We start from the raw sequence: 460,239 nt of genomic DNA, 5'->3' as shown, positions 1-460,239 counted from the left end.
CATGCGCTTGGCCTGGTCGTAATGCGGCGCCAGCTCGGCCTTCCAGTCGGTGATGTGCCCCCACTGGCGGTCGGCGTAGAACTTGTCCGGCGGCTCGTAGAGCGTGTTCGCGTACACCAGCGATCCGCCACCCACCCCGGCCCCGCTCATGATGAAGGTGTCGTTCAGCAACGTCAGCCGCTGAATGCCGAAGCAGCCCAGCGCCGGAGCCCACAGGTATTGCCGGGCGCGCCAAGAGGTTTCGGGGAACTCGTGGTCCTCGAAGCGGCGGCCCGCCTCCAGAACGCCCACGCGGTAACCCTTCTCGGTCAAGCGCAGTGCGCTCACGCTGCCACCGAAGCCCGAGCCGATGACGATGACGTCGTAGTCGAATCGCATGGCTCGACGCTACGACCTGCGGTGATAGCGACATGACAGACCAGCGGCCAGAAAATCCACACTTTCGGCCAGCGGCGGCCACCGCCCGATCTGAAATCAGGCCGATCGCAACTATGTCCGAAAACCTCCGATGACCCCATATTCATGTCGCTTGACATGCGTATTTACCTGGAGGCCCTGGTGACAAGTCCCCAACCCGTGCCGGAACCATCCGGCACCCGCCCGTCGCGGCTCGACGCACTCGGCAGCCTCGGCGCCGACTGGTGGTCGGTGATCGTCTCCGGCGTGGTGGTAGTCCTCGCCGTATTCGACCTGCTCCCGAAGATTCCGTGGTGACCCGATGAGCGACACGACAACCGACACCGCCCCCGAAATCGACAGCGACGACAGCGAATTCGACCAGCCCAGTGGACCGCTGACCGTCGCGAAACTGCTCTCCTACCTCCCCGGCATCCTGCTGCTGATCGCCGTCGGCCTGCTCGGCAAGTACACCGAGATCTGGTGGCTGAAGATCGCCAAGCACGAGCACTGGACCGTCCCCGACATCGAATACGTGCTGTGGGCCATCCTGATCGGCCTGCTGATCACCAATACCGTTGGCCTGCACCCGATCTTCAAGCCCGGCGTCGGCACCTACGAGTTCTGGCTGAAGGTCGGCATCATCGCCCTGGGGTCCCGCTTCATCCTCGGCGATATCGCGAAACTCGGTGGCACCAGCTTCATTCAGATCCTGGTCGATATGACCGTGTCCGGCGTGATCATCCTGACGGTGGCGCGCTGGCTCGGCCTGTCCGGCAAGCTCGGCTCGCTGCTAGCGATCGGCACCGCCATCTGTGGCGTCTCGGCGATCATCGCGGCCAAAGGCGGCATCCGGGCCCGCAACTCCGATGTCGGCTACGCCATCGCGGCCATTCTCGCCCTGGGCGCGGTGGCGCTGTTCGCGCTGCCGCCACTGGGCCACGCCATCGGCCTGAGCGATCACGAGTTCGGACTGTGGGCCGGTCTGGCTGTGGACAACACCGCCGAGACCACCGCCACCGGTTACCTGTTCTCCGATGAGGCGGGCAAGATCGCGGTGCTGGTCAAGTCCACCCGCAACGCGCTGATCGGTTTCGTGGTGCTGGGCTTCGCGGCCTACTGGGCGTCGCGCGGCGAGGCCGACGCGATCGCGCCCGGCCTGAAGGCCAAGGCCGCCTTCGTGTGGTCGAAGTTCCCGAAGTTCGTGATCGGCTTCCTGGTGGTGTCGGCGCTGGCCACCGTCCACTGGCTGAGCAAGCAGCAGGTCGCGAACCTGGCCGCGGTATCGCGCTGGGCGTTCCTGCTGACCTTCGCCGGTGTCGGCCTCAACACCAATATTCGTGAGCTGGCCCGCAGCGGCTGGCGGCCACTGGTGGTCGCGATCGTGGGCCTGGTGACGGTCGCGATCGTCTCGCTGGGCCTGGTGCTGTTCACCTCCCGTGTCCTGCACTGGGGCGTCGTGAGCTGACCGGACCGACAGCAAAGGCACGGGCCGGGATTCCTCGCGAATCCCGGCCCGTGCCTTGCTGTTCGAAACTCAGGCCCCGCGCGCCAGCACCCGCGCGTCCGCCTCGATCATCCGCTCGGCCAGGAAGCGCATGGCCGGACCGGCGAAAGCCAGTGCGCCGCCGATGTGTTCGCGGCCCTGCATGGTCAGCATGGTGACGTCGACGCCGAGCGCCTTCCACTCCTCCGCCAGCCGCACGGCCTGCGGATACGGAATCACCTGCTCGCTGGTGCCACCGGCGACCAGCACCGGAGCGGCGGGCGCGATGCCGCCCAGCCGGTTCTCCAGCAGCCGCGCCTTCACGGCGGGCACCTCGAAGGGCGGGGTGTGGCAGTAGGTCGAGACCTTGGTGGGCACGATCAGCCCGGCCCCGATGCCCAGCACCGCGGCCACACCCGCGTGGGTGCGGCGGAACAGCGCGGCCAGCGCCCGGCCCTGCGGCTTGAGGTATTGCAGCACATCGAGTTCCGGGTACGCGCCGTCGATGCCGAGCACCCCGTAGAACAGCAGGAACGCGTACGGCGTGCCGTCGAGGAACCGCACCATATCGGTCATGTCGGCGGGGGCCGAGCCCACCACACCGGCCGAGATGGGCAGGTCGGGGGCGTAGGAGGGCTGCAATTGCAGGGCCCAGCCCGCGGCGTTGCCGCCCTCGGAGTAGCCGTAGATGCCCAGCGGGCCATCCGGATCCAGCTCGGCCTCGGGCAGTCGCCGCGCGGCCCGCATGCTGTCGAGCACCGCGGGTCCGAGCGCGCGGCCCATCACGTAGGGGTGCAGACCCGGCGTGCCGAGTCCGGGGTAATCGCTGATGGCCAGGGCCCAGCCGCGACGCAGCGCGGCGGCCAGGAACACCGACTCGTATTCGATGCCCAGGCGCAACTGCCAGGAGGCGGCCGCCACGGTTCCGGCCATGCCCTGGGTGCCGACCGCGTAGCCGACCAGCGGGCGCGCGCCGGGTCCGCGCCAGGGAGCGTGCGGGACCAGTACGGTACCGCTGACCTCGGTCGCAGCGCCCGAAGCGGTGGTCGAGGTGTAGCGAATCCGCCAGGCTTTGGCGGGCAGGCGCAGGCCGGGCAGCATGCGCGCGGTCATGGGTTCCGCGGACAGCAGACGGCCGGGGTCGGCAGTCACCTCGTCGAAGCGGTCGGTGTTCGGGGTCATCGTTGACCTCCCCTTCTCGCACACACGCGTTATGCAGTTGCCGCACAGGCGAATCCAAGAAATCCCAACTGTCCCGGACAGTACGGCTTCTAGTTACGATACCCAAAACGGGCAGTTGCGACACCTCTTGCCTCGATGCCTCCCACTCGCTGGGACGTCTCATAGGGGACAACAGGCGTCAGGGGGCGAAATACTCCCGCCCACCGCCACGTTGCCGAACGTGTGACCATTCCCCGCATCCTGCTGATCTCGGGCAGCACCCGCGACTCCTCGACCAATACCGCCGCGCTGCGCACCATCGCGGCCGACGCGGGCGGTGAGTTCGAGACGGACCGGTACGCGGAACTGGTGGCGCTCCCCCAGTTCGTTCCCGGCGAGGACGCCGATCCACCGGTGGTCCAGTCGCTGCACCGGCAGATCGCCGCGGCCGACGCCGTGCTGTTCTGCACCCCCGAATACGCGGGCATGATCCCGGGCAGCCTCAAGAACCTGCTGGAGTGGACCGTCGGCGCGGCCGACCTGCACGACAAGCCGGTGGCCTATGTGAACGTGGCCTACGAGGGTCGCGGTGACGCGGCGGTGACCACGCTGCGGACGGTGCTCGGCTATGTCGGGGCGGACCTGGCCGAGGCGGCCTGCGGGCGAATCACCGTCCTACAGAACAGCATCGGACCCGACGGTACGGTCACCGACGCGGAGGTCCGCGGCGGCCTGCACGACGCGGCCCGGACGCTGGCCGACTACGCCGTGCGATCCCGGGACGCGGCTCGATAATTGATTGATTACACAATGGGCTAAACGGACCGGTTGGACTGTTGTGCTGTGTTTACTGGAGTCCGACACCAGTTCTCCGGGCACAGGAGTGTGCGGGCCATGGACGTGGGAATCTTCGGAGCCGGGCACTTCGGGCTGAGCCTGGCGGCATTGTTCGACCGCGCCGGGCACACCGTGCACATCGCGGGCCGACGGCCGGTGCAGCTGTCGAAGACGCTGGCCGAGCAGGGGTTACGGCACACCCGGGCCGAAAGCCTCGACGATGTGTTCGACTCGTCCGCACTGCTGGTCGGGGCGGTGCAGTGGCTGGACCTCGCGGCTCTGGCCGCGCAGCTGCCCGATCTCGAGGGCAAGATCTGGATCGATCCGGCCAACCCGTACACCCGCGCCGAGGACGGCAGCGTGAGCGCGGTGCCGACCGACGGGCGGCCGCACAGCGCCATCGTCGCCGATCTGGTGGGCCGCGCACAGCTGGTCAAGGCGTTCAACGGGTTCACCACACCGATGTTCCGGTCGGGGCCGCTGACCTCGCAGGGCCGCATCGTCGCCCCGATCGCCGGTGATCATCCCGCGGCGCTGTGCCGGGTCGCCGAACTGATCAAGCCCACCGGGTTCATGCCCATCATCGTCGGCAACCTGACCGACAGTGTGGTGCTCGAACCCGGTGGCGCACTGCGAGCGCTGAGCAATCCGCTCATCGCCCCCTGAACAGCTAGTCCTTGCGGGCCAGGCCGCCGTACGCGCCCGAGCGCTCCGGGTGCTCGCCGACGTCGCCCGGGTTGTCCGGACGCCACAGCGGCAGCAGCACCAGGCCGGGATCGACCATGGTCCAATCGTGGAAGTACGACGCGATGACGTCACGGTCGCGCAGCACGATCTCGGTGGAGGTGCGGCCCGAAAGACGCTGCGCCTCCAGCACTTCGGCGGGCTGGCCGTCGGCGGTCGCGTGCGTGATCGCGACGTAGCTGCCGAGCGGGCAGACCTCGAGCAATTTGGCCACCGCGGCGGCCGGATCGGCCTCGTCGGACACGAAATGCAGGACACCGAGCAGCAATACGGCCACCGGGCGGTCGAAGTCGATGAGCCGTTTGACGTCCGGGTCGGCCAGGATCGAATCCGGGTCGGCGACGTCGGCGTGCACGATCGCGGTGTTCTCGTTGCCGTCCAGGATGGCCTGGCTGTGCGCCACCGCCACCGGGTCGATATCGACGTAGACGACCTTGGCCTCGGGATTGCGGGCCTGCGCCACCTCGTGCACATTGCCGACGGTCGGGATGCCCGAGCCCAGATCCAGGAACTGGTCGATGCCCTTGTCGACCAGCAGGCGCACGCAGCGGCGCAGCAGATCACGGTTGGCGCGCATGGTCTCGGCGACATTCGGCGTGAACTGCTCGATCATGCGGGCCAATTCGCGATCGATCTCGAAATTGTGCATGCCGCCGACGAAGAAGTCGTACACGCGCGAGGCACTGGGGCGATCCAGATCTATACCCTCGGGAGCCCAATTCGGTCTGGTCATGGATCTGTCAATCCTCTCGAACCACACATACCGTTACTTCGAATTCTCAAGCGCCGCAATGGTATCCCAGTTCACAATTCGAGGCGTCGTTCGCGGGATAGTTCCGATCCGGCTACCATCGATCTTCATGGCGTCGGTTCCCGGGGGTGGGCCGGATCGGGACGGCCCGCACGCCGCACTCGCACAGCAGTGGATCTCCGCCCTCGAGGGCGGGACCCGCGACCACGTGGTGCCCATGAGTCGCACCGAGGCGCGCACCCTGCTCGACCAGCTGGCCTGCGAATTCGATACCGCCGCCCGCGACGGCCGGGCCGCCGACGACGTCGCCCAGATCGGCGCGGCACTGGCTCGCGCGCACTTCGTCGGCGAGGAGGTACTGGGACGCAGTGTCGCGGTCCTCGACACCTATCTCGCAGGCGAGCAACACATTTCGGCCGACCGAGCGGCGACGCTGCTGAGCGCCTTCACCACCGGATACCTGCGCGCCTTCCGCACCTGGCTGCTGGCCGAGCAGGAGAGCGTGCGCGCCGCGGATATCGCTGCCCGGCAACGGGTTCAAGGTCAATTACGCGACAGCGAAGCGCGTTTTCGGGCGGTGTTCGCGCAGGCCGGAATCGGTACCGGGCTTTCCGACATGACCGGTCGGATCGTTGAGGTGAACGCGGCGTTCGCCACCATGCTCGGATACACGCCCGCCGAGATGTGCCGGCTGGACGTCACCGATCTCGGTCACCCCGACGACGATCCGGGGATGTGGCCGCTGTATTCGGCGGTGCTGCGCGGGGATCTGGACAATGTCCAACTGGAGAAGGCGTATCCGCACCGGGACGGGCGCACCGTGTGGACGAAGATCAACGTCTCGCTCATCCGCGACGACGCGGGACTGCCGCGCTACACGCTGATCCTGGTCGAGGACATCTCCGAACAGCGCGCCCTGCGCGAGCGGCTGCACTACCGCGCCCACCACGACCAGCTCACCGGACTGGCCAACCGGTCGCGTTTCTTCGACGCGCTGACCGCCGCCTTCGCCGACCCCGACGCCCGAATCGGGCTCTGCTACGTGGATCTCGACGGATTCAAGACCGTGAACGACACCTTCGGGCACGCGGTCGGCGACGAGATTCTCATCGAGGCCGCCGGACGCCTCACCGGATGCGCCACCGCCCCCGGACAATTGGTGGCGCGGATGGGCGGCGACGAATTCGTGCTGCTGGTCCCGGACGCCACCACCGATATGGAAGTCCTCGCCAAGATCATCCGCCACACCTTCACCCACCCGTTCCAGGTGCGCGGGCGGCGGGTCACGGTCACCGCGAGCGTAGGCCTGGCCGAATCACAGGTCGCGCGTACCACGCCCGACGACCTACTACAGTCGGCGGACTACTCCATGTACTGGGCCAAGGCCTCGACCCGGATGCCACTACCCGGCGACGGCTCGATGCCGCTGCCGCGCAAGGGGTTCGGAACGCCGCCGAGCGGCACCGGGTCATGGTGAGCGACTGATCTCACCACCACCGGGTACCGCTCGGATCGAAACGACATCACCTACCGCTCAGTCGGCCACGTCCGGGAAGGCCTGCTGGCGGTGACCGCCGCGCAGAGTGCCCTCGAGGTAGGCGGCCTTGCAGGCACGGCGGGCGATCTTGCCGCTCGAGGTGCGCGGAATGGAACCGGCCGGGACCAGCAGCAGATCGCGGACGGTGACGCCGTGCCGCTTGGCGATCGCGGCCCGCACCGTTTCGGTGATCGGCTCCGGGTCGAGTTTCGCTGCGCCGGTACCGCGTTCGGCCACTATCACCAGTTGCTCGGCGGCATCACCGGGATCGGCCGCGGACCCGTTGACGACGACGGTGTCGCTGGGCAGCATGTTGGCCGACACCGAGAAGGCGGCGACGAAACCGGGCCGCAGGGCGGTGCTGGACTCCTGGGCGGAGTACTCCAGATCCTGCGGATAGTGGTTGCGGCCGTCCACGATCACCAGATCCTTGACCCGGCCGGTGATGAACAGCTCACCCTCGTAGTAGGACCCGAAATCGCCGGTGCGCATCCAGTTCGCCTCTGGCGCAGTGCCTTCGGCGTGGCTGCCGTCCTGACGGACCCGCAGCCGGTTGTGGAAGGTCGCCGCGCTCTCCTCCTGGCGTCCCCAGTAGCCGCGGCCGATGTTCGCGCCGTGCAACCAGATCTCGCCGACCTCGCCGTCCGGCTTCTCGGTGCCGGTCTCCGGGTCCACGATCGCCGCCCACTGCGAGAGCGCCACATAACCGCAGGAGACCTGGGAGACAGCGCCTTCCGCGTGCTGGTCCACCTCGACCATGCGCCCGGCATTGAGCCGATCGCGATCCACCCACACCGTGCGGGCCTCGTCCTCGCGCTTGGTGGCGGAGACGAACAGGGTGGCCTCGGCCATGCCGTAGCAGGGCTTGATGGCCGTCTTGGGCAGGCCGTAGGGCGCGAACGCGTCGTTGAACTTCCGCATCGAGGTCACCGACACCGGCTCGGAGCCGTTGATCAGCCCGATGACGTTCGAGAGGTCCAATTCCTCGCCCGCCTTGGGCAGGCCGCGCGCCGCCGCGTGCTCGAAGGCGAAATTCGGTGCGGCCGCGAAGATCTCGGCCCCGTCCTCCTGCGCCGCCAGTTCCTTGATCCAGCGGTAGGGGCGGCGCACGAAGGCGCTCGGCGACATGATGGTGATGTACTTGCCGCCGATGGTCGGCAGGATCACCGTCAGCAGCCCCATGTCGTGGAACAGCGGCAGCCAGGTGACGCCGCGCGCCTTCTCGGTGATGCCGATGGCGTCGATCATCTGCAGCAGGTTGGTACCGACCGCCCGGTGCGTGATCTCCACGCCCGCGGGGGTGCGGGTGGACCCGGACGTGTACTGCAGATACGCGACGTCGTCCATCTCCAGTTTGGGGCGAATCCAGCTGGCGCCCACACTGTCCGGAATCGCCTCGACCGCGATGATGCGCGGCCGCTGCGGCGCGGGCAGCTCCTTGAACAGCTCGCGCACCCCGGCCGCCGCCGAACCGACGGTCAGGATGGCCGCCGGGCCGCAGTCGTCGAGCACCGCGTGCAGCCGGTCGGAGTGGCCCTGCTCGTCCGGATCGAACAGCGGCACGGCGATATTGCCCGCGTACACCGCCGCGTACATGGCGACGATGTAGTCCAGCCCCTGCGGCGCGAGGATCGCGACCCGGTCCCCCGGCTGCGTGACCTGCTGCAGGCGGGCGGCTACGGCGCGCAGCCGGACGCCGAAGCGATTCCACGTGATGTCGTGGTACTCGCCGTCGCGTTCACGCGAATAGTCGATATAGCGGTAGGCGAGCTCGTCCCCGTTGGCCGCGGCGTGCTTGTCGACCAGGTCCACCATGGTCTGGCCGTCCGGGATCCTGATGTTGCCGTGCTCGTCCAGATAGTCATCGAAGGTCTCGCCGATCATTCCCTATCCTTTTTCAACTCACAGCTATGAACTGTGCAGTGACACCGAACAGAAATCGACACCGAAAGCCCGGATGTAGCTGGGGCTGGGGAACTCTAACAGGTGCCGGATTCCCGCGTCACTCAATACCGGCCGAAGGCGATCGCCACGTTGTGGCCGCCGAAGCCGAACGAGTCGTTGAGCGCGTAGTCGAAGGTGCCCGTGCGCGCCTGGCCTTTGACCACGTCCAGGTCGATCTCGGGGTCCTGGTTCTCCAAATTCAGTGTGGGCGGGATGATTCCGTCACGCACGGCGAGGACGGTCAGCACCGACTCCAGCGCACCGACAGCACCGATGGAATGCCCCAGCGCGGACTTCGGCGCGTACACCGCGGCATGGTTGCCGACGGCTTGCTTGATGGCGTTCGCCTCCGCCGTGTCACCGATCGGGGTGGCGGTGGCGTGCGCATTGATATGCGTGACATCGGATTTCGAGATGCCCGCGTGCTCCATGGCGCGGGTCATCGCGCGCGCCGCACCGGTGCCCTCCGGATCCGGGGCGACCAGGTGGAAGCCGTCGGAGGTGACGCCCGCGCCCAGGATGCGGGCGTGGATGCGGGCGCCGCGCGCCTTGGCGTGCTCCTCGGTCTCGATCACCATCAGCGCGCCGGCCTCACCGAAAACGAAACCGTCCCGGTCCATGTCGAAAGGCCGCGACGCGCCCTTGGGGTCATGGTTGCGGGTGCTCATGGCGCGCATCATGGAGAAGCCCGCGATCGGCAGCGCCTGGATGGAACCCTCGACACCACCGGTGACCACCATGTCGGCATCGCCCATCACGACCATGCGCCACGCGTTGGCGATCGCCTCCGCGCCCGAGGAACAGGCCGAAACCGGTGTCGACACACCGGCCCTCGCGCCCAGCTCGACACTCACGCAGGCGGCCGCGCCATTGGGCATGATGGCCTGCACCGTCATCGGCGGCACCTTGCGGTAGCCGCCGTTGATGAGCTTGTCGCGCGCGGACATCAGCACCTCCGCGCCGCCGAGCCCGGTGCCGATGCAGACGCCGAGGCGGTCCTTGTCGACCTCGGGATTGCCCGCGTTGCTCCACACCTCACGACCGAGCACCACCGCCATCTGCTCCACGTAGGACCAGCGCCGGGTCTCGAGCTTGGTGAGCTGACCGGTGGGCGACACCTTGAGATGGCCGCCGATGCGAACCGGGAGTCCGAAGTCGTCGAGGAAGCTGTCCTCGAGGACGTCGATTCCGCTTTCGCCGTTGAGTAGTCCCTTCCAGGTGGAGTCGACGTCACCGGCAATGGACGTGGTCGCGGCAAGGGCGGTGACCACCACGTTGGGGAATTTTCGGCGATTGGGCGTCTGCATGTTCACTCTCCGTAGCAATGCTCCGGCGAACCAGGTTTCGATCCGCATGGGCTGTCAAGGACTGGTGTGCAACGAGCAAGCGGGCCCGGCCATCAACGCGTCGGCGGGGTATGAAGCCAATATTGGGCGAACTGGGCTAGATTATCCGTGGCGAAGCCGACCAGTCTCCTCGAGCGACACGCGGGCATCCCCGATCGGTCTCCGGGTTCGGATCGCCACGGCGGCAATCGCCAGATCCTCAGCATTCCACACTGTCGGCCATTCGGTCGCCAGGGCTTGATATCCACCACTATTCCCCCAGCGCCGAGCCATTTCGAGGGAGGGCACACGATCGTGGCCAGGAGTCTCACGCAGTTGGAGCTGCTCATCGAGCTGGAGCCGATTGCCGAGGAGAATGTGCACCGCCATCTATCGATGGCCAAGGAGTGGCATCCCCACGACTATGTGCCGTGGGACAGGGGCCGCAACTTCGCAGCAATGGACGGAATCGACTGGGATCCCGAACAGTCGGCTCTCAGCGAGGTCGCCAAGGCTGCCATGATCACCAACCTTCTCACCGAGGACAATCTTCCCAGCTACCACCGGGAAATCGCCGAGAACTTCTCGCAGGACGGCGCCTGGGGTACCTGGGTGGGCCGCTGGACGGCCGAGGAGAACCGCCACGGCATCGTGCTGCGCGACTATCTGGTGGTCACCCGCGGCGTCGATCCGGTGGCACTCGAGCAGGCCCGGATGACGCATATGACCAACGGCTACAACGCGGCCCACCTGATCAAGAAGCATGCCGGGGTGGATTTCGTTGCGGCAGATGCCGGATTCATGTATTCCGTCGCTTATGTGACATTCCAGGAATTGGCGACCCGCGTTTCGCATCGCAATACCGGCAAAGTTTGCGAAGACCCGATCGCCGATCGCATGCTGCAACGCATCGCCGCCGACGAGAACCTGCACATGATCTTCTATCGGAATATGTGCGGTGCGGCCCTGGACCTCTCACCCGATCAGGCCATGGAGGCCATCACCAATATCGTGATGGGATTCCAGATGCCCGGACTGGGCATGCCCAACTTCCGGCGCAACGGCGTGCTGATGGCCAAGCACGGCATCTACGATCTGCGCCAGCACCTGGAAGAGGTGCTGCTGCCCAACCTCAAGAAGTGGAACATCTTCGAGCGCACCGATTTCGGGCCGCGCGGCGAGGAACTGCGGCAGCTGCTCGGGGAATTCATCGAGAAGCTCGGCACCGACGTGCTGCGCTTCGAGGAACAGCGCGACAAGGCCCTGGCCCGCGACGCCGAACGCGCACAGCGGGCTGTCCCGGTCGGCTGACGGATCACCGAAATGACGCCCGGCCGAGGGGGATTCGAATTCCCCGGCCGGGCGTCATGCGTCGGGGCCCCGGGCGACACGGTGCGTCAGACCCCGGGCGACACCGTGTGCCGGGCCAGCGCGGCCGCCGCCAGGTAGGCGAGCGCGGCGGTGGTCAACGCGAACAGCAGGGAGCCGGAGGTGAGCGCGATCAGCGCGCCCAGCACCGCGACACCGAGCGCCGAACCGAACTGGCGCGCGGCATTGAACCCCGCCGCCGCCAGCCCCGCGTTCTCGGGATCCGCCGCGGAGACGGTGACGTAGGTGGCCGCGGGCATGGTGTAGGCCATGCCGAAACCGGTGAGCAGCAAGGGAACCACCATCAGGGCGTAGGGCGTGTGCGGTGTCAGCAGAGCCAGGCCGAACAGTCCGGCCGCACCCGTCAGCAGGCCCGTGACGATAACCGCCCGCGGGCCGCGCAGCGCCGCGTGGCGACCGCCCAGGGCAGAAGCCAGGATGCCGATGGCGGCCTCTGGCAACAGCGCCAGACCCGCTGCGGTGGGCGAGAACCCGAGTCCGCGCTGCAGGAACAGGCTGATCGCGAAGAGCTGCCCGTAGAAGCCGAAGTTCTGCGCCAGACCGATCAGCGCACCGCCGGTGAAGTGCCGATCACGCCGGAGTCCACTGGGCAACAGTGACTTTCCGGAACGCGCCGCCACCACTGCGGCGATCACTCCCGCGACGGCGGCCACCGCGGCGACGGCGAGCGGCAGTGCCCGCAGCGGCCTGGATCCTGCGAGGATGGCCAACGCGGTCACCCCGGCCATCGCGCACACCACCGACACGTGCCCGAGCGCCGGAATCCGCCGGGGCGCACCGGGAACCGAGGGCACGGCCCGCTGAATCAGCACGGCGGCCACCGCGCAGACCGGGATATTGATCGCGAAAATTGCGGGCCAGCCGACATATTCGGACAGCACACCGCCCAGCACCGGACCGGAACTCGCCGCGACCGAGCCGATCGCACCCCACAGTCCGGTGGCGCGAGCCCTGGCCGCGGGCTCCGGATACGTGAACCGGATCAACGCCAGCGAGGCGGGAATCAGCAGCGCCGCACCACATCCCTGCACCACCCGCGCCGCGACCAGTAGACCCACCCCGGGCGCACCAGCGCACGCCAGCGAGGCGACGGCGAAACAGGCCAGCCCGGCCTGGAAGGATCGCTGCGGCCCGAACCGATCGGCCAGTCCACCGCCGAGCACCAGCAGCGCCGCCACCGTGACGGTGTACCCGTCGACCACCCACTCCAGCCCGGTCACCGTCGTGTGCAGCCCGATCGCCATGCGGTTCAACGCGATAGCCACGATGGTGGCATCCAGAATGACGAGGAAATATCCCGCCGAGATCGCGACCAGCGCGACCCACGGCGCTGTCGTCCGTGCCGGAGAAGCTTCCAGTGTGCGAGTCATGCACCCACCCTCGCCCCGAATCGTTTCGGCCCGAGCCGAACCATCCCCGCCGGCCCACACCCGCGCCTCATTGTCCGAAAGCACCTCGGCGATGAGTGAGCCGAATCCGGCCCCCGGCCCCCCGGCCGCATGGCGTAGCGAGCGTGGCCGCACCCTGTCGCGATCGATGCTTCAGCGCGGCATCGCAAGAGGAGGCGCGAGCGGTAGCAGGATGCGAGCAATGGCGGCCGGACCACGACGCGGGTCACATCTGGCGCAGTGCACGGAGGCCGGGAAGCGACGGACGGTGTACGGCCGTGACACTTCGCGTGAGTCGGCACCGTGTACAACGGATTCACCCTGCCCACGACCCACACCGCGCACCGCGGCGGGCGGACTATGCGGACTTGGAATCCGCGACGGAGCCGAGGATCGCGGACGAATCGATGTCGAGGTGTGCTTCCAGGTTGCGCCAGCCCTTGGTGGTGAATGCGACTGCGCGGGAGGTCTTTCCGTGTTCGCACCAGTGGTGGTCGAACATGCGGGTGAGCAGAAGTGCGCCGAAACCGCCTGCCAGGTGGTAGCGGCGTTCGGACCAGTCCAGGCAGGCCTTGACCGGTGGGCGGCGGCCGAAGCCGTGCAGATCGGCCGGTGCGATGGCCAGGGCGCTCAGCACGGGGTGCGGTCGCTCGGTGGCGGTCCACTCGCCGCCGGTCATGTTCAGCAGCTCGGCGTCGCGCAGGCCGTCGAAGAGGGCGACGCCGACCGCTCCGGCCAGGTGGTCGTAGCAGCTGCGGGCGACCTTCAGATCGCGTTGCGCGCGGGACCCGCGCAGGGAGCGGACCGGTGTCACCGGCGAGATCACGGCCAGTAGTTCCAGGGCCTGCACCACCTCGGGGACGGCGATACGGAAATAGCGGTGTCGGCCCTGGCGCTCGACCTCCAGCCAGCCCTGGTCGACCATCTTGCCCAGGTGCTCGCTGGCGGTGGCGGCCGAGACTCCGGCGGCGCGGGCCAGTTCTCCGGCGGGTTGCGCGCGGCCGTCGGCCAGCACGGTCAGCATGCGGGCGCGTCCGGGGTCTGCCAGCAACTTCGCGGTCCCGGAAATGTCCACGTCACCGTCTCGGTTCGGTTCCACCCTCCCAGTGTCCTCCGGCGATGCTTCGGCCCGCGCCGAAGCATCGCCGGTGGCCGCGGCTGCGGACATTGCCGGTTGCTCTGACTATGGCGAGCGCCACTCCCGCTGGGCCACACCGGATTCCGTCACATCAGCTGTTCGAACCGGGCCGTCGAGGACTAAATTCGGTTATTGACCGTGACAATGCGTCACACTAACTGTCTCCGCAACGGCGCGAAGGACGAAAATCATGCTGACACCAGGCGTTCTGGCTCTGCCGCTCGGCCTCTGGGCCGTGCTGCGCGTGTCCGCGCAGCTCTCGGGTGGCTCTGATCTCGACTACCGGTCCTACGAGAAGCGGGCCGCCTACAGCCGGTCCGAGTCCTACTCCTTCGAGTAGTCCGTACTCAGCCAGCGCTCCGGTCGCATGCGGATGAGCAGCGAACCGGGCGTGAGGTTCTGGTCGCTGAAGGCGTTGCCCGCCTCCTCGCCCAGATAGCGCACCGCGATGTGCCCGACCGTCTCCGGCGTGGCGGGCTCGATCGCGGTGACCGCGCCGTCGACCGAAACATATTGGTACGGCGGCTGTTCCACCTGGGCCGTGAGCGAGAAGCGACCGGCGGCGCGGATCAGTTTCTCCTTCTGCGAGCCGGACTCGGTCCAGATCAGGACCTCACCACCGGGCTCGTAGGAGTACCAGATCGGCACCGACAGCGGCGCCCGGTCCGGGCGCTCGATGGCGATCACCCCCACGTGCAGGTCGGCCAGGAACTTCTCACGCTCGTCCTTCGTCATCTTCGCCATCGATCGATCCCCTTCGGTCGTGTGTCGCAACAGACACTCGGTCAACCTCCCGCGGCGCGGACATATTTCCCGCCCCGGTCAGAACAGGGTCATCGGGTCGGTCGGAACGGGATCGGGCAGCGGATCGAGTTCGGGCAGCCGGTCGCGGACCTCGGCGTGGAAACGGCGGGCCAGCGTGCGCGCGGAGGCGTTGTCCGGCGTGTGGATGAAGATGGTGGGCGAACGGCCTTCGCGCAGCCAGCCGACCGTGGTGTCGATCCAGGGCTGCCACCCGGCGACCGTGGTGGCCACGTCGTCACGACCGTGATAGCGGACTATCGGGTACTGGGTGAGCGCAACCGCCCGGCGCGGATTGCGGGGTTTCTTGGAGCCCGCCTCGTATTCGGCGGCGCTGGTCGGCGGCGCCGAGAACAGCGTCGTGGTGTCGAAGGTGACCCACTCCGCACCCGCCGCGTTCAGCACGGCTTCGAGTTGTGCGGTGGCCCTGGGGTTTTCGAAGAAGGCCGGGTGCCGCACCTCCACCGCGCACCGGTACTGCCCGGAGAGTCCCTCCAGCAGTTCGGCCAGCGCGGACAGATTGGTGAAGGAGCCGGGCAGCTGCACCCACAGCGCGTGCAGGCGGCGGCCCAGCGGTTCGACCGCGTCCAGGAACATCGCCATCTCGTCGTCGATGCCGGTGAGGCGACGATCGTGGGTGACGGTGCGGGGCAGCTTGATCACGAAGCGGAAGTCCGGATCGGTTTGGCGGGACCAGGATTGGACGGTGCGCCGCTGCGGGGTCGCGTAGAAGGTGGTGTTGCCCTCCACCGCGTTGCACCAGGAGGAGTAGGTGCGCAGGCGTTCGGCCGGGGGTAGCGGCTTGTCCTGCCAGTCCGGGTGTGTCCACATCGCGCATCCGACGAAAAGCCGCATACCCATCACGTTAGGTCAAGGGCTTCTTGGGCCGCAGCCAACCGAAGGTAAGCTCCACCGCCCGCCGCCAGTTGTCGTACTCGTCCGCGCGCGTCCGGGCGTCCATGCGCGGCACCCACTGCGCGGCGACTCGCCAATTGCTGCGCAGGCCCTCGAGATCCGGCCAGTAGCCGACCGCCAGCCCGGCCGCGTACGCCGCACCGAGCGAGACGGTCTCGGCGACGATCGGGCGCATCACCGGAATGTCGAGGACATCGGCGACGATCTGCATCAGCAGGTTGTCCGAGGTCATACCGCCCGCGACCCGCAACGCCTCGGCACGCAGCCCGGAGTCGGCGTTCATGGCCTCCACCACGTCACGGGTCTGCCACGCCGTCGCCTCCAGCACCGCACGGGCGATGTGCCCCTTGGTGATGTACGACGTCAGCCCGATCAGCAGCCCGCGCGCGTCACTGCGCCAGTGCGGCGCGTAGAGCCCGGAGAAGGCGGGCACCAGATAGCAGCCGCCATTGTCTTCGACTGTGCCCGCGAGGGTTTCGATCTCCGGTGCGCTGGAGATGAGGCCGATATTGTCGCGCAGCCACTGCACCAGTGAACCGGTCACCGCGATCGGCCCCTCCAGGGCGTACACCGGTTCCGGCCCGACCTGATAGCCGATGGTGGTGAGCAGCCCGTGCTTGGACCGCACCAGCTCGCGGCCGGTGTTCATGAGCAGGAATCCGCCGGTGCCGTAGGTGCATTCGGTCTCGCCGGGCGCGAAGCAGGTCTGACCGAACAGCGCCGCGTGCTGATCGCCGAGCGCCGCGGTGATCCGCACTCCCGGCAATATCCTTCGCGCGGTGCCGAATTCGCCGGTCGAGGGCTCGATGCGGGGCAGCATGGCGCGCGGGATGTCGAAGAACCGCAGCAGTTCGTCGTCCCAGGCCAGGGTCGCCAGGTTCATCAGCAGGGTGCGCCCGGCATTGGTGACGTCGGTGACGTGCACGCCGTGATCGGCTCCGCCGGTGAGGTTCCAGATCAGCCAGGTCTCCATGGTCCCGAACAGCACCTCGCCGCGTTCGGCGCGCTCGCGCAGGCCGGGGGTGTGGTCCAGCAGCCAGCGCAGCCGGGGCGCGGCGAAGTAGGTGGCCAGCGGCAGGCCGCACAGGTCCCGAATCCGTTGCGCACCCGGCGATTCCCGCAGCTGTTCGACGAGATCGGCGGTGCGCACGTCCTGCCAGACGATGGCGCGCCCGATCGGCGTCCCGGTGCTGCGATCCCACACCACGGTGGTCTCACGCTGGTTGGCAATGCCGATGGCTGCCACCTGATCAGCCGTGATGCCCGAATCCCGCAGTGCGGCAGGCACGATCCGCTCCACATTGCGCCAGATCTCCAGCGCGTCCTGCTCCATCCAGCCCGGCTTCGGATAGTGCTGCCGGTGCTCGCGCTGCGCCACCCCGGTCAGTCGGGCGCGCTGGTCGAAGAGGATGCATCGGGTCGAGGTGGTGCCCTGGTCGATGGCGAGCACGAACCGCTGGGTCATTCGAGCCTGCTCCTCTCACTGGAACTCATTGCGCGCCACCGAGATCCCGCGACACCGCCGCGGCCGCCTCGCGCACCTGCGCGATCAGCGGGACCCGGAAGCGCAGCTGCCCGTCGCAGAGCTGGTCGATCGGCCCGGTGATGCCGATGGCCCCGACCACCAAACCACCTCGGGAGCGAATCGGCGCGGCGATGCTCGCCTCGTCGGAGTGGTGCTCGCCGATATCCCCGGCCCAGCCCGATCGCCGGACCTGAGATATCTGCTGCCGCAACACCACCGGGTCGACGACGGTGCGGTGGGTGAGCGCGGGCAGCTCGCCCTCTCGCACGCCGGCCGCCAGCTCACTGTCGTAGGCGATCAACACCTTGCCCAGAGCCGTTGCGTGCGAGGGCAATTGCTCGCCCACCGATAGCTCCTGCTCGGAGTTGTCGGGGCGGAAGACGTGATGGATCACCACCACCACACCGTTCAGCGGCGCGGCGATGCGCACCGACTCGCCGCTGCGCGCGGCCAGCGCGTCGGCCCGGTTGATGGCCCGCGAGCGCAGCTCGTTGGCGTCCAACTGGCCGGAGCCGAGCTCCTGTAGCGCCGGGGCCAGCAGGTACTTGCCGGTCACCGAGTCCTGGTCCACGAAGCCCACACCTTGCAGGGTGCGCAGGATGCCGTGCGCGGTCGGCTTGGCCAGACCCAGCGCGGACGCGATCTCGCCGACCCCCATCCGCCCGGATCCGCGCGCCAGTAGCCGCAGGATGGCCGCGGCGCGCTCGATGGACTGGATCGGACCCGGCATTGGAGTAACCTATCAGCAAATCGTTCGGCATTGTCGAACGTCTTCCCTGTGCTATCTGTTGATCACTTCGTAGCGTGGACCTCGGGCCCGGCCTACCCCGCGCCCACCAGGGCGAACCAACTCAACGACGAGTTTGGCGAAAGGGACCTCGATGACGCAGTACGTCGGAGCCATCGACCAAGGCACGACCTCCACGCGCTTCATGGTGTTCGATCACGGCGGCAATGTGGTTGCCCGCCATCAACTCGAGCATGAGCAAATTCTTCCGCAGGCCGGCTGGGTCGAACACAACCCGGACGAGATCTGGGAGCGCACCCGCACCGTCATCAAGAGCGCTCTGGCCGGAGCCGGACTCACCCACCGCGATCTCGTCGCCGTCGGCGTCACCAACCAGCGCGAGACCACCATCGTCTGGAACCGCCACACCGGCCGCCCGTACTACAACGCCATCGTCTGGCAGGACACCCGCACCGACCGCATCGTCGACGCCATCGACAAGGCCGGACACGGCGACCTCATTCGCGAACGGGCCGGACTACCGCCCGCACCGTACTTCTCCGGCGGCAAGCTCAAGTGGATCCTCGACAATGTTCCGGGCGTAAGGGAAGACGCCGAGAACGGTGACGCTCTCTTCGGCACCCCCGACACCTGGCTGATCTGGAACCTCACCGGCGGCATGCACGGCGGCGTCCACGTCACCGACCCGACCAATGCCAGCCGCACCATGCTGATGGACCTCGAAACCCTGGACTGGGACGAGGAATTGCTCACCGTGTTCGGGGTGCCGCGCGCCATGCTGCCGCGCATCGCGCCCTCCTCGAACCCCGAGGGCTTCGGCACCACCTTCGCCGACGGGCCGTTCAAGGGCGAGGTGAAGATCGCGGGCGTGCTCGGCGACCAGCAGGCCGCCACCGTCGGCCAGGTCTGCTTCCGGCCGGGCGAGGCCAAGAACACCTACGGCACCGGCAACTTCCTGATGCTCAACACCGGACCGGAGATCGTGCGCTCCAAGCACGGGCTGCTGACCACCGTCGCCTACCAATTCGGTGACGACAAGCCGATTTACGCGCTGGAGGGCTCCATCGCGGTCACCGGGTCGGCGGTGCAGTGGCTGCGCGATCAGCTCGGCATCATCGGCGGCGCGGCCCAGGTCGAGAACCTGGCCCGGCAGGTCACCGACAACGGCGGGGTGTACTTCGTGCCCGCGTTCTCCGGCCTGTTCGCGCCGTACTGGCGCGCGGATGCCCGCGGCGTCATCGTCGGGCTGTCCCGCTACAGCAACAACGCCCACTTGGCCAGGGCCACACTGGAATCCATCGCCTACCAGACCCGCGACGTGGTCGAGGCGATGCAGCAGGACTCCGGCGTGAAACTCGATACGCTGCGCGTGGACGGCGGCGTCACCGCCAACGAACTGGCCATGCAGATCCAGGCCGACTTCCTCGGTGTCCCGGTCTCGCGGCCGATGGTGCCGGAGACCACCGCCCTCGGCGCAGCCTACGCCGCCGGGCTCGCGGTCGGATTCTGGGCCAACACAGACGAACTCGTCGCCAACTGGCACGAGGACAAGAACTGGCAGCCCACCTGGACCGAGGCCCAGCGGCAGCGCGGCTACGCGCGCTGGCTCAAGGCCGTCTCGCGCACCCTCGACTGGGTCGACATCGACGATGACGACGAGGACCGAGCACGATGACCGGCCGCCACCACCAGACTCAAAACCCTGATAACAAGGAGTATTTCGTGTCCGCACATCTGGATCCCGCCTACCGTGTCCGGGCGATTGATTCGCTCGGCGACACCGAAATCGACGTACTGGTGATCGGTGGTGGAGTGACCGGCGCGGGTGCCGCGCTGGACGCCGCCTCGCGCGGCCTGTCCGTCACCCTGGTCGAGGCGCGCGACTTCGCCGCCGGTACCTCGAGCCGCTCCTCCAAACTCATCCACGGCGGCCTGCGCTACCTCGAGCAGTTCGACTTCGCGCTGGTGCGTGAGGCTTTGAAGGAACGCGGCCTGCTGCTCAACAAGCTGGCCCCGCACCTGGTGCACCCGGTGTCGTTCCTGTTCCCGCTGCAGAAGCACTACGAGCGCTTCTACATCGGCGCGGGCATCGCCCTCTACGACACCCTCGGCGGCGCGCGCTCGGTGCCCATGCACAAGCACCTGACCCGTTCCGGCGCACTGGAAATGGCCCCCGCACTGCGTGAGGACGCCATGACCGGCGCCATCCGCTACTTCGACGCACAGGTCGACGACGCCCGCCACACCATGATGATCGCGCGCACCGCGGCCCAGCACGGCGCGACCGTGCTGACCCGCACCAGGGTCACCGACCTGCTGCGCGACGGCGACCAGGTGGTCGGCGCGAAGGTGCTGGATCTGGAAACCGGTCTGGAGCACAGCATCCGGGCCAAGACCGTGATCTCGGCGACCGGCGTGTGGACCGACGACATGATCAAGATGACCGGCGTGGACTTCCCGTTCCACGTACGCATGTCCAAGGGCGTGCACATCATGGTGCCGCGCGACCGGCTGAACATGAACACCGGTCTGGCCATGAAGACCGAGAAGTCCGTGCTGTTCGTGATCCCGTGGGCCGAGCACTGGATCATCGGCACCACCGACACCGACTGGTCGCTGGACAAGAACCACCCGACCGCCACCGCCTCGGACGTGCAGTACATCCTCGATCACGTGAATTCGCTGCTGCGCGAACCGATCACGCGCGCCGACATCGTCGGCACCTACGCGGGACTGCGGCCGCTGATGACCGGCGCGAACAAGCAGACCTCCAAGCTCTCGCGTGAGCACGCGGTCGCCGAACCGGCCCCGGGCCTGTACGTGATCGCGGGCGGCAAGTACACCACCTACCGGGTGATGGCCAAGGACGTCGTGGACGCCGCCGCCGAACGCCTGGGCAGCGATGTCGCGCCGTCGGTGACCGAGAACCTGCCCATCCTGGGCGCGGTCGGCTACCAGGACATGCTGGGCGACCTCGCGGGCGTGGCGAACCGCAGCGAACTGTCCGCGGCCACCATCGAGCACCTGCTCGGCCGCTACGGCTCGCTGTCGGAGGAGATCTTCGACCTGATCGCGGCGGTTCCCGCACTGCGCGAACCGATTCCGGGCGCGGAGGACTACATCGCCGCCGAGGCCGTCTACGCCGCCACCCACGAGGGCGCGCTGCACCTCGACGACCTGCTCACCCGCCGCACCCGCATCTCCATCGAGGTGCCCGACCGCGGCCTGAAGGCGGCGCCCGAGATCGCCCGTCTGATCGCCCCGCATCTGGGCTGGGACGACGAGCGCACCAACGACGAGATCAACCGGTACTTCGACCGGGTGCACGCGGAATTGGCCGCCAACGAGGCAGAGGACGACGAGGCGGCCAATGCGGCCCGCCTGCTCGCCGTGAACTGATCCATCGGGTTTATCACCCCCGCCGCGCCGGAATATCGTCCGGCGTGGCGGCGGTGGCATTTCATCGCACGAAACATGCCGCGCCGGAAGAGATTCCGGCGCGGCATGACCTTTTCGACAGCGTCGAAATTGGTGCGCCGACAAACTTGTGTTTCCACCATGTTTGGCCGTAGCGTCTATTACTAGGAATTTGCTGAGCGATAGACAATAAGTCTCGCTCGGAATGGCCGCGACCGCCGAACGGGAGGCGCATCAATGGGTTTCAGCTCGATATTCGTCAGTGAGGCACTGGGCACCGGTATCCTCATCCTGCTCGGCGCGGGCGTCGTCGCCAACGTGTTGCTGGGCAAGTCGAAAGGCTTCGACGGCGGCTGGCTGCTGATCACCTTCGGTTGGGGCCTCGGCGTTTTCGCGGGCGTCTACGTCGCCTACAAAACCGGCGGCCACCTCAACCCCGCGGTCACCATCGGCAATCTCTTCTCCGGCGCGGACGAATACGCCCCCGGCATCGCGGTGAACTTCAGCAATACCGTCGCCTATCTCACGGGCCAGCTGGTCGGCGCGTTCCTCGGCGCGTGCGCCGCCTACCTCGCTTACAAGCGCCACTTCGACGAGGAGCCCGACGAGGGCAAGAAGCTCGGCATCTTCGCCACCGGCCCCGCCATCCGCTCCTACCCCTGGAACTTCCTCACCGAGGTCGCCGCCACCTTCGTGCTGGTCCTGGTGATCCTCTGCATCGGCAAGACCCCCAGCGGCCTCGGCCCGCTCGCGGCGGCACTGCTGGTCGTCGGCATCGGCGCGTCCCTCGGCGGCCCCACCGGCTACGCCATCAACCCCGCCCGAGACCTGGGCCCTCGCCTCGCCTACGCCCTGCTCCCCACCCGGCACACCGCGAATGTGCTGCCCCCGCAGCGGGTTCCGGTCGACGCGACCGTCGGCGGCGGAGCTCGCGCCGTCATCGAGGAGAGCCCCGGCGACCCGGTGTCCTCCACCCAGAAGGACGCGGACTGGGCCTACGCCTGGGTCCCGGTCCTCGGCCCCCTCGTAGGCGGCGCGCTCGCCGGTCTGGTCGCGCAGCTCTACATGTAGTCCGTCACGAGTAGTCGGGCACGTAGTAGAACCCCGGAATCCTCTTCTGGCCCTGGCAGTTCGGGCAGGTGATGCGTTTGGGCTGTCCGCTCGGGTAGAACTCCGTACCCGAGTGGACGAAGCCCCAGCCATCGCACACCTCGCAGGGAACGATCCCTTCGACGCGGCGGACCTGGCCGGTCCGGTTGCAGGTCCGGCAGTAGCCGAGTGGCCGATTGAGGTAGCCCTCGCCGTAGCAGTTTCCGCAGCGCACCGCGCGGGTCACATACTGGGCGGAGGTCTCGAAGCCCTCGCGACTCGTGTACTCGTTCCAACCCCGCCCGGCGCAATCCGGGCACGGCCCCGAGAGGGTGCGGTCCCCCGCGCCGTCGCAGTCCGGGCACTTCACCGGTCCACTCCATCCTCTGCTCGCCGCTCGCTCGATCGAATCGGCCCACCTCGAGTTTATCGGCGGATGGTCGTGCGGCGCAGGCGGTTTTGCGCGCCCGCAACCGACGGTGGGCCGCCTCAGCGGAAGATGGAGGTCTCGGTGAGCGGGCCGGCCTGGCGGGTGCGGGCGTCGGTGCGGATCTGCTGGGGGGTGCGGCCGTACCAGCGGCGGACCACTCGGGTGAGAGCGGATTGTTCGCGCAGGCCGACCAGGGCGGTGATGCGGCCCATGGAGAGATCCGTTTCGCAGAGCAGGCGGTAGGTGGCGTCGCGGCGGGCGGTGTCGAGGACCGCGGTGAAAGTCGTTCCCTCGGAAGACAATGCGCGTTGCAGGGTGCGGGGGCCGGTGTGCAGCATCTGGGCGATGGTGGCGATGTCGGCGGTGGATTCCAGGAAGGCGCGGTCGATGGCCAGGCGGACCCGGGCCGTCATGGTCCGGTCGAGTTCGGAGTAGTTGCGGGCCAGGTAGTCCATCGCCAGTTTGTGCACCATCGGATCGCTGCCGAGCATCGGGCGAGCGAGCAGTTCGGCGGTGAAGCGGAACAGCGTGGTCGACATGTCGAATCGCACTTCGGCACCGAAGAATTCGGTGTAGCGCGCGGCCGGAGCGCGGGGCGGGTGCGGCAGGTGCACCGTGCGTAGTCCGTAGGCGCCGCCGACACCGTGGTGCACGAACCGATGCAGCAGACCCGCGCCGTGGTCGATGCCCTGACTGAAGGCGGTCACCTCCGCCATATCGCGATAGTTCATCGCGATCACTCCGGGCTGCTGCTCCGGATCCGCGCACAGCTCGATCGAGATTCCGGCGTGATGGGTGTACAGGTAGCGGTGCACGCAGGCCAGCGCCGCGCCGACCGTGGGGGCATTGAGCAGGGCGACGGAGACCGGTCCGAGGACGCCGAAATCCTGCCGTTCCGCCAGCCGCAAACCCAGGTCGGGACAGTCCAATTCGGCGGCCGCGACCTCCAGCGCCCAGCCCATCGACTCCGAGGTGATCACCGCGTCGTCGGAGTCCGGCGCCTCCGGGGTGATGCCGAAACGCCGCAGCAGCGCGTCGCCGTCGCCGCCGAGTTCGTCGACCAGCTCTCGATACCCACGCATCCCCGCGGCACGCACCATGATCGCCATCAGCAACCCCACCAACCATTTCCGAGTCGGTGTCGCAGCGTATCCAGCGTCGTGTCTTCGGACAAGATCGTAGCCATTGTCTCAGCCACGACCTGCGGTTTCACCGGCACAGATGTGCCGCGCGGCCGACACATGGCACAACTGCTGTCGCACAGGGGTAAAACGATGTCGCCCAGGAACGAGCCGTATTACTCGCCAGTAGCAACAATTTGGCCGAGCGACCGAGTGAGAGGTGGAACACACGAATGAGGGTCGGCAAGCGGACGAAGCGGTTCGCGGTACGCAGCATGGTGGTGGCATCGGTGGCGCTGGCGAGCGCACCGTTCCTGGCACCGGCGGCCTTCGGTGAACCGAGCGGGGGATTCACCGGAATCGACGGCGGCGAGCATGCGGCGCAATGGAATTCGGCGCTGAACGGACCACAGCCGTACAACGGGGTGGCACCCGATCTCGCGGTGCCGATCACGATGAGCGACGGCGTCGTGCTCAAGGCCGACATCATCCATCCGGCCCGCGACGGACAGCGCGCCGACGGCCGCCGCCCGGTAATCCTGCAGATGCAGGGCTACGGGAAACTCCCGATCCTCATCGGGCAGGCGCTGTTGAGCTCGGCCGACGGGCTGGGCATCAAGAAGCCGCTGGAGGATTGGATCTCCTCGATCAAGCTGCCCGGGGTGGGTCTCGACGGACTGTTCGACATGACCAGCCAACTCGATTCCGGCGCACTGGAAGCCGCGGCCCAGGACTGGGCGCTCGCCGAGGCCGGATACACGCTGGTACAGGTCGACCTGCGCGGCACCGGCACCTCCGAGGGCGACTGGCAGGTCTTCGGCGACCGCGAGAAGCAGGACGTCGCGGAGGTCATCGACTGGATCACCCGGCAGGGCTGGAGCGACGGCAATGTCGGCACCATGGGCATCTCCTTCACCGCGATCAGCGCCCTGGAGGCCACCGACCGGATGCCGCCGGGACTGAAGGCGGTCTTCGCCTACGAGGGCAGTGCCGACGTCTTCAACGACATCGCGGGTCCGGGTGGCGCGGTCGGCGTGGGCTTCCTGGTCCCCTGGCTGCTGGGTGTCAACGCGCTCAAGATGATTCCCGACGTCACCGCGCTGGCGGTCGGAAAGTTCGATCCCGCACAGCAATTGCAGTGGTTGAAGGACCGCATCGCCGACCCGCTGACCCTGGTCGACATGGTCGTCAACGGCTACACGGCGCTGACCCCGGACCAGCTGACCCCGCACACCCGCCAGCTGGTCGACCCGAATTCACCCTTCCGGCAGGGACTCAAGGCCAAGGTCGGCAATATCCGGGTGCCCACCTTCATGATCGGCGCCTGGTTCGACATCTTCGGCACCAGCCCGACCGACACCTTCAACTCGATCCCGCTGCCCGCCCAGCAGAAGAAGCTGATCATGGGCGACGGCTACCACCTCGGTTCCGGCATAGGCGGTTTCGGTCGTCCCGGGATGCCGCCGCGACTGGATGTGTTGCAGCGGGCCTGGTTCGACCACTGGCTGCGCGGAATCGACAACGGCATAGAGGATTACACGCCGATCGTGGTCAAGCAGCAGGGCGGCGGCTGGACCGACGCCTCGGAATTCCCGCGCACCGAGGCCACCTACCGGCGGGTGTACCTCAACGACGCACCCTCCGGCACCGCGTCGGGTTCGGTCTACGACGGCGGACTCTCGCAGAATCCGCAGCAGTCGCAGCTGCGTGACCTGACCGTCGCGCCGGGTCTGCTGAGCATCTGCGGCCGTGACGTCGCCCGCATCGCCGCCGGTGCGACCGCGATCCTGGACGCCTGCGGCAAGGACTCCCGCATCTGGGAGCACGACGGGCTCAGCTTCACCAGCAGCCCGGTCAGCGACGTCACCACCATCTCGGGCCCGATCAACGTGCACCTCAATGTGGTTCACGACGCCGCCGACGGCTACTGGGTGGCCACGGTCAACGATGTGGCCCCCGACGGCAGCTCCAACGAGATCGCGACCGGTCAGCTGGTCTCCTCGATGCGTCAAATCGACGACTCGGCGAGCAAGACCTCCGCCAACGGCGACTACACCGAACCGCACTACTTCCTCGATCTGAGCCGACGCCAGCCCACCACCCCGGGTGAGCCCGTCACCCTCGATATCGCCGCCACCCCGATCGACGCGGTGCTGCAACCCGGCCACCGGCTGCGGGTCGATGTCTACGCCAGCAACTTCCCGAAGGGCCTGCCGCCGTTGATTTTCCTCAACGACTCGGGCCTGAAGCCCGAACACCTGCGGTTGGACCCGGACGCCCCCAGCTGGGTCAATATCGCACTGAGCGCGCCGCTCCCCGACTGACCCGCTCGGCCGGGTCGCAGGCCCACTGACATTCACCCCGCGCGGTGAATGTCGGTGGGCCTTGTTAGTTTTCGCGGCATCACGATTCGGCGGAGAGCACGGAGCACGGCATGAGCGGCGGGGAAACCACGTACCTGGAACTGTCACAGGACAGCGGGTCGGCACACAAGTTCTACGAGGTCGTCGTGGCGGGAACGCAGGTGACCATCAGGTACGGCCGGATCGGGGATTCCGGTCAGACACAGGTGAGTTCGTTCCCCACCGCGGACAAGGCGCGGGCGGCGGCCGCCAAGAAGATCGGCGACAAGGTGCGCAAGGGGTACGCACCGGCCCAGATGGGAGCGCGCCAGAAGCGGGCCGTGACCCGGCGGGCCATCGTCAGTCAGCGGTCCACCGCCAAGCGGGCCCCGGTGCTGTGGAGTTTCGACTCCGGCGCGGCGGCCTTCGGGATCTTCGTCGACGAGCGGCGCTGCTGGGTCGGCAACGAGCACGGTGACGTGTTCACCCTCACTCCCGAGGGCGAGGTGACCGGGCGATTCCGGCTGCCGGACGCCGTGAAATGCATTGTGGCCGACGACTTCTGGATCTACGCGGGCTGCGACGACGGCCGGGTGTACGACCTGTCGGGCAAGGTGCCGCGCGCCGCCTACGATATCGCCGCCAATGTCGACATCTACTGGCTCGACATCCACGACGGCATCCTCGGCGTCTCCGACCGCGAGGGCGGGCTGACCGTCATCGACCACGAGGAAGAGTCGCTGTGGACGCGGCGCAGCACCGGCGATTCCGGCTGGATGGTGCGCATCGACGATGACGGTGTGTACCAAGGGCATTCGAACGGCGTCACCAAGTACGACCTGGAGACCGGCACCAACCAGTGGCAGGTGCGAACCGGCGGCGCGGTGCTGTTCGGCTGGCAGGAATCCGACGCGGTGTACGCCGGCACCACCCACAACCAGGTGCGCATGGTCGCCAAGGACGGGCAGGCCGACCGTGCCTACCAGTGCGACGCGGCCGTATTCTCCTGTGCCACTTCACCAGACGGCCGGTACGTGTTCGCCGGTGACAACCACTCCTCGGTGTACTGCTTCGACGCCACCGGGCAGCGGCTGTGGAAGCTCGGCACCGGCTGCGGGTCCGCGTACTCCATGCAGTACCACGACGAGAAGCTCTACCTGGTCACCACCAGCGGCATCCTGGCCTGCCTGGACGTGAGCGAAACCGCCATCCAGGACGCCGATCTGGGCGTGCTGCCGCAGACCGTGTCGATCAAGGCCCCGGAGATCTCGGCCGTGGTGCCCACCGCCACCGTGGAGGTGACCGCCGACGCCGGGGACGGCATCGTGGTCGAATGTGTGAGAGAAGGCGGCACGCTGCGGGTGCACGTGGTGTCGTCCGGCTATCAGCGCGGCTGGAACGTGCAGTTCCCCAGGGAGATTCGCGAGGCCGGGGCACGCTACGTGGTCGACGCCGTCGCCGAATCCGGGCGCGGTGGCTTCTACCGGGTTCGCGGCGACATCCGCCGCCTGCGCTGAGCGCGAATCAGGCTCCGACGCTGGAGAGTTCGCCGGGAGTGGCCCCGTAGCGCTGGAAGTGCTCGGGGCCGACCTCCACGAAAATGGCGCGGCCGGTGGCGATCACGGTGTCGCCGTCCGACAGCGTGCTGAGGATGTAGAGCTTGCGGCCCTTGCGGGCGGTCAGCATGGAGGTGACGGTCAGCTCGCGGTGCAGGCGGGCCGGGGACTGGTAGCTGACATCCAGTTTGACCGTCACCGCGGGCAGCCGCAGCGGCATCAGGACCGTGCCGGAGGCCTCGTCCAACGCGGCGGCGATGATGCCGCCGTGCGCCACACCGGGAGCGCCCTGGTGGCGCTCGTCCATGGTGAAGATGCCGTGCAGGACGTCACCGCGACGCTCGAAAGCAATGCGCGGCGACGCCGGATTCGACGGGCCGCAGCCGTAGCAGTGCGAGTGATGCGGCGGAAATGGCCCTTCGGCGAGCAGGTCGCCCAGGGGCATCGGCACCGCGTCCTGATCGTTCTCCATCTCACGAAGTTAACTCAGATTCCGCCCGGAATCGAGCCGGGCACCTACCCGCACCGTGCCGGAGCTGCTCCGACGCGGTGCGGGCGCGTTGTCCGCGAGACGGGCTCAGCCCTTGCCGGAGGCCGACTTTCCGCCGGACCTACCCCCGGAACCCTTGGCCCGGCCGCTGCCATTGGTGGCGGCCTTGGCCTTGCCGGGCTTGCCGGTGGTCATGATCGATTCCTCGGTGACGGTGGCGTCGGTGCGCTTACCGCCGGTCTTGTGCAGCGCCTCGATCCGCAGGCCGTCGTCGTCGGCGTCGACCCGGACGGTGTCACCGGGCGCGAGGCTGCCGTCGAGCAGCTTGCGCGAGAGCTGATTGTCGAGCTGCTTCTGCACCGTGCGACGCAGCGGCCGCGCACCGAACTCGGGCTGATAGCCGTTGTCCGCCAGCCAGTCCATCGCCCGGTCCGAGACATCGAGGGCGATGTCCTGGGCGTGCAGCAATCTCCGGGTGCCGTCGAGCACCAGGCTCACGATATTGCGCAGTTGCGACTTGTCGAGGCGGTGGAAGACGATCTGCTCGTCGAGCCGGTTGAGGAATTCGGGGCGGAACTGCTTGCGCAGCCGCTCTTCCAGCTGCGGCAGGATCGAGTCCAGGTCGCCGTCCTTCGCCGACAGGATCAGATCGGATCCGATATTGCTGGTCAGGATGACGATGGTGTTCTTGAAATCGACGGTGCGGCCCTTGGAGTCGGTGACCCGGCCGTCGTCGAGCAGTTGCAGCAGGATGTTGAACACGTCCGGATGCGCCTTCTCGATCTCGTCGAACAGGATCACCGAATACGGTTGCCGCCGAACCTTGTCGGTGAGCTGCGCGGCATCGTCGTAGCCGACGTAGCCGGGCGGCGCGCCGACCAGCCGCGAGACCGTGTGCTTCTCCTGGAATTCGCTCATGTCGAAGCGGATCAGCCGGTCCTCGTCCCCGAAGACGGCCTCCGCCAAGGCTTTCGCCAGTTCGGTCTTGCCGACGCCGGTGGGACCCAGGAACAGGAAGGAGCCGATGGGCCGACCGGGATCCTTGAGCCCGGCGCGCGCCCGGCGCACCGCCTCGGCCACCGCCACGATGGCCTCGTCCTGACCGATCACCCGGCGGTGCAGATCATCCTCGAGCTTCAGCAGCTTCTGCCGCTCCTCGGTGGTCAGATCGGCCACCGGAATGCCGGTCCGGCGCGAAACCACCTCGGCGATATCGGTGATGGTGACCGTCGGGATCTCGGTGCGGTCCACCTCGTAGGCGGTCTTGTCCTCGGTCGAGGCGATCTCGGCCTTGATCTTGCGGGCCCGCTCGTAGTCCTCGGCGGCGACCGCGGCGTCCTTCTCCCGATTCAGGTGCGCCAGTTGCTCTTCCAGCTCACGCACCTTCGGATCCCTTGTGCGCGTGCGCAACCGGACCCGCGCGCCCGCCTGATCGAGCAGGTCGATGGCCTTGTCCGGCATGAAGCGGTCGGTGAGGTAGCGGTCCGACAGCTCGGCGGCCGCGATCAGCGCCTCGTCGACGAAGCGCACCTGATGGTGTTCCTCGTAGACGTCGGCCAGGCCGCGCAGGATCTCGATGGTGTCGGCGACCGATGGTTCGGACACCATGACCGGCTGGAAGCGGCGTTCCAGGGCGGCGTCCTTCTCGATGTACTTGCGGTACTCGTCGATGGTGGTCGCGCCGATGGCGTGCAGTTCACCGCGTGCCAGTGCGGGTTTGAGCATATTGCCCGCGTCCATCGAGCCCTCCCCGCCGCCCGCGCCGACGATGGTGTGCAACTCGTCGATGAAGACCACCAATTCGTCGGAGTGCTCGCGCACTTCGTCGAGCACCTTGGTGAGGCGCTCCTCGAACTCGCCGCGATACTTGCTGCCCGCCACCATGGAACTCACGTCCAGCGCGATGACGCGGCGGTCGGCCAGGGTCGCGGGGACGTCACCGTTCACGATGCGCTGCGCCAGGCCCTCCACGATGGCGGTCTTGCCGACGCCGGGATCACCGATCAGCACCGGGTTGTTCTTGCGCCGCCGCGACAGGATCTCGACGGTCTGCTCGATCTCCTCGGCCCGGCCGACCACCGGATCCACCTTCCCGGCCCGGGCGTCGGCGGTGAGGTCACGGCCGTATTCGTCGAGGGTCGGGGTGCTGCTGGGCTCCTTGGCGGCCTGGGTCGCGGCGGGCATCGCGCTGCTGCTGGAAAGCGCCTGTGCGGCCGGGCTTTCCGGTGAGCTCGCGATGCCGAGCAGTAGATGTTCGGGCCCGATGTAGCTGCTGCCCGCCTCGGCGGCGCTGCGCTGCGAATTGCGCAGGGCCAGTTTGGCGGCCGGGCTCAGCGCCAGGGCGTGATCCGCGCCGTGCGCGCCCACCCCGCTGCCCGCCGCGGTGCGCATCTGCTCGCGCAGCTGTGCGGGGTCCTTGCCGAGCTCGGCGATGATGCTGCGGGAGGGTTCCACCGCGGCGGCCGCGTAGAGCAGGTGCTCGGGGGTGATCTCGGTGCTGCCCCAGTCGTGCGCGGCCGCGCGGGCGGCGTCGACGATCTGTTTGGCGCTCTCGCTGAGCAACCGGCTCAGATCGGTGCGCTGCACCGGGGGCTGCCGGGACATCCCCGATCCGAAGAAGCGCTCGAAGATGTCGTCGATCGAGTCGAAGGAGCCCCTCGAAGAATTGGGCCAACCCTGGGTCATGCGCACCTCGCGTCGTCGGGTGACGCGCACCGACCGACCCGCAGGGAGAGAGCCTGCCGACGCGTCAACTACGGATGGCGAACTCGGCCTCCACAGTAGTGCGACGACTTTCGCAGGGCTACACCGGATATCGTGCGGTCAGCGGCTGACCGCGGCGACCGGCAGAAAGGGCGCGTAATCGCGGACGTGGCCTTCGATCCAATCCCACAGCGACACCGGATCGACTGCGACACCGCTCTGCAGCACCAATCGCCAACCCTCGAGCCGCTTTTCCCAGATATCGCCGTCCCGGTCGACGTACATGCCCGCGTCCCGGGGCTCGATGCCCATATCACCGATTACCCGGGGAATTTCCATTCGATTCACCACGCCAACCATCCCTCTGCATAACCGGTCGCTTCCACCCGAAAGTATCGTCCGCGCTTCTTGCGGTTCACTTCCGATCGAGTTGTGCGACAGGGGATTACTGTTAGCATTGGCAACAGTTATGCGTACCATACGGTCTCGCGCGGGTCAGTGAGGCTCCGTAACTCTTCTACAACTATTCCGCAACCTTTTGGCATCTCCAGGTTTTTGCGAGATAGTGCTCTTCTTGCAGCGAACGTCCAGTTCGCTTACCACTGCGAGAGGACACCGATGGCAGGCGCGGACCTGAGAGTGCTCGGTCCCCTGCAACTGTCCATCGACGGCCGGGAGGCGGTCCTCGGAACACCCATGCAGCGCGCGGCGCTCGGCCGCCTCGTGGTGGCCCACGGACAGGCCGTCAGCACCGAACGGCTGATCGAAGACCTATGGGCCGGACACCCGCCGCCGAAGGCCACCGCGGTGCTACAGGTGCACATCCACAATCTGCGCCGACTCTTCGAGCCGAACCGGCCGCGGCGCGCGCCGTCACAGTTCATCGTGTCCGAATCGTCCGGTTATGCGCTGAAGATCGCCGAGAACGCCGTCGACGCATGGCAATTCGAACACCAGCTGCGGACCTATCGGGAACTTGTCAGCAATCCCGAAATACCCACCCCGGCCGCCGAACGGAACACCCTGCTCGAGGCCATCCTCGGGCACTGGCACGGCCCGGCCCTGGAGGCCTTCACCGACGCCGACTGGGCGGGCGCCGAGGCCGACCGGCTCACCGACCTCTATCTCACCGCCGTCGAACTCAAGGCGCAGACCCAACTCGAACTGGGCCGATCCGGCGATGTGGTGCTGGAGTTACGACAACTCTTCGAAGAACATCCGGGGCGCGAGGGAATCGTCCGGCTGCTGGCCCTCGCGCAATATCGACTGGGGCAGCAATTGGAGGCGCTCACCACAATTCGGCGCTCCCGCGAATTCCTCGGCGGCGAATTCGGGATCGACCCGGCGCCCGCGCTGCGGCAACTCGAGATCGCCATCCTCAATCACTCCGCCGATTTGACGCCGTCGATCTCCGCCGGCGCCGACCCGCACGACAATCGGGCCGTCGGACCGAGCCCGCCGGCGCGCACGGCATTCGAAAGTCCTTACGCCACCGGATATTCCGCCGAGCTCACCGAACTGCTCACCGCAGCCGAGGTGGCGCGCGGGGGTCGGCTGCGGCTGGCCTGGGTGGCGGGTGAGGCGGGGATCGGCAAGACCGTGCTGACCGAGACCGCGCTGTCGGCACTGTCCGACGCGGGCTGGATCACCGCCGCGGGCACCTGCCCCGAGATCGACGGCGCGCCCATGGCCTGGGCCTGGACCGAGATCCTGACCGCGCTGGACGCCGCCGTGCCCGCCCGGGCGCCGCTCCCCGGCACCGTCCAGCCGCGCCCCCCGGGCGTGAGCCACCGGCCGCAGCTGCGGGGCATCGCGCCCGCCACCCGGTCGGCGACCCTCACCGGTCCCCGGCCCACCCCCGCCGCGGCGCTGCCCCCGGTGACCACGCCCGCCGTCGAGGACGCGTTCACGCTCTCGCGAACCATCGCCGAGAAGTGCCGGGCCGCAGCGGCTTCCGGCCCGGTCGCGCTGCTGCTCGAGGATGTGCACCGGGCCGACCCGGCCACCCTGCAGGTGCTGCGCCAGGTCATCACGTGGCTGCGTGACGAACCGGTGTTCGTGCTGGTCACCCTGCGGCGCTCGGAGTCCGGGGCCGGTTCGCACAACACCGCGGCCGCGCTGGCGCAGCACACCGCGGCCTGGCTCGAACTCGACGGGTTGGACGCCGAGGGCACCCGCCTTATCGCGCTGGCGGCCGGATTGCCCACCGTCACAGACGAACTGGTGGATCAGCTGCACAGCCGGACCGGCGGCAATCCGCTGTTCGTGCGGGAGCTGGCCAAGTTGTTCGCCGCGCACGGCAGCCTCGATCAGGTGCCGGACTCGGTGCGCGAGCTCATCGAGGACCGCATCGCACAGCTGCCGAGCGGCGTCACCGAAGTGCTGCAGCACATTTCGATCTGGGGCGAGAGCGTCGACCTGGGCATCCTGAGCGCCATGACCGGCCGGGGCGTGGACTCGGTGATCGACCTGGTGGCCGCCGCCGAGGCCGCCGGACTGGTCGGCACCGGCTACGCGGGCAAGATCCGCTTCGAGCACGGCATCATCCGCGACGCCGTCTACCTGGGCATCCCACCCCTGCGCCGCGGCCGGATGCACTGGGCCGCACTGGAACTGCTCGAGCGCCATCCCGACACCTACCCGGCGGTGGCGCGTGACCCCGACGTGCTCGCCCGGCACGCTGTACAGGGCGCGAGCGCCGAGACCGCCTCGCACGCCGTCGAATACGTGCTGCAGGCCGCAGCGCAGCGCACCAATCGCCGGATGCGCAGCGCCACCGTGAGCCTGCTGCGCGCGGCCGTAGACCTGCACACCCTGGCCCGCCACGACGCCGAGCACGCGCCGTACGCCGACCGCGTTGCCCTGCTGCACACCCGCTGCGCCCTGGTCACCGCCCTGGCCTACGACAACCGTCACCGCGAGGCCCGCGCCGAACGCGACCGCGCCCTCACCCTCGCCGAACAACTCGACGACCCGGATCTGACAGTTCGCGCCCTCACCTGCTGGCGCGCCCCGGTCATCTGGGCCATCCGCGACTGGCGCAGCCCCGATCACCATGTCCGCCAGGCACTTTCACGCGCTCTGACCAGATATGGCCTGCCCGCGCCGACTTTGGATATGCTGGCGGGAAAGCCCGCCGACGCGATGACCGCGATGCACACGTCCGCGATATCGCCCCTGCCCGAATCCCTTCGCACCGCCGCCCGGCAGCAGGCCGTGAACGAGAAAACCCGCAGCGCGGCAATGGACTCGGAGGCAACGAGTCACCTGTCGAGACAACCGGATTCCGGACACGAAGCTCCGCCGGAACAGCAGGCGACACCGGAAGGGTCGGGCACCGCCGAGGACCTGGTTCGACTGCTGGTGGCGGCCACCTTCGAGACCGGCTTGGTGGAGTACACGGCCGGACATCAGCTGGCGCTGCGGGCGCTGGCCGTGGCTCGCGGCGTCGATGATCCCGAATTGCTCTGTGCCGCAATCAATGCGGTCACCTATCTGGCCTACGAGTACGACGGGGAGTTCCGGGAACTGGTCACCGAGCTCGAGCGGGTGGCCACCGCGGCGGGACTGGCCGAGTATCGGGCGCTGGCGCACTGCCTGGGATATCGGGCGGCGATGGCGCACGCGCAGCTGCGGGAGGCGGGGCGGCGGGCCATCACGGCGATGGAGTTCGCGGACGAGGGGCAGTTGCAGCCGCTGCTGGACATGGTGGACTGCTTCGGCGCGACCACCGAGTTGTTGCGCGGCGATGTGGACCGGGCCGCGGAGCTGTATCGGCGCTTCACCACGCGGGCGCGGCAGTCGGGGATGGCCAATCAGATCGAGGCGGAGTTGTTCTGCGCCCTGTCCATCGGCTGGGCACGAAAAGAACTGGGCAGTCTGGTGGATCGATTGGCCGAGGCCTACACGGCCCTGCCCGAGGAGATGGCCCCGGGGTACACGCTGGCGCTGCTACAGGCCGGAGACCGGGAACGGGCCCGCGCCGTATTCGACGCCTCCGATCCGATCCGAGCCGGATTCCATCCCGTACTGGGGTCCGCATTACGTGCGGTCGCGGCCATCGAAATAGGCGATGGCCAGGCAATACAGCAGCTGTACGAATACCTCGCACCGCATACCGGCACCCTCATCGGTATCGAAACCGGGATGGCCGAGTTCGGCCCGATGGATTCGGTGCTCGCGGCATTGGCCGAGGCAATGGGCGACCCTGTCACCGCCGCCGATCACCGCGAACGCGCGCGGGACCTGCTCGAACGGATACGCACCGAACTGCCGCGCATGAGTTCACCGGCCGGGGTGCCGCGGCCGCGAATGTCTGATATGCCAGGGAACCGGTGATGCCCTCATCACCGGTTCCCTGTCGAATTACCTCCGCCGTGGATTAGCCCGGGGTCAATTCTTGGAGCGCTGGTACGCGTCCACGATCTCGGCCGGGATGCGGCCGCGAGAGGAAACCTGGTGTCCCTGGGCGCGTGCCCACTCGCGGATCGCCGTGCTCTCCTCGCGGTCGACGGCCGGTCGGGTGCGACCGCCGGGGGCAACACCCACCTTCCGCTTGGACCGGCCCACCTTGCGGGCCTTCTCCGTCCACTGCTCGAGGGCCTCCCGCAGCTTGCCGGCGTTCTTGATCGACAGATCGATCTCGTAGTCGTTGCCGTCGACCGAGAAAAAGACGGTTTCGTCTGCCTTCGATTCGCCGTCGTAGTCGTCAACCAGCGTTACGGTGACTTTCTTCGCCATGGACTGCCCTTCCACGTATGAGGTTCCACTATTCGCCGAAATGCTAATGCCGCGCACTGCAGGATTCAAACCAGGCGCGAATCGAATTAAGTGAGATCAGACTATTCTGCTATTACCGCTGAGACCAGACGGTCTTCAGCACACCCGGAATGCGGCCAGCCGCCACCCGGAACGACCTCGCACAATGCGGGCGGCCAGCGCGAAATGGCGCTCGCCGCGGTCGTAGCCCGCACAAACTTCCGCCTTCCCGGCTGCCGCCATCACCACATCGACCCTGGTGAGGGTGGCGGCACCGAGTGCGCGCCCGGGGGCGCGCCCCGATCCGGACAGGGTGCGCACCGCCGCGACCACCGCCGGCTCGGCCAGTGGCCCCAACTGCCCCGGCGGACGGCGGCCGTCGAGCACCTCGAGCGTCAGCCGCAGCGCCGCTCCGGCGAATTGCCTTGCCGCAGCGTTGCATTCGTCGCGAGCGACGGATTTCACAGCGTGCGAAGAACGCAAAACTCTTTGCAAACCTACCGATCCCCGCGAACGGGGCTGCGCTTTACGGGTGACAACGCGCGCGCAGGAAGGCAGCGGAGCGCGCGGGCGCGGCAGCGCGACCGACACTACCGGCGGACGCGCGGGCCGGGTGCACGATCCGAGCGGCGGCTCCAACTCCGTTACCGGAAGCAGGAATTCAGCCTCGGCACCCACGACCGCTCCCCTCGACGAACCCCACCGACGCCGGTGCCCGAGAGCATGGCACGGCGATTCCCGGTGCACACCGCCGCGCGCGGGTTCGCACCCCACCGCTACTTCAGCAGCGCGAGGCGACCGGCGAAATCGGTGGGCAGGTAGAGGAACGGACTGGTGGTCCAGAGCTGACCGGACTGCGGATCGTACTGGTCGGGCAGTGCGATCCCCTCGGGCGCGAAGGCCCGGAACCCGTGCTTGGCAGTCGTTTTCGTGGCCCGCCAGGAGTGGTCGTGGAAGGCGATCACGGCCGCCGCGTCGGTGACCACGGCCGCGCCGCGCAGCTGGGCCACCTCGGCCGCCACCCCGTCGGTGGACAGGTAGACCAGGGTGCCATCGGCGGCGCGCCGCGGGTCGATCGAGATCACATCGTCCATGCCGTAGCGGGATTTCAGCACCGAGGCGATCTCGGTCTGCGCGTAGACCGGGGTCTGCCGATCGCCGCGGGCGGCCACCACGGCCGCCGCCAGCTGCTCGTTGACCGGTCCCGGCGCACCGATGGTGCGGGTCGAATCCACGCCCGCCGGAATGCGATTGCCGAAGCTGTAGGCCACGATCAACGTCGCGGTATCGGCGGGAGCGGTGGGCACGGTCCAGAGATCCTGCGGCGCGGGGTCGGCGACCGCGCTCGGCGGCGCGGCCGTGGCGTGCGCGCCGAGCCCGCCGACCGCACCGAACACCGTGGCGGCACCCGCCACGATCAGCCGGAGGGCGCGCTTCGGACTCGGAAACCGCGTCGAGGTCATGCCCGCGATGCTAGCGACCCGGTGTTCAGACCCGTTCGAGGGTCTTGGCCCCGGACACCGGACGCAGCGTCTTGCTCAGATCGGTGCGCAGCGTGGTGGCCGAATCCAGCAGGTAGTTCTGGCGCACCTGCCACGGCCGCTTGTCGCCCTGCCGCGGGAACGCCCCGATCGACCGCTGGACGTAACCGGAGGCCAGATCCAGCAGCGGCCGCGCCTCGAGGCCCTGCTGCGGCTGCGGGACGACCGCGCCGTAGCCCTTGCGGTCCATGAAACCGAGCACCTTGCAGACCAGTCGCGAGGTGAGGTCGGCGCGCAGCGTCCACGAGGCATTGGTGTAGCCGATGCAGACCGCGAAGTTGGGGACGCCGCTGATCATGGTGCCCTGCCAGACGAACTGATCGGACAGGTTCACCGGGGTGCCGTCCACCACCAGCTCCACGCCGCCGAAGGCCAGCAGTTGCAGGCCGGTGGCGGTGACCACCACGTCGGCCTCGAGCACCTTGCCCGACTTCAGCCGGATGCCCTCGGGCACAAAGGTTTCGATGTGATCGGTGACGACCTCGGCCTTGCCCTTGCGCATCGCCTTGAAGAAGTCGGCGTTGGGCACCGCGCACAGCCGCTGATCCCACGGGTTGTAGTCGGGCGTGAAGTGCTCGGCAACCAGCTTCTCGTCCTTGAGGATTCGCGTGGTGAGCCCGGTGAGCAGCTTGCGCGCGGCCTCGGGCCGACGGCGGCAGTACTGGTAGAAGCCGATATTGAACAGGATGTTCTTGGTGCGGATCACCCGGTGCGCCAGGTTCGGCGGCAGCGTCTCGCGAATCCGGTCTGCGATCTTGTCGCGGCCGGGGACCGCGGAGATCCAGGTGGGGCTGCGCTGCAGCATGGTCACCAGCTCGGCCTGCTCGGCCATGGCGGGGACCAGGGTGACCGCGGTCGCGCCGCTGCCGATGACCACGACCTTCTTGTCCGCGTAATCCAGGTCCTCGGGCCAGAACTGCGGGTGCACGACGGTGCCCGAGAAGTCGGCGAGGCCGGGGAATTCGGGTTCGTAGCCGTGGTCGTAGTTGTAGTAGCCGGAGCAGGAGTAGAGGAAGTTGCAGGTCAGGGTGCGGCGCTCGGCGCCATCCTCAGCGCCCTGCTCGACGGTGAGGGTCCAGCGCGAGGACGCGGAGTCCCATTCCGCCGCAACGACTTTGGTGCCGTAGCGAATGTGGCGATCGATGCCGTTCTCGGTGGCGGTCTCCTGGATGTAGCGCAGGATCGACGGCCCGTCGGCGATGGACAGGGCGTCGCGCCACGGCTTGAACGGATAGCCGAGGGTGAACATGTCGCTGTCGGAGCGGATGCCCGGGTAGCGGAACAGGTCCCAGGTGCCGCCGAGGGCGGCGCGGGCCTCGAGGACCGCGTAGCTGCGGCCGGGCAGCTCGGTCTGGAGTCGATACGCCGCGCCGATGCCGGACAGTCCGGCTCCGACGATCACGACGTCGAGGTGTTCGGCGGTGGCAGGCGCGGTGCTCATGTTCTCCAGTCTGTTGCGTGGTTCACGCGGTTTCTTGACTCTACGCGACAAACATTTGATGCTGGACGACATGTCGGTGATCAGATCCGCGGGCCTGCGCGGCTTCCGCGCCACCGTGGCCGAACTCGGCGGCGACGCCGAGGCGCTGGTCACCGCCTGCGGGCTGCCCGTCGCCGCCCTCGACACCGACGATCTGCTGGTCTCCGATCAGGCCGTCGGCGCGGTGCTGGAACTGGCCGCGCACCGCCTCGACTGCCCCGATCTCGGCCTGCGCATCGCACCCCGGCAGGACCTGGACATGCTGGGCTCGCTCGCCCTGGCCATCCGCAACTCGCCCACCCTGGCCGGAGTGCTGGAGTGCACCTCGCGGTACCTGTTCGTGCACGCCCGCGCGCTGAGCCTGACCATGGAACCCGACCCGTACGGCGACCGCGGCGTGATCGCGCTGCGCTACGACGTCGCCGCGCCGGGCATGCCGACGCCGGTGCAGGGCACCGATCTCGGATTGGCCTTCGTGCACAGGACGATTCAACGCCTCGCCGAACCCCGCTACGGACTGCGCTCGGTGGAACTGCCCTATCGGCCCGCCGCGCCGATCGGCGTCTACGAGGAATTCTTCGGCGCCCCAGTGCGAATCGAGCGTCCGGTCGCCCTGCTGCGGGTGCCGATCAGCCTGGCCAACCGGCCGCTGTCGGGCGGCGACGAGAACCTGCACCGGCTGGCGATGGCGTTCCTGGCCGGGCAGACCGGCGGGGCCGACACGGCGCTGGCCCCGCAGGTGCGTACCACCTTGCAGAAGCTGCTGGGCACCGCCGCGCCCGAAATCGACGCTGTCGCACGGCTGCTCACCATTCACCCGCGCACCCTGCAGCGGCGGCTGGCGGCCGAGGGCACCACCTTCGCGACGCTGCTCGACGAGGTGCGCCGCAGCGAGGCCCGCCGCTACCTGACCACCACGGACATGCCGATGAGCCAGGTGGCCTCCCTGATCGGACTGGCCGAGCAGTCGGTGTTCACCCGCTGCTGTCGCCGCTGGTGGGACGCCACGCCGACCGCGGTGCGTCGCGGACTGGCCGGTTGATCAACGCGGCCTCGAGTTCCGATGTGCCCATTGGCAAATCACGCACGGCGAGTCGAGCAGAACACGCAATCGTTGTGCGAGTTGCCGCGTGTCGGTGCGTCCGAACCGGCAGGCACACCACCAGTATGTGGTGATGATCGCCGAATGCCCTTCCTGCGCATGGCCCGCCCCCGCCGTGTCCGCGCACCGCGGGGTGCAGTACCTGCGCTGCGTGTGCGGGCAGTGGCTGATCAGCGTGCACGGCAAGGTGGTCGGCGCGGCCGGCGGCACCACGTTCAGCGGCAAGAGCGATGTGGTCGCCGAGATCGTCGGAACCCGGGATTAGCTCTCGCCCACGAAGATTCGCAGGTTCTGCACCCGGCCGCCGCCGGTGAAATCGAGTTCGGCGATGCCTCGACCCTGACGGGTCTCCACCGTGACCGTCACCGTGTGCCCCGCCGCGATCGGCTTGCTCCAGCGCAGGCCCTTGACGCGAGTGGTGAAGTCCTCCAGCGACATCGCGCCGTCGGTACCCCACTCCAGGCGCGGAACCGGGACGAAAGCCGCACGGGCGGCATCGGAATCGCCCTGCCCGAGCGCGTCCAGCACCCGGCCCGAGGCCTGCCGTCCCGCCGCGCCGACGCCGCGCAGACCGGACATGAAACCCAGTGCGCCGCCGATGCCCTGGTTGCCGATCAGCTGCGGGCCCAGCTTGGCCCCGGCCAGCAGGCCCTGTCCGCCCGAGCGCAGCAGCTGGCCGATCATCCCCGCCAGCTCCCAATGCGCGCGCAGCACACGAATTCTCAGCGCGCCGTCGACCTCGACCAGGTCGTAGCGCAGGTGCATGGGCACGTGCAGGGTGACGCCGGTGGACATGGTGGTGGCGATGGTCAGATCACGAAAGACGGTGTTGCCGCACACCACATCGTGGGCCACGTCGAAGGCGATCCCGTTGGGTCCGATGAAGGTGTCCCAGAAGCGTTCGATGGCCGCGCGGCCGATGTGCGGGCGCGATCCGACCGGGTCCTCGACGCTGCCGTCGGGGGCGAACAGGGCCACCCAGGCGTCCTTGTCGTGCGTGCCGACCGCCGCCGGAGAGGCTTCGACGGTCGCCAGCAGTTCGGCGGCAGTGGGATTCGCGGGCACGGTGTCCTCCAGGTGGTGAAGCAAGCGCGCGCGATGTTACCCAACGGAGATCGGTACCGTCGATGATGTGCCCTCACTGCGCCGGGCGGCGGCAACCGTCGTGACGCTGGCGACCCTGGTCGCCGCCGTGGTGTACGCGGGTATTCCGGTCTTCGTGCATCCGCAGGTGGATCCGCTGCGGCGGGCCGACGCGATCGTGGTGCTGGGCGGCACCGCCTACGCCCGCTTCGATGTCGGACTGCGGTTGGCGCAGCAGGGCTACGCGCCCGAACTGCTGATCTCGCGGTCCACCGGCGAGGACGATCCGCTGATGGACCGCTACTGCGACGGCGGGTTCAGCTTCCGGGTGGACTGTTTCGTGCCCGACCCGTGGACCACGCAGGGCGAGGCGCAGGAGATCGAGCGGCGGGCGAAGGCGGGCAACTGGCGGCACATCATCGTGGTGACCTACACCCCGCACGTCTCGCGGGCGCGCTACATCGTCGGCAAGTGCTTCCACGGGCAGATCACGATGGTTGCCAGTCCGAGCGATTCGGGGCTGAAATTCTGGTCCTGGATGTACATCCGGCAGTCCGCGGGGTATCTGCGCGCGTTCGCGCAGTTCGGCTGTTGACCGAAAGCCGCTGTGGCACTTACATGGAACCAACCGGCAGGAATGCGGCACGGCGAAGGGGGACTTCCGGATGCGCGTCGACGACCTGCGTACCACCCGAGACGAAGAACTGGTGGCGGACGTGTGCGTCATCGGATCGGGACCGGCAGGTCTCACCGTGGCGAGCGAACTGGCGAACAGCGCGCTGCGGGTGCTGGTGTTGGAAAGCGGTGGCGCCGACCTGGCACCCGACGATCGCGACGAGATCGAGAGCATCGGGGCGGCCCGCGCCCGGCCCTACCGCAATGCGCGTAACCGGATGCTCGGCGGCAGCTCGCACACCTGGAGCGGACGCTGCGCACCGCTGGACGAACTGGATTTCACGGCCAGATCCTGGGTGCCGCACTCGGGCTGGCCGATCGGATCCGCCGAGCTGGAACCCTATTGGGAGCGAGCGGTCGCACACCTGGGCCTGGGCTACGGATCCGGATTCAGCGACGACCGGTTCTGGCGGCTCGCGGATCGCACGCCGCCGACGCCGCCCGTGGACCGCACCCGGCTGACACCGTATTTCTGGCAGATCAGCCGTGACCCCTCGGATCCGTTCGACGCCAAGCGATTCGGGCCGCACGCCGCCGGGATCATCGCGCCCGATGCGCGAATCCTGCTGAACGCCACCGTCGTCCACCTCGACACCGAGAACGGCCGGGTGCGGGCGCTGCGGGTCGCCGATGCCGACGGCCGCGAACGCGTGCTGCGCGCCGGGCGGATCGTGCTGGCCACCGGCGGCATCGAGAACGCCCGACTGCTGCTGGCCTCCAACAGGATCGAGCCCGCAGGCGTCGGCAACCGTCACGACGTGGTCGGCCGGTACCTGCTCGATCACCGCTGCGGCGTGGTCGGCTCACTGCATCCGCACAGCTCCGCCGCCGCCCGCGACCGCTTCGGCAAGTACCTGGTGAAGACCCACGACGGCAAACACACCTTCTCGCACGGCCTGGCACTGTCGCCGGAGATCCAGGCGGCGGAGGGACTGCTCAACTGCGCCCTGTGGATTCAAGAGGTCCCGGCCGCCGACGACCCCTGGGAATCGGTGAAGAACCTGCTGCGTGGGCATCCGAGCCTGCACGACGCCCGCGCCGTCGCGGGGCATCCGGGGCTGCTGCTGTCGGGCGCGAAACGCCGCCTCGTCGACCACACCGGGCTGCCGCACAAACTCGAACAGGTGGAACTGCGCTGCATGGTCGAGCAGGTCCCCGACCCGCACAGCCGAATCACCCTGAGCGACACCACCGATCACCTCGGCCGTCGACTACCGATGATCGATTGGCGCCTGGATCCCCGCGAGGATGCCACCGTCCGCCGCGCCGCCGCCCTGGTGGCAACGGAATTCGAGCGCCTCGGCTACCCCGCCCCGGTCCTCGAGGAGTGGGCCCGCGAAACCAGCGATCTCCCCGCCCGCCTCACCGACTGGGCCCACCCATCGGGTGCGACCCGCATGTCCGCCGACCCCCGCCACGGCGTCGTGGACGCCGACTGCCGCGTGCACGACGTCGAAAACCTCTACATCGCAGGCAGTTCCGTCTTCCCCACCAACGGCCACGCGAATCCGACCCTGACGCTGGTCGCGCTGGCGGTCCGACTGGCGGACCTGCTGCGCCGCTGAGGGTTTCGCTACTGCTTGGGGAGGCGGAGGTCGACGCCGCCCGCGTCGGCGACCTTCCAGTCGTTCTTGGGGTCGACGGTGACCGTGTAGTAGATGGTGGTCAGGACGCCGTCGGGGTTCTGGGCGTTGGTGGTGTTGAGGTTGAGGTAGACGTTGACCTTGTAGCTGCCACCGTCGCGGCTCATCACCTGGGAGCTCAGGACAGTGGGGCTGGAGGTCCACTTCAGGACGTCCACGAACTGGGTGAGCTTGGGGCCCGCGGCGTCCCACTTCTTGGCCAGCTCGGGGGTGGCGTTGGTCTTGAGGTGCGCGATCCAGGCGTTCGGGTCGGCGAAGTTGATGGTGGCGGCGCCGGTGGCCCAGTCGGTGGCGACCTGCTCGGCGTGCTTGTCGTCGGCGGCCTGGGCATTGCGGTCGTTCAGGTCGCCGCGCGCGGACTGCCACAGCAGGGTGACGGTCACCAGCGCGCCGATCAGCAGGACGGCCGCGGCGGCGCTGAGCAGCGTCGAGAGCTTCAGCGACACCGTCTTGGCGGCGGGCTTGTCCGGCGCGGCCACGGCGGCCTTCGAATCCGGGGTCGCCTCGGCCGCGACCGGCTCGACCGCCGGGGTCGGCGGCTCGGCCTTGGCCTCATCGGTGTGCTGCGACATCGGATCTCCTTGCTGGTACTGCTATTTGACGTTCACCTGCACCCGCACGGCCCCGTCGTCGGTGGACGCGAGCGCCTGCGAGAGCAGACTGCTGATATTGATCTGCGGCCCCGCGGTGGCGGCCGCGTCGATCAGCGGCTGCAACTGGGGTGCGATGGTCTTCAATTCGGGTCCGGCCTGCTGCAACCACTCGGTCAGCTCGGCCAGGAAGGGTGCCAGCCCATTGCCCTCGACATATGCCTGCGGGCCCGGGGCACGGTTCACGAGTCTACCGACCGCATTGATCAGGTCCTCCAGCGACCGCTCGAACTGGATGAACGCGGGTGCTGCGGCCGCGGTGGCCTCCCCCATACCGTCCATATTCGAGGCTGCGGCCTGGAAGCTGTTGAGTAGCTGAGCGATTTTCGGTTCGCGCGACGAGATGGCCTTGGCCAGCAGATCACCGGCGCGGGTGAGCTGCGGCATGGACGAATCGGTGTCGTGGAACGCGGTGCCCAGGGTGTCGGCCAGCGAGGCCGCCACCTTCGGATCGAGCTGGTTCATGACCTTGTTGACCAGCCGCGACACCTCGGGAATCGACAGCGGCGACTTCACCGCGGAGGTGTCCAGGCGCTGACCGTCGTGCAGGTAGGGCCCCGCACCGGTCTTGGGCCGGAACTCCACGTACGGCTCGCCCAGTGCGGAGAGCTGCTCGATGGTGATGTCGCTGTCGGTGGGCAGCTTGCGATCGGCGTCGATGCGGAAGCCGACCTCGACGCCGCTCGCCGTGGAGTCCACCGAGGTGATCTTGCCGACCCGCATGCCGGTCAGCAGCACCGGCGAACCCACGCTCAGCCCACCGGAATTCGCCAGCGTCATGGAGGCGCGGGTGTACTCGGCGAACGGATCCGCCCGCACCACACCGAAGGTCAGATAGCTCGCGCCCAGCACGGTGACGGCGGCGATGCCGGTCAGCGAGGCCAGCGGTCCCCATTTCATCGCACCGCTCCGATCACGCGCAGACCATTGAGAATCGAGGTCACCTGGTCGTCACGCGATACCGAATCGACCTTTACGCCGGTGATATTCACCTTCGGCCCCTGCTCGACCCACGGAATCAGCTTGTCGCGCAGGAACGAAGTGAGCATGGCCAGGTTCGAGGGCACCGACAGATCCAGCGGTCGACCCGAGAGCACCATGGGCGCGAAGGCCGTCGTCACCGGATCCAGCGCTCCCGCCAGCGGCGCGAGCCAGGACAGTCCCTGCCCCAATTGCCCCAGCGCCGTGAAGATCTGGGCCACCCCGGCGATGGACTTGGTGATGCCGACCGCGTTGTCCACCGATGCCTGGCTCAGCTCGTGATCGAGGAAGTCGGCGCGATCGTGCAGCACCTGCGCGTTGGTGCCGAGCCCGTTGAGCAGGCTGTCCACCTTGTCGAGATTGGCGGCCAGGTCCACGGCATTGCCCGCCGCGTTCTGGGCCAGCCGCTTGGTCTCGTCCGGATTCGCGGGCAGCGTGGCATTGACCCGATTGATGATGTCCTGCAACTGGTTTATCGCTCCACCCTGGGTGAAGGCGGCCAGCGCGGCCATGGTGTCCTCGAGCTGCACCGGCGGCCGGGTGTGCTCCTGGCCGATGGTGCCGCCGTCCTTCAGTAGCGAGTCGAACCCGTTGGGCGGCGTCGTCAGCGCGAGGTGGATATCGCCCAGCACGGTGTTCTGGCGCAGTTCGGCGACCGTGGTGGTCGGCAGCTGCGCCTTGGTCGAGATGTCGGCGTCGACCACGACGTACCCGCCGCGACCGTTCGCGTGCGCCGAATCCACCACGCGCACACCGGTCACCGTGCCCACCTGCGCGCCGTTGGCGATGACCTTCGCCCGCGCGGGCAGGTTGAGCACATTGCCGAACTCGATGTGGATGCGATAGGTCGGGCCGGACACCGAGGTCCCCGGCACCGGAATCGAGGACGGGTCGAAGGCGCAGCCGCCGACCCCGGCGACCAACGCCGCGGCCACCAGGCCCGCACCCGCCCGCTTCGCGATGCGCGCGCGGAAAACATTGCGCGGCAGGTTATCCCCAGCCTTCACACCCTCGATGACGAAATCCCAGCGTCCGATTCTCATCGCGCACCCGCCATTCCGAGCACCAGCGGCACCAGCGGCACGTTCACCAGGCCGTTGGCGGCGTCGGTGCACGCGCCGGGGGTACCGGCATTGATTGCGGCGCAGACCTGTTCGGCCTGCGGGGTGGGCAGCGCGGCCCGCGGCGAACCGTAGGTGACGCCGCTGCCCATCATGTTCTGGGCGGCATTGGTGAGCACCGGCAGCTTCAGCATGATCTCCGAGAGCGAGCCGACATTCGCGCGCAGCAGCCGCACCAGCGGCAGCGTGTCGTCGAGGGCACGCATGATCGGATCACCGGCAATGGTGACCAGGTCGTTGATCATTGGCAGCGCCTGACCGAGGCGATCGATCAATTCCGCGCCGGGGCCCAGCAATTCGGTGCTGGCGTTGTTCAGCGCCGGGGCCAGCCGCAGCAGCATGGAACGCAGATCACCCCAGTGGTCCTCGACCTTCTGGCCGACCGAGGCGAAGGCGTCGAAGATCCCCGCCAGGTGGCCGATATCCGCATCCGGTTGCGCCAGTGCGGATCCCAGCTTCTTGACGATCGCGTTGATCTGCGGTCCCGCGCCCGTGGTGGCGGCGTCCAGCGCGGAAAAGCCGTGCGCCAGCGCGTCCGGGGCCTGCGCCTGCTGCAACTGCGCCGACAGGTCGGCCAGCGCGGTCAGCGTCTCGGTGATGCTCTTGGGGGTCAGCGATTTGGTGATGCACTGGCTCGAATCCCAGTGCGCCAGGTCCTTGCCGCTGTTGAGGACGGCCAGATTGCGGTCGGCCACAATGGAATCCGAGACGGTGGTCGCGGCGGCGTCGGCGTACACCGGATACTTGGCGTCCACCGAGAACTTGACCTTGACCTTGGCGCCGTCGGCGTCGATGGAATCGACCGTGCCGACCGGGATTCCACGCATGGTCACCTTGTTGCCCGCGTACAGGCCGACCGAGTCGGGCATGATCGCGCAGTAGGCGACCGTCTTCTTCATCGGGTCGAAGAAGATCAGGTAGCCGACCATGGCCAGCACCGCCACCAGCACCGCACCGGTGACCGAGATGAACGCCTGGGATCCGAGCATGCGCTTGAGCATCAGCAGTCCTTCCCGGGCATCGGAACACACAGCGGCGGCACGGTCACGGTCTGCTTCGACTGGTCGATCGAGACGCCGCCATCGGGAATCGCCAGGTCCGACAGCTTCTGCTGCAAGCCCTGCGCGGCGGTGATGGTCGGTTCGAGCTGCTTGCCGAGCTGTTCGAGCTGGGTGACGGCGTCGTTGAGCTTGCCCTTCAACGATTCGTCCCACGCGGGCTGCGCACCGGCCAAACGGCCCACCACGCCACTGAGCAGGCGCAGCGCCTCCGCCATCTCGGCGTGCTTGTCCTCGAGCACCGTGACCAGCAGGTTGGCATTGTCCATCAGGCGGCCCAGATCGGTTTTCGCGCCGTCGTACATGGTCACGTACTCGTCGGCCACGGCAACGGCGTTCGACACCTGGCCGCGCTGACGGTTGAGCGCGTCCACATAGTTCTGCACGGTCGCCAACGTGGTGCGCAGGCTGTCGGGCGCGGCGTCGATCGAATTGCCCAGCGCCGCAAGGTTCTGGTTCAACGTCGAGCCGTCGATCTTGGCCAGCGGCGTCGCCGCGTCCTGGAAGGTCTCGGCCAGGCTGTAGGGCAGCCGGACTCGATCCGCCGGAATGGCACCGGAGCCGAGGGGTTTGGTGCCCGCCGGGAAGACCGCCACATAGTGGCCGCCGACGATGGTCAGCATGCGGATGTCCAGGGAGGTCTGATCACCCAGGAACACATCGTCTTTCACGGTGAAGCGCATGACGACCTTGTCCGGCTTCAACTCCAGCGACTTCACCTCGCCGACCGAGATGCCCGCGACCCGGACATCGTCGCCGGTCTTCACCGACTGCGCCTCGGACAGTTCCGCGGTGTAGGTGTGCTTGCCCAGGGGCAGCACGTACAGCGCGCCCGCGGCGACCAGACCCGCCACCAGCAGCACCGCACCGATGATGCCCAGCTTCAGGTCCCGCCTGCGCTTGGTGATGTCGTCGACGACCATGTCCTTGCGCCGCAAGAACTTCGGCAGTGTCATCCGTTGCACAGCGCCACCTGCTGTCCCGACACCAGCACCTGCACCACGCTCGGCATGTCCGCGTTCCCCTTGCTGCACACCGGTTTCCAACCCGCCGGACCCGCGGGCAGCGAGGCGTCGGCGGCGGCCAGCACGCCCGGCAGGCGGCCCAGCACGTCGACGGCCTCCTTGGCGTCCGGGAAGATCTGGCGGATCAGCGCGTCCACGTCGCTACCGCTGGTGATCCCCAGCATGTTGAGCAGATTGTTGATCGGCCGCAGCACCGACGGCGCGGTCACCGCGAACTGCGCCAGCCCGCCGATGTTCTGCTGCAACGATTCGAAGACGTTCGACAGCTGCGCCAGCAGCGGCACCAGGTAGTGCACCCGCCCGCCCAGCCGATCCGACAGATCCGACATGTTGTGGATCAGCGTGCCGATCACCTGCTGCCGGTTGTCCACGTACGACGCCAGTTTCCCGATCGCGTCCATGGCCGGTCCGACACCGCTGCCGTCACCCTCGATCAACGCCACCATGCTGGTGCTGAACTGGTTGATGGCCTCCGGAGAAATGGTCTGCAACACCGGCTTCAGGCCGTTGAACAGCTGCGTCACATCGAAGGACGGCACCGTGCGGTCCTCGCCGATGCGCGCGTCCGCCGCGATCCGATTGCCCGGCACCGGCTGCTGCTGCAGATCGATGTAGCGCTGCCCGGTGAGGTTCTGGTAGCGGATCGCCAGCTTGCTGTTGTCGTACACGGGCGCATCGGTCTTGACCGACAGGCTGACTCGCGCCTTCGCGCCCTCCAGCCCGATGCCCTTCACCTTGCCGACCTGCACGCCGTACATCCGCACGTCGTCACCGACCTTGAGGCCGTTGGCGTCGGTGAAGATCGCGTCGTGGGTCTCCGTCCTGCCCGAGACCGGTCGCTGGATCGCGGTGAGCACCAGCATCAGCACCACCACGATCACGCCCGCGAACAGGGCCAGCCGCCAGGCCGCCGCCTTGACGCTCACGGCTTACCTCCCAGCAACGGAACCCCGAGCGCCGGAACGCCCTTCAGATCGACCTCGACGTTCAGCACCGGCCCCTGTCCGTTGTCCGGCATGGCCGAGTTCAGTCGTTGCAGCAGCGCGCGCAGATCGGCACCCGATTGCTGCGGCTGCGGCACCATCTGCGCCAGCGCGTTGAGCAGCGGAACCAGCGCGTCGGTGGTGCCGGAGAGCTGAGTTCCGGCCTGCGCGAAGGTATTCGCCAGCGCGGGCAGCAGTTGCCGCGTGACCAGGGCGACGCGCTGGTCGTAGCCGTCCCGATCCTGTTGCAGCAGCGGAATACTGCGCAGCAGATCCACCACCTGCACTGTCGCACCGGCGAACTGGCCGCCGCCGTCGAAGGCCGGGCCGAGTGCGCCCATCAGCTCCGAGAGCGGCATCTTCTGGTTGTCGGTGATGGTGCGCTGCGCGGTGATCAGCGCCTGGATCAGCGGGGTGATCGCCTCGGTGTCGGCGGCGGCCTGCGCGATGACCGAGGCCATCTGCGGCGTCAGCACCGAACCGCCGACCTGCGCGGCACTGCGCAGAATCGAACCCATGGTGGCGTCGTAGACGTCGGCGGCGTGCGAACCGGTCCGATCCAGCACCGCGCCCGCCCGCAGCGGCGAACCGCCGGAACCCTTGCGCAGGTCGATCTCGCTGATGCCGAACAGGTTGGCGGGCGCGTAGTCCACCTGCAGGCTGTCGTCCAGCCCGAAGAGCCGGGAGTCATCCAGGCGCAGCGAAATCCGCTGCGTGCCATGGCTGTCCGGCACAATATCGGTGACCTTGCCGACCACCACGCCATTGACCCGCACATCGGTGCCGGGCAGCACGCCGTCACCGATCTGCTCGGTGCGCAGCGTCACCGCCAGACCGTCTGCGCTCTCCTGCGAGCGGTAGAGCGACCAGGCCGCCACCACCGCCACCACGAGTGCGAGCGCGACCGCGCCGACGGTCATCGACCGCTTGCGATCGACGGCCACACCCGGCATTCCGTAATTCGGCATCCCCTACCCCGTGAACGTAATCGCCGAGTTGAAGCCCCACAGGGACAGTGACAGCACCATGTCCAGCGCGATGATCGCGACCGACGAGGCGCGCACCGCCTTACCCGAGGCGATACCCACGCCCTCCGGGCCGCCGGTGGCGAAAAAGCCGTAGTAGCAGTGGATCAGGATCACGACCACCGCGAAGATGGCCACCTTGATCACCGCCGCGATCACGTCGAAACCCGACACGAATTGGAAGAAGTAGTGGTCGTAGACGCCCGCCGCCGACCCGTGCACCAGCGTGATCAGCCCGCGGCAGGACGCGTAGGACAGGATCAGCGCGATCAGGAAGGTCGGCACGATGGCCACCGCGCCCGCCAGCACCCGGGTGGTCACCACGAAGGGAACCGAACGCAGGCCCAGGGATTCGATCGCGTCGATCTCCTCGGAGATGCGCATCGACCCGATCTCGGCGGTCATCCGGCAGCCCGCCTGCGCGGCGAAACCGATGGCCGCGGCGATCGGCGCGAGCTCACGGGTGGTCGCGTACGCCGACACCAGACCCGTCACCGGGCCCATGCCCAGCATGTCGAGGGTCTCGAAGGATTCGACGGCGACCGACGCGCCCATCACCAGGCCGAGCACGATCATCATCGGGACGGTGCCGCCACCCACGATGACCGAGCCGCGGCCCCAGGTCATGTTGGTGATCGCGCGCATGGTCTCGTCGCGATAGCGCTTGAGCGTCAAGGGAATCGACGACAGCACCTGCCAGACGAAGGCCAGCACGAAGCCCAGGTTCTCCACCCGGCGCAGGATCAGTCCGCGCTTGCGATAGGCGCGCGACGCCCAGCCCAACCCCCTGGGCGTGTAGGTAGCAGACATATCAGGCCAGCCTCGTCGGCAGGAACATGGCGGTGATCTGCGTCGCCACCAGGTTCACCACCACGATCGAGACCACCGACAGCACCACCGCGGCGTTCACGGCGTCGGCGACCCCGCGCGGCCCGCCCTTCGCCTCGAGCCCGCGCTGACAGGCGATGATCACCACCAGGAAGCCGAAGATCACCGCCTTCAGCAGCGACACCCACACATCGGCGGTGGTGGTGAAGGAACCGAAGGTGGACCAGTAGCTGCCGGGCGTCACGCCCTGCCCGCCGATCGCCACCATGTACCCGGCCAGCACGCCCACGAAGATGATCAGCACGTTCAGCAGCGGGGCCACGAAGATCATGGCGACCAGGCGCGGGATGACCAGGCGGTTGATCGGGTTGATGCCCATGGTGTTCAGCGCGTCGATCTCCTCGCGGATGGTGCGCGCGCCCAGATCCGCGGCCAGTGCCGCCGCGCCGGCGCCGCCCAGCAGGAAGCCGGTGGCCAGCGGTGCGCCCTGCTTGATCACGCCCAGGCCGCCGGTCGCGCCCAGCAGCGAATCCGCGCCGAGGGTGTGAATCAGGTTGCCCACCTGGACCGAAACGATGACGCCGAACGGAATCGCCATCAGGATCGCGGGAATGGCGGTGACCGTGATCAACCGCCAGGCCTGCAGAATGGCTTCTTTCCACTGGAATTCGCGGCGCGCGATATCGGTGAAGGTGCCGACTACGGCTTGCTCGGCGATGCCGACCGCGCGACCGAAGGTGCGCAGCGAGGCGACCGCGGTGCCCGAGAAATTCTCGCGCATGATCCGCACGGCGGATCGCGACTGGACGGCCCGGGTCAACGCGGGACTACTTCGGCGAGACGGCGGAACCGACGCGGGGTGACGAGCTTCAAATTTCTTCTCCGTGATCGGCAACACTGCCTGCCATCAAAGCTAATGGTTACGCGGAGTTACAACAAATCCGCCCGAGGTGTGATGCAGACCTCTAAGTTACCAACCAGTAGACGTGGCAACGGTACCGGTCAGCGCGACAAATAGGCATGTGACCTGCGTATCTATAACCTGTTATCAGACCGGATCGGCTATCAATATGACCCCGAGCACGTCCCCGGCGAACCCCGAAATCGACCGTCTCGGACGGTTCGGCGATACCCGAGCCGCAATCGAGTGACCTGGCAGCAACCACCGGTTTCGTCCGGAACCGCGCGCGGACCACCCGCGGCGTGTTCACTGACGCTGTGGACAACACGGTGTCGGCGGTCCTGCGCGCGATCGAAGCAGGCGACTGGACGGCATTCGCAAAACTGGTGCATCCCTATGTGCTCTGGACCGAGAACGGGGTCACCACTCGCGGACGCACGCGAGTGATGGCACTACTGTCCGGGCACGACGCGACCGCACCCGCGAATTCGTACGAGCTACGCGACGAACAGGTCTACCGCTGGGTCTCCTGAACTCTCACGATAATTACGGGCTGACCGCCAGAAACACGAAGCCGGAGAACAACACCAGGTGCACACAGCCCTGGAGCAGAGTCGCGCGGCCGGGCACCACGGTCAGTGCGCCGACCACCACGGTCAGAGCCAGCAGCACCATCTGGGTCGCGCCGAGGCCCAGTTCGAGCGGGCCGTTGATCCAGATCGACGCCAGCGCGATGGCCGGAATGGTCAGGCCGATGCTGGCCATGGCCGAACCCAGCGCCAGATTCAGCGAGATCTGCACCCGGTCGCGACGCGCGGCCCGAACTGCCGCAATGGTTTCCGGCAGCAGCACCAGCAGTGCGATCACCACACCGACGGCCGACTGCGGCAGACCCGCTGCGGCGATACCGGATTCGATATTCGGCGACACCACCTTCGCCAAACCGACCACCCCGATCAAGGCAACCAGCAGCAAACCCAAACTCACCAGCGCCTGCCGCCTGGTGGGCGGCTCCTCGTCCTCGTCGTCCAGCGCCGAGACCGTCCCCTCGACGGGTAGGAAGTCGCCCGGATGCCGGACCGTCTGCACCATCACGAACACGCCGTAGAGGACCAGCGAGGCGACCGCCGCGAAGATCAGCTGGCTGCCGGAGAACACCGGACCCGGCTCGCTGGTGGTGAAGGTCGGCAGCACCAGGGTGAAGGTGGCCAGCGTCGCGACCGTGGCCAGGGCCGCGCCCGTGCCCTCGGCATTGAACACCGCGACCCGCCGCTTCAAGGCGCCGACCAGCAGCGAAAGGCCGAAAATGCCGTTGCACGTGATCATTACGGCCGCGAACACGGTGTCACGGGCCAGCGAGGCGGCCTTCTCGCCACTGGAGATCATCAGCGTCACGATCAGACCGACCTCGATGATGGTCACCGCCACCGCGAGGATCAGCGAGCCGAACGGCTCCCCCACCCGATGGGCCACGGTCTCCGCGTGATGCACGGCCGCGAGCACCGCGCCGATCAGCCAGACGCCGACCACGATCGCGCTCACCGTGTTCATCCCGCGACCCCAGGAGGCCGCGAGCACGACGGCGGCGATCACCGGCATGATGACCGACCAGTACCTCTTGCAGAAACCGACCATGGCCCCCATCGTTGCAGCAAATTGCTCGCATTCACCGCAAATAGCGACCCGAACCTCCCGATCGCGCGTTCCCACCCGACCGCGAGCAGGTGACATAGGCTCCCGGCGTGGCCGAAAGCACCCATCCGCACGAGCCCCATGACAGCAGCCTCGCCTCGCGACTGAACTGGTTGCGCGCGGGCGTGCTCGGCGCCAACGACGGCATCGTGTCCACCGCCGGTCTGGTCGTCGGCGTGGCCGCGGCGTCCACCGACACCGACGCCATCCTCACCGCGGGCATCGCGGGTTTGGCCGCGGGCGCGATCTCCATGGCCGTGGGCGAGTACGTCTCGGTCAGCACCCAGCGCGACACCGAACAGGCGCTGCTGAAGCAGGAGAAGCGGGAACTGGCAGAGGAACCCGAGTTCGAACTGAACGAACTCACCGAGATCTACCGCGGCAAGGGACTTTCCGAGCAGACCGCGCGACAGGTCGCCGAGGAGCTCACCGCCCACGACGCCTTCGCCGCCCACGCCGAGGCCGAATTGCGTTTGGATCCACAGGATCTCACCAATCCCTGGCACGCGGCGCTGTCCTCGGCCGTCTCCTTCACCCTCGGCGCGATCCTGCCCATTCTCGCCATCCTGCTGCCGCCGACGCAGTGGCGCATCCCCGTCTGTTTCGCCGCCGTCCTGGTCGCCCTGGCCGTCACCGGTTCGGTCAGCGCCCGCTTCGGCCGCAGCGATCCGCGCCGCGCGGTGCTGCGCGTGGTGATCGGCGGCGCGCTGGCCATGCTCATCACCTACGGAATCGGCCAGCTCGCAGGCGTTTCCGGGCTCTGAGCGTCCGCGCTACTCGGAGACGGGTCCCGGGGCGGGCGGGGGCAGCGGCCCGGGCAGGTCGATCGGGGCCGGCGCGACCGGTGGCGGCGCGGGCGGGACGTAACGCGGATAGACATGCGGCGCAACGGGTTCGGATCCGGCGATCCCGATCTCGACCGGGTGCGGCGGAGCCGGGACCACCGACTGCGGCGGGACGGCCGGGACCCCCGGGATTCCGGCAACGGGTCCGGCCGGGGGTGGCACCGGCCGATCATGGCGCAGCCGTGGCACATTCACGATCGAGACGTCGGCATCGTTACCGCGGTGGCCGGTCCCGGTGAGCAGCATGCCCGCGCCGATACCGAACAGCATGAGGCCGGACACCAGCGCGACCGCTCCGAGGCGGCGGGGGTTGATGTCACCCTCGTCGCGCGGCCCGATTCCGTCGACAGTACCGAGCATGGCTGTCCTCCTTCGGATTACGGAGCGGGCGGCGGAGGCGGGGGCGGCGGCAGCAGGAACGGGAGGATCGGGGCCAGGATGTCCGGAATCGGCGCGGGCGCGGGCGGCGGAGGCGGCGGAGGCGGCGCGTCGAACGTCGGCTCGGGGGCCACCTCGACCGGAGCGGGCGCCACCCACTGCTGGGTTTGCGGCGCGGGCGCGGGAGCGGGTGCCTGCACCGAGTCGACCGGGGCGGGCGGCGGCGGAGGCGGCGGAGGCAACGCGGGAGCCTTGGTCGGCGCGGCGTTCACCGGGGCCTCGGTGGAACTGGAGGCGGGGGCACCGGGTCCGGCCGGGCCGTCCGGGCTGTCGAGGCCCTCCCGGATCACGCCGCCGACCAGGGTGAAGACCAACCCGATCGACAGTACGACGAGTACGGCGAGCACCCGTGGCGACATCTCACCGGGCGCGACCACGCCGGGAACGCCGTCCTCCGCTGTCGCGGTGGGTTTCTCCTGTACTGCACCGAGCGTCACCGAGGATTCCCTTCGATTCGCAGTCACGTCCGCAGATCCGAAAAGCCCGTCCTTCAAGCGACGGTACACAGATTTGCTGGAGAGCTGAACGCACGACGTGTAAGGAAAGGGTCCCAGGTGAATATCTATTTGAACTGATTGCCAGTAAGTAGCGCTAGATCGCCTCGAAGTCTGCCTCGGTATCGTCGACGACCCGATAGACACCCGAGGCAAACTCGAGGGCGCGAGCGGTACGGCGAGCCGCCTCGTCCAGGTGAATGCGCGGCGACTGCGGCGGCTCGTCCGTGTAATACGTTCCCGGACCGAAGAATTGGCCGTACCGCAGCACCACGCCACCGGCCGCCAGCACCGCACTCTCCAGGAACTCCTTGGCGTCCTGACCCGCGCCGGTCATCTCCCACGCGACGCTCTGCGCCAGCACCCGCGCCTTCCCGGCGGCCGCGGCCGCCGCCAGCAGATTGGCGGTGCCCTCCCGGCGGATGCGGGCATTGGCCTCGCGGCCCTCGGGCAGCTTGGCCGGGTCGTCGGGCAGGTCGGTGAGCTGGTGCATGACCAGATCCGGTGCGTAGGCGACGACCGCGGCTGTCAGCGCGTCGGCGTCGAAGGCGTCGCACACCACCGGTTCCGCGCCCGCGGCCGCGAGCAGCCGCGCCTTGTCGGGGGACCGGGTCATACCGGCCACCTGGTGTCCCGCCGCGATGAGCAGCGGGACCAGTCGAGTACCGAGGACGCCGCTGGCGCCCGCCAGGAAGATCCGCATGGTCGCCGAGACTAAGGGATCGAGATGACAACCTTGCCGAACGGGTCACCGTCCTCGAAGTAGCGGTAGGCATCGACCGCTTCCTCGAACGGGAACACCCGGTCGATCACCGGCCGCACCTCGTGCTCGGACCAGGTGCGGTTCATCAGCTCCAGATCGGTCCGGCTGCCCACCGCGACCCGCCGCAGCGCGATGTACTTGCCGCCCAGCGGATCACCCGCGGGCCGCCCGGCGGGCGCGGGGAACGCGCCGATCAGCGACACCTGACCGTTGTAGGCCGTGGCCGCAAGGGATTTCGGCAGCGTCAGCATGCCGACCGCCTCGACTACCACCTGCGCGCCCAGTCCGCCGGTCAGCCCGAGTACGGCCTGCTCCCAGTCCGGGATCTCGTTGCGGTCGATCACCTCGTCGGCGCCCAGCTTGCGCAACCGCTCGCCCTTGTCGGGCGAGGACGTGATCGAGATGACCCGGGCCCCCAGCACTTTCGCGTGCTGCACGGCGAACAGGCCCACCGGACCGGTACCGACGGTCAATACGGTGTCGCCGGGGCCGACCGGCACCGGCTTGGTCACTCCCGCCCAGGCCACCAGGCCCGCGCAGGTCAGCGATGCGGCCTCCGCGTCGGTGAGGTGCGGCGGCACCTGCACCACCGAATCCTTTTCCAGCACAACGTAGGTGGCCAGCCAGCCGTCGTGGGTCGCGCCGTACTGCTGGCTCGACAGCTCCTGGGTCTGCGGGCCTTCGTTCCAGCCCACGAAGTAGGTGCTCATCACGCGGTCACCGAGCGCGGCCCGGGCCACCTCCGGTCCGACCGCGATCACCTCGCCGACACCGTCGACCAGCGGCACCACGCCCGGCCGCGCCTTCACCGGGTAGGTGCCCGCGATCAGCATCAGGTCACGACGCTCGAGCGAGGTGGCGCGCACCCGGACCACGACCTGGTGCGGTCCGGGGGTCGGCGCCTCCTGGACCCGGGTGGTCAGTCCGTCCAGGCCCCGCAGCGGCTCCAGTTGGTAGGCAATGCCGTTCATCGCGTTCTCCTTCGATCGCTCGTTGCCGAGAAGTCTGCTGAGGCGAGGACGGCGGTGCGATTCCCCGCAGGGAATAGTGGAGGTGCACGACGGTGCGGACAGTGGAGGTATGACGACGATGGCCGTGGCGACGACAACGACGAATCCGTTCGCACAGCAGCTGCGCAAATGGCGGATGCGACGCCGGATCAGCCAACTCGATCTCGCCATCGCGGCCGAGACCAGCCAGCGCTACCTCAGCTTCCTCGAACAGGGCCGCTCCCATCCGGGCCGCACCATGGTGGTGCGGCTGGCCGAGGTGCTGCAACTGACGCTGCGCGAACGCAACGGGCTGCTGCTGGCCGCGGGCTACGCGCCGATCTTCCCCGAATCCGCGCTGGACGCACCGGAACTGGAGCCGGTGCGGCTCGCGCTGGAAACCATCCTGGAGGGACACATCCCCTACCCTGCGGTGGTGACCCGGCCCTTCGGCATGCTGGTGGCCGCCAACAAGGGTTTCGAGCTGCTGACCGAGGGCTGCGCCCCGGAACTGCTCGAAGCGCCGATCAATGTGCTGCGGCTGGCCCTGCATCCGGAGGGGCTGGCCCGCCGGGTGCTGAACCTGCCCGAATGGGGTCGCCACGTCACCGACAGTCTGCGCAATCGCGCGGGCCGCAGCCCCAGCCCCGACCTCGACGAGCTCATCGCGGAGCTGGACGGCTATCTACCCCAGGCGGATCCGGGGCCGAACCACCTGGGCTTCGCCGTCCCGCTGCGATTGCGTTGCGAGAGCGGCGAATTGCGGCTGATCACCACGATCACGACCTTCGCGACCGCCACCGACATCACCCTGGCCGAACTCCATCTGGAGGCCTTCCTCCCCGCCGACCGGCCGACCTGCGACTATCTGCGCAACCGCTTCGGAACTGCCTAGCTTCGCAACTCCCTAACCGAAAGCCCCGGGAACAGCCGACCCACTGATCGCACCGAACGCCCGCTCGAGTTCGCCGTCGTCGCCGGGGTGATCGGGCCAGTGCGCGGCGATATGGCCGTCCGGCCGCACCAGCACGGCACCTCGCGGACCCAGTCCACACTGTTCGGCGTCTGCGACGGAAAGGATTTCGATCCGCAGCGGGACCTGTGCCGGCTGCTCCCAGCCGACCGGGTCCGGCGTGAACAAGGTGAACCATTCGCCCAGCGCGTCGAGGGTGGAACGACCGGGTGCCAGCCAGCGGTGCGGCATCCGATGGCCCGGCTGCGCGGTCTGGACGTAATCGGCCCCCGGCTCGGGCGGCTCGCTGTCGTCGCCGAGGACGGCGGTGGACCGGTAGACCGCGCCCATCACCAGCCCGAGCTGCGCGAAATACTCCTCGGACCAGGGCAATTCGTCCTCGGTCGGCGGTACGTCGCGGCCGGCCCGCTCCAGCCGGGCCCGCTGCGCCCGGCCCAGCATCTCGGCATTGGCCAGCGCCCGCCGCATGGTCCGATGCGCGACCGGAAGCCGTTCCGCCGCATAGGTTTCCAGCAGCCGCGGTCCGGCCCAGCCGCGCAGCACCCCCGCCAACTTCCAGCACAGGTTGTGGACGTCGGCGACGCCCAGGTTCATCCCCAGGCCGCCGATCACCGGGACGGTATGCGCGGCGTCACCGGCGAGAAAGACGCGGCCGTGGCGAAGTCGTTCGGCGACAAAGGCACTCATCACCCAGTGCTGGATCCGCACCACCTCGACGGCTGCGTCGACGCCGGGTCCGAACGCGGCGACGACCAACTTCTCCCAGTCGACCCCGACCCGATCGGCCGGAGTGGGCCCGAACCAGCCCCACCCGCCCTCCGGATACAGCGGCATCACCGAACCGTGCGAGGTGAAGTAGACCCCCGAGGGCTGGGCCGCGCACCAGTCCCGCAGGTCGGCGTCGAAGACGACGGTGGTCGCCTCGCCGATCGCGCCGGGGCCGGTGACATCGATGCCGAGCCGTTGGCGCACAGTGGAATTCGCACCGTCGGCGGCGATCAGATACCGGGCCCGGACGCTGGTCTCCGCGCCGGTCGCGCGGTCGGTGAGCAGTGCGGTCACGCCGTCGCGGTCCTGGGTCAGCGCCACCAGTTCGGCCCCGAACCGCGGCGGCGTCTTCGCGGCCGCGAGCAGCGCCGGTTCCAGCCGATCCTGCGAGGTGACCGCGCCGACCGCGGGACTCTGCGGGATCGGCGCGTTCACCCCGATCATGGCGGCCGTCGCGAAATCGGGTTCGCCGAGCGTGTTTCGGAAGCGGACGCGGCCGAACTCGGGCGCGAAGGCGCGGGCGGCGACGGCATCGGCGACACCGAGCCCGCGAAAGATCTCCATGGTGCGCACGTTGACCAGCCGGGATCGCGGAAACGGCGACAGCTCACCGTGTTTCTCGACCAGCGCCACCCGCACGCCCCAGCGTTCCAGCAGGGCCCGGGCGGTCAGCCCGACCGGGCCGCCGCCCACGATCAATACCTCCGGATCGGCATTCGCCACGGTCATGTCGAGCTCCTCCCCGCTCTCCGGGCACCGGCCCGCGCCCAGGATCGAGTGTGCGACCGTGGCCGGAAGATCGTCAACGACGTGTCACGAATGCTTGTGGCCGAATACTCGTGGACGTATATTCGTAGACGAGTTGGGAGGCAGGCCATGGCCCGCAAACGCAAGGTCGGCAACCTGATGGGTCTGGCCGTGCTGTCCACCCTGGTCGTGCAGCCCCGGCATCGCTACGACATCGCAGCCCAGATGAAAGCCTGGGGCAAGGACGCCGACATGGGCGTCAAATGGGGATCGCTCTACACCGTCGTCGACAACCTCGCCAAGCACGGATTCGTCGAGGCCGTCGGCAGTGAACGCGACGGCGCGCGCCCCGAACGCACCATCTACCGCATCACAGCCGCCGGTCGCGCCGAACTCTCGGACTGGACAAGGGAACTCATCTCCAACCCGGAACCCGAGCAGCGGCGCTTCGTCGCGGGACTGTCGGTGGTCTCGGCGCTGCCGCCCGACGAGGTGGTCGAGCTGCTCACGCTGCGAATCACCAAGCTGGAGAAGACCATCCGGGACACCCGCAGCGAATTGGCAGCGCTGGAAGGCACACTGCCGCGCCTGTTCCTCATCGAGGAGGATTATCTGCTCGCCATGCTCGCGGCCGAGGCCGAGTGGGCACGCGGCCTGCGCGATTCCCTCGCCGACGGCAGCTTCCCGGATGTGGAGGGCTGGCGGCGTTTTCACGTCGACGGTTTCATACCCGACCACATCATCGACATGAGAGATGGAGGAGCAACCGACTCGCAAACGCCTCAGGACTGATCCGATATCAGACCGGGCCCCGACGGAGGTGCTGCAACACCACCGCCGAAGCCCGGGATCACACCGTCTCGAACCGCGTCCGTGCAGGCGAACCCGGAGCCGAGTTTGGCAACTACAGGATAACTGGGTTCTGCACGCAGACAGTGGTTCGGGCGCTCGACACCCTCCGAACAACTCTCTGGAGACAACCATGTCCATTCGTTCCGCACTCGTCATCGGCGGCGGCATCTCCGGTCCCGTGACCGCGACCGCACTGCATATGGCCGGCATCGACGTCACCGTCTGCGAGGCCTATCCCGGACCCGCCTACGGCATCGGCACCAATCTGGCACTGGCGCCCAACGGGATGGCCGCGCTGGAGATCGTCGGGGCCGCGGACGCGGTCCGCGCCGCAGCACTGCCGATCCGATCCTCGGTCATGTCGATCGGCGCCACCACCGTCACCCTGCCCACGCTCACCGAAATCGAACCGCTGCGACTGGTGGATCGCCCTGTGCTGCACCAGGTTCTGCACGACAATGCCGTCGCGGCCGGGGTCGCCTTCGAATACAACCGCAAACTCATCGACGTCGAGGAGCACGCGGGCGGCGTGACCGCGCTGTTCGCCGACGGCAGCAGCGCCACCGCGGACGTGCTGATCGGCACCGACGGCATCCACTCCACGGTGCGCACCCTCATCGATCCGAAAGCGCCCGAACCCACGTATCTGCGGATGCTGGGCTTCGGCGCGATCTCCGACTGCTCGCTCGATGTAGCACCGGATTCGATGACCTTCGCCTTCGGCAAACGCGCCTACTACCTGTACTGGGCGCTGCCCGACGGGCGGGTCGGCTGGGGCGCGAATCTGCCTCGGGAGCAGTACTTTTCACTGAGCCAGGCCCGCACCGTACCCGTCGAGGAGTGGCTGTCGATCCTGCGGGACACCTACAGCGACGACATCCCGGGCGCGGAACTGGCGCGCAACACCACCGCCGGGGAACTGCTGGTCGGGGGCGCGTTGCAGATCATGCCGCGGGTACCGCACTGGTATCGGGGCCGGATGGTGCTGGTCGGGGATGCCATCCACGCACCCAGCAACACCTCCGGCCAGGGTGCGTCACTGGCCATCGAGAGCGGTATCGAACTGGCCCGCTGCCTGCGCGATATCGATGATCCGGCACAGGCTTTCGCCACCTACGAGGCGCTGCGGCGGCCGCGGGTGGAGGCGGTCGCGGCGCGGGTCAAGCGGGTCAACCACACCAAGGCGGCCGGGCCGATCGTGCGCAAGACCATGCAGTTGGTGATGCCGATCGCGTTCAAGCGGATGAATCCGGAGAAGGCGTTCGGTCACGAAATGCGGTTCCGGATCGACTGGGACGCCACCGTGCGGCCGGTCGCGCTGTCGGCCTGATCCGCACGGGATAGCCGCGCGTACGAAAAGCACGCCCCATCGCGATATTCGCGATGGGGCAGCGACTATGCTCGGGAACAGCCGGATCAGCCCACCGGGAGTTCGTCCGGGCGGTCGGCCTCGTCCAGCAGCTTGGTGGCGATATTGTCGATGGCCTGATCGAGCAGGCGCCGGTCCTCCGGATCATCGGAATCCCAATTGGTGAGCTGGGATTCGATCCAGTGCTTCCAGGCCACCCGCACCCGGTCGACCTCCCGCACACCCTTGTCGGTGAGCACCAGGTCGTCGCCCTCGCGCAGCAGCATGCCCTCGCGTTCGGCCCGCTGGAACACCGGTCCGATCAATTCGGCCGGGATCCAATGGGTTCGGGCGATGTCGTCGACGGTCACCTGACCCCGCAACCGGGTGTACATGCGCACCTGACCCAGCGCCCACGCCTCGTCACGGCCGAGCGAACTGCCCGCCGCGGCCAGGATTCCCGAGTCCGGGACCTGATTGTCGCGCAGCTTGCGCAGCACTCGCGCGACCCGACGCTCCAACTGCACCAACCGATCCGAGGAATCCGGCATGGCGAACTGCTCGCCCACATCGGTGGCCTCGGCGCGGGCGCTGTCGCGCAGCGGCACCTGCTTCAGGAACCAGGCGACCACGAAACCCAGCAGCGCGAACGGCACCACCCAGCGGAAGACGAAGTCGATGGAGTCCGCGTAGGCCTGGATGATCGGCGCGGACTGCTCGGCGGGCAACGCGCGCAGCGCCGCCGGACTCTGCGCCGCCTCCGGTCGCACCCGCGCTTCGATCAGTGCCGCTTCGAGATTCGGGCGCAGCTGATTGGAGTAGAGGGTGCCGAAGACCGTGGTGCCGAAGGCGCTGCCGATGGTGCGGAAGAAGGTGACGCCCGAGGTCGCGGTGCCGAGATCGGAGTACGGGACGCTGTTCTGCACCACGATGGTCAGCACCTGCATGGCCAGGCCGATGCCCAGACCCAGGATCAGCATGTACAGCGACATGGTCCAGAAGCTGGTGTGCGCGCCCATGGTCGACATCAGGAACAGGCCCACCGCCATCACCGCGGTGCCCAGAATCGGGAAGGCCTTGTAGTGGCCGGTCTTTCCGACGATATTGCCCGACAGGATCGAGGTGAAGAACAGCCCGACCACCAGCGGCAGCGTGCGGACACCGGACGCGGTCGCCGAAACCCCTTGCACGTATTGCAGATACGCGGGCAGGTAGGTCATCGCGCCGAGCATGGCGAAGCCGACGATGAAGCTCAGGATGGAGCAGACGGTGAAGACGTTGCTGCGGAACAGGTGCATGGGCAGCATGGGTTCGCGGGCATGGAATTCCGCGAACACGAACGCCGTCATCAGCACCACCGCGGCCGCGAACAGGCCGATGATGGTCGCCGAGCCCCACGCGTATTCCTGTCCGCCCCATTCCAATCCGAGGATCAGGCAGGTGACGCCGATGGCGATGAGGGCGATGCCCAGGTAGTCGACGATCGGCTTGACCATCGAGCGGGTCATCGGAATGGTGCGGGCGGCCAGCACGATCATCACGATCGCCAGCGGCACGTTGACGTAGAAGCACCAGCGCCAGCTCAGGTGGTCGGTGAACAGTCCGCCCAGGGTCGGCCCGATCACCGTGGTGATGCCGAAGACCGCGCCCAGCGCACCCTGATATTTGCCGCGTTCGCGCAGCGGGATGACGTCGGCGATCAGGGCCATCGAGGTGACCATCAGCCCGCCCGCGCCGATGCCCTGCACGGCGCGCGCGGCGATCAGCAGCGTCATGCCGTTGGAGAGCCCGGCGATCATCGATCCGATGATGAAGATCGCGCCGCTGAGCTGGAAGACCAGTTTGCGGCCGAACAGGTCGCCGAACTTGCCCGCGAGGGCGGTCGCGATGGCCTCGGCCACCAGGTAGGAGGTGACCACCCAGGCCATGTGTCCGGCACCGCCGAGGTCGGCGACGATGGTCGGCAGGGCGGTGGAGACGATGGTGGAGTCGAGGGCGGCCATCAGCATGCCGAGGGCGACGGTTCCGAAGATGACGTTTCTCCGGGCCCGGCTGAGTTGCGGCGGCATGAGGGGCTTCTCGGCGGTGGCGCTGGCACCGGTCATCGGCCCAGTATGTTTGCCCGTCGGTCGATAACCAGCAACGACACGGCAAATAGCAGGGCCGGGTTCGGTTGCGCTACCGTCTGGGACTGAGCGGGCGCACACCCTATCGCCAGAACTTACTCTGGAGTAAGGTAGGACGACCGAGTGCGACCCAGCACATCGAACGCCGAACCTGTGAGGTCACCAGCCATGGCATGGAAGCCCAGCGAAATCTCGGACCAGTCCGGGCGCACCTTCGTGATCACCGGAGCCAATGGCGGACTCGGCGAGCAGACCACCAAGGTACTGGCGAGCAAGGGCGCCACCGTGATCATGGCCTGCCGCAACGCCGCCAAGGCCCAGCCGATCGCCGACGCCATCGACGGTGACGTGCGAGTGGCCGCGCTGGATCTGGCCGATCTGGCCTCGGTGCGCGAATTCGCCGAGCAGACCGGCGAATTCGATGTGCTGATCAACAACGCGGGCCTGATGAACGTGCCGTTCTCGCGCACCAAGGACGGGTTCGAAACCCAGTGGGGCGTCAACCATCTCGGACACTACGCGCTGACCGGGCTGCTGCTGGACAAGATCCGCGACCGGGTGATCAGCCTGGCGTCCATCGCGCACAAGCAGACCCCCAAGCTGTGGGTCGACGACCTCAACTACGAGAATCGCCGCTACCAGCGCAATCTCGCGTACGCGCAGTCCAAGCTGTCGAACCTGATGTTCGCGCGCGAACTGCAGCGCCGCTTCACCGAGGCCGGGTCGGCCAAGCGCTCCTACGGCGTGCACCCCGGTGTCTCGGCCACCGACCTCTTCGCCAAGACCGAGACCCCGATCGACCGGATCTCCAAGCCGTTCATCCGCATCGTCGGCCAGTCCCCCGCGCACGCGGCCTACTCCTCACTGTTCGCGGCCACCAGCCCCGACGCCGACCCGACCGTCTACTGGGGACCCACCCGCTGGTTCGGCAGCCAGGGTCCGGTCGAGCCCTCGCCGTCGAGCAAGCTGTCGCAGGACCAGGAGATGTGGCGGCGGCTGTGGGAGGAGTCCGAGCGGCTCACCGGAGTCGTCTACAAGTTCTGATCGGTGTAACCGACCTCTTACTACGCAGCGCGTAGTAGGGAGGTACCGTGGAGGTCGTGTCCGCTCCCCAACGCCGCCCGGCCCTGATCCTGTTCGTGGTCGTGGCCTTCGTGGCGTGCCTGGGTCTGGGCTACTGGCAGTGGACACGCTTCCAATCCGGCGGCGGCACCTTCCAGAACCTCGGATACGCGCTGCAGTGGCCGCTCTTCGCCGGGTTCGTGATCTGGGCCTACGTTCGGTTCGTCCGCCTCGAGCGGGAGGCCGACGAGGTGGAGGCGGCCGCACCCGAGGCGGCCGTCGTCAACGAGACCGCACCGGCCGCGCCCGCCGGGCACCGGCCGCGCCGGGTGAAAGCGGCTGCGCCGCGCGAGATTCCGGCGGGCATCCTGCCGGAACGCCCCAAGGCCGCCAAGGCCGATGATCCCGAACTCGTCGAATACAACAGGTACCTGGCCGAACTGCACGCCCGCGATATGGACGAGAAGGTCCGTGCGGCCGGGCTGCAACACATCGAGAGGAGCGCCGGTTGAGCGCCCGCGACAATTCCGCTGAGACTCCCGTCGCCGTCGAGACCGCCACGCCGGCGCCTCGCCCGCTCGGTGCGGCCACCCCCGAGAAGATCCGTGGCGCACTACTCCGCTACCGGACGCTCGCCTACATCACCGGCGTCTGGCTGCTGGTGCTGTGCGGTGAGATGGTCTACAAGTACCTGCTGATCTCCGACAGCCACAGCGCACCGCACTGGCTGTTCTACATCGGCCAGGTGCACGGCATCTTCTACATGATCTACCTGGTCTTCACCATCGACCTCGGCATCAAGGCACGCTGGCAGCCCGCCACCACGGCGCTGACCTGCCTGGCGGGCACGATCCCGTTCCTGTCCTTCGTGTTCGAGCACTGGCGCACCCGCGAGGTGAAGCAGGCCTTCGGGCTCTGAACGCCCCCTGACAACGAGAGCGCCCCGCCGATATTTCGGCGGGGCGCTCTTCGCTTTTCGAAACCCGTTGGTGGCGGGCCGGATTCAGTTCTGCGCGAGTGCGGCCAGCGCCGGGAGCAGCTGACGCAGGGCACGGCCCCGGTGCGAGGCGGCGTCCTTCTCGGCGGGGGTGAGCTGAGCGGAGGAGACGTCGCCGCCGTCCGGGAAGAACAGCGGGTCGTAGCCGAAACCGCCGTCGCCCACCGGTTTCCGGCCGATCACGCCCGGCCACTCGCCGCGCACGATCTCCTCGACGCCGTCGGCGACCAGGGCGCACGACGAGACGAAGCGGGCGCCGCGGCGCTCGTCGGGGACGTCGCCGAGCTGGGCCAGCAGCAGGGTGTTGTTGGCCCCGTCGTTGCCGTGGGCGCCCGACCAGCGTGCCGACAGCACGCCGGGCATGCCGTTGAGGGCATCCACCTCGATACCGGAATCGTCTGCGACACAGGCCAATCCGGTCGCGGCGAAGCCGTCGCGGGCCTTGGCCACGGCGTTTTCCTCGAAGGTCGCGCCGATCTCGGGGGCCTCGTCGTATTCGGGAACGTCGTTCAGGCCGACGATCTCGATACCCTCGACCCCGGCCTCGTCGAGAATGCGACGCAACTCGTTGAGCTTCTTGGCATTACGGCTGGCGACCAGCACGCGGCGGGTCATCGCTTCTTGGATTCCCCGGGCTCGGGCAGCACGCCCGGGTACGGCAGCGCGAGGGCTTCCTTCTGCACCACGAACAGCTGCTCACAACCGGCCAGCGCCGAGTCGAGCAGCTTGTCCAGGGTGGAGCGCGGGAAGGTGGCGCCCTCGCCGGTGCCCTGGATCTCGACCAGGGTGCCGGTGTCGGTGGCGACCACGTTCATGTCGACCTCGGCGCGCGAATCCTCCTCGTACGGCAGGTCCAGACGCACCCGGCCATCGACCACGCCGACGCTGACCGCGGCGATGGCGCACGAGATCGGCTGCGGGTCGGTGAGCTTGCCACCGGCGGCCAAATAGGTGATGGCGTCCGAGAGCGCCACGTAGGCACCGGTGATGGCGGCGGTACGGGTGCCGCCGTCGGCCTGCAGCACGTCACAGTCCACGGCGATGGTGTTCTCGCCGATGGTCGACAGGTCGATGCAGGCGCGCAGCGAACGGCCGATCAGCCGCGAGATCTCCTGGGTGCGGCCACCGACCTTGCCCTTCACCGACTCTCGCCCCGAACGGGTGTGGGTGGCGGCGGGCAGCATCGCGTATTCGGCCGTCAGCCAGCCCATTCCGGACTCGCGACGCCACGGCGGGACGCCGTCGGTGACGCTCGCGGTGCACATCACCCGCGTGCCACCGAATTCCACCAGCACCGAACCCGCGGGGTGCGAAGTGAACCCCCGGGTGATCTTCACGTCGCGGAGTTCGTCATCCGCCCTGCCATCGGCTCGTTTAGACACGGGGGTCAGCCTAGTAGTGGACCGACCGGCCCTGTCCACGGCCCGCTGCTGTGCCTCAGATGTCGAAGGTTTCGCCCGGCGAGACCGCGTGCACCGGGCCGCTGAAAACGGCCTTGGCTTCGGCGATCACGTCTTCACGCGAGGTCCACGGCGGGATGTGGGTGAGCAGCAGTTCGCCGACTCCGGCCTCGGCGGCGATCAGGCCCGCCTCGTGGCCGGAGAGGTGGATGCCCGGCGGACGGTTGGCCGGATCGTGGGTCCACGACGCCTCCGACAGCAGAACGTCTGCGCCCCTGGCCAACTCGAAGACCTCGTCGCACAGGGCGGTGTCGCCGGTGTAGACGAAGGTGCGGCCCGCGGCGGTGTTGATGCGCAGGCCGTAGGACTCCGGCGGGTGGAACATGCGCCGCGCCTCGACGGTGTGGCCGGAGCCGAACGGGATCGGCTCGTCGGCCTTCCAGACCCGCATGTCGATGACGTCGGACCAGTCGTCGGTCTCGCCGCCGATCTCCGCGGAGGCGTTGCCGATCCGCAGCGAGGTGTCGGTCGGGCCGTAGACGATGGCCTTACCGCTCGGCGGGTTGGGATGGTAGCGCCGCCAGACCAGCAGACCCGGCAGATCCAGGCAGTGGTCGGCGTGCAGGTGGGTGAGGAAGATGTCGACCTCACCCGGATCGAGGTGGCGTTGCAGCGCACCCAGTACGCCGGGGCCGAAATCGATGACGGTCGGTGTCATGTCCGGGCCGGTGAGCAGGTATCCCGACGCCGGGGAATCCGGGCCGGACACACTGCCCGAGCACCCGAGGACGGTGAGGCGCATTCCCCCATGCTGCCACGCTGCTGTCTCACTCAAGGAGGGATCCCCCAAATCGCCGACCGCGTCCAGCGTCACCCCTACGACGCGAGTCGGCCGGCGTCAGCCCCGCGACGATGACGACGTTCATTCCCAGAGAGTACCCACCCGGCAATCACTCCACCCACCGCCCCGAAAAGATGTCCTTGCCAAGAGATTCCGGGCTGCCCGGGCAGCACACCCAGGATGATCGACCCATACAGCAACCCCACCCCCACGCCCACCGCGATCTGCAACACATTCCGGGAGAACCATCCCCAGCAGATCAGATATGTGAGCCAGCCGAACACCAGCACCGAAGCGCCCAGCGACACAGTCCCGGACGGCGCGGTCAGCCACTGCCCCACACCGGCGATCACCCAGATGATGGCCGTGGCCGCGAGCCCGCGCCCGATCCCGGTCAGCAGCGTCAACATGCCCAGCACGATCACCGGCAGCGTATTGCCGATCAGATGCCCCCAATTGGCGTGCAGCAGAGGCGCGAACAGAATCCCGATCAGCCCGGACTCGCTGCGCGGCTTCACCCCCGCGTTGTTCAGCTCGTCTCCGGTGAGGACATCGACCCCCTCGATGCCGTACAGCAAACCGGTGAATCCCAACGTGATCACAATGGCCCGCTGCCACAGCAACTTCAGAGCATTACCACTGCCGCCCGACTGCGGAACCGGCGTCCCCGGCCGACCGGCAGGCACCGGCGGCTTCGCCAGCTGCTCCCGCAACCGCGCGATCCGATCCGGATCGAACGACGAACCCATGCCACCGCCACCGGTCATAGCAGCACCTCCTAGCCTCCCCCGAGCCTACCGCCGCAGCTGTTCGACGGCCTCGCACTCGACAGTCCACCGCACCGGGCCGAACCCGTCCAGAGGTAGTGATCGCCGGTCACGAAGCCGACGCTGCCTACAGGGATCATCGGTCAGCGGTGTCGAATCGGAAGCCCGTTGCCGCTGCCCGACATGGGCAGCGGGATCACCGACTCTCTACTACCGTTCGTCGCCGCGAGATCGCCACTACGGACTCGTCGATCCGGACAGCGTGAGATGACCTGTCTCAGCACCGAAACGGCGACCGCGGCGTGACAGCATTGCCGACTTCCATCGTCGCTGCGGGTCGCCCCCGGCGGGCAGCCGGGAGGCGGAGCCGGTGAGTTCTGACGATCCGTAGACGAAAACGGCGCGCCAGCAACAGGTTTCGTTGCGGGCGCGCCGTTCGAGGCGATGGGTCAGGCCCAGAGTTGGCCGTCGAGGCGTTCTTCGGCCTCTTCGAGCGTGCCGTCGTAGGCACCGGTGGAGAGGTATTTCCAGCCGCCGTCGGCGACTATGAAGGCGATGTCGGTGCGCTGACCGGCCTTTTGGGCCTTCTTGGCGACGCCGAGGGCGGCGTGCAGGATCGCGCCGGTGGAGATGCCCGCGAAAATGCCCTCTTCCAGGACCAATTCGCGGGTGCGGCGGACCGCGTCGTAGGGGCCCACGGAGAAGCGGGAGGTCAGCACGGACTCGTCGTAGAGTTCGGGGATGAAGCCCTCGTCGATATTGCGCAGGCCGTAGACCAGTTCGCCGTAGCGGGGTTCGGCGGCGACGATGTCGATGCCGGGAACCTGCTCGCGCAGGAAGCGGCCGGTGCCCATCAGGGTGCCGGTGGTGCCGAGACCGGCCACGAAATGGGTGATCTCGGGGAGGTCGGCGAAGATCTCGGGACCGGTGGTCTCGTAGTGGGCGAGGGCGTTGGCCGGATTGCCGTACTGGTAGAGCATCACCCAGTCCGGATTTTCGGCGGCGATCTGCTTGGCCAGCGCGACAGCCTGATTGGAGCCGCCCGCCGCCGGGGAATCGATGATCCGCGCACCGAACATGGTGAGCAGCTGGCGGCGCTCCACCGAGGTGTTCTCCGGCATCACGCAGACCAGCCGGTAGCCCTTGAGTTTGGCCGCCATGGCCAGCGAGATGCCGGTATTGCCGCTGGTGGGCTCGAGAATCGTGCAACCGGGTGTGAGCCGGCCGTCGGCCTCGGCCTGCTCGATCATGCGCAGCGCCGGACGGTCCTTGATGGATCCGGTCGGGTTGCGGTCCTCGAGCTTGGCCCACAGCCGCACATGGTCGTCACCGTCCCACTGCGGAGACAGGTTGCGCAGACCTACCAGCGGCGTATTGCCGAGTGTCGCGATCAGCGACTCGTAGCGGGCCACGGCTAGCGCGCGCCGCCGGCTACCGCCGGAAGGATGGTGACGGTGCCGCCGTCGGTGACCTCGGCGTCGAGTCCGCCGGTGAAGCGCACGTCCTCGTCGTCGACGTAGATGTTGACGTAGCGGTTGAGCTTGCCGTCCTTGAGGAGTCGCTCCTCGAGGCCCGGGTAGCTGGCCTCCAGGTTGGCGATGACGGCGGCCAGGGTCGCGCCCTCGGCCTGAACTCGCTTCTCGCCCTTGGTGATCGGACGCATGATGGTCGGAATGGATACGGTGACCGGCATGTGGGGGACTCCTTGCTCGGGTACTGCGGGCTGTGATTCGGGCGCTCAGGCGTAGGCGGGGACGATCTCGACCGGTTCCTCTTCGACCTTGCCGTCGATGATGCGGTAGCTGCGCAGCTCGTGCTGTTCGGCATCGCGGGTCGAGATCAGCACGTAGTGCGCGTTGGGCTCGGAGGCGTAGGAGATGTCGGTGCGGCTCGGGTACGCCTCGGTGGCGGTGTGCGAGTGGTAGACGACCACCGGCTCCTCGTCGGCGTCGTCCATGGCGCGCCACACCTTCAACTGCTCACCGGAATCGAAGCGATAGAACGTGGGCGACCGCTCCGCATTGACCATGGGCACGAACCGCTGCGGCCGATCCGAACCCTCCGGGCCCGCGATCACCCCGCAGGCCTCGTCCGGATGATCGGCGCGCGCGTGCGCGACCATCGCGTCCACCAGGTCGGCCCTGATCACCAGCACAGTCGCATCCTTCCGCCGACGCCCGGCCGAACGGCCGAAGCGCTGTCGTCAACAGGTGAGAATATGCGGCTATTCCCGGCCCGGCCGATCACACCCCGGCGAGCACGCGGGTCTAGCGGCCGAACAGATCGGAATACGCCGGGATGCCCGCGACCGAGGTCGCCGACAGGATGGCGTCCACGATCGCGCGTTCCACGCACACCGCCGCGGCCGTGCACAGCTGATCGAGCAGCAACAGATCCGCCGGGAACGCGGGCGGCAGCGGGAATCCGGGTGCGGCCGCGGCGGTCCCGGTGGCGAGCGCGAAGAGGGTGTCGCCGTCGAGCGGGGAATGCGCGGGGCGGATGGCGCGCGCCAGGCCGTCGTGCGCGGTGGTGGCCAGACGATGACAGGCCGCCGGGTCCAGGGCGGCGTCGGTGGCGACCACGCCGATGGTGGTGTTGAGCACGGTTCCCTTGACTGCCAACGCATTCGCGGCGGTCAGCTGTTCGGGGGTGGCGGCGTGCAGGCCGAAATGCTCCGGGCCGTCGGTGCCCGCGCCCCACGGGATTCCGGTGCGCGGATCGAAGACCGAGCCGACCGGATTGGCGACGATCAGCGCGCCCACCGTGACGCCCGCCGCCGGGCCGTCGTCGAATCGCACACTGGCCGAACCGATTCCGCCCTTGATCGACCCGGCGCGCGCACCCACGCCCGCACCGGCGGTTCCGCGTTCGAAGTCCACACTCGCGTCCTCCGCGGCCAGGAAGCCGAAGTCGGCGTCGGGCCGAATGTTCCACGCCCCCACCGGAAGATCGAAGATCACCGCGCCCGGGACGATCGGGACCACACGGGCCGGGTCGCTCGGATCCATCGGAATGCCCTCGCGATGCTCCTCGAGCCAGCGCATCACGCCGTCGGCGGCGGCCAGCCCGTAGGCGCTGCCGCCAGTGAGCAGAATCGCATTCGCCTGCCGCACAGTATTACTCGGATTCAGCAGGTCGGTCTCGCGGGTGCCGGGTCCGCCGCCGCGCACATCGACGGACGCAACCGCACCGCCCGGCGCTCGCACCACGGTGCAGCCGGTCGCCGCGCCCGCGCCGAGGGTGGCATTCTCGTCCAGCACGTGGTGGTGGCCGACCAGGATGCCCGACACGTCGGTGATCGAATTACGTGGTCCCGCAACGCTGTTCATGGCCACTTCTCCTTCGATGGGCGCGATGCCGCGAAATGGGTCAGGGCACGAGGGCCTGAATCAGCGAATCCTGCATCCAGGTCAGCCAGTGGTAGATCTCCAGGCTCGGGGACCGCGGATCGTCATCGTCGAGATGTTCGGGCGTGTCGGCACTGATGTTCAGGGCGGTGCCCAGCGCCAGCCGGACGTCGTTCAGGGCGATCAGCCAGCGGTCGGCCTGCTCCGGGGTGATGAGGATCTTGCCGCCCGCGGCGGGCAGGGTGTCGAGAATCACCTGTCCGGCAGCCACCTTGGCATCGATGATGCCGGGCTCGTGCAGGCTGCGCATGCCGCTGTTGAGGTCGGCGCGATCGGCGTCGGGGGAACCGGGTTCGGGCCGGTGGAAATCGGGCAGCAGCCGCAGCAGCCGCGGGTCGTCGGGCGGGACGGTGTTGCCCGTCTGTAGCCCGGTGAGGGCCGCGAGATCGTCCTCGGGGGCCGAACCGGCTCGCTCGGTCAGCAATCCGGACACCGCCCCGACCAGGGACCGCAGTACCTCCGCCTCGTGGGCGTCCATTTCCGAACGCAGTTTCAACCCGCTGAGGGAGTTCTTCCTGCTCCACTTCCGCACGGGGATACCGTAGTCGCCCGAATCACTCGTCACGCTGCATGGTGGCCCAGAGTCCGGCCGCGTGCAGGCGCTGCACGTCGTGTTCCATCTTGTCGCGGGAGCCGGCGGACACCACGGCCTTGCCCTCGTTGTGCACCTTCAGCATCAACTCGGTTGCCTTGCCTTTGCTGTAGCCGAACAGCTTTTGGAAGATGTAGGTCACGTAGTGCATGAGGTTGACCGGATCATCCCAAACGACCGTTACCCAAGGACGGTCCTCGGCCTCCAGCACCTCGGCGTACTCGATGGCCTCCGGCGCCGCCTGTGCCGCGAACAGTGTCACGTTCACGCCTGCCGAGGCAGTGGTGACACAGACAACGTCCTGATTACACAGACCCATAACGTCCAGGGTACGACGCCACAACACAGAAACAACAGGTGTGTCGGATTTGCCGACCGCTCCCGTCACAGCAGCTCGCAGCGTCCTAGAGTGGGTCCCGTGACCCTTGCGAACGGACTGACCAGTACCGCTCTGCTGACCGATCAATACGAGCTCACCATGCTCGCGGCGGCACTGGCCGACGGGTCGGCGCAGCGGCAATGCACCTTCGAGGTATTCGCCCGCAGGTTGCCGAACGGCCGCCGATACGGGGTGGTCGCGGGGACCGGGCGATTGCTGGACGCGCTGAACGAGTTCCGATTCGGTGAGCAGGAGCTGGCGATCGTGGCGCGGTTCCTGGACCCGAACACCGTGGCCTGGCTGCGCGACTACCGCTTCACCGGCGACATCGACGGGTACCGCGAGGGCGAACTGTATTTCCCGGGCTCGCCGATTCTCACCGTGCGCGGCACCTTCGCCGAATGCGTGCTGCTGGAAACGCTGGCCCTGTCGATCTACAACCACGACAGCGCCATCGCCGCCGCGGCCGCCCGCATGGTCAGCGCCGCCGGGGGCCGCCGGATGATCGAAATGGGTTCGCGCCGAACCCATGAGCTCGCCGCGCCCGCCAGCTCCCGCGCCGCCTACCTGGCCGGATTCGACGCCACCTCGAACCTGGAGGCCGCGCGCAGCTATGGCGTGCCGAGCGCGGGCACCAGCGCGCACGCCTTCACCCTGCTGCACTCCGGATCCGACGGCGAGCACGAGGCCGACGCCTTCCGCAGCCAGGTGCGGGCGCTCGGCGTCGGCACCACGCTGCTGGTCGACACCTTCGACATCACCCGCGGCGTGGCCACCGCCATCGAGGTGGCCGGACCCGAATTGGGCGGCGTGCGAATCGATTCCGGTGATCTCGGGGTGCTGGCGCGGCAGGTGCGCGAGCAGCTCGACGCGCTCGCCGCGGTCCGCACCCGCATCGTGGTCTCCGGCGATCTCGACGAGTACGCCATCGCTTCGCTGCGCGCCGAACCCGTCGACGTGTACGGCGTCGGCACCTCGCTGGTGGTGGGCTCCGGCGCGCCGACCGCGGGCATGGTCTACAAGCTGGTCGAGGTCGAGGGCGTCCCGGTGGCGAAACGCAGCTCGCACAAGGAGTCTCGCGGCGGCACCAAGCGGGCGCTGCGGCTGGCCCGCGGCACCGGAACCATCGTCGAGGAAATCGTCTACCCGGCTGACGCCGCCAAGCCGGACACCGACGGCTTCGAGTCGCGCGAGCTACAGGTGCCGATGGTGCGCAAGGGCGAGGTGCTCGCCGATCGGCCCAGCCTCGAGCAGAGCCGGGAACTGGTGACCAAGAGTCTGATCAGTCTGCCGTGGGAGGGTCTGAAGCTTTCCGCCGGGGAGCCCGCGATTCCGACGACGTTCCTGAGCTGACCTGCTTGTCCGCCGTGACCCGCCACCACAGCGCCGCCGCGATCAGCGCGGCGGGCGCGGCGAAGAACACGGTGAACGCCAGCGTGCTCACGATGTCGCCGACCGTGAAATCGATTTCGTGCCAGACGAGATCGGCCACCACACTGGCGATCTCGAACGCCACGAAGAACCGCAGGGCCATCAGCGCGGCACTCTTCATGTCTCCCCTGTCACCTGGAACGACGCCGCCGTCGCGCGGGCGCGCACCGAGCGGCACAATGCAATACGAGCGGCGAACCGGCGTGGTTCAACCGCCGGTCCACGGAAGGCCCTCCCATGAATCGAGCCCTGATCGTCGTCGACGTGCAGAACGATTTCTGTGAGGGCGGATCGCTGGCGGTCGCCGGGGGCGCGGCGGTGGCCGAGCGCATCACCGAATACCTGGACGTCTCCGACTACGCCGCGATCGTCGCCACCCGCGACTTCCACATCGACCCGGGCGCGCACTTCTCCGCGACCCCCGACTACGTCGACAGCTGGCCCCCGCACTGCCGCGTCGGCACCCCGGGCGCGGACTTCCACCCGAACCTGAACACCGCCCCGATCCAGGAGATCTTCTCCAAAGGCGCTTACACCGCGGCCTATTCGGGTTTCGAAGGCACCGCCACCGACGGCGAGACCACCCTCACCACCTGGTTGCGCGACCACGACGTCGACGCCGTCGACGTCTGCGGCATCGCCACCGACCACTGCGTCCGAGCCACCGCCCTCGACGCCCGCTCCGAAGGCTTCGACACCCGAGTCCTCCTCGGCCTCACCGCCGCCGTCTCCCCCACCACCCTGGTAACCGCCCTCGACAAACTCCGCGCCTCCGGTGTCGAACTCGCGGGCACCCTCGAAAACTGAGCGGATTTCAGCCTTTGCGGCCTGATCACGCCATGGTTCACGCGGGGTGTCAGAGCGGGGAAGTAGTCTGGCCGCCGTGCCCGAACTGCCTCCCGTTCCCAAGCTGCTGGCCACCGCTGTAGAAGCGCTGGGAGGGAAGGAGCGCACCGGGCAGCAGACGATGGCTGCGGCGGTCGCGCACTCCATCGACACCGGGGAGCATCTGGCCGTGCAGGCCGGGACCGGGACCGGCAAGTCGCTCGCGTATCTGGTGCCGAGCCTGCGGCACGCGGTGCGGACCGGGCGCACCGTGGTGGTGTCGACGGCGACCATCGCGTTGCAGCGGCAGCTGGTGGATCGGGATCTGCCGCGACTGTCGCAGGCGCTGGCCGAACCGCTGGGGCGGGTGGCGCAGTTCGCGATCCTCAAGGGGCGCAACAACTATCTGTGCCTCAACAAGATCAACAGTGCGATTCCGGACGAGCCCGCCGAGGCCGAACTGTTCGACGCGTTCGCCGTTTCGCGGCTCGGACGCGAAGTGCAGCGGCTCAACGAGTGGGTGTCCGACACCGAGACCGGTGACCGCGACGAACTCACCCCCGGCGTCAGCGACCGGGCCTGGCGGCAGGTGAGCGTGAGTTCGCGCGAATGCCTGGGCAAGTCTCGCTGCCCGTTCGGGCAGGACTGCTTCGCGGAGAAGGCACGCGCCGAATCCGGGGCCGCCGACGTGGTGGTCACCAATCACGCCTTGCTTGCCATCGACGCCATCAGCGGAATCCAGGTGCTACCCGAACACGACGTGGTGGTGATCGACGAGGCGCACGAGCTCGTCGACCGGGTCACCGGAGTCGCCACCGCCGAATTGTCCACAGCCGCCATCGCCGCCGCCGCCAAGCGCTGCACCAAGCTCATCGACGAGCAGGAGGTGGATCGGCTCGAGGCCGCCGCCGAAGCCTGGCACGGGCTGCTCGACGACCTGCCGCCCGGCCGCTGGGATCGACTGCCCGACGGCTCGGCTCCGGTGCTCGCGCTGATCCGCGACGCCGCCTGGAACGTGCGCACCGCGCTCGCCCCGCAGGGCGGCAGCAGCGCGCAGGGCGATCCGGAATCGGCGGCCGCCCGCAATCAGGCCCTCGCCGCCGTCGAGGAGGTGCACGACGCCGCGGTGCGGGTGCTGACCACCTTCGAGGAATCCGATCCGTCCGCGCACCACGACGTCATCTGGCTGGCGTCCGACGACCTGCGCGGCATCGCGCGCCGCACCCTGCACATGGCCCCGCTGTCGGTGGGTGGTCTGCTGCGCAGCCGCCTGTTCGGCACTGCCACAGTGGTTTTGACCTCCGCGACCCTGCAGATCGGCGGCTCCTTCGACAATCTGGCGGTGACCTGGGGGCTGCCGCCGAAGTCGTCGGCCGCGGTGGATCCGGCGCTGGCCAACGGCGCGGAGGTCCCGGCGGACGAGAAGAAACTGCGCTGGAATTCGGTGGACGTGGGCTCGCCGTTCGACCACGCCAAGTCCGGAATCCTGTACGTGGCCAAGCATTTACCCGCACCCGGCCGCGACGGCCTGCCGCCCTCCTATATGGACGAGATCGAGCGGCTCATCCGCGCCGCGGGCGGCCGCACCCTGGGTCTGTTCTCCTCGATGCGGGCCGCGAAAGCCGCGACCGAGGAACTGCGCGAACGCCTGGACACCCCCATCCTGTGTCAGGGCGACGACGCCACCGGGGCCCTGGTCCGCAAATTCGCGGAAGACCCGGAAATCTCACTGTTCGGGACACTTTCGCTGTGGCAGGGCGTCGACGTACCGGGTCCGTCGCTGAGTTTGGTGATCCTGGACCGCATTCCGTTCCCGCGCCCCGACGATCCGCTGCTGGTAGCGCGGCAGCGCGCGGTGGAATCGCGTGGCGGCAATGGTTTTCTGTCGATCGCCGCCAATCATGCGGCATTGCTACTGGCGCAGGGAACGGGGCGTTTGCTGCGCAGTACCGATGATCGCGGAGTTATCGCAATTCTGGATTCCCGATTGGCCACGGCGCGCTACGGCGGTTATCTCCGGGCATCGCTGCCGCCCTATTGGGAAACGTCCGATCCGGCCGTCGCGACAAAGGCTCTCGAAAGACTGACAAATGGTGTCGCACAAATGAAATGACATCTGTGAGAACAGTCACAGGGGTAGCTCCAACTTCCGATCGGAAGTAAATTGGCTTTCGATACTCCGGTGAACCCCCCAATTCCCACATCGGATGTGTCCGTCGTCCCCGCGCCAAGCCCTGCACGCGGCGCGGGGACACCGAAAACTCCTCCGGCAGGGCCTGATTCGCGGCCCGTCGCGGGATTTACTTCACAGCCAGCGTGATCAGCGCGGCCACCACGCCCAGCGCCACCGCACCGGCACCCCACACCAATCCCTGTCGCGCCCAAGGCCGTCCGGCATCCAGCGACAGGCGACCCGGTCCGGTGAACGCCAGCGCGATCGCGGCGATCGCGTAGACCACCGGCAGCTCCCACATCGCGAACCCGCCCTGCCACGACGCGTTGGCCGCGTTGATCATGGTGCCCAGCACGATCGCGGCCGCCAGCGGCGTCACCAGACCCAGCGCCAGCAGCAGCCCGCCGGTGATCTCACTGAGCCCGGCGAGGGTGGCGAAGAACTTGCCCGGGTCGTAGCCCATGCCACCGAACGCGCCCGCCGTCGCGTCGAGGCCGTAGCCGTTGAACCAGCCGAACAGCTTCTGGCTGCCGTGCACGGCGAGCAGTGCGCCGAATCCGACGCGGGCGGCCAGCAGGCCGATATCGGTGGCGGTGACGCTCGCCTGGGCGGCGACTGCGCGGGAGGCGGTGTTCACGGTTGCGGCCATGGTCGTTCCTCGTCTCTCGGTTCCGGTCAGCGAGAACAGTGTAACCGGACCGCAGTCCGCTTTCTTCGCACGGCCCTGACAACGAGGACGGGCGCGAGGCTATTCCGCCTCGCGCCCGTCCGTCCCACGATCCGATCCGCCTATTCCGCGAGGAACCAGAAGTAGTAGAGGAACACCAGCATCAGCACCCACATCACCGGATGCACTTCGCGCGCACGACGCTTCGCCACCATGACGATCGGATAGAACAGCAGGCCCATGGCGATGCCGTTGGCGATCGAGTACGTCAGCGGCATCATGATCACGGTGATGAACGCCGGAACCGCGTATTCCAAACGGTTCCACTCGATTTCGCCCAGCGCCCGCGACATCAGCACGCCGACCACGATGAGCGCGGGGGCCGTCACCGCCGGAACATCCGCGAACACGGCGAAGACCGGGAAGAAGAACAGGGCGACCAGGAACCAGCCCGCGGCGGCGACCGCGGTCAGGCCGGTCCGCCCGCCCGCCGAGACGCCCGCCGTGGACTCCACATACGCGGTGGTGCTGGAGGTTCCGATGATCGCGCCCGCCGCGGTGCCGACCGAGTCGGCCGCCAGCGCCTTCCCGGCGCGCTGCAGCTTGCCGTCCTTGCCGAGCAGCCCGGCCTGGTTCGCGACACCGATCAAAGTGCCGGAGGCGTCGAAGAAGTCGACGAACAGCATGGTCAGCACCACGATGATCATCTGACTGGTGAAGGTGTTGGGCAGGTGGATGATGGCCTGCCCAAAGGTCTGATCCAGCCCGTGCGGCAGCGCCGCCACCGAATGCGGCAGCTGCACCAGACCGGTGACGATGCCGACGATCGTGGTGGCGAGAATGCCGTAGAGCACCGCGCCGTGCCAGCCGAGCACCAAGAACACGACCGTCACCACGAGACCGAACATCGCCAGTAGCGTTGTGCCCTTGTGGAAGTCGCCCAGGTGCACGAAGGTGGCCGGGCTGGCGGTCACGATCCCGGCGCTCTTGAGCCCGAGAAACGCCACGAACATGCCGATGCCCGCGCCGACGGCCAGTTTCATCTGCATGGGGATGGCGTCGATGATCTTCTCGCGCACCTTGGTCACCGCGAGGACGAAGAAGATGACGCCCGACAGGAAGGTGCCCGAGAGCGCTTCCTGCCATGGAATGCCCATGTGCAGCACGACCGTGTAGGCGAAGAAGGCGTTGAGGCCCATGCCCGGCGCGAGCGCCACCGGGTACTTGGCCCACAGGCCCATCACCAGGGTGCCGAAGACAGCGGCCAGGGCGGTCGCGGTGAACACCGCCTGCAGCGGCATGCCCTTCGAGCCGAGGTCGCCGCCGGGACCGTCGCCGAGGATGCGCGGGTTCACGGCCAGCACGTAGGACATGGCCAGGAAGGTGATGGTTCCGGCCATGAGTTCGCGCTTGATGGTGGAGCCGTGCTCGCTGATGCCGAAGTACGCGTCGACGCGCCCCTTGGTGCGCGTGCGGACGTCGGTGCTCATGTGTGTGCTGTCTCCAGTCGACGGGAGGGTACAGAGGTGCCATCGGCACCGTACTTGCCGGTAGCCCCCAACCTGTAGCCGACTCGGCGAATCGTGGGCAATCGCACCTGCCTGAGCATTGTTTCGCCGTGCCGATCAGGCGCTATGTTCGGGCAAATAAGTCAATTACTGGCCGGTAATTTAAGACCCTTGACCCACACTGTCTGGGACGTTACAAATACGTAATCAGCCGGGGGCTTTCAGGGAACCGGCCAGGGAGAAGTTGAACGCCTGTGGTTACCGACATCATCGACGCGGTCGCAGAGTTCGCGATCACCCGCAAGGCACTCTGGGACGTTCTGATCGACCCGCAGACCTACCCCCGGCTCTTCCCCGGCGTCGGCGCCTGCGAGGAGCTCGACACCGCCGAGGCCCACCCGTCGCTCAATATGCGCGTCGGCGGCGACGGCCTCGAGATCCAGGTGCTGCGCATGCAGATGCACATCACCCGCGAGGGCGAAGCCTTCGAATTCCACTGCCCCGCCTCCGGCAGCTTCGCCGCGGTGCGACTGCGCGACGCCGACCAGCGCACCCGGGTGTACGTCACGTATTTCAAAGCGGGACTGGTGCATCCGCTGCTCGAACACCTGCCCAACTCGGCGGTGACGGCCTGGACGCAGACCGGGCTCAAGCGGATCGGCGACCTGATCCAGGGCACCCCCAACTCGGTCATCGTCAACGGCGAGAACTCGCCGATGAAATTGCAGGCCGGGGTGGCCAAGCAGATGGTGGCCTCCGGCGTGGTGCGCACCTACCGGCCCGACGTGGGGCTCAAGCAGATCGGCAGCCTGGCGAAGTGGGGTTTCAGCCTGGCGGGCGGGTACGCGGCCGCCGCCGCGCATTCACCGCAGCGGGCCGCGGTGGTGGACGACCGCTTCGCCATCAGCTTCGAGCAATTGCATTCGCGCAGTCACGCTTTGGCGGGTGCGTTCGCCGCGCTCGGATTCGGGCCGGGCACCGCGATCGGGCTGCTGTGCCGCAATCACGCCGGGATGGTCGAGACCATGGTGGCGGCCGGTAAATCCGGGGCCGACGCGGTGCTGCTCAATACCGGGCTGCCCGCGCGGCAGATCGAGGAGATCGTGCAGCGCCATCAGCTCTCGGCGCTGTTCGTGGACAGCGAATTCGAGCACATGGTGCGGTATCTGCCGCCGGAACTGCCGCGCTTCACCACCGACGATCCCGGGTATCAGCAGCCCGGCCGCAGCACCATCGAAGAGCTGATCGCGATGCGGCAGGAGCCGCCGCGCAAGGCCCCGCGCCCCGGTCGCCTGGTGGTGCTCACCTCCGGCACCAGTGGCACGCCCAAGGGTGCGCGCCGTCCACATCCCAAGGGTTTCGGCACGGTGGCCGCGCTGCTGTCGCGAATTCCGTTCGGCACCAACGAGACCATGTTCATTCCCGCTCCCCTGTTCCACACCTGGGGGCTGGGCGCGTTGCAGATCTCCACCGCGATCCGCGCGACCGTGGTGCTGGGCGACCGTTTCGACGCCGAGGACTGTCTGCGCCGCATCGCCGAGCAGAAGGTGACCGCGCTGATCGTGGTGCCGGTCATGGTGAACCGAATCCTGGACCTGCCCATCCACATTCGCACCCGCTACGACCTGTCCAGCCTGAAGATCGTCGCCAGCTGCGGGGCGCCGCTGACCGGGGTTTCGGTGGTGAAGTTCCTCGACGCCTTCGGCGACGTCCTCTACAACGTGTACGGATCCACCGAGGTCTCGTGGGCCTCGATCGCCGATCCGGCCGACCTGCGGCTGTCCCCCACCACCGCCGGGCGGCCGCCGCTGGGCACCAAAATCGGTGTGCTGGGCGCGGATCGGCGTCCGGTCCCGATCGGTGCGACCGGCCGCATCTTCGTCGGCAACCACATGCTCTTCGACGGCTACACCGACGCCACCCCGCCCGACGAGGCCGACGGCATGCTCGACACCGGCGACCTGGGCTACCTCGACGCCTCCGGCAAGCTGTTCGTGGCGGGCCGCGACGACGAGATGATCATCTCCGGCGGCGAGAACGTCTTCCCGCGCGCCGTCGAGGAGGCCCTGTCCTTCCTCCCACAGGTGCACGAGGTGGCGGTGATCGGCGTCCCCGACCACGAATTCGGCCAGCGCCTGGCGGCTTTCGTGGTGAAGCGCCCCGGCTCCGGCCTGGACTCCGACATGATCCGCAACTACATCCGCCACCGGGTCAGCCGCTTCTCCGTCCCCCGCGACGTCACCTTCCTGGACTCGCTGCCCCGCAACCCCACCGGCAAGATTCTGAAACGCACCCTCATCGCCGGAACCTGATCGCGGGTCCTAAGCTCCCCTCGTTCATATTTCCGAGTCGGGGGGCTTTCCGATGCTCATCTGGGGTTGGCGCACCACCGCGCGCACACTGGCCATGATCACCTTCCTGTGCGGGCGCTGCCGCAATCCCAGCGCCCACGCATTCCAAGAGCTGAACAAGAAGTTCACCCTCTTCTTCCTGCCCCTGTTCCCCATCAGCACCCGCCACCGCCTGCTCTGCACCTGGTGCCGAGCCGAAACCAACGTCCCCTACTCCGAGGTCTCGAACCTCCTGGGGCAGGCCCACGCCCAGAGCATGCACCCCGGCGGCATCCCCCAACCCCGCCCCGCCGTCCCCGACGCCCCCTGGCCCCGCATGCCGTGACCGGTCCCCCCAACACCTTTCAAGATCAAGGAGCTCACACCTCGAAATTTTGTCCGGATCCGGACGGTGAAAGTCCTTGATCTTGGTTTCGGGTTCCGGTGGCGCGGAGTGGCGGGGTGTTGACTGACATACAGCCGATTTCGATGATGGTGTCGCAGCTGTTCGCTGCGGCACCATCATTCGCTTTCAGGGGCTGGGGGTTGCGATGAGACCCAGTTCGGCGCTGGAGGCGAGGAGGGGGTGGGTGGGGAGGATTCGGATGGTGTAGCCGACTGCGCCGGAGACGGGGACGGGGGTGTCGATGGTGAAGAGGTCTGTGCCGGAGTCGGTTCCGGTGTGGGTCATGGGGAACGTGTGGACGTCCGTCAGGTCGTCGGTGGGGGTTACTCGGCCCAGGGCGGCTTGGACCGTGACGTCGGCGGGGGTGAGGCCTGCCAGGTCTATGCGGGCTCGGAGGGAGAGGTTGGCGCCGATCACCGGGATGTCGGGGAGGCCGGAGCTGTCCACCTGGAGGACTTTTACTGTGGGCCAGGCGGATTCGATGCGGCGGCGGTAGGTGGCGAGGTCCTGGGCGCCCTTGAAGTCGTTGGTGGAGACGGCTTCGAAGGCCGCGGCGGCGGGGGTGTAGTAGTCGACGGCGTAGTCGCGGACCATGCGGGAGGCCAGGACCTTCGGGCCCAGGGTTTGCAGGGTGTGGCGGACCATTTCCATCCAGCGGACGGGGAGGTCGGTGGTGTCGCGGTCGTAGAAGCGGGGCAGGACAGCGCGTTCCAGGAGTTCGTAGAGGGCCGAGGCCTCCAGGTCGTCGCGGCGATGGTCGTCGCGGACGCCGTCGGCGGTGGGGATGGCCCAGCCGTTCTCGCCGTCGTACATCTCGTCCCACCAGCCATCGCGGATGGAGAGGTTGAGGCCGCCGTTGAGGGCCGACTTCATGCCGGAGGTGCCGCACGCTTCCAGCGGGCGCAGCGGATTGTTCAGCCACACATCGCAACCCCAGTACAGGTAGCGGGCCATCGACATGTCGTAGTCGGGCAGGAACACGATGCGGTGACGCACCTCCGGATCGTCGGCGAAGCGCACGATCTGTTGGATGAGCGCCTTGCCGCCGTCATCGGCCGGATGAGATTTGCCCGCCACCACCAGCTGCACCGGACGCTCCGGATCCAACAGCATCGCCCGCAGGCGCTGCGGGTCGCGCAGCATCAGGGTCAAACGCTTGTAGGTGGGGACGCGGCGGGCGAAACCGACGGTCAGCACGTTCGGGTCGAAAACCTCGTCGACCCAACCGAGTTCGGCCGGGGCCGCCCCGCGCTCCAGCCACGAGGCATGCACCCGGCGGCGCACCTCGTCGACCAGCACACCGCGCAATGCGTTTCGGGTGGACCACAATTCGCTCAGGTCGACATCGCAGAGCCGCTCCCAGCCGCGCGACTCCTCGACGAACTCGTCGCCGATCAGCGCACGCGCCTTGTCGATCCACTCGCGCGCCGCCCAGGTCGGCGCGTGCACGCCATTGGTGACCGAACCGATCGGCACCTCGGTGGTGTCGAAGCCCGGCCACAGCGGCGCGAACATGTCGCGGCTGACCTCACCGTGCAACTTCGACACACCGTTGGCGCGCTGGGCGAGTCGCAAACCCAGGTGCGCCATATTGAACACGGAGGGATCGGCCTCGCGACCCATCGCCAGAATGCGATCCACCGAAACACCCGGCAGCACCGGAGATTCCCGCTCCCCGTGCGCGCCACCGAAGTAGCGGCGCACCAGCGCGCCCGCGAACCGGTCGATACCGGCGGGCACCGGGGTGTGGGTGGTGAACACCGTCCCGGCCCGCACCGCCGTCAGCGCGGCATCGAAATCCATTCCGGTGGTCATGAATTCGCGGATCCGCTCGATACCGAGGAAACCCGCGTGGCCTTCGTTCATATGGAACACGTCCGGATCGGGCAACCCGTTGGCGCGCGTATAGGCGCGCACCGCCCGCACCCCGCCGATCCCGGCCAGGATCTCCTGCTTGATGCGGTGATCCTGATCGCCGCCGTAGAGCCGATCGGTGACCGCCCGCAATTCCGGATCGTTCTCGGCGATATCGGAATCCAGCAGCAGCAAGGGAATTCGGCCCACCTGCGCGATCCACACCCGCGCCCGCAGCACCCGGCCCTCCGGCATGGCGACGTGAATGAGCACCGGCGCGCCGCCATCGGTGAGCAGCCGCAGCGGCAACCCCATCGGATCCAGTGCCGGATAGCGTTCGGCCTGCCAGCCGTCGGCGGTCAGCGACTGCCGGAAATAGCCTGAGCGATACAGCAACCCGACGCCGATCAACGGCAGCCCCAGATCGGAGGCGGCCTTGAGGTGATCGCCCGCCAGGATCCCGAGCCCGCCGGAATAGTTGGGCAGCACTTCGGTGACGCCGAACTCCATGGAGAAGTAGGCGATTCCGCGCGGCCCCCGCTGCTGCTTCTGGAACCAGCGCGGGCGAGCCAAGTAGTCGGCGAGATCGGCGGCAGCCGCGTCCACCCGCCCGGTGTAGCTCTCATCTCGCGCCAACTCGTCGAGCCGCGCGGCGGGCACCTCCCCCAGCATCCGCACCGGATCCCGCTCGACCTCGACCCACAGATCCGGGTCCAGTTCGGCGAACACATCCTGAGTCGGCCCATGCCAGGACCACCGGAGGTTGGTTGCCAACTCCGTCAAAGCGGTCAACCGCTCCGGCAAATGGGCGCGAACAGTGAATCGACGCAGAGCCTTCACTGTGCCTATTCTGCCCTGCGCTTCGCTCCGGGCGGGCTCGCGCCCCGAAGTCTCGATTCTTCCCTCCTCCACTCCTCCGCTTCGCTCCCCCGTTCCGTCAGTCCAGAATCGAGACGGCGCGAGCCAGTTCACCGTGATCCGGCGGCCCGGACTGCAGCATCCGGTAAGCAACCGATAACGTGTTTCACATGAGCGAACAGCAGATCGAGGCGGTCGAGTCGCCCACCCAGGAGCATCACGAGGGTGGGTTCCGGCCGCTCCAGGAGCTGGGTCGCGACAACAGCAAGGGCGGACCGCACTACGGGGAGTTCATCGAACAGGTGCGCTCGCTGATGGACCGGGTGCGGCTGGCCGATCCGGGCGACGAGCTGGCGCTCGAGGCCATTGCCACATTGAAGGACCTCAACGCCAAGCTCGACGGCGCGGTGACCGACGAATGGTCCGCGCCCACCTGGCATCGCAACGACCTGCCCTCGCGCGGCAACATCACGCTGCCGCCGTTCCTCGTCGACGAGGCCGGCCGCGACGGGGTGCGGGCCCGCATCACCTTCCGGACCTTCCACCTCGGCGGCAACAGCGCCGCCCACGGCGGCCACATCGCCCTCGGCTTCGACGATCTGCTCGGCATGACCGCCGCCCTGCACACCCGCGGCGTCACCCGCACCGCCTTCCTGCACGTCGACTACCGCTCTATCACGCCGCTGAACACCGAACTGCGGGTGCACGGCTGGGTCGAACGCGTCGAGGGTCGCAAGGTGTACGTGCGCGCCACCCTGCACGACGGCGACCGGCTCTGCGCCGAGGCACACGGCCTGTTCATCCTCCTCAAGCCCGGCCAGCCGTAACCGCTCCGGTAAGTTCGAAGGCGTGACCGGCCGCATCGCCATCGATGACACCGCCCCCGCGATTCCCGGCGGTCGGCCGAGCAAGGCCGTCGTCGGCGAGGTCGTCGCGGTGCGGACCGTGGTGTGGCGCGAAGGCCACGAAGCGGTCGCCGCCACCCTCGCCGTGCGGGCCCCCGGTTCCACGCGCACACAGCGCATTCGGATGACACCCGACTACGAACCCGACGTCTTCAACGCACTGTTCACCCCGAGCAGCCCCGGCCGCTGGACCTACCGGATCGAAGGCTGGAGCGACCCGCTCGCCACCTGGCGCTCCGGCGTCGAAGCGAAACTCGCGGTCGGACAGAGCGACACCGACCTCGCCAACGATCTCGAACTCGGCGCGCGACTGCTCGATCGCGCGGCGGCCGCGGTACCCAAGCGGCAGTGGGAGATCCTGCGCGCCGCCGCCACCGCCCTGCGCAGCGACAGCCAACTGCCCGCCCGCGTCGGCCCGGCGTTCAGCGCCGAGGTGAGCGAGATCCTGCGCGAGAACCCGTTGCGGGAGTACGTGACTCAGGGTCCCCGCCACACCGTGCTGGTGGAACGCCGCCGCGCGCTCTACGGATCCTGGTACGAATTCTTCCCGCGCTCCACCGGCGGCTGGGACACCGCCGGCAAGCCGGTGCACGGCAGCTTCGCCACCGCCGCGAAGGATCTGCCGCGCATCGCTGCCATGGGCTTCGACGTGGTGTACCTGCCGCCGGTGCATCCGATCGGGATCGTGAATCGCAAGGGGCCCAACAACTCCCTGACCGCCGGACCCGACGACGTGGGCTCCCCGTGGGCGATCGGCTCGGCGGAAGGCGGGCACGACGCCATCCATCCCCAGCTGGGCACCGAGGCCGACTTCACCGACTTCGTCACCGCCGCACGGGAACTCGGCATGGAAGTGGCCCTGGACCTGGCGCTACAGTGCGCGCCCGACCATCCGTGGGTCACCGCGCATCCGGAATGGTTCACCACCCTGCCGGACGGCACCATCGCCTACGCCGAGAATCCGCCCAAGAAGTACCAGGACATCTACCCGCTCAATTTCGACAACGACCCCGACGGCCTGTACGCGGCGGTCCTGCACGTGGTGCGGCACTGGATCGGATTGGGCGTCACCATATTCCGGGTCGACAACCCGCACACCAAACCCGCCGACTTCTGGGAATGGCTGATCGCCCGCGTACACCAGCAGCACCCCGAGATCATTTTCCTGTCCGAGGCATTCACCCGCCCGGCCCGGCTCTACGGTTTGGCGCGCCGAGGATTCAGCCAGTCCTACACGTATTTCACCTGGCGCACCCACAAACACGAGATCACCGAATTCGGAATCGAATTGGCGGCCAAAGCGGACGAGGCGCGCGCCAATCTTTTCGTGAACACGCCCGACATCCTGCACGAGAGCCTGCAATTCGGCGGACCCGGCATGTTCGCCATCCGCGCGGTGCTCGCCGCCACCCTCGGACCGAGCTGGGGCGTGTACTCCGGATTCGAACTCTACGAACACCAGGCCCCGCACCCCGGCAGCGAGGAATACCTCGACTCCGAGAAATACCAGCTGCGCCCGCGCCGCTTCACCGAGGCCGCCGCGCGCGGAGAATCCCTGGAGCCGTGGCTGACCCGGCTCAACGAGATCCGCCGCGCGCACCCGGCGCTGCAGCAGGTGCGCTGCATCCACTTCCATCACGTCGACAACGAAGCGCTGCTGGCGTTCTCGAAGTTCGACCCCACCACCGGCGACGCCGTCCTGGTGGTGATCAACCTCGACCCGTTCGGCACCCAGCACGGCATGGTGTCGGTGGATCTGCCCGCCCTCGGCCGCGAATGGCACGACCGGCCGGTCGTCCTCGACGAGATCAGCGGCGAGGAATACCACTGGGGCCAGAGCAATTACGTGCGCCTGGACCCGGCCCGCGCCGTCGCCCACATCCTGGCCCTGCCGCCGGTCCCCGCCGCCGCCCGCACCGAACTCGCCTTCCGCCGGTCGCTGCGGTGAGGCCGCGACCGTGAACCGGCGCGATCTGCTGCTGCTGGCCGCGGGCACCCACCCGGATCCGCACACCGTGCTGGGCGCGCATTCGCACCCGGACGGGACCATCATCCGGGTGCTGCGCCCACACGCGGACACGGTGGCGGCGCGCATCGGCGGCACGGATCATGCACTGGCACATACCGATCACGGCGTCTTCGAAGGCGTGGTGCCGTTCGAACAGCTGTGGGACTACCGCATCGTCACCTCGTATCCGGGCGGCCGCACCGTGGTCGACGCCGACGGCTACCGATTCCTGCCCGCCCTCGGCGAATTCGACCTGCACCTGCTCGGCGAGGGCCGCCACGAACGACTCTGGGAAGCCCTCGGCGCCCACCCGCGGCGGTATCCCGGCCTCGACGGCGAGGTCACCGGCACCTCTTTCGCGGTGTGGGCGCCGAATGCCCGCGGCGTCACCGTGATCGGCGACTTCGACGGCTGGAGCGGAAACACCGCGCCCATGCGGAAACTCGGCGGCTCCGGCGTATGGGAACTGTTCGTGCCCGGCCTCGGACCCGGCGACAAATACAAGTACCGGGTGCACGGCGCGGACGGCCGCGTCGTCGACCACGCCGACCCGATGGCCTTCGCCACCGAAACGCCACCCGCCACCGCCTCGGTGATCACCGAGAGCAGCTTCGCCTGGAACGACGACCACTGGCTGCGCGAGCGCGCCCGCACCGACCCGAACCGCGCCCCGGTCAGCGTCTACGAGGTGCACCTCGGCTCGTGGCGCCCGGGCCTCGGCTACCGAGAACTCGCCGACCAACTCGCGGAATACGTTGCGGCACTGGGCTTCACCCACGTCGAACTGCTCCCGGTCGCCGAACATCCCTTCGGCGGATCCTGGGGCTACCAGGTCACCTCCTACTACGCGCCGACCGCCCGCTTCGGCTCCCCCGACGACTTCCGCTATCTGGTGGATCACCTGCACCGCAAGGGCATCGGCGTGATCCTGGACTGGGTGCCCGCGCACTTCCCGCGCGACGAATGGGCCCTGGCCCGCTTCGACGGCACCGCCCTCTACGAGCACGCCGACCCCCGCCGCGGCGAGCAACTCGACTGGGGCACCTACGTTTTCAACTTCGGCCGCCACGAGGTCCGCAACTTCCTGGTCGCCAACGCGCTGTACTGGCTCGAGGAATTCCACCTCGACGGCCTGCGCGTCGACGCCGTCGCCTCCATGCTCTACCTCGACTATTCGCGCCCCGACTGGGAACCCAATATCCACGGCGGCCGCGAGAACCTGGAAGCCGTCGCGTTCCTGCAGGAGATGAACGCGACCGTGCACAAACAGCATCCGGGCGTGCTCACCGTGGCCGAGGAATCCACCACCTGGCCCGGCGTCACCCGCGGCACCGAGGTCGGCGGGCTGGGCTTCACCATGAAATGGAACATGGGCTGGATGCACGACACGCTCGGCTACCTCGCCCACGATCCCGTGCACCGATCCTGGCACCACAACGAGATCACCTTCTCGCTCACCTACGCCTGGAGCGAGAACTACCTGCTGCCCATCAGCCACGACGAAGTCGTGCACGGCAAGGGCACCCTGTGGACCCGGATGCCCGGCGACGACTACACGAAGGCCAGCGGCGTCCGCGCCCTGCTCGCCTACATGTGGGCGCATCCGGGCAAGCAACTGCTGTTCATGGGCCAGGAATTCGGTCAGTTCCGGGAATGGGACCACGACCGCGGCCTGGACTGGCACGAGCTGGAAAACCCACTGCACCAAGGGATTCAGACGCTCGTCGCCGACCTCAACAAGAATTACGCCGCCCTGCCCGCGCTCTGGAGCCAGGACACCTCGCCCGGCGGCTACGCCTGGATCGACGCCGACGACCGCGACAACAATGTGCTGTCGTTCCTGCGCTACGGCAGCGACGGCTCCCTCATCGTCTGCGTCCACAACTTCTCCGGTCGCCGCCTCGACGGCTACCGGATCGGACTGCCCGAGCCGGCCGACGGGTGCTGGGAGGAAATCCTCAACACCGACGCCATCGCCTACGGCGGCAGCGGCATCACCAATGCCGGTGCGGTGCAGGTGGATTCCGAACCGTGGCACGGCCGCCCGGTCTCGACCGCGCTGAGCCTCCCCCCGCACAGCGCGCTGTGGCTGCGGCGGGGACACTCCGGCGAGCGGTAACCCTACTCGAACCGGCAGCGTTCCTCGGGCCCCGGAAAGCAACGGCATTCGGCGCGCACCACTCGGTGGTATCACTGGAAAGTGCGGCGTCGCAACCGAACAGCAATGCACCTGACAGCATTGCTCGCCCATTTGGATAGGAATGAATCTGCATGAAGAAGCTGGGTACGTTCGCGCTCATCACCGCGGCCACCGCCGGAATCATGACCGCGGGCGCGGGCCTCGCCGCCGCCGATGACCACGTCGACGCCAAGCCCGTCGTCGCGGTCGGCGAACCGGATCCCAATGGCACCGGGTCCTCGACCATCGTGAAGACGCTCACCGACCTGCTGAGCTCCGGCAGCGGGGGCGCGAAGACCACCAAGTAGTGCGATCGGTTCCCCACTTCGTGGGAGGAGTGGGGAACCCTCACTCGACCGGCACGGCCCTCATTTCGGCCAGCCGGGCGAACGACCCAGCACCGCGAGAATCCGATCGAGCCCCGATGCGCCGGGCGTTTCGATCAGCGGTGCGAACGACGCTCCGGGCACCTCGCGCGCCTCTCCGCGCGGTACCGCCTCGGCGACCGGCAGGGCCGCGGTCAGCAGATCGGCGTCGAAATCGACCGGCACGTCCAGTGATCGGGCCACGTCCCAGGCGTGCACGACATAGTCGATGAAGTGGAAGCTGACGCCCAGCGACGCGGGAATCACGATGCCGCCCTGAATCTCCGGCAGCGGCATCTGCCGTTGCAGCGCACCGGGTTCCGCGAAGGCCGCCAGCACCTGCTCGGCGGCGTCACGGTATTCACCGATCGGATCGGCGCTCAACGGCTGCGGTTTCCACGCCGCGATCCCACCCTCGCCGTGTGCGGCGGCAGCGAAGCCGCGGTGCTGAGCGATCATGTGCTCCAACAGGTCTCGCAGCGCCCACCCGGCACACGGGGTCGGGGCGTCGAGGTCGTCGAGGTGCAGCCGGGAGACGATATCGATGCTGGTGCGCACCGCGCGCGCATCGAAGTCGATCAGCTCGGGTCCGGAGGCCAGCAATTCTTCGTACGTGCTTATCATACTCACTAGCTTACTAATATTCGACGCCGCGCGCACCTGTCTATTTCCCGCTGAAACGACTCGCGCCCTCCCCGTCGGAACGGGAAGGGCGCGAAGGGTGTTCGGGCGCTGCGGAGGCCCGAAGCGTCAGTAGAGCGCGGCGGCCAGTTTGCGGCGGGCGGCCATCACGATCGGCTCGGCGAGATCGAAGAGTTCGAACAGCTCGAGCAGGTGGGTGCGGACACGGGTGCGGTCGTCGCCCGCGGTGCGCTTGATCTGGGCGATGAGACGGTCGAAGGCCGCCTCCGGCTGCTGGTTGAACATGTCGAGATCGGCGGCGGCCAGGGCGGCGTCCAGATTCGACGGATCGGCGTCGGCCTTCTCGGCGGCGGCCAGGTCGAGATCCTGTACGCGAGAAAGGAATTGGACCTGACGCAGCGCGGCCTTGGCCTCGGAGTTGTTCGGCTCCGCGGCGAGAATGGTCTGGTAGGCGGCGATGGCGGCGTCGAACTCACCGTTCTCGAGCGCCTCCTCGGCGGCCACGAAACGCGGATCCTCGGGAGCCTCCGGCTCACCCTCCTCGGCCTCGCCGACACCGGACAGCTTGCCGCGCACGGCATCCACCACGGCGGCCAGCCAGCCGGTGACCTGCTCCTCCGGCTGATTACCGGTGAAATCGGCGAGCGGCTGCCCGGCGGCCACCGCCACCACGGTCGGAATGCCCTGCACCCCGAACGCCTGCGCGATCCGCATGTTCGCCTCGGCCTCGACGGTGGCCAGATCCCAGTCACCGCCGTTCGAGGCGAACAACGTCTCGAACAGTTTCACCAGTTCGACGCTGCCCGCGCTGCGCTGCGAATACAGCACCACCACCACGGGCACCTGGGTGGAGCGCCGCAGCACTCGCTCCTCGAAATTGGCCTCGGTGACGGCATGGTCACCCGGGACATCCGCGGCGGCAACAGCGGGCTGCTTGAGCGCGGACAGATCCACCGCGCCCGACATAGCGGCGGCAGCGGCGGCGGAGGGACGGCGTGCAGGTCGAGTCACGACATCCAGTTTGTCACGAAGCGGCGGCGGCAGGTGCTGCGGAGGTGCTCAGTTCACCGAGCTGACCGGAGTTGATCGCCCAGCGCTCGAAGAAGTAGGAGGTGAACGGAACCACGGTGGACGCCAACGCCAGCGCGGTGGTCTTGCCCGGCCACTCGAATTCACGCGAGGCCAGCAGGCAGTTGATGGCGTAGGCCAGGAAGACGATGCCGTGCAGCATGCCGAACACCATCACCGGCCACTTGATCGGCTGATCGGCGATGCCGAGCGAGTCCGCGCGCTTGAGCGCCGAACCGATGAACAGCAGCACCCAAGAGGGCACCTCGAGCAGACCGAAGAAGCGCACGCGTTTGGCGACCGTGGACAGGTCGAAGACATCACCCATGGGCACCATTCTGCCGGACATCTACGACGGCCCGTAGTTGCCCTGGTCACATCCGGAACGTGTGCGCCGAAATCCTGGTATCGGGCCGGGTACAGCACGGTGCCCCGGCTCACACCCGAGCCGGGGCACCGCGAAATGATCGAATTGTCCGGTGCCGCTTTACGCTTCGCCGGTTCAGGAAACGCGAATGATCAGCGCGTCACCCTGACCGCCGCCGCCACACAGCGCGGCCGCGCCCACGCCGCCACCGCGACGCTTCAGCTCCAGCGCCAGGTGCAGCAGGATGCGCGCGCCCGACATGCCCAGCGGGTGGCCGATGGCGATCGCGCCACCGTTGACGTTCACCTTCTCCGGGTCGATGCCCAGCTTGCGGGTGGACGCGACGCCGACCGCGGCGAACGCCTCGTTGATCTCGACCAGATCCAGATCGGCGGGCGAAATGCCTTCCTTCGCACAGGCTTTCGCGATGGCGTTGGCGGGCTGATCCTGCAGGGTGGAATCCGGTCCGGCGACCACACCGGCCGCGCCGATCTCGGCGATCCAGCTCAGGCCCAGCGCTTCCGCCTTGGCCTTGGACATCACGACCACCGCGGCCGCGCCGTCGGAGATCTGCGAGGCGGTGCCCGCGGTGATGGTGCCGGTCTTGCTGAACGCCGGACGCAGCTTGCCCAGCGACTCGACGGTGGTGTCGGCGCGAATGCCCTCGTCGGCGGTGAACAGGATCGGGTCGCCCTTACGCTGCGGGATGGCGACCGGGGTCACCTCGTCCTCGAAGACACCGTTCTTCCAAGCGGCCGCGGCCTTCTGGTGCGAGGCGGCCGCGAACGCGTCCTGATCCTCGCGGGTGAGCTGATCGGTCGCGTTGCGCTGCTCGGTGAGCGCGCCCATCGGCTGGTCGGTGAAGATGTCGTGCAGACCGTCGTAGGCCATGTGGTCGCGCAGCGTGACGTCGCCGTACTTGAAGCCCTCGCGGGACTTCTCCAGCATGTGCGGTGCGCGGGTCATGGATTCCTGACCGCCCGCGACGATGATCTCGTACTCTCCGGCGCGAATCAGCTGATCCGCCAGCGCAATTGCATTGATACCGGACAAACACACCTTGTTGATGGTGAGTGCCGGAACGTCCATCGGGATACCGGCGGCGACCGCGGCCTGCCGGGCCGGGATCTGGCCCGCGCCCGCGGTGAGCACCTGGCCCATGATCACGTAATCGACCTGTTCGGGGGCCACGCCGCCCTTCTCCAGGGCCGCCTTGATGGCGATGCCGCCCAGGTCGGAGCCGCTGAAATCCTTCAGCGATCCGAGCAGCCGGCCCACCGGAGTGCGCGCGCCGGAGACGATGACGGAGGTGGTGGTCACGATGAGCCTCGCTTAGGTGGTGTGGGACCGCTCCGCCAACCATCGGAGCCGTACTCAAAGGTAACGTGCCGCGCCCGGGCAGCCTTCCCAGGGGCGCGCTACCGTTCGAAGGGTGAGCAACACCGAGAACACCGAATTCATCAGTTCGGAATACATCATCGCCGTCGATCACGTGGGAATCGCTGTGCCGGATCTCGATTCGGCGGTCGCCTGGTACCGGGACCATCTCGGGATGGTGGAGACGCATCGCGAGATCAACGAGGCGCAGGGCGTGCACGAGGCCATGCTGTCGGTCGTCGGCAGTCCGGACGGGTCGGTCGCTCTGCAGTTGCTGGCGCCGCTGACCGAAGAGTCCACGATCGCCAAGTTCATCGACCGAAACGGGCCTGGCCTGCAGCAGCTGGCGTACCGAGTCACCGATGTCGAGGCAGTCGCCCAGCAACTTCGTGAACGGGGCTTGCGTTTGCTGTACGACGCTCCCCGGCCCGGAACAGCCGGTTCCCGCATCAATTTCATCCACCCCAAGGATGCTGGCGGTGTGCTGGTGGAACTGGTCGAACCAGCCGCGAAAACTACCCACTAGTACCGACTTCCAGCCACCTAAAGAGGCTGTAACAACATTCGCGGTCGGGTCACCATCAGTGGTCGTCAGGCTGTAGTTTGTGGGGCATGTCGTCCACTGAGCCCGATCGTAATCGCTTCGTTGCACTGCCCTTTACCGTTGTGCGGAAGGGCTATGACCGTGACGAGGTGCGTAACTACTTCGACCGTTTCGATGCCGAGCTAAGGGTCACCGCGACCGATCGCGATGCCGCCGCCGCACAGGCCCGCAATCTCGCGGCGCAGCTGGAGGACGCTCGGGACGAAATCGACGAGCTCCGCAAGGAGGTCGACCGGCTCTCGGTGCCGCCGACCACCGCCGAAGGCATGTCCGATCGCATTTCCCGCATGCTGCGCCTGGCTTCCGACGAAGCCAGCGAGGTCCGCGCCCAGGCTCAGGCCGAGGCCGCTGAGATGATCTCGATCGCCGAGCAGCAGGCGACCGAAATGCGTGGGAAGTACGAATCGCTCCTCTCCGAGACCAAAGAGAAGCGCGAAGCACTCGAAATCGAATTCGAGCAGACCCTCGCGAATGCCCGCTCCGAGTCCGCCAAGATCGTCGACGCCGCCAACGCGGAAGCCGATCGCCTCACCAAGGAGTCCGAGGCCAAGCGCAAGGCCACGCAGCAGGACTTCGAGGTCACCATGGCCGAGCGTCGCACCAAGCTCACCCGCGCCATGGAAGAGCTGGAAGCCACCTCGCGCGCCGAGGCCGCCCAGCGCATCAAGGACGCCACCGACGAGGCCAACCGCCTCATCACCTCGGCGACCAACACCGCCGATCGAAAGATCGCGCACGCCAAGGAACTCGCCGAGGAGATGCGTGTCCTCCGCGGCCGCGTCCTGGCCCAGCTGCTCGGCATCCGCGGCCAGCTCGACTCGGTCCCGGCCATGCTCGCCGCCGTCAACCGCGAGAGCGAATTGCTCGACGGCGCACCGGAACAGCGCTCGCTGAACAAGGGTGCCAACCGCAAGGCCATCGACACCCGCGAAGACGACGATCTCGTCGACGAGCGTGAGAGCGCCGACATCCACAGCTGATCCGATATCAACGGGGCGACAACCCGTATTCGTTCGAAGGCCGCTTCCCAACCGGGGAGCGGCCTTCCTTATGTCCGGATGTGGTTGCGGCTCACCACAGGAAAGGCCAGTACGGCCGCTCCGGGATATCGAAACCGGCCGCCCCGCCGCCCTTCACCACCAGGGTGATCGGGCTACCCGGCGGGAACCGCGCGCACAAAGCCTGCGCCTGCGCGCGAGCCCGCTCGGGAAATCGATAGGCCCGCCGAATTCGATAGTCGGATCCGGTTGCCGGACAACGGTAAACCGCGCGCAACGTGACCATGTGCGCGCCCGGTCCGCGCGGATTGTGAATATGCCGGTATTCGGCCGACCGCACCGAACCCGACACCACGGAGCCGGTCCGGCGCAGATAACTCAGGCGCCGACGACCGATGCCGTGCAACAGGATTCGCCAACCGACAATCGCCAGCACCACCCCGATCACGCCGCCCAGCGGAATCGCACCGTTGATGTCCTCGTGCGGGCTCACCGCATAACCGACGAGCGCACCGGCGAACCACCCGATCACCGGAATCAGCAATCCGCCCACCACGACCAGCACGATCCAGACCACGCGCACCACCGGCGACCCGGCGGGTGGCTCGGGTTCGGACTGCGCGGGCCGGTCGGTCAGCATCACGCCAGCCTAGGCGCACACCGGGAATTCGAGTCAGGACCAGCGGCGGGTGATGGTGCGGGTCTGACGGCCCTTCCAGCACCCCGTGTGCCAGTGGCGGCGATCATCCTCACCACCGTCCGCGGGCCAGGCCACGATATGCGGTGTGCCGGGCGGGATCTCGTGGTCACAGCCCGGGCAGCGGTAGTACTTGGTCGCGCGGGTGCCGGGAATGGTGCGGACGATGTAGGTGTCCTCGGTGCCCGGACCCGGCTCGGTACGGCCGAATACGTCGCCGATCGGGCGCGGGTCCCGAGCGGACCGCGCCGCCGACGACGAAGGACGCGGTTTCCGGCGAGGCATGGTATCGAGGTTAGAACAGACGGAATTCGTCGCTCTCGGTGCCACGCAGGGCGTCGTAGTCCAGTGTCAGACACCGGATCCCGCGATCGTTGGCGAGCGTCTTCGCCTGCGGCTTGATCTGCTGCGCCGCGAACACGCCCGCGACCGGGGCCAGCAGCGGATCGCGATTGAGCAGTTCGAGATACCGGGTCAGCTGTTCGACGCCGTCGATCTCACCGCGGCGCTTGATCTCCACCGCCACCGTCGAACCGTTCGCGTCCCGGCACAGAATGTCCACCGGGCCGATCGCGGTCATGTACTCGCGACGGATCAGCGTGTAACCGGCGCCGAGGGTTTCGATGTGCTCGGCCAGCAGCGCCTGCAGATGCGCCTCGACGCCGTCCTTCACCAGACCGGGATCCACCCCGAGCTCGTGCTTGGAATCCAGCTCGATGTCCTCCACCGTGATGCGGAGTTCCTCACCGGCCTTGTTGGTCACCACCCACAGATGGCTTGTCTCCGAATCGGTTTCCCGCTCCTCCAGCCAGCACGGCGGACTCATCCAGTTCAACGGCTTGTAGGAGCCGCCATCGGAATGGATCAGCACGGACCCGTCCGCCTTCATCATGATGAGGCGACGAGCCATGGGCAGGTGAGCGGTGAGACGGCCAACGTAATCGACCTGGCATCGAGCAATGACAAGGCGCACCGGTCGAGTCTAGAGACCGGCTCTCAGCCCAGCAGCATCAGGCAGCCGAAAAGCGAACCGAACGCCAACAGCAGGCATTCCGCGCGATTGAGCGGACGCAGCGTGGTGGTCTCCCGGCGAATCATCAACCGGCCGATACCCAGGCCCAGACACAGCGCGGTGAAGTGACCGACATTGGTGAAGGTGTGCCACAGCACCACCCCGCCCAGCGCGAACGCCAGCCAGGTACCCGCCCACACCCAGCGCCGATGCACCGGCACCACCGCGATCAACGCACCCACCACCGCCATCGCGCCATAGCTGACGCCGACATCCTCGACCGTGGTGATGCTGTTGGGGATCAGCTGCGACTCCACCGCGATCCAGAGACCGACGGCCACCAGCACGGTCGCGCCGACATGGCCGACGAAGAAGGTGTGCAGCAGCTTCAAGGTGCCGAAACGCCGCTCGGCCAACGCCAGCAGACAGGCCAGCATGGGGACGATCAGGAACACCGTCGCCGCACCCTCACCGACCAGGAAGGCGCTCGAGAACAGCGTGCCGAAGTGGCCCTTGGCGAGATTGTGCAGATTCGAGCTGGCGTGCAACACGATCCGCGACTCGGACTTCGTGCTCACCATGGTCAGCCCGATCGCGATGGCCGACAGCACCGCCACGTAGCTGTAGGTGGCGGGCAACCAGAGCGCCGACCACCGGAAACGGCGGGTGGCGACGGCCGGCTGCGGCGGCGCGGACTGGAGGACCATAGCGTCGATCATTGTCCTTCCCTCTCAGCCGGGACTGGCCGTTCGCTGAGAGCTTTCTGCGGATCCATGTGTATCCATATGTACCCGGGATACAGCGATTTATCCGCGGAACGATCTATCCGGGCCGATCTGTCCGAATACCCGGAAAACGATCTTGTCCGGAAACGCAGAAGACCCCCAGCAGATGCTGGGGGTCTTCGCGAATGATGTTCCGGCGGTGTCCTACTCTCCCACACCCTGTCGAGTGCAGTACCATCGGCGCAGGTGGCCTTAGCTTCCGGGTTCGGAATGGGACCGGGCGTTTCCCCACCGCTATAGCCGCCGTAACTCTATGAAACTGTCACACTCCGCCCGCATGGAATCACGAGGAGCACGCCCTCGACCACCCTCAAACAAGGGGGCCGGGGACAAGGTCCCCGAAATCCCACACAAACGAAGTTTGTGTGTTGTTTCAGATACCGCACAGTGGACGCGTAGCAACTTTGTTGGTAAGTCCTCGGCCTATTAGTACCGGTCACCTACACCCCTTACAGGGCTTCCAGTTCCGGCCTATCAACCCAATGGTCTGTTGGGGGCCTTAACCCCTCGAGGGGGTGAGAAACCTCATCTTGGAACAGGCTTCCCGCTTAGATGCTTTCAGCGGTTATCCCTTCCGAACGTAGCAAACCAGCCGTGCTCCTGGCGGAACAACTGGCACACCAGAGGTTCGTCCGTCCCGGTCCTCTCGTACTAGGGACAGCCTTCCTCAAGTTTCTGACGCGCGCGGCGGATAGAGACCGAACTGTCTCACGACGTTCTAAACCCAGCTCGCGTGCCGCTTTAATGGGCGAACAGCCCAACCCTTGGGACCTACTCCAGCCCCAGGATGCGACGAGCCGACATCGAGGTGCCAAACCATCCCGTCGATATGGACTCTTGGGGAAGATCAGCCTGTTATCCCCGGGGTACCTTTTATCCGTTGAGCGACACCGCTTCCACTTGCCGGTGCCGGATCACTAGTCCCGACTTTCGTCCCTGCTCGACCTGTCGGTCTCACAGTCAAGCTCCCTTGTGCACTTGCACTCGACACCTGATTGCCAACCAGGCTGAGGGAACCTTTGGGCGCCTCCGTTACATTTTGGGAGGCAACCGCCCCAGTTAAACTACCCACCAGGCACTGTCCCTGAACCCGATCAGGGTCCGAGGTTAGAGGTCCAATACGATCAGAGTGGTATTTCAACGACGACTCCCCAGAAACTGGCGTCCCTGGATCAAAGTCTCCCACCTATCCTACACAAACCGTACCGAACACCAATACCAAGCTATAGTGAAGGTCCCGGGGTCTTTTCGTCCTGCCGCGCGTAACGAGCATCTTTACTCGTACTGCAATTTCGCCGAGTCTGTGGTTGAGACAGCTGAGAAGTCGTTACGCCATTCGTGCAGGTCGGAACTTACCCGACAAGGAATTTCGCTACCTTAGGATGGTTATAGTTACCACCGCCGTTTACCGGGGCTTAAATTCTCAGCTTCGCACCGAAGTGCTAACCGGTCCTCTTAACCTTCCGGCACCGGGCAGGCGTCAGTCCGTATACATCGTCTTACGACTTCGCACGGACCTGTGTTTTTAGTAAACAGTCGCTTCTCACTGGTCTCTGCGACCACACCCAGCTCCAGGAGCAAGTCCCTTCACCAGACATGGCCCTCCTTCTCCCGAAGTTACGGAGGTATTTTGCCGAGTTCCTTAACCACAGTTATCTCGATCGCCTTAGTATTCTCTACCTGACCACCTGTGTCGGTTTGGGGTACGGGCCGTGTACCAACTCACTAGAGGCTTTTCTCGGCAGCATAGGATCACTGAATTCGCCTCAATCGGCTACGCATCACCTCTCAGGCTATATGCTGTGCGGATTTGCCTACACAACGCCCTACAGGCTTACACCAGGTATTCCATCACCTGGCCCAGCTACCTTCCTGCGTCACCCCATCGCTTACCTACTACAGCCAGGGTCGTATGCAGCCACGCTCCCTCTCGCCCGAAGGCTCGATAAGACCGCTTTTGGATACTTAGCACAACTGATTCGATATTTGGCGCGGATACACGGGTACGGGAATATCAACCCGTTGTCCATCGACTACGCCTGTCGGCCTCGCCTTAGGTCCCGACTCACCCTGGGCGGATTAACCTGGCCCAGGAACCCTTGGTCATTCGGCGGACGAGTTTCTCACTCGTCTTTCGCTACTCATGCCTGCATTCTCACTCCCATAGCCTCCACGGCTGGATCACTCCGCCGCTTCCCTGGCTATAGGACGCTCCCCTACCCATCCAGACTCCTGGCTCGAAAGCGGGATAATGTCTGAATGCCGCAGCTTCGGTGGTGTACTTGAGCCCCGCTACATTGTCGGCGCAGGATCACTTGACCAGTGAGCTATTACGCACTCTTTCAAGGGTGGCTGCTTCTAAGCCAACCTCCTGGTTGTCTTCGCGACCCCACATCCTTTTCCACTTAGTACACGCTTAGGGACCTTAGCTGGCGATCTGGGCTGTTTCCCTCTCGACTATGAAGCTTATCCCCCACAGTCTCACTGCCGCGCTCTCACTCACCGGCATTCGGAGTTTGGCTGACTTCGGTAAGCTTGTAGGCCCCCTAGGCCATCCAGTAGCTCTACCTCCGGTGAGAAACACGCGACGCTGCACCTAAATGCATTTCGGGGAGAACCAGCTATCACGGAGTTTGATTGGCCTTTCACCCCTACCCACAGCTCATCCCCTCAGTTTTCAACCTAAGTGGGTTCGGGCCTCCACGACGTCTTACCGTCGCTTCACCCTGGCCATGGGTAGATCACTCCGCTTCGGGTCCATAGTGTGCGACTCACACGCCCTATTCGGACTCGCTTTCGCTACGGCTACCCCACACGGGTTAACCTTGCCACACACCGATGACTCGCAGGCTCATTCTTCAAAAGGCACGCCATCACCCCACGTACAAGTACGAAGGCTCTGACGGATTGTAAGCGCACGGTTTCAGGTACTATTTCACTCCCCTCCCGGGGTACTTTTCACCTTTCCCTCACGGTACTAGTCCGCTATCGGTCACCAGGGAGTATTCAGGCTTACCGGGTGGTCCCGGCAGATTCACAGCAGATTTCACGGGCCCGCTGCTACTCGGGTGTCTACTACGACAGAGAACACGTTTTCGTCTACAGGACTCTCACCCTCTACGGTCGGCCATCCCAGACCAATTCGACTAACGCATTCTTTTCTGACTGTCGCCCATCACGGCAGTGATGAGAAAGTAGATCCCACAACCCCAAGAACGCAACGCCTGCCGGCTATCACACGCTCCTGGTTTAGCCTCTTCCGCTTTCGCTCGCCACTACTCACGGAATCACTGTTGTTTTCTCTTCCTGTGGGTACTGAGATGTTTCACTTCCCCACGTTCCCTCCACACGCCCTATATATTCAGGCGCGGGTAACACGACATCACTCGTGCTGGGTTTCCCCATTCGGAAATCCTCGGATCTCAGCTCGTTTGACAGCTCCCCGAGGCTTATCGCAGCCTACTACGTCCTTCATCGGCTCCTGGTGCCAAGGCATCCACCGTACGCTCTTTTTCACTTACTAACAAAGATGCTCGCGTCCACTGTGCAGTTCTCAAACAACACACGAGACTGCGCTTTGATCTCAGCACCAGCCCGAGCAAAGCTCGGCGGTATGACTGAAAGCCAGTCTCGTCGTTTGTTGATTTCCTAGAAAGTTCAGACTCGCGTCTGTTCTTTCAGGACCCAATAGTGTGTCGGTATATCCATTCGCGGGTCGGTCACAGAGGACCAACCGCAATGCGATGAAGGTTGTCAGTGTTCCACCCATGAGCGTCCGCCGGACTACATGTGAGTCCGAAACGGTCTCTGCCACAACGTCATTCACCTGTGTGAAGAGTCGTGGAGATGTGCTCCTTAGAAAGGAGGTGATCCAGCCGCACCTTCCGGTACGGCTACCTTGTTACGACTTCGTCCCAATCGCCAATCCCACCTTCGACGGCTCCCTCCACAAGGGTTAGGCCACCGGCTTCGGGTGTTACCGACTTTCATGACGTGACGGGCGGTGTGTACAAGGCCCGGGAACGTATTCACCGCAGCGTTGCTGATCTGCGATTACTAGCGACTCCAACTTCACGGGGTCGAGTTGCAGACCCCGATCCGAACTGAGACCGGCTTTAAGGGATTCGCTCCACCTCACGGTATCGCAGCCCTCTGTACCGGCCATTGTAGCATGTGTGAAGCCCTGGACATAAGGGGCATGATGACTTGACGTCGTCCCCACCTTCCTCCGAGTTGACCCCGGCAGTCTCTCACGAGTCCCCGCCATTACGCGCTGGCAACATAAGATAAGGGTTGCGCTCGTTGCGGGACTTAACCCAACATCTCACGACACGAGCTGACGACAGCCATGCACCACCTGTACACCGACCACAAGGGGGGCCGTATCTCTACGGCTTTCCGGTGTATGTCAAACCCAGGTAAGGTTCTTCGCGTTGCATCGAATTAATCCACATGCTCCGCCGCTTGTGCGGGCCCCCGTCAATTCCTTTGAGTTTTAGCCTTGCGGCCGTACTCCCCAGGCGGGGTACTTAATGCGTTAGCTACGGCACGGATCCCGTGGAAGGAAACCCACACCTAGTACCCACCGTTTACGGCATGGACTACCAGGGTATCTAATCCTGTTTGCTACCCATGCTTTCGCTTCTCAGCGTCAGTTACTTCCCAGAGACCCGCCTTCGCCACCGGTGTTCCTCCTGATATCTGCGCATTTCACCGCTACACCAGGAATTCCAGTCTCCCCTGAAGTACTCTAGTCTGCCCGTATCCCCTGCAAGCTTAAGGTTGAGCCCCAAGTTTTCACAGAAGACGTGACAGACCGCCTACAAGCTCTTTACGCCCAGTAATTCCGGACAACGCTCGCACCCTACGTATTACCGCGGCTGCTGGCACGTAGTTGGCCGGTGCTTCTTCTACAGGTACCGTCACTTGCGCTTCGTCCCTGTCGAAAGAGGTTTACAACCCGAAGGCCGTCATCCCTCACGCGGCGTCGCTGCATCAGGCTTTCGCCCATTGTGCAATATTCCCCACTGCTGCCTCCCGTAGGAGTCTGGGCCGTGTCTCAGTCCCAGTGTGGCCGGTCACCCTCTCAGGTCGGCTACCCGTCGTCGCCTTGGTGAGCCGTTACCTCACCAACAAGCTGATAGGCCGCGGGCCCATCTCGCACCGATAAATCTTTCCACCATCGGACATGCATCCGAAAGTCATATCCGGTATTAGACCCAGTTTCCCGGGCTTATCCCAGAGTGCGAGGCAGATCACCCACGTGTTACTCACCCGTTCGCCGCTCGTGTACCCCGAAGGGCCTTACCGCTCGACTTGCATGTGTTAAGCACGCCGCCAGCGTTCGTCCTGAGCCAGGATCAAACTCTCCGTTGAAGACTCTCAACTCGCTCCGAAGAGCCAATTGGAAGAATTAACCAGAGTCCGAAAACCTTGGCAAAATCAAACGCCAGCAAAAGTATTTGCTGACTAAATGTCCGACCCTCCACACGGGGGTGCGAAAGATCGGAACCAATTAAATAATTGGCACTGACATTCATCGACACACTATTGAGTTCTCAAAGAACACACGCACAAACGAACTCCCGGGCTCTATGTCCCGCTCGTTCGTGAGGCAACTTTTCAAGCTTAGCCCTAACCGCGCAGCAGAACCAAATCCGCTGGTTGGAGGGAGCTAGTGTGATCATCAGGCGCTCTCGGGGCCAACCGGAGTTGGTGTCCGTGTCGCTCTGACGTGGAATAAGTTACGTGTTGGTTGTTCGCATGTCAAATCGCCTGTTCAGGAGGGGTTTTCGCAAACCCGCCCCGACACCTGTTGTTCAGTCGGAGGTTCCGACGCGTTCGATTTCCGCGCCGAGGCCCCGCAGGTTCTCCACGAAATCCGGGTAACCCCGGTCGATGTGGAAGACGTCGTGCACTTCGGTGACACCGTCGGCGACCAGACCCGCGAGCACCAGACCCGCGCCGGCGCGAATGTCGGAGGACCACACCGGAGCCGAGGACAACCGCGGAATCCCGCGCACCACAGCGTGATGCCCGTCGGTGCGAGCATCCGCGCCCAGCCGGATCATCTCTTCGACGAATCGGAAGCGCGCTTCGAAAATGTTCTCGGTGATCATCGAGGTGCCGTCCGCGATCGCGGCCAGGCCGATGGCCATCGGCTGCAGGTCAGTGGGGAAACCCGGGAACGGCAGCGTCGAGAAGTTCACGGCGCGAGGACGATCGGCCTGCACCACGCGAAAACCGTCCGGTTCGAACGAGATTCGCGCGCCCGCCGAGCGCAGCTTGTCCAGCACCAGGGACAGATGCTTGGGATTGATGCCCGTCACCCGGACGTCACCGGTGGTCATGGCGGCCGCGATACCCCAGGTCGCGGCGACGATGCGGTCGCCGATCACCCGGTGGGTGGTCGGCGAGAGCTTGTCGACGCCCTCGATGGTCAGCACCGAGGTGCCCGCTCCCCCGACCTTCGCTCCCATCTGCATCAGCATGTTGCAGAGGTCGACGATCTCCGGCTCACGCGCGGCATTGTCGATGACCGTCTCACCCTCGGCGAGCACCGCGGCCATCAGGATGTTCTCGGTCGCACCCACCGACGGGAAGTCGAGGCGGATGCGCGCGCCCTGTAGTTCGTCGGCACGCGCCACCAGGCAACCGTGCTCGATCTCCGAGGTCGCGCCCAGTAGCCGCAGACCAGCCTGGTGCATATCGAGGGGACGCGAACCGATCGCGTCGCCGCCGGGTAGCGCCACCACGGCACGCTTGCAGCGCGCCATCAGCGGACCCAGCACGCACACCGAGGCGCGGAACTGGGTGACCGCCGGGAAGTCCGCGTGGTACTTGGGTTCCGCCGGGGTCACGATGGTCACCGTCCCACCCTCGACGGCGACATCGCAGCCGAGGCCGCGCAGCACCTCTGCCATCAGCGGCACGTCGAGGATGTCCGGGCAGTTCGTGATCGTCGTCGTGCCTTCGGCCAGCAGGGCTGCCGCCATCAGCTTGAGGACGCTGTTCTTCGCGCCGCCTACCGCGACCTCACCGACGAGCCTGCTGCCCCCGGTAACCAGAAACCGTTCACTCACGGGGGTCAGCCTAGTGGTCGGATCCCGCGCTCGTGGCCTCTCCGCCCGGCCGCCAGAGGATGTCGCCTTCCGGATTGGCCACCCGGCTCAGAATGAACAGCAGGTCGGACAGTCGGTTCAGGTACTTGGCCGGGAGAACGCCGGTGCGATCCGGATCCGCGTCGACCGCGGCCCAGGCCGAGCGTTCGGCGCGTCGCGCCACCGTGCGCGCGGTGTGCAGCAGCGCGGCGAGCGGGGTGCCGCCGGGCAGAATGAACGAATTCAACGGTGCCAGAGGCTCATTGAACTCGTCGCACCAGTGCTCGAGCCGGTCGATGTAGGGCTGGGTGACGCGTAGCGGCGGGTACTTCGGCTCGGCCACGACGGGCGTCGAGAGGTCCGCACCGGCATCGAAGAGATCGTTCTGGATGGCGCGCAGCACCACGAGGATGCGCTCGTCCGGGTTACCCAGCGCGATCGCCACCCCCAGTGCGGCGTTGGTCTCATCGCAATCGGCGTATGCGATCAAACGCGGATCGGTCTTGGCCACCCGCGAGAAATCGCTCAGACCGGTGGTGCCGTCATCGCCGGTCCGCGTATAGATCCGAGTCAGGTGAACGCTCACCCGGTCACACTAACCCGCGACTAACTCGCGCGGCGGCGACGGATCCGTTCCGAGGGGCGGGATTCCACCCAGGACAGGAAGGCGGCCATCGCGCCGCGGTCGAGAGCCAGCTCGAAACTGCCGTTGCCGTCGGCGACCATGACGATGAGCTCGTCGGTCATGATGTCGTACTCATCGCCGTCGGGAGAGCGCCGTGGGCCGACCTCGATGCCGAGGCGGCGCATGGAGGAATCCGGGCCGAGTTTGAGACTGGAGAGTTTGTAGAAGAGGAGTGTGTCCTCGTCGTAGCGGATCAGGCCGTGCCGCCAGCCGCCGCCGTGACCACGCGCGGGCAGCACCCGCAACAGGGCGGCGGTGCCGCCGCGACGCAGCATGATCAGGCGATAGGTCGAGGCCAGGGCCAGACCGACAAGCAAAAGCACCAGAATGATCAGAAGCCACATCCCGGTCTGCAATGCCGCTCCGTCCCTTCACATCCGCGTTGCTGTCGAGCACCGACCGGCCAGAGGCCGGGCCCCGCGCTTAGTCGTCGATAGTAGCGACCGCGCAGCGGCGGGGTCCGGCCATCCACCGAATGTGACGAACGCACTGTTCAGCGGGATGAATTCAGCCCATGCTGAACGGCTCGCCGTAGAGCACCAGATTGCCGATGTAGTAGGTGCTGTCGATCTCCGCGGCGACGAAGGACCGCGCCTGCGCGTACCCGCCGCAGCCGTCCACCGCGAAGGTCTCGTCGACCCAGGTCACGCTGGCATGCGGGCCCGGAGTCTTGTTGTATCGCTTGTGCGATTCCTGGCCGTAGTCGTCGGGCTTCTCGAGGTCGAGCATCAGGCGCGCGACCGCCTGGCCCGGGCCGAGGTTGATACCCGCGCCCAGGGACTCACTGGGTACACCCGGGGTGATTCCGGTGCTGGTGGCCGTGCCCTGTTCACTCGCGTTCTCACTCGGGGAGAACGAGCCGATATCCACCTGACAGCCCACGATGTAGCCGGGACTGATCTTGATGGTGGCCTCGGACGCGGTCGGGCCGCTGAGGTCCACGCTGGCTTTCGCCGTCACCCAGACATTGCGGTGGATCGGCGTATCCCCAAGGGAGCCACTGATTTTCGCCGATTCGCCGTCGATGCGCACCGTCATCACGGTGCCGTCGGCGAGGGTGCGGCTGATCACGCCGCCGGGCAGCGGAATGAAGGTGTCGGCGTGCGCCGGGGACGTCGGCCCGAAGCCGATCGCGGTCGCCGCGGCCAAGGCCACACCGACGAGGCGGCCGGCCCGGCGACGAGTGTTCATCGCGTTCATACGATCCCTTTCGTCGAGTGGGGCCGTCAGCCGATGCTGAACGGCTGGCCGTAGAGGGTCACCTTCGCGTAGTCGGCGCCGATGATCTCGACCGTGGAGACCTGGCGCGCCTGCGCGTAACCGCCGCAGCCCTGGATCTCCATCGGAATGTCCTGGTAGTTCATGGTGAAGGTGCCGCTCTTGACCAACTCGATGTTGTTGATCGCGACCCAGGCCACCTGCCCCGGCGACAGCGGGAAGCTGAATCCGCCCGACAGGCTCGGGGTGGCGCTGATGGTGAACGACGAATTCGCGCTCAGCACACCGACCTGCACCTGACAACCGACGATGTAGCCGGTGGTCAGGTTCGAGGATCCGTGCGTACCCGAATTGTTGGTGCCGGGAAAGTTCTTGGGGCCGTTGTTCGGCCCGACATCGCCGTCCGGCGTCTCGACCTCCGCGGTGACATTGCCGCTCACCCAGGAGGTGCGACCGGCGCCGTTGGAGGCGAGCGACGGCGAAATGATCGCTCGCTCACCGACACTCGTGATTTTGATGCCCGGTCCCTCGATGTGACCGTCGGGCAGCGGCACCACCACGTCGGCCGAGGCCGCGCCCGGTGCGAAGAATCCGAGGGCGACCGCGACCACCGCGCACGCCACCCCCCACTTTCCATAACGAAGCCCGCTCATCAACCCCTCGCTCATCGTGGAGAAAAAAGCTGAAAACGCTTGAATAGCCGAGTCTTTGCCAGATGCTTCAGATCGCACCGGCTGATCGGCTTCTGAATTCAACCACACGAAGTAGCTCAGATCACAATAACGGCACAGTGAACATGAATGTTTTCGTGACTTAGCACCAGGGGACGCCGCAGCCCAAGCGTTCGGCCCGGTGAGTGGAACCCGCGATGGCCGGGAACTGGAACACGTTCTTATACTCCGGGCAAATGGGATGTCTTGGAAGGAGATTCCGTGGAAATCACCGCCGCTGTGGCTCGGGGTGCCGATGCACCGTTTTCCTTCGAAACGCTGGACCTGGAAGCACCCCGGCCCGGTGAGGTACTGGTGCGCCTGGTCGCCTCCGGCGTCTGCCACACCGACCTGGTCACCAAGAGCGTGTTCCCGGCCGAGTTGCCGATCGTCGTCGGGCACGAGGGCTCCGGCATCGTCGAACAGGTTGGCTCCGAGGTAACCAGTATTGCTGTCGGCGACCACGTATTGCTGACTTATGCGAGTTGCGGGACATGTGCCCGCTGCGAGAACGGACTTCCGCCCTACTGCGAGAATTTCGTTATCCTCAACACCTCCGGCGGTCGCGCCGATTTCACTTCACCGCTGAGCCGTAATGGCGAACGGGTGATGGGCGCGTTCTTCGGACAGTCGAGTTTCGCCACCTACGCACTCGTCGCCGCCCGCAGCATCGTGGTGGTGGACGAAAGCGTCGACCTGGTGGCCACCGCGCCCTTCGGCTGCGGGGTGCAGACCGGTGCGGGCGCGGTCGCCAATGTCATGAAGCCGGGGCCGACGGATTCGCTGGTCATCTTCGGCGTCGGCGGCGTCGGCATGGCCGCGCTCATGGCTGCCCGCGCCATCGGCGTGGGAACCGTTGTGGCGGTGGACCTTTCCGCGGATCGACTGGCCACCGCCAAGGAACTGGGCGCGGACGTCACCATCGACGGCGCGGCCGAGGACGTGGTCGCACAGATCGTCGCCGCCACCGGTGGGGGTGCGAACTTCGCGCTCGACACCACCGCGATCAACCCCGTGATCGCCAACGGACTGCAGGCACTGGCCCCCATGGGCACGCTGGTGCTGGTCGGCCTCGGCGAGGCCACCATGGAGGTCGAGATCGGGCATCTCACCGGAAACGGCAAGGCCATTCGCGGCTGCATCGAGGGCAGCGGCGACCCGCAGCAGTTCATTCCGCGGCTGCTGGCCTGGCACGCCGAAGGCAAGTTCCCGATCGAGAAGATCAGCAAGACCTACAAATTCGAGGACATCGAGGCCGCGTTCACCGACGCCCACGACGGCACCACGATCAAGCCGATCCTCACCTTCTGAGCCTCCGAAACCTTCGGACAACACGAAAAAGGCGGCGGCCCCGGGGAATTCCCCGGGGCCGCCGCTTTCGTTCCAGTGCCGGAAGGCCGGAACGCCCTTGCCCGCAGGCTAGGCGTTGCCCGCCTTCTCCAGCGCCCGCAACTGACCCTGAGCCTTGGTCAGGGCGGCCGGGCTCGCATCCGGATCGGCGACGACGGCCTTGGCGGCCGCCTCGTCGATGTCGAAGGCGAAGTCGGCGGATTCCGCCAGCACGCGCACCGAAGTGGCGGTGACAGAGAAGAATCCGCCGTGCACGGCCACCACGACGCGCTCGTCGTCGTCGGACACGATGGTCACGGTGCCGCCCTCGACCAGCTGCCCGAGCAGCGGTTCGTGGCCGGCCAGGATGCCGATCTCACCCTCCGTGGTCTGAGCCGAGACGAACTTCGCCCGGCCCGACCACAGCAGTCGCTCGACGGCGACCAGATCAACAGACATATCTGCCATGGGTGACTACTTCCCGGCGATCTTCTTCGCAGCGGCCTCGACGTCGTCCAGGCCACCGCAGGAGTTGAACGCCTGCTCCGGCAGGTGGTCGAACTCGCCCTTGCAGACGCGATCGAAGTCGTCGATCGTCTGCTCCAGCGGCACGACCGAACCCGGCTGACCGGTGAACTTCTCGGCGACGATGAAGTTCTGGCCGAGGAACTTCTCCAGACGACGCGCACGGCCCACGAGGACCTTGTCGCCTTCGGAGAGCTCGTCCATGCCGAGGATGGCGATGATGTCCTGCAGTTCCTTGTACTTCTGCAGGATCCGCTTGACCTCGTTGGCGACCCGGAAGTGCCGCTCGCCGACGATCGAAGCCTCGAGGATACGAGAGGTCGAGGTCAGCGGGTCGACGGCCGGGTAGATGCCCTTCTGCGAGATCGGGCGGGAAAGCTCGGTCGTCGCGTCCAGGTGGGCGAAGGTGGTCGCCGGCGCCGGGTCGGTGTAGTCGTCGGCGGGGACGTAGATCGCCTGCATCGAGGTGATCGAACGGCCACGGGTCGAGGTGATCCGCTCCTGGAGCTGACCCATCTCGTCCGCCAGGGTGGGCTGGTAACCCACGGCCGAGGGCATACGACCCAGCAGGGTCGAGACCTCGGAGCCGGCCTGGGTGAACCGGAAGATGTTGTCGATGAAGAGCAACACGTCCTGGTTCTGCACATCGCGGAAGTACTCCGCCATGGTCAGGGCCGACAGGGCGACGCGCATACGCGTGCCCGGCGGCTCGTCCATCTGGCCGAAGACGAGGGCGGTGTCCTGAAGGACGCCCATCTCTTCCATTTCCAGGTGGAGGTCGGTGCCCTCACGGGTGCGCTCACCGACGCCCGCGAACACCGAGGTGCCGGAGAACTCGCGAGCGATACGGGTGATCATCTCCTGGATCAGCACGGTCTTGCCGACACCGGCACCACCGAACAGACCGATCTTGCCGCCCTTGACGTACGGGGTCAGCAGGTCGATGACCTTCACGCCGGTCTCGAGGATCTCGGTCTTGCCCTCGAGCTGGTCGAACGGCGGCGGCTGGCGGTGGATGCCCCACTGCTCGCCGTCGCGGCCGAGGCCGGGGGTGTCCAGGCAGTCGCCCAGGGCGTTGAACACGTGGCCCTTGACGACGTCACCGACGGGCACCGAGATCGGCTTGCCGGTGTCGCGCACCTCGACGCCACGCACCAGACCGTCGGTCGGCTGCATGGAGATGGTGCGAACGATGTTGTCGCCCAGGTGCTGTGCGACCTCGAGGGTCAGGGTCTTCGCAACGGACGCGAGCGCGATGTCGACGTTCAACGCGTTGTAAAGCTCGGGAATCGAGCCGCGCGGGAACTCGACGTCCACGACGGGGCCGATGACGCGGGAGACGCGGCCAGTGCCGGCGCCAACCCGGGTTTCGTTAGTGACAGCTGCGGTCATTGGTTCTCTTCCGTGTCTAGTCGCGGTCCGAGCTCGACGCCAGCGCGTTGGCGCCACCGACGATTTCCGTGATTTCCTGCGTGATTCCGGCCTGCCGCAACGAGTTCGCGGTGCGGGTCAGTGAATTCACCAGATCCGTCGCGTTATCGGTCGCAGCCTTCATCGCGGTGCGGCGCGCAGCCGACTCCGAGGCCGCCGCGTCGAGCAGCGACGAGTAGATCCGAGTGTTGATGTACTTCGGCAGCAGCGCGCCCAGCAGGCGGTCCGCGTCCGGCTCGAACTCGTACTGGGGGTGGATGTCCGCCGACTCGGAGTCGGTGAAGCTGTCCGGACCCAGTTCGAAGTTCTCCTCGACGAAGCTCACCTGGATGGGGGCCAGCCGACGCACCTCGGGCACCTGCGACAGCATCGACACGAAACGCGTGTAGACGATGTGCAGTTCGTCGACACCGGCCATGGTGCCGACACCGTTGGGGGCCGCGACCTCACCGTCGGCGCCCGCCATGAACGCCTCGACGAGGTGATTGCAGGCGGAGGACGCGTCCACGTAATTGGGCGACTGGGAGAAACCGGTCCACGAACCGTTCAGCGCACGCTTACGGAAGGTGTAGTAGGTCAAGCCCTTCGAGCCCATGACGTAGAGCACCGGCTCTTTGCCGTCGGCGCGCAGGGTGGTCAGCAGCTCCTCGGTGCGCTTGAGCACATTGGAGTTGTAGCCACCGCACATGCCACGGTCACTGGTGATCACCAGCACCGCGGCCCGCCGCGCGTTGGGCCGCTCGGTGAGCAGCGGGTGCGTGAGATTGCTGCTGGCGCCGGCCAATTCGGCCAGCACCTTGGTGATCTCCTCCGCGTACGGCTTGGCAGCCGCGACCCGGGCCTGCGCCTTGCTGATTCGCGACGTGGCGATCAGCTCTTGCGCCTTGGTGATCTTCTTGATCGAGCTCACGGAACGAATTCGGGAGCGCAGTTCGCGCACGCTTGGCATTAGCGGTTCACACTCCCTTCATTCATCAAGTCGGTCAGTCGCATTCGCCGCTCTTACTTCTCGACGTGCTTGCGAGTGACGGACAGCGACTCGACCTCTTCGTGATCGAGCTTGTCGCTGCCGGCCTCGACCACACGGGTGCCGTCCGAAGCAAGGAAGCCCTGCTTGAACTTGTCGGTCGCGGACTTCAGCGCGTCGGCGGGCTCGCCCTCGATCTTCTTCGAACCACCCTGCAGGGCGTCGAAGGAGGACTGCACGGAACCGTGCAGGAACTCGAGCAGCTCGCTGTTGAAGCGACGCACGTCGCCGACCGGCACCGAGTCGTAGTAACCGGCGTCGACCAGGTACAGCGAGACGATCTGATCCTCGACCGCGACCGGGGCGTACTGGTCCTGCTTGAGCAGCTCGACCCAGCGGCCACCGCGCTCCAGCTGCGCCAGCGAGGCCGCATCCAGGTCGGAGGCGAAGGCGGAGAACGCCTCCAGCTCACGGTAGGAGGCCAGCTCCAGACGCAGCGAACCCGCGACCTGCTTCATGGCCTTGGTCTGCGCCGCGCCACCGACACGGGAAACCGAGATACCGACGTTGATGGCCGGACGGACACCCTTGTTGAAGAGGTCCGACTCCAGGAACACCTGACCGTCGGTGATGGAGATGACGTTGGTCGGGATGAACGCCGACACGTCGTTGGCCTTCGTCTCGATGATCGGCAGCGCGGTCATGGAACCGGCGCCGAGTTCGTCGGACAGCTTGGCGCAACGCTCCAGCAGACGCGAGTGCAGGTAGAACACGTCACCCGGGTACGCCTCGCGGCCCGGCGGGCGACGCAGCAGCAGCGAAATGGCGCGGTAGGCCTCGGCCTGCTTGGACAGGTCGTCGAACACGATCAGGACGTGCTTGCCCTGGTACATCCAGTGCTGGCCGATGGCCGAACCGGTGTACGGCGCAAGCCATTTGAAGCCGGCGGAGTCGGAGGCCGGAGCCGCGACGATGGTGGTGTACTCCATCGCGCCGTGCGCCTCGAGGGCAGCCTTGACGCCCGCGATGGTGGAGCCCTTCTGGCCGATCGCGACGTAGATGCAGCGCACCTGCTTGGTCGGATCACCGGTGGCCCAGTTGGCCTTCTGGTTGATGATGGCGTCGATGCAGACCGCGGTCTTGCCGGTCTTGCGGTCGCCGATCACCAGCTGACGCTGGCCGCGGCCGATGGCCGTCAGCGCGTCGATGGCGGTGATGCCGGTGGCCAGCGGCTCACCGACGGGCTGGCGCTCCAGCACGGTGGCGGCCTGCAGCTCGAGCACGCGGCGCTCGTCGGCCTCGATCTCGCCGAGACCGTCGATGGGCGCGCCCAGCGGGTTCACGACGCGGCCGAGGAACTTGTCGCCCACGGGGACCGAGAGCACGTCGCCGGTGCGGCGGACCTGCTGGCCTTCTTCGATGGTGTCGAACTCACCCAGGACGACGGCACCGATGGCGGTGTCCTCCAGGTTCAGCGCCACACCGAGCACGCCGCCGGGGAATTCCAGCAGCTCGTTCGCCATCGCGGAGGGCAGGCCACTGATGTGGGCGATGCCGTCGCCGGTGTCGGTGACGACACCGATCTCCTCGATGGAGGTCTCGGGGGTGTAGCTCTGGGTGTAGCTCTCGATCGCGCTACGGATCTCATCGGGGGAGATCGTCAGCTCCGCCATGTTCTTCCTGCTCTCGCTGTGGGTCTCGAATGTCGGTGTGTTACTGCGCTTCTGGGCTGTCTCAGGCGAGAGACTGGCGCAGGCGCTGAAGGCGTCCGACGGCGCTGCCGTCGATCAGGTCGTCGCCGACGCGCACGACGACACCGGCCAGCAGGCTCGGGTCCTCCTGCACGTGCACGGTGACGGGCTTGTCGTAGATGCGCTGCAGCGAGGCAGCCAGCTGCTCGCGCTGCTGCGGCGTCAGGGCGACCGCGGCACGCACGTGCGCCACGATCTGCTCCCGGAGCGACGCCGCCAGATCGGACAGCCCGTCGATGGCCTCGCCGGCATCGCCCTTGTGGCGCAGCACGGCCTGTTCGGCCAGCTGCAGGGTGATGTCCTCGACCTTGCCGGCGAGCAGACGCTGCACCAGGGCACGCTTGGCCGCAGCCGGCTTGCCGTGGTCCTGCAGCGCCTGCTCCAGGTCCGGGTTGTCGTCGATGATCCGGGCCAGCCGGAACAGCTCGTCCTCGACCGCGCTGAGGCGTCCACGCTCGTCCGCGGCGCGCAACAGCGCTTCGCGGCCGAGCAGGATCAACGTGTCGACCAGGTCACGCGACCGCGACCAGTCCTGAGCCACCGCGGTGGTCAGTATGGTCTGGGTGGTCCCGCTGACCTTGCCGCCGAAGAGGCGTTCGGCCAGCTCGGCGCGCGCCGAGCTCGACACCGACTTATCCGCGAGCGCCACACGCAGCGAACGCTGGTCGTCGAGGACGGCGACAACGGCGAACAGTTCGGAGCCCGTCGTGGCCGCGACGGAGTCGCTTCCGGTCAGAGCGGCCCGAAGAGCTTCCCGCGCACGGGAGCTCGCCTCGCGGCTCGCTGCGTACATGCTTCCCACTTTCGGTTCGTTACCTTCCGACCCCGATGCCGGCGTTCGCGTCCAGCTCCGAGAGGAACCGGTCGATCGACGCCGCCTGCTTGGCCTCGTCGGCCACCGACTGACCGATGATCTTCTCGGCCAGGTCGACCGCGGTGCGGCCCAGCTCGGAGCGCAGCTCGGTCACGATCTGCTGACGCTGAGCCTCCAGCTGCGAGTGCCCGGCGGCCACGATGCGGTCGGCCTCGGCCTGCGCCTCGGTCCGCATCTGGGACAGAATCGTCTGTCCCTGGGTACGGGCTTCCTCACGGATGCGAGCGGCCTCGAGGCGAGCCTCGGCCAGCTGCTCCTGGTACTGCTGGAGAGTCGACTGGGCCTCGGCCTGCACGGCCTCGGCCTTGGCGATACCGCCCTCGATCTTCTCGGAACGCTCGTCGAGCACCTTGGTCAGGCGCGGGACGACGTACTTGGCGAAGACGACGGCGATAACGATGAAGACGATCGCAGACCAGACGATGTCGTAGGTCTTCGGGACGAGGGGATTGATATCCTCCTCGGCCGCAAGCAAATACATGCTGTTCATCGTTGATTCCTAGTCGTTTGCCGGAATCAGAAAATGAAGCCGGCGACGAGACCGATCAGCGCCAGGGCCTCGGTGAACGCGATACCCAGGAACATGTTGGTCCGGATGGTGCCCTGCAGCTCGGGCTGACGGGCGATGCCCTCGATGGCCTTACCGACGACGATGCCTACACCGATGCCGGGGCCGATCGCAGCGAGGCCGTAACCGATGGCGCCGAAACCCTTGGACTTGGATTCGGCAACTTCGGCAGCCAGGTACGAGAGGGTGCTCATGTGTATTCATTCCCTTTCTGTCGCCCACCCGCCGGGCGGCGTGTAAGGCAGGTTTAGGTGTTGGTGCGGTCGGTCAGTGAGAGTCGGCGTGCTGCGCCAGACCGATGTACACAGCGGTCAGCAGCGCGAACACGTACGCCTGCAGGAAAACCACCAGGATCTCGAAGAGGGTGAAGCCGAAGCCCGCGAGCAGCGAGAACGGCGAGAACACCTTCATCCAGGTGACGGCATCGAACAGGAAGAACTGGGTGGCACTGAAGAACAGCACCAACATGATGTGGCCTGCCAGCATGTTCGCCATGAGACGGACGGTCAGCGTGAACGGGCGCAGCACGAAGGTCGAGATGAACTCGATCGGGATCAGCAGCACGTGCAGCGCCGGCGGCACGTTCGGCACCACGATCGACGAGCGCATGTACTTCAGGAAGCCGTACTTCTTGATGCCCACGTAGTTGAACGTGACGTAGGCGACGACGGCCAGTACCAGCGGCATACCGATCCGGGCGTTCGACGAAATGTTCAGGAACGGAATGATGCTGGAGAAGTTCAGGAACAGCACCGCGAAGAAGATCGAGGCGATCAGCGGGAAGAACTTCTTCCCGGATTCCTTGCCCAGCACCTCGTCACAGATCTGCTCCTTGACGAACACCAGACCGTATTCCGCGACATTCTGCAGGCCACGCGGAACCAGCCGAGGGCTGCGGAAAGCCAGCACCATGACGGCGATGAGAACGACCGACATAAGGATGCGAATGAGCATCAAACGGTCGAGCTCGAAAGGGGTCCCCTCGAACAGCACAGCTGGAGGGAAGAAGTCGTTAAGCGACGGTGCGTGGAACTCGCCCGCCAAAATGGTGACGCTCAGCGTTCTCTCCCGTGGTCGGGCCGCAGGAGATGGTTTTCTCCTGCGGTTCGATCGGACATTGACGATCTGGTGGGTCGACTCAGGTCGGCTCGAAGTTCGTCAGCAGCTGTGGGCAGTAATGCCCTGGCGTCTGTACGCGCGTCGGCGACATCGTCGACGGTGCAGAACCGGTGACCCCAAAGGGCCCGGTACGGCAGTCAGCATAACCTGCTCTCAGGCGGGTCTCAGGCGACCCCCCCTGTTGATTCGGTTGGCTACAAGTAAAGAGTTTATCAAGTTATCTACGACAATGCGTAGGGGGCCCGCGAAACTCCCAGCCAACCGTGTCCGGGCGGCTGGCTCGCGGGCCTTCGACTAGAGGTCGCGCTCGACCTCCACGGTCGGAACCCGTTGCCGCAGAAGGCCGTACGTCTCCGCGCCGAGGACCACCAGCAGTGCGCCGATCACGGTGAGGAACAGCGCAAGGGGGCTGTAGAAGTCGAACTGCTTGAGGATCGCGACGACAACGACTGTCAGCAGCAGCTTTCCGACCCAGCTGCCGAGCAGCACGATGCCCTGCAGACCGGATTCGATCTTCGCGCTGAACAGCACCGAGGCGGCGGTGGTGAGGATGAAGGCGCCACCGAGGGCGGCGCCGATCAGCGATCCCCACAGCCCGTGCAGACCGGCGAAGACCGTCGACAGGATGACCGAAAACACAACCAGCACAGCCAAACCGGCGATGCCGTAGCGCAGTGCCGCGCGCAGCGGGGCGTCGGGACCAGAATCGGAAGGCGTGCTCACGATCAGCAACTCTACCCGGCGGCGTGATCGTGATCGCGGGGCGGTTTGCGGGTGGCCCGGTCACTGAGCTCACGCCAGGACGGCACCGCGGTGACGACCAGCGCGAAAACCAGTCCCGCCGCGAACAGCAACAACACCACGCGACGGTCCACCAGTGAGGCGCCGACCGCACCGAATGCGAACACGCTCACCCAGAGATAGATGAGCAACACGACGCGACGGTGGGAATGGCCGATCTGCAGCAAACGGTGATGCAGATGCATTTTGTCGGGAGTGGAAAAACTCACACCTGCGCGAACGCGACGCACGACGGCCAGAACAAGATCAAGTACGGGAATGAACATCACCGCACCCACCAGCAACAGGGGTGACAGCAAACCCACGATGTCGCGCGGGCCGTAACCCTGCAGCGGAATTCGGCCCGAAGCGCCGGTCGAGACCGCGGCCAGCATCAAACCGATAAGCATCGAGCCGGTATCACCCATGAAAATGCGGGCGGGCTGGAAATTGTGTGGGAGAAAACCGAGACAGCCACCGGCCAGCGCCGCGGCCAGCAACGCGGGCGGATAGGTGTCGGTGGAACCGCCCACCTCATAGAGCAAACCCACGGTGAACACGAAAACGGCGATCGAGGCGATGAAACCCAGACCCGCCGCCAGACCGTCGAGGCCGTCCACGAAATTCATGGCGTTCACGATGGTGACCGTGATGCCGACCGTGACCAGGCCGCCGACCAGCGGATCCAGCACCACGGTCTCGTTGGTGAAGGGGTTGTAGATGGCCACCCAGCTCAAACCCATCGCGGCCATCACACCGGCCGCTGTGACCTGCCCCACGAATTTGGTGAGCGCGTCCAATCCCCAGCGGTCGTCGATGATGCCGACCACCACGATGATCGTGCCCGCGGCCAGGACCGCCGGAATGTCCTTCGGATAGTCGAAGCCGCGACGCAGCGCGGGCAGCTGGTGCGCGAACAGCACCGCGGCCAGCAGGCCGAAATAGATGCCGAGACCGCCCATTCGCGGCACCGGAATCACGTGCACGTCACGCTCGCGCGGGACCGCCACCGCACCGAACCCGATGGCCAGCAGCCGGATTCCGCCCGTACTCAGGAACGTCACCACCGAGGCGACGAGCAGTACCAGCAGCAGTTCGCGCAGCGGGACGACCGCGCCCGAGCTGAAAACGCCCTGACTCAACAGCATCCGATGCGCCGTTACCGCGCGTCGGACCCGTGGAGCTCCTCGGGCGACATGCCGAGCACCTCCGCGATCTTCTCCACCGGCACCGCGCCTTCACGCAGGATGCGCGGGGTGTCCGCGGTGAGGTCGACGATGGTGGAGGCCACGGCGTGATCGGCAGGGCCGCCGTCGAGGTAGACGCCGATCAGGTCGCCCAGCTGCGCCTGCGCCTCGGCGACCGTGGTGGCGGGCGGCTGCCCGGAGACATTGGCGCTGGACACCGCCAGCGGTCCCACCTCGCGCAGCAGTTCCAGCGCGACCGGGTGCAGCGGCATCCGCAGCGCGACCGTGCCGCGCGCGTCACCGAGGTCCCAGGCCAGCGAAGGCGCCTGCTGCACAACGAGAGTCAGCCCGCCCGGCCAGAACGCGCGGATCAGCTCGCGGGCCTGCGGGCGCACCGAGTAGACCAGGCCGTCGATCGTGTTCCACGATCCGACCAGCACCGGCACCGGCATGTCCCGCCCGCGGCGCTTGGCGGCCAGCAGCGCACCCACCGCCTGACTGTCGAACGCGTCGGCGGCGAGGCCGTAGAGCGTATCGGTCGGAATAACGGCCAACCGCCCGGACTTCAGCGTGCTGCGCGCGGCATTGAGGCCGGCGGCACGCGAGTCGGGATCGGCACAGTCGTAGACGGTACTCACGGCTGACATCTTGGCACGCGACGCTGTGTTCCCGAGCACGGGCCGCTGTGAGCGCTCGTATCCTCGACTTGACGAAGGAGGCACGGTCCCATGATGCGTGCGATATGGAACGGAACGGTCATCGCGGAGTCACCGCACACCGTCGAAGTCGAGGGCAACCAGTACTTTCCGGTCGATTCGCTGCATCCGCAGTATTTCACCGAAAGCGCCCACCATTCGATCTGCCCCTGGAAGGGCCGAGCCAGCTACTACACGGTGACCGTCGACGGCGAGGTGAACACCGACGCCGCCTGGTTCTATCCCAAGCCCAGCCCGCTGGCCCGCAAGATCAAGGACCACGTCGCCTTCTGGCACGGCGTCGAGATCACCGACGAACCCGGGTAGCGCCGGGTTCGAGAATCGCACTGCGCGCCAACGGCTTCCGGCACGGCGCTGGTCCAACCCCGCGCGGTCGGATCATCGAACCGTGACATGCTACGGCGCAGCGTGATTCGTCACCGCTCGCGCAGACCCGTGCGGCCCCGGGTCAATTGGGGCGGCGGCGGGCGGAGACGAAGCGGGGTCTGCCCGCCAGGTCGGGGTGTTCGGCGATTTCGGTGAAGTCGCCGTGCATAGTGAACAGGGCGGCGACGCCGGAGCCGTTGGAGTCGTCGTGTTCGACGGCGACGGTGCCGCCGGGGCGCAGCAGCCGCGCGATGGTGGAGATCATCGGGCGGATCACGTCCAGGCCGTCCGGGCCGCCGAACAGGGCGCGGTGCGGATCGTGGTCCGCCACTTCGGGATCCAGCCGCGCGTCCTCGGGGATGTAGGGCGGGTTGGAGACCACCACGTCGACGGTGCCGTCGAGCTGTTCGAGGAGCTTGGGATCGGTGGCGTCACCGGCGTGCAGGTCGATCGGGGTGTCGCCCTCGTCGGCCAGTTGCAGGGCGTTGCGGCGGGCCCAGGCCAGCGCCTCGGCATCGAGTTCGACGGCGTGCACCTGGGCGTCGGGGCGGGCGTGCGCGACGGCCAGGGCCAGGGCCCCGGAACCGGTGCACAGGTCGACCACGACGGGCTGGTGCTCGTGGCCCGCGGCCTCGAGTTGCGCGAGCGCCCAGGCGAAGATCAGTTCGGTCTCCGGGCGCGGCACGAAGACGCCGGGGCCGACCGCGAGATCGATCTCACCCATCGCCGCGGTGCCCGTAAGGTGTTGCAGCGGAACGCGTTCCGCACGCCGGGCGACCAGCTTGCGGTACTCCTCGAGCTGGTCGGGGGTCAGCATGGGCATCAGCGCCAGGCGACCCCGGTCGACGCCGAGCACGTGGGCCGCGAGGAATTCCGCGTCGGCCTCGGGACTGTGCACGCCCGCGGCGCGCAGTAGCTCCGTCGCTTCCCGCACGGCCGGACGCAATGGTGCGCGAGTCACAATCGCCGCCTCTCTCCCCTGCTCATGCTCGCACGAAATACGCACGACGCAACCGCCTCCGCGGGAATCCCGGCCGGTCTGCCCGGCCGGGCGTGGCGGCCGCTCACGGGCTTATTCGGCGGCGAGGCGGGCCGCGCGATCGGCATCGCCGAGCGCGCCGAACAGGTCGTCGAGGTTGCCGTCGAGCACCGAATCCAGATTGTGCGCCTTGAAACCGATGCGGTGATCGGCGATGCGGTTCTCCGGGAAGTTGTAGGTGCGGATGCGCTCGGAGCGGTCCACCGTGCGGATCTGCGCGGCCCGGCCCGACGCCGCCTCGGCGTCGGCCTGCTCCTCCATGAGCGCCTGCAGTCGCGCGGCCAGCACCTGCTTGGCGCGAATCTTGTTCTGCAACTGGGAGCGTTCGTTCTGGCAGGTCACCACCAGGCCAGTGGGCAGGTGGGTGAGGCGGACCGCCGAGTCGGTGGTGTTGACGCCCTGACCGCCCTTGCCGGAGGACCGGTAGACGTCGATGCGCAGGTCCTTCTCGTCGATCTCGACCTCCTCGACCTCGTCGGGCTCGGGGTAGACCAGTACGCCCGCGGCCGAGGTGTGGATGCGGCCCTGCGATTCGGTCACCGGGACGCGCTGCACCCGGTGCACGCCGCCCTCGAACTTGAGCTTGGACCACACGCCGTCGCGGCTGGGTTCCTTGCTCTTGATGGAGAAGCTGGCGTCCTTGTAGCCGTCCAGGTCGGAGTAGGTGACACCCAGCACCTCGACCTTCCAGCCGTGCCGTTCCGCGTAGCGGATGTACATGCGGGCCAGATCGGAGGCGAACAGCGCCGATTCCTCGCCGCCCTCACCGGATTTCACCTCGAGGATGACGTCGTCGCCGTCGTGCGGGTCGCGCGGCGCGAGCAGATCGGTGAGCTGCTTGTCGTATTCCAGCACCTGCGCGCGCAGGCCGGGCACCTCGGCGGCGAACGACGAGTCGTCGGCGGCCAGTTCCTCGGCCGCCGCGAGATCGTCACGCGCACTTGCCAACCGCTGGTAGGTGGCCATGATCGGGCCCAGTTCGGCGAACCGCTTACCGACGCGACGGGCCGCACCCGGGTCGTTGTGCAGCGCGGGATCCGACAGCTGCATCTCGAGGCCGGTGTACTCGGCCAGGATGTCGTCGATAGCGGACGGGGCCGCGGACTGGTCGGCCATCGCGGAGGCTCCTTCTGGGTGGGCACAGGCCCGGGATGTGAGGTGTTCGAGGTCTGAAAACGCGGCGACGCCCGCCTGCGAAATCGCAGAGCGGGCGTCGTCGGAACAGCTAGTTGCCAGCCTTGGCGGCACGCTTGCCGTAGCGAGCCTCGAAGCGAGCCACGCGGCCACCGGTGTCCAGAATCTTCTGCTTACCCGTGTAGAACGGGTGGCACTGGGAGCAAACCTCGACCGAGATCTGGCCGGACTCCTTGGTGCTCTTGGTCTGGAAGGTGTTGCCGCAGCCGCACACGACCGTGGTGTCCACGTACGTGGGGTGAATTCCTGCCTTCATGGGTGTCCTTTCGATAGCCCCGGGTCGCCTTCGTGAAGACGTGAACCGGAACAGACTTTGGCATGGTTGCCGACTGGCCAGTATAGACATCGGCCAACGGACATATAGACGCCGGGCCACCCGCGGTTATTCCACGCCCCCGCGCACCCGCTCCGAACCCGACAAACCCGGTGACCTGGGCCACAGCGATCGCGCGACAGTCTCGCAGGGCACGCACAGCGAGCTCCCAGACAACGGTCGTAACGTCTCTGTGCAGACCGGAACACCCCGCAAAACTACGGGCACGCATATTCCGGAGCCTCGAGCGAGGCTGAAAGTCGAGTAGCTCGCTACTCAAGAATACGAACACCTGTGTTCATAGAGTTTCGTCCAGGTGAGAGTCTCGCGACTATCGGAAGGACAGCAGTGACCGGGAAGGACGCGGCGGCCGGGGGTCTATCCCCCGTCCACGCACATGCCGAGACCGGGAGAACACATCGGCGCGCGGAAATCGCCGCGGGGGTGGTCCTGGTGACTCTGATTCTCTTGGTAGCACTGGGCTGGTGGCTGGCGCCCGACGCCGCCGCGCCGGCGCAGGGTGACGACACGTTCACCTACACAGCGGTCACGTCGTCGGGTGGTTCCGCCGGCGACGTGACCGCGCTCATCATCGCCTTCATGATCATCGGGGCCGCCCTGATCGGCCTCGCCTTCTTCAGCCCGCAAACAGCAGCGCGGCGACCCCGCCGAAGCGGAGCCGCCGCACGTGTTGCCGTTCCGATCCCCAGGGCGACAACTGATTTCGTGCCCGTGTGGGTAACTCACCGGGTACGTCCAGCACTGGACTTGTGCCTGACCGCCGGGCGGGTGCACAAGTCCCCCGGCTCCCACGGCCCGCAAAAGTTCCGGGGAGGCGGGGGAGTGACTTATTCGTCCACGGAACCCGGGGCGGTCTTCGAGACCGTCATCAGGAATTCGATGTTGCTCTTGGTCTTCTTCAACCGGTCGACCATGAGGTCGATCGCCTGATGCGAGTCCAGGCCGGACAGCACGCGACGCAGCTTGTGCAGCACGGCCGCCTCGTCGGGCGACATCAGTAGATCGTCGCGACGAGTGCTGGACAGGTTGACGTCCACCGCCGGGAACACGCGGCGCTCGGCGATCTTGCGATCGAGCTTGAGCTCGGCGTTACCCGTGCCCTTGAACTCCTCGAAGATGACCGTGTCACCGGTGGAACCGGTCTCGACCAGGGCGGTCGCGATGATGGTGAGCGAGCCACCGTTCTCGATGTTGCGGGCCGCGCCGAGGAACCGCTTGGGCGGGTACAGCGCGGTGGAATCCACACCACCGGAAAGGATTCGGCCCGAAGCCGGGGACGAGTTGTTGTACGCGCGGCCGAGACGAGTGATCGAATCGAGCAGCACGACGACATCCTGACCGGCCTCCACCAGGCGCTTGGCGCGCTCGATGGCGAGCTCGGCGACCGAGGTGTGGTCGCCCGGCGGGCGGTCGAACGTGGAGGCGATGACCTCGCCGCGCACGGAGCGCTGCATATCGGTCACTTCCTCGGGACGCTCGTCCACCAGCACCACCATCAGGTAGCACTCCGGGTTGTTGGTGGCGATCGCGTTGGCGATGTCCTGGATGACCATCGTCTTACCCGCCTTGGGCGGGGACACGATCAGCGCGCGCTGACCCTTACCGATCGGCATGATCAGGTCGATCATGCGCGTGGTCAGCTTGTTGGCCGTGGTCTCGAGCCGCAGTCGCTGGTTCGGGTACAGCGGGGTGAGCTTGTTGAATTCCGGTCGGCGCTTGGCACTTTCGATGTCCGAGCCGTTGACCGTGTCCAACCGCACCAGCGGATCGAACTTCTGACGCTGGTTGCTCTGATCCCCGTCACGCGGAGCGCGGACCGCACCGGTGATGGCGTCACCGCGGCGCAGGCCGTTCTTGCGAACCAGGTTCATCGACACGTAGACGTCGTTCGGTCCGGCCAGGTAGCCGGAGGTGCGCACGAACGCGTAGTTGTCGAGCACGTCGAGGATGCCGGCGACGGGCTGCAGGACATCGTCGTCGCGGATTTCCATCTCGCGGGTCTCGCGCGGCTCGGTGCCGCCGTCCTCACGGTCACGCCCACGGCGACGCTCGCGGAAGCGCCGGCCGCGACGTCCGCGCCCGCCTTCCTCGTCGTCGTCGTTGTTGTTGCGCGCGCGATCATTTCCGCGAGCGGCGCCGTTCTGCTGGCCACCGTTCTGCTGGTTGCGCTCGCCCTGGCCACGTTCACCCTGGCCACGCTCACCCTGGTTGCGCCCACCCTGCTGGCTACGCTCGCCACCCTGGTTGTTGCGCTCGCCCTGCTGGCGCTCACCCTGATTGTTGCGCTCGCGGCGGCGTTCGCCACCGTCCTGATCGCCCTTGGGCTCCGCGGGAGCCTCGGTGACGGTAGCGGTGGCGGTGCCTTCGGCATTCGCTCCGCCGCCACGCTGTTCACGGCCCCGGCGCTGACGACCACGCCCACGCTGGCCGCCGTCACGGCTGTCGTCGCCGCCCTCGGCGCGAGCGCCCTCGGTCTCGTCGCGCTTGGATTCGCGCGTCTCCGAAGAGGTTTGGCGGGCTTCGGTCTTCTCGCGAGCCGGCTCGGCAGTGATCGCCGGAGCATCGGCCTTCACATCCGCCTTGGCGGAGTCGGTCTTCGGGGCGCTGTCGGCCTTGGCCGACGCGGACTCCCCACCCGTCGGCGCGTCATCGGACTTGGCCTTCGCGCCGCGCGCGGTGGCCTTTCCCGTGGCAGCGGTGACCTTCGCAGCGCCACCACCGGACTGGTTCTCCTTGATGGCGGCGATGAGATCACCCTTACGCATCCCGGAAGTGCCTCGGATACCGAGTTCTCCAGCAAGCGCACGCAACTGCGGCAACAACATTCCAGTCAGCCCCGATCGTGCGACGTCAGTTTGTTCGCTCATCTTCGAAATCTGTCCGGAGTCACTTTCGCGGCCATCCGAGGAAGCTGAATCGCTTTCCACCCCGGGTGTCGCGAGCAGGTCCGTATCTGTCACGGAAATCCTTTCCTTCCCTCGACCGCCGTGTGCCTGTTCGAGGGTTCCTCCTGCAGTCCGGTCTCCTGCCGGACTCGGATGCCGTACCGCACTTGTTTCCAGGTCAACACCCACCGGATGGTGAGTTGTCTCCTGTCCCGCCGAATCAGCGGAGTCGCCAGATGGGCTTCGCCACCAAGAGCTTGTGCTCATCAAAAAACGGTGGGAGAGATCATTCCAGTTGACTGGCTACCCCCAAGTTTCGAGCCTCAAGCCTCGAGCCTGAGCAAGGAGCCTCTGGAGCGATTTGCCCTGATGAAGCACCGGCGTCTGACGCGCACGATGTACGGACTCGCTCAGGATAGCTCCCACCTTTTGCATCGGCAAGGCAGGCGCGCTGTCAATCGACCAATACGCCGTCGGCGATGCCCGGTTCGAGGACGCGCAGGCCGTCCGCGATGGCGAGTTCGCGCAGTTCTTCGGGGAATTCGCTGGTCCCGAGGGCCATGATGGTCGGACCCGCACCCGAAACGGTGGCCGCGATTCCGGCCGCGCGCAAGCGTTCCACCCAGGTGGTGGTGAGCGGCAGCGCGGATTCGCGATAGCCCTGGTGTAACCGGTCCGCGGTGGCGGGCAACAGCAGGTCAGGGCGCTGCGTCAAGGCGACTACCGCCAGCGCGGCCCGGCTCACATTGAAGGCGGCGTCGCCGTGCGGCACCGTCTCCGGCAGCAGACCGCGGGTGTGCGCGGTGGCGGAGCGCTCCTCCGGAATCAGCACGACGGGACGCAGCGAGGCGTGCGGTTCCAGTCGCACCGCACGGTAGACGCGCGGATTGTGATCGCTGGCATCGGTGAAACCGGCGTCCGCGGGACGGTCGGTTTCGGTCCAGGACACCACGATTCCGCCCAGGATGCTGGCGGACGAGTTGTCCGGGTGGCCTTCGAATTCGGCGGCCAACTGCACCATCACGTCATCGCCGTAGGCCAGTTCCGGATCGAACTTGCCGGCCAGACCGCGACCGGCGGCGAGACCGCCGACGACCGCGGAAGCCGACGAGCCCATGCCCCGCGAGTGCGGAATCACGTTGTGGCACACCACGTCCAGGCCATCCGCCCAGACGCCCGCGGCCTGCAGGCCGCGTTCGATGGCGCGCACCACCAGATGTGAAGGGCCCCAGGGCACGTCGTCGGCGCCCTCACCCTCCACCTTGATGGTGAGCCCGGAGTCCGTGGTGGACACCGTGATCTCGTCGTAGAGTCCCAAAGCGATTCCGAGGGAATCGAAACCCGGCCCCAGATTGGCGCTGGACGCCGGAACCCGCACGGTGACGGTGATTCCGGCGGGCAGGGTCCGGACGGTGTCCCTGCTCGCTCGCTCGGCGAGCTGACCTTCGCGCGAATTCAATTCAGGCCAGCTCGAGTTCGTGGGCCACCGCGACCGGGTCGACCGCGATCGGCTTCACCGCGGGCATGCCCGCCAGCGCGTTGTCCGGATCCTTGAGACCGTTGCCGGTCACCGTGCAGACCACGGTGAGGCCCGGCTCGACCCAGCCCTCGGCGTGCGCGGCCAGCAGACCGGCGACCGAAGCGGCAGAGGCGGGCTCCACGAAGACGCCCTCCTTCGCCGCGACCAGGCGGTACGCGGCGAGGATCTCCTCGTCGGTGGCCGCGCGGAACACGCCGCCGGACTCCTCCTTGGCGGTCATCGCACCGTTCCAGGACGCGGGCGCGCCGATCCGGATGGCGGTCGCGATGGTCTCCGGATTGGCCACCGGCGCACCGTGGACCAGCGGCGCGGCACCCGCGGCCTGCACGCCGAGCATGCGCGGACGCGAGGTGATGATGCCGTCGGCGTAGTACTCGCTGTAGCCCTTCCAGTACGCGGTGATATTGCCCGCGTTGCCGACCGGCAGGGCGTGGATGTCGGGCGCCTTGCCCAGCGCGTCCACGATCTCGAAGGCGGCGGTCTTCTGGCCCTCGATGCGGGCCGGGTTCACCGAGTTCACGAGGCCGACCTCGGTGAACTCCGCGGTCACCTTGCGGGCCAGCTCGAGGCAGTCGTCGAAGTTGCCGTCGACCTGAATGATCTTCGCGCCCAGCATGACCGCCTGCGCCAGCTTGCCCATGGCGATCTTGCCCTGCGGGATCAGCACCGCGCAGTGCAGGCCCGCGCGGGTGGCGTAGGCCGCGGCCGAGGCCGAGGTGTTGCCGGTGGAGGCGCACAGCACTGCCGTCTTGCCCTGGTACTTGGCATCGGTCATGGCCATGGTCATGCCGCGGTCCTTGAAGGAACCGGTCGGGTTCGCGCCCTCGACCTTGAGGTACACCTCACAGCCGGTGACCTCGGACAGGTAGTGCGCGGGCACCAGCGGCGTGCCGCCCTCGAAGAGGGTGACGGCCTTCCAGTCAGCCGGGATCGCCAGGCGGTCCCGGTACGCATCGATCAGACCGGGCCACGGCGTGTGCACAGCGGCGGTCGCTCGTGCGGTTGCACTCATTCCTCGGTGCCTTCCAATCTCAGAACACTGGTCACGGACGTGACGGAGTCCAGTTCGGCCAACGCCGCAACGGTATCCGCCAGCGCGGATTCCTGCGCGTGGTGGGTCACCACGACCAGGCGCGCGCCCACGTCGTGGCCTTCCTGGCGGACCGTCGAGATGCTGACGCCGTGCTTGGCGAACTCACCGGCGACCGTTTGCAGCACACCCGCACGGTCTGCTACCTGCAGGTTCACGTGGTAGCGGGTCGGGGTGTCGCCGATCGAGGCGATCGGCAACTCAGCATAAACCGATTCGCCGGGCGCCCGGCCGCCGTAGAACTTGTTGCGCGCGGCCATCACCAGGTCGCCCATCACGGCCGACGCGGTGGGAGCGCCACCGGCGCCCTGCCCGTAGAACATCAGGCGGCCCGCGTTCTCGGCCTCCACGACGACCGCGTTGAACGCGCCGCTGACCGAGGCCAGCGGGTGCTTGCGCGGGATCAGGGCCGGGTAGACGCGGGCGGAGATCTTCTCCTTGCCGTCCTCGTCGGTGACGCGCTCGGCCATGGCCAGCAGCTTCACCGTGCAGCCGACGGCGGCGGCGGTCTCGAGATCCTCGGCGGTGATCTTGGAGATGCCCTCGCGGTAGACATCGGCCGAGGTGACGCGGGTGTGGAAGGCGACCGAGGCCAGGATGGCGGCCTTGGCGGCGGCGTCGTAGCCCTCGACGTCGGCGGTCGGGTCGGCCTCGGCGTAGCCCAGGCGGGTGGCCTCGGCCAGCACGTCGGCGTAGGCCGCGCCGGTCTCGGCCATCGCCGAGAGGATGAAGTTGGTGGTGCCGTTGACGATTCCGACGACCCGGTTCACCCGGTCACCCGACAACGACTGGATCAGCGGGCGCACCACCGGGATGGCTCCGGCGACCGCGGCCTCGAAATACAGGTCGGCACGGTGGTTTTCGGCCGCACCGGCCAGCTCGCCGGTGTAATCGGCCAGCAGCGCCTTGTTGGCGGTGACCACCGACTTGCCCGCGTTGAGCGCGGAGCGGATCAGGGCGCGGGCCGGGTCGATGCCGCCCATCACCTCGACGACGATGTCGACATCGTCACGGGTGACCAGGGTTTCGGCATCGGTGGTGAGCAGCTCGGCCGACAGGCCGCGATCCTTGTTCAGGTCGCGAACGGCGACACCGCGCAGCACCACCGGGGCGCCGACGCGATTGCACAGGTCGTCGGCGTGATCGCGGATGATCCGCACCACCTCGGTACCGACCGTGCCCATGCCGAGGACGGCCACCCCGATCGGATGATCCGATCCCCACACGCCAGTTTTGGCGTTGTTCGCCTCGGTCATGCCTTCACCTCCAAGCTGAGTAGGTCTTCCACCGTCTCACGACGAAGGATCAAGCGCGCCTTGCCATCCCGCACCGCGACCACGGCGGGCCGGGTGAGCAGGTTGTAACGGCTCGACATCGAGTAGCAGTACGCGCCGGTCGCGGCCACCGCCACCAGGTCGCCCGGGCCGACATCGGCCGGGAGCCAGGTATCGCGAATGACGATATCCCCACTCTCGCAATGCTTTCCGACCACCCGAGCGACAACCGGACCGGCCTCGCTGGACCGCGAGACCAGGCGGCAGTCGTACTCGGCCTGATACAGCGCGGGCCGGATGTTGTCGCTCATGCCGCCGTCGACGCTCACATAGCGTCGCCGGTTACCGCCGTCCAACACAACATCTTTGATGGTGCCGACCTCGTAGAGGGTGACGGTCCCGGGGCCCGCGATAGCGCGACCCGGCTCGACCGCGATGGTCGGCATCGGCAGCCCGGCCCGCTCGGCCTCCTCGGCGACGATCCGGCGCAGGTTGGCGGCGAAATCGCTCAGGGCGGGCGGATTCTCGTGCGGCAGGTACGAAATACCAAGGCCGCCACCGAGATCCAGAATGTTCATCTGGGTGGCGCGCTCCATGCCGAACTTGTCGGCGACCTCGCGCAGCAGGCCCAGCATGCGGCGGGTGGAGATCTCGAAACCGTCGATCTCGAAGATCTGCGAGCCGATGTGCGAGTGCAGACCGAGCAGGCGCAGGTTGTCGGACTCGAAGACCCGCGCGATGGCGTTGAGCGCGTCGCCGCCGGAGATCGAGAAGCCGAACTTCTGATCCTCGTGCGCGGTCGAAATGTATTCGTGGGTATGGGCTTCCACGCCGACGGTCACCCGGACCAGGACGTCGACGACCTTGCCCGCGCGCTTGGCGACGGCCTCGAGGCGTTCGATCTCGATCAGCGAGTCGAGCACGATGTCGCCGACACCCGCCGTGACCGCCATCTCCAGCTCGGGCACCGACTTGTTGTTGCCGTGCAACGCGATCCGCTCGGCCGGGAACCCGGCGTGCAGCGCCACCGCCAGCTCGCCGCCGGAGCAGACGTCGAGGTGCAGGCCCTCGTCGCGAATCCAGCGGGCGATCTCGCCGCACAGGAACGCCTTGGAGGCGTAGTGCACGCGCGCGCCGTCGCCGAAGGCGCGGACCATATCGCGGCAGCGTGACCGGAAGTCGTCCTCGTCGATGACGAACAGCGGGGTCCCGTACTCGGCGGCCAGCTCGTGCACCGGCACCCCGGCCAGCTGCACGACGCCGTCGGCGTCACGGGAAGCATTGCGCGGCCAGACATTCCCGGGCAGTTCGATCATCTGCGCGGGCGCGGACGGGCGCTCGGCGAGCACCGGCGCGTGCGGGATGTCGGCGTGCCGGGGACCAGCGGGGTGTGCACTCATTTACATACGCTCCGGGGCAGAGACGCCTAGCAGGCCGAGGCCGTTGGCGAGAACCTGACGGGTGGCTTTCACCATCTCGAGACGAGTGGCGTTGAGCGGGCTGACATCGTCGTCGCCCTGCGGGATGACGCGCAGCGTCTTGTCGGACTGGAAGGGGTGGTAGGCCCCGGCCAGTTCTTCCAGGTAGCGCACTACCCGGTGCGGCTCACGGGCTTCGGCGGCGGTGGCCACCACCCGCGGGTACTCGCCGAGGGTGCGAATGAGCTCGCCCTCGCGCACATCGGTGAGCAGGGCGAAATCCGGTGTCACCGAGGCATAGTCGAACGCGGCGGCGTTGCCGATGATCTGGTTGGTGCGGGCGTGCGCGTATTGCACGTAGTAGATCGGGTTCTCGCTGTCGGCCTTGGTCCACAGGTCCAGGTCGATGTCGATGCTCGAGTTCACCGAGGACCGCACCAGCGAATACCGGGCGGCGTCCACGCCGATCGCGTCGACCAGGTCGTCGAGCGTGATGACGGTGCCCGCCCGCTTCGACATCTTCACGGCCGCACCGTCTTTGACCAGGTTCACCATCTGGCCGATGAGCACCTCTACGGTGTCCGGGTTGTCGCCGAACGCGGCGGCGGCCGCCTTCAGCCGCCCGATGTAGCCGTGGTGGTCGGCGCCCAGCATGTAGATGCACAGGTCGAAGCCACGCGAGCGCTTGTTCTGGAAGTAGGCGATGTCACCGCCGATGTAGGCGGAGTTGCCGTCGCTCTTGATGACGACGCGGTCCTTGTCGTCGCCGTACTCGGTGGAGGCGATCCACCACGCGCCGTCCTTCTCGTAGAGCTTGCCGGAGTCCTTGAGGAACTCGATGGCCTGCTCGACCGCGCCGGAGGCGAACAGCGAGCTCTCGTTGAAGTACACGTCGAAGTCGACGCCGAACTCGTGCAGGTTCTGCTTGATCTGCGCGAACATCAGCTCGACGCCCTCGCGCCGGAACAGCTCGCGCTGCTCGTCCGCGGACAGGCTCAGCGCCTGCGGGTTCGCGGCGACGATGGTGTCGGCGATCTCACCGATGTACGCGCCCGCGTAGCCGTCGTCCGGGGTCGGCCGGCCGGTGGCGGCCGCGACCAGTGAGTTGGCGAAACGGTCGATCTGCGCGCCGTGATCGTTGAAGTAGTACTCACGGGTGACCTCCGCGCCCTGCGCCGACAGGATGCGGCCCAGCGCGTCACCGACGGCGGCCCAGCGGGTGCCGCCGAGGTGCACGGGTCCGGTCGGGTTGGCGGAGACGAATTCGAGGTTGATCTTCTGTCCCGCGAGCGGGGTCGCGGTGCCGTACTTCTCGCCCGCGGCGAGGATGGTCTCGATGATCGCGCCCTGTGCGGACTTGGCCAGCCGGATGTTGAGGAAACCGGGTCCGGCGATCTCCGCGGCGTCGATGCCCTCGGCCTGTGACAAGGCCTCGGCCAGCAGCGTCGCGAATTCGCGGGGGTTCAAACCCGCCTTCTTACCTACCTGCATGGCCACATTCGTGGCATAGTCACCGTGCTCAGGGTTGCGGGGACGCTCCACCTTGACCTCGTCGGGCAGGACCGCAGGGTCGGATCCGCGTTCGACAAGTACCTTCGCAGCGGTAGCACGAAGGAGATCTGCAAGGTCAGCTGGAGTCACGACTCACTATCCTATGGTCTGAGCAGGTGAACGCCGCGAGCGGGCACCTACCGGGCAGGCGCCCAGCAAACGATGCGGCCGCATTGTTTGATTGTCCGACACGTCGAAAAGAGCACCAAAACGATGCCGAGTAGGACCAGTGCCAAGTCGGCCAAGGCCATCAAGGCCGCGGGCAAATCAGCTCCGTCGCGCAGGAGCGGCGGTGGCGGTCTGGGCGGTAAGCGCCAGATTCCCTGGATGACCATCGGAGCCGTGGTCTGCATCATCGCCCTGATCGGCGGTATCGCCTGGGTGCTGGTACCGAAGATCGCGGACAAGCAGGAGCACGACAAGTACACCCCGACCGCGCAGAAGCCGGATCCCTCGGATCAGATCTCGGGTGTGGTGAAGAAGGATTACGCGGCGGGTCTGCACGTCACGGCCACGCAGCGGGTCAACTACGACCAGTCGCCGCCGTTCGGTGGCCCGCACGACGCCTCGTGGGCGGTGTGCACCGGTGTGGTGTACCCGAAGGCGATTCGCACCGAGAACGCGGTGCATTCGCTCGAGCACGGCGCGATCTGGATCGCCTACAACCCGGACAAGGTCGACAAGGCGGGCGTGGACGCGCTGGCTTCGAAGGTCAAGGGCCAGCCCTACTCCCTGATGTCGCCGTATCCCGGCCTGGACAGCCCGGTCTCGCTACAGTCCTGGGGTCATCAGCTGAAGCTGACCAGCCCGACCGACAAGCGCATCGACGAGTTCATCCGCTCCCTGCGCCTGAACCCGAACAAGGTCTACCCCGAGGTCGGCGCGGACTGCGCGAACCCGACCTTCGACGTGAACAACCCGCCTGCCTTCGATCCGACTCCGCCCGGACCCGACGCCATCCCGATGGACGGCAAGGGCCTGCAACAGGACTCGAGCGAGCTGAATCCCGGCGGCGGCATGCCCGCGGGCGGCATCCCCGGCCTGCCCAGCGGCCTGTCCGGACTCTCCGGTCTACCCGGCGGCACCCCGGGCGCGCCCGGTGACAGCCCGAGCCTGCCCGGCGGCATTCCGGCCATCCCCGCGCCGACCGACGGCCCGACGCAGCCGGATCAGCCGGCTCCGACCCAGTAATGCCGCCGTTCGTGTCCGACGTACCCGACCGCGGCTCCGAGCCCGAGCCCACCGCCGAACCGGTCCAGCAACCTCGCCGCAGCCAGCGGCAGCTGCTGGGCATCCTCGCGGTGGTCGGGGTGCTGCTGGTCGGGTTCATGGCGGGCCTGCTGGTGAGCAATGCCATGCATCACGGCCCACAGGCGCCGGGCGCGGTGGATGTCGGCTTCTCCCAGGACATGTCGGTGCATCACACCCAGGCGGTGCAGATGTCGAGCCTCGAGCTGGCCGGTGCGGCCGATCCGGCGGTGAAGCGGCTGGCCTACGACATCCTCACCACGCAGGCCAATCAGGCCGGGCGCATGCAGGGTTGGCTGCAGCAGTGGGACAAGCCGCAGCTCTCGCCGGACGGCTACATGGGCTGGATGACCGACATGTCCAGCCATCACCACAGCGGCACCGCCGAGCATTCGGGTGCGGTGGCGACCATGCCCGGCATGGCCTCGGATCAGGAGATGGCGGCGCTGGGTCAGGCCACCGGCGCGGCGCTGGACACCATGTTCCTGCAGTTGATGCTGCGGCATCATCAGGGCGGTATGCCGATGATCGAGTACGCCGCCCAGCAGGCCGATACCGATGTGGTCCGGACCCTGGCCGCGACCATGGCCACCACCCAGAAGAGCGAGGCCGATCTGATGACCCAGATGCTGGCCGAGCGCAAGGTTTCTCCGCTCCCGATGAACTGAGAAACACCCGGTCCTCCCGGTTTTTTGGCGCAGCGCACGCTATGCGATACGCTTTCCCCGCCCGACCGGGAGACCGGGCGGGACCATCCCCGCCCTCGTAGCTCAGGGGATAGAGCGTCTGCCTCCGGAGCAGAAGGCCGCAGGTTCGAATCCTGCCGAGGGCACCGAAAAGACAGACCCTGACCAGCAGTTCGCCGGTCGGGGTCTTTTTCGTTGCGGCCCAGCCGATCTCGCGGGTTTGAGAGCTGGCGGATGCGGTACACCGACTGACTTATCGTGCCATCGTGCGCGGTTGGGCTCGCCGATCGGTGAGATGTCGGGAAAGGTATTGCGCAGTGCACCGCGGTGTCAGGTTGTGCAGGAGGCAACCTGACACCGCGGTCACTTTTTTCTTCCGGGTGCTACCGCCCCGGGTTCCGCAGCGCGGGAACGACCTTGGCTTACCGGGCGCGAGGACAACGGACCGGTATGTTCTAGAGGTGTCGGAGAACCAGCAGGTCCGCGCCGAACGCCCGCCGCGACGCAGCGTGGGCCGGGTTCCCATAGGCCTGGCCACGGTACTGCTGGCCTCGATGAGCGGGATCGGTTCGGCGGCAGCCACACCGGTCGTTCCCGACGAGCTCGCCGAACTGACCTTCTACACCGCCGCCCCGGACCGGGTGCCCGGTCCGCACGGCTCGGTCATCCAATTGCGGCCGCTCTCAGGCGATCCCGGATTGGCCGGGGCCCGCAACTACCTGGTGCTGTATCGCTCGGTCGACATGCAGGGCGATCCGGTCGCGGTCTCGGGGACCCTCGCGGTGCCCGACGGTGCGCCGCCGCCCGGCGGCTGGCCGCTGATCTCGTGGGCGCACGGCACCACCGGCGTCGCGGACGTCTGCGCCCCCTCGCACGACACCTCCCCCGATTTCCCGGCCCACGACTACACCGAACTGGTGCGCCACCACCAGGAGCGGTGGATCGCGGCCGGATACGCGGTCGCGCAGACCGACTATCAGGGCCTCGGCACGCCCGGGCCGCACGGGTATCTGATCGGCGGCGCCGAGCAGCGGGCCGTCACCGATATGGCAAGGGCCGCACGGCAGATCGATCCGGAGATCGGCTCGCGCTGGGTGACGATCGGGCATTCACAGGGTGGTCAGGCCGCGGTGTTCACGGCCGCGCAGGCCCAGCAGTGGGCGCCGGAGCTGCAACTGCTGGGCGCGGTGGCGCTGGCTCCCGCTTCCCATCAGGGGGTGGGGCTGCAGGCCTCGCAGGTGGCCACCACGGCCGGGGTGGCGAGCGCGCTCGCGCCGCTCACCGGCGGCGCGGTCTCGTTCCTGCCGTTGATCATTCGCGGTGCTCAGACCGTCGGCGAGGTCGATCCGGCCCGATTCCTCACCCCGCGTGCCCAATCCATGCTGGAGCGGGGTGACATCGGCTGCATCGGCCAACTGCGGCAGCAGGATTCGTGGGGCGGACTGAACGCGGCGGACGTCTTCGCCCCCGGCGGCGATATCTCGGCCCTGGTCCGGGTGCTCAACGAGAACGACCCCAGCGCACTGACTTTCCGGCAGCCGGTGCTGGTGCTGCAGGGCCGCGCCGACACCACCGTCCCGGCCCCGGCCACCGATGCCATGGTGGTGCAGCAGCGGGCGACCGGTCAGCCGGTGGAGTACCGCACCTATCCGGGCGCGGATCACCGCGGCGTACTGGACGCGTCCTACGCGGACGCGCTGGCCTGGGTCAACGCCCGTTTCGGCCGATAGTCGTTGCGGGCGGGCCGGATTCGCCACAGCAGTAGCATTCCGGCCGCGCAGCCCGCGGTGATGACCAGCGCCATCCAGCCGGGCGCCGCCGAGGTGACGCCCTGCGGATCCCGGTACCAGCGTGGGGAATACGCGACCCGGCCGAAGCTGCTGCCGCGCATCGCCACGATCAGGCACGGCACGATCAGCACGGCCATCGCGACCACGGCGCTGCCCGCCTGTTCCGGTATCGCCGAGCCGAAGCAGTAGCCGATGATCAACGCGGTCAACGTGATACCGAGCACCGGGATCACCGCCGTGGAGTGAGCCGTGGTGGCGGAGCAGGCCGCGAAGATCGACAGTCCGGCGGTCGCGGCGGCGGCGACCCAGACCGAGGGCGCGCGACGACCGAGGATCAGACCCAGCACGACCGCGATGATCGGGAACGGCGCGGTCCATTCCGGCCGCGGCACCGCGATGATGGCGCTGCCCGCATTGGCCACCGCCACGGTCAGCAACACCAGGATGCCGTCGCGGCCGGGCAGCAACAGTGCGGCGACCACGGCCGCGGTGATGGTGATGGCCGCGGCGACCCCGATCTGGGTGGGGGTCCCGCCGTGCCGGACCAGCCAGTCGGTCGAGACTGCGGTCGAGGTGACCAGCACCAGCGCCGCCAGGATCGGGCCGATGGCGATATCGGTGTTCTCCTCCTCGCCGGCCGGTTCGGCCCGCTGCGCGGCGGTCGCGAGGGCGAGGGCCAGTCCGGCCAGCAGCATCAGCCACACCGGCGGCGTGCTGTCGGAGGCCCAGGAGGTCAGCGGGTTGCCGCCGCCGGAACCCGGCAGTGCGGTCTGGTCGCCGATGAGGATCCCGGCCAGCGCGCCGACCAGGTAGCAGTTGGTGGCCAGCGGCCGCCCGAACACGGCCACCGCGAGCGCGCCCATCAGGATGCCGCTGAACATGGAGTCGATGTAGTTGACGGTGGTGAGGGTGCCTTCGGTGGCGACGTCGCGGTTCCAGAGGTGGTCGGCGAGCAGGACCGCCAGGCTGCCGAAGGAGGCCACCCAGGCGCTGCGCCGTCCGAGTGCGGAGACCAGGGCCGCGGACACCACCGCGAAGGCCGCGCCCGCGGCGGCGGCGCGCGGCACGTTGAGCACCATGAGGTCGAGTTGGTAGACCGGGACGTCGGAGCTGCCGCCGAGATCGAGGGGCGCCATCAGCAGCAGGCCCGCGACCAGTGCGCCGATCAGGCCCGCGACGGCCTCGATCGGGCGTGCGTACCTTCGGAGTTCCGGGGCGGCGAACGTACCCGGGGGTGCAGCCAACGCGAACTTCGCGCCCATCTCGTCACCTTCCTGGGTGATGCGCGACGCGATTCGCGTTACAGCAATAACGAGCAGCTATCCGTTGCCGAGGTTAACAGCTGAGTTATGTGCGAATTCTGAGAAGTGAGTGCTGTTACACCCGTGGCCAGGGCCAGAATCACGCTGATCGCAACACTGTCGGAGATCATCGGGACCGGCCATCATCGGTGTTGTTGGTTCATGCGGGTGTGGCCGAGTGGTGAGGCGTCAGTCTGCAAAGCTGTTCACACGGGTTCGAGTCCCGTCGCTCGCTCCAATGGATGCCCTCCGCCGCCACGGCGGGGGGCATCGTTCGTTTCGGGTCTTCAGACCGTGGTGAGTCCGCTCAGGTCGCGCAGCACGGTGTGATTGCGGTCGGCGGTGGTGCCGAGCGTGTATTCGGGCAGCAGTCCGTAGTATTCGCCGCGCGAGCGGGTGCTCCAGCGGCGCGCGTCGTCGGTGCGGGTCTTGTAGAAGTTGAGCATGTAGCCGCCCTCGTATAGCCGCAGCAGGCTGTAGCCGCCCGGATATTCCTTGGTGGCCGCGACTTCCACGAATTCGACGGGGATCGGCAGGTCGGGGCGGGTGCGGCGATTGCGGTGGGTGTGGCCGCTGTGGTGCAGGAAGACGCCGGGTGTGGACGCGTAGATCGATTGCAGCTCAGCGGCATCGGCGGCGTCGAGGATGAAGCTCGGCCCGGCCAGGTTGGTCAGCCCCGATTCGGTGGTGACCGGGTGGTGGCCGAAAACCAGGGTGGGACGGTCGGGGTCGGCCGCGCAGAGGTCGCGGAACTGATCGAGCTGTGGGCGGTCCAGGGTGCCGCCCGCGATGTCGAGAGCGGTGGTGTCCATGGCGATCAGGCGCAGTTCGCCGACCTCGTACTGCGCCAATTGCTGTCTGGCGCTGAAGTAGTCGCCCCAACAGTCGTGGTGGTCGAGGTAGGGCGTGCAGCTCGCGTAGTCGTCGCCGAGGTGCGGGCGATCGTGATTTCCCCTGGCGGCGAACCAGTCTCGCCCCGCACTCCCCCACCCCGCGAGACGCGAGTGGACGCCGCGGACCTGTTCGGGGGTGGCCTCCGCCGAGAGGTCACCGGCCAGCAGCAGGTGGTCGACGGCTCGGTCGGGCCGGTGCATGTCGTCGAGCAGCGCGCTCAGCATGACCTCGGGATACGGTGGGAGACCGGCTTCCTGGCGGAGGCCGGGTGGCAGTCCGGCGGCGATCAGCCCGCTGATCTCCTCGCCGAAGTGAATGTCGTTGCACAGCGCGATGGTTCGCAGCAGGCGGCCCGGCGGCGGGACCAGGGTGGTGAGGACGCCGAGCGCTTCGGGCGTATTCGGCAGGCGGGTGGCCACATTCAGGGCGGGGGTGGCCGCGATGCCGCGGGAGCGGGCCTCGAAGCGGTAGGCGCGCCCGGGATCGAGGCCGATGATCTCGGCGTAGTGGTAGGCGGTCGGGGTGCTGTCGCCGAAGACCTGCCGCAGTCCGGAGCCGTCGGCGGGGCCGAGCCAGACCTCGCTGTCGGTGTCGACCGGAACCGGGTTGCCGCTGCCGTCGTTCCCGTAGGTGGTCCAGGTGAGCACGGCCGATCCGTCGGTGACGGTGACCACCTCGAGATCGGTGACCGAAAGCGAATCCGGCTGTGCCCGAGCCGTATTCGTGCCGAGTACCGGTAGCGCGGCAGCGGCGGCGAGCAGGGTGAGCAGTTGCCGCCGGTTGGGGCCGCAGCAGCTCATGATCCGGCTACTTCGCGTCGGTGGAGCAGACCTTCCATTGGCCGTCTTCCTTGCGCAGGTGTTCGTTGGCGGACCGTTTGCTGTCCGGGGTGCCGGGCATGCTGAGGGTGCCGAGGGTGACCGCGGTGGCGCGCTCGCCGGTGATGGCGATGCCCTCGACCGAATCGACTCGCAGGGTGATCTTGCCCTGTTCCATGGCCTGCTTCTGGTTGGCGGGCAGCGCGTCGTACTGTGCGCGGTCGCCCGCGCAGGTCTTGCCGGCCGCGGCCGCCGCGCCGTCGGAGAGCGCGGCGTAGAAATCCCGGACCGCGGTCTCGACGCGCTGGTTGTCGCTGGGCGCGGAACCCTTGTCGTTCAACGTGACCGCGGTGGCGATGCCGCCGCCCACGAGGACGACGGCCGCGACGCCGATACCGATGGTCAGGGGTGTGCGGCGCTGCAATGCCATCAAGATCCTTCGCCTCGGGCGGGTTTCGGTCCGCAGACTACGGCAATCGGGTGTCGTTGTGACCGGGTCCCGGTGCCGAACACCTATATTGGCGCGGAGGCGAATTCGCCTCTGTTCGACCTGAAGGAGATCCGGTGCGCCGTCCGTTGTTCATCCTGTCCCTGCTCGCTGTCGCCGCTGCCGTGTCCCCGTTGGCCGCCGCGGAGGGTCCGACGGATCCGGCGGTGAAGGTGCAGGCCGTCTACGGTCCCGAGCAGTTCCCGATGGCGGGTGTCGCGACCGATGTGTCGCCGTGCGCGGGCGGTGCCAGTGTCGCGACGCTGACCACCGGCAACGACGGTGCGGCGCTCTACAACGGCGCGCCCGGCTGCTATGCGGTGAAGGTCAGTGCCCCGGTCGGTTGTGCGCTCGATGGTGATGCCACCCAGCAGGTCACCTCGGTGCAGGGTGTGACCGCGGTGGCGACCTTCCGCTTCCGTTGCGCCTGAACATGCGATGATCGGGGGCATGTCTCGGCCCCGCCCCCTGCCGCTCGATCCGATCGAGGAGGCGCATCGCCAGTGGACCGAGCACGGCTGGGGTGAGGTCGCCGACGGGATGGCCGCGGTGACATCCCTGGTCCGGGCGCAGCAGATCGTGATGGCGCGGGTCGACGAGGCACTGCGTCCGTCCGGTTTGACCTTTTCGCGCTACGAGTTACTGATGCTGCTGAACTTCAGCAAGACCGGCGCCCTGCCGATGGCCGTGGCCAGTGCCCGCCTGCAGGTGCATCCGACCAGTGTCACCAACACCGTCGATCGGCTCGAGGCGGCCCAGCTGGTGAAGCGGGTGCCACATCCCAGTGACCGCCGAGCGACCCTGATCGAAATCACCGATGCCGGAAGAGATTCCGTTGCCGAGGCCACCATCGCGCTGAACCGGCAGGTCTTCGCCAATGCGGGCCTGCCGCCGGAAAGACTGCATCTGCTGTTGCAATTGCTGGCAGAGTTCCGGCAGACCGCCGGTGACTTCGATCCGGGTAGCTCGGCCACCAGATGGGCCGGTCAGTAACCGTCCAGCATCCTGGTAGCCAATTTCCTGCGTCATAGTCTTGGATTCGGCTGGCAAAAGGTTCACCATTGAGGCCATGGTGCTGGTCCTCGGGGTGTCGGCGGGCGCTGCTGGCGCGCGCGCCATGCTCACCCATTCCGACCAGCCACACCTCCCCCCGATCGACCGCTGCAAGGTACTGCGGCGCGCGGGCGGCGGCCGCATGGAGGACGCGGTGTTCGAGGCCATCCGCCTGATGCGCCGATCCGCGGCCGAGCGGGACGAATTCATCACCGGCATCGCCGTGACCTGCCGCTGTGCCACGCACGCGGAGGCCGTGCGGACCACGGCCGGGCGCAATCGCCTCACCGTCATCGACGAGCCGGTCGCACAGCTCAGATATCTCCGATTCACCGGCAGGCTCCCCACCGAGGGTTCGGTGCTGCTCTACGACCTGGGCGCGTCGGGGCTCACCCTGACCCAGATCGACTGCCGCACGGATGCCGTCCTGGCCACTCGGCGCAGCACCGTGCTGGGCGGCGACGGTCACGACGCGCTACTACGCTGGCTGCTGACCCGCGGCGGCGTGACCGTGGACCTGGCCGCCACCCGACGTCAGAAGGAGGCGCTGACCTCCGAACGGGTACTGGCGGTGTGTGATCCGATCACCGGTCAGCGCACGGTGGTCACCCGCAGTGATTTCGCGGAGCTGGTGGAGGCGGGCATCCACCATTCGGCGTCGTTCGTCCGGCACATGATCGGCGAGACCGGCATCAACCCGACCGGCATCGCCCTATTGGGTGGCTGTACCCGCAACAAGGCCATTCGCGATGAGCTCGAGCAGCAGTTGGCCATCCCGCTGATCTACGATCCCGAGCCCGAATTCGTCTCCACCCGCGGCGCGGTCCTGCTCGCGGCCGAGCGGCCGTCGGCCCGCAGTATTCGCAGCGTGCATCTCACCTCGGCGGGCATCTCGCACGAGCCCTCGAATTCCTCGGTCTCGCGCCGCAAACTGGTTGCCGCAGTGGCGGTTACCGCCACCCTGAGCGGCACCATCGTCGGCGCGCTGGCCATGAATCGCGATTCCGACCACACCGACGGCAAGCCCCCGACCGTCGAAGTCGTGGGTCCCCCCAAGCACAGCTGACACCTGCGCCGAAAAGCCGCGTGCCCCGCTACCGTTCGGCAGCGGGGCACGGAAGCGCCTGGTGCGTTTACCTATTGGTGAAGTTGGCGGGCCGCTTCTCGACGAAGGCGGCCATGCCTTCCTTCTGGTCCTCGGTGGCGAACAGCGAGTGGAAGACGCGGCGTTCGAAGCGCAGGCCCTCGGTGAGGGTGGTCTCGAAGGCGCGGTCGACGGCTTCCTTGGCGATCATCACCGCGGGCAGCGACAGCGAGGCAATGGTTTCGGCCACCTCGAGGGCGGTGGCGACCAGCTCGGCGGCGGGCACGATGCGCGAGACCAGGCCCGCGCGTTCGGCTTCCTCGGCGTCCATATTGCGGCCGGTGAGGATGAGGTCCATGGCCTTGGCCTTGCCGACGGCGCGGGTGAGGCGCTGCGAGCCGCCCATGCCGGGGATGACGCCGAGCTTGATTTCCGGCTGCCCGAACTTGGCGGTGTCGGCGGCGAGCAGGATGTCGCACATCATGGCGAGTTCGCAGCCGCCGCCGAGGGCGTAACCGGCGACCGCGGCGATGACGGGCTTGCGGAAGGCGACGAGCCGGTCCCAGCCACCGAAGTGGTCGGTGAGGAACATGTCCATGTAGGACTTGCTCTGCATCTCCTTGATGTCCGCGCCGGCCGCGAAGGCCCGCTCGGACCCGGTCAGCACGACCGCGCCGATCCCGTTGTCGTGCTCGAGTTCGTCGAGGGCGGCGGTGATGTCGGTCAGGACCTGTGAGTTGAGCGCATTGAGGGCCTTCGGCCGGTTGAGCGTGATGAGCGCGACGCGCCCCTTACGCTCCAGCAGAATGGTCTCGAAGTCGGTCACGCCGTCTCCCCTTCGGATCGCTTGCGGATATCGGTGACGATAGCCGAGAAGTCCTTGCCTGCTTCGTCCTGGTTGAACCGGCGGTAGATCTCGGCGGCGAGCAGACCGATCTGCCCGTCGACCCCGTTGGCCTGCAGAGCGCTGGCCGCGAGCCCGAGGTCCTTGTTCATGAGCGCGGTGGCGAAGCCCGGCTGGTAGTCGTTGTTGGCGGGGCTGGTCGGAACCGGTCCCGGCACAGGGCAATACGAGGTGAGCGCCCACGACTGCCCCGACGCGGTGGACACCACGTCGAAGAATTTGTCATGGGTGAGCCCCAGCTTCTCGCCCAGCACAAAGGCTTCCGAGAGGCCGATCATCGAAATGCCCAGCAGCATGTTGTTGCAGATCTTGGCGGCCTGCCCGACTCCGGCCCCGCCGCAATGAACGACCTTGCCGCCCATGACTTCCAGCAGCGGCAGCGCGTCGGCGAAGTCGGCGTCCGCGCCGCCCGCCATGAAGGTGAGGGTGCCCGCCGCCGCGCCCGCGACACCACCGGAGACGGGGGCGTCGAGGGCCCGATGTCCCGCTGCCACAGCGAGTTCCGCGGCCTGCTTGGCGTCGGCGACGTCGATGGTGGAGCAGTCGACGAACAGGGTGCCCGGCTTGGCGGCGGGCAGGATGTCGCCGTAGAGGTCGAGCACGATGCGGCCGTTGGGCAGCATGGTGATGACGAGGTCGGCGGCGGCCACGGCCTCGACCGCGGTGGTGACCACGGTCGCGCCGTCGGTGCGGGCCTGGTCCTGCGCGGCGGGCACGGGGTCGTAGGCCAGCACCGGGTATCCGGCTTTCACCAGGTTGGCGGCCATCGGTCCGCCCATGTGCCCGAGGCCCAGGAATGCGACTGTCTTTTTCACGGGAGTGCTCACTGCTCGTCCTTAGGTGCGGCCAAACCCAATTCGCGATCGCCGAGGCCGCCGAAGTAGGCGTCCACGTCGGCGGCGGTGACGTCGGCCAGGGTGGCGGGCGACCACTGCGGGTTGCGGTCCTTGTCGACGACCTGGGCGCGAATGCCCTCGACCAGATCGTGGGTGTTGAGGGAGGCGGCCGAGACCCGGTATTCGGAGTTCAGCGCCTCTTCCAGATGCGGGGCGGTGCGCGCGCCGCGCAGTGAGCGCAGCGTGACCTTCAGTGCCACCGGCGATTTCGACAGCACGTCCCGGGCGGCCTTGGCGGCTTCGGGGCGGCCGTCGATCTCGAGGCGGTGCACGATCTCCTCGACGGTGTCGGCGCTGTAGCAGCCGTCGATCCAGTCGCGCTGGGCGACGAATTCGGAAACCGGTGCGGGCTGGGCGAATTTGCGGATGGCGACATCGGCCTCGTTGTCCCGCAGGGCTTCCAGCAGCGCCGGCAGGTGTTCGGCGGGCACGAAGTAGTCGGCGAATCCGGCGGCGATGGCGTCACCGACCGACATCCGCGCGGTGGTGAGTGCGATGTGGGTGCCGATCTCGCCGGGCGCGTGCGCCAGCAGGTAGGTGCCGCCCACGTCGGGGATGAAGCCGATGCCGGTCTCGGGCATGCCGACCATGGAGCGTTCGGTGACCACCCGGTGCGAGGCGTGCCCGGACAGGCCGACGCCGCCGCCCATCACGATGCCGTCCATGATGGCGACGTAGGGCTTGGGGTAGCGGCCGATGAGCGCGTTGAGGATGTACTCGTCGCGCCAGAACTTCCCACTCGGCGAGTCGGCGGCCACGGCGGGCGAATCACCCTGCGCGACAGCATGCTTGGCATCGTTGTGGATGGCGACGATGTCGCCGCCCGCGCACAGCCCGCGTTCGCCCGCGCCGGTGAGCACCACGGTGCGCACCTCGTCGTCGTCAGCCCAGGCGCGCAGGGTGTCGAGGATGGTGAGCGCCATCGGATGGTTGAGCGCGTTGATGGCGCGCGGCCGGTTGAGCGTGATCAGGCCGAGCCCGTCGCGCTTGTCGACCAGCACTTCCGGCTCGGGTGCGCTGACAGTCTCGGGTGCGTTGACGGTCTCGCTCATGCTGCTCCTACCACCGAGCGGGCGACGACCACCCGCATGATTTCGTTGGTTCCCTCGAGAATCTGATGCACCCGCAGGTCCCGGACGATCTTCTCGATGCCGTATTCGGCCAGGTAACCGTAGCCACCGTGTAGCTGCAGCGCCTTGTTGGCCACCTCGAATCCGGCGTCGGTGGCGAACCGTTTGGCCATGGCGCACAGTTCGACCTTGTCGGCGGCGTCGGCGTCGAGCGCGCCCGCGGCCCGCCACAGCAGGGTGCGCGCGGCCTCCAGGGAGGTGCGCATGTCGGCGAGCTCGAATTGCAGGGCCTGGTTGTCGAGCAGCCGCGCCCCGAAGGCCTTGCGCTGCGCCAGATACGAGACGGTGCGGTCGAGGGCGGACTGCGCCCCGCCCAGCGAGCAGGCGGCGATATTCAGCCGTCCGCCGTTGAGCCCGTTCATGGCGATCCGGAAGCCGTCACCCTCGTTGCCGAGCAGGTTGGCGGCGGGCACCCGGGCACCATCGAGGATGACCTGCCGGGTGGGCTGCGCGTTCCAGCCCATCTTGCGTTCGTTCGCGCCGAACGACAGCCCGGGGGTGTCGGCGGGCACGATGAACGCCGAGATCCCGCGTGCCCCTTCGGTTCCGGTGCGCGCCATGATCACGTACACGTCGGTGCTGCCCGCACCGGAGATGAATTGCTTGACGCCGGTGAGCAGGTAGTCGTCGCCGTCGCGAACGGCCTTGGTGCTCAACGCCGCCGCGTCGGAGCCGACGGCCGGCTCGGTGAGCGCGTAGGACGCCAGCAGGTCCATCGAGGTCAGGCCCGGCAGCCACCGATTGCGCTGTGCCGCATCGCCGTAACTGTCGATCATCCAGGTCGCCATGTTGTGGATGGAGATGTAGGCGGCGATGGCCGGGCAGCCGGTGGACAGCTGCTCGAAGATGCGCACGGCGTCCAGCCGTCGCAGCTCCGAGCCGCCCACGTCTTCGCGCACGTAGATGCCGCCCAGGCCGAGCGAGCCGGCCTTGCGCAGCACATCGACCGGGAAGTGCTTGCGCTCATCCCATTCCAGGGCGTTGGGCGCGAGCAGTTCGTCGGCGAAGGAGCGGGCGGTCTCGACGATCGCCTTCTCGTCCTCATCGAGTACGAACATCACGTCAGTCCATGGTCGGGATGACGAACGCGTTGCTCTCCTTGAGTCCGGAGGGCCAGCGCTGGGTCACCGTCTTGGTCTTGGTGTAGAAGCGGATCGAGTCCGGTCCGTGCTGGTTGAGGTCGCCGAAGCCGGACCGCTTCCAGCCGCCGAAGGTGTGGTAGGCGATCGGCACCGGGATGGGCACGTTGATGCCGACCATGCCGACCTGCACGCGGGCGGCGAAGTCTCGCGCGGTGTCGCCGTCGCGGGTGAAGATGGCGACGCCGTTGCCGTATTCGTGCTCGTTGGGCAGCCGCAGCGCTTCCTCGTAGTTCTCGGCGCGCACCAGTGCCAGCACGGGGCCGAAGATCTCTTCCTTGTAGATGCGCATCTCCGGGGTGACCCGGTCGAAAAGCGTTGCGCCCGCGAAGAATCCGTCCTCGCCGCCCGCGACGACGAGTCCGCGGCCGTCGACGACGAGTTCCGCGCCCTCGTCGACGCCGATCTGCACGTAGTTGTTCACCCGGTCCACGCCGTCGCGGCCGACCAGCGGGCCGAAGTCCGCCCCCGGATCGTCGGAGAGGCCGACATTGAGCTTCTCGATGCGCTCGATCAGCTTGGCGCGCAAGCGATCCGCCGTCTCCTCGCCGACCGACACCGCGACCGAGAGGGCCATGCAGCGTTCACCGGCCGAGCCGTAGCCCGCGCCGATGAGCTGGTCGGCGACATCGTCGAGGTCGGCGTCCGGCATCACGATGGCGTGGTTCTTGGCACCGCCGAAGCACTGTGCGCGTTTGCCGTTGGCGGTGGCGGTCTCGTAGATGTACTGCGCGATCGGGGTGGAGCCGACGAAGCCGACGGCCTTGATGCGCTCGTCGTTCAGCAGCGTGTCGACGGCCACCTTGTCGCCGTTGACCACGTTGAAGATGCCCGCGGGCAGTCCGGCCTCGAGGAACAGTTCGGCCAGCCGCAGCGGCACCGAGGGGTCGCGCTCGGAAGGCTTGAGCACGAAGGCGTTTCCGCACGCGATGGCCGGTCCGGCCTTCCACAGCGGGATCATGGCCGGGAAGTTGAAGGGCGTGATGCCCGCGACCACGCCGAGCGGCTGCCGCATGGAGTACACGTCGATGCCGGTGCCCGCGCTCTCGGTGTACTCACCCTTGAGCAGATGCGGGATGCCGACCGCGAATTCGATGACCTCGAGGCCGCGCTGGATGTCGCCCTTGGCGTCGGGGATGGTCTTGCCGTGCTCGGCGGACAGCAGCGCGGCGAGCGAGTCCATGTCGTCCTGCACCAGGGTCAGGAACTTCATCAGCACCCGGGCCCGCTTCTGCGGGTTGGTGGCGGCCCAGCCGAGCTGCGCCTCGGCGGCGTTCGCGATGACGGCTTCGACCTCTGCCTGGCTCGCCAGCGGCACCCGCGCCTGCACCTGCCCGGTGCTCGGGTTGTACACATCCCCGAAGTTGCCGGAAGTGCCGGTGACGTGCTTGCCGCCGATGAAGTGGGTGAGTTCGCGAACCATGCCAGTCCTGTTCTCTGTCGCCGATCTCCGCAAGAGCGCGGTCTGTGGCGATCCTATAGTTGGACATCCAACTAATGACTGTGCGATAGCCCACAACACCATGCCCGCGACTCTGGCTATGTGCGGGAAATCACTCTAGAGTTGCTTTGACGTCCTACTATTGGGCCATCAACTGAATCCTCGCGCGAAGGACTGCCCATGTCCGATCTGCATGTCCCGGTCAACCCGGTGCGATTCGTGACCGCCGCGGCGCTGTTCGACGGCCATGACGCGGCCATCAACATCATGCGCAGAATCCTCCAATCGCAGGGTGCCGAGGTGGTGCATCTGGGGCACAACCGGGCCGTGCGCGAGGTGGTCGACGCGGCCGTGACCGAGGACGTGCAGGGCGTCGCGGTCAGCTCGTATCAGGGCGGGCACATCGAATACTTCGAATACCTGGCCAAGGCACTGCAGGAGGCCGGGGCCGGGCACGTGAAGATCTTCGGCGGGGGCGGCGGGGTGATCATCCCCGAGGAGATCGAACGGCTCGCGGCCGCCGGGATCACCATCTTCTCGCCCGAGGACGGGCAGCGACTCGGGTTGCCGGGCATGATCAATCAGCTGATCGCGGCCTGCGATGTGGACCTGTCGGTGACACCCCCGGCCATCGACGCGGTGCTCAGCGGTGATCGGGCGGCACTGGCCCGGACGCTGACCTGTCTACAGCAGGGCACGCTGCCCGAGGCCGATGCGAAGGCGCTCGCGGACGCGGCGGCGGCCAGGCACGTTCCGGTGCTCGGCATCACCGGCACCGGTGGCTCCGGAAAGTCCTCTCTCACAGACGAACTGGTGCGGCGACTGCGCACCGATCAGCAGGACAAGCTGCGGGTGGCGATCCTGGCGGTGGATCCCACGCGGCGGCGCGGCGGCGGCGCGCTGCTGGGCGACCGGATCCGGATGAACGCCCTGGACGGGGAGCGGGTGTACTTCCGGTCACTGGCCACCCGGGGCGGACGTGAGGTGCCCAATGACATCGACGGCATGGTGATCGCCTGCAAGGCAGCGGGTTTCGATCTGGTGATCCTGGAGACGCCCGGCATCGGGCAGGGCGACGCGGCGATCGCCGAGCATGTGGACGTGGCGCTGTACGTGATGACGCCGGAGTTCGGCGCGGCGTCGCAGCTCGAGAAGATCGACATGCTCGATTACGCGGATGTGGTGGCCATCAACAAGTTCGAGCGGCGCGGAGCGCAGGACGCGCTGCGGGACGTGTCGCGGCAGCTGGTGCGCAATCGCGAGGACTTCCACGCCATGCCGGAGGACATGCCGGTATTCGGCACCAGCGCGGCCACTTTCAACGACGACGGGGTGACCGCGCTCTACCAGCACCTGCGGGAGCTGCTAGCCGCGTCCGGGCTGCCGGTGCAGGAGGGGGTGCTGCCGCATGTGGACACCCGGGCCTCGACCCGATTCGCACAGGTGATTCCGCCCGCGCGGGTGCGCTATCTGGCCGAGATCGCCGAGACGGTGCGGGACTACCACGCGGCCACAGCAGCACAATCGCTTGTCGCACAACGTGTTCAGCGGCTCGATCAGGTACTGGACGAGCTGCGCCCGAATACGACCTCGACCGGAGATGGCGCGGCGGTGGCCGCGCTGCTCGAGGGGGCACGGGCGGAGCTGGCTGCGGAGAATACGGCGCTGTTGGCGCGGTGGCCCGAGCTCGCGGAGTCCTATCGAGGTGACGAGCAGGTGGTCCGAGTGCGAGACCGGGAGTTGCGGACCACGCTGCGGCGGGAGACGCTGTCCGGCAGCTGGATTCCGCGGGTGGCGCTGCCGAGGTTCACCGATCACGGGGAGCTGCTGCGCTTCCTGCGCGCCGAGAATCTGCCGGGCTATTTCCCGTTCACCGCCGGTGTCTTCCCGTTCAAACGCGACAACGAGGATCCGGCCCGCATGTTCGCCGGGGAAGGTGACGCCTTCCGCACCAATCGGCGATTCAAGGTGCTGTCGGAACACTCCGACGCCAAACGACTTTCGACCGCATTCGATTCGGTGACGCTCTACGGCCACGATCCGGCGGAGCGGCCCGATATCTACGGCAAGGTCGGCACCTCCGGCGTCTCCATCGCGACGCTCGACGATATGAAGGCGCTCTACGACGGCTTCGACCTGGACGCCCCGAGCACCTCGGTGTCGATGACCATCAACGGTCCCGCACCGACGATTCTGGCCTACTACCTGAACGCCGCCATCGACCAAGCGCTGCAACAGTTCTCGGAGGACAACGGGCGCGAGGCCGATGCGGCGGAGACGGCCGAGCTGCGGGCGAAGACCCTGGCCACCGTGCGCGGGACCGTGCAGGCCGACATCCTCAAGGAGGATCAGGGCCAGAACACCTGCATCTTCTCCACCGAATTCAGCCTGCGCATGATGGCCGATATCCAGGAATGGTTCGTGCGCAACAGCGTTCGCAACTTCTATTCGGTGTCGATCTCCGGTTATCACATCGCCGAGGCCGGAGCGAACCCGATCAGCCAGCTGGCGTTCACGCTGGCCAACGGATTCACCTATGTGGAGGCGTATCTGGCGCGCGGGATGCGCATCGACGATTTCGCGCCGAATCTCTCGTTCTTCTTCTCCAATGGCATGGATGCCGAGTATTCGGTGATCGGCCGGGTGGCGCGGCGGATCTGGGCCGTGGCCATGCGGGATCGGTACGGCGCGGGCGAGCGGTCGCAGAAGCTGAAGTATCACGTGCAGACCTCCGGGCGGTCGCTGCACGCACAGGAGATGAGCTTCAACGACATTCGCACCACCTTGCAAGCGCTGATCGCCATCTACGACAACTGCAACAGCTTGCACACCAATGCCTACGACGAGGCGGTGACCACGCCCACCGAGGAGTCGGTGCGCCGGGCGCTGGCGATCCAGCTCATCATCAATCGGGAGTGGGGCCTGGCGATGAACGAGAATCCGCTGCAGGGCAGTTTCGTCATCGACGAACTCACCGATCTGGTGGAGGAGGCGGTGCTGCGCGAGTTCGAGCGGATCAGTGAGCGCGGCGGGGTGCTGGGCGCGATGGAGACCGGCTATCAGCGTGGGCGCATCCAGGACGAGTCCATGCTGTACGAGCGCCGCAAGCACGACGGCAGCCTGCCGATCATCGGCGTCAACACCTTCCGCAATCCGCACGAGGCGGAGCATCGGGTGCTGGAGCTGGCGCGCGGCACCGAGGCGGAGAAGCAGTCGCAGCTGGAGCGGGTGCGGGAGTTCACGCAGCGGCATCGAGAGGAAGCGCCGGTGGCGCTGGCCGAGCTGGCAGCGGCGGCTGCCGGCGATGAGAACGTCTTCGACGTCCTGATGGATGCGGCGCGGGTGTGCACCCTGCAGCAGATCACCGACACCTTCTTCACTGTGGGCGGCCAATATCGGCGAAATGTCTGAGCCGCCCGCGACCTGCCGGTGATGTCCGATTCCCTGGTCGCCTTCCCGCCCGCGTGACAGAATCCGGGACAGGCTGACCCAGACGGAAGGGACCTCATGGACCTGACGGGAACGACCGTGGTGGACGCGCACATTCACCAGTGGGATCCGCTGACCACGCCGCGCACCTTCAGTCGGCTGGCCAAGCTGTTCCGCGCCGTGCCCGTCCCCCTCGACCTGGCCAAGCGGCTGGCGCCGCGCCGGGAGCGCGAATTCGTCGGCGACCCAGCGCCGTTCGTGCGGCCCTATCTCCCCCGCGACTACCGCGCCGATGCCGGGGACGTCCCGGTCGAGGCCGTCGTGCACATCGAGGCGGAGTGGACGCCGAGCGGACCGCTGGGGCTGGCCGCGGAGACGCAGTGGGTCGCGAGTCTCCCCTTCGGCGTGGACACTCCGGCGCTCGGCGCGATCGTCGGCGCGGCGGATCCGGCCGCACCCGGCTTCGCGGAACTGCTGGACGCGCATCTCGCGGCCTCGCCCGGTTTCCGGGGGATTCGCACCCGCATCGAATTCCATCCGGATTCCGCGGTGCGCGCCCTGTGCGCCTCGCCCGGCGCAGTCAACTCCCCGGCCTTCCTCGACGGTTTCGCCGCCCTGGCCGAGCGCGGGCTGGAATTCGAGGCGTGGGTGTACTCCGGTCAGCTGGCCGAGGTCGCCGCGCTGGCCGAGCGGTACCCGGAGACCACCATCGTGCTCAACCATCTGGGCACGCCCGCAGGCATTTTCGGTGCGGTGGGCCGCGATACCGGCCGCAATCCGGGACAGCGGCGCGAGTTGTTCGTGCGCTGGCGCGACGATATCGCCGCGCTGGCAACGCATTCGAACGTGGTGAGCAAGGTGAGCGGGTTGATGATGCCGATCCTCGGGCATCCGGTGCCGCTGCGCGGGGAGCCGACACCGGTCCCCGTGCTGCTCGATCGCGTCGCGCCGCTGCTGGGTCACGCCCTCGACGCATTCGGGGCCGACCGGTTGGTCTGGGGCTCGAATTTCCCGGTGGACAAACCGATTACGAGCATCCCGAACGCGGTCACCGCGGTGGCGACCGCACTGGCCGACCACGGTGCGGACGACAAGGCAATAGAGAAGATCTTCCGGCGTAATGCCCAGCGGGTGTACGGAATCGAGAACTTCTGACTCTTCGCAGCCCGCGCCCGCCGCGCCTCCCGTAGCCGGGGGTTCGCGCTGTCTAGGATGTCGCGCCATGGAGCGGATCCTCCGAATCGGCATGGGCTTCTGGGAATCCCGGACCCTGCTCAGTGCCGTCGAACTCGGCGTGTTCACGGTGCTCGGACACCGGCAGTTGACCGTGGCCGAACTGGAGGACGAACTAGGCCTGCACCCGCGCGCGTCGCGGGACTTCTTCGACGCCCTGGTGGCGATGGAAATGCTGCGGCGCAGCAACGGTCGCTACGCCAATACCGCCGACACCGCCACCTATCTGGACCGCAACGGCAGCGAGTACGTCGGCGGCTTCCTGGAGATGGCATCGGATCGGCTCTACGGCTTCTGGGGCGGGCTCACCGAGGCACTGCGCACCGGCCTGCCGCAGAACGAGGCCAGGAACGGCGGGGACTTCTTCACCGCCCTGTACCGGGATCCGGAGCGGCTGCGGGACTTTCAGCGGGCCATGACCGGACTGTCGATGCCCAGCGCGCACGCCCTGGCCGAGGTGTTCCCGTGGCAGCGCTGGAAGACGGTGGCCGACATCGGCACCGCGCAGGGCGGCCTGCTGCGCACCGTGCTGGAACTCGCGCCGCACCTGCACGGCATCGGCTACGACCTGCCCGCGGTGGAGCCGCTGTTCACCGAACACGTTGCCCCCATGGCCGATCGGATCGAGTTCCAGCCAGGCGACTTCTTCACCGACGAACTGCCCACCGCCGACGTCCTGGTACTCGGGCACATCCTGCACGATTGGGATCTGCCCACCAAGAGAATGCTGTTGGAGAAGGCGTACCGCGCGCTGCCCGACGGCGGGGCGATCCTGGTCTACGAGGCGCTCATCGACGACGACCGGCGCACCAATCTGCCGGGGCTGCTGATGAGCCTCAACATGCTCATCGAAACCCCGGGCGGTTTCGACTTCACCGCAGCCGAGCTGCGAGAGTGGCTGGCGGAGGCAGGTTTCCAGGAAGCCTGCCACGAGCATCTGGCCGGGGCGGAATCCATGGTCTGGGCGGTCAAGTAGCTCAGGCCGGGAAGGCCAGGTACTGCGAACCCATCAGCGCGGCGGTGCGATTGACGTGATCGATGATGCGGGCGGCGTCGGTGTCGATGGTGCCGGTGCGCCAGGCGGTGAGCAGTTCGGTGAAACCGCCTATGCCCATGAGGGTTCCCATCCGCAGATCGGATTCGTCGACGCCGGGGCGCAGGTAGGGGCGACCGGTGGCGATCAGCAGGTCGGTGGCCTCGGTGAGGGTGGCCTTGCGGCGTTCCTCGAGGACGCGGCTGCCGGCGTGATCGCCGAACAGGATGCGGGCGGGCCCGTCGATCTGCAATGCGACGGCTCGGGCGACGGCCAGGTGCAGGATCTCGAGCGGCGCGCGATCGAGATGCTCGGCCACCACGGCCGACAGTTCGCCGAAGACCTCGAAGCACACCTCGTCCCAGACCGCGCCCAGTAGTTCGTCGCGGTCGGCGAAGTGCTCGTAGAAATAGCGGTCGTTGAGTCCCGCGCCGGTGCACACACCGCGCATGGTGACTGCCGCCCAACCGTTTTCGAGCCAGATGTCGAGGGCCGCGCCGATGATGCGGGTGCGGCGTTCGGCCCGGCGCTCCTGCTGCGTCCGGCCGCCCCAGGTGCCGGTGCGGGGCGCGGGTGCGTGCACGTCCATGGTTGACAAATTACCCCACCACGCGCCTAATTGGTGGCAGGTGCGGCCAATGGTGGCGGATGCCACCAGTTGACCGCCGGATCGTCTCTCCCCGGGAGTTCCCATGCGTCTCAACCCCTTCGGCGGATCTCGTCGCACCCAGCAGGCGGACGCGGTGGTGACCGGCGCGGGCAGCGGCATCGGCCGCGCCTTCGCCCTCGAACTGGCTCGCCGCGGCGGCCGCGTCGTCTGCTCCGACATCGACGCCGACCGAGCCCGCGAAACGGCCGAATTGGTCAGCGGCGCAGGCGGAAAGGCGTTCGACACGGTCTGCGATGTCAGCAGCCTCGAGCAGGTCGCCGCCCTCGCCGACATCGCCGAGGAGTGGTTCGGCAAGCCCCCGGACGTGGTGATCAACAATGCCGGGATCGGGCGCGGCGGCGAACTCGTCGGCGAGACCTCGCTCCAGGAGTGGCATCAGGTCCTCGACGTGAATCTGTGGGGCGTCATCCACGGCTGCCACGTCTTCGCGCCCCGGCTGCGGGCGGCCCGGCACGGATCCATCGTCAATGTGGCCTCGGCGGCGGCCTTCGGGTCCGCGCCGCGGATGGCCGCCTACAACGTGAGCAAGGCCGGGGTGCTGGCACTCTCGGAAACCCTGGCGGCGGAACTGTCCGGCACCGGCGTCACGGTCACCGCGCTGTGCCCGACCGTGGTGCGCACCAACATCCTCGACGGTGTGGAGTTCGGCGACGCGAACCTGCAGAACTGGGCCGATCGCCTGCTGCGCTGGACCGGACGCCCGCCCGCCGCCATCGCCCGCACCACCCTCGACGCGGTGGATCACGGTCAGCTGTACGTGGTTCCGCAGGTCGAAGCGAAATTGATCTGGCAGTCCAAACGACTGCTGCCCGAGCCCTACACCCGCGCCACCGGTCTGCTGGAGCGGCTGGTGCGCTAGCCCGCCCATCTCGAGGAGTTGAACAATGGCGTTCACATATTCCGACATGCTCACCACGATCCGGGATCGGCAGTGGGCCCTGGCCGATATCGACTGGGACGCACCGGGAGCCGAGCTCATCACCGACGAGCAACGCCCGAGCCTGGCCAAGTTCATGGCCGACCTGGTGTGGATCGAGCACGTGGGCGCCCGCGGGTTCGCCGCACTGACGCTGCACGCGCCCGACGGGCCACTCAAGGAGATCTACCGGCACTTCCACGCCGAGGAGCAGAAGCACGCCAATGCCGAACTGGCGCTGATGCGCCGGTGGGGCATGCTCGACGGCGACGCGATGCCGGAGCCCAACAAGAACATTCGCCTCGTCATCCAGTGGCTGGACCGCTACGGCGACGGGCTGTCGCTGCCGGTGCTCGGCACCGTCATTCCCTCGCTGGAGTGCGCGCTCGACGGGGCGCTGGTGAAGTTCCTGCTCGACGAGGTCCGGGATCCGCTGTGCCACGAGGTGTTCCGGCACATCAACAGTGACGAGTCCCGGCATCTCGCGGTCGGCTTCCAGGTGCTCGAACAGCTGGGCGCGGGCCCGATGCGCCGGATCGCCATCGAGACAGCGGGATTCGCGCTGCGGCCCTCGCTGCTGATGGGCGCGATCCTCTACACGCCGCTGCTGTCGCGGATGTCGACCAACATCATGGCGATGGGACTCGACGAGGAGAAGCTCTGGAATGCCGTGCGCCGCTATGAGAAAGCCGGTGACCGCGCACCCGACATCAAGCGCATGCCGCTGTTCCACGTGGTGCGCATGCACGGCCGGGCCACCATCAACCGGATTCAGCCCATCCAGGGGCTCAACGACGCCCTGAACACCGCGATCGATCACTTCCCGGTGCGCGTGCTGCGTCGCACCCCCTCCTGGTCGAAGGCGCTGACCTACGAACCGGTGGCGAAGTGAGCTCCCCGATCCGGCGCACGAGCCGGGCGCGGGAGGAATTCGCTGGGCCGCAGCTACATTGCCGGCACTGGCGTGACCAGCACGAACTCGACCGGCTGCACGTCGCGGTCGTCGGCGGTGGCACGGCGCTGGCCCGGGTGCTGCCACCGGTGGTCGCCCAGGCCCGCAGGGTGACCGTCTTCCAGCACGATCCGGTGTGGATCCTGCCGACGCCGCCGGTGCCGGGCGTCGGGCTGCTGCTGCGGCAGTTGCCGCACAACCTGCTCGGCTCGCTGCCGTCGCACTCCGCGCCCCCGCTGCCCGGGGATCCCGACGGCGGGGCGCACACCGGCGACTCGCTCACGCCCCACTCGCAGCTGGGAGCCGCGATCCTGGACTGGCTGCGCGCGCAGGCGCTGCGACGGGCCGCGGCCGCGAATCTGCGCCTCCAGGTGGCGGATTCGTGGCAGCGGCGGCAGCTGACGCCCGACACCACGGCTGTGGTGCGCGTGCACGGCCACTACTACCGGGCGCTGAACCAGCCGAACTGCAGCCTGATCAGCTGGCCCATCGCCCGCGTCGTCCCGACCGGTATTCGCACCGTGGACGGGATCGAGCATCGAGTGGACTGCATCATCTACGCGGAGGACAGACCGTGAACAACAGCGTGGTGGACCACGAGATCGTCATCGTCGGAGCCGGGTTCTCCGGGATCGGGACGGCGATCGCCCTGCGGCAGGCCGGATTCGAGGACTTCCTCATCGTCGACGAGGCCGACGGGGTGGGTGGGACCTGGCATTGGAACACCTATCCCGGTATCGCCGTGGACATTCCGTCCTTCAGTTACCAGTACTCGTTCGAGAAGCAGCGCAGCTGGTCGCGGGTGTACGCGCCGGGGCGGGAGCTCAAGGCGTACGCCGAACACTGTGTGCGCAAGTACGGGCTGCGACCGCGAATCCGGTTCAGCACCACTATCTCTCGCGCGGACTTCGACGACGAGCTGCATCTGTGGCGACTGCACACCTCCGACGGCGATCAGCTCACCGCGCGCTTCCTGATCGGGGCCACCGGTGTCCTCACCCGTCCGAAGGCACCGGAGATCCCCGGCGCGGAAAGGTTCAAGGGCACCGTCGTGCACACAGCGCGCTGGGATCACGGACTGGATCTGCGCGGTAAGCGGGTCGGCATCATCGGCACGGGAGCCTCTGCCGTGCAGGTGATTCCGGAGATCGCACCGGACGTGGCGAAACTCGTGGTTTTCCAGCGAACGCCGATCTGGTGCCTGCCGCGCCCCGATATGGCACTGCCGTCGCCCGTGCGCACGCTGCTGCGCCTGCCCGGCGGCCAACTGCTGACCCGGGTGCTGAGCCAGACGTTCGTGGAACTGACCTTCCCGCTGGCCGCGCACTACTACAACCTGCTGCCGGTGGTGAAGGTCGGCGAACGCTCCGGGCTCGCACATCTGAAGCAGGTGCGGAATCCGGAGGTCCGCGCCAAGCTCACGCCGGACTACGCGCTGGGCTGCAAGCGGCCGTCGTTCTCCAACGACTATTTCAAGACCTTCAACCGCGACAATGTGCTGCTCGAGACCGACCCGATCACCGAGATCACCGCCACCGGACTGCGCACCGCCAGCGGGCACCATCAGGTCGACGTGCTCATCATGGCCACCGGATTCAAGGTGATGGAGTCGGGCAATATGCCGACCTTCGACCTGCACGGCAGCGGCGGCACCCGGCTCGAGGACTGGTGGGACACCCACCGGCTGCAAGCCTACGAGGGCGTCAGCGTGCCCGGCTTCCCCAACTTCTTCACCATCATCGGCCCCTACGGCTACAACGGAGCCTCCTACTTCACGCTCATCGAGATGCAGACGCGCCACATCCTGCGCCTGCTGGAACGGGCCCGGCGCGCCGAGTCCACCCGCATCGAGGTGACCGCCGAGGCCAACGACCGCTACTTCCGGGAGATGCTGGGCCGCCGCGGCACCCAGGTGTTCTGGCAGGACAGCTGTGCGCTGGCCAACAGCTACTACTTCGACAAGAACGGCGACGTCCCGCTGCGGCCCATGAGCACGGTGGAAGCCGCTTGGCGCGCAGGCCATTTCGCGCTCGACGACTACCGGTTCGAGAGCGCGAAGCCGGTGCGCGCGAGCGGTCCCAGCCCGGCCCGCACCACCTCGGGCTGACCGGCGCGGGCGGGCGCTCTAGTTGTCGAGATCGCGGTAGAGCGCCCGCAGTTCGCGCAGGCCCGCGGCGACGGACTGTTCGTCCTCCGCGGTCATGCGCAGCGCCTGGCGCAGCAGCATCGAGTCGAGATCGTCGGGGGCCGGGCGGAATTCGGGCTTCGGCAGCGCCGGAAGGACCAGGTCGGACCCGTAGATGTCAGCGGAATCGGTGGCGGCGGAATCACGTTGGACACTGCCGATGAGCGTCTCGAGGTCGACGCCGCGCAGGGTGAGCAGTTCCTTCGGGCGTTCGTCGAGGCGTTCGGCGATGACGTAGCAGACGGCGGCCACATGCTTGCAGGGCCAGCCGGAATCCGGGCAGGTGCAGGAGAAGTCGAGTTCGCGGACCGTGGTGGGCAACAGCAGCGGCCCCAGGGTCTGCGGCAGCGTACCGGCGGCGATCTCGCCCAGCATGCCGGGCGTGGAACGGACCAGTTCGACGAGTTCCTCCAGGCGGTCGTCCCGCAGCTGCCGCATGGTCAGCACCGAGATGAAGGGCTTCGGCTGACTGCCCTGCACCTCCGCGCTCACCACACCCGGTTCGAGGCGGTAGTTCACCACCTGGCCGGTGCGCGCATACGAGCGACCACGGCTCAGACGACCGGCATCGGCGACGTGCTCGACGGCCTCCAGGAACGAACGGCCCCACCAGGTTCGGGCGAAGGCCGTGCCGCTGCGGCTGCGCGGCTGCACACCGCCGCGCACCGGGCGGCGCTCGCCGAATTCGCTGAAATCGATATAGGTGTTCATTCGCCCACCGCCTCCGCACCCAGCGCGAACAGCTGCCGCAGTTCGTCGTTGCCGAGTTCGGTGATCCATTTCTCGCCGGAGCCGACGGTGAGGTCGGCGAGCTGGCTCTTGCCCTTCAGCATGTCGTCCACCCGCTCCTCGATGGTGTCCACGCACACCAGCTTGCGGACCTGCACGTCCCGGCGCTGACCGATGCGGAACGCGCGGTCGGTCGCCTGGTTCTCCACCGCCGGATTCCACCAGCGGTCCAGGTGCACCACATGATTGGCGGCGGTCAGGTTCAGGCCGGTGCCGCCCGCCTTGAGCGACAGCAGCATCAGCGGCGGGCCGTTCTCGTCCTCCTGGAAACCGGTCACCATGGCGTCGCGGCCGGCCTTGGACACCCCGCCGTGCAGGAACGGCGTCTCGGTGCCGAAACGCTCGGAAAGGTATGGGGCGAGCAGGTTCCCGAACTCGGCGAACTGGGTGAACAGCAGTGCCCGCTCACCGTCGGCGATCACCGATTCCAGGATGTCCTCCACCAGCCCGAGCTTCCCCGACCGATGCTGTCCACGCCGCAGCAGCGCCGACCCGTCGTTGAGGTAGTGGGCGGGATGGTTGCAGACCTGTTTGAGCCGGGTCAGCGCGGCCAGCACCGCGCCCTTGCGCTCCATACCCTTGGCGGACTTCAGCTTCGCCGACATGTCGTCCAGCACAGCCTGATACAGCGCGGCCTGCTCCACGGTGAGGTTGGCCCGCACCGTCATCTCGATCTTGTCGGGCAGATCGGAGATGACCGCCGGATCGGTCTTCACCCGGCGCAGCACGAACGGCGAGGTGATCGCGCGCAGGCGGGTGACGGCGTTCTCGTCGTGCTCGCGTTCGATCGGCACCGCGAAGCGCGCGTGGAACTCCGACGCCTTGCCCAGCAGCTTCGGGTTGGCGAAATCCAGGATGGAGCGCAGCTCCTCCAGGCGGTTCTCCACCGGAGTTCCGGTGAGCGCCAGCCGATGTCGCGCCGGAACCAGTCGCGCCGCCCGTGCCTGCCGGGTGCCCGCGTTCTTGATGTGCTGCGCCTCGTCCAGCACCACCCGCTGCCAGTCCTGGCGCTTCAGCTCCTCCACGTCGCGCGCCAGCAGCGCGTACGTGGTCACCACCAGATCCGAGTCCGCCACCGCCGCATCGAATTCCGCCCCGCTGCGCCGTCCCGCCCCGTGGTGCACCAGCACCCGCAGATCCGGCGTGAACCGCTCCGTCTCCCGCTGCCAGTTCCCCACCACCGACATGGGACACACCAACAGCGTCGGACCGACTGCGGCCGTGGCGGTTTCGCGCTCGTGCGCCAGCAGGGCCAGTACCTGGACGGTCTTGCCGAGGCCCATGTCGTCGGCGAGGATCGCGCCGCAACCGAGGCGGCTCATGGTGGACAGCCAGGCCAGGCCGCGCTGCTGGTAGGGGCGGAGCTGGGCCTTCAGGCCGACCGGGTCGGCGACGGGGCCGGTGGTGTGCTCACCGTTGAAAAGCTCTGCGGCCCAACCGGTTGCGGTGACCTCCTCCAAGGGAACGCCGATGACCGGGTGGGCGGCCAGCTCACCGAAGAGTCCTCCGATCGTGGTCTCGGTGCCGTCTGTGCGGCCCGAGACATAGTCCGCGGCGGCGGCCAGCATCCGATGGTCGGCCTGCACCCATTCACCGCGCAGGCGCACCAGATCGGATTTGGAATCGACCAGCCGCGCCATCTCGGCGGGTGTGAGCACCGTGTCGCCGAGCGAGAGTTCCCAGCGGAAGGACACCAGACCCTTCAGTCCCACAGCGGTTTCGGTCGCGGCGGGGCTCTGCACGCGCAGCTTCATGGTGGGTGCCGCGATCCGCCATGCGCGCGGCAGCAGCAGTCGCGCGCCCGCCGAATTCAGGGCGTTCGCGCCGTGCGCCACCAGGTCCATCACCACCTCGGTGGGCAGCAGCAGATCCATGCTGCGCGAGTCGCCGGGCAGGTCGCGCAGCCGCGGATACGCCAGTTTCGCCGCCGCCAGCTTCTCCCCCGCTATCCGCACCAGATGCGGATCGCCGGGCAGCAGCACCGGTTGCGGCGCTTCGCCTTCGGCCCGCAGGCAGACCTCGAGCCGCCACAGCTCGTCGGGCTCCTCACCCGGCGGCTCCAGCAGCCGCAGCACCAGTTCCGGCTCGTCGGCGGTCATGCTGGTGCGCCAGTCGTCCAGCACCGAGGCCGCACGATGCGAACCCTCCGCCAGCGGGGAACTCGTCAGCAGGGCGTCCAGCAGCGGATGTCCGGCGGCACCCGCGCGGGGCGGAAGGTGCTGCCGCGCCAGCGGATCCGCCAGCTCGGCCACCAGATGCTCGAGCACCTCGCCGGGCCGTCCGGCCACCTTCAGCGCGGCGGGCATGGCCACCGCGAGTTCGGCCAGCCAGGCGCGCTGCCGCTGCCCGCCGACCAGCCGCCAGCGCACCCACCACTCACTGTCGTCGCGACGCAGTTCCGGCACGATCCGACCCGCCCGCACCCAGCGATCCACACCGCGCGCCACGTGCCCGAGGTAGCGCAGGTCCCCCGCCACCTCCCGGGTCGGCAGCTCCTGCAGCAACACTCCGGCAGCCGTCTCCGGCGCGAGCGCGTGCGCACGCACCTCGGTCTGCTCGGGTCCGTATTCGCCGGGGGTCAGCACCCGGGCGCGGTGGCGGAACTTGGCCGCGCGCAGGATCGAGCCCAGCGGTTCGGGCAGGTTCGCCGCGGCCGGATCGGCGGCGTCGGCCTGGTCGTGCCACAGCACCAGCCCCGAGCCCGGCGACCACAGTCCATGCAGCATCCGACCATCCAAGCAGCCCCGTCCGACACCGCTGTGCGGTGGTCACCGGCCAAGCTTGCGAAAGAGCATCCCGACCGGGTCTTTATTTCTGATCGGATACGTTACATACTGAATAAATCCGCAGGTCACCGCATATGGCGGTGTCGGCTGTGTCCAGCTCACAACGATGTATCGCCCGGACAGCAGCGTGCGGGGCGCACCCGACAAATCACCGCGACTCAATCCGGAGCCGTGGCACTTTCGAGACCGTAGGGAGGCCGTGAAGATGACGATTCTGCTCCAAGTGCTCGAGCAGAGCTTCACGCCCACAACTCCGTGGGAACGGCGCAAGTTCACTTTCGTGGACACGACCAAGATCGTGGGGATGCGCCTGGACGGGCAATCCGGGGTGTGGCTGGACCTTTCCCGGCCCGGCGAGTCCCAGCGACTCGCTCGCACCGCCGATCCGCGTGACTCCATCACATTCCTGCTCACCGTCTTCTCCAAGATCGCCGAATGCGAGGACCGTGGCGGGTCCTGGGTCATCGGCCATGACGGTGCGCACGTGGATACCATTGCGGCCACGCGTTTTCCACCACAACTCACCGAGACGGCGGCGGACGACATCCTGGCGCACGCCTGGCTGTAGCGGCCGCCCGCTAACTTCGCACCACCGTGCAAGGGGTGCGAAGTTCTCTCGACGACGCCCTCCGATCCGCACGTGCGGTATCAGTGACACGTGCGAATCCGAGGCTGGGCACAGGCATGGGCACTGTGCGGCGCGGTCGTCATCCTGCTCGCGGCCGTGGGGTGCGAGACCATCGGGCAGGTGACACCCGCGCCGGGCAGTCCCGGCCGTGCCCGCCTCGAACGCCTGCTCGCGACGGTGCGCACCGTGCCGTCCCGCCCGCATCCCGGCGGCTATCAGCGGGGTTGCGGGACCGGGCAGGGCTGCGTCTTCGGACCCGCCTGGACCGACGATCACGACGGTCCGGGCGGTCATGACGGCTGCGACAGCCGCAATTCGGTACTGGCCCGCCAACTCTCGGCGGTGACCTTCCGCCCGGGCAGCACCTGCGTGGTGGCCGCCGGGGAACTGCGCGACCCGTACACCGGGCAGCAGCGCGCCTTCACCCGCGCCGACGCCAAGGCGGTGCAGATCGACCACGTCTTTCCGCTGGCCGCCGCCTGGGATCTCGGCGCGTCCGGCTGGCCGCTGCCGCAGCGGGTGCGCTTCGCCAACGACATCGACTACAACCTGCTCGCCGTCGACGGCCGCACCAACGAGGACAAGGGCGACCGCACGCCCGCCGACTGGCTGCCGCCCGCCCGGGCCGGGCACTGCTTCTACGCGGGCAAGTACCTCACCACCGCCGATCGCTACGGCCTACCGATCACCCGGGCCGATCGTGCCCGGCTCGAGCGCGTCGTCCGCGCCTGTCCATAGCTTCAGGAAATGCCGGAATCCCGCCTCGGAGGTGAGCTGCTGGTGCGGATCCACCACGGATTCCAGCAATCCGTACAGGCCCCATGACAGAAAAGTGATCGTGGCCGCCGCGGCGTCCGGGTCGGAATCCAGCCGTGCGCCGAGGTGTTCGGCGAGCACCTCGGCGTACACCTGCCGGATCGAGCGCAGCACGGTGGCATTGGCCCGCTGCCCCATCAGCGGCCGGTAGATGTCCGGATGCTCGGCGACCAGATCGAAGAGCACCCGCACCGCCGCCGTCGCGTCGCCGGAGTTCGGGCCGAGTGCGGCCGAAATCCGTTCGCGCACATGCTCGGTGCAGCTGACCAGCAGCAGATCGTCCTTGTCGCGGTAGTGCGCGTAGAAGGTGGAGCGCCCCACATCCGCGCGATCGATGATGTCCCGCACGGTGATCCGCGCGTAGGAGGTCTGCTGCATGAGTTCGATCAGTGCGCGGTGCAGGGCCAGGCGAGTGCGCCGAACCCGACGATCGGCGGTCGCTGACGCGGGCGTTCCGGGACAGCTTTGCGCCAAGTGTCCCGAATCGTACAGGCCGCCGAATACTGGTTGTGGCCTGGTCTTTTCCATCCCTCGATGATGGTCTGCATGACCTCGAACAAGCAAGTGTCCCGAACCGAATCACCGGAAATCGGCGCGTTGATCACCTGGCCGCGCCGCTATCGACTGCTCACCGACGTCCACTTCATGGGTCGCGCCGGGACCCTGATCCGCCATCTCGCCACCGCGAGCGGCATCCGCCCCGGCGACCACGCGATCGATATCGGCTGCGGGCCCGGGCGGCTGGCCAACGAGCTGGCCCGGCAGGCCGGACCGCAGGGCCGGGTGCTCGGCATCGACCCGGCGGCCGAGATGATCTCGTACGCGAGCGCGCACGCCGCCCCGAACTGCCGCTTCGAGCTCGGCGCGGCCCAGTCGCTGTCGCAGCCCGACGCGTCCTTCGACGTGGTCACCTCGACGTTCGCCATCCACCACATTCCGCAGTCACAGCGCCGGGCCGCGCTCGAGACCGCGTTCCGGGTGCTGCGGCCCGGCGGTCGACTGCTGCTCGCCGACGGCCATCCCAGCGGGGGACGGCTGGGCGGGCTGGCGTTCCGGGCGATGGCACTGGTTGTCGCACACCGCGATATGCACGGCGGTGGCGGCTCGCACGGGCACGGCGGCGCCGAGGGGAACGATGCCCTCGATGTCCGCCGCTATCGCCCGCTGCTCAACGAAATAGGCTTCACCGCAGTGGATTTCAAACTCGGACCGTTCTCGGTCGGAATTCTCACCGCGGTGAAGCCGGACTGAGCAGAGGCTAGGCGGGGTCGATTCCGGTGGCGGCCGGGCGTTTCGGGTCGCTGGACCACTGTGACCACGAGCCCGGATACAGGGCCGCGTCGATGCCCGCCACTGCCAGCGCCGCGACCTGATGGGCCGCCGTGACACCGGACCCGCAGTAGACCGCGACCGGACCGTCGCCCAAACCCTCGAAGCGGGAACGCAATTCGTCGAGTCCCTTGAATTGACCGGTGGCGGTGAGGTTTCCGGCCGTGGGGGCGCTCACCGCGCCCGGGATGTGGCCCGCACGCGGGTCGATCGGCTCGACCTCGCCCCGATAGCGTTCGCCCGCACGGGCATCCAGCAGCAGTCCGTCCCACCCGGCCGCCGTGTCGGCGTCGATGGTGGGCAGGTGGCCGGGGGTCAGCACCACCGTGCCGGGCGTCGGATCGGGCTCCTCACCCGCGACCACCTTGGCCCCGGCCCGCTCCCAGGCGGGCAGGCCGCCGTCGAGGATGCGGACATCAGCCAGTCCGGCCCAACGCAGCAGCCACCAGGCGCGGGCGGCGGCCATGCCGCCGGTGGCGTCGTAGACCACCACGGTGTCGCCGTCGCACAGCCCCCAGCTGCGCGCGTACTTCTGCAGGTGCGCCAGGTCCGGGAGCGGATGACGGCCCTTGGCGGCGGACGGCGGATCGGCGAGCTCGGTCTCCAGGTCCACGAACACCGCGCCGGGAATGTGCCCGTCCAGATAGTGCTGCGGCCCATCGGGATCGCCGAGCGCCCACCGCACATCCAGCAGCCGCACCCGGGCGCTGTCACCCGCGAGCAGCTCCGCCAGTTCATCGACCGAAATCAGCACCGCGCTCAAGCCAACTCCTCTTCGCAGAATCACCGCACCATGAATCGAACCATCCCACCCTAACCACCCGTCCAGCCGAACACCCGCTGAACTCGGGCCGACCGGACAGTTACGTCCGAGCGAATTGGAAGCGTCACGATCACCGCGCGGGCGAGGCCGCCGGGGTCTCCTGCGCGCGCAGGATCCAGCGCGCCAGCAGACCCGCGACCACCGCCCAGAAGGCCGCGCCGATACCCAGCAGGGTGACGCCGGAGGCCGCGACCAGGAAGGTCAGGGCGGCGGCGAGGCGGTGGGTGGTGGCGGCCAGCGCGGAGGTCAGGGCCCCGGCGAGGGTGGCGATGAGGGCCAGTCCCGCAACGGTTTCCAGGACGCCCTTCGGAGCGGCGGCCACGAAGGTGACCAGCGCGCCGGAGGCCAGGGCCAGCAGCAGGTACGCGCACCCGGCGGTGGTGGCGGCGATCCAGCGGCGCTTCGGATCCGGATGTGCGGACGGGGCGGCGGAGAGCGCGGCGCTGATGGCGGCCAGGTTGATGGCGTGGCCGCCGGCGGGCGCACCGAGCACGGTCCCGAAACCGGTGACGGTCATGGCCGCCCGCCAGGGCACCTGATAGCCGAAGGTCTTCATGACCGCGGTCCCCGGAATGTTCTGCGCGGCCATGGTGACGATGTACAGCGGCACCGCGACGCCGATCATCGCCTGCCAACTCCAGTGCGGCACAGTCAATTCCACCTGCGGCGCCATGGCCGACCAGTCGAGGCGGCGATGCGTCACCGCGATGTCGACGCCCGCGCCGACGGCCGCCACCGCGAACGCGACCGGCACCGCCCACCGCGCGGCATACCGTTGCAGCACCAGCCAGGTCACGATCACCGGGGCCACCACGGCCGGGCTCACCGGCAGCGATTTCACCGGCGCGAGGCACATCGGCAGCAGCACTCCGGCCAGCATGGCCTGCGCGATCTCGGTGGGGATCGCCGCGATCAGCGCCCCGAGGCGCTGCCAGAACCCGGTCAGCACGATGAGCATCCCCGCCACCGCGAACGCCCCCACCGCCGCAGGCCAGCCCCCGGCCACCGCCCCGGTGCTCGCCAGCAGCGCCGCCCCCGGCGTCGACCAGGCCAGTGTGATCGGCATCCGATAGCGCAGGCTCAGCAGCACGATCCCCACACCCTGGGTCACGCACACGGCCAGCAGACCCGAGGCGGCCTGCGCCGAAGTGGCCCCCATCGCGGTCAACCCGGCCAGCACCACCGCGAACGAACTCGTGAATCCCACCAGCGCCGTGACGATTCCGGCCCCGATCGGCTGTGCCACCCCGACCGGGGCGACGTCCTCGGGGACCGGGACTGCGACGGTGCTGCTACTCATTCGGGCCATGATCCGGTCCAGTCGGCCCCGAGTCACCAGCCAATCAGCCGAAACTGGACTGAAATCCGATAACGCCGACGCTCAGCCGAGCGCCGGGCCCTCCGGATCCCGCCCGGCCCCACCGTTGGCGGCCAGCCGATCCAGCAGCGGGGTGGTGCGGGGCCCGACCAGCGAGCGCATGACCAGGGCCATATTGGTGCGTTCCACGCCCGGAATCTTCAGGATCTGCCCGGCCAGGCGGTAGAGGTCCTCGGCGTCGGCGGCGACGATGCGGACGGTGAGATCGGTGGGACCGGTCATCCCGCAGACCTCGGTGACCTCCGGGATCTCGGCCAATTCGGCCACCACGGCGTCGAGTTGGTGCTGGTCGACCACCACCGCGATGAAGGCTGCCAGGGGATAGCCGAGGGCCCGGGGATCGACGCGGCGCTCGAAGCTGGCGAGCATGCCGTTGGCCTCCCAGCGAGAGAGCCTGGCCTGCACCGTGTTTCGCGAGAGTCCAAGGCGCGCCGCGAGTTCGACGCCGGTGGCGCGCGGATTGGCCACCAATTCCAGTAACAGCCGGGCGTCGGTCGCGTCCACGGGCCCGATCACAGGTTCCCTGCTGCTCATGGGGATCAGTATGACACCCGGACACGCCGCGCGACCGAGCATTCTGCACAGTTTGATCGCATTTGCTTGCGCAGATCGCGTAACAGAGGATGCTGTGTGTTACAGGACACACATCGGTTTGCTCGCCGGACACAATCCAGCGACGAGGCGATGTACCCGGTGCGAGGAGGCGATATCCATGCCCGAGAAGAACACCTATCCGGTGCAACTCGTACAGCCCGACGGCCACCGCGTGCACGATCGAGCGCATGCCCCACTGGTCGCCGACATCGACGGTGATCGCCTGCGCGCCATGTACTCCGACATGGTCGTGGCCCGGCGCATCGACACCGAGGCCACCGCCCTGCAACGGCAGGGCCAGCTCGGATTGTGGCCGCCGCTGCTCGGCCAGGAGGCCGCGCAGATCGGTTCCGCCCACGCCCTGCACCCCGACGACTACGTCTTCTGCAGCTATCGCGAGGCCGGGGTCGCCTACTGCCGCGGGGTGCCGCCCGAGCAGATGACCCGGCTGTGGCGCGGCGTCGCGCATTCCTGCTGGGATGCCGACGAGTACAAGATGACCAATCCGGCGATCGTGGTCGGCGCGCAGGGTCTGCACGCCACCGGATACGCCTACGCCGCTCACCTCGAGGGCGCGGAGATCGCCACCATCGCCTACTTCGGCGACGGCGCGACCAGTCAGGGCGATATCGCCGAGGCACTGGGTTTCGCGGCGAGCTGGAGCGCGCCGGTCGTGTTCTTCTGCCAGAACAATCACTGGGCGATCAGCGCGCCGGTGCGGGTGCAGAGCGCCACACCCATCGCGCGCCGCGCGGTCGGCTACGGCATTCCCGGTATCCAGGTGGACGGCAACGACGCGCTCGCCGTGCTCGCGGTGACCCGGCAGGCCCTCGCGCACGCGCGGGCGGGCGGCGGACCCAGTTTCATCGAGGCCATCACCTATCGGATGGGCCCGCACACCACCGCCGACGACCCCACCCGGTACCGCACGGCCGCCGAGCTGGAACTGTGGCGGCGACGCGATCCGATCGATCGGCTGCGCCGGCTGCTGACCCGGGAAGACCTGTGGGACAGCGCCTTCGAGACCGACGTCGACGCGCGGGCCGCGGATGTGGCGACCCGGCTGCGCAATGCCACCCTCGCCCTGCCGGATCCGGATCCGATGGAGCTTTTCGACCACGTCTACGCGACACCGCATCGGCTGATCGAGGAGGAACGCCGCGAGTACGCGGCCTATCTGGAAGGAGTCCGGCCGTGAAAACCACCTTCGCGGGAGCGATCAACCTCGGACTGCGCCGAGCCCTGGAGGACGACCAGCGGGTCGTGCTGATGGGTGAGGACATCGGCCGCCTGGGCGGCGTCTTCCGGGTCACCGACACGCTGCAAAAGGACTTCGGGAACAATCGGGTCATCGACACGCCGCTGGCCGAATCCGGAATCATCGGAACGGCTTTCGGAATGGCATTGCGCGGACTACGCCCGGTTTGCGAAATTCAGTTCGACGGATTCGTGTATCCGGCCTTCGATCAGATCGTCTCGCAGGTCGCGAAAATTCACGCGCGCACGCGCGGAAAAGTGGTCGCGCCCATCACCATTCGCATTCCGTTCGGCGGCGGGATCGGTGCGGTCGAGCACCATTCCGAATCTCCCGAAGCGTATTTCACCCACACTGCGGGACTGCGCGTGGTATCGCCGAGCACGCCCGCCGACGCGTATCTGATGATCCGCCAGGCCATCGCGCTCGACGATCCGGTGATCTTCTTCGAACCCAAGCGCCGCTACTGGGACAAGGCCGAGGTGGACTTCGACGCCCTCGACCGCGACGGTGGATACGCCCTCGACCAGGCTCGGGTGTGCGTCAGCGGTACCGACGCCACCGTGGTCGCCTACGGCGGCACCGTCGCGACCGCGCTGTCGGCCGCCGATATCGCGGCGTCGGAAGGACATTCGCTGGAGGTGATCGACCTGCGCAGTCTGGCGCCGATCGATTTCGACACCATCGAAACCTCGGTGCGGAAAACCGGACGGCTCATCGTGGTGCACGAGGCGCCCGTATTCGGCGGACTGGGAGCGGAAATCGCGGCGCGGATCACCGAACGCTGCTTCTACCATCTCCAATCGCCGATATTGCGCGTCGGCGGCCACGACATCCCCTATCCCCCCGCTAAACTCGAGCGGCACCACCTGCCCGACCCCGACCGCATTCTCGCCGCGGTCGACCGCACGCTCGCCGCTTAACGGTTACGCCTCGGAGGAAGCCCGGTGGAAGATCAGCATCAGGTCATGGAATTTCGTCTGCCCGATCTCGGAGAGGGATTGGCCGATGCGGAATTGGTGTCGTGGACGGTATCCGTCGGCGACACCGTCGAATTGAATCAGGAGATCGCCGAGGTCGAGACCGCGAAGGCACAGGTGGCGCTGCCGTGCCCGTACGCGGGCACGGTGCTCGAACTGCTGGCGCAACCCGGCGACACCGTGCCGGTGGGCGCGGCGCTGATCCGGATCGGCGTCGCCGCCGACGCGGCCGCCGCGCAGCCGGTCGACGCGGCCGTCGAGGCTCCGGCCGAACGGCAGGCGGTGCTGGTCGGCTACGGCCCCGAGGGCGAGCCGGTCTCGCGGCGCGCCCGCGCCGCCACAACCGCAGCGCCACAGGCCGATTCCCGCCCGCGGGTGATGGGTTCGGACGGACCGGAGGGGCTCGGCAATTCCGCGCCCGCCGGACGCGCCGCCGCCACTCCGGCCGCACGCCGACTGGCCCGCGAGATCGGCGTCGATCTGGCGGCCGTCGCGGGCTCCGGCCCGCTGGGCGCGGTGACCGTCGAGGATCTGCACGGCATGCGCCGGGAATCGCTCGGCAGCACGGTGATTCCGATCCACACCGCCAAGCCGGCGACCCCGCACGCGACGCCCGCCGTGCCGCCCATGCGGGCCGGAGGCAGCGCCCGCCCGGTGCCCGCCGAGCGCGAAACCCGTACGCCCATAGCGGGTGTCCGCAAGCGGACGGCGGCGGCCATGGTGGCCAGCGCCCAGCACATCCCGCAGGCCAGCACGTTCGTCACCACCGATTTCACGGCGTCGATGGAACTGCTCGAACATCTGCGCGCCACACCGGGTTTCGCCGGTCTGAGCCTCACCCCGCTGGCGTTGGTCGCGCGGGCGACACTGGCGGCGCTGGTGGACTTCCCCGAGATCAACTCGGCCTGGGACGAGGACGACCAGCAGATCGTCACCAAGCACTACGTGAATCTCGGCATCGCGGTGGCCGCCGAACGCGGGCTGCTGGTGCCGAGTCTCAAAGAGGCGCACGGGCTCTCGCTGCGCGACCTGTGCGCCGAGATCACCCGGATGGCCGGGCTGGCACGCTCGGGCACCGCCACCCCCGCCGACCTCACCGGCGGTACCTTCACCATCACCAATGTGGGTGTCTTCGGCGTGGACAGTGGTGTGCCACTGGTGAATCCGGGCGAGGCCGCCATCCTGTGCCTGGGATCCATCCGCAAGCGGCCGTGGGTGCACCGCGACGAACTGGCCGTGCGGTGGGTGACCACGCTCGGGCTCAGCTTCGACCATCGGCTGGTCGACGGGGAGCAGGGGTCGCGATTCCTGGCGAGCGTGGCCGCGCTGCTGGAGGATCCGCTCACCCTGCTCGGACGGGTCTAACCCTCTGAGGTAGCCCGCATCACCAGCGGTTCGGCGGCGGCCCGGATGACATCCGGGATCGGCACCGGCTTGCGGTTGGTGTCGTCCACGTACACGTGCACGAAGGTGCCGGTGGCGGCCAGTTCCAGGCTGTCACCGGTATCGCGGAAGATTGCCAGCTCGTAGTTGATGCTCGAATTGCCCAGCCGGGCGATGCGAATGCCGACCCGCAGCAGGTCGGGGAAGCTGATCGAGCCCAGGAAGGTGCAGGAGGTCTGCGCGACCACGCCGATCGCGGGTAGGTCGCGGATATCGGTCCCGGTCGCGTGCATCAGCCACGCGTTGACCGCGGTGTCGAAGTACGAGTAGTACGTCACGTTGTTGACGTGACCGTAGTGGTCGTTGTCCGCCCACCGGGTCGGCACTGGCCAGAGCACCGGGTAATCCTGATCCTGCGTCACTCCGCGACCATAGCCGAGCCCGCTCGCGCGCCGGGCCGAGCCATCGAGAACTCCGATCGCCACGCGGGTCCGGTTCACGCGCTGCGCTGGTCCGGGGTGGAGCGATGATCGCGGGGGCTCATCCCGTAGTGGCGTTTGAACGCGGTGCTGAGGGCGAACGCGCTGCCGTAACCGACCCGCCGCGCAATGGATTCCAGGGTGGCGTCGGATTCGTGCAGCAGGTCCGCGGCCAGCGCCAGCCGCCAGTCGGTGAGGAAGGCCATCGGCGGCTCCCCCACCAGCTCGGTGAAGCGGCGGGCCAGCGCGGCCCGCGACACCCCCACCTCGGTGGCCAGCGCCGCCACCGTCCAGCCGTGCGCCGGATTGTGCTGCATGAGCCGTAGGGCCTTGCCGACCAGCGGATCCCCGTAGGCGTGATACCAGGCGGGGGCGTCCGCGCGGGAGAACCAGGCGCGCAGGGTCGCGATCAGCAGCAGGTCCAATAGTCGATCCAGCATGACGCTTTGCGCGGGCAGATCCTTGGCGGACTCGTCGACCAGCAGATCGAGTATCCGGGCGTCGATCTCGCCGCGACCCAGCACCGCGATCGGCGGCAGCGCGCGCAGCAGGCGTCGGCTGGCGGCCGACTCGTGCTCGTAGGTGCCGGTCACCAGCACGGTCTCGGCGTCGGCGCTGCTGCCCCAGTTGCGGATGCCCAGGCTCAGTGTCTCGCACAGGATTTCACCGTCGGGCGTGGTGGTGATCTGGCCGGGCAGGATGATCGCCTGCGGCTCGGTGTCCGGCTTGTCGGCGATGGTGTAGTGATCGGGACCGCGGAACAGCGCGATATCGCCCGCCCGCAACTGCCGCGGCGGAGTCGGCTTGCCGCCCTTGGGGTCCGGCATCACCCAGCCGCCGCCCCGCGCCACGGCCACCAGCGTCAGCGGGGCCTCATCGGTAATTCGCAGGGACCAAGGGGGGTCGAACGACGAGCGCATCACGAAAGCGGCTCTCGCGCGTGGTCCTTCGAGCAGGCTGGCCAACGCATCCATACCCAAGACGATGGCAAATGCCAGAGCGCTTCTCAACCATGTTCGCGCTCGGATCCACGGGGTGTACTCGATACATGAGCAACGCACACACCGCGAACAGCGCAAACACCATTCTCGTCACCGGCGCGACCGGAAAGACCGGCCGCCGGGTGGCCGCCCTGCTGAGCGAGCGGGGAGTGCCCGTGCGGGCCGGTTCCCGCACCGCCGCAATCCCGTTCGACTGGACCGACCGCGATACCTGGGCGGGCGCACTGGACGGCATCGACTCGGTCTACCTCGCCTACCAACCGGATGTGGCGGTGCCCGCCGCGCCCGCCGACATCGCCGCCTTCACCGCCGCGGCCGCCGCGGCCGGGGTCCGCACCATCGTGATGCTCTCCGGCCGCGGCGAGCCCGAAGCCCTGGAATGCGAAGCGATCGTGCGGAATTCGGGATTGCGCTGGACCGTGGTGCGCTGCGCCTGGTTCGACCAGAACTTCGACGAGGGCGCGTTCGCCGACTTCATCCACGCCGGCGAGGTGGCGCTGCCGGGCGGTGACGTCCCGGAACCGTTCGTGCACGCCGACGACATCGCCGAGGTGGCGGTCGCGGCCCTGCTCGACGACCGGCACGCCGGGGAGGTCTACGAGCTCACCGGGCCGCGTGCGCTCACCTTCGCCGAGGCCGTCGCCGAGATCGCCGCGGCCACCGGGCGCGACATCCCGTTCATCCCCATCAGCCGCACCGATTTCGTGGCCGCGCTGATCTCCTACGAGGTGCCCGCCGACGTGATCAGCCTGCTGGACTACCTGTTCGGCACGGTCCTCGACGGCCGCAACTCGCTGCCCGCCGACGGGGTGCGCCGGGCGCTGGGACGCGAGCCCCGCGACTTCGCCGAATACGTCCGCGACGTGGCCGTTTCCGGGGCCTGGGCACCCGTTGCGCAGTCCTGACCTGTCGGTGCCGACGACTACAATTGGTATCGAACAGGCTGGAACACAAGGGATTCGGGCCGCGCTCGGAGGCGTCGACGAGGCCGCCGCCGGGCGCGGATCACGGGGAGCTACCGGGTGCACCCGGTAGCGTCGTATCGATGGTCGCTACGACGCCCGCTCCCCGGATCCGGATCGCGCGCCTGGCCCTGTTCGCCGTCTTCGGTCTGAACGGATTCCTGGCCGCCGTCTGGATCGTCCATATTCCGGCCGTGACCCGGCACACCGGCGTCACCCCGACCACCCTGGGCATGCTCATCCTGCTCATGGCGCTGTTCGCCATCGCGGGCATGCAGGCCGCCGGACCGCTCGCCGACCGCTTCGGCAGCCGGGCGCTCACCGCGGCCGCCGCGACCATCCTGTCGCTGGCCCTGCTCGGCCCCGCCTACGCGGACTCCCCCGGCACCCTCGCGCTGGCCCTGACGGCCTTCGGGGTCGGCAACGGCGCCCTCGACGTCTCGATGAACGCCCAGGCCGTCCACGTGGAACGCGCCTACTCGCGACCCATCATGTCGGCCTTCCACGCCTTCTTCTCCTGCGGCGGCTTCCTCGGCTCGATCCTCGGCGCGGCGGCCCAGAACGCGCACTGGAACATCCATCTCACCTTCGGCCTCGCCACCGTGCTCGGGCTGGTCATCGTCGTGACCGCGATACCGCGTCTGCTGCCTCATGTTTCGGCGCATCCGGACTCGGCTTCGGAACCCGAACCCCGGCGGGCGATACCAGTCGAAAAGACGTCCTGGTGGGCGGGAAGCGGACGAAAAGTGGTGCTGCTGGGCGTGATCGCGTTCGCACTGCTGATGGCCGAAGGAGTCGCGGCGGATTGGAGCGCACTACAGGTGCGGGATCGGTTGGCGGTCGAGGCGGGAACGGCGGGACTGGCCTACGCAGGGTTCTCGGCGACCATGACGCTCGCACGTTTCGGAGCCGATCGGATCAGCGGCCGATTCGGGCGGGTGGCCATCGTGCGCTGGGGAACAGTGCTGGCGGCCATGGGATTCGGGGTCGTCGCGCTGTCCGACTGGCTACCGCTGACGCTGGCCGGGTGGGCGCTGTGCGGGGCCGGGCTGTCGGGCTGCGTGCCCCAGGTGTTCACGGCGGCAGGCAATCTCGGGGACGGGGTGTCCGCGACGGACATGTCGCGGGTGTTCGGGCTCGGCTATGTGGGGCTGCTGGCCGGACCGGCGATCATCGGATGGCTCGACAAGATGGTGCCGCTGACCACGGCCATGGTGGTGCCGCTGGTCGCGATGCTGTTGTGCGCGTGGGCCGCTCGCGCCGTCGCACCCGAACCCGCGGTGCCCCGCTAGCGCTCAGGCGGTGCGGGGACGGCGCTCACGCGCGGTCGCGCCGAAGTCGCCGATGATCTCCGCGTGGTCCAGGAAGTTGTCGACCATGCGGTGGTTGAGGACCGCGAGGGCCTTGAGGTCCTCGGGGGTCCAGTCCGCGAGAGCGTCACTCATCCACTCGCGCAGCACTTCCCGGATGGCCTCCACCGCGCGCCGGCCGGAAACGGTGGGGCGCACCAGCTGGGCGCGACGGTCGTCGGGGTCGGAGACGCGTTCGACGTAGCCCGCCTTCTCCAGGCGCTGGATCTGACGGCTCACGTGCGGGGCCTCGACGTCGAGGCGGGAAGCCAACTCGCCCAGGCGCAGTGGCTCCTCGGAGTCGGCGAGCAGGCGCAGCAGCGGGACGCTGGCGCGGTCCATGGTGATGCCGCACTTGAGCATTGCCTGGTCGTGGCGGCGCACCCGGGTCAGCAGGTAGGCGACGCGGGCCAGCGCGCGTTCGAGTTCCATGATGTGGCCCGGGTCGGCTACAGGGGCGTGAGTGGCTTCCGATCGCGGCATGTGGTTATCTTACGAAACCCATTTACTTAATTTTGGTAAGTAAAACAAAAGGATCGTCGAATGACTACGACCGCAGTCGGTCAGGTCGATGGGAAAACCCCCGAAGACCGCGCCCAGGCGCATCTCGGCCTGACCCTGCTGGCGCTGTGCGCCGCCGGTCTGGTCGTGTCACTGCAGCAGACCGTCGTGATTCCGCTGCTCCCCCGCATGATCGTGCAGCTGCACACCGACGTCGCCGGTGTCACCTGGCTGTTCACCGCCGCGCTGCTGTCCGGCGCGGTCGCCACCCCGCTGCTGTCGCGCTTCGGCGACATGTACGGCAAGAAGCCGATGGTGATGGTCGCCATGGGGCTGCTCGTCACCGGTTCGGTGATCTGCGCGCTGGCCGGATCGCTGCCCGTCTACATCGTCGGCCGCGCACTGCAGGGCATCTCCTCGGCGCTGATCCCACTCGCCATCGGCATCATCCGCGACACCTTCCCGCGCGAAAGACTGGTCAGCGCAATCGGAATCGTGTCCGGCACCATGGGCATCGGCGGCACCGTCGGCCTGCTGGTCACCGGCTTGATCGCCGACCACACCCAGAGCCCGCACCCGGTGTTCTGGCTGACCGCCGGGCTCGGCGTGCTGGCCACCGTGCTGATTCAGGTGAGCGCCAAGAACAATGGCGTCCGCCACGGCGGCAAGCCCGACTTCATCGGCGCGGGGCTGCTGGCCGGATTGCTCGTCTGCCTGCTGCTGGCCATCAGCGAGGGACCGCGCTGGGGCTGGGGTTCCGGCTCGACTCTCGCGCTGTTCGCCGCGGCCGCGGCGTTCGCCGCCGTCTGGGTGTTCGCCGAGCTGAAGATCGAACAGCCGCTGGTGCGACTGCAACTGCTGGTCGGCCCGCAGTCGCTGTCGGCGAACCTCGCCTCGTTCCTGCTGGGGTTCTCGATGTTCGGCGCGTTCACGCTGGTGTCGAACTTCATCCAGACCCCCGCCGACAAGGTCGGTTACGGCCTGTCCGGCACCGTGCTCTCGGTCGGCCTCTACGGCATTCCGAGCGCCGCGCTGATGACGTTCTTCTCGTTCAACACCGGACGCATCTCCGCCAAGATCGGGCCCGCGTACACATTGTCGATCGGGTCGGCGTTCGCCGGACTGTCGATGGGGTGGCTGGCCGTCTCGCACGGCAGCGGCACGGACATGATCATCGCGAATGTGCTGCAGGGCACCGGATTCGGCATCGGCTACGCGGCGCTGGGCACCCTCGCGGTGCAGCACGTGGCGATGAGCGAGAGCGGCATCGCCTCGGGCATCAACTCGCTGGTGCGGACCGCGGGCGGTTCCATCGCGGGTGCGGTGACCGGGTCGATTCTGACCGCGCACGTCATCTCCGGCGGTCACGTGCCGACCGAGAGCGCCTACGTGGCGAGCTTCGCCACGTTGGCCGTCGGCGCGTTCGGCGCGGCGGCCGTCGCCCTCTGGCACGGTCTGCGCCACAACGGCAATTGACGAGTCTCGACGCAGGACGGCCCCGCACGCATCAGCGCGCGGGGCCGTTTCTCGTTGAGCGGGTGAGCCGTTCGGACCTCAGGTCAGCACCTCGGTGACGTTGCCGTCGACGACCACCACGTGGTCGTCGGTCAGGGCCCAGTGCGGAACGTCCGCGGCGATGTACTCGCGCACCAGCTTTCGGGACAGACCCTCCGGGTCGGTCGGCGAGTCCAGGTGCGGGACGATGCGGCGGTCGACGAGATCCAGTCCGTCCCAGCGGGGTTCGACGCCGCAGGCGGTGCGGACCTCGGCCGGATCGTCCATGGCCTCGATGCCGTGCAGGTCCGGGGTCATGACGCAGGCCCCCGCGCTGTAACCGGCGTAGACCAGGGCATCCTCGGCCAGCAGCGTCGTCAACGCGAGATCGGCTCCGCTGCGGGCCAACTGGGCGCGCAGCACGAAGGTATTGCCGCCGCGCACCCACACCGCCGGATAGCGACGCAGCACCGGTTCGATCGCGCCGGGGCGGTCGACGTAGTCGCGCAGGTCGATCACGTCGGGGTGGAAACCCAGGCGGCGCAGGGGAAACAGGTCGCTGGTGACCGCGCTCTGCCAGGCCGAGGGCCAGGCATCGCAGGCGTTGGCGATCACCGCGATCCGGCCCGGCTCACCGGTCAGCTCGAGCAGGCGGCGCTGGTGTGCGCCGAAGCGGTAGCTGGACAGGAACAGTCGCACGGAATCAGATGGTGAACGCGAGGCTGCGGACCAGGCGCTCACCGAGTTCGGTGTCGCCGGTGACGGTGTACTCACCGGGGTGCTCGTCGGCCAGGGTGCGGCCGCCGCGCAGGCGGGCGAACAGGCCGGAGTCCACGGTGAGCACGAGTGTGGCCGGGTCGTCGAGGGATTCGACCAGGGCGGCACGGCCGCCCGCGACCACGACGTGCACGGTGTGCGGCAGCTGACCGGTGATGTCGAAGGTGATCCGGGCGCCGTCCGGCGCGCCCGCACCCTTCACCACCGCCTTGCCCAGCGCGGGCAGTAGCTCCTGGTAGGCGAGCCGGCCGCGCGCTCCGCCCTCGTCGATCGACACGCCCAGGCCGTCGGCGATATCGAAAGCGTGCATCCAGCAGTCGAACAGGCGCACGCGCATGAAGCGGCCGTAGGGCTCGAGGCCGACCGGTGTCGGGACGCGTTCGGCCCAGGTCTCGTCGCTGGTCTCCCCCAACGCCTTCAACCGCTTGCCGGTGACCTCCAGGAAGCGTTCCAGCAGTTGTGAACCCGCCAGCGGCCGCAGCGACTCGATCCACTTCTCGTTCAGCGTGCCGATGTCGTTGCGGATGTGCGCGCCGGACACGTCGAGGTCGGGCACGGGCAGCCCGAGCAGGATCGATTCGGTGCCGATGATGTGCGCGAGCACGTCGAAAACGGTCCAGCCCGGGAGCGCCGACGCGGTGCGCCAGGCCTCCTCGTCCAGGCCGTCCACCAGCCGGGCAAGGGCGTCCCACTGGTCGGACAGGGCGGCGGTGATCTCCGCGCGGTCGGGCACCGTGGCGGTCATGCGCTGGCCTCGTTCATTCAGACAGCTTTCTCTTCGTCGGCGAGCCGGTCCAGACCGGATCGGATGGCGGCGGCCGTGCTGTCTCGATCATGCGGGCGGCGCAGCACGAAACCCCGTGCGAATCGCAGGATGTCGCCGCTGTGGCGCGGAATCACGTGCAGGTGCACGTGGTGCACGGTCTGGAAGGCGGCCTTGCCGTCGTTGATCAGGAGGTTGGCGCCGTCGGCGGCGAGGCCGCCGCGGCGCATGGCCTTGGCCAGCCGATGGCCGAACCCGAACAGCACGCCGCCGAGCTCGGGATCGAGATGGTCGAGGTCGCTGGCGTGGCTCTTGGGGATGACGAGGGTGTGCCCGCGGGTGATGGGCCGGATGTCGAGGAACGCGACGAGGGTGTCGTCCTCGAAGATCTTGGTCGCCGGGGCTTCGCCCGCGACGATCGCGCAGAAGATGCAGCCGTTCACATGGCAGAGATTACGGCGTAAAGGTGATGCGCGACACCCCCTGCATCACCCCTATGCCGTCCAACCGAATACATACCTACTCGCCAGTAATAGAGGACACCGTTCGTGGTTGCGACCGGACCCCACCCCGGCCGAGCATGGAGTTGTCGGGTTTTCCCGGCGCACCATGTGATGGGCATCTCCGCTACGCTCACCGCGAAACAGGTACAGTTGCGAGAATTCTCACGAACTTACTTCAGAGTAAGTTCGGCCCACCGTTGGACCGGTCGGCACGGCCCACCCCTGGGGGGACGGGCCGCGGCTCACCACGAGAAGGAAGTTTGACAAGTGGACACAACGCAGAGCGCACAGACGGCTGCGCGCGTCGGCGTGGTCCGGGAGACGAACCCGGACGAACGACGTGTCGCATTGGTACCGAAGATCATTCCCGCCCTGCTGAAGCAGGGTGTCGAGGTGATCGTCGAGTCCGGTGCCGGTCTGGGCGCGCTGATCCCCGACGAGCTGTACACCGAGGCCGGTGCCACCATCGGCGACCCGTACAGCGCCGACGTCGTGGTCAAGGTCGCGCCGCCCAATGACGCCGAGATCGCCAAGCTGCACTCCGGTCAGACCCTCATCGGGTTCCTGGCCCCCCGCAACGCCGACACCAAGATCGGCGCCCTGAAAGAAGCGGGCGTGCAAGCCTTTGCGGTGGAAGCGATTCCGCGCATCTCCCGCGCCCAGGTGATGGACGCGCTGTCCTCCCAGGCCAATGTCGCCGGGTACAAGGCCGTGCTGCTCGCCGCCTCGGAATCCACCCGATTCTTCCCCATGCTGACCACCGCCGCGGGCACCGTGAAACCGGCCACCGTGCTGGTCCTCGGCGTCGGCGTCGCCGGACTGCAGGCCCTCGCCACCGCCAAGCGCCTGGGCGGCCGCACCACCGGCTACGACGTTCGCCCGGAGGTCGCCGACCAGGTGCGCTCCGTCGGCGCGCAGTGGCTCGACCTCGGCATCGACGCCGCGGGCGAAGGCGGTTACGCGCGTGAGCTTTCCGATGAGGAACGCGCACAGCAGCAGACCGCCCTCGAGAACGCCATCAAGGGCTTCGACATCGTCATCACCACCGCGCTGGTGCCCGGACGCCCGGCCCCGCGCCTGGTGACCGCCGCCGCCGTGGAGGGCATGAAGCCCGGCAGCGTGATCATCGACATGGCGGGCGAGACCGGCGGTAACTGCGAGTTGACCGAACCCGGGAAAACCGTTGTGCGCCACGGTGTCACCATCGCCTCGCCGCTCAACCTTCCGGCCACCATGCCGGAGCACGCGTCGGAGCTCTACTCCAAGAACGTCGCCGCCCTGCTCGAACTGATGCTGAAAGACGGTGCGCTGGCACCCGATTTCGACGATCAGGTGCTGGCGGACTCCTGCGTAACCCGTGAGCGCAGCGAACCGAGCTCTCAGAAGGTGGAAGCCTGATGTACACCCATCTACTCGCGAACATCGCGATCCTGGTGCTGTCGGGATTCGTGGGCTTCGCCGTGATCTCCAAGGTGCCCAACACCCTGCACACCCCGCTGATGTCCGGCACCAACGCCATTCACGGCATCGTGGTGCTCGGCGCGCTGGTGGTGTTCGGCAAGATTCAGCATCCCTCGGTGCTCATGCAGATCATCCTGTTCGTCGCCGTCGTGTTCGGAACCCTGAACGTCATCGGTGGTTTCGTGGTGACCGACCGGATGCTGGGCATGTTCAAGGCCAAGAAGCCTGCTGCGGGCGAGAAGGCGGGCAAGTAACCCATGGACAATCTGGTCAACATCCTCTACATCGTCGCCTTTGCGATGTTCATCTACGGTCTGATGGGGCTGACCGGCCCCAAGACCGCGGTGCGCGGCAATCAGATCGCCGCGATCGGCATGGTCATCGCGGTCGTCGCGACCCTGATCTCCATTCGCGCCACCAACAACTGGATCGTGATCGTCGCGGGCCTGGTCGTCGGTATCGCGCTCGGCGTGCCGCCCGCGCGGTTCACCAAGATGACCGCCATGCCGCAGCTGGTCGCCGCGTTCAACGGCGTCGGCGGTGGCACCGTGGCGCTGATCGCCTGGTCGGAATTCCTTGACACCAAGGGCTTCTCGGCCTTCCCGGCCGCCGAGCAGCCGACCGTGCACATCGTGATCGCCTCGCTGTTCGCGGCCATCATCGGCTCGATCTCCTTCTGGGGCTCGATCATCGCCTTCGCCAAGCTGCAGGAACTGCTGTCGGGTCGCCCGATCACCATCGGCCGTCTGCAGCAGCCGCTGAACCTGCTGCTGCTGGCCGGTGCGGTCGCCGCGGCCGTCGTGATCGGCATCGGCGCGATGAGCGACGGCGTGCCGCAGTACTGGATGATCGCGCTGCTGGTGCTCGCGGGCATCCTCGGCCTGATGGTCGTGCTACCCATCGGCGGCGCGGACATGCCCGTCGTCATCTCGCTGCTCAACGCGCTCACCGGCTTGTCCGCCGCCGCAGCCGGTTTGGCGCTGGACAACACCGCCATGATCGTGGCGGGCATGATCGTCGGCGCGTCCGGCACCATCCTCACCAACCTCATGGCCAAGGCCATGAACCGGTCCATCCCCGCCATCGTCGCGGGCGGATTCGGCGGCGGCGGAACAGCTCCCGGCGCGTCCGGCAGCGGCGAGCAGAAGCAGGCCAAGGCCACCTCCGCGGCCGACGCCGCCATCCAGATGGCCTACGCCAACCAGGTCATCGTGGTCCCCGGCTACGGCATGGCCGTCGCCCAGGCCCAGCACGCGGTCAAGGAAATGGCGGCCCTGCTGGAAGCCAAGGGCGTCGAGGTCAAGTACGCCATCCACCCGGTCGCCGGTCGCATGCCCGGGCACATGAACGTGCTGCTGGCCGAGGCCGAGGTGTCGTACGACGCGATGAAGGAAATGGACGACATCAACGGCGAATTCGCCCGCACCGATGTCGCCCTCGTCATCGGCGCCAACGATGTCACCAACCCGGCTGCCCGTGAGGACGCCTCCTCGCCGATCTACGGCATGCCGGTGCTCAACGTCGACCAGGCCAAGTCGGTCATCGTGCTCAAGCGCTCGATGAACTCCGGCTTCGCGGGCATCGACAACCCGCTGTTCTACGCCGACACCACCTCCATGCTGTTCGGCGACGCCAAGAAGTCCGTCGGTGCGGTCACCGAGGAACTCAAGGCGCTGTAAGCGGAAAACGCTTCAGCACAGTCAAAGTGGCCCGCACCCCGGTGCGGGCCACTTTTTCGGCCAAGTTTTTGACCTGAAGGTCCAGAAGGTCTACGGTGGTCCACATGGGCAGGCCGCGCAACTTCGACGAGGACACCGTGGTGGACCTCGCCATGGAGGCGTTCTGGTCGCACGGATACGGCAACACCTCACCCGCACAGCTCGCCGAAGCGACCGGAGTGGGAAAAGGCAGTCTCTACAACACTTTCGGCAGTAAGCGCGAGCTGTTCGAGCGGGCGCTCACCCGATACGACCAGCAGGGCGCGGAGTTCTGCACCAGCACCCTGAACGAGCCGGGCAGCACCCGGGAACGACTGCGCGCCTGGATGCGGTTCACCGTGGACAGCGGTCTGGCACAACCGGTTCCGCGCGGTTGCCTGATGGTGAACACCGCCATGGAGATGAGCGGACACGATCCGGAGGCCAACCGGGCGGTGCAGGTCGCGCAGGAGCACATGATCGAGGCGTTCCGGGTGCGCATCGAGCAGGGGCTGCGCGACGGCGACGTCCGCCCGGACACCGATGCCCGGGCATTCGGTGAGTTCGTGCTGAACACCATTATGGGACTGCGGGTTTCGGCCAAGTTCTCCAGCGCCGAGACCATGTACCGCATCATCGACACCGCCCTGTCCACTCTCTGATCACCGGCCGCTTCCGTGCGGCTTTTCTTTTGCCCTCATTTTTGACCTGAAGTTCAAGAAAGGCTCCATCATGGATCTCGGACTCAACGGCAAGACCGCCCTCGTCACCGGCGCCAGCCGGGGCATCGGGCTCGCCGTCAGCGAAGCCCTCGCCGCGGAGGGCGTCCGCGTCTTCGGTGTCGCGCGCACCATCACGCCGGAACTCGAAAAGGTCGCGGCGGGAACCGTTTCCGCCGACCTGAGCACCACCGAGGGTGCGAACGCGGCGGTCGAGGCGGCACTGTCCGAGCTCGGCGGCATCGACATCCTGGTCAACAACGCCGGCGGCGGCGATGCCGACAAGCTGGTGCTGGGCGGGTTCCTGGACGCGCCGGAGGCGCAGTGGCGGACGCTGTTCGACCTCAACCTGTTCGGGGTCATCACCGCCACCCGGGCGGCGCTGCCGAGCATCATCGAGCGACGCGGCGCGATCATCACGGTGTCGTCGATCAACTCGCGGATTCCGGCGGGCGGGCCGTCCGGCTACAGCGAGGCCAAGGCGGCGCTCACCGCGTTCGGCAAGCGGCTCAGCGAGGAATTCGGACCGCAGGGGGTGCGGGTGAACACGGTGTCGCCGGGGCCGGTCGGCACCGATATCTGGCGGGGGCCCAAGAGCCTCGGCGCGGCGCTCGCCGCGGCGAACGGCATTACGCAGGAACAGTTCCTGGCCGCTATCCCGTCGCAGTTCAACATGGCCTCCGGGCGCATCGCCGAGCCCGGCGAGGTGGCGGCGCTGGTGACGTTCCTGGCCTCGGAACTGGCCGCGAGCATTATCGGAGCCGATCTCGTGATCGACGGCGGGACACTGAAGCAGGTCTGAGCCGACACGTCTCAGCGCTCCGGCAGTCCAACGGCCCGCGTCCTCGAAAAGGATGCGGGCCGTTGACTTTCCGGTACTACCGGGGATGCCTCAGAGGTACAGCCCGGTGCCGTGTTCGGGACGCTCGTTGGCGATGGCGTGCAGATCCCGTTCGCGCAGTACGTAATACGCCTGCGCGTGGATCTCCACCTCGAACTGGTCGTCGGCGCTGAAGAGGACCTGATCGCCGACGGAGACGGCGCGCACGTGCGAACCGACGCCGCAGACCTCGCCCCAGGACAGGCGCTTGGCGACCTGCGCGGTCGCCGGAATCAGAATCCCGCCGCTGCTGCGCCGCTCACCCGCCTCCGGACTGAGCTTGACCATGACGCGGTCGTGCAGCATCTGGATTTCCAGCTTGGGATCGGACACCGCGGCAGTGTACTGCGCGGACCGGGGTGATCACGCCTCGGTGCCGGAACCCGGCTCGGCGGCCACGATGCGGCGAATGGCGTCCTTGGTCCAGGCGCGCTGCACCTCCGGATCCAGGTCGGGTCCGAGCGTGAACTGCGTGACCTGCGGGACCGCGAGCGGGTAGTTGATCATGCCCATCAGCAGCATGAGCACCTGACCCGACGGCATGTCGCCGCGCATCAGGCCCTTGCCCTGGGCGATCTCGACCTTGTCGCGCTTCTCCTGGTAACGGCCGCAACGCATTTCGCTCGCCGAGGCGTTCTCGGGGCCGAGTTCGAGGGCCTCCCACATCAGCAGGCGCAGCAGTTCCGGATGCTCGCGGTGGTAGTCGATGTGCTGGTCGATCCATTCGTCGAGGTCCTCGATATCGGTGGTGACCGAGGCCGCGACCTGGAGCATGGTCTTGTCGAGGACCTGCCGGAACAGCTGCTCCTTGTCGCCGAAGTAGGCGTAGATGAGCTGCTTGTTGGCCTTGGCGTTGCGCGCGATGCGGTCCACCCGCGCCCCGGCGATCCCGTAGCGGGCGAATTCGTCGGTCGCCGCGTCGAAGATGCGCGCCTTGGTCGCCTCGGGATCCCTGGTACCGGCCATGCTCCGAGTCTAACCAACTATCCGGTTGACAACGCGGCGAGGCGGGTGGAATATCTTCAACCAACCGGTTAGTTACAAGTGTTCGAGTCTCCGGCGCAACGGCGCGCCCGCTCCCCCACCGCTCCCACGTTCGGAGAACGACGTGACAATCCTCGAAAACCGGGCCACCGCAGGCGTATCCACCGCGGTCGCGCCCGAATTCGCGGCCCGCTGGCGGGCCCTGCCCGTCATCCTCAGCGCCATGTTCATGGCCATGTTCGACTGGTTCGTCGTCAACGTCGCCGCCTCCTCCCTGCAACACGACCTGCACGCCGGGGAAGCCGCACTGGAACTGATCGTCGGCGGCTACGGATTCGCCTACGCCTCCGGGCTCATCACCGGCGGACGCCTCGGCGACCTGCACGGACACCGGCGACTGTTCGTCATCGGCATGCTCGCCTTCACCGCCGCGTCCCTGCTGTGCGGGCTCGCGCCCAACGCCTGGGCACTGGTCGCCTTCCGCGTCCTACAGGGCGGCACCGCGGCGCTGATGGTGCCGCAGATGCTGGCGCTCATCAACACCCTGTTCCCGCCGCACGAACGGCCCCGGGCCATGGCCGCCTTCGGCGCGACCATCGGCATCGGCGCGGTCTCCGGGCAGGTGCTCGGCGGCGTGCTGCTCGACGCCGACCTGTTCGGGTGGGGCTGGCGGACCATCTTCTACATCAACGTGCCCATCGGACTGGTGGCGGCGGCGCTGGCCGCCCGCTGGCTGCCCCGGCACGAGATCACCCACCGGCCGAAGCTGGATCCCGTTGGCGCGCTCGGCATCTCGGCGGCACTGGCGCTACTGCTGGTACCGATCACCCTGGGCCGCCCCGAAGGCTGGCCGCTGTGGACCTGGGTCAGCATGGTCGCCGCGTTCCCGGTACTGCTGCTCACCCTGCGCTACGAGGCGCGGCTGGCCGCGCGCGGTGGGCAACCCGTGCTCGACACCGAGATGGTGCGCGAACGCGGATTCAGTCTCGGACTGGTCATCGCGGGTGGGTACCTGAGCTTCTTCGCCGGGTTCATGCTGTGCCTGACGCTCATGCTGCAGAACGGATTACACCTCTCGCCGCTGCACGCGGGGCTGGCGTTCGCACCGCTGGGCATCTGCTTCGCGGCCAGCTCGTTCTTCCTCGCACCCCGGGTCGCGGCGCGGGTCGGCAGCCGGGCGGTCATGGTGATCGGCACCCTGACCAGCATGACCGGGCTGGCCATCACCCTGGCCGTGCTGTTCGGCATGGGATCGAATGTCACTGCGCTGGAACTGATCCCGGGCATGATGATCGTGGGCGCCGGCAACGGGCTCACCATTCCGTCGGTCGTCGGCGCGGTGCTGTCCTCGGGCATCCCGGCACACCGGGCGGGCATGGCGGCGGGCGTGCTGACCACCTCGCAGCAGTTCGGAAACGCCATCGGCGCAACGGTTCTCGGTGTGGTGTTCTTCACCGCGCTGGGCACGCATCTCAGCACCGGCGGCTACGTGTCCGCGATGGAGATGGCGGCGCTGGGCGGTGCGGCGGTGCTGGTGGTCGTGCTGGCCGCGGCGCTCGCTCTGCCGCGGGCCGCGGCACGCTGAAGCCGGACCGGGTGAAACCCGTCGGGGCGCGGCATCTTCGGATGCCGCGCCCCCTTCGGCTATCGGTGGGGTGCAGACCTGCGAAGGTTCGGGACAGTGGGCGCGCGAGGACGTAGCTTTTGGGTGTGGACCCGAACAATTCGATCGATATCGACACGCTGCGCGGCCTGCTGCCCGACGGCATGGTGGTGACCGATCCCGACGTGCTCGCCGGGTACCGGCAGGACCGGGCGGTGGATCCGGACGCCGGGACCGCGCTCGCGCTGGTGCGGCCGGTCACCACCGCGCAGGTCTCGACGGCGGTGCGGTGGGCGCACCGGCATCGGGTGCCGATCGTGCCGCGCGGGGCCGGGACCGGGCTCTCCGGCGGGGCCACCGCGCAGGACGGGGCGCTGATGCTGAGCACCGAGAAGATGCGGGAGATCAGCGTCGACACCGTCACGCGGACCGCGGTCGTGCAGCCCGGACTGTTGAACGCCGAGGTCAAACGGGCTGTGGCACAACAGGGGCTGTGGTATCCGCCGGATCCGTCGTCCTTCGAGATCTGCTCGATCGGCGGGAACGCGGCCACCAACGCGGGCGGGCTGTGCTGCGTGAAGTACGGCGTCACCACCGACTACGTGCTCGGCATGGAGGTGGTGCTCGCCGACGGGACGGCGGTGCGGCTCGGCGGGCCGCGCCTCAAGGACTCCGCGGGGTTGTCGCTCACCAAACTGTTCGTCGGCAGCGAGGGGACGCTCGGCATCATCACCGAACTCACGCTGCGACTACTACCGGCGCAGCCACCGCAGTCCACGGTGGTCGCCACGTTCCCCACCATCACCGCGGCCACCGACGCCATCCTGGCCATCACCGGCCGATTGCGGCCCTCCATGCTGGAATTCATGGACGCGGTGGCCATCGGCGCGGTCGAGGACGAACTGCGCATGGGGCTGGACCGCGATGCCGCCGGACTGCTGGTGGCGCGGTCGGACGCACCCGGCGAACACGCGGGGCTCGAAGCCGACATCATGCTGGAGGCCTGCGAAAAGGCCGGGGCCACCGAGGCTTTCCGCACCGACGATCCCGACGAGGGCGAAGCCTTCTGCGCGGCACGGCGATTCGCCATTCCGGCGGTGGAACGCAAGGGGCCGCTGCTGCTCGAGGATGTCGGCGTCCCACTACCGCGCCTCGGCGACCTGATCACCGGCATCGCCGAGATCGCCGCGCACCGGCAGGTGCTGATCTCGGTCATCGCACACGCCGGGGACGGCAACACGCATCCGCTGATCGTGCACGACCCGAACGACGCGGCCGAATCGGAGCGGGCGCATCTCGCTTTCGGCGAGATCATGGAGCTCGCCATCGGGCTCGGCGGCACCATCACCGGCGAGCACGGGGTCGGACGGCTCAAGAAGGCGTGGCTGCCCGATCAGCTCGGGCCCGACGTGATGGCGCTCACCCGCAGCATCAAGGACGCCCTGGATCCGCACGGCATTCTCAATCCCGGCGCCGTCCTCTGACCAACCGACCGGAACAATCCACCTCGCAAGGGAGTTCATCACCGTCATGAGCACGAAGCTGGAACACAACGCCGACGCGACCCGCTACGAGATCTACCTCGACGGCACCCTCGCGGGCTACGCCGACTACGCCGAGCGGGTCGAGGGCGAGCGCACCGTCCGCGACATCCAGCACACCCTCACCTTCCCCGAGTTCCGCGGCCGCGGCGTGGCCGCCCAGGTCGTCGAGTTCGCGCTGAACGACGCGCGCACCGAAGGCTTCTCGATCGTCCCCACCTGCTGGTACGTCGAGAAGTACATCACCGAGCACCCCGAATACGCCGACCTGGTGGCGTAAGTCCCCCGGCAGCGCCCGATGACGCCGGAAGTCAGTTCACATGGTGAATCGTGCGCTGCCACACCCGGAAATGCCGGTCGGCGCTGCCACCCATGGCCTCGCTGACCTTCGCATTGTCGAACCCGGGCAGGGCCTGCAGCTTGGTCAGGAACGCGGTGTCGGCGGCCGAGTACGGCACCACGCATCCCTTACCGGTGGACCCGATCAGCACGAAGAACACATCCCCCGCGAACGGCCCATCGGCCGCCGTAATGATCCGCACCTCTGCGAGTTCGGTCCACGCGACCTCTTCCACCCGTCCATTGGCCAAGGTACGCCGGACGTAGGTGTCGTTGATTTCGACTCCGGCCATGGCTCCATAGTGCCCCCGGCATCCTCGCCCCAACACCCCCGAAACCGGTGGTTTCCCTGAGGAAACGGACACGAGAAACCCCGGCGAACCGCCCCGCCGCACATCACCGGCGAACCGACCCTCGGGGCAATTCTTCAGCAACTCAAACGATTTGACCGCGTACTATCGTGCGCCGCGATAGTCGGTGCGCGTCGGCGCACAGCGGGCATCGGAACCGGAGGAAAACGACGGAGGCGGTACCGAATCGAATTCGGTACCGCCTCCGGGCAATTCGGGGAGGGCGCGGGTCAGCGCAGCAGCTGGCGCGACATGACGACGCGCTGGATCTGGTTGGTGCCCTCGTAGATCTGGGTGATCTTGGCGTCGCGCATCATGCGCTCGACCGGGAAGTCGGTGGTGTAGCCGGCGCCGCCGAAGAGCTGGACGGCGTTGGTGGTGACCTCCATGGCGACGTCCGAGGCGAAGCACTTGGCGGCGGCGGAGATGAAGCCGAGGTTCTTCTCGCCGCGCTCGGCGCGGGCGGCGGAGGTGTAGACCATGAGGCGGGCGGCCTCGATCTTCATCGCCATGTCCGCGATCATGAACTCGGTGTTCTGGAAGGACGCGATGGTCTTGCCGAACTGCTTGCGGTCCTTGGTGTAGGCGATCGTCGCGTCCAGAGCGCCCTGCGCGATGCCGACAGCCTGCGCGCCGATGGTCGGGCGGGTGTGGTCCAGGGTCTGCAGCGCGGTCTTGAAACCGGTGCCGGGCGCGCCCACGATGCGGTCGCCGGGGACGCGGCAGTTCTCGAAGTACAGCTCGGCGGTGGGCGAACCCTTGATGCCCAGCTTGTGCTCCAGCGGGCCCACCACGAAGCCCTCGTCGTCCTTGTGGACCAGGAACGAGGAGATGCCGTTGGCGCCCTTGTCGGCGTCGGTGACGGCCATGACGGTGTACCAATCGGACTTGCCGCCGTTGGTGATCCAGCACTTGGAGCCGTTGATGATCCAGTCGTCGCCGTCGGCCTTGGCGCGGGTGCGCATGGACGCGGCATCGGAACCGGCCTCACGCTCCGACAGCGCGTAGGAGGCCATCTTGCCCGCGACGATATCGGCGAGCACCTTCGTCTTGAGCTCCTCGGAACCATTGAGGATCAGGCCCATGGTGCCCAGCTTGTTGACGGCCGGGATCAGCGAGGAGGAACCGCAGACGCGGGCGACCTCTTCGATCACGATGCAGGTGGCGACCGAGTCCGCGCCCTGGCCGCCGTAGGCCTCCGGCACGTGCACGGCGTTGAAGCCGGCGGCGTTGAGGGCGGTCAGCGCCTCCTCGGGGAAGCGGGCGTTGCCGTCCACCTCCTTGGCGTAGGGGGCGATCTCCTTCTCGGACAGACCGCGGATGGCCGCACGCAGTTCGTGGTGGAAGTCCTCGAGCTGGAACAGAGTGAAGTCGGGGTTGCCCGCCATGGGGTTGTCTCCTGGTCGTCGGGGGGATCGCCGCTGGTTTCCCAGCATCGCCAACTCTGCGGCACTCAGTGCCAATCACCGTCAAGTATACGCCGGGATATCGCGGTCACGTGCAGATACTTACCCGGTAATGCGTGGCACGCAGTGTCATTTACGCCACTGCGGACATCTCACAGCGTATCCAGGCGACGAGCAAGCAGGTCCGCGACCTGCCGAGGAGAGAGATCACGCGGGAAAACCGCCACCACCATCTGATCCGAACCCGGGGCGGTGCCGGCACCCCCGCGCGGAATCGCCGCCAGCGCGGCCCGCAGATCCCCCGCGCCCGCCTCCGACTCACCCCGCACCATGCGGCGCAGCAGATAGTTGTGCGTCGCGGTCACCGCCGCGGTGAACTGCACCAGCGTCAGATCCGAGGTGCCGCGCAACCGGCGGCGCAGGTAATCGGTGAACAGCCGCTCGTAGCGGAACACCGTGACGATCTCGCGCTCCCGCAGCGTCGGCACCTGCCGCACCACGCCGTAGCGGCGCGCCGCGATCTCCCGCCACTGGGTGAACCGCTCGAACACCTCGGCCACCGCCTCGCACACGGCATCCCACGGATCACCCTGTGCCGCATCCAGATACGCGCGGGCCTGGATCAACTGCGACTCGTGATCGGCGAACACCACATCTTCCTTCGACCGGAACTGCCGGAAGAAGGTGCGCCGCGAAATCCCCGCCGCCTCCGCGATCTCGTCCACCGTCGTCGCCTCGTACCCCTTCTCGGCGAACAACCGCAACGCCTGATCCACCACGGTCAGACGGCGTTCGGTGGAATCCGCGTCGGCGCGGACACGGGCGGGCTGATCGGAAGGCATCCGCCAAATTTAGCGATCCGGCACGGCCCGCCCGCACCGCATCGCCGCGAACCTCTCAGCCCAGCAGCTTGTTGCGCAGCGCCTCGTCCTTCTGCAGGACCATCTGCTCGAGGCCGGACTGGAACTGCTCCATGCGGGTGCGCAGCACCGGATCGGCGGTGGCCAGGATGCGGACCGCGAGCAGACCCGCGTTGCGCGCGCCACCGATGGAGACGGTCGCCACCGGGACACCGGCGGGCATCTGCACGATCGACAGCAGCGAATCCATGCCGTCGAGGTACTTCAGGGGAACCGGGACGCCGATCACCGGCAGCGGCGTGGCCGAGGCGACCATGCCGGGCAGGTGGGCGGCACCGCCCGCACCCGCGATGATGACCTTGATGCCGCGGTCGGCGGCCTGGGTCGCGTAGTCGAGCATGCGCTGCGGGGTGCGGTGCGCCGACACCACTCCGACCTCGAAGCGGACGCCGAATTCGGCGAGCGCCTCGGCGGCCGCCTCCATGGTCGGCCAGTCCGAGTCGGAGCCCATGATCAGGCCTACCTGCGCGGTGTCAGTCATGGTGGTGGTCCCATCCGTCGGTCCAGATGGCGTGCGACATCCAGTGGGCCGCACGCTCGGCTTTCTCCCGGGTCTCGACGACGTCGTCGCCGAGGATGTTGATGTGGCCGATCTTGCGGTCCGGGCGCTCGCCCTTGCCGTACAGGTGCACCTTCGCCTCTGGGATGCGGGCCGAAAGATGGTGCAGCCGTTCGTCCATCGACATCTCCGGGGCCGCCGCGGCACCCAGGATGTTGGCCATCACCGTGACCGGGGCCAGCGGTTTCGTGCTGCCCAGCGGGTAGTCCAGGACGGCACGCAGATGCTGCTCGAACTGGCCGGTGCAGGCCCCGTCCATGCCCCAGTGCCCGGAATTGTGCGGCCGCATCGCGAGCTCGTTGACCAGCAGCTCGCCGGAGTGGGTCTCGAAGAGCTCCACCGCCATCGCACCGGTCACGCCGAGTTCGGCGGCCAGCCGCAGGGCGAGGGCCTCGGCCTCGGTGGCCTTGGCCTCCGCCAGCTCCTGGGCGGGGGCGATCACCACGGCGCACTGCCCGTTGCGCTGCACGGTCTCCACCACCGGCCAAGCGGCGGCCTGACCGAACGGCGAGCGCGCCACCATGGCCGACAGCTCCCGCTTCAGGTTCACCTTGGCCTCGGCCAGCAGCGAAACACCATGCGCCAGTTGATCTTCGACAATCGTGGTGGCCTCGGCCGCGTCGGCGGGCATCCAGACGCCGCGGCCGTCGTAGCCACCGCGCACCGCCTTCAACACGAACGGCCAGCCGTTCGCGTCGGCGAACCCGAGGGCATCGGTGACCGAATTCACCTCGGCGAACGCCGGAATCGGGACACCCAGCTCGGCCAGCTTGTGGCGCATGCGCAGCTTGTCCTGCGCGAAGATCAGCGCCGACGGCGGCGGCTGCACATTGACGCCCTCGGCGATCAACGCCTCCAGGTGCTCGGTCGGCACGCCCTCGTGATCGAAGGTGAGGGCATAAGAGCCGACGGCGGCCTTGCGCAGCGCGGCCAGATCGTCGTGACTGCCCAGCACCACGTCCGGCGTCACCTGCGCGGCCGGATCGTCGGGACGCTCGGCGAGGACACGCAACCGCTGCCCCAGCGCGATGGCCGCCTGATGGGTCATGCGCGCGAGCTGACCGCCGCCGATCATGGTGACGGTGGGCATCGCGGAGGAATCGAAACTACGGGCGCTCACGCTGCACCATGTTGTCATGACACCGACCGGGGGTATCGCTGTGGGTCACCCGACAGGTATCTGCCCATGGAAGTACCGGGGGGACGCGCGCTCGGCGAGCGACGTAGACTCGGCTGCGTGTCTTTTGTCGACAAAGTGGTCAACCGCTTGCCCAAGCCGGCGCGGGACCTCGCCGACCGCCATTACGAACTGCTGAAGTTCGCGATTGTCGGGGCGACCACCTTCGTCATCGACCTCGGCATCTTCTACGCTCTCAAGTGGACGATCATGGACACCAAGCCCACGGTGGCCCGGATCATGTCCGGCATCGTCGCGGTCATCGTGTCCTACATCCTCAATCGGGAATGGACCTTCGACAAGCGCGGCGGCCGCGAGAAGCACCACGAGGCGCTGCTGTTCTTCATCGTCAGTGGTGTCGGTGTGGCACTGGCCGCACTGCCGCTGTACGTATCGAGCTATATGTTCGATCTGCGCCAGCCGAATGTCAGCTTCACCGTCGAGAACATCGCAGACTTCGTGAGCGCGTTCATCATCGGCAATCTGCTGCAGATGGCATTCCGCTTCTACGCCATGAAGCGCTGGGTCTTCCCCGACGCGATGCAGGAATTGCAGAGCGAATTCGCGGATCTCGTCACCGAGAACGAAGAGCAGCTCGGCCACAGCTGAGCCGCACTACTCGCGTACCGCCAGCCTGACCGTCAGTCGCACCCCGCCCAGTGGGCCGTCGTCGAACTCCGCCGCACCACCGTGCAGGCGCGCCTGCTGCGCCACCAGCGCCAATCCCAGACCACTGCCCGGGGTCGTGCTCGCGCGGTAGAAGCGTTCGAAAACCTTGGCGCGCTCGGCCTCCGGAATGCCGGTGCCATTGTCGTCCACCGTCAGTGTGACCACATCGTCCACCCGATGCGCGGCGATCTCGACGCGGGTCGCACCACCGTGCCGGACCGCGTTGGTGACCGCGTTGTCGAGCACCGACCGCAGCCCGGCGGCCAAACCCCGCAGCACCACCTGCCCGACACCGTCCGCACTGACCGTGACCCCCGGATGCGCGCGGGTGGCGTCGTCGGCGACCTGATCGGCCAGCTCACCCAGATCGACCTGCTCCCAATCGGACTCGGTGGTGAGATCACCGACGGCCAAGCGTTCCAGCGCCGACAGCGTCGCCTCCAGCGAATCCTGGGTGCCCAGCACCTCATCGAGGATCTCGCCGCGCTGCTCCTCCGACAGCGGCATGGTCCGCAGCACCTGGAGGTCGGTGCGCATCGAGGTCAGCGGAGTCCGCAGCTCGTGTGCCGCGGTCGCCGCGAAATCCCTTGCCGTGACCAGGGCTTCACCGGTGTGCCGTCGCTCGGTGGCGATCCGGCCGAGCATCGAGTTCATGGCGTCGGCGAGCTCCGTCGTCTCGCTGGCGACCGGGCTGCGCGCGGTGTCCAGCGCGAGCCCCTCCCCCAATCCCGAGGTCGCCGCGGTCAATCGCCGTAGCGGCACCACCGCGCGGTGTGCGAAATACCAGCCCAGCAACCCGGCCAGCGCGATCCCGGCCAGGCCGACGAGCACGATCCGAACCCGCTGCTGCGCAGCCGAATCCGAGGCCACCGCGGTCGGCACGGTCAACGCCACCGAACTGCCGTCCAGCGCGACCGTCCGCGAATACTCCGCATCGGGACCGGTCACTCCGGCCCGCGTGATGACCACGCCCTCGTGCGGGTCTCCGGGCAGCACCTGAGATGGCAAGGGCTGCACGGTTTGTGCCGCCGCGGCGCTCCCCGACGGCAAGGGCTGGGCCGGGTTGATCGCGATGGCACTCACCACCCTGCCGACCTGGTTCGCCGCGTCGTTCGGCGCGAACACGAACAGCACCACCGACATCGCGGCCACCACCACCGCGGCGGTCGCGGCACTGGCCAGCGCCACCCGCGCCCGCAGCGACACCGGCCGCCGCCTCACGGTTCGAGCCGCAGCACGAAGCCGACGCCGCGGACGGTGTGGATGAGGCGGGGCGAACCCGCGTCCTCGATCTTGCGGCGCAGATAGGAGACGAACACGTCGACCACCTTGGTTCGGGTTTCGAAGTCGTAGCCCCAGACCTTTTCCAGCAGTTGAGCGCGGGAGAAGACCTGGCCGGGGGCGGCGGCGAGGGCGGCCAGCAGATCGAATTCGCGTTTGGTGAGGTCGAGGGGAATGTCGTCGACGCTGGCGCGGCGGGCACCGGGCGCGACGGTGAGCGGGCCGACCAGGATGCGGTCGTCGGCCGCGTGGGTGGGCGCGGGGGCGCGGCGCAACATGGCCCGCAGCCGGGCCACCAGTTCGCCGAGGTCGAACGGTTTGGTGAGGTAGTCGTCCGCGCCCGCCTCGAGGGCGTCGATGCGATCGGTGACCTCGGAGCGGGCGCTCAGCACGCAGATCGGGATGTCGTTGCCCAGCGAGCGCAGGGCCGTCACCACCTGGACGCCGTCCAGGTTCGGCATATTGAGGTCCAGCACCACGGCCTCCGGCGCGCCCGTCCCGATATGCCGCAGCGCGGCGGCTCCGTCCGTCGCGGTCTCGACCTCGAAACCGGACATCCGCAGCCCCCGCGCCACCGACGTCAGCACCCTGACGTCGTCGTCCACAACCAGAATCCGGGGACCTGTCACAGGATCAGACGATACTGACGTGAACTGAGGACACTTCTCAGCGAACCGGCGACACCGTGATGGTGTCGGACGGCGAACCCGGTCCACCCTGAATCACGGTGACCCCGTCGGGCAGCGGCATGCCCGGCTGCAGCGGCGTCGCCGGAATCGCCTGCTGCCACTCGCCCGGCCGCCCCGGCTGCGCGGGCGCCACGCTCACGGTGCCGTCGGGATTGCGGAACACCGTGATGTCCGGGCCCTGCTGCGCCGGAGCGCTCGAGCCCGCGCTACCGGAATTCGCCACGGACGCAAGCGAATCCGGGGTGGCGGCATTCGCGGCCGCCGGAACGGCCAGCGCCGCGACGGCGGCGGCCCCCAGCAGACCCACGGTGACGGTACGGCGGACGGTGAACTTGGGCATGATGTCTCCTGTTCTCTCGCCGACGATTCGTTCGTCGGTTCTTCCTGACGAACTCGACGGTATGAACCGACTTCTCAGCGTTCGCCAGGCAATGGTTAGAGAACGGATAGAACCGCGAGCAACCGCTCAGCGCGGTTCGGCGCCGACCGCGATCGGCCGCGACGCCACCCCGGAGGAACCCAGGAACACCGCGAACAACGCCGGACGGCGACGCTGCAATTCGAGGCGGCCACCGTCGGCCTCGATCAACGCCCGCGCCAGCGCCAGCCCGACACCGGTGGAACCGGCCGCGGAGAAACCACGGTCGAAGATGTGCGGCGCCAACTCGTCTCGCACCCCGTCACCCTCGTCGGCGACCTCCACCACCACCAGCGGATCACTGTCGTCCATCCGGCCCGCCACCGTGCGCACCGACACCGTGCAGGTGCCGTCGCCGTGCATGAGGGCATTGTCGACCAGCACCGCCAGCGCCTCGCGCAACCGCGAACCGGTGATCGGCGCCTTCAGCGTCGGATCGCCGAGCAGCACCAGTTTGCGGCCCGCCTCCGCGAACGGATGCCGCCATTCGGCCACCACACTGCGCAATTCGGCGACCACGGGCACCGGATCGCGTTCGGCCGCACCCTCGTCGCGGGAGGCGCGCACCAGTTCGTCGATGGCGTCGGTGAGCCGATCCACCTGTGCCATGGCCTCTTCCGCCTCGTGCACCACCGCGGGATCGTCGTTCACCGACAGCTCGTCGAGGCGCAGGCGCACCGCGGTCAATCGGCTGCGCAGCTGATGCGACACATCGGCGACCAAGGAATGCTCACGCTGTAGCCGGCCCGCGATCTCGACGGTCGCCGAATCCAGCACGTCCGACACCCGATCCAGCTCGGTGATGCCGTGCCGCCGCGGATCCGCGCGGAAGTCGCCCATCGCCAACCGGGCCGCGCGTGCCGCCACGTCCCGCAGCGGATCGGCCACCCGCCGCGCCGTCACCACCGCCACCGCGATGCCCGCGCCGAGCGAGATCAGCACCAGGCCGACCACCGCGCCCAGCGCTTGGCGCTGCATGGAATGCATTGGGCCCGAAGGCACCTCGATGCGCAGCGAACCGGACGCACCCATCGAATAGGACTCCACCAGCGGGTCGTGCACGATCTTCTCGCCGATGTCGATATTGCGGGCATTGTCCTGCGGCGTGGGATAGACGATGGTCAGCTTGCCGTTCGCGGGGATCAGCAATTGCACCGACCGGATGTTCAGCTCGCCCGGCACCAGACCGTCATCGGTCTCCTGCCGCATCACCTCCTCGGAGATGCTGTGCAGCCGATTGCGCAGTTCGTTGCGGGTGATGTCCTCCACCCACTGCCAGGCCGTGAACGCCAGCGGCACACCGAGAACGAGCGTCGTCAGGGTCAGTGCGGCCACCATGGACAGCAGGATCCTGCGTCTCATCGTCGATATGCCTCGCTTCGCCGGGCTTGCGGATGGGTTTCGCGCGCGGAACAGCACAACAATTAACGATCGAGCCGGGGCGGCTAGTCGGTGTTGAAGCGGAAGCCTACGCCGCGCACCGTGACAATGCGGCGTTCGGCCACCGGTCCCTCGTCGCCGATCTTGCGACGCAACCACGACATGTGCATATCCAGGGTCTTGGACCCGCGCAGATCGGCGTCACCCCACACCTCACGCAGGATGGTCTCGCGCGAGACCACCTGCCCGGCACGGTCGATGAGCACCTTGAGCAGTTCGTACTCCTTGTTCGCGAGATTCACCTCGACACCGTTCACCAGCACCCGGCGCGCCGCCGGTTCCAGCCGGATACCGCCCACCTCGACGGCCTCGTCCCCGATTCCGCTGCGCCGCAACAGCGCCCGCACCCGGGCCAGCAGTTCGGCCAGCCGGAACGGTTTACCCACATAGTCGTCGGCGCCCGCGTCCAGGCCCACCACGAAATCCACCTCGTCGGTGCGCGCGGTGAGCATCAGCACCGCCAGTTCGGCGCCGCGCGCCCGCACCTGACGGCACACCTCCAGCCCGTCCATGCCGGGTAGGCCGAGGTCCAGGATCAGCAGGTCGTGACCGCCTTCCAGGGCTCGCTCGAGCACGGCGGGACCGTAACTCTCGACGGTCACCGAATAGCCCTCACGCCCCAGCGCGCGCGACAGCGGGGCGGCGATGGCCTCGTCGTCTTCGGCCAGCAGTACTGCGGTCACGAGATCAGACTACGGGTAGCCACCGGCAGATCCGTAGAAGCCGCCACCGTTCGGATTGTTCTGCACCACATCGAAGACCTGGTGATAGAGCATCGCGTGCACCTTCTGCACATGCGGAATGTCGTCGTACTCCAGCGGATCCTCCGACGACGACCCGATGACCAGCGTCCCGGTGCCCAGCATCCGGTCGAAAAGACCATGGCGGAACTGCACATTCGAGATCCGGTTCATCGGAATGTCGATGCCCGAGTGAGTGAGCACGCCGTGCCGGATCAGCACCCGGCGATCGGTGATGATGAAATGCGTCGACTTCCACCGGATCAGCGGAGCGAGACTGCGCCACACCACGATCACCAGCCACAGCGCGAGAATGCCGAGCAGCAGACCGGTCTGAACGTTGCCGTCGGTATTGTGCATCGCCACACCCGCACCGAATCCGGCCAAAGCGGTGATCAGGATGAAAACCACAGCGGGCCAGAACAACATCTTCCAATGCGGATGACGATGCAGCAGCAGCACCTCTTCGGGCGCCAATGCCTCCTCCGGATAACCCATGCCGAAACCCTAGCGCGGGTAGATGCCGGAATGCCTCACGCGCACCTACCGTCCGGGGCACAATCTATCGGTTGCCGGTACCATCGGCCGGACGCGTTCCGCCCTTCTTCTCATCTGAACCCCGAGCATGACCCTTTCCGGCGTTGCCGGAGTGTGCGTTCGAGCAGGCTCTTCCCCGGTGTGCATAACAGGAGGCGTGTGTGACCCGAGAGTTGACGCAGTACCAGATACTTCGAGAACTCGAACCCGTGGCGGAGGCGAATCTCAACCGCCACCTGTCCATGGCCAAGGAATGGCACCCCCACGACTACGTGCCGTGGGACCAGGGCCGCAATTTCGCCGCCATGGGCGGCGAGGACTGGGACCCCTCCCAGTCCAAGCTCACCGAGGTCGCGAAGATCGCGATGATCACCAACCTGCTCACCGAGGACAACCTGCCGTCCTACCACCGTGAGATCGCCGAGAACTTCTCCCAGGACGGCGCCTGGGGCACCTGGGTCGGCCGCTGGACCGCCGAGGAGAACCGCCACGGCATCGTGATGCGCGACTACCTCGTGGTCACCCGCGGCGTGGACCCCGTCGCCCTCGAGCAGGCGCGAATGATCCACATGACCAATGGTGTTCAGTCCCCGGAGAACTGGGGCGGCTTCCTGGAGAACGTCGCATACGTGACCTTCCAGGAACTCGCGACCCGCGTCTCGCACCGCAACACCGGCCGCGTGTGCGACGACCCGATCGCCGACCGCATGCTGCAGCGCATCGCCGCCGACGAGAACCTGCACATGATCTTCTACCGCACCCTCTGCGGCGCCGGACTGGACCTGGTCCCCGATCAGGCGATGGCGGCGATCACCAAGGTGCTCACCCACTTCGTGATGCCCGGCCACGGCATGCCCAACTTCCGCCGCAACGGCGTGATGATGGCCAAGCACGGCATCTACGACCTGCGCCAGCACCTCGAAGAGGTGGTCAACCCGGTGCTCAAGAACTGGAACGTCTTCGAGCGCAACGACTTCGGACCGCAGGGCGAAGCCGACCGCGAACGCCTCGCCGCCTACGTCGACAAGCTCAGCGAGGACGTCCTCAAGTTCGAGGAGCAGCGCGACAAGCTGCTGGCCCGCGAGGCCGCGCGCGGCGTCCTGCAGACCGTGTAGCAGATCCCTTGCCGCGCTTCAGTACTCGGCGCGCAGGTGCGTGACATCACCCGCGGACACCGCTCGATCACCGATCAGCAGACGGCCGTATTCGTCTATGCCGGTAGCCATTCCGGTCATGACGTCACCGCCGGGCAACTCCGCACGCACCTGCGCGCCGATGGTGGCGCACCGATCCCGGTAGGCGGCGGCGAGGGCCGAGATATCCCAGCCCGCCGCCTCCCACGTCGCGAACCGATCCGCGAACTCGCGCAGCACCGCCCGCACCAGCCCGGTGCGATCGACCTCCCCGGCCCCCGCCAGCGACAACGAAGTCGCGTGCGGCACCGGCAATTCCGCCTCGGTGAGGCTCACATTCACCCCGATACCGACCACCACGGCCGGATCGTCGCCCACCGCGGCCACCTCGGCCAGAATGCCCGCCAGCTTGCGGCCGTCCACCAGCACGTCGTTGGGCCACTTCAGCACCGCCTTCACGCCGGTGTCCGCGCGCACCGCGTCCACCACCGCGATACCGGTCAGCAGCGGCAGCCAGCCCAGCACCGCCGGATCGATGCCGCGCACCCGCACCAGCACCGACATGGCCAGCTGGGCACGCGGCGGGCTCACCCACTGCCGATCGTGACGGCCGCGACCGCGCTCCTGCGTCTCCGCGATCAGCACGATGCGATCGGCGGTCGAATCAGCGGCCCGCGCAACCAGATCCGCATTGGTCGAACCGGTCGACTCCACCACCTCGACGGCGGTGAAGAAGCCCGACTCCGCGGCGCTCCGGCTCAACACTTCGGTATCCAGCGGCAACCTCTCCATGCCCCGCACGCTACTCCCCCGGCTGCCCGGTGGACCGGTACGCCGCCGACACCCGCCGGGGGCGGCACGGCGTGGGACCCGCCCTCTCGAGACACGAATGGGGCGGGTCCGGTTGGACCCGCCCCATGGTGCCGTCGCGCCGACCCCGCGTCCGTCGCGCCGATCGTGAACTACCAACTCGCGGCTAGCGCCCGCTGTGCGAGGGCTCCAGCATTCGAGCCAGGGTCTCGAACATGCCGCTGAGCGACTGCTCGGAGACCTCCGAACAGTCCGGTGCGCCCGGCATATCGCAGGCCTCGTCGCCGGTGCGAATGGTGCCGCCGTCGGTGCCGACCGGCTCACCGGGCTCGCTCGCGGCGGCCTCGGCGCGGTAGTCCGGATCGGTGATGGTCGGTTCGGGTTCCGTCTGCCGCCATGCGGTGAACGACGCCGATATCGCCCGATCTGTCTGGTGTTTACTCCAGCTCCACATAACCGCCTCCCCTGGTCGTCGGTTTCGGATGCGATTCAAGAGTCGCTCACGACCGGGGGCGGGCACGAACCATTTTTCGCGCCCGGGACGGCATAACAGCAGGTGGGGAAGAGGAAATTTGATCGAATATCGTTGTCCGGACCGGAGAACGGCCGGGCCGGAAAGCCGATTCAGGACGCGTCGACGGGTTGCAGACCCAGAGCTCCGGCGGTGAAACGACGCACCGACTCCAGTCCGTCCGCGAGCGCGGCCTCGTAACCCGAACGGGCCCAACCGGTCACGAGGGCAGTGCCGTCACCGGTCGGCTGCACGCCGATCTCGGCGATCAGTTCCGCGGTGGTGGGGATGCAGACCGCCCACGAGAAGTGGGTCTCGTCGGCCCATTCCGCGTTCCGGCGCGCCACATAGTCCGGATCGGTGATACCGCCGTCGGCCAGCGCGGGCCGGTCGTCGATGCGCTCGTCGGCCCGCAAAGCGCGCAGATACCAACTGCCGGCATTGATTTCAATGGGTTCCATCAGTCCTCCGACCCCCGATCCAGCCGCCGCTGCCGCCGCGAATCCCGACGCGAGTCGCGACGGTCGCGACCACGCATTCCGTCCCGGCCGCCGAACAGCACCGCGCCCACCAGTGGGATCAACAGGAACACCCACCACTGGTGAGTCACGAAGAACAGGATCACCGCGATGATCGGCACCACCGGCATGATCCGCTCGGGCAGCCGCGAAACCGCGAAACCGCTCGGCTTGGGCGCAACGGGCTTGTCCGCCACCGGTTCCGGCAGATCGGTGAACACCTGCTCGACATCGCCGCGGGTCATCGCCGCGGCCACGATCCCACTGCGCTCGTCGAATTCGGCCACGCTCAAGCGCCCGGCCGCGAAATGATCCGACAGCCGCTTCATCGCGTCCTCACGCTCCGCGGTACCGATGCGGATCTCCGGGGGTTCAGCCATGTCATGACATTAGCGCGACCGGACCGCCACCGCGTCGGCCGAGAGGCGTACTCGGAGCCAACACTCAGCGCGTACGCGAAAGGGCCGCCCACCAGGAGGTGGACGGCCCTTCGTGAAACCTGTTGCAGGACCTTCAGATCCGACAGAAACTACTTGATCTCTGCCAGCACAGTCACTTGATCTCTGCCAGCACAGTGCCCTGGGTGATGGCCGCACCGGCCTCCACCGACAGCCCGGTGATCACACCGGCCTTGTGCGCGGTGACCGGGTTCTCCATCTTCATGGCCTCGAGCACCACGACCAGGTCGCCCGCCTCGACGGTCTGCCCCTCTTCGACAGCGACCTTCACGACGGTGCCCTGCATGGGCGCGGTCACGGCGTCACCGGAAGCACCGGCACCGGCCGCACCGCCACGCTTGCGCGGCTTGGGCTTCTTGCGGATCACGCCCGGCGCACTGGCCGCCGCAGCGCCCGCGCCGACCGAGAACTGGCCCGGCAGCGACACTTCCAGGCGACGACCGCCGACCTCGACCACGACCTTCTGGCGCGGAGCCTCGTCCTCGTCGTCGATCGGCTGGCCACCGGTGTACGGCTCGATGGTGTTGTCCCAGTCGTTCTCGATCCACTTGGTGTAGACGTCGAACTTGGTGCCGTCACCGATGAACGCGGGGTGCTCGACGATGGCGCGGTGGAACGGCAGAACCGTTGCCAGGCCCTCGATCTCGTACTCGGCCAGGGCGCGGGCGGCACGCTGCAGCGCCTGCTCACGGTTCTCGCCGGTGACGATCAGCTTGGCCAGCATCGAGTCGAACTGACCGCCGATGACACTGCCCTCGACCACACCGGAATCCACGCGCACACCGGGGCCCGTGGGCTCCTTGTAGACGACGACCGGACCGGGCGCGGGCAGGAAGCCACGACCGGCGTCCTCACCGTTGATACGGAACTCGAAGGAGTGACCACGCGGGGTCGGATCCTCCAGCACCGAGAGCTCGTGGCCCTCGGCGATGCGGAACTGCTGACGCACCAGGTCGATTCCCGCGGTCTCCTCGGTGACCGGGTGCTCGACCTGCAGGCGGGTGTTGACCTCCAGGAAGGACACCGTCTCGCCCTGCACCAGGTACTCCACGGTGCCGGCACCGTAGTAACCGGCTTCCTTGCAGATCCGCTTGGCGGAAGCGTGGATCTCGGCGCGCACCGCGTCCGACAGGAAGGGGGCCGGGGCCTCCTCGACCAGCTTCTGGAAACGACGCTGCAGCGAGCAGTCACGGGTACCGGCGACCACCACGTTGCCGTGCTTGTCGGCGATGACCTGCGCCTCGACGTGGCGCGCCTTGTCCAGGTACTGCTCCACGAAGCACTCGCCACGACCGAAGGCCGCGATGGCCTCACGGGTCGCGGACTCGAACAGCTCCGGGATCTCCTCGATGGTGTGCGCGACCTTCATGCCGCGACCGCCACCACCGAAGGCGGCCTTGATGGCCACCGGAACGCCGTACTCCTTGGCGAACGCGACGACCTCGTCGGCGTTCTTGACCGGGTCCTTGGTACCCGCGGCCATCGGCGCCTCGGCCCGCTGCGCGATGTGGCGCGCGGTCACCTTGTCACCCAGATCGCGAATCGACTGCGGCGAGGGACCGATCCAGATCAGACCCGCGTCGATCACCGCCTGCGCGAAATCGGCGTTCTCCGACAGGAACCCGTAACCGGGGTGGATCGCGTCCGCACCGGCCTTGGCGGCCGCGTCGAGGATCTTGTCGAACACCAGGTACGACTCGGCCGAAGTCTGGCCACCGAGCGCGAAGGCTTCATCGGCGAGCTTCACGAACGGCGCATCGGCGTCCGGTTCCGCGTACACCGCGACACTGGCGATACCGGCGTCCTTGGCGGCCCGGATCACGCGCACGGCGATCTCGCCTCGATTGGCTACGAGGACCTTTGTGATCTGCGCGTTGGCATGGTTGGGCACTGAGCCTCCTGTGCTCTGGATACTTTCGTCTGTCGGCAGTGTAGGCATCCTGCCAACAATCACCGAACGGGGCTAGGGCTACCGGGGAGTAGGTGAGACCATGCCCCGAAACCTGATATCTACCCGGCCGTCCGGTGTTACGACGCGGTCCCGCCCTGTGGGATCGCACCCGGCTGATCGCCGAACGCGATGGGCGCTCCGACCGAATTCGACCACTCGGTCCAGGAACCGTCGTAGTTGCGGACACCGTACACGCCCAACAGGTAGGTGAGCACGAACCAGGTCAGGGCCGAACGCTCGCCGATGCGCGAATACACCAGCGGCGCGAGCGCTTCGGTGACCGCGCCGTAGATGACATCGAGTTCGGCGCGCGGCCGGAAGCGGGTGTCCGCGCCGACCGACGAGGTCCAGGGGATGTTGATCGCGGTCGGGATGTGCCCGGCCCGCAGCGCCTGCTCCTCGGGACGATCGAGTACCACCAGTTCGCCGGTGTACTCCTCGAAGACGCGGGAGTCGACCAGGGCGCCGCCCAGGTGCGCGACCACGTCCTCGCGGAACGCGCGCGAGGACTTGTCGTCGCGGGTCACCACCGGGTATTCGCCGAGTCCGGCCGAGGGCACCTCGAAGGTGGTGTCACGAGCCTCGGAGATCCAGGCGTCCCGGCCACCGTCCAGCAGGCGCACGTCCTCATGTCCGAAGAGGGAGAACACCCACAGGGTGGCGGCCGCGGTGCCATTGGATTTGTCGCCGTAGATGACTACGGTGTCGTCGCGTTCGATGTTCTTGAGACGCATAAGGTTGGCGAAGGTGACACCGTCGATGACATCGCGGGTGCGGGGATCGATCAGCTCGGAACGCCAGTCGATCTTGATGGCACCCGGGACATGGCCGATGTCGTATAGCAATATGTCTTCGTTGGACTCGATGATCTTGAGCCCCGGCGCGCCGATGTTTGCTGACAGCCACTCTGTGGTTACTAGTCGGTGAGGATGTGCGTAGGAGCCGAACGATTGATGCGGATCCGGGGCGACGGGCACGTTGTGGTCCTTCACGCGTGGTGGGTTAGGTAATGGCGGTTCGAATCTCAACACCGATCGTAGGCATGCAATGGTTACGAAACTCGTTTCAGACGACGAATCGGGTGATTGGGCGAATTAAGCGCAGCTTCATCCGATAAAGTCTCCAGAGAGGAGGGGTGAGCTATGTCCGATTCTTGGCCGCGACGGCGACTGCTTGCGATCCTACGTGGCGCCAGCGAGCCTCTCGATGCCCAGGAACTGGCGCGCGTCACGGGACAGCATGTGACAACCGTCCGTTTCCATTTGGATGTGCTCACCCGGGAATCGCTCGTACGCCAATTCCAACAGCCGCCCCGCGGCCGCGGTCGCCCGCGCATCGGATACACCGCCGTGCAGCGATCGGTCGGCTATCAGGAATTGGCGCAGGTCCTCGCCGACCAGCTGGGCGCCGACCCGCGCCGCCGCTCCGACGCCGCCATCGCTGCCGGACGGGTGTGGGGCGCGAAACTCGAAGCCGTGGATCAGCCGGTCGAATCCCTCGAGGACGCCAAGGACCTCACCGTCACCCTGATGTCGGAACTCGGCTTCGCCCCCGAACGCGACCATGCCAGCGAGACAGAGGAATCCGCTCTCATCCGGATGACCGCCTGCCCGCTGCGCGAACTCGCCCGCACCCACTCCGAAGTGGTGTGCGGCGTCCACCTGGGACTCATGCGAGAAGTGCTGGACCGCAACGGCGGCCGCGAGCAGGTGACCGTACGCCTGCACCCGTTCGTGGAACCCGAACTGTGCGTGGCCCGGCTGGAACTGCTGCGGGCGCGCACACCCGAGATGTCCAACGGGGAGGCCGCAGCGCCCGAAACGAGCGGCGAACCGCGATTAGCCACCTCGACCGGCCGCATCGCCCCGCAATTGCGCCCGGGTGAAACCCCGCTGCGCCCCACCGAGACTCAGCTGCGTGCCAACAACGAGGCCCAGCTACGCGCGGCTACCGACCCACAGCTCCGCAACGGCGACGCCCACCTCGGCAAGCAGTCGACGAACCAGTGGTAGTCCGATTCCGATGACGCTCGAGGGATCGCCCTCGATGCGGTCCACGAACCAGCCGCCCATCCCGTCCAGGGTGAAGGATCCGGCCACCTGCAAGGGCTCCCCCGTCGCGATATAGGCGTCGAGTTCGGCGGGCTCGGGTTTCGCGAAATGCACTGTGGTGGTGCTGCAGTCGGCGGCCTCGGCGACGATCTCGCCGTCCCGCACCCGCAGCACACAGTGTCCGGTGAGCAGATCCGCGCTGCGCCCGGCCATTTCGGCCCAGCGCGCCCGTGCCACCTCGGGGGTCAGGGGTTTGCCCTGCAGTTCCCCGTCGACGAGCAGCATCGAATCACAGCCCACCACAACGGAATCGGCGTGTGCCGCGGCCAGTTCGGGATCGGCGGCCAGGGTCGAGGCGACCTCACGCGCCTTGGCGCGGGCCAGTTCGACGACGATCACCTCGGGGGCGGTACCGACCGGCAGTGCGGCGGCCACCGCGTCCTCGTCCACATGGGATACCCGGACCACCGGCTCGACGCCCGCGTTGCGCAGGACGCCGAGCCGTGCCGGTGATTGGGACGCCAGTACGAAGACGGTCACCGACCGTCAGTCGCGCAGGTGCGACAGTGCCGGAAAGGCATACGGCGAGAACGGCGCGGAGCCGCGGTGCGAGAACGTCGGGCGACCCCAGTGGTCGGCCGGGCCGTTGTCGGCGGGAGTGCCGGTGGCGCTCGCCGATACGGCGGCGAACACGGAGATGAGCGCGGCCACTTCGAGTTCGGTCGGGTTCCCCTTGAGGATCCGGATGACCGGCTCGGTGCTCGTCAGCTCCACTGCGGGGACGGCCGTATCGACGGCGTCCGCCAACTCATCGACGGCTAGATCCAGTTCGGCGGCGCGCAGTACTTCTTCATCGGCCATGGTCGTCACAGCGCCAGTCCTCCTGTCCGTTTGCCGCAGGGACTGCGGCTCGTTCGCGGCCCGAAAACTCCGGGTCCGCGAACGGTATTCGTTACAACCCTCGGCGTCGAGGGTCATTCCTGAACATCTTCACTCGGATGAGGCGATCGTGCGCGGTACGAGTCACTTGTCCTACATGGTCAAGTGTGCGCCCCATACCGCGCATATCGCATCTTCAGAGCGGAATGTTGCCGTGCTTCTTGGGCGGCATGCTGACCATCTTGCGTTCCAGCAGGCGCAGCGCCGAGACGATCTGACCGCGGGTGTGCGACGGCGGGACGACCGCGTCGACGTAACCGCGCTCGGCCGCCACGTACGGGTTCACCAGGGTGTCCTCGTACTCGTTCTGCAGCTCCAGGCGCAGGGCGTCGACGTCGTTGCCCTCGGCGGCAGCCTGCTGCAGCTGCTTGCGGTAGACGAAGCCCACCGCGCCCGAGGCGCCCATGACGGCGATCTGAGCGGTCGGCCACGCCAGGTTCACGTCGGCGCCCATGTGCTTGGAACCCATGACGTCGTAGGCGCCGCCGTAGGCCTTGCGGGTGATGATTGTGATCTTGCCCACAGTGGCCTCACCGTAGGCATAGAGCAGCTTCGCGCCGCGGCGGATGATGCCGTTGTACTCCTGGCCGGTGCCGGGCAGGAAGCCCGGAACGTCGACCAGGGTGATGATCGGGACGTTGAAGGCGTCGCAGGTGCGCACGAAGCGCGCGGCCTTCTCCGAGGCGTCGATGTCCAGGCAGCCCGCGAACTGCGAGGGCTGGTTGGCGACGAAGCCGACGGCGCGGCCGTCGATGCGGGCGAAACCGATGATGATGTTCATCGCGCGCTCGGCCTGCACCTCCAGGAACTCCTCGTCATCCACCAGGCGCTTGATCACCTCGTGCATGTCGTAGGGCTGGTTCGGCGAGTCCGGGACGATGGTGTCCAGCTCGAGATCGGACTCGGTGAGGTTCTCCTCGATGGCGCCGGCCTCGGCGGTGGCCGGGAAGCGGGGGGCCTCGGCGCGGTTGTTGCTGGGCAGGTAGCTCAGCAGGTCGCGGACGTAGTCGAGGGCATCCTGCTCGCCGGAGGCGACGTAGTGCGCGACACCGGACTTGACCATGTGGGTGTGGGCGCCGCCCAGCTCCTCCATGGTGACTTCCTCGCCGGTGACGGTCTTGATCACGTCGGGGCCGGTGACGAACATCTGCGAGGTCTGGTCGACCATGACCACGAAGTCGGTCAGCGCGGGCGAGTAGACGTGGCCACCCGCGGCCGGACCCATGATCAGCGAGATCTGCGGGATCACCCCGGAAGCCTGGATGTTGCGGTGGAAGATCTCACCGTAAAGACCCAGGGAGACAACGCCTTCCTGGATGCGCGCGCCCGCGCCCTCGTTGATGCCGACGAGCGGGCGGCCGGTCTTGAGCGCCAGATCCATGACCTTGACGATCTTCTCGCCGTAGACCTCGCCCAGCGAGCCACCGAAGACGGTGACGTCCTGGGAGAAGATGCAGACGTCGCGGCCGTCGATGGTGCCGTAGCCGGTGACCACGCCGTCGCCCAGCGGACGCTGGTTCTCCAGGCCGAAGTTCACGCTGCGATGCCGGGCCAGGGCGTCGAGTTCGACGAACGAGCCCTCGTCCAGCAGGGCGAGGATGCGCTCGCGCGCGGTCATCTTGCCCTTGGCGTGCACCTTGTCGACTGCGGCCTCACCCATCGGGTGCTTGGCTTCTTCCAGCCGATTGCGCAGGTCAGCCAGCTTGCCGGCGGTGGTGTGAATATCGGGGGTTCCCGCCGGACCCGGCGAAGGCTGATGCTGGACACTCGTCATGGCCGCGAGTGTAACCAGTACCAGAGGGTCTTCGTAATCCCGGCGGGGCTACTGGTGAGTACGGTTATTGACTGCCCGCCAGTAAAAACCCGCAGGTCGGACGGCAGATTTGCGTGAGCACGGCCACATTTCCCCTACTACTCAATAGGGGAACCGCCCAGTCATGCGGCGCATGTTTTGACCGGATCCACAGCGGGATTCCCGTTCATCGGACGGCCGGAACTCGCTGAGAACGGACGACGGTTCCCAGCGAGCTCCCCCGACCTCGACGCGGAGGCGGGTGCCGAAATTCAGTGCAGGACGCGGTCGAGGGCGTCGATGGCCTCGTCCAGCTCCGCTCTGGTTACCGTCAGCGGCGGCCGGAATCGAATGCCCCGCGCACCCGTGCCGAGGATCAGCACGTGCTCCTGTTCGCGCAGCCGGGTCACCACCCCGTCGCGCAGCTCGGTGGATCCGAGGGTGATCGCGCACATCAGTCCGCGACCGCGCGGATCGGTGACTTCGGTGTGCGCGGTGGACAATTCGGTGAGCCGGTCGAGCAGATACGAGCCGAGTTCGGCCGCCCGCTCCACCAGATCGTCGTGCTCCATCACCTCGAAGACCCGGCGGGCGCGGACCATGTCGGTCAGGTTGCCGCCCCAGGTGGAGTTGAGCCGGGAGCTGACCCGGAAGACGTTGTCGGGCACCTCGTCCACCCGGCCGCCGGCCATGATGCCGCACACCTGGGTCTTCTTGCCGAAGGCCACCACGTCGGGTTCCAGGCCCAATTGCTGGTAGGCCCAGGTGGTTCCGGTCATGCCGACGCCGGTCTGCACCTCGTCGAGGATGAACAGGGCGTCGTTGGCGTGGCAGAGCTCCTGCACGGCACGCAGGAATTCCGGCCGCAGGTGCCGGTCGCCGCCCTCACCCTGAATCGGTTCGGCGATGAAACACGCTATGTCGTGCGGGTTTTCGGCGAAGGCGCGGCGGGCCTGGTCGAGGGCGTGGCGTTCAGCGGCCTCGATGTCGGGGTGGTCGGGTCCGAGGTACGGGGTGTCGATGCGCGGCCAGTCGAACTTGGGGAAGCGCGCGGTCTTCACCGGGTCGGTGTTGGTGAGCGAGAGGGTGTATCCGGTGCGGCCGTGGAAGGCGCCGGTGAGATGCAGCACCTTGGTGCCGAGTTCGGCTGGGCGCCCGTGCATTTCGTTGTGCCGGGACTTCCAGTCGAAGGCGGCCTTGAGCGCGTTCTCGACCGCGAGGCCGCCGCCGTCGATGAAGAACAGGTGCGGCAGTCGCGGGTCGCCGAGCACGCGCACGAAAGTGTCCACGAAGCGCGCCATCTCGACGGTGTAGACGTCGGAGTTGCTGGGCTTGTTCAGCGCGGCCGCCGAGAGGCTGGCCAGGAACCGCTTGTCGCCCAGCAGGGCCGGATGGTTCATCCCCAGCGTCGAGGACGCGAAGAAGCCGAACATGTCGAGGTACGCGGTGCCGTCGCGCGCGTCCACGAGCCGACGGCCACGCGATTTTCGCAGGTCGAGTACCAGATCGAAGCCGTCGGCGAGAATGCTCGCGGCAAGAATGTCATGCACCCGGGCGGGGGTGACGAGTGTCGTTTCGGCGGCCGCCCCGAGCCGATCGAGTTCGAGGGTCACGCCACCCAGGGTAAATGAATATTTACGGCGAAGCCCGTAAGTTCCGCAAAAATTACGACCGTAACCGGGCTGTCACCGAAGGTATGCGGCCTACTTGTCGTAGAATGTCTGCAGAATGATGGTGCTTCGGGTCCTGACATTGGCCGTCGCGCGGATCTCCTGCAGCAGTTGCTCCAGGTGCCTGGGCGAGGCCACCCGCACCAGCAGCATGTAGCTCTCGTCGCCTGCTACCGAGTGGCACGCCTCGATGCCCGGAATGTGCTGCAGCAGTGCGGGTGCGTCGTCGGGCTGCGACGGGTCGAGAGGAGTGATCGCGACGAATGCCGAGAGCATCTGTCCCAGCGCCTCCGGATCGACATTGGCCGTATAGCCGCGGATCACGCCGCGAGCCTCCAGCCGCCGCACGCGAGACTGCACCGCCGACACCGAAAGGTTGGCCTTCTCCGCGAGATTCGACAGGGTGGCGCGACCATCAGCGATCAGCTCACGGATCAGCAATCGATCGATGTCGTCGAGGGTGGGTTTCGCCGGTGTATCCGCCATCAGCGAAGGCTAACGCAGCGAACCGAACTCGTGGCCGGAACCCATTACCCGATGATCGAACAGGGAGGCGTCGATGACCCAGGTGACCACCGAGGATCTGACCCGTGAACTACGGGTGCACGCCGAGGAGGTGTTGCGTGCGATGGACGTTCGGCTGCCCGCGGCGGGTGGGCTGAGTGTGCGGTCGCCGATCACCGGCGGCGAACTGGTCAGTCTCCAAACAACTTCCGTCGCGGAGGTCGACGCCGCCATCGGCCGCGCCGCCACCGCCTTCGAATCCTGGCGCACCGTGCCCGCGCCGGCCCGGGCCGCCGTGGTGCGCCGCCTGGCCGAACTGCTCACCCTGCACAAGGACGATCTCGGCGACCTGGTCACGCTCGAGGCGGGCAAGATCGGCGCGGAGGCGCGCGGTGAAGTGCAGGAGATGATCGATATCTGCGAGTTCGCCATCGGGCTCTCGCGGCAGCTCTACGGGCGCACCATGCCATCGGAACGCCCCGGTCACCGGCTCATGGAGACCTGGCATCCGCTCGGTGTGGTCGGGGTGATCTCGGCCTTCAACTTCCCGGTCGCGGTGTGGGCGTGGAACACCGCCGTCGCGCTGGTGTGCGGGGACACCGTGGTGTGGAAACCCTCCGATGCGACACCGCTGACCGCGCTGGCCTGCCACCGCCTGCTGCGCCGCGCCGCCCTCGACGTGGGCGCGGATCCCGAAGTGCACCAGCTGATTCAGGGCGCCGCCGAGATCGGCGAGCGGCTCGTCGACGACGAGCGGGTGGCGCTGGTCAGCGCGACCGGATCGGTGCGGATGGGACGGCAGGTCGGGCCTCGGGTGGCCGCGCGCTTCGGACGCAGCCTGCTGGAGTTGGGCGGCAACAATGCCGCGATCGTGACACCGTCGGCCGATCTGGATCTGGCCGCGCGCGGCATCGTGTTCGCGGCGGCGGGCACCGCGGGGCAGCGCTGCACCACGCTGCGGCGGCTGATCGTGCACGCCGACGTGGTCGGGCCGCTGCTGGATCGGGTCGCGGCCGCGTATCGGCAACTGCGGGTGGGCAATCCGCTCGAGGACGGGGTGCTGGTCGGCCCGCTGATCAACGAGCGGTCCTACCTCGCCATGCGCTCGGCCATCGATCGCGCACTGGCCGACGAGGGCGAATTGGTGTGCGGCGGTGAGCGGGTCGCGGAATTCGGCGACGACGCCTACTACGTGCGCCCGGCCGTCGTCCGGATGCCCGTGCAGACCGAGGTGGTGCGGGAGGAGACCTTCGCGCCCATCCTGTACGTGCTCACCTACCACGATCTGGATGCCGCCATCGCCGTGCACAATGCTGTGCCGCAGGGGCTTTCATCGTCGATCTTCACGCAGAACCAGCGCGAGGCGGAGCGTTTCCTGGCCGCCGACGGCTCGGACTGCGGCATCGCCAACGTCAACATCGGCACCTCCGGGGCCGAGATCGGTGGTGCGTTCGGCGGTGAGAAGCAGACCGGCGGCGGGCGCGAATCCGGATCGGACTCGTGGAAGGCGTACATGCGCCGCGCCACCAACACCGTCAACTACTCGACGGAACTGCCGCTCGCGCAAGGCATCCGGTTCGAGTAGCGCTGGAAACACAAGGCGGGTAACGGTGGAATCACAGCTTCGACGCCGCTGAAACCAAAACCTGCTCCGCTCCGATAGGCCTGTCGGAGAGGAGCAGGTGATGCGGGTTCGGAGCCTTCGGGTAGCAGGTGTGCTGGCAGCGGGACTGGTGGCGGTGGCGGGGTGCAGTTCCGCGTCGGTGTCCACCGGAAGTGGTTCCACCACGGCGAACGGCGGTGGTACGACGGTGGCGCCGACGACCGGCGCGGGGGGTCAGCCGAGCGGCGGTGGGCCGTCGGGCGGCGGCACGCAACCCACCGGGGGTGCGGGCACGACCACCGCGACGGGCGTCGCCGAATGCCGGACCGACCAGTTGAGCGTCGCCCGCGACACCTCGGGTGGCGCGGCGGCGGGCAGCGTCTACTTCGGGATCATCTTCACCAATACCGCCTCGACACCGTGTGTGATGCAGGGCTTTCCAGGTGTCTCCTATACGAACGGGCCGGACGGCGATCCGATCGGCAACCCGGCTGCACGCGACAACACGCGGGCCGTCACTCCGGTGCGACTGGATCCGGGTGGCAAGGCCACCGCGCTGACGCGCTCCGCGAACGGGCAGAGCGGGTACTCGACCGCCGACTGCAAACCCGTTCAGGTCCAGGGATTCCGGATCTACCCGCCGGACAACAAGGCGTCGCTGTTCATCTCGAGCCCCATGACCGAGTGCAGCTCCCCGACGCTCACGGTGATGAGCGTCCAGGCGGTGCAGCCGGGCGCGGCCCACTGGTAGGCCGCGCCCGAGCACTGACAACCCCCTGCGGTGTCAGTGCTCCTCGTCGGTGGCGATGGCGCGGACCTGCTCCTCGTAGGCGGCACGGACCTGCTCGTCGGCGGGGTGCAGGGCGCGGTCGGCGTTGAACATGCGGCGCACCAGGCGCACCGCCGGTTCGGGTGCGGCGGCGAAGGCTACGTCGATGGGGCCCAGGTAGTTCGGGACGGAGACCTCGGCGCGCCGGGTGCGGACCGTGCTCACCACGGCGGCGGCCACATCCTCGGGATCGACGGTGGGCATGCCGCCGCCGAGGGCCAGGCCCGACGACAGCCGGGTGCGGACCGCCGACGGCATGACGCAGCTGACGCTGATCCCGTGCGGCTCGAACTCCAGACGCGTTGCGGCGGAGAGGCCGACGGCCGCGAACTTGCTGGCGTTGTAGACGGCCAGGCCCGCGATCGGGATCTTGCCCGCCAGCGACGCGACATTGACGACGTGGCCGTGCCCGCGCTCGATCATGCCGGGCACCACCGCGCGCATGCCGTGGATGAGACCCCACACATTGACGTCGATGGTGGTGTGCCCCACCGCGTCCGGCTCATCCAGGAAGGCCCCGGCGGGCATCACACCGGCATTGTTGACCAGGATGTCGACGGGCCCGAAGTCGGCGATCACCTTGTCCCACTGGGCGCGATCACGCACGTCGAGTTCGAAGGCCTCGGCGCCCAGGGCCGCCGCGGCGGCCTGCGCGGCCGCGGTGTCCACGTCCGCGATGGCGATCTGCGCGCCCTTGCTGGCGAACAGGTCGGCGGTGCACTGGCCGATGCCGCGGCCCGCGCCGGTGATCAGCACGCGGGCGCCCTGCAGTTCGATGGCGGGGTAGCCACTCTTGAAGAGGCTCATGCGAATTCTCCCTTTTCGACCTGCACGCGCGTGCTGTCCAGGCTGTGTTCGAAGGTGGCGAGGCGGCGGCGGCCGTCCATGAAGTTGGGGCCCATGACCGCGAGGTCTTCGGCGGTGGCGTCGACGCGCAGCACCTTGACGCCGGTGGCGCGGATGAGCGCGATCTCGGCATCGAGCTTCTCGCTCATGCGGTTTCGCAGCTGACGTTCCAGGAAGTGCCCGGCTCCGGTGGCGGGCAGGCGACCGGTGGAGGCCATGGGCGCGAGCACCACCACCTCGTCCAGGTCCGCCGGAATCAGCAGGTCGACCGACGCGGTGGAGGCCGCTCCCCCGTCGATGAAGTGACGGCCCGCGATCGGCACCGGCGGGAACCACCCGGGTACGCCCCACGAGGCCCGCAGTGCCGCACCGAGATTCGTGTCCGGGGCGGACGGCGAGCCGAAGGCGACGCGTTCACCGCTGGCGTCGTCCATGGCGACCAGCCAGGTGGCGGGGTGCGCGGCCCAGTCGCGCCCGGGGGTGAGCCGATCGGCGAGGTTCTGCAACCACTTCGGGTCGCCGCCGCCGACCGGGAGCAGTCCGCTGCCCGCGGTGAGCAGGGCGTGCCCGTTGCCGGGCCGGGCCGCGAGTTCGCGGACCGCGCGGCGGGGTGCGCCGAGGCGCGGACGCGGCAGCGGCGGCAAGCGGCCGGGTTCGGCGCGCATGTGCGCGGTCAGGATCGGGTTGGTGGTGGTGCCGCGCTGCATGGCGACCAGGTCGTCGACGCCGATGCCGTTGCCCAGCATGGTCAGCATTTCCGCGCCGGCGGAGGTGCCGATCATGACGTCGGCGGTGCGCGGATCCCAGTCGAGGACGTCGCGGACCGAGTTCAGGGCGGCGACGATCCAGGCCGCGCCGACCGTGCCGCCGCAGCCGATGGCCAGGCCACGTCGCTGTGCCCCGTTGCTCCTACTCATATTCCAGACACTAACAGTTTTCGCATACCGTGGGTATCCCAAATCCTGCGGTACATAGAATGCACACATGGCACGACTCACCAGGACCGAGAGCCAGGCCCGCACGCGCGCGGATCTGCTCGCCACCGCGCGCGACATGTTCCTGGCCGACGGCTACGCCAAAACCAGCCTGGAGAAGGTCGCCGAGGAGGCCGGATACTCCAAAGGGGCGGTGTACTCGAACTTCCGGACCAAGTCCGCGCTCTGCCTCGAGGTGCTGAGCCTCATTCACGAGACCAAGTTCGCGGAGGTCACCGAGGTGCTCGCGGGCGGCGACAGCCTCGACGACCGCCTCGAACGGCTCAACGTCTGGGCCGAGCGCACCCTCGGCGACGTCGGCTGGACCATCCTGGAATTCGAGTTCGCGATCGTGGCCCGCGAGGATCCTGCGCTGCAGGCCGCACTGGTGTCGGGGCTGGATCTGGTGCGCGGCCTGGTCGCCGCGCAACTACAGGCGCTGGCCGACTCCCTGGGCCTGGTATTGCCGATGCCCGCCGAGGACACGGCCACCGCGGTGCTGAGCATGGGGCTCGGACTCGGAATTCAGCGGGCCATCGACCCGAGCCTGTCCGCCCGGCTGATCACCGACGCGCTGCGGATGATGATCAACACCGCCGAACCGGTACAGCACTGAGCCGCGCTCAGGACCGGAAGTGCAGGGTCCACTCGCCGCGATAGTGCAGGCGGGTGACCGTGACGGGGGGAACGTCTATGCGCCAGAACGACTTTGCCGGGGCGTCCAGGGTGACCAGCAGGGCCGCGCGGATCACCGACGGGTGCGTGATGGCGATGGTGGACTCGCCCTCGTGGGCGATATCGGCCAGCCATTCGCCGGTGCGCTCGACCACATCGACGACCGATTCGCCGCCGTGGCCCCGGTACGCCGGGTCGGTCAGCCAGAGGTACAGGTCTTCCTTGGGGACCGACATGAGTTCGCCGCCACGCCAGGCCCCGGCATCGAGGTCACGTAATCGGTCCTCCTCGTCGCCCGAGAGCCCCATCAGTGTCGCGGTTTCGATGGTGCGGAGCTCGGGGGCGGTCAGGACGCGGGCGGGATGCAGGCGGCCGCAGGCGGAGACCGCACGGCGGCCCGCCTCGGTGAGCGGCTCGTCGACGGGGAATCGTGCTTTGCGCATCGCCTCGGTCATACCGTGACTGACCAGGTCGAGCCGAAGCACATTCTGCACGGATCGAACCTTACGCGCGGCGCGCGGCGACTTGCCGACGATTGCCCGTCCTTCGCTCACCCGCGCCTAGGGGGCTGATCAGGACCGTCGCGGGCGGGCCGGGTGGCACGGGTTGTCGGTGGCCGGGTGCAGACTGGGGCGATGGATCGGTTCTCGCCCGCAACCCGGGAGTGGTTCGACGGCGCGTTCCCCGCGCCGACGCCCGCGCAGCTGGGTGCGTGGGATTCGATCGCGGCCGGACAGCACACGCTGGTGGTCGCGCCGACCGGTTCCGGTAAGACGCTCTCGGCGTTCCTGTGGGCCATCGACCGGCTCGCGCATCGCGAGGCCGAGGACGGGCCGCGCAAGACGTCGGTGCTCTACATCTCGCCGCTCAAGGCCTTGGCCGTGGACGTGGAACGCAATCTGCGGGCCCCGCTGGTGGGTGTCACGCAGACCGCGAAGCGACTCGGGCTGGAGCCGCCGGAGATTCGGGTGGGGGTGCGCTCCGGCGATACCAGCGCCACCGAGCGCCGCGGGATGCAGCGCACGCCGCCGGACATTCTGATCACCACGCCGGAGTCGCTGTTCCTCATGCTGACCTCGGCGGCGCGCGAGACGCTCACCGGCGTGCACACCGTGATCGTGGACGAGGTGCACGCCATCGCGGGCTCCAAACGCGGTGCGCACCTGGCGCTTTCGCTGGCCCGACTGGATCTGCTGCGGGCCGCCGCGGGCCTCGAGCATCCGGCACAGCGGATCGGACTGTCGGCGACGGTGCGGCCGCCCGCGGAGGTGGGGCGGTTCCTGGTCGGGAACGCGCCCATCACCATCGTGTCGCCGCCCGCGCCCAAGACCTTCGATCTGTCGGTGCGGGTGCCGGTCGCGGATATGACGGAACCCGATGCGGGCCGGGAGGATTCGGATCAGCCCGGCTCGATCTGGCCACATGTGGACGAGGCCATCGTGGATCTGGTGCTCGAGCATCGGTCCTCCATCGTGTTCGCCAATTCGCGGCGGCTCTCGGAGCGGCTGACGGCCCGGTTGAACGAGGCGTACGCGGCGCGCATCGGGGAGGCGGTGGACACCGAGCACGCGCCGCCCGCGCAACTGGGTGCGTCGACCGAGGTGATCCACGGGGCCACAACGCTTTTGGCGCGCGCCCATCACGGGTCGGTGAGCAAGGAGCAGCGGGCGCTCATCGAGGACGACCTCAAGAGCGGGCGGCTGCGGTGCGTGGTCGCCACCAGCAGCCTGGAGCTCGGCATCGATATGGGTGCGGTGGAACTCGTCGTGCAGGTCGAGGCGCCGCCGTCGGTGGCCAGTGGCCTGCAGCGGGTCGGGCGCGCCGGACACCAGGTGGGTGAGATCTCGCGCGGGGTGATCTTCCCCAAGCATCGCACCGACGTCATCCACTGCGCGGTCGCGTCGATGCGGATGACGGCCGGGCAGATCGAGGAGCTGAAGGTGCCGACGCACCCCCTCGACATCCTCGCGCAGCAGACGGTTGCCGCGTGCGCGCTGGAACCCGTCGACGCCGACGCCTGGTTCGACACCGTGCGCGGCACCGGAAGCTATGCGGCCCTGCCCCGTTCGGCCTACGAGTCGGTACTGGATCTACTGTCCGGGCGCTATCCGTCCGACGAGTTCGCCGAACTGCGCCCCCGCATCGTGTGGGACCGCGATGCCGGAACCCTTACCGGCCGCCCCGGCGCGCAACGACTGGCCGTCACCTCCGGCGGCGCGATCCCCGACCGCGGCCTGTTCCCCGTCTTCATGGTCGGCGAAAAAGCCTCCCGCGTAGGCGAACTCGACGAGGAGATGGTCTACGAGTCCCGAGTCGGTGACGTGTTCGCCCTCGGCGCGACCAGCTGGCGCATCGAGGAGATCACCTTCGACCGCGTCCTGGTCACCCCCGCCTTCGGCCAACCCGGCCGACTTCCCTTCTGGCACGGCGATTCCCTCGGCCGCCCCGCCGAATTGGGCGCCGCCCTGGGCGAATTCGTGCGGATCGCGGGGCAGGCGGTCGAGCAGCATCAGGCCGCGCGGCCGACTGGCGCGAAGGCGGGCCGGGAGCCGGTCGATCTGGCAACGGCCCTGCGGGAATTCGCGGCGGGAGACAACGAGCGCGCGGACGGGAAGAATTCGACCCGTAAATCGACCAGATCGGGGGCGAAGGACAAGGTCGCGCCGGAGACCGAGCTGGAGTCGGTGACCCGGGCGGCGGGGCTGGACGGCAACGCCACCGGGAATCTGGTGGCGCTGCTGGCGGAGCAGCGGGAGGCCACCGGGCAGTTGCCGACGGATCGGGTGCTGCTGGTGGAGCGGTTCCGCGACGAGCTCGGGGACTGGCGGCTGGTGTTGCACTCGCCGTACGGGCTGCCGGTGCACGCGCCGTGGGCGCTGGCGGTGGGGGCGCGGTTGCGGGAGCGGTTCGGGGTGGATGCCGCGCCGACACCGTCCGACGACGGCATCGTGGTGCGGCTGCCGGACACCACCGACGAACCGCCGGGTGCGGAACTGTTCGTGTTCGAGACCGACGAGATCGACGACCTGGTGACCGAACAGGTCGGTGGGTCGGCGCTTTTCGCGTCCCGGTTCCGGGAGTGCGCGGCACGGGCGCTGCTGCTGCCGCGCCGCGATCCGGGGAAGCGGGCACCGCTGTGGCAGCAGCGGCAGCGGGCGGCGCAGCTTTTGGATGTGGCGCGCAAGTTCCCGGAGTTCCCGATCCTGCTCGAGACAGTGCGCGAATGCCTCCAGGACGTGTACGACCTGCCGTCGCTGCGGGACCTGCTCGGGCGGGTGGCGCGGCGGCAGATCCGGCTGGTCGAGGTGGAGACGGCCGCGCCCTCACCGTTCGCGAACTCGCTGCTGTTCGACTACATCGGGCAGTTCATGTACGAGGGCGACAGTCCGCTCGCCGAACGCCGGGCGGCGGCGCTGTCGCTGGATTCCAGCCTGCTGGCCGAACTGCTGGGCCGGGTGGAGCTGCGAGAACTCCTGGACGGCACGGTCATCGAGGAGACCGAGCGGGAACTACAGCGGCTGCCCGAAGATCGGCGGGCGCGGGATATGGAGGGGCTGGCCGATCTGCTGCGGCTGCTGGGTCCGCTCACCGCCGCCGAGGCGGGCGAACGCTGCCTCGAGGATCCCGGCGCATGGTTCACCGAGCTGGTGAAATCGCATCGGGCGCTGGAGGTTTCATTCGCGGGCTCGCGCTGGTGGGTGCCGATCGAGGATGCCGCCCGACTGCGGGACGCGCTCGGGGTGCCGCTGCCGATCGGAGTTCCGGCGGCGTTCATCGAACCCGTCGCCGATCCGCTCGGTGACCTGGTCGGACGTTACGCACGCACGCACGGACCGTTCACCCTCACCCGGGTGGCGCAGCGGTTCGGGCTGGGCACGGCGGTGGCCGCCACCGCGCTGCACCGGCTCGCTCTCGAAAAGCGGGTGGTGGAAGGCGAATTCACGCCCGGCTCGACCGGCGCCGAATGGTGCGACAACCAGGTGCTGCGCCGCCTGCGCCGCCGCTCGCTGGCCGCCGCCCGCAAGGACGTGGAGCCGGTCGCGACCGCCGCCCTGGGCCGGTTCCTGCCGTCCTGGCAGCATGTCGGCACCGGTGACCTGCGCGGCGTGGACGGTGTCGCCGCCGTGGTGGAACAGCTTGCGGGCGTGCCGATTCCGGCCTCGGCCTGGGAATCGCTGATCCTGCCGCTGCGGGTGCGCGACTACTCCCCCGCCATGCTCGACGAACTGATGGCCACCGGCGAGGTGATCTGGTCCGGTCACGGCTCCCTCACCGCCAAGGACGGCTGGATCGCCCTGCACCCGGCCGAACACGCCGCGCTGACCCTCCCGCCACCGGACCCACTCGACTTCACCGAGACACATATCCGGCTGCTGATGGCGTTGGGGGCCACCGTGATCGGCGGACCCGCCGCCTCCGGTGCGGCCGATCCGTCGGTGAGCGTCGAGGCCGCATCCGGTGCGAAGCGGCAGACCCCCGCAGACCGGTCGGGCGAGAGCCCTCCCATCGCACCCGGGGGCTCCGGGACCGGCCGAGACCGCCCCTACGAGGTGGTAGCACCGGCCGGTGGGGGTGCGTACTTCTTCCGGCAGCTATTGGAAGCCAGTGGCTCCGAGGACGAGACCGGGCTGGTAGCGGCGTTGTGGGAGCTGGTGTGGGCCGGGTATGCCGGAGGCGACACCTTCGCGCCGGTGCGCGCGCTGCTGGCCGGGACCGCCCGGACCACGACCGCGCATCGGACGCCGCGCCGAGCGCCACGCGGGCGAATGTATCTGCCGCGCAGCGGAATGCCCGCGCGGTCGAGTTCACCGCAGGTGGCGGGTCGCTGGTCGCTGCTGCCGGAGCGGATCGCCGACAATACGGTGCGCGCGCACGCCACAGCGGATGTGCTGTTGGAGCGCTACGGCGTGCTCACCCGGGGTCCGGTGCAGAGTGAGGGCGTGCCCGGCGGGTTCGCCCTCATGTACCGGGTGCTGACCGAGTTCGAGGATCGCGGCCGCTGCCGTCGCGGCTACTTCGTGGATTCCCTGGGTGGTGCACAGTTCTCGACCACCGACGTGGTGGATCGCCTGCGCTCCTTCGACACCGACCGTTCCCGCGACGGCGACGGCGCGTACGGGCATGGGCCGGTGGGCAATTCGCTGGCGCTGGCGGCCTGCGACCCCGCCAACCCGTACGGCGCGGCCCTGCCCTGGCCGAAGGCGGCCGCCGAGGGCGTCGGCCACCGCCCCGGCCGCAAGGCGGGCGCACTCGTCGTACTGGTGGAGGGCGAGCTGACCCTCTACCTCGAACGCGGCGGCAAGACCCTGCTCACCTTCACCGAGGACCCGGCCGTCCGCACCGCCGCCGCCACCGCCCTGGCCGGCCTCGTCCGAGACCGCCGCGTCGACTCCCTGACCATCGACCGCGTGAACGGAGAATCCGTGCACGGCAACACCTTCGCCACCTTCCTCACCGAAGCCGGTTTCACCGCCACCCCCAAGGGCTTCCGACTACGCGGGCGACCGTGACATCGGCGGCCCCGGTTCCGAGGTCGCGGCGGTGCGCGAATGCCTGAAGGAGACACCGTCTTCCGAGCGGCCGCACGCCTGCGGGACGCACTGGACGGAAATGTGCTGACCCGCAGCGATTTCCGGGTGCCGCGTTACGCGACCCTCGATCTGTCGGGACAAACGGTGGAATCGGTGGGGTCCTACGGCAAGCATCTGTTCGTGCGCACCGGCGAGGTCAGCGTCCATACGCACCTGAAAATGGAAGGCGAGTGGCGAACCTATCCGACCGGACAACGCTGGGACCGGCCAGGATTCACCGCCCGCCTGGTGCTCACCACCGCCGACCGGGAGGCCGTGGGCTTCTCCCTGGGCACGGTCGAGGTGCTGCGCCGCGCGGACGAGCACACGGCCGTCGACCACCTCGGCCCGGATCTGCTCGGCCCGAACTGGGATCCCGCCGAGGCCGTCCGCCGCCTCCGACTGACCCCCGACCAGCCCATCGGCCTGGCCCTGCTCGACCAGACCAACCTCGCCGGAATCGGCAACATCTACCGCAGCGAAATCTGCTTCCTCCGCCGAATCCACCCCGCCACCCCGGTCGGCGCGGTAACCGACCTCCCCGCCCTGACCGACGAGGCCCACCGAATCCTGACCAAGGCCGCCCACGAACCCCCTTGGCGCGCTCAGGCTTACGGCCGTCAACGCCGCCCCTGCCCCCGCTGCGCCACCCCCTTGGTCGTCCACCTCCTGGACGACCCGGCCCACACCACCCGAGCCGACCGCGGCATCTACTTCTGCCCCCGCTGCCAGCCTTCGCCGTGACGGAATCTCCGCACCGACTGCGCTGCCGGTTCGGTGGGGTCAGAGGACGGTGCGGAGGAAGGTGGTGGTGAGGCGGATGGCGTGGGCGCTTTCGGGGAGGAGGGCGTCGAGTACGGGGAAGGCGTGTACCTGGTGACGCCAGATGTGGGTTTCCACCGGTCGGGTGGTGGCGTGCAGGGCTGCGGTCAAGGCTCGGATGTCGGGTTCGAAGAGTTCGCCTTCGGCGGCCACCAGGAAGGCGGGCGGGAAGATGGCGGGAGTGTCGACGGGAGATCTGGTGCCGCGCAGGGGGATCGGTCCGCGGTCCCATTGCTTTTTGACCCGTAGATAGGCGGCGAGTGGCTGGTAGGCGTCGCGGCGGAGTAGGCGGGCGTCGTGGCGTTCGATGTCGAGGCCGAGGGCGGGTGAGTAGCCGATGAACGCGGCCGGGGCGGTGATGCCGTCGAGCTGTGCGAGTTCGCAGATCTTGGCGGCCAGGAAACCGCCTGCCGAATCGCCCGCCACCACGATCCGCGCGTCGGGTTCGAGCTGTGCGCGCAGGGCGCGGTAGGCGCGGTAGGCGTCGTCTACGGCGGTGCCGACACCGGCCCCTGGAAGTTTGCGATAGCGCAGGGAGTACACCGGAATCCCCAGGGTGTCGGCGAGGCGGGCGCACAGGTGGCGGTGGGTGGTGGGGGCGCAGAACAGGAAGCCGCCGCCGTGCAGGTAGAGCAGGTGCGCGCCCGCGAGCTGGTCGGCGGCCGGACGACGCGGTGTGCTCACCTCGGCGGGGACATCGGCCAGGGTGGTGAAGGACAGGCCGACGGTGCGCGGATGCGGGAGGCGGGCGAAGAGGGCGTCGATGAACCGCAGCGCCCGCATGCCGAGGTCGTTGAGCGGCCAGATCCGGTAGATCGGCTTGAGCACGAGTCGCGCCAGCACCCACACGGTGAACGACAGTGGGCCCGACCGATGCGTATGCAGGTGCGGCCCAGCCGATTCAGGTGTTCCGGCCGCCGCTGCGACCGGGTCGGACGAGGTCATGTGGATCTCCTGAGATGCCCGAGTCAGCGCTGCGGGACCGTGATGGTGCCGTAGTCGAGTCCGCCGTGGCTGTAGGTGGGGACGATCGGCCACTGGCGTTTGCGGTTGGCGCATTCCGAAGACGGAATGATCTGACGCCACTGCGGGTTTCGCGGCGACGGGGAGGCCAGGGTCTTCTCCTTGACCATGGAGTCGTACTGGTCGAGGGAGTCCTCGAGGGTGTTGGCGTTGAGTACGACCTCGCGGCCGTAGAACTCGGCGGTGCGGCGCACGCCCGGGATCTTCGACAGTTCGGGCTGCCAACTGTCGGCGGCCATCCCGTTCTCCGAGGACACCCACACCCCGTCGGGGGTGTTGAGCACCAGGGAGTGGTTGCCGTCGGTGTGGCCGGGCGTCCACAGCAGGCTGACGCCGACACCGAGTTCGACGTCACCATCGAAGATTTCGAGCCGGTCCTCCGGGACACCGTCCATGCCCCCGTCGACGTACCAGGCCCACTGCATGGGGTGCACGGCCTCGAAGGTGCCGAGTTCGCGGCGGTGCACCAGCAGTTTCGCATTGGGGAACAACGGTTTCCGCGGTTCGGTCTCACCGGGGATCAGCTCGGTGCTGCCCACGATCATGCGCGGATCCTGGACGTGCAGGTGGTCGAAGCTGATGTAGTCGACGTCGGCGTTGGTCAGGCCGAGGCGTGGCAGCACGTCCTCGGGATCGTTGTAGTAGTCGACGAACAGCGATTCCAGGCCGAGGCGGCGCGAGAAGCTCTGCAGCTGATGGTAGAAGGGCGCTTCCGCCGAGCCCGCGGCCACGGTCGGCTCCCAGACCAGCGTCTTGGGCTTGCCGTCGAAGCCCTCGAACTGGATCACGAACATCCGGTTGATGATCGAGATGAACGGATTGACGTTGATCGAGTAGCCCTGGAACGCGAAACGGGCGGGATAGGGGGCCGCGGCGATGTCGAAACTCTTGACCGCCCGCACCTGCCCCTGCGCGAGAAACCGCTCCCGGTAGGCGCGGGCCGCGTCGCGGACCGCCTCGAGCCGCCGGCCGCGCGGCCAGATCTGGTGTACGCCTTCGAATTCCGGTATCGGTCGCAGCGTGGCGGTGGATTCGGTCGCAGTCATCGGTTTTCCCTGTGGGGTGTCGTCGGAGAGTGCCCAGGACTGGTGGCTGTCGCCAGCATTCTGACAATTGAGCGTGTCAGAATGCGGCCGGGCTAGTATTGCACCCCGCCAGCAGAAAGGGAATCGTCCATGACACTGTCCGGACCGAAGCCCGCCGGCCGGAAATATTCGGGCGTCCCACTCGAGGAGCGCGTACGCCAGCGCCGCACCGCCATCCTCGAATCCGCGCTGGAGCTGTTCGGTGGCGCCGGGTACGCGGCGACCTCGATCAAGCAGCTCTGCCGGGGCGCGGGGCTGACCGAACGCTACTTCTACGAGTCGTTCACCGACCGCGAGGCCTGCCTGGCCGCGCTCTACGACGAACTGTCCGAGGGCATGCGGACGGCGACCGGCACCGCCCTGGCCGCCGCCGAACCGGAACTCGGCGCCCTGACAGTGGCCGGAATCGACGCCTTCGTCCGGTATCTCACGGCCGACCCACGCCGGGCCCGCGTCGTATTCATCGAGGTCGTCGGCATCTCACCGGCGATGGAGCAGCGCCGCCACCGCATCCTGCGCGAGTTCACCGATGTCGTCACGACCACCTGGCAGGCCGGCGGCCCGCGGACCCTCACCCGAGCCGACCGCCTGACCGCGACCGCCCTGGTCGGCGGCGTCAACCACCTGCTCGTCGACTGGCTGATGGACGGGCAGCGCGACGAACCCGCCGAACTCACCGCGGTATGCGCGCAACTGTTCACCGCGGCCAGCGAAACGCGTTCCCGCAGTTAGATTTTCGACCATACCGGCGAAAAATAAACCGGCGCTCCAGGATTCGCTCCCGAAGCGCCGGTTCGACCGAACGTGACTAGACGGTTTCCGACGTGCTGGTCGGCACCGGATCGAGGACTTCGCGACGAGCCTCGGGAGCCTCCTGACGGAGGGCGTCGGCGGAGGCATCGTCTGGGCGGGTCTGGGACTCGATCTCGGCCTTGACGCGAGCGGTGTAGACCGAGACCTCACGGTCGATATCGGCTTCGGTCCAGCCGAGAACCGGCGCCACCAGGCGGGCCACCTCATCGGCGGAATCGACACCGCGGTGGGCGTATTCGATGGAGATGCGGGTGCGGCGGGCGAGAATGTCGTCGAGGTGCAGGGCCGCCTCGGCGGCCGCGGCGTAGACGGCCTCGACGCGCAGGTAGCCGGGGGAATCGGTAATGGGTTGCAGGAGATCGGGATTGCCGTCGGCGAGGCCGAGGACCTCGTCGATGAGGGAGCCGTAGCGATTGAGGAGATGCTGGACCCGGTAGGGGTGGATGCCGTACTTCTCGGCGAGGTGCGGGGTCTGGTTCATCAGGGCGTGGTAGCCGTCCGCGCCGAGCAGCGGGACGCGTTCGGTGACGGTGGGCGGGACGCGACGCGGAATGTCCTGTGCCGCTTCGTCGACCGCGTCGTAGGCCATCACCCGGTAGGTGGTGTACTTGCCGCCCGCGATGGCGACCAGACCCGGTGCGATGCGGGCGACCGCGTGCTCACGCGAGAGCTTGGAGGTCTGGTCGCTCTCGCCCGCCAGCAGGGGGCGCAGGCCCGCGTAGACGCCGGTGATGTCGGCGTGCGTGAGCGGGGTGACCAGCACCTTGTTGACGTGCTCGAGCAGGTAGTCGATATCGGCCTTGGTGGCGGCCGGATGCGCGAGATCGAGATTCCAGTCGGTGTCGGTGGTGCCGATGATCCAGTGGTCGGTGCCCCACGAGATGACGAACAACACCGACTTCTCGGTACGCAGGATGAGCGAGGTGTCGCTGATGATGCGGTCGCGTGGCACCACGATGTGCACGCCCTTGGACGCTCGCACATGGAATCGGCCACGCTGATGCGCCAGGGACTGGAGTTCGTCGGTCCAGACGCCGGTGGCGTTGATGACGACGCTGCCGCGCACCTCGGCGGTGCGGCCGTCCTCGCTGTCGCGCACCTTCACGCCGACCACCCGATCCGCCTCGCGCAGGAAGCCGACCACCTGGGTGGAGCTGCGGATCACCGCGCCGTAGTGGGCGGCGGTGCGCGACAGGGTCATGGTGTGGCGGGCGTCGTCGACGACGGTGTCGTAGTAGTTGACGCCGCCGGTGAGGGCGGTGCGCTTGAGACCGGGGGCCTGTCGCAGCGCGGCGGAGCGGGTCAGATGATGCTGTCCCGGAACGGATTTCGCGCCACCCATGGTGTCGTAGAGCACCAGCCCGGCGGAGACGTAGGGCCGCTCCCAGCCGATGTGGCTGAGCGGGTAGAGGAACTTCAGCGGCTTCACCAGGTGCGGGGCCAGGCTCGACAGCGCCAGCTCGCGCTCCTTGAGCGCCTCGCGAACCAGGCCGAACTCCATCATCTCCAGGTAGCGCAGGCCGCCGTGGAACATCTTCGAGGAGCGACTCGAGGTGCCGGAGGCCAGGTCTCGGGCCTCCACCAGGGCGACCTCGAGGCCGCGGGTGGCGGCGTCCAGGGCGATGCCCGCGCCGACCACGCCGCCGCCGATCACGATGACGTCGAAGTTGTCCTTACCGAGCCGGGCCCAGGCAGCTTCGCGCTGCTCGGGGCCGAGGAACAGTGATCGCGGATGCTTCGTCATGCTCGACTCCTCCAGCCCTCGCCGCAGTGCCGACGCGGCGTTCGTATCCGATTACGCTCTGGTCGAAGCTAACTTTCGGCTACCCGCAGGCAACCGTAACCCACACTAATCGGTCATCGGGGCACCCGCGACGGCACGGGTGTTCCCGGGCCGGATCGCCGTCATCGTCGGCTAGCCTCGATCGATGCGTCGCTATGTAGCCGCGATCGATCAGGGCACCACGTCGAGTCGCTGCATCGTCTTCGATCACCAGGGCCGAATCGCCGGAGTCGCGCAACGCGAACACGAACAGCTGTTCCCGCGCCCGGGATGGGTCGAGCACGATCCCGAAACCATCTGGCGCAACACCGAATTCGTGATCGCCAAGGCCCTGGAGCGCTGCGGGGTCGGGGCCGCGGAGATCGCCGCCGCCGGTATCACCAACCAGCGCGAGACCACCGTGGTGTGGGAGCGCGCCACCGGCAGGCCGGTCCACAACGCCATCGTCTGGCAGGACCTGCGCACCGCCGACCTCACCGTCGAACTGGCCGGTGACCAGGGGCCCAACCGCTACGCCGACCGCACCGGACTGCCGCTGTCCACCTATTTCGCCGGACCGAAACTGCGCTGGATCCTCGACCGGGTGCCCGGCGCCCGCGAACGCGCCGAGGCCGGGGAGCTGTGCTTCGGCACCATCGACAGCTGGATCCTGTGGAAGCTCACCGGACGACACATCACCGACGTCACCAATGCCTCGCGCACCATGCTGATGGATCTGCGCACGCTGCAATGGGATCCGGCCATCTGCGCCGAATTCGGCGTCCCCGTCGCCATGCTGCCCGAGATCCGCAGCTCCTCGGAGGTGTACGCGGACATCACCACCGGCGCGCTGGCCGGGGTCCCGGTCGCGGGCATCCTCGGCGACCAGCAGGCCGCCACCTTCGGCCAGGCCTGCCTGTCCCCCGGCGACACCAAGAACACTTACGGCACCGGCAATTTCATGCTCATGAACACCGGCACCACCCCGGTCTTCAGCGAGCACGGCCTGCTGACCACCGTCTGCTACCGGCTCGGCGACCAGCCCGCCGTGTACGCCCTCGAGGGTTCGATCGCGGTGACCGGCTCGCTGGTGCAGTGGCTGCGCGACAATCTCGGCCTGATCGACTCCGCCGACGAGATCGAGCCGCTCGCCCGCACCGTCGCCGACAATGGCGGCGCGTACGTGGTGCCCGCCTTCTCCGGCCTGTTCGCCCCGCGCTGGCGGCCCGACGCCCGCGGCGTGGTCGCGGGCCTCACCCGATTCGTCAACAAGGGCCACCTCGCGCGAGCGGTACTGGAGGCCACCGCTTTTCAGACCCGCGAGGTGATCGACGCCATGCGCGCCGACGCCGAGGCCCAGCGCATCGACGTCGAGAAGGTCACCCTCAAGGTCGACGGCGGCATGGTGGTCAACGAACTGCTCATGCAGTTCCAGGCCGACATCCTCGACGCCCCGGTGGTGCGCCCGGTGATCACCGAGACCACCGCCCTCGGCGCGGCCTACGCAGCGGGCCTGGCCGTCGGCTACTGGTCGAGCACCGACGACATCCGCGCCAACTGGGCCGAGGACAAACGCTGGACCTCGGCCATGTCCGCGACCGACCGCGACCACCTACTGCGCGAGTGGAACAAAGCGGTGGAACGCACCTACGACTGGGCTTGATCACCACTGTCCCGAACCAGGCTGCGACACAGCACATTCGGCTGCCTCGCGACACTCACGAGGCAGCCGGACCGCTCAGGCCTTTGCGGCGTGCGCGCGGGCCAGGCGGTCGACCGCGTCTTCCAGCACCGCGGCCTCGGAGGTGGTGAAGCACAGGCGCATCGAGTGGCTGTAGTCCGTGGAAACGGCGAAGGCGTTGCCGGGGACGTAGGCGACGCCCGCGTCCAGGGCCTTCGGCAGCAGCGCGGAAGTGTCCGTGCCGTCGGTGAAGTCGACCCAGACGAACATGCCGCCCGCCGCGTCGGTGCTGATCACCCGGTCGCCGAAGCGGTCGCGGACGGCGGAGACCAGGGCGCGGGCGCGTTCGCCGTAGACCTTGCGCACCGAATCGACGTGGGTGGCAAGCCAATCGGTGTCGGCGAGCAGGTCGGCGGTGATCTGCTGGGTGAGGGCCGAACCGCACAGGTCCGCGCCCTGCTTGAGCAGTTCCACCGCCCGGCACACCGGCGTCGGCGCGACCATCCAGCCCGCGCGCAGCGTCGGGGCGAGGATCTTGGAGGCGCTGGAGAGCCGAATCACGTTGGGCGAGTAGGTCGCAACGGCGTCCGGGGACGGACGGTCGAACCAGAGTTCACCGTACGGATCGTCCTCGATGATCCAGAACCCGTACTGCTGCGCCAGTTCCGCGAGTTCCCGGCGACGTTCCGGGGCGAGCGTGACACCGCCGGGATTGTGGAAATTGCTGACCGTGTGGACGACCGCCGGTCGCTCCCCCGCCGCGAGCAGCTCGCGCAGGGCGTCCACGCGCATGCCGTCGGCGTCGAGCGGCACGGCCACGATGCGCGCGCCCGCGGCCCGGAACACCTGCAGCGCACCGACATACGCGGGATCCTCGACCACGACCAGCGAGCCGGGATCCAGCAGCACCTCCGACAGCAGTGACAATGCCTGCTGCGAGCCGTGGGTCACGAACACCTCGTCGACCGGGACGGTGCGGCCCAGCCGACCGGATTCGCGCGTCGCGAGCACCTCGCGCAGCGGGCCCCAGCCCGGCGACTCGGTGTACTGCAGGCGGGACCGGTCCGAGAGCGCCGCGGCGGCGGCTACCGCGATGCGATCGCGTGGCATCAACTCGGCATCCGGCAGACCACCGGCCAGGCTGAGGATGTCCGCGCGCGAAGTGAGCTTCAGCAGGTCACGGATCGCCGAGCTCTGCAAGCCGTCGAGACGCTCGGCGAGCGGCGGAAAGGTCGCGGACATGAAACACCTCCGAGGGAACGCCGGGGTTCGCGAAATTCCACCATGTCACACGGCGACCAGGATATGAAATCAGATTCCCACTATTTGAGACGCACGGTCCAGTTCGCGGGAACCGGCCCGGTCACGGCGGATAGTCGATGGACAGGATCAGATGCTTGCCGTCCCGCACCACGGTGGTGATGCGCTGCCCGTAGATCTTGGTGGTGCCGTCCGGCCGATGCTCGGTGAGATCCACGTCGTAGAGCTCCGGGCCGATCCCGTTGATCTGCAGGCAGTACGTGGTGCCCGCCTTGGTGGGATCGATGCCCTGCTGCTGGATGATGTCGGCGGTCGCGACGGTCGCCGAATCGGGGGCCACCACCTCCCGCGCCTTGACGCCGCTGCGCTCCACATAGAAAGCGTGCTCGAAGGCCATGATGGCGTCGGGGCCACTGCCGGTGCCGCCCGGCCCGTTGCCGATGGTGAGACTGCCGTCCTGCTTGGCCGGGCAGCTCAGCGCCGCGGCAGTGGTCGGCGCCGCGGATTTCGGATTGCCCAGCGTGGTCGCGCCGCCCGCGACCGGAGTCTCGTCCTTGCGGCCGTCCCCGCCACCGGTGGTCATGAAGACCACCAGCCCGGTGACGGCCAGCACGCCCACCACGCCACCGGCGATCGCGCCGATCCGGCCCCACGGCGGAGCTTCCTTCGGCTTGGCCTGCGGCACAACGGTTTTCGGTGCCAGCGCCTGCGCGATGGGATCGTCGGACCAGGCCAGAGATTCACCGTCGCCCGGCGTCTCCGGCGGCGGCACCGGCGGGAACCCGCTCGGCGCGGACCGCCACCAGGAACCGGCCTCCGGATCGGCGGCCGGGGCGGCATCGGGAATGCGGGTGGTCTGCTCGGGATCCGGGGTCTCGGCGCGGAAATTCACGGTCTGCTCGACATCGCCGACCACCGGAGCCGGTCCGGTGTACGGGCCGCCGCCCACCACCGGGAACTGACCCGTGTGCGGTGCGCCGACCACGGGGAACTGCCCGCCGGTCACCGGCGGATACTGCCCGGTCACCGGCGTCCAGGAATCCGGCGCGCGATACTGCGGCGGCACCCCGCCCTCCGCGGGCCGCCACGCCAGATCCGGGCTCTGCGGGCCCGGCGCGGGCGTCCAGCCGGGCGCGGGCGCGGCGGGCGCGGGACCGAATTCGTTCAGGGACGGACCGAAATCGCCCAGCGAGGGCCCGAATTCGGACTCCGGCTGCTTTCCGCCACCACTCGACGCGGCCTCGGACCCGGGCTCGGTGTCCGGGCGGTCGGCGGCATCATCGTTGCCGGAAACCATCACCCGTCCTTTCACCACATACGCGTGGGGCGGTCGCATCCGACCGCCCCACCCGACGACTCTGTTCTCCCGCGGCTACCGGAGGACCGGTCCCGCGGGTCCGGCTCAGTACTGGACCGAGCCACCGACCTGCGCGGTCACGCCACCCACGTCGACCGACTGCGACGGCTTGTCACCCTCCGGGAGCCTACCAATCTGCGCGGCCGCCTCCATGATGGTGGCCCCGCCCGGCAGCAGCCGGATGAAGTTCTCGGTGTCGGACTTGGCGGCGTTGACGGCCGTGGTGTCCAGCAGGAATTCCATCTTCTGATCGTTGTCGGGACCGTTGCCCGCGAACGCCGTCACCTTGATCTGGTTGACGGTGGTGAAGTCCAGCGACATACCGGCCTCGTTCATGCCCGCCGGGGTGGTGTAGCCGATGGTGCCGACGTACCCGTCCAGGTTGCTGAAGTGGTGGGTGTTGGCGGCCCAGCCGGGCAGGATCGCGCCACCGTCGAGGTTGACGCCGAGCTCGGTGTGCGGACCGGTCATGGTGACGACCGGGGCCGCCGGGGCGGTGTCGACGGCCGGGGACTGCCACTGCGGCTGCTGTGCCGGGATGGTGGCCTGCGGACCGGTCATGGTGTCCACCGACGGCTGCGGGGTGGTGTCGACGGCCGGGGTCGCGGTGCCCGCGTCGCCCGGCTTGGTCGGCTGATTCGCCTGCTGCCCCGGCTGATTCGCCTGACCGGGAGTCGTCGACTGACCCGGCTGGGTGGGCTGCACGGCGGCGGGCTGCACCTGGCTCTGCTGACCGGGCACCGGCAGCGGCGCGACACGCGGCACCGTCACACCCGGCTGTACGGGACGCACGGACTTCGGCGTGTTGCCCTGCGGGTTGGTGCCGGCGGGCTGGGTGTTGGCGTTGCCATCGGCCTTGGGGCCGTTGGCATCCGGCTGCGTACCGGCGGGCTGGGCGCCGTTGTCCGGAGTCGGAGTGGTGGGCGTGGTGGTGCCCGGCTGCGGCTTGATGGTGCCCGGCTGCACGGTGCCCGGCTGAACTGTCCCGGGCTGCACGGTATCCGGCGTGGTGCCGGTCTTCGGCGCGTCAGGGGCCGGAGCCTGGGTGGTCGGGCTGGTGCCGTCGGGCTGCTGGTCGGCGGGGACCGCACCCGGATCGGCGGGGGCGGCGTTGGCGGGTGCGGACAACAACGACACCACCGCGGCCGCGCCGGCCAGCGTCAGGGAGGTGCTCGCCTTGATCCGACTCGGCTTGCGGTGCTTCACGTTTCGCTCAATTCAGTCGTCCCTCTTCGGCACGACCGGAGTCCGGGCGACGCCGAGACCCGCATCGGGGCGGATCGAGTCCCCCGGTACGCCACTCGCGACCGCCCTGCCGATCGCTTCCGCCGCGAACTTAATCACAAGGGAGACAACGCAGCAAGACGGGGCCGGAGATCAACTGTTTCGAAAGGTGTTGCGACTAGTCCAGATCGTCGTGCCGCATGAGCTGACGAGCGGCCTCGGTGACCGATCCCGTCAAGGAGGGATACACCGAGAACGTCTGTGCCAGATCGTTGACCGTGAGGTTGTTCTGCACCGCCAGCGCGATCGGCAGGATCAGTTCCGAGGCGATCGGCGCGACCACCACGCCGCCGATCACCACACCGGTGGCGGGACGGCAGAAGATCTTCACGAAACCCCGGCGCAGACCCGACATCTTGGCGCGCGGGTTGGTGTTGAGCGGGAGCATGACCGTGCGGGCCGGGGTCTCGCCATTGTCGATGGCGGTCTGCGAGACACCCACGGTCGCGATCTCCGGGCGCGTGAACACCGCGGAGGCAACAGTCTTCAAGCGAATGGGATTCACGCCCTCACCGAGCGCGTGGTACATCGCGATGCGCCCCTGCATGGCGGCCACCGAGGCCAGCGGCAGCAGGCCGGTGCAGTCGCCCGCGGCGTAGACGCCGGGCGCGGTGGTGCGCGAAACCCGGTCCACGCGCAGGTATCCGCCCTTGTCCAGCTCGACGCCGAGCCGTTCCAGGCCGAGGTTGTCGGTATTGGGGACGGAACCGACCGTCATCAGCGCGTGCGTGCCGGTCACCGTGCGGCCGTCCGACAGCTTGGCCACCACACCGTCGGCGGTGCGCTCCACGGCGTCGGCGCGGGCGTGCTTGACCAGTTCCACACCGCGCTCGGCGAGGGCGTCCTCGAGCACCAGGGCGGCGTCGGCGTCCTCACCGGGCAGCACGCGGTCGCGGCTGGAGACCAGCTTCACCTTCACGCCCATCTCGGTGTAGGCGGAGACGAATTCGGCGCCGGTCACACCGGAACCCACGACCACCAGGGTCTCGGGCAGCTCCTTGAGGTCATAGAGCTGACGCCAGTTCAGGATTCGCTCACCGTCGGGCTCGGCGCCCGGCAGCACGCGCGGGCTGGCGCCGGTGGCGATCAACACCACCTCGGCCTCGATCAGGCGCTCACTGCCGTCGGCCAGCGTCGCCTGCACCAGGTGGGTGGCCAGACCGGGAGCCTGGTCGATGAGCTTGCCCCAGCCGGAGAGCACGTTCACCCCGGCGGTCTGCAACTTGGTGCGAATATCGGAGGACTGCGCCTGCGCGAGCGCCTTCACCCGCGAGTTCACCTCGGCCAGACGCACCTGCGCCTGCGAGGGATGCACGGTGATGCCCAGATCACGGGCGCGGCGCAGATCGGTGCGCACGCCGGTGGAGGCGATGAACGTCTTCGACGGGACGCAATCCCACAGCACACACGCGCCGCCGATGCCGTCACTGTCGATCAGCGTGACCGGCGCCCCGTGCTGCGCCGCCACCAGCGCCGCCTCATAGCCGGCGGGGCCACCGCCGATGATCGCAATGCGGGTCATTGTTCCTCCGCTTTCGTGCTCGGCGCCCGGGATCTCCGGTACCGGTCTACAACGTTATCCGCCCAGCTACCCCCGCCGCCGACCGCATCGACGGACAAATAGGTCACTGTGTCGTAGACCATTCCGAGCCGGGGACCGGTCGCCACGCCCGGCCGCCCCATGACCCGTGAACAGGTCGGGACCAGGTCGTGACCCACCCTGACACGGCAGGCAGCGATGGCCCGGCAATCGATCATGCGGATGTGAGCCGCCTTGTGAGCGGGATCGGGGATGGTCTCCCGGGTTTGTTCGATAGTCTTTTGTGGTGCCGATTTACGCCGCCTATGGGTCCAACATGGATCCCGAGCAGATGCTCAAGCGCTGTCCGCACTCCCCCGTGTACGGAACCGGATGGCTGGAGGGCTGGCGCCTGACCTTCGCCGGGGACGACATCGGGTGGGAGGGGCCGCTGGCCACGGTGGTCGAAGAGCCAGGGAACCGAGTGTTCGTGGTGCTCTACGACGTACCCAGCGAGGACGAGCTCAGCCTCGACCGGTGGGAGGGCTCGGACTTCGGCATCCACAAGAAGATCCGGATCCGCGTCACCACCAATTCCGGTACCGGCACCGACCCGGTGCTCGCCTGGCTGTACGTGCTGGACGCCTACGAGGGCGGCCTGCCCTCGGCCCGGTACATCGGCGTCATCGCCGATGCCGCCGAAAAGGCCGGTGCGCCAGGCGATTACGTACACGCGCTGCGCACCCGCAACAGCAAGAACGTGGGCCCGGGCACCTTCGGACCCTGACGCGGAAGATTCGGCAGCACCCCGCTGTTGTGCGGCAGGAACCATTTCCATCCGCCCGCCGAGAGGACTCCCATGCCCGCCACCCCGGTACCCGCCCCGATCGCCGAATTCCTGGCCCAGCCCAACCCGGCCGTGTTCGCCTCGAATCGCCCCGACGGCCAGCCGGTCTCGGTGGCCACCTGGTACCTGTACGAGGACGGCCGAATCCTGGTGAACCTGGCCGACTTCCGCAAGCGCCTGGACTACCTGCGCGAGGACCCGCGCGTCACCCTGACCGTGCTGGCCGGTGACAACTGGTACAGCCACGTCAGCATCCAGGGCCGCATCGTGAGCCTGGAGAGCGACGCCGACAGCTCGGTGATCGACCGCATCGCCCAGCACTACATCGGCAGCGATTACGGTGTGCGCGACCAGAAGCGGGTCAGCGCCTGGATCGAGATCGACCGCTGGCACGCGTGGGGCGCCATCGCCGACGCCGCCAAGTAGGCCGCAGACACGAAAAGAGCCGGGCCGCCCCACTTCGGGTGCGGCCCGGCTCTTTTCGTAGTGTCAGCGCGCGTTGAGCACGATGTTCGTCATCACCCGGACACCGGCGGCCAGGGCGCGCTCGTCGATGTCGAAGGTGGGCTGGTGCAGGTCGAGCTGCTCACCCTGACCGGACCAGACACCCAGGCGCGCCATCGCGCCGGGCACCTCCTCCAGGTACCAGGAGAAGTCCTCGCCGCCGCCGGACTGCTGGGTGTCGGCCAGCGCGTCCGGACCGATGCTGCGGATGGCCTCCTCGAACATGCGCACGGCCTGCTCGTCGTTGACCACCGGCGGCACGCCACGCTTGTAGTTGAGCTGATAACGCACGCCGGTGGGAGCCAGCAGGCCCTCGACGATCTCGCGGACCAGCGGCTCGAGCAGCGACCAGGTGGCGTGATCGCCGGTGCGGACGGTGCCGGTGAGCATGCCGGTCTGCGGAATCGCGTTGGGCGCCTTGCCCGCCGACACCGCACCCCACACCATCACGGTGCTGGTGCGCGGATCGATGCGACGCGAGAGCAGGCCCGGCAGACCGGTGATGACGGTGCCGATGGCGTAGACCAGATCGCTGGTCAGGTGCGGGCGCGAGGTGTGCCCGCCGGGCGAGTCCAGCACCAGCTCGACGGTGTCGGCCGCCGACGTGATGGCCCCGACCCGGATGCCGACCCGGCCGACTTCCAGCCGCGGATCGCAGTGCAGCGCGAACATCCGCGACACGTCCTCCATGGCGCCCGCCGCGACCATGTCGATGGCGCCGCCGGGCATGACCTCCTCGGCGTGCTGGAAGACCAGCCGCACGCCGACCGGGAGGTCGTCGCCGATCTCGGCCAGCGCCAGCGCCGCGCCGAGCAGGATGGTGGTGTGCGCGTCGTGGCCGCAGGCGTGCGAGACGCCGGGCACGGTGGAGGCGAAGGGCAGGCCGGTGTACTCCTGCAATGGCAGCGCGTCCATGTCGGCGCGCAGGCCGATACGCGGGCCCTCGGGCCCGATGTCACAGATGAGGCCGGTGCCACTCGGTAGCTTGCGGGGTTCGAGACCTGCCTTGATCAGCCAGGTTTCGATGAATTCGGTGGTGCCGAACTCGGTGCGGGAGAGCTCGGGGTTGGCGTGGATGTGCCGCCGCCAGGCGCGCAGATCGTCCATGTGCTCCGCGAGCCAGGCCTCCACGGCCTGATGCCCGGTCGGCACGGCCATCGCGAGACCCCCGGGCGCCTGGGTGCCGACGCACGGCGCAGCCAATGGTCCGCTACTGCGCGGCGCGTGGCCCGGGCCCGCGGTGCCCGGTGTGGTCACGCGAGCCGCCGCCTCCGGGCCCGGAGCTGCCGCCCCGAACCGGCCGGTTGTGCTCACCGAATGTCCTCCTGTCGCTGAAACTGCCGCTGAATGACGCGTTCCGACAACCTGTCCCTGTGCACTTTGTCGCCTGCGATATGTATCGCGGTGCGAGCCAACGCCGTTGCCCCGTCCATGACGGCACGGTCGGCCGAGGCGTTCACCGCGGCTGCCGCGAACGCCGGCTGGTGGGTCACCGCGCCACCGGCATCGATGCCGATGACCGGGTGAATACCGGCGATGACGTTGGTGACGTTGCCCATATCGGTGCTGCCCAGCGGCCGTGCTGCCTCGAATTGCGGGGCAATCGGCTCGCGACCGAGTTGGCGGATCTGCTCGCGATAGGCACACAGTAGTGCGCTGTCGGGCGTGAGCTCGGTATATGTCGGCGCGAGCTTCCGGATTTCGTGGGTGCATCCGGTTGCCAGGGCGCCTGCCTCGAAACAAGCCGATGCTCGTTGCATCAGATCATCGAGGGCAGCGGAGTCGACCGCACGTAGGTAATACAGCAGTTCCGCGTGTCCGGGCACGATATTGGGGGCGACGCCGCCCGAGCCGACTATACCGTGCAGTTGCTGTCCGGGCTGGAGATGTTGCCGTAGCAAACCCAACGCAACTTGCGCGACGGTGAGCGCGTCGAGGGCATTTCGCCCGTATTGCGGGGCGGCGCTGGCATGCGATTCGCGGCCGTGGAAAACCACCGACAGATCCGCGAGGGCCAGCGAATGCGCGCCCGCGATGTCCTCCGGGCCGGGATGCACCATCAGGGCCATGGCCACGTCGTCGAAGACGCCGCGGTCGAGCATGAGGACCTTGCCGCCGCCGCTCTCCTCCGCGGGCGTGCCCAGCAGTTTGACGGTGATGCCGCACTCGTCGGCGACGGCGGCCAGGGCGAGGGCGGCGCCGACGCTGGAGGCGGCAATGATGTTGTGCCCGCAGGCGTGTCCGATTTCCGGGAGGGCATCGTATTCCGCGCAAATACCGACCACTAGGTCTCCACTGCCGTATTCGGCGGTGAATGCGGTAGGTAAGTCCGCTACGCCCGATTCGATGTGAAAACCACGCTCCCGCAATGGTTCCATCGTCTTGGCGACGCTTCGGAATTCCTCGAACGCAAGTTCCGGTTCGGCGTGAATTTCGTGCGAGAGGGCGAGCAATTGGTCACGACAGGCGGCAAGGGCGGCATCGGAAGCGGCCAGTACATCGGGGTCGGCCGCGGCGACGGCAGCGTCCGAGGCGGGCACGACATTATCGTGCCAACCGATCGGTACGTGGGAGTTCCGGTCATCGCCGTTGCGCGATGGTGACATCCCCACAGTCTTGCACTGCGATCTCGACTTGTCGCACCAGGTAAGCCGGAAAATCTCCGGCACGACGGCGGACGCGCAGAAATTAGGGGTTCGAGGCGAACCCTCGAACCCCTACAAACCAGAAAAACGCGACCTTACGGGTTGAAAGCCAGGTTCTCCGGAGTGGTCTCGACCGCCAGTCCGGCCAGCGCCACCTGATGCAACGCCCGCTTGATCACCGGCAGATTCGGCTTGCGGTTGCCCTTGAGCTGATCCGCGCGCGCGACCGCGGTGGCGAGCAACGACTCGGCATCCGCCTTGTCGTCCACGATGCGGGCGGCCAGCGCGTCGTCCGCGCCGTAGCGGCGACCGGTGGTCATGGCCTCGACCGCGACCTGGTTGATCAGACGGTTGGTGACCAGTGCGTTCATCGCGACGGTGAACGGCATGCCCAGATGCACCTCCGGCAGGCACCAGTAGCCGCGATCCGCGCGCATCACCCGGAAATCGCAGGAGGTGGCGAGCATGGCGCCCGCACCGAAGGCGTGGCCGTTGACCGCGGCGACGGTCGGCAGGCCGAAGGTCAGCAGGCGGGTGTAGAGCGAGTGCACGCGGTCGAGATACCAGCAGTTCTTGTCGAAATTGCCGAACAGCCAATCGGTGTCGAGGCCGTTGGAGAAGAACTTGCCGTTGGCGGTGACGACCAGGGCCGCGGGCCCCTCGGAGGCTTCGACCTCGTCGAGCAGCGCGTGGACCTCGGTGATCCAATCGGGGTGGAATCGGTTCTCGCTGTCGATGTTCTGACCCTCGGTTCCGAGGTACAGCACGAACACGTCTCCATCACGCTTCAAATACGGCATGCGTGCAGCGTAGCGGGGGCGCGAGCAGTTACCTACCGACGGGTAGGACTTCCTTGCCGATGCGTTGCGGATCGGTCGAAACGTACTAAAACGGCAGGTCATGGCCGCGCCCGCGCGGGAGTGATCGCACAGGACTAGGGTGGGCGACATGCTTGCGGATCAGGTCACCGGCACTGTTTCCGAACGGGCCGCAGAAGCGATCGCCGAACGTACCGGCGTGCGACAGCACCGCGTCGCGGTCGTGCTCGGGTCCGGGTGGCAGGAGGCCGCCGCGGAGATCGGCGAGCCCGCCACCTCCATCCCCATGGCCGAGGTGCCCGGGTTCGGATCGCCTACGGCACAGGGACATCAGGGCACCATCCACTCGGTGACCGTCGGCGAGTCGCCGGTGCTGCTGCTCATGGGGCGTCAGCATCTCTACGAGGGCCACGAGCCCGCGCAGGTCGTCCACAATGTGCGCACCGCGCTGGCCGCGGGCGCGCGGACCATCCTGCTCACCAACGCGGCGGGCGGGATTCGCGACGGACTGGCCGTCGGCGAGCCGGTGCTGATCAGCGACCACATCAACCTGACCGGCCGCACCCCCATCGCGGGCGCCAACTTCGTGGACCTGGTCGACGCCTGGGATCCCGAATTGCGGGCGCTGGCAAGGGAAATCGACCCCAGCCTCACCGAGGGCGTGTACGCGGGCCTGACCGGACCGCAGTACGAGACCCCCGCCGAGGTCCGCATGCTGCGGACCATCGGGGCCGACCTGGTGGGCATGTCCACGGTGCTCGAGGCCATCGCCTGCCGTGAGGGCGGCGCGAAGGTGCTGGGCATCTCGCTGGTCACCAACCTGGCCGCCGGGGTCACCGGCGCGCACCTCTCGCACACCGAGGTGCTGGCCGAAGGTCAAGCCGCCGCACCACGATTGGGCAAACTGCTGCGCGGCGTGCTGGAACGCGTCTAGGCCCGCGCGGATGCTGCGCTTCGGAACCGCCGGGCTGCGCGGTCCTCTTCAGGACGGCCCGGACGGCATGAACGTCGACACCGTCAGCCGTGCGTCAGCGGGCATCGCCGCCTGGCTGCGCGATCGCTGCCTGGGTGACGGACTGGTGATCGTCGGACGCGACGCCCGCCACGGCTCGGCCGAATTCGCCTTGGCCACAGCGGAAGTCTTCGCCGCCGCGGGCTTCACGGTGCTCGAGCTTCCCAGCCCGCTCCCCACCCCCGTGGTGGCCTTCGCGGTCCGCGAACTGAAAGCCGTTGCCGGGGTGCAGATCACGGCCTCCCACAACCCGGCCACCGACAACGGCTACAAGGTCTACCTCGACGGCGGCTCCCAACTCATCCCACCCGCCGACGCCGAGATCGAACGCTGCATCGACGCGGTCGTCACCCCGATCCCCCGCGCGGATCCGGCCACCGCCACCCCCGACCCGGCCATCCTCGGACTGCCCGCCGACTCCCCCGCCTCGGCTCTCGGTGCGGAGATCGTCCGCCGCTACCTGGACCGAATCGCCATGCTGCCCAATCTGATCGGCGGTGAGTCCGCACCGCGCGGCGAGATTCGCATCGCGTTGACCGCCATGCACGGGGTGGGTGGCGAGCTCGGGGCGGCCGCGTTGCGGGCGGCGGGGTTCGACGAGGTGCTGGTGGTGAGCGAGCAGTTCGCGCCGGATCCGGATTTCCCGACGGTGTCGTTCCCGAATCCGGAGGAGCCGGGGGCGTCGGATCTGCTGCTGGAGTTGGCGGAGAAGGTCGGGGCGGATATCGCGATCGCGCTGGATCCGGATGCGGATCGGTGTGCCATCGGCGTGGCGGGGCCGGACGGGTGGCGGATGCTGCGCGGGGACGAAACCGGGGTGCTGCTGGCCGATTTCGTCTTGCGGACGGCCGCTGCGGACTCGCTGGCGGCGACCACCATCGTGTCCTCGCGACTGTTGAGCAAACTCGCTCCGGCGCGGGGTGCGCGGTATGCGGAGACGCTCACCGGGTTCAAGTGGCTGGCGCGTGCGGGCACCGGTCTGGTCTACGCGTACGAAGAGGCCATCGGGCACTGCGTCGATCCGGCGAGCGTGCGGGACAAGGACGGGATCTCCGCCGCCGTGGTGGCGGCGGATCTGGTGGCGCAGTTGAAGGCGGACGGGCGCAGCGTGTTCGACGTCCTCGACGATTACGCCGTCGAATTCGGGGTGCACGCCGGGGACCAGGTGTCGCTGCGGTTCGACGATGTGGCCGAGGCGACCACGGCGGTGTCGCGGCTGCGGGAAGCGCCGCCGCACGAGATCGCCGGAGAAGCCGTGTCCTGCACCGATATGGCGCAGCTGCGTGGGCAGATGCGCACGGACGCACTGGTTTTCGAGGGCGAGTCGTTCCGGCTGGTGATCCGCCCGTCGGGGACGGAACCGAAGCTCAAGTGCTATCTGGAGGCGTTCGCGCCGGTGTCCGGCCGGGACGCGCTGCCCGCCGCGAAGGCCGCTGCGGCGCAACGGCTCTCCGAGGTGCGGGCGTACTGCCAGAAGTTGTGACGGCGGGTCAGCGGGGGCCGAACTGGCGGTCGCCCGCGTCGCCGAGGCCGGGGACGATGTAGGCGTCGGAGTTGAGGCCGCGGTCGACCGAGGCGGTCACCAGGCGCACGGCGTGACCCGACTTCTCCAGGGCGGCAATGCCTTCCGGTGCGGCGACCACGCAGATGACGGTGATGTCGCGGGCATTGCGGGTGGCCAGCAGGTCGAGGGTGTAGACCATGGAGCCGCCGGTGGCGAGCATCGGGTCGAGCACGATGACCGGGGTCGAGGACAGGTCGTCGGGCAGCGACTCCATGTACGGGGTCGGCTGGTGGGTTTCCTCGTCGCGGGCCAGGCCGACGAAGCCGATGCGGGCGTCCGGGATCAGGTTCTCGGCGGTCTCCACCATGCCCAGTCCGGCGCGCAGCACCGGGACCAGCAGCGGCGGCGCGTTGAGCCGGGTGCCCTCGGCGGCGGCGACCGGGGTGGCGATGGGGAAGCGCTCCACGGGGGCATCCCGCATGGCCTCGTAGACCAGCAACCCGGTCAGGTCGCGCAACGCGGCCCGAAACGTCGGATTGCTGGTGCGGGCATCTCGCATGGTGGTCAGCAAAGCGGCAGCGAGCGGATGTTCCACGATGAGAGTGCGCATACGAAAACGATAATTCAGCACCGACCTCCCGGTTCCCCACCCACCGGATTTACTTCCCCCGGAACCATCCCCCGGCGTGCCGCGTCCAACCCCGAAACAGCTCACCTCCACCCCGCGACCCGCATGAAGGGGGCTTTCATGCACCGCCTCACCCTCCACCCCGACGGCCTCACCACCTACGCCGCCACCACGTCCACCCTGTCCGCCACCCTCACCACCGCCACCACCCACCTCACCGCAGCCGCCCCCCACCTACTCGCCCCCGCCCTCGGTCCGATAGCCGCCGACTTCCTCACCGCCTACGCGGCGGCCCACACCACCCACCTCGCAGACCTGGCCACAACTGCCACCGAGCTGGAAACCCTGAGCCTCGCCACCTCCGCGTGCGCGCAGACTTACAGGGCCACCGACCTGATCACTGCCGCCGCACTCGACGCCACAGGCCAGGAGGAGGTCCAATGAGCCGAATCAGCCGCTGCCGGAACATGATCGGGCACAGCGCGGCAGCCGGGCACCTGTTCGGCACAGGCGGTCCGGTGCCTGATCCGATTGCCTGGATCAGTCGCCTCGCGCACCCGAGGATCGACCGCGCGGACCGTTCCGGTTCGGATGCGGTGCGGACAGCTGCGGGTCGGTCGGGGCCGGTCGGGGCGCGCGGTGGTGTGGTCGGGGCATGGTGTGGGGGCTCGACATCGTTCGGGCGAGCGCGGCTGCGGTACGTGCGCGGGGGCGTGGCGGCACGGGTGCGGATTTCGACAGCACAGTCGGATGAACTGTGGCGGAGCGCCTTTCGAGTGGAGGTGCTGCCATGAACGACAGCGCGGTGGTGGACACGCGGGCGTTGGCGGCTCCGATCGAGCGGCTGCTCGCGGGGTTCGGGGACGGTGGGGCGGTCACCACGGCGGAGTCGTTGCGGGCGGCGTCGGAGTCGGTGGAGGGGGTGAGTACGGCGAGTCGGTCGGGGGTGAATCGGGTTTACGACTCGTGGCGGGGTGTGGGCGGGGATGCGGCGATGGACAAGGGGCTTCGGACACAGACTTCGGCGACGAATTCGGCTGAGCGGGGCCGGAAGATGGCCGACATCGTCGAGCGGGCGGACGGGGAGGTCGCGGCGGGGCGGCAGGAAGTGGCGGGGATTCTGCGGGAGTTCCGGGGTGAGATCGCGGCGTTCGAGGCCGGTGGGATGAGACCGGCGGGGGTGACGGCTCTGGTGGAGTCGGCGGTGGAGCATCTGGGGCAGGCGGTGCGGGTGGTCGAGCGGGTGCAGACCGCGCTCGACGAGGAGTCGGCGGCGATGCGTGAGTTGGCTACGCCCGCACCGGGTCCTGTTTCGCAGGCGGGTGGGGACGGTTCGGCTACGCCGGTCTCGGTGCGGGCCGCGGGAGTGGATTCGGATGGCGCTGGGACGGTTCCGAGGACGGCGGATGGTGGCGCTCAGGCGGCGACCACCGTCCGGAGTGGTTCGTCTCGGTCGTCGGATTCCGGAGCGTGGCATCGGCTGGTCACTACTCCGGCGTCGCTCACCTCATCGCACAGTTCCCATCGCTCGCATGGTTCGACCCCCCATGCGCAAGAGGGTGGGGTGAAGGTGACGCTGCCGGATGGGAGCACGGTCGAGGCGCCGAATCAGCGGGCGGCGGATGCGGTTCGGAATGCGTTGAGTGCGGTGGGGACGCCGTATGTGTGGGGCGGGGTGACGCCCGGGGTGGGGTTGGATTGCAGTGGTCTGACACAGTGGGCCTATGCGCAGGCGGGTGTTTCGCTGCCGCGGCTGGCGCAGGAGCAGGGGTACGGCCACCCGCGCATCGGTCCAGGGGACTTGATGCCGGGGGATCTCGCGGTGTGGGACGGGCACGTGGCGATGGTGATCGGGAACGGCCAGCTGGTGGAGGCGGGTGATCCCGTCCAGGTCGGGCCGATCCGGACACAGAACAGTGGAATGCGGTTCCTGGGCTTCTATCGGCCCACGGCGTGAGCGACTTCGGAGGAGGGCGGTAGCGATGACCAGACCACAGGTTCCGGCGGTGACGGTGGCGGCGAGCAGCAATCGCACGGGCACGGTGACCGTCCGCGCCACCGATCAGGGCCTGCCGGTGGACATCCGGTTCGACCGTGGCGAATATCGCTACGGCGCACCGGCTCTCGCGGCGGAGATTCTCCGGCTGACCCGGCGCAGCGCCATCGCCGCCCGCGCCGAGCGGCGCGCGGAACTGGCCGCGATCGGTGTCCCGGATTCGGTGCTGGACCGGCTGGCGCTGCCCACCCGGCAGGCCGCGGTGGACGAGCTGGACCGGCTCGACGACGCCGACACCGGACAGACCTCCTGGCTGCGCCGGTCATGAGCGCCGAGATGGACGCCCTGCTCGGGCGGGTGAATCAGCAGCTGGCGGCGCTGGAGGCGACCCTGCACGGACTGGCCGGGGTGCGAGCGCGGTTCGGTTCGCCCGACGGTTCGGTCACCGCCGAGGTGGATGCCGACGGCGCGCTGACCGGGCTGTGGCTGGCGGAGTCGGTGACCTCGCAACCGCCCGCGGAGGTGTCGCGGCTGATCCTGTGGGCGTGTCAGCAGGCGGCCGCGCTGGCGACCGCGCAGCGCTCCCGGATCATCGCCGATCTGAACGGGTCACTGTCCCCGGGAAATGTTGGGGCAGCCCGGATAGTGCCTGACGCGACGACTGGATAGGCTTCCGGTCATGGCTTCTGGAGACATCGTCCCGATCGCGCTCGGCCTGACCAAAGGCGATCTTGTCACCCTCTGGGCACCCCGTTGGCGAGACGGTGACGATGAGTGGCAGGCATTCCTCGGTCACGAGGAAGACCTCTACGGATTCGAGTCCGTCGCGGAGCTGGCTGCTTTCATCCGCACCAACTCCGATAACGACCTGGTAGACCACCCTGCGTGGAAGGTCATCGTGGGTCTGTCGGCGGCCGAATTGGAGCCGGAGGAGCAGTTCGTCTTCGATCTGGTCGGCGTGCCCGAATTGGCCGCGGACGACCCGGATCCGGAGGTGGTCTCGGAGCTCGAGGAGACCCTCGACATGGTCCGCACCATCGGCGATGTGTGCGAACTCGACACGGTCACCAAGTTCTTCGGCTCGCATCCGGTGCTGGGCGCGCTGCCCGGCGGGGTCGCCGCGTTCGTCGGCCGCGAGGGCGAGGAGCTGTGGGATCAGATCGGCGCGGCCATCGCCAAGGATTGGGAGGCGGTGCTCGACGCCATCGATTCGGTGGTGAGCATTCCCGAGGTGGACGCGGACGCGGTGTCGGTCGCGGAGGCGGAACTGCTTGCGGCGGAAGAGAATGTCGTGCTCGCCGAGGATGCGGCCGAGGGTGACGACGACGAGATCGAGACCGTCGACCTGAACGAGGACGACGAGGAGGAAGAGGACGAGGAGCCGTCGTTCTGGCACGAGGTCGGCATCGACCCGGTCAAGATCCTCACCTCGGATGGCACCTTCTTCACGCTGCGCTGCTACGTGGACGACGAGCCGATCTTCCTGGGCAGCGCGGGTTCGATCACCGTGTTCCCGTCGGAGCGCGCGCTGGCCCGCTACCTGGCCGACGATCACGAGCACGATCTGGCCCGGGTGAGCACCTACAGCGAGGTGCAGACCGCCGCCGTGGACGGCTCGCTGGAGGTGGAGGTGGACGAGGAGAACGTCTACGTGCTGCCCGGCCTGGCCGACGATCTGGGCTCCGGCCCGAAGGCGGTGGACACCGATCAGCTGGATCTGGCGGTCGAATTGTTCACCGACGCGGCCGATTACGCCGAGGACAGCAGCGTCGAGGCGGCGCTGGCGGTGTCGACTCCGCTCGGCTGGTATGTCTCCTACCTGCTCAACCCGGACCCGACCCGGATGGCTCCGAACCCGCCGTTCGCGACCGAGGCCGATCAGTGGCGGCTGCTCGAGCAGGCGTTCGAGGCGCGGCTGACCAAAGAGTAAGTGAACCAACGAATTCGGGCCGCACCTGTCGAAGGTGCGGCCCGAATTGCTTCCAGCCCAAGCTATCCCAGCAGGACCGCGTAGCCCGGCTTGATGACCTCGTCGATCAGCCGCAGCCGGTCCGGGAACGAGATGAACGCGGACTTCATGGCGTTGATGGTGAAGCGTTCCAGGTCGCTCCAGCCGTAGCCGAAAGTCGTTGCCAGCTTGAGCATTTCCTCACTCATGCTGGTGTCGCTCATCAGCCGGTTGTCGGTGTTGACGGTGACCCGGAAGCGCAGTCGCGCCAGCAGGTCGAAGGGGTGCTTGTCGAGTGAGGGCACCGCACCGGTCTGCACATTGGAGGACGGACAGAGCTCGAGCGGAATTCGCATGTCCCGCACGTAGTTCGCGACGACGCCGAGCACCGGACCGTCGGCGGAGTCGGTGATGTCGTCGGTGATGCGCACACCGTGCCCGAGCCGTTCGCAGCCGCAGAAGGCCAGCGCCTCGTGGATGGACGGCAGCCCGAACGCCTCGCCCGCGTGAATGGTGAAGTGCGCGTGGTTGGCCCGCATGTAGTCGAACGCGTCGAGGTGGCGCGAGGGCGGGAACCCGGCCTCGGCTCCGGCGATGTCGAAGCCGCCGACGCCGCGGTCGCGCCAGCGCACGGTGAGTTCGGCGATCTCGCGGGAGCGGGCGGCGTGCCGCATGGCGGTCAGCAGGCAGACCACCCGGATGGGGCTGCCCGCGGCGGCCGCGAGCTGTTCGCCCTCGCGGAATCCGGCGAGGGTGTGCTCGACCACCTCATCGAGGGTGAGCCCGTTCTGGAGGTGTTGCTCGGGGGCGAAACGCACTTCGGCGTAGACGACTCCGTCGGCGGCGAGGTCCTCGGCGCATTCGCGGGCCACCCGGCGCAGTCCCTCGGGGGTCTGCATGACGGCGACGGTGTGGGCGAAGGTTTCCAGATACAGTTCCAGCGATCCGCTGTCGGCGGCGTCCCGGAACCAGGCAGCCAGCGATTCGGTGTCGCTTGCCGGTAGCTGGTCGTATCCGCAGGTCTGGGCGAGTTCCAGGACGGTGAGGGGGCGCAGCCCGCCGTCGAGGTGATCGTGCAGGACCGCCTTGGGAGCCTGGCGGATCGAGGCGAGAGTCAGTGGCGTCGGTCCAGTCATGTAGCAACGTTAGCCGCATTCCTGTTCTGCGGCAGGGCAGTTGATGCGAGTCACCCCGGCTGTTTCTCGTGTCGTTGCCCTCACGTTGCTGGCTCGTACCGCGGCGTCACCTGGCGGCAACTGAATCCGGCTGTGCCGTCCACCGGTTGGCGGCACTCAGCCGCAGGCGACGCCGGTGCCGTCCGGATCGAGTTGCCGCGAATAGCCGGGCTGTCCCGCGTAGATCGGTCCCACCCCGAGCGAACGCACCTGCGTACAGCTGCTGTAGATCGGCCACGGCTTCTGGTCGGAGTCGTGCGCGGGCGCGGGGCTCTGGACGTCGCCGCGCGAGAGCGAACTGGGGCCGGACGAATCGGACGGTTGCCCGTTGGCATTGCCGGTTCCGGTACCGGTGTTGCCGGAGGAGGCGTACGCGGTGGGCATCGAAACACCGAGCGGCAGGGCGATTCCGAGCGCGAGTGCGCCCACTCCCGCGACGACTCTGGACCACCTGCGGATTTCAGCTTCGCGTTTCACGACTTCCAGGCTAGGACTCGCCCGGTTCGCCCGCAGCGCAGCAGGTCAACCGGCATTGCCAGGGGCGACTACCGCTGCGCGAGGCCGGCGACCGGCACTCGGGTATCAGGCGGTGATCCGGCCGAGAATGAGCGGGGCCGGGGCGAATTCGCCGTCCGGGGTGATCGTGTAGGCGTCCCGCAGGGCTTCCAGCGCACCGGGGAAGGCGTCGGGGGTGTCGGTGTGCAGGGTGAGCAGCGGTTGCCCGCGCTTGATGGAATCGCCTGGTTTGGCGTGCATTTCGATGCCCGCTCCGGCCTGCACCGGATCGCCCTGCCGCGCCCGGCCCGCGCCGAGCCGCCACGCGGCCAGCCCGACGGCGAGGGCGTCGAGTCGCATCAGGGTCCCGGATTCGCTCGCGCGCACGCATTCGGTGTGCCGGGCCTGCGGCAGGTCGGCGTCCGGGTCGCCGCCCTGGGCGCGGATCATGTTCCGCCACTGGTCCATGGCGCGGCCGTCGGCGAGGGCGTCGGCGGGGTCGATGCCGTCGATTCCGGCCTGGGCCAGCATTTCCCGGGCCAGCGCCAGGGTGAGGTCGACGACGTCGGGTGGTCCCCCGCCCGCGAGCACGTCCAGGGATTCGGCGACCTCGAGGGAGTTTCCGGCGGTGTGGCCGAGCGGGGTGTCCATGGCGGTGAGCAGGGCGACGGTGCGCACGCCCGCGTCGGTGCCGAGTTCGACCATGGCGGTGGCGAGTTCGCGGGCCTGGTCCTCGCGCTTCAGGAAGGCCCCGCTGCCGACCTTGACGTCGAGCACCAGCGCACCGGTGCCCTCGGCGATCTTCTTGCTCATGATGGAGCTGGCGATCAGGGGGATGGATTCGACGGTCCCGGTGACGTCACGCAGCGCGTAGAGCCGTTTGTCGGCAGGAGCGAGGTCGGCTCCGGCGGCGCAGACCACCGCGCCGACTGCCGGGTCGGTGAGCAGTTCGCGCATCCGCTCGGCGGAGATGTCGGCCTGCCAGCCCGCGATGGCCTCGAGTTTGTCGAGAGTGCCGCCGGTGTGCCCCAATCCGCGTCCGGACAGCTGCGGGACGGCGGCCCCGCAGGCGGCGACCAGGGGTGAGAGCGGGAGCGTGATCTTGTCTCCCACACCGCCGGTGGAGTGCTTGTCGACGGTGGGCCGGGCCAGGCCGCTGAAGTCGAGGCGCTGCCCGGAGTCGATCATGGCGTTGGTCCAGCGGGCGGTCTCGCGCCTGCTCATGCCGCGCCAGACGATGGCCATGGCCAGGGCGGCCATCTGTTCGTCGGCGACTTCGCCGCGGGTGAATGCGGCTACCACCCAGTCGATCTGCGCGTCGCTGAGCTCGCCGCCATCGCGCTTGGCCCGAATCACGTCCACCGCCGAGTGCACTGTCACGTCCTCCACCCTGGCACGTGGCCGGTCGGCTTTCCATGGATAACGGAGTGGGACACCGGGATCAGTGTTTATAGCTGTCCGGCATCGAGGTCGGCGGGGCCGAAGGAGTCGGGCAGCAGGGTGTCGAGGGTGACCGGGCCGCGCTTGTGGTCGACGAGCAGACCGGTGCCGCCGTGTTCGAGGAGGATCTGGCGGCAGCGGCCGCAGGGCATCAGGATTTCGCCTCGGGAGTCGCAGACGGAGACCGCCAGCAACCGCCCGCCTCCGGTCGAAATCAAGTTACCGACCAGTACACATTCGGCGCAGAGGCCCAAACCGTATGAGATATTTTCCACATTGCAGCCGCTCACCACGCGGTCATCGACGGTGAGAGCCGCGGCCCCGACGGGGAATCGGGAGTACGGGGCATATGCCTCTTGCATGACCTCGAATGCCTTGTAGCGCAAGGATTTCCAGTCGACCTCGGACATTTCGGACCATCCTCCTATGGACGTGGCGTTACCCGGGTGATAGCCAACGCGCCTGGTCGCGAAACTAAAGAAAGGCAAACCTAACTCACAACAATTTGGTCCAACGAGCGGCACGCCGAATTAGTTCCGCTCCAAAGCTGGGTTTAGAGTTCACGACAGATCGGTTCAGGTTCCCGACAGCGGGCCTGCAGCACTGCCACCGGATGTTGATTCCGCTCGTGAGCAGGTGGTTTCAACAGTCCTGAGGCTTCGCGGCCGGATCTGACCGGGTCCATCAACGACGTTGGAGGCACCGCACTCTATGACCACGCTAGAAGCTCCGGCCAAGCCGAAGCGGACCCTGTACCGAGGCGACCCCGGCATGTGGTCCTGGGCTCTGCACCGAATCACCGGCGTGACGATCTTCTTCTTCCTGTTCGTCCACGTCCTCGATACCGCGCTGGTCCGGGTCAGCCCGGACACCTACGACCGCGCGATCGAGACCTACAAGAACCCTCTCGTCGCACTGATGGAGATGGGTCTCGTCGTCTGCGTGCTGTTCCACGCGTTCAACGGCATCCGCATCATTCTCGTCGACTTCTGGTCGCAGGGCCCCCGTTTCCAGCGGCAGATGCTGTGGGTAGTGCTCGCGATCTGGATCGTCGTCGCCGGCGCCGGTGTCGGCCGCCAGCTCTTCTACCTGCTGACGAAGTGAGCCCCGACATGACTGCACCTGTTCTCGGCAAGTCCCACGACCGTCCCGCGAGCCTCGATGCTCCGCGTGCCCCGCGTCGCCAGGGCGGCAACAACTTCGAGAAGTACGCCTGGCTGTTCATGCGTGCCTCGGGCCTGCTGCTGGTCGTCCTGGTCATCGGCCACATGACGATCATGCTGATGCTCGACGGCGGCGTGCACCGCCTGAACTTCGCGTTCGTCGCGGGCCGCTGGGCCTCGCCGTTCTGGCAGATCTGGGATCTGACCATGCTGTGGCTGGCTCAGCTGCACGGCGGCAACGGTCTGCGCACCGTGATCGACGATTACGCCCGCAAGGACTCCACCCGCTTCTGGCTGAAGGCCGCGCTGGTCGTGTCCATGATCCTGATCATGGTCACCGGCACGTACGTGATCTTCACCTTCGACCCCAACATCAGTTAGGAACAGGCCACCTCGATGAGTGAATCCCGACCCGTTCAGGAGCACCGCTACGACGTCCTCATCGTCGGCGCCGGTGGCGCTGGAATGCGTGCGGCGATCGAGGCCGGTCCTCGGGTCCGCACCGCGGTGCTGACCAAGCTGTACCCCACTCGCTCGCACACCGGTGCGGCGCAGGGCGGTATGTGCGCGGCGCTGGCGAACGTCGAAGAGGACAACTGGGAGTGGCACACCTTCGACACCGTCAAGGGTGGCGACTACCTGGTGGACCAGGATGCCGCGGAGATCATGGCCAAGGAGGCCATCGACGCGGTGCTCGATCTGGAGAAGATGGGCCTGCCGTTCAACCGGACGCCCGAGGGCAAGATCGACCAGCGTCGTTTCGGTGGTCACACCCGTGACCACGGCAAGGCGCCCGTGCGTCGCGCCTGCTACGCCGCCGACCGCACCGGCCACATGATCCTGCAGACGCTGTACCAGAACTGCGTCAAGCACGACGTGGAGTTCTTCAACGAGTTCTACGTGCTGGACCTGGTGCTCACCGACACCGAGCGCGGCCCGGTCGCGACCGGCGTGGTCGCCTACGAGCTGGCCACCGGCACGCTGCACGTGTTCCACGCGAAGTCGATCATCTTCGCGACCGGTGGTTCGGGTCGCATGTACAAGACCACCTCCAATGCCCACACCCTCACCGGTGATGGCATGGCGATCGTGTTCCGCAAGGGACTTCCGCTGGAGGACATGGAGTTCCACCAGTTCCACCCGACAGGCCTTGCGGGCCTGGGCATTCTGATCTCGGAAGCCGTGCGTGGCGAGGGTGGCATTCTGCGCAACGCCTCCGGTGAGCGCTTCATGGAGCGCTACGCGCCGACCATCAAGGACCTGGCGCCGCGTGACATCGTCGCGCGCTCCATGGTTTTGGAGGTCCGCGAGGGTCGTGGCGCGGGTCCGAACAAGGACTACGTGCTGATCGACGTGACCCACCTCGGCGCGGACGTGCTGGAGGAGAAGCTTCCGGACATCACCGAGTTCGCCCGCACCTACCTGGGTGTGGACCCGGTGAAGGAGCCGGTGCCGGTCATGCCGACCTGCCACTACGTGATGGGCGGCATCCCGACCCGGATCCGTGGCGAGGTGCTGCGCAACAACACCGATATCGTTCCCGGCCTGTACGCCGCCGGTGAGTGCGCCTGTGTCTCCGTGCACGGCGCCAACCGGCTGGGCACCAACTCGCTGCTGGACATCAACGTGTTCGGTCGGCGCGCGGGCATCGCGGCCGCCGAGTACGCGGCGCGGGTGGAGTTCACCGAGCTGCCGGAGAACCCGGCGCAGATGGTGCAGGACTGGCTGGCGCTGATCCTGTCCGATCACGGCAACGAGCGGGTCGCCGACATCCGGGCCGAGCTGCAGGTCTCCATGGACGACAAGGCCGGTGTGTACCGCACCGAGGAGTCGCTGAAGTCCATGCTCGAGGAGATCCAGGTGCTCAAGGAGCGCTACTCGCGGATCACCGTGCAGGACAAGGGCAAGCGCTACAACAGCGACCTGCTCGAGGCTGTCGAGCTGGGCTTCCTGCTGGAGCTGGCCGATGTGACGGTGGCGGGTGCGGTGAACCGCAAGGAGTCTCGTGGCGGCCACGCGCGCGAGGACTACCCGAACCGTGACGACGTCAACTTCATGCGGCACACCATGGCCTACAAGACCAGCCCGGAGCTGATCTCCGACATCCGCCTGGACTACAAGCCGGTGGTGCAGACCCGCTACGAGCCGATGGAGCGTAAGTACTGATGACTGCTGTCGCTGAAACGCCGCAGAAGCCGGCTCCGGTGCCGGACGGGTCGACCATGATCACGGTCAAGATCGCCCGCTTCAACCCGGAGGACGGGAAGGGCGCGCACTGGGACGAGTTCAAGGTCCCCGTGTTGCCGACCGATCGCTTCCTGAACGTGCTGATGTACATCAAGTCCTACCTGGACGGCACGCTCACCTTCCGGCGCTCCTGTGCGCACGGTGTCTGTGGTTCGGATGCCATGCGTATCAACGGCGTCAACCGGCTGGCGTGCAAGATCCTGATGAAGGACATGCTGCCCAAGGGCGCCAAGGAACTGACGGTCACCGTCGAGCCGATCCGCGGTCTGCCCGTGGAGAAGGACCTCGTCGTCGACATGGAGCCGTTCTTCGACGCGTTCAAGGCGGTCAAGCCCTACCTGATCACCAAGGGCAACGAGCCGACCTACGAGCGTATCCAGTCCCAGCACGACCGCGCCCGTTTCGATGACACCACCAAGTGCATCCTGTGCGCCTGCTGCACCACCTCCTGCCCCGTGTACTGGAGCGACGGCAGCTATTTCGGCCCGGCCGCGATCGTGAACGCCCACCGCTTCATCTTCGACAGCCGCGACGAGGCCGCCCGCGACCGCCTCGACATCCTCAACGACGTCGAGGGAGTCTGGCGCTGCCGCACCACCTTCAACTGCACCGACGCCTGCCCCCGCGGCATCGAGGTGACGAAGGCCATCCAGGAAGTAAAGCGCGCTCTCCTCTTCACCCGCTGAGCACGCCCAGCTCCCGGAGCTGAAACACCAAGGCCGCCCGCATCTTTCGATGCGGGCGGCCTTCGTTGTGCGTGGGGTCAGGTGGTGGTCTGGTCCTGGAAGGCGGCGAGGGATTCCCAGGACCAGGTGAGGGAGCCGTCGGTCAGGTCGGTGAGAACGCTTTCCACCCAGTGCAATTCGGCCTTGGTGATGGCCTGTTGGTATTCGTCTTCGAGCATGGTTACGCGGGGTAGACCGAATTGGGCGGCGGAGGCCATGCCTGCTTCGAGGTCAGAGAGGGTGGCGCGCAAGGCGATTGCGCGTTTGTCGAGTTCGGTGCGGGCGCCGTCGGGGCCGAGGAGCATCAAAAACGAGAGGGCCGCGGGGAATTCGGGGAATTCGTTGCGGGGGGTGTTGAGCATCTCGGTGATCCAGGTGAGGCAGGCGGTGCGGCCTGGTTCGGTGATCTCGTAGACGGTGCGTTCGGGGTACTGCTGGTCGCGGCCGGTTTCGCGGACCGAGACGAGACCGCCGTCCTGGAGGCGGGCGATCGTTTTGTAGAGCTGGGCGCGCTGGCCGACGTTGACGACCTTGTCCTTGCCCCACTCCTTGATGCGGCGCTGGATGGCGTAGGGGTGCATCGGTTCCAGGTGCAGGATGCCGAGCACCGCCATGGCCAGGGGCGACCGCTTGATCGGAGTGGAGGGTGCTGTCATGCCCTCGATCCTACTAGGTGCTGAAAAACTAGTTTCTTTGAACTAGTTGCTTTGACACTAGTTTGTGTGCCACTATTGAGGAGCAGGCGAACCCGACCCGCACCACCGCCCGGAAGGAACGGCCATGAACATCAACGACACCGTCAAGATCCACACCGATCACGGCACCACCAAGCGCCTCGGCGACTGGACCCACTCCGCTTCCTTCGACGTGAAGGCCCGCTACGGCAGCGTCGTGGTCGACCTGCGCTCCCCCTGGATCGAGGGCGAGAACGAGATCGTGGTGCACGCCGACCTGGACCACGCCATGGTCAAGCTGCTGGTCCCGGAGGACGCGGTGATCGACCAGAGCGAGCTGGAGTGGACCGGTCGCGGCAAGGTCAAGGACATGGCCCGCCCGCAACAGCCCGCCGGTCGCGTCATCCGGCTCACCGGCTCCAGCAGCAAGAGCGAGTTCCGCATTCACCGCGGCGGCATCGCGGTGCTGTCGGCACTGTTCAGCCGCGAATTCTTCGAGGACGCCAAGCAGGCCCGCAAGGAGGGCCGCACCCCGACCCTGCTGGATCCGGAGAACGCCCCGCGCTGACCCGGCGACCGGTTTGGTGGAATATCGGGTTTGAGATGGCGCGCAAGGGGGTACCACGCCAGGGCGATTGACCGGCATATCCAAGTGAGGAGGCCGGCGATGGAACCCTCGAGTCTGATCGCGGTGGGAGCTTCGGCAGGTGGTGTCGAGGCACTGCGCGAGTTCGTCGCCGGACTGCCCCCCGACATGACCGCCGCCGTACTGATCGTTCTACATCTACCGCCGGGCGGATTCAGCGCGCTGCCCGCGATCCTCGGTCGCGCCTGCGCGCTGCCGGTGCAGGCAGCAGGGGACGGCATCGAGGCAATGCCCGGGCACATCTACACCGCCGTCCCGGATACCCACCTGCTGGTTCGAGACGGCCGAATGGTGTTGTCGCACGGCCCGACCGAGAACGGGCACCGTCCGGGCGTGGACGCCACCTTCCGATCGGTGGCGATGGTGTACGGACCGCGTGCGGCGGGAGTGGTCCTGTCGGGGGGCCTGGACGACGGATCCGCGGGTCTGGCCCTGATCAAACGCATGGGCGGCCTGACGGCGGTGCAGGACCCGAAGGAGGCGATGCATCCGGGCATGCCGAACAGCGCGCTGCGTCAGGTGGACGTGGATCTGGTGCTCCCGGCGCGCGCGATCGGCGACGCACTGATGGCGGCCCTGCGCCATCGCGTCTCGTCCCGGCCACCGCCGTCGGAGCTGGACCGCCTGGAAAACGCTATCGACGCTGGTCACCGAATCGAACGTAACGGGGTGGCGGACATGACAATTCCCTCAGGCTTGACCTGTCCCGACTGCAGTGGCTCGCTGTACGACCTCGGTGACGGGCGTTATCGCTGCCGGGTCGGTCACGCGTGGTCCCCGGAGGCGCTGCTGATCGAGCAGGGCACCGAGGTGGAGCGGGCGCTGTGGGCGGCGCTGCGCGCGTTGCAGGAGAAGCAGCAGCTGGCCGACAAGATGTGCGCCGATGCCGGACGTTACGGCAACACTCGCCTGTCGGCCCGATTCGCCGCACAGTCCGCCGAGCAGCTGAGCGCGGCGAAAATTCTTCGAAAGCTGCTGGTCGGAGATGGAGATATGGGGCCGGGCTAGTACTTTGAGCAGGTGGACCAGCAGAATGCGCCCGGCGCCGTGCACGGTTTCGAGGAAATCCTGCAGTACCTCAAGGACGCGCGCGGTTTCGACTTCACCGGATACAAACGCAGCAGCCTGATGCGGCGGGTGGACCGGCGACTGTCTCAGCTCGACGTGAACGACTACATCGAGTATCTGGATGTGCTGCAGGCGAATTCGGACGAGTTCGTCGCCCTGTTCAACACCATTCTGATCAATGTCACCGGTTTCTTCCGTGACCCCGACGCCTGGGACTACCTGCAGACCGAGGTGGTGCCGACGATGCTGGCCGAGCGCGGGCCCGCGGAGCAGATTCGGGTCTGGTGCGCGGGCTGCGCGTCGGGCGAGGAGGCCTACGGGCTGGCGATCGTGCTGGCCGAGGTGATCGGGATCGATGAATTCCGGCAGCGGGTGAAGATCTACGCCACCGATGTGGACGAGGAGGCGCTCGGCAGCGCCCGGCACGCCGTCTACAGCGAGAAGGAAGTACAGCCGCTGGGCCAGGAGCTGATTCAGCGCTACTTCGAGCCGATCGGCGGCCGCTACTCCTTCCGCAAGGATCTGCGCCGGTCGGTGATCTTCGGTCGCAACGATCTGGTGCAGGACGCACCGATCTCCCGGATCGACCTGCTGGCCTGCCGCAATACGCTGATGTACTTCAACGCCGAGACACAGACCAAGATCCTCGACAAGTTCCATTTCGCACTCGCGCCGCGCGGAATGCTGTTCCTGGGCAAGGCGGAAATGCTGCTCTCGCACAGCCGCACGTTCGATCCGGTGGATCTCAAACGCCGGGTGTTCCGCAAGGTGCCGGCCTCACGGGTGGACATGGGTTCGGTCTTCGGCAGCGCGTTGATGCCCGAGCGGCGCGAGCTTGATCAACTGGACAGTTTGCGCAGCCTGGCGTTCTCGGGTGGCCCGGTGTCGCAGGTGGTCCTCAATGGCGACGATGTGGTGGCGCTCGCCAACCAGCACGCGAAACACCTGTTCGGGCTGAGCGACCGCGACGTGGGCCGCCCGCTGCGAGATCTCGAATTGTCTTACCGGCCGGTGGAATTGCGCGGATACATCGATCAGGTGCGCAACGAGCGGCGCGCGCTGCGGATCAAGGATATCGAATGGCAGCGCGGCCCCGGCGAGCTGCTCGCGCTCGAGGTGCACGTCAGCCCGCTCATGGTCGACGAGACGGTACTGGGTGTTTCGCTGATCTTCCACGATGTGACCGCTACTCGTCGCCTGCTCGCCGAGCTGAATCATGCCAACCAGCAACGGGAATCGGCGTACGAGGAACTGCAGTCCACCAACGAGGAGCTGGAGACCACCAACGAGGAACTCCAGTCCACGGTGGAGGAGCTGGAGACCACCAACGAGGAATTGCAGTCCACGAACGAGGAATTGGAGACCACCAACGAGGAACTCCAGTCCACCAACGACGAGTTGCAGACCATCAACCACGAATTGCGGGAGCGCAGTAACGAACTCGACGAGGTCAACGAGTTCTTCGCCTCCGTGATGAGCTCCTGGCCCGCCGGTGTGGCGGTGATCGACAGCTCGATGCGGATCGTGGTGTGGAATTCCGGGGCCGAGAACCTGTGGGGCATGCGGTCGGACGAGGCCGAGGGCGAGCATCTGCTCAACCTGGATATCGGATTGCCGGTCGCCGAGTTGCGGCCCCTGGTGCGGACCGCGCTCAACGACCCGGCCTTCCACGAGGAGATCAAGCTGGACGGGGTGAATCGGCGCGGCCGGGCGGTCACGGTGCGGGTCATCTGCACGTCGCTGCGGGATCGCGTCGGCGCGGCGAACGGGGCGATCCTGGTCATGGAGCCCTGTGGCGGCGGCGAATCCGACTAGCTCAGCGGTAGGGAATCCAACAGCTTCAGCCGGGCACCCGGTCGCGGCGCGCACCGACCGGCAGCGCCGCCCACACCACCTTGCCGGACGGCCAGCGCGGCGCGCATCCCCAGGCCCGGGCCACCCCGGCCACCAGGTGCAGGCCGTAATGGCGTGGGCCGACACCTGGTTCGCACAGCAGCGCCTCTTTCGGGTCGGCGTCGCCGACTGCGACGGTGAACAGCTCGTCGCGCAGTTCGAGGCGCACCAGAATGTCGGATTCGATCCGACTGTGCAGGAAGGCATTCTCGACCAGCTCGGTGACGACGAGCAAAGCGACGGAACGGATTTCGGAGATACCCCAGTGCACACAGGTCGCCGACGTGAATGCTCGCGCCCGCTGTCCGCAGTCGCCGGAGGAGACCAACTTCAAGGTGGTCCGCCGTCGCACCGGCGGTTCCCGGACCGCGCGCACGGCCGCCGGCAGATCGGCGAACACCGGAACGAATCGGTGAACGGCGCTGGCCTGTAACCAGTTTCGCTGCTGCGGTGAGTAGGAGACGAGCAGTATCGGAACGCCCGGCCACTCCCCGACCCGCATCCACGCGCTACTGAACGCGGTGAGCAGCGTTTCGGTGGCCACCCGTAGATCGTCGAGAATCACGATCAGCGCCCGGGGTTCGTCGATCGCGAATTTGACCAGGCCGTCGGTGAAGTCACGGTAGGACGCCACGGCGAGCTCACCGCTCGGACGCACCACCGTACAGTCCTGGGTCGAGCTGACATTCCACGGTATTTCCGTGCTGCCCACCGCTCTTCGCCGCCGCCCCTCGCTCAGGCACAGTCTCTGGGGAGCTGTGCAGTGATTCCCAATAGTTCGCCCAGCCCGAGCACCTGGACCGGCCAGGTCACTTCGGTGTTGGCCGCCACGACCATCAGGGTCGCCGATTCGAGTTCGCACCGTTCACGGGCGCGGCACAGTGTGTGGAGTCCGGAGACGCCAAGGAATTCGACCTTGCTCAGGTCGACAATCAATCGGGTACCCGGCTGAATGATGTTTGTCGCCGCTCGCAAGACTTTGTCCAATTCACCGGTGCTCGACAGGTCGATCTCACCCGCGACGTAGACAACCACGTCATCACCCCGAAAGTCCCAGCCGACTCGCAGCGGGGATTCGATACAGCCGATGACCCAGAGGTCTCGCTGATCCATGAGCCCCATGGTAGGCCGGTATCGGGCGGACCGGGTCCGAATCATCGCGGCCGCACATATTGGCCGATTGAATTATCAACCAACAAAACGGATTTCGAGGCGGGGAGTACGATCCGACCCACCGGTTCGCAACTTCGGAGGCAATCGAGGACTGCCGATGAACCGGAAAGATCATCCGGACATCAACTAGGCGCATTGCACAGCCGAGATCCGAGTGCACGCCGATGCTCTGCCACCGCGCGCGATACAGCTCTGCACAATGCCCAGCTACACGCACAGTTGTTGTCTAGATCACCTAGCAGTGCTTGCATCGAGGCATGTTCACCGAAGCTCAGCTGTACTCGCCGGTGACCACCGGAATCGACGGTGATGTCACCGTGCATCTGAGTGATGAGCACCCGGGGGTGCACGACCTCGACTATCGGGCGCGACGCAATGACATTGCCGCGCTGGCCTTGGATTTCCGGCCGGGCGCGCCGGTGCCGCAGATCGACTACACCGCCGAGGAGCAGGAGGTGTGGCGGATCGTGTCAGCGGAGTTGGCGCGCAAGCGGGAGAAGTTCGCGTGCCGGGAGGTGAACGACGCGGCCGAGCGGCTGGCGCTACCGTTCGATCATATTCCGCAGTTGGACGAGGTCACGTCGAAGCTGTTTCCGCTCACCGGATTTCGCTATGTTCCGGCGGCGGGGCTGGTGCCGCTGCGGGAGTTCTTCGGCTCGTTCGCGGACCGTACCTTCCACTCCACCCAGTACATCCGCCATCATTCCGCGCCGCTCTACACGCCCGAGCCGGACGCGGTCCACGAAATCCTCGGGCACGCAAACCAACTGGCAAGTCCGCGCTTCGCGGCCGTGTACGAGACGGTGGGCGCGGCGGTGCAGCGGATCACCACCGAGCGGGCGCTGAAATTCCTGGCCGACGTGTTCTGGTTCTCGATGGAGTTCGGGGTGCTGCGCGAACACGGCGAAGTTCGTTGCTACGGTGCGGGATTGCTGTCCTCGTTCGGGGAGATCGAGGAGTTCCGGCACGCCGAGCTGCGGCCGCTCGATATTCACGCCATGGGCGCCATCGCCTACGACATCACCCACTATCAGCCGATCCTGTACTGCGCCGAGTCGGTGAGCGAGATCGAGGACGTGGTGGGCGGGTTCTTCGAGACGGTGACCGACGAGACGGTCGAGCAACTGACCCGCGTCGAGCAGATCTAAAGGGGCATACCGGCTTCCAGGAATTCGATGACCCGGATGATCTCGTCCGGCCCGAAGGTCTCGTGGTCGATGAAGCTCAGCATCGCGCCGCTCAGCGCGCCCGCGAAGATCCGCACCTCGAATTCGCCCGAGCCGCGACCGGTCCGGCGCGCGATCAGCTCCGCGATCAGCTCGTTGCTGCGTTCCAGTTCACGCGCGACCGCGCCCCGTAGTTCGGGCACCGTGGACAGCAACTCCACCCGCTGCTGCTCGAACGCGCGATCCTCGGGGCTGAGCGCGGCGAAGGATTCCAGGGTGGCCTGCCGGAAGGCGGCCAGCACCGACAGATTCGCGGGTTGCGCTTCGAAGGAGGCGATCATGACCGGATCCAGATCGTCGGCGGTCGCCACCTGTTCCTTGGACGGGAAGTAGCGAAAGAAGGTGCTGGGCGAGATGTCGGCGGCCGCCGCGATCTGCTCCACCGTGGTCTCGCTGTACCCCTGTTCCCGGAACAGGCGGAACGCCTCGTCGCGGATGGTGCGGCGGGTGCGTTCCTTCTTGCGTTCCCGCAGACCGCCCCCGGCCGCGGGTGCCTTGCGCACCTGGACCGGGGGCGAGGAGGACTCCGTGTCAGCCGACATGCACCGATTCTCCCGCATCGGCGTCGAGAGTTTCAGCGGACTCCGTGCCGTGGATCACGAAGCCCGCCAGCACGGCCGACGCCACGCAGATCGCGGCGCAGACCCAGAGCATCACGCTCATGCCGTCGAGGAAGGCGCTCTGCACGTGGGTCAGCACGGCCGGGTCGCCGAGCTTGCGGGCCACGCCGACACCGGCGTTGACGCCGTCGGAGATCGGCTCATGGTTCAGCTCGCCCAGGCTCGACCGGTACCGGGTGGCCAGGACGGTGCCCAGCACGGCCACGCCGATGGTGCCACCGGCCTGCCGAAGTGCTTGCAGCAGGGCGGATCCGGAGCCGGCGCGTTCGGGCGTGAGATCGTTGGTGGCGGCGCCCATCGCGGCGGGCATCACCAGACCCATGCCGAAGCCGACCAGCACCAGGCCGAGGGCGGCGAGACCGTACCCGCTGTGCACGTCGATCAGTGCCGCGGCGCCGAGACCGGCTGCCAGCAGCACGAATCCACCGGCCAGCACGGTGCGGACGCCGAGCTTCGGCAGGATTCGGTCCACCAGCCGGGAGCCGACCATGAGCCCGCCGATGAGCGGCAGCAGCCGCACACCGCTGCCCAGGGTGTCCGCGCCGAGTACGGCCTGGAAGTACTGCGGCATGGTGAAGAACAGCCCGAACATGGCGAAGTTGACCAGGATCATGAACACTGTGCCCCAACGGAATCCGGGCTCACTGAACAGCGCCAGGTCGACCAGCGGGTGTGCGGTGCGGCGCTGCCGGAGCACGAAGGCGACGGCCAGCGCGAGCCCGGCGGCGATGGCCGCCCAGGCCGGTCCGTTGCCCCAGCCGTCCTGGCCGAAGCGGATGAAACCGTAAGTGACGCCGAGCATTGCGAGTCCGGACAGGATCGCGCCGGGCAGGTCGATGCGGAAGCTCTGAAGGGCGCGTGATTCCGGAACCAGCAGCGCCACCGCGATGACCCCGACGATCACCAGCGGCACGTTGAGCAGGAACGCCGAACCCCACCAGTAGTGCTGCAGCAGCCAGCCGCCGACGATGGGTCCCAGTGGCAGGCCGATGGCGGTCGAGGTGATCCAGATGGTGATGGCGCGCTGCCGCTCCTTCGCCTCCGGGAACAGCGCGGGCAGCACCGACATCGACAGCGGCATCATGGCCGCCGCGGCCAGGCCGAGGACCACACGTCCGGCGATGAGCTGTCCCGGCGAGGTCGCGAAGGCGCAGGCCGCGGCGGCGACGCCGAACAGCACCATCGCCCCGAGCAGGAACCTCTTGCGGCCGTACCGGTCGCCGAGTGCGCCCGCCGGGAGCATGAAGGCGGCCAGGGCCAGCGTGTAGGCACTGCTGAACCACTGCAGTGCGGCGGTGTCGGCGTGCAGGTCGACGGCGAGGGTGGGCAGGGCCACGGTGAGGACGGTGACGTCCAGCCCGATGGTCAGCATTGCGACCGCCAGGGCACCGAGGGCCAGCCAGCGGCGCACTCCCTGAGCTTTCATGACAGGTCCAATCATTTGAAAGAAACTAGATAATGAGAGAGTCTCTCATTTCAAAGAAACTGTCAATTCATGTCGTGTCATCGTTCCGGGATCCCGCGGCACGGTGTCCACCCTTCGGTACCGACGTCCCAATTCCCATCGCGACAGGGAGCGCCCGCACTGTTACCGTCATCCGGTTCGTTTCGAGTTATCGGATCCCACAACGGATCTGGACAGGTGAGGCACCAAATGACCGACCAAACAACCGAATCCGCCACCGAGACCCCGTTGCACCTGCAGGGCCGGGAGGCCGTGATCGCCGCCGCCGCCCCCGAGGACTGGCGCGACGGTGCCCCCGACTACCACCTCAGCCACCAGGTGATGCCGGTCGAGCGCACCACCCAGCACGCGCCGGATTCGTTGGAGCACATCGTCGAAGAGCTGGTGAAGGTCTTCGAGATGGAGGTCTCGCACAAGCACGATCCCGCCAAATGGGTGTCGCTGGTGGCCGAGCACTACCGCGGTCGCGTCAACGGCGGCGCCTGGCAGGACGCCGAGGAATTCGCCCGGATCGGCTCCTACAACATCCTCATCGGCGAAAACCCCTACTACACAGTGGCTTCGGAGACTTTCGAGTCCTCGCACCACATCTTCCACACCGCCTTCCCCGGCGGCTTCTTCTGGGAGGTGCTCGAGGTGCTCGCCGGCCCGCCCACCGTCACCTTCAAGTGGCGGCACTGGGGTCGCTACGAGGGCGAGTACAAGGGCCACCAGCCCACCGGTGAGCTCATCGAGATGACCGGCATCACCATCGCCAAGGTCTCCGACGATCTGCGCATCCTCGAGCTCGAGCACTTCTACGACAACAACAAGCTGCTCGGCCCGCTCGCCCACGGCTGCCCGGTCACCAGCACCAGCACCAACTAGCCACTCCCCCACCGGGCCCGGTGCCCGTGGCGAGGCCCCCGATCCCGCAGCCCATGAGGTCGGGGGCGCGCACGCCGTGCCACCTGCGAGGCGCGACGAGCGGACCGGTCGGCTATAAAGTCGAGCGCGATGAGCATCCGCAGGTATTCGCACCATGCCGCCCGCACGGCCGGGGGCCGTCGCCGTGCCGTCGCGTTCGCCGCCGTCGTGCTGGCGGCGGGGGTCGGGGTCGGGTCGGGCATGGTTTACGCACCGGTCGCCGGGGCCCAACCGTCAACGACGACAACGCCGTTCACGACGCCCAATACCGACAACTGCCCGAACAAGACGACACCGCCGTCGCCGATCGACAGCTCCGAGGTGCCGGAACCGGGGCACAGTACGCCGGACGCGCTGCCGATCCCGGATCCGCCGATCGGCGGCAAGCAGCTGGGCGGCTGCGGCGTGCTGCTGCCCGCCGGTGCCCCCGCACTTCCCGAGGGCATCTCGGCGACCGGCTGGGAGGTCTCGGATCTGGATACCGGCAAGGTGCTGGCCGCCAAGGACCCGCACGGACGCTACCGTCCCGCCTCCACCATCAAGGTGCTGCTGGCGGCGACCGCGCTGCCGCAGCTGGATCTGACGAAGGTGATCGTCGGCACCCAGGACGACGCCAATGCCGACGGCACCCGGGTGGGTATCGGGCCGGGCGGGCACTACACCAACAAGCAGCTGTTCCAGGCGCTCATCATGGCGTCGGGAAACGATGCGGCGCATGCCATCGCGGCGCAACTGGGCGGCGATGATGCCACCGTCGCGCAGATGAATCAGCTGGCCGCCAAGCTGCACGCCCTCGACACCCGCGCCGCCACCCCGTCCGGGCTGGACGGCCCGGGCATGAGCACCTCGGCCTACGACCTGTCGGTGTTCTTCCGCCAGGCCATGACCATTCCCCTGTTCGCGGAGCTCATCCACACCGAGCAGGTCGACTTCCCCGGCTTTCCGGCCGACCCGAAAATCCCTGAGGACAAGGATCATCCGGGCTTCCCGATCGCCAACGACAACCATCTGCTCTACGAGTACGACGGTGCGCTCGGCGGCAAGACCGGCTACACCGACGACGCCCGGCAGACCTTCGTGGCGGCCGCCCAGCGCAACGGGCATCGCCTCGTCGTCACACTGATGAAGGCGGACGTGCTGCCGTTCCGGCCGTGGGAACAGGCGGCGAAACTGCTGGACTACGCGTTCGCACTGCCCAGCGGCGCGAGCGTCGGCGACCTGCCCGACAACAGCGGCAAGACGCCGAGTTCGAGTGTGGCGCTTGCCAGTCCGCCCGCGCGGGCGGGCGACGCGCAGACCGACAACACCGGCGCCGACCACGAGACGCTGCGGCTGGCCCTGATCGTCGGCGGCGTGATCGTGGTGCTGGGCCTGCTGCTGGGTGCGCGCCGGATGAGCCGTCGCCGCTGACTCAGCGCTTTCGGAAGGTCGAAACCAGCACGCCCGCAAGCGCTCCGGCACCGAACCAGGCCGCCCCCGCACCGGACGCGAGTCCCGGGTACTGCATCCGGGGCTCGATGATGGCCGGGCCCGGGACCGGGATATCCGCGGGCACTTCGTTTTCGGTGGCCGTCGCGGCCCACGCGGTCGCGAAGAGAATGATGCGGGCGGTGAAGTAGGAGAACACCATCAGGCCGATGATGGGTCCGAACACCACGCCCGCCGGGCCGTTCACCACCGACTTCAGGATGATCGAGGCCAGCTGCTTGAACGCCTCGAAGACGACCGCGGCGATCAGGGCCGCCCGCGCCGCACTGCGCAGCGTGACCGGATGCCGGGGCATGCGCGCGATGATCCACACGAATACCGCCCAGTTGGCGAGGATGGCCAGCAGCAGCGACAGCAGCATGAGCAGGCCCTCCATCCACGACGATTCGTGAATGTGCACCCGCTTCAGCAGGGCGCTGATCACCCCGCTGGAGGCCAGCACCGACAGGCCGATGGAGATGCCGATCGCCAGGAACAGCCCGATCATCGCCAGCAGGTCGGAGGCCTTGCTGACGAACCAGTTCCGCTGCTGCGCGGGCTGCGACCACTGCTCGGTGAGCGCGGCGCGCAGGTTCGCGATCCAGCCCAGGCCCGCGTACCCACCGGCCACCAGACCGATGGTGCCGACGCCCGCCCGGGATTGCACCGCCTTGTGCACCAGGTCGTTGATCGAGGATCCGGCGTCGCCCGGAATGTTCTCGACGATCTTGTTCTGAATATCGGTGAGCAGCTGCGGATTTCGCGACAGCACGAAACCCGCGACCGCGAATCCCACCATCAGCATGGGAAACAGCGAAAGCACCGTGAAATACGTGATGCCCGCGGCGTAGTAGTCACCGCGCTGCCGCTGATAGCTGCCCGCCGCCCGCACCACGTGATCGAGCCAGTGGCGCCGCTGGATCTCCCGCTCGATGCGGGCCTTCACCCGATCGACCACCTTGCCGAACACCGCACACCTCCGCGCCCGCTCGACGCACGGCGACGGCCGGGTCAGCGAGCCAGGAAGCCCACCCGGTCGTACACCTGCGCGAGAGTCCTCCCGGCTACCTCTCGCGCCCGCTCCGCACCCGCGGCGAGGACACGATCGAGTTCACCCTGGTCGGACATGTATTCTTCCACCTTCGCGCGCAGCGGGGTCACGAAGTCGATGAGCGCGTCGGCGGTATCGGATTTCAGGTCACCGTAACCCTTACCCGTGTAGTCCTGCTCCAACGTGGCGACCGGGGTGTCGGTGAGCGAACTCAGGATCACCAGCAGGTTGCTGATGCCCGCCTTGGTCTCCGGGTCGTAGCGGATCTCGCGTTCGGTGTCGGTGACCGCGGAGCGGATCTTCTTGGCCGACACCTTCGGATCGTCGAGCAGGTTGAGCAGCCCGGCGTCCGAGGTGGCCGACTTGCTCATCTTGGCGGTCGGATCCTGCAGGTCGTAGATCTTGGCGGTGCCGGTGACGATGTGCGGTTCGGGCACCACGAAGGTCTTCTTGTAGCGAGTGTTGAAGCGCTGCGCCAGGTTTCGGGTCAGCTCCAGGTGCTGGCGCTGATCCTCGCCGACCGGCACCAGCTGGGCGCGGTAGAGCAGGATGTCGGCGGCCATCAGCACCGGGTAGGTGAACAGGCCGACGGTGGCGTTGTCCGCGCCCTGCCGCACCGACTTGTCCTTGAACTGCGTCATCCGGCTGGCCTCGCCGAAGCCGGTGATGCAGTTGAGCACCCAGGCCAGTTCGGCGTGCTCGGGCACCTGCGACTGCACGAACAGCGTGGACTTCTTCGGGTCCAGGCCCAGCGCCAGCAGTTGCGCCGCCGAGAGCTTGGTGCGCTTGCGCAGTTCCTTGGGATCCTGCGCGACGGTGATGGCGTGCAGGTCCGGGATGAAGTAGAAGGCGTCGAAGTCCTCCTGCAGGCGCACCCAATACTGCAGTGCGCCAAGGTAGTTGCCGAGGTGGAAGGAATCGCTGGTGGGCTGGATACCGGACAGCACCCGCTGCTTGCGTTCCGCGGCTGGATCGGGACTCGACATGTCTCGATCTTCGCATGTCGGCTAGGCCGTATGCCGGGCCACCCAGTTGCGCGGATCCACCCCCGGCATGCTGGCCCGGCCGGTGCCGACCAGGCGCTGCTCGCGGCGTGTCGCCAGCTTGTAGAGCGGGTAGGAGGGGCCGGTCATGGGGGCGCGCAGCGGGTTGCCGACCAGTGGCGGAGAAATGTGGGCGGTGCGAACCGCCTGCGCCAGCCCCCGGTACGCGAGCTGTTCGCGTATGCCCCACGGCAGCTCGTACATCTCGCGCACCCGCTCGGGCAGACTGCCCTGCACCAGCAGGGAGAACCCGGACATGGCCTGCTGCACCGGGATCGGCAACGGATAGGCGACCCGCTGGCCCATCAGGTACGAGCCGACCAGCTTGGCCTCCTCGGTGAGGAAGGGCTCCTCGGAGGCCAGATAGCCGTCGAAGTAGGCGCGGAAGTCGCGGTAGGTGCCCGGCGCGGCGGTGCGCGGCATGCCGAACAGTTCGCCCCAGCGCACGTAATCCAGGTACAGCGCTTCGCGTTCGGTCGCGGTGAGGCGGCGCACCAGCAGGTCGTGCATGACCTCGGCGGAATCGAAGGTGAAGGCCATGGTCATGAACATCAGGTGCGGGTCGTGCGCGGAGTAGCGGGTGCCCGCCGGATTGGCCGTGCCCGCGTCCTCCGGGATCACGCCGTCGACGGGTGCGTGCCGCTTGCGGGTGAACGCGCGCGCCCGGTCGGCTTCCTCGCGGGTGCCCAGCGAGACGGCCTCGAACATGCGGCCGGTGAGGGCGAGGCGGGTGTACGGGGTGGTCCGGTGCTGGGTGTTCTCGGCGGTGCCGACGTACAGCAGCGGATGCACCGCGCCGATCACCAGCGCCCGCTGCCCGTAGGTGAGCCCGACGGCCCGCTTGCGCATGACCCTTCGAATCATGGAGTCGTCGGAGAAGTAGCCGGTCTGATTCGCCGCGGGCCGTGCAGGCATCGTTGCCTCCTGGAGCACTGTGGCGTGGACCACCACATCTGGAAATAGAGTCCCCCAGATCTCGAATTGTGGCAAGGGGTTCTGCCAGATTCGGTGCCGTGCCACAATCGGTCCGTGACCGGCCAACGGACCTACGGCGGCATCTCCGCGGCAGAGCGGCGATCCGGCCGACGCACCGCCCTGCTGGACGCCGCCCTCGACATCCTCGGCACCCAGGGCATCGACAAGCTCACCGTCTCCGCCCTGTGCACGGCGGCGGGCCTCAACGAGCGCTACTACTACGAGAACTTCGACAGCCGCGACGCCGTCCTGTCCGCCGTCTTCGACCTGATCGCCGAGGAACTCGCCACCACCCTGCTGGCCTCCCTCCACACCGCCCCCGAGGCCCCCCGCGCGAAGGCCCACGCCGCCATCACCGCCGGCATCGGCGTCCTCACCGACGACCCCCGCAAGGCCCGGGTGGCCCTCCTGGTCAGCGCCTCCACCCCCGAACTCCGCCTCCGCACCACCCACACCATCAAGGCCTTCGCCAGCCTGGTAGCCGCCGAGGGCATCGACTTCTACGGCCTCACCGAAGCCACCCCCACCACCGAAATCTCCTTCCGCGCAACCTATCTCGTAGGCGGTCTGGTCCAAACCCTCTCCGCCTGGCTACACGGCGACCTCCCCATGACCCGAGACGAACTCGTCGAAGCCACCACCGACGTCTTCGTCCTACTCGGCGAAGACCTGGCCCGCGGCATCCGCGGCTGACCGCCTACCGCCGGTGCCCCGGAAACCCACCAGGCTGAACGGCCAATTGCTCAGCGATCCATGGGACATCCGTGTCGGATGTCGCGACAGTGCCGATCAATTCGACTACCGCACCCGCCTGAATACCGGGAACGAGGCCGTAACAGCGAAGTATCAAGAGCACCGCCACCCATGCGGTCTGCTTGTTGCCCTCACTGAAGGGCCGATCACGCACAACAGACTGAAGTAGTGCGGCCGCCTTCAATTCCGGTGTCGGATACGCCTCTTGGCCGAGAACCACGCCGTCGGGACGGGTCGCCGCCGCGGCAACCAAACCGAGATCACGGACATGCCCCTCCCCCTCGGTGACGCGCTGATTGCACTTGATCAGCATCTCGGGACGCACTATTCGATGTCTCGAATCAACGCGAGGGTATCGGCGTGATCCACCATGATCGCGTCGAGCATCGCGTCCTCTCGACGCGCACGCGCTCGCGTGGTCACCCAATCACGCAGGGCTTCACAGATAGCGGTGTTGAGAGATAGGCCTGCGGCGGCGGCCTCATCGGCAGCGTTGCCATGAAGGTCGTCGGGCAGCCGAAGGTTCAGTTTCGACATGGGGCCAATCTAGCACCACGATGCGAATTCGAGCTCGGTTCAAGTGAGGTTGATCGTGGCCCGGCTCATCGACGCCACCAGCCCGATTTCCGGTTTGTGAAGCGCCTGTCAGGCCCCCAGCGTGGCCAACGCTCTCATCGGCCAGATACTTGGGTCAGCGGGCGATGGCGGCGATGGCGGATTCGCCTGGATCTTCGGGGGATTGGAGGTAGCAGTGGGCGTCGCCGACAGCGAAGGGGATGTCGGAGCCGGGGGCGTCCTGGGTCCAGCGGAGGAGGCCGGTGCGGATGTCCATGGCGCGCAGGGTTTTTCCGGTCAGCAGGTAGAGGGCCGTCGGGGTGGTGTGACCGGTGAGGCCGGGGTTCTGGTCGGTGAGGGTCTGCGACCAGAGTCGGGTGGCCTCGCCGCCGGGGGTGAGGGCATAGAGTTTCGCGCCGTCGGTGAGGTAGTAGGCGTCGGGTGAGCTGAAGAAGACTCCGGTCGAGTAGGGCAGGGTGGGGGTGGTCCACTGGGCCGCACCGGTTTTGGGGTCGAGGCCGGAGACGGTGCTGCCGTCGCTGGCGAGGATGAGGCCGCCGACCAGGCCGGAGCGCAGGGTGCTGGAGCGGACGGACGGGTCGTCGGCGCGCGACCAGGCGAGGTCGCCGTTGCCGGCCGCGTCCAGGGCCGAGAGACTGCCGCCGTCTGGGCCGAAGCTGTAGAGCAGGGTGCCGGTGGCGGGGACGTGGAGGCGGTCGGCGGAGGCCGGGACCTGCCAGCGCACGGTGCGGGTGGTGGTGTCGAGGGCCCAGACCTCGTGGCCGTGCTTGTCGTCGTTCGAGGCGACCAGGAAGCACACGCCGTCGCGAATCCCGTACGCGCCGTTGAGGGTGGCGCCCGCGGGGGCGTCGAACGCCCACTTGCGCTGACCGGAGACCAGATCGACGGCGCTGACGCGGTCACCTTTGGCGTTGGGCTCGCCGCCGCAGACGTAGAGGATGCCGTCGGCGATCTCCAGGTGATCACCGGACGCGACGATCGGCAGCCGCCAGACCTCGCCGCCGGTCTGCCCGTCGAGTCCGATCAGCGCGGTGTCGGAGGCGACGATCAATCGGCCGCTGCCGTAGCGCAATCGGCGCAGCTGACCGTCGACCTTGTACTTCCACACCACGCTGCCCGAGGCCGCGGTCGGGGCGGCCGCCTGCGGCGCGGCGCATCCGGCGGTTCCGGCGGCCAGGAGAATCATGCCGTCGCGCAGCACTTTTCGACGATTGAGCACAGGATTCCCCCGCAGTTTCTAGAACACGTTCCACCGCACTATAGGGGGAGATCACCGGACGCGAACACAAAACCGCCCGGCCTCATCGCGGGGATGAGACCGGGCGGTCGAAACGCGGTGGATCAGCTGGCGGCACCGGTCTTCGGGTCGAGCTGCAGCGCGGGCTGCGCGGTCGCCTTGAAGTCGAACATCGGGTCCAGCGCACCGGCTTTCGCGTCGGCGGAGTCGTCGCCGATGCGGCCGGTCTTCCAGTTGTCCTCGATGAAACGCAGCACCGAGGACTGGTCGGTCACGCCGTGATCGACGAAGTTGGCCTTGGCGTACGGGGAGATGACCAGCAGCGGAACGCGCTGGCCCAGCCCGCAACGACCCTGGTACTTGGCCGGATTCGCCTTGGCGTCACCGCAGACGCCCGCCGAGGTGTAGCCGTCCTGCTCGGAGGTCGAGGTGCTCGACACCTTCGGGGCGACGTGGTCATACCAGCCGTCGGAGTCGTCGTAGGCGATGACGACCGCGGTGTCCTTCCAGTCCGGCAGCTTCTGCAGGTGGTTGATGGTGTCCACCAGGAACTGCTGCTCGTCGAGCGGATCGGAGTAGGCGGCGTGGCCGTCCTGGTAGCCCGAGGCCTTCAGATAGCTGACGCTGGGCATCTTGCCGGCGTCGGCGGCCGACCAGAAGTCGGTCAGGTCGTACTGGTGGTTGGCCTGATCGGTCTGGCCGATCTTGTCCACCGAGCTCGGCGGCAGGTGGTGCGGGTTGGCCGTCGACGGGTAGTACTGGAACGGCTCGTGGTGCGCGATGTAGTCGGCCTTGGTGGCGAACGGCTTGTCACCGGTCTTGCCGGTACCGCCCAGTGCCACCCCGACATTGTGGACGCCGCCGCAGACGGCCTTGCCGTCCTTGGTGTCGGTGGGCTTGAAGCCGCCCTGGAACCAGCCCCAGGTGACGTTCTGCTTGTTGAGCAGATCGCCGATGTTCTGGCCGCCCAACTGCACCTGGTCACGGTCGGAGCAGTCGTCGCCGAGCGGCTGCGCGTCGTTGATCAGGGTGCCGTCGACCACGTTGTCGGCCGGGAACGGCTTGCCGGCGGGCATGAACTGCTTGTTCACGCCGTGCGTCTGACCCGAGACCAGGTTCAGCGCGCCGACCGCGGACGGGCCGAAGGTGGTGGTCCACGAGTTGTCGCTCATCGCGAAGTGCTGCGCGTAATTCCATTCGGCGGTCACCGAATTGCCGTCGTAGTAGCCCATGACCAGGCCCTGCGGACCGTAGATCGGTTTCTGGCAGGAGGCGCCCTCGGACACGTTGGTGTGCTCGACGAACTGATCCATCTTGCCGTTGTTCAGGGCGAGCTGCTCGTCCTTGTACTCGTGGTCCTGATCGCAGGTGATCTGCTGATCGGGGCCGCCGAGGCGGACCGGCTGGAACTTGTTGGGGTTCTTGGTCAGCAGGTCCGGGGTGAGGCCGTCCACCTTGGGAGTGTTTGGCAGCGCCGTGAACTTGGTGCCGTCGGTGTTGGCGGCGTTCGGGTAGGTGCCGAAGTAGTGATCGAAGGAAATGTTCTCCTGGAAGATCACCACCACATGCTTGATCGGCGTGGCGGTGTCACCGGCGGCCTGGTCCGAAGACGAGGAGCACGAGGTGGCGCTCAGCGCGAGCAGCGCGGCGCACGCTACGGCGGCGCGGCTTCGTTTACCGAAGCGACGGCGAGCCGAGCTTGGCATGGAACCTCCAGGGTCAATCAGGATCGCGGTGGGCCGCGATCGCTCGAGCCTGACCATTGCAGCGTGTTTCACCTGTTGGTTCGCGCGCAGGTGAACGTGAGCGGAAGATCCGATGAATCAAGACTTCCGGTTTTCGACGGCGGCCGCCGGACTTTCGTCGTCGAGGGTCAGTGCGACGGCAGCCAGCCCGGGCGGGGTGGCGTCCTGCAACACCACCCGGAACGGCGTCCCGCGCTTCGCCCACACGGCCGCGCAGTCCGCCATCGCCTCCGCGAACCAGTCCCGCTCCCCCGCCTGCTGATCCAGCAGCAACGCCGCATTGCGGATCACCACCACGTACCCCTGCGCCTCCCCCACGAAATCGTCGAGGTCGCGCAGACATTCGTCGAACGCGTCCTTGTTCTCCCCGAAGTAGTAGGGGAATTGGAACGCGGCCGCGAACTCGTCGAAAACCTCAGCGACGGTACGCATCCGGCGGCCGCGCAGTTCACGCGAGACGTAGTCGGCGGGAATCCGGTAACGCACACCGGAGAATTCGGCCGCCCCCAGCGGCAGCATCCCCAGCACGGGTGCCGCGGTGCTCGCGGTCACGGATTCGGCCGGGGCGGAGAGGAACTGAGAGAGCGACATGGGCTCGGACATCAGCGCATCCTCGTGAAGGTCTTGTAGTGGTCGCCGGTGTAGTACGCCGAACCGTCGCTGCCGGTGATGATGCGTTCGGCGTCGCGGCCCTGACCGGGCTTCTTGGGGTTGACGTCCCATTCCTGATAGGCGATGGCCTTGCCGGAGGAGTCCTTTCGGGCCAGGGTGCCGTCGCGGTTGTTCCAGGTGTCGCCGCCGTGTGTGCCGGGAGCGTTGGCCGAACCGGGCCAGCGACCGGCGTCGATCTCGGTCAGCGTCTGATACGCGCGATCCGGGACACCCGCCGCGTGCGCGGGCGGGTCTGCCTGGTCGGCCACACCGGGTTTCACGGCGGTGGCCCGCGCGGCCGTGGTGGATTTCGCGGTGCTGGTGGCAACAGCCTTGGTGCTGCTCGTATTCGACGAGTGGTCGACGCGGGTGGCGACGAACGCGATCAGCAGCACGATGACCGCCGCGCCCAGCGTGAGCCAGGCGCGGGTCTTCTTCGAGACGTTCATCGGTACTGCACCGTCACCGGCGCGTGGTCGGACCAGCGTTCGGCGTAGGTCGCGGCGCGCTCCACCACGGCCTGCTTGGCCCGGGTGGCGATGTCACCGCGCGCCAGCTGGTAGTCGATGCGCCAACCGGCGTCGTTGTCGAAGGCGCGGCCGCGGTAGGAGTGCCAGCTGTAGGGGCCGAGCTCGCCGGGATGCAGTTCCCGCACCACGTCGACGTATCCGGCGGCGATCATCGACGACACCCAGGCGCGTTCCCGCGGCAGGAAGCCGGAGTTCTTGACGTTGCCCTTCCAGTTCTTGATGTCGAGTTCGGTGTGCCCGATATTCCAGTCGCCCATGATCACGAACTCGCCCGGATGGGCCAGCATGCGTGCCCCGATGGCGTCGAGGAAGCGGTACTTCTCGTCCTGCATGGGGGTGTCGGCCTCGCCGGTGTGGACGTACACGCTGGCGATGGTGAGGTCACCGAAATCGGCCTCGATATAGCGGCCCAGGGTGGCGAATTCCTCGACGGCACACCAGGTTCCGTCCTGAACCAGGCCGACGCCCAGGCGCACCGCGTCGGGTGCGTGCCGGGACAGGATCGCGACTCCCGCGCGGCCCTTGAGGCCGGGTTCGGCATGGGTGAGGAACCACCCGGCGTCCAGCGCGGGCGCTAGCGCGCTACGCGTTTGCTCATCGGTTGCCCGAGTCTCCTGTAGGCAGACGATATCGGCCTCGGTTGCGGCCAGCCACTCGAGCAGTCCCTTGCCCGACGCGGCACGCACCCCGTTCACGTTGCACGTACTGATGATTTTCGCCACTCCACGACCGTACAATGCGGCTACCGACTCTCTTCGCGGACATCGAGGTCCAGGAAGGGGTGACGACGATGACGTCAGGCTCACCCAAGCCCACCGCCCCGCTCGCGCCCATCGGCGCGCTCCACACCGGGTCCGGAGAACCACTGCTCCTGTTGCACGGCTTCATGATGTCCCCGCATTGCTGGGAGCAGGTCGCGCAACGCATGTCCGGCCATTGCGAAGTGTTCGCTCCCGCCTTCGCCGGGCATTGGGGCGGACCCGATTTCGACGGCTGGTACATCGATATAAGTGCCCTTGCCGACCGGATCGAGGACCAGCTCGACGAGATGGGCTGGCGCACCTGCCATATCGCGGGCAATTCGCTCGGCGGCTGGGTGGGCTTCGAACTGGCCCGCCGCGGCCGGGCCCGCACCCTCACCGCGATTGCCCCGGCGGGCGGCTGGCAAACCCCGTCGGCCCTGCAATTGCGCGTCGGCCTGAAGTTCGCGTCGTTGATCCCGTTCGTGGAGATCGGCAAACGCCTCCCGCACGCCGTCGCCTACAGCGCCCTGGTTCGCCAGGCCGTCGGCATGGTGCTGAGCAAGAACGTGTCCGCGGTCCCCCGCCGCGGCCTGGAGGCCGCGATCAGCTCGGCCACGCATTGCAGCGCCATGCTCCCGATGCTGGTCAGCGGCCTGCGTTTCCCGGCCCTGGAGGACCTCTCCACCCTGAAAACCCCGGTCCGCCTGCTCATGTGCGAGAACGACCGGGTGATCCCCAACCGCGCCTACGCCCGCCGCTTCCTGGAGGAACTCCCGGAATCGGCAGACCGCATCCTGGTCCACGATGTCGGCCACGTCCCCATGCTCGAGGCCCCCGACCGCATAGCCACCCTCATCGCCGAACACGTCTACGCCTCCCGCACCCGCCTGCGCGCGGTCTGAGGACCCATCGAGATCAAGGAGCTCTCACCGCGAAATCCAACCCGGATTTCGACGGTGAGAGCTCCTTGATCTTGGCGAGGGCCCGGCCGGTGACCGTAGGGTGGTCGGGCAGCGGGCGGAGGGGGAATCGAATGGCGATCAGCCGACGGAACATGGTGCGCGGCAGTCTGGTTGCGGCCGGACTGGTGGCCACCGGATGCGGATCGCCAAGGGCGGCGCAGCCTGCCGGGGCGGTGAATCCAGGAGCACCGGGGGTGCCTGGCGCGCCGGGGGTGCCTGGCGCGCCGGGGAATGCGGCGTGGAGTTTTCCGGGCGGCGAGTTCGGGATCAAGGGGCTCCGCTGCTCCGACGGGGTGGTGCTGATCGGGGCCGCGCTCGGGGTCGTAGGTCTCGACCCCGCCACCGGGCGGCAGCGCTGGGTCACCACCGTTTCGGCGACCATGTCCGGCATCGATCACTATGCGGGAATCACCGACGGCACACTGTATTTGGTGGGTGGCGAACCCAAGGACACCATGCGGCGGGTGTACGCCATCGACGTCGCGTCGGGGAAGACGCAGTGGACCTTCGAGACCCCGGAGGGCACGTATGCGACCGGCGCTTACGGGGTGCTCGGCGGGGCGCTCTACCTGGTGGTCGGCCACGCGGGCGGAACCCGCCAAGAGGTGTGGGCGGTCGATACCGTCAACCGGTCGGTGCGCTGGAAAGTGCCCAGCCCGAGCAACTCCGACGTGATCCACGTGCCGGGCTCCGGTCGACTGATCTACACGCGGTCACGCGCGGACGGTGGCAACATCACCGCGCTGGATATCGCCGACGGGGCGGTGGTGTGGTCGCGTACGGATGTCTCCTGGGCCTCGACCTCGGTCATGGAGTCCGGCCTCACCGGTGGCGCGCTGCTGGCGAGCAACCGTCGCGACACCGTCTCCGGCCTCGATCCGGAAACCGGTGCGACACGGTGGTCGATGACCGGTCTCCCGCTCGCGCCCAGCACCGACTTCCAGGTGTACTGCGGGCCCGACACCTACTACGTGTGTGACGGCACCACGCTGTTCGCGCTTCGCCCCGGCGGCGACCACACCCCGACATGGCAGGCCGATGTCTCCCACGGCGACGCCTTCAACGCGGGCGGATTCGCAGACGGCGGCACCTTCTACTTCCTCGCCGAGAACACCCTGCGCGCATTCGACGCGACGACGGGCGCATCGCGCTGGACCCACCCCACCGTCACTTCGGCGGGCTACGACGTCAAATTCGCTGCGGCGGCAGGACACTGCTACGTCGAAACCGGCGAGCTCTTCCACGGCGAGATAACCGCCCTCACCGCCTGAGCCCGCCCCGAGCTGGTGGCTAGGCAGGAGGTGGTGGGGCGGGGGCTCCGGCCGGGGCGGGGATCTTGGCGTACGCCGTACCGGACGACGGTGTGGATGTGGCGGCGGAAGCCTTTGGGGCAGTTTCGATTCCGAGGGCGGCGTCGCGGGCGGCACCCGGATCCCAGCCGGTGGCGACCACCTTGGTCTGGACGACGATCGCGCCCAGCAGGATGACCACGCCGATGGCGAGGGAGGCGGCCACCGCGCCCCAGCCGCCGAGTTTGGCGGCGGTGCCGATCGCGGTGCCGAACCAGCCGAAGTCGGCGTCGCCGAAGGTGGTGTTCTCTTCACCGAAGGGGCCCAGCACCTTCAGCAGGATGGCGGGCAGGAAGGTGATCAGGCAGCCGTTGACGAACGCGCCCAGCACCGCGCCGCGACGGCCGCCGGTGGCATTGCCGTAGACGCCGGACGCGCCACCGGTGAAGAAGTGCGGGACCAGGCCGGGCAGCACCAGCGCCCAGCCGAAGGCGGGGTTGAAGACCCAGGTGAGCAGGCCCAGGCTGACCAGGCCGCCGACGAAGCTGCTGATGAAGCCGATCAGCACGGCGTTCTGCGCGAACGGGAACACGATCGGGGCGTCCAGCGCCGGAATCGCTCCGGGGACAACCTTTTCCGCGATGCCCTGGAAGGCCGGAACCAGCTCGGCCAGGATGGTGCGCACGCCGAACAGGATGACCGCCACCGCGATCCCGAAGTACAGGCCCTGCTGCACCGACTTCATCAGGTAGTTGCCGACATTCGTGGCGCCGCCCTCGAAAGCGCCGAAGGCCGTGGACTGTCCGGCGCGCACCAGGTAGGCGACCGCCAGCGCCAGGTACAGCAGCACCATCGACAGCGCGGTCGCCACCATCGAATCCCGCAGGAAGCGCAGGCCTTCCGGCAGATCCATCTCCTCGGTACTGCGGCTGCGCTTGCCGACCAGCTGCCCGGTCGCACCGGCCGCGATGTAGCCCGCGGTGCCGAAGTGCCCGATCGCGAATTCGTCGCCGCCGGTGATGCGCCGGGTCCAGGCCTGCGACAGCGCCGGGAACGACACCATCACGATGCCCAGCAGAATGCCGCCCGCCACCACCACGACCGGCGTGGACAACCCCGCCACCGCCAGCACCATGGTGAGCAGGGTGGCCATGAACAGCATGTGGTGGCCGGTGAGGAAGACGTAGCGCAGCGGCGTGAACCGGGCCAGCACCAGGCTGATGCCGAAGCCCAGGATCATCAGCCAGGTCACCTGCGCGCCGTACTCGTGCTGCGCGATGGCCACGATGGCCTCGTTGGTGGGAATCACGCCGTGCGCGCCCAGCGCGCCCTGGATCATGGCGCCCAGCGGCTTCAGCGATTCCACCACCAGTCCCGCGCCCGCGCCGATGAGCAGGAAGCCCAGGGTGGCCTTGATGGCGCTGCCCGCCACCTGTCCGGCCGGTTTGCGCAGCGCGATCAGACCGACGGCGGTGATGATGCCGATCAGGTAGGCGGGCTGGCTGAGGATCTCGTTGACGACGAACTGCGCTATGGCCAGAACAACATTCATGCTGTCCGCCTTTCTAGACGTCGAAGAGTGCGCGCATGGCGTGATCGACTTCGGCCGTGCTGGTGAAGTTTTCGATCACCTGCACCGGAATGCCTAGATCGCCAAGAGTTTTGGCGATCTCCCCGGAGGTGAGCACTGCGACCGCCTCGCCCGCTTTGCCTTTGGCGGAGATGGTGTCGGTGGCCTCGACGGTGATGTAGGGCGTCCAGTGCCAGCGCTCCAGCACCGATTCCAGGGTGCTCTTGAGGAACAGGCTGGTGCCGACGCCGTTGCCGCAGACGGTGAGGATCTTCACGGGGCCTGTGCGCGGCTTGGCAGCCGGTGTGGCGGGAACCGCTGCGGTAGTGGCCTTTTCGGTCCCGGAGGCGGCGTCGATCACCGCCTCGTCGAGCAGCAGTGCCCGCAGCTGCCGGGTGGTCTGCACGTCCCGCAGCAGCTTGTCCGCGCCCGGTTCCAGCAGCACCTTGGCCAGCGACGCCATCGCGTCGGTGTGTACGCCGGAGTCGGCGGCGGCCAGCGCCACCACCAGGTCGACGGGATCGTTGGGGCTGTCGAAGTTCACCGGTTCGGTGAGCCGCACCCAGGACATGCCGGTGCGGTGCACGGCCGGGGACGGGCGGGCGTGCGCGAACGCGAACCCGGGCGCGATCACGATGTAGGGACCGTTGTCCTCGACATTGCCGATCATCTCGTCGGTGTAGTCGGGGGTGGTCACGCCATTGGCAACCAGCAACTCACCGGCCGCGCGAATGGCCGCACGCCAGTCCGCGGCGTGACCCCGCAGGTCGATGGCTTCCGAAGGCAGCAGATCCACCAGCGACGTCATGGCTCGATCCTCGCACGGGCGGATCTCCGGCAACCGTACGGCACACCGAGCGGTCGCTTCGGTTCTCGAAGCCCGCGCCGGAACCTGTTCGGTTACATAGGATTACTGGCACACGCTGCCGACCACCCAGGGGTGACCGAGAAATGACCGACCAGACGCAGGTCGACCAGTCCAAGCCGAGCATCGCCCGCGTGTACGACTACATGCTCGGCGGCAAGGACAATTACGCCGTCGATCGTGAGGTCGGTGACTTCTTCTTCAAGGACCTGCCCGGCTCGGTGGACATCGCCTACTCCAACCGCCGCGCCCTGACCCGCGCGGTCGCCGAGATCGCGAACTCGGGCATCCGGCAGTTCCTCGACATGGGCAGCGGGCTGCCCACCTCCGACAATGTGCACCAGGTCGCCGGTCAGCATCTGCCCGACGCCCGCACCGTCTACGTCGACAACGACCCGATCGTGCTGGCGCACGGCCGCGCGCTGCTCGAGACCGATGAGCGCACCACCGTCATCCAGGCCGACCTGCGCGACGCCGAGGAGATTCGTAAGCACCCCGAGGTCGAGCGGCTCATCGACTTCACCCAGCCGGTAGCCGTCATCTTCAGCGCCACCCTGCACCACCTCGCCGACGCCGAGAAGCCCGCCGACGTGGTGCGCTACTGGTCCGGGCAGGTGCCCACCGGCAGCATGGTCTACATCTCGCACTTCCGTTCCGGCAGCAACGACGAGACCCGCGCCGCGGAAGCCAAGCTGCAGAACACCTTCGGCCGCGGCCGCTGGCGCACCGACGACGAGATCCTGGAACTCTTCGGCGATCTGCAGGTGCAGGAGCCCGGCCTGGTGCCGTGCGCGCTGTGGCGTCCGGCCGATGTCGCCGACGGCGTCACCCGCATCGGCACCGACCAGCGCGAGATCAGCGTCTGGGAGCGGCTGATCTCGGCCGCGCTGGCGCGTAAACCCTAGGTGTAGAGGGCGTCGATCTCGGCGGCGTACTTCTCGGCGATGGGCTTGCGTTTCAGCGACATCTTCGGGGTGAGCTCGTCGCCGCCGGGTTCCCACGTCACCGGCAGCACCCGATAGCGCTTGATCTGCTCGACCCGCGACAGGCGCTCGTTGGCCGCGCGCATGCCCGCCTCGATCTCGGCCAGCACGGCGGGATGCTCGGCGAGCAGCGCCGGTGCCGGATCGGTGACGCCGTGCCGCCGCGCGAAGGCGGCCGCCGCGTCCGGATCGAGGGTCATCAGCGCGGTGACGTACTTGCGATTGTCGCCGATCGCGATCACCGCCTGCACCAGCGGACAGGAAACCCGCACCGCCCCTTCGATATTGGACGGCGACATGTTCTTGCCCGCCGCGTTGATGATGAGCTCCTTCTTGCGGTCGAGAATGCGCACGTAGCCGTCGGCGTCGATGCTGCCGATATCGCCGGTATGCAGCCAGCCCTCGGCGTCGATCGCCTCGGCGGTCTGTTGCGGATCGTTGCGGTAGCCGCGCATCACCAGCGGGCCGCGCACCAGCAGCTCACCGTCGGCCGCCACCCGAATCTCGGTGCCCGGCAACGCCGGTCCGACCGTGCCGATGCGGATGGCGTCCGGGCGGTTGGCGGTGGCGGCCGCCGAGGACTCGGTCATGCCCCAGGCCTCGCACACCGGAAAGCCCAGTCCCAGTATGAAAGCCATGGCCTCGGGGGCGATCGGCGCGGCGCCGCTCACCGCGATCTTGATGCCGTCCAGGCCCATTCGGACACGCAGGGTGCGCAACACCAGGCGATCGGCGACCGCGTGCCGTACCCGCAGCGACAGCGGCACCGCCCGGCCGTCGAAGCGCCGCCGGGCCGCCTCCGCGCCGGTGCGCACGGCCCAGCTCAGCAGCAGCCGCTTGGGCGTGGATCGCTCCGCGGCGATGAGGGTTTCGATCCCGGACTTGACCCGGTACCAGATCGCGGGCACCGCCATGAACAGTGTCGGGCGCACCTGCGGGAGCGTCGCGATCAGCTGTTTGGGGTCTGCGACCGTGGTGACCTGCACGCCCTCGATGAGGTTGTTGTAATGCGCGAAGGCGCGATTCGCCAGATGCGCGTCGGGGAGATACGACACCACCCGATCGTCCGGGCCGATCGACACCAGCGCGTCCATCGCCTCGAACTCGGCCAGCAGGTTGGCGTGGGTGAGCTCCACGCCCTTGGGCGCGCCGGTGGTGCCCGAGGTGTAGACGATGGTGAGCAGATCGTCGGACCGCACCGCGCGCCAGGCGGCCTCGAAGTCGAAATCCGGTGCGGGCGTGGCGGCCAGCTCGTCCAGGGTCAGCGTGCCGTCGAGATCGGCGTCGACACAGATGATGTGCGCGATCCGGCCTTCCGGATCGGCCGCGCGCACCTTCGCCAGGAACTGGGACTCGGTGACCACCACCCGGCTGCCCGCGTTCGCGAACAGGTGTGAGATCTGCTCGGCGGTGAAGGTGTTGTAGATGGAGAACGGGGTCGCCCCGGTGTGCAGTACGGCCGTATCGATCAGATGGAATTCCACCCGGTTGGTGAGCATGATCGCGACGGTGTCCGTCGCCGTCACTCCCAGGCCGGACAGTCCTGTCGCCAATTCCCTGACCCGAGAATCGTATTCGCGCCAGGTGAGTTCCCGACCACCGCCCGCGTCACGCAGGGCGATCCGATCCGGATATCGGGCGGCGGTGCGCTGGAACGCCTCGCACAGCGTGGTCGCAATGTCGGTCACCGGGACTCCGTTCGCCTAACAGGTTGTCGGTCAGTCGTTTTCGCCGCGAGCACGGCGTTCGTAGGCCTGCCGAGCGGCCTGGTCCACGTCGTCGAGAAACAGGTGCTCCTGACCGAACTGCCGCCCCAGGAACTCGTTCACGGCGCGCGGCAGGAACTTCTGCAAGCCGATCAGCGCCCCGGCCGCCCGGGTCACCGCCACCCGGGCGCGCGGCTTGGACAGCAGCCCGGCCACCGCGGCCGCGATCTCCTCGGGCTCGGCATTGCGAAAACCCTTGACGCCGTGGGTACCCGACACCAGTTCGGTATTGGTGAAGGTGGGCAGCACGGCCGAGAAACGCACCCCGCTCTCCCGATACTCGAGCCGCAACGTCTCGGTGAGCGACAGCACCGCGGCCTTACTGGCGCAGTAGGTGGCCAACCCCGGCGTCGGCGTCTCCGCCGCCAGCGAGGCGATATTCACGACATGCCCGCGCCCACGGGGCAGCATCCGCTGCACCGCCAGCTTGCTGCCCAGCGCCACCCCGTACACATTGATGTCCAGGATTCGCCGCGTGATCCGCTCCGGCTCCTCCCCGAACGCCCCGGTCGGCATGATCCCCGCATTGTTGACCAGCACATCGATCGGCCCGAGCTGCCGCTCCACCTCGTCCAGGAACGCCGTGAACGACTCCGGATCGGTGACATCCAGCTTCCCGTACACCTCCAGCCCCAGATCGGCCCCGGACTCCTTCACGGTGGGCTCGTCCACATCCCCGATCGCCACCCGCGCCCCGAGATCCCGCAGCGACCGCGCCGTCGCCAGCCCGATCCCCCGCGCCCCACCGGTGATCACCACGACCTGCCCGGAAATCACTGTCGCTTCGGCCATTTCGACTCCTAGAGATAGACCTGTGTCTGTTCCTGGTGAATCCCGCGCGGCCGATTCCGCTCAACCCGCGCGGGCCGTGCCCTCCACCCGGGCCAGGAGACCGCGCACCAGCTCGGCGGTCTCCACCGGATAGTCCAGTTGCGGGCAATGGCCGGCCTGTGGCAACACCACCAGCTCACTGCCCGGCAGCAGGGCGTGCAGCTCGCGGCTCGCGGCCACCGGGATGATGCGATCCTTCGCGCCGTGCACCACCAGTACGGGGCAGTCGATGCTGAGATCTCCGTGCCCGTCCGGGTTTTCGCGGGCGTAGCGCACCGCGTCCCGGCCGCGCGCGGCGACGCCCGCCATATCGGGCACCGAGCGCACGGCGCTGGCCAGGAATTGCGGGTCGGGCGCCACACCCGGCCCGTAGACGAAGGCAGCGACCGCGCGGCGCACCGCCCAGCGGACCGCCGCCGCGGGTATCGGCAGCATCGCGATCACGGCGAACAGCCGCGTGTAAGCGCTCCACCGCACCACCCGGGCCATCCGGTGCCGCGCCAGCAAGGGCTCGTCGAGTGCCACCACTGCGGCCACCCGGCCGTCGTGATGCCGGGCCGCCGCCCGCACCGAAGTCGCCGCGCCCAGCGAATTGCCCACCAGCACAACCGGACCGTGTGCGGCGATGAGCGCGTCGGCGAACGCGTCGAACTGCGGAGTCAGCGGCCCGGACCGACGATCCTCGGCCACACCGAATCCGGGCAGGTCGACCGCCACCGCCCGACGGCCGGCCGCCCCGAGCCGGGCCAGCACCCCGCGCCAGGTGTCGGCGCTGTCTGCGTAGCCGTGCAGCAGCACGACCGGAATTCCGTTGCCGGGCACCGAGAGTTCACGGGTGCGCACACCCGCGTAGCTCGCCACCCGTTCCTCGATTACTACACCGTTCACCGCACTGTGATCGGAGGGCATATCGCCACACTCCTGAGAAGAGTTGCGCACCAACTTGTTTCGAGCAAAGCGGAGCCGCCCGGCGGCGCACGACGGGCGGCTCCGGACGCGCACTACGCGAGCAGACCCTTGGCGACGTGAGTCACCTGGATCTCGTTCGAACCGGCGTAGATCATCAGCGACTTGGCGTCGCGGGCCAGCTGTTCCACGTGGTACTCCGACATGTAACCGTTGCCGCCGAAGAGCTGGATGGCATCCATCGCCACCTCGGTGGCGACCTCGGAGCAGTACAGCTTCATGGCCGACGCCTCCGCCAGGGACGGCGGCTTGCCGGCCTTGGAGCGTTCCAGCGCCATGAACACCATGTTCTGCACGTTGATTCGCGCCACCTCCATCTTCGCCAGCTTGAGCTGGATCAACTGGAAGCGGCCGATCTCCTGGCCCCACAGCTTGCGGGTCTTGGCGTAATCCACACAGACGCGGTGACATTCGTTGACGATGCCCAGCGCCATGAAAGCGACGCCGATGCGCTCGGCTGTGAAACTCGAACGGGCGCTTTCTCGTCCGTCGCCACCCTTGTGCTCCTCGGTCTCACCGAGCAACCGGTCCTTGCCCAATCGCACGTTGTCGAAGAACAATTCGCCGGTGGGTGAGGCGTGCAGGCCCATCTTCTTGAACGGCTTGCCCTGGGTGAAACCCTCCATGCCCTTGTCGAGCACGAAGGTCAGCACCTTGCGGTCGCGCTTGGCCGCACCGTCGCCCTCGTCGAGCTTGGCGTAGACGACGACGGTGTCGGCGTAGGGGCCGTTGGTGATGAAGGTCTTCTGCCCGTTGAGCAGGTAGTCGTCACCGTCGCGGCGGACATACGTCTTCATGCCGCCGAACGCGTCGGAACCGGAATCCGGCTCCGTGATCGCCCATGCCGCAACCTTTTTCATGGTCACGATGTCGGGCAGCCAACGTTGTTTCTGCGCCAGCGTGCCGCGCGAGAGGATGGTGGTCGCCCCGAGACCGATGCTCACGCCCATCGCGCTGACCAGGCCCATGCACACCCCGGACAGTTCGCTGACCAGCACCGCCATCAGCGATTCCTGCCCGGAGAACGGGTCACCGTCACCGGAGCGCGCCTTCTTCTCCGGCAGCGGTTCTCCGGCGGCGAGCGCTTCCTCGCGCTTGCGCTGCTTGGCCAGCAACTTCGTGATCGACTCCTCACCCAGGGCGTCGATCCCGAACTCGCTGAACAGCTTCCGGATGATCGGGTACGGCAGCATCTCGCCGCTGTCGAGCGCGTCCAGGTGCGGACGGATCTCCTTGTCGATGAACCCGCGCACCGCGCCGCGGATCAGCTCATCGGTCTCGGACCATTCGAACATCGTTGTCCGCCTTCCTGATTACGGCAGTCGCCCGGCGATATCGTCGATCTGCCAGGGTCCCTCGGTCTCGATGGTCTTCACGTCGTGCCAGCCCGCCAGCTCGGAGATCGCGCCACCCTGCACCGCGAACACCTTGCCGGTGATCGGGCACTTCTCGGTGGCCAGATACGCCACCACCGGGGAGATATTGGCCGGACTGAAGGCGTCGAACTCGCCCTCCTCCAGCACCGCGGCCTCGGCGGCCATCATCTCGCCCATCCCCGGCGTGGCCAGGGTCAGGCGGGTGCGGGCGATCGGGGCGATGGCGTTCACCCGCACGCCGTAGCGGGCCAGTTCGTCGGCGGCGACCAGCGTCAAGGCGGCGATCGCGGCTTTGGCCGCACCGTAGTTGCCCTGCCCGGCATTGGGCACCGTGGTACCCGACGCCGACGCCGTGTTGATCACCGCGGCCGTCGGCTGATTACCGGCCTTGGACTGTTGTTTCCAATACCCGGCGGCATGCCGCAGCACCGCCGCGTGCCCCTTGAGGTGCACGGCGAGCACCGAATCCCACTGCGACTCGTCCATGCCCGCGATGAAGGCGTCCCGCAGGATGCCCGCGTTGTTGACCACCACGTCGAGGCGGCCGAACTCCGAAATCGCCTGATCCACCAGGGCTTTCGCGCCCTGCCAGTCGGCCACGTTGTCGGTGTTGGCGATCGCCCGCCCCCCTGCGGCGGTGATCTCGTCCACCACCTCCTGGGCCGGACCGGCGTCGGTGCCCTCACCGGCATTGCTGCCGCCGAGGTCGTTGACGACCACCGCCGCGCCCTCCCGGGCGAACAGCAGCGCGTGCTCACGCCCGATACCGCGCCCGGCACCGGTGATGATGGCAACCCGTCCTTCGAGTGCGCCCATGAATGTCTCCTAAGTTCTTGATCAGTCGGCGATTTCGGCGAGGCCGTCGCTCAGGACGGTGTCGTCGCCGCGCACGGTGCGGAAGGCGTAGGTGGTGACCCCGTTCGCGCTCCCGGCCCGCCAGATCTGGGTGGTCAGATCGTCGTTCGGGAACACCATCTTCGAGAAGCGCACCGAGAACCGTCGCAGCCGAGCCACATCCGACCCCGCCACCTCGTTGAGCACACCCCAGGAGGACATGGCCATGGTGCACAGACCGTGCGCGATGATGCCCGGCAGCCCGGCGTCCTTGGCCACCTGCTCGTCCAGGTGCAGCGGCACCGGATCGCCGGAGGCCGGGGAGTACCGGTAGGTCTGATCGGCATCCACGTGCGCGGTGGCCGACGCCAGCGGCGGCTGCTCGGCCAGCGCCGGATCGAACCGGTGCGCCGGAGCGGCGTCACCGACCTGACGGCCCACGTCGATATTGCGGAAGAACGCGGTCATGTACTGCTCGTTGACCAGTTCACCGTCCTCCGAACGACATTCGATGAGGATGGTGATGGTGGACCCGTTGTCCTTGCCCTCGAACCCGATGGCCTTGGCCCGCGACACCAGCTTGTCACCCGGCCTGATCGGCCGGTGGAAGTGGAAGTCCTGCTCCCCGTGCACCACCCGGCCGAAGATGTTCATCGGGGCCACGTCGATGACGGGCATCATCATGGCCTCGAACACCGGCACGATGGCGAAGACCGGCGGCGCCACATCACCTTTGAGATGAGCCGGGATGGGATCGTTGGTGGCCGCGGCGTATTCGGCGATCCGCTCCCGCGTGACCTCGAACGTCTCGTCGTCCGACCAGGTACCCAGCCCCGACTCGTCGAATTCGACTGTCGTCGAAGCCATATCAGGCCGCCGTGGCGAGCGCGTCGAGCGCGGTGAGAGTCTTGTCCAGCTGAGTGAGGCCATCCTTCTCGACCGCCTTGCCCAGCGCGCCCTTGATCAGCGCACCCTCGAAATCACCGGAGACGGAGAACTTGCTGCCGCTGCCCTCGGGGGTGATGTCGAACGCGAACTGCACCTTCACGCCCGCCATGCCGGTGCCGCTGAGCACCAGGCGGCTCGGGGAGTCGACGCTCTCGACGACCCAGTCGATCTTGTTGGCCATGCCCAGCATGAGGATCTTCGCGGTCAGCTTCGCGCCCGGAGCGAGCACGGCGGGCGGCTCCTCCATCCAGCGCTCGTGGATGGAGAACCACTTGTCCCAGGTCTGCGGATCCGAGACGACGGCCCACAGGCCCTCGGGGCTGGCGTTGAGTTCCTTGCTGGCTTCGATGTGTCCCATGATGTTTCGCTCCTCGTCGAGTTCTAGCGCTCGGCGCGCTGGTAGGCGGTGACGACGGCCGCGCCGCCGAGTCCGATGTTGTGCTGCAGGGCGGCGGTGACGTTGTCCACCTGCCGCTTGTCGGCGGTGCCGCGCAGCTGCCAGGTGAGCTCACTGCACTGCGCCAAACCCGTTGCGCCCAAAGGGTGTCCCTTGGAGATGAGCCCACCGGAAGGATTGACGACCCACTTGCCGCCGTAGGTGGTCGCGCCCGCGTCGATCAGGTGACCGGCCTCGCCCTCCTTGGCCAGCCCGAGCGCCTCGTAGGTGAGCAGCTCGTTGGCGGAGAAGCAGTCGTGCAGCTCGATGACCTGGAAGTCCTCGATGGCGAGACCCGCCTGCGCGTAAACCTGCTGGGCGGCTTGCACATTCATGTCGTAGCCGATGAGGTTCTTGGCGCTGCCGTCGAAGGTGGAGCCGTAGTCGGTGGTCATGGCCTGCCCGACGATCTCCACCGCCTGCCGCGACAGGTCGTGGCGGTCCACGAACTCCTCGCTGGCCAGGATGACCGCGCCGGAACCGTCGGAGGTCGGCGAGCACTGCAGCTTGGTCAGCGGGTCGTAGATCATCCGCGAGCCCAGGATGTCGTCGAGCGAATACTCGTCCTGGAACTGCGAATACGGGTTGTTCACCGAATGCTTGTGGTTCTTGTACCCGATCTTGGCGAAGTGCTCGGCGGTGGTGCCGTACTTCTTCATGTGCTCGCGGCCGGCCGCGCCGAACATCCACGGGGCCACCGGGAACAGCACCTCGGAGATCTCGGCCAGGGCCATGATGTGGCGGCCCATCGGCTGCTCACGATCGTTCCAGGTGGAGCCGAGCGAGCCCGGCTGCATCTTCTCGAAGCCCAGCGCCAGCGTGCAGTTCGCCAGCCCGCCCCGAATCGCCTGCGCCGCGAGGTAGAGCGCGGTCGAGCCGGTGGAGCAGTTGTTGTTGACGTTGAGGACCGGGATGCCGGTCATGCCCAGCTCGTAGACGGCGCGCTGGCCGGAGGTGGATTCACCGTAGACGTATCCGACGTAGGCCTGCTCGACCTCGCGGTAGTCGATTCCCGCGTCCGCGAGCGCCTTGGTGCCGGACTCCCGGGCCATGTCCGGGTAGTCCCAGTCACTGCCGTCCTCGTTCTTGCGGCGGCCCGGCTTCTCGAACTTCGTCATGCCGACGCCGACGACATACACCTTGTTCGTCATCGAACTCCTCACATTGGGAACAGAAACAAACATACAAAGCTGTATGTAAACAGGCAAGAGGTCAGCCGGATTCTCAGCATCGCGCACAAGATCACCTGGTGAAGTTCGTACAACGTGACATACAGATGATGCGGTCAGCACGTGCACCGAACACGACGAAGGCCCCCACCGCACACTGCGATGAAGGCCCCGGAAGAGGACTGTCAGCTACTGGTCGACGACCCGGAACTCGGGTATCCGGGCCTCGGCGGCCGCACGCAACTGCTCCGCCGCCCGCAGCCACCGGCGATGCGACCGCTCCGGATCGGGAGAGATGAAGTTGGTGACCAGGATGCCGCGCAGCGTGTCCATGGCGGTATAGGCGAAATCGCGAACGTTCTTGCGGTCCAACTCATTCGGCACCAGCTGCGCGACCGCCAGCAACACCGCGTTGTTGACGAACGGCTCGACCTTCTCCATCTCGACGGCCAGCACCCGATCGGTGCGGCTGGCCACCCACAATTCGATGGCCGCGATGAACAGCGGGCCCTGATGCAGATCCCACATGGCTTCGAGGGTCGCGCCGATCGGATCGACTCCCGTTCGCAGCCTGCCGATCTCCTTCATGGCCGCCTCGGTGCGGCGCTGCGCCAGATGGCTGATCGCGGCCACCACCAGGTCGGTCTTGGATCCGAAGTGGTGCACCTGCGCACCCCTGGTTACCCCGGCCCGCTCGGCCACTCGCGGCGTAGTGGTACCCGCGTACCCGTACTCGACGAGGCATTCGATGGTGGCATCCAGCAGTCGCGTCCGCGTCTCGCTGCTGCGCTGCTCCTGGGTGCGGCGCGGCGGTTTCGAGAGAGAGGAGCTGGTCATGCCGGGAATCTTACACTTACATACAGCCGTGTATGTTCGCGCCCGGATTGCGGGCCGGCGGCGATCACCCCGAGCGTCCGCCGGCCCACGTCATGATCGGAGGACTACTCCGAGTCGTACAGGCAGGCGTCGCAGGTCCAGCCGGCGTCGGTCATGACGCAGTCGTTCAGACGGATCTTGGGGTTCCCGATGGTCTGCTGACAGGCGGTGGCACAGGCGTTGAGGTCGGAGTCGCAGCTGATCGGATCGGCGGAAGCGACCGCGGGCATGGCCAATACGGGCACTGCCAGACCGGCCAGCAAACCGGCCGCGAGCACAGCGGTTCGAATAGCACGCATGAGTGAGATTCCTTTCATAGCAAGCGATATCCGGTCGATCGAGCGCTCGTTTCGGCCGACAACTCGACGAGATTAACCCTGTTCGCTGTGAATTCAGCTCAATGATCGCTGTGAGTCTTTCATCCCTGATGTCTTGTTTACGGCGCGCTGCGATTGCGTTTCGACAACGTCAACGCGGCACCCACGACTACTGGGAACGCGAAGAACGCGCCACCAGCACAGTTCCAGCGAACATCAGTGTGCCGACCACTGCCAACCCCGCGCCCACCACCGCCGGAGCCGTATAGCCGAGCCCGTGCGCGATCACCAGACCACCCAGGAACGCACCCGCCGCGTTCGCGATGTTCAACGCCGCGTGATTGAGTGCGGCAGCGAGGGTTTGGGCGTCATGGGCGACATCCATCAGACGCGTCTGCAGGGCCGGGGCCAGCGACGCACCCGACGCGCCCACCAGGAAGGCCCCGAACGCCGCGGTGTACGGATTGTGCGCCGCCGCAACGAAAGCCGCGAGAATGACCACCATCGAGAGCATCGAGACGAAGATCGCCCGATCCACGCCGCGGTCGGCCAGCACGCCGCCGAAGATATTGCCCGCCACCATGCCCAGCCCGAAGAGCATGAGCACCACCGGAACCAGACCACTGGGCAGTCCGGCCACATCGGTGAGGGTGGTGGTGATGTAGGTGTAGACAGCGAACATCCCGCCGAAACCGACCGCGCCCACCACGAGCGTCAGCAGCACCTGCGAACGACGCAGCGCACTCAATTCGGTACGGGGATCGGTGAGTTTGATGCCGTGCAATTCCGGCACGAAACGATAGATGGCGGCCACCGTGGCCACTCCGAGAATCGCGACCACCACGTAGGCGTCCCGCCAGCCCAGATTCTGGCCCAGCCAGGTGGCTGCGGGAACGCCGACAACATTGGCGGCGCTCAAACCCAGCATAACCGCCGCAACCGCTTTCGCCCGCTGACCCACCGGCGCCAGCGACGCCGCCGCCAGCGACGCCACCCCGAAGTACGCGCCGTGCGGCAGACCCGACGCGAACCGGGCCACCGTCAACGTCGCGAATGTCGGAGCCACCACGCTGGCCGCGTTGCCCAGCGCGAACGCCGCCATCAACACGATCAGCAGCCGCTTGCGCGCCATCCGCGCGCACAGCGCCGCGATCACCGGCGCACCCACCACGACGCCCAGCGCGTACGCCGAAACAGCATGCCCCGCAGTAGGTTCCGAGACGTGCATGGACCGCGCGATATCCGGCAGCAGGCCCATGGTCACGAACTCGGTGGTGCCGATCCCGAATCCGCCCAGCGCCAGCGCCAGCATCGCCGGGATATGCCAGGTGCTCCGCGGTTCGGACGCGGAGGAGGCGGGGCTGGTGGTCGCTAAGGACTCGGAGACAGATTCGGCCACGGCCAATCGCAACACCGCAGCGAACATCCCCGATACCCCCACACGCGGTGATCTGACTCACCCCGGCCGAGAGCCCACCGCGACCCGCGACCGAAACCGCTGCCGCCCAAGGGTTCCCGCTCCCCCGCCGACCCGGCAGTGATCGCATTCACCACCGTCGCGGATCCCCGGGCCCACCACATCCGCTCGAACGTGAAAGCTTCAACCGGCCCGGAAAACAGTTCGGGCACCCGCCCACTCACCGGATTCGGTGAGGGCAGGTGCCCGGAATGTGTTCGGCGAGATGGTCTCGGCGCTCAGCGCAGCTCTCGTGCCAGGTTGGCATCCAGCACGCCGAGGAATTCCTCGGTGGTCAGGTAGCCCTGGTCGCCGCCGACCAGCAGTGCGAGATCCTTGGTCATCTGGCCGCTCTCGACCGTCTGGATGACCACGTCCTCGAGGGTCTGCGCGAAGCCGATCACCTCGGGGGTGTTGTCCAGCTTGCCGCGATGCGCCAGTCCACGCGTCCACGCGAAGATCGAGGCGATCGGGTTGGTGGAGGTGGGCTTGCCCTGCTGGTGCTGACGGTAGTGACGGGTCACGGTGCCGTGCGCCGCCTCCGCCTCACAGGTGCGGCCGTCCGGGGTGAGCAGCACGGAGGTCATCAGACCCAGCGAGCCGAAACCCTGCGCCACGGTGTCGGACTGCACGTCGCCGTCGTAGTTCTTGCAGGCCCAGACGTAGCCGCCCTCCCACTTGAGCGCGGAGGCGACCATGTCGTCGATGAGGCGGTGCTCGTAGGTGAGCCCGGCCGCGTCGAACTCGTCCTTGAACTCGGTCTCGTAGATGTCCTGGAAGGTGTCCTTGAACATGCCGTCATAGGCCTTCAGGATGGTGTTCTTGGTCGACATGTACACCGGGTAGTTCTGCTGCAGGCCGTAATTCAGCGAGGCCCGCGCGAAGTCCCGGATGGACTCCTGGAAGTTGTACATACCCATGACCACGCCGCCCTCCTCGGGCATGCGCACCACCTCGTGCTGGATCGGCTCGGAGCCGTCCTCGGGGGTGAAGGTCAGGGTGACCGTGCCCGCCTGGTGCACCTTGAAATCGGTGGCACGGTACTGGTCGCCGAAGGCGTGACGGCCGATGATGATCGGCTTGGTCCAGCCCGGCACCAGCCGCGGGACGTTGGAGATGATGATCGGGGCGCGGAAGATGGTGCCGCCGAGGATGTTGCGGATGGTGCCGTTCGGCGACCGCCACATCTTCTTGAGACCGAATTCCTCGACTCGCGCCTCGTCCGGGGTGATCGTCGCGCACTTCACGCCCACGCCGTGCTTCTTGATGGCGTTGGCCGCGTCGATGGTGACCTGATCATCGGTCTTGTCGCGGTACTCGATCCCGAGGTCGTAGTACTCGAGGTTCACGTCGAGATACGGATTGACCAGCTTGTCCTTGATGAACTGCCAGATGATCCGGGTCATCTCGTCGCCGTCGAGTTCGACGACGGTGCCTTCAACCTTGATCTTGGACATGGATCTTCGTGTCCTCCTAGGAAGGGGGTGCTCCCATTGCACGGCCGGTGAGCACCGCTTGTAGCGGACCCCAGCTGTTCAACAGACAACGTATACGCCTGGCGTTTGTCGCGGGCCCTGTGGTACCAAGTCCGCGCACTGGTGGCGCCAAGCAAGACAAGCGTACTGCTGCTATGGATCTCACCGCGCGGGCAGCCCCCGCTGTGCGGGATTCCCCGTCGGTTACCGGTAAGTAGCATTCCGGGTGATTTTCCACACCCCTCCAGCATGCGAAAACCCGCGCGCCGCAGCAAGGGGCTGCGACGCGCGGGTTCGTATATCTTCGCCGGTCAGACGCCCACGTGGACGTGCGCATCGCCCTCGATCAGATTCTGCGGCTTGTCCCGCACCATGAACGCCACGATCGGGATGCAGAGCAGGAAGAAACCCGCACCCAGGTAGAAGGCGACGTCGTAGCTGTGGATCGCGGCCCGCTGCATCACGTGGTCGACGGTCGCGTTGTTGCGGGCGTAGCGCGAGGCCGCCTGCACCGAGATGGTGGTCAGCAGCGCGGTGCCGATGGAACCACCCACCTGCTGCGCGGCGTTCAGCAGCGCGCTGGCGACACCCGAATCCTTCTCGTCCACCTGGTGCAGCGCGGTGGTCTGCATCGAGACGAACAGGCCGCCCATGCCGAGGGCGATCAGCAGGATCGCGGGCAGCAGGCTGCTCGCGTAGCTGTCGCCGTACTCCAGCTGCGCCAGGTAGAGCAGACCCGCCGCGCCCAGCACCGAACCGACCAGCATCAGCGGCCGCGGGCCGATCCGGGGCAGCAGCGCCGAGGCGACACCGGCCGAGACCATGATGCCCGCGGGGAACGGCAGGAACGCCAGGCCGGCCTTCAGCGCCGAGTAGCCCTGGGTGATCTGCAGGTAGAAGCTCAGGTTCAGGAACATGGCGAACATGGCGATCGGCACCAGCAGCGCCACCAGGTAGGAGCCACCACGGTTGAGCTCACCCGGAATACGAAGCGGCAGTAGCGGATTCGCGGTCCGACGCTCGATGGCGATGAACGCGGCCAGCAGCGCGACACCCGCGACGAGCAGGCCCAGCGTGGTGCCGGAGGTCCAGCCGTCGTCGGCGGCCTTGCTGAAGCCGTAGACGATCGAGACCAGGCCCAGGGTCACCGTGACCGCACCCGGCAGGTCGTAACCGCCGGTGCGCGGCAGCGGCACATCCTTGACCACGAAGGCGAACGCGCCGATCAGGGCCAGCAGCGCCACCGGTGTGTTGACCAGCAGCGACCAGCGCCAGTTGGCGTATTCGGTGAGCGCGCCACCGGCGATCAGGCCGATGGCCGCACCGCCCGCGGAGACACCGGCGAAGACGCCGAAGGCCCGGGCGCGCTCCTTGGCCTCGGTGAAGGTCACCGACACCAGGGACAGGGCGGCGGGTGCGAGCAGCGCACCGAACGCGCCCTGCAGGCCGCGGCCCGCGAAGAGTTCGGCGCCGTTCTGCGCCAGACCCGCCAGCGCCGACGCCCCCGCGAAGCCGACCAGGCCGATCATCAGGATGCGGCGCCGGCCCAGGTAGTCGGCCAGTCGGCCGCCGAGCAGCAGCAGGCCGCCGAAGATCAAGGTGTACGCGGTCAGCACCCACTGCTTGTTGCTGTCGCTGATGTTCAGGTCGTGCTGCGCGAACGGCAGCGCGATGGTGACGATGGTGGCGTCCAGGACCACCATGAGCTGGGCCATGGCGATCACGCCGAGGGCCCACCAGCGCCTGGAATCCGTTGGCTTACTTGCTGTTTGGTGTGAATCGAGGGTCGTTGCCGGAGCGGTCATGTCGTCTCCTCAGGGGCGGTCCGGGGCACTGAACCATCCTGACCCCATGCGACAATTGGCGTCAAGAGAAAAATGTCGCGGTGCGACAGTTGTCATACTGGGACACAATCCGACATATGCCATCTAACATGGGGACATGAACGCTCTGGGCCTGCGTGAACGCAAGAAGCAGCAAACCCGCACCCGCATCATCGAGGTGGCGCTGCAGCTGTGTGACCAGCAAGGCTTCGACGCCACCACCGTCGAGCAGATCGCCGACGCGGCCGATGTCTCCCCGCGCACCGTGAACCGGTACTTCGACAACAAGGAGGCGATCGTCATCGCCCCCATCGAGGACTGGGGCCTGGCGCTGGCCCGGGAGCTGCGCGCCCAGCCGATCACCGGCAACGAACTGCAGGCCCTGCTCGACGCCTTCATGGTGGTCGCGGAAGGCCTGATCCAGGGCGACAATCCGGTGCCGTTCCAGTGGTTCCAGCAAATGCAGCGCATCACCCGCGACAACCCGACGGTGCGCGCCCAGAGCCTGGAATCCGCGGACACCAAGACCCGCGCCCTGACCAACGTGCTCGCCGAGCGGATGAACAGCCATCCGGACGCGTTGCCGGTGCGAGTGGTGGCCGCCACCTGGCACGGCATCGTCCGAATGGGCATGGAATGCGAATTCGATTCGGACTCCGAGTTTCCCGACTGCGGCAGCGCCTCCTCGGCGCAGGCGTTGGCTGACAATGTGCTGGCGGCCTTTCGGGAATTCGTGCGCACCTGCGCGGTTCCGACTGTGGCAAGCCCCACTGCCAGTCTGGTAGCGACCGACCGTTAGAATCTCGCCACAGGTCAAGAGCATCAGCGTCAAGCCCCGGCTCGCTGATCGGCAACCCTCCAGCTGCGGTGGGGTGCTCCGGGTGAGGACCGGGCGTTCGAAGGCCGAACGCAAGCGCAAGTAGGAGGTCTACCGAAATGTGTTGTTGTCGAAGCCCATACGCCTTCCGATAACGTCAGACTTCCGCCATTCGGCGACCTTGTTTTCCTGGAGAAGCACATGAGTGACTCGACCGCGCCCGCGATCGCCCCCGACGGCAGCATCGACCCGGCCGACTGGTCCTTCGAGACCAAGCAGATTCACGCCGGCCAGTCCGCTGACACCGCCACCGGGGCCCGGGCCCTGCCGATCTACCAGACCACCTCGTACGCCTTCCGCGACACCGACCACGCCGCCGCGCTGTTCGGTCTCGCCGAGCCGGGCAATATCTACACCCGCATCATGAACCCCACCCAGGACGCGGTGGAGCAGCGCGTGGCTGCCCTCGAGGGCGGTGTCGCGGCGCTGTTGCTGGCCTCCGGGCAGGCGGCGGAGACCTACGCGATCCTGAACCTGGCCCAGGCCGGCGACCACATCGTGGCCAGCCCGCACCTGTACGGCGGCACCTACAACCTGCTGCACTACTCGCTGCCCAAGCTGGGCATCCAGGTCAGCTTCGTCGAGGACCCCGACGACCTGGCGCAGTGGCAGGCGGCAATTCAGCCCAATACCAAGGCTTTCTACGGCGAGACCATCGCCAACCCGAGCAGCTCGGTGCTCGACATCCCGGGCATCTCCGGTGTCGCGCACGCCGCGGGCATCCCGCTGATCGTGGACAACACGGTCGCCACCCCGTACCTGATCCAGCCGCTGAAACTGGGCGCCGACATCGTCGTGCACTCGGCCACCAAGTACCTGGGTGGGCACGGCACGGCGGTCGCGGGCGTGATCGTCGACGGCGGCAATTTCGACTGGACCGTGCAGAACGCGGCCGGGGAATCGCGTTTCCCGGGCTTCACCACGCCGGACCCGAGCTACCACGGCGCGGTGTTCGCGGATCTGGGCGCTCCGGCGTTCGCGCTCAAGGCGCGCGTGCAGTTGCTGCGCGACCTGGGTGCGGCGGTATCGCCGTTCAACGCGTTCCTCATCGCGCAGGGCATCGAGACGCTGAGCCTGCGGGTGGAGCGGCACGTGGCCAACGCGCAGGCGGTGGCCGAATTCCTCAGTGCGCGGGCCGAGGTCACCAAGGTGTACTACGCGGGCCTGCCGGACTCCCCCTGGTTCGAGCGTGGCAAACAACTGGCTCCCAAGGGTGTCGGCGCGATCGTGTCCTTCGAACTGGCCGGTGGCATCGACGCGGGCAAGAAGTTCGTCGAGGCGCTGGTGCTGCACAGCCATGTCGCTAACATCGGTGATGTGCGTTCGCTCGTGATTCATCCGGCCTCCACCACCCACTCCCAGCTGACTCCGGCCGAGCAGCTGGCTTCCGGCGTCACCCCTGGTCTGGTGCGTCTGGCGGTGGGTATCGAGGGCATCGGCGACATCCTGGCGGATCTGCGCGCGGGACTGACGGCGGCGGCAAGTTGACCGTGAATATCGAATCGAGCACCTCTCGTCCGGCGGCGGAACTTCTGCTTCCGCCGCCGGACGGGACGCTCGCGAGCATTGCCATCGGGGATGTCGAACTCGAGAACGGCAGTGTCCTCCCCGATGTGACCCTGGCCGTGCAACGGTGGGGCGAACTCTCCGCGAACGCCGACAACGTGGTGCTCGTCGAGCACGCGCTGACCGGCGACTCGCATGTGATCGGTCCGGCCGACGTGCACCACAGCGCGGCCGGCTGGTGGGACGGCATCGTCGGCGCGGGTGCGCCGGTGGACACCGGTGAATGGTGTGTCATCGCGACCAACGTGCTGGGCGGCTGCAAGGGCAGTACCGGTCCGGCGTCCCTGGCTCCGGACGGAAAGCCCTGGGGCGCAAGGTTTCCCGAGATCTCCATCCGGGATCAGGTGACCGCCGAACGCAAGCTGTTCGATCTGCTCGGCATCGAGCGCCTGGCCGCCGTGCTCGGCGGCTCGATGGGCGGCATGCGGGTGCTGGAGTGGATGGTCGGGCAGCCGGAACGCGTCGGCGCCGCACTGGTGCTGGCGGTCGGCGCACGCGCCACCGCCGATCAGATCGGCACCCAGACCACCCAGATGGCGGCCATCAAGGCCGATCCGGACTGGCAGGGCGGCAACTATCACGGCACCGGCCGCTCGCCGATGACCGGGATGGGGATCGCCCGGCGCATCGCGCATCTGACCTACCGCACCGAGTCCGAACTCGACCACCGTTTCGAGAACCACGCGCAGGGTGACGAGAACCCTTGGACGGGTGGGCGTTACGCGGTGCAGAGCTACCTGGAGTACCAGTCCGACAAGCTGGTGGCCCGCTTCGATCCGGCCACCTACGTGCTGCTGACCGAGGCCATGAACCGGCACGACGTGGGTCGCGGTCGCGGCGGCGTGGTGGCGGCGCTGTCGGGTACGCCGGTGCCGTGTGTGATCGGCGGCGTGGATTCCGATCGGCTCTACCCGCTGCGCACGCAGCAGGAGCTGGCCGATCTGCTGCCGGGTTCCAAGGGGCTCGAGATCATCCGCTCGCGGGACGGCCACGACGGTTTCCTCACGGAGTTCGACGCGGTCGGCAAGCTGGTGCTGGAGACGATGGAGCTGGCGCGCGCGGGTCGCGTAAGACATTCGTAAAAAGGTGCTGTGAAATACCGGCGGCGTCGCCGCCGGTTACGCCAGATTTCCGGTCTGTTTCATACCAATTGTCCTGACACACTGTCGGTTTCGGGAACATGACACCTCCGTAACCGTCAGCCCCCGATCCGTGTGCGAAGCGCGTCCGACCCGTAATGTATTCGACATGACGGCAGCATTCGATGACATGGATCTTCGCGATCTCGTCGCCCTGCTCTCCGATGAGGAGCAGCGCGAACTTCGCCCGGCAATCCTCCGCGTTCTACACCGCCTGCCCGACCAGGAGGTACTGCGCCGTGAACTGGGACGCCGCATGACTTCCGTCTAAGTGACGCCGAGACTGCTGATGGTGGCGGCCAGCACGATGATCGCGCCGCCCAGCACGGTCAGCCAGGCCACGTCGAAACCTTTGCTGCGCACCGCCAGCACGCCGACCCGATCGGTCGGCAGCAGCAGGCGCAGCGCGGCCGCCAGCAGGGTGGCGCCGCCGAAGAAGAAGGTTCCGCGCCGCCAGCGGTCGGCGGCCAGGAACACCACCGCGACGATGAGCACGACGGCGACCAGCAGGATGGGCAGATTGTCGCGGAGGAATTCGCCGCGACCCGGCTTCGCGAGCTGGTGGCCGCTGCGGCTGTCGGGCGCGGCATGGGCTGGACTCACGCGTCGAGCTTAACGGGCCCCCGCGCACCCGGCTTCCCGCGGCCGCGTCGCCACGGGAAGCCGGGTCTCCGCGCCCCGACGCGGGCTCGATGCGGTACGGCCGGACCCACTCCGCGATACGGCCGTGCCGTCTGCGCGGTGCGGGTGGCCGCTCATCGCGGTGCGGGCAGGCCTCGTGGCACGACTCGGATGAAATCCGTTGTCGCACCGGGTGTTCTGCTGGTCGGTTCGGTGCAGCCGACGGTGACGGCACCGGGTGCGACGGCGACGGTCCACAGCGGCACCCAGGTCGCGCCGTGTGCCGCCTGCTCCGGTTGCGCGTCGGGCGGCGGAGGCAGCAGGTCGAGCGGTTGCCCCGCGCCGAGCAGGGCGGTGCAGCGCAGCGCGCTCCAGTCGCCACCCTGCACGACCTTGATGTCGAGGACGGCGTCGGCGGGCAGGGTCACCCTGCGGGTCTCACCGAGTGGAATGCGTACCGCGCCATTGCTTTCGCCGGGATCGTCGCTGCCGTCGACGATGGGCGAGGTGGTGACCGGGGAGGTCGAGGCGGTGTCGCTGAACTCCTTGGCACCGGCACTCGAGCAACCGACCGCTACGAGGGCAGGCAATCCAGTGGCTACGACAATCAGCTTCGCGTTATTGAGCATGGTCACTCCTGGGTCTAGCCAGATCTGGAGCATTTGCGCTGTTTATCGCCTTCCATACTGGTCATTGTTACTTACGGTTACGTATACTTCGGATTTCCGCTGGATTGCCTCAAATCCCATCAGTAACTAGTTAGCTACCGATGGGCGTGCGGCGGCCGCTCCCCCTGCCGGTACATTCGCACCGTGCTCAAGCTGATGTTCTTCGAACCGCGCATTCCGCCCAATACCGGCAATGCCATCCGCCTGGCGGCGGGCACCGGCTGCGAGCTACACCTGATCGAACCCCTCGGCTTCGACCTATCCGAGCCCAAGCTGCGCCGCGCCGGACTGGACTACCACGATCTGGCGGTCGTCACCGTCCACCGAAGCCTTTCCGCCGCTTGGGATGTCATCCAGCCCGACCGCGTGTTCGCCTTCACCGCCGCGGCCACCACCCACAACACGGACGTCACCTACCGCCCCGGCGACGTCCTGCTCTTCGGCCCCGAACCCACCGGCCTCCCCGAAGAAGTCCTCACCGACCCCCACATCACCGACCGCCTGCGCATCCCCATGCTCCCCGGCCGTCGCTCCATGAACCTCTCCAACGCCGCCGCCGTAGCCGTGTACGAGGCCTGGCGGCAAATGGGCTTCCCGGGCGCGGTGTAGTCAGCTGTCGATCTCGAAGCGTTTGAAGCGGGAGGTCGCACCGGCGGTGAGGCGCACCGCGGATTTCGCGACACCGAAGTGGTCGGCGAGGAGTTCGCAGGCGGCCTTGTTGGCCTTGCCCTCGACCGCGGGGGCGCGGACGTAGAGCTGCAGGGTGCCGTCGTCGAGGGGCTCGACGAGCGGGCCCTTCTTGCTGTTGGGCTTGATGATCGCTCGGACGACGGTGGGCATACCCGCATTCTCCGGCAGGCGGTTCAGCGGAAGTCACGGGAGCGCGCTTCGATGCGGAGGTCGAGGCGTTGGACGTGGTCGGCGACGATGGTCACCGCACCCTCGGCGTTCTGGAGGCGGCCGCGGATGAGCAGGGCGGGGGCCACCTGGACGAGGCGGCGGTAGCGGGCCCAGAGGCCGACCGTGCAGACCACATTGACCATGCCGGTCTCGTCTTCCAGGTTGAGGAAGGTGACGCCGCCCGCGGTGGCGGGGCGCTGACGGTGGGTCACCGCACCGCCCACCAGGACTCGGGTGCCGTCGCGGATGCCGAGCAGGGCGGCGGCGGGGACGACGCCCAGGGCGTCGAGGCGTTCGCGCAGGAATTCGGTGGGGTAGCTGCCGGGTGAGACGCCGGTGGCCCAGACGTCGGCGGCGGCCAGTTCCAGGGCGCTCATGCCGGGCAGGGCGGGGGCGGCGGTCACCGCGCCGGTGCCGGGCAGCCGGTCGTGGCGTTCCCCGGCGGCCGCGCCCGCCGCCCACAGTGCCGCGCGCCGGGTGTCGCCGAGGCTGCCGAGCGCGCCCGCGGTGGCCAGCGATTCCGCTTGCGCCACAGTCAGTTCCACCCGCCCGGTGAGATCGAGGAACGAGGTGTAGGGGCCGGTGGCCAGGCGGGCGTCGACGATCTGCTCGGCCAGGTCGGTGCCGATCTGGCGGACCGAGGCCAGGCCCAGCCGGATCTCGAGCCCCTTCGCCTCCAGGGTCGCCTCGGCCAGGCTGTGGTTGATGTCGGGTCCGTGCACCGCCACCCCGTGCCGCCGGGCGTCCGCGACCAGGGATTGCGGTGAGTAGAAGCCCATCGGCTGGGCGCGCAGCAGTCCCGCGCAGAAGGCCGCCGGATGATGCAGTTTGAACCACGACGAATAGAACACCAGCGAGGCGAAACTCTGCGAATGGCTTTCCGGGAAGCCGAAATTCGCGAAGGCGCACACCTTCTCGTAGATGCGGTCGGCGATCTCGCCGGTGATGCCGTGCAGTTCCCGCATGCCCTGGTAGAAGCGTTCGCGCAGGCGTTCCATCTTCTCCGGTGAGCGTTTGGAGCCCATGGCCCGGCGCAGCTGATCGGCTTCGGCGGCGCTGAATCCGGCGATGTCGACGGCCATCTGCATGAGCTGCTCCTGGAACAGCGGGATGCCGAGCGTGCGCTCGAGCGAATTCTCCAGCGCCGCATGGTCGTAGACGACCTTCTCCCTACCGTTGCGCCGCCGGATGTAGGGATGCACCGAGCCGCCCTGGATGGGTCCGGGCCGGATCAGCGCGACCTCGACCACCAGGTCGTAGAAGGTGCGGGGTTTCAGGCGCGGCAGGGTCGCCATCTGGGCGCGCGACTCCACCTGGAAGACGCCGACCGAGTCCGCGCGGCAGAGCATGTCGTAGACAGCGGGTTCGGTCAGATCGAGGCGGTGCAGTTCGACGGTCTCGCCCTTGTGCTCGGCGACCAGGTCGATCATGTAGTGCAGGGCGGAGAGCATGCCGAGCCCGAGCAGATCGAATTTCACCAGGCCCGCGCTGGCGCAGTCGTCCTTGTCCCATTGCAGCACACTGCGATTCGCCATCCGCGCCCATTCCGTCGGGCACACGTCGGCGATGGGCCGATCGCAGATCACCATGCCGCCGGAGTGGATGCCGAGATGCCTTGGCAGGCCCTCCAATTCACCGGCCAGCGCGAGCACGTCCGCCGGGATCTCGGTGTGCTCCTCCTTCGCCACTCCGGTCCAGCGGCTCACCTGTTTGCTCCAGGCGTCCTGCTGTCCGGTCGAGAACCCCAGGGCGCGTGCGGCATCGCGCACCGCGGACCGGCCGCGATAGGTGATGACATTGGCGACCTGCGCCGCGTATTCGCGCCCGTATTTGGCGTAGACGTGCTGGATCGCCTCCTCGCGCCGATCCGATTCGATGTCGACGTCGATATCGGGCGGCCCGTCGCGTTCCGGTGACAGGAAGCGTTCGAACAGCAGCTTGTTGGCGACCGGATCCACATTGGTGATGCCGATGGCGTAGCAGACGGCCGAGTTGGCCGCCGAACCCCTTCCCTGACAAAGGATGTCGTTGTTCCGGCAGAAGCTGACGATGTCGTGCACGACCAGGAAGTAGCCCGGGAAGCCGAGGGTGGCGATCACCGCCAGTTCGTGTTCGAGCTGCCGGTAGGCGTCCGGGTTCCCGGCGGGCGGACCGTAGCGGCGGGCCGCGCCCTCGAGGGTGAGCGCGCGCAGCCACGAGTTCTCGTCGTGTCCGGCGGGGACGTCGAAGGGCGGCAGTTTCGGTGCGATCAGTCGCAGGTCGAAGGCGCATTCCCGGCCCAGCCGAACGGCATTGGCCACCGCGTGCGGACTGGCCGCGAACAGTCGCGCCATCTCGTCGCCGGAGCGCAGGTGCGCGCCGCCGGTGGGCGCCAGCCACCCGGCCATGTCGTCGAGGCTGGAGCGGGCGCGGATGGCGGCGAGTGCCATGGCCCGCCGCCGCTGCGGCGGGGCCGCGAAATGCGCTCCGGTGGTGGCGATCACGGGCAGTCCGACCCGGTCGGCGAGGGCGAGGAGCCGGGCATTGCGTTCGTCGTCCTCGGGGATGCCGTGGTGGGTGAGCTCCACGCTCACATGCTCGGCGCCGAAGCGTTCGATCAGCTCGTGCAGGGCCGTCTCGGCGGCGGCGTCGCCGTGCTGAAGTGCCTGCCGCACAGTCCCTTTCCGGCATCCGGTGAGTACGTGCCAGTGTCCGCCCGCCGCCTCGGTGAGCCGGTCGAGGTCGTAGCGCAGGATGCCCTTCTCCCCCGCCGCCATGTGGGCGGCGGCCATTTCCCGGGACAGGCGGCGGTAGCCCTCCTGCCCGCGCGCCAGGATCAGCAGGTGCGGTCCGGCGGGGTCGGGTGAGCCGTTGCGCGGCTCCGAATCCTGCAGCGCCGCTTCGGGTTCGCGACCGCGGCGGCGACCGCGAGCGGTCTGGTTGACGCCGCCGCGCGGGGCCAGGTGCGCACCGGCCCGAGCGGCGGTGCCGATGGACAGTTCCGCGCCGAAGATGGTCGGCATGCCCCATTCGCGGGCGGCCTCGGCGAAGCGGACGACGCCGTAGAACCCGTCGTGGTCGGTGAGGGCGAGGGCTTCCAGGCCGAGTCGCACGGCCTCTTCGACGAGTTCCTCCGGCTGGCTGGCCCCGTCGAGAAAGCTGTAGGCGGAGTGGGTGTGCAGTTCGGCGTACGGCACCGCGGACGCGGCCGGGGTGAGGTCACCGGCCTGGTACTTCTCGCGTTTGCGGGACCAGGCGGGGCTGTCGCCGCCGTCGCCGTCGATGGCGGGTCGCTGTGCGGTCGGGTCGGGACGTCCGGAGAGGACGCGCTCCATTTCCGCCCAGGAGGGTGGGCCGTTGTGCCAGCCCATGGGCGCACCTCCTCCGCAATCCGACCGGTCTCGAGTATCGAACATACATTCGAAACCGATTGGTCTCTACAACGGCCCGCGAACCACCCGCCGTACAGCGTGGCGCTCCAACTTACTTTGGAGTAAGTTCAAGGCAATTCGACTGCAAGGGAGCACCGATGACCGACACCTCCGATCCCAGCGGCAACGGTTACCTGGCCCGACGACGCGCCCGCCGCGATCTGACCGGTAAGCACGTCGTCATCACCGGCGCGTCCTCGGGCATCGGACGCGCGGCCGCCGTCGCCGCCGCGGAGAAGGGCGCGGTCGTCATCCTGCTGGCCCGCCGCGCCGACGAACTGTCCACCGTGGTGGACGAGATCACCGCCGCAGGCGGCAGCGCCTTCGGCTACCAGTGCGACGTCACCGACGCCGACTCCGTCGAGCAGGCCATCGACGCCATCCTCGGCGCCCACGGGCACGTCGACATGCTGGTCAACAATGCCGGGCGCTCCATCCGCCGCGCCGTGCACCGCTCCACCGACCGCATGCACGACTTCGAGCGCACCATGGCCGTCAACTACTTCGGCGCGGTGCGCATGACCCTGGCGCTGCTGCCGCAGATGCGCGAACGCCGCGACGGTCACATCGTCAACATCTCCAGCGCGGGCGTGCAGGTGGCCACTCCCCGCTTCGCCGCCTACCTGGCCAGCAAGGCCGCCCTGGACAAGTTCGCCGAGGTGACCGCAGCCGAGATGCGTTCCAGCAACATCACTTTCACCACCATCCACATGCCGCTGGTGCGCACGCCGATGATCACGCCCAGTGGCGATCAGGGCACCGGCACCCAGTCCGCGGAATGGGCGGCGGCCACCATCGTGCGCGCGCTCACCGAGCGCCCGCGCCGCATCGACGTCCCGCTGGGCACCCTGGCCGAGTATGGCAACCTGGTCGCGCCCGGCATCAAGGAGCGGGTGCTGCACCGCTACTACCGCGCCATCCCCGATTCGGCCGCCGCCAAGGGCGAGACCGTGGTCGAGCCGGAGACCACCGACGTGGAAATCATCACCCCGCAACGCCATCGGCGTCCGGTGCCGCCCGCCGTGCGCGTCACCGGCACCGCCCTGCGCCGGGCGGCCCGGCTGGTGCCGGGCACGCACTGGTAACTCGGTTCACGCAATCACGGTGGCCCCGAAGCTATTTCAGGGCCACCAGTTCGTGCAGGGTGGTCCCGGAACGCCGCACCGTGGTGCCGTCGTCCTCGTGCACGGTCAGTTCGAACGAGGACGAGAAGCGGAAGTAGGCCGGATGCCCGATCGCCCGGTGCACCAGGGGTTTGAGCAATCGGGTCCGGGCGACGGGAATGTCGTCGACGAAATCGTGTGCGTCGATGACGTTTTCGACGGTCAGCCGTAGTTCCAGCCGATCCGGCACCCGCAGCGCGATCCACTCCGGATAGCTGCGCCCGGCCACCGGATGCTGAATCGGCGGCCCCTCGGTGAGAGCGGTCTCGCCGGTCGAGAGCACGATGTCGCCACCGCGGGCCAGCATCAGCGGCGCGATCTCGTGGCTGCCGCGGCGCTGCTGGGTGAGCACGTCGGCGTACAGCAGCGAGTAGTCGTCGGTGTAGAGCCGTCCCCAGTGCCAGCGGTCGATGATCTTCTTCATATCGCCGACGCCCCAGTTGTGGTCGGCGTAGCCGCGCCCGGTGACGGTGTGCGCGACCCCGTCGATCTCGAGGGTCCCGGTGACCCGCGCCCGCGGGGCGGCCACCACCCAGCCGAAGCGATCCCTTGCGCCGAAACGGGTTTCGCCCTTGCCCGGCATCCAGCTCGGAGTCTCGTTCTCGAAGCGCAGGTCGAAGACCAGCCCGTCCTCGGCGAGGCGCAGGTGGTGCACGGGCAACCCGCCGGGCCGGAATTCGGCCCGGGCGCGGTTGTCGCCGATGCGCACCTCGCAGGCGTCGAGCGCGTAGGCGGCCGCGCCGCGCGGATACTTCCTGCGTGCCGCACGACGGGTGCCGTCGGGTGCGTAGACGATCAGTTCGACCCAGGGCCGGGCCAGCGGCGGGTCCTCGGGGCGGCGCTTGGTCAGGAAGCCGACCACCACGTGCCCGGTGTCGAGGTGGGCGTCGAAGTACCAGTGTTCGAAGGCGAGTGGGCTCGACGACGGATGCAACCCGTTGTGCCAGGGTTCGACCGCGGTCAGTTCCCCGTCCCGGCGGCCGGGCCCGTTCCACACCTCGGTGATGTCGGCGGTCATCGGCGCAGTCCTCCGCTCGCGTCGAATTGTGCTTCCCGGCCCCGCATTTGAGCGCGATACCAGTTCTCGCGATGCCACAGCATCAGCCGTTCGTGCCGCCGCGCGAAGGGCGGGAACACTCTTCGGGTCACCTCGACCGCGGTGATCAGCGGCAGCCGCGCGATGGGGATGAGCAGCCACGGCAGCGCGGGCGGCATCCGGTAGCGCCGCCGGGTGGGCGGAGCCATGTACATGGCGGAGTAAACGGAGTTGATCCGGAAGTTGTAGGCGGCCCGCAACCGGACCAGTCCACGCTGTCCGTCGCGCGGGGCGAAGGCCAGCGGATACGACTCGATGAGTTCCGCGCCGTGCGTCCCGGCGTCGTAGGAGCGCGACACGATGGTCATGGCCAGCACCCGCAGCGCGTCGGCGAGGGTCTCCGGATACCAGCGCAACCGCACCCCGAGCAGATGCCCCAGATACTTCTGGAAGTGCAGCAGCGCACGGATTTCCGAGACGGTGGTCTGGTAGCCGAGCAGCCAGAGTCCGAGCCCGGGGGTGACACTGCCGCCCAGCAGGGTCAGCAGCTGGTAGGTCTGCGAGATGGGCAGCCCCCAGCGTTCGATATCCCATTCGGGGTGCGCGGCGACGTGGGCGCGGATGGAGACGTGCATGACCCGCACCTTCATGGCGGTGGCCCGGCCCGCCGAGCCGGGGGTCAGCAGCGCGCCGGGTTCGGAGACGTCGATCCAGAATCGGCAGGTCTCGAGGAAGCGCCGCAGCGCGCTGTCCCCGGCGTACCCGCCCGCCAGCGACAGCGGGGTGGCGACGGCGGCCTCGGTGTACATCTCCAGGGTTTCGGCCCCGGCGAAGCTGAAAAGCATTGTGCCCCAGCGCCGCCAGATGGCCGCGCCCTGTTCGACCAGGTCCGGCCGCACCCAGTCGGGGACGGTCTCGAATTCGTCGAACAGGGCCCGCATGGATTCCGGGGCGTCGGGCGACGCCTCGATTCCGGCGGTCAGCGCGGTGTCGAGCATTCGCCGTCCGGCCTGGGAGCCGATCGGCCCGTGCATCACCTCGGCGACGAAGCGTTCGGCGACGGGATCGCCGGAGAACAGGTCCTCGCACAGGGCGATGGCGTGCTCGTCGGCGGGAAAGAGCCGGGAGCCGGTGAGCGCCTTGACGATTCGTTCGGCGCGTCGTACCGCGGGCTCATCGCGGGCCTCCCAGTAGCGGAAGGCGGTCGGGGTTTTCACGGGTGGCGGCGTGGAGACGATTCCGGTCACAGCCAGACCGTACCCGAAAGTACGGAGTACTGTACTGAAAAGTATGGAGCCCATCACCCGCCTACCCCGGCCGACACCGAGCCGATGCCATCCCCCGCTCTTCTACGATCGAGCCGTGACGACCGACGCCCCCGGACACCGATGACCGCCGACACCCCGGATTCGGCCACGCCCGATCGGTCCGCGCCTTCGGACCGCGTCGCCACCGACCCCTCGGCCAGCGCCACCGCCGACCCGTCGAACTCAGCCGACGCCGCCCCCTCGAATCCGGTCTCCATCGGCTCCGACCCGGCGACGGTTGGCCGGGACACCGCCCCCTCGAATCCGTCCGCATCCCCTCCCTCACACTCCGCTGCGGGCCACGCGGAGCGGGTGGCCGCTGTACCACGCGCGCGCTCGAAAAAGGCTGCGGCACAGCAGCGAGGGGGTGGGCGCGGGTCCCGGCTGTCGTATGACGATTGGGTCGACGGCGCGCTGACGCTGCTCGCGCGCGAAGGCGTCGCGGCGCTGAAGATCCCGCGCCTGTGCGAGGAGCTGGGCGTCACCAAGGGTAGCTTCTACTGGCATTTCGACGATGTCGATCAGCTGGTGGAAGCCATGGCTGACCGCTGGACCGCCACCCAGGCCGCCGCCATCCAGGACCTGGGCGCGCTCGCCTCGCTGCCCGTCGAGCAGCGGGTGCAGACCATGGGCGCGCTACTGGTGGAACGCAATTGGCTCACCGAATCCACCGTGCGCGAGTGGGCGCGCACGCATCCGCGGGTGGCCGCCGCCGTCACGGAACTGGACCGGCGGATCTTCGAGACCATCCGCACGGCCATGCTCGAGCTCGGTTTCGACGCCGAGGCGGCGCGGCTGCGCGCGGGGGCCATGGTCTATCTGGGCATCGGTTTCATCCACGGCCGCGGCAGCCTGCCGGTGCCGACCCATCGCGAGGTGAACTCGGTCCTGGAACTGCTGCTCCGCAAAGCCTGAGTGGCTCAGGACAGTTGGTGCACGCGGTCGGCGACGACGGCGGTGGCGAGTTTGGGTGACGCGCCGCAGCTGGCCTGCCGGGGCGGGTAGGCGACGGTGCGGGCGGTGACCAGCCAGCGGCGGCCGTCGCGATGCGTCACCTGCGCGGTGCCCGCGAAAGTGGCCGGTTCACTGGCGAATTCGAGGTGGTCGGGAGCGGGTTCGACGGTGAGGTCGTCGATGCCCGCGGCCGGATCGGCGTCACCGGGCGCACCCGGAGCGTCATCGGCGGGCGCATCGGCCGCGAAGGTGTAGGACTCGTCGGCGATCCGTTGCCGCACAGCCACTTCGGCGACCTGCTCGACGGCGGTGTAGCAGCTGCGCCCCCGGAAGCCGGTGAGCGAGACCTCGGCCTTGTCGGCGGCGGCGAGCACGGTGCGCGCCGAATCCTCGTCCAGGCGACCGTAGGTCAGTCCGGTGGGCAGCACGATGAGCGCCGGGGCGAACCGGTGCCCGCCGGTGTGCGAGCACTCCCACACCCGGTCGGGATGGTCGACGGCCAGCGCGGCGGCGATCGGTCGGCCCAGCAGCGCGCAGCACTGGTCGCGTTTGCCGTGCGCGCACACCAGGATCAGCGGATCCGTCACGGCCGCACCGATACCCGGCGCGGGACCGTTCAGCAGATGCAGATCCAGGTCCAGCAGTTCCCGCGGATCGGCGATCTCGAAGCGCTCGCACCAGGAGCCCTGCGGGCGCGAACTGGCGATGAGAACCGTTCGGACACCGCTGAACTCGTTGCGTCCCGGCCGGCGAATCAGGGTCGGGCGGACGTGCGCGGCCTTGGTGCGGGCGGCCAGTTCGGGCGTGATCTCCGCGCCGAGCACCTCGTCGCCGATCACGTCGCGGCCCCAGGCCCCGGGCTGTTCGACGCACAGCCAGCCGGTGATGCGGGTGGCGCTGCCGGGCAGCGGAATCTCCTGCGCGGCGGCCGAACACGGCAGTCCCGCGAAATCGCTCACAGTGGTTTCCCGTCGATCAACTTCTGGATCACCTGCTCGAGCCGCCGCTGCCGGGCCTCCGGCCGCACCGCGCTGCCGAGGTGGTAGCCGACGCCGAGCCGGGACTGCGGGGGCAGCGTCTCGAAGAATGCCGCCGCCTCGGGATGCCGGGCCAGTGCCGCGAGGAAGTCGTCGGGCAGGTCGTCGCCGACCGCATTGTCCCAGCGGCCGTCCTGTTTGGCGCGGTCGATCTCGGCCTGCCCGGCCGGATGCATGAGTCCGCGCTCGGCCAGCTCGCCGGCCAGCCCCACATCGCGCTGCGACCACGGGCTGCGCTGCCGTCGCGGGGTGAAGCCCGTCAGCGAGAACTCGTCGTCGAATTTCTTGGACTGGCCGTCGATCCAGCCGAAGCACAGGGCCTGCCGCAGCGCGCCGTCATGGTCGAGGGACACCCGCCCCGAGTCCTTCTTGGCGAATTTCAGCCAAATGCCGTCCGCCGCCGCGTGATTGGCCGCCAGCCAGTCCCGGAACGACTGCTCGTCGGGAAACCACAGCGTAGGACGCTCGAGTGCGGACACGGCTCAACTGTAGATACCGCGAGCTCAGTGCCCCAGGAAGGGGAGGACTTCGGCCTCGAACTCGCGGTAGCGGTCGCGGTGGATGCTGTGCCCGGAGCTGAACTCCCGCACCCGGAAATCGGATATCTCGGCGCGCATGCGGGCCAGCCGTCCCGGGTCCACCATGCCGCCCGGGCCGCCGCGCAGGAACAGGGTGGGCGCGGTGATCTCCGCGAGGCCCTCCCACCATTCCGGGTTCGGCTTGCGGAACTGTTCGAGGGCCACGCCGGTCATCGACCGGTCGAAGGCCAGCACCGCGCGCGGATGCCGCAGCACGCTGCTGGTGGCGTGCCAGAGTTCCGGCAGCGACGGCAGCCGCCGGGTGAAGGTCACCTGCTCGTCACCCGAGCGCAGCGGCAGCGGCTGCTCCTCGATCACCAAGCGCCGCACCAGGTCCGGACGCTGCATGGCGGTCCACGAACTGGCGTAACCGCCCAGCGAATGCCCGACCAGGTCGACGGTCGTGAGGTCGAGTCGCTCGCACAGGGCCAGGATGTCGGCCCCGAATTCCGAGAACCGATACGACGCCGGATGCGCGCTGCGACCGTGCCCGCGCAGATCCGGGATGATCACCCGCCGTCCCCGGCGCACCAGCTGGGCCGCGAACCGATCCCAGGTGTGCCCGTCCCCGCCCATGCCGTGCACGAGCAGTACGGGCGTATCGCTGTACAGATGCCCGCCCGCTGCCCCCGAATCCCGGTAGGCGAGCGAGACCCCGGCGAGCGAGATCTGGGTGACCGGTAATTCCACAGTGATCAAGCCTACGGAGCGGTCCCGGCCCCGGCCAGGTTTGTGCGCATCGCCATAGCCGCGCCGCCGTCCGGGTACGGAAACGGCCCACCCGGCGACTTCGCCGAATGGGCCGCGCAATGCAGCAGGGGCTACGCGCTCCCGAAGGCGGTGAGCATCTGCAGGAAGTAGGTCAGGGAGTCGAGCATCGGAAAACCTCGTCGTTCTGTGAAGGGGGCAGCAGCCTGCAGCTTCGATCATCTCGACGAACTGCAGGTGTCAGGAGAGTAAACACTCCCGGTTCACCTCGCACACGCCGGGCAACCCGCCGGGACGGCCGTCCCGCGTAGCACCGCTACTCGTAGAGCCCTTCCACATGCCAGGTGCCGTCGTAGGCGAGCAGCAGCAGCGCGCGCAGGCGGCGATCATCGTCGGGTGCGTCCAGTTGCACCTGCGCCCGCGCCGCGAACCCGTGCTGGAAGCGATGCGTCCACCAGCGGTCGTCCAGCGGCCAGGGCCCGGCCCACCCGGTGAGCCGCCAACTGCTGCTACCCCAGTGCAGCCGAGCCGGATCCGCGGTGAACAGTCCGCGATCGGTGATCCAGACGGGCGTCCCGTCCCCGTCCTCGAGCCGCACCTCGGGGCGATGCGGCAGCACCATGGCGGGTGCGGGTTCCGGCAATCGCCCGGGCCAGGGCTGTGCCGGATCGGCCGCGGGCACCGGCTCGTCGCCCAGCGTGACCATGGTGATCCGCTCCTGTGGACCGCGCCCGCCGCTGAGCACCCCCATGCGCACCGCGTCCCCGCCGAGCAGGCCCTGCACCCGGATCAGCGCCCGCCGCGCCCGTTCCTCTTCCTCGCCGACCCCGCCCCACAGTCCGAGCTGTAGCGCCCCGGCCGACACCACCTCGACCGGTTCCAGCCGCAGCAGCGTGATCGCGGCATCCGGCGGATGCGCCCACTCCTCGTCCGGGCCCGGAGCATCGATGCCGTGATCCGGTTGCCGCCCGGCCCGATTCGCGCGCCACGACGAACCGCGTTGTGCGCGAGTCCAATCCAGGGCGCGGCGGGTGAGCCAGCCGTCGAGCTGCCAGCGGATGCGGTCGGCGGTGCTGTCGGGGGTGAGGGGTTCGGCGCAACGCCAGGTGCGGGAGAGTTGTTCGCCGCCTTCGGTTTCGGCGTGGATGATCAGGCGGGTGCAGGCCACCGCGGCGGCGGCGAGCTTGGTGTGCAGTTCGGTGGCGAGCATGCGACCGGCGAAGGCGGCGGTGTCGACGCGCTCGATCGGCGGATCGCAGCGCTGCTGCACGGTCAGATCCGCGGCGGGCAGGCGGGCGGCGGGCGGGCGTTCCGGGACGGCACGGGCGCAGCGGTGCGCGATGATCGCGTCGGTGCCGAAGCGCGAGGACACCTCGGCGGGGGTGAGCGCCGCGAAGTCGCCGATGCGGCGCAGACCCAGCCGGTGCAGCAGATCCACCAGTTCGACGCGTTGCGGCGCGGCCAGCACCGGTTCCACCGCCAGCTCCGAAACCGGTAGCGGCGCCAGGAATTCCGCGCCCGCGCCGGGCGCGACCAGGGTGGCGTGGCGGGCGGCGAACACCGCCGTGGACAGTTCGTCGGCGATCCCGATCTGGCATTCGGCCCCGGCCGCCGCCACCGCGTCGACGAGTCGTTCGGCCGCGGCCTCCTCCGAGCCGAAGAACCGGGCCGCACCGCGCGCCGACAGGGCCAGCATGCCCGGCCGCAGCACCTCCACGCCCGGCACGGTCGCGTCCACGGCCGCCACCACGGTCTCGAACAGCCGCGCGTCGCGCTCCGGATCGTCCTGCGCCACCAGCAGATCCGGGCAGCGGCCCTGCGCCTCCCGCTTGCGCAACCCGCGCCCGATCCCCTCCGCCCGCGCCACCGCGGACGAGGCGATCACCCGGTTGGCCGCGAATACCGCTACGGCCCGGGTGGGTTCGGCTCCGGCCACGGCGGCGGCCGCCACCGCGGGCCAGTCCGGGCACCACACCACCAGCACCCGCCGCGGCTTCAACGGAAACCCTTGCCGCGCCGGGTCGCCCGGTCGGGCTCCGGAGTGGTGCGGGTGAAGCGGTCAGGACGCGGCATGGCGCGCGACCCGCAGGGGTTCGGGTGTCGCGACGGAGATTGCGGAAGTACCGGACATTGCGGATGTTTCGGGCGCTGAGCCAGTTTCGAGCGAATGGGCGTCGGAGACCCATTCGACCCGACCACCGGCCGGACCGATCACGAAGTGCCCCAGCCGGGGCTGCGCGGAGCGGCCGCGCACGGAAACATCCAGGCGAACGGTGCGCAGGCGACCGCAGCCGCGGCCGAGGCCGCCGTACCCGGCCACCCGGGTGTCGATGTGCAGGGCGGAACCGGACCAATTGCCGCCGGTCACCACCAGTGTCGAATTCTTGCCGCGGGCGCGCGCGGCGAGCACCCGGGTGCGCGACATGGGAACCGACAAACCGTTCAAACCGAGAATCACCAGATCCAGGCCATCCAGCAAAACTGAAGCAATCTCCAGGGGATCGTCACCGGCATTGGGGACGACGGCCAATCTGTCCAACCGAGCACCCATTTCGGCAGCGGCCAGCAAGCCCAGTCGCGGCAGACCCACGACCGCCGCGTGCCCCCCGGCACCGGTGACCGCGGCCAGCAAACCGGACAGCAGCGAGCTCGCGCCCGAGTGCACGACGACCGAACCCTTCGCCAAACCGCCTTCCGGCAAAAGGTTTTCGAGTGCCGCCGGTACGGGTAGCGCTTCCCGCCGCGGTTGCGCCGCGACCGGGGCGGAAGCGGACGATTCCACCCCGCACGCGGGGATGGCGGCCATCCGCCGGCGCAACTCCGCCAGCTGTTGCCGTTTCGCCTCCGCAGCCGACCCCATGTTCCGACCACCTCTCTCGTTCGAAGCCATGACGCATTCGGGCCCGGTGGAGACGCGGACCCGAAGGCCCGGAGCGTTCCCGAGAGTTGGACTACCCAGCACCGATCCAGTTACCTACTGTAATCGAAAGCATGTTCGATCAATGCACAGTAGAACTCGAGTCCGGGCACGCGTCAAGAGGCAGTGCCGCAAACCTCAGGTTTCGAACCAGGCCAGTCAGGATGGTTTTCCGCTACCCTGCACCCGTGACCGAACGCGCCCGTTCCCTCGTCGGCCCCGACTACCTGGTCGCCGGCCGCTACCGTCTCCAGTCGAAGCTGGGCGGCGGCGGCATGGGCGCGGTATGGCTGGCCACCGACCGTCTGCTGCACCGCGATGTCGCCATCAAACAGGTGCTGACCACCGCCGGACTCAGCGACGCCGAGGCGCAGGAGGTGCGCAGCCGGATCATGCACGAGGGCCGGGTGGCGGCCAAGCTCTCGCACGAGCACGCCATCGCCGTCTACGACGTGGTGCTCGAGGCCGGTGAACCCTGGCTGGTGATGGAGTACCTGCCGTCGCGCAGCGTCGCCAAAGCCCTTGCGCTGGCGAATGAGCTGTCGCCGATCGAGGCCGCGCAGATCGGCGCGCAGGTCGCCGACGCCCTGGCCGCCGCGCACTCGGCGGGCATCGTGCACCGCGACATCAAGCCCGGCAACATCCTGGTCGCCGATCGCGGCGACGAGGTCGGCATGGTGAAGCTCAGCGACTTCGGCATCTCCAGCGGCGCCAACGACCTCAGCGAGGAGATCGGTGACGTCATCACCGGCACCCCCGCCTACCTGCCGCCGGAGGTCGCCCGCGGCGCCCGCCCCACCACCGCCAGCGACGTATTCTCGCTCGGCGCAACGCTGTACACCGCCATCGAGGGCCAGCCGCCCTACGGTTTCGACGACGACAGCAATGCCGTGGTCGAGCGCGCCGCCATGGCGCAGATCATTCCGCCCTCGCGCAGCGGCCCGCTCACCGAGGTGCTGCTGCACATGATGGAGCCCGCGCCGCAGCGCCGCCCCACCATGACCGAGGCCCGCAATGAAATCCTCACCGCGGCATTCGGTCCCGGCACCGCCCCCTACATTCTCGGCGCGCCCGTGCGCACCGAGGACGGCACCATCCCCGCCTGGGCCGCCCGCAATTCCGCGGCCGGACTGCGCAGCCCCAACTCCAGCCCGCTGCCCCGCCCGCAGCGACAGCCCGCCGCGGCACCCGTTGCCGCGCAACCCAAGCCGAAGGGTGTCGACTTCAGCAAGCTGGGCCCCAACGCCGGTCCGCTCGCGGTGGCGATCGGCCTGCTCATCGGCCTGCTGATCATCATCGTGATTCTCGTCGTACTCTGAAATCTCGTGTGTCCGTTGCTTCGCAACGGACACACACCAGGGTCGGAAGAACAGGTCAGTCGATACGGCGGCGGTGGGCCCAGCGGGTCAGCGCATTCCGGTTGGACTGCTGGGTCTTTCGCAGCACGTTGGAGGCGTGGGTCTCCACGGTCTTCACCGAGATGAACAGGGTTTCGGCGATCTCACGGTAGGTGTAGCCGCGCGCGAGCAGGCGCAGCACCTCGAGTTCGCGCGGGGTCAGCGAATCCAGTTCCGGATCCAGCGGCGGCTCCGGAACCGGTGACTTGCCGGTGAAGGAGTCCAGCACGAAACCGGCCAGGCGCGGGGAGAATACGGCGTCCCCGCCCGACACCCGGCGAATGCCGTCGGCCAGTTCGGGACCCGAGATGGTCTTGGTGACGTAGCCGCGCGCACCGGCGCGGATCACCGCGATCACGTCCTCGGCGGCGTCGGAGACGCTGAGCGCCAAGCACACCGGGCCCGGATCGATGCCCTGCAGCACCGCCACCCCGCCACCGTCGGGCATGTGCACATCGAGCAGCACCACATCCGGTGTGGTCGCCTTGATTCCGGCGATGGCCTCGGCCACCCCGCCCGCCTCGCCGACCACCTCCATATCGGTTTCTCGGCTCAGCTCCGCGCGCACTCCGGAGCGGAACACGGCATGATCGTCGACCAGAAAGACCCGCACACTCACCTGCTACTCCTCACCTGAACCCTCGCCTACATCCTGCTGCACGACCAGCCGTTCGTCACCGCCATCCTTGCGCGGCATATAGATTCGCACCTCGGTTCCGGTGCCCGGCGCGGATTTGATCTCCACCCGCCCGCCGCGGCGCTCGATGCGGGCGTGAATGGATTTGGCCACGCCCTGCCGATCCGCCGACACCTTGTCCGGGTCGAAACCCTTGCCGCGGTCGCGCACGAACACGCTCACCTGATGCGGCTCCACCTCGGCGAACAGGTCGATGGCCGGGACCCCGGCATGCTTGGCCGCGTTCACCAGCGCCTCGCGGGTCGCACCCAGCACAGCGGTGAAATTCTCCTTGGGCAAACCGATTCCGCTGTCGTCGGCGTCCATCGACACGTCGCCGACGGTCACCGGCGTCACCTTCACGCCGCGCTGATCCTCCACCTCGCCCGCGATGGTGCGCAGGGCGGCGGCGAGACTGGACTGCGCCGGACCGTCGTCCTCGAACAGCCATTTGCGGAGTTCGCGCTCCTGGCTGCGGGCCAGCCGCACCACCTCGACGGGGTCCTCGGCCTGCCGCTGGATCAACGCCAGCGTCTGCAATACCGAATCGTGCAGGTGCGAGGCGATCTCCTCGCGTTCGTCGTTGCGAATGCGCGCCGAGCGTTCGGCATTCAGCGCCCGCATCATGCGCAGCCACAGCGGCACGGTGAGCAGCCCGGCCCCGATCAGCGTGACCGCCACCGCCAGCAGCGCCGACCCGAGCGAACTCAGATCGATCCGCCCCAGCACCACCACACCCAGCCCGACCACGATCAGCGTCGCGCCGCCCACGATGCGCGCCCACGTCACCACCGACGCCTTCTGCGGCAGGCCGATGACGGATCTCGGTCCGTCCGCGTCGAATTCGCGCCACACCAGCGCCGCACCGATGGTGACCACCAGGATCGGCCCGATCACATGCGCGGCCGACCCGTTGAACAGCCAGGCGGTGACCACCGCCAAAGAGATTCCCAGCAGCGCCAATCCGATGGCCTGCCGCCGCTCCGCGCCACTCGGCGCCACGGTGTCCCCACCGCCGGGCGTGAAGATCCACAGCATGCCGTAGGCCACGATCCCCGCCCCCAGCGCGGACAGCAGCACGAACGCCATCCGCACCTTGAGCACATCGATGCCGAGATGATCGGCGAGCCCGCCCGCGACTCCGCCCACGACCCGCCCACCGGTCCGCCGCACCAGTTTCGGCGGCGCCGCGGTGGCGACCGCGCCCCGGGCAGGGTCGAAGAAGGGCATGGACGGATACATGCCTCCGATCCTGGCACGCGGCGCTGACATGCGGCATCGGGAAACACCCCGATTCGATCCCTGAGCCGCCGGGCTGTCCGGTCCGGACAGCAAACCGGTCCCGGACGCCCGGACCGGAGAACTCCGGAATCAATCCTGAGCAGGTATTTCACGCCCATCACCCGGAAATGCGCGGGCTCGGCAGGGTGCCCGTCCATACCTTGCATTCAGCGGGTCGACAGGCCCGCCGGGATCGCCCGAGGGGGGACCGCATCCCGCACCGATCGCCACCGCGGCGATCGCAGCTTCATCCGGGGAGAAATCATGACCATCAAGATCGCTCTCGTGAGTGCGCTGGCCGCCACCGCTGTCGGTATCGGCACCGCGCTGGGCACACCCGCACACGCCGATGCGCTGGCGCCGCACGAGAAGACCACGGTCGCGCCGGGCGGCTTGACCATCACGGTCGGCCACCTGAACAACGCGGACCGTCCGGTCACGCCCTTGAACGGGATGCCGACCAGTCGCGAGGTCTACCTGGACAACACGTCCTACGGTCAGGTGACAGGCGGCACCGGCAAGATCCGCACCGGCTACTTCGTGGCCTGCGCCGTGGACCTGGACGTCAAGTTCAACATCGCGGGCAAGGCCGGCATCGATGTCAGTGCCTCGGTCGGGGTCAGCGCCGGAGCCGATCTGGTGACCCCGAGCGCCAGCGTCGACATCACCCCCGATATCGGCGCGAGCATCGGCTTCGACCTGTCCATCGCGCCCGGCAAGATCACCGACGTCAAGCTCGGCGAGAAGCAGCTGCCCGGTTCGGCCACCGGCTACATCGTGAACAACGACTACAAGTTGACCGTGAACGGCTGCGGCGGCCCGCTGACCGTGCAGGCCTACACCATCATCGAGGCCAGCTCCCCCGCCACCGACGCCGCCGACTGGGTCGTCGGCGACCCGATCGTGCTGTGAAGCCGAGCATCGAATGAAATATATTCGGCGCCATAGCGATCGGCGACGATCGGGCGGGGACAGTTCGAATGCGGGGCGGAAAGTGCTGAACGAGCAGATCACGGCGGACGAGACACGGTCCCCGCGAACACTTTTCGCCCACCGCTTCACCGAACTCTATGAGGCGGCAGGCAACCCGACCCTACGCCGGGTCGCCACCGCCGCCGAAGCCAGAATGCGCGCCGCCCAGGGCACCCGCCCGGGCGGCGCGTCCGCCCAGCGCATCAGCGACTGGAAGTCCGGCCGAAACGTCCCCGCCCGCTTCGAATCCCTGCTCCCGGTGGTCCTCACCCTCATCGACCTGGCCCGCAAAAAGACCACCGACCTCCCGCGCATCCTGGCCGATCCCAAGGAATGGCAACGCCTCTGGCACGCCGCCACCACCTGGAACCCAGAAGCCGACACCGAATCCCCCTGCCCCTACCTGGGTCTCACCGCCTACCGCCCCGAACACCGCACCTTGTTCTTCGGCCGCACCCGCGCCACTACCGAACTGACGGCCCTGGTCGAGAACACCACCGGCATCATCGCCGTGGTCGGAGCGTCCGGCGCGGGCAAGTCCTCACTGCTCGCAGCGGGCTTGGTCCCGGCGCTCTCCGATTGGGAGGTCGTCACCCTCACCCCTGGTACGCGGCCTCTCGAAAGCTTGATCGCGGCCTTCACGATCCGCCCGGAGAGCGACGCACCGGTTCCCGCCGCGTCGCCGGAGATCGTCTCGACCACCGAGTCGACATCCGTTCCGGTGGCACTGACCGCGCTCGCACCTCGGCGCGGCGGTCCGCGACGGCTGCTGATCGTCGACCAGTTCGAAGAACTGTTCACGGCCTGCGCCGCCGAACGCGAGCGTGAGGACTTCCTGGCGGTGCTCGACAGCACAGCCGCTCGAGCCGACGACCCCCTGGCGGTCGTGATCGCGGTCCGAGCCGACTTCTACGCCCCCTGCCTCAACCACCTCATCCTCCAGAACGCCCTCGAACACCGCACCTACCTACTCGGCCCCATGCGCATGGACGAACTCGCCCAAGCGATCTCGGGCCCCGCCCGAGCAGTCGGCCTGGAACTGGAATCCGGCCTCGAGGAACTGGTAGCCACCGAACTCTGCGGCGCCGGAGACCATCACGGCCGCCGCACCTACGACCCCGGCGCCCTCCCCCTCCTCTCCCACGTCATGGCCGCCACCTGGCAACAGCGCGAGGGCCGCCGCCTCACCATCACCGGCTACCGCCAAGCGGGCGGCGTAGTCGGCTCGGTCACCGAAACCGCCGAATACGCCTGGACCGAACTGACGTCCGACCAACAGTCCGCAGCCAAGGAAATCCTCCTGGGCCTGGTGACAGTCGGCCAGGACTCCCAAGACACCCGCCGCTCCACCCATCGCGAGGACCTCCTGCGCCGCACCGGCGACCCCGAATCCGCCACCGCCGCAATCGAACTCCTCTCCCGAACCCGCCTGATCAGCCTCGACGCCGACTCGGTAACCCTCACCCACGAAATAGTCCTCACCGCCTGGCCCCGCCTACGCGCCTGGATCGACGAGGACCGCGTCGGCTACTTGGTCCGACAGCGCCTGGAAACCGACGCGGCGGAATGGGCTGCCCAGGAACGCGATTCGTCACTGCTGTACCAGGGCACGCGCCTGGACAACGCCCTCGCCCACACCAACCCACCCGTAATCGGCCCGCTCGCCGACGAATTCCTCACCTCGGCAACCACCACCCGTCGCAAGTCCCAGCGCCGCACCACCTGGATCCGAGCCCGCCTGGCCCTGCTCGGCGTCGCCCTGCTGCTGGTCGGCTTCGGCGCCTACACCGAAACCCGTCTCGCCCACCAGCAACGAGACGACAAGAACTTCGCCGCTGTACTCTCCGAAGCCGAACGGGTCCGCAAGACCGATCCTTCCCTGGCCGCACAGCTGTATCTGGTCGCTGAACGAATGCGCCCCGGCGACGCGGAAGTCCGGACGCTGCTACAGCGCACCCAGGCCATGCCGCTGATGACCACCACGCCCGGGCACGACACCGGCATCTGGCAGATGGCCTACCGCACCGGCGGCATACTCGCGACAGTTGATTGGAATCAGGTCCTTTTCCTCTGGGATGTGAACGATCCACACCATCCGCACCGGTTGGGCAATCCGATCAACGGTGCCGAGAAAGTGGCCTTCAGTCCCGATGGCAAGTTGATGGCCACCGCCGAAAAAGGCGGGGGTATCCGGGTGTGGGATGTCGGAAACCCTTCCGCACCAAGCCAGGTCGCCGCACTCGCGCCCACGCCCGCACCCGGGCAATCACGGCCCCAAGATGTCATGGCACTCGCTTTCGCCGGTGACGGTCGCATATTGGTCACCGCCTCCGTCACCGCGATAACACTCTGGGATGTACACAATCTCGCTGATCCCGCGCGAGGCGCACCCTTCGAGCTGTATGCGCGACCGCAAACGAACCTGATCGCTCCCAACCTGCGGATCAGCCCCGACGGCCGGACAGCGGCGGTCACGCGCAACTCCGACGAATCCCAGCTTCCGACATCGGTGCTGCTGCTGGGCATCAGCGACAGCACCACTCCGACGATCCTGGCCGATCATCTCGGCGACCCCGGTATCTACCTCGCCGATCTGGCCTTCAGCCCGGATGGCAGCACCTTGGCGGTGGGCTATAACACCGACAGTGCTCACCCGACCGAAGCCGGTCACACCGCCGTGCAACTCTGGGATATCACCTCGCCACGAACACCGCGTCGGACCGGAACCGTGTTGAACGGACAAGAGATCAAGCACATCGAGTTCGGCCCCGGGAGCCGGCTGCTGGCAGTGAGTGACTCCAGCGGCCTCGAGCTGTGGAACGTCACCGAACCCGCGGCCCCGACACCTGTCACCGCCGACCTCTCGACCGGCCCGGCCTCGTGCCGCTCCGCCGTGACCACCAGCGCCTTTCCCTGCATCAGGGGGCCATACACTTTCGTCTTTCCACCGGACGGCCGGACCATCCTGGCCGCGGGCGCGGACGGCGAGGTCGACACCTGGTCACTGCCACCGGCCATCCTCGGCGGGCACGCGGGCACGATGCTGGGACCCCGCCTGGACGCGACCGGCGACCGGATGACCACCCAGTCCCGAGATGGCCGGATCACGGTGTGGGACACCACTGATCAGCGCAAGCCGATACCGATGGGCAGTTATCGGTTGTCGACGGACATCGCCACCGTCGATCTGTCCCCGGACGGCCGCACCTTGCTGCTGACCTCGTCGAGTCGGCCCACACAACCCCCGCGCCTGCTCGACATCTCCGACCCTGCACATATCCATCCCCTGGCCGAATGGACGGCGCTCGGCAATTGGGGAGTGTTCCGAATCAGCCCGGATTGGCACACCATGGCCACCACCGATGACAACGGCACCGTGCAACTGTGGAACGCAACAGATCTCATGCACCCGGTGACAGTCGGCCAGCCGATCTCGTTCGACGGCAAGTCCGCCTTGGAGGTCACTTTCAGCTCCGACAGCGCAACCATGTTCGTCCACGAACTGCCCGCCGGGGTACCGACCTCAGGCGACTTCTCACTGACCAGTTGGAACATCGCCGATCCCACGCACCCACGTCAACAGGGCGACCCGCTGTCGATACCCAGCGATATCGGCACGGCCACAGTGCGTTTCACCCCCGATCGACGCACGATGGTCGCTGCCCAGCACGAAAAGCTGCTCATCTGGGACATCGGCACGCCCGGGAAATTCATCTCGCTGGGCGCCCCTGTAGTGCTGTCATCGCTTCCCATCGACACCGTCGCCTTCACCGCCGACAGCCGCACCATGGTGAGCGTGAGCGCGGGAGCCGTACAGCTGTGGGACTTCTCGGATCGCTCCCACCCCCGAACCATCGGCAGCCCACTCACCGACTCCGGCGACGACATCACCACCGCGGCCTTCCTGCCCGGTACCCATACGCTCGTCGGTGTCGGCATCCACGGCGCGATCCGGATATGGGACCTCGACGAGCAGCACGCCATCGACCGCGTCTGCGCGGTCACCGGTGCGCACTGGACCGAAGACCTCTGGCACCACTACCTTCCGCAGCTCCCCTACAACCCGCCCTGCCCGCATTCCTGACCTATCCGACCGTCCGGATCCAGTCGGCGCGGCCAGCCGAAAATGGCTGGGCTCGGGTCCGGCCGACCGGTTAAGTTGCCCGATATGGGTGGGGAACAATCGAATAGCAATCCGAACGCGAGTGGCGGTAGAACACGTTCTGCCCGAAGGTATTTCGCGTGGTGGGGCGCGCTCGGGCGGGGTCGTGGACGGCCGTTACTGATCAGGGACATCGTCGCTGTTGCCGGGGTCGCGTTGCTGCTGTTGGGTTTCGGGGTCTATTCACAGCATCGGGCGACCGATGAGCGGCGCACCGACACCGATCTCGCCGCGGTGCTGACTGCCGCTGATCAACTGCAGCAGTCCGATCCGTCGCTGGCGGCGCAATTGAATCTGGTCGCGTGGCGGATGCGGCCCGGAGACCCGGCGGTTCGCTCTCGGCTGCTGGCATCCGAAACCACGCCGCTGGTGACGGTCACGCCCGCCGGGCAGTACGCGATCACCGAACTCGCCGCGCAGACCGGCAGCCACACGCTCGCTTCGCTGGCCGCGAACGGTGATCTGCGGCTGTGGGACACCAGCGATCAGAAGCATCCACATCCACTCCCAACCCAGCTCACCGATATCGGCAACGTGGTGCTGAGCCCGGCTTCCGCGATCATGGCCACCAGCAGTGCGAAGCTGACGACCAGGGACGGCCAGCGGCAGGTGAACGAGCAGCACACCATCACGCTCTGGGATACTTCGACGCCTGCCACGCCACGGCAGCTCGCCGCCTGGCCGTTCGATATGGAACAGGCGAACCTGGCCTTCGCACCGGACGGGCGTACCCTCGCGGCCCAGACCCTGACCGAATTGCGGCTGTGGGACGTGAGTAATCCGGCCGCGCCGATCCTGCGGGCCACCAAGCCATTGCGCGACGGACTCAGCGACACCGACGACGGGGTCGACGCGCTCCGGTTCAGCCCCGACGGCCGACTGCTCACCGGCATCATCGACAACTCGTCGGCGCGCACCAGCGCTCTGCAACTGTGGGATGTGACGAACCTGTCCGATCCCGTGCTCCTCGACCCCGCCCTCACCACCGCCGCGGACGGATCGCTTCGAAGTGGACTGGGCGCCATGACCTTTCGACCCGACAGCAAGCTGCTGGCCGTCGGCATCACCCCGGCCACGACGACGGGTCAGGCCACCGTACAGCTGTGGGACATCGCCGATCCGGCCCACCCGCACCTGACCTCCAGCCGGGGCATCGACCACAGCAGCCTGACCGCCCTGGATTTCTCGCCGGACGGCCACCTGCTGGCGTCCGCGGGCGGCACGAGCATCATCGCGTGGAACGTCATCGATCCGGCCACTCCGACCCGCATGATCGACAATCTGGCCGCCGGTCCCGGCACCTGCCACGACACCGTGCGCGATGACTTCCCCTGCTATCCCAGCCCGAATGCTGTCTCTTTCACCACCGACGGTCGCGGGCTGTTCGCCGGTGTCGCCACCGGCGATATCCAAAGCTGGTCACTGCCAACAGCATCGACGCCCACAGTGCTCGATTCCAGCTTCGCGCCCGCCTTCTCTTCGGATGCGACCCGGATGCTCACCAAGACCGACGAAAGCCACACGGCGACACTGTGGGATATCCGAAATCCCCAAGCGCCCAAGGAACTCGGCCGATATACGGCCGACCCCAGATTCATCTGGGAACGCTTCTCCGCGAACGGGAACGAACTGGCGGAACGAGACCCCACACTCGGCATCCTGCGGATCGCCGACCTCTCCGACCCGGCCCACGTCACCTGGCCGGTCGACTGGAGGGTCCCCGACTTCCCCGCGATCCGCACCTGGAACTTCAGCCCGGACTTCCACCTGCTCGCCACCACCGACCAGGAACTGAAGACCCGACTGTGGGATCTCACCGATCCCGCCCACCCGAAGGCCGCCGGTGCGGACTTCGACGTCGCCAATGGATCCACGGTCATCTTCGGCACCGACGACAAGACCCTGATCAAGACCGAAACCACCGGCGGCAGTGCACATCACGAAGACGTGACCACCCTCTGGAGCCTCGCGGATCTCACCCACCCGAAACAGATCGCCGAACTGCAACGGCAGCCGTCCCCCGGTTTCACCACCCTCACCTTCTCCCCGGATCTGCGAACCATGGTGGTGGCGGACTACAAAGGCGTTCAACGCTGGGATATCGGCACGCCCACTCATCCCCGGAAGGTCGGTGCCACCATCACCACTGCCACCGGACATGACCTGGACGGCTTCAGCTCGGACTACCGAACCCTGATCACCGACGGATTCGACGGCACCTTCCGAATTTCGAAGGTCACCGATCCAGCGGACACCACACCGGTCGCCACCCTCACCGAATCAGGCCAGGCCGTAGGACGATCCACACTCAGCCCCGACAACCGGCATCTGAGCGCCGTCGCCGCCGACACCGGCACCCTCTTCCTGTGGGATCTCGACGAACAGCATGCCGTCGACCGCATCTGCGCGACCACCGGCGGCGTCTGGACCGAAAACCTCTGGCGCCAGCATCTTCCCCAGCTCCCCTATCAACCGCCCTGTCACTGAGCGCCGGGCAAATCAGGACCCCATTCAGGGTGATCCCCGATGCCGATCAGCACCGGTGCAGGCCACGATGGGACACATGACGAGAACGAGCGACTGGTCCAGGAGCGCCGGGCGTGCCGGCTTCTCGGATCAGCTTCACGATCTGTGGGCCTCGCGGCCGGCCCGCTTCCCCAAGAACGGACCGCTGGCGGGCGTGGCCGCCGGGTTCGGGCGACGATACAACGTGGACCCGGTGCTGGTGCGGGTGGCGTTCGTGGTGTCGGCGCTGTTCGGCGGGGCGGGCATCGTGCTCTACCTGCTGAGCTGGCTGCTGCTGAACCAGACCGGCGACCAATCCTCGGCGGCGGAATCGCTGTTCGGGCGCGGCCAGTCCTCGCAGACCTCGTCCAAGACCATCGTGCTGCTGGTGGCGCTCGGCATCGCCGTCACCACGGTCGGCCCCGTCGGCGTCGGACTCGGCGGGTCCGGAGTGCTCAGCTTCGGGCTGATGCTCGCCGGCTGGTGGCTGCTCTACCAGCGGCAGCCGCAACCACCGGCCGGATACCTGGAACAGACCGGCGGGGACAGCTTCCTCAACACCGGCTACCCGGGCACCACCAACTCGTACTGGACCGGAGTCCCCGGCAACGCGGTCACCTTCGAGACCTACGGGCCGTACACCACCCTCCCGGACCACTACGAACCCGCGCAGCAGCAATTCTCCGGCGACGAGCGACCGACGGAATCCTTTGCCGCACAGCATATGTCGCAGTCGACGACCGAGGCCGCCACCGAGGTGCTGGGTACGGAATCGGCTACCGCACAGCAGCTTCCGGTCGATGACGCCACCGCCGTACTGCACAGGCCGGACGCCGCGCCCGCCGACAACGACACCGTCGTATTGCACAAGACCGAATCCGCCTCGGGCTCAGGTGATTCCGACAGCTCACCGGTGAACCTGGACAAGGCGGCCGCCGAGGGCACCGCCTCGGCCGAGACCCCGGGGACCGACGGCCCGCCCGCCGCCGATGATCTCGTCGAACCCCGTGTGCTGCATCGCATCCCGCCCGCCAACGACCGACCCCGCACCGGCTACGGCCCGGCCCCGATCTCCCCGGAGTTCGGCCCCACCCCGCCCGGCTGGGATCCGTTCGGCGTATCCCCGCTGGCCTGGGATCTGCCGGAACCGTATGCGGCCCCGCAGCAGACCGTCGCACCGACGCCCGAGCGTCGTCCGCGCTCCCGGCTGACCGCGGTGACCATCGGTTTCGCCATCCTGGCCGCTGCGGCCGCCGGTTCGGTCGCCGCCTCGGGCGTGGACTGGATGAGCCCGGCCCGCATCGGCGCCGCCGCGCTGGCCGTCATCGCGATCGGCCTGATCATCGGCGCGTTCCTACGGCGCGGCCACGGCCTCATGCTGCTGCTCGCCCCGCTGGCCGGATTCGTCATCCTGGCCTCGCTGGTCGGCCCGATCCAATTCGACAAGGGCGCCATGGGCGATCACACCTGGACCGCGGCCACCGCGACCGAACTACAGCCGGAATACCACGTCACCATGGGCTCGGGCACCCTCGACCTGCGCGGCCTGCAACTCACCGAGAACCGCGCAGTCAAGGTGTCGGTGCGGATGGGCGACGCCCGCGTGATGCTGCCGCCCAACCTGCGGGTCAACACCACCTGCGATGTCCGCATGGGTGATTCGAACTGCGTCAATGGGATCTCCGGTCCCGCAACGGGTCCGGTCCTGGACCTGACCGTCGACGTCCAGATGGGAAACGCGGAGGTGAAGCATGGCTGAGAAAACGGACAAGAAGCGTCGCCCCTCGTTCTCCCTGCTACTGGCCGGAACACTCGGCCTGGCAGTGAGCGTCTGGGCCTTCATCGGCCCGCACTCCTGGCCGGTGTCGGAGGGCCTGTCCCTCGGCTGGATCGTGGTGATCTCCGCCATCGTGGTCGGCGTGATCCTGGTGCTGAGTCCCAAGAAAAACAGAGACTGACCGAAATCGCGTCGCCCCCACCCTCGCCGGAGGCGACGCACCCTTCGAGGACTGCCCTCCGAGAAGGCCGAAGGCCCCGCACCTTTCGAGGTGCGGGGCCTTCGTCATGTCAGGGAACTACTCCCACTCGATCGTGCCCGGCGGCTTGCTGGTCACATCGAGCACGACCCGGTTGACGTCCGGCACCTCGTTGGTGATGCGGGTCGAAATGCGTTCCAGCACTTCGTAGGGCAGGCGCGTCCAGTCGGCGGTCATGGCGTCCTCGCTGGACACCGGGCGCAGCACGATCGGATGACCGTAGGTGCGGCCGTCGCCCTGCACGCCGACACTGCGGACATCGGCCAGCAGCACCACGGGGCACTGCCAGATCTGCTTGTCCAGACCGGCGGCGGTGAGCTCCTCACGCGCGATGGCATCGGCCTGACGCAGCAGCTCCAGGCGCTCCCCGGTCACCTCGCCGACAATGCGGATGGCCAGACCCGGACCCGGGAACGGCTGGCGCGCAACGATTTCCTCGGGCAGCCCGAGTTCGCGGCCGACCGCGCGGACCTCGTCCTTGAACAGCAGCCGCAGCGGCTCGACCAGGCTGAACTCCAGGTCGTCCGGCAGGCCGCCGACATTGTGGTGGCTCTTGATGTTCGCGGTACCCGCACCGCCACCGGACTCGACGACGTCCGGGTAGAGGGTGCCCTGAACCAGGTATTCGACCTTGGTCTCGCCCTGTTCGCCGACCACCTCGGAGACCGCGTCCTCGAACGACCGGATGAACTCGCGGCCGATGATCTTGCGCTTCTCCTCCGGGTCGCTGACGCCCTTCAGCTCGCCCAGGAACTTGTCGACCGCGTCGACGGTCACCAGCTTGGCGCCGGTCGCGGCCACGAAATCACGCTGCACCTGCTCGCGCTCACCCGCGCGCAGCAGACCGTGGTCGACGAACACACAGGTCAGCTTGTCGCCGATGGCCCGCTGCACCAGTGCCGCCGCGACCGCGGAATCCACGCCGCCGGACAGACCACAGATGGCGTGGCCGTCACCGACCTGCTCGCGCACCTGGCTGATCAGCGCCTCGGCGATATTGGCGGGCGTCCACGCGCCCGGAATCCCGGCGATCTCGTGCAGGAACCGGCTCAGCACCTGCTGGCCGTGCGGCGAATGCAGCACCTCCGGGTGGTACTGCACACCCGCGAGCTTGCGGGCCCGGTTCTCGAACGCGGCGACCGGTGCGCCGGTGGAGGTCGCGGTCACCTCGAATCCGGCCGGGGCGTCGGTGACCGCGTCACCGTGGCTCATCCACACCGGCTGCCGGGTCGGCAGTCCGCCGTGCAGAATGCCGCCGTCGACACTGAGCTCGGTGCGCCCGTACTCGCGAGTCCCGGTGTGCGTCACCGTGCCGCCCAGCGCCTGCGCCATGGCCTGGAAGCCGTAGCAGATACCGAACACCGGCACATCGAGATCGAAGAGGCGCGCATCCAACTGCGGTGCGCCCTCGGCATACACACTGCTGGGCCCGCCGGACAGAATCACCGCCACCGGCTGCTTCTCGGCGATCTCCTCCACGGTGATGGTGTGCGGCACCACCTCCGAGTACACGCTCGCTTCGCGCACCCGGCGCGCGATCAACTGCGCGTACTGCGCACCGAAGTCGACAACAAGGACTGGTCGCTGGGTTTCTGCCACTGGCACAGTCTAGTAAGCGATGCCTGTCACAACTCCCCCGCCTCCCCGCGCCTCACCTGGCACTGACACCAGGTGTACCGGCCCGGGGAAACCAACGTAATTTGTCGGGGCCGCTGGCTATTCTCTAACTCGTGCCATTCGCCCGTGCGATCGATGCCGAGATCCACTACGAGGACAGCGGAGGCGAAGGTCCGGTTGTGCTTCTGGGTCACGAATTCCTCATGGACCGAACGATGTTCGCGTCGCAGCAGACGGCGCTGACACCGGAGTTCCGGATGGTGACCTGGGATGCGCGCGGGCACGGCAGCACTCGCGACGAGGGGCTGCCGTTCACCTACTGGACCTCCGCCCGGGACGCGCTGACCGTATTGGATCAGCTGGGCGTGGAACGTGCCGTGGTGGGCGGGATTTCGCAGGGCGGCTACATCGCGCTGCGCGCCGCGTTGCTCGCGCCGGACCGGGTCGCCGCACTCGTGCTGATCAGCAGCGAGGCGCACGAGCCGACGCCCGCCGAACTCGCCAATGCCCGAAAGTTTCTGGACAAATGGCACGAAGACGGCCCGCGCCCGATGCTGGCCGAACACCTGGCCCGCCGCCTCATCGGCGATGACGACTGGTACCGCTCGGTCTGGGTGAAACGCTGGCTCGAACGCGATCCGCACGGCACCGAGGTGGCCGCGGGCGCACTGCTCGGCCGCGACTCGATCCTGGCCCGACTATCCGAAATCACCTGCCCCGCACTGGTTATCCACCCCACCCGGTCGAGCATCCCGCACGCCCACGCCCGCCAACTGGCCGAGGGTCTGCCCACCGCGCGCTACGTGGAAATCGAGGGCGCGCGCCAGACCGCGAACATGACGCACCCGGTGGCGGTCAACACCGCCATCCGCGACTTCCTGCACGATCACGTGGTCCCCGAGTCCCGTACCCCGTCGCAGCGCACGGTCCGATCACTCCCCCGCTGACCGAAATGCCCGGAAACGACTCGCGCCCTTGCCCACTCGACGAGTGCGCAAGGGCGCGAGCACAGCGGACCTCACGGTCCGGGAAACCTAGCCGCGGACGTTGAGCCCGACCTTCTGGAATTCCTTGAGATCGCAGTAACCGGTCTTGGCCATCGCACGACGCAGGCCGCCAACCAGATTCAGCGAACCGAACGGATCGTTGGAGGGACCGTTGAGGACCTGATCGAGCGGGACCCGCTCCTCGTCGATCGCGTACGGCAGCATCGCACCGCGCGGCACCGACGGGTGCGCGGCCGCCGACGGCCAGTACCAGCCGCTGCCCGGGGTCTCGCGCGCCATGCTCAGCGGCACACCCAGCATCACCGCGTCGGCACCGCAGGCGATGGCCTTGGCGATATGGCCGGAGGTCAGCGTCTCGCCGTCGGCGATGACGTGCACGTAGCGGCCGCCGGTCTCGTCCAGGTAGTCGCGGCGCGCGGCCGCGGCGTCGGCGATCGCGGTGGCCATCGGCACGCCGATGCCGAGCACCTCGTTGGTGGTGGTCGCGCCCTGCATCGAGCCGTAGCCGACGATGACACCGGCCGCACCGGTGCGCATCAGGTGCAGCGCGGTGCGGTGATCGGACACGCCGCCCGCCACCACCGGCACGTCCAGTTCGGCGATGAAGGTCTTGAGGTTCAACGGTTCTCCGTCACCGACATGCTCGGCGGAGATGATGGTGCCGTGCACGACCAGCAGGTCGACTCCCGCCTGCACCAGCGCCGGAGTGAGAGCGCGCGCGTTCTGCGGGCTGACCCGCACCGCGGTGGTGACACCGGCGGCCCGCACCTGCGCGACCGCGGCGGCCAGCAGATCCGGCTGCATCGGCGCGGCGTGCAACTCCTGCAGCAGCGCGACGGCGGCCTCGGTGCCTTCCTTCTCCGCGACCTCGGTCAGCCGCTGCACCTTGGCGTCGACATCGGCGTGCCGGGCCCACAGCCCCTCACCGTTGATGACACCCAGGCCACCGGCCTTGCCCAGCTCGATCGCGAACTGCGGGGAGACCAGCGCGTCGGTCGGATGCGCCAGGAACGGGATCTCGAACCGGTAGGCGTCCAACTGCCAGGCCACCGACACCTGCTTGGACGAACGGGTCCGCCGCGAGGGCACGATGTCGATATCGTCCAGCTCGTAGGTACGCCGAGCCGTACGGCCCATGCCGATCTCGACCATATCGCGCATCGTCAGTCCTCCTGTGTTTGATTGCCCTCCGCTCCGCTCCGGGCGGGTTCGCGGCGCTGGAGGTCTCGTTCTTCCCTCCCTCCGCTCCTCCGCTACGCTCCCCCGCTCCACTCAGTCCAGAACGAGACGCGCCGCGAACCATCGGGCGTTTGCCAATGTCTTTGTTCGTCAGGCGCGGGTGGTGTAATTCGGGGCTTCGACGGTCATCGTGATGTCGTGCGGGTGCGACTCCTTCAGACCCGCCGCCGTGATCTGCACGAACTGCGCGGCCTGCAGATCCGGAATGGACTGCGCGCCGGTGTAACCCATGGCCGCGCGCAGACCGCCCACCAGCTGGTGGATCACCTGGTCCAGCGGACCCCGGAACGGCACCCGGCCCTCGATGCCCTCGGGCACCAGCTTCTTCTCCGAGAGCACGTCGTCCTGGAAGTAGCGGTCCTTGGAGTAGGACTTGGCCTCACCACGACCCTGCATGGCGCCCAGCGAACCCATGCCGCGGTAGCTCTTGAACTGCTTGCCGCCCACCAGGATCAGATCCCCCGGCGACTCGGCGGTACCGGCCAGCAGCGAACCCAGCATCACGGTCGAAGCGCCCGCGGCGATCGCCTTGGCGATATCACCGGAGTACTGCACGCCACCGTCGGCGATCACCGGCACCCCGAGCGGCGCGCACGCGGCGTTGGCCTCCAGGATCGCGGTGATCTGCGGTGCGCCGACACCGGCGACCACCCGGGTAGTACAGATGGAACCGGGACCGACGCCCACCTTCACGGCGTCCACACCGGCTTCGACCAGCGCCAGCGCACCGGCGCGGGTGGCGATATTGCCGCCGATGATCTGCACCCGGTCGCCGACCTCGGCCTTGACCTTGGCGACCATCTGCAGCACGCCCGCCTGATGCCCGTGCGCGGTGTCCACGATCAGCACGTCCACGCCGACATCGGCCAGCGTCATGGCACGGGTCCAGGCGTCCTCGCCGACACCGACGGCCGCACCGACGAGCAGTCGCCCGTCACGGTCCTTGGTGGCGTTCGGGTACTGCTCGGTCTTGACGAAGTCCTTGACCGTGATCAGGCCGCGCAGCTTGCCGCTGCCGTCCACGATCGGCAGCTTCTCGATCTTGTGGCGACGCAGCAGACCCAGCGCGGCCTCCGCGGTCACGCCCTCCTGGGCGGTGATCAGCGGCGCCGGGGTCATGATCTCGGCGACCCGGCGATCCTGGTCGACCTCGAAGCGCATATCGCGGTTGGTGATGATGCCGATCAACATGCCGCGCTCGTCCACCACCGGCAGACCGGAGATGCGGAAGCGCGCGCACATGGCGTCGACCTCGGCCAGGGTGTCGTCGGGGCGACAGGTGACCGGATCGGTCACCATGCCCGCCTCGGACCGCTTCACGGTCTCGGCCTGCGCGGCCTGCGCCTCCACCGACAGATTGCGGTGCAGCACACCCATTCCGCCCGCGCGCGCCATGGCGATCGCCATCCGCGCCTCGGTGACGGTGTCCATCGCGGAACTCACCAGCGGGGTGCGCAGCGAGATGTCGCGGGTCAGGCGGCTCGTGGTGTCGACGGAGCTGGGAATCAGGTCCGAAGCTGCGGGAAGCAGCAGCACATCGTCGAAGGTGAGACCGAGCATCGCGATCTTGTTCGGATCGTCTCCGCCCGTCACGGGACTGCTCATTCGGATCGACCCCTCCTGGACCTCGGCAACGCCCGCCGGACCTGGCACCGGTGGACGCGTGAATGAATGGCAATGCCGGCGTTTGCTACCCGGCCTTTGGTCAACCATGGTATCGGTCTCGCGGGTCGCGTTGGATCCGCCCTCCGCCTTCTCCCGGGCTTGTTCGCGACGCGCGTAATCCGCTGTTCGGTATGCCGGTGATCGGCGGTTCGCCGCGCCGGTAAAACGGAGTGGCCGAGGCCATCACCGCTGCGGTTTGTCGGCTATGCCATTACTGTGTCGCCTGCCACGACATCACTGTGCGCTGTACCACCAGCGAAGTGAGGGCAAATCCCCTTCAGCGCTGGCGCACATGGGGTGGTTCTGCGTACCGTGGGACTGTGCGTGACCATCTACCACCTGGCTTGCCGCCGGATCCATTCGCCGGAGACCCCTCCGACCCGTCGGCCGCGCTCGATGCCATCGAGCCGGGGGAACCGCTGGATCCTCACGAGCGCCTAGCGGTCGAAGAGGATCTCGCCGACCTCGCGGTATATGAGGCACTGCTGGCCCACCGCGGTATCCGCGGTCTCGTGGTCAGCTGCGAGGACTGTCGACAGGATCACTACCACGACTGGGACATGTTGCGCGCCAACCTCCTCCAGCTACTGGTGGACGGTACGGTGCGGCCGCACGAGCCCGCCTACGACCCGACTCCCGAGGCGTACGTCACCTGGGATTACTGCCGCGGCTACGCCGACGCTTCGATGAACGAGGCGTTGCACGGCGACGGGTTCGACGGATTCGACGTCTGAACAACGCAACACCCCGGACAACGCAATAACGAATAGAGGCCCACATCTCACGAGATGCGGGCCTCTATTCGTTCGATACCGCGTTGGAACCTGTGCGCCGGACCACTTTCCGGCGAACGTCACCGAGGACGTCCTCAGTGCACTCCCGGGACGACGGGAACGACCGGCGGAACGATCGAAGCCGGGGGCGGCACCGCGATGGTGGTGGGCACCACGACCGGCGGCTGTGACTTCTCCACCGGCGGCTGCGGCTGTTCGTGCCCGCCACCGGGATTCGTGCCGCCGCCGGTGTTGCCACCGGTCGGCAGCGACGCCGTCGAGGTGCTGCCACCGACCGTCGGCGCAGTCGGCTGCACCGGCTCCGTCGAAGGTGGTTGCACCGGTACCGAAGTCACCGGCGGCACCGTCGGCAGCTGCGAAATCCCGCCCGGCGTGGTCGGATTCACGTCCGGCTCCACCGGCGTGCCCAGAATCGTCGGGTTCGGGTTCGGGTTCACCGTCACCGTCGGGTTCTCACCGGGCGTCGTGGCGGCTGTCGGAACAGTCGTCGGCACCTTGGGCGTCGTGGTCGGAACCAACTTGTCCATACCGTTGGCCACCGTCGGAGCGACCGCCTGCAACTGGGTCAGCGCCTGCTGCCAGCGATCGATCAGATCGTTCTTCTTGGTGGTGTCGTTGACCTGCCCGGCGCTGTCGGCGGCCCGCTGCATGACAGCCTTGGCCTCCTCCGGCTTGCCCGCCGCGATCAGCTGCTGAGCCTGATCGATATCACTGCTCGCCTGCGAGACCACCGTGGATTGGGCCTGTTCACTGAACACGACCTCCTTCATCTTCCACAGCGGGTCTCCCGGGCTCGCGTTGTACGAGAACGCCGTCAGACCTCCGATGACCAGAGCCATCGCCGCAGCCGCGCCCAGCAGCGGACGCACCAGCCGTAGTCGCCCGCGGGACGAGGCCCCGATCCGCGCTTGCCGGGCGCCTATCTCCTGATTGACCGCGGCGACAATGGCATCCAGGTCCGGTCCGGCCGGCATCGGCTCGGCCACGATCTCCGCACGCCAGTTCGCCAGTAGTGCCGCGAGCTGATATTCCTCCGAATCGCCCGTCTGCACGGGACCGTCACCGGAGATGGCGTCGATCAGCGCATCGTCGCGGCGAACCGCGGCGATATCCACCGGCCCGGAATCACCGGACGCCTCGGCGTAGGGACCGCTGTTCTGCGATCCAGGTCGCGCCTTGAAGTCGCCCCGACCGCGCTCGCCATCCCTAGCCATACATTTCACCTGCCCTCGCCACTTGAGACTTGAGTTTCGCGAGTGCCCGGTGCTGGGCCACTCGTATAGCACCCGCCGTACTGCCCACGGCGACTGCAGTTTCTTCAGCCGACAAACCCATAACCAAGCGCAGGATCAGAATCTCTCGATGTTTCTCCGGCAACGTCGCCAGCAGAGCGTTCATCTGCCGGCTCGTTTCGGATTCGAGAGCTCGCTGCTCCGGCCCCTGGTCGGTGGATATGACATCCGGTACTTCGGCCATGGCGTCCGCCTTGTTACGGGCGGAATTTCTATGGGCGTCTGCGACCTTGTGCGAGGCGATGCCGTACACGAAGGCCATGAACGGCCGACCCTGATCCTGATAGCGAGGGAGGGCGGTCATCACGGCCAGACATACCTCCTGCGCGACATCGTCAGCAGAGAGCTGGCCTCGTTCGGCCGACCCGATTCGCGCGCGGCAATACCGCACCACCAGTGGGCGGATGCTCTCCAGTACCTGGGAAAGAGCCGCCCGGTCGCCCTGCGCTGCGGCAGCGACGACAGCGGGATCCAACTCCTCACCCGTGTTGTTCATCGTCAGAGCTGTTCCTGGCGTTACGAGTGGCACGTCGGCGGGAGGGCCGGTGCTTCCGCGGAGGGGCGGAACGGTCCAACAATAGCGGCTGGCACATTGATGGCAGTCGTTACGGGGTCACTCTCGGGGACGACTCAGGGATGTCTCGGGGACTGTTCAGGGACGGCCCAGAAGCTCGCTCGCCGAACGCAATCGCCCACCGCGAGCCGCCAGCAACCCCGCGCACTCGGCGGCGTCGGCCGCTCCGGAGCCGTGCGGGTCCACTCCGGACCGCAGCATCGCGCAGGCCCAGCGCAGCGGCAGCAGTTCGTGCTCGCGGCACAGCTCGTCGACTTCGATTGCGAGAGTGCGGGATCGGGCGAGATCACCGGCCGCCGCGGAGGCGGCCGCCAGCAGTAGCCGGGACTTGACTCGATGCCGCTGGGAGGGACAGTTTTCCGCGAGCGCGACGGCCGCCTCGGCATGCGAGAGCGCCGGGTCGGTGGCCGGGCCGCCGGGCGCGGCGGAGATCAAACCGGCCCCGGGCGCCGACAGCGCGGTCTCGGCACTCACCCAGTGCAATCGGACGCGGGCGCGCCAGGCGCTCTCGACGCCGTGGAGATGAACGTCGAGATGCGTTCGGCAACGAGCCAGCATCCGCGCGGCTAGTTCCGGGCGGAAGGTACCGAGGGCGTCGGCGGCGAGACCCGTCAACGCGTCGCAAACTGCTTCCGCACGAAATATTTCCGCGCGCGTCGCGCCCGGGGTTCCCGATTCGGCGGTGGTGGCCGCGGGCAGGACCAGGGCGGCGGCGTGGCCGTCGTCGACGGCGGCGCGGGCGTGCCAGCCCAGTTGTCGCCGCAGCGAGCCCTCGGTGCTGTGGGTGAGCGAGCTCAGCACCGGATCGCTGCTCAGCCGCCGGGCGCGGCGGAGTTCGGCGCGGGCGGCGGCATAGTGTCCGACACCACCGAGCGCGACGGCGCGGGTCCAGGATTCGACGGCGTCGGCCGCGATGGGCAATCCGGTGGCAGCGCGGCCGGGCGTGGCGCCGAAGGCGGCGTCGGCGAGCGCGGAGTTCACTTCGAGCACAGGCACAGCCGCACTCTAACCAGTGGCCGGGCATGTGAGGGCACCTGCCATAGCACAGCCCGACAGCTACCCATCAGCATTCCCAACGGCCTATGTGTTTCGAGTTCGTAAATCTGTTGCCGCTATCGACCAGCACGCCCGTAAGGAATTCGTATACCGTTTCGCGCTATTAACCTGGAGGCCTCGAAGTGGCCATCTCTACCGCACTCGGCGCCGGATGTCCAATGGTTGAGATCACTCTGATCGCGATGCGCGCATAGATCGCACGACAGGTATCGAAGCTCGAAAATCACTATCTACCAGGCATTTCAACCAGTCTGATGGGCTATCACAGGTTGGTCTCACCGCTGGGCAACCGAACAGTATCACCACAGTCGGTCCGATTTGTACATAGCGAGGACGTTAATTCTCTAATGCCCTGGTATTCGACTCGAGTCGAATGAAGCTATTGACTCTATTTCGTTGTGCGCCCTAACGTACGACATCGCCAACGTCGGTGTCGCGCTGAATTGCGAGGCCTGGCGGAGTGCGATCGCCGACGCCGGCGATGCGGCCAACCGTTTGCCACAAGCACCGCTCGACAATGCCGACGAGCTCGCACCATGAGGAGTTCACCATGCCTATGCCAACCCACCTCCCTGGTCCGAACGCCGATGTCTGGGATTGGCAGATGCGCGGATCCTGCCGCGGTCAGGACTCCGCGGTGTTCTTCCACCCCGACGGCGAACGCGGCCGGGCCCGGGCGCAGCGCGAGCTACGCGCCAAGGAGATCTGCAAAGCCTGCCCGGTGCTGCTGCAGTGCCGTTCCCACGCCCTGAAGGTCAGCGAGCCCTACGGAATCTGGGGCGGCATGTCGGAGACCGAGCGTGAGCTGCACGCGCGCCGCAACCGCCGCCGCGCCGTGGCCTGATCGGGTCGCCGGCGGAGACCGGCGCCGTCCATGCCTCTTGACGGTCGTTTGCCCGAGTTCGGGATCTCTGCGGGGCGGACGCCCGAGCAAACCCGCGTGACGGGTGTCTACCAGCGGTGTCGTTGATGCGGGCGGCGGGGTGAGCTCGAGATTCCTCCCATCCGCGGCCCTCCGTGCGCCGAATGCCTAGCAAACAACCGGCACTGTTCCAAAAGACGCTGGTTGCGCCGGGTGAACCCCGGCGTGTCTCCGTTGCCATCAATGCGGAGGTTCGGTACAAATCGGAAAACCGCTGTGCCACAGCCGGTTTCCCGATACCCCCACCCGAAAGGAGGTCATAGCGGCACGCTACCCTCGTGGCCGATGACACAGAACGGAGCGTTGTGACAACGCGGCCGCCTGCCGCAGAGGGCGACTCGTTCCAGAGTTCGAGGGACGGACGGGTGGAAACACCGAGCGTTGACTCTGCGATGACGGCGCGCGCAACCGAAAGTCTCCAACTAGCCGCACTTCTCGAACGTTGTGGAGAGTCCGATCAGCAGGCCTTCGCCGAGCTGTACGACCGCACCAGCGCTCGGGTGTTCGGGCTCGTCCTACGCGTGCTGCACGATCCGGGCTACGCGGAGGAGACCACACAGGAGGTCTATCTCCAGATCTGGCGTACCGCAGGCAACTTTGACCCGGCAAAGGGTTCGGCCGTCACCTGGTTGATGACGCTCGCCCACCGCCGCGCGGTCGATCGAGTGCGCGCCGAACAGGCGCACGCCCTGCGCGAGGTTGCGTACGGGACCAGCACTCTCGGTAACGAATTCGATGAAGTGACCGAAGAAGTCGGACGACGGCTCGAGCATCAGGCGGTCCTGGCCGGCCTGGCCACGTTGACGGAAACGCAACGCGAAGCCATCTCCCTCGCCTATTTCGGCGGGCGCACATATGCCGAGGTAGCGGTGTATCTGGGCGTAGGGTTACCTACCGTTAAGTCCCGTATACGGGATGGACTGACACGACTCAAGAAAAGTTTGGGAGTGACGTGAGATGAACGAAAGCCAGATCGATCTCGCGCACACTGTCGCGCTCGGATCGATCGGCGACGAAGATCAGCGCGCAGTGGCGGAGCTACTGAATACCGACGATCCGGTACTGCGCGCCGCCTTCACCCAGGAAGTGCAGCAGACCCGAGAAGCGCTGGCAGTGGCCGCATCGGCGGTGGGCGTTCTGCCCCCGCCCGCCCTCCGCGATCGCCTTCTCGCAGCTATAGCCACCGACCCGGCGCCCTCGATCCATCGCTCGACCACGCTCCGACACGGCAACGGTCGCACCGACCACCAGCCCGTGCGCGATTGACTCGAATTGTTTTGCACGCCTGCAATTCAGGTCGCCTGACCGGTTCACTACGACCGTTCTGTCCGCACCTGCGCTGCATCCGGTAACCCTCGCGATGGCCCGGCCGATCAGCTCGTCAGAGCAATCCCGCGTCATGCCCTCCGCATGACGCCTGACGAACAGGTCGGCCCGCCATGCGCCCCCTCCTGCACCTCGCCCGCCGCCATCTCAGACCGGCGCTCGGCGCCATCGCGGCCCTCACGCTCGCCATCGGCGGACTGACCGCGTTCGAGGCGGCGACACCGCGGCCCGCCGAACCCACCCCGGTTCCGCTGCCCCCGATCACCCAACCGCTGTATCCCACCTGGCTCACCCCGCGCTGAGTTCCCCGACCGCCGGAACGCCACAGCCACGGCTGTTACCGTGCCCCGTGGACGTACGCGGTTCAGGGGGAAGGGAATCCATGCGGTTGCGGGCATTGAGCGCATTCGTAGCGGAGCCGACGACGGCACTCGAGATCGAGTCGATCGGCAACGGCACCGGACTGTGGCTACCGCCGGAGGTCCGCGACGAGGTCGAGCGGGTGCAGTCCGGCACCTCCGCGGCGGAGCTGACCGCGGGCGTGGTCGAGCTGCGCAATCTCATCGGCGGCAGCGCGGATCTCTTCCACGCCGCCATGCTGGCGCTGATGTGCGGAACCATGGTCGAACACGGCGCGGAACCGGGCGCGGCCATCGACGCCACCCTGGACCTGCTGGTGGCGACCCTGAACACGCTGGCCGAGGATCCGGACGAAATGGCCCGGGCCGCAAGCCGGTTGAGCATCCCGGCGGCCATGACCATGCTGGCCCGCTCCAAGGAGACCCGCAAACGCTGGCGCGCCCGGCCCGAGATCATGGACCGGCTCGAGGCACTCGAGGACGCGGACCTGGCGCCGTTCTGGCTGCGCGAGGTCTTCACGCTGCACGACGACGCCCCGCTGCTGGTGCTGGACCCGAACAACCGGCGCGCCTTCGAATTCCGGCTGATCGGCGTCCGTGACCGCCTCTACCACTGTTACGCGCTGCTGCAGGACGCGCTGCTGCGCCACACCGGCCCCGGCTACCTCGGCGCCGAACCGGTGGATCCGCTCGCGGTCCGCTACGCCCGCAACGACCACCTCACCCCCGCCGACTATCGAGCCGCCACCACCCTCGGCGACCATCAGCGCTTCGCCTTCGCCTATCCCGGCATCGCCTTCATGCCCGGTTCCGGCACCCCCGCCGAACTTCCCACCGTCGACGGCGTGCCACTACTCACCGTGTCCCCCAAAACGATTCACTTCAACTGGCGGCCCGCGAACATGTACGGCGTCATCCACGAGGCCCTCGGATCCAGCATCGACCTCATCCGCGAACTCTCGCCCGCCGACGCCGAGGCCCTGCTGTCCCGCTGCGCTCTCCCCTGACGCGCGACCGGTTCGGATACAGCGAGGCCCCCGGATCGGAATCCGGGGGCCTCGGGGTTCAGCTGGGCTGAAAAGCGGCCTGGCTCAGTGCGAGTGGCCGTGGTGCGCGTCGGCCGGCTCGTCGGCCGGCTTCTCGACGATGGCCGACTCGGTGGTCAGCACCATGCGCGCCACCGAGGTGGCGTTCTCGACGGCCGAACGGGTGACCTTGACCGGGTCGATGACGCCCTCGGCGACCAGGTCGCCGTAGGTGAGGGTGGCGGCGTTGAAGCCGTCCTTGCCATCGGTGACCTTGGAGACCACGACCGCGCCGTCGACGCCGGCGTTGCTCGCGATCCAGTACAGCGGGGCCAGCAGGGCCACGCGCACGACCTCGACGCCGGCCGCCTCATCGCCGGTGAGCGAATCCCGCAGTGCGCCAAGGGTGGCCGCGGCCTGCACCAGCGCGGTGCCGCCGCCGGGGACGATGCCCTCGGCGACCGCCGCCTTGGCGGAGGCGACCGCGTCCTCGACGCGGTACTTGCGCTCCTTGAGCTCGGTCTCGGTGGCCGCGCCGACCTTGATGACGGCGACGCCGCCGGCCAGCTTGGCCAGCCGCTCTTCGAGCTTCTCGCGGTCCCAGTCGGAGTCGGTGTTCTCGATCTCCTTGCGCAGCTGCGCAACCCGGCCGTCGATGTCGGACTGCGTGCCCGCGCCCTCGACGATGGTGGTCTCGTCCTTGGTGACCACGATGCGGCGGGCCTTGCCCAGCACGTCGAGGTCGGCCTCACGCAGGGTGATGCCCAGGTCGGGGTTGACCACGGTGCCGCCGGTGACGATGGCCAGGTCGTCGAGGAACGCCTTGCGGCGGTCACCGAAGAACGGGGCCTTCACGGCAACGACCTTGAGGGTCTTGCGGATCGCGTTGACCACCAGGGTGGAGAGCGCTTCGCCGTCGACGTCCTCGGCGATGATCACGACCGGCTTGCCGGATTCCGCGATCTTCTCGAGCAGCGGCAGCAGGTCGGGCAGCGAGCTGATCTTCTCGCGGTTCAGCAGGATCCACGCGTCCTCGTAGACCGACTGCATGGTCTCCGGGTCGGTGACGAAGTACGGCGAGAGGTAGCCCTTGTCGAACTGCACGCCCTCGGTGATGGTGACCTCGGTCTGCAGACCCGAGGACTCCTCGATGGTGACGACGCCGTCCTTGCCGACCTTGGTCAGCGCCTCGGCGACCAGGGCGCCGATCTCCTCGTCACGCGAGGACACGGTGGCGACCTGTGCGATGGCCTTCTCACCGTTGACCGGGGTGGCAGCGGCGGCCAGCGCGGCGCCGACGGCCTCGGCGGCCTTGCTCATGCCCTTGCCCAGGGTCATCGGGTTGGCGCCGGCGGCGATGTTCTTGAGGCCGCCCTTGATGAGGGCCTGGGCCAGCACGGTGGCGGTGGTGGTGCCATCGCCGGCGACGTCGTTGGTCTTGGTCGCGACGCTCTTGACGAGCTGGGCGCCCAGGTTCTCGAACGGGTCCTCGAGGTCGATCTCGCGTGCGATGGTCACGCCGTCGTTGGTGACGGTCGGGCCGCCGAAGGCCTTGGCCAGCACCACGTGCCGGCCGCGCGGGCCGAGGGTGACCTTGACGGCGTCGGCGAGCTTGTCGACGCCGCGCTCCATGGCCCGGCGAGCCTTCTCGTCGAACTCGATCTGCTTTGGCATTTACCTACTCCTGTGAAGGTCCGGGGGAACGCACTCCGCCCCGGGTCGTGGCCGGGCGCAGGCCGGGGGCCCGATCACCAGCACGACGCCGGGGCGGAAACACGTTGCCGTGCGGCTTACTTGGTGACGACAGCCAGCAGGTCGCGGGCCGAGAGGATCAGGTACTCGGAGCCGTTGTACTTGATCTCGGTGCCGCCGTACTTGCTGTAGATGACGACGTCGCCTTCCTTGACGTCCAGCGGGATCCGCTTCTCGCCGTCTTCGTCCCAGCGGCCGGGGCCGACGGCGATGACGGTGCCCTCCTGGGGCTTCTCCTTCGCCGTGTCGGGGATGACCAGGCCGGAGGCGGTGGTGGTTTCGGCCTCGTTGGCCTGGACGAGGATCTTGTCCTCGAGCGGCTTGATGTTCACGCTCGCCACGTTGAGCCCTCCACTTTCAGGGGATTCTTCGTCGCCCGGGGCTGTTCCCCGGACTCACGGTTTCGGTCTTCGTGCTGACCCCTGCGCATAGCCCCGTCGTCGCGGGTGCCGGGACACCTGCTCAGGTAGGTCGGTAGCCGGCATTCGAGCACGCACCGAATGCCAACTAGCACTCTATACACGGGAGTGCCAGCGCTCAAGGGCGGGCACTGCCACCAAGAATGCACTTGCATCTGCAACGTCGCTGGCCATCGGGGTAATACCGCTGGCCAACGCGACTCGCCGAGCCAACGGCGCGAGATTCTGAGGTCTTCCAAAGAAATCCGAAAATCTGTAACGTTCGGATAACGGATTGTGACAACATTGACGACGGTCACGCGGCGGGACCACATCGAACTCGTCACGCGCGCCATCCGAGAGTCACATAACTGCTTCACCCCACCAACCGCACGGCAACCATCCGTGCGGATCTCGAGAAGAGAGCACAACCGCAAGTGATCAGAGGCAGGCTCCGATGCCCTATCGGACGAGAGCCCGCCGTGGTCCGTAGCTCGGATCCGTCCGCTACCCACTGGACGCTTCCGGAGTCCGTTCGAGATGGTCGTCTCCACCAGGACCATCCGCTCGAAGGGAGGTGAACATGCGAACATCCCTCGGCATTTCGGCCGGGAACGAGGTGGTGTGCTCGGCAACGGTCGCCACCGCGCCCAACGGCGCCCAGAGTTTCGACTACCGGGTCGTCACCGCGGACACGGCCCACTCCGATCTCGGTGATCTGGTGGCGTCCTCGATCGAGTTGATGACCACCCAGATCCCGCGCGACATCGTGCACCCGGTCGGCGCTCATCCCATCGCCCGCCCCGCCGCCCAGCGCGACTCCGAAGTCAGCACCCCCGGCGAGATCGCCGTCGCCTACCGGGACCGCGAGCAGGCGCAGATCATCCGCTCCGCGATCGGACGGCAACGCCGCGATGTGCATCTCATCCCGGAAAGCACCGCGGCACTGGCTTATCTGCGGCACACGGGCCTGCTGGACCGGTGGGAGACGGTCGCGATCATCGACCTCGGGGCGACCGGCACCACGGTCACCGTCGCCGATCACGCCGACGACACCGTGCTGCGCTCCGAGCGCACCTCGGCGATCAGCGGCAACGCCGTCGACGAGCTGATCCTGCAACACCTCCTGGATTGCCACCTGTCGCGTCGGGGCATCCGGCCCAACCGCGGCATCCTCCTGAACCGTTCCAGGGCCGCCAAGGAGCATCTGTCGGTCGTTCCGGCGGTCACCATCGACCACGTGGCAGGGCAACCGCTCAAACTGACCCGGGTCGACTTCGACGAGATCATCTCGGATCTGCTGCGCGAACTCGCGGTGTTCGCGCGCGGAGTGTTCGCCCGCGCCCCGAAGTTCCCGCAAGCGGTCGCCGTGATCGGTGGCGGCGCGAACGTCCCGGCCGTGGTGGCCGGGCTGGAGCGCCAGCTCGACGTGCCCGCGTTCACCGTGCCCGAGCCGGAGGCAGTGATCGCGAAGGGCGCTGCGCTGGTGGCGGATTCGACGACGCCGTCGGCCTTCCCGGTGATGGGACTGGGCACCGACGCGCCGGTCGGCACCTTCACCAAGCTGGCGGGAACGCTGGCCGGAGCGATCGTGGTGGTCGGGCTGATCATCGGCTACGGCGTCAAGGAGTTCGTGCCCGAACCGCAGCAGACCCACTACTCGCCGACCACCTCGGGCCCGCAGCAGCCGGTCGCGCCGACCACCCCGGCCACCGGACCGGGTTCGTCCGCGCCCGCGACCACGCCGGGCCCCGATCACCGCACCACCACGTCGGTGGCCCCGAACTCGCAGACCAGCAGCACCGGCAACGCGCAGACGCCGAGCACCACCACGCAGCCGCCGCTGCGCCCGGACCCGGACCTGCCGCAGATTCCCTTCCCGGCCGATCTCCCCCGGCTGCTCGGACCGCTGCTGGGCACCACGACGCTGGTGCCCACCGAGACCGAGCCACGCCATTCGGTGGCCCCGCACTCCAATTCCGGTTCGGGCACCGGCACGACCACGACCCTGGTCTCGCCCCGGCCGTGAGCGGCCCGCGCCCGCAGCCGGGCGCCGCGTCACAAACCTGATGTCTCGGCCCGGCTGTCGGGCCACGCCCTCACAGGTAGCTGGTGGAGACCGGCAGGCCCGGATCGGTGGCCACCGACAGCGCGGAAGGCCTTGCGCCACCGGCGATCACGTGCGCACCCAGGGTGGCGATCATGACGCCGTTGTCGGTGCACAGCCGCGGCTTGGGCACGCGCAGGGTGATACCCGCTGCGGCACAGCGCTCTTCGGCCATCGACCGGATACGCGAGTTGGCGGTCGCGCCGCCGCCGAGCACCAGGGTGTCGACGCCGATGTCCTGCACCGCGCGCACCGCCTTCATGGTCAGCACGTCCGCCACCGCCTCCTGGAAGGAGGCGGCGATATCGGGGATGGGCAGTTCGCGGCCTTCGCGTTGTGCCGCTTCGACATAGCGGGCGACGGCGGTCTTGAGGCCGGAGAAGGAGAAGTCGTAGCGCGGGTCGCGCGGGCCGGCCATGCCGCGCGGGAAGGCGATCGCATGCGGATCCCCTTCGGCGGCAATGGAATCCAGCACCGGTCCACCCGGGTAGCCGAGGCCGAGCAGCCGCGCCACCTTGTCGAACGCCTCACCGGCGGCATCGTCGACGGTGCTGCCGAGTTCGGTGATCGGCCGCGCCAGATCGGTGACGTGCAGCAGGTGGGTGTGGCCGCCGGAGACCAGCAGCGCCACCGCGGGCGGCAGCGGACCGTGTTCGAGGGTGTCGACGGCGACGTGCCCGCCCAGGTGGTTGATCGCGTGGAAGGGGATATCCCACGCCGCCGCATAGGCTTTCGCCGCCGCGACACCGACCAGCAGCGCGCCGGCGAGACCCGGTCCGATGGTGACGGCCAGCGCGTCGGGCTTGTCGATGCCCGCGGCCGCCAGCGCCCGGCGCATGGCGGGCACGATGGCCTCGAGGTGTGCGCGGGAAGCGATTTCGGGCACCACGCCGCCGAAGCGGGCGTGCTGGTCCACGCTGGAGGCGACCTCGTCGGCGAGCAGTTCGCAGGAGCCGTCGGGCAGCCGCCGCACGATGCCGACTCCCGTTTCGTCGCAGGAGCTTTCGATACCCATGACGATCATGACGAGACCTCGGCGTCTTTATCGAACCCAGCGTTGTCGAATCCGGCGTTGCCGAAACCGTTCTTGGCGAACCCGTCCTGCGGGAACCCGGCGATGGCCGGACGCCGCATGGTGTACGCATCCGCGCCGCTGGGCTGGTAGTAGCTCTTGCGCAGTCCGATGATGTGGAAGCCGTGCTTCTCGTAGAGCGTGATCGCGGGCGCGTTGTCGGTGCGCACCTCCAGGAACACCGGTCCGCCACGGCGTCCGGCTTCCAGCAGCAGCGCTTCCAGCAGCAGTGTTCCGATGCCGAGCCGATGGCATTCGGGGTCCACGCCGATGGTGTGGATCTCGGCCTCGGGATGTTCGGGGGTGCCGAGCAGTGCGATGCCCGCGTATCCGACCATGCGGCCCTGCGGATCTCGCGCGGTGAGGTAGCGGTTGTGCGGTCCGGCCAGCTCCGAGAGGAACGAAACCTCGTGCCAGGGATCGTCCTCCGGGAAGAGCACCTGTTCGAGTTCGGCGCAGCGGGAGACGTCGGCCGGCCGCATCGGGTCGATGCGGATGGTCATCGGCCCACCTGCGCGTAACTGCGTTCGACGGCGTCGGGGCGGCGCAGGTAGAGCGGTACCAGCGGTTCGGGGGCGACTCCGGCGAGCAGGTCGGCGGCGGCGCGGCGGACCAGCCCTGCGGGAGACGGAGTTTCGACGGGCAGCACCGGCAGGTCGAAATAGTCGACGTGCGAGGCGGATCCGGCGATCACGGTGGCCGAGCCCGGGTCGAGGTCGGCGGGCTTGCTGACCTCCGGGCCTTCGACGCGCACGAGCACCTGGTCGTCGCCGCCCGGGACCTGGGCGATCACCTCGGCTTCGGCGACGGTGGCGCGCGGCACGGCACGGTAGCGGGTCCAGTACACCTCGCGGCGGCGCGCGTCGGTGACGACCAGCAGTTCGACCGGGTCGCTGGGTTCGCGCAGATAGCTTTCGGTGTCCGCGGCGATGGCGTCGAGACTGCACACGCCGTAAACCGGCACGCCGAGGGCGTCACCGAAGGCGGCGGCGGTGGCCATTCCCACCCGGAGTCCGGTGAACGGTCCCGGGCCGATGCCGGCGACGACCGCGTCGATGTCGGCTCGGGTGCGGCCGGATTCGGCGAGGCAGGCCAGGATCTGCGGGGTCAGCACCTCGTTGTGCGCGCGAGCGTCCACGGTCACCTCGGCGGTGATCGTGGTGATGCGCGGTGCGGTTGCCCCGGCGTCCGCCGGTTCGAGTTCCACCAGTCCCGCTGTCACGGCAGGGGTCGCGGTGTCGACAGCCAATATCAGCATGATTGCCCCAACGATACCGGGTGGTACAGCCCACTCGGCGCGGTGTCTGCCTGCGAGAAGTTCACTCCCGCGGGTCTTTGTCCGGTCGATCCGGGATTCACTGTCCGGTCGATCCCGGATTCAATTGGCGGCCACCCATTCCCAGGCGGCGGTGCGCACGTCGGATTCGGGTTCGCGGCGCAGTCGCACCCGCAGGTGACGGTCGGTGAGATGTTCGGCGACGCCCAGCCCCCACTCGATCACCACGACCGCGTGGTCGAGGTCGGTGTCGAGGTCGAGGGCGTCGAGTTCGTCGAGATCACCGCCGAGCCGGTAGGCGTCCACGTGCACCAGCGCCACCGCGCCGGGATGCACTCCGGCGCGATGCTGGCGGGCGATGATGAAAGTCGGTGAGCTGACCCGTCCTTCGACGCCGAGTCCGGCCGCGATGCCCCGGGTGAGCGCGGTCTTGCCCGCGCCCAGCGGTCCGTCCAGGATCACCAGGTCTCCGGCTTGCAGCTGTTCGGCGAGTTCGCGTCCCAGCGCCTCGGTGTCCTCGACGGTCTCGAGCATGCGTTGTTCGGTCATCGGTCCCCGCCCAGGTGGGTGCGCCGCACGCGGCCGCGCGGGCCGCACACGATCTCGTAGTTGATGGTGTCGAGGGTTTCGGCCCACTCCTGCGCGTGCGGCTGGTCGGGTTCGCCGCCGAAGAGGATGGCGGTGTCGCCCTCGCGGACTCCGGCCGCGTTGTCGCCGAGGTCGACGACCAGCTGATCCATGCAGATGCGGCCGATGCCGGGTCTGCGCGCGCCGCCCAGCCACACCGAGAACCGGCCGCCGAGGGTGCGGGGCACGCCGTCGGCGTATCCGGCGGGGATGAGGGCGACGGTGGTGTCGTGTTCGGCGATCCACTGGTGCCCGTAGGACACGCCCTCCCCGGCGGCGACGTGCTTGACCCGCAGTACCCGGGCCCGGAAGGTCATGGCCGGGCGCAGTCCGAAGTCGGAGATCTCGGGGATCGGCGACAGGCCGTACACGGCGATGCCGGGCCGCACCATATCGAAGGCCAGGTCCGGACGGGTAAGTGCCGCAGCGGAATTCGCGAGGTGCACGAGTTCCGGCTCGAGTCCGTGCTCCTTGGCGGTGGCGATGAATTCCAGGAACCGTTCGCGCTGCATGTTGTTGACCGGGTGGTCCGGTTCGTCGGCGAGCGCCAGGTGGGAGAACAGGGCGCGGAAGCGCACGATCCCCTCGGTGACCAGGTCGTGCAGCAGGTCGAGCAGGTCGGGGAATTCGGCGGGCAGCACCCCGTTGCGGTTGAGCCCGGTGTCGACCTTCACGCTGACCGTCGCCCGGCGGCCGAGCTTGCGGGCGGCGGCGGCCACCGACTCCAGTTGCGCTCGCGCGGAGACGCCGATCTCGATGTCCGCGGCGACCGCGGGGGCGAAGTCGGTGTCGGAAGTGTTGAGCCAGCACAGGATCGGCGCCTCGATACCGGCGGCGCGCAGGGCGACCGCCTCGGCGGCAGTGGTGGTGCCGACCTCGCGCGCGCCCGCCGCGAGGGCCGCCCGCGCGACCTCGACCGCGCCGTGGTTGTACCCGTCGGCCTTGACGACCACCATGATGGCGGCGTCACCTGCGTGCTCGGCCAGAATCCGCACATTGTGCGCGATGGCCGCCAGGTCGACTAGGGCTTCCACCTGTGGGTCGGGGATGTTCACAAATACCGATCCTGCCATCCGGAGCACCGCGAGCCGGATCACACCCGACCCCGCGCGATATGCCCACCGGTCTGCAGACTAGCCAGCCCGGCCGCCGCGCCGCGCTGGATGCGCCGATCAGCGGGACCCCAATTAGGTGGGCAACGCGGGGAAACAGTGATCGTGCGGCCCGCCGCGACCGGCCGCCGGAGCAGCGGCGGGCGACCGCGTCGGGTAGTCGTGCGGCGTCGGGACGACAGGTCAGCCGAGGCTGGATGCCGGGGTGGCGGTCGCGAGCGCGGCGAGGGCCCGGTCGACGGATTCCTGCTGGGCCGGGAGCAGTGGCAGGCGTACGTCCGGGGTGGGGATGCGGCCCTGGGCGGCCAGGACCGCCTTGATGACGACCGGGTTGGGCTCGGCGAAGAGGGTGGAAGCCAGTGGGGCGAGCCGGTTTCCGAGATCGCGGGCGACGGACAGGGGGCCGTCGCGCCAGGCGTCGACCAGGTTCACGTAGGCGGCGGGGGCGATATTGGCGCAGGCCAGGATGGCTCCGGACGCGCCGAGGGCGAGCAGGGGCGCGGCGTGCAGGTCGTCGCCCGCGAGCACCGAGGTGTGTTCGGGCAGGCGGCTCAGGAAGGCGATGGTGGTGTCGTCGATGCCGCCGACCGCGTATTTGAAGCCCGCGACGTTCGGCAGTTCGGCCAGGCGGCACAGGGTTTCGGCGCTCAGGACGCGGCCGGTGCGGTAGGGAATGTGGTAGATGATGATCGGCACCGGGCTCGCGGCGGCCAGCGCCCGGAAGTGTTCCACCACACCGTCTTCGGAGGGGCGGGTGTAGTAGGGGACGACGGTGAGGGCGGCGGTGGCGCGCGGGTCGAGCTCGGTGAGGGCGCGCACCGAGTCGACGGTGGCGTTCGAGCCCGCGCCGAGGATCAGGGCGGCGTCACGCTCGCGGCAGACCTCGGCGGTGATGTCGATGACCCGGGCGCGTTCGGCCGCGGTGAGGGTGACGGGTTCGCCGGTGGTGCCCAGCACGACGAGTCCGGCCGCGCCCGCGTCGAGCGTTTCGTGGGCGAGGGCCGCGAGCGCGTCGGCGGCGATCTCACCGGTGCGCGTGAACGGGGTGATCAGGGGCACGTACAGGCCGGTGAAAGTCATGCCACCAGCGTGGTCGGCCACGGGCGTCAGGTCCATTTCAGGTTTCTATACCCGAGCGTAAGCTGAGCTGATGCTCGATGTGCGCCGCCTGCGGCTGCTGCGCGAACTCGCCCACCGCCACACCATCGCCGCGGTCGCCGACGCCCTGGCCTACACGCCGTCGGCGGTGTCGCAGCAGCTGACCGCGCTGGAACGCGAGGCCGGAGTGCCGCTGCTGGAACGCACCGGCCGCAGCGTCACCCTCACTCCCGCCGCTCTACGCCTGGTCGAGCACGCCGAAACCATCCTCGCCGTCCTGGAGCAGGCCGCCGCCGAACTGTCCTCCGCCCGAACGGAACTCACCGGCACCCTGCGCATCGGCGCCTTCCCGAGCGCGGTCCGCAGCATCCTGTCCCCCGCCCTGGTCACCCTCAGCCGCGACCACCCGCGCCTGGAACTCCTTGTCACCGAACTGGATCCGATCGCGGCCCCACCCGCCCTGCGCGCCGAAACCCTCGACATCGCCCTGCTCCAGGAATACGACTACGTCCCCCTCGGCCCCGAACCCGGCCTGGACACCGAGCCGCTGTTCGAGGAAACCGTCCACCTCGCCACCCGAACCACGGAACCCCCTGTCACCCAGCCGGATTCCGAAACCCTGGCAGCCCACGCCGATTCCGCCTGGATCGCGGGCACCCCCGGCACCCTCTGCCACGAACTCACCATCCGCGCCTGCCAGGCAACGGGATTCACCCCCCGAATCCGCCACCACGCAGACGATTTCGGCACCGTCCTCGCCCTGGTAGCAGCAGGCCAGGGCGTAGCCCTAGTCCCCGACCTCGGCACGCAACCAACCCCTGACCAGGTGCTGCTGACAGCTCTCCCAACCCGCCGCCGCACCCATCTCGCATACCGCCGCGGCACCGCCACTCACCCGGTGATCTCCGCCGCCCGCACCGCCCTGCACTCCGCCGCCGAAATCCACACGGCCACCTGACTCTTCCCAGTGGCGGCCGACTTGCTCCGACCCACCCGCGAAACGCCGCCACCGCTGGACGGCCGGTAGCCGGCGGGCCGGTCAGCCGGCGGCCAGTTCGCGGAGGGTGCCTATCGCGGTGCGGAGGTGGGAAAGCAAGGGGGAGGCGGAGATCGGGGCTCCGGCGGTGGTGTCCGTGTGGGCGGCGAGGTTGGCGGCGAGGGCGTGGGCGCGGGCGGCGGCAGCGGCGGACCAGGCCGGGGATTTGCCTGCCGCGAGGAGGGCGGCGATGACGCCGGAGAGGACGTCGCCGGAACCGGCGGTGGCGGCCCAGGATCCGCCTGCCTCGTTGACCGTGACCGGGTGGCCGGGGGTGGCGATGAGGGTGGCGCGGCCCTTCAATAGGACGGTGACCTGCCAGGAGTCGGCGAGTTTGCGGACCGCGGAGACGCGGTCGGGGCCGGGGTCCGCGCCGGTGAGGCGCTCGAATTCACCGGCGTGCGGGGTGAGGACGGTGGGGGCGGTGCGGCCGGTGACGAGGCTCGGGTCGGCGGCCAGCAGGGTCAGGCCGTCGGCGTCGACCACGACGGGGAGGTCGGTGGCGAGGATTTCGGCGAGGCGGTCGCGGGCGGCGGCATCGGTGCCCGCGCCGGGACCGAAGACCCAGGATTGGACGCGTCCGGTGGCGGAAACCGATTCGGCGGCAATCACTTCCGGGAAGTGGGCCAGTACCTGTTCGGCTCCGGCGCCCGCGTAGCGCACCATGCCGGAGGTGGCGGCGACCGCGCCGCCGGTGCACAGGATCGCGGCACCCGGGTAGGTGGCGCTGCCCGCGCAGACGCCGGTGACACCCTGCGTGTACTTGTCGTCGCTCGCGCCGGGCACGGGCCAGTCGCGGCCGATGGACCGCGGCGGCAGCGCCACCAGGTTCGCGGCCGGAAGCCGTAACCCTATGGGCACCAGTTCGATTCGGCCGCAGTACGGTGCGGCCATGGCATGCACGGGCTTGTGCGCGCCGAACGTGACGGTGACGTCCGCGCGGACAGCCGGGCCGGTGACCACCCCGGTGTCCGGGTCGACCCCACTGGGCAGGTCGGCGGCGATGATCGGGCAGCGCACGCCCGCAACGAGTTCGGCGGCGACCGGTCGCAGCGGGCCGCGTCCGGAGATGCCGACGATGCCGTCCACGACGAGGTCCGGGGTGCCGAGCAACTCCAGGACTGCGTCGGGCACAAGGGAAGTCGTGCGCGCGAACTGACGCAGTCCGGCATTGCGCGCGCCCGGCACCCCGACATCGAAGCGCAGCGTCTCGGGTGTAGGTGGAGCCTCGACCAGCCGCCCACCCGTCCGGCGCAGTGCCGCCGCGCCCTGTGCGTGCACCCGTTCGGGCGTGAGCAGGACGGCCCGCACGGCGACTCCCCGCCGCCGCAGGAACGATCCCGCCCACAGCACGTCGCCCCCGTTGTCGCCGGAGCCGACCAGCAGCGTCACGGTGCGTCCGGCCACCGTCCCGGTGCGGGCGCGCAGTTCCCGCGCCACCACGTCGGCGAGCCCGAAAGCGGCGCGCCGCATGGGCATTCCGTCCGCGACCCGGGTGAACAGTTCGGCTTCTGCGGCCCGTACCTCGTCGGCCGTGTAATACCCGAGCACCGCCGGTGTGTCCATGCTGCGCCTCCCGTGACTGAGACTCCGCGAGGCTCACGCCCCGCCTGCCTGCGACCTCCGCAGACTACTCCGGTGGCCGCCCGGCGATTTCCCGCGACACCACCGCTCGTCGCGGACCGGTGCAGGTCAGCGCGGTGCCCGCGAACCGGCCGCTACCTGCGGGGGTTACCCTGGCTGCCATGCCGATCCGCCGCAACACCGCCGCCCGTGCCCTGCTGCTCGCCACCGTGGTGGCGGGTGCGTTAGTGACCGGCGGCTGCGGTAGCGACAGCTCCAAGAGCTCCGCCACCTCCACCACGGCGACGGCGGCCAGCACCGGCGCGTCGGCGACCTCCACCGGTCCGGCCGCACCCGCCGCGGTGACAGTCGAGGTGAAGGACATGAAGTTCTCCCCCGCCGACATCACCGTGAAGGCCGGGGACACCGTCACCTGGAAGTTCGACGATCGTTCGCCGCACGCGGTACAGGGCATCGGCGATACGGCGCTGGGCATCAACAGCCCGATCATCCACAAGGGCGAGTGGAGCTACACCTTCAGCACGCCCGGCACCTACCGCTACCTGTGCCCGCTGCACCCGGAGATGAAGGGCACCGTCACCGTCCACTGACGGTGCCCCCGAGCACTATTCGACGGTGACCGACTTGGCCAGGTTGCGCGGCTTGTCGACGTCGTAGCCGCGCGCCATCGCCACCTCGGCGGCGAAGATCTGCAGCGGGACGGTGGACAGCAGCGGCTGGTAGAGCGTTGGGGCCGAGGGGATTTCGATCAGGTGGTCGGCGAACGGGCGCACCGTGTCGTCGCCCTCCTCGGCGATGACGATGGTGCGGGCGCCGCGGGCCTGGATCTCGCGGATATTGCTCAGCAGCTTGGAGTGCAGGACCGCGCGGCCCTTCGGCGACGGCATCACCACGAACACCGGCAGCCCGTCCTCGATGAGGGCGATGGGGCCGTGCTTGAGTTCACCGGCGGCGAAGCCCTCGGCGTGGATGTAGGCCAGCTCCTTGAGTTTCAGCGCGCCCTCGAGTGCGACCGGGTAGCCGACGTGGCGGCCCAGGAACAGCACGGTGGGCACGTGTGCGAAGTGGCGCGCGATCTCGCGCACGTGGTCGGCGGATTCCAGGACGCGCGCGACCAGCTTCGGCATCGACTCGAGTTCGGCGAATTCGCGCGCCACCTCGTCCGGGTACTTGGTGCCGCGCGCCTGTGCGAGGGCCAGACCGACCAGATAGTTGGCGGTGATCTGCGCCAGGAACGCCTTGGTGGAGGCGACGCCGATCTCCGGTCCGGTGCGGGTGTAGAGGACGGCGTCGGATTCGCGGGGGATCTGCGCGCCATTGGTGTTGCAGATAGCCAGGACTCGCGCCTTCTGATCCTTGGCGTGCCGGACCGCCTCCAGCGTGTCGGCGGTCTCGCCGGACTGGGAGATGGCGACCACCAGGGTGGAGCGGTCCAGAACCGGGTCGCGGTAACGGAATTCGCTGGCCAGTTCGACCTCGACGGGCAACCGGGTCCAGTGTTCGATGGCGTACTTGGCGAGCAGGCCCGCGTGATACGAACTGCCGCAGGCGACGACGAAGACCTTGTCGATCTCGCGCAGTTCCTGTTCGGCGAGCCGTTGTTCGTCGAGGACGATCCGGCCGTTGGTGAAGTGACCGATCAGTGTGTCGGCGACGCCACTGGGCTGCTCCTCGATCTCCTTGAGCATGAAGTACTCGTGGCCGCCCTTCTCGGCGGCGGCCAGATCCCAGTCGATGGTGAAGGGGCGGGTGCGCACGTCCTCGGTGTTGCCCGCGAAGTCGGTGACCCGGTAGCCGTCGGCGGTGATGACGACGGCCTGGTCCTGCCCGAGTTCGACTGCCTCCCGGGTGTGTTCGATGAAGGCGGTCACGTCGGAGGCCACGAACATCTCGCCCTGGCCGACGCCCACCACGAGCGGAGTGGAGCGGCGGGCGGCGACGATGGTGCCCGGATGGTCGGCGTGCGTGAACACCAGGGTGAACGCGCCCTCGAGGCGGCGCACCACCGACAGCGCGGCCGCGACGAAGTCACCGGCGGTCTCGCCGGTGGCGTACGCGCGGGCGACCAGGTGGACGGTGACCTCGGTGTCGGTGTCGCTGCGCAGTTCGACACCCGCTTCCTCGAGTTCGCGGCGCAGCGGCACGAAGTTCTCGATGATGCCGTTGTGCACCACGGCGAGGCGCTCGGTGTGATCGCGGTGCGGGTGCGCGTTGCGATCGGTGGGCGCGCCGTGGGTGGCCCAGCGGGTGTGTCCCATGCCGGTCGCGCCCGCGAACCGGGCCGAACCCGTTTCCGCCAGTTCGGCTTCCAGGTTGGCCAGGCGGCCCGCCTTGCGTTCCACCGACAGCCCGCCGACGCCGTCGAGGATGGCGACTCCAGCTGAGTCGTAGCCGCGATATTCCATGCGGCGCAACGCATCGACCACTACGCCGAGCGCATCCCGGTACCCCACATACCCCACGATTCCGCACATGGGTAACCAGCCTAACGGGGCGAGGCCCGGCATCGAATCCGAGTCGTGGTGATATCGAATCCGAGTCTGGGTGACGGAGAATCGGACTTTGGGTTGCGGAGTATCGGACTTGGCGTGACCGGCGAATCGGAGATGATGTCCGACCGGGCGAAACACCCCAAGCGCGCCCGCATCGGATAGGTTCTAGTCCGTGTCGGCGTCTGTGAAATCGCTCCTGAGCACTTTGACCCTGCGCGGCCCCCACGATGTGCTGCGCGGCAATCTCGGCATCGCCGGGCAGCCCGGCGTGGTGTTCACGCCGGGGAAGGGCCTCAACCTGCCCGCTGTCGCCTTCGGGCACGCGTGGCTCACCGGGGTCGGCAACTATCGGCGACTGCTGGAGCATCTCGCGTCGTGGGGGTATGTCGCCGCCGCGCCCGACACCGAGCGCGGGCCGATCCCCTCGCACCTGAACCTGGCCACCGATCTGCTCACCACCCTGGACATTTGCGCCGGGGTCCGTTTGGGCACCGGCAATGTCAGCGTGGATCCGAAGAAGCTGGCACTGGTCGGTCACGGCATGGGAGCGGGCGCCGCCGTCATCGCCGCCTCTCAGCGCGACGTGGCCGCGGTCGCGGCCCTCTACCCCTCCCCCACCGCTCCCGCCGCGGAAGCCTTGGCCCCCAAGATCGATGCCCCCGCCTTGATCCTGGCCGGTGCCGACGACATCGACTCGGTCAGCTCCAACGCCACCCCCCTCGCCTCCGCCTGGGGTGAAGGCGCGATCCTGCGCACCCTCGACAAGGCCACCCACAACGGCATGGTCGAAGGCCGCCGCGCCCTCGCCGCCCTCGGCGCGGGCAAGCACGAACCCAAAACCGAACGCCTCACCCGAGCCCTCCTCATCGGCTTCCTCAACTACACCGTCCTCGGCGACAAGAAGTACAAGCCCTTCGCCGACCCCGAATCCCTCATCCCCCACACCACCTACGTAGACCCCGACGCGGTCGACGAGGAACCCGAACAGCCCCAGAAACTCCCGGTCCTCCAACTCATCCAGGCCCTGCGCAAGTAGCGACCTATCCGGGCCGCCGAGCAGGTCCACCGGCCCCGGAAGTGCGCCGACTTGCCCTGCCCAGCAGGCAATCTCGCCGAATGAACCCTGACCTTGCGAACACTCACGGGGCTCGGATGGCCAGGCCGGGAGACAGCACCGCAGCGACCCCGGCCGGTCCAGCCGCAGTGTCGATCAGGCGGAGTACACGCGCCTCGATTCTGATCGGCCGTAGAGATCGGTCGGTTGGACGCCGGATTGCGCTGTCCCGCACGTGATGCCCTGAGCATTTTCGGTCCGCCCGGGTCGTTTGCCACCTAGGGGCGTGGCGCGGTGGTGGGGGTCAGCCTGTGGTGGGCGGGGATTCGGGGATGGGGGTGCCTCCTTCTGGGATTTCGACGGAGTGGTCCGGGGTGCCGGGGTTTGGGTTTGGGCCGAGCGTGGGGGGCTCGATCGCAGGTTCGGGAGTGGGTCCGGCTGTGGGCTGAGGGGTGGATTCAGTGGTTCTGTCGGGGATTTCGGTGGGTTCGTCCGGGATGTCCAGGGACGGCTGAGGAAGGTCGGGGTGGGCTGAATCGTCGGCCGGGGGCGTGTCTCCGGTGGGCGATGAACCGTTGCCGGGGGTGATGCCGGAAGGGCCCGGCGGCTGATCGGGACATGGACATCGGGTGGGCTCGGGTTGCCCGGAAGTGGGACCGGGTTGGCACTTCGGGGCGGCGGGGTCGACTGGTGTGGGTTCGGTTGGCCCGGGCGGGAGTTCGGTCGATGGGCTCTGCGTGCCTTGCGAATCGTGCGAATTGTCAAGTGGGACTCGAGTTTCTGTCGGCACGGGCGAAGTGCCGTCGACGGAGGGCGGGGTTGGAGGCGAATCCGACGGGGTCAGGGTCGGGGTACCGGACTTGTCGGTGGTGAGGGTGAAGGTGTGGGTTTCGCCGGAAGGGTCGGTGATGGCGAGGGTCATGGTGCCGTCGGGGGTACGGGCGAGGGTGAAATGTTTTCCGGCGAGGTCGAATTCGATCTTGCCGGTGGGCACGGATGAGGTGAGGCTGCCTGTCGGTGGCGTCTCGGGTTCGTGCGCTTTGCTGGTACTCGAGACGGCAGGAGATTCGGTGTTCGGGGTGCCGGGAGACTCCGGGGCGCTGGGCGAAGTGGTGCTGGTCAGGGTGCCGAGTTTGCTGAGGGCGGTGGATATTCCCTGCTGGAGGCCGGATTCCAGTTGGGTTACGGCTTCTTTCAGCGCGGTTGCGAACTGGTCGGACTGGGGTGTCACGGTTGAGAGTGACGGGGACAGCGACTCTCCGGCGGATGGGGGCTGGAAGGTGTTCGACGGTCGAACCTCCGGGTCGGTCGATTGGCCGGAGGTTGGCCGCTGCTGTTGTGTCCGGGTGTCCGGCTTGGGCTCGGTGTCGCTCTGGGCGGGCGCTGTGGATGCGGCTTCGGGCGCAGTCGATGCGGGCGCAGTCGATGACGGTGGCGCGGGCGAGGGCTGTGACTCGAAAGACGGCTGCGGTATGGGCGACGGCCGGGATGTGGATTGCGGGTAGGTCATGTGCCCGGTACCGGGAGGCGGATCGGAGGACTGGGCCGGTGGAAGAGACTGAGGTGTGCGGGTATTCGGCTGTACGGCGGCATCCGGCTGCGGGAGCAGTTCGGCGGCCGGATGGGGGTACGGAGTATCGGGGAGTTGGTTCAGGGCGGTGACGATCGTGCGGTAATGGGAATCGACTGCCTGGTCGGTGGTGTCGCAGATGGCCGTGAAGGCGGCGAGTTTGCGGTCCACGTCAGGGCGGAAGACTTCGGCGAGCCACGGGTTCGGGCCTGCGGCGATGAGGGTTTCGATGTCTTCCGGGGTTTTGCCGCCGAGAGCGATGCGGGGTTCGCCGCCGCCCTGTTCGAGCAAGGATCGGGTGTGCTCGGCCTTGGCGAGGACTGCTCGGCGCAGTGGTTCGAGAGCGGCGGTGATCGCGCCGGAGGCGGCGCGGCCGGTGTCGAGATCGTCTCGGGCACGGCGCAATTGGGCGTTCACGACGGCGAGGGCTTCAGCGCCGGTACCGCCGGTCCACGCGGAGGGCAGTGCATGCGCGATGCCGCGGTGCGCGGTCCACTGGGTCTCCGCGTCCGCGAGAGATTTGTCGAGTTCGGCTCGGGCGGTGTCGAGGCCGTCGAGATCCAGCTGCCGCTGCTCGTCGTAGCGGGCTTGCAGTTCCGGCAGGCCGGGGCCGGGTGTGGTTCCGAATGCCTTGCCGTACAGGGGCAGGAATCGCTCCCAGTACTCCAGTCCGGGCGCACCGTAGTCGAGGATGTCGTCGACGGACTTGCCCGCGGGGTCGAAGCTCATCGGTCCACCTCCGCCAGCGCGGTGCTCCGATCCCGGTCGATGCGGGCGTATTCGGCTGCGGCACGGTCGAATACGTCCGCGGTGGCGGCGGCCGCGGTACCCCACTGCCGCAGGCAGCCCGCAACGCGTTCGAAGCCATCATGGACAGCACGCCCCTGCGCTGCGTAGTTGCGCCCGGCACTGTCACCGCCGACGCCGAAGGCGTGCTCGTCGACCGCGCGTGCCCGCTGGGCCAGTGCGGTCGACTCTTCACGCAAGGTTGTGGCCATCGCGTGCAGGGCGGCCACCCGCACGCCGAAATCGCCCGATCCCCCCACTGATTCCCCCTAGGCTCGCTACCGGGCGGAGTTCCCCCACCGCCCGGCTGCTCGAATTACCAGCTACCCCGGCCTATTTGCCGCCGAGCCGCCCGGTGTCCATGCGTACCCATTCGGTGGTGCCGTCCGGGTTGTGGTGGAACTCCCAGGCGGCGAAGTCACCTCCGGTGTCGACGACGGTCACGTGGTCGGCGTAGCCGTCGTGATCGAGGTCGGTCCACACCTGCATGGCGCTGTCGCTGCTGGTGGTCACGGTGTCGAGTAGGCCGTCACCGTCGAGATCCTGGGTGGGGTGCTGTAGCTCTACTGCGCCCAGCCCACCCAGTTCCGAGTGCGCGTCGAGATTCGGCAGATCCAAACCAGGAAGATCACCGGATGTGACCATGTTGTGCGCTCCTCCGCTGTGACGTGAATTCATCCTGTCACCCCGCGATGCGGCCCGCACCACCTTCATACCGAATGTGGATAACTCTGCGCCTGGGGATAACTCAGCCGCGCGGGATGATGATCCACAGCGCGATGTAGAGCAGGAACTGCGGTCCGGGCAGCAGGCAGGACGCCACGAAAAGCACCCTGATCAGGTTGGCGTTCCAGCCGGTGTACTGCGCGAGCCCGCCGCACACGCCACCGATCCACTTGTCGTCGCGGGAGCGGGTGAGCTTCTTGGGGGCCTGGGTGGGAATCTGGGTATCGAATGGTGCGCTCATGACTCCACTGTGCCGATCGCACCCACCTCCCGGCATCGGTCCCGATACCCATTCCGACCCTGAACTTCCCGAGGCCCGACGTCAGGGTGTCACCCCGAGCAAGGCAGAATCGCCCTGGTGAGCACCACTCTGCACGCCCGCGGACTCGCCGCCGGACACGGTGAACGGACCCTGTTCTCCGACCTCGATCTGGTCCTCGCCCCCGGCGATGTGATCGGACTGGTCGGCGTGAACGGCGCCGGCAAGTCGACCCTGCTGCGCATCCTGGCCGACGGCCGCGCCCCCGAGGGCGAGATCGTGCTCAGTCCCCCTGACGCGACGGTCGGCTACCTGGCCCAGGAGCCCGAACGCGTCCCCGGCGAGACCGTGCTCGAATTCCTGCATCGCCGTACCGGTGTCGCGGCCGCCCAGCAGGTCATGGACGCGGCCGCCGAACGCCTGGCCGACGGCGGCGAGGACGACTATTCGCCCGCCCTGGAACGCTGGCTGGCTCTGGGCGGCGCGGACATCGAACAGCGCGCCGAGGAGGTGTCCGCCGAGCTCGGCCTCACCGCGAGCCTCCCGAACGGCCTCGACACCCACATGACCGTGCTGTCCGGCGGTCAGGCGGCCCGCGCCGGGCTGGCGTCGGTGCTGCTGTCCCGCTTCGACATTCTGCTGTTGGACGAGCCCACCAACGATCTCGACCTGGACGGGCTCGCCCGTCTCGAACAGTTCGTGACCGGTGTCCGCGAACCGCTCATGGTGATCAGCCACGATCGAGAGTTCTTGGCGCGCACCGTGAACAGCATCGTGGAACTGGATCTGGCCCAGCAGCAGGTCGGCGTCTACGACGGCGGTTACGACTCGTATCTGGAGGAGCGGGAGATCGCGCGCCGCCACGCCCGCGAGGCGTACGACGAGTTCGCCGACACCAAGGCCGGTCTGGAGGCGCGCGCGAACATGCAGCGCAACTGGATGGAACACGGTGTCCGCAATGCCCGCCGCAAGTCGAAGTCGGATTCCGACAAGATGGGTCGCAAGGCCCGCGCGGAGGCCACCGAGAAGCAGGCGTCGAAGGTCAAGCAGACGGTGCGGCGCATCGAACGCCTGGACGCGGTGGAGGAGCCGCGCAAGGAGTGGGAGCTGCGCATGTCCATCGCGGCGGCCCCGCGCGGCGGTTCGGTGGTGGCGACCCTGTCGAACGCGACCGTGACCCGCGGCGATTTCACCCTCGGCCCGATCACCCTGCAGGTCGACGCCGGTGACCGCATCGTGCTCACCGGCGCGAACGGCGCGGGCAAGTCCACCCTGCTCTCGACGCTGCTGGGAAAGACGAAGCCGGACAACGGATCCGCCACCCTCGGCTCGGGAGTCGCCATCGGCGAGGTCGATCAGGCACGCGGCCTGTTCCGCGGAACCGACACCCTGGCAGACACTTTCAGCGCGCTGATCCCCGATTGGCCCGAGGCCGAGGTCCGCACCCTGCTGGCCAAGTTCGGCCTGCGCGGCCCACATGTCATGCGCCCCAACGACACCCTCTCCCCCGGCGAACGCACCCGCGCCGCCCTGGCCCTGCTCCAGGCCCGCGGCGTCAACCTTCTGGTCCTCGACGAGCCCACCAACCACCTGGACCTGCCCGCCATCGAACAGCTGGAGCAGGCGGTCGAATCCTTCGAGGGCACAGTCATTCTGGTGACCCACGACCGCCGCATGCTCGACAACGTCCGAGCCACCCGCCGCTGGCACCTGGACCGAGGCCGGCTCACCGAAACCCAGTAGTGCCCAACGACATCCGCCACCGCGGCCGAGCGGGAGTATCGGCCCGGCAAGGAATTGCCGGGCCGATAGTCGGTCAGACCGCGGCGACCAACTTGGCGAGGTCGCCCGCCAGGCGGTGGGCCTGGTCGAGGTCGGTGGCTTCCACCATCACTCGAATGAGCTGCTCGGTGCCGCTGGGGCGCAACAGGATCCGTCCGGTTTCACCGAGGGTGCGCTCGGCCTCGGCCACTGCCTCCAGCACGGAGGGGTCGATGGCGACGGCGGCCTTGTCGGAGACCGGCACGTTGAGCAGGATCTGCGGGACCGTCTGCACGATGCCCGCCAATTCGGCGAGGCTGCGGCCGGTTTCGGCCATGCGGGCCATCAGTTTGAGGCCGGTAAGCACGCCGTCGCCGGTGGTGCCGGAGGCGGGGAAGACCACGTGCCCGGACTGTTCGCCGCCGAGGGTGTAGCCACCGCTGCGGAGGTCTTCGAGGACGTAGCGGTCGCCGACCCCGGTGGTGCGCACGGTGATTCCGGCTTCGCGCATGGCGATGTGCAGCCCGAGGTTGCTCATCACGGTGGCCACCAGCGTGTTGTCCGCCAGTGTGCCCGCGTCGCGCATGCCGACGGCGAGCACGGCCATGATGGCGTCACCGTCGACCACGGTGCCCGCGGCGTCCACGGCCAGGCAGCGGTCGGCGTCGCCGTCCAGGGCCAGTCCGAGGTCCGCGCTGTGTTCGCGCACGGCCTGCTGAACCTTGTCGAGATGGGTGGAACCGCAGCCCTCGTTGATATTGAGGCCGTCGGGTTCGGCGTTGATGGCGATGACGGTCGCGCCCGCCTCCCGGAACGCGGCCGGTCCCACCTCGGCGGCCGCGCCGTGCGCGCAGTCCAGCACGACGGTCAGCCCGCGCAGGTCACGCCCGGTGGCCTGCAGCAGGTGCTCGACGTAGCGTTCGTGGGTGCCCTCGATGCTGTAGCGGTCGTGCGCGTCGTACACGTGCCCGCCGAGGCCGGCGCTGCCCAGGATCCGCCCGATCCCCGCCCCGATGGGCCGGTGGAACGCGCCCTCCGCGATGAGCGCCTCGATGCGGTCCTCGATCGCGTCGTCGAGCTTGTGCCCGCCCGCGGCGAAGATCTTGATGCCGTTGTCCGGCATGGGGTTGTGCGAGGCCGAGATCATCACGCCGAGGCAGGCGTCGTACACGCCGGTAAGGTAGGCGACGGCCGGTGTCGGCAGCACCCCCACCGACAGCACGTCCACGCCCGCGGCGGTCAGACCCGCGGTGACTGCGGCCTCCAGCATCTCCCCGCTGGCGCGCGGGTCGCGTCCAACCACGGCCAGCGCACGCTGCTTGCCGCGGCTCAGAACCTGTGCCGCGGCGGCCGAAACCCGCAGCGCCAGTTCCGGACTCAGCGAGTCGTTGGCGAGTCCGCGGACTCCGTCGGTGCCGAACAAACGTCCCATTACTCACCCCTGCGTGGTAGATACAGCACGAGAGCAGACACCCGGCCGGTTCGAAAACCGTTGGCGGGAGCCTGCTCTCGTACAGGATGCCGTGTAGACCGTACCGTGCCCGACCCCCGCAGGAGTCGGGCACGGCAGTGCCTGACGGCGACTGTGTTGCTTAACTGATCAGCGCTTCGAGTACTGAGGCGCCTTACGGGCCTTCTTCAGGCCGTACTTCTTGCGCTCGGTGGCACGCGGGTCACGGGTCAGGAAGCCGGCACGCTTGAGGGCGGGACGGTCGTCCGGGGTGACCTCGATCAGCGCACGCGCGATGGCGAGACGCAGCGCGCCCGCCTGGCCCGAGGGGCCGCCGCCGACGAGGCGAGCGAAGATGTCGAAGGACTCGACGCGCTCGACGGTGACGAGCGGGGACTTCACCAGCTGCTGGTGCACCTTGTTCGGGAAGTAATCCTCGATGGTGCGGCCGTTGAGCACGAAGTTGCCGGAACCCGGCACCAGGCGCACGCGAACGACGGCTTCCTTACGGCGGCCGACGGTCTGCACCGGGCGGTCGATGATGATCGGCGCGACGAAGGTCTCGTCCTCGGTGTACTCGGCCTCGGCCTCGTACCCGTCACCCTCCTCGACGACCTCGACGGTGGTGTCTTCCACGACGAACTCGTCGTTGAATTCCTCAGGAGCGGTCACTGGGCCACCTGCTTGATCTCGAAGGGGATGGGCTGCTGCGCGGCATGCGGGTGCGTCGGGCCGGCGTAGACCTTCAGCTTGCCGACAATGCTGTTGCCCAGCTTGTTCTTCGGGATCATGCCCTTGACGGCACGCTCGACCAGACGGTCGGGGCGGGAGTCCAGGATCTGGCCCACGGTACGGCCCTTCAGACCACCCGGGTGACCGGAGTGGGTGTAGAGGACCTTGTCGTCGCGCTTGTTGCCGGAGATGGCAACCTTGTCCGCGTTGATGATGATGACGAAGTCGCCACCATCGACGTTCGGAGCGTAGGTCGGCTTGGTCTTGCCGCGCAGCAGGTTGGCTGCCTGGACGGCGAGACGGCCGAGCACTACGTCAGTGGCATCGATGACGTACCACTGGCGGGTAACGTCACCGCCCTTGGGGCTGTACGTAGGCACAGTGCATCCCTGTCTGTCGTAGGTTTTGCCAGCCAAAAGCGTGTGGTCGAGCTGATCCCGGCGGCCGGTGAAGACCCGGGGCTCGTGCGACAACCGGTTGCCCGGCCGTACCGCACGCCAACGAGGTACCTTACCAGCGCCCTTCCCGACGGCTGAAATCACCCCGGACCGGCCTCGACGGCCGAATTGTGACCTCGGGCACGACCGTGACCGGAAATGGTTGCGGACACTGGAACTGTTGCAACTTTCGAGTACCCGCTCCCGACACAGAGCGTCCAGGGTTCGCGACCACGGACGCGTCGTACCCTCGGAGGCCATCATGACGACCGGCGTATCCGCGAATCCCGTCATTCCTGTGCATCCGCACGCGGCCTCGATGCGCAGGCTGTTCCTGACCGCGGTCACCGGCAGCTTCGTGTTCCTCATCCCGTGGATCGCCTACCTGTCGGTGAGCCTGCCGTCGCGGCACGAGGTGAATCAGTGGGACATCGCCTGGGTCGGGTTCGATTTCGCGCTGGTCGCGGCCATCGGGGTCACCGCGCTGTGCGCCTGGCGGCGACGGCAGCTCTTCATCCCCTCGGCGATGATCACCGCGACCCTGCTGGTCTGCGACGCCTGGTTCGACATCGTGCTGGATTGGAACACCCCGGACCTGTGGTCGGCGCTGCTCACCGCGGCCGTCGGCGAACTGCCGCTGGCCGCCCTGCTGTTCTTCTCCGCGCGGCGACTGCTGCGCCTGACCATCGAGCACGCCTGGATCCTGACCGGCCACACCGGTCCGGCCCCGCAGCTGTCGCGTCTCGAACTGCTGGCCTCCGCGCGGTGGCTGCAGCCCGAGACGCAGACGGTGCTGGTCACCGAGCAGGTGCTGGTCTCAGATATGGATGGGCGGACCGGGATCGACGCCGCGCACGGGGCCCGGAATGGTGTAGCGCAGGGTGTCGACCCCGAGGCGTAGGCAGTCGAGGGTGCGCCCGACCGTGGCGATACCCGGACGCGCGTCGCCGAAGACGAAAGGCGTGACCGCACAGGGCTCGTCGACCGGATGCGCGGTGGCGGCCGCGGGCAGCACGGTGTCGGACGCCGAATGATCCGGGGTCCAGCCCGCCGCGGTGCTCACCGCCGCGCCGTCGCCGTGCACGCCGAGCGCGGCCAGGGTGGCGGCGCCGATGATAATGGGCGCACCGAAGAGGTTGTCCTTCATCTTGTTCCACAACCGGCCCTTGCGCCGCCGGTCGGAATCACCGCCGGAACCCGAATCCGATTGCCCGGCGGCATCTTCCGGTTGTTGCGAACTCGACTGACGCGCCCCCTGGGACATCGATCCACCGTACCCCGCACCGGGCTGGCCAGGAGCGTTTCCGCCCGACCCAGCAAAACCTCCGCGACCGGAACCGGACGTATCCCCCTCGGCCCCATAGGGACCCGGGGTACCGGACGGCCCGTATCCGCCGCCCGGACCGTAACCGCCCTGAGCGCCGTAACCACTGGCCGGACCGTATCCGCCGGGACCGTAGGGAGCGCCCGGTTGTCCGCCAGCGGGACCGTAGCCACCCTGTGCGGCGGGATCGGCGCCGCCCGGGTTGTTCGCCGGACCGTAGCCCGGATAGCCGCCCTGCCCGGGCTGAGCACCGTAGGCGCCGGGATGCTGGCCGTAACCGCCCTGACCGTAGGGTCCCGGCTGGCCGTAGGCCGGAGCGCCGCCCTGCTGCGCACCCGGACCCGGTTGTGCCGCAGCCGAACCCGCGCCGTAGCCCGGGTCCGCGGCGGGCGGCTGCTGGCCGTATCCCGGAGCGGGCGTGCCGGTCTCGCCGGGCCGTCCCACGACCGTCAGCTGATCGTCGGCGGGTGAACCCGGCGGCCGCATGAACCGGCCGCCGACACCCTCGAGCCCGGGCGGCAGCGTGCCGCGACCGGACGGGCCGGACGCGGAACCCTGTGCGGCGGCGATATCTTCGGCAGTCACCCGCCTGGTGACGCCCTCACCGGTCTCCACAGCGGCGTGCCGACCCGATTCCGCCGCACCGGTTCCGGTGCCCGCGGCGATGTCCTCGGCGGTGACGCGTCGGGTCACGCCCTCGACGTCCGCCTCGGCCACCGGTTGCGGGCCCGTGTGGGTGGGCCGGGCGGAAGATGGCTGCTCCGTGGCGGATTCGGCCGAAGGCGGTGAATCCATGTGCCGGGGAACGAGTTCCGGCTGATTGGTCAGTGGCTCGGGCTGGCGCTGCAACGGCTGCCCGGGATCCGGCACATGCCGTGGCCCCTGCTCCACCGGCCGCGCGTCGGCGGCGGGCGCCGGACGGTCGTAGGCCGGGTCGCCCTCGCTCTCGGCGACCATCAGGTGGGTCGCGCCGAGCACCAGGGCGTGCATGGGATGGTCGGCCACCTGGAAGCGGTGCCCGAGGTGGTTCTGGAAGGCCAGGCGCAGGGCGTCGTTGAAGCAGACATTGCCCGACAGCAGCACCGTCGAGGTGTCGGCGTTGATCGCGCGGGCCGCCGCCATCACCTCGATGACGACATTGTCGGCGGCCCGGGCCTCGTGCAGCGCGTCGGCGGTGATGGCGACGCTGACCGATTCGGTGGGCTGGTCGTCGTCACCGTGCACGGCGACCACCAGGCATTCACGACCATCGGAGTAGACGCCGACGGCGCCGACCGCGGGACGTCCCCGGCCGCCGCCGCGCACCAAGCCGAGGGCACGCAGATAGCCGGAGAGCGCCACCGATTCCGGCAGCGCCTCGGCGGGCACGCCGAGCTGCTCGACCAGGCGCACGTACTCGTCGACCTTGGGATCGGGCCATTCGTCCGGGAACGGCAGCGCCAGCACGTCTGGCTGGGTGCCGAGGTGTTCGATCACCGAGGCCAGCGGATTGTGCATGCGCGCGCGGAACACCAGTTCGGCGGGCCAGGTGGCCCCGGCGACCACGATCTGCGGGTGCCCGATGATGTCGCGCACATCGGAGATGGCGATGCCGACGTCGGGACGCCGGTCCACGCCGGCGGTGTGCAACCTGCCGGACGCGTCCGCAAGCAGGTACGCGGGCGGTGTATATGTACCTTCCACCAGGACCGGGCGGATGGAGGAGCCGCCGCCACCGGCGGCCACCGACACCACGTCCCAGCCGAGATGCACTGCCCCAACTCGAGCCGTCACAGTCATCAGTTTGCCTGCTCGACTCGTAGCGTGCGCGACCGAATCCACACTTCGCACCCCGGCCGGGTTCGGATGCCCGGCGGGAGGCTGTTTTCGCGGTTCACGCCACCGACTTCTTCAAGCGCAGTCGAGACCAGGTGAACAGCGCGAGCAGTGCCGCGATGACCAACAGGATCGAAGCGTCCAGCGACCAGATCGGCACGGTGTGCTGCCACAGCGTGTCCGGCTGCGCGCTCGGCGAGAGGTTGCGCAGATCGACCGTCGACGCTCCGGCGGCGAAACCCCAGCGGGCCGGGAACAGCCAGGAAATCTGGTCCAGCACAATGCGATTGGTCACCGGGATCATGCCACCCGCCATCACCAGCTGCGCCATGATGACCACCACCAGCAGCGGCATCACCTGCTCGTTGGATCTGGCCAGCGAGGACAGCGCCAGGCCCAGCACCACGCAGCTGATCGCGGTCAGCGCCACGTCGAGGTACAGCTCGGCGCTGCCGGTCGGGATCACCGACCCCTTGGACGGCCCCTTGCGCACGGCCAGCACGATCCCGACCATCACCGCCGACTGCAGCAGGGCCGCGAGGCTGAAGATGACGATCTTCGACATCAGGTATGAGCCGGAACGCAATCCGACGGCTCGCTCCCGGAAGTAGATGGCCCGCTCCCCGACCAGATCGCGCACGCTGAGCGTGGCGCCCATGAAGCAGGCGCCCAGGATCAGCACCACCAGCAGCTGCTGGGCCTCACCGCCGCCCGCCCGCACGAAGCTGCCGTCGGCGGTCTGCACGAATCCGGCGGGCTGGAATCCGCCCTTGCCGGGCACCACCAGCGACAGCCCGCCGAGCACGAACGGCAGGATGAGCAGGAACGACAGATAGCCGCGGTCGGCGAAGATCAGCCGTAGCTGCCGTCTGGACAGCGTCGAGAACTGTTTGAGCGGACTGGATTTGGGCGCCTTGGCGCGTTCCACCGGTTGCACCGGCGCGGGTGGCTCGGTGAAGGCTTGGCGGGAGCGGAAATTCGCGAAGGCGCGGTCGGGATCGGCTGCCACCCGACCGAAGATCTCGGCCCAGTCGCTGGTCCCCATCACCTGCGCGACGGTGCCGGGATGTCCGCAGAAAGCGGTCTTGCCGCCGGGCGCGAGCAGCAGCACCTGGTCGCACATGTCCAGGCAGGCAACGGAATGCGTGACCACGATGACGGTGCGCCCGGCGTCGGCCAGTTCCCGCAGCATGGTCATGACCTGCCGGTCCAGCGCCGGATCCAGGCCGGAGGTGGGCTCGTCGAGGATCAGCAGCGACGGACCGGTGAGCAGCTCCATGGCGACCGAGGCGCGTTTGCGCTGACCGCCGGACAGGCGGTCCACCCGGGTGTCGGCGTGCTGGGTGAGCGAAAGCTCCTCCAGCACTTCGGTGATCACCTGTTTGCGGTCGGTCTTGCTGGTGTCGGGCGGCAGCCGCAGCTGGGCGGCGAAGTTGAGCGCCTGCTTGACGGTCAGCTGCCGGTGCAGCACGTCGTCCTGCGGCACCATGCCGATGCGGGAGCGCAGCGCCTCGTATTCGGCGTGCAGGTTGCGGCCCTCGAAGGTGACCACGCCCGCGGACGGATGCGTGGTTCCCGCAATGAGTTTCGACAATGTCGACTTGCCCGCGCCGGAGGGTCCGATCAGCGCGGTCAGCGAGCCGCGCCCGGCCTGCATGTTGACGTCGACCAGCAGCTGCTTGTTGCCCTCGACGGTGAAGCTGACACCGTGCACGTGCAGGCCCTGTTCGGCGACCGGCCGCTGCCGGTGCACGAGGGTGCCCTCCTGCACCACGAAGTCGATGTTGCCGATGGTGACGATGTCGCGTTCGCGCAGGATGGTGCGCTGTTCGCGGCGGCCGTTGACGAAGGTGCCGTTGGCCGAGTTCAGGTCCTCGAGGGCGAGACCCTCGCGATCGGGGACCAGGCGCGCGTGCCTGCGCGAGGCCATCGGATCGTTGACCACGATCTCGTTGTCGCTGGTGCGGCCGATGTTCAGGCCGCTGCGCGGGATCCGGTCGGCGCGGGCGATGGCGGCGGTGGCGGCGCGGGCCCGGACCGGCGGCAGCAGGGAGCTGTCGGCCTTGAAGGTCATGTTGATCGGGTCGATCGCACCGCTGGCGGGGGCGGCGGGCACCTGCGGCTGCGCGGCGGACTGCGGCACCTGCGGCTGCGGGGTCGACGGCGGGCGCTGCGCGGGCGGCTGCCACGACGGCTGCGGCTGTCCCCCGGCGTTGGGCCGGTTCGGCCACTGCGGCTGCACCTGCGGATTGGGCCGGGACTGTTGGGGATTGGGCCGCGGCTGATTGACGGGCGGCTGATTGACCGGCGGCCGCTGCTGATACGGCGGCTGTCCGCCCTGCTGCTGTCCCCCCTGCGGCTGCCCGACCTGAGGTTGCGGCCGCGAGGGCGGCCGGTTCTGCGGCATGTTCGAGCGCAGCGGTGGGGTGTGCTGCGCCGGTGCGGCGCTCGCACCCCGCGTCTGCGGCGTCAGATGCAGCAGCGGTCCGCTGATGGCGTCACCGAGGCGGACCTGGGTGGGCCGGTTGATGACAATGGGCGAGTTGACCCGCCGCGCATCGACGAAAACACCGTTGGTGCTGCCGTTGTCGGTGAGCATCCAGGCCCCGGCCTCGTATTCGAGCGTCGCGTGCACCCGGGACACCAGGGGGCTGTCGACGAACAGCGTCACCTCCGGGGCCCGCCCCATGGTGATCTGCTGGCTCGCGTCGAAGACTCGATCGGTTCCATCATGACGCACGATGATTTGCTGCGCCCCCGGTGAAGACATGCCCGGATAATATGCGAAGCCCCGGGGTACGGCGTTGCGCTCATTGGCCTTGCGCCCGATACCGGAATAGAGAACCGGTCGGCCTGCGAGGAGTGGACGTGGCGAGACGCCAGGGGGAGGCGGTGCGCGGACGCCGGTCCGTGCGGGTGCGGCGGGCACTTGTCGTTTTCGGGGTGCTCGGCATCGCGGTGGCGCTCTTGGCCGGTTGTACATTCACTGTTCACGGTCACGCGGTGTCCATCTACGACGACCCGTTCAAGGTGGCCGGTCTGCCGACCACGAGCGGACCGAGCGGCCCGCGCACGGGTGTCCCGGATTCGTCGCTGACCGCGCAGAACTCCGACGGCGGCGACATCGATCACCTGGTGCTCAACGCCCTCGACGATATCCAGACCTATTGGCGCGGTGAGTATCCGCTCGAGTTCAGCGGCCAGTTCACCCCGGTCGACAAGTTCATCTCCTGGAGCGCGAAGGCTCCCCGTTCGCAGTCCGCGCAATTCTGCAGTCAGACCAGTTACCGGCTCGTCAACGCCGCCTACTGCCGCCTCGACGGTTCGATCGGCTGGGACCGCACCGTGCTGCTGCCCGCGGTGGTCGAGGAGTTCGGGAAGATGTCGGTGGTGATGGTGCTGGCCCACGAGTACGGGCACGCCATCCAGGAGATGTCGAAGATCGTGAGCGGCAAGACGCCGACCCTGGTCAAGGAGCAGCAGGCCGACTGTTTCGCGGGCGCGTTCATCCGGAATGTGGCCGAGGGCAAGGCGAAACACTTCACCATCAACACCTCCGACGGGTTGAACGCGGTGCTGGCGGCCACGGTCGCCTTCCGCGACGCCGATCCCGACAACCCGGACAGCGTGCACGGTTCGGCCTTCGAGCGGGTGACGGCCGTGCAGATCGGCTTCACCGACGGCCCCAAGGGCTGCAAGGCCATCAACCAGACCGAGATCGACCACCGGCGCGGCAATCTGCCGCAGACCCTCGGAAACGATTCAACGCACGGCGAATCCGAGGTGACCCAGGCCAATCTGGTGGAGCTGACCAAGGCGATGGCCGCGATCATGCCGATCCGGAGCGAACCGAAATACGGTTACGACACCGCGAAGCTGAACTGCCGCAACGGCGCCGACACCGCACCCGTCACCTACTGCCCGGCCACCAACCTGATCGGCACCGACGTGACCGCGCTGCACGATCGCGGCGTCTCCAACGCCGATGACCAGGATGGCCTGCCCGCCAACGTGACCGGTGACTTCACCGCCTACATCGTGTTCATCTCGCGCTACACGCTGGCCGTGCAGCACGCCGCCGGGGAGGCGCTCACCGGCGCGAAGACCGGACTGCGCGCGGCCTGCCTGTCCGGGGTGATCAGCGCGAAACTGGCCGATCCCAACCGGGACAAGTCGCAGGGCGACATCACCCTGTCGGCGGGCGATCTGGACGAGGCGGTCTCGGGACTGCTCACCGACGGACTGGCGGCCAGTGACACCGACGGAAAGACGGTGCCCAGCGGATTCTCCCGGGTCGATGCCTTCCGGGCGGGCGTGCTGGGTGACCAGACCACCTGCAGCGCACGGTATTCCTGAGTCAGCCGAACGGCGGCGGCGCGACCGGATCCAGGCGCAGCACCCGGTTGCCGAGCATGATCTCGGTGCCGGGGATCAGGGTCATCGCCTGATTCGGTTGCAGCCGAACCCAATCGCGATAGCCGGGCATCCGGACCCGGGTGCCGTTGGTGGAGCCGCGATCGACGAGGGTGACGTCCCAGTTCAGCAGCCGGAGTTCGGCGTGCGCGCGGGACATGCCGCCGGAGTTGTCGTCGACGCGCAGCGGCACCAGGCCCCCGCTCGCCGCGTCGCTGTGTTCGGGATCGCGCCCGATCAGGGCGTCGGCGGCCAGCATGTAGGTCATGCCGTCGTCGAGCACCAGCATGCCCAGCGGCGGCCGGATCACCTCGGCGATCTGCTGGGTCTGATCGACCGGCATCCCGCACACCGTGCAGAAGGCCGCGCGCGGATCGGTGGGATGCGCACGCGCGCACTTGAATCCGAGCACCTTGACGGTGAGCGCGGTGGCGCGGGCGGTGGCCTCGAGCCGTCGTTGCAGGTCCGGATCGGGGCGGGGCGCGGGATTGGTGCCGCCGGTCCCGTTCATCTCGGTCGGCGCCTGGTGCAGGTTCGCGGGGCTCGGTTCGATGGTGTCGGTGATCGGGTCCGGGGCGGCCGGAGACAATTCCGATTCGAGTTCGAGCGGCAGGCGATTCGAGGTGCGGGTGGGAATCAGGTTGGGGTCCATCGGAATCGGGTCCTCGTCGCGCTCGGCGTCGAAGGCCGCGGTCGGCGGGGGCGGCACCGCGGGCCACTCGGGCTCCGGGACCGGCAGCGGCCGGACCGCGCGCGGGTCCGGTAGCAGCGGCACCGTGCGGCCCTCGAACCACACGACGGCGCCGGTGGCGGGGGCGACTCCCGCGATGAGCGAACCGATTCCGCGTTCCGGTAGCTCGGGCGGACGCCGTCTGCTCTCGTCGATGAACAGGGCCGCGGCGCGGGCGGGATGCTCGGCGACCCGGTCGACGGTGAAGGCCGCGTCGCTGCCCCGGTAGTACTCGAGCTCCGATCCGGCCAGCACCGCGGTCACCGAACCGTGCAGGAAGATGGCGAGCCCGCCGGTGTCGGCGGCCGACAGGATGCCGAATTCGACCGGTTCGCCGGGTGAGATGCGCGCGGCGTCCCGCATCAGCCAGCGGGTGACCTTCCGGGCGACCAGTCGGCCCGGCCCCTCGGGCGCCTGCTCGGTGGCCTCGAGCACCAGCTCACCGAGCGCGTCGGCGGCGCGAGCGGCCCGCGAATCCAGGTCCGGCAGCCCGCGCTCGCGATGCGCGACCAGGATGACCGCGCCCGCCACCCTGCTCAGCACATGGGTGCCCGCGACCACCTCGACCTGCCGATCCATCAAGGGAACCGGCCCCCGAGGATCGCACGACGCGGGTTGTTCAGCACAGGCACCAGATTACGTGTCCACGGTGACCGGGCTCCGCGGCCACCGTTCTCACCACCGTGTTCGAGCCCGGCCGCCGCCGTGAGGGTCCAGTAAGCTGCGTTCTCGCACGACCCGACAAGAGCATCCAGGAGTTCGTTTCAATGGCGATGAGTCCGGGAACGGTTGTCGGCGGGTACCGCATCGAGCGGGTGCTGGGGGCGGGCGGCATGGGGACCGTGTATCTCGCGAAGCATCCGAAGCTGCCGCGCATGGACGCGCTCAAGGTGCTCTCCGCCGAGATGACCGGCAACGAGGAGTTCCGCGGCCGCTTCGAGCGCGAGGCCAATGTCGTTGCGGGCATGGATCATCCGAACATCGTGTCGGTGCACAATCGCGGTGAGGAGAGCGGGCGGCTGTGGATCGCCATGCAGTACGTCGAGGGCACCGACGCCTCGGCCGAACTCAAGCGCGATCCGAGCGCCATGACCCCGATGCGGGCGCTGTCGATCGTCACCCAGATCGGCCGCGGCCTGGACTACGCGCACCGGCGCGGGCTGCTGCACCGCGATGTGAAGCCCGCCAACTTCCTGCTCTCCAGCGTGGACGGTGAGGACGAGCGCGCGCTGCTCGCGGATTTCGGGGTCGCGAAGTCCGCCGAGGACACCGTCGAGCTGACCCAGACCGGCAGTTTCGTCGCCACCATCGCCTACGCGCCGCCGGAGCAGCTCTCGGGGCAGCCGCTGGATCACCGCGCCGACATCTACTCGCTGGGCTGCGCCTTCTTCAAGCTGCTGACCGGCCGGAACCCTTATCCCGCAACGCAACCGGCGCTGGTGATGATGGGTCACCTGCACGAGCCGCCGCCGCGCGCGACGGAGGTGAACCCGCAGTTGCCCGACCGGCTGGACCACGTGTTCGCGGTCGTGATGGCCAAGCACCCGGCCGAGCGCTACGGCTCGTGCCGGGAATTCACCGAGGCGGCCATGGCCGCACTGGTTCCCGGCTTCCACCCGATGTCCACCATCACCTCCCCCACCTACCCGCTCCAGGTGGCCGCCCCCGCCCTCCAGTCGGCGGCGGCCGAAACCGTCAGGGGCAAAGCAGTTTCCACGGTCGCGACGCCGCCCACGAAGCAGCGGACGCGGCTGTATCTGGGCCTCGGCGCGGCGGCGGTGGCGGCGGCACTGGCGGTCGGGGTCGGAATCGTGCTCAGCAGCGGCAGCGGCAGCCCCGGTGCCCCGGTGAGCGCGACGAATCAGGCGACCGTGAGCGCGGCCGCCGGTTCCGGTCTGAGCCCGATCGACCAAGCCCGCAAGGACAATCCCGCGTTCCAGGGCAAGACGGTCACCATGGTCGACGTGACCGGGGCCCAGTTCAACACCAAATACAGCATCTATCTGGCGGGGACGCCGCAGGCGAAGTTCCTCGAGAGTCTCGGCTTCGTCTACAACAGCGCCTATCAGCCGCAGGGCGACGAGTCCTCGCCGCGGGTGGCCGATTCCTACGGGGCACTGACCGTGCCCGACAACTCCTATATCGTGGCGGTCCGCAGCGACGAGAAGGCCGGTGGCGGTGGGCTTCTCGGCCTGCCCAGCGAGATCACCAGCTCACGGGCCATCGTGATCCCGCTCGACGACGCGACGGCGGTGGCCGCGGTCCGCAACTGGACCGCGGACTCGGGTCAGACCCTGGTCGGCAAATTGGTCCCGATCCTGCACAGCCGGATCAAGTAGGGTTTGCCCGGTTCGATCATTTCCGGGAGGGGGAAATCATGGGCAGCAAGTCGCGCGCGGCCCTGTCCGCGATGATCGCGTTCGCGCTGGCGGCCACCGCGGCGTGCGGCTCCGATCAGGCCGCCCCCGCACCGCCCACCGAGCCGGTGATCGACCTGACCAAGCTGGACACCGGCAATCTCGACACCAAGCCCAAGGACTACGGCAATGCCGTCAATCTGGACCAGGCGCGGGCGCTGGAGGCCGAACGACTGGCGGACTATCTGCCGCTGCCCTCCGAGATCGAGCCGGAGGTGAAATACGCGGCGAATCCCTGGAATTCGGGGGTGCGGCCGTTCATCGATTTCGGCTCGGCCGCCATGAAGCAGCGTATGGACGCCGACGCTGGCCCGATGAACAGCGCCGCCAAGGGATTCGTCTCGGGCTTCCTGATCGCCGGGATCTCCGACGCGCAACGACTACTCGGCTATGAGCTCGAGAACGTCGTCATGATCTTCACCGACGAGAAGTCGGCGGCGGATGCCGCACCCGCGCTCGGCCAGATCGATATGACCGCCATGCCCGGCGGCCATCAGGTGTCGATCGACAACTACCCGTCGGCCTTCGCCTACGTTCAGGACGACGACACCCATTTCAATCTGGGCGCACTCCAATCCTGGTACGCCACCGGCAGATTCGTCGTCTACACCCGGGTTATCGACAATGTGATGGGCGAGCTGAAGACCCGCGATCTGCCCAAGCTGGTGTCGCATGTGCAGCACAGCATCGAGGCGATCGGGCCGGCGGTGGCGAAGTTCCCCGGCACGCCGCAGGATCAGCTGATCAACCTGCCGATCGATCCCGATCACCTGATGAACCGGGCGTTGTACACGGTCGTGGACGACCCGAACGAGGCGGGCATTCCCGGCGTCTACGACCGCCACGGCGCCTTGCAGCTCGACCAGGGTGCGGACGAGGCGGCGCTGTTCGACCGTGCCGGTGTGGACCGCGTGGCGTGGAAGGGCACCTTCCTCTACCGCGCCCGGGACGCGGCCGGCGCGCAGGCCATCGTCGACGATCACAGCCGCGTCACCCGCATCTACCGGCCCGCCGACTCGCCCGCGGGTCTGCCGAACGCGGTGTGCCGCAAGTACACCGGCCCCAATGTCGGCGCCATTCCCTACTACTGCTTCGTCCGTCACGACCGCTATGCCGCCGAGGTCTCGGCCGCCCAGCTGCTGGACGCACAGCAGCGCATCTCCGCGCAGTACGCCCTGCTGGTCAACGCTCACTGACGAAGTGCCGAGGGGACTCCGATGCTTTCACGACGAATTCGCTGGGCCGCCCTGGTCATCGCGACGGCCACGGCGACCGCCTGCGGCGCGCACGTCGAGGGCACCGCACGCCCGGGCGAGATCGATGTCCGCACAATGGATATCGGCAACTACTCGACCGACCCGCTGGAATTGCGCTTCCAGTTCTCCCCCGATTTCACCTACGGCCTGATCCTGGCCGAGCAGCGGCTCGGCGGCCAGGTCGCGACCGGACCGGAGATCGATTCCCGGCTGCGCTACGGCAATGGCACGCGGTCGTTCTCGACTTCGACGGACGCCGCCCACGCCCTCGCCGACGCCACCGCACCGGTGCTGGACGCCGACGGCCTGCTGTTCGGGTTCGCCTCCGCCACTTCGGAATTGAACCCGGACGACAAGACCCGGCAGCCGGACGCGGGCGCGCAGGCCAAGGTGGTGGTCATGCAGTTCGCCGACGAGGCGGCCGCGACCAAGGCCGCCGCCGACCTGGAGGCCGCCGACTTCAAGGTGGCCGCCGATATCAATCAACCGGTCTCGCTACCGAAATATTCTGCCGCCCACACCCATTGGCGGCCGGGGATCGCGACGGCCGGTTCTTTCCTGGCGCACGGCGCGTATGTCCTGCACACCATGGCCGGGCTGAAGGACGCCGACCTCGGGCAGCTGACGGATCTGCTCCAGAAGATCTACGACGCCCAGCTGCCGCTGCTCGATCAACTGAAACCCCTGGACCGCGAAGGCATTCTGCGGCTGCCGAACGATCCGGACGGCATGCTGCGGCAGACCCTCAACCCCGACGGCTTCGGTCTGCCCGACAACGACACCCAGATCACCTCCACCGCACGCGGATTCCTGCATCGGGTCGCCGATCAGGCGCACTGGGAGAAGGTGATGTCGGATGCCGGAGTCGATCGCTTCTCGCTGAGCGGGTTCGACTTCGACGGCCCGTCCATGGTGTTCCGGGCCCGGGATCCGCGGTCGGCGCGCGCCCTCGCCTCGACGATCCTGGATCCCGCCTACCCGGGCGCGGCGGAGGCCCCGGCACAGGTTCCGGATGTCGTCTGCGGCGAGTCACCTCCCCTGGGCGACGGCCTCAGCGAGAAGAAGCGCTACCGCTGCGCGGTCACCTACCGCCGATTCGTGGCGACGGTGGACTCCGATCAGATCACCGACGTCCATCAGCGCGCGGCCGCGCAGTACGCGCTACTGGCGAACAGCACCTGGTAGCCACCGGGGTGCCGGTCGGTATGGCCGTTATCGGCCTCCGGTACGCCACCCGTGTGACCTTCCTCTCGAGTGCAGGTTGTCACCCCACGGCAGTACCCACTGGTCAGAGGTACCGATCCTTGGATAGTGTGCTGACGAATAGCTGTCACCGGGGTGGAACCGCAGGACCGGAACCTACGTCTAATCACAGCGAACAGGTCGTCCGCCCGCGAACGAAAGGAGGCACCGTGGCCGGTGCATTCGAAGCCAGTAATGAACTCATTCAGGCCAAGGCCCAGGAGTTCCAGAAGACCCACGACATGCTGATGCACGCCATCGCCGATCTGAAGCGCGATGAGGACAGCATGGTCGCCGGCTCCAATTGGCGCGGCGGCGCGGCGGACGCCTTCAACGCGTTCATGCAGCGCTACTACTTCCAGGCCGACAAGCTCAACGACAAGTTGATGCACACCTCCGAGACCTTGATCAAGGTCGGCTCGAACTACGAGGACCACGACCGCGACTACGCGTCCAAGGTCAACCAGCAGGTCTCCAGCCTCGACCTGCCCGCGGTCTGACCGCCCCCTCGAGCCCTCTCTTCCGACCCTTGGCAAAGGAATTCACCATGGCAGCAATCGACGGCCAGATCATCTCCGCCCAGTTCGAGGGCGTCGCCGACGGCGCGAACTCGATCCTCCGGCGCGCGGAGGTCATCCGCGACCAGCTCGAGGCCTTCCACCGCAATGTGGAGGAGTTCGTGCAGAACAACTGGAAGGGTGACGCCAACGACGCGTTCGCCGACCTCCAGCGCATGTGGAACCAGCACGTGCTCCAGCTCAACACCACCCTCAACGGCGCGGCCACCCTGGTCCGTACCGGCAACGCCGAACTCCAGGCCAAGGACACCGCCCTCGCGGGTCTGTTCTGAGCACTGACGTTTCGAGCGAGCGGGCCCCGACACAATTTGTGTCGGGGCCCGCTTCCGTCCGCTCAAGCTTCCGAGGATGGCATCCAATCCGTTTGGATGAGTTCCTCTCCCGCGCGGGTGCCATAGGTACCGCGGCCAGGGGGCATCAGCGCGGGGCGGGTGTTGCCGAACAGGACGCCCTCGTCGCGGCTGCAACTCATGATCAGGGACGCCGAGTTGAGTTCCTTGAGGCGGTTGAGGGTGGCCTCGTACATGGCGCGGCCCGCGCCGCCGGAGCGGCGGGCGATGATCAGATGGAAGCCGAGGTCGCGGGCGTGGGCCAGGTGGTCGACCAGGGCGTGCAGCGGATTGCCGCTGGAGTTGGCGATCAGGTCGTAGTCGTCGACGATCACGTACAGCTCGGGGCCCGACCACCAGGAGCGGTCCTTGAGCTGCTGCGGGGTGACGTCGGGGCCGGGCATGCGCTTGGTGACGTAGGCCGCCAGGTCGGTCATGTTCTGGGTGAATTGCGGTGCGGTGGTGCCGTATCCGGCGAGGTAGCCCGCCGGGACGGTGCCGAGCATGGTGCGGCGGTAGTCGCCCATGATGATCCGCGCCTGATCCGGGGTATTCGCCGCGCAGATCGACTGCACGAGGGTGCGCAGCAGATTGGTCTTGCCGCATTCCGAATCGCCGATCACCACGAAGTGCTGACTGGTGGCCAGGTCCAGATAGACCGGGGCCAGCTGGGATTCGTTGATGCCCAGGGGGAATCGCAGGCAGGCGCGCGAACGGTCCACCGCCGCAGGCCAATCCCCCGCCATCCGCAGCAGGTCCGCGCGCGGCAACCGGTCGGGCAGCATCCGCACCGCCGGTGCCGGACTGCCCGGCGTGAACTGCGCGATGGCCGAAACTGCCTGTCCCACACCTATTCCCAGCGTAGATGGATCCGAATCGCCGTCGACGCGAGGCAGCGCGGTGAGCATGTGCAGTCCGTCGGCGGTCATGCCGCGTCCGGGTCGGCCCATCGGCACCAGCGCCGCGAACTTGCGACCCAGATCGGAGTCCATCGGATCGCCGAGCCGCAGTTCGACGCGGGTACCGATCTGATCTTTGAGCGCGGGTCGCGCCTCGGCCCACCGGTTGAGCGAGATCACCACGTGCACACCGTAGGAGAGGCCCTGCACCGCGAGGTTCATCACGGTCTGCTCGAGCAGTTCGAACTCCTGCCGGAAGATGCCGTACCCGTCGATCACCAGGAACACGTCCCCGAACGGATCCTCGCGCACCCCCGTCGCGGTGTTCCCGGCACCGGATTCGGCGGCCCGCAGCCGCCGGAACTCGGCCATGGATTCCACGCCGAGTCGTCGGAAGCTGGCTTCGCGGCGGCGCACGATGCCCACCATCTCGGCGACGGTGCGCCGCACCTTGTCCTCTTCCATCCGCCCGGCGACCGCGCCCACGTGCGGCAGTCCTTCCAGGCCGACCATGGTGCCGCCGCCGAAGTCCAGGCAGTAGAACTGCACCTGTTCTGCGGTGTGCGCCAACGACATCGCCATCACCAGTGATCGCAGCGCGGTCGACTTTCCGGACTGCGGGCCGCCGACCACGGCCGCGTTGCCGCGCGAGCCGGACAGGTCGACGATCATCGGGTCGCGCCGCTGATCGTAGGGCCGGTCGACGATGCCGATGGGCGCGCGCAGGGTGGCGACGGCGTTCCAATCGCCGGTGAGCACCGATCGGGGCAGCAGCTCGTCCAGAGTCGGGGCGGCCCCCAGGGGCGGCAGCCAGATCTCGTGCGCGGGGCGGCCCTGTCCCCGGACCCGCGACACCAGCATCTGGAGGTTGGAGATCTGGTCCGCGTCGGCCGCCGCCTCGACCAGTTCCGGCTGCGTGGGCAGTGGAATCCGGTCGGCGGCACGGAAATCCACGTGTCCGGCGGTGAACGGCCGGGCGGCGACGTCGATATCCCCGGAGCGGGTGTCGGCGGCGGCGTCCCGGTGCGCTCCGACGCCCACATAGGGTCCCGAGACGTAGGAGGCCTGGAAGCGCTGGATCTCACCGGAATCGGATTTGAGATAGCCACCGCCGGGGTTGCCGGGCAGGTTGTAGGCGTCGGGTACTCCGAGCACCTGCCGGGATTCGTTGGCGGAGAAGGTCTTCAGGCCGATCCGGTAGGAGAGGTGACTCTCCAGCCCCTTGAGCCTGCCCTCTTCGAGCCGCTGCGAGGCCAGCAGCAGGTGCACGTGCAGCGACCGCCCCAGGCGACCGATCCCGGTGAACAGGTCCGCGAAATCCGGGTGCTGGGAGAGCAATTCGGAGAATTCGTCGAGCACCACGAACAGTGCGGGCATCGGGTCCAGGTCGGCTCCGGCGGCGCGGGCCTTCTCGTATTCGGAGACATTGGCGAAGTTTCCGGCGGCGCGCAGCACCTCCTGGCGGCGGTTCATCTCACCGGCGAGGGCGTCGCGCATGCGAGCCACCAGGTCGGCTTCCTCCTCGAGGTTGGTGATGATGGCCGCGACGTGCGCGACACCCTCCAACCCGAGGAAGGTCGCGCCGCCCTTGAAGTCGACGAGCACGAAGTTGAGCTGATCGGGGGAATGCGTGGCGATCAGCGAAAGCACCAGTGTCCGAAGAAATTCCGACTTGCCGGAACCCGTCGCGCCGATGCACAGCCCGTGCGGCCCCATGCCGCCCTCGGCCGCCTCCTTGATGTCGAGCACCACCGGCAACCCGTCGGTGCCGACGCCGAAGGGCACCCGCAACCGTTCCCGGCCGTAGCGCGGTTTCCAGGCGGTCTCGGGGGTGAACACGCCGATATCGCCCAGCCCCAGCAGCTGTGACCAGCTGGAGATGACCTCGCCCTCGTCACCCGTGGTCTCGGCCGCGCGCTGGACGGCGGCCCGGTACGGGGCCAGCCGTCGCGCCGCCTGTTCGGCCTCGCGGGCGCTGATCCGGTCGATGACGGCGAAGCGTTCCATGCCGCCGCCGGGTCCGCGCCCGGCGCACTCCCCTTTCTCGACCACCATCTGAATGCCGCGGGATGCGGCCAGCCGTGGCGCGTACCCGCACAGGTCGACGACGGTGATGCCCTCGAACCCGTTCTCCCGCAACGGATCTTCCTCGGCTTCGAGCAGGCCCCCGTCGACCACGAGCACGATCTGCACCAGATTCGGATCGGGTGGCTGGTTGCGCGAGTATCGAACCCGGTTGTGCAGCAGCGGATGCAGATCGGCGTGCGCGTCGCGGATGGAGCCGTACACCATGCGCCGGGTGCCGACGCCGTCCTGCGAGTCCGGATGCTGGCTGTGCGGCAGCCATTTCGTCCATTCCCATTCCCGCGCGGTGTCGGGACCGCAGACTACGGCGATCAGCACCTGGTCGGGGGCCTGGAACATGGCCAGCTGCAACAGCATCGCGCGGGTCATCTCGCGAGCCTGGGCGCGGTCGCCGGTGAGCTGGACGCTGGCGAAGCCCTTCACCGCGAGCGCGGTCGGCAGATCCGGGACGGTCGAGTGGGTGCGCACGAAGCGGCGCAGCGAGACCGCGGCGATGGGTTCGAGTTCCTCGACCGGCCCAGTTTCCGGGGCGACCAGTCTCGTAGCAAGTCTTTGGCTACCGAGCCCGATGCGGGCGTGGCAGAAGTCCTTGTCCCCCGGCCGCCGCTCCCACATTCGGGTCGTCCCGGCCAGCATCCAGACCAACCCCGGCTCGGGATGACTCCACTGGACCGCCGCCCGCTGCTGCCCGGCGGTCTCCTCGACATCGCGGCGCACCTGATCCAGATAGCGCAGATAGTCCTTGCGGTCCTCGTTCGCCTCGGCCGCCTTCTGTCCCTTGCCGCCCTGCCCCGCATACATCCCGACCATGGAGAACACCATCATCATCGGGAACATCAGGCTCATCGGATTGGTGGCGATGCCACTGCCCGAGGTGAACATGAGCACGACCATGCCGAGCATGCCGGCGGCCATCACCACCGGCATCAGCTTGGTGACCAGGTTGGCCGGGACCGCCCGCGGGATCTCCGGCGGCGGCTGCAGGGTGACCTCGCCGCCCGGCGAGCGCGGCACCTCCCGGCGTGGACGCCGCTGGAAACGTACGGTGCTCATCGCGTGGTGATCCCCGATCGGAGGCGTGGAATTCGAGGCTCAGTGTACGGGTGGCTATCACCATGTCGTACAGTGCGGGCGTGGCGCACCCGCGTACCGACCCCCTCGACGAACTGCGCGGCACCGTCCGCGCGCCGGACCTGGCGCGAGTCACCATTCTGGCCAAGCACACCCAGGTCGACATGGCCATTCCCGTCGATGTGCCGGTCGCGCTGATCATTCCGAGCGTGGTCGACATGGTGGCGCAGCACAATCGCGCCAACGACTTCGACCAGGACGGCGAACACTTCGAACCGCACGAGTGGGTGCTGGCCCGGATCGGGCAGCCGCCGTTCTCCAATTCGCTGAGCCTGGCCGAGCAGGGCGTGCGCGACGGCGAACTGCTGATGCTGGAGAGCGCCGAGCACATCGCGCCCGCGCCGCTGTTCGACGACATCATGTACAACGTCGCCATCGCCGACGCCGACCACTTCCGGGGCTGGACGCCGCGCACCGCCCGCCTCACCGGTTCCGCGCTGGCCGTGGCCGTCATGCTGGCGGGCTGCTTCGGTCTGCTGGCCGCCCCGGACGCGGTGCCCGGCTGGGTGACCGGCACGGTGGCGACCTTCGTGACGCTGCTGCTGGTCACCGCCGCCATGGTGCTGGCCCGCATGTACCACGACAACGCCAGCGCGCTGGTCCTCGGCGGCTGCTCGCTGCCGACCGCGTTCAGCGCGGGCATGCTGTTCGTCCCGGACCACTACGGCTGGGCGAATGTCCTGCTGGGCGCGGTATTGACCGGCGCGACAGCGGTTTTGGCGTGGCGGGTGAGCGGTGTCGGCCTGGGCCTGTTCATCGGCGCGACCACGCTGGCGGTCTGCGCCGTTCCGGCCGCCCTGGTCGGACTGCTCACCGAGGTGCCCGCCAAGGCCATCGGCGGTGGCGCGGCGGCCCTCGGCCTGGCCGGATTGTCGCTGGCCCCAAGGATTTCCATGCTGCTGGCCAAGCTGCCGCTACCCCCGGTTCCGGCCCCCGGCACCCCCATCGACCCGACCGAGGACGATCCCGACGACCACCGCGCGCTGCCCACCCTGGAGGCGCTGCGCACCAAATCCGAACGCGCCCGGGAATATCTGGCCGGGCTGGTCGCCGCCACCACCCTGGTCGCCGTCACCGGAGCCGTCACCGCCACCGATCCGACCTCACACGGAATCTATTGGCCCGGCGTAGCTCTGGCCCTGGTGTGCGCCGTCGTCCTGATGTTCCGCAGCCGCACCTACGCGGGCGCGGAGCAGGCGGTCGTCCTGATCACCGGGGGCACTGCCATCGTGCTGCTGATCCTGGTCGGCGCGGCCCTCACCCAACGCCAGCCCCTCACCGTATTCGGCGTGGCCATTGCACTTTTCGCGGCAACCCTGGTCCTGGGCATCATCGTCCCCCGCCAGCAGGCCACCCCGCCCATGCGCCGCGCGGTCGAACTCCTCGAATACGCCTTCGTCGCCGCCGTTGTCCCCCTGGCCTTCTGGGTGACGGGCCTCTACTCCCTCGTCCGCGCACTGTGATCGTGGGCCGCGATGGCCACCACCGATCATCGGGCGGTAGGAGGTCGACGACACGGAGATCAGCAGCCACGCGGGGGTTGCGAACGGTAGCCGCGATATCAACCCTGGCCCTAGGTGTTTCGTTCGGAGTGGGGGCCGGTTCCGGCGATGCCCTGGCGGATCGCCCGCCGCCGATCGATCCCGGAATGCTGCCCGCCGGTGGTCCGGCGACGCCGCCGACGGAGACCGAGCATCCGGCCAATTCGCCGTGCATCAGCACCCAGTCCGGTGGTGCGGGCCCGACCATTCCGGTCACACAGCGCACCCTCGATCTGCCGGATGCGTGGCGATTCTCCAAGGGCGCCGGGCAATTGGTGGCGGTCATCGACACCGGGGTGTCGCCACATCCCAGGCTGCCCGGGTTGATCGCCGGTGGCGACTATGTCGCGGCGGGCGGCGACGGCACCGAGGACTGCGATGCGCACGGCACCATCGTGGCGGGGCTGATCGCCGCCAGTGAGCAACCGGGACAGGGCTTTTCGGGAGTGGCTCCCGAGGCGCGGGTGATGACGATTCGCCAGACCAGTGCGCTCTATCAGGCCAAGGGCGCGGGCCGGGACAAGGGCCCCGACGATATGCCCGACGGGTACGGCAAGATCTCGGCGCTGGGTTCGGCGGTGCGGCGGGCGGCCGACGCGGGCGCGCGGGTCATCAATATCTCCCTGGTCGCCTGTCCCACCAGCGAACCCGAGACCGCGGACATGGGCGCGCTGGGGGCGGCGGTGCGCTACGCGGCGGTCGAGAAGGACGCCGTCATCGTGGCCTCGTCGGGAAACACCGACAGCTGCAAGACCAGCAATCCCGGCATCGATCCGCTGCATCCGAACGCGGATCTCTGGGATCACGTCAGCTCGTATGTGGTTCCGGCGTGGTGGGACGACTATGTGCTGTCGGTCGGTTCGGTGGACGCTTTCGGTCAGCCGTCGAAGTTCACGGTGCCCGGTCCCTGGGTGGGCGTGGCCGCGCCGGGCGAGAACGTCATCTCGCTGGATCCGCGGTCGCCGGGTCTCACCACGGCGAAGTTCACCAACCAGGGACAGGTACAGGCCTACAGCGGAACGAGTTTCGCGGCTCCGCAGGTATCCGGTGTGGCGGCGCTGGTGCGCTCGCGGTACCCGGACATGCGCGCCGACGAGGTGATCAAGCGCATCGAGGCGACCGCGCACGCGCCCGGTGAGGGCTGGAATCCCTATATCGGTTACGGCACAGTCGATCCGGTGGCCGCACTCACCGCGCAGATCCCGCCGCAACTGCCGTCCAAGCATCCCGACGGCCCCCGCGATCAGCAGCTGCCGGTGCCGAAACCCGCTGTGGCCCCGAATCATACGGCCCGAAACGTCGCCCTGATCGGTACCGGGATCGTCGCCCTGCTGCTGGTGCTCGGCTTCCTGGCGTCGTTCCCGCTGCGCCGCCGCTTCGGCATCCACGACGACGACTGACCGGGCTCAATTCGCTCCGGGCCCCTGGGTTTTCACCGGATCCTTGGCCGGATTCGGATCGGGTGCGACACCGTCGTGCGCGACCATCGCGGCCTCGCGGCTGAGGGTGGGCCCCGGTGCGAGCAGGCCGACGATGGGCCAGGGGGCCGGTTCCGGGCGCACCTTCTCCGGGTCCATGCCCAGGGCCTTGGCGGCATCGAGGTTCTTGATCCCGAATCGAACCCCGTAGTCGGAGACGAAGAACAGGCTGTCGTGGCGCTGACTGTCGGGTTCGATCCCGGTCGATTGCAGGTACGCGCCCGCGCCCGGCGTCATGTAGAAGCTGTCGACGTTCGGCCCGCTGCCGTCCGCCTGCGCGAGCGGAACCAGTTTGGCCCGATCGGGAATCGGCACCGCGTGCCCCGTGAGCACCGACAGTTCGGCGTGTTTGCTGCCGTCGCTGGTGTCGGCGGAGTTGAGCGGCCTCCAGGACAGGCAGTCGACGGGCTGGTCCTTGCCGTCCACGAGTTCGGGTGCGCGGCCGGGGTATCGGGACACCTGCAAGGCCGAGGAGACGGGTGCGCCGGTGCGATCGGCCTGCGCGATGTGGTCGTCGGCGGCCGTGGAGCGGTAGGTGTTGCGGATGATGTCGGCGGTCAGCTCCGAGACCGGTTGCAGCCCGTCGGGCAGCACCACATAGGACTTGCCATCGGTGCGCACCTGCACCACATCCCCGATGCGGTGGTCGCCGAGTGGGTAAGCCGGTGCGGCACCGGCGTTCTCGATGTGCGGCGGCACGATGGGCAGCACCTCCGGGATGGCGTCCAGCAGGCCCTCGCTGATGGGTCGCGGTGTGCTGCCGCCCAATTCGAGGGCGTCGACGACCGCGCGGTCGTTCAGGTCGATCTGCGCGCGTTCGTTGTCGTAGACGAGGAAGGTGTGGTCGCGGCCCTGCACCAGCAGCGCCTTGCCCCCTGCCATCGCGGACGCCTTGTCGGACAGGGTGAGATCCCCGGCCAGTACGGCGGTGGTGAGGTTGCGGCTGCCGTCGTTGGACAGCACATCGCAGACGGTCCAGGTGCGGCCGTCGCCACCGGCGGCGAAGTTCAGCGAGGTGGGTGCGCCCGGAATGCCGATCAGCTGCCCGCGCGGTTTCTTGGCCAGCTCGGATTCCTTGACGGTGGCGGGTTTGGCGGCGTCGCCCGCGGCCAGCCGGGCCGAGGCCAGGTTGAGCGCGGGGTGCACGACGTTGTCGAGGACCACGTACACCGCGCCGGTGTCCTTGCCGATGAGGATCTTGCTGGACCCGATCTTGTCCTGCGGTCGCAGCAGAGCCAATACTCCGCAACCCGCCAGCGCGACGCAGGCGAGGATGAGTCCGGCGGCGAACGCGCGGGACTGGGAACGCATCGGGTCGTGCAGCATTCGCACATCCCTGCGCACCAGGGCGTGCTCCATGCGACGGACGAGGAAGCGGTAGCCGCTCACCTGCCATCGGGTCGTGGGTTTCGAAGGCATCCAAGTCCCCGGACGGTCGTTGCTTTCGCCGAACACAGTACAGTTACCTGGACCTTCATTCGCACTCGGCCACCGAGCGGGGCCGGGACCGGCCAGTCGGGGGACCACGACGATGAGCGATTCCGGCAGCGCGGCGGAGCCTTTCGCGATGGCCGCCGGGCAGCCGCTGCCGGGCCGGATCTCGTTCGCGAATCTGGTGTGGGCACAGCTTTCCGGACTGGTCGCCCTGCTGCTCGGCATACGGTGCGGACTGCCCTGGTGGGGCGGTCTGATCCTCGGCGTAGTGGTCGGTCTACTTCTACTGCTACCGCTGGGCAAACGGACCGTGGCCGACTGGATCGGCACCCGCGGCCGCTTCCGCACCCGCCGCCGCCGACCGGCCGCCGAGATCATCGACTTCCCCGGACCCGACGGCCGCTCGCTCGGTCTGTACCGCGACGGCAGCCGGGTGGTCGCGGTGGTCGAAGCGCTGGCGCCCAAGGGCGGACTGACCCGGCTGGGCCGCGCCACCGTGCACTCCACCCACCTGCTGCCGCTGCCCGAACTCGCGAAACGCCTGAGCCAGCACGACATTCTGCTGTCCGGCATCGACATCGTCTCGCACGGCTACCGCAGCCGTTCCGGCACACCCGCCGGAGCCATCTACGAATCCCTGCTCGGCCCGCTGCCCGCCACGGCGCATCGCACCGTCTGGCTGGCCATCGCCTTCGATCCGCTCACCTGCCCCGACGCCGCGAATCGGCGGGGCGGCGGCCTGGACGGGGCCTGCCGCGCCGTCACCGTCGCCACCGGCCGCATCGTGCGCACCCTCGAGGACGCCGGGTGCGCCGCGCGAGTGCTCACCGCACCCGAGATCAAGAAGGCCGCCCTCCAGGTGACGGCCGGGGTCGATCCGGGTGAGCTCACCCAGCGCTGGCGCTACGCCGAACTCGGCAACGGCGTGAACATCGGTGCCGCAGTCGATCCCGGCGAACTGGAGTCCGATCGGCTCGCCGGACTGTGGGTTCCCGCCTCCCGCGGCACCACCGTCACCGTGCGACTGCGCCCCGGCCGCACCGCCGACACCGTGCGCATCGGCGCGGCCTGGCGGCTCACCACCCGTGAGCTCCCCGTGGAATCCGTTCAGCGGCACATGATCTCGATGAACGGCCGCCACCGCGAGAGCCTGCTCGCCCATCTGCCGTTCGCCGTCCCCGGCCTGGACGGCACCGTCCCCACCGAGGTCCGCTCTCTGGACGCCATCGCCGCCCTGCACCTACCGTCCGCGGGCTGCGGCCAACTGCTCGGCTCCGACGACGACGGCAGCGGCGTCGCCATCCGCCTTGTCGGCCAAGGCATTTCCACCGTCTACGTGGCCGGCGAACTGTACCTGGCCCAGCAGCTCATCTTCCGCGCCCTGGCCGTCGGCGAACGCGTCCTGATCCGCACCGACCGCCCCCATGCCTGGCACCAGCTGATCACCACCATCGGCAACCCCGAACGCCTCACCCTCGCCGCCGAAACCCACGAATCCGACACCGATTTCACCGCCACCGTCGTCGACGGCGTCCTCGCCCCCGCCCCCCACGCGGGCATCACCACCCTCTACCTCACCGGCGACCCCATGGGCTGGCCCGCCGCCCGCCCCGACCTCTCGATCCACCAACCCAACGCCGTAGGCAACCGAATCACCCTGCGCACCGGCATCACCCAGGTAGACCTCACCCTCGTTTCGATCCCCCGCGAAGCCACCTATATCGGCCAACCCCGAGCCGCCCACGCCCTGGCCCAGTGATCGCGAACCGCCGCCTCAGCCCGGGTATGGGTCGGCGGCGCGGCCAGTGTGCAGAGCTGTTGCCCACCAGGCGAGTTGGCGCAGGAGGCGTTCGGCGGCGTCGATGGCGGCGCCGTCCTGGGTTTCCCCCGCGGCGTCGAATTTGCGTTTGGCTTCGTGGAAGCTGACAGTCTCGCGGATGGAGACCATATGGATCTCCGCGACCACTTGGCGGAGTTGTTCGACGGCGCGCAGGCCGCCGGAGAGGCCGCCGTAGCTCACGAAACCGATGGGCTTGCCGCGCCATTCGCGCTTCGCGCTGTCGAAGGCGGTCTTCAGCGAGGCGGGGTAGCCGTGGTTGTATTCCGAGGTGATCGCGACGAAAGCGTCTGCGGCGGCGATCCTTTCCTGAAATGCCGTCACCGTCGGGTTCTCGGTCAGGTCCACCGGCAGCGGGGTGTCGATGAGGTCGATGACGCCCACGTCGAAGGCGTCGGCCGCGCGTGCTCGCTTCAGGAACCAGTCCGCCACCACCGGCGCGAACCGCTTCGGGCGCACGCTTCCGACGATGACCTCGAGCCGCAGCGGGGTGTCCATGCCGCGAGCCTATCGGCCGGGCGGCCCGATTCCACGTCTCATCGAGCGTCCCGGCTCGCCGCGTAGTCGGCCAGGCCCTGCGCCGGTGCGATGCGCGCGCTGAAGTCCAGCGCGTGGCGGGCACGCTCGGGATGCGCGACGACGTGGCGGATGTCGGTGATCCGGTATTGGCCGGTCACCAGCGGGGACGGGCCGTCGACGGCCTTCGCCATGGTGGAGGCGACCTCCCATAGCGTGAGCGGGCGACCCGAGGCGATATTGAGCGGCACGAAACCGTTCAGCGACCGCTCGACGGCCGCGACCGTCGCCAGCGCCGCATCGCGGACATGCGTGAAATCCCGCATCTGCCCGCCGTCTTCGAAGACGCGCGGTGGTCGGCCCGCCCGCAGTTCGGCCCGGAAGCGTGCCGCCACACCGGTTTCCGCCGAATGCACCCGCCTGCCGTCCGCGACCGGATCGCCGTAGAGGTAGTGGTAGCGCAGCACCGCCGCACTCGCCGCGTTGTTCGCCACCCAGGCCAGCGCGTAGTGCTCCTGCGCGACTTTGCTTGCCGCATAGGCACTTCGGGGGCGCAGCGGCGCATCCTCCGCCATCGGCTCCCAGGTCAGCACCTCACCCGAGCGCGGCGCACGGTGATCGAAAAGCCCGCGGTCCAGGTCGCCGCGCCGCCGCAGCCCGGGATAGAACGGCCCGCCGCCACGACTCCGATAACGCCCCTCGCCGTAGACCGCGACCGAGGAGCCGAGCACCAGTCGAGGCACGCCCGCCCGCTCCATCGCCGCCAGCAGGGTCGCCGTGCCGACATCGTTGTGTGCCGCGTACAGGGCCGCCGCTCGGGTGCCCTCCGGCCCGGCCCGCTCGCTCCCGGCCCGAGCGGCGGCGGGACCCCGAACGCAGGGCCCGGCCCCGTGCGCGGACTCGTCACGGCGTGCCCGCGGCGTCCCCTCCGGTTCGGTCCGAGCCGCACCAACCGCCGCACCGGACGAATCCCGGTGCGCGGCATCGGGCAATACTCCACCGGACCGATCGACCGCGTCCGGGTTGCCGTCGGACGACTCACCATCGGCGAGCGGCCCACCGTCGCGACCGGAAATCTCCTGCCCCGCACTGTGATCCACGACAGGCGCGTGAAACGGGTCGCGCTGACGCGGCATCGGCTCCCGCGGACGAGCGGATGGTTCGAGCCGGTGCGGCAGCGGAACGGCGGCGGCCAGGTGACAGACCACGTCGATATCGGCGAGCAGCGGGAAAAGCCGATCCCAGTCACGGATGTCGATGCGCGAAACACCCTCGGGGACAACCGGATCGGCCCCGTGCACCGCGCCGAGCAACGCGTCGACGGCCATCACCTGATGGCCCGCGGCCAGCAGGGCCCGATGGACATGGGAGCCCAGGTATCCGGCCGCACCGGTCAAAAGCACCCGAAGCGGAGCACTACCGCCCGCACTCATGTGGTCCAGCGTATTCGACGACGCGCGCCACAGATACCCGCGTAACCCGCACGCCTATCTGTTGACAGGCATTCCCGGAGAGACCCTCGCTATCCGGGAATGCCGCCACGAGCGGGTGCAACGGCGCACTGCGGGGCACAGTGCGGTGCCCCGGGCGCTCGGGCGACAATGTTCGGAAGCGGCTGGGTCAGGGCAGTTCGAAGGGCAGCTGGACGCCGGTACCGGTCAGCACGCGGCACTTGTCGCAGGTGTCGTCGCCCTCGACGGCGGCGACGGCGCGACGCACCAGCGCCTTGAACGGCACCAGGTTGCGTTCGAATTCCGCGAACACGTCGACGGCGCTGACGCCCTCGCCCGCGTCCACGCCCGCGTCCAGGTCGGTGACGAGAGCGATTGCGGAATAGCACATTTCGAGTTCCCGGGCCAGCACGGCCTCCGGGTGCCCGGTCATATTGACCAGTTCCCAACCCTGTGCGGCGAACCAGCGGCTCTCGGCGCGGGTGGAGAAGCGCGGCCCCTCCACCACGACCATGGTGCCGTGGTCGCGCGAGGTCAGCTCGTCACCGGCGGATGCGATTGCGGCCGTGCGCAGTTCGTGGCAGTACGGGTCGGCGAAGGACACGTGCACGCCGCCCGCGTCGTAGAAGGTCTGCGCCCGCCCCGAGGTGCGGTCCACCAGCTGGTCGGGGACGGCCACGGTGCCCGGCCCCCAGTCGGCGCGCAGGCTGCCGACCGCGCAGGGTCCGAAGATCCGGCGCACGCCCAGCGTCCGCAGCGCCCACATATTGGCGCGGTAGGGCACGGTGTGCGGCGAATACTCGTGTTTGCGGCCGTGGCGCGGCAGGAAGGCGACCGAGCGGCCCTCCACCTCGCCGATGGTGATGGGCGCGCTGGGCGCGCCGTAGGGGGTGTCGATCTCGACCGTGGTCGCGTCGTCACCGAAGAAGTCGTAGAACCCGCTGCCTCCGATAATGGCCAGGGTTGCCCGTCGATCCGAACTCATGCGGTGATTCTTGCGCATTCGGGCATGGGTCGCCGTGGCCGGGTGGCAGCCACACCTGCGGCAATGTACCCTAGGGGGGTATCAAACCCGGGAGTGAGGATGCTTCGGTGACCGAAAACACCACAACGGCTGCGGAGCAGCCCTGCCACGACCACGCCACCCACGGCTACATCACCGCCAAGGACGACTACCTCAAGCGGCTGCGCCGCATCGAGGGCCAGGCCCGCGGCCTGCAGCGCATGGTGGAGGAGGAGAAGTACTGCATCGACATCCTCACCCAGGTCTCGGCCATGACCAAGGCCCTGCAGGCGGTCGCCATGGGCCTGCTCGAGGATCACATCAGCCACTGCGTGGTGGACGCGGCGATCGCCGGCGGCCCGGAGGCCGAGGCCAAGATCAAGGAAGCCACCGACGCCATCGCCCGGCTGGTCCGCAGCTAGCCCGCTGGGCTCAGCAGGCCGCGATGCCACCCGGGTAGGTGCCCAGCGACATCGGCAGCGCCCAGCGGTCGGGCCCGGCCTGCCAGCCCGCCGCCAGCCGTCGCGAGCCGCGCCGGGTGGCGACCCGATCCTTGCGATCGCGAGTGCCGCGACCGGATTCGCACTGCTGACCGTCGACCGCCTGCGCGCCGATCTCGAGATCGGCGTAGAGGAGGCCCTCCTCCCCCTCCTCGAGCGCATCCACCACTTCCTCGCCGTCGGGCCCGTAGATGCGGGCGCGCCCGGTGGGTCCGGCCACCGGACGCGGATACGACCCGGTGCCCTCCCAGGCCGACTCGCCGACCACCACGCACGGCGCGAGCACGAACGCCCCGACCTCGAGCGCGTACATGCGACTGACCGTCGTCATCGAATCCGGCCCCGCCACTTCGCCGTGCGCGCTGCCGGGCCACGCCGCGATGTGGATCTGCTCCTCGTCGGCGCGCAGCGCGCGGGTGAGCAGCGGACGCTGGTTCTCCTGCCCCGACAGCGCGCCGTACTTGCCGATCGGGGTGTGGTGCACCGCGGGCAGATTGGGGGTGCCGGAGGCGAATACCTTGCGCTCCACACTGTTCAACCCGGCCTTGCGGCGAACGGTCAGTAATTCGCCGGAATCGTCGATCACGGCCTGCGACATATAGATTCGCCGATCCTGCCGCTCACCGAATCCGAGTACGACGTGAATACCGTTGTCCCGGGCCGCATCCGTGATCGCCCGCATTTCCGCGCCGTCTCGAACCATCGAATTCTCGCGGCAGCGAGTCGAATACTCGACATTCCATTGATTGGCTTCAACCCAGCGCCACCACGGATAACCCGGGAGAAACGTCTCCGGGAATGCGATCAGACGGGCCCCCTCACCAGCGGCCGCACCGATCAGTTCGACGACGCGCTCCACGCCCTCGGACAGCCGCAGCCAGGTGGGTTCGGCCTGGACGGCGGCGACTCGCACCGTAATCCTCATCGCTTATCCCTCATGGAACGTGATGGTCGCCAAACGATTACGGCGAAACAATGGCGATGAGTGCCGGATCACCGACTGTTCATGCCAATGCCCGAAAAGCTCCGGGAGTTGTACCCATTTCCAAACGGAAACTTCGGTAGAAGCTACGCTCCGTAAGAAAACCTGCGGCTTTCGCGACCGCGGACAGCGGCAACTGTGGCGCATTCCGCAGGAGATCGCAAGCACGTTCGATTCGCATGCGCCGCAACACAGTTCCAGGTCCGCCCTCGAACTCCCCGAACACCCGATAGAGCGTACGCCGGGACATGCTGCAGCCCTCCGCGATTCGCTCGACTCCGAGATCGGGATCGGCGCAATGGCCGCGCATGAAGCTCAGCACCCGCTGCCGGTTCAGCGCGTCCGCGGACTGCTCACGTGGGGTGCGACCACCGGCGGCCACCACCGCGGCGGCCAGCAGGTCCAGTCCCGGCTCGGCCAGCAGCGACGCACCGGCCGGGTCGGAACGCTGCAATTCGGCTATACCACGGAAGAATTGCGCGACGATTCCGGGCGCGGTATCACCGGAAAAGGCTGTCGCGGTGGGGACTTCGGGATCGGAAACCGCGTAGCGGTCCCGCAACCGGCTCAGCGGAACCTGCACGACGACTTGTTCCCACTCGTTCTCCAGATCCCAGTGATAGGGACGAGTGGTGTCGTAGAACACGATCGATCCGGGTCGCACATCGGCCACCCGTCCGTCCTGATGCAGTCGCCCGCGTCCGGAAGTCGGAATACTGGCGAGGAGAAACTCGTCATCCGTTCGAGCTATCAATCGATTGGTGCGCTGGATGATCTGCGACGAGGACCCGACGATGGTCAGATCGAGATCGCCATATCGCGCATGTTCGATTTGTCCAACAAAACGATCGGTCGGTTTAGGTGAAACCGCCAACGGTACATAGGCTTCGCTCACGTGCGCTTCCCAGCGCTCGAATGCCTCCGCCGCCGACTGCTCCGGTCCGGACCGCACCTCGATCCGCTCGACCGCCTCTGACCGCTCCACTCCCCATCCCTCGACAATCGTCGGCACAGGAACGGCCGAATACTGGGGAGAGTGTTCCAGACTCCGGCAAACGCAGCCAACGCGAGCGAGCGGTACGGACCGGTACCGACGGCTAGGCCGCCGACTCGCAACTCAGGTCGAGTTCCAGATCCGCGTACAGCAAACCCTGCTCGTGCCCGCCCAGCGGCGCCGCCAATTCCTCACCACCGGGCGCGAAAATCCTTGCGTGCCCGCCCGGTCCACGCACCAGCTGCTTGGCCGGCTCCGCACCCTGACGGGTCTCACTGCCCGCCACATCCATCACCGAGCACGCGGCGATCACATTCAGCTGCCCGACCACGGCGTACCAGAGCGTGGCCGCGTTGTTCACCCGCACGCCCCACTCCACGTCGCGCGCCACGATGAAGCCGGGCCAGGACACCACGTGGATCTGCGCGCCCGTGCGCTCCAGCTCGCGGCGCGCAGGTAGGTGCAACTGCTCGGAGCCGCCCTGCACCGCGATGCGACCGATCGCGGTACGGAACACCTGGGACTCGCCGGGCTCTCCACTACGGAAGATGCTGTGCTCCAACGGCGTCAACTCAGGCTTACGGCGGACTCCGAGCAGTACCCCGCGATCATCGATGAGGCACTGCGACAGGTAGAGCGCACTGCCGCAGCGCTCACTGAAACCGAGCAGCACGTGAATGCGACAGCGGCGGGCGGCATCGGCGATCCGGCGGAACTCGGTGCGGCCCACCGTCATCGAATTGGTGCGGTAGCGCGCGAAGAACCCCTGCCCCCAGCTCACCGAATCCAGCCACAGCCACCACGGGTAACCGGGCAGGAAGGTTTCCGGGAACACGACCAACTGCGCACCGCCGGTGGCCGCCGCCTCGATGAGCTCGATGGCCTGCTGCACTCCCGCGCGCAGGTCCAGCCACCTCGGTTCGGCTTGCACGGCCGCCACTCGCACCTTCGTCGGCACCTCGGCTCCTTCGACGGGTCGGATGATCTGGTGCAATCACCCAACGCCTTCGTGGTGCCGGTCACAGCGACATCGCGTGCCGAGCTACGGACCGGATGTGCCGGAGTCCAGTTGTGCCCGAAATTGACCAGGCGTGACGCCGGTTTCCTCGCGAAACGCGCGGTAGAAGTGCCGGTCGGTGGAAAAACCGGAAGCCGCGGCGATGGCCGAAAGTGGCCGGTTCGGGTCCGCGCGCAGCAGCCGCCGGGCGTGCTCGACGCGCATGCGGCGCACCAGCGCGGCCGGGCCGCCGATGTCCTCGCACACCCGGTAGAGCGTGCGGCGCGACATCAGGCAGGCGTGCGCCACCTCGTCGACGGTGAGCTCCGGATCGGTGTAGCGCTTGCGCAGCACGGCCAGCACCTGCTGGCGGGTGTAGAGCGAATCCGAGGGCGCCGGCGAGTTCTGACCATTGGCCAGCAACACCGCCGAGGACAGCATGCCCGCGATCTCGGATTCCAGAATGTTTGCGGCCTTGTCGGTTTCGTCGGCCGGCAACTCCGCCAGGCCCCGGAAGAAACCGGCCACCACACCCAGCGCGCCGGTGGCGGGCAGAGCCTTGGCTATCGGCAGTTCGTCGCGCACCAGACCGGCGTGCTCGAGCACCAGCGACATCGGCGCGCGGACGATGGTGGACACCGCGTTCTCGGTGGTGCGGCTCTCGAGCGGGCGGGCGCTGTCGTAGAACGCGATGGAACCGGCCGGGCCCTCGGTGAGCCGGCCGTTCTGCTCGGTCCAGTTCGCGCCCTCCACAACGATATTCACCAGCAGGAAGTCCGCTTGCGCCTGTTCGAGCTGGCGTTTGGTGCGAACCACGCGCTGAGCACTGGAGGTCATCAGGGTGAGGCTGGAGCGATCGAAAGTGGTGCTGCGCACCTTGCCGTGGAAGTGCCCCTTGGCCAAAGGCTCGATGATCGAGGGCAGCACGGCGTCGGCGACGATCGCCTCCCACTGTTCGAATGCCTGCCGCGCGGAGACGTCCGCGGTCGTGCTGACCTCGGCGCTGGCAGTGGCCGCGTTACCCACTCCAGCATCATCCCACTACCCACGCACCAGCAAACAAGTATTGAACCTGTTCGAAACGGGCGAAACGGACTCATTCCGTTGCGAATTCGGGCGAACGACGAGATCACGCCGGGGTTCGCAGCAGCTCCACCGCACGTCGGAACGGGTGCAGACCCGCTGACCGTCCGCCCGCCGACGAGTCTTGTCGGCGACCGGGCGGCGCCTCCGCAGCGTCGAATCCCGGCGCGTCGACGTCATCGGCGACGGCGCGGAGCAGAGGTTGCAGGCGACGCCTGAAGACTATTCCCGCCGAACCGCGTGCCGGACTGTCGGCTCGTGCCAGATCACTGCCAATTCACGTCAACCCGCTCACCCGCTCCCATCAGGCGCTATTTGTCCGGAATTCGCCCGGGGTCATGCCGATTTCGCGTTTGATCGCCCGATAGAACTGGCGCTCGGAGACGAAACCCGAAGCGCGCGCGACCGATAGCAGCGGCCGGGCCGGATCGGTGCGGATCAGCGCCAGCGCGCGCTCCACCCGCATCCGGCGCAATATCGCGGCCACTCCGTCCTCACCGTGCTCGAAGAGCCGGTACAGCGTGCGGCGCGAAATGGCGCAGGCCGCGGCCACCTGATCGATGGTGAGTTCCGGATCGGTGTAGCGGCGCTGGATGTAGGCCAGCACCCGCTGCTTGGCCAGCGCCTGCGACGGCTCGTCACGCGGCAGCTCCCCGGCCGCCAGCTGCACCACGGTCGCCAGCAGGCCGACCCCGTGCCGAGCCAGCACCGCCGCCTGATCGGGAGCCGTGCACTGCAAATGCGCCAGGCCGCAGAAGAATCGGCCCACGATGCCCGCCGCGCCCTCGGGCGCGAAGCGCACCGCGGTCGGTATCCGCTCGGCCGCCACCCCCGACGCGTCCACCACCTCCGAGAGCGGCACCTGCACCGCCACCACACCCCAGGACTGCTCGAAGTGCGCACTGAAGGGTCGCGAACTCACATGCAGGGTGAGACCGCCGTCGGCCATCTCGCCGACCCGGCCGTCCTGTTCCAGCCAGCCGTGCCCGTGGGTGGTCACGCTGGCGAACAGCACGGCCTCCTCGGGTTGGTGGAGCAGCCGTGGAATCCGGCTGATGTGCTGACCGCTCGCGTCCACGATCGACACGTCGATGCCCTCGAACCGCGACTGCACGATTCGAGCCCGAAAATCCCCCGCCCGCACCGGAGTGATGACCAACGGCACGTAGGCCCGCGCTACCGCGGCCTCCCACTCCTCGAAGGTCTCCTGCACGGAAACCTCCGGGGTGGATCGAACCTCCACCACTGCGGGCTCAGAGCCGCCCCTCATGCCCCAATCCTCGCATCCCACCCCCCGCGGAAAACGCGAAACTCGTTCACAAATTCCAACTTTCGACTCCAGAACCGTGAATCCCGAGGCCGAAAGTTGCATCACGAATCTTCACCGCGGACTTCAGGATTCAGCGGCGGGCGCAGCCGCAAACCCGGCGCATCCCGTCATCGGCGCGGATCCCGGCGCATTGCGAATTCCCGCCTCGCACAGGGAAATTGCACACCAGCCGCCAATTCCGCTTCCGGGCACCGGCATTCGCGGCGGGCGCGACAACGGTGTGCGACGTCCGTAGATGAAGGTTCACGTCGAGCGCGACCATTCAGCACCGCGCAGCGCCGAGAACGACCGACACGCCGATCCGCCATGACGCGGATCAGTAGACGCGGCAACCATTTCGGGCTCGGCGACCACCGCGCGCACGATCGCCGCGGCCACGTCGGTCAGTCGCCGCAGCAGCCCTCGGCAGCGGGCACGGTGCGCATCTCGCGTGTCTGCGCGTTGCGCGCGGCGAGGTCGGCATCCGCGGGATAGTCGACCGCGATCAACGAGAGTCCGTGTGCCGGGGCCACAGTGACCGCGCTCGAGCGCTCCCGCTCGTCGAGCAGTCCCCCGATCCACGCCGGGGTGCGGCGGCCCTCGCCGACCGCGAGCACGCCCCCGACCAGGCTGCGCACCATCGACCAGCAGAACGCGTCCGCGCTGACGTAGGCGATCAGCAGATCCCCGTCCTCGACCCAGTCGAAGCGCTGTAGTTCGCGCACCGTGGTCGCGCCCTCGCGGCGACGGCAGAACGCGGCGAAATCGTGCAGGCCCAACAACTTCCGTGAGGCCTCGCGCATGGCCTCCACGTCGACGCTGGCGCGACACGGCACCACACTGCGGGCCCGCAGCGGCTCGGCGCCGTAGGGGGCCCTGGTGAGCCGGTAGGCATAGTGGCGGCGGATCGCGGAGAAGCGGGCATCGAACTCCGGGGGCGCGATGCTCGCGGCCTTCACCCGGACATCCTTGGGCAGGAAGCGGGCCAGTCGGTGCACCAGCTTCGCGCCGTCCAGTTCGATATGCGTATCGAAGTGCGCGACTTGACCTTCCGCGTGCACACCGGCGTCGGTGCGCCCGGCCACGGTGAGCTGGATCGGCTCGCGCGCCACCTTGCTCAGCGACTCCTCGAGCACGCCCTGCACGGTGCGCAGGCCGGGCTGTCGCGCCCAGCCGCTGAAATCGGTGCCGTCGTAGCTGATGTCCAGCCGTACCCGAATCGAAACCGGTTCGGGCGTCGGATCGTCCACCGTCACAGCGATCTCCTGGTTAACATGGAGAAAGCCCGCCGACCCGGAGGGGACGGCGGGCTCACTCATGGAATCCGAAAGGATGCCTGTCAGGCGTCCTTCTTCTCCTCGGCGGCATCCTCGGCCGGAGCGTCGGCGACGACCTCGGTCTCGACGACGGCCACTTCGGCCTTGGCCTCGGCCGGAGCCTCGGCGGGCTTCTGCGAAGCCGCGACGCGACGGGCACGATCGGCCTCGTTGCTCACGGTCTTCTCGCGAACCAGCTCGATGATCGCCATCGGGGCGTTGTCGCCCTTGCGCGGGATCGTCTTGATGATCCGGGTGTAGCCACCCTCACGGCCCTCGAACGAGGGACCGATCTCGGCGAACAGGGCGTGGACGATGTCCTTGCTACGGATCACCTTCATCACCTCGCGACGGTCGGCAAGGCTGCCGCCCTTCGCCTTGGTGACGAGCTTCTCGGCGTAGGGGCGCAGCGCCTTGGCCTTGGCCTCGGTGGTCGTGATACGACCGTGCTCGAAGAGCGCCGTCGCCAGGTTGGCGAAGATCGCCTTCTGGTGCGACGCCGTCCCGCCGAAGCGGGCACCCTTCTTGGGCTTGGGCATTGTTGAATCTCCTGTGTCTAAGGCCGATTCGGGGCGCTACACCCCGTTCGCCGGCCTAAAGCTGTTCGGTCTCGGCGTAGTCCTGCTCGCCGCTGTCGGTGTCGCTGAACGAACCGCTGTCGCTCCAGGTGCCGCTCGCGGCGTCGTAGCCGACGACGGAGGACGGATCGAAGGAAGCCGGAGAATCCTTGAGGGACAGGCCGAGCGAGTGCAGCTTGACCTTGACCTCGTCGATGGACTTCTGACCGAAGTTGCGGATGTCCAGCAGGTCCGACTCGGTGCGGGCGACCAGCTCGCCGACGGTGTGCACGCCTTCACGCTTGAGGCAGTTGTACGACCGCACGGTGAGATCCAGGTCCTCGATCGGCAGACCGAACGAGGCGATGTGGTCCGCCTCGGCCGGGCTCGGGCCGATCTCGATGCCCTCGGCCTCGATGTTCAGCTCGCGCGCGAGACCGAACAGTTCGACCAGGGTCTTGCCCGCCGACGCCAGCGCATCCCGCGCGGAGATCGAGTTCTTGGTCTCGACATCCAGGATGAGCCGGTCGAAGTCGGTGCGCTGCTCGACACGGGTGGCCTCGACCTTGTACGTCACCTTGAGAACAGGCGAGTAGATCGAATCCACCGGAATCCGGCCGATTTCCGCACCCGACGCCTTGTTCTGCACGGCCGGGACATAACCGCGACCGCGCTCGACAACGAGCTCGATCTCCAGCTTGCCCTTGTCGTTCAGGGTGGCGATGTGCATGTCCGGGTTGTGCACGGTCACGCCCGCCGGGGGGACGATGTCACCGGCGGTGACGGTGCCCGGGCCCTGCTTGCGCACGTACATGGTGACCGGCTCGTCCTCTTCGGACGACACGACCAGGCCCTTGAGGTTCAGGATGATGTCGGTGACATCTTCCTTCACGCCGGGGACGGTGGTGAACTCGTGCAGCACGCCGTCGATGCGAATGCTGGTGACAGCAGCACCAGGGATCGACGAGAGCAGCGTGCGGCGCAGCGAGTTGCCGAGGGTGTAACCGAAACCCGGCTCCAGCGGTTCGATGGTGAACCGCGACCGGTTCTCGGACACGACCTCTTCGGTCAGCGTCGGTCGCTGTGAAATCAGCATGACTTCTCTTCCTCCTTCGGACGCCCACTATTTGACGCCCACGATTGGGAGCTGTTGCGGCTCAAATGGTTTGCGCCATTCGAGCCGCAACCAGCGGTGCGCTTACGCGCACCTCATTACTTCGAGTAGAACTCGACGATCAGCTGTTCCTGCAGCGGAACATCGATCTGCGCACGCTCGGGGAGCTGGTGCACCAGAATGCGAAGACGGCCGGGAACGACCTGGAGCCAGCCCGGGATCGGGCGATCGGCGATGGTCTCACGCGCAACCTGGAAAGGCAGGGTGGCCAGCGACTTCGGCTTGACGTCGATGATGTCGTACTGCGACACCTGGAAGCTCGGCACGTTCACCTTCACACCGTTGACGGTGAAGTGACCGTGCGAGACCAGCTGACGCGCGCCACGACGGGTGCGGGCCAGGCCGGAGCGGTACACGACGTTGTCGAGACGAGCCTCGAGCAGACGCAGCAGGTTGTCGCCGGTCTTGCCCTTCTGGCGGTTCGCCTCTTCGTAGTAACGACGGAACTGCTTCTCCATGACGCCGTACGAGAAGCGAGCCTTCTGCTTCTCCTGCAGCTGCATGAGGTACTCGGATTCCTTGATCCGCGCGCGGCCGTGCTGGCCGGGCGGGTAAGGACGACGCTCGAACGCCTGGTCGCCTCCGACGAGGTCGACACGCAGACGACGCGACTTGCGGGTAATGGGGCCTGTATAACGAGCCATTGTTCTGTACCTTTTCCTTCCCGCTTAGACGCGACGCCGCTTGGGCGGACGGCAGCCGTTGTGCGGCTGCGGAGTGACATCGGAGATCGTGCCGACCTCGAGGCCAGCGGCCTGGAGGGAACGGATCGCGGTCTCGCGGCCCGAACCCGGGCCCTTCACGAAGACGTCGACCTTCTTGACGCCGTTCTCCTGCGCCTTGCGGGCAGCGTTCTCGGCGGCGAGCTGAGCGGCGAACGGGGTCGACTTACGCGAACCCTTGAAACCGACGTGGCCCGACGACGCCCAAGAGATGACGTTGCCCTCGGGGTCGGTGATCGACACGATGGTGTTGTTGAAGGTGCTCTTGATGTGAGCGTGGCCGTGCGGGATGTTCTTCTTATCCCGGCGACGCGCCTTCTGAGTCTTCTTCGGGCCCGAGGCCCGGCTCTTCGGAGGCATGCGCTATCCCTACTTCTTCTTGCCGGCGACGGTCTTCTTCGGACCCTTGCGCGTGCGGGCGTTGGTCTTGGTCCGCTGGCCACGCACGGGCAGGCCACGACGGTGGCGAATACCCTGGTAGCAGCCGATTTCGATCTTGCGACGAATGTCGGCCTGCACCTCGCGGCGCAGGTCACCCTCGACCTTGAAGTCCTGCGACTCGATGTAGTCGCGGAGCTTGGTCAGATCGTCATCGCTGAGATCCTTGGAACGCAGGTCCGGGCTGACGCCGGTCGTGTCCAGGATCTCCTTGGCGCGGGTACGGCCGATGCCGAAGATGTAGGTCAGCGCGATCTCCATGCGCTTTTCGCGCGGGAGGTCGACGCCCATCAGACGTGCCATGTTTGGCATTTCCTTACTTTTGCGGAGGTCTGCTCCCTGTCCGTCCCCTCGAAATGGGGCCCCGGCCTCCGTACCGGGGGTGAGCCGCCATCCGTCCCCTACGGGACTCGACAACGGCGACTGGCGCTGGGAGTTCTTCTTCTATTGCCAATCCGAACCGCGTTCGGTGCTTGGCTGGTGAGCGAAAATCAGCCCTGACGCTGCTTGTGGCGCAGGTTCTCGCAGATCACCATGACTCGCCCGTGACGGCGAATCACCTTGCACTTCTCGCAGATCGGCTTGACGGACGGCTTAACCTTCACGTCAGATCCATTCTGGTTTTGGCGTTCACTGGCCGTGAACACAGTTTTTCCCCGGTCAGATCGGCCGGGGAAACCCGGGGCGGAATGCCCCGGAAGTCTCATTTGCGCCCGTTGCTCTTCGGATCGAAAAGCGTTGGGCGACTCACTTGTAGCGGTAGACGATGCGGCCACGAGTCAGGTCGTAGGGCGAAAGCTCCACGACGACACGGTCTTCGGGCAGAATGCGGATGTAGTGCTGCCGCATCTTGCCGCTGATGTGGGCCAGCACCTTGTGGCCGTTCTCCAGCTCGATCCGGAACATCGCATTGGGCAACGGCTCGATGACCCGGCCCTCGACCTCGATGGCCCCTTCCTTCTTCGCCATATCCTCCGCGATCCCGTTAGGCTGAACCTGGTTGGTTCAAGCTTCATTACGGCTGGTCGGCCACGCGCCCGTCATCAGAACTTCGTCGTCGTGCGGAGCGGTCGACCCGATGCGATACTCGAGGCACCGGCACGAACCAGGTATCTCTACCTGTGGACATGCCACGACCACTATGCATATGCACCAGCGACCTACTTTACCCGTTTCCCCAGATCCGGCCAAACTTGGGGCCTGTGACGTGCTTGGGCGGACCACACAGCGGGCACCGCACTTGCGGAGATCGCTAAACTACGCCCTGTCCTGCACGATCGGTCGAACACCTCGGGGGTAGATGTGAGTCGCGAGAACGACGGACTCCCCATGCTTCCGCCATGGCTGTCCGAGAGCGACGTCACCGACACCGGATACGAGTCCCCGGTCCAGAACCTGCCGCAGGACGACCCGATCCAGGAGAAGAAGGGCGGTCGCCGCCTCTTCGGCAACCGCAAGGCCCGCAAGGAGAGCTCCGCGGAGCCCGCCCCCGAGCCGCCCGCGGCACCGCGCAGCCAGGCCCCCACGCCGCCCGCGACCCCGCCCCGCCCGACTCCGCCCGCCGCGCCCACGCCGCCCGCGACGCCGAACGGCAACGGCTCGGGCCACCCCGGCCTGTCCAACGGTCACGCCAACGGCAACAGCGCACCCCAGTGGACCCCGCCGCCGCCGGCGACCCCGATCCCGCATCGAGACCCCGGCACCCACTTCAATCTGCCGAACGTCGGCGAGGCCGGTGGCTCCTCCTTCCCCGGCGCGACGCCCCCGCCGCAGCAGACCCCGCCGCAGTCCCCCGGCCCGCGCTTCGACGTACCCCCGAACGGCGCAACTCAATTCGCGCCTCCCCCGGACGGTGTCACTCCGCCGAACGGCACAGCGACCCCGCAGAGCGGCGCTCCCCGCTTCAGCGCACCGCCCATTCCGCCTGCGCCACTTCCGAATCCGCCCCAGGCCGACAGCCCGGATCGCCTCGAACCGCCCGCAGCCCCGACGCCACCTCCGGCCGCATCCCCGACGCCAGCTTCGGCTGCGTCCCCGGCCGGACCACAACTCGCACCCGCCGACGCCCCGGTCCGCATCCCCACCACCCCGGCTCCCCGCGGCTCGAATCCGCCACTCCCCCCGGCCCCCGGCGACCCCGCCGCGGACCCGACGCTGCTCGCACCGGACAAGCCCTCCGCGCGTCCGTCGCTGCCACCCGCCCCCGGCGAAACGACCGGCCCCGCCACCCCGGACCGGTCCCGCTCCGGCCACCCGGAGTTGCCGCCGTCCCCGATCGCACCGGATCCCGCTGTGGCGCAGTCCGATCCGACCACCCGCATGACGATCCCCCCGGCCCCCACCGCCGAACAGGATCCGACCGCCGCCGCCAACGCCCTCCTGGACGCCCTGCTCGAGAGCATCGCCAACCCCCTGGGCATGGACCCGAAGCCCAAGTCCCCCAGCGACATCGGCGCCTCCGCCACCGCCGCCCCCGAAAGCACCACGCCGGAGGCGAACAACCAGGAAGACGAGGACGCGGCGGAAGGCCGTCACCGCGCCCTCGACGTACCGCTCCCCCTGCAGGGCCGCCACGCGGGCGCGGACACCGCCGCCCCCCAGCAGGATCCCGCCGTCACCCCGCCGAGCCGCCCACCACTGCCCGCCGCCCCCGACGCCGAGCAGTCGGGCGCGCGCTGGACCCCGCCCGTCCCCACCACCGGACAGGTTCCACCACAACCGAATCCGTGGACGCAGGCCCCCACATCCGACACGCCCGCGCCGTACACGGGAGCACCGAATCCCGCCACGGCCGCACCCCTGTGGCAGCCGCCCATCCCGCCGACGCCCGGTGAACAGCAGCCCGGTCTCCCTCCCCAGCACGCCCCCTCCGCACCGACGCTGATCGACGGCTTCCCGGCCGCCCCGAACCCTGGCGCGGACCCGAATACCACCGCCCCACAGGCAGACCCGTGGGCAAACGCACCCCTCTCGGAGGCAGCGGCAGCCGGACTGTCCACCCCTCGACCGGGCCAGCACGCACAAGCCCCCACAGCGGACACACCCGGGCAGCCCGGCGTCCCCGAATCCACCGGCCCACGCCACGGCGCCACCGGCCCGCAGCACGGCCTCGGCCAGAGCGCGGATCCGTCGACCCAGATGCCCTGGGGCGCACCCCATCAGGCACCCGGCTCCGACCACACCGGCGGCCATCAGCCCGGACCGAGCCAGAACGCCTGGGTCGCAGGCCCTGATAATCAAGGCGCACAGAACTTCCCGGGAACACCCATCCCAGGCCAGTCCCCTCGGCCCGGCACCCCGGACGCCACCGCCATGCCCCCGGGCGTGACCGGATGGCCCGGCGGCCCCTCTCAACAGAGCGCAGCCCCCGGAACCCAGGGGCAGCATCCCTGGCCCGCGGGACAGTACCCCCCAGGCATGCAACCGGGCACTCCCACCGGCTGGGCCGGCGGCCCAGGCCAGCCCACGGTCAACCCCGCACAAAACGTCGAGCCCGACCAAAACACTTGGGCGGCAGGACAGAACCCGGCGGACGCATCCGGCCAGCTCGGGTCGCCTACCGCCCCCGATCAGTCAGGTACCCCCGCCGGAGGCCAAGCCCCCTGGGGCAGCGCGCCGGACGACGGCCCCGGCCGAACCTCATGGGCCGGACAGATCCCTGCTGGCAGCCCCGGTCAAGCGGGCTCACTTGCGCCCCATGATCAGTCGGGAATGCCGACCGGCAGCCAGGCTCCCTGGGCGAACGGACCGGCCCCGACAGGCGGCCCGGCATCGAGCGGCGTACCGAACGACGGCTCCGGCCGAACCTCGTTCGCGGGACAGAATCCGGCTGGCGGTGCCGGTCAGACAGGCTCGCCTGCGCCCCATGATCAGTCAGGAATGCCAGCCGGGAATCAGGCTCCCTGGGCGAACGGACCGGCCCCGACAGGCGGCCCGGCGTCGAGCGGCGTACCGAACGACGGCTGGGGCCAGGCCTCTTGGGCCGCCGGGCCGAACCCGGGTGCCGGTTCGCACCAGGCGGGCGCGGTCGCCGGGGGCCAAGGGCACTGGGCGAACGGGCCGGAGCAGGCGGGTGGGTTCGCTCAGGGCGGCGCGCCGAATGACGGTTCCGGGCAGCATTCTTGGGCGGGTGGTCAGCACCCGGCGGGTGGTCCGCAGCAGGCGGGCGCGCCGAATGATGGGTCCGGACAGGGCCCGTGGGCTGGACAGCAGAATCCGGCGGGGCAGCCGGGGGCTTATCTCGGGGGGATGGCTCAGGCTGCGGCGCAGGCACAGTGGGGTGGGCAGCAGGGTCCGCCTCCGGTGCAGCAGGGGCAGTGGCCCAATGCCGGTGGTCCGGCGGGTGGCGGGGTGCCGTCGCTGGATGACGTGCCGATGCGGCGGGCCACCAAGCCTGCCGGGTCGGGGTGGCGGCGCGCGGTGCACCACATGTCGGGTGGGGCGATCAATCCGGGGATGTCGGCGGAAGAGCGTCGGCTGCAGGAGCTGGTCGCCAGGATTCGACAGCCGGTGCGCGGTGACTACCGGATCGCGGTGCTGTCGTTGAAGGGTGGCGTGGGTAAGACCACCACCACCATGGGCCTGGGGTCGATCTTCTCCTCGATTCGCGGTGACCGGGTGATCGCGGTGGACGCGAACCCGGACTTCGGCACGCTGTCGCAGCGGGTGCCGTTGCAGACGCGCTCGACGGTGCGGGATCTGTTGCTGGACGAGCACATTCAGCGTTATTCGGATGTGCGCCGCCACACCTCGCAGGGCACCAGTCGCCTGGAAGTCCTTGCCAGCGAGCGTGATCCGGCCGCGTCGGAGGCCTTCAACGAGGAGGAGTACCGCGCGGTGGCGCGGGTGCTGCAGCGCTTCTACAACATCATCCTCACCGATTGCGGTACCGGCCTGATGCATTCGGCGATGGCGGGCGTGCTGGATCTGGCGCACTCGCTGGTGCTGATCTCGTCCTCGGCGATCGACGGCGCGCGCAGTGCCGCCGCCACCTTGGACTGGCTGTCGCTGCACGGTCACGACCATCTGGTCCGCAACGCGGTGGTGGTGATCAACCTGCCGCGGCCGGGCGCCCCGAATGTCGGCATCAACCAGCTTCGCGACTACTTCCTGTCGCGTTGCCGCGCAGTCCACATCATCCCCTACGACCCGCATCTCGGTGAGGGCGCGGAGATCGATCTGCACCGCCTGAGCAAGCCGGTCAAACGCGCCTACGTCGAACTGGCCGCCACGGTCGCCGACGATTTCGCCGCCGACCACCGTCGCTACCGCGGCTGATCGTTCGATCGGCCGCGCGGCTATTCGGCCGCGCCGCGGGCAGGTCGCTCCGCCGTCGTGTCCCTTGCAGCGGTTGTTCATCGTGCGCATGACACGAGCGCGCGGCGGTGCTACTTTGTGGCTCGATCGCGCCGGATTTGTACTGCCGCGCGTGGGTTCTGATGATTTTCGGCAGTCCACCACGGGCCGGTGGAAAAGACGGACGTTCCGCGGGTTTCGAGCGCGGCGGGCTGTCGGCGGATGAGGGCGCTGTGGCGTTCAGTGAGGTGACTGCGTGAAGCCGTTGAGGCCTGATGATCCGCGGTGGCTCGGGTCGAATCGCATGATCGCGGTGATCGCTCGGGGGCAGCTGGGACGGGTGCTGCTGGGGCGTTCGCCGACCGGGAAACTGGTGGCGGTCAAGCAGGTCGACCAGGTCCGCGCCGAGGATCAGGAGTTCCGGGCGCGGTTTCTGCGGGCGGTGGAGTCCGGTCGTGAGCTCGACGGTGTGCACACCGCGGCCGTGATCGACGCCGACACCGAGTCCGAGAGTCCCTGGCTGGCCACCGAATACATCGCGGGCCCGGATCTGCGGACGACCGTCGAGACCGCGGGACCGTTGCCGCTGCCGGGCCTGAAGTTGCTGGCGTCGGGTCTGGCGGCCGCGCTGATCGAGATGCATCGCGCGGTGCTGGTGCATCGTGATCTGGTGCCCGGCAACGTGGTGCTCACCCCGCAGGGCCCCCGGGTCATCGATTTCGGCATCGCCGGTTCGAACGCGGGCGCGGAGCCCGCCGTCGAGTCGCTGGCGTTCATGTCCCCGGAGCAGGTGGAGGGCCGGGCGGTGACCTCGGCCGCCGATGTCTTCGCGGTGGGCGCGCTGCTGGCCTTCGCCGCGACCGGAAAGACCCCGTTCCCAGGCGATTTCGCCTCCCAGGTCACCTACCGGGTGGTCAATTCCGACCCGGAGCTCGACGGCGCGCCGCCGGAGATTCGCGAGCTGATCCTGTCGTGCCTGGAGAAGGATCCGGCCAAGCGCCCGAGTCCGCGCGGTCTGGCGGATGCGGCGGCGGAGATCCCCCTGGATGCCGCGACCGCCCCGGGCGGCGCGGGCTGGCCACACCCGGTGCAGGATTTCATCGCCAGCAATCGGGCCGATTCGGAGTGGTGGGCGCGCACCGGCGCGCAGGAGGCCGGTTACCGGGATCAGTTGGCGCGCATGGCGTTGCGCCGCCGCCGCGGCCTGGTGTGGGCGGCAGCGGGAGTGGCGACGGTGGTCGCGTTCGGGGCCGCGCTGGAGGGCGTGAGCCACTGGTCCCGTCAGGACGGGCACGCGCAGTCGCTGGAGAATCCGAATCTGGCGTTGAGCGCGTCGGAGGCGCGGCTGCTGGATCCCTGCGCGGTGATCGATATGGCGGTGGTCGGCAAGTCCGGCACCCGGACCGCCGATCCGGCGTGGTCCTACGCCGGGGGCTGCGGCACCACGGTGCTCGAATCCGCCCAGCACCAGGTGTATTACAAGCTGGAGGCCGGGGTGGACGCGGCCGCCGTGCGCGACACCATGCAGCCGACGGGTGCGGTGGTGGGCGGCGCGGAGATCCGGCGCGCGGATCCGGTGGGCAACAGCTGCCGCAGCGCGGTGGTGACCGATGCCGGTGGCGAGGTGGCGCTGCAGGTGTACGCCGAGGACGACGCGGCGTCGGCCGATCCGGCGCAGGTGTGCGCGTCGGCGGAGCACGCCATGGCGGCGGTGGTGAAGCTGCTGACCGTCGATGTGCCGCTGCGCAAGACGCCGAAGTCCTCGATCCTGCGCCTGGACCCGTGTTCGGTGCTGGATTCGGCTGTCGCGCAGCGGGTCCTGGGTGTGGACGACGGCGGCGCGCGGTCGATCACCCCGCACGAGTGCGGCATGTCGGGCACCGGCGGCACCCTGCGGGTCGGCCTGGTCGACGAGACCAGTCCGGACAAGGGTTCACCCGCGCTGGTCTCGAAGTCGTTGGGCCAGTACACGGTCTACACCACCGCGGCATCGCCGGACGGCTGCGATATCCGCTATCCGGTGCGTGCCACCAGCGGTGACAATGCCGAGCAGGTGCACGTGTCCTTGGTCGGCACCGCCTCGGGCGCCGATTGCGCGGCGGCCGAGGCGGTACTCACCGATGTGATAGCCCGCTTGCCGAAATAGGCGATATAGCTACCTTTTCGGACACGGAACAAAACGCGGTCCGGACCACCCTCGGGTCCGGACCGCGCACTGTTCACGCTTTTTACCAGGCGGGCAGCCGTCGCCGTCCGGCGAGCACGTCGCGGACGAGATCGTCATAGGCGTCGGACAATTCAGCCAAATGGTGCCAAGCACCGTGCAACATTTCATCATTCGCGTCAAGGGTCATCAACGCATGATGGGCGCGAACCGACGCCTCTGCCAATCGATCGATGACCGATCCGACCGTTTCGGTGTGCAGGGTGGCCCCCAGTCGATGCTGGGGAACCGAGCGCACGATCCAGTCGTCAATGGCCATGACCAATTCGATTCGGCGACGTTTGTTTTCGATGATCGACGTCGGGTCGGTCTCCGGTCCCACGCCACCGCGACCCACTACCCTGCGCTGGTGCAGCACCGCGAGATCATGGGCGAACCACAGCAGTGGTCCACCGATGACCCGGTGACCGCGACAAGCGCGCAAAAGTAGGTCGGAGGTCGGCAATAGGCCGGCAGCTAGTGGCGCAGCGTCAGTGTCCGCATACGAAAGGGACACGTCGGGCAGAGCCACGACGACCGTATTTGATGTCTCCGAACCTGCCACGTTGCCTCGCGTTCATCGACGTAAACAACAACACCGCATTCAGGACCTTCATTACAATAAACCTCGGAATGCTGCTGTCAAGCCTTACACGGCAGTAGTGCCACCGGAGTAGACTTCACAGCCTTGAAGCAACAACCGAGGAGCGAGATGGCGGACGGTCCGAGATATCAACGGATCGCAGACCTCCTCCGCGAGGAGATCCGCGCCGGCAAGTGGGAACCGGGCGATCGACTACCGAGTCACAACGAGCTGGCCGACCAGATGCAGGTTTCGATTACGACCGCTCGCAATGCAATTCAGCTTTTGGTAGCCGAGAACCTGGTGTACACAGCAACTTCCCGCGGCACCATCGTGCGAAGTCAGGAAGTGCTGGAATCGGTTGTCACCGACAGCATTCGGCCGGACCGGCCGAAGGCGCCGCACGACATCTTCGTCGAGATCGCGCGGTCGGCGGGCCGGGAGCCGTCCAAACAGTTCAGTGCCAGAATGGAACCGGCCAGCCCGGAGGTGGCGCACTGGCTGGGCGTCGAACCAGACGAATGGGTCGTTTCACGCACCGTCATGCAGTATCTGGACAACGAACCGTGGTCCTGGGAGATCAGCGTCTACCCGCGAGATCTGGCCGAGGCCACCGGAATCGACGCGCCGCACGACATCCCGGAGGGCACCACCCGCCGACTGTCGGAGCGCGGTTTCGCCGAGTCCGCGCACCGGGACACCATCGTCGCCCGCCCCGCCACCGCGGAGGAGGCGGCGGTACTCGGCGTGGGTCCGGGCACCATCCTGCTGGACCATCTGCGCATCGGCGCTAATCATGAGCGAATTACTCGAGTGACCCGACATCGTTCCACTGCTGCCCGCAATCGATTGGCATACGAATTGGGCGATGACACCGGAACGGACATAATCCGTAAAACACTCGGCGCGCCGTGCCCACCGGGAAATTCCCATTCTTCGGGCATTTCTCTGCTACCTCGTTCGCCATGACTCCGCACCTCCGCCCGGCCCGAATAGCAGACCTGGGAACCATCACCAGGTTCCGGCTGCAACGTACGAGCTGGCTGGCGGCACACGGCAGCGACCAGTGGACGCGGGCCGGACGAGGACTCCCCATCGAGCTCTTCGTCCGGTCCGTGGCCCGTTCGGTCCGCAATGGCGAAACCTGGATCGCCGAGGTGGACGGCGAACCCGCGGGCACGATCACCGTCAACGACCGGGCCGACGAGAACCTGTGGTCCCCCGGCGAACTGGCGGACGCCGCGATCGTGCACTTCATGATCGTCGACCTGCGGTTCGCGGGCGGCCGCGTCGGTGAATCCCTGCTGGCCCACGCCGCCTACCTGGCCCGCACCCGACACCGCACCTGGGTCCGCCTCGACGCCTGGACCACCAACTACGCCCTGCACGACTACTATCGCCGCGCAGGCTTCACTCTGGCCCGCATAGCCGGCCCGGAGGCCACCGGCCCCTCCCGCGCCCTCTTCGAACGCCGCACGGCCGCCTGGCTCACCGACCACACCTCCACCCTGACCCGCTCCCCGGTCACACCCGCCAAGTTCCCGGAGACCCCCTCCCCCACCTGGCAGACCCACCAGCACCCCTACCTGCGCCCCCATCCGGGCGTGGTCATCGAACCGGGTACCACCGCCTGAACGAAAAGGTCCGGCCCGCCTGATGATTCAGGCGGGCCGGACCTTTCGGACTCGCAAATCGCTTACAGCGCCGGCAGATCCGCGATCTGGATCATCTCGGCACCCGCGGAGCGGGTCCAGAGGATGCCACGGCCGGGCGGCAGGCGCATCGGGCGGATGTCGCCGATCAGCTTGCCCTCGTCGCGCGAGCCGCTCATCAGCAGCGTCGGCACGGAGAGGTTCTTCATCGACCCGAGCACCTGGTCGTAGAGGGCCCGGGAGATGCCGCCCATATTGCGGGAGATGACCACGTGCAGGCCGATGTCGCGGGCCTGCGGGAGCAGTTCCACCAAGGCGCTCAACGGGTTTCCACCACCGGCGACCACCATGTCGTAGTCGTCGACGACGACGTAGATCTCCGGGCCCGACCACCAGTCGCGGTCGCGCAGCTGCTGCGGGGTGATGTCGGAGCCGGGGACGCGCTTGGCGAGGTAGTTGACCACCTCCTTGACCATGCCGCCGCAGGTCTGCGACGAGGTCGAGTACCCGGCCAGCTGATCGCCCTCCAGCACGCCCAGCAGGGTGCGCCGGTAGTCGATGAGGATGACGCGGGCCTGCTCGGCGTTGGAGCTCTCCGCGATGCCGCGAACGATGTTGCGCAGCACCGTGGTCTTACCCGATTCGACTTCGGAGAAGACCATGAAGTGCGCGTCCGCGCCGAAGTCCAGGGCGATCGGCTGGAGTTCGGATTCGCCGATGCCGACGACCACCTTGGTAGGGCTCTGCGCGATGCCGTGGCGATGCGCCAGTTCCAGCACCTGCTCGCGCGGCAGGCTGGCGGGCAGCGTGCGCACCTCGGGCGCGCGGCGGGTGCCGTAGAGCGCCTGCATCTCGGTGCGGGAGGCGGCGACGCCCTCGGCGAGGTTCTGCACATTGGTGTCGGAGTCCAAGCGCGGCAGCGCGATCAGCATGTGCAGCTGGTCGGCGGTGAGGCCGCGGCCGGGCCGGTTGAGCGGCACGTTGACGGCGATGCGTCGGCCCATCTCGGAGTCCGACGGGTCACCCAGGCGCAGTTCGATCCGGGTGCCGATCATGTCCTTGATGGAGGCGCGGACCTCACCCCAGCGGTTCGCGCCCAGGATGACGTGGATGCCGTACGAAAGGCCCTGCGCGGCAAGCTGTCCGACCGTCGGTTCCAGCGAGTCGAATTCCTCGCGCACGACCTGCCAGTTGTCGATGACCAGGAACACGTCGCCGAAGCGGTCGGCCAGCACCGGGTCGTCGGTCTGCCCGGCGGCCAGCGCGGCGTGCTTGCGCCGCCGGAACTCGGCCATCGATTCGATGCCCTGCGCCGCGAAGCGTTCCTCGCGCTGCCGCAGCAGGGTGGCGATTTCGGCGACGGTGCGCCGGACCCGGTCGGAGTCGAGCTTGCCCGCGACCGAGCCGACGTGCGGCAGCCCGACCAGACCGGCCATCGAGCCACCACCGAAGTCGAGGCAGTAGAACTGCACCTGCTCGGGGGTGTGGGTGGCGGCGGCGGCCATGATGATGGTGCGCAGCGCGGTCGACTTACCCGCCTGCGGACCACCGACGACCGCCACATTGCCCTGTGCGCCAGCGAGATTGATGGTGAGCACGTCGCGGCGCTGCTCGTACGGCTTGTCGATGATGCCGATCGGCATCCACAGCTGTCCGTGCCGGTTGACCGATGAACGCCAGTCCGGATCGGGCAGCAGCATGTCGACGGTCGGTGATTCCTCGAGCGGCGGCAGCCACACCTCGTGGGCCGGACGCCCGTGTCCGGTAAGGCGTTTCACGACGACCTGCAGCAGGCTGTCGGGGACACCCTCGTCGGCGGGCGGGGGCGGCGGCAGCAGGTCGAACGGATCGAGCGGGTTCTCCGGCTCCGGCAGTTCGAGCATTTCCACTGCCGCGGCGGTGAACTCGCGCGGCGGCGCTTCGGCGACCGTGCGGCCGTCTGCGGTCTGCCGACTGGCCCGGGGCGCGACGTAGGCCCCCGACACATAGGTCGCGTTGAACCGCAGCGGATCCGAGGCGTCGCTCTTGAGGTAGCCCGAGCCCGGCACACCCGGCAGGTGGTAGGCGTCGGTGATACCGAGCACGGCGCGAGATTCGTTGGCGGAGAACGTCCGCAGGCCGATCCGGTAGGACAGGTGCGCGTCCAGGCCGCGCATCTTGTTCTCTTCCAGTCGCTGCGAGGCCAGCAGCAGGTGCACGTGCAGCGACCGGCCCAGGCGGCCGATCATCACGAACAGGTCCGCGAAATCCGGCTTCTGCGAGAGCAGTTCGGAGAACTCGTCGATGACGACGAACAGCGCCGGTAGCGGATCCAGCGGCACGCCCGCGGCACGCGCCTTCTCGTATTCCACGACATTGGCGAAGTTTCCGGCCGAGCGCAGCAGTTCCTGCCGCCGGTTCATCTCACCGGCGAGCGCGTCGCGCATACGGTCGACGAGCGCGAGTTCTTCCTCGAGGTTGGTGATGACCGCCGCCACGTGCGGCAGCGGATCCATGCCGAGGAAGGTCGCGCCACCCTTGAAGTCGACCAGCACCAGGTTGAGCTGGTCGGGCGAGTGTGTGGTCACCATCGAAAGGATCAGCGTGCGAAGGAATTCCGACTTGCCGGAACCGGTCGCGCCGATGCACAGCCCGTGCGGGCCCATGCCGTTCTCGGCGGATTCCTTGATGTCGATCTCGACGGGAGTGCCGTCGGGCGTGATGCCGATCGGCACCCGCAGCCGTTCGCGTCCGGCGCGCGGCCGCCACACCTTGGCCGGATCGATCTGTGCGGCGTCCGGGATCTTGAGCAGGTTCATCAGGCCCGGGTCGGCGGCGGAGGTGTTGTCGCCGAGGCTGACGATCTGCGCCGCGGTGGCGATGCGGAAGCGAGCCAGGCTGCGCGAGAAGGCTTCCGCCTCGGCCAGGGTCACCCGGTCGGCATTGGCGAACTTCTCGGATCCGGCGGCGCTCTTGGCGAACACCTCGCCCCCGGCGGCCACCAGTTGCAGTCCGCGACGCGCGGCCAGCCCGTTCTCGGCCGAGCTCACGTCGATGACGGTGACCGCGTCGAGTCCGGACTCACTGATCAATCGCTCACTGCCGCTGACATATCCGTCGTCGATGATGACGACCAGATGCAGACGCCCCTGTGTCGGTTGCGGATTGCGCATGAAGCGCCCGCGCTCGAGCAGGTCGTCGGCCAGCGCGGTCTCCAGCTCACCGAGTGAGCCGTAGATCATGCGCGCCGCGCCCATCCCGTCGCGATGCGCCGAATGCTGCACGTGCGGCAGCCATTTCGCCCACGCCCAGGCCTCGCAGTCGGGTTCGGCGGTGACGATGGCGACGCCGACGTGGTCGGGCCCGTGGAATGCGGTGAGCTCCATCAGCATCGACCACACCAGCCCGCGCACGTCCGCGGCCGGTCCCTCGAGGTTGATGGCCGGGAAGGCCCGCAGCGACACCGCGGTCGGCAGGTGGTGCACGACGGAATGTGTTCGTACGAAACGCCGCAGCGCCACCGTGGACACGGGCTCGAGGTCTTCCAGCGGCCCGGTTTCCGGCCGCGCCAGTTTGGCGGCCAGCCGGTGCGTGCCGATGCCGACGCGCACATGCCCGAAGTCCGGATCGTTGGGGCGGCGCTCCCACATGCGCCGACTGTTCACGATGGACGGCAGATCCGCGGGCTCGGGATGGCTCCACACCAGCGTCTCGAGCTGTTTCTGCCCGGTGCGCCGCACTTCTCGGCGGGTCTGGTCGAGGTAGCGGAAGTAGTCCTTGCGTTCCTCGTTGAGTTCCCCGGAGCTCTTGCCGCTGCCGCGCTGGCCCATGAGCATGCCGCCCATGCCCATCACCATCATCAGCGGCATCATCATCATGTACGGGTTGGTCAGCACGGACCGGCCCATCATGGCGAACATGGCCAGCATGCCGATCATGGCGACGATCATCACGACCGGCATGAGCTTGCTCATCAGCGGTGCGGGCACCGCGCGCGGAATCTCCGGCGGCGCGGTCAGCGCCATCTCACCGCCCGGGGCGCGGGGTGGGGCGATGCGCGGTCGACGCACGAAACCTTCGGTAGCCATTGATAATTCTCCGGTTCTCAGGAATCGAGGTCGGGTAGTTCGTCGTCACTGCGCCGCCGCCGGAACGGAATCGACACGGCGAGACCGATTCCCAACGCGGACAGACAGACGATCGAGCCGACCGTGGCGACCAATCGCGGCAACTGCGCTGGGCCGGTGGGCTTTTCGGGTGCGGGGAAGGCGTGCGCCTTGTCGGAGTCGACATGATTGGGCAGCACGGGGACGTCCGCCTGGCGCACCGCGTCCGAGAACTGCGTGGTGAGCGCCGCGACCGGATCGATCATGCCCGCGCCGACGCCGTCGTCACGCCCGGTGCCGGGTTGATGCGCGGTGAGGATGATCTGGTTCATCACCTCGCGCGCCGACCAGTTCGGATACTTCGCCTTCAGCAGCGCCGCGAGCCCCGCCACGTACGGTGCGGCGAAGCTGGTGCCCTGGATGCCGATGAACTTCTTGTTCTTGTCGTCGTAGCCGGAGGTGTTCACCACTCCGCCTGTGTTGCTGTCGAATCCGAGCACGTCCTGGCCGATGGCCGCGACGCCGACCCAGGGCCCGTAGAGCGTCTGCTGTGACGGGCTGCCGTCGGGCATCATCCAGCCGACCGACAGCACGTACTTGTCGAACCAGGCCGGGCTGGCGACCGTGTTCACGTTCTTCCAGCTGGTCGCGCTGTCGCTGTAGTTCGCGTTGACCTTGCAGTCGGTGTTGGTGCCGCCGGTATTGCCCGCGGCGGCGACCACGACCACACCCTTCGAAAAGGCGTAGTGCACAGCGTTACCGAGCGGTCCGTCGCCGGTGTCGGAGTTGGCCGCCGTGCAGGAGGCCGCGGAGATATTGATGACGGAGGCGCCCATGTCGGCGGCCCGCACCACGGCCGCCGCCAGGGTCAGGCTGGGCCCGTACCCCTGCGCGGCCATATTGCCGGGAGCCTTCTCGCCGTTCTGATCCTTGGCCTGATAATGCTCGCTGAGCTGGCGGATGGACAGGATCTGCGCGTCCGGTGCGACGCCGACCAGTCCGTCATCGGTGCTCGGCTTGGCCGCGATGATGCCCGCGACCACGGTCCCGTGCCCGTCGCAGTCCTCGGTGCCGTCGGTGCCGGAGACGTAGTCCCCGCCGGGCTGCACGTCGATTCTGCTGCTGATGTAGGGATTTCGACTCACCCCGGTGTCGATGACCGCGATCTTCTGTCCGGCCCCCCGGTTGTGTTCCTGGTCGGGATTGGCCTGCCACGCCGCGGGCAGGTCGAGCACCTTCTGCGCGACCGGTTCGTCGCGCGGCACCCCGCCCGGTCTGAGGTAGAACTCGCTCCCGCATTCCTGGCGCAACTGGGTGGTCGCCAACGGTGCGGGCTTACGGGAGAGGTCCCCGACCGCCGGTGGCACCGCGTCGGTGGGCGCGGGCGGGTCCACCGCCGGCACCGGTCGCGCCCCCGCGGCAGCCTGCGGCCCCAGCAGCGCACCGCCGAGAATCGCTGCCGCACACAGTGTTCGCGCCCAGTTTCCGGGACGCCGTCTCATATGTTCCGGGCTGTCGAGTAGACGTCCATGATCCACAGCACCAGCGGGACGATCGAGATGATCAACGCGTATTCGAAGATCTCGTTGAACCGCCGCGTGATGGGCGTGACCTCGACGTGCGGCCCGATGACGCCGAATCCGATGGCACCCACCGCGAATACGATCAGCAGCCCCGCCGATATCAGCAGGTTGCCGTCGTCGGAGAGCGCCAGCAGCACGGCCAGGCCGATGAACGTGACGCATCCGCCCGAGATGAGCGTGGCGGCCTGGGTGAGGTCGGCGAAGGACCGCCCGCGCAGGCACAGCACGATGGATACGACGACCGCCAGCGCGATGCCCTGCCAGCGATCGGAGTGCAGTGGGTCGGCCGCGCCGAGCACGCCCGCGACGGCGCCGATGGCACTGCCGATCACGATGCCGGTCTGGAATTGATTCGCGGTCCGCGCCCGCTGCCCGAGTCCGTGTGCGGACGGCAGCACTGTCGCGCCGATCGCACCGATGCCCTCGATGGTGGGCCGGGGTTCGTGGTCGGCCGGGTCGATGGCCGCGCCCGCGGTGGGCACCGGCGGGACGGGCAGCCGGGCCAGCATGGCGGCCAGTCGCGGCACTACCGACAGCAGCATGATCGAGACGACCAGTACGCCCGCAGCCACTTTCGGGATGCCCGCGTCCCAGATCATCCGCACGGCCGCGCCGATTCCGGACAGCAGCACGACGGTCACGACCGCCGCGATCGCGGCCGCACCCGCCCCGATGATCCGGTATCCGACGATCGCGATGAGCAGCGTCGCGGCCGCGCCGAGCATGAGGTGTGGACTGCCCAGTGGTCCGGGCACCGCGAGGGCCGCGCCGCCGCAGGCCAGCAGCAGCATGCACAGCGTGAGCACGGTGGCGGTCAGTTCGTCCGCGTATTTGCGCATGGCGATGGCCGCGGCGACCAGGGCCGCGATGGCCCCGCCGAGCAGCAGTGGCGGTGCGACATACGAGTTTCCGCCGGAACGCGCCACCAGTGCGAGCACGATCGCGAACGCCACCGCGACCGCTCCGGCGACGAGTCCGGTCCAGCGGGCCGCGGTCGACGACCAGCTGCGGAACTCCTCGGCGGTGAGTCGCGAGACGGCGTCGATGACGTCGTCGAACAGTGCCGGGGATTCCTTGGCGGAGACCGCGCGCAGCACCAGCAGTTCGCCGTCGTAGATCTCGGCGTCGTTCAGGGTTTGGCTGGGCGCGATCATGTCGCGTCCCAATTTGGCCAGTGTCCAATGCTGGGACTGGAGCGGCGTACCCCCGTCGTCGCCGCCGATGATGTCCGGATTTCGGGATTCTATGAGCCGCACCAGATCACCGATGAACGCGGCGATGGGTACGTTGGCCGGCAGCCCGACGTCGAGCTGGGTATTCCCCCCGATGACGGATACTCGGCACAACTCGGGTTCAGCCGCCCGAGGGCCGCTGATCGACTGTGCTGTCACTTGCTGAACTGCTCCCCTGTAGCTCTCAACAGTTGCCCGCCCAGGGCGGTTAACCATAATGTATCCGACTGTCCGCAGCTGTGCGATCGCACCGTGTGAGTGGGCAAAGTGAACGAAAGACCAACCAGGTTCGACGAATTCGGGGTTCGACTAGGATGATCGATACTCGCCAGGCACAACGCGCCTTCGACGCCGGAGTGCTGTCCTTGGGGTTGAGCATCGAGGGCCAGGAGTCGAACCGGGACCTCGACTACGCCAAACTCGCATTTCAGCGCGCCACCGAGTGGGATCCGACAATGGCCGACGCCTGGCTGGGCCGCACGGCCGCCGGCGAGGTCACCACGGACGTGTTGTCCAATTTGTACAAGTGCAGCACCGTTTCCCTGGCACGTGAACAACGTCGGCTGGGTTTGGCCCCGCGCGCGCTTGCTGGACGTTTCCTGCCGGGCCTCTACATCGACTATCCGCTGGCCGGTTTCACCGAGATCCACCTGGCGTGGGCCGCGCATCTGATCGCCGAGAAGCAGTACGACGAGGCCCAGAACGTGCTCGACGAACTGGACAAGCACCGGCGTGCCCGGGCCTCGGAACCGGACTTCGAAATCGACGGCCGCATAGCCAAGTACGTGCGCGGCATCCTGCACTACAACACGCAGCGCTGGTCGGATGTGATGACCGTGCTGTCGGGTTCCGCGGAGTGGGAGGACCCCTATCTGGCGGCCGGCGCGCATGTGATGGTCGGCACCGCCTGCGCACAGCTGGGTTTGTTCGGTGAGGCGATTCGCCGGATGGAAGCCGCGGAGGCCGGACCGATTCCGGCGGCCCGCACGGCGGCCATGTTCTGCCGCGGTCTGTGCCTGCGCGAGAACGGCGCGGCCGAGGAGGCGCAGGCACTTTTCGAGAAGGTGTATTCGCAGGCACCGGATTTCGAAGCCAATACCGCGGCCATGCGCGATCGCACCTACCGCATCACCCTCACCTCCAAGGAGGTGATCGAGGCCCGCACCGACAAGTGGGATCCGGCGTCCGCGCCCTCGCTGGAGGAGAAGCAGGCCGCCGAGCACGAGGACCGCGCCAAGGAGATCCTGACCCAGGCGCGGGCCGAGCTGGACAAGCAGATCGGCTTGACCGCGGTGAAAACCCAGGTCGCCAAGCTGCAATCGAGTGCGCAGCTGGCGAAGATCCGTGCGGAGAAGGGCCTTTCGAGCTCGGCGCGCGGCCAGCACCTGGCCTTCACCGGCCCGCCCGGAACCGGTAAGACCACCATCGCGCGGGTGGTCGCCAAGATCTATTGCGGCCTCGGCATTCTCAAGACCGACAAGGTGGTGGAGACCAAGCGCTCCGATTTCGTCGGTCAGCACCTGGGTTCCACCGCGATCAAGACCGACGCGCTGATCGACACCGCGATGGACGGCGTGCTGTTCATCGACGAGGCGTACACCCTGATCCAGACCGGACTTTCGGGTGGTGACGCCTTCGGCCGCGAGGCGGTGGACACGCTGTTGGCCCGGATGGAGAACGATCGCGACCGCCTGGTGGTGATCATCGCCGGATACGACGGCGAGATCGACCGCTTCCTGGCCGCCAACGACGGTCTGTCCTCGCGCTTCGCCAAGCGCCTGCAATTCCCGTCGTACACGGCCGAGGAGCTCGGGCAGATCGGCCAGGTCATTTCCGGCAAGCGCGATTCGGAGCTCTCCGATGACGCCATGCAGGCGCTGATCGAGACCTGCCAGCGGCTCTACGAACTGGAGAGCACCGATCAGAGCGGGCAGCCGCGCCGCGGGGTGGATGTGGCGGGCAACGGCCGCTTCATCCGCAACCTGATCGAGGCCGCCGAGGAAGAGCGCGAATTCCGGCTCGCCAATGATGAATCCATCGATCTGAGCGCCGTCGACGAGTCGGTGCTGATGCGGATCGAAGGTCCCGACATGAAGGCAGCACTGAGCACCCTGCTCAGCTCGCTGGGTTTATCGTCGGCAGCTCGCTGAGGGGCGGATAGTGAACGAATATCAGGGGGGACCCGGCGGCTACCCGCAGGGTGGGCCGAACTCGCCGGGCGGTGCGCGATCTCGTCATGCCGCAGCGGATCACTACGCACCGGACGCGAGGTACGAGGATGAGCGCGGCGGTGGCACCGCCGTGGCGGCACCGCCGCGTTCCGCTGCACCGCGACCCGCGGAACCCGCGACGGAGTCGCAGTCGAGTGGTGGTACGCATCGTGCGTCATCGGATGACGCGGTCGCCTATGAGCTGCGCTCGGATGATCTGTGGCTGCTGCGGAATCTGCCGCTGCGCCTGGTGATTCCGGTCGCGCTGTTCGGTGTCGCGGTCTCGCTGGTCGTGGTGGCCTGCCACGCGCCGTGGTGGGCGGCGCTGATCGGCGGGGTGCTGCCCGCGCTGATCGGCTTGATCCCGATTCGCGGGGTGCCGACCGGGCTGCGGCTGGGCCGGTGGGTGGCCTATCGCTGGAAGCAGGCGCAGCGCCGGACCTTCGACGAGAACGCCAGTGTCGATGTCCCGCTGCCGGAGGGCGGCAGCTGCGGATTGCGCTGGGACGGCACGCTGTTGACCACCATGCTGCGCATCGATCCGCCGCCGGACACGCTGACGCTGCTGCGTCGCGGTTCGCTGAGCACCGATCAGCTGTTGCCGCTCAACGAGATCGCCGCCTGCCTGCGGCAGTACGACGTCGAACTGCATTCGGTGGACGTGATCAGCACCGGCACCCGCACCGCCAGCACCGAGGCGGTGATCTCCGGTTACGCGGCCAGCATCGCACCGCTGGGGCGGCTCTACGACGAGATCCTCGGCCCGCTGCCCGCCATCGCGCACCGCACCATGTGGCTGGTGCTGCGGCTGAACCCGCTGGACAACGCGAAGGCCGTCGACAATCGCGGCGGCGGTCCGGAGGGCGCGTTGCGCTCCGCTCTGGTCGCCACCCGCCGGGTCGCGAATCGTCTTGCGGGCCACGGCATCACGGCCTCGATCCTGACCACCACGGAGATGACGACCGCGCTGCGCGAGCTCACCCGAGGTATCCCGGTCCCCGAGTTCGTCGAGAACCCGGACAACCTGGAGCACAACGGCATTCACCTGACCAGCTACCAGATCGATCCGCAGCTGTTCAATTCCGATGGCCTGGCCAAGATCTGGTCGGTCCGCAGCCTGGCCACCACGGTGGCGGTGCGCCTGCAACCGGTCCCCGATCCGGACGCCAAGCCCGGCCAGCCCGCCGCCATCATCGAGGTGGACGCCCGCGTCCGCTACGACACGCCTTACGAGCACGGCGAACCGCCGGTGGCGGGTCTGAAGGAGCTGCCGCGCCGCCAACTCTGGGCGCTGCTCGACATTCTTTCCTACGGCACGCAGGAGATTCGTCCCAGCGGCTACCGGGGCCCCGTGGACGTGCTCACCGATATCGCCATGCCGACCGCGGGTTGCGGCCAGCTCATCGGCGCGGACCGCACCGGTAGCGGTATCGCGGTCCCGCTGATCGGTGACGGCTCCCGCCACATCGACATCATCGCCAGCCTGCAACTGGCGCAGCAGGTCATCCTGCGCGCCATCGCCCTCGGCGCGGGCGCGGTGGTCCACACCGCCCGCCCCTGGGCCTGGCAGGCCATGGTCGCGAATGTGGCGGCCCCCCAGGCTCTTTCCCTGGCCTCCTCGGTGATCCACAGTTCGCGCGGCACCACCGTGCAGGGTCGCATGACGACCCCGGCGGCCACCGTCATCGTCTTCGACGGCGTCCCCGCCAGCGCGCCCCCCGGCTCGGCCACCGTGGTCACCGTCCACGAATCCATCCCCGCCGACTACCAGCCGGATGCCGACGTCACCATCGTCCAGCACCCCGACGCCCCCCACACCATCACCGTGCACACCCAGGCCACCACCACTACCGCGCAGCTGGTCACCACCCCGGCCGAGCAGCATTACCTGAGCGGCACACCGGCTCGGCGCTGATCGCCCCATGCTGTAGACGACCCCGATGGTTCTCAGGGTGTGCCCTGCCCGAGACCTGCCGGTAGGCTTTCGCACGCCGGAAGCTCACGTGCCGAAGGCGATTCGGTTTCATCGGGGGTTGTTCTACATGCTTCACAGTTTCACCGGGCTGCGTGCTGCCCGATCCAAACCGGGGGCGGGGATCGTCATCGCGTGTGCGGTCGTGGTCCTGGCGACCGCGGGCTGCGGGTTCGGTTCCCATCCGGCCGAACGGGTTTCGGTCGACCTGACCGCACTCGATACCGGCAGCTTCCCCACCGCGCCGACACCCGTCACCGCGACCGACGCCGCCGCGGCCGGTCGCAACGCGGAGGCGATCCGGCTCGGGAACGCCATGCCGCTGCCCATGGAGGTCGACCCGGCGTTGACCGTCAACGCCGGTGGCGTGCATCCCTTCGCCGATATCTCCGACGTGCTGGTGAAGGAGATGAACGGGGGGCGGTCCGCGTTCGGATGGCTCGACAGCGCCGCGTTCACCACCAATCCTGCTGGCTTCACAGCGGGTTTCGCCACTTCCGCACGCACGAACGAGGATTCGACGCTCGGCTATCAGCTCACCGATGTGGTGATGACTTTCGACAGCGACGCCGACGCCGCTGCCGCTGCGACGGCCTTCGGGGCCGGTGGCTTCCTGGATGTAGGCATGGGCAAGGACGAACCCGCCCGGTCGACCGCGCATCCGAGTGCGTCGATCACTTGGGAGCCCTGGTCACAAACCCTGGCGGCGTTCTACCCGACGGGGAAGTACGTGATTCTCACCCTGGTCGACAACCATGAGAAGTTCTACGAGAAGCTCTCCGATCTGCCGGATCTGATCACTAAGTCCGACAAGGCAATCGACGTGACTGCGGACCGTCTGAAGTCGTTCCAGCCGACACCCCCGGACCAGCTCTCGGCGCTGCCCCTGGATCCCCAGGGCATGTTGCGCCTGACCCTGCCGCGCCCGCCGGGTGACCAGACCGCGCACGCCTTCGCGGGAACCCTGGCCGCGCACGGCGCGCTACAGAACGCGGGCGAACCGGCCGTCGACGGTCCGATGTTCGACCAGGACGGCATCGACGCCGTCAGTTACGGTGCGGGAGCACTGTTTCGGGCGCGGGACGCGGACTCGGCGCAACGCTTCCTCGGCGACTACTCCGTAGGCAAGTTCAACCATCTCCTCGACTCACCGGCGGGCCTGCCGATCGCGAAGTGCAGGAAGTACTACGGCCCCAATGCGCGCGCGTTCCCGTTCGACTGCATGGTCGCCCACGGCCGGTATGTGGCCGAGGTGTGGTCACAGCAGCAGCAGGATGTCCTGCAACGGATTTCGGCGCAGTACGCCATCCTCGCCAACGACAAGTAGGGGCATCATGACCAGACATGGCCTGCGCCGCTCTTGCGGCAGAACAGTTTTCGGCGCGATCACCGTGGGGATCACCGCGGTCGTGGCGCTGCCCGCGCTGGCCGGATGCGCATCCGACGTGTCCGGCACCGCGGCCGCCGCGGAGGTCGACGTGCGCCAGCTCCCGGTCGGCAACTACCCGACGGCACCGCTCGACGCGCGCATGACCTACGAACACGGTGTAGGCGACGGCCGTCCGATGGCCATCGCCCGCCTGGCCGGTAACACGGTCATCGGCACCGACGTCGACCCCGGCCTCAGCCACAATGTGATGTCGAAGGCCCTGCGCTTCCCGGAGGATGCCTACTCGGTGCTGGCCGATCCGGTTCGGGCGGTGCTCGAGCCGGACCACATGCAGTACGGCTTCTCCGCCGCCGCCAGCACCGAAGATCTCAGCGACACAACCGGTTACACGATCTCCGGTGATTTCCAGCCCTTCGGCGGCGCGAACGCCAAGGCGAGCGCCACCTCGTTCAACATGACGATCCTCCAGTTCCCCGACGCGCAGCAGGCCCGGACCGCCGCACAGGACATGGATACCGCCGACTTCACCGTCGCCGCCGACCGGAACGTCCATGTCACCCTGGCCGGCCATGCCGACGCGAAAGCCCATTGGCAACCCGGCATTCCCTCGCTGGCCGCGACCATCGCGGACGGCCTCTACGTCGCATCCGTCTACGTGCAACTACCCACCGCGGATCTCGACGGCCTGGGCACGCTCGCCGACAAGATCCTCGCGGCCCAGCTCCCGATGCTCGACGACGCCCCGGGACTGTCCCCCGAGGACATCTACCGCTTGGACCCGGACCCCGACGCCATGCTGCGGCGAACCCTGCACCCGGGCCAGAGCATCTCACCCGACGCCGACAGCGAGACAACCCACACCGCCCACGGCTACCTGCACTACATCGGTGACCTGCCGACCTGGAAAGCCTTGCTGGACAACAACGGAGTCGACCGCGTCTCCACCGCCCGCTCGGGCGGCCTGCTCTTCCGCACCCGCGACCCGAAATCCGCCGCCGCCCTCGCCACCGCGATAGCCGCCCGCACCACAACCCCGGCCGAGGTCCCCGACAAGGTCCCCGACACCACCTGCGCCGAAGCGAACAAGGCCTGGACCACCTACAAAACCTGGGACACCAACGCCAAATACATCTGCACCCTGCACTACGACCGCTACGTCGCCCGAGTCTCGAGCGATCAACTCATCGACGTCCAGCAGAAGGCGGCAGCACAGTACGCGGTACTCGCCAACAGCCAGCCTCTGTAACCGACCTCCACCGACTCACAGACTCTGCCGCACCCCGAACCCGGCAGTATGCTCGGTTCGTCGGAAGCCAAGGCGGGACCGACAATTCGGGTTGTTCGGGGGATTTTCGGCATGCGTCACAGTTTTGTCCGGCCACGGTCGGTCCGGCTCCGGTTGCGCGCGGCAGCCGCCGCGATATTGGTCGTCTCGGCTGTCGCCACGGCCGGATGTGGCTCCGATTCCACTGCGGCCGAGGACGACTCGGTCGATCTGCACGGTCTGGACACCGGCAGTTACGCCACCCGGCCGGTCGCGTACACCGCTGCGGACGCGACCGTCGCGGCACGGAACGCCGAATCGCTACGGCTGGGGAACGCCATGCCGTTGCCCATGGACATCGATCCCGCACTCACTCACAATCTCCAGGTTCTGCACCCCTTTCCGAATATGTCGGACGTGCTCGAGGACGGGATCAACGGCCGTCGGTCGGCCTTCGGGTGGCTCGACGACACGGCGTTCGCCGCCAACCCGCCGGGGTTCACGGCGGGCTTCGAAGCAGCGGCGAGATCGAACGCGGATCACAACCTCGGATACCAGCTCACCGACGTGGTCATGACCTTCGACAGCGACAGCGATGCCGCCGCGGCCGCGACCACTTACGCGGCGAACGGATTCCAGGACCTCGGTTCCGGTAAGGGCGAGCCGGCGCAGTCGAGCTCCCACCCCACCGCCGCACTCATCTGGCTTCCCGACAGCCAATTCCTCACCGCGTTCTACCCCAGCGGGCAGTACCTGATCCTCACCATGGCCGACGACTACGAGAACCACGAGGAGACGATCTCGGACCTTCCGGATCTGATCGCCAAGTCCGACAAGGCCATTGAAGTCACCGTCGATCGACTGCGATCGTTCCGGCCGACGCCCTCGGACCAGCTGACCGCGCTGCCCCTCGATCCTCAGGGCATCCTGCGCCTGGCTCTACCGCGCCCGGACGGTGATACGACCGCCGATGCCTTCGACGGCACTCTCGACGCACACGGCGCCCTGCAAACCGAGTTGGATCCGACGCTGAGTCACGCGAGCTTCGATCGCGACGGTGTCGACGCGGTGAGCTACGGCGCGGGAATCCTGTATCGCACCAGGGATTCCGCGGCCGCGAAGGATCTGGTCCTCGCCTCAGCCGACAGATTCTTCCGCCGAATCGATTCGCCCGCAGGACTGCCGAACGCACGGTGCGTGAAATACCACGGCCCGGATGTCCGCATGTTCCCCTTCGTCTGCTCGGTCACCTATGGGCGCTATGTGGCGGAGATGTGGTCACGACAGCAGCAGGACGTGTTCCAGCGGATTTCCGCACAGTACGCCATGCTCGCCAACAACAAGTAAGGCGGAAGTCGTGAAACCTCACCAGTCTCACCGGGGCAGCGGCAGAAGGGTTTTCAGCGCGATCGCGCTGGTTGTCGCGGCCGTGCTGGCGGTGCCCGCACTCGCCGGATGCGAGAACGACGTGTCCGGTGCGGCGGCGGCCGCGGAGGTCGACGTCCGGCAGTTCCAGGTCGGCAACTTTCCCACCGATCCACTCGACCTCCGGATGCGGTACTGGCACGACAGCGTCGAGGGCAGGGAGCTTGCTGTCACGCGGCTGGCCGACGCCGTCATCACCGGTTCCGAGGTCGATCCGAAGTTCGATCGGAACCTGCGGGCGGACAAGTACCTGGGTTCGACGCCCTGGCTGGCCGAACCGGTCCAACCGGTAGTGAAGGCAAACGGAATGCTGTTCGGCTTCGCCACATCGGTGAGCGACCGCCCGCTCGGCAAGCTCAGGGACACCGCCGAGATCTACACCTACGCCCTCTTCGGCAGCGCCGCACCCGATCCGGATGCCAGTTCTTTCAATGTGACCGTGCTGCAATTCCCGGATCAGCAGCGAGCGGAGACGGCCGCCGAGCAAATGGAGGCCGCCGACTTCAGCGTGGCCCCGGATCAGAATGTCCACGTCACCCTGGACCGGCATCCGAATGCCACCGCCCATTGGCGGCCGGGCCTGCCCGCGATGGTCGTCACGGTCGCCGACGGCCCGTACGTCGTGAACGTCTTCACCGCCTTGCCCACACCGGATCTCGACGGGTTGCGGGCGCTGTCCGACAAGGTGCTCGACGCCGAACTCCCACTGCTCGATCGAACCCCGGGACTGTCGATTCCCGACGTCTTCCGCCTCGACTACGACCCGGACAGCATGCTGCAGAGAACCTTGCACCCCATGGATTTCATCGGCCCCGACGTCCAGACCGAAGCCACCCACACCCCCCGCGGTTTCCTGCATTTCGTGGCGAACGCGGGATTGTGGCAGCCCCTGTTGGACTCTGCGGGGGTGGATCGAATCTCGACCGCCCACAAGGGCGCACTGCTGCTTCGCGCCCGCGATGCGGCAGCCGCGACCACACTGTGGAACGGAATCAACGGGCTGCCAGGGAAACCCGCGGAAACGCCCGAGCATGTCCCCGACGTGTACTGCGCCCAGAACGGTGCTCGCAGGACCGACTCCTGGTCGGGCTTCGAGTCCTGGTACGAGGACGACGCTTACGTCTGCGATATCCGCTACGGCCGCTACGTAGCTCGCGTCGCGAGCGCACAGCTCACCGACGCGCAACAGCGCGCGGCCGCCCAGTACGCCCTGCTCGCGAACAGCCAATGGATGTGAAGGCACCGGCGCGGTCCTCGAGATCCGGTGACGCCACGCTCGTGTAAATCGCTCCGATGCTTCACGTTTCGCGTGCTCTTCGCTACCGTGCGACGAATGCGACGGATTGCGGCTCTTGCCTGTGGAGTACTACTAGGTTTCGCGGTGCCCCAGGCGGCCCGAGCGGACGAACCGGCCGCAGCCGAGGTCGAGACGGCTCCCGCCACCGGAGCCCTGTTCTACCCCAGCACATCCGGTGCCGTCCCCCGCCTCGGTGGCCCGCACTTCTGCTCCGCGGGCGTAGTCGACTCCCCCTCCCGCGACCTCCTGGTGACCGCGGCCCACTGCGTCCTCGGCCCCGGCGCCCTGATCGAGTTCGCACCTCTACTACACGATTCCGAACTCCCAGCCGGGGTATGGGACGTGACATCCATGTACGTGGACCCCTCCTGGCAGCAGTCCTTCGACCCCCGCCACGACGTGGCCTTCCTCCGCGTCGCCCCGCGAAACGGCAAGAAGATCGAAGACGTGGTCCCCGGCCTCCCCCTCGCCACCCCAACCCCGGGCACCCCGGTAACAGTCAGCGGCTACCCCCTCGGCTTCGGCGGCCGCCCCCTGACCTGCACCGCCCCACTGGAATCCGTAGACAATGGCTCCGCCATCCACTGCAGCGGTTTCGTAGACGGCACCAGCGGCGGCCCCTGGATCCAGAACGGCCAGATAGTCGGCGTGATCGGCGGCCCCGAACAAGGTGGCTGCGCCCCCGACATCGAATACAGCTCCCCCTTCACCCCCGACACCCAATCCCTCCTCACCCGAGCCGAATCCGCCACCCCCGGCGACATCCTCCCCATCGGCTGGACCGCCAACCGCTGCTGACCCACCGGTCGATTACAGCGGACGCTGCGGATGAATCGGTTGGCCTTCAGCGGCCGGGCTCATTCGAACGGCACTGGGCAACAATGGCTTTCGCTGCACACGAGAAGGTCGTCACATCCGGCCGCCAGGGCCGCGCGCAAGGCGTCGCGTACTGCGTTCAGTTCAGCGAGTTTCGCATCGACCTCGGCGAGTTTGGTTGCGGCGCGGGTGTGCAGACCGGTGTTGGGTGTGACTGCCAGGAGGTCTGCGACTTCATCGAGGGTGAACCCGAGCCGCTGTGCGGCCTTGATGATTCGCAAGGTGGTGACGGCCTGCGGTGGATAGAGGCGGTGTCCACCCAGGGAGCGGTTCGGTTCGGCGAGCAGGCCGCGGCGTTCGTAGTAGCGCAGGGTCTGGATGTTCACCCCGGCTGCGGCGGCAACCTGGCCGGTACGCAACTCCGCGCTCATCGCGACACGGCTCCGACCCGCGATTCGACAGCGTCGAGAACCTCGATATGCGTTGCGGGAACATCGATGTGCATCAGTGAACCCCCGGCAGTGGGTTCGAAAGAGAACGTGAAGAACGAGCAGCATTCCGTTTCACGGGCCGCCAGGTCCCGCCCGACTGCCTCGGCCGCGGCGTCGATGAACAGATCCAGCCGAGTGCGGTCGGCCCGAACTGCACGCTGCACCGAGTCGGCGAAGAACCGATCGAACTCTTCCACCCGCATCGGCTGCGCGGCCGTCGGCAGGGTGCACGAATCCGGTACCCACCCGGCGGAACCGGTATCGATCGTCATGAATCCACGGTAAGCCTGTACCCGGGTACCGGATGCAAGCCCGAAACGGTCAGAGGGCGAGCATGTGGGTCGCGGCCAGGTCGGCCGCGGTGGGTCGCAGTACGGTGCCCATGCCGTCGAGGACCAGTAGTCGTGCGCCGGGGATTTCGGCGGCGAGGGCTTCGCCGTTGCCGAGCGGGAAGAACGGGTCGGTGCGGCCGTGGATTACGAGGGTGGGCAGGTCTAGTTCGGTGAGCCGCTCGCGCCAGCGTGGGGTGCAGTCGATGCGGGAGAACACGATTCCGATCTGATTGGCCTGGTGCACAACGGGATCGGTGGATGGGGTGCGGTCCCAGATGCGGGCTGCGGTCGTGCGCGCCTGGTCCGGATCGTTGCCCATCGGCTCGGCGCCCGAGGCGGCGAACGCTGCGACGGCCTCGCGGTCGGTCCAGTCCGGGAACGGGCGCGAGAACAGCGCACCCATGAGGGCGGGGTCGTGGTCCGGCAGATCGTCGTCGACCGGACCCGGCGCTACCGGCCGGGTGCCGACAAGGGTGAGTGCGGAGAACACGCCCGGATGATCCAGTGCCGCAACCTGAGCCACCATCCCGCCCACGCCGACTCCCGCGAGCTGGGCACTTCCGGCATCGAGCGCCTCGACCAGCGCGGCCGCGTCGGCAGCGAGATCCCGCAGGTCGTACTCCGGATTCAACGGATCGACGGTCGTCGACGCACCGCAGTCGCGCAGGTCGTAGCGAACCACCCGCCGCCCGCCCGCCGCGAGCCGCTCACACAGCGCGTCGGGCCAGGACAGCATCGTCGTACCGCCGACCAGCAGGATCAGCGGATCGTCCGCGCCGCCGAAACTCTCGATGCCGAGATCCATCCCGTTCACCCGGATCGAGGTCGTGCCGAACGATCGCGCCATGCCGAAGCTCCTGCCTGTCGGGATATCCGTAGATACCGACGACGCATCCACCCGAAACTCATCGGTGCCGCGCACACCGGAGTTCCGGATACTCTGACGAGGTTGTGAGCTGAACAGAGGAGAGCTTCGCCCCCATGGCCTCGATTCGCCAAGAAGTCGTTATACACGCTGCACCGCAACATATTTGGGATGTCATCCGCGATGTCGGCGCCGTTCATGAGCGCCTGCTGCCCGGCCGGGTAACCGCCACCCGCGTCGAGGGAACCGCTCGATTTCTGACCTTCCCGGACGGCCATGTGATCCAGGAGCTGCTCATCACCATCGACGAGGACTCGCGACGCCTGGCCTATTCCGTCGTCGCGGGCGCCCGGCCCGCCCTGGACTACCACCACGCCTCCTTCGAGGTGCACGCCGAGGGCGAGCACGGCCGACTGATCTGGACCACCGACGTCCTGCCCGACACCGCCGCCCCCGAGATCCGCATCCGCACGCAGGTCGGCATCGCCGAAATGAAGATGAACATCGAAGCCGCCAGCGGGCGCTGAGGAGCAAGATCACCGCCAGGTACCGTTGGGCGGTGAACCCAGCTGACGCACGAAGCCTCAAGGATGGCGGCCTCGAGACCCGCAAGGAGAACCTGCGGCTGCTGCTCGTGCGGGCCGGCGACGGCGACGCCTCCGCCCAGGAGGCCTTGCGAGCGCTCGTTCGCGACTACCCGGACTACCACCGCACGCTCTACAGCCTGGCGTTGAACCGAGCCGAGGTCTTCGGTGACGACAGCCTGAAGGCCCCGCTACTCGCGTCGCTGGCCGACACCCGATACAACTGCCAGGCGTGGGCGGCCATGGGTTGCGCGGCACTCGGCTTCCGCGAGGCGGTCCCGGGCTTGCTCGCGATGCTGAACCACTCGCAGGAGATGGCCCGGGAGCAGGCCGTGATCGCGCTCGGTGAACTCGGCGACGAATCGGTCGTCCCGGCGCTCATCCCGGTGCTGCAGGATCCGATCTCGGGCATGCGCGAACGTGCGGCGGAGTCCCTCGGCATGATCGGCGGCGACGAGGCCCTGACGGCCCTGTGGGACGAGTTCGACAACCGCCGCTACTACCGCATCGGCTATATCGCCAGCGCACTGTCCACCTTCACCCCCGATGTCATCCCGAGGCTGCTCGAAGCGGCCGAGCGCACCGACCCGGACCAGCGCTACTGGGCGGCTGTCGCACTCGGTTCGACAGGCGACGATCGTGCCGTTCCGACGCTGGAGCGACTGATGGCGAACGACCGGGGCGCAACGGTTTTCGACGGAATGGTGAGCGTCGCCGCGAAGAAGGGCCTGCGCACGCTACGCAGAATTCAGGCCGCGATCGCAGCCAGAGAGTCCTGAAAGCTGTTGCGGTAGAACGTTGAACAGCGGTCGCGCCACCAGAACCCGAGCCACGCTCCCGACCAAGGTCGCAACTACCGTGAACAATAGGGTCACCATTCGGTCGGAGCCAGTCCGATGCGGCCGAATCGACTCGCGAACCGGAAAGAGCGGCGGCAGATCATGGCAGAGGACCTGACCGTGACTCGGACGCTGGTCATTCCCGCATCCGAGCTACACGAGCGGTTCTCACGCTCGTCCGGCCCCGGCGGCCAGCACGTGAACACCACCGACAGCCGGGTAGAGCTGTCCTTCGACCTGGCCAACTCCCCCTCCATCCCGGAGCACCTACGCACCCGAATGCTCGAGCGCCTGGCCTCCCGCCTGGTCAACGGCGTACTGACAATCGCCGCCTCCGAGCAACGCGCCCAAATCCAAAACCGCGCATCCGCCCGCGACCGCCTTGCCACCCTCCTACGCGAAGCCGCAGCCGCCCCATCGCCAACCCGCCGCCCCACCAAGCCCTCCCGCGGCTCGAAGGAACGCCGCATAGCCGCGAAGAAGCGCCGCGGCGCAACCAAACGCAACCGCCGCGCCTCCCCCGACGACTAGCGCAAACACCTCATCGAGGGCTCATCGGAGTCGGTCGCTCCGAAGATCGCTGTTGATCCACGGGCCTGACGGTGAGATCGTCTGGCAAGCAAGATATTCCAGCATTGCCGAGAGGAATCGAACACGATGACAGAATCGTTGCCGGCAACTGCCGTCGTCCGCGTCGGACGAGTCACCTTTGATCCGAGCCTGTACGACGCGGTTGCCGCCGCGGACAAGAAAACCTCGGAATACCTGATCCCGGCAATCCAGGCGCTGCCGGGCCTTCTGCACTGGTATGCAGCCGTCTCCCCTGAAGGCTCGCTCTCCCAGGTGAGCATTTGGGACTCCGAAGAGCATGCGTCGCAGATGGACGAGCTGAAGGAGATGAGAGTCAGAGCGCGCGACGACCTCCGGGCAGTAGGCGTGACGTTCACAGCAGAGACCGCGAAATACGCCAATTACCCGATCACTTGGGCCATCTGACCTGAGTAGAGATGGGCGCACCTACGTCCGTTGATCAGGGCTGACGCCAGTTGTCTTCCTCGCCGGGTTCGGGGAGGACAACGCCGCCCTCCATGATCCAGCTGGCGGCGAATTCGATCAGCGCGACCTCGACGGCCGAGTGTCGGAGCTCGGCCGCTGCGGCGATGGCTTCCCGCAGCGAATGTTCGAGGCGGGCGAAGAGGTCCGCGTCGCGATTGCCGCCGCCGCGCACTCCGGCGATCACCGACAGCTCGACATCGGCGCGCACGGGGTGGCCGTGGAGGAACACCACGCTGACGAATTCTGGTGGTGCGCCGGTGATTTCGCAGTGGGTTGCGGTGATGGCTTCGACAATGGGTTGGTGCGCAACGGCTTCGGATCTGGCACGGCAGGCGACGTTGTAGAGCGGCATGTCAGCTCCAGTTCTGGTTCGCGGCGATGGCGAGGCGGCCGCGCGTGAGCCGGGACGTGGCCAGGCGGGCGACGGTGCGGAGGAGGAACAGGGGGCGGGCGGTGGGGCGAATGCGGTCACGGTTGAGGGCGAGGTAGCGATCGAACAGCGCGGTGTCGACGAGGGCGAGCATGAGTTCGTCTGGCCCAGCGCCGGTGAGGGTGTTCCATGCCTCGCTCATCGCACGCATCGCCTGTTCGCGGCGGGCGGCGTCGAGACCGTCGTCGGTCTCGGCCAGCACCCAGGACATCGTCGATGGACGGTTCTCGGTGTAGGACTGCCCCGGCGGAATCTCGCACCACACCACAACCGTGCGGTCGGTGGTTCCCAGCGTCTGCCGGAAAGCACCGACCAACACACGTTCCGCGGCTCGGCACTGCGACGCGGTCAGACTGCCCTGCTGGATCGTGCACAGTATTCGACGCACGCTGCTCCTTACCGCCCACGACCGGGGTGACCTCGATATAGCTGATGGGACCCTAGTACACCAATCGGTTTACTACAAGCGTGCGTGAGCGGGAAAGATGTGCTGCGCGAACGCGACCGGATCAGCATCCAGCCCAGTTCTGGATGGGGCCGGCAACCTGAACAGCCGGACCTGGCCCGTCAGGCGGCGAAGACGGCGCGGACGAGGGACTCGTCGCCGTCGATCTCGACCAGCCCGAGAGAACGCGCATCGCTGAGAGTGATTGCGCCAGCGGCGAGTCCGAGAACATAGGCGGGCTCAGCGCGCACGACACCGTCGAGGGTGCCGCCATCATGCGAGCCGACTTCGAATCCAGCGGGCGTGGCGCGGAGTTCGAGGAACGGGCCACCGATCTCGAGGCCGATGGTCGCCGACGGGCGAACCTCGACGCGGGTGCCGAGCAGAGCCGGTACGGCGAGGGTGAGCCATTCGGGGCGGAAAGAGTCGCCCTCCGGGCCGCGGACCATCAATGGGGTGGACCAGCGGATCAAGCTCTCGATCGGCTGGCGCAGTTCCGCACCCCACGGCGTGAGGGCGTACTCGACCACGTTGCCCGCGCCCGCTAGTCGCCGCTCGATGACACCGGATGTCTCCAGGTCGCGCAGCCGATCGGCGAGCAGATTGGTCGCGATGCCGGGCAGACCGTCGATCAGGTCCCGGTAGCGGGCGGGGGCGACGAGAAGCTGCCGGACGATGAGCAGATTCCACCGGTCGCCGACGACCTCGAGGGACCGGGCGAGCCCGCAGTACTGGCCGTAGCTACGCATCATTTCCTACTATCGATTGATAATCTAAAGTACACTTGAGATTCTCAATTGTACCTCGATGCCGAATCCGGAGGGGTCAACCATGGCCGAGACCACCAGCAGCGTGCGGCCCGACTGGGTCGACGACGCCCTGTTCCCTTTCGAAAGCCACTTCGTCGAAATCGACGGGCACAGCGTGCATTACGTCGACGAGGGCTCGGGCCCGACACTGCTTCTCCTGCACGGCAACCCGACCTGGTCGTTCCTCTGGCGCGACGCGATCAGCGCATTGCGCGCCGACTTCCGTTGCGTTGCAATGGATTACCCGGGCTTCGGCCTGTCGACGGCGAAGCCCGGCTACCGCTACCTGCCCAAGGAGCACGCCGACGTGGTGGGCAAGTTCGTCGACACGCTCGGCCTCGAGGGAGTCACGCTGGTCGGCCAGGACTGGGGCGGGCTGATCGGCCTGGCGGTCGCACAGCAACGCTCAGGCGTCTTCGATCGGCTGGTACTCATCAACACCTGGGCGTGGCCGGTCAACGGCGACCTTCACTTCGAGGCCTTCGCACGCATAGTCGGTGGACCCCCGATGCGCTTCCTGGTCCGCCGGTTCAACCTGCTCGTCAAGGCGTTCATCCCCATCGGCCACCACCGGCGCAAGCCCACCGACGCCGAAATGACCCACTACCGCCGAGCCCTCGACACCCCCGACCGCCGCCAGGCCTGCGCCGTACTCCCGGGCCAGGTCATCGCCAGCCGAGCCTTCTTCGCTGACATCGAATCCAGCCTCCCCGACCTCGCCCACCTGCCCACACTGATCATCTGGGGCGACGCCGACATCGCCTTCCGCCCCCAGGAACGCGAACGGTTGGAAGCAACGTTCCCCGACCACAAAACGGTGATCGTCGAAGGCGCGGGCATCTACGTGGAATCCGACGCCCCCGAGGAATTCGTCGCCGCGTTCCGCGACTGGGTCGCGCCGTAGCGCAATTACGAGCCCCAGTAGACCGTCCAGGCCCCGTCGACATCTTCTTCGATGCCTTCGAAGAAGATGTGATGCACATCCATACCACCGAACCATTCCGACTGCTGGCGCGTGCGCCGCTCGGTTTCAGCAACAGCCGCCACCAGGTCACGCACGGTGAACCACTTGCCGTTCGGTGCCTGGTGCGCAACGGGTTCACCCAAACTTCGTAGGTTCAGCGCGGCCGACTCTAGAACTACCTGATCCAACTCATCAACAGTCAGTTCCCGAAAGTTGCCGTCCCGCAACACCTGCGGAGTGAACGAGACCTCAACGATCTCCGCGGTCGCTGTGGCCCGCTGATTCGAGAGGTTGCCCGCGATATCTTCCGTGGCCTCGGTCAGCTCGATCGACAACTTCCCGGACAACCTGTTGAAAAACTCCAGCGACATGAGCGGATCGTGGCATGGCACACCGACATAGCCGAAGCCACCAGCCGAATGCCTGCCGGAGGCCGTGTTTGCGTCGACATGGGCACCCGCGGATGAGAGATTGTTGCGACACCGATGAATTCGACCGGCGGGCACAGTCGTATCCAGTGCAACCAACCGATGGAAAGGGCAACCCGATGACCGAGCTGAACGCCGAACACGCCAGGCGAGCGATCGTCGAGCACACCCGGCAGCTGGCCGAATCGGCCGCCGCGGCCGGACCTGACGCCGCCGTGCCGACGGCACCCAACTGGACCGTCCGTGATCTGGTCGAACATGTGGGCCAAACCCAGCACTGGGTCGCGGAGAGCATCGAGCGGCGCATCACCGATCCCATGCAACTGCCCACGCAGATGGCCGTGCTCCCCGCCGATCCGGGCGAATGGCAGGCGTGGCTGTCGAATTCCGCGCAACGGGTAGCGAGCGCGTGCTCCGACGACGCGCTCGACGCTCCGGTGTTCAACCCCGCCGGGGACGCGCGGTCCGGGACTCGCTTCTGGCTGGCCAGCGTCCTCAACGAGTCGGTCGTGCACGGCTTCGATGCCGCCAACGCGGCGAAGCGGGATTCCGGCGTCGATCCCGATATCGCCGCCACGCTCATCAGCAACCACTTCGCGATGCTCACCTCCCCCAATTGGGCTATGCAGCGCTCCGAGTCGGCCCGTGCCCTCAGCGGCACCGGCCAGCGGCTGCAGTGGCTGGCCACCGATATCACCGGCGATGCGGGCGCATGGTTCGTGCAACGACAGCCTGACGGGGCGACGTGGCAGCCCGGAACCCAGCCCGCCGACGTGACGGTGAGCGGCCCGGCACGATCCCTGCTGCTGATCTTGACCCGGCGCCTCCCACTCACCGACCACGACGCCGACCTCAGCATCGAGGGCGACACCGGCCTCGCCCAGCATTGGCTCGACAACACCGCCCACGTCAGCGGCTGACCGAGCCCTACGCCGAACACCACGCTGCTGCAACAGTTTTCCGTGGCGACGACGCTCTGCATCTGAGCGAACTCGCGCGAGCCAGCTGAGCGAAGAAATTCGTCAGTACGCTCGAGGGCATGGGTGGGGACTTGTTGTTTCTGATCGCGACCATCGGTCCGTTGACGCTGTTGGGGTGGGCCGCGGTTCGGGCGAAGCACCGCGGGCTCGGGGGGTCGTTCGTCGGGCCGTTTCAAGAGATGTTCGATCCGGGTGCGGCGCGAGCGCAGATCGTCGTCCAGGAAATGGCGGAACTGCCGGATCCTGGCGACTCCGGCGACCCGGACGACGACGAACTACCGAATATCGTGGTGTACAAGGGGATTCGGCTCTACATCAACCCGGATAAAGCTCGGCGTCGTCGAGGTGGCGGAACGGCCAAGAGAGCTGGGTGAGCACCACCTGGCCGGCTGGGGCGGGAAGCGCTGCGTCGCCGACGATCTCGTGGCGCTATCGACGTACGACGATCGTGGTTCCCTGGGAGAGCAGACTTGTGGCGGTGAGGCCGAACATCGCGTGGAAGGTATCGCTGAAGTGGCTGGGGGACGCGAATCCGGCGCGGATGGCCGCCGTGGTGAGGTCGCTGCCGTCGGCGACGGCTGCGGCGACCGACAGCATTCGTGACCACAGCCGGTAGCGCCGGAAGCTGGTCCCGGCGGTCGCTGTAAAGAGGTGCAGGAAGCGCGAAGTCGACAGATCGACTGCCGCCGCGAGCTGGTCGGCACCGAGTTCCGCCGCAGGGTCGGCGAGGATCATCTCCATTGCGTGCCGAATGCGATCGTCGTCAGCACCGGACCCGTTGTCGCCGAACAGGATGCGATCCAGCTGTTCGGGACCCACACCGTGGCGCAGGGCGGTCAGCAACTCATCCTCGGCGCGGTGCGTCGATGCGATCACCGTCGACCGATCGCGCATCGCGGCGCGCAGGTGTTCGGTGTGTACCGATCGAGGGTCGACGTAGACGAACAACATGCGCCCGGCACCGGCATCGATCCGGTGCCGGGTTCGTGGCGGAATCAGCACGCTGCGCTGTTGTCGCGCAACAAGATCCGGCGTCGTGACAATGAACGGGGCATCGACTCCGAGCGCGAGGCAGTGCACCGATGTCGAGTGCATATCCAAGTGGAACGACGGACCCAGATATGCGGCGTGACCGGCCCACAGCCACACCGTCCGGGCGGTGTCGGGCAACAGGGCGGTCATAGCCGTCATGGTCGCACGGTCACGCGACGGCCAGGACGACCGCAGCCCCGATCGCTTCGACGAGGCAGTAGAACCAGATCGGATAGAACGCGGTAGCGGTATCGACCAGCCGCGACAGCACGCGCCCGGCCGCCATACCCGCCAACGCCACACCGACCGTCACCGCGGCCCCACTGCGCATGTCGTCGACACCGGACGCCGACCACCACAGCACTCCCGCGATCGCCAACCCGAAGCCGCCATAAACTGCACGGATCTCCGAGCGACTCACCGCGTCCTGCACCGCAATGCCGAACGGTCGCGCCAGTGCGGCAGGCACCGCCAACGCGTAGATCCCCATGCCCGCGAAGAACATTCCCACCGCGGCCAGGACAGCGGTCCTCATCGCTCCCCCACCAGGACGAGCAACGCTGGCCCGCAATGTCGAATCCGCATGCTCCTCCTCGGTTTCAGGTTCACCGCGATCCTGCCCCGAGACTGAAGCCTCGCGCTTCCGAAAACCTGCTGTCGATCTACCAACAGTTCCGCGTCATCGTCAGCGCTGCCGTACACATCTCCACCTTGCGGTGCTGAGCGCGACTCGGCTCGTGGAACAATCACCGGCGTGCAGAGTTCGATCGAAGTCGATGGCGTTGGCCGACTGTCACACCTGGGCCGCTCGAAGCACTGGACCGGTCGACTGCAACTGGCCGGTGTCGACGAGCCGGTCGAGCTTTCCGTCGCGGGCACGCCGGATGGCCCAACCGCAGCGCAGGTCGAAGCCATAGTCGCCTTGGTGGCGCATTCGTCCACGCTGCGGCGGGACGCCGAAGCCGGGCTGGCCGACCTACTGGTCGAAGCGGAGATGCCGCCGAGCTCGGTGTGGAAGGTGTTCGACTTCGCCGAAATAGAAGTGCCGCACGAGACTTACGATCCGAGCGCGATTCACGTTCTGGTCGGACTGGAGCACGTGGACTATCCCGACGAATTTCGCCCGGCGATCGATGTCGTGAACGGTGTTGTGGTGCAGGTTCTTTCGGGCACCTGAAGACGATCCGCCCAGGCCCCCTCGCCCCGGGCGGACGCCGTGCTCCTACTTCGGCGCCTCGAAGCCGCCGATCTTCTCCTCCAACAGTTCAGCCAGCCGCAACGGAGTGCGGTCCTCGAACATCGGTCCGATCAGCTGCACTCCCACCGGCAGGGCTTCGGGAGACCGGCAGGTGGGGATGGCGGTAGCAGGCAGGCCGGGCATGGTCGCCACACCGGCCCAGACGAGCTGGTCGAAATACGGGTACGGGACCCCGTCGATGTCGAGCCTGCGTTCCAGCACATCCGGGTTGTGGTCATGCGGGAAAGCGGGAGTCGGCGTGATCGGGCACACCACGACGTCGAATTCGGCGAACAGCTGACGCCACCCGTGGCGGTGCAGCTCGCGCCGGTTGTTCGCCTCGATCCAGTCGCGGTGGGTGAACACCATTGCGCGTAGCTGCGCGGCGGCGAGAGTCCGATCGTCCGCGCCCAGTGCGGCGGCGCGGGTCTGCAGCTCCGCGTAGGCCTCGACGGGAAAACGCGCAACGGATCCCGAGAACAGGAACTGCATGTAAAGCAGTGCGGCTTCGGCCAAGTCGGGCAGCAGCGAACTGTGCCGTTCGACGCGGGCACCGCCGTCGACCAGCGCCTCGGCCACCCGGTTCACACCCGCGCGGACCGCGGATCCGGTTGGGATGAACGGATGTTCGTCGAGCACCAGCACCCGGAAGTCGGAGAGCCGCTCATGGCGCGCGGGCGGCAAGGTCACGTTGTATGCCATCCCGTGCGTCAGTGGATCCGGTCCGGCCATGACGTCGAGCAGCAGGCTGAGGTCGCGCGCGGTCCGCGCCATCGGCCCGACAACGGCGAGGTCGAGATCGACCGGCAATGCCGGTGCGGGCGGCGCGACCATCCCCCGGGTCGCCGCCAGCCCGACGGTCGGCTTATGTGCGTAGATCCCGCAGAAATGCGCAGGGGTGCGCAGAGATCCGGCGAGATCGGACCCGATGGACAATGCCCCGAACCCGGAAGCCAGCGCCGCCGCCGACCCACCGGAGGATCCCCCCGACGTGCGCCCATGATCCCACGGATTGTTGGTCGTCCCGTAGATCTCGTTGAAGCTCTGGATGTCCTGCAACCCCACGGGCACATTGGTCTTCCCGAGCACCACCGCACCGGCACCCACGAGCCGCGACACCTGCACCGCGTCCTCGGTCGGCACATAACCCCTCTGCTCCGGCATCCCCCAGGTAGTCGGCAACCCCGCGACGTCATAGGACTCCTTGACCGTCACCGGAATCCCGAGCAACGGCCGATCCTCCCCACCCGCGAGCGCCTGGTCGGCCCGGATCGCGGCCGCCCGTGCCCGGTCGAAATCCCGCACACAGATCGCATTGATCGCCTTGTCCTCACCCTCGATCCGAGCGATCGCGTCATCGGTGAGTTCCACCGACGTCACCTCACCGGCACGCAACGCGACTGAAAGTTCTTCGGCCGAAACATAATTCCACTCCATGAATCCGACGGTATTGGCAGGCCGCGCAAGACATAAAATGCTATTTCGCACAACGGGGAGTTCGAACGGACCACTTTCATCGGAGAAATCAGACACCTGATCCGTCCTGAAAGGTGCCTCACCCCAGGTCACAGCTTCGACAGGCCATTTATTCGATTCACACCGGCCATGAAAAGCCGGTCCGCACAACAGGATAGACATCTCAGTATTCGTCATGATCTCAGCGCCCGCTCACATGGACGAGGCTCGGGCAACCTACTTGCAGAGATCGGCCCGCACTCGATCCACCGCAGATCACGAATCTGGCGATTCTTCCCTGTGGTTGCGCTGGTTGACCTCGGGTGCGTCACGGCCCTGGCGTACAGGGCACGGTATCGACGACTACACAGCTCTCATCCCCAAGTGAATGTCGTTGCGGTAGTTCGTCTACCGGCCGGGGCAACGCCAGGACCGACTGCTCTGTCAATTCGTGAGGGCAACATCCCGGCCGTTGAATACCGCCTTGGTCACCTGCGGGGCAGGCCCGCCATCGGGGGCGCTGACGGTGAAGTCGAGAACGAAGTCGGTGTCGGCGGCGATATTCGGGTTGGAGTCCGCGCTGGTGATGACGACGCTCTGGGGGTATCCCAGTACTGCGTCGGCGGAGGCCGCGGTGAGCAATTCGAATTCGGTGAGCTGCCGGGAAGGCACGAAACGAACGTGGCCGTCGGGCACGTCGATGTGGGAGATCGTGCTGGAGAAGTTGAGCGTCACCGACCATCCGTGAACGGCTTGGTCGGTGTGGACGGTGAGGGCGGCCTTGTAGCTCGAGAGCACTAGCGGCATGCGATTCTCCTCGTGCGTTGGAATGCCGACTCGGCCGGGTCAGGCAAATCGGCTCGCGCACAAGGCTATCGGTAGCTGCCATGTCATAGACAATCTCGGAGAAGAGAGGACCCGCACTGTCCGGTGCGTCCCGATTCAGTTCTCCGAGTACGGTGGCCGGAAGTCGCCGGAGCGCCGAACAACGTCGAGAACGACGCTCTGGAATCGCCATCCCCGCGCCGTTCGAATCGTTGTGCCACCGAGTATTCCACCCGCATCACCTGTGCATGGAACTCGTCCAGACCCAGCCATCCGTACTCCGCTCCTCGTCCTGGGTCAGCTGAAGATCGAACGTCTACGACGCCGCCCTCATGGCGTGAGAACGAGCGTCCAGCTGGGCGCGAAATCGTTCACGGTCGTTGTCCACACGGGTGTTCAATGAGCCACCCAGCGGAGCTTGGCTAGATAGTTGCCGAAAATGTCACGATGCCGCGGCCCGGGAAGGACTCCTGACGGTTCGTGCCGCCGAATACTCGCGTTCGTGCCGTACTGGCCCTCCGGCATGCGTTGCAGCCGTTGCTGTTTCACACTTTGAGGTGCCGACGTCTCCCTGGCGTCGGCGTCGGCCCGCCGGTGTGATGGCTGCCGAGACTCGGGCAACGCGTGGACTCCTGCACCCTCGTCGCCGGTGGCGGAACGCAGACTCCGCACTCCGGTGACGGCACGCGGCCGAGGATCGCGCGCCAGGAACACGGCGGGGCCGATGTGGCCCGGACGCCTCCGCGCGTCCGGGCCACGCCAGGCAAGATCGAAACAGGTGAATAACCGCCCGCCGCAGCGCCTTTGCAGACCCTCACGAATCGCTGGGCGTGGTGCGGGCTGGATCGAATGCGCCGAGGGTGGTCCTGATGAAGTCGGTGAGGCGGTCGGTCGGGTAGCGGTCGGGGTCTGCGAGGGTGAGGCGGATGAGTTGTTCGCCGACCGCCAGCAGCGATACCGCCAGCAGTTCCACGTCGTAGTCGTCGATGCCCGGTTGGTGTTCGCGCCCCCACGCCAGCAGCGCGCGCAGGTTGGACAGGGCGAACTCGTGGGTGTCGGCGATGTGGGCGTGGACTTCCGGCGGTGCTTCGTCGGCGTTCAGGTTCAACAGCCGCCACGGTCCCGGATTGGTGGCGACCGCGTGCAGCAGGCTGGTGGCGGCCGCTTCGAGGGTCGTCGCGACGTCGGTGTCGGCGGTGAACTCGGGCATCGCGATGTCGAGGGCGGCCACCGCGCGTTGCTGCTCGCGTTCGAGCAGGGCCAGCAGCAGCGGGCCCCGGCCCGGGTATGCGGCGTACACCCGCGGTTTGGCCAGGTTCGCCTCGCGGGCAATGGCTTCCATCGTCGCGGCGGTGTACCCGTCACGGAGCACCAGGCGCAGCGCGGCATCGAGGACATGTTCGCGGCGGTGTTCGATCGCCATGCGGGGTTGGCGTGTTCGCGGTGGTTCGGGCGGGGTCGGCACCGGTCTACGGTATTGGGTTCAGTAGAAGTCCAGGCTGCCCAGTGGCGGCATGCCCAGTTGTGTCGGACCGTTGGCCAGCCATGCGCCGGCGGGCCAGCAGACCGGTGCGAGCCGGGCGGCCAGTGCGCGTTTGCGGTGCATTCCGGCTTCGGACGCGCGCATGATCCGCAGGGCGCGGGAGGACACGTCGCGGTTGCGCAGTCCCCATTCTCGGCGCTTGCGGGCACAGCGCTCGATCAGCTCCCGGGCACGGACGGGCGTCGCCGCGGCGAGGGCATCGGCGATCGCGGTGGCCGCATCGGTGGCGTCCAGCACCCCCGAGTTCAGACCGCGTCCGCCCCAGGGCGCGAACAGGTGGGCGGCCTCACCGGCGAGCAGCACCCGGTGGTGGGTGTCGGTGTAGGAGTCTGCGACGACCTGATGGAACCGGTAGGTCGAGACCCAGGTGACATGGTCGCCGTACCACGGGTCCACGACCCGAGAGGTCCAGTCGCGGATGCCTTCCGGGCTCGACAGGTAGTCCGCGTCGTCGGTCGGTGCGCATTGCAGGTCGATGCGCATGCCGCCCTTGAACGGCATGTGCATGACGTTGCGGCCGTCGAGTCCCGGTGTGCGGTAGCGGAACATCGCCGACATCGCCGGTGTGGAGCCGTCGGGCGCGTCCTCGACATCGACGATGATGAAGGGGGCGTCGTCGGTGTGACCCTGCATCGTCGCGCCGATCTCCCGACGGACCCGAGAGCGCGCGCCGTCCGCGCCGATAACGTATGCGACGTCCAGTGTTTCACCGGTTTCGAAGGCGATCCCGACGCCGTCGCCGCGCGTCTGGATCCCGGTTACCGCTGTGCCCCAACGGAACTCGACACCGCTGTCGATGCAGGCCTGGTAAAGGTAGGTCTCGGTGACCTTTTGCGGCAGACTGGTTGCCAACGCGGGCATCGGCGCGATCCGGCCGAGCACATTTTCGCCGGTGCGGTAGTGGAAGACCCGGCGATTCTCGTAGTACGCGTCGTATCCGCGCACACCCAGCCCGGCCGCCGAGATCTCGCGTCCCAGCCCCGGCAGTACCGAATCGAACCGCCGCAGCGTCGGGTATGCCAGCACGATCGCCCGGCTCCCCGGCCGGACCCGATCCCGCGGCTCCGCCTCGAGCACCACCACCGGCACGCCGCGCCGGGCCAATCCCAGCGCGGCGATCAACCCCACCGGCCCCGCACCGACCACGGCGCATAGCTCCGTCGAACCAGACGCTGAATGCTGCGACATGCTCTGTCCCACCTGCCCTCGGGGATACCAACCATAAGTACGGTACCGTAACTACGCTTCCGTAGCTATGACTTTCGGTAGCCATGGCTGGAGATCTCCGACGATGCTCGGGTGACGCGCTATTGGCAGTTGGTGGCCGCAGTCAACGACTGGCCGCCGATGGCGGATATGGCTCCGGTGTTCCGTGGTTCAGCCAGGCCTTGCGCAGCCACAGGCAATCGACCCTCGGTCAATAAGCGACACTCATTGACCGAGGCGATCGACTGAAAGCTACTGCCCGAGAGCCTGACTCATCAGCACCCGCGCCAGTCCCTGTGCCACCTGCGGAATCTGCGAGGACCAGGACCCGTCTGTGAAGGTCGAGGGAACGGTGGCGGTGTGGCAGCCGGGTGGATTCGGCTGATCGGATGCCATCGCGCGGTCGAGCCAGGCGAAGGTGCCGCCGAGGCTGGCAAGGGCTTCGATGCTGTGATCGCTGATCACGTCCGGCATGTCGTCGCGAACGTAGCTGACCGACGCGCCGTCCGCGCAGTACCGCGCCACCAGGTTGTCGACCGCCGCGATCGGGCTCACCTCGTCATTGACCGCGTTCACCACGTACATCGGCGTTGTGGGCGTGGCGGTTCCACGGCTCCGCTCGGCGATGACGGCGTGGATGACCGGATCCGCCAGCACCTGATCCAGCGGGACCGTCAGCAGATCGGAGGTGGTGATGAAGAGGTTCTTCGCCACGGTGGTGTTGACGCAGGCACGTCCGGCATCCGCGAGGATGGCGCGTGCTCCCGGCTTCAGATAGCGGTCCAGAGCGGCGGAGAATTCCGGCGAGTCGTACATCAGTGAGGCGACGCCGACAGCGATCAGGCCGCCCGAGATCCGGCCGCTGACCGTGCGCATCGCCGCGGCGAGATCCGGGATCGGCGCACCGAGCACCGCTCCCACGACATTCAGTTCCGGCGCGTAGGACGGTTGCACCTCTGCGGCCCAACTGGTTCCGATGCCGCCGCCGGAGTATCCGGTGAGCGCGGTGCGGGTGGCGGCCCCTTCCAAGCCGAGCGGACTGAAGTTCTCAGCGGCCCGAATCCCGTCCAGCACCGTGTATCCCATGACACGCGGCGTGAGGAACCGATTGTCGATGCCGCCCGGATCCGGAATCGACACGGCCCAACCACGATCCAGCGCGATGGCGGCCTGCAACGCCTCACTCGGCGGCGGTGAGGCGGGGTCCCCGGCGGTCATCTCATAGGAGGGCATGCAGGAGCGCTGGATCGAGTCGTAGGCGGCCTGCACCGACAGCAGCGGGCGCGGTCCGGATTGACCGTCGGGAATCATCACCGTGGTGACCGCGGCGTACGGGTGCCCGTCGGAATCGGTGGTGCGGTACAGCAACTGCCAGGCGCTCACCGCCAGGGATACCGACGGGAGCGCGTCGGCACGCACCGGCCGGGAGGCGAGAATGGTTCCCGGCGTGGTCGATTCGTAACCGGCCGGTGGATCGTAGAAGGTATCGGCCGAACCCGACTGTGCCGCAACAGGTTCTGGATCGGCGGACGCTGCCGGAAAGCCGACCACCCCCAACGCTCCGGCCAGCACCAGCGCCCCGGAGAGCGCCGACAAACGTACGAGGGACGAGACAGGAAGCCGCGTGTCGGCGGCGTGGTTATTCGTCATTGTTCTTCCAGGTGTTTCGAGCACGGGCGGGCCCCCGGCGCCGCGCATCCCCCATGCGATGCGCGGTGCCGGGGAGATTTCCTGGGGTCTACTCCGGGATGTCGGCGCTCAGCGGAATGTTCACCCAGCTGGGCTCGGCCGGATCCAGGCGCAGATGCTGTGGCGCCAGCTTGCTGTCGATCAGAATCGGCATGGGCGGCAACCCCTTCGGGAAGTTGCTGGCGTACACGTCGACCCGCAGTCGATGCCCGGGTTGCAGCACCGCGTCGGTCGGATCGACCGCGATGTCGAGTACCAGCGGCTGGCCGGGCGTCACGGTCTGCCGCTTGTCGATGTCGAGGTCGTAGACGGGTCTGGTGTAGTCACCGTCGGCCGATTTCGTGCTCCTGGATTCGTCGATCTGACGCAACGAGGCCACCAGCTGACCCGAGCTGATCTCACGCGAACGACCGTCCGGCGACACATCATTGACGGTGACGACCCAGTACCCGTCGGGCTGGTCGAGCACGGTGTTGAGGTGCGCGTTGATCGCGCCGGAGATGGTCGTCGCCTGCGTGACCGGGCTGCTGGTGAAGCTGAGCCCGTTGTTCTCCCAGATCCGCGAATCGTCACCGCACGCCATGATGATCGACGGGACGCCCGCCAGAATGCGCGAGGTGTCGCGGGAGCAGACGCTGAGCACGCTCGGCGCGACCGTCAGATCGTTCACGCCACCCTGCTGCGGCGTGCTCGAAAGTCCGCCGTCATAAAGGGAATTCGCGGTACCGGAGCGCTGATCGCTCAAATACATGCGGCGGTAGTCACTTTCGACCTGCGGGTAGCTGTCCGCGGAGATCCACCCGCCGCCCTGCTGCATCATCGTGACCGGGCTGTAGTGGTCGATCCCGTTGTCGATTCCCTTGAGCCACTTGTCGAACCACGCGCGCTGCATGACATCCAGGCGCGGCGGCATCCCGGGATCACCGAATCCCTTGACGCCCGCGCCCGCGTGGAAGCCCTCGCCGACGACGAGCTTCTTGCGGTCCGCGGTCTGCGGCATCGCCCGGTAGGTGTCGGTGGGTGTGCTGCCGAACAGGTCCCACCAGCCGCTGACCATGAAGCTCGGGGCGGTGACGTTCTGACTGTCGGCCTTGAAACCCTTGCGCAGGTCGGAGTCCGGGTCGAGGAGGTCATGAGTGCCCGGGGTGAGCTGTCCGGTGTTCATCGCGGTGTAGGCGTTGGCGACGACGTCGATCATCGTCAACGGATCGGCGAGCCTGTCCTGCAACCATTTCAGCTGCTGCGCGGGGTCGAACTTGCCCGCGATGACGGACTCCACATCGGGGGCGAATTTGGCCAGGTTCACCACCATCGGCCAGAAGGCGGCGAAGCCGAATCCGACCGCGCCGCCGGGGGCCACGATGTCGTCGACCAGGTCGCCGCTGCCGATGTAGGTGAACACCGCCTTGATCGCCGGGTTCCCGTGGTCGGCGGAGCGCAGGGCCGCGATGCCGGTCGCGGAGGTGCCCTTCACCGCGACGCTGCCATCGCTCCACGGCTGCTTGGTGATCCAGTCGATCACCTCCGAGGCGTCCTGCCGTTCCTTGTCCCCGAACATCTGCCACTTGCCCTGTGACGTCCCGGTGCCGCGGATGTCCACGTGCACCATGTTGTATCCGGCTTTGACCAGGTCATAGTTGTGCAGGAAGGTTTGCAGCGCTCCCGAGCGCAGTTGCTGGGTCAGATCGGTGATCCCTTCGAGCCCGGATCCGGCGGGCGCGCCGATGGATCCGATCCACGGCAGCAGCACGTTCTCCACGCCGGGCACCTGCAACAGCACCGAGGCCAGGTTGATCGCGATCTTGCTGTAGGTCTCGAACTCCACGATCGTCGGCAGCTTGGCGTCGATCGGTGCGCCGGTGTTCCCGGGCCGGGTGACGTCGAGCTTGATCACCGTCCCGTCGCTCATCGTCACTGGCTCGGCCAGATCCGGGAAGATCTGCGCGTACGGTTGCGGCCCGTCGACCGCCGCGGTCCAGCCGGCGGCGTACGGCCCGCCGTCGATCCCGGTGAATTCCGGATCCGCCGCGGCGACCGGACGGACGAACAGGGCCACGGCGGCGAAGCCGACGAGCACCACGATCGCTTTCCGAGCGAACAATCTTGCCCCCACCCTCGATTTCATATCGCTCCACATTCATTCGGGGATTCCGAAACATCCACGTTTTTCAGAGTTGGGATGTATCAACCGATTACGAGTTACCGGCGGGTAGGGACTGTAATGCGGACCACATCGGCGCGGCAACCGCCATGTCGTTCACGAGTTCCGAGAAGTCCCAGTTCAGGGCGATCTTCGTGCCGTTTTATCCGACAGCGACAATATTTTTCGGTGCGGCGGCGCCGGAATCTAAGGACGCTTTTTCGAGTTATCGGAAATTTCCCTGGATATTGCGGCCGATCAGCGATCTGCATTACCGTCTTTACTCGCGAGCAGCCAAATCGAGGTGCTTCGACCACCCCACCGCGAAAGGTGATCCGACACATGGTGACCACGGCACGAGCCGCCAGCCTGCGGGACTATCCGGCCTTGGTCGACGAGTTGGGCGGCAATGGCGCGGCCCTGCTCGGCCGTTTCGGCATCACCCCGGACGCCGTCGGCAACGACGACGCGATCATCCCCGCGGAGTCGATCGGCTGGGCGCTCGAAGCCGCTGCGACCGAGCTGGATTGCCCGGACTTCGGCCTCCGGCTGGCCGCGCGGCAGGAGATCGACGTGCTGGGGCCACTGGCGGTCGCCGTGGCCAATGCCGCCACCGTCAGCGACGCGCTCGAGCTCGCTTCACGCTTCCTGTTCACCCACAACAGCGGTATCTCGATCGGCCTGGTCGACGATCCGGAAGGCCAGTCGGCGACGATCGGCCTCGAATACCGGGACACCGCCGCCGCGACGGGCTTCGCACAGGGAGTAGGACTGTCCTCCGGCACGATTCACCGGGCGCTGTGCCGGATAGCGGGAGACGACTACGGCCTGCGCTCTGTCCACCTGCCGCATCCGCCGGTCGCGCCGGAGTCGCTCTACACCGAATACTTCGGCGCACCAGTGGTTTTCAACGCGTCATACACCGTATTCCGGCTCCCCGACGACCTTCCCACCCGCCCGATCACCGGCAGCAACCAGACCTTGCGCACCATGTCCATCGACTACCTGACCAAGAACTTCTCCGACCTCGACCACACCATGAGCGCCCGCGTCCGGGTAGCGATCGAGCAACTGATCACCACGGCCAAGCCCGACATCCGCACCGTCGCAAAGACATTGATCATGCACGAGCGCACCCTGCAACGCGCCCTGGCGGCCGAGGGCACCACCTTCAACGAGGTTCTCGACATCACCCGCCGCGACACCGTCTACCGGCTGCTGTGCGAAACCGATCTCCCGATGAGCCAGATCACCACGCTGGCCGGACTGCGCGAACAGTCGGCGTTGACCCGTGTGGTGCGCCGATGGTTCGGCAGCACCCCGCAGCAGATCCGCAGTTCCGCTCGGGCGCAACATGGTTCGCCATCCGGCCTGCGAATCCAGCCGGTCGCACGCGACTAGCCACGGCGAGGTGGATATCGGGTTTCTCTTGGGGAATCGGTCCGGAATCAGCTACGCCCCAACCGAATTGTCGGTTGGGGCGTAGTCGAGTTCCGTGCCGCTGCTACTGTGCGGCGGCGCTCCGGATCACACGTTGGCGGTGCAGATCACGTCGCTGACGGCCGTCGCCGACAGGTCCGAGGAACCGACATTGGCCAGCATCGCCCGCGGATACAGGCGAGCGAGGCTGTCGTAGGCGGCGTGCAGCGCGCTCGCCCGATCGGGGCCCGAACCCGTGCCCACCGCGACCTGATCCCCGTCGTCGTTGCGGTACACGAGCGCACCGCAGCCGTTGGTCCAGGTCAGCAGAATCCGGCAGTCGGAGGCGCCGTTGTAAGCGCAGTTGTCCAACGCCTCGTCGATCGCCCCGGTGCGGCTGAACGCGTCGACACTGCTGCCGTAGCTCCAGTTCTCGTGACTGAACGCGATCGCCCCGTGCAGTCCGGCCGCGTCGGCCGTCCCGGCACCGATCGCCGACCCTCCCGCAAGAACCGCCGCCGCGATCGCGAAAACGGCCTTACCCATGAACTTCATCAAGCACTTTTCCTTTGAAACCAGGTACGAACACAAACCCGACGAATCATGGCCGATAGCTGGCAGATTGGCCGAATTTGGCCGGTCAGTAGTACTGCACCAGGCAGAACTCATGACCTTCGGGATCTGCCATCACCACGACCACACCCTGCTCGTAGTCGTGCCGCTCATCAGTGGACCGACCGCCGAGCGCGACGACCTGAGCGATCCCTTCGTCGATGTCGTCGACCGCGACGTCGAGGTGGAGCCGGATCTTCCCGCGTTTCGACTCGGGCACGGGCTGGAATACCAGGCGAGGCTGCTGATCACCCGCGTGGCCGAGGTACACCCAACCGGGTCGAGACGGCCCCCGCTCACGGTCCAACAGCGCACTCCAGAACGTCGCGACCAGTTCCACGTCCACACAATCGACTGTGACTCCAACCCAGCGGTTTCCCATTCCGGAAGTATCGTGGCATCGGCCGGTGGGCGAGGGCTGGTGAACGTCAGCCGATTCAGCGCAGGGTGGACGCCGCCGAGGCCGCTCGGGTCACCGATCTCGAGGTCGGCGGGTATCCGATCTGCTTGCGTTCGTGCTCGATTCGAGCCGTGATCGCTCGGACCGTCCGGCCTGCGCCGGTGTGAGCATGCGACCGGGCAGGTTGGCCACTGCCGCCGAGTCCGGCGGCGAGAAGCAGTACGAGCAGAACTCCCACGGTGAGACCCGCAAGGAAGGGCATCAAGATGAACATGAAACTGTCTCCTTATCGGTGAAAGATCGTGCGGAGCAGTCAATTCCCGCATCGATGGACATCAGGTTCGGCAAGGCGAAGCAAGGTGGGTGGCTGTCGCAGCGCCGGTTGCAAGGCGAGTTGAATTGCACGGGCGAGTGTTTCGAGCGGGCACAGGTTGCGGTGCGGGCGCTGAAACCAATCCGGGTAACGGCCGTCGATGTGGTCGAGGACGGGCACCAGGAGAGTCATCCCGGGTGGCAGTGGTGTGCATCCGGCGCGGTCCAGGAAGTCGTGGTGGATATCGTCGTCCTCGCCATGTGCCGCGATGGCGATCCGCCCGCACCGATAGTCGTTGATTATCGGCGTGACGAGTCGACCCCGAAGCAGTTCACTGAGGGCGTGCGGCACGAGGATGGCGCTGACATCTTCGGTCTCGACGACTACTCGCGCTCCGGAAACCTTGCACGGCAAGCCATCCCAGCGGTAGACACGGGCAAGGTTTGCAGCCTGTTCGGCGCTCAGGTGCGTGGCACACAGGCATTGTCCGCCCGGGTCCAAGTTCGGAGTCATGGCTGGGAGTCGCCGGATTGACTGGCGGCCGACAACGTTTCGAGGTGGGCGCCAGCGCTGATCTTCCGCGGACACGGCGGCTCGCACGGCGCGTGAATCGCGAGAATCCCTTCGAGACGTCGACGGGTGATGGGAAAGATGAAGCTCTCGGTGCAGCGGTCGTTGATCCAGGATTGAGGCGTCTGACCGGTCTGATTCGGACTCGTCATCGAGGTCTCCGTGTAGTAGGGGCCATCAGGTCCGACAAGCACACGACCGATGCTCCACAGCGGGAACCTAAAACCGGGAATTCCCTCTTCTTGCACTGATTTTCAGGATATTTCCCGCTGGCGATGGGACAATTTTCCCGATCCGGGAACCGTATCTACTTCGGGGCGGGAACGAGGACTGCCCCAGAACGGGAAATCCGATGTCCGATACCGAAAGCACGTTGACTCGTCGCCAGCTGGGCCGCTACCTCAAAGCTGCCCGCGAGGAGGCAGGGCTGACGTTGACCGAGGCTGGTAGAGAGATGGACTGGAGCAAGAGTCGTCTCCAGCGCCACGAGGCCGGTGAGGTTGCCAAGATCCGCAGACCTGATCTGGAACTGCTGATCTCCATCTATCGCATCGACGAGCGACAAGCGTCATACCTGCGGGGCCTGGCAGATCAGGCCCCGGAGAAGTCCTGGTGGCACGAGTTCGGTCATGTTCTCCCAGAAGACTTCCGGGTCTACGTCGACATGGAGTCCGCCGCCCGGGTGATCACCACCTACCAACCGGACCTGGTGCCCGGGCTACTGCAGACCCGACCTTATGCACGAATGCTCGCCCACACCGCGCATCCCGACGAAGGCGAGTCGATGCTCGATGGGCGGCTCGAGCTGAGGGCACGGAGGCAGCGCCGAATCACGCACAACCGCAGGCCACCTCAGCTCAACATGCTCGTCGCCGAAACTGTGTTGCGCCGCCGGATCGGCGGCGACAAGATTATGGCTGATCAACTCAAACATCTTGCCGACACAAGCACTTTGGACAATGTCACGCTGAGAGTCCTTCCCTTCTCCGCAGGAATGCCAACCGGTGACCAGATCGGGGCATTCGTCGTCATCGACTTCGAGCTGGACGGGCGTGGTCAACCCGCCGCGCCCACCACGGTGTACTGCGAGGGCTACTCGAGCGACATGTACTCGGAGAAGCCGGACGTCGTCGAGCGCTACCTGACGGCATACCGAGATCTCCAGCGGGCCGCGTTGGACGAGGGCAGCAGCAGGAAGCTGGTGCGCGATATTGCAAAGGAGTACACCGCGTGAACCCTGAACTAACCGATGCTTATTGGTTCAAGAGCACCAGGAGTGGCGGGAGCAAGGAGTGCGTCGAGGTGGCGTTCCTCGGTAGTGGGAACGTCGGGGTGCGCGACTCCAAGGATCCGAGTGGTCCCGCTCAGGTATTCGCACCCCGCTCCTGGGATGACTTCATCGCGGGCGTACGAGCTGGGGAGTTCGATCGCCTCTGAGCGACGCACCCGAAACCGGCTGCTAGCTGTGAGAAGTCACGCAGCGGATTGACACGGTGGGCCGGGACCCCGGGCCGCCCAGTACACTCTGCACACCAGAAGCAAGGTGTCACTGGTAGGTCGGTTTCGTCGGGGGGATGTTCGGTATGCGTTATGGCTATGGCCGACTACGATCGGCCCGTGCCCGAGTACGCGTGGCCGCGGCTGTGGTGCTGGCGGTCTCGGTCTTCGCTAGCGCGGGGTGCGGGTCGGAATCGCATGCGGGCGATCAGAAGACGGTTGACCTGAGCAAGCTGGACGTGGGGGCCTACGCGACCCAGCCGAAGGACATTCAGGCGAAAGACCCGGCGAGCTGGGCTAAGTACCTTGAGGCCTTCCGACTCGCGAGTGTCATGCCGCTCGCGCAGGACGTCGACCCGACGCTGACCGTCAACGTCCCCGACGTGAACCCGTTCATCAACAGCGATGACTTCATCGCAGACCAGCTGGCAGGCAATAAGGCTGCCTTCGGTTGGCTCAATATGACCGAGTTCGATGCCAACACACCGGGGCTCGTAGCGGGCTTCCAAACCGGTGCCGAGTCGAACGAAGACTCGAACATCTCGATCGAGCTCAAAAACGCCGTCATGCTCTTCGACAGCGATACTTCCGCAACCGCTGCCGCAACCGCTCTGGCTCGCAGCGGCTTCGGGAAACCCGAGGGAACCGAACCAGCGCATTCGACCCAGTATCCGAATGCACAGATCGTATGGAAGCCCCAGTACCAGGCTTTGGCGTCGTGGTACCCCACCGGCAGGTACGTCATCCTCGCGCTGGCAATAAACCATGAGAACAGTGCGCTCGGCGAATCAGATCAATCTGGCCTGATCAGCCTGACCGACAAGGCGATATCGGTCACCTCGGATCGATTGAAGGCATTTCAGCCAACACCCAAGGACAAGCTCGCCGATCTCCCTGCAGATCCACAGAAGATGCTCCGGATGACCCTGCGCCACCCAGCTGGAGACCAGTTGGCCTTCTTTTTCCCGGGAACGCTCGACGCACACGGTGCCGTGCTCACGGCCGGCTACCCGAACGACAACAAGACCCTCTTTGACCAAACAGGCGTCGACTTCGTCAGTTACGGTGCGGGCCGGGTGATTCGGACCCGGGATACCTCGGCGGCCGAGACTTTCATAGCCACCGTATCCAGCGCTAAGTTCCAACACCCTATCGATCCCCCGCCCGGATTGCCCGACGCGCGCTGCGTTGAGTACCACGGCCCGCAGAACTTCGACTATCCGTTCCATTGCTATGCCGCATATGGCCGATACGCGGCCGAGATCGGGTCCACTCAGAAACAGGATGTGTACCAACGGATCTCGGCCCAGTACTCCATACTCGCGAATAGCAGATAGGAACTGTTCAGATGATCTTCGACTCTCGCAGTATCAGCTGCAGAACCGCGCTCGGTGTACTGACACTTTCCATAACCACTGCTGTGCTCACAGGGTGCGGGGCGGTCTCCGGCAACCCAGTGCCCGGCGAAATCGACATTCGAAAGCTTTCGGTCGGCACGTACCCGATCGAACCGCTTGATTCGCGATTCTCGTACTCCCACACAATTTCCGGGGGTTTGGAACTGGCGACCGGCCGCATCGATGATGCCGTCGTGTCCGGACCTGATGTCGATCCGAGCATCACCCACGGTGTTCTCTCCGTCAACCTGCAGATTCCCGAAGGCCTCGGCCTGGTTCTCTCCAGCGTCGCCAAACCCGTGGCCGAGAGCAACAATATGTTGTTCGGGTCATCTGCTTCTGCCAGCACCAAACCCCTCTCCAACGTCAGAGCCGCGAACATCGGCGAAGTCTATGCACCCTTCGGCCCGTACACGCCCGATCCGAGCGCTACCTCTTTCAACGTCACTGTGCTGCAGTTCCCCGATGAACAGCGGGCCGGAGCCGCAGCCGAGCAGATGGAGGCCGCAGATTTCAACGTCGCGGCCGACCAGAACCAGCGCGTCACCATCGACAGCCATCCCGATGCCAAAGCCCACTGGCGACCGGGTATCCCGTCGATGGGGACGACCATTGCCCACGGCCACTACGTCGTCAGCATTTTTGTCCAGCAACCGAATCCCGAACTCGCCGGGCTGAAGAGCTTGACCGAAAAGATCTTGGCAGTGCAGCTCCCCCTTTTGGAGAAGCTCAAGCCCCTTTCGCGTCGCGACATGCTCCGACTGGACTACGACCCGCAAGGGATGATGCGCCGAACGCTGCACCCCGAAAAGGGCGCACTACCCCACTCCGAAAGCGAAATAACCCGGACACCACGTGGTTTTCTCCACAATGTCGACGATCAGTCCACATGGAAGAAGCTCCTCGAGGACAACGGAGTAGACAGCACAGCCACTGCGCTCGATGGCGGCCTGCTGCTCCGCGCCCGCGACTCCAACGCCGCCACCGCCTTGTGGACTGGAATTACCAGTGCTACAACCGCTCCCGCCGATAAGCAGGCAGATGTTCCTGACACCGTCTGCACAGAAACCAGCAATACCGTAAAACCCTATCGCTTCGATCAAGAGGATGCGTGGGACCACTCGGACCGCTTCATCTGCACTCTTCATTACGATCGTTACGTCGCGCGTGTCGCGGGAACACAACTGGCTGACGTCACCCAACGCGCGGCCGCGCAGTATGCCCTGCTGGTCAACAGTCAGTACATGTGAGGAATCGGGATGAACATCGGACCCGGCACCATCGTCCGTGGGTACCGCATCGAACGCGTACTCGGCGCGGGGGGCATGGGCACCGTTTATTTGGCCCGGCATCCGGAGTTGCCCCGGTGGGACGCGCTCAAGGTTCTCAGCCCACAGTTCAGTCGTGATGCCGAATACCGGGCAAGGTTCGAACGCGAGGCGAATCTCGCTGCTGCCCTGGATCATCCGAACATCGTGTCGATCTACAACCGCGGAGAGGACGACGGTCAACTGTGGATCGCGATGCAGTATGTGAACGGCATCGACGCAGCCGCAGAGGCCGAACGCAACCCACGGTCAATCACACCGTGGCGCGCGCTTCACATTGTCAGTGAGGTCGGCCGGGGCCTCGACCACGCGCACCGCAGGGGTCTGCTCCATCGTGACGTGAAGCCTGCTAATTTCCTGCTGTCCATGGGCGACAACGGAGAAGAACGAGTGCTGCTCACCGACTTCGGCGTCGCGAAGTCCACCGAGGATGCCAACGAACTGACGCAGGCCGGCGGCTTCGTGGCCACTATCGCCTACGCTTCACCCGAGCAGTTGAGTGGAGACAGGCTGGATCACCGCGCCGACATCTACAGCCTCGCCTGCTCGTTCTATCGTCTATTGACCGGTCAAAACCCTTATCCGGGAACACAACCGGCGGTGGTGATGATGGGTCACCTGAACGATCCGCCGCCTCGTGTCACCGTGATAGATCCCGCAATACCCGCAGCTGTCGACGACGTTATCGCCGTCGCGATGGCCAAGAACCCCGCCGATCGCTTCGAGACCTGCCACGAATTCACCACGGCGTTGAAATCCGCTCTGGAGTACGGGGTTTCCGGCCTGTCCATGACGACCGTGCCGCACAACCGACCAGTCAGCACTCGCGCACCACAATCTGCCGTCGCGACACCAGCGAAAGCTTCTGCACGCAAGCGCATCTGGCTGGTCGGCGCGGTAGGTGCGACAGTCGTCGCGCTGGCGGCGGGAGCCGGTATCTGGGCGGCACAGCACGGCACTTCGGCGTCCGCGTCAGGCAGCGCCATGGCAGATGCTCGCGCACAGAACCCTGCATTCATCGGGAAATCGATTGTGGTCATGGATGTCTCGGGTAAGAGCGGGGAATACTCCGCTAACCTGGATATTCAGCTCAAACCAGGCCAACAGTCGAAGTTCTTGGAAGATCTAGGGTTCAGCTACAACCCCAATTTCCTGCAGGAGGGTAATGAGCCGAATCCTCGCCCCGTCTCGCAAGATTCCAGCGCGCAGTACTCTGCCTTGTCCGTGCTGAATTCCGGCTATGTGCTGGCCGTACGCAGCGACAGCAGCGCCGGCGGAGGCGGTCTGGTGAATCTCCCCGTTGCCATCACCTCGACCAGAGCCACGGTCCTCGTACTCGATGATCCGACCGCCGTCACCGCAATCCGGCAGTGGTCCGACAGCTCCCAGCAGGTCCTGCTGGACAAGCTGCTTCCGATCCTGCACAAGAGCGTCAAATAGGATCTGGCGCGAGATCAGCGATCCCGCGCCAGGCTCTCAGCCGACCGGCAGCGAATCCCACTTCTTCGCAGCATCCTCAACCGACAGGGTGGGGCCAGGGACCAGCGCCCCGATGATCCTCCAGGGGGCCAGGTGTGGTTGGGAGTCCAGCCCGAGGATCTGTGCTGTCTTGATATCCGGGATGCCGTACCGAATTCCGTTGTCAGCGATGTAGTACAGGCTGTCCAGCTCACCAGTGCCCGGCTTATTGCCAGTGGATTGCACGAACTCTCCGGTGGCGGGTGGCACATAGACCTGATCAACTCGGTCGAGGCTGTTCACGTCTGCGGTAGCCAGCTGGACCGGTACCTGCGAATCACTCAGCGGCAGACGCGTACCGACCAGCAGCTGAACCTTCGACCAGTCCGACAGACTCTCGGTGGAATCGAGCTGGCTCTTGCCGTAACCGTTGTTCTTCGCCCAAGTCACGCAGGAAACCGGGTCCTCAGCGGCCGAAACGATCCTCGGTGTGACGCTTGGGAAGTCGTCGATCGGCAGACCCTTGTTGGCCGGGATCGGATCGTAGGCGTGCTTCTGCGGAAGTCCCGCGATCATGTCGGGCGTCACGGACACGATGTCGTCCATTTTCACAGAGTTCACAGCCCTGATGAACTGAGCGGTGAAAGGGGAGACGCGCTGAATCCCGTCAGCCAGTACGACATACAGATTCGACCCACCGGATCCGTCCAGTGCCGCGACCTTGATGACGCCGCCTACCTTGACGCTTTTCAGCCCGTCCGGGCCGTCATCACCAGCGTGCGCGATCTCCGGGGCGATCAACATCGGCACCCGCACCGCGCCTTGCATCAACTTCGATGAGACAGGCCGAGTGGAGGAAAGATTGATTACCTGCGTCAGAGCCTTCTGAGTCGTTGCGTCCGAGCTGATGTCGGCGATCTTGCCCTCGTAGATAAGTGAGGTGTGATCCTGATTCTTGTCGTCGGTCCACTTGGCCAGAACGGCAGTGCCCGCATCAGCCGATTTGATGTGGTCGTCGAGTTGCAGTGTTCCCGCGACGACCGTGGTCACGGCCTTGGATGACGATTCCGACCCACCGGAAGCGGACAGCAGCACCCTGTCACAAAGGGTCCATTGAGAATGCTCGCCCTGCCCACTGCCGGGCAAAGCCGCAGGCACACCGGGGATTCCGATCATCGGACCACGCGGAACGGAGCCGAGCTTGCTGTCTTTGACCGAGGTCGGCTTCTCACTGGTGCCCGAAAGCAGCCGAGCCGACGCAAGGTTCAGCGTCGGGTACAGAACCATCTTGTTCTTGTCGTTCTTGTCTCGGACCACGGTATACAGGGCACCGCTGTCCTTGCCCATCACGATATTCGCGTTGCCGATGGAGCCTTGCGGCTTGATGAAGGCCATGATGGTCGCGCCCGCGACAACGAGCAGGGCGAGAATCGCCCCGGTAATAAGCGATCGGGACTGGGCCCGCATCGGATCGTGGAGCATTCGCACATCGCGCCGGACCAACGCATGGTCCAGACGACGGAGCAGAAAGCGATACCCATTGACCTGGGCACGGGTGGTCAATTGGGCTGGCACTAACCAAATCCTCCATCGATCCGGGAACGACAGGCACGTAGACTACGCGGCTGCGGCTTACGACAGCGCACCCCTCTCAACAGAGGCGTGCGCTGTCGTAGGCGGTACTGACGTCACTCGTCAGGCGAAAGACCCGCCGACCTTCGAGTCTGCGGCAAGCGCGTCATTCAGAGCAGTCTCAACTGCGGTAGCAACAGCATCCAAAGTCTGCAGGCACTTGTCCTGGTAAGCGGTGTCCCACTTCGTCTTCGCGGCCGCCACATCCGTCAGCGCGCCATTCTCGACACCGCTGTTGGGATCCGTCCAGGCCTGCTTCAACTTCTGGTACGCCTGGCCGAGCTCACTGCCCGAGTCGTTCGACCCATCGCCAGCGAGCGAGACCAGATCGCTGTGGTACTGCCGCAGCTCTTGGATGAGGGTGGTCATCTTGGCCTTGTCATAGACCATATTGCCGTCGTTAGCAACCATTTTCTTTTCCTTTGTGAGTACTGAAGGTTCGATTACAGATTTGGCCGGTATTACCCGAGGTTCGTGAGGGCAGTGTGGAAGGCCTGCTCGTTGGAGGCGTCCGTCGAGCTGAAGACGTCAGTTCCCGCGCCGACCTTGTCCTGGAACTCGGTGAGAGCCCGGTTCAGTTCCTGGGCCTCGTCATCCCACCGCACCGCCGCAGACTGGAACGCGCCCGCAGCGGTACCCTGGAAACCACCCTTGGAGTGGTCCACGGTGTCGGTGATCTGCTGCAGCACACCCTTGATCGAGGCGACTACGTCGGCCATGTGGCTCTGCGCTTGCTTCGCGAGTCCCGATTCATTTGCAACCATCGTCTGTACCTTGCCTTTTCATCTCTCAGATAGGCGATGCGCTGCGCATCACCGTTTCGGGTTGATCAGCCGCCATGAGTCACTGGTGACTCACGCCAGCCACCTCCCCCCAGGCAGCGAGTCGATCAACGTCGTGATCGACTGCGCGACACGGTGATCACTGCCCGGTGTCAGCGTGGACCAGAGTTGCTGGTCCGGGGCGACCCCCGGTGCGGCCACTAGGCGGCCTCGTGCGGTGTCGTAGACCGCGACGGCTCCGGGTGATCGGTCTGTGAGGCCGTCCGCGTAGGCGTAGGCCACGATTTCGGCGTAGGCGCGCGTCGAGGAGAGCGCGAGGCCGTAGTTGGTGGCGTCGGTGTCGGGGACGCCCAGGTTGTAGACGACGTTGGTGTAGTCGCCGGAAGTTGTTGCGGTGTCCAGGCGTTCGGCCAGGTCCACCGATTCGGCGCTGAAAGCGGCCAGGTCGGCGGGTGGGCAGGGGCCGAGGGCGTCGAGGAGGGGGCGGGTGAGGGAGTCGCCGGAACCGTCGGACCACAGGGGGTGGATGTCGAGGGTGTCACCGCGGCGGATGGCTACGGCGTGGTCGTCGGCGCGGCGGACTACGCAGACTCGGATGGGGCCGTCGGCGGTGTGGGCGCGCATGGCCAGTTCGCGGTCGGGCTGGGCCAGGGCGAAAAGGGCTGCGGCGGTGTCGGTGTCGACGTCGCCGTGCGGGTCGAGCACGCGCTGGGCGCGCAGTTCGGCACGGGCCCGCTGCTGAGCCTGCTCCCATTCGGCGTACGTGTCCTGCTGCGGGCCGACGGACAGGACCAGCGGCAGGGTCTGCACACCGAGGTATCCGGCGAGCACGATCACGCTGTCGTTGGTGAGCGTCGTCATGACGCCGCCTCGGTCCGAGCACCCGAATCGCCAGCACCGGAGGCACTTTCGGAACCAGTGCTGCCAGCGTTGAAGGCGATGTCCACGGGCGGTCGCTGCGCGGCGGGGTCGAGTCCACCGAGTACGGCGGGCGCGACCTGCATACCGGAGTTGAGTCCGAGCTCGGAGTCGCCGGCGGGCGCGCCGATCAGTCCGGCGCGAGCGGTGTGCTCCTCATCCTGACCCTGCACCGAGCTACCCATGGCGGCGGGGGCCATGGACGTACCACTCGTCTCGACCGTAACCGGCTGCGACACAACGCGTTGCGTGGTCGATTCGCTGGCCTGGACCGTGGTCACCGGCATCCGGACGAACGGCATCGGCGGCAGATTCAGTTCGCCGATGGACAGGGTCGGCATGGACCCGGACAGCGTGGTCGGCGTTTCCTCCGGGACCGCGGTGGGCGCGGCCTGGTCGGTGGGCTGTGATGCGGTGGTCAACTGCGGCGGGGCCTCGTGTTCCCACGGCTTGGCCAGGTTCTCGGTGGCGGCCTCGTAGGTTCGCATGACCCGGGCCGCAGCGGCTTTCGCCGCATCGGCGTCGGCATCCGCACCCGCGAGCCCACCCAGCAGCGGCAGCCCGGCGGCGAGGCCGAGCTGTCCCATCAGCTGCTGTACATCCTTGATCCGCTCGACCTCGTCGACATCCGGCATCGTCAGACGCGCGAGTTCGTATGCGGCCGCGTGGGTTTCGGCCTGACCGGCGTTACCGGCAGCGGCGGCCGCGGAGTCCCCGAGCCAGTTGCGCAGCGCCTTGATCCGCTCGATGAACGGTCCGCTGTTCTTGGATTCCCAAGCGCTGTCGAGGACTACGAGGATGCGCTCGTACTCGATGGCGGCGGCGGCGAAGCCCGCGCTCAGCCGAGCCCATGCGAGGCCCGCTTCGGCGGCGGGCACCGCACCGGCGCCCGTCACCAATTCGCGGGCCAGCTGCTCGGGCGGCCTGGATTCCCAGACCGTCTCGGTGAAGCCGGGTGTCGTCGGTTCCAGCATCGAGGTGAACCGTTGTCAGCTGGCGAAGCCGAGGGCGGACTGCTGCTCGACCTGTCCGAGGGTGTCGAACTGGCTGCGCAGAGTCGCTGCGAGAGAGCGCAATTCGGTGACACCGTCGCTGCCGGAGCCCACGAAGGACGCGGCGACCGCGGTGAGGGTCTGCGCGGCGCGCACCGAGACCTCGTCGGCCCCGGCGGGTACGAGATCGAGCTTGACCTGCTCGACCTGCAGACCGCCGTCGAGCCGATCCGCGAGCGCGTCCAGCTGCGCCGCGGCGCTGCGCGCGGACGAAGCGTCGAAGCGCAGACCGTCGAATGCGTTGGTACTCATGCCAATCCTCCTGTTACCCCTGGCTGTTCAGTGCCTGGATTCGCGTGTTCGTCAGAGAGTGAGCGCCTTGTCCGGCGGCTCTTCGATCGCTTCGATGGCCCCGACCACCGGGAGCACCACACCCTCGATGACACCGACCACCTCGTCGCCGTGCGCGCCGGTGACCAGCTTGGAACGGTCCGAGGTGCTCTCCTCGTCGGCCGCACCGGCCCGGCCCGCCGCACCGCCGGGCGCACCCATGCCCGATGACGATGTGCGAGCGGCTGTTTCGGTCGTCGCCTTCGGCGTTCCGGTTCCGGAGGTGACCTCGCTGGCCGTCACCTTGCCGGTGCTCGGCGTGGCCGCCGGAGTCGTCGGCGAGGTGGACGTCGGAACGCCGCCGCCGAAGACCGTTCCGGTGGGAACGCCGCCGCCGGTGTCGGTGGTCTTGGTCGTCGTATCCGCCGGAGTGGTGGTCGACGGCGTGGTCGTGCTGGGGGTGGTCGTCGACGGCGTCGTAGTGGTCTTGGTGTTGGTGTTGGAATTGCTGTTGTTGCTTCCGGTGAGCGACTGCCCGAGCTGGCTGACGGCCTCGGTCCCGCTGGACACCACCGACGCGCCCTTCTCGGCCAGCGTGCTCGCCACCGTGGGGGCGACGCTGGTGATGGGCTGCAGCGTGGTGCCCACCATGTTCACCAGGTCCGCGATATTGGACGCGATCGGCGCACCCGCGATCATGACCTTCGTTCCGGCCGCGACGATCTCGGCCGTGCTGCCCGCCAGCTGGGCGCTGGTGGTGGCGGCGATGGCCGTGCCCTCGGTGATCGCGTCGGTCGCGGTCGCGATCAACCACGGGATACCGGCGGGAGTCGCCAGCAGGGCGACGCCCGCCGTCACCTGCGCGATGAATTTCGTGATGACACCGGTGATTTCGGCGTAGCCCTCGGCGACGATGGCTTCCGCGGACAGCAGGATCCCGTGCTGCTGGGTCCCCTGCGCGGCGACCTCGACACTCTGACCCTCGACCGCGTCGCTCTTGTCCTTCGCCGCGGTCGCCGCGTCACCGGTCCAGGTGTTCATGACCGCGCTGGTCGCCGACTTGCTCTGCGACACAGCGGAGGTCAGCGCACTGACCAGGGAGGTCAGAATGCTCGCCGGGTTGAAACTGCTACTGCTGGAGTTCCCGGTCCCGAACGACTGCAGCAGACTGATGACCGGCTGGATCAGCGAGGTCAGGTCGATCGTCGGCAGCGTGGGCAGCTGAATTCCGGAGAGATCCGGCAGCGTGATGGACGGAATCTGTGGCAGCTGCGGCAATCCCAGATTGCTCAACACGTCCGTGACCGGCGTGTCGAGGTAGGGACCGATCGGGCTGCTCCGGAGTTCGTCCAGAACGGTCGGATTCGCCGGAGTGGTCACAGCACCGTCGAGAGGAAATTGGCAGCCGAGGTGACCTCATTGGAGCCGTACGCGCCGACCGCCGCGTACGCCGTGGTCGCGGTGTCCGCGTGCACGGCCGCGATCTCCGCCGACGACATCAGGAAGTTGCCCTGTGCCACCGCGAAAGCCGCCAGGAACTCCTGACCGATCAACCCGAACACCGGCACGGCCTGCGCCAGCGCGGTACCCACATCAGCGGCGGCCGAACCCGCGACCTGTGCGGCAATGCCCGCCTTCTGAGTGCCATACGCCAGGATCGGCGGAAAATCCGCCGCTACGTGATCGGCCATCAGTGTCCCTCCCACTACTTTCGATCTTGCACAGCTTACAAGTGCGAAATTTGTTGTGCCAGAGAGTGTATTGCAAACTCTGGCTCAAAACTGTGTGAACAATGTCGGCCTAACCGGCCGTCTCCTCATTGAACCGATTTACAATCTCAGCTCGCCGCTCGAAGGCCCGCCGCGCCGCCGCGGCCGAAGTCCCCACCACGGCCCGCTCGAACTCCGCAGGGGTCATCCGCGACACCGCACTGCTGAACCGCAGATCCTGCAGCGCCCCGTTCCCGTCGACCTCGACCGTCACGGCCCCGTCCTCGGAAGTCTCCCGCCCGCGAACCGCCGCCATCTGATC

Annotated in this window: 427 protein-coding genes, 2 tRNA genes, 3 rRNA genes, 1 pseudogene and 1 riboswitch (2 of these 434 running past the window's edge); of the genes and pseudogenes, 165 read left to right on the top strand and 268 right to left on the bottom strand. The window is 67.8% G+C overall.

Going from position 1 to position 460,239, the window contains the following annotated elements; translation table 11 throughout:
• Positions 1–378: the beginning of a GMC family oxidoreductase N-terminal domain-containing protein gene (locus OG300_RS39090; protein WP_405489959.1), read on the bottom strand. The gene continues 1,350 nt to the left of window position 1, outside the view; only the first 378 of its 1,728 coding nucleotides appear in the window; its start codon is at positions 376–378; its stop codon lies off the left edge, out of view.
• Between the two features lie 156 nt (positions 379–534).
• On the opposite strand from OG300_RS39090, the gene OG300_RS39085 reads away from it, so the two are divergent.
• On the top strand, positions 535–714 hold the full coding sequence (locus OG300_RS39085; protein WP_405489957.1) for a hypothetical protein: 180 nt from the start codon (positions 535–537) through the stop codon (positions 712–714).
• A 4-nt stretch (positions 715–718) separates the two neighbouring features.
• Positions 719–1,864: a YeiH family protein gene (locus tag OG300_RS39080; protein ID WP_405489955.1), complete on the top strand. Its 1,146-nt coding sequence runs from the start codon at positions 719–721 to the stop codon at positions 1,862–1,864.
• 69 nt (positions 1,865–1,933) lie between these two features.
• Here OG300_RS39080 and OG300_RS39075 read toward each other — a convergent pair whose 3' ends face one another.
• Positions 1,934–3,064, bottom strand: a complete 1,131-nt coding sequence (locus OG300_RS39075) for a lipase family protein (RefSeq protein ID WP_405489953.1) — start codon at positions 3,062–3,064, stop codon at positions 1,934–1,936.
• Between the two features lie 222 nt (positions 3,065–3,286).
• On the opposite strand from OG300_RS39075, the gene OG300_RS39070 reads away from it, so the two are divergent.
• On the top strand, positions 3,287–3,838 hold the full coding sequence (locus OG300_RS39070; protein ID WP_405489951.1) for an NADPH-dependent FMN reductase: 552 nt from the start codon (positions 3,287–3,289) through the stop codon (positions 3,836–3,838).
• A 99-nt stretch (positions 3,839–3,937) separates the two neighbouring features.
• A complete protein-coding gene (locus OG300_RS39065) occupies positions 3,938–4,546 on the top strand; it encodes an NADPH-dependent F420 reductase (RefSeq protein ID WP_405489949.1) in 609 nt (202 codons plus the stop codon).
• A gap of 4 nt (positions 4,547–4,550) precedes the next feature.
• Here OG300_RS39065 and OG300_RS39060 read toward each other — a convergent pair whose 3' ends face one another.
• Entirely contained in the window at positions 4,551–5,357 is an 807-nt protein-coding gene (locus OG300_RS39060) for an SAM-dependent methyltransferase (protein WP_405489947.1), read from the bottom strand.
• Between the two features lie 127 nt (positions 5,358–5,484).
• Between OG300_RS39060 and OG300_RS39055 the strand changes: the two genes are divergently transcribed.
• Positions 5,485–6,852, top strand: coding sequence for a diguanylate cyclase domain-containing protein (locus OG300_RS39055; RefSeq protein ID WP_405489945.1), 1,368 nt, complete (start codon positions 5,485–5,487; stop codon positions 6,850–6,852).
• Between the two features lie 57 nt (positions 6,853–6,909).
• Here OG300_RS39055 and fadD32 read toward each other — a convergent pair whose 3' ends face one another.
• A complete protein-coding gene (fadD32, locus tag OG300_RS39050; RefSeq protein WP_405489943.1) occupies positions 6,910–8,796 on the bottom strand; it encodes a long-chain-fatty-acid--AMP ligase FadD32 in 1,887 nt (628 codons plus the stop codon).
• A 122-nt stretch (positions 8,797–8,918) separates the two neighbouring features.
• A complete protein-coding gene (locus OG300_RS39045; RefSeq protein ID WP_405489941.1) occupies positions 8,919–10,163 on the bottom strand; it encodes a KasA/KasB family beta-ketoacyl-ACP synthase in 1,245 nt (414 codons plus the stop codon).
• 333 nt (positions 10,164–10,496) lie between these two features.
• On the opposite strand from OG300_RS39045, the gene OG300_RS39040 reads away from it, so the two are divergent.
• Positions 10,497–11,492: an acyl-ACP desaturase gene (locus OG300_RS39040; RefSeq protein ID WP_405489939.1), complete on the top strand. Its 996-nt coding sequence runs from the start codon at positions 10,497–10,499 to the stop codon at positions 11,490–11,492.
• An 86-nt stretch (positions 11,493–11,578) separates the two neighbouring features.
• Here the strand turns inward: OG300_RS39040 and OG300_RS39035 are convergent, their stop codons facing one another.
• Both OG300_RS39035 and OG300_RS39030 read right to left on the bottom strand, forming a co-directional pair.
• Positions 11,579–12,940: an MFS transporter gene (locus tag OG300_RS39035; protein WP_405489937.1), complete on the bottom strand. Its 1,362-nt coding sequence runs from the start codon at positions 12,938–12,940 to the stop codon at positions 11,579–11,581.
• Positions 12,941–13,316: 376 nt separating this feature from the next.
• Positions 13,317–14,057, bottom strand: a complete 741-nt coding sequence (locus tag OG300_RS39030; RefSeq protein WP_405489935.1) for an ArsR/SmtB family transcription factor — start codon at positions 14,055–14,057, stop codon at positions 13,317–13,319.
• 229 nt (positions 14,058–14,286) lie between these two features.
• On the opposite strand from OG300_RS39030, the gene OG300_RS39025 reads away from it, so the two are divergent.
• Positions 14,287–14,436: a hypothetical protein gene (locus OG300_RS39025; RefSeq protein ID WP_405489933.1), complete on the top strand. Its 150-nt coding sequence runs from the start codon at positions 14,287–14,289 to the stop codon at positions 14,434–14,436.
• Here the strand turns inward: OG300_RS39025 and OG300_RS39020 are convergent.
• The 4 genes from OG300_RS39020 to OG300_RS39005 form a co-directional block, all read right to left on the bottom strand.
• Positions 14,421–14,840 carry a pyridoxamine 5'-phosphate oxidase family protein gene (locus OG300_RS39020; protein ID WP_405489931.1) on the bottom strand — a complete coding sequence of 140 codons (420 nt, stop codon included), beginning with the start codon at positions 14,838–14,840 and terminating at the stop codon, positions 14,421–14,423. The genes OG300_RS39025 and OG300_RS39020 overlap by 16 nt on opposite strands.
• Positions 14,841–14,918: 78 nt before the next feature.
• Positions 14,919–15,752 carry a DUF72 domain-containing protein gene (locus tag OG300_RS39015; RefSeq protein WP_405489929.1) on the bottom strand — a complete coding sequence of 278 codons (834 nt, stop codon included), beginning with the start codon at positions 15,750–15,752 and terminating at the stop codon, positions 14,919–14,921.
• 10 nt (positions 15,753–15,762) lie between these two features.
• A complete protein-coding gene (gene glpK / locus OG300_RS39010; RefSeq protein ID WP_405489927.1) occupies positions 15,763–17,277 on the bottom strand; it encodes a glycerol kinase GlpK in 1,515 nt (504 codons plus the stop codon).
• Positions 17,278–17,302: 25 nt separating this feature from the next.
• Positions 17,303–18,067 (bottom strand): IclR family transcriptional regulator, encoded by a 765-nt coding sequence (locus OG300_RS39005; protein ID WP_405489925.1) that lies wholly within the window; start codon positions 18,065–18,067, stop codon positions 17,303–17,305.
• Positions 18,068–18,218: 151 nt separating this feature from the next.
• Between OG300_RS39005 and glpK (OG300_RS39000) the strand changes: the two genes are divergently transcribed.
• The 3 genes from glpK (OG300_RS39000) to OG300_RS38990 all read left to right on the top strand — a co-directional run bounded on the left by glpK (OG300_RS39000) (position 18,219) and on the right by OG300_RS38990 (position 22,573).
• The gene (glpK, locus tag OG300_RS39000) at positions 18,219–19,760 is read left to right on the top strand and encodes a glycerol kinase GlpK (RefSeq protein ID WP_405489923.1); all 1,542 of its coding nucleotides are present in this window, start codon (positions 18,219–18,221) and stop codon (positions 19,758–19,760) included.
• A 47-nt stretch (positions 19,761–19,807) separates the two neighbouring features.
• A complete protein-coding gene (gene glpD / locus OG300_RS38995) occupies positions 19,808–21,484 on the top strand; it encodes a glycerol-3-phosphate dehydrogenase (protein WP_405489921.1) in 1,677 nt (558 codons plus the stop codon).
• Positions 21,485–21,739: 255 nt separating this feature from the next.
• A complete protein-coding gene (locus tag OG300_RS38990) occupies positions 21,740–22,573 on the top strand; it encodes an MIP/aquaporin family protein (RefSeq protein WP_405489919.1) in 834 nt (277 codons plus the stop codon).
• A 4-nt stretch (positions 22,574–22,577) separates the two neighbouring features.
• Here the strand turns inward: OG300_RS38990 and OG300_RS38985 are convergent, their stop codons facing one another.
• The gene (locus tag OG300_RS38985; protein WP_405489917.1) at positions 22,578–22,961 is read right to left on the bottom strand and encodes a hypothetical protein; all 384 of its coding nucleotides are present in this window, start codon (positions 22,959–22,961) and stop codon (positions 22,578–22,580) included.
• 119 nt (positions 22,962–23,080) lie between these two features.
• Positions 23,081–24,142 carry an AraC family transcriptional regulator gene (locus tag OG300_RS38980; protein ID WP_405489915.1) on the bottom strand — a complete coding sequence of 354 codons (1,062 nt, stop codon included), beginning with the start codon at positions 24,140–24,142 and terminating at the stop codon, positions 23,081–23,083.
• A gap of 233 nt (positions 24,143–24,375) precedes the next feature.
• Between OG300_RS38980 and OG300_RS38975 the strand changes: the two genes are divergently transcribed.
• Positions 24,376–26,466, top strand: a complete 2,091-nt coding sequence (locus tag OG300_RS38975; RefSeq protein WP_405489913.1) for a CocE/NonD family hydrolase — start codon at positions 24,376–24,378, stop codon at positions 26,464–26,466.
• A gap of 110 nt (positions 26,467–26,576) precedes the next feature.
• Positions 26,577–28,001 (top strand): WGR domain-containing protein, encoded by a 1,425-nt coding sequence (locus tag OG300_RS38970; protein ID WP_405489911.1) that lies wholly within the window; start codon positions 26,577–26,579, stop codon positions 27,999–28,001.
• Between the two features lie 7 nt (positions 28,002–28,008).
• Here OG300_RS38970 and OG300_RS38965 read toward each other — a convergent pair whose 3' ends face one another.
• The 3 genes from OG300_RS38965 to OG300_RS38955 all read right to left on the bottom strand — a co-directional run bounded on the left by OG300_RS38965 (position 28,009) and on the right by OG300_RS38955 (position 31,572).
• The gene (locus OG300_RS38965; protein WP_405489909.1) at positions 28,009–28,512 is read right to left on the bottom strand and encodes a PaaI family thioesterase; all 504 of its coding nucleotides are present in this window, start codon (positions 28,510–28,512) and stop codon (positions 28,009–28,011) included.
• A 105-nt stretch (positions 28,513–28,617) separates the two neighbouring features.
• On the bottom strand, positions 28,618–31,215 hold the full coding sequence (locus tag OG300_RS38960; RefSeq protein ID WP_405489907.1) for an ATP-dependent Clp protease ATP-binding subunit: 2,598 nt from the start codon (positions 31,213–31,215) through the stop codon (positions 28,618–28,620).
• Positions 31,216–31,353: 138 nt separating this feature from the next.
• Complete coding sequence (locus tag OG300_RS38955; protein WP_405489905.1) at positions 31,354–31,572, bottom strand: hypothetical protein; 219 nt, start codon at positions 31,570–31,572, stop codon at positions 31,354–31,356.
• 279 nt (positions 31,573–31,851) lie between these two features.
• Here OG300_RS38955 and OG300_RS38950 point away from each other — a divergent pair, with 279 nt between their 5' ends.
• A complete protein-coding gene (locus OG300_RS38950) occupies positions 31,852–35,571 on the top strand; it encodes a BTAD domain-containing putative transcriptional regulator (RefSeq protein WP_405489903.1) in 3,720 nt (1,239 codons plus the stop codon).
• A gap of 54 nt (positions 35,572–35,625) precedes the next feature.
• Here the strand turns inward: OG300_RS38950 and OG300_RS38945 are convergent, their stop codons facing one another.
• The 4 genes from OG300_RS38945 to OG300_RS38930 form a co-directional block, all read right to left on the bottom strand.
• A complete protein-coding gene (locus tag OG300_RS38945; protein WP_405489901.1) occupies positions 35,626–35,973 on the bottom strand; it encodes an Lsr2 family protein in 348 nt (115 codons plus the stop codon).
• A 135-nt stretch (positions 35,974–36,108) separates the two neighbouring features.
• Complete coding sequence (locus OG300_RS38940; RefSeq protein WP_405489899.1) at positions 36,109–36,456, bottom strand: Rv3235 family protein; 348 nt, start codon at positions 36,454–36,456, stop codon at positions 36,109–36,111.
• A 311-nt stretch (positions 36,457–36,767) separates the two neighbouring features.
• Positions 36,768–37,454: a hypothetical protein gene (locus OG300_RS38935; RefSeq protein WP_405489897.1), complete on the bottom strand. Its 687-nt coding sequence runs from the start codon at positions 37,452–37,454 to the stop codon at positions 36,768–36,770.
• Between the two features lie 25 nt (positions 37,455–37,479).
• Positions 37,480–38,973, bottom strand: coding sequence for a flavin-containing monooxygenase (locus OG300_RS38930; protein WP_405489895.1), 1,494 nt, complete (start codon positions 38,971–38,973; stop codon positions 37,480–37,482).
• Between the two features lie 70 nt (positions 38,974–39,043).
• Here OG300_RS38930 and OG300_RS38925 point away from each other — a divergent pair, with 70 nt between their 5' ends.
• Positions 39,044–40,054: an AraC family transcriptional regulator gene (locus OG300_RS38925; protein ID WP_405489893.1), complete on the top strand. Its 1,011-nt coding sequence runs from the start codon at positions 39,044–39,046 to the stop codon at positions 40,052–40,054.
• Between the two features lie 88 nt (positions 40,055–40,142).
• Positions 40,143–40,379 (top strand): hypothetical protein, encoded by a 237-nt coding sequence (locus OG300_RS38920; RefSeq protein ID WP_405489891.1) that lies wholly within the window; start codon positions 40,143–40,145, stop codon positions 40,377–40,379.
• Here the strand turns inward: OG300_RS38920 and OG300_RS38915 are convergent.
• The gene (locus OG300_RS38915; RefSeq protein WP_405489889.1) at positions 40,376–41,203 is read right to left on the bottom strand and encodes a nuclear transport factor 2 family protein; all 828 of its coding nucleotides are present in this window, start codon (positions 41,201–41,203) and stop codon (positions 40,376–40,378) included. The genes OG300_RS38920 and OG300_RS38915 overlap by 4 nt on opposite strands.
• 43 nt (positions 41,204–41,246) lie before the next feature.
• On the opposite strand from OG300_RS38915, the gene OG300_RS38910 reads away from it, so the two are divergent.
• Positions 41,247–41,792, top strand: a complete 546-nt coding sequence (locus OG300_RS38910) for a YdcF family protein (protein ID WP_405489887.1) — start codon at positions 41,247–41,249, stop codon at positions 41,790–41,792.
• A gap of 70 nt (positions 41,793–41,862) precedes the next feature.
• Positions 41,863–43,437 (top strand): GMC oxidoreductase, encoded by a 1,575-nt coding sequence (locus OG300_RS38905; protein ID WP_405489886.1) that lies wholly within the window; start codon positions 41,863–41,865, stop codon positions 43,435–43,437.
• Positions 43,438–43,445: 8 nt separating this feature from the next.
• Here the strand turns inward: OG300_RS38905 and OG300_RS38900 are convergent, their stop codons facing one another.
• Genes OG300_RS38900 through OG300_RS38860 form a run of 9 tightly spaced genes read right to left on the bottom strand, consistent with a single transcriptional unit; the run spans position 43,446 to position 51,967 of the window.
• Complete coding sequence (locus tag OG300_RS38900; RefSeq protein ID WP_405489884.1) at positions 43,446–44,087, bottom strand: hypothetical protein; 642 nt, start codon at positions 44,085–44,087, stop codon at positions 43,446–43,448.
• 21 nt (positions 44,088–44,108) lie between these two features.
• Positions 44,109–45,065: an MlaD family protein gene (locus tag OG300_RS38895; RefSeq protein ID WP_405489882.1), complete on the bottom strand. Its 957-nt coding sequence runs from the start codon at positions 45,063–45,065 to the stop codon at positions 44,109–44,111.
• Positions 45,062–46,189 carry an MlaD family protein gene (locus OG300_RS38890; protein ID WP_405489880.1) on the bottom strand — a complete coding sequence of 376 codons (1,128 nt, stop codon included), beginning with the start codon at positions 46,187–46,189 and terminating at the stop codon, positions 45,062–45,064. The genes OG300_RS38895 and OG300_RS38890 overlap by 4 nt, the downstream gene beginning before the upstream one ends.
• On the bottom strand, positions 46,186–47,268 hold the full coding sequence (locus OG300_RS38885; protein ID WP_405489878.1) for an MlaD family protein: 1,083 nt from the start codon (positions 47,266–47,268) through the stop codon (positions 46,186–46,188). Before OG300_RS38885 ends, OG300_RS38890 begins: the two co-directional genes overlap by 4 nt.
• Positions 47,268–48,281 carry an MlaD family protein gene (locus OG300_RS38880; protein WP_405498838.1) on the bottom strand — a complete coding sequence of 338 codons (1,014 nt, stop codon included), beginning with the start codon at positions 48,279–48,281 and terminating at the stop codon, positions 47,268–47,270. Before OG300_RS38880 ends, OG300_RS38885 begins: the two co-directional genes overlap by 1 nt.
• Positions 48,278–49,276 carry an MlaD family protein gene (locus OG300_RS38875; protein WP_405489877.1) on the bottom strand — a complete coding sequence of 333 codons (999 nt, stop codon included), beginning with the start codon at positions 49,274–49,276 and terminating at the stop codon, positions 48,278–48,280. The genes OG300_RS38880 and OG300_RS38875 overlap by 4 nt, the downstream gene beginning before the upstream one ends.
• A complete protein-coding gene (locus tag OG300_RS38870) occupies positions 49,273–50,301 on the bottom strand; it encodes an MlaD family protein (protein WP_405489875.1) in 1,029 nt (342 codons plus the stop codon). Before OG300_RS38870 ends, OG300_RS38875 begins: the two co-directional genes overlap by 4 nt.
• Before the next feature lie 3 nt (positions 50,302–50,304).
• Complete coding sequence (locus OG300_RS38865; RefSeq protein WP_405489873.1) at positions 50,305–51,168, bottom strand: ABC transporter permease; 864 nt, start codon at positions 51,166–51,168, stop codon at positions 50,305–50,307.
• Between the two features lies 1 nt (position 51,169).
• The gene (locus tag OG300_RS38860; RefSeq protein ID WP_405489871.1) at positions 51,170–51,967 is read right to left on the bottom strand and encodes an MlaE family ABC transporter permease; all 798 of its coding nucleotides are present in this window, start codon (positions 51,965–51,967) and stop codon (positions 51,170–51,172) included.
• Positions 51,968–52,389: 422 nt separating this feature from the next.
• On the opposite strand from OG300_RS38860, the gene OG300_RS38855 reads away from it, so the two are divergent.
• Positions 52,390–52,620 (top strand): nuclear transport factor 2 family protein, encoded by a 231-nt coding sequence (locus OG300_RS38855; RefSeq protein WP_405489869.1) that lies wholly within the window; start codon positions 52,390–52,392, stop codon positions 52,618–52,620.
• 13 nt (positions 52,621–52,633) lie between these two features.
• Here OG300_RS38855 and OG300_RS38850 read toward each other — a convergent pair whose 3' ends face one another.
• The gene (locus tag OG300_RS38850) at positions 52,634–53,722 is read right to left on the bottom strand and encodes a calcium:proton antiporter (protein ID WP_405498837.1); all 1,089 of its coding nucleotides are present in this window, start codon (positions 53,720–53,722) and stop codon (positions 52,634–52,636) included.
• A gap of 107 nt (positions 53,723–53,829) precedes the next feature.
• On the opposite strand from OG300_RS38850, the gene OG300_RS38845 reads away from it, so the two are divergent.
• Positions 53,830–54,543 (top strand): VIT family protein, encoded by a 714-nt coding sequence (locus OG300_RS38845; RefSeq protein WP_405489867.1) that lies wholly within the window; start codon positions 53,830–53,832, stop codon positions 54,541–54,543.
• A 9-nt stretch (positions 54,544–54,552) separates the two neighbouring features.
• Here the strand turns inward: OG300_RS38845 and OG300_RS38840 are convergent, their stop codons facing one another.
• From OG300_RS38840 to OG300_RS38825, 4 genes are all read right to left on the bottom strand, one after another.
• Positions 54,553–54,984, bottom strand: coding sequence for a hypothetical protein (locus tag OG300_RS38840; RefSeq protein ID WP_405489865.1), 432 nt, complete (start codon positions 54,982–54,984; stop codon positions 54,553–54,555).
• Positions 54,985–55,001: 17 nt separating this feature from the next.
• Positions 55,002–55,499 carry a hypothetical protein gene (locus OG300_RS38835; protein WP_405489864.1) on the bottom strand — a complete coding sequence of 166 codons (498 nt, stop codon included), beginning with the start codon at positions 55,497–55,499 and terminating at the stop codon, positions 55,002–55,004.
• Positions 55,500–55,653: 154 nt separating this feature from the next.
• Positions 55,654–56,259 (bottom strand): NAD-dependent epimerase/dehydratase family protein, encoded by a 606-nt coding sequence (locus OG300_RS38830; protein WP_405489863.1) that lies wholly within the window; start codon positions 56,257–56,259, stop codon positions 55,654–55,656.
• Positions 56,260–56,270: 11 nt separating this feature from the next.
• Positions 56,271–57,290, bottom strand: a complete 1,020-nt coding sequence (locus OG300_RS38825; RefSeq protein ID WP_405489862.1) for an NAD(P)-dependent alcohol dehydrogenase — start codon at positions 57,288–57,290, stop codon at positions 56,271–56,273.
• A gap of 109 nt (positions 57,291–57,399) precedes the next feature.
• Between OG300_RS38825 and OG300_RS38820 the strand changes: the two genes are divergently transcribed.
• Positions 57,400–58,203, top strand: a complete 804-nt coding sequence (locus OG300_RS38820; protein WP_405489861.1) for a helix-turn-helix domain-containing protein — start codon at positions 57,400–57,402, stop codon at positions 58,201–58,203.
• A 12-nt stretch (positions 58,204–58,215) separates the two neighbouring features.
• Here OG300_RS38820 and OG300_RS38815 read toward each other — a convergent pair whose 3' ends face one another.
• Positions 58,216–59,778 carry an FAD-dependent monooxygenase gene (locus OG300_RS38815; RefSeq protein ID WP_405489859.1) on the bottom strand — a complete coding sequence of 521 codons (1,563 nt, stop codon included), beginning with the start codon at positions 59,776–59,778 and terminating at the stop codon, positions 58,216–58,218.
• A gap of 147 nt (positions 59,779–59,925) precedes the next feature.
• On the opposite strand from OG300_RS38815, the gene OG300_RS38810 reads away from it, so the two are divergent.
• Both OG300_RS38810 and OG300_RS38805 read left to right on the top strand, forming a co-directional pair.
• Positions 59,926–60,588: a PadR family transcriptional regulator gene (locus OG300_RS38810; protein ID WP_405489858.1), complete on the top strand. Its 663-nt coding sequence runs from the start codon at positions 59,926–59,928 to the stop codon at positions 60,586–60,588.
• A gap of 190 nt (positions 60,589–60,778) precedes the next feature.
• Complete coding sequence (locus tag OG300_RS38805) at positions 60,779–61,978, top strand: FAD-dependent monooxygenase (protein ID WP_405489857.1); 1,200 nt, start codon at positions 60,779–60,781, stop codon at positions 61,976–61,978.
• A gap of 86 nt (positions 61,979–62,064) precedes the next feature.
• Here OG300_RS38805 and OG300_RS38800 read toward each other — a convergent pair whose 3' ends face one another.
• The gene (locus OG300_RS38800) at positions 62,065–64,101 is read right to left on the bottom strand and encodes a DHA2 family efflux MFS transporter permease subunit (protein ID WP_405489855.1); all 2,037 of its coding nucleotides are present in this window, start codon (positions 64,099–64,101) and stop codon (positions 62,065–62,067) included.
• A gap of 189 nt (positions 64,102–64,290) precedes the next feature.
• Between OG300_RS38800 and OG300_RS38795 the strand changes: the two genes are divergently transcribed.
• Genes OG300_RS38795 through OG300_RS38785 form a run of 3 tightly spaced genes read left to right on the top strand, consistent with a single transcriptional unit; the run spans position 64,291 to position 66,103 of the window.
• Complete coding sequence (locus OG300_RS38795; protein WP_405489853.1) at positions 64,291–65,166, top strand: oxidoreductase; 876 nt, start codon at positions 64,291–64,293, stop codon at positions 65,164–65,166.
• Between the two features lie 47 nt (positions 65,167–65,213).
• A complete protein-coding gene (locus tag OG300_RS38790) occupies positions 65,214–65,696 on the top strand; it encodes a transcriptional regulator (protein ID WP_405489852.1) in 483 nt (160 codons plus the stop codon).
• Positions 65,693–66,103, top strand: coding sequence for a DUF3817 domain-containing protein (locus OG300_RS38785; RefSeq protein WP_405489851.1), 411 nt, complete (start codon positions 65,693–65,695; stop codon positions 66,101–66,103). Before OG300_RS38790 ends, OG300_RS38785 begins: the two co-directional genes overlap by 4 nt.
• Before the next feature lie 84 nt (positions 66,104–66,187).
• Here OG300_RS38785 and OG300_RS38780 read toward each other — a convergent pair whose 3' ends face one another.
• From OG300_RS38780 to clpS, 10 genes are all read right to left on the bottom strand, one after another.
• Entirely contained in the window at positions 66,188–66,796 is a 609-nt protein-coding gene (locus OG300_RS38780) for a non-canonical purine NTP pyrophosphatase (RefSeq protein WP_405489849.1), read from the bottom strand.
• Entirely contained in the window at positions 66,793–67,563 is a 771-nt protein-coding gene (gene rph, locus OG300_RS38775; protein WP_405489848.1) for a ribonuclease PH, read from the bottom strand. Before rph ends, OG300_RS38780 begins: the two co-directional genes overlap by 4 nt.
• Positions 67,564–67,618: 55 nt before the next feature.
• Positions 67,619–68,383 (bottom strand): cyclic nucleotide-degrading phosphodiesterase, encoded by a 765-nt coding sequence (locus tag OG300_RS38770; protein ID WP_405489846.1) that lies wholly within the window; start codon positions 68,381–68,383, stop codon positions 67,619–67,621.
• Between the two features lie 74 nt (positions 68,384–68,457).
• Positions 68,458–69,189: a rhomboid family intramembrane serine protease gene (locus OG300_RS38765; protein WP_405489844.1), complete on the bottom strand. Its 732-nt coding sequence runs from the start codon at positions 69,187–69,189 to the stop codon at positions 68,458–68,460.
• A 449-nt stretch (positions 69,190–69,638) separates the two neighbouring features.
• Positions 69,639–70,601 (bottom strand): PLP-dependent cysteine synthase family protein, encoded by a 963-nt coding sequence (locus tag OG300_RS38760; RefSeq protein WP_405489842.1) that lies wholly within the window; start codon positions 70,599–70,601, stop codon positions 69,639–69,641.
• Between the two features lie 2 nt (positions 70,602–70,603).
• Positions 70,604–70,882 (bottom strand): MoaD/ThiS family protein, encoded by a 279-nt coding sequence (locus OG300_RS38755; protein ID WP_405489840.1) that lies wholly within the window; start codon positions 70,880–70,882, stop codon positions 70,604–70,606.
• A gap of 45 nt (positions 70,883–70,927) precedes the next feature.
• On the bottom strand, positions 70,928–71,344 hold the full coding sequence (locus OG300_RS38750) for a Mov34/MPN/PAD-1 family protein (protein ID WP_405489838.1): 417 nt from the start codon (positions 71,342–71,344) through the stop codon (positions 70,928–70,930).
• A 112-nt stretch (positions 71,345–71,456) separates the two neighbouring features.
• A complete protein-coding gene (locus OG300_RS38745; protein ID WP_405489836.1) occupies positions 71,457–72,518 on the bottom strand; it encodes a P1 family peptidase in 1,062 nt (353 codons plus the stop codon).
• Between the two features lie 40 nt (positions 72,519–72,558).
• Positions 72,559–73,128, bottom strand: a complete 570-nt coding sequence (locus OG300_RS38740) for a DUF2017 domain-containing protein (protein ID WP_405489834.1) — start codon at positions 73,126–73,128, stop codon at positions 72,559–72,561.
• Between the two features lie 22 nt (positions 73,129–73,150).
• On the bottom strand, positions 73,151–73,507 hold the full coding sequence (gene clpS, locus OG300_RS38735) for an ATP-dependent Clp protease adapter ClpS (protein ID WP_405489832.1): 357 nt from the start codon (positions 73,505–73,507) through the stop codon (positions 73,151–73,153).
• A gap of 99 nt (positions 73,508–73,606) precedes the next feature.
• On the opposite strand from clpS, the gene OG300_RS38730 reads away from it, so the two are divergent.
• Positions 73,607–74,920 carry a nicotinate phosphoribosyltransferase gene (locus tag OG300_RS38730; RefSeq protein ID WP_405489829.1) on the top strand — a complete coding sequence of 438 codons (1,314 nt, stop codon included), beginning with the start codon at positions 73,607–73,609 and terminating at the stop codon, positions 74,918–74,920.
• On the opposite strand, the gene OG300_RS38725 is transcribed toward OG300_RS38730, so the two are convergent.
• A complete protein-coding gene (locus OG300_RS38725; protein ID WP_405489827.1) occupies positions 74,850–75,176 on the bottom strand; it encodes a hypothetical protein in 327 nt (108 codons plus the stop codon). The two genes, OG300_RS38730 and OG300_RS38725, sit on opposite strands and share 71 nt — an antisense overlap.
• A gap of 59 nt (positions 75,177–75,235) precedes the next feature.
• Between OG300_RS38725 and OG300_RS38720 the strand changes: the two genes are divergently transcribed.
• Positions 75,236–75,805 (top strand): isochorismatase family protein, encoded by a 570-nt coding sequence (locus OG300_RS38720; protein ID WP_405489825.1) that lies wholly within the window; start codon positions 75,236–75,238, stop codon positions 75,803–75,805.
• 76 nt (positions 75,806–75,881) lie between these two features.
• Positions 75,882–77,936 (top strand): ATP-dependent DNA helicase, encoded by a 2,055-nt coding sequence (locus tag OG300_RS38715; RefSeq protein ID WP_405489823.1) that lies wholly within the window; start codon positions 75,882–75,884, stop codon positions 77,934–77,936.
• Between the two features lie 187 nt (positions 77,937–78,123).
• On the opposite strand, the gene OG300_RS38710 is transcribed toward OG300_RS38715, so the two are convergent.
• Positions 78,124–78,645, bottom strand: coding sequence for a DoxX family protein (locus tag OG300_RS38710; protein WP_405489821.1), 522 nt, complete (start codon positions 78,643–78,645; stop codon positions 78,124–78,126).
• Between the two features lie 140 nt (positions 78,646–78,785).
• On the bottom strand, positions 78,786–80,153 hold the full coding sequence (locus OG300_RS38705) for an NCS2 family permease (RefSeq protein WP_405489819.1): 1,368 nt from the start codon (positions 80,151–80,153) through the stop codon (positions 78,786–78,788).
• A gap of 272 nt (positions 80,154–80,425) precedes the next feature.
• On the opposite strand from OG300_RS38705, the gene OG300_RS38700 reads away from it, so the two are divergent.
• Both OG300_RS38700 and OG300_RS38695 read left to right on the top strand, forming a co-directional pair.
• Positions 80,426–82,483 carry an AMP-binding protein gene (locus tag OG300_RS38700; protein ID WP_405489817.1) on the top strand — a complete coding sequence of 686 codons (2,058 nt, stop codon included), beginning with the start codon at positions 80,426–80,428 and terminating at the stop codon, positions 82,481–82,483.
• Between the two features lie 52 nt (positions 82,484–82,535).
• Positions 82,536–82,847, top strand: a complete 312-nt coding sequence (locus OG300_RS38695) for a hypothetical protein (protein WP_405489815.1) — start codon at positions 82,536–82,538, stop codon at positions 82,845–82,847.
• 186 nt (positions 82,848–83,033) lie between these two features.
• On the opposite strand, the gene glgP is transcribed toward OG300_RS38695, so the two are convergent.
• Positions 83,034–85,601: an alpha-glucan family phosphorylase gene (gene glgP / locus OG300_RS38690; protein WP_405489813.1), complete on the bottom strand. Its 2,568-nt coding sequence runs from the start codon at positions 85,599–85,601 to the stop codon at positions 83,034–83,036.
• Between the two features lie 188 nt (positions 85,602–85,789).
• Here glgP and OG300_RS38685 point away from each other — a divergent pair, with 188 nt between their 5' ends.
• The 4 genes from OG300_RS38685 (at position 85,790) to OG300_RS38670 (ending at position 91,019) form a co-directional block, all read left to right on the top strand.
• Positions 85,790–86,446: a PaaI family thioesterase gene (locus OG300_RS38685; protein ID WP_405489811.1), complete on the top strand. Its 657-nt coding sequence runs from the start codon at positions 85,790–85,792 to the stop codon at positions 86,444–86,446.
• A 22-nt stretch (positions 86,447–86,468) separates the two neighbouring features.
• Positions 86,469–88,472, top strand: a complete 2,004-nt coding sequence (locus tag OG300_RS38680; RefSeq protein WP_405489809.1) for an alpha-1,4-glucan--maltose-1-phosphate maltosyltransferase — start codon at positions 86,469–86,471, stop codon at positions 88,470–88,472.
• 10 nt (positions 88,473–88,482) lie between these two features.
• Positions 88,483–90,651: a 1,4-alpha-glucan branching protein GlgB gene (gene glgB, locus OG300_RS38675; RefSeq protein WP_405489807.1), complete on the top strand. Its 2,169-nt coding sequence runs from the start codon at positions 88,483–88,485 to the stop codon at positions 90,649–90,651.
• Positions 90,652–90,803: 152 nt separating this feature from the next.
• On the top strand, positions 90,804–91,019 hold the full coding sequence (locus OG300_RS38670; RefSeq protein WP_405489805.1) for a hypothetical protein: 216 nt from the start codon (positions 90,804–90,806) through the stop codon (positions 91,017–91,019).
• Between the two features lie 60 nt (positions 91,020–91,079).
• Here the strand turns inward: OG300_RS38670 and OG300_RS38665 are convergent, their stop codons facing one another.
• The 4 genes from OG300_RS38665 to OG300_RS38650 all read right to left on the bottom strand — a co-directional run bounded on the left by OG300_RS38665 (position 91,080) and on the right by OG300_RS38650 (position 94,473).
• Entirely contained in the window at positions 91,080–91,700 is a 621-nt protein-coding gene (locus OG300_RS38665) for a TIGR03086 family metal-binding protein (protein WP_405489804.1), read from the bottom strand.
• 126 nt (positions 91,701–91,826) lie between these two features.
• A complete protein-coding gene (locus OG300_RS38660) occupies positions 91,827–92,684 on the bottom strand; it encodes a tetratricopeptide repeat protein (protein WP_405498836.1) in 858 nt (285 codons plus the stop codon).
• A gap of 58 nt (positions 92,685–92,742) precedes the next feature.
• Complete coding sequence (locus OG300_RS38655) at positions 92,743–93,114, bottom strand: DUF3817 domain-containing protein (RefSeq protein ID WP_405489802.1); 372 nt, start codon at positions 93,112–93,114, stop codon at positions 92,743–92,745.
• Between the two features lie 174 nt (positions 93,115–93,288).
• A complete protein-coding gene (locus OG300_RS38650) occupies positions 93,289–94,473 on the bottom strand; it encodes an acetyl-CoA C-acetyltransferase (RefSeq protein ID WP_405489800.1) in 1,185 nt (394 codons plus the stop codon).
• Between the two features lie 112 nt (positions 94,474–94,585).
• Here OG300_RS38650 and mce point away from each other — a divergent pair, with 112 nt between their 5' ends.
• Complete coding sequence (gene mce / locus OG300_RS38645; protein WP_405489798.1) at positions 94,586–95,056, top strand: methylmalonyl-CoA epimerase; 471 nt, start codon at positions 94,586–94,588, stop codon at positions 95,054–95,056.
• A gap of 86 nt (positions 95,057–95,142) precedes the next feature.
• Positions 95,143–96,114: a hypothetical protein gene (locus tag OG300_RS38640; RefSeq protein ID WP_405489796.1), complete on the top strand. Its 972-nt coding sequence runs from the start codon at positions 95,143–95,145 to the stop codon at positions 96,112–96,114.
• Between the two features lie 91 nt (positions 96,115–96,205).
• On the opposite strand, the gene OG300_RS38635 is transcribed toward OG300_RS38640, so the two are convergent.
• The 12 genes from OG300_RS38635 to OG300_RS38580 form a co-directional block, all read right to left on the bottom strand.
• Positions 96,206–96,772, bottom strand: coding sequence for a hypothetical protein (locus OG300_RS38635; protein ID WP_405489795.1), 567 nt, complete (start codon positions 96,770–96,772; stop codon positions 96,206–96,208).
• Positions 96,773–96,805: 33 nt separating this feature from the next.
• Positions 96,806–97,114 (bottom strand): ATP/GTP-binding protein, encoded by a 309-nt coding sequence (locus OG300_RS38630; protein ID WP_405489793.1) that lies wholly within the window; start codon positions 97,112–97,114, stop codon positions 96,806–96,808.
• 10 nt (positions 97,115–97,124) lie between these two features.
• Entirely contained in the window at positions 97,125–97,802 is a 678-nt protein-coding gene (nucS, locus tag OG300_RS38625; protein WP_405489791.1) for an endonuclease NucS, read from the bottom strand.
• A gap of 23 nt (positions 97,803–97,825) precedes the next feature.
• Entirely contained in the window at positions 97,826–98,560 is a 735-nt protein-coding gene (locus tag OG300_RS38620; RefSeq protein WP_405489790.1) for a rhomboid-like protein, read from the bottom strand.
• A gap of 197 nt (positions 98,561–98,757) precedes the next feature.
• A 5S ribosomal RNA gene (gene rrf / locus OG300_RS38615) occupies positions 98,758–98,874 on the bottom strand.
• A gap of 158 nt (positions 98,875–99,032) precedes the next feature.
• Positions 99,033–102,149 (bottom strand): 23S ribosomal RNA (locus OG300_RS38610).
• A 336-nt stretch (positions 102,150–102,485) separates the two neighbouring features.
• Positions 102,486–104,002, bottom strand: a 16S ribosomal RNA gene (locus tag OG300_RS38605).
• The 16S, 23S and 5S rRNA genes sit together here, the layout of an rRNA operon.
• 443 nt (positions 104,003–104,445) lie before the next feature.
• The gene (gene murA / locus OG300_RS38600; protein ID WP_405489788.1) at positions 104,446–105,708 is read right to left on the bottom strand and encodes a UDP-N-acetylglucosamine 1-carboxyvinyltransferase; all 1,263 of its coding nucleotides are present in this window, start codon (positions 105,706–105,708) and stop codon (positions 104,446–104,448) included.
• A 10-nt stretch (positions 105,709–105,718) separates the two neighbouring features.
• A complete protein-coding gene (locus OG300_RS38595) occupies positions 105,719–106,312 on the bottom strand; it encodes a cob(I)yrinic acid a,c-diamide adenosyltransferase (RefSeq protein WP_405489786.1) in 594 nt (197 codons plus the stop codon).
• A 20-nt stretch (positions 106,313–106,332) separates the two neighbouring features.
• A complete protein-coding gene (locus OG300_RS38590; protein ID WP_405498835.1) occupies positions 106,333–106,755 on the bottom strand; it encodes a DUF2550 family protein in 423 nt (140 codons plus the stop codon).
• 163 nt (positions 106,756–106,918) lie between these two features.
• Complete coding sequence (locus OG300_RS38585; protein ID WP_405489784.1) at positions 106,919–107,602, bottom strand: MspA family porin; 684 nt, start codon at positions 107,600–107,602, stop codon at positions 106,919–106,921.
• Between the two features lie 35 nt (positions 107,603–107,637).
• On the bottom strand, positions 107,638–108,297 hold the full coding sequence (locus OG300_RS38580) for an MspA family porin (protein ID WP_405489782.1): 660 nt from the start codon (positions 108,295–108,297) through the stop codon (positions 107,638–107,640).
• Positions 108,298–108,561: 264 nt separating this feature from the next.
• Between OG300_RS38580 and OG300_RS38575 the strand changes: the two genes are divergently transcribed.
• On the top strand, positions 108,562–109,650 hold the full coding sequence (locus OG300_RS38575; protein WP_405489780.1) for an NAD(P)-dependent alcohol dehydrogenase: 1,089 nt from the start codon (positions 108,562–108,564) through the stop codon (positions 109,648–109,650).
• 108 nt (positions 109,651–109,758) lie between these two features.
• Here OG300_RS38575 and OG300_RS38570 read toward each other — a convergent pair whose 3' ends face one another.
• From OG300_RS38570 to OG300_RS38520, 11 genes are all read right to left on the bottom strand, one after another.
• Entirely contained in the window at positions 109,759–110,136 is a 378-nt protein-coding gene (locus tag OG300_RS38570; protein WP_405489778.1) for a F0F1 ATP synthase subunit epsilon, read from the bottom strand.
• Between the two features lie 6 nt (positions 110,137–110,142).
• Positions 110,143–111,585, bottom strand: coding sequence for a F0F1 ATP synthase subunit beta (gene atpD / locus OG300_RS38565; protein ID WP_405489776.1), 1,443 nt, complete (start codon positions 111,583–111,585; stop codon positions 110,143–110,145).
• A 16-nt stretch (positions 111,586–111,601) separates the two neighbouring features.
• Complete coding sequence (locus tag OG300_RS38560; protein ID WP_405489774.1) at positions 111,602–112,573, bottom strand: F0F1 ATP synthase subunit gamma; 972 nt, start codon at positions 112,571–112,573, stop codon at positions 111,602–111,604.
• Between the two features lie 53 nt (positions 112,574–112,626).
• A complete protein-coding gene (gene atpA / locus OG300_RS38555) occupies positions 112,627–114,264 on the bottom strand; it encodes a F0F1 ATP synthase subunit alpha (protein WP_405489772.1) in 1,638 nt (545 codons plus the stop codon).
• A gap of 61 nt (positions 114,265–114,325) precedes the next feature.
• The gene (locus OG300_RS38550; protein ID WP_405489770.1) at positions 114,326–115,135 is read right to left on the bottom strand and encodes a F0F1 ATP synthase subunit delta; all 810 of its coding nucleotides are present in this window, start codon (positions 115,133–115,135) and stop codon (positions 114,326–114,328) included.
• Positions 115,136–115,154: 19 nt separating this feature from the next.
• Complete coding sequence (locus OG300_RS38545) at positions 115,155–115,706, bottom strand: F0F1 ATP synthase subunit B (protein WP_405489768.1); 552 nt, start codon at positions 115,704–115,706, stop codon at positions 115,155–115,157.
• 26 nt (positions 115,707–115,732) lie between these two features.
• Positions 115,733–115,978 carry an ATP synthase F0 subunit C gene (locus tag OG300_RS38540; protein WP_040856073.1) on the bottom strand — a complete coding sequence of 82 codons (246 nt, stop codon included), beginning with the start codon at positions 115,976–115,978 and terminating at the stop codon, positions 115,733–115,735.
• A gap of 73 nt (positions 115,979–116,051) precedes the next feature.
• A complete protein-coding gene (atpB, locus tag OG300_RS38535; protein WP_405489766.1) occupies positions 116,052–116,777 on the bottom strand; it encodes a F0F1 ATP synthase subunit A in 726 nt (241 codons plus the stop codon).
• A 420-nt stretch (positions 116,778–117,197) separates the two neighbouring features.
• Positions 117,198–117,629 (bottom strand): hypothetical protein, encoded by a 432-nt coding sequence (locus tag OG300_RS38530; protein WP_405498834.1) that lies wholly within the window; start codon positions 117,627–117,629, stop codon positions 117,198–117,200.
• An 8-nt stretch (positions 117,630–117,637) separates the two neighbouring features.
• Positions 117,638–118,831 (bottom strand): MraY family glycosyltransferase, encoded by a 1,194-nt coding sequence (locus tag OG300_RS38525; RefSeq protein ID WP_405489764.1) that lies wholly within the window; start codon positions 118,829–118,831, stop codon positions 117,638–117,640.
• Positions 118,832–118,842: 11 nt separating this feature from the next.
• Entirely contained in the window at positions 118,843–119,508 is a 666-nt protein-coding gene (locus OG300_RS38520) for an L-threonylcarbamoyladenylate synthase (protein WP_405498833.1), read from the bottom strand.
• A gap of 90 nt (positions 119,509–119,598) precedes the next feature.
• Between OG300_RS38520 and OG300_RS38515 the strand changes: the two genes are divergently transcribed.
• Positions 119,599–119,892 carry a DUF427 domain-containing protein gene (locus tag OG300_RS38515; RefSeq protein ID WP_405489762.1) on the top strand — a complete coding sequence of 98 codons (294 nt, stop codon included), beginning with the start codon at positions 119,599–119,601 and terminating at the stop codon, positions 119,890–119,892.
• 142 nt (positions 119,893–120,034) lie between these two features.
• On the opposite strand, the gene prmC is transcribed toward OG300_RS38515, so the two are convergent.
• From prmC to argS, 9 genes are all read right to left on the bottom strand, one after another.
• On the bottom strand, positions 120,035–120,913 hold the full coding sequence (prmC, locus tag OG300_RS38510; RefSeq protein ID WP_405489760.1) for a peptide chain release factor N(5)-glutamine methyltransferase: 879 nt from the start codon (positions 120,911–120,913) through the stop codon (positions 120,035–120,037).
• Positions 120,914–121,024: 111 nt separating this feature from the next.
• On the bottom strand, positions 121,025–122,107 hold the full coding sequence (prfA, locus tag OG300_RS38505; protein WP_405489758.1) for a peptide chain release factor 1: 1,083 nt from the start codon (positions 122,105–122,107) through the stop codon (positions 121,025–121,027).
• 109 nt (positions 122,108–122,216) lie between these two features.
• The gene (gene rpmE, locus OG300_RS38500) at positions 122,217–122,441 is read right to left on the bottom strand and encodes a 50S ribosomal protein L31 (RefSeq protein ID WP_405489756.1); all 225 of its coding nucleotides are present in this window, start codon (positions 122,439–122,441) and stop codon (positions 122,217–122,219) included.
• 905 nt (positions 122,442–123,346) lie between these two features.
• Entirely contained in the window at positions 123,347–125,479 is a 2,133-nt protein-coding gene (rho, locus tag OG300_RS38495; protein WP_405489754.1) for a transcription termination factor Rho, read from the bottom strand.
• Positions 125,480–125,858: 379 nt separating this feature from the next.
• Complete coding sequence (gene thrB / locus OG300_RS38490; RefSeq protein WP_405489752.1) at positions 125,859–126,863, bottom strand: homoserine kinase; 1,005 nt, start codon at positions 126,861–126,863, stop codon at positions 125,859–125,861.
• Between the two features lies 1 nt (position 126,864).
• A complete protein-coding gene (gene thrC / locus OG300_RS38485) occupies positions 126,865–127,956 on the bottom strand; it encodes a threonine synthase (RefSeq protein ID WP_405489750.1) in 1,092 nt (363 codons plus the stop codon).
• Complete coding sequence (locus tag OG300_RS38480; RefSeq protein ID WP_405489748.1) at positions 127,953–129,290, bottom strand: homoserine dehydrogenase; 1,338 nt, start codon at positions 129,288–129,290, stop codon at positions 127,953–127,955. Before OG300_RS38480 ends, thrC begins: the two co-directional genes overlap by 4 nt.
• Positions 129,287–130,708 (bottom strand): diaminopimelate decarboxylase, encoded by a 1,422-nt coding sequence (gene lysA, locus OG300_RS38475; RefSeq protein WP_405489746.1) that lies wholly within the window; start codon positions 130,706–130,708, stop codon positions 129,287–129,289. The genes OG300_RS38480 and lysA overlap by 4 nt, the downstream gene beginning before the upstream one ends.
• Positions 130,709–132,367: an arginine--tRNA ligase gene (gene argS / locus OG300_RS38470; RefSeq protein WP_405489744.1), complete on the bottom strand. Its 1,659-nt coding sequence runs from the start codon at positions 132,365–132,367 to the stop codon at positions 130,709–130,711.
• Positions 132,368–132,490: 123 nt separating this feature from the next.
• Between argS and OG300_RS38465 the strand changes: the two genes are divergently transcribed.
• The 4 genes from OG300_RS38465 (at position 132,491) to OG300_RS38450 (ending at position 135,941) form a co-directional block, all read left to right on the top strand.
• A complete protein-coding gene (locus tag OG300_RS38465; protein ID WP_405489742.1) occupies positions 132,491–133,468 on the top strand; it encodes a DUF3105 domain-containing protein in 978 nt (325 codons plus the stop codon).
• Positions 133,469–133,479: 11 nt separating this feature from the next.
• On the top strand, positions 133,480–134,193 hold the full coding sequence (locus tag OG300_RS38460) for a DUF305 domain-containing protein (protein ID WP_405489740.1): 714 nt from the start codon (positions 133,480–133,482) through the stop codon (positions 134,191–134,193).
• A 91-nt stretch (positions 134,194–134,284) separates the two neighbouring features.
• A tRNA-Arg gene (locus OG300_RS38455) sits at positions 134,285–134,357 on the top strand.
• A 315-nt stretch (positions 134,358–134,672) separates the two neighbouring features.
• Complete coding sequence (locus OG300_RS38450; RefSeq protein ID WP_405489738.1) at positions 134,673–135,941, top strand: lipase family protein; 1,269 nt, start codon at positions 134,673–134,675, stop codon at positions 135,939–135,941.
• Here the strand turns inward: OG300_RS38450 and OG300_RS38445 are convergent.
• Positions 135,896–137,263: a hypothetical protein gene (locus OG300_RS38445; protein ID WP_405489736.1), complete on the bottom strand. Its 1,368-nt coding sequence runs from the start codon at positions 137,261–137,263 to the stop codon at positions 135,896–135,898. The two genes, OG300_RS38450 and OG300_RS38445, sit on opposite strands and share 46 nt — an antisense overlap.
• Positions 137,264–137,466: 203 nt before the next feature.
• Here OG300_RS38445 and OG300_RS38440 point away from each other — a divergent pair.
• Positions 137,467–137,540 (top strand) — tRNA-Cys (locus OG300_RS38440).
• Between the two features lie 49 nt (positions 137,541–137,589).
• On the opposite strand, the gene OG300_RS38435 is transcribed toward OG300_RS38440, so the two are convergent.
• Together OG300_RS38435 and OG300_RS38430 are read right to left on the bottom strand one after the other, a co-directional pair.
• Positions 137,590–138,996, bottom strand: coding sequence for a metallophosphoesterase family protein (locus OG300_RS38435; protein ID WP_405489734.1), 1,407 nt, complete (start codon positions 138,994–138,996; stop codon positions 137,590–137,592).
• A 7-nt stretch (positions 138,997–139,003) separates the two neighbouring features.
• Positions 139,004–139,444, bottom strand: coding sequence for a hypothetical protein (locus OG300_RS38430; protein ID WP_405489732.1), 441 nt, complete (start codon positions 139,442–139,444; stop codon positions 139,004–139,006).
• A 134-nt stretch (positions 139,445–139,578) separates the two neighbouring features.
• Between OG300_RS38430 and OG300_RS38425 the strand changes: the two genes are divergently transcribed.
• The 3 genes from OG300_RS38425 to OG300_RS38415 all read left to right on the top strand — a co-directional run bounded on the left by OG300_RS38425 (position 139,579) and on the right by OG300_RS38415 (position 141,620).
• Positions 139,579–139,932 (top strand): hypothetical protein, encoded by a 354-nt coding sequence (locus tag OG300_RS38425; RefSeq protein WP_405489730.1) that lies wholly within the window; start codon positions 139,579–139,581, stop codon positions 139,930–139,932.
• Positions 139,933–139,951: 19 nt separating this feature from the next.
• Positions 139,952–140,494, top strand: a complete 543-nt coding sequence (locus OG300_RS38420) for a MarR family winged helix-turn-helix transcriptional regulator (RefSeq protein ID WP_405489728.1) — start codon at positions 139,952–139,954, stop codon at positions 140,492–140,494.
• Positions 140,495–140,570: 76 nt separating this feature from the next.
• Complete coding sequence (locus tag OG300_RS38415; protein ID WP_405489726.1) at positions 140,571–141,620, top strand: hypothetical protein; 1,050 nt, start codon at positions 140,571–140,573, stop codon at positions 141,618–141,620.
• Between the two features lie 67 nt (positions 141,621–141,687).
• Here OG300_RS38415 and OG300_RS38410 read toward each other — a convergent pair whose 3' ends face one another.
• From OG300_RS38410 to OG300_RS38390, 5 genes are read right to left on the bottom strand one after another with little or no spacing between them, the layout of a single operon-like run.
• Positions 141,688–142,464, bottom strand: a complete 777-nt coding sequence (locus OG300_RS38410; RefSeq protein WP_405489724.1) for an enoyl-CoA hydratase — start codon at positions 142,462–142,464, stop codon at positions 141,688–141,690.
• A complete protein-coding gene (mmsB, locus tag OG300_RS38405; RefSeq protein WP_405489722.1) occupies positions 142,461–143,369 on the bottom strand; it encodes a 3-hydroxyisobutyrate dehydrogenase in 909 nt (302 codons plus the stop codon). Before mmsB ends, OG300_RS38410 begins: the two co-directional genes overlap by 4 nt.
• The gene (locus OG300_RS38400) at positions 143,366–144,490 is read right to left on the bottom strand and encodes an enoyl-CoA hydratase/isomerase family protein (protein ID WP_405489720.1); all 1,125 of its coding nucleotides are present in this window, start codon (positions 144,488–144,490) and stop codon (positions 143,366–143,368) included. The genes mmsB and OG300_RS38400 overlap by 4 nt, the downstream gene beginning before the upstream one ends.
• Positions 144,487–145,626, bottom strand: a complete 1,140-nt coding sequence (locus tag OG300_RS38395; RefSeq protein WP_405489718.1) for an acyl-CoA dehydrogenase family protein — start codon at positions 145,624–145,626, stop codon at positions 144,487–144,489. The genes OG300_RS38400 and OG300_RS38395 overlap by 4 nt, the downstream gene beginning before the upstream one ends.
• A gap of 4 nt (positions 145,627–145,630) precedes the next feature.
• Positions 145,631–147,130 (bottom strand): CoA-acylating methylmalonate-semialdehyde dehydrogenase, encoded by a 1,500-nt coding sequence (locus tag OG300_RS38390; protein ID WP_405489716.1) that lies wholly within the window; start codon positions 147,128–147,130, stop codon positions 145,631–145,633.
• 198 nt (positions 147,131–147,328) lie between these two features.
• Here OG300_RS38390 and icmF point away from each other — a divergent pair, with 198 nt between their 5' ends.
• The 3 genes from icmF to OG300_RS38375 all read left to right on the top strand — a co-directional run bounded on the left by icmF (position 147,329) and on the right by OG300_RS38375 (position 152,786).
• A complete protein-coding gene (gene icmF, locus OG300_RS38385; RefSeq protein WP_405489714.1) occupies positions 147,329–150,559 on the top strand; it encodes a fused isobutyryl-CoA mutase/GTPase IcmF in 3,231 nt (1,076 codons plus the stop codon).
• A gap of 96 nt (positions 150,560–150,655) precedes the next feature.
• The gene (locus tag OG300_RS38380) at positions 150,656–151,732 is read left to right on the top strand and encodes an amidohydrolase family protein (protein WP_405489712.1); all 1,077 of its coding nucleotides are present in this window, start codon (positions 150,656–150,658) and stop codon (positions 151,730–151,732) included.
• A 67-nt stretch (positions 151,733–151,799) separates the two neighbouring features.
• On the top strand, positions 151,800–152,786 hold the full coding sequence (locus OG300_RS38375) for a methyltransferase (RefSeq protein WP_405489710.1): 987 nt from the start codon (positions 151,800–151,802) through the stop codon (positions 152,784–152,786).
• Between the two features lies 1 nt (position 152,787).
• On the opposite strand, the gene OG300_RS38370 is transcribed toward OG300_RS38375, so the two are convergent.
• Positions 152,788–153,432, bottom strand: a complete 645-nt coding sequence (locus OG300_RS38370; protein WP_405489708.1) for a TetR/AcrR family transcriptional regulator — start codon at positions 153,430–153,432, stop codon at positions 152,788–152,790.
• 103 nt (positions 153,433–153,535) lie between these two features.
• Here OG300_RS38370 and OG300_RS38365 point away from each other — a divergent pair, with 103 nt between their 5' ends.
• The 4 genes from OG300_RS38365 to OG300_RS38350 are packed head-to-tail and all read left to right on the top strand — an operon-like array spanning position 153,536 to position 157,488.
• A complete protein-coding gene (locus OG300_RS38365; RefSeq protein WP_405489706.1) occupies positions 153,536–154,372 on the top strand; it encodes an SDR family NAD(P)-dependent oxidoreductase in 837 nt (278 codons plus the stop codon).
• A gap of 25 nt (positions 154,373–154,397) precedes the next feature.
• Positions 154,398–155,321, top strand: coding sequence for a ferritin-like domain-containing protein (locus OG300_RS38360; protein WP_405489704.1), 924 nt, complete (start codon positions 154,398–154,400; stop codon positions 155,319–155,321).
• The gene (locus OG300_RS38355) at positions 155,318–155,959 is read left to right on the top strand and encodes a hypothetical protein (RefSeq protein ID WP_405489702.1); all 642 of its coding nucleotides are present in this window, start codon (positions 155,318–155,320) and stop codon (positions 155,957–155,959) included. Before OG300_RS38360 ends, OG300_RS38355 begins: the two co-directional genes overlap by 4 nt.
• Positions 155,956–157,488 (top strand): flavin-containing monooxygenase, encoded by a 1,533-nt coding sequence (locus tag OG300_RS38350; protein WP_405489700.1) that lies wholly within the window; start codon positions 155,956–155,958, stop codon positions 157,486–157,488. The genes OG300_RS38355 and OG300_RS38350 overlap by 4 nt, the downstream gene beginning before the upstream one ends.
• An 18-nt stretch (positions 157,489–157,506) precedes the next feature.
• On the opposite strand, the gene OG300_RS38345 is transcribed toward OG300_RS38350, so the two are convergent.
• A complete protein-coding gene (locus OG300_RS38345; RefSeq protein WP_405489698.1) occupies positions 157,507–158,277 on the bottom strand; it encodes an SWIM zinc finger family protein in 771 nt (256 codons plus the stop codon).
• Positions 158,274–161,081, bottom strand: a complete 2,808-nt coding sequence (locus OG300_RS38340; protein WP_405489696.1) for a DEAD/DEAH box helicase — start codon at positions 161,079–161,081, stop codon at positions 158,274–158,276. Before OG300_RS38340 ends, OG300_RS38345 begins: the two co-directional genes overlap by 4 nt.
• A gap of 265 nt (positions 161,082–161,346) precedes the next feature.
• On the opposite strand from OG300_RS38340, the gene OG300_RS38335 reads away from it, so the two are divergent.
• Positions 161,347–161,709: a hypothetical protein gene (locus OG300_RS38335; protein WP_405489694.1), complete on the top strand. Its 363-nt coding sequence runs from the start codon at positions 161,347–161,349 to the stop codon at positions 161,707–161,709.
• Between the two features lie 96 nt (positions 161,710–161,805).
• Complete coding sequence (locus OG300_RS38330; protein WP_405498832.1) at positions 161,806–162,507, top strand: HNH endonuclease family protein; 702 nt, start codon at positions 161,806–161,808, stop codon at positions 162,505–162,507.
• On the opposite strand, the gene OG300_RS38325 is transcribed toward OG300_RS38330, so the two are convergent.
• On the bottom strand, positions 162,448–163,059 hold the full coding sequence (locus OG300_RS38325) for a TetR/AcrR family transcriptional regulator (protein ID WP_405489692.1): 612 nt from the start codon (positions 163,057–163,059) through the stop codon (positions 162,448–162,450). The genes OG300_RS38330 and OG300_RS38325 overlap by 60 nt on opposite strands.
• Positions 163,060–163,131: 72 nt before the next feature.
• On the opposite strand from OG300_RS38325, the gene OG300_RS38320 reads away from it, so the two are divergent.
• Positions 163,132–163,836, top strand: coding sequence for a class I SAM-dependent methyltransferase (locus OG300_RS38320; protein WP_405489690.1), 705 nt, complete (start codon positions 163,132–163,134; stop codon positions 163,834–163,836).
• Between the two features lie 7 nt (positions 163,837–163,843).
• Here the strand turns inward: OG300_RS38320 and OG300_RS38315 are convergent, their stop codons facing one another.
• The 3 genes from OG300_RS38315 to OG300_RS38305 all read right to left on the bottom strand — a co-directional run bounded on the left by OG300_RS38315 (position 163,844) and on the right by OG300_RS38305 (position 166,649).
• A complete protein-coding gene (locus tag OG300_RS38315) occupies positions 163,844–164,665 on the bottom strand; it encodes a sulfurtransferase (RefSeq protein ID WP_405498831.1) in 822 nt (273 codons plus the stop codon).
• Between the two features lie 142 nt (positions 164,666–164,807).
• Positions 164,808–166,037 (bottom strand): benzoate/H(+) symporter BenE family transporter, encoded by a 1,230-nt coding sequence (locus tag OG300_RS38310; protein WP_405489688.1) that lies wholly within the window; start codon positions 166,035–166,037, stop codon positions 164,808–164,810.
• Between the two features lie 81 nt (positions 166,038–166,118).
• Positions 166,119–166,649 (bottom strand): Lrp/AsnC family transcriptional regulator, encoded by a 531-nt coding sequence (locus OG300_RS38305; protein WP_405489686.1) that lies wholly within the window; start codon positions 166,647–166,649, stop codon positions 166,119–166,121.
• A gap of 178 nt (positions 166,650–166,827) precedes the next feature.
• Between OG300_RS38305 and pdhA the strand changes: the two genes are divergently transcribed.
• The 3 genes from pdhA to OG300_RS38290 are packed head-to-tail and all read left to right on the top strand — an operon-like array spanning position 166,828 to position 170,309.
• Positions 166,828–167,907 (top strand): pyruvate dehydrogenase (acetyl-transferring) E1 component subunit alpha, encoded by a 1,080-nt coding sequence (gene pdhA, locus OG300_RS38300; protein WP_405489684.1) that lies wholly within the window; start codon positions 166,828–166,830, stop codon positions 167,905–167,907.
• Positions 167,904–168,887, top strand: a complete 984-nt coding sequence (locus OG300_RS38295; protein WP_405489682.1) for an alpha-ketoacid dehydrogenase subunit beta — start codon at positions 167,904–167,906, stop codon at positions 168,885–168,887. The genes pdhA and OG300_RS38295 overlap by 4 nt, the downstream gene beginning before the upstream one ends.
• A 45-nt stretch (positions 168,888–168,932) precedes the next feature.
• A complete protein-coding gene (locus OG300_RS38290; protein WP_405489680.1) occupies positions 168,933–170,309 on the top strand; it encodes a dihydrolipoamide acetyltransferase family protein in 1,377 nt (458 codons plus the stop codon).
• Here OG300_RS38290 and OG300_RS38285 read toward each other — a convergent pair.
• Positions 170,306–170,749 (bottom strand): acyl-CoA thioesterase, encoded by a 444-nt coding sequence (locus OG300_RS38285; RefSeq protein WP_405489678.1) that lies wholly within the window; start codon positions 170,747–170,749, stop codon positions 170,306–170,308. The genes OG300_RS38290 and OG300_RS38285 overlap by 4 nt on opposite strands.
• Positions 170,750–170,823: 74 nt before the next feature.
• Positions 170,824–171,780, bottom strand: coding sequence for a cupin domain-containing protein (locus OG300_RS38280; protein ID WP_405489676.1), 957 nt, complete (start codon positions 171,778–171,780; stop codon positions 170,824–170,826).
• Between the two features lie 74 nt (positions 171,781–171,854).
• Between OG300_RS38280 and OG300_RS38275 the strand changes: the two genes are divergently transcribed.
• Positions 171,855–172,712: an NAD(P)H-binding protein gene (locus OG300_RS38275; protein ID WP_405489674.1), complete on the top strand. Its 858-nt coding sequence runs from the start codon at positions 171,855–171,857 to the stop codon at positions 172,710–172,712.
• Positions 172,713–172,852: 140 nt separating this feature from the next.
• Positions 172,853–174,061 carry an MFS transporter gene (locus OG300_RS38270; RefSeq protein ID WP_405489672.1) on the top strand — a complete coding sequence of 403 codons (1,209 nt, stop codon included), beginning with the start codon at positions 172,853–172,855 and terminating at the stop codon, positions 174,059–174,061.
• A gap of 3 nt (positions 174,062–174,064) precedes the next feature.
• Here OG300_RS38270 and OG300_RS38265 read toward each other — a convergent pair whose 3' ends face one another.
• On the bottom strand, positions 174,065–174,601 hold the full coding sequence (locus OG300_RS38265) for a MarR family winged helix-turn-helix transcriptional regulator (RefSeq protein ID WP_405489670.1): 537 nt from the start codon (positions 174,599–174,601) through the stop codon (positions 174,065–174,067).
• A gap of 60 nt (positions 174,602–174,661) precedes the next feature.
• On the opposite strand from OG300_RS38265, the gene OG300_RS38260 reads away from it, so the two are divergent.
• Positions 174,662–176,095, top strand: coding sequence for an MFS transporter (locus tag OG300_RS38260; protein ID WP_405489668.1), 1,434 nt, complete (start codon positions 174,662–174,664; stop codon positions 176,093–176,095).
• A gap of 78 nt (positions 176,096–176,173) precedes the next feature.
• On the opposite strand, the gene OG300_RS38255 is transcribed toward OG300_RS38260, so the two are convergent.
• The 3 genes from OG300_RS38255 to OG300_RS38245 are packed head-to-tail and all read right to left on the bottom strand — an operon-like array spanning position 176,174 to position 178,096.
• On the bottom strand, positions 176,174–176,812 hold the full coding sequence (locus OG300_RS38255; RefSeq protein ID WP_405489666.1) for a Type 1 glutamine amidotransferase-like domain-containing protein: 639 nt from the start codon (positions 176,810–176,812) through the stop codon (positions 176,174–176,176).
• 4 nt (positions 176,813–176,816) lie between these two features.
• Positions 176,817–177,635: a maleylpyruvate isomerase family mycothiol-dependent enzyme gene (locus OG300_RS38250; RefSeq protein ID WP_405489664.1), complete on the bottom strand. Its 819-nt coding sequence runs from the start codon at positions 177,633–177,635 to the stop codon at positions 176,817–176,819.
• A gap of 17 nt (positions 177,636–177,652) precedes the next feature.
• A complete protein-coding gene (locus tag OG300_RS38245) occupies positions 177,653–178,096 on the bottom strand; it encodes an HIT family protein (RefSeq protein WP_405489662.1) in 444 nt (147 codons plus the stop codon).
• Between the two features lie 327 nt (positions 178,097–178,423).
• Between OG300_RS38245 and OG300_RS38240 the strand changes: the two genes are divergently transcribed.
• From OG300_RS38240 to OG300_RS38220, 5 genes are all read left to right on the top strand, one after another.
• Positions 178,424–179,554, top strand: a complete 1,131-nt coding sequence (locus OG300_RS38240) for a Re/Si-specific NAD(P)(+) transhydrogenase subunit alpha (RefSeq protein ID WP_405489660.1) — start codon at positions 178,424–178,426, stop codon at positions 179,552–179,554.
• Complete coding sequence (locus OG300_RS38235) at positions 179,554–179,871, top strand: NAD(P) transhydrogenase subunit alpha (RefSeq protein WP_405489659.1); 318 nt, start codon at positions 179,554–179,556, stop codon at positions 179,869–179,871. The genes OG300_RS38240 and OG300_RS38235 overlap by 1 nt, the downstream gene beginning before the upstream one ends.
• 3 nt (positions 179,872–179,874) lie before the next feature.
• Entirely contained in the window at positions 179,875–181,296 is a 1,422-nt protein-coding gene (locus OG300_RS38230; protein ID WP_405489657.1) for an NAD(P)(+) transhydrogenase (Re/Si-specific) subunit beta, read from the top strand.
• A gap of 104 nt (positions 181,297–181,400) precedes the next feature.
• Complete coding sequence (locus OG300_RS38225) at positions 181,401–181,976, top strand: TetR/AcrR family transcriptional regulator (RefSeq protein ID WP_405489655.1); 576 nt, start codon at positions 181,401–181,403, stop codon at positions 181,974–181,976.
• Between the two features lie 70 nt (positions 181,977–182,046).
• Positions 182,047–182,835 (top strand): SDR family NAD(P)-dependent oxidoreductase, encoded by a 789-nt coding sequence (locus OG300_RS38220; protein ID WP_405489653.1) that lies wholly within the window; start codon positions 182,047–182,049, stop codon positions 182,833–182,835.
• A 90-nt stretch (positions 182,836–182,925) separates the two neighbouring features.
• On the opposite strand, the gene OG300_RS38215 is transcribed toward OG300_RS38220, so the two are convergent.
• Both OG300_RS38215 and OG300_RS38210 read right to left on the bottom strand, forming a co-directional pair.
• Positions 182,926–183,246, bottom strand: a complete 321-nt coding sequence (locus OG300_RS38215; RefSeq protein ID WP_405489651.1) for a GroES family chaperonin — start codon at positions 183,244–183,246, stop codon at positions 182,926–182,928.
• A 30-nt stretch (positions 183,247–183,276) separates the two neighbouring features.
• Positions 183,277–183,879 carry a TetR family transcriptional regulator gene (locus tag OG300_RS38210; protein ID WP_405489649.1) on the bottom strand — a complete coding sequence of 201 codons (603 nt, stop codon included), beginning with the start codon at positions 183,877–183,879 and terminating at the stop codon, positions 183,277–183,279.
• Between the two features lie 142 nt (positions 183,880–184,021).
• Here OG300_RS38210 and OG300_RS38205 point away from each other — a divergent pair, with 142 nt between their 5' ends.
• From OG300_RS38205 to OG300_RS38195, 3 genes are all read left to right on the top strand, one after another.
• The gene (locus tag OG300_RS38205) at positions 184,022–185,482 is read left to right on the top strand and encodes an MFS transporter (protein WP_405489647.1); all 1,461 of its coding nucleotides are present in this window, start codon (positions 184,022–184,024) and stop codon (positions 185,480–185,482) included.
• 182 nt (positions 185,483–185,664) lie between these two features.
• Complete coding sequence (locus tag OG300_RS38200) at positions 185,665–186,984, top strand: FAD-binding oxidoreductase (RefSeq protein WP_405498830.1); 1,320 nt, start codon at positions 185,665–185,667, stop codon at positions 186,982–186,984.
• A 46-nt stretch (positions 186,985–187,030) separates the two neighbouring features.
• Positions 187,031–187,321 (top strand): GNAT family N-acetyltransferase, encoded by a 291-nt coding sequence (locus tag OG300_RS38195; protein WP_405489645.1) that lies wholly within the window; start codon positions 187,031–187,033, stop codon positions 187,319–187,321.
• A 31-nt stretch (positions 187,322–187,352) separates the two neighbouring features.
• On the opposite strand, the gene OG300_RS38190 is transcribed toward OG300_RS38195, so the two are convergent.
• The 5 genes from OG300_RS38190 to OG300_RS38170 form a co-directional block, all read right to left on the bottom strand.
• Positions 187,353–187,673: a hypothetical protein gene (locus OG300_RS38190; protein WP_405489643.1), complete on the bottom strand. Its 321-nt coding sequence runs from the start codon at positions 187,671–187,673 to the stop codon at positions 187,353–187,355.
• 287 nt (positions 187,674–187,960) lie between these two features.
• Positions 187,961–189,118, bottom strand: coding sequence for an acyl-CoA dehydrogenase family protein (locus tag OG300_RS38185; protein WP_405489641.1), 1,158 nt, complete (start codon positions 189,116–189,118; stop codon positions 187,961–187,963).
• Positions 189,119–189,288: 170 nt separating this feature from the next.
• Positions 189,289–189,978, bottom strand: a complete 690-nt coding sequence (locus OG300_RS38180) for a TetR family transcriptional regulator (protein ID WP_405489639.1) — start codon at positions 189,976–189,978, stop codon at positions 189,289–189,291.
• Positions 189,979–190,033: 55 nt separating this feature from the next.
• Positions 190,034–190,537, bottom strand: a complete 504-nt coding sequence (purE, locus tag OG300_RS38175; protein WP_405489637.1) for a 5-(carboxyamino)imidazole ribonucleotide mutase — start codon at positions 190,535–190,537, stop codon at positions 190,034–190,036.
• On the bottom strand, positions 190,530–191,753 hold the full coding sequence (locus tag OG300_RS38170) for a 5-(carboxyamino)imidazole ribonucleotide synthase (protein WP_405489635.1): 1,224 nt from the start codon (positions 191,751–191,753) through the stop codon (positions 190,530–190,532). The genes purE and OG300_RS38170 overlap by 8 nt, the downstream gene beginning before the upstream one ends.
• A gap of 99 nt (positions 191,754–191,852) precedes the next feature.
• Between OG300_RS38170 and OG300_RS38165 the strand changes: the two genes are divergently transcribed.
• Positions 191,853–192,401, top strand: a complete 549-nt coding sequence (locus OG300_RS38165; protein WP_405489633.1) for a GtrA family protein — start codon at positions 191,853–191,855, stop codon at positions 192,399–192,401.
• 6 nt (positions 192,402–192,407) lie between these two features.
• Here OG300_RS38165 and OG300_RS38160 read toward each other — a convergent pair whose 3' ends face one another.
• The 6 genes from OG300_RS38160 to OG300_RS38135 all read right to left on the bottom strand — a co-directional run bounded on the left by OG300_RS38160 (position 192,408) and on the right by OG300_RS38135 (position 197,527).
• On the bottom strand, positions 192,408–193,667 hold the full coding sequence (locus OG300_RS38160; protein WP_405489631.1) for a sensor histidine kinase: 1,260 nt from the start codon (positions 193,665–193,667) through the stop codon (positions 192,408–192,410).
• An 11-nt stretch (positions 193,668–193,678) separates the two neighbouring features.
• A complete protein-coding gene (locus OG300_RS38155; RefSeq protein WP_405489629.1) occupies positions 193,679–194,371 on the bottom strand; it encodes a response regulator transcription factor in 693 nt (230 codons plus the stop codon).
• Positions 194,372–194,408: 37 nt separating this feature from the next.
• Positions 194,409–194,771 (bottom strand): hypothetical protein, encoded by a 363-nt coding sequence (locus tag OG300_RS38150; RefSeq protein WP_405489627.1) that lies wholly within the window; start codon positions 194,769–194,771, stop codon positions 194,409–194,411.
• Positions 194,772–194,897: 126 nt separating this feature from the next.
• Positions 194,898–196,211, bottom strand: coding sequence for a sensor histidine kinase (locus OG300_RS38145; protein ID WP_405489626.1), 1,314 nt, complete (start codon positions 196,209–196,211; stop codon positions 194,898–194,900).
• Positions 196,212–196,294: 83 nt separating this feature from the next.
• The gene (locus OG300_RS38140) at positions 196,295–196,972 is read right to left on the bottom strand and encodes a response regulator transcription factor (protein WP_033085103.1); all 678 of its coding nucleotides are present in this window, start codon (positions 196,970–196,972) and stop codon (positions 196,295–196,297) included.
• A 9-nt stretch (positions 196,973–196,981) separates the two neighbouring features.
• Positions 196,982–197,527, bottom strand: a complete 546-nt coding sequence (locus OG300_RS38135; protein WP_405489623.1) for a PH domain-containing protein — start codon at positions 197,525–197,527, stop codon at positions 196,982–196,984.
• Positions 197,528–197,727: 200 nt separating this feature from the next.
• On the opposite strand from OG300_RS38135, the gene OG300_RS38130 reads away from it, so the two are divergent.
• Positions 197,728–198,681: an acyl-ACP desaturase gene (locus OG300_RS38130; protein ID WP_405489621.1), complete on the top strand. Its 954-nt coding sequence runs from the start codon at positions 197,728–197,730 to the stop codon at positions 198,679–198,681.
• Positions 198,682–198,699: 18 nt separating this feature from the next.
• Here the strand turns inward: OG300_RS38130 and OG300_RS38125 are convergent, their stop codons facing one another.
• The 6 genes from OG300_RS38125 to OG300_RS38100 form a co-directional block, all read right to left on the bottom strand.
• Complete coding sequence (locus tag OG300_RS38125; RefSeq protein ID WP_405489619.1) at positions 198,700–199,491, bottom strand: biotin--[acetyl-CoA-carboxylase] ligase; 792 nt, start codon at positions 199,489–199,491, stop codon at positions 198,700–198,702.
• A 184-nt stretch (positions 199,492–199,675) separates the two neighbouring features.
• Positions 199,676–199,963, bottom strand: a complete 288-nt coding sequence (locus tag OG300_RS38120) for a hypothetical protein (protein WP_405489617.1) — start codon at positions 199,961–199,963, stop codon at positions 199,676–199,678.
• Positions 199,964–200,133: 170 nt separating this feature from the next.
• Positions 200,134–200,481 carry a hypothetical protein gene (locus tag OG300_RS38115; RefSeq protein WP_405489615.1) on the bottom strand — a complete coding sequence of 116 codons (348 nt, stop codon included), beginning with the start codon at positions 200,479–200,481 and terminating at the stop codon, positions 200,134–200,136.
• A complete protein-coding gene (locus OG300_RS38110; RefSeq protein WP_405489613.1) occupies positions 200,481–200,918 on the bottom strand; it encodes a DUF1707 domain-containing protein in 438 nt (145 codons plus the stop codon). The genes OG300_RS38115 and OG300_RS38110 overlap by 1 nt, the downstream gene beginning before the upstream one ends.
• Before the next feature lie 172 nt (positions 200,919–201,090).
• Positions 201,091–202,887: a biotin carboxylase N-terminal domain-containing protein gene (locus OG300_RS38105; protein WP_405489611.1), complete on the bottom strand. Its 1,797-nt coding sequence runs from the start codon at positions 202,885–202,887 to the stop codon at positions 201,091–201,093.
• Positions 202,888–203,024: 137 nt separating this feature from the next.
• Positions 203,025–203,924 carry a sulfurtransferase gene (locus tag OG300_RS38100; RefSeq protein WP_405498829.1) on the bottom strand — a complete coding sequence of 300 codons (900 nt, stop codon included), beginning with the start codon at positions 203,922–203,924 and terminating at the stop codon, positions 203,025–203,027.
• Positions 203,925–204,089: 165 nt separating this feature from the next.
• Here OG300_RS38100 and OG300_RS38095 point away from each other — a divergent pair, with 165 nt between their 5' ends.
• The gene (locus OG300_RS38095; protein WP_405489609.1) at positions 204,090–204,959 is read left to right on the top strand and encodes a helix-turn-helix transcriptional regulator; all 870 of its coding nucleotides are present in this window, start codon (positions 204,090–204,092) and stop codon (positions 204,957–204,959) included.
• Here OG300_RS38095 and OG300_RS38090 read toward each other — a convergent pair.
• The 5 genes from OG300_RS38090 to OG300_RS38070 form a co-directional block, all read right to left on the bottom strand.
• A complete protein-coding gene (locus OG300_RS38090) occupies positions 204,885–205,538 on the bottom strand; it encodes a Maf family protein (RefSeq protein WP_405489607.1) in 654 nt (217 codons plus the stop codon). The two genes, OG300_RS38095 and OG300_RS38090, sit on opposite strands and share 75 nt — an antisense overlap.
• Before the next feature lie 6 nt (positions 205,539–205,544).
• Positions 205,545–205,859: an acyl-CoA carboxylase subunit epsilon gene (locus tag OG300_RS38085; RefSeq protein WP_405498828.1), complete on the bottom strand. Its 315-nt coding sequence runs from the start codon at positions 205,857–205,859 to the stop codon at positions 205,545–205,547.
• 214 nt (positions 205,860–206,073) lie between these two features.
• Positions 206,074–207,711, bottom strand: coding sequence for an acyl-CoA carboxylase subunit beta (locus OG300_RS38080; RefSeq protein WP_405489605.1), 1,638 nt, complete (start codon positions 207,709–207,711; stop codon positions 206,074–206,076).
• A 290-nt stretch (positions 207,712–208,001) separates the two neighbouring features.
• Positions 208,002–209,342 (bottom strand): L-lysine 6-transaminase, encoded by a 1,341-nt coding sequence (gene lat, locus OG300_RS38075; protein WP_405489603.1) that lies wholly within the window; start codon positions 209,340–209,342, stop codon positions 208,002–208,004.
• A 90-nt stretch (positions 209,343–209,432) separates the two neighbouring features.
• Positions 209,433–209,885 carry an Lrp/AsnC family transcriptional regulator gene (locus tag OG300_RS38070; RefSeq protein WP_405489601.1) on the bottom strand — a complete coding sequence of 151 codons (453 nt, stop codon included), beginning with the start codon at positions 209,883–209,885 and terminating at the stop codon, positions 209,433–209,435.
• 73 nt (positions 209,886–209,958) lie between these two features.
• Here OG300_RS38070 and OG300_RS38065 point away from each other — a divergent pair, with 73 nt between their 5' ends.
• Together OG300_RS38065 and OG300_RS38060 are read left to right on the top strand one after the other, a co-directional pair.
• The gene (locus OG300_RS38065; protein ID WP_405489599.1) at positions 209,959–211,488 is read left to right on the top strand and encodes an aldehyde dehydrogenase family protein; all 1,530 of its coding nucleotides are present in this window, start codon (positions 209,959–209,961) and stop codon (positions 211,486–211,488) included.
• A 100-nt stretch (positions 211,489–211,588) separates the two neighbouring features.
• A complete protein-coding gene (locus OG300_RS38060; protein ID WP_405489597.1) occupies positions 211,589–212,257 on the top strand; it encodes a DUF4232 domain-containing protein in 669 nt (222 codons plus the stop codon).
• A gap of 33 nt (positions 212,258–212,290) precedes the next feature.
• On the opposite strand, the gene OG300_RS38055 is transcribed toward OG300_RS38060, so the two are convergent.
• Both OG300_RS38055 and OG300_RS38050 read right to left on the bottom strand, forming a co-directional pair.
• The gene (locus tag OG300_RS38055; RefSeq protein WP_405489596.1) at positions 212,291–213,142 is read right to left on the bottom strand and encodes an SDR family oxidoreductase; all 852 of its coding nucleotides are present in this window, start codon (positions 213,140–213,142) and stop codon (positions 212,291–212,293) included.
• Complete coding sequence (locus OG300_RS38050) at positions 213,139–214,098, bottom strand: patatin-like phospholipase family protein (RefSeq protein ID WP_405489594.1); 960 nt, start codon at positions 214,096–214,098, stop codon at positions 213,139–213,141. The genes OG300_RS38055 and OG300_RS38050 overlap by 4 nt, the downstream gene beginning before the upstream one ends.
• 67 nt (positions 214,099–214,165) lie before the next feature.
• Here OG300_RS38050 and OG300_RS38045 point away from each other — a divergent pair, with 67 nt between their 5' ends.
• The gene (locus tag OG300_RS38045; RefSeq protein ID WP_405489592.1) at positions 214,166–214,771 is read left to right on the top strand and encodes a TetR/AcrR family transcriptional regulator; all 606 of its coding nucleotides are present in this window, start codon (positions 214,166–214,168) and stop codon (positions 214,769–214,771) included.
• Positions 214,772–214,778: 7 nt separating this feature from the next.
• Here OG300_RS38045 and OG300_RS38040 read toward each other — a convergent pair whose 3' ends face one another.
• Positions 214,779–215,324: a histidine phosphatase family protein gene (locus tag OG300_RS38040; protein ID WP_405489590.1), complete on the bottom strand. Its 546-nt coding sequence runs from the start codon at positions 215,322–215,324 to the stop codon at positions 214,779–214,781.
• A gap of 141 nt (positions 215,325–215,465) precedes the next feature.
• On the opposite strand from OG300_RS38040, the gene OG300_RS38035 reads away from it, so the two are divergent.
• Positions 215,466–220,340: an ATP-dependent helicase gene (locus tag OG300_RS38035; RefSeq protein WP_405489588.1), complete on the top strand. Its 4,875-nt coding sequence runs from the start codon at positions 215,466–215,468 to the stop codon at positions 220,338–220,340.
• Positions 220,341–220,379: 39 nt separating this feature from the next.
• Entirely contained in the window at positions 220,380–221,144 is a 765-nt protein-coding gene (locus OG300_RS38030; protein ID WP_405489586.1) for a DNA-formamidopyrimidine glycosylase family protein, read from the top strand.
• Between the two features lie 39 nt (positions 221,145–221,183).
• On the opposite strand, the gene OG300_RS38025 is transcribed toward OG300_RS38030, so the two are convergent.
• Entirely contained in the window at positions 221,184–222,167 is a 984-nt protein-coding gene (locus OG300_RS38025; protein WP_405489584.1) for an alpha/beta hydrolase, read from the bottom strand.
• A 23-nt stretch (positions 222,168–222,190) separates the two neighbouring features.
• Positions 222,191–223,291 (bottom strand): hypothetical protein, encoded by a 1,101-nt coding sequence (locus OG300_RS38020; protein ID WP_405489582.1) that lies wholly within the window; start codon positions 223,289–223,291, stop codon positions 222,191–222,193.
• A gap of 129 nt (positions 223,292–223,420) precedes the next feature.
• On the opposite strand from OG300_RS38020, the gene OG300_RS38015 reads away from it, so the two are divergent.
• Complete coding sequence (locus OG300_RS38015) at positions 223,421–224,062, top strand: TetR/AcrR family transcriptional regulator (protein ID WP_405489580.1); 642 nt, start codon at positions 223,421–223,423, stop codon at positions 224,060–224,062.
• 76 nt (positions 224,063–224,138) lie between these two features.
• Here OG300_RS38015 and OG300_RS38010 read toward each other — a convergent pair whose 3' ends face one another.
• Complete coding sequence (locus OG300_RS38010) at positions 224,139–225,887, bottom strand: glycerol-3-phosphate dehydrogenase/oxidase (RefSeq protein WP_405489578.1); 1,749 nt, start codon at positions 225,885–225,887, stop codon at positions 224,139–224,141.
• A gap of 184 nt (positions 225,888–226,071) precedes the next feature.
• Between OG300_RS38010 and glpK (OG300_RS38005) the strand changes: the two genes are divergently transcribed.
• Positions 226,072–227,568 (top strand): glycerol kinase GlpK, encoded by a 1,497-nt coding sequence (gene glpK / locus OG300_RS38005; protein WP_405489576.1) that lies wholly within the window; start codon positions 226,072–226,074, stop codon positions 227,566–227,568.
• A 75-nt stretch (positions 227,569–227,643) separates the two neighbouring features.
• On the opposite strand, the gene OG300_RS38000 is transcribed toward glpK (OG300_RS38005), so the two are convergent.
• From OG300_RS38000 to OG300_RS37985, 4 genes are all read right to left on the bottom strand, one after another.
• Positions 227,644–228,828, bottom strand: a complete 1,185-nt coding sequence (locus OG300_RS38000; RefSeq protein ID WP_405489574.1) for a PLP-dependent aminotransferase family protein — start codon at positions 228,826–228,828, stop codon at positions 227,644–227,646.
• A gap of 121 nt (positions 228,829–228,949) precedes the next feature.
• On the bottom strand, positions 228,950–230,143 hold the full coding sequence (locus OG300_RS37995; RefSeq protein WP_405489572.1) for a hypothetical protein: 1,194 nt from the start codon (positions 230,141–230,143) through the stop codon (positions 228,950–228,952).
• 105 nt (positions 230,144–230,248) lie between these two features.
• Positions 230,249–231,409: a hypothetical protein gene (locus OG300_RS37990; protein ID WP_405489570.1), complete on the bottom strand. Its 1,161-nt coding sequence runs from the start codon at positions 231,407–231,409 to the stop codon at positions 230,249–230,251.
• A 196-nt stretch (positions 231,410–231,605) separates the two neighbouring features.
• Positions 231,606–233,009, bottom strand: coding sequence for an NAD(P)H-quinone dehydrogenase (locus tag OG300_RS37985; RefSeq protein WP_405489568.1), 1,404 nt, complete (start codon positions 233,007–233,009; stop codon positions 231,606–231,608).
• 304 nt (positions 233,010–233,313) lie between these two features.
• On the opposite strand from OG300_RS37985, the gene OG300_RS37980 reads away from it, so the two are divergent.
• Together OG300_RS37980 and OG300_RS37975 are read left to right on the top strand one after the other, a co-directional pair.
• Positions 233,314–233,793, top strand: coding sequence for a gamma-glutamylcyclotransferase (locus OG300_RS37980; RefSeq protein ID WP_405489566.1), 480 nt, complete (start codon positions 233,314–233,316; stop codon positions 233,791–233,793).
• A 72-nt stretch (positions 233,794–233,865) separates the two neighbouring features.
• On the top strand, positions 233,866–234,279 hold the full coding sequence (locus tag OG300_RS37975; RefSeq protein ID WP_405489564.1) for a PPOX class F420-dependent oxidoreductase: 414 nt from the start codon (positions 233,866–233,868) through the stop codon (positions 234,277–234,279).
• Positions 234,280–234,342: 63 nt separating this feature from the next.
• On the opposite strand, the gene OG300_RS37970 is transcribed toward OG300_RS37975, so the two are convergent.
• The 3 genes from OG300_RS37970 to OG300_RS37960 form a co-directional block, all read right to left on the bottom strand.
• Positions 234,343–235,515: a M20 family metallopeptidase gene (locus OG300_RS37970; protein WP_405498827.1), complete on the bottom strand. Its 1,173-nt coding sequence runs from the start codon at positions 235,513–235,515 to the stop codon at positions 234,343–234,345.
• Between the two features lie 152 nt (positions 235,516–235,667).
• Positions 235,668–237,026 (bottom strand): M20 family metallopeptidase, encoded by a 1,359-nt coding sequence (locus OG300_RS37965; protein ID WP_405489562.1) that lies wholly within the window; start codon positions 237,024–237,026, stop codon positions 235,668–235,670.
• A 71-nt stretch (positions 237,027–237,097) separates the two neighbouring features.
• Positions 237,098–237,802, bottom strand: coding sequence for an enoyl-CoA hydratase/isomerase family protein (locus tag OG300_RS37960; RefSeq protein ID WP_405489560.1), 705 nt, complete (start codon positions 237,800–237,802; stop codon positions 237,098–237,100).
• Positions 237,803–237,950: 148 nt separating this feature from the next.
• Between OG300_RS37960 and OG300_RS37955 the strand changes: the two genes are divergently transcribed.
• Together OG300_RS37955 and OG300_RS37950 are read left to right on the top strand one after the other, a co-directional pair.
• Positions 237,951–238,754, top strand: a complete 804-nt coding sequence (locus OG300_RS37955) for a purine-nucleoside phosphorylase (RefSeq protein ID WP_405489558.1) — start codon at positions 237,951–237,953, stop codon at positions 238,752–238,754.
• Between the two features lie 10 nt (positions 238,755–238,764).
• A complete protein-coding gene (locus OG300_RS37950; RefSeq protein WP_405489556.1) occupies positions 238,765–240,315 on the top strand; it encodes a phospho-sugar mutase in 1,551 nt (516 codons plus the stop codon).
• Positions 240,316–240,322: 7 nt separating this feature from the next.
• Here the strand turns inward: OG300_RS37950 and upp are convergent, their stop codons facing one another.
• On the bottom strand, positions 240,323–240,946 hold the full coding sequence (upp, locus tag OG300_RS37945) for a uracil phosphoribosyltransferase (protein ID WP_405489554.1): 624 nt from the start codon (positions 240,944–240,946) through the stop codon (positions 240,323–240,325).
• Positions 240,947–241,084: 138 nt separating this feature from the next.
• Between upp and OG300_RS37940 the strand changes: the two genes are divergently transcribed.
• The 5 genes from OG300_RS37940 to OG300_RS37920 all read left to right on the top strand — a co-directional run bounded on the left by OG300_RS37940 (position 241,085) and on the right by OG300_RS37920 (position 244,890).
• On the top strand, positions 241,085–241,408 hold the full coding sequence (locus OG300_RS37940) for a type VII secretion target (protein ID WP_405489552.1): 324 nt from the start codon (positions 241,085–241,087) through the stop codon (positions 241,406–241,408).
• 346 nt (positions 241,409–241,754) lie between these two features.
• Positions 241,755–242,921, top strand: coding sequence for a C40 family peptidase (locus tag OG300_RS37935; RefSeq protein ID WP_405489550.1), 1,167 nt, complete (start codon positions 241,755–241,757; stop codon positions 242,919–242,921).
• 25 nt (positions 242,922–242,946) lie between these two features.
• Positions 242,947–243,288 (top strand): hypothetical protein, encoded by a 342-nt coding sequence (locus OG300_RS37930; protein ID WP_405489548.1) that lies wholly within the window; start codon positions 242,947–242,949, stop codon positions 243,286–243,288.
• Positions 243,285–243,629 (top strand): YbaB/EbfC family nucleoid-associated protein, encoded by a 345-nt coding sequence (locus OG300_RS37925; RefSeq protein ID WP_405489546.1) that lies wholly within the window; start codon positions 243,285–243,287, stop codon positions 243,627–243,629. Before OG300_RS37930 ends, OG300_RS37925 begins: the two co-directional genes overlap by 4 nt.
• 10 nt (positions 243,630–243,639) lie before the next feature.
• The gene (locus OG300_RS37920; RefSeq protein WP_405489544.1) at positions 243,640–244,890 is read left to right on the top strand and encodes a primosomal protein; all 1,251 of its coding nucleotides are present in this window, start codon (positions 243,640–243,642) and stop codon (positions 244,888–244,890) included.
• A gap of 62 nt (positions 244,891–244,952) precedes the next feature.
• Here the strand turns inward: OG300_RS37920 and OG300_RS37915 are convergent, their stop codons facing one another.
• The 4 genes from OG300_RS37915 to OG300_RS37900 all read right to left on the bottom strand — a co-directional run bounded on the left by OG300_RS37915 (position 244,953) and on the right by OG300_RS37900 (position 248,428).
• Positions 244,953–246,044, bottom strand: coding sequence for an adenosine deaminase (locus OG300_RS37915; RefSeq protein WP_405489542.1), 1,092 nt, complete (start codon positions 246,042–246,044; stop codon positions 244,953–244,955).
• A gap of 156 nt (positions 246,045–246,200) precedes the next feature.
• Complete coding sequence (locus tag OG300_RS37910) at positions 246,201–246,560, bottom strand: excalibur calcium-binding domain-containing protein (RefSeq protein ID WP_405489540.1); 360 nt, start codon at positions 246,558–246,560, stop codon at positions 246,201–246,203.
• 105 nt (positions 246,561–246,665) lie between these two features.
• Positions 246,666–247,952: a thymidine phosphorylase gene (locus OG300_RS37905; RefSeq protein ID WP_405498826.1), complete on the bottom strand. Its 1,287-nt coding sequence runs from the start codon at positions 247,950–247,952 to the stop codon at positions 246,666–246,668.
• Between the two features lie 74 nt (positions 247,953–248,026).
• The gene (locus OG300_RS37900; RefSeq protein ID WP_405489538.1) at positions 248,027–248,428 is read right to left on the bottom strand and encodes a cytidine deaminase; all 402 of its coding nucleotides are present in this window, start codon (positions 248,426–248,428) and stop codon (positions 248,027–248,029) included.
• A 301-nt stretch (positions 248,429–248,729) separates the two neighbouring features.
• On the opposite strand from OG300_RS37900, the gene sdhC reads away from it, so the two are divergent.
• Genes sdhC through OG300_RS37880 form a run of 4 tightly spaced genes read left to right on the top strand, consistent with a single transcriptional unit; the run spans position 248,730 to position 252,114 of the window.
• The gene (sdhC, locus tag OG300_RS37895; protein WP_405489536.1) at positions 248,730–249,122 is read left to right on the top strand and encodes a succinate dehydrogenase, cytochrome b556 subunit; all 393 of its coding nucleotides are present in this window, start codon (positions 248,730–248,732) and stop codon (positions 249,120–249,122) included.
• An 8-nt stretch (positions 249,123–249,130) separates the two neighbouring features.
• Positions 249,131–249,562: a succinate dehydrogenase hydrophobic membrane anchor subunit gene (locus OG300_RS37890; protein WP_405489534.1), complete on the top strand. Its 432-nt coding sequence runs from the start codon at positions 249,131–249,133 to the stop codon at positions 249,560–249,562.
• A gap of 15 nt (positions 249,563–249,577) precedes the next feature.
• On the top strand, positions 249,578–251,347 hold the full coding sequence (sdhA, locus tag OG300_RS37885) for a succinate dehydrogenase flavoprotein subunit (protein WP_405489532.1): 1,770 nt from the start codon (positions 249,578–249,580) through the stop codon (positions 251,345–251,347).
• Positions 251,347–252,114 carry a succinate dehydrogenase iron-sulfur subunit gene (locus tag OG300_RS37880; RefSeq protein ID WP_405489530.1) on the top strand — a complete coding sequence of 256 codons (768 nt, stop codon included), beginning with the start codon at positions 251,347–251,349 and terminating at the stop codon, positions 252,112–252,114. The genes sdhA and OG300_RS37880 overlap by 1 nt, the downstream gene beginning before the upstream one ends.
• Positions 252,115–252,191: 77 nt before the next feature.
• On the opposite strand, the gene OG300_RS37875 is transcribed toward OG300_RS37880, so the two are convergent.
• Positions 252,192–252,809, bottom strand: coding sequence for a PadR family transcriptional regulator (locus tag OG300_RS37875; protein WP_405489528.1), 618 nt, complete (start codon positions 252,807–252,809; stop codon positions 252,192–252,194).
• Between the two features lie 124 nt (positions 252,810–252,933).
• On the opposite strand from OG300_RS37875, the gene OG300_RS37870 reads away from it, so the two are divergent.
• The 3 genes from OG300_RS37870 to OG300_RS37860 all read left to right on the top strand — a co-directional run bounded on the left by OG300_RS37870 (position 252,934) and on the right by OG300_RS37860 (position 256,356).
• A complete protein-coding gene (locus OG300_RS37870) occupies positions 252,934–253,395 on the top strand; it encodes a hypothetical protein (RefSeq protein WP_405489526.1) in 462 nt (153 codons plus the stop codon).
• A 99-nt stretch (positions 253,396–253,494) separates the two neighbouring features.
• On the top strand, positions 253,495–254,481 hold the full coding sequence (locus OG300_RS37865; protein ID WP_405489524.1) for a chemotaxis protein CheB: 987 nt from the start codon (positions 253,495–253,497) through the stop codon (positions 254,479–254,481).
• Between the two features lie 12 nt (positions 254,482–254,493).
• A complete protein-coding gene (locus OG300_RS37860) occupies positions 254,494–256,356 on the top strand; it encodes a CheR family methyltransferase (protein WP_405489522.1) in 1,863 nt (620 codons plus the stop codon).
• A gap of 25 nt (positions 256,357–256,381) precedes the next feature.
• Here OG300_RS37860 and OG300_RS37855 read toward each other — a convergent pair whose 3' ends face one another.
• Positions 256,382–257,095: an ATP-binding protein gene (locus tag OG300_RS37855; RefSeq protein WP_405489520.1), complete on the bottom strand. Its 714-nt coding sequence runs from the start codon at positions 257,093–257,095 to the stop codon at positions 256,382–256,384.
• A 74-nt stretch (positions 257,096–257,169) separates the two neighbouring features.
• Positions 257,170–257,547, bottom strand: coding sequence for an STAS domain-containing protein (locus tag OG300_RS37850; protein WP_405489518.1), 378 nt, complete (start codon positions 257,545–257,547; stop codon positions 257,170–257,172).
• A gap of 317 nt (positions 257,548–257,864) precedes the next feature.
• On the opposite strand from OG300_RS37850, the gene OG300_RS37845 reads away from it, so the two are divergent.
• Entirely contained in the window at positions 257,865–258,755 is an 891-nt protein-coding gene (locus tag OG300_RS37845) for a phenylalanine 4-monooxygenase (protein ID WP_405489516.1), read from the top strand.
• On the opposite strand, the gene OG300_RS37840 is transcribed toward OG300_RS37845, so the two are convergent.
• Both OG300_RS37840 and OG300_RS37835 read right to left on the bottom strand, forming a co-directional pair.
• Complete coding sequence (locus OG300_RS37840) at positions 258,752–259,375, bottom strand: TetR family transcriptional regulator (protein ID WP_405489514.1); 624 nt, start codon at positions 259,373–259,375, stop codon at positions 258,752–258,754. The two genes, OG300_RS37845 and OG300_RS37840, sit on opposite strands and share 4 nt — an antisense overlap.
• Entirely contained in the window at positions 259,365–260,879 is a 1,515-nt protein-coding gene (locus OG300_RS37835) for an MFS transporter (RefSeq protein ID WP_405489512.1), read from the bottom strand. The genes OG300_RS37840 and OG300_RS37835 overlap by 11 nt, the downstream gene beginning before the upstream one ends.
• Positions 260,880–261,107: 228 nt before the next feature.
• Between OG300_RS37835 and OG300_RS37830 the strand changes: the two genes are divergently transcribed.
• Entirely contained in the window at positions 261,108–261,785 is a 678-nt protein-coding gene (locus OG300_RS37830) for a SnoaL-like polyketide cyclase (RefSeq protein WP_405489510.1), read from the top strand.
• A gap of 129 nt (positions 261,786–261,914) precedes the next feature.
• Complete coding sequence (locus OG300_RS37825; RefSeq protein WP_405489508.1) at positions 261,915–263,234, top strand: D-alanyl-D-alanine carboxypeptidase family protein; 1,320 nt, start codon at positions 261,915–261,917, stop codon at positions 263,232–263,234.
• A 1-nt stretch (position 263,235) separates the two neighbouring features.
• Here OG300_RS37825 and yhjD read toward each other — a convergent pair whose 3' ends face one another.
• Genes yhjD through OG300_RS37810 form a run of 3 tightly spaced genes read right to left on the bottom strand, consistent with a single transcriptional unit; the run spans position 263,236 to position 266,300 of the window.
• Positions 263,236–264,261, bottom strand: coding sequence for an inner membrane protein YhjD (yhjD, locus tag OG300_RS37820; RefSeq protein WP_405489506.1), 1,026 nt, complete (start codon positions 264,259–264,261; stop codon positions 263,236–263,238).
• 41 nt (positions 264,262–264,302) lie between these two features.
• Entirely contained in the window at positions 264,303–265,328 is a 1,026-nt protein-coding gene (gene trpS, locus OG300_RS37815; protein ID WP_405489504.1) for a tryptophan--tRNA ligase, read from the bottom strand.
• 21 nt (positions 265,329–265,349) lie between these two features.
• Positions 265,350–266,300 (bottom strand): oxygenase MpaB family protein, encoded by a 951-nt coding sequence (locus OG300_RS37810; protein WP_405489502.1) that lies wholly within the window; start codon positions 266,298–266,300, stop codon positions 265,350–265,352.
• A 114-nt stretch (positions 266,301–266,414) separates the two neighbouring features.
• Between OG300_RS37810 and OG300_RS37805 the strand changes: the two genes are divergently transcribed.
• A complete protein-coding gene (locus OG300_RS37805) occupies positions 266,415–267,053 on the top strand; it encodes a TetR/AcrR family transcriptional regulator (RefSeq protein ID WP_405489500.1) in 639 nt (212 codons plus the stop codon).
• 4 nt (positions 267,054–267,057) lie between these two features.
• Here the strand turns inward: OG300_RS37805 and OG300_RS37800 are convergent, their stop codons facing one another.
• From OG300_RS37800 to OG300_RS37770, 7 genes are all read right to left on the bottom strand, one after another.
• Positions 267,058–267,426 (bottom strand): type II toxin-antitoxin system death-on-curing family toxin, encoded by a 369-nt coding sequence (locus tag OG300_RS37800; RefSeq protein ID WP_405489498.1) that lies wholly within the window; start codon positions 267,424–267,426, stop codon positions 267,058–267,060.
• Between the two features lie 11 nt (positions 267,427–267,437).
• Positions 267,438–267,650, bottom strand: a complete 213-nt coding sequence (locus OG300_RS37795) for a toxin-antitoxin system HicB family antitoxin (protein ID WP_405489496.1) — start codon at positions 267,648–267,650, stop codon at positions 267,438–267,440.
• Between the two features lie 154 nt (positions 267,651–267,804).
• Positions 267,805–268,908: a PQQ-binding-like beta-propeller repeat protein gene (locus tag OG300_RS37790; protein WP_405489494.1), complete on the bottom strand. Its 1,104-nt coding sequence runs from the start codon at positions 268,906–268,908 to the stop codon at positions 267,805–267,807.
• A 122-nt stretch (positions 268,909–269,030) separates the two neighbouring features.
• The gene (locus OG300_RS37785; protein WP_405489492.1) at positions 269,031–270,632 is read right to left on the bottom strand and encodes a phospholipase C; all 1,602 of its coding nucleotides are present in this window, start codon (positions 270,630–270,632) and stop codon (positions 269,031–269,033) included.
• A 117-nt stretch (positions 270,633–270,749) separates the two neighbouring features.
• The gene (locus tag OG300_RS37780; protein ID WP_405489490.1) at positions 270,750–271,274 is read right to left on the bottom strand and encodes a barstar family protein; all 525 of its coding nucleotides are present in this window, start codon (positions 271,272–271,274) and stop codon (positions 270,750–270,752) included.
• Entirely contained in the window at positions 271,274–271,771 is a 498-nt protein-coding gene (locus OG300_RS37775) for a ribonuclease domain-containing protein (protein WP_405489488.1), read from the bottom strand. Before OG300_RS37775 ends, OG300_RS37780 begins: the two co-directional genes overlap by 1 nt.
• Positions 271,768–272,574, bottom strand: coding sequence for an exodeoxyribonuclease III (locus tag OG300_RS37770; RefSeq protein ID WP_405489486.1), 807 nt, complete (start codon positions 272,572–272,574; stop codon positions 271,768–271,770). The genes OG300_RS37775 and OG300_RS37770 overlap by 4 nt, the downstream gene beginning before the upstream one ends.
• A gap of 68 nt (positions 272,575–272,642) precedes the next feature.
• Here OG300_RS37770 and OG300_RS37765 point away from each other — a divergent pair, with 68 nt between their 5' ends.
• Positions 272,643–273,497 carry an alpha/beta fold hydrolase gene (locus tag OG300_RS37765; protein WP_405489484.1) on the top strand — a complete coding sequence of 285 codons (855 nt, stop codon included), beginning with the start codon at positions 272,643–272,645 and terminating at the stop codon, positions 273,495–273,497.
• Between the two features lie 131 nt (positions 273,498–273,628).
• A complete protein-coding gene (locus tag OG300_RS37760) occupies positions 273,629–274,828 on the top strand; it encodes a PQQ-binding-like beta-propeller repeat protein (RefSeq protein ID WP_405489482.1) in 1,200 nt (399 codons plus the stop codon).
• Between the two features lie 19 nt (positions 274,829–274,847).
• Here the strand turns inward: OG300_RS37760 and OG300_RS37755 are convergent, their stop codons facing one another.
• Together OG300_RS37755 and OG300_RS37750 are read right to left on the bottom strand one after the other, a co-directional pair.
• The gene (locus OG300_RS37755) at positions 274,848–276,398 is read right to left on the bottom strand and encodes a PTS ascorbate transporter subunit IIC (protein WP_405489480.1); all 1,551 of its coding nucleotides are present in this window, start codon (positions 276,396–276,398) and stop codon (positions 274,848–274,850) included.
• 13 nt (positions 276,399–276,411) lie between these two features.
• Positions 276,412–277,224 (bottom strand): PTS sugar transporter subunit IIA, encoded by an 813-nt coding sequence (locus tag OG300_RS37750; RefSeq protein WP_405489478.1) that lies wholly within the window; start codon positions 277,222–277,224, stop codon positions 276,412–276,414.
• A 143-nt stretch (positions 277,225–277,367) separates the two neighbouring features.
• Here OG300_RS37750 and OG300_RS37745 point away from each other — a divergent pair, with 143 nt between their 5' ends.
• Complete coding sequence (locus OG300_RS37745; RefSeq protein ID WP_405489476.1) at positions 277,368–278,186, top strand: SAM-dependent methyltransferase; 819 nt, start codon at positions 277,368–277,370, stop codon at positions 278,184–278,186.
• On the opposite strand, the gene OG300_RS37740 is transcribed toward OG300_RS37745, so the two are convergent.
• The 13 genes from OG300_RS37740 to OG300_RS37680 all read right to left on the bottom strand — a co-directional run bounded on the left by OG300_RS37740 (position 278,183) and on the right by OG300_RS37680 (position 292,519).
• Positions 278,183–279,952 carry an AMP-dependent synthetase/ligase gene (locus OG300_RS37740; protein ID WP_405489474.1) on the bottom strand — a complete coding sequence of 590 codons (1,770 nt, stop codon included), beginning with the start codon at positions 279,950–279,952 and terminating at the stop codon, positions 278,183–278,185. The two genes, OG300_RS37745 and OG300_RS37740, sit on opposite strands and share 4 nt — an antisense overlap.
• Positions 279,953–279,982: 30 nt before the next feature.
• Positions 279,983–280,822 carry an SDR family oxidoreductase gene (locus tag OG300_RS37735; protein ID WP_405489472.1) on the bottom strand — a complete coding sequence of 280 codons (840 nt, stop codon included), beginning with the start codon at positions 280,820–280,822 and terminating at the stop codon, positions 279,983–279,985.
• A gap of 60 nt (positions 280,823–280,882) precedes the next feature.
• A complete protein-coding gene (locus OG300_RS37730) occupies positions 280,883–281,770 on the bottom strand; it encodes an alpha/beta fold hydrolase (protein ID WP_405489470.1) in 888 nt (295 codons plus the stop codon).
• A 92-nt stretch (positions 281,771–281,862) separates the two neighbouring features.
• On the bottom strand, positions 281,863–283,122 hold the full coding sequence (locus OG300_RS37725) for an acyl-CoA dehydrogenase family protein (RefSeq protein WP_405489468.1): 1,260 nt from the start codon (positions 283,120–283,122) through the stop codon (positions 281,863–281,865).
• An 18-nt stretch (positions 283,123–283,140) separates the two neighbouring features.
• Positions 283,141–284,019 (bottom strand): SDR family oxidoreductase, encoded by an 879-nt coding sequence (locus OG300_RS37720; RefSeq protein ID WP_405489466.1) that lies wholly within the window; start codon positions 284,017–284,019, stop codon positions 283,141–283,143.
• Positions 284,020–284,040: 21 nt separating this feature from the next.
• Positions 284,041–284,904 (bottom strand): MaoC/PaaZ C-terminal domain-containing protein, encoded by an 864-nt coding sequence (locus tag OG300_RS37715; protein WP_405489464.1) that lies wholly within the window; start codon positions 284,902–284,904, stop codon positions 284,041–284,043.
• 1 nt (position 284,905) lies between these two features.
• Positions 284,906–285,343 carry an SRPBCC family protein gene (locus OG300_RS37710; protein ID WP_405489462.1) on the bottom strand — a complete coding sequence of 146 codons (438 nt, stop codon included), beginning with the start codon at positions 285,341–285,343 and terminating at the stop codon, positions 284,906–284,908.
• A 23-nt stretch (positions 285,344–285,366) separates the two neighbouring features.
• Positions 285,367–286,572, bottom strand: a complete 1,206-nt coding sequence (locus tag OG300_RS37705) for a lipid-transfer protein (protein WP_405489460.1) — start codon at positions 286,570–286,572, stop codon at positions 285,367–285,369.
• Positions 286,573–286,779: 207 nt separating this feature from the next.
• Entirely contained in the window at positions 286,780–287,427 is a 648-nt protein-coding gene (locus OG300_RS37700) for a TetR/AcrR family transcriptional regulator (RefSeq protein ID WP_405489458.1), read from the bottom strand.
• A gap of 104 nt (positions 287,428–287,531) precedes the next feature.
• On the bottom strand, positions 287,532–287,765 hold the full coding sequence (locus OG300_RS37695) for a hypothetical protein (RefSeq protein WP_405489456.1): 234 nt from the start codon (positions 287,763–287,765) through the stop codon (positions 287,532–287,534).
• 187 nt (positions 287,766–287,952) lie between these two features.
• Positions 287,953–289,209: an MFS transporter gene (locus OG300_RS37690; protein WP_405489454.1), complete on the bottom strand. Its 1,257-nt coding sequence runs from the start codon at positions 289,207–289,209 to the stop codon at positions 287,953–287,955.
• Positions 289,210–289,478: 269 nt separating this feature from the next.
• Positions 289,479–290,696, bottom strand: a complete 1,218-nt coding sequence (locus tag OG300_RS37685; RefSeq protein ID WP_405489452.1) for an NADP-dependent isocitrate dehydrogenase — start codon at positions 290,694–290,696, stop codon at positions 289,479–289,481.
• A gap of 329 nt (positions 290,697–291,025) precedes the next feature.
• On the bottom strand, positions 291,026–292,519 hold the full coding sequence (locus OG300_RS37680) for an MFS transporter (protein ID WP_405489450.1): 1,494 nt from the start codon (positions 292,517–292,519) through the stop codon (positions 291,026–291,028).
• 136 nt (positions 292,520–292,655) lie between these two features.
• Between OG300_RS37680 and OG300_RS37675 the strand changes: the two genes are divergently transcribed.
• The 4 genes from OG300_RS37675 to OG300_RS37660 all read left to right on the top strand — a co-directional run bounded on the left by OG300_RS37675 (position 292,656) and on the right by OG300_RS37660 (position 296,390).
• Complete coding sequence (locus OG300_RS37675; RefSeq protein WP_405489448.1) at positions 292,656–293,336, top strand: TetR/AcrR family transcriptional regulator; 681 nt, start codon at positions 292,656–292,658, stop codon at positions 293,334–293,336.
• 12 nt (positions 293,337–293,348) lie between these two features.
• Positions 293,349–293,459: riboswitch (SAM riboswitch) on the top strand.
• A gap of 96 nt (positions 293,460–293,555) precedes the next feature.
• Positions 293,556–294,902: a bifunctional o-acetylhomoserine/o-acetylserine sulfhydrylase gene (locus OG300_RS37670; RefSeq protein WP_405489446.1), complete on the top strand. Its 1,347-nt coding sequence runs from the start codon at positions 293,556–293,558 to the stop codon at positions 294,900–294,902.
• Complete coding sequence (locus OG300_RS37665; protein WP_405489444.1) at positions 294,899–296,062, top strand: homoserine O-acetyltransferase; 1,164 nt, start codon at positions 294,899–294,901, stop codon at positions 296,060–296,062. Before OG300_RS37670 ends, OG300_RS37665 begins: the two co-directional genes overlap by 4 nt.
• Positions 296,063–296,228: 166 nt before the next feature.
• A complete protein-coding gene (locus tag OG300_RS37660) occupies positions 296,229–296,390 on the top strand; it encodes a hypothetical protein (protein WP_405489442.1) in 162 nt (53 codons plus the stop codon).
• Here OG300_RS37660 and OG300_RS37655 read toward each other — a convergent pair.
• Both OG300_RS37655 and OG300_RS37650 read right to left on the bottom strand, forming a co-directional pair.
• The gene (locus tag OG300_RS37655; protein WP_405498825.1) at positions 296,387–296,638 is read right to left on the bottom strand and encodes a DUF3017 domain-containing protein; all 252 of its coding nucleotides are present in this window, start codon (positions 296,636–296,638) and stop codon (positions 296,387–296,389) included. The two genes, OG300_RS37660 and OG300_RS37655, sit on opposite strands and share 4 nt — an antisense overlap.
• Before the next feature lie 236 nt (positions 296,639–296,874).
• The gene (locus tag OG300_RS37650) at positions 296,875–297,369 is read right to left on the bottom strand and encodes a hypothetical protein (RefSeq protein ID WP_405489440.1); all 495 of its coding nucleotides are present in this window, start codon (positions 297,367–297,369) and stop codon (positions 296,875–296,877) included.
• Between the two features lie 195 nt (positions 297,370–297,564).
• On the opposite strand from OG300_RS37650, the gene OG300_RS37645 reads away from it, so the two are divergent.
• On the top strand, positions 297,565–298,017 hold the full coding sequence (locus tag OG300_RS37645; RefSeq protein ID WP_405498824.1) for a tRNA (cytidine(34)-2'-O)-methyltransferase: 453 nt from the start codon (positions 297,565–297,567) through the stop codon (positions 298,015–298,017).
• Here the strand turns inward: OG300_RS37645 and OG300_RS37640 are convergent, their stop codons facing one another.
• Positions 298,018–298,248 carry a DUF167 domain-containing protein gene (locus OG300_RS37640; protein ID WP_405489438.1) on the bottom strand — a complete coding sequence of 77 codons (231 nt, stop codon included), beginning with the start codon at positions 298,246–298,248 and terminating at the stop codon, positions 298,018–298,020.
• A 23-nt stretch (positions 298,249–298,271) separates the two neighbouring features.
• Positions 298,272–301,658: an error-prone DNA polymerase gene (locus OG300_RS37635; protein WP_405489436.1), complete on the bottom strand. Its 3,387-nt coding sequence runs from the start codon at positions 301,656–301,658 to the stop codon at positions 298,272–298,274.
• A gap of 158 nt (positions 301,659–301,816) precedes the next feature.
• Between OG300_RS37635 and OG300_RS37630 the strand changes: the two genes are divergently transcribed.
• Positions 301,817–302,803, top strand: coding sequence for an SDR family NAD(P)-dependent oxidoreductase (locus OG300_RS37630; protein WP_405489434.1), 987 nt, complete (start codon positions 301,817–301,819; stop codon positions 302,801–302,803).
• Positions 302,804–302,834: 31 nt separating this feature from the next.
• Here the strand turns inward: OG300_RS37630 and OG300_RS37625 are convergent, their stop codons facing one another.
• Together OG300_RS37625 and OG300_RS37620 are read right to left on the bottom strand one after the other, a co-directional pair.
• The gene (locus tag OG300_RS37625; protein WP_405489432.1) at positions 302,835–303,899 is read right to left on the bottom strand and encodes a lipocalin-like domain-containing protein; all 1,065 of its coding nucleotides are present in this window, start codon (positions 303,897–303,899) and stop codon (positions 302,835–302,837) included.
• Positions 303,896–305,155: an oxygenase MpaB family protein gene (locus OG300_RS37620; protein WP_405498823.1), complete on the bottom strand. Its 1,260-nt coding sequence runs from the start codon at positions 305,153–305,155 to the stop codon at positions 303,896–303,898. The genes OG300_RS37625 and OG300_RS37620 overlap by 4 nt, the downstream gene beginning before the upstream one ends.
• Positions 305,156–305,305: 150 nt before the next feature.
• Here OG300_RS37620 and OG300_RS37615 point away from each other — a divergent pair, with 150 nt between their 5' ends.
• Positions 305,306–306,139, top strand: coding sequence for a TetR/AcrR family transcriptional regulator (locus OG300_RS37615; protein ID WP_405489430.1), 834 nt, complete (start codon positions 305,306–305,308; stop codon positions 306,137–306,139).
• A 5-nt stretch (positions 306,140–306,144) separates the two neighbouring features.
• Here OG300_RS37615 and OG300_RS37610 read toward each other — a convergent pair whose 3' ends face one another.
• The 5 genes from OG300_RS37610 to OG300_RS37590 form a co-directional block, all read right to left on the bottom strand.
• Positions 306,145–307,137, bottom strand: a complete 993-nt coding sequence (locus tag OG300_RS37610) for a sucrase ferredoxin (RefSeq protein WP_405489428.1) — start codon at positions 307,135–307,137, stop codon at positions 306,145–306,147.
• A complete protein-coding gene (locus tag OG300_RS37605) occupies positions 307,134–307,694 on the bottom strand; it encodes a YdeI family protein (protein ID WP_405489426.1) in 561 nt (186 codons plus the stop codon). The genes OG300_RS37610 and OG300_RS37605 overlap by 4 nt, the downstream gene beginning before the upstream one ends.
• A gap of 24 nt (positions 307,695–307,718) precedes the next feature.
• Positions 307,719–308,483 carry an alpha/beta fold hydrolase gene (locus OG300_RS37600; RefSeq protein ID WP_405489424.1) on the bottom strand — a complete coding sequence of 255 codons (765 nt, stop codon included), beginning with the start codon at positions 308,481–308,483 and terminating at the stop codon, positions 307,719–307,721.
• Positions 308,484–308,817: 334 nt separating this feature from the next.
• Positions 308,818–310,500: a DNA polymerase Y family protein gene (locus OG300_RS37595; protein ID WP_405489422.1), complete on the bottom strand. Its 1,683-nt coding sequence runs from the start codon at positions 310,498–310,500 to the stop codon at positions 308,818–308,820.
• 60 nt (positions 310,501–310,560) lie between these two features.
• On the bottom strand, positions 310,561–311,361 hold the full coding sequence (locus OG300_RS37590; RefSeq protein WP_405489420.1) for a hypothetical protein: 801 nt from the start codon (positions 311,359–311,361) through the stop codon (positions 310,561–310,563).
• A 221-nt stretch (positions 311,362–311,582) separates the two neighbouring features.
• On the opposite strand from OG300_RS37590, the gene OG300_RS37585 reads away from it, so the two are divergent.
• Positions 311,583–312,737 carry a serine/threonine-protein kinase gene (locus OG300_RS37585; protein ID WP_405489418.1) on the top strand — a complete coding sequence of 385 codons (1,155 nt, stop codon included), beginning with the start codon at positions 311,583–311,585 and terminating at the stop codon, positions 312,735–312,737.
• 55 nt (positions 312,738–312,792) lie between these two features.
• On the opposite strand, the gene OG300_RS37580 is transcribed toward OG300_RS37585, so the two are convergent.
• Entirely contained in the window at positions 312,793–313,428 is a 636-nt protein-coding gene (locus OG300_RS37580; protein WP_405498822.1) for a response regulator, read from the bottom strand.
• A gap of 9 nt (positions 313,429–313,437) precedes the next feature.
• Positions 313,438–314,733, bottom strand: coding sequence for a PspC domain-containing protein (locus OG300_RS37575; protein WP_405489416.1), 1,296 nt, complete (start codon positions 314,731–314,733; stop codon positions 313,438–313,440).
• 303 nt (positions 314,734–315,036) lie between these two features.
• On the opposite strand from OG300_RS37575, the gene OG300_RS37570 reads away from it, so the two are divergent.
• The 5 genes from OG300_RS37570 (at position 315,037) to OG300_RS37550 (ending at position 324,369) form a co-directional block, all read left to right on the top strand.
• Positions 315,037–315,684, top strand: coding sequence for an MspA family porin (locus OG300_RS37570; RefSeq protein ID WP_405489414.1), 648 nt, complete (start codon positions 315,037–315,039; stop codon positions 315,682–315,684).
• 82 nt (positions 315,685–315,766) lie between these two features.
• The gene (locus OG300_RS37565; RefSeq protein ID WP_405489412.1) at positions 315,767–319,828 is read left to right on the top strand and encodes an NACHT and WD repeat domain-containing protein; all 4,062 of its coding nucleotides are present in this window, start codon (positions 315,767–315,769) and stop codon (positions 319,826–319,828) included.
• A 243-nt stretch (positions 319,829–320,071) separates the two neighbouring features.
• Positions 320,072–322,393: a WD40 repeat domain-containing protein gene (locus OG300_RS37560; protein ID WP_405489410.1), complete on the top strand. Its 2,322-nt coding sequence runs from the start codon at positions 320,072–320,074 to the stop codon at positions 322,391–322,393.
• Between the two features lie 76 nt (positions 322,394–322,469).
• Positions 322,470–324,170 carry a PspC domain-containing protein gene (locus tag OG300_RS37555; RefSeq protein WP_405489408.1) on the top strand — a complete coding sequence of 567 codons (1,701 nt, stop codon included), beginning with the start codon at positions 322,470–322,472 and terminating at the stop codon, positions 324,168–324,170.
• Positions 324,163–324,369, top strand: coding sequence for a hypothetical protein (locus tag OG300_RS37550; protein ID WP_405489406.1), 207 nt, complete (start codon positions 324,163–324,165; stop codon positions 324,367–324,369). The genes OG300_RS37555 and OG300_RS37550 overlap by 8 nt, the downstream gene beginning before the upstream one ends.
• A gap of 117 nt (positions 324,370–324,486) precedes the next feature.
• On the opposite strand, the gene guaA is transcribed toward OG300_RS37550, so the two are convergent.
• Positions 324,487–326,052 (bottom strand): glutamine-hydrolyzing GMP synthase, encoded by a 1,566-nt coding sequence (gene guaA / locus OG300_RS37545; protein ID WP_405489404.1) that lies wholly within the window; start codon positions 326,050–326,052, stop codon positions 324,487–324,489.
• 125 nt (positions 326,053–326,177) lie between these two features.
• Between guaA and OG300_RS37540 the strand changes: the two genes are divergently transcribed.
• Complete coding sequence (locus OG300_RS37540; RefSeq protein ID WP_405489402.1) at positions 326,178–327,011, top strand: alpha/beta fold hydrolase; 834 nt, start codon at positions 326,178–326,180, stop codon at positions 327,009–327,011.
• An 87-nt stretch (positions 327,012–327,098) separates the two neighbouring features.
• On the opposite strand, the gene OG300_RS37535 is transcribed toward OG300_RS37540, so the two are convergent.
• Together OG300_RS37535 and guaB are read right to left on the bottom strand one after the other, a co-directional pair.
• The gene (locus tag OG300_RS37535) at positions 327,099–328,232 is read right to left on the bottom strand and encodes a GuaB3 family IMP dehydrogenase-related protein (RefSeq protein ID WP_405489400.1); all 1,134 of its coding nucleotides are present in this window, start codon (positions 328,230–328,232) and stop codon (positions 327,099–327,101) included.
• Positions 328,233–328,400: 168 nt separating this feature from the next.
• Positions 328,401–329,915 (bottom strand): IMP dehydrogenase, encoded by a 1,515-nt coding sequence (guaB, locus tag OG300_RS37530; protein WP_405489398.1) that lies wholly within the window; start codon positions 329,913–329,915, stop codon positions 328,401–328,403.
• 380 nt (positions 329,916–330,295) lie between these two features.
• Between guaB and OG300_RS37525 the strand changes: the two genes are divergently transcribed.
• The gene (locus tag OG300_RS37525) at positions 330,296–330,709 is read left to right on the top strand and encodes a DUF5319 domain-containing protein (protein ID WP_029923780.1); all 414 of its coding nucleotides are present in this window, start codon (positions 330,296–330,298) and stop codon (positions 330,707–330,709) included.
• Between the two features lie 134 nt (positions 330,710–330,843).
• Here OG300_RS37525 and OG300_RS37520 read toward each other — a convergent pair whose 3' ends face one another.
• The 3 genes from OG300_RS37520 to OG300_RS37510 all read right to left on the bottom strand — a co-directional run bounded on the left by OG300_RS37520 (position 330,844) and on the right by OG300_RS37510 (position 333,631).
• Positions 330,844–331,983: an anti-sigma-D factor RsdA gene (locus tag OG300_RS37520; RefSeq protein WP_405489396.1), complete on the bottom strand. Its 1,140-nt coding sequence runs from the start codon at positions 331,981–331,983 to the stop codon at positions 330,844–330,846.
• A complete protein-coding gene (locus OG300_RS37515; protein ID WP_405489394.1) occupies positions 331,976–332,557 on the bottom strand; it encodes a sigma-70 family RNA polymerase sigma factor in 582 nt (193 codons plus the stop codon). The genes OG300_RS37520 and OG300_RS37515 overlap by 8 nt, the downstream gene beginning before the upstream one ends.
• Positions 332,558–332,713: 156 nt before the next feature.
• Positions 332,714–333,631 carry a hypothetical protein gene (locus OG300_RS37510; RefSeq protein ID WP_405489392.1) on the bottom strand — a complete coding sequence of 306 codons (918 nt, stop codon included), beginning with the start codon at positions 333,629–333,631 and terminating at the stop codon, positions 332,714–332,716.
• A gap of 610 nt (positions 333,632–334,241) precedes the next feature.
• Between OG300_RS37510 and OG300_RS37505 the strand changes: the two genes are divergently transcribed.
• The 5 genes from OG300_RS37505 to OG300_RS37485 all read left to right on the top strand — a co-directional run bounded on the left by OG300_RS37505 (position 334,242) and on the right by OG300_RS37485 (position 337,305).
• On the top strand, positions 334,242–334,535 hold the full coding sequence (locus OG300_RS37505) for a WhiB family transcriptional regulator (RefSeq protein ID WP_405489390.1): 294 nt from the start codon (positions 334,242–334,244) through the stop codon (positions 334,533–334,535).
• Between the two features lie 470 nt (positions 334,536–335,005).
• Complete coding sequence (locus tag OG300_RS37500; RefSeq protein WP_405498821.1) at positions 335,006–335,569, top strand: sigma-70 family RNA polymerase sigma factor; 564 nt, start codon at positions 335,006–335,008, stop codon at positions 335,567–335,569.
• 1 nt (position 335,570) lies between these two features.
• Entirely contained in the window at positions 335,571–335,879 is a 309-nt protein-coding gene (locus tag OG300_RS37495) for an RskA family anti-sigma factor (protein ID WP_405489388.1), read from the top strand.
• A 173-nt stretch (positions 335,880–336,052) separates the two neighbouring features.
• On the top strand, positions 336,053–336,241 hold the full coding sequence (locus OG300_RS37490) for a hypothetical protein (RefSeq protein WP_405489386.1): 189 nt from the start codon (positions 336,053–336,055) through the stop codon (positions 336,239–336,241).
• A 95-nt stretch (positions 336,242–336,336) separates the two neighbouring features.
• Complete coding sequence (locus OG300_RS37485) at positions 336,337–337,305, top strand: hypothetical protein (protein ID WP_405489384.1); 969 nt, start codon at positions 336,337–336,339, stop codon at positions 337,303–337,305.
• Positions 337,306–337,389: 84 nt separating this feature from the next.
• On the opposite strand, the gene groL is transcribed toward OG300_RS37485, so the two are convergent.
• Positions 337,390–338,997: a chaperonin GroEL gene (groL, locus tag OG300_RS37480; RefSeq protein WP_405489382.1), complete on the bottom strand. Its 1,608-nt coding sequence runs from the start codon at positions 338,995–338,997 to the stop codon at positions 337,390–337,392.
• Positions 338,998–339,113: 116 nt separating this feature from the next.
• Positions 339,114–339,416 (bottom strand): co-chaperone GroES, encoded by a 303-nt coding sequence (groES, locus tag OG300_RS37475; protein ID WP_033086015.1) that lies wholly within the window; start codon positions 339,414–339,416, stop codon positions 339,114–339,116.
• 640 nt (positions 339,417–340,056) lie between these two features.
• Between groES and OG300_RS37470 the strand changes: the two genes are divergently transcribed.
• Positions 340,057–341,502, top strand: coding sequence for an Hsp70 family protein (locus OG300_RS37470; protein ID WP_405489379.1), 1,446 nt, complete (start codon positions 340,057–340,059; stop codon positions 341,500–341,502).
• Positions 341,503–341,572: 70 nt separating this feature from the next.
• On the opposite strand, the gene tsaD is transcribed toward OG300_RS37470, so the two are convergent.
• The 6 genes from tsaD to dapA form a co-directional block, all read right to left on the bottom strand.
• Positions 341,573–342,604, bottom strand: coding sequence for a tRNA (adenosine(37)-N6)-threonylcarbamoyltransferase complex transferase subunit TsaD (tsaD, locus tag OG300_RS37465; RefSeq protein ID WP_405489377.1), 1,032 nt, complete (start codon positions 342,602–342,604; stop codon positions 341,573–341,575).
• Positions 342,601–343,155, bottom strand: a complete 555-nt coding sequence (rimI, locus tag OG300_RS37460; protein ID WP_405489375.1) for a ribosomal protein S18-alanine N-acetyltransferase — start codon at positions 343,153–343,155, stop codon at positions 342,601–342,603. The genes tsaD and rimI overlap by 4 nt, the downstream gene beginning before the upstream one ends.
• Complete coding sequence (tsaB, locus tag OG300_RS37455) at positions 343,152–343,910, bottom strand: tRNA (adenosine(37)-N6)-threonylcarbamoyltransferase complex dimerization subunit type 1 TsaB (RefSeq protein WP_405489373.1); 759 nt, start codon at positions 343,908–343,910, stop codon at positions 343,152–343,154. Before tsaB ends, rimI begins: the two co-directional genes overlap by 4 nt.
• A 120-nt stretch (positions 343,911–344,030) precedes the next feature.
• Positions 344,031–344,477, bottom strand: a complete 447-nt coding sequence (tsaE, locus tag OG300_RS37450; RefSeq protein ID WP_405489371.1) for a tRNA (adenosine(37)-N6)-threonylcarbamoyltransferase complex ATPase subunit type 1 TsaE — start codon at positions 344,475–344,477, stop codon at positions 344,031–344,033.
• On the bottom strand, positions 344,474–345,628 hold the full coding sequence (alr, locus tag OG300_RS37445) for an alanine racemase (RefSeq protein ID WP_405489369.1): 1,155 nt from the start codon (positions 345,626–345,628) through the stop codon (positions 344,474–344,476). Before alr ends, tsaE begins: the two co-directional genes overlap by 4 nt.
• 222 nt (positions 345,629–345,850) lie before the next feature.
• Entirely contained in the window at positions 345,851–346,783 is a 933-nt protein-coding gene (dapA, locus tag OG300_RS37440) for a 4-hydroxy-tetrahydrodipicolinate synthase (protein WP_405489367.1), read from the bottom strand.
• A 34-nt stretch (positions 346,784–346,817) separates the two neighbouring features.
• On the opposite strand from dapA, the gene OG300_RS37435 reads away from it, so the two are divergent.
• On the top strand, positions 346,818–347,723 hold the full coding sequence (locus tag OG300_RS37435; protein ID WP_405489365.1) for a LysR substrate-binding domain-containing protein: 906 nt from the start codon (positions 346,818–346,820) through the stop codon (positions 347,721–347,723).
• 81 nt (positions 347,724–347,804) lie between these two features.
• Here OG300_RS37435 and OG300_RS37430 read toward each other — a convergent pair whose 3' ends face one another.
• On the bottom strand, positions 347,805–349,367 hold the full coding sequence (locus OG300_RS37430) for an NAD(P)H-hydrate dehydratase (RefSeq protein WP_405489363.1): 1,563 nt from the start codon (positions 349,365–349,367) through the stop codon (positions 347,805–347,807).
• 179 nt (positions 349,368–349,546) lie between these two features.
• On the opposite strand from OG300_RS37430, the gene OG300_RS37425 reads away from it, so the two are divergent.
• Positions 349,547–349,975: a cupredoxin family copper-binding protein gene (locus OG300_RS37425; RefSeq protein ID WP_405489361.1), complete on the top strand. Its 429-nt coding sequence runs from the start codon at positions 349,547–349,549 to the stop codon at positions 349,973–349,975.
• Between the two features lie 15 nt (positions 349,976–349,990).
• On the opposite strand, the gene glmS is transcribed toward OG300_RS37425, so the two are convergent.
• Positions 349,991–351,859: a glutamine--fructose-6-phosphate transaminase (isomerizing) gene (gene glmS, locus OG300_RS37420; protein ID WP_405489359.1), complete on the bottom strand. Its 1,869-nt coding sequence runs from the start codon at positions 351,857–351,859 to the stop codon at positions 349,991–349,993.
• Between the two features lie 190 nt (positions 351,860–352,049).
• Here glmS and OG300_RS37415 point away from each other — a divergent pair, with 190 nt between their 5' ends.
• A complete protein-coding gene (locus OG300_RS37415; RefSeq protein WP_405489357.1) occupies positions 352,050–352,913 on the top strand; it encodes a dienelactone hydrolase family protein in 864 nt (287 codons plus the stop codon).
• A 322-nt stretch (positions 352,914–353,235) separates the two neighbouring features.
• Here OG300_RS37415 and OG300_RS37410 read toward each other — a convergent pair whose 3' ends face one another.
• The 4 genes from OG300_RS37410 to OG300_RS37395 all read right to left on the bottom strand — a co-directional run bounded on the left by OG300_RS37410 (position 353,236) and on the right by OG300_RS37395 (position 356,254).
• Positions 353,236–355,230, bottom strand: a complete 1,995-nt coding sequence (locus OG300_RS37410) for a hypothetical protein (RefSeq protein ID WP_405489355.1) — start codon at positions 355,228–355,230, stop codon at positions 353,236–353,238.
• The gene (locus OG300_RS37405; protein ID WP_405489353.1) at positions 355,227–355,547 is read right to left on the bottom strand and encodes a hypothetical protein; all 321 of its coding nucleotides are present in this window, start codon (positions 355,545–355,547) and stop codon (positions 355,227–355,229) included. The genes OG300_RS37410 and OG300_RS37405 overlap by 4 nt, the downstream gene beginning before the upstream one ends.
• Positions 355,548–355,620: 73 nt before the next feature.
• The gene (locus tag OG300_RS37400; protein ID WP_405489351.1) at positions 355,621–355,932 is read right to left on the bottom strand and encodes a DUF6802 family protein; all 312 of its coding nucleotides are present in this window, start codon (positions 355,930–355,932) and stop codon (positions 355,621–355,623) included.
• 103 nt (positions 355,933–356,035) lie between these two features.
• Positions 356,036–356,254 carry a PspC domain-containing protein gene (locus OG300_RS37395; protein WP_405489350.1) on the bottom strand — a complete coding sequence of 73 codons (219 nt, stop codon included), beginning with the start codon at positions 356,252–356,254 and terminating at the stop codon, positions 356,036–356,038.
• A 117-nt stretch (positions 356,255–356,371) separates the two neighbouring features.
• Between OG300_RS37395 and OG300_RS37390 the strand changes: the two genes are divergently transcribed.
• A complete protein-coding gene (locus OG300_RS37390) occupies positions 356,372–358,015 on the top strand; it encodes an ABC-F family ATP-binding cassette domain-containing protein (protein ID WP_405489348.1) in 1,644 nt (547 codons plus the stop codon).
• Between the two features lie 73 nt (positions 358,016–358,088).
• On the opposite strand, the gene glmM is transcribed toward OG300_RS37390, so the two are convergent.
• The 3 genes from glmM to rplM form a co-directional block, all read right to left on the bottom strand.
• Positions 358,089–359,465, bottom strand: a complete 1,377-nt coding sequence (glmM, locus tag OG300_RS37385) for a phosphoglucosamine mutase (protein WP_405489346.1) — start codon at positions 359,463–359,465, stop codon at positions 358,089–358,091.
• Between the two features lie 168 nt (positions 359,466–359,633).
• Positions 359,634–360,155 (bottom strand): 30S ribosomal protein S9, encoded by a 522-nt coding sequence (gene rpsI / locus OG300_RS37380; protein ID WP_405489344.1) that lies wholly within the window; start codon positions 360,153–360,155, stop codon positions 359,634–359,636.
• On the bottom strand, positions 360,152–360,595 hold the full coding sequence (gene rplM, locus OG300_RS37375; protein ID WP_405489342.1) for a 50S ribosomal protein L13: 444 nt from the start codon (positions 360,593–360,595) through the stop codon (positions 360,152–360,154). Before rplM ends, rpsI begins: the two co-directional genes overlap by 4 nt.
• Positions 360,596–360,914: 319 nt before the next feature.
• Between rplM and OG300_RS37370 the strand changes: the two genes are divergently transcribed.
• Positions 360,915–361,553, top strand: a complete 639-nt coding sequence (locus tag OG300_RS37370) for a hypothetical protein (RefSeq protein ID WP_405489340.1) — start codon at positions 360,915–360,917, stop codon at positions 361,551–361,553.
• On the opposite strand, the gene OG300_RS37365 is transcribed toward OG300_RS37370, so the two are convergent.
• On the bottom strand, positions 361,470–363,749 hold the full coding sequence (locus tag OG300_RS37365) for a hypothetical protein (protein ID WP_405489338.1): 2,280 nt from the start codon (positions 363,747–363,749) through the stop codon (positions 361,470–361,472). The two genes, OG300_RS37370 and OG300_RS37365, sit on opposite strands and share 84 nt — an antisense overlap.
• A gap of 100 nt (positions 363,750–363,849) precedes the next feature.
• On the bottom strand, positions 363,850–366,561 hold the full coding sequence (locus tag OG300_RS37360) for an FHA domain-containing protein (RefSeq protein WP_405489336.1): 2,712 nt from the start codon (positions 366,559–366,561) through the stop codon (positions 363,850–363,852).
• A gap of 98 nt (positions 366,562–366,659) precedes the next feature.
• On the opposite strand from OG300_RS37360, the gene OG300_RS37355 reads away from it, so the two are divergent.
• Positions 366,660–368,147 (top strand): metallopeptidase, encoded by a 1,488-nt coding sequence (locus tag OG300_RS37355; protein WP_405489334.1) that lies wholly within the window; start codon positions 366,660–366,662, stop codon positions 368,145–368,147.
• 1 nt (position 368,148) lies between these two features.
• Here the strand turns inward: OG300_RS37355 and OG300_RS37350 are convergent, their stop codons facing one another.
• A complete protein-coding gene (locus tag OG300_RS37350; RefSeq protein ID WP_405489332.1) occupies positions 368,149–369,513 on the bottom strand; it encodes an FHA domain-containing protein in 1,365 nt (454 codons plus the stop codon).
• Positions 369,514–369,701: 188 nt separating this feature from the next.
• Here OG300_RS37350 and OG300_RS37345 point away from each other — a divergent pair, with 188 nt between their 5' ends.
• From OG300_RS37345 to OG300_RS37325, 5 genes are all read left to right on the top strand, one after another.
• Positions 369,702–371,273 (top strand): serine/threonine-protein kinase, encoded by a 1,572-nt coding sequence (locus tag OG300_RS37345; protein ID WP_405489330.1) that lies wholly within the window; start codon positions 369,702–369,704, stop codon positions 371,271–371,273.
• 38 nt (positions 371,274–371,311) lie between these two features.
• Complete coding sequence (locus tag OG300_RS37340) at positions 371,312–372,547, top strand: hypothetical protein (protein WP_405489328.1); 1,236 nt, start codon at positions 371,312–371,314, stop codon at positions 372,545–372,547.
• 21 nt (positions 372,548–372,568) lie between these two features.
• Positions 372,569–373,792, top strand: coding sequence for a hypothetical protein (locus OG300_RS37335; protein WP_405489326.1), 1,224 nt, complete (start codon positions 372,569–372,571; stop codon positions 373,790–373,792).
• A gap of 227 nt (positions 373,793–374,019) precedes the next feature.
• Positions 374,020–374,349 (top strand): WXG100 family type VII secretion target, encoded by a 330-nt coding sequence (locus OG300_RS37330; protein ID WP_405489324.1) that lies wholly within the window; start codon positions 374,020–374,022, stop codon positions 374,347–374,349.
• A 47-nt stretch (positions 374,350–374,396) separates the two neighbouring features.
• Complete coding sequence (locus tag OG300_RS37325) at positions 374,397–374,699, top strand: WXG100 family type VII secretion target (protein ID WP_405489322.1); 303 nt, start codon at positions 374,397–374,399, stop codon at positions 374,697–374,699.
• A 62-nt stretch (positions 374,700–374,761) separates the two neighbouring features.
• Here OG300_RS37325 and eccCa (OG300_RS37320) read toward each other — a convergent pair whose 3' ends face one another.
• Positions 374,762–378,793 carry a type VII secretion protein EccCa gene (gene eccCa / locus OG300_RS37320; RefSeq protein WP_405489320.1) on the bottom strand — a complete coding sequence of 1,344 codons (4,032 nt, stop codon included), beginning with the start codon at positions 378,791–378,793 and terminating at the stop codon, positions 374,762–374,764.
• Positions 378,794–378,873: 80 nt separating this feature from the next.
• Here eccCa (OG300_RS37320) and eccD (OG300_RS37315) point away from each other — a divergent pair, with 80 nt between their 5' ends.
• Together eccD (OG300_RS37315) and mycP (OG300_RS37310) are read left to right on the top strand one after the other, a co-directional pair.
• Positions 378,874–380,334, top strand: coding sequence for a type VII secretion integral membrane protein EccD (gene eccD, locus OG300_RS37315; RefSeq protein ID WP_405489318.1), 1,461 nt, complete (start codon positions 378,874–378,876; stop codon positions 380,332–380,334).
• Positions 380,335–380,462: 128 nt separating this feature from the next.
• Positions 380,463–381,812 carry a type VII secretion-associated serine protease mycosin gene (gene mycP / locus OG300_RS37310; RefSeq protein WP_405489316.1) on the top strand — a complete coding sequence of 450 codons (1,350 nt, stop codon included), beginning with the start codon at positions 380,463–380,465 and terminating at the stop codon, positions 381,810–381,812.
• A gap of 6 nt (positions 381,813–381,818) precedes the next feature.
• Here mycP (OG300_RS37310) and eccB (OG300_RS37305) read toward each other — a convergent pair whose 3' ends face one another.
• The gene (gene eccB / locus OG300_RS37305) at positions 381,819–383,309 is read right to left on the bottom strand and encodes a type VII secretion protein EccB (RefSeq protein ID WP_405489314.1); all 1,491 of its coding nucleotides are present in this window, start codon (positions 383,307–383,309) and stop codon (positions 381,819–381,821) included.
• A 112-nt stretch (positions 383,310–383,421) separates the two neighbouring features.
• On the opposite strand from eccB (OG300_RS37305), the gene eccE (OG300_RS37300) reads away from it, so the two are divergent.
• Positions 383,422–385,083 carry a type VII secretion protein EccE gene (eccE, locus tag OG300_RS37300; protein WP_405489312.1) on the top strand — a complete coding sequence of 554 codons (1,662 nt, stop codon included), beginning with the start codon at positions 383,422–383,424 and terminating at the stop codon, positions 385,081–385,083.
• Positions 385,084–385,098: 15 nt separating this feature from the next.
• Here eccE (OG300_RS37300) and OG300_RS37295 read toward each other — a convergent pair whose 3' ends face one another.
• The 4 genes and pseudogenes from OG300_RS37295 to OG300_RS37280 all read right to left on the bottom strand — a co-directional run bounded on the left by OG300_RS37295 (position 385,099) and on the right by OG300_RS37280 (position 388,113).
• The gene (locus tag OG300_RS37295; protein WP_405489310.1) at positions 385,099–385,659 is read right to left on the bottom strand and encodes an NADPH-dependent FMN reductase; all 561 of its coding nucleotides are present in this window, start codon (positions 385,657–385,659) and stop codon (positions 385,099–385,101) included.
• A 38-nt stretch (positions 385,660–385,697) separates the two neighbouring features.
• A complete protein-coding gene (locus OG300_RS37290; RefSeq protein ID WP_405498820.1) occupies positions 385,698–386,813 on the bottom strand; it encodes an NAD-dependent epimerase/dehydratase family protein in 1,116 nt (371 codons plus the stop codon).
• A 45-nt stretch (positions 386,814–386,858) separates the two neighbouring features.
• Positions 386,859–387,110 (bottom strand): annotated as a pseudogene (locus tag OG300_RS37285) (NAD-dependent epimerase/dehydratase family protein); the annotation flags it as partial.
• Between the two features lie 187 nt (positions 387,111–387,297).
• The gene (locus OG300_RS37280) at positions 387,298–388,113 is read right to left on the bottom strand and encodes an S-methyl-5'-thioadenosine phosphorylase (RefSeq protein ID WP_405489308.1); all 816 of its coding nucleotides are present in this window, start codon (positions 388,111–388,113) and stop codon (positions 387,298–387,300) included.
• 107 nt (positions 388,114–388,220) lie between these two features.
• On the opposite strand from OG300_RS37280, the gene OG300_RS37275 reads away from it, so the two are divergent.
• Positions 388,221–388,553: a metal-sensitive transcriptional regulator gene (locus OG300_RS37275; protein WP_405489306.1), complete on the top strand. Its 333-nt coding sequence runs from the start codon at positions 388,221–388,223 to the stop codon at positions 388,551–388,553.
• Positions 388,554–388,563: 10 nt separating this feature from the next.
• Here the strand turns inward: OG300_RS37275 and OG300_RS37270 are convergent, their stop codons facing one another.
• The 13 genes from OG300_RS37270 to infA all read right to left on the bottom strand — a co-directional run bounded on the left by OG300_RS37270 (position 388,564) and on the right by infA (position 399,172).
• Positions 388,564–389,556, bottom strand: coding sequence for a nitrilase-related carbon-nitrogen hydrolase (locus tag OG300_RS37270; RefSeq protein WP_405489304.1), 993 nt, complete (start codon positions 389,554–389,556; stop codon positions 388,564–388,566).
• 79 nt (positions 389,557–389,635) lie between these two features.
• Entirely contained in the window at positions 389,636–390,625 is a 990-nt protein-coding gene (locus OG300_RS37265; RefSeq protein ID WP_405489302.1) for a helix-turn-helix domain-containing protein, read from the bottom strand.
• A gap of 85 nt (positions 390,626–390,710) precedes the next feature.
• A complete protein-coding gene (locus OG300_RS37260; protein WP_405489300.1) occupies positions 390,711–391,565 on the bottom strand; it encodes a nitrilase-related carbon-nitrogen hydrolase in 855 nt (284 codons plus the stop codon).
• 84 nt (positions 391,566–391,649) lie between these two features.
• A complete protein-coding gene (locus OG300_RS37255; protein ID WP_405489298.1) occupies positions 391,650–392,630 on the bottom strand; it encodes an AraC family transcriptional regulator in 981 nt (326 codons plus the stop codon).
• Positions 392,631–392,991: 361 nt separating this feature from the next.
• Entirely contained in the window at positions 392,992–393,957 is a 966-nt protein-coding gene (locus OG300_RS37250) for a helix-turn-helix domain-containing protein (protein WP_405489296.1), read from the bottom strand.
• Between the two features lie 443 nt (positions 393,958–394,400).
• Complete coding sequence (gene truA, locus OG300_RS37245; RefSeq protein ID WP_405489294.1) at positions 394,401–395,315, bottom strand: tRNA pseudouridine(38-40) synthase TruA; 915 nt, start codon at positions 395,313–395,315, stop codon at positions 394,401–394,403.
• Positions 395,316–395,335: 20 nt separating this feature from the next.
• Entirely contained in the window at positions 395,336–395,851 is a 516-nt protein-coding gene (rplQ, locus tag OG300_RS37240; RefSeq protein WP_405489292.1) for a 50S ribosomal protein L17, read from the bottom strand.
• A 55-nt stretch (positions 395,852–395,906) separates the two neighbouring features.
• A complete protein-coding gene (locus OG300_RS37235; RefSeq protein WP_033085978.1) occupies positions 395,907–396,965 on the bottom strand; it encodes a DNA-directed RNA polymerase subunit alpha in 1,059 nt (352 codons plus the stop codon).
• Positions 396,966–397,081: 116 nt separating this feature from the next.
• Positions 397,082–397,687 carry a 30S ribosomal protein S4 gene (gene rpsD / locus OG300_RS37230; protein ID WP_405489289.1) on the bottom strand — a complete coding sequence of 202 codons (606 nt, stop codon included), beginning with the start codon at positions 397,685–397,687 and terminating at the stop codon, positions 397,082–397,084.
• Between the two features lie 24 nt (positions 397,688–397,711).
• Entirely contained in the window at positions 397,712–398,125 is a 414-nt protein-coding gene (rpsK, locus tag OG300_RS37225; RefSeq protein WP_213557959.1) for a 30S ribosomal protein S11, read from the bottom strand.
• A gap of 9 nt (positions 398,126–398,134) precedes the next feature.
• Positions 398,135–398,506 (bottom strand): 30S ribosomal protein S13, encoded by a 372-nt coding sequence (gene rpsM, locus OG300_RS37220; protein ID WP_405489286.1) that lies wholly within the window; start codon positions 398,504–398,506, stop codon positions 398,135–398,137.
• 188 nt (positions 398,507–398,694) lie between these two features.
• Complete coding sequence (gene rpmJ / locus OG300_RS37215) at positions 398,695–398,808, bottom strand: 50S ribosomal protein L36 (protein WP_405489284.1); 114 nt, start codon at positions 398,806–398,808, stop codon at positions 398,695–398,697.
• Between the two features lie 142 nt (positions 398,809–398,950).
• Positions 398,951–399,172, bottom strand: coding sequence for a translation initiation factor IF-1 (gene infA, locus OG300_RS37210; protein WP_040804562.1), 222 nt, complete (start codon positions 399,170–399,172; stop codon positions 398,951–398,953).
• Positions 399,173–399,532: 360 nt separating this feature from the next.
• Here infA and OG300_RS37205 point away from each other — a divergent pair, with 360 nt between their 5' ends.
• On the top strand, positions 399,533–403,480 hold the full coding sequence (locus tag OG300_RS37205; RefSeq protein WP_405489282.1) for an AAA family ATPase: 3,948 nt from the start codon (positions 399,533–399,535) through the stop codon (positions 403,478–403,480).
• A gap of 322 nt (positions 403,481–403,802) precedes the next feature.
• Complete coding sequence (locus tag OG300_RS37200) at positions 403,803–405,644, top strand: serine/threonine-protein kinase (protein ID WP_405489280.1); 1,842 nt, start codon at positions 403,803–403,805, stop codon at positions 405,642–405,644.
• Positions 405,645–405,726: 82 nt separating this feature from the next.
• On the opposite strand, the gene OG300_RS37195 is transcribed toward OG300_RS37200, so the two are convergent.
• Positions 405,727–406,233 carry a DUF4254 domain-containing protein gene (locus OG300_RS37195; protein WP_405489278.1) on the bottom strand — a complete coding sequence of 169 codons (507 nt, stop codon included), beginning with the start codon at positions 406,231–406,233 and terminating at the stop codon, positions 405,727–405,729.
• 180 nt (positions 406,234–406,413) lie between these two features.
• Here OG300_RS37195 and OG300_RS37190 point away from each other — a divergent pair, with 180 nt between their 5' ends.
• Both OG300_RS37190 and OG300_RS37185 read left to right on the top strand, forming a co-directional pair.
• Positions 406,414–407,253 (top strand): GntR family transcriptional regulator, encoded by an 840-nt coding sequence (locus OG300_RS37190; protein WP_405489276.1) that lies wholly within the window; start codon positions 406,414–406,416, stop codon positions 407,251–407,253.
• Complete coding sequence (locus OG300_RS37185) at positions 407,250–407,918, top strand: GNAT family N-acetyltransferase (RefSeq protein ID WP_405489274.1); 669 nt, start codon at positions 407,250–407,252, stop codon at positions 407,916–407,918. The genes OG300_RS37190 and OG300_RS37185 overlap by 4 nt, the downstream gene beginning before the upstream one ends.
• 62 nt (positions 407,919–407,980) lie before the next feature.
• Here the strand turns inward: OG300_RS37185 and eccCa (OG300_RS37180) are convergent, their stop codons facing one another.
• The 3 genes from eccCa (OG300_RS37180) to eccD (OG300_RS37170) are packed head-to-tail and all read right to left on the bottom strand — an operon-like array spanning position 407,981 to position 414,995.
• The gene (eccCa, locus tag OG300_RS37180; RefSeq protein WP_405489272.1) at positions 407,981–412,003 is read right to left on the bottom strand and encodes a type VII secretion protein EccCa; all 4,023 of its coding nucleotides are present in this window, start codon (positions 412,001–412,003) and stop codon (positions 407,981–407,983) included.
• Between the two features lie 17 nt (positions 412,004–412,020).
• A complete protein-coding gene (gene mycP / locus OG300_RS37175) occupies positions 412,021–413,523 on the bottom strand; it encodes a type VII secretion-associated serine protease mycosin (protein WP_405489270.1) in 1,503 nt (500 codons plus the stop codon).
• Positions 413,520–414,995: a type VII secretion integral membrane protein EccD gene (gene eccD, locus OG300_RS37170; RefSeq protein WP_405489268.1), complete on the bottom strand. Its 1,476-nt coding sequence runs from the start codon at positions 414,993–414,995 to the stop codon at positions 413,520–413,522. The genes mycP (OG300_RS37175) and eccD (OG300_RS37170) overlap by 4 nt, the downstream gene beginning before the upstream one ends.
• A gap of 155 nt (positions 414,996–415,150) precedes the next feature.
• On the opposite strand from eccD (OG300_RS37170), the gene eccA reads away from it, so the two are divergent.
• The 7 genes from eccA (at position 415,151) to OG300_RS37135 (ending at position 425,192) form a co-directional block, all read left to right on the top strand.
• Entirely contained in the window at positions 415,151–416,986 is a 1,836-nt protein-coding gene (gene eccA / locus OG300_RS37165; protein ID WP_405489266.1) for a type VII secretion AAA-ATPase EccA, read from the top strand.
• A gap of 10 nt (positions 416,987–416,996) precedes the next feature.
• Complete coding sequence (eccE, locus tag OG300_RS37160; RefSeq protein WP_405489264.1) at positions 416,997–418,961, top strand: type VII secretion protein EccE; 1,965 nt, start codon at positions 416,997–416,999, stop codon at positions 418,959–418,961.
• A gap of 127 nt (positions 418,962–419,088) precedes the next feature.
• Positions 419,089–420,345 (top strand): hypothetical protein, encoded by a 1,257-nt coding sequence (locus tag OG300_RS37155; RefSeq protein WP_405489262.1) that lies wholly within the window; start codon positions 419,089–419,091, stop codon positions 420,343–420,345.
• A gap of 7 nt (positions 420,346–420,352) precedes the next feature.
• Positions 420,353–421,654, top strand: a complete 1,302-nt coding sequence (locus OG300_RS37150; RefSeq protein ID WP_405489260.1) for a hypothetical protein — start codon at positions 420,353–420,355, stop codon at positions 421,652–421,654.
• 111 nt (positions 421,655–421,765) lie between these two features.
• A complete protein-coding gene (locus OG300_RS37145) occupies positions 421,766–423,019 on the top strand; it encodes a hypothetical protein (RefSeq protein ID WP_405489258.1) in 1,254 nt (417 codons plus the stop codon).
• A 10-nt stretch (positions 423,020–423,029) separates the two neighbouring features.
• Complete coding sequence (locus tag OG300_RS37140) at positions 423,030–424,334, top strand: hypothetical protein (protein ID WP_405489256.1); 1,305 nt, start codon at positions 423,030–423,032, stop codon at positions 424,332–424,334.
• 144 nt (positions 424,335–424,478) lie between these two features.
• Entirely contained in the window at positions 424,479–425,192 is a 714-nt protein-coding gene (locus tag OG300_RS37135; RefSeq protein ID WP_405489254.1) for a trypsin-like serine peptidase, read from the top strand.
• Positions 425,193–425,251: 59 nt separating this feature from the next.
• On the opposite strand, the gene OG300_RS37130 is transcribed toward OG300_RS37135, so the two are convergent.
• From OG300_RS37130 to OG300_RS37120, 3 genes are read right to left on the bottom strand one after another with little or no spacing between them, the layout of a single operon-like run.
• Positions 425,252–425,641 (bottom strand): MerR family transcriptional regulator, encoded by a 390-nt coding sequence (locus tag OG300_RS37130; protein WP_405489252.1) that lies wholly within the window; start codon positions 425,639–425,641, stop codon positions 425,252–425,254.
• On the bottom strand, positions 425,638–425,973 hold the full coding sequence (locus OG300_RS37125; RefSeq protein ID WP_405489250.1) for a hypothetical protein: 336 nt from the start codon (positions 425,971–425,973) through the stop codon (positions 425,638–425,640). The genes OG300_RS37130 and OG300_RS37125 overlap by 4 nt, the downstream gene beginning before the upstream one ends.
• Positions 425,974–426,022: 49 nt before the next feature.
• A complete protein-coding gene (locus OG300_RS37120) occupies positions 426,023–426,880 on the bottom strand; it encodes an alpha/beta fold hydrolase (RefSeq protein ID WP_405489248.1) in 858 nt (285 codons plus the stop codon).
• 134 nt (positions 426,881–427,014) lie between these two features.
• On the opposite strand from OG300_RS37120, the gene OG300_RS37115 reads away from it, so the two are divergent.
• The 4 genes from OG300_RS37115 (at position 427,015) to OG300_RS37100 (ending at position 429,317) form a co-directional block, all read left to right on the top strand.
• A complete protein-coding gene (locus tag OG300_RS37115; protein WP_405489246.1) occupies positions 427,015–427,425 on the top strand; it encodes an SRPBCC family protein in 411 nt (136 codons plus the stop codon).
• Positions 427,426–427,457: 32 nt separating this feature from the next.
• Complete coding sequence (locus OG300_RS37110) at positions 427,458–428,261, top strand: HEAT repeat domain-containing protein (protein ID WP_405489244.1); 804 nt, start codon at positions 427,458–427,460, stop codon at positions 428,259–428,261.
• Between the two features lie 162 nt (positions 428,262–428,423).
• Entirely contained in the window at positions 428,424–428,852 is a 429-nt protein-coding gene (gene arfB / locus OG300_RS37105) for an alternative ribosome rescue aminoacyl-tRNA hydrolase ArfB (RefSeq protein ID WP_405489242.1), read from the top strand.
• A gap of 126 nt (positions 428,853–428,978) precedes the next feature.
• Positions 428,979–429,317 carry a hypothetical protein gene (locus OG300_RS37100; protein WP_405489240.1) on the top strand — a complete coding sequence of 113 codons (339 nt, stop codon included), beginning with the start codon at positions 428,979–428,981 and terminating at the stop codon, positions 429,315–429,317.
• A 34-nt stretch (positions 429,318–429,351) separates the two neighbouring features.
• Here the strand turns inward: OG300_RS37100 and OG300_RS37095 are convergent, their stop codons facing one another.
• The 3 genes from OG300_RS37095 to OG300_RS37085 all read right to left on the bottom strand — a co-directional run bounded on the left by OG300_RS37095 (position 429,352) and on the right by OG300_RS37085 (position 431,001).
• The gene (locus OG300_RS37095) at positions 429,352–429,729 is read right to left on the bottom strand and encodes a 4-oxalocrotonate tautomerase (protein ID WP_405489238.1); all 378 of its coding nucleotides are present in this window, start codon (positions 429,727–429,729) and stop codon (positions 429,352–429,354) included.
• A 1-nt stretch (position 429,730) separates the two neighbouring features.
• Positions 429,731–430,195, bottom strand: coding sequence for a hypothetical protein (locus OG300_RS37090; protein WP_405489236.1), 465 nt, complete (start codon positions 430,193–430,195; stop codon positions 429,731–429,733).
• Positions 430,196–430,374: 179 nt separating this feature from the next.
• Positions 430,375–431,001 carry a winged helix-turn-helix transcriptional regulator gene (locus OG300_RS37085; protein ID WP_405498819.1) on the bottom strand — a complete coding sequence of 209 codons (627 nt, stop codon included), beginning with the start codon at positions 430,999–431,001 and terminating at the stop codon, positions 430,375–430,377.
• Positions 431,002–431,083: 82 nt separating this feature from the next.
• On the opposite strand from OG300_RS37085, the gene OG300_RS37080 reads away from it, so the two are divergent.
• Positions 431,084–431,965, top strand: coding sequence for an alpha/beta fold hydrolase (locus OG300_RS37080; protein WP_405489234.1), 882 nt, complete (start codon positions 431,084–431,086; stop codon positions 431,963–431,965).
• A gap of 5 nt (positions 431,966–431,970) precedes the next feature.
• On the opposite strand, the gene OG300_RS37075 is transcribed toward OG300_RS37080, so the two are convergent.
• A complete protein-coding gene (locus OG300_RS37075) occupies positions 431,971–432,396 on the bottom strand; it encodes a hypothetical protein (RefSeq protein WP_405489232.1) in 426 nt (141 codons plus the stop codon).
• A 176-nt stretch (positions 432,397–432,572) separates the two neighbouring features.
• Here OG300_RS37075 and OG300_RS37070 point away from each other — a divergent pair, with 176 nt between their 5' ends.
• The gene (locus tag OG300_RS37070) at positions 432,573–433,373 is read left to right on the top strand and encodes a maleylpyruvate isomerase family mycothiol-dependent enzyme (protein ID WP_405489230.1); all 801 of its coding nucleotides are present in this window, start codon (positions 432,573–432,575) and stop codon (positions 433,371–433,373) included.
• A gap of 119 nt (positions 433,374–433,492) precedes the next feature.
• The gene (locus OG300_RS37065) at positions 433,493–433,807 is read left to right on the top strand and encodes a hypothetical protein (protein WP_405489228.1); all 315 of its coding nucleotides are present in this window, start codon (positions 433,493–433,495) and stop codon (positions 433,805–433,807) included.
• A gap of 55 nt (positions 433,808–433,862) precedes the next feature.
• Here the strand turns inward: OG300_RS37065 and OG300_RS37060 are convergent, their stop codons facing one another.
• Complete coding sequence (locus tag OG300_RS37060) at positions 433,863–434,615, bottom strand: helix-turn-helix domain-containing protein (protein WP_405489226.1); 753 nt, start codon at positions 434,613–434,615, stop codon at positions 433,863–433,865.
• Positions 434,616–434,634: 19 nt separating this feature from the next.
• On the bottom strand, positions 434,635–435,000 hold the full coding sequence (locus OG300_RS37055) for a DUF4345 domain-containing protein (protein WP_405489224.1): 366 nt from the start codon (positions 434,998–435,000) through the stop codon (positions 434,635–434,637).
• A 219-nt stretch (positions 435,001–435,219) separates the two neighbouring features.
• Between OG300_RS37055 and OG300_RS37050 the strand changes: the two genes are divergently transcribed.
• Positions 435,220–435,642: a hypothetical protein gene (locus tag OG300_RS37050; RefSeq protein ID WP_405489222.1), complete on the top strand. Its 423-nt coding sequence runs from the start codon at positions 435,220–435,222 to the stop codon at positions 435,640–435,642.
• A 45-nt stretch (positions 435,643–435,687) separates the two neighbouring features.
• On the opposite strand, the gene OG300_RS37045 is transcribed toward OG300_RS37050, so the two are convergent.
• The 6 genes from OG300_RS37045 to OG300_RS37020 all read right to left on the bottom strand — a co-directional run bounded on the left by OG300_RS37045 (position 435,688) and on the right by OG300_RS37020 (position 444,521).
• Positions 435,688–437,235, bottom strand: a complete 1,548-nt coding sequence (locus OG300_RS37045; protein ID WP_405489220.1) for an amidase — start codon at positions 437,233–437,235, stop codon at positions 435,688–435,690.
• A gap of 366 nt (positions 437,236–437,601) precedes the next feature.
• The gene (locus tag OG300_RS37040) at positions 437,602–437,964 is read right to left on the bottom strand and encodes a hypothetical protein (RefSeq protein WP_405489218.1); all 363 of its coding nucleotides are present in this window, start codon (positions 437,962–437,964) and stop codon (positions 437,602–437,604) included.
• An 832-nt stretch (positions 437,965–438,796) separates the two neighbouring features.
• Positions 438,797–439,405, bottom strand: coding sequence for a TetR/AcrR family transcriptional regulator (locus OG300_RS37035; RefSeq protein WP_405489216.1), 609 nt, complete (start codon positions 439,403–439,405; stop codon positions 438,797–438,799).
• 60 nt (positions 439,406–439,465) lie between these two features.
• On the bottom strand, positions 439,466–440,671 hold the full coding sequence (locus OG300_RS37030) for an FAD-dependent monooxygenase (RefSeq protein WP_405489214.1): 1,206 nt from the start codon (positions 440,669–440,671) through the stop codon (positions 439,466–439,468).
• Positions 440,672–440,983: 312 nt separating this feature from the next.
• A complete protein-coding gene (locus OG300_RS37025; RefSeq protein WP_405489213.1) occupies positions 440,984–442,381 on the bottom strand; it encodes a lipase family protein in 1,398 nt (465 codons plus the stop codon).
• A gap of 88 nt (positions 442,382–442,469) precedes the next feature.
• Positions 442,470–444,521 carry a CocE/NonD family hydrolase gene (locus OG300_RS37020; RefSeq protein WP_405489211.1) on the bottom strand — a complete coding sequence of 684 codons (2,052 nt, stop codon included), beginning with the start codon at positions 444,519–444,521 and terminating at the stop codon, positions 442,470–442,472.
• A gap of 381 nt (positions 444,522–444,902) precedes the next feature.
• On the opposite strand from OG300_RS37020, the gene OG300_RS37015 reads away from it, so the two are divergent.
• Positions 444,903–445,961, top strand: a complete 1,059-nt coding sequence (locus OG300_RS37015; protein WP_405489209.1) for an AraC family transcriptional regulator — start codon at positions 444,903–444,905, stop codon at positions 445,959–445,961.
• Positions 445,962–446,087: 126 nt separating this feature from the next.
• Here the strand turns inward: OG300_RS37015 and OG300_RS37010 are convergent, their stop codons facing one another.
• Complete coding sequence (locus OG300_RS37010) at positions 446,088–446,534, bottom strand: DUF4189 domain-containing protein (RefSeq protein WP_405489207.1); 447 nt, start codon at positions 446,532–446,534, stop codon at positions 446,088–446,090.
• Positions 446,535–446,619: 85 nt separating this feature from the next.
• Complete coding sequence (locus tag OG300_RS37005) at positions 446,620–446,973, bottom strand: VOC family protein (RefSeq protein WP_405489205.1); 354 nt, start codon at positions 446,971–446,973, stop codon at positions 446,620–446,622.
• Between the two features lie 133 nt (positions 446,974–447,106).
• On the opposite strand from OG300_RS37005, the gene OG300_RS37000 reads away from it, so the two are divergent.
• The 6 genes from OG300_RS37000 to OG300_RS36975 all read left to right on the top strand — a co-directional run bounded on the left by OG300_RS37000 (position 447,107) and on the right by OG300_RS36975 (position 453,536).
• Positions 447,107–447,838 (top strand): hypothetical protein, encoded by a 732-nt coding sequence (locus OG300_RS37000; protein ID WP_405489203.1) that lies wholly within the window; start codon positions 447,107–447,109, stop codon positions 447,836–447,838.
• A 388-nt stretch (positions 447,839–448,226) separates the two neighbouring features.
• Positions 448,227–449,108, top strand: a complete 882-nt coding sequence (locus OG300_RS36995) for a helix-turn-helix domain-containing protein (protein ID WP_405489201.1) — start codon at positions 448,227–448,229, stop codon at positions 449,106–449,108.
• Positions 449,105–449,311, top strand: a complete 207-nt coding sequence (locus OG300_RS36990; RefSeq protein WP_405489199.1) for a DUF397 domain-containing protein — start codon at positions 449,105–449,107, stop codon at positions 449,309–449,311. Before OG300_RS36995 ends, OG300_RS36990 begins: the two co-directional genes overlap by 4 nt.
• Before the next feature lie 194 nt (positions 449,312–449,505).
• Positions 449,506–450,708: a hypothetical protein gene (locus OG300_RS36985; protein WP_405489197.1), complete on the top strand. Its 1,203-nt coding sequence runs from the start codon at positions 449,506–449,508 to the stop codon at positions 450,706–450,708.
• 11 nt (positions 450,709–450,719) lie between these two features.
• Positions 450,720–452,018 (top strand): hypothetical protein, encoded by a 1,299-nt coding sequence (locus OG300_RS36980; RefSeq protein WP_405489195.1) that lies wholly within the window; start codon positions 450,720–450,722, stop codon positions 452,016–452,018.
• 9 nt (positions 452,019–452,027) lie between these two features.
• Positions 452,028–453,536, top strand: coding sequence for a serine/threonine-protein kinase (locus OG300_RS36975; RefSeq protein WP_405489193.1), 1,509 nt, complete (start codon positions 452,028–452,030; stop codon positions 453,534–453,536).
• Between the two features lie 36 nt (positions 453,537–453,572).
• On the opposite strand, the gene eccB (OG300_RS36970) is transcribed toward OG300_RS36975, so the two are convergent.
• The 9 genes from eccB (OG300_RS36970) to OG300_RS36930 all read right to left on the bottom strand — a co-directional run.
• Complete coding sequence (gene eccB, locus OG300_RS36970) at positions 453,573–455,129, bottom strand: type VII secretion protein EccB (protein WP_405489191.1); 1,557 nt, start codon at positions 455,127–455,129, stop codon at positions 453,573–453,575.
• A gap of 120 nt (positions 455,130–455,249) precedes the next feature.
• Positions 455,250–455,597, bottom strand: coding sequence for a hypothetical protein (locus tag OG300_RS36965; RefSeq protein WP_405489189.1), 348 nt, complete (start codon positions 455,595–455,597; stop codon positions 455,250–455,252).
• A 50-nt stretch (positions 455,598–455,647) separates the two neighbouring features.
• On the bottom strand, positions 455,648–455,950 hold the full coding sequence (locus OG300_RS36960; RefSeq protein WP_405489187.1) for a WXG100 family type VII secretion target: 303 nt from the start codon (positions 455,948–455,950) through the stop codon (positions 455,648–455,650).
• A gap of 90 nt (positions 455,951–456,040) precedes the next feature.
• Positions 456,041–456,829, bottom strand: coding sequence for an ESX secretion-associated protein EspG (locus OG300_RS36955; RefSeq protein ID WP_405489185.1), 789 nt, complete (start codon positions 456,827–456,829; stop codon positions 456,041–456,043).
• Positions 456,826–457,860: a PPE domain-containing protein gene (locus tag OG300_RS36950; RefSeq protein WP_405489183.1), complete on the bottom strand. Its 1,035-nt coding sequence runs from the start codon at positions 457,858–457,860 to the stop codon at positions 456,826–456,828. The genes OG300_RS36955 and OG300_RS36950 overlap by 4 nt, the downstream gene beginning before the upstream one ends.
• Positions 457,861–457,875: 15 nt before the next feature.
• A complete protein-coding gene (locus OG300_RS36945) occupies positions 457,876–458,190 on the bottom strand; it encodes a PE family protein (protein WP_405489181.1) in 315 nt (104 codons plus the stop codon).
• 51 nt (positions 458,191–458,241) lie between these two features.
• A complete protein-coding gene (locus tag OG300_RS36940) occupies positions 458,242–459,588 on the bottom strand; it encodes a hypothetical protein (protein WP_405489180.1) in 1,347 nt (448 codons plus the stop codon).
• Positions 459,585–459,899 carry a hypothetical protein gene (locus OG300_RS36935; protein ID WP_405489178.1) on the bottom strand — a complete coding sequence of 105 codons (315 nt, stop codon included), beginning with the start codon at positions 459,897–459,899 and terminating at the stop codon, positions 459,585–459,587. Before OG300_RS36935 ends, OG300_RS36940 begins: the two co-directional genes overlap by 4 nt.
• A gap of 109 nt (positions 459,900–460,008) precedes the next feature.
• A protein-coding gene (locus OG300_RS36930) for a YbaB/EbfC family nucleoid-associated protein (protein ID WP_405489176.1) crosses the window boundary here: on the bottom strand, positions 460,009–460,239 show its 3' portion. Its footprint extends 69 nt past the window's final position; the window shows 231 of its 300 coding nt (coding positions 70–300); its start codon lies off the right edge, out of view; the stop codon is at positions 460,009–460,011.

Origin of the sequence: Nocardia sp. NBC_00511 (assembly GCF_045161165.1) — a bacterium.
Lineage (GTDB): Bacteria > Actinomycetota > Actinomycetes > Mycobacteriales > Mycobacteriaceae > Nocardia.
Note: the sequence above shows the minus strand (reverse complement) of the source record. Positions and strands in the feature narration are given on the sequence as shown.

What these genes read in the sequence shown, in the direction of transcription:
- OG300_RS39085 (WP_405489957.1), top strand. Translation starts at nt 535, where the DNA reads ATGCGTATTTACCTGGAGGCCCTGGTGACAAGTCCCCAACCCGTGCCG.
- OG300_RS39080 (WP_405489955.1), top strand. Translation starts at nt 719, where the DNA reads ATGAGCGACACGACAACCGACACCGCCCCCGAAATCGACAGCGACGAC.
- OG300_RS39075 (WP_405489953.1), bottom strand. Translation starts at nt 3,064, where the DNA reads ATGACCCCGAACACCGACCGCTTCGACGAGGTGACTGCCGACCCCGGC.
- OG300_RS39065 (WP_405489949.1), top strand. Translation starts at nt 3,938, where the DNA reads ATGGACGTGGGAATCTTCGGAGCCGGGCACTTCGGGCTGAGCCTGGCG.
- OG300_RS39060 (WP_405489947.1), bottom strand. Translation starts at nt 5,357, where the DNA reads ATGACCAGACCGAATTGGGCTCCCGAGGGTATAGATCTGGATCGCCCC.
- OG300_RS39055 (WP_405489945.1), top strand. Translation starts at nt 5,485, where the DNA reads ATGGCGTCGGTTCCCGGGGGTGGGCCGGATCGGGACGGCCCGCACGCC.
- fadD32 (WP_405489943.1), bottom strand. Translation starts at nt 8,796, where the DNA reads ATGATCGGCGAGACCTTCGATGACTATCTGGACGAGCACGGCAACATC.
- OG300_RS39045 (WP_405489941.1), bottom strand. Translation starts at nt 10,163, where the DNA reads ATGCAGACGCCCAATCGCCGAAAATTCCCCAACGTGGTGGTCACCGCC.
- OG300_RS39035 (WP_405489937.1), bottom strand. Translation starts at nt 12,940, where the DNA reads ATGACTCGCACACTGGAAGCTTCTCCGGCACGGACGACAGCGCCGTGG.
- OG300_RS39025 (WP_405489933.1), top strand. Translation starts at nt 14,287, where the DNA reads ATGCTGACACCAGGCGTTCTGGCTCTGCCGCTCGGCCTCTGGGCCGTG.
- OG300_RS39020 (WP_405489931.1), bottom strand. Translation starts at nt 14,840, where the DNA reads ATGGCGAAGATGACGAAGGACGAGCGTGAGAAGTTCCTGGCCGACCTG.
- OG300_RS39015 (WP_405489929.1), bottom strand. Translation starts at nt 15,752, where the DNA reads ATGCGGCTTTTCGTCGGATGCGCGATGTGGACACACCCGGACTGGCAG.
- glpK (WP_405489927.1), bottom strand. Translation starts at nt 17,277, where the DNA reads ATGACCCAGCGGTTCGTGCTCGCCATCGACCAGGGCACCACCTCGACC.
- OG300_RS39005 (WP_405489925.1), bottom strand. Translation starts at nt 18,067, where the DNA reads ATGCCGGGTCCGATCCAGTCCATCGAGCGCGCCGCGGCCATCCTGCGG.
- glpK (WP_405489923.1), top strand. Translation starts at nt 18,219, where the DNA reads ATGACGCAGTACGTCGGAGCCATCGACCAAGGCACGACCTCCACGCGC.
- OG300_RS38990 (WP_405489919.1), top strand. Translation starts at nt 21,740, where the DNA reads ATGGGTTTCAGCTCGATATTCGTCAGTGAGGCACTGGGCACCGGTATC.
- OG300_RS38975 (WP_405489913.1), top strand. Translation starts at nt 24,376, where the DNA reads ATGAGGGTCGGCAAGCGGACGAAGCGGTTCGCGGTACGCAGCATGGTG.
- OG300_RS38970 (WP_405489911.1), top strand. Translation starts at nt 26,577, where the DNA reads ATGAGCGGCGGGGAAACCACGTACCTGGAACTGTCACAGGACAGCGGG.
- OG300_RS38965 (WP_405489909.1), bottom strand. Translation starts at nt 28,512, where the DNA reads ATGGAGAACGATCAGGACGCGGTGCCGATGCCCCTGGGCGACCTGCTC.
- OG300_RS38960 (WP_405489907.1), bottom strand. Translation starts at nt 31,215, where the DNA reads ATGACCCAGGGTTGGCCCAATTCTTCGAGGGGCTCCTTCGACTCGATC.
- OG300_RS38955 (WP_405489905.1), bottom strand. Translation starts at nt 31,572, where the DNA reads ATGGAAATTCCCCGGGTAATCGGTGATATGGGCATCGAGCCCCGGGAC.
- OG300_RS38950 (WP_405489903.1), top strand. Translation starts at nt 31,852, where the DNA reads ATGGCAGGCGCGGACCTGAGAGTGCTCGGTCCCCTGCAACTGTCCATC.
- OG300_RS38945 (WP_405489901.1), bottom strand. Translation starts at nt 35,973, where the DNA reads ATGGCGAAGAAAGTCACCGTAACGCTGGTTGACGACTACGACGGCGAA.
- OG300_RS38935 (WP_405489897.1), bottom strand. Translation starts at nt 37,454, where the DNA reads ATGACCTCGACGCGGTTTCCGAGTCCGAAGCGCGCCCTCCGGCTGATC.
- OG300_RS38930 (WP_405489895.1), bottom strand. Translation starts at nt 38,973, where the DNA reads ATGAGCACCGCGCCTGCCACCGCCGAACACCTCGACGTCGTGATCGTC.
- OG300_RS38925 (WP_405489893.1), top strand. Translation starts at nt 39,044, where the DNA reads ATGTCGGTGATCAGATCCGCGGGCCTGCGCGGCTTCCGCGCCACCGTG.
- OG300_RS38905 (WP_405489886.1), top strand. Translation starts at nt 41,863, where the DNA reads ATGCGCGTCGACGACCTGCGTACCACCCGAGACGAAGAACTGGTGGCG.
- OG300_RS38900 (WP_405489884.1), bottom strand. Translation starts at nt 44,087, where the DNA reads ATGTCGCAGCACACCGATGAGGCCAAGGCCGAGCCGCCGACCCCGGCG.
- OG300_RS38895 (WP_405489882.1), bottom strand. Translation starts at nt 45,065, where the DNA reads ATGAAATGGGGACCGCTGGCCTCGCTGACCGGCATCGCCGCCGTCACC.
- OG300_RS38890 (WP_405489880.1), bottom strand. Translation starts at nt 46,189, where the DNA reads ATGAGAATCGGACGCTGGGATTTCGTCATCGAGGGTGTGAAGGCTGGG.
- OG300_RS38885 (WP_405489878.1), bottom strand. Translation starts at nt 47,268, where the DNA reads ATGCTCAAGCGCATGCTCGGATCCCAGGCGTTCATCTCGGTCACCGGT.
- OG300_RS38880 (WP_405498838.1), bottom strand. Translation starts at nt 48,281, where the DNA reads ATGACACTGCCGAAGTTCTTGCGGCGCAAGGACATGGTCGTCGACGAC.
- OG300_RS38870 (WP_405489875.1), bottom strand. Translation starts at nt 50,301, where the DNA reads ATGCCGAATTACGGAATGCCGGGTGTGGCCGTCGATCGCAAGCGGTCG.
- OG300_RS38865 (WP_405489873.1), bottom strand. Translation starts at nt 51,168, where the DNA reads ATGTCTGCTACCTACACGCCCAGGGGGTTGGGCTGGGCGTCGCGCGCC.
- OG300_RS38860 (WP_405489871.1), bottom strand. Translation starts at nt 51,967, where the DNA reads ATGCGCGAGAATTTCTCGGGCACCGCGGTCGCCTCGCTGCGCACCTTC.
- OG300_RS38850 (WP_405498837.1), bottom strand. Translation starts at nt 53,722, where the DNA reads ATGGTCGGTTTCTGCAAGAGGTACTGGTCGGTCATCATGCCGGTGATC.
- OG300_RS38840 (WP_405489865.1), bottom strand. Translation starts at nt 54,984, where the DNA reads ATGCTCGGTACTGTCGACGGAATCGGGCCGCGCGACGAGGGTGACATC.
- OG300_RS38830 (WP_405489863.1), bottom strand. Translation starts at nt 56,259, where the DNA reads ATGCGGATCTTCCTGGCGGGCGCCAGCGGCGTCCTCGGTACTCGACTG.
- OG300_RS38825 (WP_405489862.1), bottom strand. Translation starts at nt 57,290, where the DNA reads ATGAACGGCATTGCCTACCAACTGGAGCCGCTGCGGGGCCTGGACGGA.
- OG300_RS38820 (WP_405489861.1), top strand. Translation starts at nt 57,400, where the DNA reads ATGACGACGATGGCCGTGGCGACGACAACGACGAATCCGTTCGCACAG.
- OG300_RS38815 (WP_405489859.1), bottom strand. Translation starts at nt 59,778, where the DNA reads ATGACCGTGGCGAATGCCGATCCGGAGGTATTGATCGTGGGCGGCGGC.
- OG300_RS38810 (WP_405489858.1), top strand. Translation starts at nt 59,926, where the DNA reads ATGGCCCGCAAACGCAAGGTCGGCAACCTGATGGGTCTGGCCGTGCTG.
- OG300_RS38805 (WP_405489857.1), top strand. Translation starts at nt 60,779, where the DNA reads ATGTCCATTCGTTCCGCACTCGTCATCGGCGGCGGCATCTCCGGTCCC.
- OG300_RS38800 (WP_405489855.1), bottom strand. Translation starts at nt 64,101, where the DNA reads ATGACCGGTGCCAGCGCCACCGCCGAGAAGCCCCTCATGCCGCCGCAA.
- OG300_RS38795 (WP_405489853.1), top strand. Translation starts at nt 64,291, where the DNA reads ATGGCATGGAAGCCCAGCGAAATCTCGGACCAGTCCGGGCGCACCTTC.
- OG300_RS38780 (WP_405489849.1), bottom strand. Translation starts at nt 66,796, where the DNA reads ATGACCCGCCGCGTGCTGGTCGCCAGCCGTAATGCCAAGAAGCTCAAC.
- OG300_RS38770 (WP_405489846.1), bottom strand. Translation starts at nt 68,383, where the DNA reads ATGCGCCTCACCGTCCTCGGGTGCTCGGGCAGTGTGTCCGGCCCGGAT.
- OG300_RS38765 (WP_405489844.1), bottom strand. Translation starts at nt 69,189, where the DNA reads ATGACCGGTGGCGGTGGCATGGGTTCGTCGTTCGATCCGGATCGGATC.
- OG300_RS38755 (WP_405489840.1), bottom strand. Translation starts at nt 70,882, where the DNA reads ATGCCGGTCACCGTATCCATTCCGACCATCATGCGTCCGATCACCAAG.
- OG300_RS38745 (WP_405489836.1), bottom strand. Translation starts at nt 72,518, where the DNA reads ATGAACAGCGTTGCGGGACCACGTAATTCGATCACCGACGTGTCGGGC.
- clpS (WP_405489832.1), bottom strand. Translation starts at nt 73,507, where the DNA reads ATGGGTCTGTGTAATCAGGACGTTGTCTGTGTCACCACTGCCTCGGCA.
- OG300_RS38720 (WP_405489825.1), top strand. Translation starts at nt 75,236, where the DNA reads ATGAATCGAGCCCTGATCGTCGTCGACGTGCAGAACGATTTCTGTGAG.
- OG300_RS38710 (WP_405489821.1), bottom strand. Translation starts at nt 78,645, where the DNA reads ATGGCCGCAACCGTGAACACCGCCTCCCGCGCAGTCGCCGCCCAGGCG.
- OG300_RS38705 (WP_405489819.1), bottom strand. Translation starts at nt 80,153, where the DNA reads ATGAGCACCGACGTCCGCACGCGCACCAAGGGGCGCGTCGACGCGTAC.
- OG300_RS38695 (WP_405489815.1), top strand. Translation starts at nt 82,536, where the DNA reads ATGCTCATCTGGGGTTGGCGCACCACCGCGCGCACACTGGCCATGATC.
- OG300_RS38685 (WP_405489811.1), top strand. Translation starts at nt 85,790, where the DNA reads ATGAGCGAACAGCAGATCGAGGCGGTCGAGTCGCCCACCCAGGAGCAT.
- OG300_RS38670 (WP_405489805.1), top strand. Translation starts at nt 90,804, where the DNA reads ATGAAGAAGCTGGGTACGTTCGCGCTCATCACCGCGGCCACCGCCGGA.
- OG300_RS38665 (WP_405489804.1), bottom strand. Translation starts at nt 91,700, where the DNA reads ATGATAAGCACGTACGAAGAATTGCTGGCCTCCGGACCCGAGCTGATC.
- OG300_RS38660 (WP_405498836.1), bottom strand. Translation starts at nt 92,684, where the DNA reads ATGTCGGGCGCGGTGGATCTGTCCGCGCTCAAGCAGCCCGCTGTTGCC.
- OG300_RS38655 (WP_405489802.1), bottom strand. Translation starts at nt 93,114, where the DNA reads ATGGGTGATGTCTTCGACCTGTCCACGGTCGCCAAACGCGTGCGCTTC.
- OG300_RS38640 (WP_405489796.1), top strand. Translation starts at nt 95,143, where the DNA reads ATGTCGTCCACTGAGCCCGATCGTAATCGCTTCGTTGCACTGCCCTTT.
- OG300_RS38635 (WP_405489795.1), bottom strand. Translation starts at nt 96,772, where the DNA reads ATGCTGACCGACCGGCCCGCGCAGTCCGAACCCGAGCCACCCGCCGGG.
- OG300_RS38630 (WP_405489793.1), bottom strand. Translation starts at nt 97,114, where the DNA reads ATGCCTCGCCGGAAACCGCGTCCTTCGTCGTCGGCGGCGCGGTCCGCT.
- OG300_RS38620 (WP_405489790.1), bottom strand. Translation starts at nt 98,560, where the DNA reads ATGATCGACGCTATGGTCCTCCAGTCCGCGCCGCCGCAGCCGGCCGTC.
- OG300_RS38590 (WP_405498835.1), bottom strand. Translation starts at nt 106,755, where the DNA reads ATGTGGCTTCTGATCATTCTGGTGCTTTTGCTTGTCGGTCTGGCCCTG.
- OG300_RS38585 (WP_405489784.1), bottom strand. Translation starts at nt 107,602, where the DNA reads ATGAACACTCGTCGCCGGGCCGGCCGCCTCGTCGGTGTGGCCTTGGCC.
- OG300_RS38580 (WP_405489782.1), bottom strand. Translation starts at nt 108,297, where the DNA reads ATGAGCGAGGGGTTGATGAGCGGGCTTCGTTATGGAAAGTGGGGGGTG.
- OG300_RS38570 (WP_405489778.1), bottom strand. Translation starts at nt 110,136, where the DNA reads ATGGCAGATATGTCTGTTGATCTGGTCGCCGTCGAGCGACTGCTGTGG.
- atpD (WP_405489776.1), bottom strand. Translation starts at nt 111,585, where the DNA reads ATGACCGCAGCTGTCACTAACGAAACCCGGGTTGGCGCCGGCACTGGC.
- OG300_RS38560 (WP_405489774.1), bottom strand. Translation starts at nt 112,573, where the DNA reads ATGCCAAGCGTGCGCGAACTGCGCTCCCGAATTCGTTCCGTGAGCTCG.
- atpA (WP_405489772.1), bottom strand. Translation starts at nt 114,264, where the DNA reads ATGGCGGAGCTGACGATCTCCCCCGATGAGATCCGTAGCGCGATCGAG.
- OG300_RS38550 (WP_405489770.1), bottom strand. Translation starts at nt 115,135, where the DNA reads ATGTACGCAGCGAGCCGCGAGGCGAGCTCCCGTGCGCGGGAAGCTCTT.
- OG300_RS38545 (WP_405489768.1), bottom strand. Translation starts at nt 115,706, where the DNA reads ATGAACAGCATGTATTTGCTTGCGGCCGAGGAGGATATCAATCCCCTC.
- OG300_RS38540 (WP_040856073.1), bottom strand. Translation starts at nt 115,978, where the DNA reads ATGAGCACCCTCTCGTACCTGGCTGCCGAAGTTGCCGAATCCAAGTCC.
- OG300_RS38525 (WP_405489764.1), bottom strand. Translation starts at nt 118,831, where the DNA reads ATGCTGTTGAGTCAGGGCGTTTTCAGCTCGGGCGCGGTCGTCCCGCTG.
- OG300_RS38515 (WP_405489762.1), top strand. Translation starts at nt 119,599, where the DNA reads ATGATGCGTGCGATATGGAACGGAACGGTCATCGCGGAGTCACCGCAC.
- prfA (WP_405489758.1), bottom strand. Translation starts at nt 122,107, where the DNA reads ATGGCCGACCAGTCCGCGGCCCCGTCCGCTATCGACGACATCCTGGCC.
- rpmE (WP_405489756.1), bottom strand. Translation starts at nt 122,441, where the DNA reads ATGAAGGCAGGAATTCACCCCACGTACGTGGACACCACGGTCGTGTGC.
- thrC (WP_405489750.1), bottom strand. Translation starts at nt 127,956, where the DNA reads ATGAGTGCAACCGCACGAGCGACCGCCGCTGTGCACACGCCGTGGCCC.
- OG300_RS38480 (WP_405489748.1), bottom strand. Translation starts at nt 129,290, where the DNA reads ATGACCGAGGCGAACAACGCCAAAACTGGCGTGTGGGGATCGGATCAT.
- lysA (WP_405489746.1), bottom strand. Translation starts at nt 130,708, where the DNA reads ATGAGTGCACACCCCGCTGGTCCCCGGCACGCCGACATCCCGCACGCG.
- OG300_RS38465 (WP_405489742.1), top strand. Translation starts at nt 132,491, where the DNA reads ATGCCGAGTAGGACCAGTGCCAAGTCGGCCAAGGCCATCAAGGCCGCG.
- OG300_RS38445 (WP_405489736.1), bottom strand. Translation starts at nt 137,263, where the DNA reads ATGGGCGCGAAGTTCGCGTTGGCTGCACCCCCGGGTACGTTCGCCGCC.
- OG300_RS38435 (WP_405489734.1), bottom strand. Translation starts at nt 138,996, where the DNA reads ATGAGCTGCTGCGGCCCCAACCGGCGGCAACTGCTCACCCTGCTCGCC.
- OG300_RS38430 (WP_405489732.1), bottom strand. Translation starts at nt 139,444, where the DNA reads ATGGCATTGCAGCGCCGCACACCCCTGACCATCGGTATCGGCGTCGCG.
- OG300_RS38420 (WP_405489728.1), top strand. Translation starts at nt 139,952, where the DNA reads ATGTCTCGGCCCCGCCCCCTGCCGCTCGATCCGATCGAGGAGGCGCAT.
- OG300_RS38415 (WP_405489726.1), top strand. Translation starts at nt 140,571, where the DNA reads ATGGTGCTGGTCCTCGGGGTGTCGGCGGGCGCTGCTGGCGCGCGCGCC.
- OG300_RS38400 (WP_405489720.1), bottom strand. Translation starts at nt 144,490, where the DNA reads ATGAGCGAGACCGTCAACGCACCCGAGACTGTCAGCGCACCCGAGCCG.
- OG300_RS38395 (WP_405489718.1), bottom strand. Translation starts at nt 145,626, where the DNA reads ATGTTCGTACTCGATGAGGACGAGAAGGCGATCGTCGAGACCGCCCGC.
- OG300_RS38390 (WP_405489716.1), bottom strand. Translation starts at nt 147,130, where the DNA reads ATGGTTCGCGAACTCACCCACTTCATCGGCGGCAAGCACGTCACCGGC.
- icmF (WP_405489714.1), top strand. Translation starts at nt 147,329, where the DNA reads ATGTCCGATCTGCATGTCCCGGTCAACCCGGTGCGATTCGTGACCGCC.
- OG300_RS38380 (WP_405489712.1), top strand. Translation starts at nt 150,656, where the DNA reads ATGGACCTGACGGGAACGACCGTGGTGGACGCGCACATTCACCAGTGG.
- OG300_RS38375 (WP_405489710.1), top strand. Translation starts at nt 151,800, where the DNA reads ATGGAGCGGATCCTCCGAATCGGCATGGGCTTCTGGGAATCCCGGACC.
- OG300_RS38370 (WP_405489708.1), bottom strand. Translation starts at nt 153,432, where the DNA reads ATGGACGTGCACGCACCCGCGCCCCGCACCGGCACCTGGGGCGGCCGG.
- OG300_RS38365 (WP_405489706.1), top strand. Translation starts at nt 153,536, where the DNA reads ATGCGTCTCAACCCCTTCGGCGGATCTCGTCGCACCCAGCAGGCGGAC.
- OG300_RS38360 (WP_405489704.1), top strand. Translation starts at nt 154,398, where the DNA reads ATGGCGTTCACATATTCCGACATGCTCACCACGATCCGGGATCGGCAG.
- OG300_RS38345 (WP_405489698.1), bottom strand. Translation starts at nt 158,277, where the DNA reads ATGAACACCTATATCGATTTCAGCGAATTCGGCGAGCGCCGCCCGGTG.
- OG300_RS38340 (WP_405489696.1), bottom strand. Translation starts at nt 161,081, where the DNA reads ATGCTGCATGGACTGTGGTCGCCGGGCTCGGGGCTGGTGCTGTGGCAC.
- OG300_RS38335 (WP_405489694.1), top strand. Translation starts at nt 161,347, where the DNA reads ATGACGATTCTGCTCCAAGTGCTCGAGCAGAGCTTCACGCCCACAACT.
- OG300_RS38320 (WP_405489690.1), top strand. Translation starts at nt 163,132, where the DNA reads ATGACCTCGAACAAGCAAGTGTCCCGAACCGAATCACCGGAAATCGGC.
- OG300_RS38310 (WP_405489688.1), bottom strand. Translation starts at nt 166,037, where the DNA reads ATGAGTAGCAGCACCGTCGCAGTCCCGGTCCCCGAGGACGTCGCCCCG.
- OG300_RS38305 (WP_405489686.1), bottom strand. Translation starts at nt 166,649, where the DNA reads ATGAGCAGCAGGGAACCTGTGATCGGGCCCGTGGACGCGACCGACGCC.
- pdhA (WP_405489684.1), top strand. Translation starts at nt 166,828, where the DNA reads ATGCCCGAGAAGAACACCTATCCGGTGCAACTCGTACAGCCCGACGGC.
- OG300_RS38290 (WP_405489680.1), top strand. Translation starts at nt 168,933, where the DNA reads ATGGAATTTCGTCTGCCCGATCTCGGAGAGGGATTGGCCGATGCGGAA.
- OG300_RS38280 (WP_405489676.1), bottom strand. Translation starts at nt 171,780, where the DNA reads ATGGATGCGTTGGCCAGCCTGCTCGAAGGACCACGCGCGAGAGCCGCT.
- OG300_RS38275 (WP_405489674.1), top strand. Translation starts at nt 171,855, where the DNA reads ATGAGCAACGCACACACCGCGAACAGCGCAAACACCATTCTCGTCACC.
- OG300_RS38270 (WP_405489672.1), top strand. Translation starts at nt 172,853, where the DNA reads ATGGTCGCTACGACGCCCGCTCCCCGGATCCGGATCGCGCGCCTGGCC.
- OG300_RS38265 (WP_405489670.1), bottom strand. Translation starts at nt 174,601, where the DNA reads ATGCCGCGATCGGAAGCCACTCACGCCCCTGTAGCCGACCCGGGCCAC.
- OG300_RS38260 (WP_405489668.1), top strand. Translation starts at nt 174,662, where the DNA reads ATGACTACGACCGCAGTCGGTCAGGTCGATGGGAAAACCCCCGAAGAC.
- OG300_RS38250 (WP_405489664.1), bottom strand. Translation starts at nt 177,635, where the DNA reads ATGACCGCCACGGTGCCCGACCGCGCGGAGATCACCGCCGCCCTGTCC.
- OG300_RS38235 (WP_405489659.1), top strand. Translation starts at nt 179,554, where the DNA reads ATGTACACCCATCTACTCGCGAACATCGCGATCCTGGTGCTGTCGGGA.
- OG300_RS38230 (WP_405489657.1), top strand. Translation starts at nt 179,875, where the DNA reads ATGGACAATCTGGTCAACATCCTCTACATCGTCGCCTTTGCGATGTTC.
- OG300_RS38225 (WP_405489655.1), top strand. Translation starts at nt 181,401, where the DNA reads ATGGGCAGGCCGCGCAACTTCGACGAGGACACCGTGGTGGACCTCGCC.
- OG300_RS38220 (WP_405489653.1), top strand. Translation starts at nt 182,047, where the DNA reads ATGGATCTCGGACTCAACGGCAAGACCGCCCTCGTCACCGGCGCCAGC.
- OG300_RS38210 (WP_405489649.1), bottom strand. Translation starts at nt 183,879, where the DNA reads ATGGCCGGTACCAGGGATCCCGAGGCGACCAAGGCGCGCATCTTCGAC.
- OG300_RS38200 (WP_405498830.1), top strand. Translation starts at nt 185,665, where the DNA reads ATGGTGGTGACCGATCCCGACGTGCTCGCCGGGTACCGGCAGGACCGG.
- OG300_RS38195 (WP_405489645.1), top strand. Translation starts at nt 187,031, where the DNA reads ATGAGCACGAAGCTGGAACACAACGCCGACGCGACCCGCTACGAGATC.
- OG300_RS38190 (WP_405489643.1), bottom strand. Translation starts at nt 187,673, where the DNA reads ATGGCCGGAGTCGAAATCAACGACACCTACGTCCGGCGTACCTTGGCC.
- OG300_RS38185 (WP_405489641.1), bottom strand. Translation starts at nt 189,118, where the DNA reads ATGGCGGGCAACCCCGACTTCACTCTGTTCCAGCTCGAGGACTTCCAC.
- OG300_RS38180 (WP_405489639.1), bottom strand. Translation starts at nt 189,978, where the DNA reads ATGCCTTCCGATCAGCCCGCCCGTGTCCGCGCCGACGCGGATTCCACC.
- purE (WP_405489637.1), bottom strand. Translation starts at nt 190,537, where the DNA reads ATGACTGACACCGCGCAGGTAGGCCTGATCATGGGCTCCGACTCGGAC.
- OG300_RS38170 (WP_405489635.1), bottom strand. Translation starts at nt 191,753, where the DNA reads ATGACAACATGGTGCAGCGTGAGCGCCCGTAGTTTCGATTCCTCCGCG.
- OG300_RS38150 (WP_405489627.1), bottom strand. Translation starts at nt 194,771, where the DNA reads ATGCCCAAGTTCACCGTCCGCCGTACCGTCACCGTGGGTCTGCTGGGG.
- OG300_RS38145 (WP_405489626.1), bottom strand. Translation starts at nt 196,211, where the DNA reads ATGAGACGCAGGATCCTGCTGTCCATGGTGGCCGCACTGACCCTGACG.
- OG300_RS38135 (WP_405489623.1), bottom strand. Translation starts at nt 197,527, where the DNA reads ATGGGTTATCCGGAGGAGGCATTGGCGCCCGAAGAGGTGCTGCTGCTG.
- OG300_RS38125 (WP_405489619.1), bottom strand. Translation starts at nt 199,491, where the DNA reads ATGGAGAGGTTGCCGCTGGATACCGAAGTGTTGAGCCGGAGCGCCGCG.
- OG300_RS38120 (WP_405489617.1), bottom strand. Translation starts at nt 199,963, where the DNA reads ATGTGGAGCTGGAGTAAACACCAGACAGATCGGGCGATATCGGCGTCG.
- OG300_RS38115 (WP_405489615.1), bottom strand. Translation starts at nt 200,481, where the DNA reads ATGGAACCCATTGAAATCAATGCCGGCAGTTGGTATCTGCGCGCTTTG.
- OG300_RS38110 (WP_405489613.1), bottom strand. Translation starts at nt 200,918, where the DNA reads ATGGCTGAACCCCCGGAGATCCGCATCGGTACCGCGGAGCGTGAGGAC.
- OG300_RS38095 (WP_405489609.1), top strand. Translation starts at nt 204,090, where the DNA reads ATGTCCGATTCTTGGCCGCGACGGCGACTGCTTGCGATCCTACGTGGC.
- OG300_RS38085 (WP_405498828.1), bottom strand. Translation starts at nt 205,859, where the DNA reads ATGGCCGATGAAGAAGTACTGCGCGCCGCCGAACTGGATCTAGCCGTC.
- OG300_RS38080 (WP_405489605.1), bottom strand. Translation starts at nt 207,711, where the DNA reads ATGACGAGTGTCCAGCATCAGCCTTCGCCGGGTCCGGCGGGAACCCCC.
- OG300_RS38070 (WP_405489601.1), bottom strand. Translation starts at nt 209,885, where the DNA reads ATGGCGGATACACCGGCGAAACCCACCCTCGACGACATCGATCGATTG.
- OG300_RS38065 (WP_405489599.1), top strand. Translation starts at nt 209,959, where the DNA reads ATGACCCAGGTGACCACCGAGGATCTGACCCGTGAACTACGGGTGCAC.
- OG300_RS38060 (WP_405489597.1), top strand. Translation starts at nt 211,589, where the DNA reads ATGCGGGTTCGGAGCCTTCGGGTAGCAGGTGTGCTGGCAGCGGGACTG.
- OG300_RS38055 (WP_405489596.1), bottom strand. Translation starts at nt 213,142, where the DNA reads ATGAGCCTCTTCAAGAGTGGCTACCCCGCCATCGAACTGCAGGGCGCC.
- OG300_RS38050 (WP_405489594.1), bottom strand. Translation starts at nt 214,098, where the DNA reads ATGAGTAGGAGCAACGGGGCACAGCGACGTGGCCTGGCCATCGGCTGC.
- OG300_RS38045 (WP_405489592.1), top strand. Translation starts at nt 214,166, where the DNA reads ATGGCACGACTCACCAGGACCGAGAGCCAGGCCCGCACGCGCGCGGAT.
- OG300_RS38035 (WP_405489588.1), top strand. Translation starts at nt 215,466, where the DNA reads ATGGATCGGTTCTCGCCCGCAACCCGGGAGTGGTTCGACGGCGCGTTC.
- OG300_RS38030 (WP_405489586.1), top strand. Translation starts at nt 220,380, where the DNA reads ATGCCTGAAGGAGACACCGTCTTCCGAGCGGCCGCACGCCTGCGGGAC.
- OG300_RS38025 (WP_405489584.1), bottom strand. Translation starts at nt 222,167, where the DNA reads ATGACCTCGTCCGACCCGGTCGCAGCGGCGGCCGGAACACCTGAATCG.
- OG300_RS38020 (WP_405489582.1), bottom strand. Translation starts at nt 223,291, where the DNA reads ATGACTGCGACCGAATCCACCGCCACGCTGCGACCGATACCGGAATTC.
- OG300_RS38015 (WP_405489580.1), top strand. Translation starts at nt 223,421, where the DNA reads ATGACACTGTCCGGACCGAAGCCCGCCGGCCGGAAATATTCGGGCGTC.
- OG300_RS38010 (WP_405489578.1), bottom strand. Translation starts at nt 225,887, where the DNA reads ATGACGAAGCATCCGCGATCACTGTTCCTCGGCCCCGAGCAGCGCGAA.
- glpK (WP_405489576.1), top strand. Translation starts at nt 226,072, where the DNA reads ATGCGTCGCTATGTAGCCGCGATCGATCAGGGCACCACGTCGAGTCGC.
- OG300_RS38000 (WP_405489574.1), bottom strand. Translation starts at nt 228,828, where the DNA reads ATGTCCGCGACCTTTCCGCCGCTCGCCGAGCGTCTCGACGGCTTGCAG.
- OG300_RS37995 (WP_405489572.1), bottom strand. Translation starts at nt 230,143, where the DNA reads ATGGTTTCCGGCAACGATGATGCCGCCGACCGCCCGGACACCGAGCCC.
- OG300_RS37985 (WP_405489568.1), bottom strand. Translation starts at nt 233,009, where the DNA reads ATGACCCGCATTGCGATCATCGGCGGTGGCCCCGCCGGCTATGAGGCG.
- OG300_RS37975 (WP_405489564.1), top strand. Translation starts at nt 233,866, where the DNA reads ATGCCCGCCACCCCGGTACCCGCCCCGATCGCCGAATTCCTGGCCCAG.
- OG300_RS37970 (WP_405498827.1), bottom strand. Translation starts at nt 235,515, where the DNA reads ATGGCCGTGCCGACCGGGCATCAGGCCGTGGAGGCCTGGCTCGCGGAG.
- OG300_RS37960 (WP_405489560.1), bottom strand. Translation starts at nt 237,802, where the DNA reads ATGCCGTATTTGAAGCGTGATGGAGACGTGTTCGTGCTGTACCTCGGA.
- OG300_RS37955 (WP_405489558.1), top strand. Translation starts at nt 237,951, where the DNA reads ATGCTTGCGGATCAGGTCACCGGCACTGTTTCCGAACGGGCCGCAGAA.
- OG300_RS37950 (WP_405489556.1), top strand. Translation starts at nt 238,765, where the DNA reads ATGCTGCGCTTCGGAACCGCCGGGCTGCGCGGTCCTCTTCAGGACGGC.
- upp (WP_405489554.1), bottom strand. Translation starts at nt 240,946, where the DNA reads ATGCGCACTCTCATCGTGGAACATCCGCTCGCTGCCGCTTTGCTGACC.
- OG300_RS37940 (WP_405489552.1), top strand. Translation starts at nt 241,085, where the DNA reads ATGCACCGCCTCACCCTCCACCCCGACGGCCTCACCACCTACGCCGCC.
- OG300_RS37935 (WP_405489550.1), top strand. Translation starts at nt 241,755, where the DNA reads ATGAACGACAGCGCGGTGGTGGACACGCGGGCGTTGGCGGCTCCGATC.
- OG300_RS37930 (WP_405489548.1), top strand. Translation starts at nt 242,947, where the DNA reads ATGACCAGACCACAGGTTCCGGCGGTGACGGTGGCGGCGAGCAGCAAT.
- OG300_RS37925 (WP_405489546.1), top strand. Translation starts at nt 243,285, where the DNA reads ATGAGCGCCGAGATGGACGCCCTGCTCGGGCGGGTGAATCAGCAGCTG.
- OG300_RS37920 (WP_405489544.1), top strand. Translation starts at nt 243,640, where the DNA reads ATGGCTTCTGGAGACATCGTCCCGATCGCGCTCGGCCTGACCAAAGGC.
- OG300_RS37915 (WP_405489542.1), bottom strand. Translation starts at nt 246,044, where the DNA reads ATGACTGGACCGACGCCACTGACTCTCGCCTCGATCCGCCAGGCTCCC.
- OG300_RS37900 (WP_405489538.1), bottom strand. Translation starts at nt 248,428, where the DNA reads ATGTCCGAGGTCGACTGGAAATCCTTGCGCTACAAGGCATTCGAGGTC.
- sdhC (WP_405489536.1), top strand. Translation starts at nt 248,730, where the DNA reads ATGACCACGCTAGAAGCTCCGGCCAAGCCGAAGCGGACCCTGTACCGA.
- OG300_RS37890 (WP_405489534.1), top strand. Translation starts at nt 249,131, where the DNA reads ATGACTGCACCTGTTCTCGGCAAGTCCCACGACCGTCCCGCGAGCCTC.
- sdhA (WP_405489532.1), top strand. Translation starts at nt 249,578, where the DNA reads ATGAGTGAATCCCGACCCGTTCAGGAGCACCGCTACGACGTCCTCATC.
- OG300_RS37880 (WP_405489530.1), top strand. Translation starts at nt 251,347, where the DNA reads ATGACTGCTGTCGCTGAAACGCCGCAGAAGCCGGCTCCGGTGCCGGAC.
- OG300_RS37875 (WP_405489528.1), bottom strand. Translation starts at nt 252,809, where the DNA reads ATGACAGCACCCTCCACTCCGATCAAGCGGTCGCCCCTGGCCATGGCG.
- OG300_RS37870 (WP_405489526.1), top strand. Translation starts at nt 252,934, where the DNA reads ATGAACATCAACGACACCGTCAAGATCCACACCGATCACGGCACCACC.
- OG300_RS37865 (WP_405489524.1), top strand. Translation starts at nt 253,495, where the DNA reads ATGGAACCCTCGAGTCTGATCGCGGTGGGAGCTTCGGCAGGTGGTGTC.
- OG300_RS37850 (WP_405489518.1), bottom strand. Translation starts at nt 257,547, where the DNA reads ATGGATCAGCGAGACCTCTGGGTCATCGGCTGTATCGAATCCCCGCTG.
- OG300_RS37845 (WP_405489516.1), top strand. Translation starts at nt 257,865, where the DNA reads ATGTTCACCGAAGCTCAGCTGTACTCGCCGGTGACCACCGGAATCGAC.
- OG300_RS37840 (WP_405489514.1), bottom strand. Translation starts at nt 259,375, where the DNA reads ATGTCGGCTGACACGGAGTCCTCCTCGCCCCCGGTCCAGGTGCGCAAG.
- OG300_RS37835 (WP_405489512.1), bottom strand. Translation starts at nt 260,879, where the DNA reads ATGAAAGCTCAGGGAGTGCGCCGCTGGCTGGCCCTCGGTGCCCTGGCG.
- OG300_RS37830 (WP_405489510.1), top strand. Translation starts at nt 261,108, where the DNA reads ATGACCGACCAAACAACCGAATCCGCCACCGAGACCCCGTTGCACCTG.
- OG300_RS37825 (WP_405489508.1), top strand. Translation starts at nt 261,915, where the DNA reads ATGAGCATCCGCAGGTATTCGCACCATGCCGCCCGCACGGCCGGGGGC.
- trpS (WP_405489504.1), bottom strand. Translation starts at nt 265,328, where the DNA reads ATGTCGAGTCCCGATCCAGCCGCGGAACGCAAGCAGCGGGTGCTGTCC.
- OG300_RS37810 (WP_405489502.1), bottom strand. Translation starts at nt 266,300, where the DNA reads ATGCCTGCACGGCCCGCGGCGAATCAGACCGGCTACTTCTCCGACGAC.
- OG300_RS37800 (WP_405489498.1), bottom strand. Translation starts at nt 267,426, where the DNA reads ATGCTGATCAAGTGCAATCAGCGCGTCACCGAGGGGGAGGGGCATGTC.
- OG300_RS37795 (WP_405489496.1), bottom strand. Translation starts at nt 267,650, where the DNA reads ATGTCGAAACTGAACCTTCGGCTGCCCGACGACCTTCATGGCAACGCT.
- OG300_RS37785 (WP_405489492.1), bottom strand. Translation starts at nt 270,632, where the DNA reads ATGCCAAGCTCGGCTCGCCGTCGCTTCGGTAAACGAAGCCGCGCCGCC.
- OG300_RS37780 (WP_405489490.1), bottom strand. Translation starts at nt 271,274, where the DNA reads ATGTCCGAGCCCATGTCGCTCTCTCAGTTCCTCTCCGCCCCGGCCGAA.
- OG300_RS37775 (WP_405489488.1), bottom strand. Translation starts at nt 271,771, where the DNA reads ATGAACGTCTCGAAGAAGACCCGCGCCTGGCTCACGCTGGGCGCGGCG.
- OG300_RS37765 (WP_405489484.1), top strand. Translation starts at nt 272,643, where the DNA reads ATGACGTCAGGCTCACCCAAGCCCACCGCCCCGCTCGCGCCCATCGGC.
- OG300_RS37760 (WP_405489482.1), top strand. Translation starts at nt 273,629, where the DNA reads ATGGCGATCAGCCGACGGAACATGGTGCGCGGCAGTCTGGTTGCGGCC.
- OG300_RS37755 (WP_405489480.1), bottom strand. Translation starts at nt 276,398, where the DNA reads ATGAATGTTGTTCTGGCCATAGCGCAGTTCGTCGTCAACGAGATCCTC.
- OG300_RS37750 (WP_405489478.1), bottom strand. Translation starts at nt 277,224, where the DNA reads ATGACGTCGCTGGTGGATCTGCTGCCTTCGGAAGCCATCGACCTGCGG.
- OG300_RS37745 (WP_405489476.1), top strand. Translation starts at nt 277,368, where the DNA reads ATGACCGACCAGACGCAGGTCGACCAGTCCAAGCCGAGCATCGCCCGC.
- OG300_RS37735 (WP_405489472.1), bottom strand. Translation starts at nt 280,822, where the DNA reads ATGGCCGAAGCGACAGTGATTTCCGGGCAGGTCGTGGTGATCACCGGT.
- OG300_RS37730 (WP_405489470.1), bottom strand. Translation starts at nt 281,770, where the DNA reads ATGCCCTCCGATCACAGTGCGGTGAACGGTGTAGTAATCGAGGAACGG.
- OG300_RS37725 (WP_405489468.1), bottom strand. Translation starts at nt 283,122, where the DNA reads ATGTTCGAATGGTCCGAGACCGATGAGCTGATCCGCGGCGCGGTGCGC.
- OG300_RS37720 (WP_405489466.1), bottom strand. Translation starts at nt 284,019, where the DNA reads ATGGGCGCACTCGAAGGACGGGTTGCCATCATCACCGGTGCCGGGCGC.
- OG300_RS37715 (WP_405489464.1), bottom strand. Translation starts at nt 284,904, where the DNA reads ATGGCTTCGACGACAGTCGAATTCGACGAGTCGGGGCTGGGTACCTGG.
- OG300_RS37710 (WP_405489462.1), bottom strand. Translation starts at nt 285,343, where the DNA reads ATGGGACACATCGAAGCCAGCAAGGAACTCAACGCCAGCCCCGAGGGC.
- OG300_RS37705 (WP_405489460.1), bottom strand. Translation starts at nt 286,572, where the DNA reads ATGACGAACAAGGTGTATGTCGTCGGCGTCGGCATGACGAAGTTCGAG.
- OG300_RS37700 (WP_405489458.1), bottom strand. Translation starts at nt 287,427, where the DNA reads ATGACCAGCTCCTCTCTCTCGAAACCGCCGCGCCGCACCCAGGAGCAG.
- OG300_RS37695 (WP_405489456.1), bottom strand. Translation starts at nt 287,765, where the DNA reads ATGCGTGCTATTCGAACCGCTGTGCTCGCGGCCGGTTTGCTGGCCGGT.
- OG300_RS37690 (WP_405489454.1), bottom strand. Translation starts at nt 289,209, where the DNA reads ATGTTCGCTGCGGTGTTGCGATTGGCCGTGGCCGAATCTGTCTCCGAG.
- OG300_RS37685 (WP_405489452.1), bottom strand. Translation starts at nt 290,696, where the DNA reads ATGTCCAAGATCAAGGTTGAAGGCACCGTCGTCGAACTCGACGGCGAC.
- OG300_RS37680 (WP_405489450.1), bottom strand. Translation starts at nt 292,519, where the DNA reads ATGACCGCTCCGGCAACGACCCTCGATTCACACCAAACAGCAAGTAAG.
- OG300_RS37675 (WP_405489448.1), top strand. Translation starts at nt 292,656, where the DNA reads ATGAACGCTCTGGGCCTGCGTGAACGCAAGAAGCAGCAAACCCGCACC.
- OG300_RS37670 (WP_405489446.1), top strand. Translation starts at nt 293,556, where the DNA reads ATGAGTGACTCGACCGCGCCCGCGATCGCCCCCGACGGCAGCATCGAC.
- OG300_RS37660 (WP_405489442.1), top strand. Translation starts at nt 296,229, where the DNA reads ATGACGGCAGCATTCGATGACATGGATCTTCGCGATCTCGTCGCCCTG.
- OG300_RS37650 (WP_405489440.1), bottom strand. Translation starts at nt 297,369, where the DNA reads ATGCTCAATAACGCGAAGCTGATTGTCGTAGCCACTGGATTGCCTGCC.
- OG300_RS37645 (WP_405498824.1), top strand. Translation starts at nt 297,565, where the DNA reads ATGTTCTTCGAACCGCGCATTCCGCCCAATACCGGCAATGCCATCCGC.
- OG300_RS37640 (WP_405489438.1), bottom strand. Translation starts at nt 298,248, where the DNA reads ATGCCCACCGTCGTCCGAGCGATCATCAAGCCCAACAGCAAGAAGGGC.
- OG300_RS37635 (WP_405489436.1), bottom strand. Translation starts at nt 301,658, where the DNA reads ATGGGCTGGCACAACGGCCCACCCTCCTGGGCGGAAATGGAGCGCGTC.
- OG300_RS37630 (WP_405489434.1), top strand. Translation starts at nt 301,817, where the DNA reads ATGACCGACACCTCCGATCCCAGCGGCAACGGTTACCTGGCCCGACGA.
- OG300_RS37625 (WP_405489432.1), bottom strand. Translation starts at nt 303,899, where the DNA reads ATGACCGCCGACATCACCGAGGTGTGGAACGGGCCCGGCCGCCGGGAC.
- OG300_RS37615 (WP_405489430.1), top strand. Translation starts at nt 305,306, where the DNA reads ATGACCGCCGACACCCCGGATTCGGCCACGCCCGATCGGTCCGCGCCT.
- OG300_RS37590 (WP_405489420.1), bottom strand. Translation starts at nt 311,361, where the DNA reads ATGGGGTCGGCTGCGGAGGCGAAACGGCAACAGCTGGCGGAGTTGCGC.
- OG300_RS37585 (WP_405489418.1), top strand. Translation starts at nt 311,583, where the DNA reads ATGGTTTTCCGCTACCCTGCACCCGTGACCGAACGCGCCCGTTCCCTC.
- OG300_RS37575 (WP_405489416.1), bottom strand. Translation starts at nt 314,733, where the DNA reads ATGTATCCGTCCATGCCCTTCTTCGACCCTGCCCGGGGCGCGGTCGCC.
- OG300_RS37570 (WP_405489414.1), top strand. Translation starts at nt 315,037, where the DNA reads ATGACCATCAAGATCGCTCTCGTGAGTGCGCTGGCCGCCACCGCTGTC.
- OG300_RS37555 (WP_405489408.1), top strand. Translation starts at nt 322,470, where the DNA reads ATGACGAGAACGAGCGACTGGTCCAGGAGCGCCGGGCGTGCCGGCTTC.
- OG300_RS37550 (WP_405489406.1), top strand. Translation starts at nt 324,163, where the DNA reads ATGGCTGAGAAAACGGACAAGAAGCGTCGCCCCTCGTTCTCCCTGCTA.
- OG300_RS37535 (WP_405489400.1), bottom strand. Translation starts at nt 328,232, where the DNA reads ATGCGCGATATGGTCGAGATCGGCATGGGCCGTACGGCTCGGCGTACC.
- guaB (WP_405489398.1), bottom strand. Translation starts at nt 329,915, where the DNA reads ATGAGCAGTCCCGTGACGGGCGGAGACGATCCGAACAAGATCGCGATG.
- OG300_RS37520 (WP_405489396.1), bottom strand. Translation starts at nt 331,983, where the DNA reads ATGGCTAGGGATGGCGAGCGCGGTCGGGGCGACTTCAAGGCGCGACCT.
- OG300_RS37515 (WP_405489394.1), bottom strand. Translation starts at nt 332,557, where the DNA reads ATGAACAACACGGGTGAGGAGTTGGATCCCGCTGTCGTCGCTGCCGCA.
- OG300_RS37505 (WP_405489390.1), top strand. Translation starts at nt 334,242, where the DNA reads ATGCCTATGCCAACCCACCTCCCTGGTCCGAACGCCGATGTCTGGGAT.
- OG300_RS37500 (WP_405498821.1), top strand. Translation starts at nt 335,006, where the DNA reads ATGACGGCGCGCGCAACCGAAAGTCTCCAACTAGCCGCACTTCTCGAA.
- OG300_RS37495 (WP_405489388.1), top strand. Translation starts at nt 335,571, where the DNA reads ATGAACGAAAGCCAGATCGATCTCGCGCACACTGTCGCGCTCGGATCG.
- OG300_RS37490 (WP_405489386.1), top strand. Translation starts at nt 336,053, where the DNA reads ATGCGCCCCCTCCTGCACCTCGCCCGCCGCCATCTCAGACCGGCGCTC.
- groL (WP_405489382.1), bottom strand. Translation starts at nt 338,997, where the DNA reads ATGCCAAAGCAGATCGAGTTCGACGAGAAGGCTCGCCGGGCCATGGAG.
- OG300_RS37470 (WP_405489379.1), top strand. Translation starts at nt 340,057, where the DNA reads ATGCGAACATCCCTCGGCATTTCGGCCGGGAACGAGGTGGTGTGCTCG.
- tsaD (WP_405489377.1), bottom strand. Translation starts at nt 342,604, where the DNA reads ATGATCGTCATGGGTATCGAAAGCTCCTGCGACGAAACGGGAGTCGGC.
- rimI (WP_405489375.1), bottom strand. Translation starts at nt 343,155, where the DNA reads ATGACCATCCGCATCGACCCGATGCGGCCGGCCGACGTCTCCCGCTGC.
- tsaB (WP_405489373.1), bottom strand. Translation starts at nt 343,910, where the DNA reads ATGCTGATATTGGCTGTCGACACCGCGACCCCTGCCGTGACAGCGGGA.
- tsaE (WP_405489371.1), bottom strand. Translation starts at nt 344,477, where the DNA reads ATGACCGAACAACGCATGCTCGAGACCGTCGAGGACACCGAGGCGCTG.
- alr (WP_405489369.1), bottom strand. Translation starts at nt 345,628, where the DNA reads ATGGCAGGATCGGTATTTGTGAACATCCCCGACCCACAGGTGGAAGCC.
- dapA (WP_405489367.1), bottom strand. Translation starts at nt 346,783, where the DNA reads ATGGACCTGACGCCCGTGGCCGACCACGCTGGTGGCATGACTTTCACC.
- OG300_RS37435 (WP_405489365.1), top strand. Translation starts at nt 346,818, where the DNA reads ATGCTCGATGTGCGCCGCCTGCGGCTGCTGCGCGAACTCGCCCACCGC.
- OG300_RS37430 (WP_405489363.1), bottom strand. Translation starts at nt 349,367, where the DNA reads ATGGACACACCGGCGGTGCTCGGGTATTACACGGCCGACGAGGTACGG.
- OG300_RS37425 (WP_405489361.1), top strand. Translation starts at nt 349,547, where the DNA reads ATGCCGATCCGCCGCAACACCGCCGCCCGTGCCCTGCTGCTCGCCACC.
- glmS (WP_405489359.1), bottom strand. Translation starts at nt 351,859, where the DNA reads ATGTGCGGAATCGTGGGGTATGTGGGGTACCGGGATGCGCTCGGCGTA.
- OG300_RS37410 (WP_405489355.1), bottom strand. Translation starts at nt 355,230, where the DNA reads ATGAGCTTCGACCCCGCGGGCAAGTCCGTCGACGACATCCTCGACTAC.
- OG300_RS37400 (WP_405489351.1), bottom strand. Translation starts at nt 355,932, where the DNA reads ATGGTCACATCCGGTGATCTTCCTGGTTTGGATCTGCCGAATCTCGAC.
- OG300_RS37395 (WP_405489350.1), bottom strand. Translation starts at nt 356,254, where the DNA reads ATGAGCGCACCATTCGATACCCAGATTCCCACCCAGGCCCCCAAGAAG.
- glmM (WP_405489346.1), bottom strand. Translation starts at nt 359,465, where the DNA reads ATGGGACGTTTGTTCGGCACCGACGGAGTCCGCGGACTCGCCAACGAC.
- OG300_RS37370 (WP_405489340.1), top strand. Translation starts at nt 360,915, where the DNA reads ATGACGACCGGCGTATCCGCGAATCCCGTCATTCCTGTGCATCCGCAC.
- OG300_RS37360 (WP_405489336.1), bottom strand. Translation starts at nt 366,561, where the DNA reads ATGTCTTCACCGGGGGCGCAGCAAATCATCGTGCGTCATGATGGAACC.
- OG300_RS37350 (WP_405489332.1), bottom strand. Translation starts at nt 369,513, where the DNA reads ATGGATCGGCAGGTCGAGGTGGTCGCGGGCACCCATGTGCTGAGCAGG.
- OG300_RS37345 (WP_405489330.1), top strand. Translation starts at nt 369,702, where the DNA reads ATGGCGATGAGTCCGGGAACGGTTGTCGGCGGGTACCGCATCGAGCGG.
- OG300_RS37340 (WP_405489328.1), top strand. Translation starts at nt 371,312, where the DNA reads ATGGGCAGCAAGTCGCGCGCGGCCCTGTCCGCGATGATCGCGTTCGCG.
- OG300_RS37335 (WP_405489326.1), top strand. Translation starts at nt 372,569, where the DNA reads ATGCTTTCACGACGAATTCGCTGGGCCGCCCTGGTCATCGCGACGGCC.
- OG300_RS37325 (WP_405489322.1), top strand. Translation starts at nt 374,397, where the DNA reads ATGGCAGCAATCGACGGCCAGATCATCTCCGCCCAGTTCGAGGGCGTC.
- eccCa (WP_405489320.1), bottom strand. Translation starts at nt 378,793, where the DNA reads ATGAGCACCGTACGTTTCCAGCGGCGTCCACGCCGGGAGGTGCCGCGC.
- eccB (WP_405489314.1), bottom strand. Translation starts at nt 383,309, where the DNA reads ATGCCTTCGAAACCCACGACCCGATGGCAGGTGAGCGGCTACCGCTTC.
- eccE (WP_405489312.1), top strand. Translation starts at nt 383,422, where the DNA reads ATGAGCGATTCCGGCAGCGCGGCGGAGCCTTTCGCGATGGCCGCCGGG.
- OG300_RS37295 (WP_405489310.1), bottom strand. Translation starts at nt 385,659, where the DNA reads ATGGACACCCCGCTGCGGCTCGAGGTCATCGTCGGAAGCGTGCGCCCG.
- OG300_RS37290 (WP_405498820.1), bottom strand. Translation starts at nt 386,813, where the DNA reads ATGCCGCGTCAGCGCGACCCGTTTCACGCGCCTGTCGTGGATCACAGT.
- OG300_RS37280 (WP_405489308.1), bottom strand. Translation starts at nt 388,113, where the DNA reads ATGAGTTCGGATCGACGGGCAACCCTGGCCATTATCGGAGGCAGCGGG.
- OG300_RS37270 (WP_405489304.1), bottom strand. Translation starts at nt 389,556, where the DNA reads ATGAGGATTACGGTGCGAGTCGCCGCCGTCCAGGCCGAACCCACCTGG.
- OG300_RS37250 (WP_405489296.1), bottom strand. Translation starts at nt 393,957, where the DNA reads ATGAGGGGCGGCTCTGAGCCCGCAGTGGTGGAGGTTCGATCCACCCCG.
- truA (WP_405489294.1), bottom strand. Translation starts at nt 395,315, where the DNA reads ATGAGTGAGCCCGCCGTCCCCTCCGGGTCGGCGGGCTTTCTCCATGTT.
- rplQ (WP_405489292.1), bottom strand. Translation starts at nt 395,851, where the DNA reads ATGCCCAAGCCCAAGAAGGGTGCCCGCTTCGGCGGGACGGCGTCGCAC.
- OG300_RS37235 (WP_033085978.1), bottom strand. Translation starts at nt 396,965, where the DNA reads ATGCTGATTTCACAGCGACCGACGCTGACCGAAGAGGTCGTGTCCGAG.
- rpsD (WP_405489289.1), bottom strand. Translation starts at nt 397,687, where the DNA reads ATGGCTCGTTATACAGGCCCCATTACCCGCAAGTCGCGTCGTCTGCGT.
- rpsK (WP_213557959.1), bottom strand. Translation starts at nt 398,125, where the DNA reads ATGCCTCCGAAGAGCCGGGCCTCGGGCCCGAAGAAGACTCAGAAGGCG.
- rpsM (WP_405489286.1), bottom strand. Translation starts at nt 398,506, where the DNA reads ATGGCACGTCTGATGGGCGTCGACCTCCCGCGCGAAAAGCGCATGGAG.
- infA (WP_040804562.1), bottom strand. Translation starts at nt 399,172, where the DNA reads ATGGCGAAGAAGGAAGGGGCCATCGAGGTCGAGGGCCGGGTCATCGAG.
- OG300_RS37205 (WP_405489282.1), top strand. Translation starts at nt 399,533, where the DNA reads ATGCTTCCGCCATGGCTGTCCGAGAGCGACGTCACCGACACCGGATAC.
- OG300_RS37200 (WP_405489280.1), top strand. Translation starts at nt 403,803, where the DNA reads ATGATCGCGGTGATCGCTCGGGGGCAGCTGGGACGGGTGCTGCTGGGG.
- OG300_RS37190 (WP_405489276.1), top strand. Translation starts at nt 406,414, where the DNA reads ATGGCGGACGGTCCGAGATATCAACGGATCGCAGACCTCCTCCGCGAG.
- OG300_RS37185 (WP_405489274.1), top strand. Translation starts at nt 407,250, where the DNA reads ATGACTCCGCACCTCCGCCCGGCCCGAATAGCAGACCTGGGAACCATC.
- eccCa (WP_405489272.1), bottom strand. Translation starts at nt 412,003, where the DNA reads ATGGCTACCGAAGGTTTCGTGCGTCGACCGCGCATCGCCCCACCCCGC.
- mycP (WP_405489270.1), bottom strand. Translation starts at nt 413,523, where the DNA reads ATGAGACGGCGTCCCGGAAACTGGGCGCGAACACTGTGTGCGGCAGCG.
- eccA (WP_405489266.1), top strand. Translation starts at nt 415,151, where the DNA reads ATGATCGATACTCGCCAGGCACAACGCGCCTTCGACGCCGGAGTGCTG.
- OG300_RS37155 (WP_405489262.1), top strand. Translation starts at nt 419,089, where the DNA reads ATGCTTCACAGTTTCACCGGGCTGCGTGCTGCCCGATCCAAACCGGGG.
- OG300_RS37150 (WP_405489260.1), top strand. Translation starts at nt 420,353, where the DNA reads ATGACCAGACATGGCCTGCGCCGCTCTTGCGGCAGAACAGTTTTCGGC.
- OG300_RS37145 (WP_405489258.1), top strand. Translation starts at nt 421,766, where the DNA reads ATGCGTCACAGTTTTGTCCGGCCACGGTCGGTCCGGCTCCGGTTGCGC.
- OG300_RS37130 (WP_405489252.1), bottom strand. Translation starts at nt 425,641, where the DNA reads ATGAGCGCGGAGTTGCGTACCGGCCAGGTTGCCGCCGCAGCCGGGGTG.
- OG300_RS37125 (WP_405489250.1), bottom strand. Translation starts at nt 425,973, where the DNA reads ATGACGATCGATACCGGTTCCGCCGGGTGGGTACCGGATTCGTGCACC.
- OG300_RS37120 (WP_405489248.1), bottom strand. Translation starts at nt 426,880, where the DNA reads ATGGCGCGATCGTTCGGCACGACCTCGATCCGGGTGAACGGGATGGAT.
- OG300_RS37115 (WP_405489246.1), top strand. Translation starts at nt 427,015, where the DNA reads ATGGCCTCGATTCGCCAAGAAGTCGTTATACACGCTGCACCGCAACAT.
- arfB (WP_405489242.1), top strand. Translation starts at nt 428,424, where the DNA reads ATGGCAGAGGACCTGACCGTGACTCGGACGCTGGTCATTCCCGCATCC.
- OG300_RS37100 (WP_405489240.1), top strand. Translation starts at nt 428,979, where the DNA reads ATGACAGAATCGTTGCCGGCAACTGCCGTCGTCCGCGTCGGACGAGTC.
- OG300_RS37095 (WP_405489238.1), bottom strand. Translation starts at nt 429,729, where the DNA reads ATGCCGCTCTACAACGTCGCCTGCCGTGCCAGATCCGAAGCCGTTGCG.
- OG300_RS37085 (WP_405498819.1), bottom strand. Translation starts at nt 431,001, where the DNA reads ATGCGTAGCTACGGCCAGTACTGCGGGCTCGCCCGGTCCCTCGAGGTC.
- OG300_RS37080 (WP_405489234.1), top strand. Translation starts at nt 431,084, where the DNA reads ATGGCCGAGACCACCAGCAGCGTGCGGCCCGACTGGGTCGACGACGCC.
- OG300_RS37075 (WP_405489232.1), bottom strand. Translation starts at nt 432,396, where the DNA reads ATGTCGCTGGAGTTTTTCAACAGGTTGTCCGGGAAGTTGTCGATCGAG.
- OG300_RS37070 (WP_405489230.1), top strand. Translation starts at nt 432,573, where the DNA reads ATGACCGAGCTGAACGCCGAACACGCCAGGCGAGCGATCGTCGAGCAC.
- OG300_RS37065 (WP_405489228.1), top strand. Translation starts at nt 433,493, where the DNA reads ATGGGTGGGGACTTGTTGTTTCTGATCGCGACCATCGGTCCGTTGACG.
- OG300_RS37060 (WP_405489226.1), bottom strand. Translation starts at nt 434,615, where the DNA reads ATGACCGCCCTGTTGCCCGACACCGCCCGGACGGTGTGGCTGTGGGCC.
- OG300_RS37055 (WP_405489224.1), bottom strand. Translation starts at nt 435,000, where the DNA reads ATGAGGACCGCTGTCCTGGCCGCGGTGGGAATGTTCTTCGCGGGCATG.
- OG300_RS37040 (WP_405489218.1), bottom strand. Translation starts at nt 437,964, where the DNA reads ATGCCGCTAGTGCTCTCGAGCTACAAGGCCGCCCTCACCGTCCACACC.
- OG300_RS37035 (WP_405489216.1), bottom strand. Translation starts at nt 439,405, where the DNA reads ATGGCGATCGAACACCGCCGCGAACATGTCCTCGATGCCGCGCTGCGC.
- OG300_RS37025 (WP_405489213.1), bottom strand. Translation starts at nt 442,381, where the DNA reads ATGACGAATAACCACGCCGCCGACACGCGGCTTCCTGTCTCGTCCCTC.
- OG300_RS37015 (WP_405489209.1), top strand. Translation starts at nt 444,903, where the DNA reads ATGGTGACCACGGCACGAGCCGCCAGCCTGCGGGACTATCCGGCCTTG.
- OG300_RS37010 (WP_405489207.1), bottom strand. Translation starts at nt 446,534, where the DNA reads ATGAAGTTCATGGGTAAGGCCGTTTTCGCGATCGCGGCGGCGGTTCTT.
- OG300_RS37005 (WP_405489205.1), bottom strand. Translation starts at nt 446,973, where the DNA reads ATGGGAAACCGCTGGGTTGGAGTCACAGTCGATTGTGTGGACGTGGAA.
- OG300_RS36995 (WP_405489201.1), top strand. Translation starts at nt 448,227, where the DNA reads ATGTCCGATACCGAAAGCACGTTGACTCGTCGCCAGCTGGGCCGCTAC.
- OG300_RS36980 (WP_405489195.1), top strand. Translation starts at nt 450,720, where the DNA reads ATGATCTTCGACTCTCGCAGTATCAGCTGCAGAACCGCGCTCGGTGTA.
- OG300_RS36975 (WP_405489193.1), top strand. Translation starts at nt 452,028, where the DNA reads ATGAACATCGGACCCGGCACCATCGTCCGTGGGTACCGCATCGAACGC.
- OG300_RS36965 (WP_405489189.1), bottom strand. Translation starts at nt 455,597, where the DNA reads ATGGTTGCTAACGACGGCAATATGGTCTATGACAAGGCCAAGATGACC.
- OG300_RS36960 (WP_405489187.1), bottom strand. Translation starts at nt 455,950, where the DNA reads ATGGTTGCAAATGAATCGGGACTCGCGAAGCAAGCGCAGAGCCACATG.
- OG300_RS36955 (WP_405489185.1), bottom strand. Translation starts at nt 456,829, where the DNA reads ATGACGACGCTCACCAACGACAGCGTGATCGTGCTCGCCGGATACCTC.
- OG300_RS36950 (WP_405489183.1), bottom strand. Translation starts at nt 457,860, where the DNA reads ATGCTGGAACCGACGACACCCGGCTTCACCGAGACGGTCTGGGAATCC.
- OG300_RS36945 (WP_405489181.1), bottom strand. Translation starts at nt 458,190, where the DNA reads ATGAGTACCAACGCATTCGACGGTCTGCGCTTCGACGCTTCGTCCGCG.
- OG300_RS36935 (WP_405489178.1), bottom strand. Translation starts at nt 459,899, where the DNA reads ATGGCCGATCACGTAGCGGCGGATTTTCCGCCGATCCTGGCGTATGGC.